Source organism: Pedobacter sp. AC190 (assembly GCF_979258025.1).
The window spans coordinates 4,786,734-5,248,106 of the sequence record NZ_OZ409824.1 but is presented as its reverse complement, the minus strand read 5'-3'; the positions used below and the strand labels follow the sequence as shown (position 1 = coordinate 5,248,106).

Below are 461,373 nucleotides of genomic sequence, written 5' to 3'. Positions count from 1 at the left end.
CGGTATTTTTCAAGGTTTTCCCCTGCAGCCATTTATAGAAACGCAATCGAACGAGAGCCTTCCTTTTTTGAGGAGAAATTATTGAGTAAAATATTATATCAATGATCAGTAGTAGTTTTTGTAGTAAATTAATACATCAACTACTACTGACTATCGAATGCTGCTAAGAGATTGATATATAAAGTCGATCAGGAGGGCACCATTTATTCTTTTCTGATAACTGGAAATTGAGAAATCCTTAACTCTGTGCATCCATAAGGGATAAGCGTGATGTCTTCAGTTGACTCGCTCGTTTCCAACTGAAAGATTGTGCTAAACGGAAGTGGGCCTGCCATGTCGTTATAGGTTTGCCATAACGGGATACGCCTTGCTTTAGTCTTGATCTTAATCGGAGCATTCTGTTGATTCCATGGATAATCGGGAAATTGTGTTTTGGATTTCTCCACCACGAAGTGTTCAGATATTTTTTTGCTTTCCACATCTAACAATCCATAATTCCAAGGAGTTGTAGCTTTCACCTCGAAGTATCCCGAACCGTATTCTTCTGGATCCTTTTCATTTTTTACATAAACCCTGTCTTCGCCCATTTTCAGACCATACACTAATGGTCCCCTTTCAACAGAAACCGAGTTTTCCTGCCATGTGTTTTTAAAGACATGCATCGGTAAGTTTAATTCTACCACGTCCCCAGTTTTCCATAGCCTATCTAGTTTTATGGTAGCACCCACAGCATCAAAAGCTACAACTTCACCATTTATTTTGATTTCAGCTTGTTTACACCAACTGGGTACGCGCAAGTGAAACGGAAATTTTGAACTGCGACTGGAATCCATTTTAAGGGTGAACTTAACATCTTCGTTGAATGGATAACCCGTCTCTTCAATAATAGTTAACATTGTTCCATTTCCCACGCTGAGTTTCACTTCACTTGGCGAATAGACCAGCGCAGCAACACCACGGTCCTTGGTAGAGTAGAAAAGATTTTGAGTAAATTTCGGCCATCCTTGATGCATGTTCGAGGTGCAACAAGGAAATCCTGTCAGAACACCATAACAGAGATCAGTTCCATGGTGGTTAACTTCGAAGTTCCTGGTTTTGCGCGTCGCTAGAACTTGATTGGCCTGTTGGAAGTACTGATGAGTCATATAATCATCCGAGACCTGTGCAGGTAATGCGTTGAATGAGATTTTTTCAAGCTGATCCGCATACCGCATGTCGCCTGTAATCTCCAGCATGCTCTCCAAGGAAAACATCATCTCAACCGCAGTACACAGCTCCGAACCTTGGGTAGGATTATTGCCATGCAAAGCTTCATCACCGCCATATAGACCATGCGACAGCCCGTTGTATTTGATTAGATCATCCAAGCCCTTTTTGGTTGCCTCCAAGAATTTATCCTCACGATGATGTTGATAGTAGATAATAGGCTCTTTAAATCCTTGGGCAAGGTTTACACAGTGGATGCTCGCTTTTGTTGATAAAAAATCTGTATTTGCAAATGCATTCGTATAGTCAAAGGTTTGCTTATGAATGAGTTCGCCAAGTTCCAGCAAAAATGAATCTTTGGTTATACCATGCAACCAGTAAACTAACATCAAATTGTCGCCTCCTCGGTATTTAGCCCAAAATGTCCAATTATCCAAAGGTTTACTAGGGAGCTCTTTCAACTGATATTTAAAGTAGTTCGTCATCAGTTTAATCACTCGCTGGTCTTTTGTAGCTGAATAGTATTGTTTTAAAACTTTTAACATTACCATTTTTGGCCACCAATCTCTACTGTTATCTCTTTGTAGGCCATTCTCGGGGCCATAATCCTTCCAAGGTCCAAAATAACCGTCTGCGCGCTGGCTCTTGATTGCCCATTCAATCCAGGGCTTAGTTTTAGATATAAGGGCTGCGTCATCTAGAATATACGCGAGTGGTAGTAGTCCATCGAGCCAATAAGGCCCCCTTTCCCATTGGTCGCCGTCACCGCCAAGCCATCCATTTCTATTGCCCATCACTGTAGGGTAGAGCTCATCAAGCTTTCCTGTTGAGCCCTCTTTTTGACGTACAAGCATTTCTTTCAGCCATCCCTTAGGTTTTATTGAACCAAGGGGTAGTTCCTGGTACGGATTCTGCTCTATGGTACGCTGGCCATAGACACCCATTATCTGCAAACAAACTAAGGTGATAAACGCGGAATAAAATTTCATATTATATTTTTGTAAGTTTAGTTACTAAGCTTTGGATTTGAATTGACAGCCGACTGAGGGATTAAAAACACCGATCGGTTCTCTCCATTTGGTTTGTGGGAAAGCCAACTCTTTTTTGTGAATACTCCAAAGCGGATATTATCCCTTCTCCGATGCCCTTCCCAAGCGAATTCCCATCCCAGTTCATCATGCAGGCGTCCAAAAATGACTGGCTGGGTATCTCCAGCACTAGTTTTAACGTAGTTCTCCACAACACCATATAAGTATTTTGTGTCAGCTATAAGCTCACTTCCCGACACGACCGCCTTTGACGCGTTAGTAAAACTTCTTGACCTAACCTGTGAAACCAATCTAGCGGCTTCCGTCGAATTCCCCAATCTTAACTGGCACTCCGCTTTCATCATCAAAATTTGGGCATACCTAAAAAAAGGGAAATCGTTTCCCAAATCGTAGCGGCTTCCCGTACGAACTTCGTATTTGTTCATTCTGTATCCTTGGCTTTCACCAGTAAACAAACCATCAGGAAGGTCCTTTGTAAATACCAATGCTTTCCCTGACTGGTCATAAGATCCTTTAAGTGCAGTGACGCCATCTGCCGCAAACTGAGGGCCCATGAGCCAGGTATCAGCGAGTCGTTTATCCTCTTGATCGTATGTATCGATAAATTGTGGAACGCCCATGGCTGAGCCAGAACCCCAAGGAGAAGCTTGCAATAAAACTTTATCTTTCAACGCTCCATGCCAAGAGAACATTTCGGGATAAAAACCGCTACCTACAACCTCATCGAAAGGTATTGCGAAAATAATCTCACGGGAATTTTCGTTCTGCGTAGCAAAAACTTTTCTATAATCCGCTTCTAAATTGTATTTTCCAGAATTAATTATATCATCAGTTTCCTTTAGACATTCATTCCATTTTGATTGTCCGGTATAAACCCCTGCGTTTAAATAAACATTAGCCAAAAGCGCTTTTGCGCCCCATCTATTGAAACGACCATACATGAGTTTATTATTATCCTCACTCAAAAGTGGGATAGAGATGTTTAGCTCGCTAACAATAAAATTGTAGATTTCCTTTCTTGCTGTTTTGGTAGGTAATTCAGTCGATGTTGTCGTTACCAACGGCGCATCACCATAATTATCACAAATAAGCCAATAGTAAAATGCTCTTGTCGTTTTCATCTCTGCAATCAGCTGCACCTTTGGAATACCTACTGGAATAGGGATAATACCGCTCTCCAGCTGTTCAATAACCCGGTTTGAATTAATAACACCACGGTAAAGCCCATTCCATAAGTTGGCTAATTGAGGATTTTCCGAATTCCAACTGTGTGTATGCATACGTTTGAAGATTCCTCCATCATCCCAACCTGACCCGTTCGCTGGCATTACCAGTTCATCAGAAGTAGTTTCCTGCATCATGAAATAGTTTGTATGGTTAAACATACCACGCATGTTCGCATAAACGATACCCATCGCTTGATAGGCATTTTTGTAATCGTAAGTGTTTTGCGTAACATCAGAATATACAATCTCATCGAGATCATTATTGCACGAAAGACATAAGCCAATCAAACCCAAGAGGGAAAATTTTTTAATTGTTGTTTTCATATTGAAAGTTAAAAGTTGAACATTGCACCGATGGAGTAAGTAGAAGTTGCCGGATATCGGTCCCTATCATCAAGGCCAGGTGTTAGCCCAGCGATGCTTACCTCAGGATCTATTCCCTTATATTTAGTGAAAGTAAACAGGTTGGATCCTGAGGCATATATTCTAAAGTTCTTAATCGGCGTATTTCGGAGTTTGAAATTATAACCTAGCGTAAGATTATCTATTTTCCAGTAATCACCATCCTCAATATAGTAACTTACATAATTTAAGGATTGATCATCTGCCAAAGGACGCTTTCCATAAACGTTGTCGTAAGCAGTATTTAAAAGATTTCCTCTTGTTAACATTACTGGAGATTCATAAAACATTCTCGGGGAGTTAAGGATTTGAAATCCGAAAGCTCCTCTCATGACAATGTTTAAATCGAAATTTTTGTACACAAATGAATTGTTCCAGCTCAGGAAATGTTTGGGTAACCCATTGCCGATTATTTGCTTATCGTCTGCCTGTTGCTGAGCAATTGGTTTTGGTTTCCCGTCCTTTCCCTCAATGATCCAATGGCCAGATGCATCAATATCGATAGATTTGTATCCCCAGAAATTTCCAATCGGCTGACCAATTTGTACCCTACTTATTGACTGCTGAATTGGAGAGCCCGTGTCTCCGGTGTCAAAAAAACCACTAGCAAGTTGGAAACTTTCATCAGAAAGCGAAACCAACTTATTACGATTGGTAGAGTAATTAAGAGTTGTAGTCCATTTTAAGTTTTTGTCATTGATAGCGAGTGCATTCAGCTGTATCTCAATTCCCTTGTTTTCCATGGAAGCGGCGTTTGCTCGGATGGTGTTGTACAAATACGGGGGGGTAGGGACTGTATAATCTAGTAAAAGATCTTTTGTAGTACGCTGGTATAAATCGACTACGGCGGTGATTCTGTTATTGAAAAAGCCTACGTCCACCCCTACATTTGTTTCAAGTTTCCTTTCCCACCTCAAATTTGGATTAGCATTTGTTGAGGGGTTGATTGCCTGAACCCATTGGCCATTTACAAGAACTTGGGTGTTGAAGTTCAGCCGGTCAAGAGACATGTATGGATCTAGTGGCTCCGTACCTGTAACCCCGTATCCTCCTCTTATCTTTAAGGAGCTAATTGTTTTATTATCCGTTAAAAATTGTTCATTCTTTATATTCCACCCCGCGGATACGGCAGGGAAACTGCCATATTTGTAGTTGGCTCCGAATTTGGAAGAGCCTTCTCGCCTGATGCTAGCCATCAATAAATATTTATTATCAAAACTGTAATTTAACCTAAAAAAGTAGCCGACAAGTTTGTTTTGACTCTGATAAGAATTGATTTCGGCTTCACCACGCTTAAGCGCAAGCCCTGACCCCAAGTTATTATAAGAGAAATCATCGGCTGGAAAATCCCAATTCTGCGACCAGTAGTCTTGATAATTGTTTTGTCTCCAACTATAACCTGCCAGTCCGGTGAGATCATGTTTCAAAAACGTCTTAGTATAATTTACAGTAAGTTCTGCCAGATCTTCTACCGATCGTGTAGTTCCTCTTGATGCATAACCATTCTTTCTATCTCTTCGAGTTGAGATGTGCTGCTTGGACTCATAAAATCCACGAGCACTGTTAAAAAGATCCCTAGAGCCTAAAAGCATGATCTTTAGATTGTCAATGGGCATGTACGTAATGGAAGCCAAGCTTCTAAAATTGCTGTTCTGAATCAACCCGTCAGTTTCTTCCAATAAAGATACTGGATTGGCGTAATCAGTCTTGTCTGTTCGTTCCACATAGATCCCTTGCGCATCTCTAACTGGATCAGTGGGATTAAAGATTAGGGCGTTTCGATACACGTCAGCCCGGTAGCTGCTTCCATCGCCACCCGAGAAATACTGTTGCTGATATCCGTTTAGATTTACATTCAGCTTTAGTTTTCCCTCAAACATATTGTGGTTGATCTCAAGCCTGGGATACAAAATATTATTGTCCGATTTTCTAATTAAACCCTCTTGCCTCCGATAGTTGACATTGGCGATATAATTGGTGTTTTTTGTGCCTCCTTTTACACTAACATTGTAGACCTGGGAAATCGGATCTCGAATGATTTCATCAAGCCAGTTTGTATTCGCGCCGTAGTCAGCTGCTCCTGGCTTACCTTGAGCCACTAAGACGCGATACTCCTCAGCGGTCATGAAATTCAGCCTTTTTGTTATGCGCTGCGTCGATATGTAACTATTTACATCTATGGAGGGCGGTAATTCCCCATTGACTTTTCTGGTCGTGATCAGAATAACCCCATTTGTTCCCCTAGTTCCATAAATAGCGGCGGCTGAACCGTCCTTTAATACGTCAACAGATTCTATATCTTCTGGAGCTACTGTTGTCAGTGTTCCAGGTACACCGTCAATTAACACCAGTGGTTCTCTGCCCGAGAGGATTGAGGTGATTCCCCGGAGACTGATTTGTGAACTCCCAGTAGGATTCCCATCTGATGTGTTGACACTCAAGCCAGCTACTTTTCCTCGGATCAGCTGACCCGCATCTCTAACTGCTCCCTTAACAAAATTATCGGATTTGACCGTAGCAACTGCGCTGGTTACTCGCTCACGTTTTTGCGTGCCATAGCCGATAACTGCAACTTCATTTAAAGAATTTGAAATTGCTGAAAGTCGCACATTTACAGTGGTAGTTGAATTGATTGTGATCTCTTGAGTGTTGTACCCAATTGAACTAAATACCAAAATTCGATCTTCCTGTTGCAACGTGATAACGTATTTACCCTGCTCATCGGTAATTGTACCTGCGGTTTTGCTCTTCACTTTAACACTCACGCCTGGAATACCAATTCCGGATTCATCAACCACCGTACCGCTCACTGTTGATTGTAGGATACTTGAATAAATGGTCTTAGTATTTTTGAAACTGGCTGAAGCAGTGAATACAAAGATTAGATTGTAGAAAATTACCTGTGCGAGGGTACGCCTTAACAGGTGCCACCTCCAAAGCGTTTGCAAATTTGGTTTCATTTTAATGAAGTTTGATTTATATTTGATTAGTTTCTTAGAATACCTGCTTAACACCACTATAGACTAGGGCATTACCGTGGTTATCTATGCAAAGGAACGCTTACGATGAAACAAAGCCTTAACATAGCGTATCAAATGCTATTCAATTTGTTTCAAACTGAATTTTCCAGATCAACCGATGGAAAAGATGAGTAATGAAATAGTATTTTTGGATAAAGAATAAGTATTGAAAAAACTATTAGCCCTGACCTTGTACATCTTGTTGTTCGGAACCTCCGATTCATTTGGCCAGCCTATATATTTCAAACACTATCGAGTAGAGGATGGTCTTAGTAACAATACCGTATTTACCGCCCTCCAAGATCATAGAGGATTTATGTGGTTTGGAACAAAAGAAGGGCTAAATCGATTCGACGGAAATTCATTCAAATCTTATAATGACGCACGATTTCCAGATGCCTTGAGAGGTTTTGTTCTGCAATTGGAAAAAGCAGCCAACGGGTTCCTGTGGGTCGGGACACAGAATGGAATTTATAAGTTTGATGAGCAAAAGGAAATCTTTACAGCAGTTAGGGGTATTCCCAACAAAGAAATTGAACAACTAAAGGTGGATGAGGAGGGCAACTTGTGGGTATTAATTAATGGGGAACTATCCAGCTATGATGAAAAAAATAATTTTTTATCAAAATTTAAATTGAGGACTGGAGGGCAAGTTGCATCCTTCACGATAACTGAAGATACAGTGTGGGCGTGCACAGTAGATGGATACCTCTTCAGGATTGATCGCCGAACAAAAAAGCCGCGTTGCATTAATCTTGGAAACCCTTTTGTTAAAGACAAGTTAAATAGAATTGTTAAGATATTTTCTTTCCATAGCTTAGTATTTATTGGGTCAACATCAGGGTTAATTACTTTTGATCCAGAAAATAATGTGTCCAACCATGTTATCCCACCATTACATAATGCCCCCCCAGCTTATGTTCGCGATATGATTGAATATGCACAAAACAGATACTGGGTCGCGACAGAAAATGGGATTTTTCTGTTCGATTACTTGAATAATAAACTTGAGCATTTAACGCGAAATTATGCCGATCCGTTTTCGTTGTCCGATAACGCAGTATATTCCCTGTTCAAGGATAGAGAGGGCGGGATTTGGGCGACCACGTATTTCGGCGGTGTCAACTATTTTCATCCTCAACATTCCAGATTTAAAAAGTTTTTTGCGAATGCCTCACAAAATGCAATCTCTGGAAATGGTGTTAGGGAAATCTGTAGTGATGGGTATGGTAATATTTGGGTCGGTACAGAAGATGCAGGTTTAAACAAAATTAATAAAAGAAGCGGTAAAATAACTTTTTTCAAAAGCACAGGGCGAAATGATGGGATTTCGTCCAATAATATTCATGGGCTTTTAGCAGTTGAAAAAGAACTATGGATTGGAACTTTTCAGCGTGGCTTAGATATTTTAGATATCTCTTCAGGTAAGGTCATTAGGCATTATAGCGCAAAAGATCCAAATTGTGGCCTTGAAAGCAATTTTATCACCAGTATATATAGCACTAGACGCAAAGTAATTTACATCGGGACAAGTCGAGGCCTATATAAGTATGACCCTAAACCTAAGCGTTTCATTAAAATTTCGAAGCTGCCAACCGATTTGTATGTGTCTTCTTTAATCGAAGACGACAAAGGAATATTGTGGATTGGTACAATTGGAGCCGGAGCCTTTCACTACAACCCTTCTAATGAGGAATGGGGTAATTTTAGGCATAATACTAATAATCAAAATAGTCTGAGCAGCAATATGGTCTCTTCGATATTTCAAGATAGTCAAAAGCAGTTTTGGTTTGGTACAGAAAATGGTGGCTTGAGCAAGTTTGAACCATCCAGTCGAAGATTTACCACTTTAACTACAGATGCTGGTTTGCCAAGTAATTTAGTTCTTAAAGTGCTGGAAGATACGTTGCAAAACCTCTGGATCACCACCTCAAAAGGATTAGTATGTTATAAGCCTAAAATAGGACAACTTGAGGTATTTACCAGGGCCCATGGTCTTCTGACTGATCAATTCAACTACAACTCTGCATTGAACGATAATGGTAAATTTTACTTCGGGAGCGTTGGAGGCATGATAAGCTTCGACCCGCTTTCACTAAAGCCAAATCCCACTATTCCCAAAATCTTCATCACAAGTTTTCAGTTGGATAATAAGGAATTGATGAATGATGGCGAAATCCTTTCCAAATCAATAACTAGTACGGATACGATCACTCTCAATCACGATCAGTCCTCCTTTAGCATTGGATTCGCCGCTTTAACCTATATCGCACCTCAAGTAACCGAGTATGCATATCTAATGAGCGGAATGGATAAAAGTTGGACAGTACTGAAAAATAACAGAAGGGTTTATTTCACAAAATTATCTTCAGGGACGTACATTTTTCTCGTCAAATTGCTGCAGGATAGCCATCACTCAAAAATTGAACGAAAGCTTGTATTGATTATTAACAAACCACTCTACTTAAGCAATACGGCCCTATTCATATACCTGTGTTCAATTATTGGTTTTGTTTACCTCGCTATCTCAGGGTATCAACGGAGGGTAAAACTAAAAGACAGACGACGAATTGAGCATATCGAAGTAGCAAGAGAAAAGGAAATTTACAACGCAAAAATCCAGTTTTTTACCAATGTAGCCCATGAGATACGTACGCCCTTGACATTAATTAAAGGGCCTTTGGAAAACGTGATAGATGAGGTAGGAGAACTTCCAAGCGTGAGAAAATACCTTAGAAATATAGAGCGCAACACAGAGCGACTTCTATCTCTGACAAATCAATTGCTAGATTTTAGAAAAATAGAAGATAGTGGTTTAAGCTTGAGTTACGTTCAAACTGATGTTGGCAAACTTTTAATGAAAATCATAAACGCTTATAGCGTATTGATAGCGGAAAAAAAACTCCTTCTTGTCGCTGACATAAATACGAAACGTATCTCGGCATTTATTGACGTTGAGGCATTTACCAAAATCATGAACAATTTGATTGGAAATGCAGTGAAATATGGCGAGAAATACGTCGAGGTGAAACTTATTATGGAAGAAAATCGAAGTGATCTGTGTGTAAAAGTGATTAATGATGGGTTTATAATTCCTGTTTCATTAAAAGATAAAATCTTTGAGAGTTTTTATAGAATTTCTGAAACTCAACAGAAATCCGGATCAGGAATTGGGTTATCATTAGCCCGCTCATTGGCTGAACTTCATGGCGGCTCTCTAATTTTGTCCTCAGATTCGAATGAATTAAATACTTTCATACTCTTACTGCCTATCCATCAAAGTATAGAGTTTAAATTAAACTTAAGAAACAAGAAATTATGAAGCCTTTGATATTGCTTGTTGATGATAATGCTGAGATATTGGAATTTATAGAAGACTCTCTTTTAAAAGATTATGACATCATTAAAACCACTAATCCAATGCTAGTTGAAGAATTGCTGGGCGAAAATCCAGTAAATTTGATTATTAGTGACGTGATGATGCCGATAATGGATGGCTTTGTACTCTGCAGGAAAATTAAAGTGGAAAAAAAATGGAGTCATATCCCCATAATTCTACTGACTGCAAAGGATTCACTATCATCCAAGATTGAGGGACTTGAAATAGGAGCTGATGCATACATTGAGAAACCATATTCTCCTAGATATCTCAAGGCACAAATTCAAAATCTTCTAGATAACAGGGGCATTATTAAGTCTTACTACGCGCAATCTCCACTAGCACATATTAAATCATTAGCTAATAATAGGGAAGATGAATTATTTCTGGAGAGGCTTAACCAGGTAATTTTAAACAACCTAGATAAACCTAAGCTCGATGGTGAGGATGTTGCTTCGTTACTAAACGTCTCCCGACCAACCCTTTACAGAAAAATCCGTCTAATATCTGACCTATCGCTCGCCGAGATTATTACTGTCGCAAGGTTAAAAAAGGCAGCAGAACTACTTTCCGAGGGATCATACAGGATTTCTGAGGTTTCTAATATAACTGGCTTCAGCTCTCCGAATCATTTTAGTAGGACATTTCTAAAGCAATTTAAAATGTCTCCAACTACCTTTTTAAAGCGTCTTTAATCATGTTAAGACAAATGATCATTTACCTGTTTCTATTGGGGGTTTTTACTGCAGATTTTTCCCGAATTGCTATCCATGTTGGATTTCAAATTAACCGAGAATACATCACTTCAAAGCTTTGTGAAAACCAAATTAGACCATGGATGCATTGCAATGGGAAGTGTTATCTGAGGAAAAATATTAAACATTTAGAAGAGGGGAGAGACAATAATTCTACAGCGATTAAACTTCAATTGGTACAAATGTCTTTCTGTGACAAAATTGCATATAGCGAACTTGAATTTAAAAGATTTTTTACGATGATGCCAAGCGAGATTCCACATTATTGTTTAAAACCCGGTCACCCTCACCTGGAGGGAATATTTAAACCGCCTAAAGTTTAGAGGGTAACCATAAAATCTGTTGTAATGCTATTTGGCCTGCTTAATGAGCGGATAGGAACTTCTATGTCCTTTAATTCCTTTTCCCATTACGCTTTCCCGCTTAGTATTAGAAGAGATTATCGTTTTTGATTCACTTTGATCCTTCTTCAGCAGTTCAATTTGAATTGTTCATGCTTATAATTACTAGTCCACAATGAAATTTATATACTTGTTTGCATTCCTTGCCACAAGCTTGAATGCAAAAGCACAAAGCATTGAAGGTAATGTTGCCTTAGCTAATGGGGAGGGTGTAAGCGACATTACTATAAAACTTCACCCGAGTAAAGCCATATCGAAGACCGATGAGGCTGGAAATTTTAGACTACAAAATGTGGAGCCAGGAAGATACACTTTGACTGCCTCCGGGGTAGGATATCAGGTGATCAAAAAAAATATTCTTGTACTCAACAATGACAGCCTGATCATAAAGTTAGAACTTACCCATTTATTCAACGAGCTCAAAGAAGTATCTGTGGAAGCCCATAGAAATACAGCAAGAGATGAGGCAAGTAATTACACTTCCAGGCTATCATTGAAGAACCTTGAAAATCCGCAGTTTATCAGTCTGGTTCCACGGCAATCACTCATTGAACAGGGGGTTACGGATTTGGGCGGTATCATTAAAAACATTCCTGGAATTGTTAAAGGTTGGTCTTCCGTTTCGGCATCTTATACAAGCAGAGGTTTCAATACTCGAAATTATGTTAGAAACGGATTAAGCGGTTTTGTGACAGCTGATTTGGATATAGCCAATATTGAAGCGTTCGAGGCTGTGAAGGGACCATCGGGATCGCTCTTTGGTAGTGCGCTTGTCTCCTTTGGGGGGCTATTAAATAGGATAACTAAAAAGCCTGCCGATAGCACTAAAGTTGAAGTAGGATATCAAGGAGGAGCCTATAAACTACATCGATTCACTGCTGATATTAATATGCCATTAACTAAAGACCACTCGGTTCTAGTGCGGATTAACGTTGCACAGCATCATGAAGGCAGTTTCCAGGATTCAGGTTTCATTAGAAGTACCTTCATCGCACCAAGCTTGTTTTATAAGGCTAGTCCCAGATTGAGTTTTTCACTTGACGCAGAACTCTTCGCTAGGGAAGGCACCTCCTTACCACAAATAACTCCTTCAGGACCTGGTCCAAATGGAAAAGGCGCTAAAAATCCCAGCGAACTACCCCTGGCATACAGGCGCTCGTATAGCAATAATAGTATAACCATAAAAAACCCTACTCAAAACTTTTATTCACAGGTAAACTACAATCTTTCAGATCGTTGGAAATCACGGACAAACTTGATTAGAACCAGAACACAGAATACTGGCAATTATCTCACATTTAATTTATTAAAAGGCGACAGTTCTTTAGTACGAAATGTAACCCAATATCCAACAAGTTCATTCACAATCAGTCAAATCCAACAAAATTTCATTGGTGATTTTAGAATCGGAGGATGGAGAAACCGGCTGGTAGCTGGTGTGGAATTCTATCGGAACACCTCATCATTTTCTTCGAATGCGCTTAATGGAAGGGCAGGCCGGAAATCGTTTGATACCCTTGATATCAAGCACCCCACGGTCAATTACGAAATGATTAGCCCGTCTTCTATTAATAGCAAGCTTAGCGGTTTTACTCCAAGCTATATGAAATCAACTTCCAGTACATATTCCGTATATGTTTCAGATGTGATCGACATCACAAGTCGACTGTCTACTATGCTGAGTCTAAGGTTTGACTACTTCAAAAATGAGGGGAATAAAAACATTAATACCGGTGTTACTTCAGGGGCATTTAATCAAACTGCATTTTCGCCAAAACTAGGATTGGTTTATCAAATAATCAAAGACCGGATTTCGTTTTTTGGAAATTATACTAATGGATTCCAGAATGTTGCGCCCACCACCCAGCCGGACGGTACGGTGTCCAGTTTCAAACCCCAGTATGCGAACCAATTAGAGGCTGGTGTAAAAACAGAACTTGCAAGCGATTTATTAAGTGCGACCTTAAGTTACTATTATATTAAAGTCCAGAATACGTTGAGGTCAGACCCAGTAAGGCAAAATTATATTCTGCAGGAAGGCACTCAGTATAGTGAAGGAATGGATATAGACTTATTTTCTCGGCCGATGACCGGTTTGTTGCTCAGTGCAGGCTTTGCATACAACAACAGCAAATTAACTTCTGCTGACATATCGGTAAATAATCTCAGGCCGGTAAATGCCGGTCCGGACAGATCATTAAATTTTTATGCTAGTTACAGGCTGGGTGCTTCAAAATTACGTGGGGTAGGATTGGGGTTCGGTGGAAATTACAATTCAAAGAACCTCATTATCAATTCGACTAACTCCGGGCAGTTCTACCTCCAATCCTACACTATTTTAAATGCGGGCGTATTCTTTGAACGTCAACATTACCGACTTGGGGTAAATATTGATAACCTTACCAACAAAGAGTTTTATGTGGGAGGCTTTGGAACTATCACGCCTAGCCCATTACGCAGAATCAATGCAAACTTTAATTTTACATTTTAACATTAAATAAAAAACATGAAAACAATAACAATTTTTACATCACTACTGCTGCTATTTGGTTTTGCTCATTCGCAAATGATAGCAATTACGGCGCCAACAAAAACATTGAATGTGGCCATCTTCATCTATCCTGGTGTCGGTTTAGGAGATCTTAATGGCCCCTTAGATGTGTTCACTAAGGCTGGAGCTATTACGAAAGGTCAATATAAAGTTTATACCATCGCATTTGAACCAGAGATAATTGCAACACAAGGTGGGGGATTAAAAATTAAACCAGATTACACTACATTGAACATGCCCAAGCCTGATATCTTGATTTTTCCTGGTGGTACTGTAGGTCTCGCGGATTCGATGCGATATGATCAAAAATTATTGAAATTTATCAAGAAATATCAGGATAAGGTTGATGTGATGATGAGCATCTGTACTGCTGCTTATTTTGTTGGTGAGGCTGGTTTGTTCGATGGACGTAGAGTTACTACCCACTTTTTTCAGGCAGACGATTTGCAGGCAGAGTTTCCTAAATCGGAAGTAATAAGAGATGTGCGTTTTGTTGATGCGGGTAGCTTGGTAACCGCCTCAGGAGTAACATCAGGTATAGATGCCAGCTTGCATCTTGTGATGAGGTTTAGTGGTGAAAACGTCGAAAAAATAATGGAGAATGCTATTCAGTATAAAATGCAAGAAAAGGAAAAATGGCCTCAGCCAATTAGTGGGATGAAATTTGACCGTAAGTTCCGAAAAAGTAAGGGCTTGTTACAGAATTAGCTTTACAAAGTCAACTTGGTAACATCACCTCGAAATGGTTGTAGCGAGAGAATTTTGAAACCTAACTCGTTATCGTATGGTATCGTAAAGCTACCCTGAAACTACCAACGGTAAAGTCGTGTGTTTTCATTCAATTGTCAGTAAACGTTTAACAAGGTCCATGTTTTCCTTCCAGGGATATAGACTTGTTAAACGTTTTTTAATGGGATTTATAAATTTTCCAGTAGCTTGCGCAACTAATAAGTTGATCAGTTTTTCTCATCGGTGCCCCCATAACCATCCGCAGTGGTCTCAAGAAGTTGATATCTAACCTTCATTAATTGAATACTTCCCGAAATTGTATTTATTGTTAATTGAAATCATATAGACATTTTTCTAATTAAAAGAAGAAGTTCTTAGTACTTTGATCCTGCTTAAGACAGCTAAAACACTAGCCAAAACCCCAAACCATCTCATTCACTGGCCAAACCAGCATATTACAACAAACATCAATGAAGTAAATTGAGTTTTAATGCATGACTTGACAATCAATGAGCAAAGAATTTATATGCTTGAGGTTAATGATCGCGATTCTAAATTGTAATATCGAGGTGGTCACCCCTCCAGGATTCAAAGAAATCCTCAGAAAGCGATTTTTAGATCTAATTTCCTAATAATCGGGGTATATACATTTTAATTGATATAGGTTTTATTAATCTAATTTTATATGGTCACAAATACCAACTGATATTTCATGTTGTGACATTATGTTATTGCCCAGGGTTTAGTAAATAGTTATTGCATCATCCTTCCTGCCAAAATAACGCTTATTGATTCAATTACGAAATCAATATCTTCCACACTTGTCATTTTACTGAATGAGAAACGGATTGTTGCACCCAAAGGATTTTTATTTAAGACGCTAATGACATGGCTTCCTTCATCTTCAATGCTGCTGCAGGCACTACCGCCTGATGCATAAATCCCTTTTTTATCCATTAGTGCTAACATTAGGTCTGTATTGGTACCAGCTGGAAAATTGACACTTAAAATGGTATAGAGACACCTTTCTGAGTTATTGAAACTAATTTCTTTTGCTGTTTCCTTAAGTCCTGTCCTCATCCTTTTGTTTAAAGCTTTGATGTAAGCGTGATCATATAAAAAGTTATCCATAGCTAGTTCAAGTGCTTTTGCAAATCCTATAATTCCGTGGACATTCTCCGTGCCAGCTCTTTTTTTCGCTCCTGCCCGCCTCCATGAATCAGTGGGCCGAATTTCGTTCCGTCGCTAACATAAAGTACCCCGGTACCTTTAGGGCCGTGAAACTTATGTGCTGATGCCGAGGCGAAGTGGACACCAAAATGAATCAAGTTTATTGGGTAATGACCGATCGTCTGAACGCAATCAGAATGAAAGATTGCCCCATAACGTCGGGCAATTACACCAACCGATTCAACTTTCAGCATAACTCCTATTTCATTGTTCGCATGCATAAGGCTTACCAGGCATTTATGGCCATTCTTAGCGTAATGAGCCAGTTGGCTCTCCAGATCTTCCAGGTCTACATCTCCCGATTCATTTAACCGAACAAACGAGTAGCTGATTTTGTTGCTTTTAGCGTAATGTTTTACGGTATGCAGAACGGCATGATGTTCAATAGATGAGGTAATAATATGGGTACAGCCTAAATCCTTAATAGAGGCTGCGATTGCAGTATTATTGCTTTCAGTTCCGCCGCTTGTAAAATAAATACAGCTTGCCTTAACCCCCAGCATTTCAGCAACCAGTTTTCTCGCTGCTTCAATTGCAGCGCGGCTATCCCGGCCCAGAGCGTAACTAGCGGATGGATTTCCATAATATTCTCTTATGTAAGGAATCATCGTTTCAAGTACTTTCGGATCAACTTGGGTAGTAGCAGCATTATCCAGATAGGCAATTTGATTCATAATGGGCAGTTTATATTAAAGGTTGTAAATTCCATGCTACTACCGTTCACTATTAAACATCAGCAAGTATTCCTTCACTATTCAATAGCTTTTGTAGCATTTAATGATTGTTTAATTAGTTTTTGAATCCTTTTGGATGAAAAAGCGTAAATTTTTAGTGCGAAATTTTATTTTACTCCTTGGCATTTCTGCGATCGATAATTTTAACCCTATCCAGCCTCGTGCTTAAACCCGAAAATTATATTCACAATAGGTTTGACTTGATTTGTCGAAAAAGCATATTTTTTTACTGGGTTATTATGTACTTATTTGTTATCATCATCAGGCAACGACAGGTTGCCATTGATTTAGCTAATAAGTTTAATCAGTTTGATCATGATATCTTGAGCATGTTAACTTTTTATCCTCCAAAATAGCGGATAAATCAAAGCGTCGTTCACTCACTATTGTGAAGAAAAGTATTAACAATTCAGAATATAATCGGTTGATTGTTGCAGCACTTCGAATGCCGCTTCAGCCATCTTATTGCCTTTTCTGTCTAACAGTGGATTAACTTCCACGATTTCAAAACATACTACTTTTTTTGATGCCAGAAGCCGCTCCATTATCTTGAGAATTTCCGAAACATCGAAACCTTTGGGCACTGGTGTACCTGTCCCGTCAGATATTCTATCGCTATCCATACTGTCTACATCAAAAGAGATGTAAATTTTTGTGCAATGATTCAGCCTTTTTAATGCCTCCTCTACGCACGTCTCAATACCAAGATACCTAATTTCTTCAACAGAAAAATTTCGGATTGACTCTTGTTTTATCAATGCCAGTTCAGCATGTTCCATATCTCTTAAACCAAAATAAACCAGATTACCAGCAATAATTTTAGTTTCTTTCAGCCCAATTTCCTTCATTTTGTTCCATAGCTTAATTGTTTCCTCTGGAAGGTTATTAATCTGATTTTTCTTATTGTCTTTTCCTAGTGCTGCGGCCAGTGGCATGCCATGGATATTGCCGGAAGGGGAGGTAAACGGCGAATGAATATCTGCATGGGCGTCAATCCAGACAACGCCCAAATCTCCATCCAGGTTGGCCATTCTGATTCCGCTGATTGTACCCAAGGCGGAAGAATGATCGCCAGATAGAACAATAGGGAATTGATCACTTTTCAAAGTATTTGCAACAACTTTTGCAACTCTTTCACATTGCTTAAGGACTTGTGCAATCCTTTTTGCAAATGCATTCCTGTCTTTATTATAGATGGATTCATTGTGGGTCTTTACATCCAAAAATGCATATTGATTGAAATATTCGCTCCCTTTGTTGATTGCTGCAATTTCAATCGCATCAATTCCCAAATCTGAACCACGAGTTCCTGCACCAATGTCAGATCTGTTTTTAATCAGTTTTATTACTTTTCCCATTTCTATAATTTGAAGTTTTCCAACGACTCAGAAATAATTTTAAGGCTCGCTTGCACTTGCGCCTTTGAAATAATTAATGGTGGCGCCAATCGTATTTTGTTACCATGAGTCGGTTTAGCCAGTAATCCGCCCTTCATTAAAGTTAAACAGATTTCCCACCCCAGCCCCGAATCTTCATCGCAATCGATTTCTATGGCGTTTAGGAGCCCTTTTCCTCTAACCTGTTTAATAATTCTGTTGGATTTGGCTATATGCAGCAATCCATCCCGAAAAAGCATGCCCATAGAAGCCGCGTTATCTGGCATATTCTCCTCCAGAATCACCTGTAAAGCTACCTCTGCAACTGCTGCCCCTAAAGGGTTCCCGCCAAAAGTTGAGCCATGTTCCCCAGCCTTAATCGTCAACATAACCTCATCATCAGCTAGAACGGCAGATACCGGTAACACACCACCAGAGAGTGCCTTACCAAGGATGATCATGTCGGGTCTGTTCTCCAGCGTTTCCACATCATAAGACGCCATCAACTTGCCAGTCCTTCCCATGCCGGTCTGGATTTCGTCTGCTATATATAATACGCCATAATGTTTGCAAATCCTGTAAACATTGGCAAGATAATCCTCATCTGGAATAATCACTCCAGCTTCACCCTGGATTGGTTCAATAAGGAAACCGGCAATATAAGGGTCTGATTGCAGTAAGTTTTCCAAGTCATCAATATTATCGTATGGAACCTGTACAATGCCATCTAATAGCGGGCCAAAACCATTCTTTGCACTTTGGTCACTGGACCCCGATATGATAGCTATAGTCCTGCCATGAAAGTTATTGGAGGCAAACGCTATTCTGGCCATGCCTTCGGGTATTTTCTTTCTTTTATAGGCCCATTTTCTGCAAAGTTTAATTGCCGTTTCCACTGCTTCCGCGCCAGAGTTCATCAGCAGAACTTTATTAAACCCGAAAGTTTTTGATAGCTGCTCTTCAAGAAGGCCAAGCTTATTATTATAAAAAGCTCTGGAAGTTAAGGTTAGCTTTTGGGCCTGCTCAATCAATGCATTAATTATTTTTGGGTGACAGTGACCCTGGTTGACTGCAGAGTAAGCAGATAAAAAATCATAATAAAGGTTGCCTTCTACATCCCAGACCATTATTTCACATCCTTTTTCTAAGACAACCGGCAAAGGATGGTAATTATGGGCCCCAAATAATAGTTCTCTTTCAATGTATGCTTCGCTTATTTCGGCCATATTAATTGCTAGTTTGATAAACAAAACTATTAGATTTAAACTTTTCCATCAATACTAGATTAGTATTGTTTATTTTTGATGGTTTTTAAATTAAATATTGTTTTTTAACTCTAATGATTAGATGGTTTTGGATAAATTTGACCTTGAATTGCTTAAGCGTTTGGAAAAAGACGGCCGAATAGCTTTCTCAACAGTTGCGCTTTCACTCGGCGTTTCAAATACAATGGTTCATCAACGATTTTCTAAATTATTGGATAGCGGTGTTCTGACAGGGATTAAGCCTATATTAAATGAGAAGAAAATGGGTTTTGACTGGGGAAGTTTCACTGGCCTTACCCTGGATAAAGATTACGATTCAGCAAGGGTAATTGAAGCCTTATATGAAGTTAAAGAGGTGACTGAATGCTATTTTATTTCGGGTAGATATACGCTTTTCGTAAAAATTGTGGCCCGGGATCATGAGCATATGCGGGAGGTTCTTTACAATAAAATCGATTCCATCCCAGGGATTATCAAAACAGATTCCATTATTGAACTAGGATGTGCATTTAAACGAAATGTAAACATTGACTAGGTAAGGTCTCACTAGATTACATAAGTGAGCTCTATCATAGAGTGAGATGTGAGCAATCGGGTTTTCACAAAAGCTGATCCGGGACTCACATAGGCATGTTTCTGACGCAGAGATTTTTCGGGATTTATGATCGATAATAAAAATGGGCATGCTTTATTTCGGCAATCGCCTGTAGTTTTACAAGCAAAACTTGGTGATAAGGCCGTAATTTAGAAGGCATTCTATGGCATCAGGAAGAAAGTGATTTTACGATAGATCAGGCCAATCTATGAAAACAAAGTTTCCACTAATTTGGAAGGAACTTCTTAGTGAGCTCAATCTTCCGAATATAGTAGGTGGACTTGGAGACTTTTTGAGTGAAGGCAAGTCTAGCGCACATTTCTCAGGATATTAAGTTGTAAATAGGGCATTGTAAGATTTTACCAAACTATTCCTAATAGTTATTTTGTAACTGCATCAGGCCTAACAGCTAGCGCTGAATTATACATAATGATTCACGGGCCCACAGGAAATTTGGCGTTTTTAATATGAATTGCACTTCACGCACAACACCTACTCAAATCGGACTACTCATATTCAGACGTGTGTGCTCACCACTCTTGCATTGAAATAACAATCTTTCAGGTGTTAAAAGGTATCTTTGTTATGGATTGCAGTAACCTCATTTAGGATGATTAATTCGGAGATTAATAAATTTTATGATCACTACGTTGAAAGCCACGCTACTCCTGTAGATGGCTTCCTAGGACATTTTGATTTTTTATTGTGGAGCGATCTCCAAAAAGACCTTTCAGCTTGTGAACGGCTACAAAGGAAACCTTTTTATAAGATTGCCCTTGTCAGTGGAAATGCAATTTACGAATCAAAGTTGGCACAAATCCCAATCTCGGGATACAATATCATCTTTAGTGACTCCTTCTCAAGATTTTCATTTAAAACAAATGATGATCAATTTGAAGGACAATATTGTGTCCTTAACGAGACGTTTCTCAGGGGCATGAGTCAGTTCAGTTTAGCTACACTCCCTATCTTCCAAAGCAGAGACCTCTACATTAAGCCATTATCCGACGTCCAATATGGTGATTTGCTGATCTTGTTTGAACAAATTCTAAATGAGCACATATCAGTCTACCCGTATAGGGAACAATTAATCAGAAACCGGATTTTGGATATTATTCACTTTGTGCAGAAATTGGATGAGAAATTTTATAAATCTAAAACAACAAGCGAGGAAAGCCTGGAAGGAAGTTTTATGAAAATGCTTGAAGATGCTTTCTTTAACATTAATAGGGGTAAGTTACTTGAAAGTAAATCTCCTTCCTATTATGCCGGGCTACTGAACACCACCGTCAACAATCTTAATCGAATATTAAAAACTTCGAGGGGCAAGACGACGCAAATCATAATTCAGGAAAGGATCATAGAGGAAGCAAGTGTGCTCCTGAAACATACTAATTTGAGTGTCAAGGAGATTGCGTGGTGCATGCATTTTCGCGAGACCTCTCATTTCCAAAACTTCTATAAAAAACTAACTGGATTCACGCCCATTGAATATAGAAAACTATAGCTTTTTTTGCAACTTTAAGTCGTTTCTTTGCAATTAAGTAGTTCCTTGTCCACCATAGCTTTGTAAGAAAAAATACGACTATGGAAAAATCATTTTTAGTTATCGGTACTGGGGAGGTAGGAATTGCGATGTTAGACAGTCTCTACAAATTTATGGCAACAAGCTCACAACGGTTTATTGTTGGAGCATTAGTTCAGCCCTCGAATGCCGCAAATGAAAGGCCCCCACATTTAATGTATGATGGTCTTTTAACAGAAGCTGTTGATTTGGTCTCTGAAAGCATTGAAAATCTGGCAGGCATTTTTAGAAAATATGATACGGTCATATGTTGCAGTGGATTTTCAATTGGAGCAGGTATGCAGGTAAAGATCACAAAAGCTGTCTTGCAGGCTGGAGTAGGAAGATATGTGCCTTGGCAATTTGGAGCTGATTACGATCAGATCGGCCGCGGCAGTGCGCAGCCAGTTTTTGATGAACAGCTGGATGTTCGGGATCTGCTGCGTGCGCAAACTAAAACACATTGGATTATTGTATCTACAGGAATGATCACAAGCTTCTTGTTTCGTGAAGACTTTGGTGTTATTAACTTGTCTGAAAAGGTCATACATGCGTTAGGTGACTGGGAACATTCATTAACCTTGACTACGTGCGAAGATATCGGCGCGGTTACTGTTGAGGTTTTATTCCATCAACCAGAAATACTGGACCATGTTGTGTTTGTTTCTGGCGATACGGTAACCTTTCAAGAAATAGCAGATAAGATGGAAGGCTTGTTTGAGGAGAAATTTGAGCGTACTTTATGGGACCGCTCCTATCTTGTAAAAAAGCTAAATGATGAGCCAGATGACATATTCAATCGTTATCGGTTAGTATTTACACATCCTGGCGTGTCTTGGCCAATGGGCGAGACATTTAACTACCTCAACAATATCCCAACAACTGGAATTGTAGAGTGGGCTAAACTGAATATTTCAGCTAAATAGACTTCAGAATTTTTGCGAAAGTTCATCTAAATTCTGGTGAATTGCAGTTGACAGAAGCGGTTGAAACACTCGAAAACAAGATCATATAAATCCGTGGTATACTGAGTGGTTACTGATTTTGAAAAACTGAGGAATAATAGTAATTTTTCGGCCTTGTCATCAGACTTATATTAGACCTTGCTTAAGGTAATGATAACATTCAATATTATTGATTTTAGTATCTAGATAAGAAATAATGAAATGCTTAATGCCTGGATCAAACAGTAACCAGGCATTAATTATTAGACAATGCTGAGATCTTTCCATTCCCATCTTTCACAGCAATAATGAGGTGTAACCTCCCAATCAAATGTCTCCTTACAGCTAAAAACCCGACTGTGCTATTACTTCATTAGATTATCTGTTATTACCGCCATCAAGCGTGCACATAGTTCATATTTTACTTGCATAATACTCAGACAACTCAATCATATTCGTGTTTTTAGCTTTAGGGTGGATGGGTTCATTGACAATAAATTTAAGCGATCAATATATTGTTTTGTGGATTCTTTGAGGCCGTTAAAAACAAAAAGTCAGATAAATTATGTTGGATCGTATAAAGATTCGTCGTGCGCTGGGATTTAAATATATTTGAGGTTTACGGTTACCCGTAATTTAAATCCATCTAATGTATTTAGGTTTGAACACCATTATAAGAAGCGTTTAACCACTAAGTTAATGGTCTCACACTTCTTCAATTTTAACGCCTCTTAGAGATCGGGAAGCTCAACAATTATCAATTATTATGAAAAGAATTTTTTATGTAATCGCCTGTGCATTTGTAGTATCGTGTTCAGCTTCAAAAGAAAAAGAAACCGAAACAGCGGATGTTGAGTTCAGTGATTCAAAACCCGACACCACAGTTAACCTCCATCCTGAACTTGATCCAATCAAATCGGAAGACGTAGAAGAGGGCCAAACAGAAACAGTATCAAACAATAATGACTTAGATCAAGCCATTGATGAATATGCAGAGTATATGGATGATTACATCAAATACATGAAGAAAGCTAAAGCTGGGGACCAAACAGCGATGTTAGATGCGGTAGAACTTATGACTAAAGCAGAACCTGTACATAAAAAATTAGCTGAGGTTAAAGGAGAACTGACAGCTAAACAGCTTGCAAAATTCATGAAAATTCAAAATAAAATGATTGAAGCGGCCCGATAAGCCACGTAACCATGAACGTGAGGAAAAAGTTTAATTTGATGGTGCTTTTGGTGAACTATTGAATTTGAGGATTAAACCGCTTACAGAGATTTAAAAGAACAGAAGTTCCTAAATTAAGCTTTTGTTCTTTTGGAGAAAATTTTCAAATGGTAAATTATTATTCAAAAGGAATAGATACATAATTCACGGTTCGCTATAGCCTGATATTTCTAAAAGGTCTTAAAATAGTTCTCTATAAAATCGACTATTTGTTCACTTATCTGTAGTTCACTTTTCCTGTATAGTTTGTGTTGAGCGGAATTGAACTTTTCAATATATGTAGCCTCGGTCTTATTAAATTTAAGATAACCCTGCTCGAAATAACACTCCTCAATTTCTGAGGATGAGTCCACCGAACGTAACCAGAGCTTGATCATTCCCTCTGAAATCTTATCATATAACAGCCAGTGGTTGCCCATGAAAGCCTCTTGAGATTTTGGCAGGTCAAACCCACTAAGCTCTATAAGCAAAGTATCTGTGTTTTCGAAAAGGTTATTGATCTTGTAAGGCCTGGACATAGCTGCAAATCTAATATAACAAAAAATATTTCCTCAATGAAATTGCTAGCTTATAGCTTTATGTTGTGAAAAAGAAAATTGTTGGAATTCAACGTCTTACTATTATCCTCTTGTTAATTCCGTTTTCAAATTTATATTTGTGCTGTGGTCGTTAGCGTTTTAGCAATTCTGAAAACTGATTTTGTCCCTCAAAAAAGCCAGGCAAAAATCATGAATGAACGCTTGGAGCGCGCCGCAAAGAAACTTCAGCAGGTTTATCTTAAAAGGCTTTCGGGCAGCGGTTTTTCAACTGATGACCCGATCGTTTACCTCAGCTATAACCCAAAATTTAAAATTCGCTTTCGCGTAGTCAATGATGTGCCCTCCGGTATTGAATATTCTGTTAATGAACTTTGTGCTAGGTTAGGTTATATGCCTTGGAAAATGGCCCTATTAGAGCGAATTAACCTGCAGGCGTAGGTTTTTTTATTTCATTATTTGCATTTATTTAGGATCAAATTTAGGTTTGCTTTCCGGCATGCGCATGAAATTCCGGCATAAACCCGCCTGTGGCCTCTGCACTGCATCCTATTTATTCCGTTGCTTCATTCGCTTTGGCGGAACCCAAACCAACCGAGGCTCCATAATTAAATCAAAATATTATGGAAAATTCATTCTATCAGCTTGCCGAAATCGAAATCAGCTACAAACCAAAATTTAAGTCTGCACTCCGGCCACAGATCGACAGCTCAAACCTCGCTTACCAGATTATTTTAGATAACTGGAATCAGGATAAAATTGAGCTTCTCGAAGAATTTAAAATTTTACTGCTAAACAGGCGTAATCGGGTTTTAGGGATTGTTAATATCTCTCAGGGCGGCATATCAGCGACTATAGTAGACGTGAAAGTTATATTCGCCATAGCACTTAAAGCATGCTCAAGTAATATCATTCTCTACCACAATCATCCATCCGGGGAAACAGATCCCAGTGATGCTGATGTTAAACTTACCAAAAGACTTTTGGAAGTCGGAGAACTGCTCGATATTAAAATACTGGATCACCTAATCGTTAGTACCGACAAATACTTCAGCTTCAGGGATGAAGGTCTTATCTGATTAAATTTTAAAGCTCCGTGGAAATATCCATAGGAGCTTATTTTTTGTTCATTTTTTCTTCTTCCCCTTTCTTTTCTTCCTGTGCTGACCTCAATTCATTTCCCATAGGCATTTTGAGTAGCAAATTTCTGAACAATCCGATTGCCGGAAAGACCATGCCCTGACGGGTTTGCAGAAAAATAACCTTCCTCCCTTCGGGAGCGTATTTTTTTTCGCAAAGTCTTGCCTTGCAACCTGGATTGTATCAAGGTGAGGTGGCTTAACAAAAAGCCAGGAGGCTCCTGCCGACTGGATCGAATAATTAATAGTTAAGATATGTGCCCATTAAAGATGAGAAGCCCACCGATCCGGTTCCCTCCGCAATTGCGGAGCGCACTGGAAAAATTACCCTTCAATCAGAGGAGATCATTGAACAAGTTTTTAATAATAATTCAAAATCCAAAATCATGAAAAATCAAAATATCAACACCCCAAACGCAAATGCAGAATTTATAGATATCAAAGGCGCTAAAAATCCATTTTATCAGCCCATGGCAGGAAAGGTAAATCTAAACACGGAAAATAAAACAGCCGTAAACGATGACCCTAAAAAAGAGGAAACAGGCAGGGGAAAGTCAATGGCTGCGGTTGCACAGACCGCAGCACAACAAGCGGAGAATGTAGCAATGAAAGCACTTGCAGAAAAGCCTGCCCTAAACTTAGAGGGAACGCTGAAATTGGTAGAAGAGTTGCACCGCCGAATGGTTCAACGCGGCAGGCTCGTTCACACCATTGATAACCTCGATAAATTCGAAATCGAGCAAAAAGAAGAAGCCGAAGATACCACATCCAATTATTATCAGGGTTGTGAGATCGAAATAACAGACGATAAACGCAACAAATTCTCCACTAAGAACCCCGTAATTATTAAAGCTGTGGCGAAGTTCGTACGGGATCTTTGTACAAACCGTTTAGCAGAAATAGAGGCGGAAATTACGATTCCTGGGTAATCAATCCATTTACCCTCCAAGCCATCGAGGCGGGGGGATAAAATTCAAACTGATCTTAAAGCGTACCACTTTTTTTGAACTACCCAACAAAAAGTACTGGAAAAAAGCCATGCAGAAAACAGCTGGAAGAAAATCTTTCAATTTTCACTACCAGAAATTTTTAAACCATTATCATAATTAAATAACATGAAAACACAGGAATTATTTTTTATTGTCCGCATCGAGGTAAATTCTACCCATGCCCTTATTGACCAGACCCTGCAGGAAATGGAGTCGACCTCAAGATTTCTAATGACTGACACTCCGAACGTAAAAGTCATCCATGCCGAAATACTGACCACCAAAACTACAAACCATAAACACAACAATCATGGCGCATAACCTAAATTACAACCAAAATAGCCAAAGGCATAGCTTTTTCTCCGTTAAGGAAAAGCCTTGGCATAACCTGGGGATAATCGTTGAAGATTATCCCACCAGTAGCGAGGCCATTAGCTTTGCAGGATTAGATTACACTGTAGAGAAAAGGCCGCTTTTTACCTTGGATAATGATAATTTTGACATTCACACACAGTCAGGAGCAGGTCAAGCCGACCTGATAGCCCCTAATTTCTTCGCAACCCTTAGAACAGATACACAGGAGGTTTTAGGTGTTGTGGGAAAAGATTATCAAATTGTACAAAACAAGGATGCTTTTTCATTTTTTGATAGTATTGCAAGCGCAGACAAAGGTGTGAAATATGAGACCGCAGGAGCATTGGGAAAGGGTGAAAGGATTTTTATTACTGCTAAATTACCAGAATGTATAAAGGTCGGGAGGAATGATCTAATTGAGCAATATATTTTCTTAACCACCTCACATGATGGTTACGGCAGCATTACCGCTGCATTTACGCCAGTGAGAATCGTATGTCAGAATACGCTCAATGCGGCTTGTAAAAACCAGCAAAACAGTGTCAAAATTAGGCATACCTCCAGCGCTGTTGAAAGGTTACAACAGGCGCACCAGTTAATGGGAATTACCAGCAGATTGGCCGATGAAATGGAACAGTTATATAATCAGTGGGCAAAAATTCGCATAGATGATAAACAGGTAAGAAAATTAATAGAAACTGCTATGTCGCCCGGAAAGGATACTTTGCTAAGCCTTAAACAGGAAAAATTCCATCAGCTTTCCAGCCATTATCTGACTATGGTCGAGGATGTTTATCAATATGCACAGGCCGCACCATCGCAACGGCTGGAAACCACTAAAGGAAGTTTGTTTGGTGCCTACAACGCCGTAACAGGCTATTTTCAGAATGTACGCAAATTTGCTAATGATGAATATAAATTAAAAAGCATCATGTATGGAACAGGCATGCAACGTGGGCAAACAGCATTTGAACTTTGTGAAGCATTCGCGAAATCGGGTGGCAATTTGTTTAATTAAGAATGAGGCCTAGAGCCTCTTTCTTGAAATCATTCTGGTCGCGCTCCGCGCATAATCTGCTGGCATCTTCTCAAACAAACTTACAATAGCGCTGACTTAAGGTCTTAACCGATCTAGTTTTTTGAAACCTAAATTTGGGTGGAATGGGAATTTACATCTGACTAAGGCACAATTCTATGTTTTAGGAAAAAAAACCATTTTCATCCCTGTAGCAAAGCTGATTAGTTCGCCATCAAACAAAATCCCGCAGATTCTATACGTTTGATCGTCCCTTTAAAGTCTCTACCTCAAAACAGAAGTCCTTGTTTTACTTTAATACCAACGTGTTTAGTTTTATTCAAGCCATCTCTTCGGTCAATGCATTCTGATTTGCCACAATTCTGATGGATAAAAACTTGTTTAAATAATGCATTAACAATTTATGCTCTATACTATGTGGAGCAAATGTAAATCTAAGTTTCTGAAAAAATTGGAAGCAAGGATGAATGAAACTTATCAAAAATTTAAGACTGTTCTACTTAATGCCAGAAACTGATTTATGGGACCATTAATATTTTTTCAAGTTGCATTCTCAAAATTAAGCCATAGTAGAGACAAATAAATGTATTTGAAGGCTAAGGAATTGCCCGTTTTAATAAGTTTACACACCAATCCTCAATGATATTAAAAGCAGATAGTCAAACTTACTAATCAGCACCATTTTTTCGGATACGTTCCTCAAGTGATCGCCACTCCTGATTTTTCTTTCCCCTTAAAGGACTGCGGACATGTTGAGTAGCTAACTTCTCAACAATTCGATGCCCAGAAAGACTAGAACTCAAACACTTTGCAGAAAACAAATCTTGCTACATGCGGGAGCGTATTTTTTCGCACAGTCTTGGGTTGACATAAAACAATCTACTTCAATTATAGATAAAACCTTTCGTTTTGATTAGGGACTAATCAAACGTTGCTATTTAAGACTGAATTCGTACTTTTATCAAAACTTAAAGTCATTATGAAAAACGGTACAGTAAAATTTTTTAACTCAGAAAAAGGATTTGGATTTATTAAAGCAGAAAATGGTGAAGAAATTTTTGTTCACGCATCAGGCCTGATTGACGAAATCCGAGAAAACGATCAGGTGGAATATGAAGTGCAAGAAGGCAAAAAAGGCCTTAATGCGGTTAAAGTAAGGGTGCTTTAAAAAGTTCTGGCGGCATTATTTCCGCCGCCAGTGTGCGCATTATAATATAAACCTGCCGAATCAGGCATTACAGTTTACCTAGATAAAATTCAATTGGCCAGGTTAATTAATTTGTAACTGAACGAAAACACCGTTCCTATATTTTGTCCATTGGTATCTTTGGCATATTCATCAATATTCTTTATCGGCAAGGAAAGTCTGAACTGCGCACTAGGACTGACCGCCACATCAAGGTAGGGCATGTATACCCTGATACTCCTAGCATTGTCCTCAGCAAACCTATAGTCTGTACCATTGTAGTCTGACTGTTCATACGAAAATCCGATATAAACAGAGGGTATAAAACGATTCTTTATGTAGTTTTCGTTTTTGACTAATTGTTCCCGGCGCATTAATATTGCTACTCGTTTTGTAACTCCGAGTGAGTAACCGAGATAACCATTCCTGGTCTGGGTTTCGTCAGCGGACTTACGTTTGTTAAAGTAATTTGCCGCTCCCTCAATTGTTAGACATCCCGCCTTATAACCATAACTTCCGTTTACAAATAAATTATGACCCTTAAATGCATAATGGTTCAGGCTGTCAAAATCGCTGTCACTGGACTTACTTTTTAATATTGAAAAAAGTTGGGCATTATATCCTCCTGAAAATTTAATGATGTGATTTAGCCGCTTGTCATCAAATTCGGAAGCCAGCTGTGCCAGACTGTCATTATACGCTTTGGTTCGGGTCTTAAAAGCCTCAATCTTTTCATTCGCTCCACGCACGGGCAGCTGAAGCGCGGTAACTGCTTTGCTAAATTCATCAAATAATCCCTGGACCCTTTGAGATTCATAGGCAGTATTATCATACCCGATACTCAGACCTGAGGTTAATTGCCCGGATTTATTCGTCAAATTCAATCGTAGGTTGGAGAATGCCCCCAAATATTTCGGCTTCAGTTTTAAAGGTGAAAAACCAATTTTCTGAACCTGATCTTTATCAGAAAAGCTAATGTTTGCATTGAATAAATCATAGCCAGTTGGTGAGACCTCTTTGAACAACTGACTTTGTGATAAATTATTGGAACTCATATCATTTAAGAACCTTGGGCTGCTGGCTTTTACAGATTCTTTGAAATCCTCCTTAGCTGTTTGCGCATAAATGCTATTACATATCGACAGTAGCAAGCCGATGAAAACTATCTTTTTCATAATATAGGGCTAGAAGTTCAACGTAATATCCAGTTGCTCATCAGTCCAGTCGCCACCCTTTTCAATGCTGTGCACCCCCGAGACAGGTTTTACTTTTTTTGCTTTTTTTGTGTCTTTGTTAATCACATACATGGCAATGGCCGAAATTTTAGTGAGTGGCGCATTGATTTCCCAAAATAATTGAAGCACACTTTCAGGATCAAAGACACCGAGTTCTACCGTTATCTCACCGGTATAGGATCCAAGACTGTTTGTTACGATTTTCCATTCTGACTTGCTGTCGAAACGCAATTGCAATGTAGATAATAAACAGTATTCGTTTTCCCTGAAGGCAACGGTCAACAGATAGGAATTAAAATTTAACAAATCTGTACCCAGATCGTCAAGTTCGCCTGTCAGTAATGCAGACGGCATAATTTTGAAATGTTTCATTGAGAGTGAAATTTAAATTGTTTATGTATGTCAAATCATTAGTTTACAGTTTGTTAATGTGTAAGAAAGTTAGTTAATATTTCAACTAAACTCAAATTTCAAAAAAAATTTATATTTTATTTCATAAAATATCCTGATTCTTAAGAAAACCCTGTGCTTTATCGGAGCTACGGACCGCAAGGGATCACATCGGTGTTAAGGTGGGAAAACCCAGTTGCCAGATATCTTAGCTCTTTTATATAAAATGAATTCATGCTAAATCTTTTCAGAACCCGAGATTATTTTGACAACCATTAATTATATCTCCTATAAAGCTTTGCTAATTCGTCCTTTTGTTATTAAAACTCATGAGCTTATCTATTAATGATCAGCATTTGATGGGGAAGTATTGTGTGATCAAACTCAAAAAAAACTTTGATAAAATGAGAATCGCAATTCAAGACAAATTAGCCTACTCAGCGCAAATACTGAGCGCTTAAAGCCACGATATGGTACACCGTTAGGTTGAAGAAACCCCCTCCAAGTTGAACTCAGGAAGAATAATTTCATCGGTATGGTTAGCATGAGCTTAAAACAACATTGCTGTAGCATTGGAAGTTCCAAAAATTCTTTAGTTTAACGTAAACCATTATCATTATTCCACCCCTTTTTATAATGTTTTTAATAATGCGTAATTGAGAAATGTTACTTTAGCAAGATATATTTTTTAATGCTATTTGTTCAGCTAACCTCATTACGAGGGTTCTTAAAACGTCTTTCATCAATTAAGTTTCTATTTTCTAAAATATTATTAATTGCTATAGTAGGTATAAAGGTCAGTATTAGATAAATTCGAAAAGCCTGACTGACGTAATAGAGTTACCAGTTGCCCTCGATGATACGTAGAATGATTGATCATGTGTGGAAATGTTTTCCTAAATTCCATTTTGCTTAGTTCTCCATTTGGTTTTTTTACACCTATCTGATTTGTATAGTTCTCCATGGGATAATTTTCAATAAAATATTTGAGCTGAGCAGAAATTGTCTTCCAAATGTCTATTAGTTCTATTCTGGTTCCTTTAAATTCAAACGAAAGGTATACGGGGTTGGTAGCGTTTGTCCAGAAGTCCAACCATATTTTTTTTGCACTGACAATATGTATAGCTGTATCTCTAATGCTTCCAAAACTGCTTATAGCGGCTTTGTTCCATTGTTCATCTGTGATTTCAGTAAGCCAATTAATAACATGGCTGTCTGCCCAATTATTAAATTTGGCCAGCTCGAGAAAATAAAATTTAAGTTCTGTACTGCTGTTTTCTTTACGCTTTGATAATGTTGTCATTTTTCTTTGTATATGTACATCAAAGTTAAGGGGAGAAATTCAGGGCACGGGTAGCATAGACGTTCAAAAAGTTTGGCTAGGCGTTCAAACTGCTTAGCCGAAATTGCTTAGGGGTCGTTCCATAAATCTGTTTAAACGACTGAATGAAGCTAGATAAATTCTGATAACCGAGTTCCATGTATATTTCGCTTAGGTTGACATTACTGGTCTTAAGTATTTGGGCAGCTTTTTGCATCCGTTTATCCTGAAACCATTTTCTTGGTGATTTACCGTATATTCTTGCGAATTGACGTTTAAACGTTGACAGCGTCATGTAAGATAGAAACGCTAATTCCTCAACGGTAATAACGTTATAGATATTGGCTGTTACAACTTGGCGGATCAAAACATCCTGTGCTGAATCATAACCATTCAAATGAAGCTTCTTAAGAACTTCAGGATAACAGTTGCTAATATAAATAAGCAATTCTTCAAGTTTCACGAGTTGTAGTTCTTGAGATAATGATTGACCAGCGGCCAAAATTAGGTCTAAAGAGTCTATAAAGTTATTTAGAAAAGCATCCTTCTCAAATACAAGAAAAGGTTCTTCATTCTGTCTATGTTTAAAAGCCTTGATTGGCATAGGATGACGTATTAAGAAGTCTGCCAATATTTCGCTGTCGAAAAAAAACAAAATGCTTCTGTATCTGCCATTAGGGGTAGAGGTTTTCTCGCTCATCAAGCAATTGCCGGCAGAAAGAAGGAAAAATTGATTTGGGTTTATTGTTAGCTTATTTCCTGCATATTGAACGGTCTTACTTCCTTCAAGTAAAAAACTAAACAAGTTTTGCTCTAATATAATCTTGGAATTAATCGTTGCTACATCTGAATTATACCAGATGATATTTAAGTTCCTACCCGTATTCTGTAACGTGAGGGTTTCTTTATATTCAAATAACATATACAAATGTTCTAAGTATTTCAATAGATATGAATATCAATTGCCTAATTTGACTTTTAATACTAATGAATTTATGTAGTGCGAATTTACACTTCACGTATTAGTTACCAAATTTTTCTCATTCTTTGATAATAAGGAATGATTTGGAATACTTGAGTCATGATATTATACATAGCTTGATAGAATTGAATCTTCAGTTAATGATTCTAACAAACCTTTTAAATAATCGAATGAATTTAGGTTTTGATAATGAGTTCTTGGTAATTTGAATTTTATAATTTGGAAGATTCAATAATATAAATTAAAATGTCAAGTTTCAAAGTTTCCCATTAAGGTGTTTTGGCAAAAGGCAAAGTAAATTATCATTGACCTTATTTTTTTAACGCTTCAGTCTACAAAACAAAAATTTTAGATTGAAATGTACTACTCAGGAAAAGATAATGTTAAGGCCTAATAAAACACACATAAGGACAATGCTGTAGATCAGACTTCGCCTAAATCAGTCAAGAAGCTCTTCTAGTTTAATTGATCTATCCGCTTTGCGTTTGTTTTTCTGCAAAAATTAGTACCTCATTCGTGGTTTATTAAATTACAATTCTTAGTTGATTACCAGAGATTATATAGACCGCAATCGCGGCAGTTAGATTGAAATTTTCCCGGTACGCTCCCTAATACTTAAAATATTTTAGAAATTAGATGTTTAAGGCATTCATGCAGTACGAGGTAACTGATCTCGTTTCTTTCTTGTTGTTAATGAGGGACCTACTCAACCCCGTAACATTTTTAAAACTCAAACGTTTGCGCAAAAAAAAAACTCTTTCTATACACTAATCATTATTAATTTGTATCAACAAACCAAAATGATATAGACAAAATGAAGCGAAATTTAATCATTTTAATCACATTATTCTTTATTGCTGGGCAAATAAGCGCGCAGGATCTGCCTTCTGAACTGCAAACACCAGAAGTGGTTTCACTTAATCGTTTGCCCATGCGTGCATTTGGTTTTGCTTTTGAAAATCAGGCTTTAGCAAATAAGAGAGACAAAGAAAAATCATCATACTTTTTATCTTTGAATGGTACTTGGAAGTTTAACTGGGTCAAAGATCCACGCAAAAGGCCTACAGATTTTTATAAAGCAGATTTCGACGATAAAACCTGGGATAATTTTAAAGTCCCAGCCAACTGGGAAATGAATGGCTACGGTCTGCCTATATACGTAAATCAACCTTACGAATTTGCAGGCCGGCAGTTAACTGGGGCTAAAATGAACCCGCCTTTCGACATCCCTGCAGACAATAATCCAGTAGGTTCTTACCGAAAGAAAATCAATATTCCAGCCAGCTGGGATGGAAGACAGGTGTTCATCAGTTTAGGCGCTGTTAAATCGGCCTTCTACATCTGGGTGAATGGCAAAAAAGTTGGTTATAGCGAAGACAGCAAGCTGGCTGCCGAATTTGATATCACCAAATTTGTTAAAACCGGCGAAAATACCATTGCGCTGCAGGTTTATAGGTGGAGCGATGGTAGTTATTTAGAATGCCAGGATATGTGGCGCATTTCTGGCATCGAACGAGAAGTTTATCTTTATTCCACCCCAAAACTGGATATCCGCGATTACAAAATATTTGGTAATCTCGATGCTACTTACACCAACGGATTATTAAATGTTGATTTAGCAGTAGAAAATTACAGGATAGATCAACACACTAACCACAGCCGTCCCGATAGTTTCTATGTAGCAATTGATCTCGTGGATGCTAAAGGCAATAAGGTTTGGAAGCATGAAACTTCGCTTCAAAACGTGCTGGGTAATTATAAAACCAGTCTTTCCTTTAAAACTCAGATCAGCGGGGTAAGAACCTGGTCAGCAGAAATTCCTTATTTGTATACACTGTACATTACCTTAAAAGATAAAAACAGTCAAATAATTGAGATAATCCCCCAGCGTGTCGGCTTCCGTTCCGTAGAAATTAAAGGAAGTGATTTGTTGGTTAATGGTAAACGCATCTTTTTAAAAGGCGTAAACAGGCACGAGCATAACGCCACACAAGGACATACTTTAACCCATACTGATATGGAAAAAGATATGGAAATGATGAAAAAGCTAAATGTAAACGCTGTTCGTCACTCTCACTACCCGCCAGATCCTTATTGGATGGAGCTATGCGATGAATATGGCTTATACGTGATAGACGAAGCCAATATCGAATCGCACGGACGTTATTACAGTTTAGAAACCACTTTCGCCAACGATAAATCATGGAGAAACGCTCATCTTGAGCGCGTTACCAGGATGTACGAACGTGATAAAAACCATGTCTCCATAATTACCTGGTCGTTAGGAAACGAGGCTGGTAATGGCGTTAACTTTTACGAGGCTTATCAGTGGCTTAAGGCAAAAGATTTACGCCCGGTACAGTACGAAAGAGCGGAGAAAGATTTCAATACCGATATCATCGTTCCGCAGTATCCATCACCAAATTATTTGGCCTTCTACTCAAATCAGCAAAAAGAAACCCGTCCGTTTATTATGAGCGAATTTGCGCACATTATGGGCAACAGTTTGGGTAATTATAAAGAGTATTGGGATACGATTGAAAATAATCCTAAACTTCAGGGTGGTTTTGTTTGGGAATGGATTGATCAATCTATCGATACGGTAAAAAACGGCAAACGTATTATGGCATATGGCGGCGATTTTCCATTAAGTGGTCCTGTTGATGAAAATTTTAGTGATAACAATTTCTGCGTGAAAGGTGTGGTTACCGCATATCGTGATATGACGCCAATGGCCGTTGAATTAAAGAAAGTCCATAAATATATCAAAACAGCATTTAATGGTACCAATCAGATCAATGTAAATAATAGCTATTTCTTTAAAGACATTAGCAATTTGCAGCTTAACTGGGAAGTGATAGAAGATGGTAAAATAATTCAAAGTGGAGTGGTTTCAAATCTTAACATTTCACCGCGCAAAACACAGACTATAGCTCTTCCATTTAAAACAAGCTATACAGCTGGTAAAGAATATTTTTTAAATGTTCATTATCGATTAAAAACGCCTGAGCCATTTTTAGAAAAAGGTTATGAGATAGCTTACGAGCAGATTGCGCTTGCTGGAACACCATTACTTAATGTTCATACAGCTAACAAAAAGGTAATAAAAGTTGAACAAACAGCCGAAAAAGCAATTGTTAAAGGAAGCGATTTCGCCATAACTTTCGATTTAACCAAGGGGACAATGATGAGTTATGTATCAAAAGGCCATGAGTTATTGGCTTCTGGTCCGCAGCCTGGGTTTTACCGTGCACCAACCGATAATGATATTGGCGCTGGTTTAAATACCAGATTACGCATGTGGCGCAATGTTTATCAAGATAATCCCTCCTCCAATATAAAATCTACTGTAAATGCAACGGCTGAGAGTTTTACTTTAACCGTTGAATCATCTTTGCTTAAAGGTGATGCCGAAACCACACAAGAATTTAATGTATTGGCTGATGGAACAATTAAGGTAAGCAATCAATTTAAAGCGCTAAGGGGAAAATACAAAAGTTTAATGCGTATTGGTAACGATCTGCAGTTGAAAAACGATTACAGCAACATTCAATGGTATGGCCGTGGACCAGGCGAAAACTATGTTGATCGGAAAACGGCCTCTTTGATTGGTATTTATAAATCAACAATTCTTGATCAGTATTTTGCTTATGCCCGTCCGCAAGAAAGTGGAAATAAAACTGATGTCCGTTGGGTTGCTTTTACCAATAGCGCAGGCAAAGGGTTACGTTTCGAAGTCGCAGATCAGTTGTTGAGTTTTAATGCATTGCCTTATTCTGTAGAAGATTTAGATCCTGAACCTGAGAAAAAACAATATCACTCAGGTGAGCTGGTTAAACGGAATCAGATTTATGTGCACATGGATATGCAACAGTTGGGTGTGCAGGGGATAGACAGCTGGGGATCAATGCCCTTAATCCAATATCAAATACCTTTTAAAAATTATAGGTATACCTATTATATCAAACCCATTAAATAATACTATTTCGTTAGTGCCTATCCGAAAAACTTTGTTTCCAACGCGAATGCTGGGTATTAGGTAATAATTTGGATTAAGGTTTTAACGCAAAATAGCGAACTCATTAAAACTGAATTTTATTGACGTTATCCCACCAGGCCTGTTCCCAAAAGTAAGCCTCGCATACAGGCTGAATGCGTTGGCCCGCAGCCTGGTAGGATCAACTGGCCACTACATGTCATAAAAATCCGAGTAAAAATAATGGTTCGGTTAAATCTTTACAGATGTATTACTATTGAAGAACCGTCATTAGGAACATATGGTTGGAAAATAGTTTGTTCAATTTAAAAAGTAACTTTAACAACAATTAAAATATGCTGGTTTTTCTATTTTCTTGAGGTTTGTTTCCTTTAGATCCCGTGGGCTGCTAAAACTAAATTAGAAAGAAACGAATGATGTTAAACGGGAACTGGACTGGAAAAAGTATCAGAATGAAAGAATGTAAAAGTTTGACTCTCTTTTTTGTCATCAACAATAAATAGTTTTATAGTTTTAATAAATTCATAAATAAATCCGAAACTCTTTGCCATCATATGCCCACATCCCTTTACTTTTTGGACATGGATTACCAGTTAAGATGTGCAAATAGGCTCAGATTATTTTTAAGTTAAAGATTAAGAGTTTTAGGTTGTAAATTATTGATTAACAGCTTAATAAATTGATTTCTATAGGAAAACACTTTTATTTTATGGATAATGGGTAAACTCGCACGCAGGTACGACTTGATAATTTATTATAATTTCTACTCGGAACTGAAAACAATTTAAAAATCAGCAACATCAATACAACACTTTTTTTTGATGCTAAGAATGATGTTGTGATTATGACATACAATATAATTACTCAAAAAATGGGAAAATGATTATCTTGCTTTAAATATTATTACATTGAATCTTATATTAGCAATTAAGCAAGGTGACGAAGCCGCTTTTAAGCTAGCCTATGAAAAGTGGCGAGCTAAGGGTTACCAGTATTTTTTGCGCAAAACAGGTTCTGATGAAGATGCAAAAGACCTGCTTCAAAGCACGTTTTTAAAATTATGGCTATATCGTGGATCCCTTAACGGGGACTTTAGTTTGGATCAACAACTATTTTATATCGCCAGAAACATCTTCATCGATTACATCCGCAGAGCAAACAAACAACAGGAAATCACCGCAAATTTAAGGATATCAATCACCCAGGATAGCTTGGTGAATTTCCAGTCCATGGAATTTGATACGCGGAAGCGAATGCAAAATATATTGAATGGGATGCCTGAGCTGCGCAAAAAGGTATTTCAATTGCATAAAATTGAAGGATACAGCTATAAAGAAATTGCACAGATACTTTGCATATCTGAGAAATCGGTAGACAACCATGTAGCAAAGGCATTAAAGAGGTTACGACGGGATTTTCCAATGCCTATATGTTTGTTGTTGCTTCTGTTGCAATAATTTTTTTTTAAAAAAGAACTCTTGGCGAAGGACTTTCTTGTTCTTCCACGTATTATCAAATATTACCCTTAAGAAATGATTGTAACTGAAGAACTTATTGAAAAATTTTTCTTGAAAAAATGTACTGTATCAGAGGCCCTGGCGGTTGAAGACTATTTATATCAGCAGCCAGAGATTTTGAATAGATATTTAGGTAAGGCTGAGTGGGATCAGGAAGCTGATGACACTTTAAAATCAGTGGATTTTTGGGATGAAATATGGTGGGAAATCAAGCCTGTAAGGAAAAGAAGATGGATCGGTTCAACTTTCTTAAAATATGCAATAGCTGCTTCGGTCACCATAGCTATAGCTTTATTGGCGGTTCAATATAAAGGAAAACCAACTAAACAATCAAGTACACACTTTGGAGCCTTGTTTAAACATAGAGTGATAGATAATAATGGCACACTTAGCAAAGAAATTACCTTGCCCGATGGTTCGAAAGTCAAATTGAATGCACATGCTATAATTGAGTATGATGAACCCTTTCAGAACAAAAAACGTGAGGTTAGTCTGAAGGGTGGAGCACTGTTTGTAGTGGCTAAAGATAAAACTAGGCCTTTTACAGTATATAGTAATCAGCTGGCAACCACAGCGCTAGGGACAAAATTCAGCGTAATTTCAAATGCAGATAGTAAGTTGATCTTAGTCCACCTCTTCGAGGGCAAAGTGGTTGTTAAGTCCTCGCCAGACTCAAAAAAGCCGTTAAGCAGGGACTTTTATTTACAGCCTGGGGATGAATTAATTTATTATAAAACAACCGGTACTGCCAAAGTAAAGGCGAGAACCTCGGTTCAAAGCAGTAAGCAGGGAAACATGCTAGTCTTCGACAGAGAACCGCTTGCTAATGTGTTCGATCAGCTCGCCAATAAATATAATGTACACATCCAATATTCACCAGATGATTTCGAAAATAGATACTATATAGGAAATTTTGACAAAGAAGATTCTATCGAGCGAATCCTAGGTAATATTGCAAAATTAAATGGCCTTAAGCTTTCTAAATCCAGCGATAATGAATACTTAATACAGAAAGACACATCTAAATTACGCTAGAAAATTTAATGTCATAAATAAACAACAAACTATAACTCAAAACATGCAAACAATCCTTCATCTTTTTATTAGGCTTAGCCTTTCTGGCTAGGGCCCAAAAAAAGCAAAAACTTTAAGAAAAACCCAAAACTGCATAAAGCTAAAATTAGCCTTTCAAAAAAAGCCTTTATGGTAATGGGATAACTATGTAAAAAAACCAAATATAAATATGAAATTAATCTACACAAAAGACAGGCTTTTGCGATCGGCAAGCCTGATTGTTTTATTACAACTGCTCACATTTCAGTACGTAATGGCCCAAAATGGCGCTATTGTAAAGGGCATTGTGGTTGAAGAAAATAACTCCCCAATTCCAGGGGTTTCCGTAACCGCTAAAAACCTTAATGGAAGCAGTTCGCAAAATACACAGACAGACCCTGATGGTATTTTTCAGTTTAAAGGACTGGAGCCAGGATCTTATACGTTTATAATCAGATATGTAGGTTATCAGACCCAAACTTTAAGCGGATACAACCTTAAGACAGGTGATCTGATTTCTTTAAGTGCCAAACTCAAAGAAGAGAGCAGTGCACTGAATGATGTTGTTGTCGTAGGTTATGGAACACAGAAAAAAGTGAACCTTACAGGTGCTGTGTCCACAGTTAAAATGGATGAAATTTTAGGAGATCGTCCAGTCACCAGTACTGCTCAAATCCTGCAAGGGGCAGCACCTGGTTTACAGGTAACCACGAGCAGCGGACAGCCAGGCTCCAAGAGCGGGCTGAACATCCGGGGCTTTACATCTATAAACGGGGGTGCACCTTTAGTCCTTGTCGACAATGTTCCTATGGATATGGATGATATTAATCCCAAAGATATTGCCACCGTTACTGTTTTAAAAGATGCCTCAGCCTCATCAATATATGGTGCCAGGGCTGCCTTTGGGGTTATCCTGATTACAACTAAACAAGGCGGGCGCAATCAGCCCATCAAATTTGATTACTCTGGTAATCTAGCCATTACCGATCCTAGCAACCTGCCGCAAAAAACCACTGTTAATGAATTCGTTCAGGCACTGAGTGATTTCGGAACAACTTCTTACTGGGCTGGTCAAAACGTTGCCACCTGGCAGGGATTGCTTCAACAATATGATCAAAACCCTGCTCAATTTCCTTCAAATGGTATTGCTACAGTAGGAGGGATTCAGTATCCACTTGCCCAGAGCGATATTTATAAAACCTTTATGCCTGGGGGCTTTGAACAGCTCCATAACCTCTCTTTCAGTGGTGGTTCAGAGAAATCAAATTTCCGTGTATCCACAGGTTATACCAATCAGGACGGGATCATGGCCAGAAGATCTGATGCCTTTACCCGATACAATTTCAATGCTTATCTCAATACAAATCTTACCTCCAAACTCACTGCAAGTGTTAATGTGCTTTATCATAATTCCTTGACCAATAACCCACGAGACTTTGGGCAACTATTCTACAATGCCATAACGTTTGGCCCTTATGCTCCCACAGGTTACGGAACTGCGCCCAATGGTTCGCTATTGCCATATTATACACCAAATAATATTCTTGAAAAAGAACCCTACAGAGTTACCGAGAATAATAACCTGAGAATTTTCGGAAAGTTACAGTACGACCTTTTTAAAGGCTTTAAACTGAATGCGGAATATACGTTCAATCAGATCAATAGCAACCAGACAAATCAGGCCACTGTAAATCAATACATCAATCCTCTTAATTTTACGGTGTCTCCGATTAGTGTAAATTCAAGCTATAATCGGTACAATAACAGTTCTAACTATAATGCTGTAAATATTTATGCGAACTACTCCGCAGTGATAAAGCAAAAACATAATCTGGATTTAGTTGTAGGAACCAATCAGGAAAAAAGCGTACAGAATGATTTTTCTGTTACCAGGCTGGGTGTAATCAGCCAAAACTCCCCATCAATATCTGGAAGTACTGGCACAATCAACAGCAGTGACAGTTTTTCTTCATTCGCTGTTACAGGCTATTTCGGCCGAGTAAATTATAATTATGATGGAAGATACCTATTAGAGGCTACGGGGCGGTATGATGGTTCATCACGTTTTCCTACTAATGGTCGATTTGGTTTTTTTCCTTCTTTTTCTGCTGGCTGGAACATTATGGCTGAGCCATTTATGCAGAAAGCAAAATCGGCTATCAACGTACTGAAAATCAGAGCTTCTTACGGGGAAATAGGTAATCAGGTGGTTTTGTTTGCCAATGGTAACCAAAATTATTATCCATATATTCCAGCCTCGACGCCTGGGAATTCAAGCTGGATAGATCCTGTGACCGGAGTGTTAAGAGTAACGGTTCCCCCACCAGTGCTTGTAAGCGCGAGTTTTACCTGGGAACGCGTACAGACTTCAAATTTAGGCCTGGATTTTGGTTTCTTTAACAATCGCCTTACAGGATCATTTGAAGCTTATATACGTAAAACTTTGGGCATGCTCGCACCAAGTAACGAATTACCCGCACTGCTTGGTGCGGCAGCCCCGTTGCAGAATGTAGCTGACCTAAAGGTTAAAGGATGGGAGTTCAATTTAGGATGGAACGATAAAATAAATGATTTACGCTATTCTGTGAACTTCAACTTATCCAATAACCAAGCTTATATCACAGGTTATAACAACCCAGGTGGACTGCTGAATTTTAATGCCGATGGAACAATCGCCAATTATTTTGTTGGACAAAAAATCGGTGATATTTGGGGTTATCAAACCCAGGGATTCTTTAAAAACAGTGATTTCGTCCCAGGAACGCTTAATGCGGGATTACAGGGCGGCACTCTAATCCCGGGGGTAGCATCTTATAGGGGTATAAATCAAAATCCAGGCGATATTCGTTTTGTAGATCTAAACGGAGACGGGACTATATTTACGGGGAATAATACGCTATCAAGCCCAGGGGACCGTAGCGTGATCGGTAATAATAACCGACAATTACAGTTTGGATTCAATGGTAATGTAAGTTATAAAAATTTTGATTTTTCTTTCTTCCTTAGTGGCGTAGGCAAAAGAGATATATGGATTAGCAATCAGGTCTATTTTCCTTATCTCGACCAGTTCAGCGGAATTTTTACCAATGAACTGAATTATTGGACCCCAAACAATACTGAAGCCTTTTTCCCAAGATCATATTCCAATGCCTCCGGGAATACTGCCACAAGCAGGCTCGTGCAGACACGATATTTATCAAACGGTGCCTACCTTAGATTGAAAAATATCTCCTTGGGGTATACTTTGCCATCAAGATTATTCAAGGATAAGTTAAAGGCAAGGGTCTTTTTATCGGGTGAAAATCTGCTCACACTAGATCACCTCCCAGATGGATTGGATGCCGAATCGCAAAACTTAGGTAGTGGTGGCATCTACCCATTCATTAAAAAATACAGCTTTGGTGCCAATATTAGTTTTTAAAAAAAAAATAATTTCTTGAATCAAGAAGTTTAAGATAAAAAATTAAAATTATGAAACGCAACGTTTATTCGATACTAAATATAAAGTCGGTCATATTATCTGTCCTGCTGCTCCTAGCAATGGGTTGTAACAAATTAGAACTTAAGCCAGAAGGCCAGTTGACCATCGAAAATACCCTTTCTGACTATAATGGTTTTCAAACATATTCCTGGCAATTTTATAATGCTTTCAGCGGATATACGAATGAAATGTTGGATAAGGAGCTGAATAGCGACATGTTCGCCATCGCGAATCCAAACGGTCAGTCTCAATGGATTTGGCAGCAGATTACGATTCCTTCATCTAGTGATTCCTATTCAGTGCCATACTCCAATATCAGAACGATCAATTTGATGCTGGATCAAATTGACGGCTCATCTTTGAATGCGACTGATAAAGAACACTGGCGCTGCATAGGCTACTTCTTCAGAGCGTACAATTACTCCAATTTAGTAAACCTATATGGAGATGTTCCATATGTCGAGCACGCCTTGAATGATAAGTCAGAGGAGCTTACAATGGCCAGGACATCACGAGACGTAGTTGCCTCTAATATCTTAAAGGATTTACAATACGCAGAGGCAAATTTGAAAAATGGTGACGGTGAGAATACCGTCAACGCTAATGTAGTCAGAGCACTAATCTCACGTTTCGGTTTAAGGGAAGGTACTTGGCGTAAGTACCATAACCTGACTGATGCAGATAAGTTTCTAAACGCAAGCGTTGACGCTTCAACAAAGTTGATCGCTGCTTTCCCTACGCTAAATCCAAACTATGATTTAGACTTCAACAGCGTTTCTTTAGCAGGTGCGCCAGGAATCTTGTTGTATAAAGCTTATGTAGCAAACCAAATTACCCATGGACTCTCCACCCAAAATAGAAATTCATCAGGACGATACGATCTTACCAAAGCTGCAGCAGATATGTTTTTAATGAGTGATGGGCAGACACGTTTTACAAGCCCACTCTTTCAGGGCGATAAATCCCCCTTTACCGAATTTAGAAATCGAGATAAAAGGCTGTATTTCTGCGTCCCTCCTCCATATATTGTGAATACAACGCCTCCAAGTTTGAATTTTACATATACTACCAATGCCGTGGATACATCTTATTTCGGGATAATGAAATCGATTTCCGATGTTACGCACAAGACGCTGCCTTCGCGAAACTGGAATGGGTTCGTCGTTCGTCAGGAGCCACATTATGTCGATTTCCCAAATGGCCAACCTTACAATGTCACCTACACAGGTTATCGGTTTTATAAGTATTATAACCAGCAGGTACAAGATGCTCAAGGACAGGATATCAGCGACTGTCCGCTGTTCAGGATGGGCGAGATACTGGCAAATCATGCAGAGGCTAGCTACGAACTTGGAACTTTTAATCAGGCAATTGCGAATGCCACTGTTAATAAACTCCGAGAAAGGGGGGGAGTCGCCCCATTAAATCTCGCTGCCATCACCCAAGATCCAGGAAGGGATCCCTCTGTAAACAATGTCCTTTGGGAGATTCGAAGAGAGCGTGCGGTTGAGCTGATTGGCGAAGGATTTCGGTTTGATGATTTAAGACGATGGAAGAAGATGGAATACGCACTGAAGGAAAAGTTGGGAAGATATCTTACTAAAGGGACGGATGTTCCCGCGAATAGCATTATTCCCATACAAAACGGTGCTACCGCAGGTTATATTTCCTATTTAGGTATCCCACCGGGTCCGTTTCCTGAATACTATTATCTATATCCCATTCCATCAAACCAGATTGTACTTAATCCAAAAATCATCCAAAATACTGGCTGGAAATAGATGCTAAAGGCCCCGCTCTTATTGTTAGAACGGGGCCTATTTCCAATCTTTAAATTTTTAGAAGAGTGCTACTCCTAAGCTTTTATTGCTTTAACATTAATCTTTCACTCACTTTAAAAGTTCCTCCCCCCTATTTAATACACATCCCAGTTACCTTAACTTGAAAATATGAAAAAATACTTGTTTTTTACCCTGTTGCTTTTAACATGTAGTGTCGCAAGTGCTCAAAAACCTAATGTCGTATTCATTCTAGTGGACGATATGGGCTACGGCGACCTTGGATGTTACGGGCAAAAATTAATAGAAACCCCAAATATTGACAAGATTGCATCTCGCGGGATGAAGTTTAATCAGTTCTATGCCGGTACTTCTGTTTGTGCGCCCTCTCGGGCATCTTTGATGACAGGACTACATACTGGTCACACGCCGGTGCAGGGTAATTATGAAATAAAACCAGAAGGACAGCTTCCTTTGCCAGATTCCATTCTCACCTTACCCGAACTTTTTAAAAAGGCAGGGTATAAAACCGGTGGGTTTGGTAAGTGGGGTTTAGGCTATCCAGGTTCGGAAGGTGATCCAGTGAACCAAGGTATGGATGTTTTCTTTGGCTATAATTGTCAACGACAATCCCATAATTATTTTCCAGATCACTTGTGGAACAATTTAGAACGGGTAGAACTGGACAATACGCTGACCAGGCAAACACAATATGCACCTGATCTCATCCAGAAAAGGGCAGTAGAGTTTATAGAAAAAAATAAATCAAATCCATTTTTTCTTTATCTTGCCTATACGCTTCCACATGCAGCACTTCAGTTATCGGAGGGTGACAAAACTTTTGAGTATTATAAAACCAAATTCAAAGAACAGCCCAGAAAGGTGAGTGACAAGTGGGATGGAAGTGGTTATCAACCCCAAGCTTATCCCCATGCGGCATATGCGGCTATGGTGACTAAAGTTGATAATTATGTTGCTGAAATCGTGATGAGTTTGAAAAAAAGAGGATTGGATAAGAATACGATTATTGTTTTTGCGAGTGATAATGGGCCACATATTGAAGGGGGGAACGATCCTTTCTATTTTAACAGCAGTGGAGGTTTTAAAGGGGTGAAAAGGTCATTGAATGAGGGCGGGATAAGGACCCCGCTTATAATAGCCTGGCCTGGAAAGATTAACGGGGGACAAGTATCTGAACATGTGGGCGCATTTTGGGATTTTTTTCCAACGTTTGCCGAACTCACTGCACAGAAAATTAATCGCCCTACAGACGGCATTTCAATGCTGCCACTCCTGCTTGGCGAACCACAAAGAAACCAACATGACTTCCTTTATTGGGAATTTCACGAAGATGGCGGAAGACAGGCTGTTAGATTAGGTCATTGGAAAGGGATTAAGGAGAAAGTTATAAGCAATCCCGAGGCTCCCATTGAATTGTATGACCTCGACTCTGATCCTAAAGAAAGCAAAAATCTTGCTTCTACTTATCCTGATATAGTAGATAAAATTAAAGTCATTATGAAAACCGAACACTTAGAAAACAAAAATTTTCCCTTTATTAAAAATTGATTTGATAAGTTCCTGAGATTATCTCAAATTTTCTGGTAATGAATGGAGCGGTTTATTTTCCTGAAAATGATTTGAATTCGCAAGAGCATATGATATTAATACAGTCAAATGACTTTCTAGCTCGCTCGATTCGAATTGCAAATCCCATTCGTATGAAAATATTTATTTGAAAAGGAAAGGCAAGCATGCGAGTGCTGAGAAATCATATTACTGTCTAAATCCTTGCAGCTTTGCTGCAAAAGATCAGCCTTATCAAATCAGCCAGATGGCGTTTAGGTGAGCATATAGAGGTATATGGATTTCAAATGCAAATTTATGAACAATAGCATAGAGAGTGCTTCGCTGGGAACTTATTATCCTAGAAATATATACCAATAGAGGGTTATAAATGCGACTGAAACCTATAGGTTCGTTAAACCCGAGCACAAATTGTTTTATAAATATTGAAATTATTGAGCTGGGGCAATTCGATAAACTAGATTTTTATAAGCATCTTATGCGCCCTTGCCTTACCATTGAAAAAAAAGGAGCAGAAGTCATTAATTCCTGCTCCTTCTTTTAACATTTTTCCAATGGCTTTACTTTGATGGGGTTATTTCATCAAGAGTTCTTTTTCATCGCTAATCTTTTTAAAAAGAGTGAGGTCCAACTCCATTGGTTGTTGGGATAGATCAAATTCCATCGCCCGCGTACATATGATAGCACGCGCTAGCAGGATCTGAATTATGCATAGGGTAAGGAAATTCTCACTTGTCACATACTAATTTCATCAACAGATTAAAGAGATTGCAATTTGAACGTCTGCAAAAAAGAATAGTTTCTTAAGATCCTGTTAAATATTTCTGATCATGAAGTAGCTAGTCTATAAATGAGAAAAGATTTACAATATTTTGAATAGAATTTGCATCTAAATGACAAAACCTGATTTATAGCACAGTCATCTTAGGATAAGTTTGGGATACATGGGGAAAGCGGAATTCAATAATGAATGCATATTTAGGCACCTACCAAAGGCCTCTATCGACTGAAAAGATAAAATTAGGTCCCAATTAACCAGGCATTCTTAATAACATAACTTTAGTTCCAATTACCGAACCAGGATTTATAATATTTGGTGAAAGTGTTTTAACTGTTATGAAATTTCCCAAACGCAAATCAATATAAGACAATATTATTTTGATTTCCTAGTGAATTCCAGCGTAAAATTATTGATATTGGGAAAATAGTCGCATTTTAAACGACATGCGCAGATTTATGATATTTTTTGGACAAAGGTAACTGTTTATCTTATAGCTTTAATTGATGCGTGGTATTTGCGGTAATTACTTGGCGTTAGATTGTAATGTTGTTTGAAAACTGTACTGAAATACCTTTGACTGGCAAATCCTATCATTTCGGTGATCTCCGATATCGACTTATCCGTAGTGGTCAACAAATAGGTTGATTTCTCCAATCGCGACCTATTTATATAATCATTTACGCCTATGTCACCGATACTTTTTAGTTTACTGTATAAACTAGCCCTGCTCATGGCCATTTTATCGATTAAAAAATCCACATCTAAAGCAGGCTTTTCTAAATTTTCAATAATGAGGGAATTGAGTTTGTTCATAAACTTTTCATCAGCACTGCTGTAGGTTTGATCTTGAGGTTCAAGGAAATTTGGACTATTTTTAAACCGGGCCTTGACGACCTCGCGGTTTTTTATGATACTATTAATCCTGATTAATAGCAGATCCAGATCAAATGGTTTTGACAAGTATGCATCTGCCCCAAGTTTATAGCCTATCTGCCTGCTTTCCAGATCACCCTGTGTGGTGAGCAACATTATTGGGATATGGCTGATACGTAAGTCTTCTTTCAAACGCCTACAGAATTCGAACCCATCAACTTCTGGCATTCTTACATCACTGATTATAAAATCGGCAGATGATTTTTCGAGTAAATCCAGAGCTTCCTTGCCATTACTGGCCTGATATATTGTTTTGAAATGAGGACTCAAACTATCTTTTAAAAAAGTTCGAAGGTTCAAATCATCCTCTATGATTAAAAGCGAATAACTATTCGTTATTAAAGACTCCTCTAAATCTAAAGTAGGGTCAGATTCGCCGTGGATTAGTGCTAAATATCTGCTATCAACTGCCTGCTCATTTGCGTTTGAAATTTGGTATGGCAATTCAAAATAAAATGTAGCCCCTTCATCAACATTGTCGAATGCACCAATATTCCCGCCATGCATTTCTGTCAGTACTTTTGAGTAAGAAAGGCCAATGCCACTTCCCCCAAATTGATGTGGACCCTGGTAAAAAGTTTTAAACAGCTCATTTAAATCAACATTTTTTAAACCAATGCCCTGATCGCGAATGGCCACACGCACAAAGTTTGCCTTAATTTGGGTACTTACGGTAATTAAGGTGTCTTCGAGACTAAATTTTAGGGCGTTAATTAAAAGATTGGTAAGTATGATTTCGCACTTTTGGCTATCATAAATGATTTCGTCAATATTTTCATCCAGATTATAAATTAACCGAATTCGCTTTACTTCAAACTCATCACGGAAGTTATCAGAAATCTTAACAACCCATTTATTTAGTGGTAAAGATTCTAGGTTCAGACTTTCTTTACCAACTTCAATTTTTCTCACATCTAAAACCATGTCGATGATTTCTTTCATATTGTTGGCTTGACTGTAAATTCCGTTGAGTTTTTTGGAAAGCTCCACATCTATATCTTTTTCTCTTAAAATTCTTCGAAGCGGAGAATATATTAAAGTTAATGGAGTTCTTAACTCGTGACTGATATTAATCAGAAACTTGATTTTCTTTTCATAAGTCTGTTGCTCATGTTCTTTTTTATCCCACTGCAACTTGAGTTCTTTTTTGGCAATGGCCACTTTATAAATAATAAATAAAACTGAAACAATGAGTACAACAATCAAGCAAATAAACCAAAAGCTTAAAAACCAAGGAGGGGCAACAGTAATTTGTAAAACCTCTACAGGTTTGCTCCAACTTCCATTTTTTAAGCTACAGGAAACAATTATCCTATATTTACCCTGGGATAGAGAACCGATCGCGAGGGCATGATCATAGGTTTCTACAGGCTTAAAATCCATACCTTGAATCTCGAAACGGAACATTTTTTTTCTGAAAACATCATTTTCTCGTGCCATAACGCTAACGATTAAAGATGAATGATTCCAAGGAACAGATGCTTTTCGACGCAATCCATCTTTTGTAGCGTTTAGCGGCATGCCGTTTAGTTCCAGGTTCATGAGTTCAATAACTGGCAATGCAGAAGATAGAGAAGGTATATTTTTGTTGATGTACAGCAAGCCCTTAACCCCGCCCATATAAATGTCACCATTTTTGGTAACCAGGGTAGGTTTTGATAAAAATTCATTCGGAATAATGCCATCTGATTCTCCAAAAGAAACAAATTTATTTCCGTCAATTAAATACATAAATACCATGTTTCTGGCCCCAATCCATAGTCGATTTTCATGGTCTGCAACCACACTTGAAACACTCTCGAATAAACTAGTCTTAATTTTTCTTAGTACTTTTTTTCTGGCATCGTAATACATCAAGCCGTCACGGTTTGCCAGCCAGAACATCCCTGTCGTATCTCGGGTAACGGCCGTTATCGGATTATCCCTTTGATTAAGTATAAAAATCGTTTTTAGCTTGTTAGTCAAATGATCTAATTGAAATATTCCGTAGGATCTAAATAAAAAAGTAACCTTTGGATCTGAATAAATTTTTAGCAGTGCGCCTTCGGCATGTGACTTGTCAGGATAAGTTAAAAAGGACATTTTCTTATCAGCTATTTCATAGCTAAAAACTTCATCTGTAAATAAATAAAGGCGATTGCTTGTGGCTTTATTTAAGTTAATTGCCAGTCCTTTATACTGTTTAACCGCCGTAAAATCAGGCATAAAAGGAGTTATTTTTCCAGTGGTTTTGTTAAACACATATAAGCCGTTGCTAAATGCAGAAATAAGCAATTCATTAGCTCCAAAGCCTGTGATGGACGCGATTTTTAAACCATACGTAGAAGGATAATGCTTAAAAGTTTGATTTTTAGGGTCAAACTTATTTACACCCCCACCATCGTTTCCAACCCATAGTATGTTTTCTTCGTCTTCGTATAAGCTCAAGACTGTTTTTTCGCTTAACCCGTACCTACTGTTTAATGGCGCTTCGCGATAGGTATGGAAAAATACAGGTTTAATTGCAATGAGCCCCCCCCGTATGCTGCCAGCCCAAATGTTGTTTTGAGGATCTCTATATAGGGTAAGGATAGAGCTTTCCGGTAAGGAAGAAGCATTCCCGGGAATATGACTAAGAATAGTAAATTGTTTTTTGTTTTCATCCAATATACTTATTCCGCCACCATCGGTTCCAAGCCAGATTCTGCCATCCTTCTCCTCCATATCAAGTATTATATCGTTATTGAGGTTTGAATTTGAGCTATTGTAGTGCGCAAACTGAACGCCGTTTCGATTGTAGCCTTTAATACCATTGCCGTATGGAGAAATCCAGACACGTGCTTTACTATCAATGTGCATAGACATAATTTCAAGATCTTTTGTGAAGCCTGCTCTAATTAATTTTCTACTTGCTAAATTATACAGCCACACGCCATTTCTTCTCGTGTATAGCAAAATGATGTCTCTAGTCCAAATTTTAATCCCCGTGAAAACATCATTAGATTGAATCTTTGTAACAAGGCTTAATTCAGGGGAGTTGGCAGTGTTAAAGGTAAATTTGTAAATCGCCCCATTGCCTCCAAACCATACGCCATCTGATGTTTCTACAGCAGACCCGACAATAATCGGCTTGCCTTTATGATTAATTGTTGTAAAATCATCCGTATCGGCATTATACCTTACTAATCCCTTTTCTGTAGAAATCCAGATATTTTTTGCCTTGTCCTCTAAAATAAAATTGATTTGGTTTCCAGGAAGTGACGTTTGGCGTTCTTTGTTATAAAAATAGCTTTTAAGTTCATACCTGTCAAAACGATTGAGCCCATATTTCGTCCCAATCCAAATAAAACCTCTATGATCGGTTAATATGCAACGCACTGTAGACTGGGTTAAGCCTTCATTTAACGAAATCTGTTTGTAATAATACTCCTGCTCGGCCATCGCCGCTTGCAAAAACAGAATTGAAAAAATAATTAAAAAGAAAAAGCTTTTCTTGTTTTGATAAATCACGCTATCAAGATTAGGGAGCTAAATATACCCAACATCAGTATCATTTGAAACATATGAGTAACTAAATCGACTGTTTTAAAAGATTGTAATTGTAGATTAAGACAAAAACGGATTTATTTCAGATAGGATTGAACACTTCAGATCGCCCCTTGACTCTATATTTGAATCGATAAAGGGCTGCTGTGTAACTCAGCAATTAACTAACCAAACACCTTTGATCTATTGAATTTATGAAAGTAAAATTTACTGCTAACCGATCCTGGCTTAATATTTCCGGGATATTGATCTTCGCATTGTTTCTCAACATCAACGCGTTTGCACAGTTGCAAATTAAAGGCAAGGTAACAAATGCATCGAAGGAGGGAATTCCTGGTGTTTCCATCATCGTTAAAGATTCCAAACGATATGCCATAACCGATGAACAAGGTAATTTTGTAATTCAAAATGCTTTGCCGACTGACGTTTTAGCAGTTTCTTACACTGGGTACACTAGCCAGAAAATTACGATAGGTAATAGTACCTTTCTTACAATTACACTTCAAGAAGATACAAAACTTTTAAACGATGTGGTAATTATAGGTTATGGCGCTGTAAAGAAAAGCGATGTAACAGGTGCAATTGCTTCTGTTAAACCAAATGCAATTGAAGCTTCGAAAGCCGTATCGGTAGAAAATCTTCTTCAAGGTAAAATTGCAGGCGTAGCTGTTAGTAACTCCTCAGCAAGTCCTGGCGCAGCCGTTTCGGTAACTATACGTGGTGCAAATTCATTACGTGGAGATAATCAGCCATTATATATTATTGATAACATACCACAGGGCTCGACGGGTAATTTTGCATCGAGTGCTGTTGGTGGTGGCGATTTTCAAATTGCAACCAATCCTTTAACCAATCTTAATCCTAATGATATAGAGGATATTCAGGTTTTAAAAGATGCTTCTGCTACGGCCATTTACGGTTCGAGAGGTGCAAATGGGGTTATAATTGTCACAACTAAAAAAGGACAAAAAGGAAAAGCTAGAGTTGCCCTTAATACCAATTTTAGTGTTGCACAACCCACCAATTTCAGGGACATGTTAAGCCTTTCAGAATATGCTTCTTTCCGTAACGAAAAAACAGGTACAGGTGCCTTACAGTTTTATACTGTTGGTGATGATGTACGTTACGTTTTTTCGGGAGGAGTATATGATCCAAATGACCCGGCTAGTTACAATTTAGTAACTGAGCGCAACTGGCAGAAAGAAATTTACAGAAATGCAGCCTCTCAAAGCTATAATTTAACGGTTAATGGTGGAGAAAATACGGTAAAATACTACTTATCTGCTGATTATAAAAGCATTAATGGATTGATTAAGCAAACTGGGCTTAAACAAGGTGGTCTTCGGTTAAACTTAAGCGGTGATTTATCAAAACGTTTGGCTTTTAATTTTTCAATGAGCGGAAATTTCAAGGAAAATAATATGATGACCGGAGGAAATACCAGAGGTGGTGTAACTGGATCTATTGCCCGTACTGCTATTGATTCAGCCCCATTTGAAATTCCGTCAAACGACCCAACCCTAGTTTCAAACGAAGAAGCCAGAACAACCACCTTATCTTGGCTAACTGATTATGATGACATTTCTAAAGAACAAAGCGGACGTACATCTGCCGATTTAACCTGGAAAATTTCAAATCACTTTTCTTACACCATCCGTTCAGGGGCTAACTTGTTGCTACAAGAGCGTTCACGCTGGTACGGCGTTCAGTTATTTCAAGGATTAAATGCTAACGGATTACTGGCAATAAGCAAAACGAACAGTAGCAATTATACAGTAGAAAATCTTTTAAATTATAACGGAAAAGTTGGCGAAATTTTAAACATTAATGCTACTGCAGGCGTGACTTACGACGACTATAACTGGTTGGCAAAGTCTACTTCAGCAAGTAATTTTCAATTTAAAGATTTAAGGGTGAATGGATTGCAAATGGCTTCGATTATAAACGAATTGCAGCCTGCGCAAAGAGATTATCAATTATTATCTTATCTATCGAGGGTTAACTTCTCGTTTTTTGGGGGTAAATATTTAGCAACTATTACAGCCCGAGCAGATGGAAGCAGTAAATTTAAGGCAGGCAATCGTTGGGCATTGTTCCCCTCAACAGCCTTAGCATGGCGGTTAGATCAGGAGAAATGGATCAAGGATGTTTCCTGGATCGATCAACTTAAAATTCGTTTAGGTTATGGTAAAACGGGTAGCCAGTCGATTTCTCCGTATAACAGTTTTTATAATTATGGGCAAATTGTAGATTATGCTTCTGCCACTGGAACAAAGCAACTGGCAATTGCCGTTAATAACCTGCAAAACAGCGATCTTAAATGGGAAACAACTTCAGCCTACAACGCTGGATTAGATTTTACCCTTTGGAAAGGCGTGTTAAGCGGTAATGTAGATGCGTATGTTAAAACAACAAATGATTTACTTATCGAAAAAAATCTGCCAGCATCAACAGCTTTCAATACCCTTACTTTAAATCAAGGATCGCTTAGAAATAAAGGATTAGAATTAGCTTTGAATAGCGAAGTTATCCGTAGTAAAAATTTCTCATGGTCTCTTTCTGGCAATATTGGTGTTAACAGATCTCAAATTTTAGATTTAGGTTTACCAGAGGTACAATTTGGTAACGAAAGGTATAAGGCCTATTTAGGTAACTCAATTGGCGATCAATTTGGTGTTGCAAACATATTTATTGTAGGTAAGGCCCCTGGTCTTTTCTGGGGATACAAAACCAATGGTATTATACAAACAGAAGATACCGGATTACCAACATCTACCATTTTTACACAAAAACCTGGTAACATTAAAGTTGTTGATGTTAATGGCGATGGTGTGATTAATGAAAATGATAAAACCATTATCGGTAATCCAAATGCCAAATTTAATTATGGCTTTCAAACCGCTTTCAGTTTTAAAGCACTTAAATTATCGGCAACTTTTTACGGTGTAGAAGGTGGTCAAGTATTAAACGGGAACGTTAGATACGAACAAACGCCTTCCATTCAAACTGCTAACTTAACAAGCACTGCATTTGCTGGCGCTTGGAGGGCAAATGCACAAAGCAATCTTTATCCTGCAGTTAACAGCACACTTCAAAATGTGGTTTACGACCGTTATGTAGAAGATGGGAGTTTCTTGCGTTGCAGTGATATTACCTTGGCATATAGCATTCCAAAACAGGTTTTTAATAACAAGATTGGTGGTATTAATTTATTTGCTTCTGTTAAAAATGCCTTTGTTATTACAGGTTATTCTGGTTACGATCCAGAAATGAGAAGTTTCTCTTTTGATGGTCTTAGACCAGGAATAGATCTGAATTCATTTTCTAATCCCCGCGAATTTGTTTTTGGGTTAAATGTTGCATTTTAAATTACAAAGGTTATGAAAAAGATTAACTATAAATATGTTTGCCTTTTATTAATAGCGGTGGCGCTTGGTTCGTGTAAAAAAGCACTCGAAGAAGATCCAAAATATACAATAAATAATAAAACAGCATTCGAATCTGAATCTACAGCAAGTTTGGCCCTTGCTGGATGTTACGGATATATGACAACCTATAGTGCTTATGGGCAGGCTGTGCCAGAAATAATGGTAGGCGCATCGGGATTAGGCTGGGCGCAAACAAATGGGGGAGACCAGGATACTTACAATTCTATGGTTACCCCGCCAGCCAATGTATTGGTTGGTCTTTCCTGGGCAGGATGGTATAAGGTTATTGGAGAAAGCAACTTCTTTATTGCTGCTGTTGAGCAGAGTAACTTAAGTGCTGCTTTCAAAAAACAAAGCATTTCTGAAGCTAAATTTTTAAGAGCGGTATGTTATTTTAACTTAGCAAATGTATTTGGTGGTGTACCTTTAAGAATCGATCCGTCCACTTCAGAGAGCATCAAAATGCCCCGAGCATCGGTATCTGACGTGTATAAACAAGTAGAAAAAGATTTACTTGAAGCTGCTGATGGCTTAACTACAAAAGAACAGCTTGGAGCTAATGCCAGTGGCAAAGCAACTAAATATGCAGCGTTTGCTTATTTGGCAAAACTTTATTGGATATTGGGGAGCCATGATAATGTTTCTACTTCACCATATTGGGTTAAGGCTAAAGAAATGGGAGATAAGGTTATCGCCAATGGAAACTATGCTTTGGTTCCAAAATTTGCAAATCTTTTTGTAAATAATTCGAATGGATCAAGCGAGTCGATATTTCAACTTAACTTTTCTACTACATCTGCTTATGTAGGCAATAGAGCCAACTGGATTTTTGCACCAGCCAATTCAACTGCTGGTATTTCTTTTAGCAGGATAAAAGTGTCTAAAGCATTTTACGATCAGTTTAAAGGAACCTATCCTGACGATCCGAGGTTGAAAATTACCTTTGCAACTGGCTTTACCCAAATAAAAACGAATAACTTTAAAATATACGCTTATCCTTATGTTGCCGGTACGAATGGTTTAGCTACTCCTGTAACCGATTCTATTCGCTATAGTGCGCTAGCTGATCCAACCAATCCTCGCCTTGATGAAATTTCTACCGCAGTAAAAAATGCCTTTACAACCAGGGCGGGCGATCACCAGGGTTGGCCATATTTTGTTAAGCAAATGGATGTAGCATCAACGGCACAAAACAGTAATAAAAATGTAATGCTTTACCGCTATGCAGATTTTCTATTGCTAATGGCTGATGTGGAAAATGAACTTGGCAACAATACAAAAGCACTAGAGTATATGAATGCTGTATTAACTAGAGCCCGTACATCTGCAAATGCGGTATCTGTATACCCTCAACGTATTACAAATCCAATCACTCAAAATGATCTGCGGATTAGAATTTTTAACGAACGATTATTTGAACTGGCAGGAGAGTACGAAATGTTTGTTGATGTTCGTCGCCGAGGTGTAGATTTCTTCAAATTAGTTGTAGATAGACATAACAACCATAATATTACAAAGGCGTTTGTAGCCGCTGCACAAGCCGCTAATAATGTTACCGCTTTTCGCGACCGGCTGTTACCGAATACCCCTGATTTTTTAAAAAAGAATTTACTTATGCCAATTCCCCAATCAGAACTCAACTCCAATGAAAGTCTTACGGCTTCAGACCAAAATTTTGGCTATTAATTACGTATAAATTTTAACCCTGGTCAGTTTAACTGGTCAGGGTTAAATCGTTTTTTAGTAAGCGAATGGCTTAGTGAAAAGCAGTACACTTAATCTCACTTTGATGATGGTTAATTTATGCGAAATATTTATATGTGGGCACAAGGAGGTGCTTAAAAGCATCGATAAGCCTATACACCCACATAACCATAATTTCCTTCATCAAATATGATCAAAACCCTAAACTCTACTACCTATGCCGTTTATTTTAAAGGATAGAAAACATTATTCCTTCATTTACGAGATCTTTGATATTAAAATTTGCAACTTCTTTTTTATCGTCGCCTTTTCTATGTTTATTGGTATTGGGAAAGTTTTTGGACAAACACCTGTACCACAAATTATACCTTTGCCTGTTAGGATGGAAATCTTACCAGGGTCTTTTCAAATTTCAGCAAATACCGCTATTTATTATAGCATCAAGCAACCAAATCTTTTAAAGCTCGCCACTTATTTATCTACTGCTATTCAATCTATTTCTGACATTCATCCCGCAATAGTTAGAGATTTGGGTGGAAATAGAATTAAGTTATTAATCAGCCAATCTACTGAAATAGGTGCCGAAGGTTACCATTTAGCCGTCGATCCTTCTGGAATATCAATTACAGCAAACACAGATAAGGGAATTTTTTATGGGATTCAAACCTTACTACAAGCGCTTCCTAGCATTCGCACCAACCAAATACTAAACGTTAAGAGCCTCAAAATAACCGATTATCCGAGATTTGCCTGGAGAGGTATGATGTTGGATGTGAGCAGACACTTTTTCTCGTCCGAGGCTGTAAAAAATTATATAGATCTGATGGCGATGTATAAAATAAATGTTTTTCAGTGGCATTTAACCGACGATGAAGGCTGGAGATTAGAAATTAAAAAATATCCTAAGCTTACACAAGTTGGCGCATGGAGAAAGGAAATTCGAGGTAGTATTTTTTACAAAAAAAATCAAATACTTAATCAAGCAGATACTTTCACTTATGGGGGATATTACACCCAGCAGCAAGTTAAGGAAATTGTTGCTTATGCGTCTGAGCGAAATATTACAGTAATTCCAGAAATAGAAATGCCTGGGCATTCTCATGCGGTTATTGCGGCGTACCCTCAGCTTTCTTGTAGTGGGCAACTCCAACAAGTTAGAACCTCAATGGGAATATTACCTGGTGCCCAGGCAAATTATTGCGCGGGCAACGAAGAGTCTTTTACCTTCCTGGAAGATGTAATTAAAGAAGTTATGGAGATGTTTCCAGCTCCTTATATTCATGTTGGCGGTGATGAAGTTGACAAGATGAGCTGGAAAAACTGCGCACGCTGTCAGCAAAGAATGAAAAATGAAAGTCTTAACAATGAGCACGAACTTCAAAGTTACTTCATTAGCAGGATCGGTAAATTTTTAAAAGCCAACAACAGACAACTTATTGGATGGGATGAGATTTTGGAGGGTGGCTTACCAGCCGATGCTATTGTGATGAGCTGGAGAGGAGAAAAAGGAGGCATTGAAGCTGCGAAACTGAACCATAAGGTAGTGATGACTCCAGTAAAACCTCTTTATTTTAATCGTTATCAAGCTGATACACTCGTTTACCAACAACCTCTAGCAGCTAGGTTTTCTGTTAATACGCTAAAAAATGTTTACGATTATGAACCTATACCCGAAAAACTGGATATGGCCAGCCACAAACTTGTTTTAGGAACCCAGGGTTGTTTATGGACAGAATTTATTCCTTCCGTACAACAATTAGAGCAAATGACTTTTCCACGAATGATTGCGCTTTCGGAAGTTATGTGGTCGCCTGTAAAACTTAAGAATTGGGGAAATTTTAATAAGCGCTTATATAGCCATACGAATAGGCTTGGGGAAGCAGGTGTAAGCTTTTTCTCAACAAAAATCAGTCCTTTAGTATTGCCCAAGCCTTAAATCGAAAATATAATAATTTAAAGCCATGAACCTATTTGAAAAAATACGGGGAACAATAACCGGTTTCCTATCTATCTTCATCTTATCGCATAACTGTTATGCACAATCATTTTCTCACGGCCAGGTACCTGTTAGAAAATCAGAATCACTAAATAAAAACTGGAAATTTCATCTGGGAAATGCTTCAGATCCAACTAAGGATTTTGATTACGGTTTAGTGCGAAACTTTACAATTGCCAACGGTAGTGGTGGCGCAATAAAGCGTGATTTTAAGGATTCGACTTGGCGAACAGTTAATATTCCTCACGATTGGGCTGTTGAGCTTCCTTTCGAGTACGCCAACAATTTCGATGTGCAAAGTCATGGTTACAGGCCTGTTGGCGGTTTATATCCGCAAAATAATATCGGTTGGTACAGGAAAAAGTTTTTGGTGAATCGTGCAGATAGCGGACAGCGTATGGTAATCCGTATGGAAGGCATTTACAGAGATTTTAAAGTATGGATAAATAATAATTATATCGGCAGTGGTTTTAGCGGTTACACAGAAAATGCTTTTGATGTTACCGATTATATCGATTATACCAAACCTAATGTTCTCGTTATCCGGGTAGATGCCACGCAATATGAAGGCTGGTTTTATGAAGGCGCCGGAATTTACAGAAACATAACACTAGTGCAATATGGCGAAGTAAATATTCCTCAAAATGGGGTTTATGTATCTTCAGAAATCCGTGATGGAAATGCAATTGTTCGAGCTGAAACTTCCGTTCGAAATCAGCGTATGGATGCATCAGTTTGTACGGTAGAATCTTATATTGTAGATCGCGAAGGCAAAAGGGTAAATGGTTTGGTATCAAATAATTTAACAGTAAACCCAAATGATACCACTAAAGTTATACAGCATATCACCTTAAATAATCCAAGATTGTGGGATCTGGATAATCCATACCTCTACCATCTAATTTCAATAGTCAAAAATAAAGGTAAAGTAATAGATAGTACCAGTACCGTGCTGGGTATAAGAACGATTAAATTCGATGCCGAAAAGGGTTTTTTCCTGAACAACAAATCTATAAAGATAAAAGGCATGTGCAATCATCAGGATCATGCTGGTGTAGGCGTAGCGGTGCCCGATGCACTCGTGTACTATCGAATTAAATTATTAAAAGAGATGGGCGCCAATGCTTATAGATGTAGCCATAATCCACCATCAAAGGCAGTTTTAAATGCCTGCGATGAGCTTGGGATGTTGGTTATGGACGAAAATCGCCTAATAGGTACTGGTACTGAATATCTTCAGCAATTTGAAAGCCTTATCCTTCGGGATAGAAATCATCCCAGTATTATACTCTGGAGCTTGGGCAATGAAGAAACCGGCATTCAGAATACAGAACTGGGCAGAAGACTTGCACAAACTTTAGTTAATCGCCAAAGGGCACTTGATCCTTCGCGTGGAAGCACCTATGGTGGCAACAATGGCAACAGATTTTTTGGTATCAATCAAGAAGTGGATGTAAGAGGTTTCAATTACCACATCGGAGAAATTGCTGCATATCATGATCAACATCCCCGTCAACCCATATTATTTACCGAAGTTTCGAGTATGGTAAGTTCTAGGGGCATGTACAAAAGGGATTCGATTAGTGGATATCTGCCAGATTACGATTTAAATAAACCAAACTGGGGACAAACTGCCGAGGAATGGTGGAAGTTTACGGCGGATAAACCATGGCTGATGGGTGGCTTTGTGTGGACTGGCTTCGATTATCGTGGAGAACCAACACCTTTCACTTGGCCAAATGTGAATTCGCATTTCGGCATTATGGACGTTTGTGGTTTTCCAAAAAATACATACTATTATTACCAAAGTTGGTGGGGAGATAAAGATGTAATAAAAACTTATCCGCATTGGAATAATCATAAACTTGGAGATACAATAAAAGTTTGGTGCAACAGCAATGCCGAAAGCGTTGAATTGATGCTGAACGGCAAAAGCCTGGGGCAAAAAGCAATGCCAGTTAACGGCCATTTAGAATGGAATGTGGTGTATGCACCAGGCGAACTTGAAGCTATTGGTAAGAAAAATGGGCGAACCATTCGGTATATGAATCAAACCAGTGATAATGCTTATCGCATTGTTTTAACCCCTGATCGAAAAATTATTAATGCCGATGGGGAGGATTTAAGTGTTGTAAATGTGTTTGTAGTGGATAAAAAAGGAATAGAAGTGCCTGATGCAATGAATAATATCAAATTCTCACTGGTAGGAAATGGTTCAATTCTTGGCGTAGGTAACGGCGATCCATCCAGCCACGAGCCCGACAGATATTTGAATGGTGGCTGGCAAAGGAAATTGTTTAACGGAAAGTGCCAAATAATTATCCAGGCCTCAGAAACTGAAGGAGTAATAAAACTAGCAGCCACAGCTGAAGGAGTAAAAAACAGTGTTTTAGAATTAAAAACTATTAAATAGAGATGAAATCGTATAAATTAAAGTCACAAATAATTGCGCTGCTTTGCAGTCCGTCACTATATCTGTGCGCCCAAACTCAAGAGCATGCTTCTAAAAGACCCAATATCATTATTATTGTTTCCGATGATCATGCTTACCAATCCATTAGTGCCTATGGTAGCAAACTGATGCAAACGCCAAATATAGATCGCATCGCAAACGAAGGTGTAAAATTTAACAAGGCCTATGTTACCAATTCGATATGCGGACCAAGTAGAGCTGTGATCCTGACAGGGAAATACAGTCATAAAAATGGATTTAAGGATAATGAAAGTTCCGTTTTTAATGGCGATCAGGATACTTTTATCAAGCAACTTAAAAACGGTGGGTATCAAACTGCATGGATTGGTAAATGGCACCTTGAAAGTAAGCCTCAAGGATTTGATTTTTGGCAAATTTTACCAGATCAGGGTCAATATTATAACCCCGATTTTAATATGATGGATGGTTCTAAAAAACGTATTGATGGCTATGTATCAAACGTTATCGAAGATGTAACCGAGCAGTGGCTTGATAAGAGAGATACAACTAAACCGTTTTGTTTGGTTATTGGTCACAAAGCTACGCATAGGGTTTGGTTGCCCGATACCGCAGATTTGGGCAGCTTTGAACAGGTAAAGTTTCCTTTACCCGCTAATTTTTACGATAGCTACAAAGACAGGGAAGCCGCTAAAATTCAGGATATGTCAATTGCAAAGACGATGATTATGGGCTATGATCTTAAAATGTTTGGATCGGATGAGGCTGAAAGTTTAGATGGCAACTTTAAAAGGATGGATGCAAAGCAGAGAGCCGCGGTTGATGCTTACTATAAACCCATCCAGGCAGATTTTAATAGGCAAAAGTTAAGTGAAAACGCTTTAACAGAATGGAAATTTCAGAGATATTTACGCGATTACCTAAGCACAGCAAAATCTTTAGACCGCAACATCGGGCGGACATTAGATTATCTGGATAAGAATAATCTTAAAGAGAATACCATCGTTGTATATTTATCAGATCAAGGTTTTTACTTAGGAGAACATGGATGGTTTGATAAGCGATGGATTTATGAAGAATCTTTCCGCACCCCAATGGTAATGCGTTATCCAGGTGTAATTAAACCCGGCTCTGTTTCAGAAAACTTTGTTATGAATTTGGATATTGCTCCAACAGTTCTTGATATTGCAAAAATTAATATTCCAAAAGATATTCAGGGAGAATCGATGTTACCTGCACTTAAAGATCATAAAAAAGGCAGAAAAGTATTGTACTATCACTATTACGAAAATGGCGAGCATTCGGTATCTCCGCATTTTGGTATTCGTACAGAAAGATATAAACTCATTCGCTTTTATAAACGTGTAAATGGTTGGGAGCTTTATGATTTAAAAAATGATCCTCATGAAATGCATAACATATATGGAGAAAAGGGGTTTGGGAAAATTACAGCTAATTTAAAAAAAGAGTTAAATACCCAGATTGATAAGTTTGATGACCAGGATGCAAAGGGAGTTTTACAGAAAAATTAAATCTCATAAACAGACTATGAAATCGAAAATTATAATAAGCATACTAATGCTATCTGGTCAATTCGCAATTGGGCAGCAAAATTATACCTTAATAGCTAAAGATGAGCCATTAGCTTCTGTTGTGGCAAAGGCAGCTAACACCACCCCATCCACCAAACAGCTCAGGTGGCAAAAACTAGAGCTTACGGCATTTTTTCATTTTGGAGTTAACACTTTCACTGACCGCGAATGGGGTACAGGAGAGGAAGATCCAAAAATATTCAACCCATCGGCGCTAGATGCCGACCAATGGGTGAGAGTAGCTAAAGAAAACGGCTTTAAGCAAGTTATAATCACCGCTAAACATCATGATGGTTTTTGTTTATGGCCAACTCAAACCACCCTGCATTCGGTTAAGAATAGTCCTTGGAAAGCTGGTAAAGGAGATGTTGTTGCCGAAGTTGCCAAGGCCTGTAAAAAATACGGCATAGGCTTTGGGGTATATTTATCACCATGGGATATGAATGCAACTTCTTATGGAACTATTGCTTATAACGATTTCTTTTTAAATCAATTAACAGAATTATTAACTAAATATGGCAAGGTTGATGAAGTGTGGTTTGACGGCGCAAATGGCGAAGGCCCGAACGGTAAAAAGCAAGAATACGACTTTGACAGGTGGTATGCGCACATTAGAAAACTTCAACCAGATGCTGTAATTGCAGTTATGGGACCAGATGTACGCTGGGTTGGAACCGAAACCGGATATGGCAGAGAAACAGAATGGAGTGTGCTGCCAGCCGATAACATAGATCAAAACAGCATTTCATCCAATTCTCAAAAAGAAATGAATATTAAGCCTTCTGGGTTCGTAAAAGGACAGGATATTGGCAGTAGAGAAAAAATCAAGAATGCAAAGGGATTGGTGTGGTATCCATCAGAAGCGGATGTTTCCATTCGTCCAGGATGGTTCCACCACCCGAAAGAAAATGATAAAGTAAAGTCGCCAGAGAAGTTAAATGATATTTATTTTAGTTCTGTTGGTAGAAACAGCGTTTTACTATTAAATATTCCACCAAATACCGATGGTTTGTTATCCGATGAAGATATTAATAGCCTAAGAAGCTGGACTAAGCTTAGATCAGAAATTTTCAAAGTTAACCTGGCTAATGGCGCTAAAATAACTTCCGAAAATGGTAAGAACAGCATGGCAATTTTGGATAATCGTTTCGAAACCAGTTGGACAACAATCAATCAAGATACTGCTGCTGCAATTACCCTTGATCTTAAAGGGACAAAAGTATTTAATGTTCTATCTCTACAAGAAAATATCAGTATTGGACAGCGTATAGAAGAATTTTCATTAGAATACTGGGACGGTAAGGACTGGAAAATTGCAACCCAGGGCACCACAATCGGTTATAAACGTTTGCTGAGATTTCCAGTGGTGAGCACAAATAAAGTGCGACTAAGGATTAGTAAATCTCGTTTAAACCCAACAATATCAGAATTGGGGCTTTTTAAAGAAAAATTATAACTTGCTCCCGGATTGCTCCATCATATTTTTATAATCATCTTGAATGAAATCAATAGTATTTATTTTTCTACAAATTATAGTTTTAATGACTGTAGGTTGTAAACAAAAAAAAGAATCATCAACCTCTGTTGCCAAAAGCGAGCATAAGTTTGCAACGGATGCCGTAACCTGTCATTCATCAATTCCAAAGCGCTTTGCTACAGCTACACAAGGTGATACCATTCAACCTTCTGGAAAAGTTTTTTCTAAAGAAGGAATGGTTAAAGTTGTTGGAGGTAGTTTTATGATGGGCGGGGATAACGATCAGGCTGTTGAAGATGAATATCCGAAGCATAAAGTAACTGTAAATGCATTTTATATGGATAAATATGAAGTTACCAATGGGCAGTTTAGAAAGTTTGTAGAAGCAACACATTATAAAACAGTAGCCGAACGTGTTCCAGATTGGAACGAGTTAAAAAAACAGTTGCCCCCAGGTACGGAAAAGCCAGCGCCAGAAACATTTGTTCCAGCCAGTTTGGTATTTACTCCACCTAAAAGCGCTGTGGATCTTAATGATTATAGCAGTTGGTGGAGCTGGGTGCCAGGAGCGGATTGGCGCCATCCATCTGGACCAACGAGCAATATTAAAGGTAAGGATAATTACCCGGTTACGCAGGTTTGCTGGGATGATGCGAAGGCTTACGCAACCTGGGCTGGGAAAAGACTTCCTACTGAAGCAGAATGGGAATGGGCAGCCAGAGGCGGTTTATCAAACGCAATTTATCCCTGGGGAAATGAGTCCATTGGCGAAGGAAAACCCAGAGCCAACTTTTGGCAAGGCCACTTCCCAAATTTGAATACTAAGACAGATGGCTTCTATGGAACCTCTCCTGTAGGTTCTTTTTTACCAAACGGCTATGGCATTTATGATATTGCCGGGAATGTTTGGGAATGGTGTGAAGATTGGTACGGTAATGATTATTATAAGGAAATAAAAAATGGAGCCATTAATCCTACAGGGCCATCAAAAAGTTTTGATCCAGACGATCCATACACACCAAAAAAAGTAGCTAGAGGTGGCTCATTTATGTGTAACGATAGTTATTGCTCTGGTTACCGCGTAGCCAGAAGAATGAAAAGTTCAAAGGATTCTGGAATGAGTAATATGGGGTTCAGGTGTGTGGCTTCAGAATAATAAGTTAATTAACAAACCATCATATTGTATGGAAGCTGATGCCTAACTCTAAATTGATTCCGGCATCAGCTAAAATTATTTTCTTAATGAAGTAATTATTATTTCTTCATTTCTACAAGCAACGCAGCCATTTGTTTAACTTTTTCAGGGTATTTATCCGCCAGGTTATTTTGTTCTCCTATATCATCACTTAAATTATATAGCTGGGGCGTAGTTAAATTACCCGTTTCTATTTGTACCAACTTATTGTATGCCGGGCCGTTAGAAGGAGAGATGTATTTCCAACCATCTTTAATTAAAGATAGCGATCCACCTTGTGCAATATATACAGATCTCCCCCGATTAGATTGACCAAGAAAAGCTTTCGTTAAATCTTTACTATCTCTAGCTTCTTTAGGGATTGGCTGATTTAAAATCGAGGCAAATGTTCCCAACAAATCTACTTGAGAAACTAACGCTGGAGAAACTTTTGGACCTATTTTAGCTGGCCATTTTATGATAAATGGAACCCGTGTACCACCTTCAAAAGCACTATACTTTCCGCCTCTAAGTTTTCCAGCCGGTGGATGATTTTTATACGTTTCTTTTGCGTTATCTACATAGCCATCATCTAAAACAGGTCCGTTATCACTTGTAAAAACAATAATTGTATTCTCTTCTAAATTTAAGGCTTTAAGCTGTTTCACAATTTCGCCAACTGTCCAATCGAGTTGTAAAATTGCATCGCCTCTTAACCCCAGACCACTTTTTCCTCTAAATTGTGTGGCTGGCATTCTTGGTACATGAGGTTCAGTTAGTGCGAAATATAAGAAAAATGGAGATTTTTGATTTTCTTCAATAAATGTTTTTGCATTAGTTAAAAAAGTCGAAGAAACCTCTTCATCGACCCATCGGGCTAGTTTACCACCACTCATATAACCAATTCTTCCTATCCCATTTACTATGGTTTGGTTATGCCCATGACCAGGAGAAGATTGTAACTTTAATAATTCTGGATGATCTTTACCAGTAGGATAAGTACCAATTTGTTGAGTGTAATCTACCTGAATGGGATCGTTAGAATCAAGGGCAAGAACTTTATGGTTTTCTAAGAAAATTGTTGGAACCCGATCGGCAGTTGCCGGGAAAATAAAAGAATAATCAAAACCAACCTCATTTGGCCCAGGCTTTACCTCACCATTCCAATCTTTTTCTACTCTGTTTCCTAAACCCAAGTGCCATTTACCAACAATTGCTGTTTTATAACCTGCACCTTTAAATAGTTTAGGTAAAGTAGCTTTGTTGGTTGGGATAATCAATGCGGCATCGCCAGGTAAAATACTCACGCCTTCGGTACGCCAAGGATATTGGCCCGTTATAAAAGCAAAACGAGATGGAGTGCATGTTGCAGAAGTAGCATGTCCATTAGTAAAGCGGATTCCTTCGGCTGCAAGTTTATCTAAGTTGGGTGTTTGAATGTTGGTTGCTCCATAGCAGCTCAAGTCTCCATAGCCTAAATCATCGGCATAAATGCAAATTACATTAGGTTTAAGCTTGTTAATTTTTGAAGATTTTTGAGCTAAACCCACAATGGAGTTTGTCATTATCAGTAGAAAAATAATGCGTTTCATGTTTTAATATAATATTTGATTTGTAAAAAAAAATCTTTCCGTTATTTGGACCTTAATCCAATTTTAGATTCTGCAATTGCGTTTAGCAGCGGTTCAGAATGATCCGAATTCTTCAAAAACCCACGGGAAAGTTCCCATATCATTACACCTTTAAAACCTTGTTGCTGAGCAAAATTACACTTCAGTTTAATTGATTCTTCGTCATCATAGCTGATCATTTGATTAGTTTTTACATTGGTAAGATACGGGACCTGAGCAACATCAGACCAGTTTTTAATCCAGTCGGGTTTATTTATATAATTGCGTGAGATCTCAGCATAACTAAGTCCTGTAGATTGTGATTTTGCTTTATACAATCCAGAATAATCTTGATGCAACCACCCAAAAAAAGCTAAACCAAGTACTAACTGCTGGGGTTTAATACCTCGCTCTTTCACAAAATAGTCAACCATTGATGAAGAGACAGAACCTCCACGGTTTATATTGATAGCCGCTTGCTCGGGAAATAGCGGGCAATTAAAACCCGCTAATTTTGTGAAATTCGCCTCGTAGGCGTAGGTCATGATGTTAAACCAATCACAAAATTTGCTTAATAGCGTAAAATCATACCGTTGGCCGTAATTGTCAAACTTTGGACAGGCCATGGTAATTAATGCTTTTCTTTTAGAAAACCTTGGGCTTTGATTAAAACCTTCTCTCAATTCTGTAATAAATTTACTGATGCCTTCTTTTTCACTAATTGATTCTGCATATTCATAATCCAGATCTACACCATTGTAACCACGCTTTTCGCAAATCTCTATTAAATTTTTAATAAATTGTTTTCGCAGCTTATGATTATTAAAAATGACCTTTAGATCCTTTGCATGTAGTTTTGTTCCACCTGAAATCCCTAACAATACTTTAACACCTTTTCTGTTTGCCTCTGCAACAAGCTGACTGCCATAGCCAAGAAAGCTTTTTTCACTGAGCTCTTGATTTCTGCTAAATATTGTTTCATCGCCGATATACTTCAACTTAGGATCAGTAGCGGAAACTGGACACATAAAGGATTGCACAATATGAGTTAGCTTATCAAAGTGTATGTCTTCTAAACTGTATGAATTGTATTTTGAAAAGCTCATGTAGCCCAAAACTACATTTTTTGAGTCCACCGACTTGATTTCTATAGACTGGTTAGCATTTGCTGTCCATGTGCTGAAGTGCACAAGGGTCAGCACTAGTGATAAGTATAGGGTATTGTTTTTCTTCATTTTATCTTTAAATTGTTTTTATGGTATTTAATTTAGCAGTAGTTTATCCTATTAATGAATTTCCAGCTTTTTTTCGTTCTAGAGTAGTTGCCGATTTCTGTCCTCAATGTTAACATGTAGTCAATCTTTTTAATTTTAAATGGAAGTTCAGCTATTACTAATTTTTAGCTCTTCTGTAGATCAAATTTAATGGTACAATGCTGATTTTGTTTTCTCGCATGTCTATAAAATGTTCAATTTTGTCTGTTTTCTAGGTTGAAATGAACTTCGTTAACATTAAATGTTTAATCCGCAAAAAAAAATTAAAACGATTGATAACTAACTATTTAAGCTTGGACATTTAAGCCAAAATCATGTAGCTTACTAAATGATTTTCGAATTGACTTTTTATCAGGCTTACTGTAGATTTAAAAAAAATCTTGGGACCATCAAAAAACCTTTCCTTCTGCGTTTGGAAATCTTCTTTGATGTTTGATTTTCTTTGATTGGTGGAATCAGGTTCAAACCTTAACACCTCTTCAGTGGATTAAGACCGACCATAAATTCTCCTCATTTTTCAAGCCTGCAAAATGAGAAATCTATGTGACATAAAAGAAGAATGCTCAGCTTTCTAGTCAAGTCATTCTCTCCAATGAACTATATGGCAATCACCACAAAATCGTTTTATTTTTGATGTGTAACGCTTAAAGCTGCAATCATAAACTCATCTTCCCAATAAAAATTATTTTAGGTATTAATCTAGGATATAGAGATTTGTTCTAGCTAAGCAAACTTTCACCACTTACTGTCTAACTGATCTGTACTATTCAAACAGGAGATCAAATTTTAAGCCATTGGATTACCATGAATCAGAGTGGATTGAACTCTCCGTACCAAAAATATTTATCCTATAGTTAGTTTTGCAATTAGTTTATTGATCGGGTGTCGAAAGGCATCATCTAATTGATTTGTGAGAATAAATAATTAATATGTATTACTTAAAACGAAATATAGAAAACTTAGTGTATAATTGAAAAAAATTAATATTTGAAAATAAACCTCTTATAGTGCAGTTTCTTGTAATAGTTACAACGTAAATGGGTTATCAATAAAAGCCTATCTAGGTTCGTTTATTTTTATAACCAGAAAAATATGTTCTGGTTTACAATTATTAACGCATGTCGTTTTAAAGATAAAATATGGATTCAAAAGGATTTCATTCGGATAAAGCTTTAACCGATTCATTAAAATTGGGAGATGCGCATGCGTTCGAAATAATTTACTCAAAATACTGGGATAAACTTTATTATGTCGCTTATCGACTTTTAAAAGATGAAGAAGCGTGCGAAGAAATTCTTCAAGATGTATTTGTGCTCTTGTGGCATAAAAGGACTACGTTGACCATAAACTCTTTGCCTGTATACCTAGCTGCAATGGTTAGATATTCCGTTTATAGAAATCTTGCCAAAGAAAAACAAAAGAAAATCTTTGAAGACCATCACTTATATCAGGAACAACAAAAATATCTCATGAGTGATGATATTGAAAACAAACTGCTTCTTGAGATTATTAATGATTTATCTAATCGACTCCCTGAAAAATGCGCACTTGTTTTCCGTTATAATAAATTACAAGATATGCCACTTGCTAAAGTTGCTGAATTACTTAACATTTCAACTAAGACTGCAGAAGCACACCTGACTAAAGCACTCAAATTAATAAGGGCCAACATCGGAAATAGTTTTCATCTACTATTTTAAAAAAAATAAGAATTGGACTAAGGGTAAAACCAATTTTATTTACTCTATATATTCAAAGCCCACAAAAGCGCTATGAATAGAGAACAATTACAAAAATTAACCAGGAAATATCTATCTGGAGCTGCGTCCGATCAAGAAAAAAATGATTTACACCAGTGGTATGATAAAGCGGGCTCAAATTTAGAAGATCCTATTTATATAGATAAGCCGAAAGCAAATGCGGATATCAGATCTGAAATTTTTCAGAAAATTAAATTAAGAGTATTCGATAAGCCAGAAATATCATATACAAAAAAAGTCTTTTTTTATCGCGCAGGAACTGCCGCCGCTTTTTTAATCGCTTTTGGTATTGCATTTTTTTTACTTCAAAAAGCTGATAAAGGAATGGTTCAGGTTAAGCATAATATCGAGGTCGTATTACCAGGTTCGAATACGGCAACTTTAAAGATGAGCGATGGTAAGGAGATAGACCTTGGAGCAGTTGCAAAAGGGGAACTCTTAGCTGGCTATAATTTAAGAATAGTTAAAGCTGAGGACGGAAGGCTTATTTATTCCAAGAATGATAAAAATCAGAAAACCTCGCTAAATGGAAAACCTCCAGTTCCTATTTTCAGCACCGTTACTACACCACGCGGGGGACAGTACCAGATTGATTTACCAGATGGTACAAAGGTTTGGCTAAATGCTGAATCATCACTTAAATTCCCAGTGTCTTTTAGCAAAGAGAAGGAACGTTTAGTTGAGTTAACTGGAGAAGGATATTTTGAAGTTGAACACGATAAGACTCGACCTTTCAAAGTAATCTCAGATGCTCAGTGTGTAACTGTACTTGGTACTCATTTCAATATTAATACTTATGGTGATGAAAATGTCACTAAAACAACTCTTGTTAAAGGAAGTGTAAATGTTCAGTCCTTACTACCCAAAAACAATGACAAAAGAATCTTGAAACCTGGGCAACAATCTATTATAGCTCATGGAAAAGCTATCGAAATTTCTAAAGCGAATATTGAAGAAGTAATCGCCTGGAAAAATGGAGCGTTTGTATTTGATAATGAGCCAATACAAAGTGTTATGAAGAAATTATCAAGATGGTATAATGTAGATGTAGAATTCAGAGGTACACCTACCGATGAGTTATTCACTGGTAAAATATCAAAATTCTCAAATGTGCAGAATGTACTTGATCTGTTAGAATTAACAGGTAAAGTGAAATTTAAAATTAAAGAAAGGAGTATAACCGTTATGTAGATTTTATTCAAAATCAGGATAAAAATACAGGATCCCGACGGCCATCGGAACCCTGTGAGATTTTGTCCGTCAGTAATTAAATTTTAGCTATCAATTAAACTAACCAAACAAGTCAAATGTATGAAATTTTACATTATGAAATTCTATAGTATTCTAGCCTATAGAAAAGAACCAAATAATCATTACCCTGTGATTAACTGCATAGGGATGAATCCGACATTACGGAAAAAGATAATTATGAGAATGAATTTAACATTTTGTTTATTGATCTCCGTATTTTTGCAACTGGGAATGGCTGCAAGTGCGCAAAGGGTAACTATTTCAGAAAGGCAGGCTTCTTTAGACAAGATTTTTAAAGAAATTAACAGGCAAACTGGGTATAATTTTCTTTATACAAATAAGCTTTTGAAGAACCTTAAGCCGATAACAATAGACGTGAAAAATATGTCTGTTGAAGAGCTTCTATTCAATTATTTGAAAGAACAACCAATTCACTTTTCAATTTTAGAAAAAAGCATTGTTGTAAAAGAAAGACCTGTAGTGCCATCGGAAATACAACAACTATCAATTGTGATTTCTGGTAAAGTAAGTGATGATACTGGGCCAATTTCGGGAGCAACTATAAGAATTAAAGGGCTAAATAGAGGTACAGTAACAGACCAGGATGGGCAATATAAAATTGAAGTTCCAGATGAAAATAGTGTTTTGCAATTTTCTTTTATGGGCTACGAAACTAAAGAACTTAGCGCTGGTTCTAATAAGATATTGAATGTTAAATTATTACAGAAGTCTTCCGACTTAAATGACCTTGTAGTGGTGGGCTACGGTAGCCAGAAAAGGATTAATTTAACTGGGGCTGTAGAACAAGTCGGTAAGGAATTACTAGAAAACAGACCCATTACAAGAGTATCTCAAGCACTACAAGGGCTTGTTGGAAACTTGAATATTTCAAGTAATACAAGTGGTGGTGCTCCCAACTCAACACAAAGTTTAAATATTAGGGGTTACACTGGTTTTGGTAGCAGAGGTAATCCATTATTGGTAATTGATGGTGTTCCTGGTGGTGATATCAATAGTATTAATCCTAATGATATAGAAAATATTAGCGTACTGAAAGATCAGGCTTCCTCAGCAATATATGGCGTTGATGGGGCATTTGGAGTAATTTTAATTAATACAAAACAAGGCAAAGCTGGTGCAAAACCTCAAATATCTTATAATAATAATATTTCTTATTCACAGTTAATCAATATCCCCAAACCAGTTGGATCGATTGAATATGTCAATATCTTTAATGAGGCGGCACTAAATGCTGGAAGTACTATTATTTATCCTCAGGAGCAAATAGACCGGGTAAATGCGTATTTGAATGGTTCGCTAAAAACTGAAACCCAGGCAAACGCAACAAATACCGACTGGAATAATGGCCAGCTGGGTAATGCCAATAATAACTGGTTTGATATCCTTTTTAAAAAATGGGGTAAGAGTCAACAACATAATATAGGAGTTAGCGGTGGCTCTACAGATATTAATTATTACATCGGCTTAGGTTACAATGATAAGGATGGAATGTATAGCTATGGTAACGATAGTTTTAAACGCTACAACTTTAGAGGGAATTTAGGTGCAACGGTTACCAATTGGATGAAGGTTAACATCCGATCTTCTTTTTCTAGATCGAATGCAGATTCCCCTTATGATTACCCCGCTCGCACGGGAGGTGGATTAAGTGGATATATGCACCAGGCTGCGAGAGTTGCTCCGGTAGTTCCGCTTTATAACCCTGATGGAAATTTAAGTAATTTCAGTGATCCAGCGTGGATGGGATCCGGAAGCCGCACCCTCGATAATGAGGATCAAACCGCGTTGACGGGTGAATTTGTATTAACTCCTTTAAAAGGGCTTAATGTAACTGGAAATTACACTATATTTATTTATAATAATGAATCTTCTTCTTTAGGTAAAACCTTCTACATCCCTAAACCTGATGGTTCACTTGCTACCTTTGGTGTAAATCCGAATACCTTTAGTCGGACTCTGGGTAAAACGAGCAATCAGCTCATTAATCTTTTTGCCTCTTATGAGCATAGTTTGGGACAACATAATTTCAAAATTTTAGGCGGCTATATTAAAAGGTTTAATGAGAGCCTTTCATTAACAGGATCTAATAGTAACTTATATACAGATAATTTACCTTCGCTTGCTTTAAGTTATAATGATAAACCAATAGTTAGTGATGCAATAGGTCAATATGCTACCGAAGGATATTTTACGCGGTTAAATTATAACTATAAGGAAAAATTTCTAATTGAGTTTGATGGTAGATATGATGCGACTTCCCGTTTTATTACAAATCGCTGGCAGTTTTATCCTGGTGTGTCTGCCGGATATGTGATCTCAAATGAATCGTTTTTTAGAACGATTAAAAATACCGTAAATATGTTGAAATTGAGGGCATCATATGGACAATCGGGTGATCAGGCAAGTTTTTCTCTTTATCCATTCTACGCTTCTCTAAATACAATAGCCCCCGCTGCTTCAAATTGGTTTTTTGGAAGTGGACGTCAGGCTTACGTGTCTGCACCAGGAGTGGTTAATCCAGATATTACCTGGCAAAAGCCAGTAATGCTTGATTTTGGTTTTGATACAGAACTCTTAAAAAATAAGTTATCGCTCTCTTTTGACTGGTATAGAAGAACAATGAAAGATATGGTTGTCGCTGCTGTTCCTGTTCCTGCTGTTTTTGGAGTTGCTGCCCCAAACATAAATGGTGGTGAACTGGAAACTACTGGATTTGAATTGACCGTAGGTTGGAAAGATCGTATTGGGCAGGTGAAATATGGAATAAAAGCTGTTTTAAGTGATTACTCTGGTAAAGTAATTAAGTATCCTAATACTACAAGAATACTAACAGATTATTACGAAGGTCAGACTTTAGGTAGTATATGGGGATATACCTCTACTGGTTTATATGATAGTAATCAATCTGCTTCGAGTGCTCTTCCAGCATCTTTTTGGGCAAGCACCTGGAAGGCAGGGGATGTAATTTACAAGGATCTTGATGGTAGTGGAAGAATTGATAATGGTAAAAATACAGCAGATAGCCCTGGCGACCTTAGTGTTATCGGAAACAACACACCAAGATATGCCTATAGCTTTAACATCGATTTATCTTGGAAAAACTTTGATTTTAATGCGTTTATTCAGGGTATTGGAAAAAGAGATGTATTCATTAACTCTAACTATTTCTTTGGGATAACGGGAGATCGTTTTCAAAGTTCATTCTTTGATATACATAGAGACAGATGGACTCCAGATAATCTGGAAGGATATTTCCCTAAATATTATATGAGTGCTGAAATGGCAAAGAATACTCAAGTTCAAACACGATATCTTCAGAATGGAGCGTATTTAAGATTCAAAAATGTTCAGTTAGGATACTCATTGCCAACCCAACTTATTAATAGATTCAAAATTAGCAAGTTTAGATTATATGCTTCTGTTGAAAATTTAGCCACGATAACTAAAATGGCGAAGTCAATAGATCCAGAGTTGGCAATAGGTGATGCAAAAATCTATCCGCTGCAACGAACATTTTCTTTTGGTGTAAATGTGTCGCTGTAAAAAGATTTATAAAAGATAAAACAATTAAGATGAAAAATATATTCATAATCATTTTAACAGCCTTTTGTGTTAGTACCGCACTAATAAGCTGTAAAAAACAGTCATTGGATTTGACTCCCCAAGATAAAATCACCGATGCAGAATTTTGGAAAACAACTAACGATCTTCAATTATATGCCAATGGATTTTACAACCGTATTTTACCATCATATAATGGTTTCAGTACACTAGGTATTTACGGTCAAGATGCTGATCAGGGCAGTGATAATATGATCTTAACCAGCAATTATAATAATGCAATCAATGGCGAGCGTACTGTGCCTGCCACCAGCGCGGATTGGTCCTTCACAGAATTAAGAAACGTAAATTATTTTTTAGCGAATTACAATAAGGTCGTCGCGACTCCTGCGGCAATCAATCCGTATGTAGGGGAAGCCTATTTTTTTAGGGCATGGATCTATTTTAATTTAATGAAAAATTATGGAAACTTACCCTGGATCAATAAGCCGCTTCTGCTATCAGATGAAAATTTAATCTATTCTAACAGGTTGGCAAGGAACATAATAGCTGATTCTATCATAAATGATTTGGATAAGGCCATTAGTCTCTTGCAAACTAGAAGTGCAGCTCAAGCTATGAGAATTAATAAAGAGATCGCCATGGCATTTCAATCCAGAGTTGCATTATACGAAGGCACCTGGGAAAAATACCATGCAGGTTCGGTGTTTGGGGTTAGCGGTTCTGATGGCGTAAAATATCTTCAGAAAGCTGCCCAGGTGTCTGAAGCGCTAATTAATTCTAATGTTTATCAATTGGATAATTCGGGCATAACTATGGGGTATTGGAAATTATTCAATCAAACCGATTATTCTGCAAGTAAGGAAATTATGTTTTGGCGAAAATATTCCATAACAGATAACCCATCATTTGGTCAGAATTGGATAATCACCATTAAAAGAGGTGGCGGACGTGGCCTGACGAAAAATCTTATTGATTACTATTTATGTACAGATGGCAAGCCCATTACTGGAAATGCGCTTTATAAAGGGGATGACCTGCTCTTGAATCTGGTTCAGAATCGCGACCCACGTTTAAATCAAACTATTTGTACTCCAGATGGACAGCACTTATTACTATCGGGCACACCTAGCGAAACATTCACCTTACCTGGTTTTTCTGGGGCAATTGCAGATAAAAATGCCACAGGTTATCAACTGTACAAGGGGCTGAATACAGACCCAATAATGCAGCAAAATATATCGAATGTTGGTTATACGGGCTTAATATTCTTTCGCTATGCTGAAGTATTGTTAAATTTTGCTGAAGCTAAAACTGAATTAGGAACAATAACGCAAAATGATGTAGATAAAAGTATCAAATTACTTCGCGATAGGGTAGGTATGCCAAATCTGACAATTGCTTCAATTACTGCCGATAGTAAATGGGATTTTCCGTTATTATCTCCAATTGTTAACGAGGTTCGAAGGGAGAGAAGAATTGAACTCGCTGCTGAAGGTTTTAGGAAGGATGATATTTTTAGATGGGCAGCAGCAGATGAACTTCTTGTAGGCTGGAAGCCAAAAGGAGCTAAAAGAGCGCAATGGGATAATTCTTTTACTTCTTCAATCCTAAGTGCTTATCCGATAGATGCAAATGGGTATATCGAATTGTATAAAAATGTTGGTGCAATGAGCGCAGGATATAAATTTAATTTAACCAGAGATTATTTATCGCCAGTTCCTCTTAATGAATTAACATTAAATAAAAATTTATTGCCTCAAAATCCAGGTTGGTAAATTTCATCTCCCCTGCATTTTGCAGGGGAATTCTAAACCTAAAGAATGCAAAATGTATAAACTATTTTTTACAATAATAATATTGCTGAACTGCATACTCCTGCGAGCTCAAATATCCAGTTTACCCATCCCTAATAAACAACAGCTTGCATGGCAAAAAGCAGAGTTTGGTGTCATATTTCATTACGATCTACATGTTTTCGACGAGCATAAATATTCTCAGGGTAGAAATAGGGTAATACCAATAAATAATTATGATATTTTTAATCCCACTAAAATAGATGTTGAGCAGTGGGTTTTGACAGCTAAAGCTGCGGGCGCAAAGTTTGCCCTATTAACCGCTACCCACGAAACAGGGTTTGCATTATTTCAATCAGCTTATAATCCATATAGTTTAAAGGCCGTTAAATGGGGTGATGGAAAAGGAGATTTAGTACGGGATTTTGTTGATGCTTGCCGAAAACATGGTTTAAAGCCTGGTATCTACTTAGGTATTCGATGGAATTCTTTTTTAGGTGTGCATGATTTTAAAGTAGATGGTGTTGGGGAGATGCAAAAAAACAGGCAAAAGTATTATAATGCCATGGTAGAGGGAATGGTTAAAGAAATATGTACTAATTACGGCCCATTGTTCGAAATATGGTTTGACGGTGGAGCGAGCAGTCCTGAAAAAGGGGCACCTGATGTTTTGCCAATTGTAAAAAAATATCAGCCTGATTGCCTGTTTTATCACAATGAGCAACTCGCAGAAGCACGTTGGGGTGGCTCAGAAAGTGGAACTATTGGATACCCATGTTGGTCGACTTTTACTTTCCGATCAACAGGTGCCGGAGAAAATGTTGGGGCAACAATTGCCGCAAACGGAAATGCTTTGTTAAAAAACGGCGATCCAAACGGGAAATATTGGGTTCCAGCGATGGCGGATGCCCCTTTGAGAGGTTACAATAATAGACATGAATGGTTTTGGGAGCCAGGAGATGATGAAAGCATTCATCCTTTAAATAATTTAATTGATATGTATTATGCTTCTGTTGGACGAAATTCTACTTTAATACTAGGTATAACACCTGATAATACTGGCCTTATTCCTCAGGCAGATGTAACAAGGTTAACAGAGTTTGGTGAGGAAATACGCCATCGTTTTGATAAACCAATAGCTAAGGTAAATGGGAAAGGACAAGTCTTAAATATGTTTTTGTCAAAACGTACTTTGGTCAACCAACTCTCAATAGCAGAGGATATTTCCAAAGGTGAAAAAGTAAGATCTTATCAAGTTGAAGCCAAAGTTAATGGTAAATGGCAACTTCTTTGTCGCGGAACTTCTATAGGAAACAGAAGGTTACAGGCTTTTAAAGAAGTTCTTACGAATCAAATTCGTTTATCAATAGATAAATCAATAGCTGAACCATTGATCCAAAGTTTAAAAGTCTATTATATATCATCGGATCAGACAATAAGAAATTAAATCATGTTTAAAACTAAGTTACTCCAGATTATCGGTATAATGCTAACCTTAAGTTTTCAGACAGCTAAGGCGCAAAATGATGTTGTAAAACCTAACATAATTTTCTTCTTAGTAGATGATATGGGCTGGCAGGATACTTCTGTCCCTTTTTGGAATAAAGCTACACCTGCTAATAAAAAGTTCTTTACTCCAAATATGGAGAGATTGGCCGCTAATGGGATGAAATTTACTCAAGCCTACGCGAACTCAATCTGCACTCCCTCGAGAGTAAGTCTGCTATCTGGTGCAAATGTTGCACGACACAATGTGACTAATTGGACAATGTTTAAAAACCAGTCGACTGATGCTGCTGGTGATACCTTACTTAAAGCTCCCGACTGGAACGTAAATGGCTTAAGTCCAATAAAGGGAATTGAAGGATCTTTTTATGCAACACCTTTCCCAGAAATACTAAACCAGAATGGTTATTATACAATTCACTGTGGAAAGGCTCATTTTGCTGCAGACAAAACACCTGGCGCAGATCCCTTGAACTTAGGATTTATTAAAAACATTGCTGGAAGTGCTGCAGGTAATCCAGCATCTTTTTTGTCAGAAAATAACTACGGCAATATTAAAGGACTGTATAATTTAAGAGCTGTACCTGGATTAGAAAAATACTGGGGTTCTGGGATATTTCTAACCGAGGCCCTGACTAAAGAGGCCATTTTGGCCATGGATACAGCTCGATTGAACAAAAAGCCATTCTTTCTCTATATGGCGCAATTTGCCGTTCATTTGCCTTATGACCAAGATAAAAGATTTTTGAAAAAATACACTGAAATGGGTTTAGCTCTACCAGAAGCTTCGTACGCAGCCCTTATAGAAGGCATGGATAAAAGTCTGGGTGATTTAATGGATTATTTGGAAACGAATAAACTTTCAAATAATACGATCATAATTTTTATGTCAGATAATGGTGGCTATTCCCATTCGCCACGCGAAGGAATTGATGATGCGCAGAATTTGCCCTTGAGGTCGGGAAAAGGTTCTCTTTACGAAGGTGGAATTAGAGAGCCAATGCTGATTCGATGGCCTGGGGTAACTAAACCTGGCACTGTATGTGAACAATATCTTGCTATTGAAGATTTTTTTCCAACAGTATTAGAAATGGCAGCAATTAAGAATTATAGCTCCGTTCAGCAAATAGATGGAAAAAGTATTATACCTTATATTAATGGAAAAAAAGATCCCAAAAGGGTATTAATATGGAATTTTCCAAATAAATGGGCGGGGGGAAAAAATGACAGAAATGTAAGCTGGACCTGTGCGGTAAGACGTGGTGACTGGAAGTTAATCTATTTTGAAGGATTGAAAACGCTTGAACTCTATAATATTAGGAATGATATTGGCGAGGTAAATGATCTATCGAAAAAATATCCCCAGAAAGTTAGACATCTAGCAAAAACGCTTACTTTAAAATTAAAACAAAGGAATGCAAAAATGCCTATAAATATCAAAAAAATGAACCCTGTTATTTTTCCAGATCAGATTTAGTATTAACCAGATTATTCCCATTAGATGGTTTGTTCAAGAACGATGTCAGGGTATCAAACTTTATTAAAGACTAACTCTAAATTCGACAGGTGTTTTTTGATAATGGATATTGAAAACAGTGCTGAAATATTTCTGACTGGTAAAGTCCTGTTTATCTGAGGTTTCCACTATGCCATGGATAACACCATTCAGTTTATTGACAACTTAATATCTAAGATCAAAAAATTGATGGACAAGGGATGGTTAAAAAATGGTTTGCGCAAGATGTAGCAGATGCAGAAACAGTTGAGTTATCATATATTCGACTGTCGAAGAGTTGACTTAAAAAACATTGTGGCTGGCATGCTACCAAAGCAAGGTGTTTATTCCAAAAAATGGAAAAGTAAAAATCTATAGATCAGGTCTGGGACGATTAACCATACTTCAGCAATTTATGGGTATGGCTCGAAGGGAAATGAACAGACAGGAGATGGTTTTTGATGCAACTATCGTGACTTGACGGGGCAAGGGCAATTATGGCAAAGAAGATATGATTACTGTTTGTTCCGATAATGATTATGGTAACAACAGAAGTTATTTATGCCTATCATTTAAATCGCCTAATGATGGGGAAATAATCTGATTAAGAATCAAACATACTAAACTAAAATGTTTTAAATAAAGTAAAATGATCAATAGGTCCGAGTTTTTAAAAGGGTTAGTGATTACTGTATTGCTATTCTCCTCAAATTATATTACGAATGCACAAACACGCAAGTCTCCCATAATGGGCTGGAGCGGCTGGAATAATTTCAGGATAAACATTAATGAAAAACTAATTCGACAGCAAGCCGATGCCATGGTTTCCTCTGGTTTATACGATGCAGGATACCGCTATTTAAATATCGATGACGGCTATTTTGGTGGACGGGATAAAGATGGAAAACTCTTCGAGGATCGACAGAAATTTCCATCTGGTATGAAAGTGCTCGCTGATTATATTCACAGCAAAAACCTTAAAGCTGGTATATATACTGATGCCGGAAAAAACACCTGCGGATCGATCTGGGACAATGATCCAAAAGGATTTGGAGTTGGTATTTACGGTCATACCCAACAGGATTGCAATCTTTTTTTCAAAGACTGGGGTTACGATTTTTTAAAAGTGGACTGGTGTGGCGCGGAAAAAATTAATTTAGATGAACAAACAGAATACCTTAAGATCATAAATACTGTAAAGGCGATCAATCCTCTCATTGTTTTCAACATCTGTCGATGGAAGTTCCCTGGTGAATGGGCGATAGAAAAAGCCGATTCATGGAGGATATCCGGAGATATCAGCGCCGATTTTTCTGTAATTTTATCAATTATAGATTTAAATGCAGCTCTCTATCGTTATTCTTCGTTAGGACATTATAACGACATGGATATGTTACAGGTCGGAAGGGGTATGAGTTTTGAAGAAGACAAAACACATTTTTCCATGTGGTGTATTATGAATTCCCCACTCCTTGCTGGTAATGATCTCAGAACGATGTCTAAACAGACTATCGATATTTTAACCAATAAAGAACTAATTGCTTTAAATCAGGATCCAGCATATAGTCAAGCACGAAGGGTTCTAACAGAAGGAAAAGTGGAAATCTGGTTAAAGTACGGTGAAGATGATAAGCCAAAAGCAATCGCGATCCTGAATCGTGGTAATGGGACAGCGAATTTTAAGCTCACAATAGATAAATTTCAGCTTAACAAAAACAGTTTTATAAGAGACCTTTGGTCCCATAAAAATCTTGGAAAAATAGGGAAAGGGAAGGAATTCATGATCCCTTCGCACGGCGTAGTGATATTGAAAATTATTTAGGGTTACAAGATTAGGGTAGCTTACTAGGGTTGGGACTTTAAGATCCGTTTGTTATTATGGTTAGCCATAATATTTACAGATATTTTTTTGAAATCGCAAAGTTACAACATCTATTAAAAAAGCTTTATTCATTTAAACCGATTTCAACAGAAAAAGATTGACAGTCTAATCAATCTAAGCTTTCAGAAAATACATACTCTTAGCCAGACATAATAATTAGGACGTAGTAAAAACACTAAAGAACGAACTAATTCAGCTCGTTTTGCAATATGGAGATGAAGGCACTAAAACTTATCAAGAAAGATATCGATGTGAAGAAATTTGCTAATTGATGAATTGTTGCCTGAGTAAAAATTTAATATAATTAAAAATGAAATTGAAAAATTACGCATTTGTGCTTTTACTTTTGAGCAGTAAAATATTGTTTGCTCAAAGCGGTATAAACATTGTACCTAAACCTGTAAGTTTAGAAGTTGGAACAGGTTATTTTAATCTAAATGATGAGACGAGTATTCATGTAGAGAATTCTAAAAAGGATTTAAAACCAGCCGCCATTTTTTTGTCGTCATATATAAGTCAGATATCTGCTTACTCGCCCAAAATTGCAGGCAAAGTAAATAATTCTATAATTTTGGCTTTGAAAGCAAATGAAACAATTGGCGATGAGGGTTATTTACTCAAAGTCACTCCATCAGAAATCAGGATTACTGCAAATACAAAGGCGGGTATTATTTATGGCTTGCAGTCACTTTTTCAAACACTACCACAAATTAGAACCAACGCAGATTTGCTTGTTCCGGCAATGACTATTACGGATTATCCTCGTTTTAAATGGCGAGGTATGCATCTAGATGTCAGCCGCCATTTTTTTTCGATAGAAATGGTTAAAGAGTATATTAATCTTCTGGCATCCTATAAGTTAAATACTTTTCACTGGCATCTGGTTGATGATCAGGGTTGGCAATTAGAGATTAAGAAATACCCAAAATTAACGAGTGTTGGTGCTTGGCGAGTCGATAAAACTGATTTGGCTTGGAGTGAAAGGCCACTGGCAAAAATAGGTGAGCCTGCTAACTATGGAGGCTATTATACTCAGGCTCAGGTTAAGGAAATTATAAAATTTGCTGCTGAAAGAAATGTTACTGTTGTGCCAGAAATTGAAATGCCTGGACATGTTGCGTCTGCTATTACTGCGTATCCTTTTTTAAGTTGCAATCAAATCCCTCAGTTTAATATTACGGGCGGCAATTATAAATATGCATCTTCAAATTATTGTGCCGGAAATGAAGAAACTTTTAAGTTTCTGGAAGACGTATTAGATGAGGTTATTGCTCTTTTTCCATCAAAATATATTCATCTAGGTGGTGATGAAGTGGATAAAACATCTTGGCAATATTGCCTAAAATGTCAGGCAAAAATCGCAGCGGAGAAGTTAAAGGATGTTGATGAGTTGCAAAGCTACTTTATGCAACGAATGGAAAAATACCTAATTAATAAAAACAAAAAAATGATTGGGTGGGATGAAATTTTAGAAGGTGGTCTTGCACCTGAAGCTACGGTAATGAGTTGGAGAGGAGAAAGAGGTGGAATTACAGCAGCAAAAATGAAACACGATGTTATTATGACGCCTGGAAACCCAGTTTATTTCGATCACTACCAGGCAGGCCCAGACGGTGAACCATTAGCTATAGGTGGTTTTAATAGCCTTAAAATGGTTTACAATTATGAGCCAATTCCAGCCGAATTGGATAAAACGGAAGAAAAATACGTTTTAGGGGCACAAGCAAATGTTTGGACGGAATATATCACAACACAATCGCAATTAGAATATATGGTTTTGCCAAGAATGCTGGCTTTATCTGAAGTGGTTTGGACCCCGAAAGAAAATAAAAACTGGGTCGATTTCAGTTCAAGATTAAATTATCATTTCCGTGGGTTTGAGCAAAAGGGGTTTAACTTTAGTAAAGGGAATTTTAAAGTTGCTATTAAAGCTATTCCAATGTTGGGCGAAGTTTTCGTTGAACTTTCCACTGATTCACCAAATAGTGAAATTTATTATTCATTAAACGGAAGTGCGCCCGATGCAACATCTAATAAATATTTGGGTCCTTTTTCAATTGACTCTACCCTCACGCTAACAGCAATAACCTTTATCAACGGGAAAAAAATGGGCAATAAAGCTGCCGAACAGCATTTCTCTATGCATAAGGCGGTTGGCAAAAATGTGATTTACAAATTTCCAGTAAGTAGATATTACCCAGCAGATGGACCAAATAGTTTGACCGATGGAGTCAGAGGAGGAAGTGCGGTAGGAAAGTATTGGCATGGGTTTAGCGGAACTGATGTGGTAGCAACTATTGATTTGGGCGAACCTAGAGAGATTAAAACCATTTCCTTAGGGGCTTTGCAGAATTTTAGTGACTGGATTTTTTTACCAAAAACAGTTTCGTTTCAAGTTTCTGATGATGGGATTAATTTTAAAGATATTGCCAAAGTTAACAATCCGATTTCGGTAGATCAAAAATGTGCTATATTTGATTTTAAAGCAGATTTCAAACCTTTAAAGGTAAAGTTTGTTCGGTTTGTTGCTGCAAATTTAGGTGCCGCACCGAAAAATCATCCTGGCGAGGGCAAACCAGTATGGATTTTTGTTGATGAATTCCTCGTGAATTAAATTAAAGTTGCCTTACAGATAAAACATTGAGTTAGCACAATGTTTCGTCTAAACGTAGGTTTTTTTAAAAGAATCTCCAGCGAAATTTTCATTCAATTAAAGGGGGAGTTTTGAAATTGTAACTCTGGTCAGCTAAGCAATGGTTTGGTGACCTAGGTATGCTTTATATTTTTAAAAAGTATACTAATTATATATTTTGTGAAAATAATATTTTCTTAAGACGGGGGGCAACATACTCCAATTACGCTGGCATAAACAAGTTATGCTAATAGTCTGTTTAAACTTTTGGCGCTTAGACTTGTTTAAAGTTCATCTCGGGAAGGACCGATTTGTTCAATTTGATAATATGGATGCTTCTGATAAAGCGTTTAATGGAAATGCCAGTGATAATTTAGCCAATGAATGGACCTTTCTGGCATGGATAAGAACAAGTATAGGTATGATCGGGTTCGGATTCGTGGTTGGGAAATTTTCACTCTTTGTCCACCAAATCGGATCTGCTTTAGGTAACCCACCATCTGGTACCGCAGTCAGGTTATTCCCATATCATTGGAATAATCTTGGTCGCTTTTGGCGGACTTACGATTGGATTTTCGTACTTGAGGTATAGCAATTTCAAAAAGCAGCTAGACAAACATGTTTATTATCACTCCAACACTTTTATTAAAATTACTACCTTGTTAATCACTATCGTTTGTATTGTTCTGCTGGTTTATTTATTGCAAAATAGATAATGCTAGTTTTTAGAGCTCCTTGTGAAAGCATCTGAGGGGAAATCTTATGCTTAGGTGGTTATTAAGTATCCGCTGCATGTGGTTTTTTACTATCGCTTACTCTGTTTTGGTACATCATAACTTATGGTTATCATCAATAGCAATTGCTGATAAAAACTTTTAACTATTCACTAGTAATTTTGGTTACCAATATAAGTCATTTATGAAAGATCAGCGCAATAACGAGTACAGCACCCCGATCCAATGGGCCACTACCATGGTTAGGGTGTCGCTGCTCTTTGTTCTTGCAGGCTGCATTGGTATAATGATATTGCTCGATCAGGAGGGAGAGATCGAGCTGCAGGGTGTAATGGGAGCAGTTGTCAATGGGAGAAAGGCTGAGGTGAAACCGCAAATATTGTCTAGCGTCGAGACAGGATGGATAGCGCCAGATACCTCATCGATTCCCTCTGGAAATGCTGGAGAACAGATCAGATATGGCCGCGAACTCATTGCCCATACTGCGGTATATTTAGGGCCTAAGGGCAGGGTTGGTAAGTTGAGCAATGGAATGAATTGCCAGAATTGTCATAATGATGCTGGTAGAAAAGCTTGGGCACTCAATTATTCAGCCGTAGCATCTACCTATCCGCAGTTTAAGGCCCGCTCCAATGAGGTAGTCTCTATTGCAGATCGCATAAACGGCTGTTTTCAGCGGAGTTTGAACGGAAAAAAACTGGATACCATGACTAAAGAAATGCAGGCGATGATTGCTTACATGAAATGGTTGGGGAAAGACGTTGCAAAGGGCGTCAAGCCCGAAAGAAATGCAGTTGAGAAGCTTCCTTTTATGGAACGGGCGGCAAGTCTACAAAACGGAAGAATTGCCTACAATAATCTCTGCATGAGCTGTCATGGAAAAAACGGGGAGGGGAAAATAAATGATTCTGGCAGCGAGTATGTCTTTCCCCCGCTTTGGGGACCGCACAGTTACAATGATGGCGCAGGCCTTTACCGCCTGAGCAATTTTGCTGGATTTGTTAAAAACAATATGCCCTTTGGATGCTCTTATGAGCATCCCATGCTCAGCGATGAAGAAGCCTGGGACCTCGCAGCCTTCGTCAACAGCCAGCCTCGACCGCATAAGGATCAGTCAACAGACTGGAAAGATGTCTCCAAGAAACCGTTTGATTTTCCATTCGGACCCTACACGGATAAATTTTCACAGGAGGCGCACAAATACGGCCCATTTAAACCCATTATCAAAAATCTATAAATACTAAAACCATGAAAAAAATCATTTATTTAATAATGTTGACCATAATTGCGACATTACCTAAAATAAAGGCACAGCAACCTGCAGGTTTCACAGGCGCAAAGCCAACACTTAAACATTATAATGCCCTTTACATCGTGAATACCGCCGATGAAAAACGAATAGCAGGGACATTAAGGAATATTAAAAATGCGTTGGAAGATCCCAGGTTGAAAGGGAAACTGACCGTTGAAATCATAGCATTCGGTGATGGGGTTAAACTCTTTGAAAAGACCGCTGCTTTTCAGGACAGGCTGCAACCACTCAAGGATGCTGGGGTAATCCTGGCGCAGTGTGAGAATACCATAAGGGAACGCAATATCAGCAAAGACCAACTATTGCCCATCATCTCCTACGTTCCCAGCGGCAACGGAGAAATCATCATCAGGCAGTATCAGGGATGGGCAACGGTACATCCTTAACCTAAAAACTTCTAATCATGAGATTATTAAAAAACATCTTCGCTCTTTTGATTTTCGGCGTTACCGCAAGCCATGCCGCGGCTCAGGAATACAGGTTCGACCCACCCTGGAACACGCCACCAGAAACCAATGTGAATTTTACGGTGCCTGGAATTGACAATATTCCAGATCTGTACGGCGACATAAACGATCCGCAACTGATCTTATTTTTTGCAGGTAACCAGTTTATGTGCATCGATGATCTGCTGGCGGCTTTCAAAAAAACCCATCCAAAATACCAGCGGATATTTGCAGAAACACTTCCTCCTGGGATCCTGGCTAAGCAGATTATTAATGGCAGCATCGTAATTGGAAATATGAGGATCTCGCTCAAGCCAGATGTCTATACCGCTGGTAAAAGCAGGATTGACCAGATGGCAGAGTATTTCTCTTCTACAAGGCTTTATGCCAAAAACCGACTCGCATTAATGGTGCAAAAAGGTAATCCCAAGAAGATCACACGCCTTGTAGATTTGGCTGATCCCACTTTACGAATCAGCATGCCCAATCCAGAATGGGAAGGCATAGGGAAAAGGATCGAAGAATCTTATGTCAAAGCTGGCGGCGAATCCTTAAAAAAAGTCATTATGGAAACCAAGTTTAGGGACAGTTCGACCTATCTCACCCAGATACATCACAGGCAAAGCCCAATGCGCATTCTCTATGGGAAAAGTGATGTTGCCCCAGTATGGTACTCGGAAGTCTTTTATCAAAAAATGATCGGCAATCCCGTGGAAATGGTCGAAATAACCCAGACGGAGAACATTGAGGCACAGTATATTGCTGGATTGATGAAAAGCGCTCCCCACCCGCAGGCAGCAAAAGATTTTATGGCATTCCTGACCAGTGATGCGGCCAAGCAAGTATACCGTAAATATGGTTTTATAACGGAATAAAAGAGGATAAGCGTGCTATTATTTATATCAGTATCTTCATGAATCCTTATCCCTTGAATCCTGTCAATAAAAAAAATAGAGGCATGAAAAAAATAATATGTGGTCCAGAAGGCCCATTTTTCCTATGAGGTAATCCACACAATTCTTCGCAGCTAAAACAGGCGACTCAGTGAAAGTAAGAGGCGTTCTGGAAAGCCAATGCCTTTCCATGGCCAAGCGGAATTCAGAACTCATACTCCGCGGTGCTAAATTTAACACCCAATTCAATCAGCATCATCTGGAAATAGTTGAGCTGAAAGGACACCTATCACAATGTCAGCGGCGAGTCTGGTCAGACAATCCCAAAAAGATTACAATTATAAAAGAGCTGGCCAATGCTGGAATTTACATGGTGTCAACGGTGCTGAATAATTGGGGCTCTGGGACGATATATCATGCAAAAAACCTGATTCCAGTGTTCATCCAATATCAGTCAGTCATTTGGCAATATCATCTAGGTATCGAAGCGAAAAAAAAGCATAACGCTTTGGATGCTGGGTGATCTATGCCTCCTGGCAAGAATGCCTTAAAAATGAGACCGAGTTGGTTGAGTTTTCCCTGGAACTTCAAACCTAAAGGGAAACGCCCATCGTGCTGGTGGTAAAGAGTACACATAAGAAAGGCTTTGTCATTATTAAGTTTCTGGAAAGTGAACCTGCTCACCAGGTTTTTTGGAAGTGGGATTGGCAATAGCCCCTTTTTATTTTATATTAGTTAAGTTATGTTCGATTTCAGATTAAAGGTGTTCTACACTGTAGCCAAAAGGCTCAATTTTACGAAGGCGGCGGCTGAGCTTTTTATCAGCCAGCCTGCAGTAACCAAGCATATCAAAGAACTGGAGGAATACTATCAGGTTACACTTTTTGAAAGGAGCGGGAACAGCAGGATTAGTTTGACAAAATCTGGAGCGCTGCTTTTGACCTATGCGGATAGGTTGTTGGGGATCTATCGTGAGCTGGAATTTGACATGAACCTGGGCTGCGAGCAACAATCCGGTGCAATCAGTATCGGGGCCAGCACAACTTTATCCCAGTACATCCTCCCTTCGTTGCTTGCGGATTTTCATCAGCGCTTTGAGGATATACGCATCAGTATGGTCAGCGGAAATACCGAAGATATTGAGCAGGCATTACTCGCCAGGGAAATAGAAATTGCCTTCATTGAGGGAATTTCTAAAAATCCCCAGCTACAATACACGCAGTTCTTAGAGGACGAAATCGTCCTGGTCTGCCCAAGCCATTTTACCAGATTCAAGGAGGAGTCCATAAGCTTGGAGCAGCTGAAGGATTATCCTTTGATTTTGAGGGAGCCCGGTTCAGGAACACTTGAGGTGATCTCCCACCAGTTAAAGAATAGTGGAGTCAGGCTAAATAAACTTCAGATCGAAATGCAACTTGGCAGTACCGAAGGTATTAAGAACTACCTTAATAAGAGAAGCTGTCTAGCGTTTATCTCCGTCCATGCTATTGTAAAAGAGCTCAGGGAAAAATCGCTCCGGATCATCGATATAGAGGAATTTGAGATTAAAAGACCATTGCAGCTGGCACACCTGCACGGGCAAGTTTCAGGTCTAGGTGCTCTGCTCATCAAAATGGCAGAAAAATATAGGCACGATATTTAACGTTTCTGTTTCGATAACTTTTGGTAATGCTCCATATTGAAAAGTGATTTCTAGAATAGTTTTTATTGTCTGACTTTTGGGATATCAATAAAACATGATAATGAACAAGCAAATCCCAAAACCGTCTGACCTTAATATATTCAGTAAATTTTTGGACAGGAGCGTTACCACGCGAGAAGTTATTTTTTTACTCGCGACAGTATTTTGTCTTTCTCCACTTATTTCTCCACCGATAGCACTCTTGATGGGACTTATCATCGCCCAGTTCATAGGCCACCCCTACCTGCACCTGAACCATAAGGCTACCCATATTCTACTTCAGGTTTCAGTAGTTGGACTGGGTTTCGGGATGAACGTTATAGGTGCCCTCGATGCAGGCAGAGAAGGAATTCTATTTACGATTGTCTCCATCATCGGGACATTGATTATTGGATATTTTATAGGCACTTTTTTTAAAATAGATAAAAAGAGTTCATACCTCATATCAGCAGGTACCGCCATTTGCGGTGGAAGCGCGATTGCAGCTATATCACCAATAATCAAAGCCAAGGAGAAACAAATCTCCGTTGCACTGGGAACAATTTTCATTCTCAATTCTGTGGCCTTGTTTGTCTTTCCAATTATTGGTCATGCGCTAAAGCTATCCCAAACCCAGTTCGGGCTGTGGAGCGCAATTGCTATTCACGATACCAGTTCCGTTGTAGGCGCAGCGAGTAAATATGGTGCCAAAGCTTTGGAAGTGGCCACGACCGTAAAACTAGCTCGTGCGCTTTGGATTATTCCAGTGGCTTTCCTATCAACCTTACTTTTTAAAAACAAAGACACCCGAGTAAAGATCCCCTGGTTTATCGCCCTTTTCGTTCTGGCCATGATAGCCAATACCTATATTCCCGTTGTTAGGGAGTATGGTCATTTTCTTACTGGTATTGCCAAAGCTGGCCTAACTTTGACTCTATTTCTCGTAGGATGTGGGTTGAACAGGAAGTTGCTCCTGACGGTTGGTTTTAGGCCTTTGGTGCAGGGGGTGATTTTATGGATAATAATTTCCGCTGCCGCTCTTTGGGTAATAACTTCAATCATAGCCTAATGTGTAAAACTTTTCCCATGCCTGTAAGTCTTCAAATTCGGACAAAAAGAAGGCCAGTGTGATTATTACTCAATAATAGTAGGTATCAATTAATCGAATTTTTATTTACGAAAGCATAATATTTAAGCTCTTGTTCGATAAACCAGAGTAGATTGACCCCATCTCACCATAAAAAAAAATGTTGTTAAGTTTTGTTTGCCTACAGGTTAGTAAAATGGCGGGAAGGTGTCAAACTATTGGTTTGAACACAAGCATGTGCTTAAAATATTGATCTGATCATATCCTCAAAGAGAATTCATAGTCATTGAGATAGTCTTCCAGGCTGTAATCCAAGGTGGGCCTGGTGGATATTTTTTTTGGTGTAATCCAGGATAATTAATTTTTTGTAGTCATTTTGGTGTCAAGCCATAGTTTATCGGGTTGGTTCAGGCTTTTTTTAATTTGTAATCTGGTCATTGCTCTCTGGTTAGTTGTTCTGGAAATGTTTTTACGTTTCTATTGGATGCTAAAGTGGATAGAGTGTTTAGAATATGAAAAATTTAGGAATGATGTGAATAAATCCAGAGGAAGATATTTTTTAAAAACTTTAAAATTATGTTACTTTAGCTAAGTTGTTCTTTGAACAAATATTTATACGCTCCAATATCTATGTCTAAATCAAAAGATTCAAGAAGGCTCTTCATTCTGGATGCCAGAAAGGGGAAATTTCCAGATTTAAACTTTCATGCGATTATCAAGTATCATTTTAATGCGGATGAAAGGGCGTATATTCTTGAGCGTCTGGGAAAAAAGTATTATAATATCGCTTACTGTACGCCTAAACCTGAAAGTCATGGTGAGATCAGAAAATACCCTTCGTTCTTAGAAAGTGGCAAATCATTAGTTTTCGAACTTCTATATTACCTCGAGCCGCTTAAGAAGCATGTTACGGACATCAATAATTACCTGGAGATTAATGCAGATTTTGAGCGTTTATTGCTTCTGAGTGATTATGATCACTGCCTCGATTTGCTTGATAAAATGGATGCGGACTGTGGCCATTCTCTTTACAGCATGCTGGCTGAGTATTATGTTAATGAAGTTTCAGGGAATTCTGCAGCAAATCAGGAGTTATTAAGAAGACTTACGGATGATAAAGTAAATGTTAAGCTGCTCATCATTATGAATCTCAGCAGGCATCGCATTGATAAAGCGGTTTCTAGTTTAGGTTATGAAGGAGCGATTGAGCAACATAAAAAATTGTATGATAAAACCGCCTCTGCCCATTATCTTGATTATTTGAGTGTCCGTTTTGATCACTTGGACTTTCCAGAACTTGAGCACTACGACTTTATATTAAATTTCGATTCTGATTTGTCTCTCATAGATCGTTATCAATCTCTAAAAAAATTACTGCCTTTAATCCTGAATGATGAGCGAATACCACAATCCGAAAAAATTGAATTCATCAATGCCTGTCATGAGTTTTCTTTGCTAGTTAAAGATAATTACTGGTTAAATTTTCAGGTGCTTTTTACTGGTGGAAATGGCCCGTTCACTGATCGCTCGGATTTTCATCTGATTCAGGATTTTTTGTTTGATGCTCAATATGGAAAGGTTGTCTTAAAATGCAGCAAGATACTCAAGGTGAATCCTCATTTCTCTGAACTTTATGTACCTTTTGTTCAGGCTTTAATTCAGGTCGGCGAGTCAGTTGAGCGATATTTTGATTCTAATCATGCGCTTTTTGATATTCTCGATCCCATGAAAGCTGTTCTTGAGAAACGCGATAGTTATTCAGCTGATAAAGAGAGACTACTCAAGAAGTTTTATGCAATTAGTCATCTGGATTTCTCTTTCCATATTTTAGAGTTTGTTTCCAATGAATTGAATATTTCGGTTAATCAGCCCATTCAATTGATATCTTTTCTGAATTCAAGTACTTTAAGGTATAATGCTTTTAAGCTTTTTAAAACAGAAGGACGATTGATCGAGGTGTTGAGGCTAAATCCTTACAAAACAGAAAGTTATCTATTGAGTCTGCTAGAAGGGAAAAAAAAGAAATCAATGTTTCAAAGTTATCTGGCTTTAAAGGTTGACGTCGGATTTTTGATCCGTAATGAATCGTTCGTGAAGGCCTTAGATCAGCTGCTGGTTATCTTTAAAGATAGATTTGCTTTTGAGCGTCTTTCTACTTTTATGCAAACCTGGGTAAGACGGAATTTAATACGTTGTTTGGTTAAACTTGAACGGTTTGGGGAAGCATCAGATGTTGTTGTGGATTCTTTTTTTGAACGGAATTTTGCATATGAGCATTATATTGATGAAAAGCTGTTTGAACAATTGTCTGATCCTTTTGAGGATAGCTTTTCTGATTTTATTTCTATACCCATTATGTTTGAGATCTATCATGTCGATTCAAACCGTATTTATGATGTGGTAGCGAACTTCTTAATTGCTAAAAATGTAAAGGTGCCTTCTGAATTGCTGCAAACGGGGATTGATCAGAATGATGTGGCTTTTAATTATTTTTTAGAGAAATGTTGCGTTAAAGAAAATTTAGAGGATTCTCCTTTTTTAGGCAGTCTTGCTGCCCTTGATGAGGAGCGAATTAAAATACTAAATTATTTAAAACAGGTTAATCCGACAAAAAATGAATTGTTTAACCGGGAAATCAGGGGGATTACGCAGGAGACAAGTATTCGGCAGGGTTTACTTCAAATCCATGAGAGCAGGATATATATTGATGATCAGAATATTTTAAAGGTTTATAATACGCAGTTGCATGAACTTTTTGATTCCTATATCGCTTTGACTAATGTGAAATTGAATCCTGCTGTGATGCTGCTTGATCAAAATTTTACCCAGCCTAACGGCGAGCAGGTGGCATATTACTTTAAGGAGCCGGTTTCCGATGAAGCGTTACTGGAGTATGATTATTTGCATGATTACTCCTGGGATGGAAATGTAGTGGAGGTTCCTGAGTTACGCTATCAGTATTTTGTAGCAATATTTAATTTATTAAAGGAGTTGTTTGTTAATGATGAGGATTATGGCTTTAAGAGTTTTTTGAGTATGCGCATCCGTCACGGTACTTTTACGAATGTATTGAGGATGGTGTTCGAAAAGCACAATCTAATCAGCTCTAAGGATAGTAATTCAGATTTATACCAGGATATCAGGACTTGGTCAGAATTGATCTCCTCTTCAAAGGAAAAGTCTGATGAGTTGCAAATCTTGCTTAAGGAGTTCTCTACGCAGATTGATTTGAACATTGAAAAGGGATTGAGCTGGTTGGTTATCCGGGGTAAGGGGGATGAAAACAGTACTGGTTATTTCGACTTTGATTTCTCCCAGGAAGAAATTTATGCTTTATTTAGGAACAGAATTGGTCGAATTGATGATTTTAAAGTCCTCCAGGAAACAATTTTACAGGTCGTGTTCGAGCGTCTGGAAAAATGTCTTGCTCTCTTGCGTCAGGATATTTCTACTGTTTTCGTAAACTCCTTTGTTTCATTGATGGATGAACTCCAAAGCAGGGTTGAGGTTTTAAAGTTAAAGCCAGGAGAAAATGCCGCCCTTACCCAGACGATCGTAGATTGCAGGACAGAGATTCAGTCTATTATCTCTCAAATCGAAAATTGGTTCCGTATTTCTAAGAATAAATATATTGAGGAGTTCCCTATTAACCTAATCCTGGAGACAATTTATAAATACATCAATTCCATTTATGCTAATGCTTTGGATATCGCGATTTTGCACACTGATGTGAAAGGGGGCCATAATATTAAGGGTAAATATTTTGAGGCTTTCGGAGATATTTTTAGTAATATTTTTGACAATATAGTTGGTAAAAATAAAGAGCTTAAAGAGCATTTGCGGGTAAATGTGGAAATCGAAGAATTGCATGGGCAGCTTCGTATTCAGATTTCAAATAATCTGGCCGAAAATATTGTTATCAGTGACTTGCTTGACGAGATTGAGAAGGCAAAGATTAAAATAAAAAATTATCAGAATGGTTCTGATGTCAGTTATGAGCGGGGCTCAGGCTATGTTAAGCTTTGTAAATCAATAGCGGTGGATCTTCAGCGCAAAAATTATAGTATTCTTCCTGAGTATGAGGATGGCTGCTTTATCGTTACCATATCTTTTGAAACCGAAAATTTATTCTCATGAAAGGACTTTTAATTGAAGATGATCCGTCTAAAGCCAAAAAAATTCAGGAATGGATTAATGTTCATTTTGAATTCATTAGCCTAAAGCTGGAAGGTTCTTATCAGACTGGGCTGAATGCAATATTTAATTCTGATTATGATTTTATCTTGTTAGATATGAGTTTGTCTAATTATGATCAGACCAAGGGGAGTTTTTCGGGTAAACCTAAGATGTTTGGCGGAAGTGATATTCTTAAAGAGATGCGCCGGTATGGCAAAAAATCTATTGTGAAGGTGATCACACAGTATAATGAATTTGATGGCGGGCTGATTTCAATGGCGGAGTTGGATCAAACTCTAAAGAAGAAGTATCCTGATTTATATGATGGCTATATTGTCTTTATTGCCAAGCAAACCGCCTGGGAGGTTAGCCTTCGTGAGTTTATCAATTCAATTAGAAAATGAATTTTCTAATTGTCGATGATGATGATATCAAGATTGCAAAAATCCGCCAGGTAATTGAGGGATGTGCAAGTGGCTTATCGGCGCATATTGTCGTTCAGCAGACGGTTTCTGATGCTGTAAATTTCTTGCTGTATGGGCCAGTAGTGGATATTATGATTTTGGATTTGAATTTACCAATTCGAAAACAGACCGAGGTAAAGGCCTTATCTGGTTTAAAGATTATCACTGAAATAAATAGACGACCTGGCATGGTCAGGCCTGCTCATATTATTGGTTTAACTGGGCACATCCCACCACCTTCGTCTGCAGAACAATTCTTTAAGGATGAGGGTTGGGTGCTTATTGGTTACGATCCTAAGGAGACGGATTGGGAGGTGACTGTTCAAAATAAGATCTTTTATATCGGTGAAAAAAGGGGCGTTGCTCTTTCTTTGGAGAAAAAAGGTATTTTGTATTTAGCCGCCACGCCTGCTGATGGACGTGTGATTATGCTGGCAAAAGAAGAACGCCGAATTTCTGAAACCTTGCGTATGTCTACTCATCGGGCGGATTATAGTTTAACGACCAGGCAGGGTTGTACTTTAGGCACGATGACTGCGGGGCTTATGGCGGAATCTCCTGTTATTTTGCATTTCAGTGGTCATGGGGATGGTGAGGGGATTGCGCTGGAAGATGAGGAGGGAAATATGCAGTATGTTTCTTCTGATACTTTGCACAAACTTTTCACCCAATTTGCAAAAGATGTTCAATGTATCATTTTAGGTTCTTGTTATTCAGCCGATCAAGCGGCTTTGCTTTCGAAAGATGGGGTTTACGTAATTGGGATGCAGGATTCTATTTCTGTTGGGATTTGTGAGGAATTTGCGGTTGGTTTCTATCAGGCTTTGGGAGAGAGGCAGGATATCCGCTCATGTTTTGCTCTTGGCAAAATTATGGCTAAAGCGAAATTTGAAGAGAGTGAAGATGTCCCGCAGTTGTGGTATAAGGGGATATTACTTGAATGACCAGTATTCGGCGAGTTTAAGCAGGTTTCGTTCAGATGGTTCTAAATTGAAGTTAATAAGCTGAAAAATATCGTTAATTAAGGGCGCGGTAGATGAGAAGTAACCATGACCTAGAAATGAGGTATCTGTTTTGCTTGCATCTATGGTATCGAGGCCTTCTAGGCAGGTGATGAGCTCGCCAGATTCTCCAAGGCGAAGCATAGAGCTGTGAATTTTTCTAGAGGTTTGAAGCGCCCTATCTCCCGATGATGCATATAGCGTAATGCGCTTTGTGCTAGGGATGATTTTAGCTGCTATTTCTTTTAAAAACACTTGTGCATCGATGTCTGGTGCGGCGAGAATAATTTGATCGAATTTTTTATCAGTAAAAAAGCCTTCACTATGTAGGCTCATTATGGCATTAGAGAGTGCGCGGTTGCCCATGCTGTGTGCAATCAAATGAATTTTTTTCAGTGCTGTTTTCTCATAAAGGTCCTTTAAAAATCCTGCTATGCTGCTAGTGGTATATTGAACGCTTTCTTCATCGTGTGGATAGTTCAAAACTGTATCTGCTGATGGCCAGCTATAGGTTATGGGAATTCCTTTGAATCCTAAGTCATAAGCCATTTGAGCGGTTCTGTATACGGCATCATTAAAACTGGTGTTATAGCCATGAATAAAGACGAAGGCCGCGTTTTCCTCATCAATACTATTTTTTGTAATGTAGTCAAAGAATATGGACGAATCCTGTTCTTCCAGTTTGATAATCATTACGTGTTTGTCTTCATTTTCCTTAAATTCAAATTTCCACCATTCTGGTCTTGGTATTTCTCCTAACTTTTTTCTTTTTGGAATATTGACAGTACAGGTGCCATAATGAAGTTCAGCTCTTTGGTTGCCGTAATTTCCTTTTCCTTTTATTTTGTTGCGGTCTGTAGCGTAGCAGACTTCTATTTCTGCGTTTACGGCTTGTTGGGTTTTAACAATTCCTTTTTCTTCCATGCCATCTATTGGAATCTGTTTGCTGGAATTTACCCAAAAATCACTCATTTCCAGCTCTGCCTGATTGATAATTCTGTGGAAACTACGGGGCTTGATTTTAAAAGTTCGCTCTGCAGTATCTTTATTAAGTATTTCTAGTGTCTGAATGTATGAGCCTCTTTCTGGATGGTTTAACAGCAGGGTTGCGGATGAACCTTTTTTTCCACTAATGCCTAATGTAATTTCGAAGGCTTCTTCGTCCCATTCATAGATAATCTGGTGAGAAAAGATGCCTTCTGTTATGGTGGTTCCTAATTCAAAAAGTTGGCTGTTAATGGAAAGTTGCGCGCTGAGCTCACCACTGAAAATCAGAGAGATGGTTAATTGGATTGACATGTTTTTGAGGCTTTATTTTCTAATAATAGATTGTATGCGAGTTAAGTTCCTTCCCGCCACGCTATCTAAATTCGATGTTTTAGAGCTTTTCTGAAAGCAGGGGAGTGCTAAAATGTGAATCTTTTTACAGCTGAGACTCATAATCCTTCCAGGTGGGTAATCTAAAAACTGGGCTAAATTGTTTAATACAAATAAACTTTCCAGTTTACGGTTTTGCTGAAATATATTTTTAATCGTGCTTTCTGATAAATAGATTTTGGTTTCCAGGTAGATTTTTTGGGAAATTATTATATAATCCACTTGACTTTCTGGGTTTAGACCAGCTTTTTTGATAATCATGGTTTTTAGCTGTGCAATTTGTTCAGTATTATCCATGCGAAGAAAATTTGAGTTCGTTTATTTAATTTAGTCTCAGTTATTTATCTCTTGCGATGCATCATTTTATGAAGATAGCGCTTAGCTTTGAATAAAGAAAGTTTTTAAGATGGATTTTGTAGATTTATTATCTACAATGAATGGTGGAGTAGGGGTGACGGGGCTGGTTTTGAGAAGTAGGTTTTTAAATGTTAAAATAAAATATGAGTAATAAAATTTTGGTTCTGGATGATGATCCAATGATGCTTTTGAGTTTGGAATCAGTGTTCTCGGAAGCGGGTTATTTGGTGAATTGTATTTTAAAAGCAGATTCGCTTAAGGCAAGTATTGATGCGTTCTCTCCTGATCTGATCGTTTTGGATATTAGACTTGAAGATGGAGATGGCAGGGAGATTTGTAATACGCTAAGAAGGGATACTCAGACCAAGCATATTCCCATTATCTTACTAACTGCGCTTTCTCATAGTGAAATTAGTGAGGTGGGTTGTGATGCGGATGCGATCTTAGGGAAATCTTTTGATATGTTTAATCTACTGATGACCACTAAGAATTTATTGAAGGGTAGTTGAGCTTTCACCATGTTAATTACGCAGTTTGGTATATGGCAAAGGGAAATATTTGAAAAAATTGATTAACGCCTTTTTAATGATTCTTTAAATGGTTGAAGAATCTTTTGTGGCTTATCACAGCCTTTCTTTCTATACTTTTCTCTTTAAGTAGCAGATAGCTTACTTTTTTAATTTTGCACTATGGTGTAAGTCTAAAAATCATACTCTCCCAGCTAATAATCGATTAATACCAAAAGTTGTGGAGTGCTCATTTTTAAGCATACTGGACAAACTAGTTCTTTTGATTCCTTCCCGCCGATTTACTAAGATGCAAGCAAAGAAAACTTTATAATAATTTTATTTCCGGTAAGACGGGGTCAATCTCCTCTGGCTTATCCAGCTTATAAATAGTACCTTCAACAGATGTGATGGAATAAATATAGTATTTTAAACGGACGATAGATTGGTAGGAAAAACTATAGACGGCCAATTATTATCAGGAGCGCCAACTCAATTCGGTATGACAATCAGAATCGGACTTAACCCGGACGTCTTAACAAAAGCTAGTAAAGAATACATACTTGTCAATATGTACCACGAAGCATTGCACGGATTTCTTAAATTGAAGTTACAAGAGTTAGGACCCACAGAGTTTGCAGCTCAATTTAGCTCGATAAATTCTAATGGAGGAAGAACTTTATTCAGAGCAGGTGAAGCCCATTATGAATTGGCAGCTGTGAATTATCTTAGTGGACTTCGTGATGTAATAACTAATTTTAATTCGAATTTTGACATAGCAAGGGCTGCAGTATTAGCAAGTCACGGTATATTTCCGCTTCGCTCAGGTGATGCAGCCATTAATATGCACGAGAGAGATACTACAAAACCAGGTTACACAGGTACGAAGTGCCCAAATTAATTAATATGATGAATCAACTAATAAACTTGAAGGTATTTTTGGTAGTGACAATGCTAGTTACATGTTTTTCAGAAAAGCTAACAGCACAAAATACTGACAAAGATGGATCACCAAAATATTATCGAATTCACAACGTGATAACGACTAGATATACTTTCGATGTACTGAATGATAGCATACCATTGTACACTTTTTATTTCAAAATAAATGTAAAGAAAATCGGCAAGACTCAAATTGTGAAAGTCACAGCAAATGATAGTTTGGCTTATTCTATGTTCACGTCCTATAAGAAATATAATTCATTCGAATTTGGACCATATATGAGTAATAAAAAAGAGGTAAATATCATCTTACCGATATTGGTTCTGAATAATGATGGCAAAGAGTTCTCAGCTTTTAGTAAAGTCCCTTTAATTAGCGTTAGTGAGGTAGTAAAGTTATTTGAAAGGATTTTATACTTAACGAGGTCAGAACCTAACATCCTTATGCTCGGTATCATGCGAGTAGAGAAACTAAATATTCCAAAAAAATAGCAAACAGTACGAATCGGTCTCTCAGACTGATTCGTATGCTTAATACTAATGATTTATTGATATTTTCATTCAAGAATTTTTTAATTGTCATCAACCAAAACCTGACAACCTGGAGCAAGGTTTTTCTCAAGGATAGCCGATTTTACTTTTGCTAAATGCCTTCTTGAATTGAGAGGTGTTCTTGCAAGCTGAATATTGATAAATCAGCCGTTTTTGGTATGCGGGTTTTTTCTGTGCTAAGTATTGCTTTCATAGTTATCGTATTATCGATTCATAATCAATTTATCTTTAGGTACTGGCAATGTGTGGATTTTCACATACATGGCTGCGTGTTCTCCTGTTCGCACGATGCAAATAATATGGTGATCAGTAATATCGCTGGTAATATGTATGTCGTTTAAATTTTTAGTTTTTTAAAAGCTTAATACTTGCGTTCCATAACCATCTATTATGATATCGTCCTCAACTTCGGTTATGTAAGCCTTATGGATGGCAAGTGTGGCGTGTCCGATGAGCTCTTTCGTAAGAGTCGTGTTTTGGCTTGTTTGATTAGCCAGAACAGCGAAGCTATGCCGGGCAATATGGCTGGTTACCAACAAGCTTTGTAATACGCTTTAATCTCGAGCTGATTATGGCTGTGTATTTCATCGATTGTGGGTCTTTTCCACTTTTGGTGGTAGGCTAAGCCTATTAGAAAATATGAATGATTGAGTCGTATTGACAAATTTAGAAGTTTATATGGATTGGAATTAGGTACATTGTTATCCTCCAAACTTGAGATTTCTGTTAACAAAATCCGTTTCGATAATTATGCACTGTCTTTTCTATAAGGTGAATTATGGAGTACAGAACATAAATGAGATGCATTGGGAATTACGCTGGGGACTGCCTTAGGATCTGCCTATTTTCGGGATACCAAAGTTTTGATGCGGATTTATGGCGCAGTCCATTCATCAACGAAATAGCAGAAGACTAACTATGTAGTAGATGGCTTGTAAACCGTCGGAGACAATCTCAAGCGATTTCTTGATGGAGGACTAAAAAGCCATCCAGCCAAGTAATTGTATTAGGCGGGAACATATCAAAAGCATTTTCACGCTACGGAAAGCAGCTAAATGATCTGCAGGTAAGGATAAATATTCACAACTCGATGAGACTGCTGCAATTTGTGGAGCCGCCACGTGTTGGATGAACGGATATTAATCCTATGTCGCCAAATCCAATTGGGAAGATTAAGCCGGGTAGCATTTTTCGACCAACATGATGGTTATTAGATTAGGGTAACTTTGCTTTGATAAATTGACCAGCTTCCCATAAGTATAAGGCTGCCAAAGAGTTTATTTATACCGGCTTTATCTAATTCTGATTGCTGTTTTTATCTTCAATTAAACGCATTAGAAGCCATTTTAGTTTTGATTATGAGTTTTTGATTGATAATTAGAATTTTAAGAGGGCTATAAGGAATAAGTTCAGTATCATGCTAATTCTGAAAATTTGTAATATTCTGGATTTTAAATACAGCGAATATGTATTTATAGCCCCCATTAATCCATGTTTTATCACATAGCCAAGTGTTGGGATAAGCCAGCCATGCGCAGTTATGTATTGGCCCTAAAAGTAAAGAAACAGAAATAAAGGCGTCATTGATCTGATTTATTTTTTCATATATTAGGGCTTAGAGGATCAGAACGGGCGGGTTGTCAGGATGAGCTTTTAACAACCAAATATTTAGGGAACGAAATTATGTCGAAGGGATTAAGCGAGAAAAATGCTACAGGCCCCGCTGTAGAGATGAATGAAATTGTTAAAGTGGCATCAGTTGCCGGAATAATTTGTGGGAGTGCTTATTTTATCTTGGGCCGTACAGGTCAAATATTCGAAGGCAATGGCAGAAATAAAATTTTAGAATACTATTCAGAGAAGGAACTCTGGGCGGTTTTTTCCAAAGCCATAGAACCTGCTAAACTCGAAATAAGTATGCAGTTAACGGGTAAAATGCAAATAGCCTTCCCGTTTTTTAAAACTTTTCCTATTAAAGGCAGTGATGGCACCGCTCTGGGTGCGCTGTCGGTTTTTGATGAAAAAACAATACTGTTAACCCCAGGACAAACCGAGGCAGTAATAATTTTGTGTAGTCAACTCGCCCGTATCCTTGAAGAAGATTCTTGTTCAGATCTTGAAAATTATTCGGAGCTATTTGAGCTCTCCGAAGACCTGATCTGTATCTGCTCTACAGATGGGGTAATGGAAAGCGTCAACCCTAGCTTTCAGCGGATTCTTGGCTGGAACCATTTGCAAATCATAGGCAAATCACTTTTCGATTTTGTTGCTGAAAAGGACAAACGAAAGACCAGGGCTAAACTTGGCCGCTTGGTATCCAAGGCTGGGAGCGTCAGCTTCACCCACAGGCTGCTTACCAGGCAAAATGATTATCGTACTGTTGAATGGGTAGCGACTGTGGTGCCGACAACAGGCAAGGTTTCTGCTATAGGCCGTGACATCACCGAGGAAATTGAAAAACAGAAAAAGCTTGCTTTGAGTGAAAAAAAGTTCAAGGTTTTTTTTGAAAATTCACAGGGTCTGATGTGTATCCACGATCTGGATGGGAAGTTTATTTCTGTGAACGAATCTGGGGCACATATTCTTGGCTACACAAAAAACGAACTTGACGGGAAGGGGCTTTACGATATCGTGCCAAAGAAAAGGCATGACTATCTGGATGAATATTTAACGGCAATCGCAAAACTCGGACACGTTAAAGGCCAGATGATTACCTGTGCGAAGGATGCTACAGAAAGGATTTGGATGTTTTCAAATGTGCTTCAGAAAGATGATCAGGGCGAACAGTACGTAATCGGAAACGCTGTCGATATTACCGAGCGCCATGCACTGGAAAATGATCTTCGGCATACCAAATCCATCCTTGAACAAACCAACAAAGTGGCCAGGGTAGGGGGCTGGGAACTTGATGTCATCAAAAAGGTGATTGAATGGACACCAGTTACCAAAGAAATTCACGGGGTTGAGGAAACCTTCGTTCCAGATATTAATACGGCGATCGATTTTTATAAACCGGGAGAAAGCCGGGACAAAATTACCAGGGCCATCCACGAAATCATGCAAAATGGCACATCCTACGATCTTGAACTGGAAATTGTCAATGCCCAGGGCCGGGAGTTGTGGGTACGCGCAATCGGGAATGCAGTTTTCATAGATGGCATATGTATACGTCTGTTTGGCACCTTCCAGGATATTGATCAGTCCAAGCGCTCAGAGATTGCTCTGGGTGCCTCCAAAAAACTTTTGGATGATGTTCTAGATGCGGCTGCTGACCTTTGTATTATCGCTACAGATAACAATGGGCTGATCACTGTTTTCAACAAAGGCGCAGAGGACCTTTTGGGTTATTCAGCTCTGGATATGCTCGGGGCACCAATGCCGGATTTTTTTGATCGCGGTCTCAAAGCTGGTCTGACTGATGAAAACTCACAGCACCCATCTACTCAGGTCAAAAATCTTGGGTACTTTTTCGCCAGACGGGGCGATGCCCGTGCCTCACTGGACGAGTTGGTCTATTTCTCGGCAAATCACGAGCGTTTTGATGTCTCTCTTGAGGTATCTTCAGTCACTGATCCCAAGGGAGAAAGCGTGGGTTATCTGGGGGTTGCAAGGGACATTACTAAACAAAAACAGATGGAAGCTGAGCTGGCTACTGAACGCGCACGCCTTCTTGCTTTTATTGAACACACTCCTGCGGCAGTAGCCATGCTGGACAACGATATGCGCTATCTCGCGGTAAGCCGAAAATGGGTGGAGGACTATAATTTTAAGGACAAAGATCTTATTGGAGCTTCACATTATACTATGTTTCCTAATCTGGACCAGGAGCGTAGGCTTCGCCATAAAGAGATTTTAAAAGGCAAGGTCGATAGAAGGGAAGAGGATGTATTTATAGATTCCCTAACAGAAGAGCAGCATTTCATTACCCTGGAAATGAGGCCATGGTATAAGTCGGCGTCTGAGATCGGAGGGATGATGATTTTTACCCAGAACATATCAGGCATGATCGCCCAGCGTGAAGAACTCAGGGCGGCGAGGATACATGCGGAAGAGGCAAATCTGGCCAAGTCCGAGTTCCTTGCCAATATGAGCCACGAGATCCGAACCCCGCTGAACGGGGTGATCGGATTTACTGACCTGGTGCTAAAGACCAAACTCGATGAGACCCAGCAGCAGTATCTGCGTATCGTGAGCCAGTCAGCAGGCGCACTGCTCAATATCATAAACGACATACTTGATTTTTCAAAAATCGAGGCTGGAAAATTTGAACTGGATGTAGAAAAATGCGATCTTTTTGATATGGCCTGTCAGGCCACCGATATTACAACTTATCAGATCCAGTCTAAAAGCCTGGAAATGCTGCTGAACCTTGCCCCGGATCTGCCAAGATTTGTCTGGGCGGATGATGTACGTCTGAAACAGGTTTTAATCAATCTACTTGGCAATGCGTCCAAGTTTACCGAGCAAGGGGAGATTGAGCTGAAAGTTGAGATAATGGAAAAGGCAGGCGGAAAAGGCATGTTCCGCTTCAGTATCCGGGACACTGGAATTGGTATACAGCATGATAAACAGGATAAGATTTTTGAGGCCTTTGCACAGGAGGATTCCTCTACGACAAAAAAATATGGCGGAACAGGGCTCGGACTGACCATCTCGAATAAACTGCTTCGCATGATGGGCAGCAAACTCCAGCTCATGAGCAGCCCAGGTATCGGAAGTACTTTTTACTTTGATATTCTGCTTGATTGTGAGCAGGGGGAGGCCGTAAGTTGGGAAGAGATTGACTCGATAGACCATGTTCTAATTGTTGACGATAACGACAACAACAGACGCATCCTGGCGGATATGTTAGAATTAAAACATATCGAAACCGATCTTGCGAAAAGCGGGTTTGAGGCCCTGCAATACCTGGCTGAGGGAAGACGCTATGATGCTGTACTGATGGACTATCACATGCCCTTCATGGACGGGCTTGAAACCACTGCCAAAATCAGGCAGGCTTTTTTTTCTGACCAGGAGCAGTTGCCGATATTGTTACTCCACAGCTCGGCAGATGATAATACGCTGATCAGCGCAAGCCGTACGTTACATATCAGCCACCGGATGGTCAAGCCCATTAAGATGCCAGACCTTTATAGTGCGCTTTCAAAGCTTCATGTTGTGGATGCAGATCAAGGTTCCCAGGCTTACCACCCAGCTTCTTTAAGCAAAGTTCCAGGCCATAAAGCGGACTGCACCATACTGATAGTGGAGGATAACGAAGTTAACAGGTTCCTGACCCATACCCTAATCACTAAGATTTACCCAGGGGCGACGATTTTTGAGGCTAAAAATGGCCAGGAAGGCCTAGAGCAGTTTATGAGTGCCTCTCCGGATCTTATCTTGATGGATGTGCAAATGCCTGTCATGAACGGCTACCAGGCTTCCGCCGCAATAAGGGCCGCCGAAAGAACAGGACGAATCCCCATTATTGCGGTCACCGCGGGGAACGTTTCCGGAGAAAGAGAAAAATGCATTGAAGCGGGAATGGACGATTTTGTTACCAAACCCATACTCGAAGGCACGCTTGAAGTCGTTCTTAAGCGATGGGTTGATGGGATAGCAATACACTTAGAAAGTCCAAATGCTCATGGAGATGTGGATTCCAAGCATTTCGATCCAGGCAAACTTAAGGTATACTATGGTGAGAACATGGCTAAACTTGCGCGTATCGCATCCCTTACCATCACCCAGTTACAACAAGCTGTCGAGGATCTAAGCAGGTATATCACAAATGAAGAACTGGAAAATATTCAGTTGTTGGGCCATAAGGTTTACGGGACCTCTGTATCGGCAGGACTGATCAATCTGGCAGTGCTTTCGCGTAAAATAGAGGAAGTCGAAAGCTCGGACAAAGTATCATTGTCAGAATTACATAGGGATTTTAATGAGGAAATTCTCTTAGTAATCGACATATTGACAACCAGATATCTTAACGAGCCAGTAGAATAATATTTATTCCCTCAAATCTCCTGTAGTAATAACCTTCAGGAGATTTAAAATTCGTTGCCTGGTCTGGTCGATGATAATTCTAATCACCATACATTCCTCCGCTTTCGCCCCTTGATCGTCCAGTGAGTGAAATATTTAGGGGTTTAACAATTCTCTTCTGATACTTCCCTTCAATCTTTCTATATATCCAACGCTGGATGAAAACGGTTTGATGTTGGCTTTCCTGGCTCGATAACAATTAGTCTAACATTGTCTTCCCTTGCCTATTCATCCAACTTATTCGAGATAAACACCGTTCCATTATCCATTCTTATTTTTTGGAAGCCCTCTACATTGTTTCAACTAGATACAGGCTCTTGTAACTCGCAATGCTGGTAGTGAATAATCTCATCTCCATAACAAGCATCTCTCTGATGTAATCATCAGCGATGTTCAACAACCTCAAATTTCCTTACATTCCAAAGCTCATCTCCCGTAAAATCCATAAACTAGACCTTATCTACCTTTGAAATACATTCGTTAACCAGATTTTGTGACTCATATCGTTTATTGAAGATAAAATAATGCTTGCTATGCTACGCTATTACATTTGGGGATAAGGGCTATAATGTATGCTACTAGGAGCATTAATTGTAGTTTACAAGCACGAACGCGCCTACTTTTTAAGTCTATACAAATACCAGTCTACCCACTGGAAATTAAAACCGCAACTATCGCATTAGCCAAACTTTGATGGTTCATTGGTTATGGCTAAGCATTACATTTAGCAAAGGTGGTTCGTCCACTCTTCTACGTGCTCAGCTACCTTGCAATTTTTCTTAGTAGCACGTGGATGTCGAAGGGCTTGCTAATATTCTTCAGCTGTACATCTAGGGGTCATCTGCGGCAGATCTGTATGTGCACTCATCATTAGGATAGGAGTATTTTTGTTGCCTCATCTGATTCTAAAAGTTTATTAGACTTCCAGACCGTTCCCATCATGAAGAATCACATTTAGGATAAATAAATCTGGGTTCGAATCCTTTTTGGAGAAGAAGTCATGTACTTTGCTGTAGGATTCAACCTGATACTGCTCTTCTAGAAGCAGTATCTCAATGATGTTGATGATGCTGGGATCATCCTCCAGGACGCAAAAGGTTTTTTCCTTAATCAAAATAAAATTTTCATCTGGATTAAATCAGTTGGAGATATTACCGTTTTTAATCCTCCAGATCCCTAGCTCCGCCCGCCTCATATCTGTCCGCTCCATGCTCATCCTCATGGACAATGAGTGAATTCGGCGCAGCGGAGGACGGGTTACTTCCCGTTCCTGATGTCTTTGGAATGGAGACTATTTCATTATTATTCTCTGTAGAGGGCTGGGGATCTTGCTTATTTCCTAAAGCGGCCTGAGCCATTTTCTCTTGGTCCGTTAAGCCTTGTGATTGTTCATTTTTAGTTTCTATGTTAGCCATAACTTCTTGTGTTTGTCTTAGTCAACAATATGAACAATTTAAAGTTTGAGATATATGGAATATTGATGGTAATCATATTGAATTCATAAGAAATTAAGCTATTCTATATTTATCGATACTCTTAAGCTCAAGTGTCGCGTGATCATTATATTATCGAATCAGAAAATACTGGTAAGTGTTTTTTGCTTTCCTTTTGCATGTATACATCGTCTACTAAACTAAAAATTTATTTTTTTGAAAGCGCTTTGAAATACAAAGTAAATATTTATATCTTTGATCTATAAATAAAAACAATATGACAGGTTCAGAAAATTTAACCAAAAAACCAATGTTCACATCGCTTCTTCCAAGAAGGGTATTGATAGGTGCTTTTATTGCTTCTGCTATGGTTGGCATCTTTGTCCTCGGTGCTGGTCCTGGCAAGCCCGAATGGGGCGCTTACTGGCGGTTGAAACCCTTACTGCTAACTCCTTGCCTTGGCGCGGTTGTCGGACTCTGCTACGATGTGACCCAGCCCTTACGCAATATTAATGGGTGGCCTGGCCGCATTTTTTTGGTAATGAGCATTCTAGGGGGGGTAATCGGTTTATGGATGAGCATGATTATTGGCCTCGCTGGTACGATGTGGGATTAAGGTCCTTTTTACAAAATATTTGCTTCTTGTTTCACAGTGACTCGCCCCCAAAGTTATTTGTCGTTTTCGAGTTATATACTAGAATTAGTTTTTACTATTGTTTGCTTACCTTGTGACAAATCTCAGGGCAGATAAGAGAAACCTAAACTCTACACCAAAAGTAAAATTGGTTGGTAAATCATTTTGGATTTGTGGTTTATTTCGCCAGACCAAGCAGGGGAAACGTAAAGATAGTATACATTTGTCAACAACAGGATTTCGGGATAACAGAAGATGAGAACGGATAGTAAATTTCGTTCGCTTGCCCGCAAATTGGATCAGCGCCTGCTCTGCTGGAAGAGGTGGTGTTCAGAGTTGTAGTATCAGGCAATGGTCTGGTGGCAAATTTTCTAGTGAACGCAAAAGAGAAACGCCGTCCAATCTTTGAGAGATACGCGAGAAAGTACTCAACCCTAGAAAGCCAATGGTTTAAGCTTAGGTGTTAGCTTTAATCCAATGGTTGGCAGCTCTTGCAGTCAAATGCTTTGCGAATTCAAGCTCATGTTGCAGTTATCCACATCTTTTGTCGTTGTGTATTCCATCATCAAATGGCAATATCTTACGGCTATTAGTCAACTTGATGTTTTTCAATTCTGGAAGATGCGCACATGAACTGACCAGGATTCACTTTGGGTATTTTATATTCGGTACGCCTGAAAGAGAAATATACAGCCGTTACTGGTTAATGAAGGTTAACATTCTTATACTGCCAAAGTACATTGATAATTTTCCAGCTACCATTGATTTTAATAATGTGCATATAGTCAATCCATTCATCCGCGATTAACTTGACCGATGCTGTACGTTCTGAAACATCAAGTAGTAAGAGTTCTTTTTTTGGTGATAAGGGAAATTTGACGCCACCTTTATTGTAGCTTTCCGCAAGTAGAACCATGGACTCGCTCGTTGTTTCGCGGATATAGTCCTTACCCGTAGCTTTGTCTTTCCAAAAGGTACGTTTGACCATTCTTGGATGCAATGCCCTATCCATTTGCTTAGCATTGGGTTTGTGCTGTGATTCTATATAATCGAGGGCGGCCCGCCTGATTTCGGTACTATCCCTTTTTGTCTGCCCGGTAACAGTCTGTGCGGCAAGCATCAAAAACAGGCATAAAAACGTGTATTTTGTATTCATCATTTCTTACTTTATATATTCGTTGATTTTTATCCGTCTGTTGTTATTGTTTGCTTCTTCTATTGCCTGAAGAATAGTTCCGATCTGACCTTTACCAATCGTTCTTGTTCCAAAAAACACGTGTTCAATTGTTTTGGTATTGTTAATATCCTCTAAAGGGTTTTTAGTAAGCAATACCAAATCTGATGCATAGCCTATCTTAATCTTGCCTGTATTGGTTTTCATCCAGATGCTAGGAGCCACGGTTGCCGAATACAGTGCCTGGGCACTGGTCATCCCGGATTTGGTTAGTGACGACAGTTCCTGATGAAGTGAAAATCCTGGTACCGAGGTCGCTACGTTGGCATCTGTTCCTGCCATAACCATAACCTGATGGTCGACGAGGACTTTGGTCAGCATCCGGACCGCTTTCACGTAAGTTTCCCAAAAAACGATGGATAACTTTCTGGCTTCTGGCTTATCCGCTCCGTCGTATTCATAACCGTTTTTGCCAGGCAGCCAGCCCAGCTTGTAAAGTGGCGTTCCCTCAATGATTTTGGGGTTTACGTATCTTAATTCGATATCTTTTAGTTTATTGCTCAGATGAAATCTCTGTTCCAGGAAACTTTCGGACAGCCAAACGGTCGAGGTCACACCAATGCCGGCACGTTTTAGGTTTTCAGCGATCTGAGCGGAATTTTCGCGCAGGAAATTCAGATATTCAACGGGGTTTTTTGAAACTGATTTCCCAAAATCCTCCATATTCTTTTGGGTCAGTTCCTCTATATGGGCGACCTCTTTTTGTCCCGATTGATAAAAGGTTTGCAGGTTGACAGCAGGGATATGTCCGATTACCATTATGTTATTTGCTTTTGCAACCTCAACTGTAGTGCTAAACATTTCCGCAGAAACAAAACCATACATTTTGACAGCGTCGTATCCAAGTGCCTTTATTTTTTCTATTTCTTTTTTGGCCTGCTCTTTACTCGAGTAATTTACCGACTGTCTTGTCCAGCTATAAAAATAGCCCTTAAAGCCGCTTTCGCTATAAATAGGTGGGGATGCAATGAACATTTTTGGACCAAGACCTGTGTTTTTAATTGATTTTCTCCATTCCAGTGTAATAGGCCTTCCGGCCATTTCTCTGATAGAAGTTACACCGTTAACCAGATATAAAAATAAATCATTCTTGCTTTCTTTTAAGTGAACGTGGGAGTCGGTAAGGCCGGGAATTAAGAATTTGTCTTTTCCGTCCACAACCGTTGTGCCGTTTGTTGTGAGCTTGCTTTTGCTCAAGCTAATTATCTTGCCATCTTTGATAACGACATCCTGATTTTTGATGAAATGGGTGCAGTCTTCAGAAAGTACATTTGTGTTTGATATTCGCGTTACCTGAGTTTCGTTGATAATCCCGGCAATCCCGATAGCTTTGGTACTGCTGCCCAGAACCTTGTTTATTTCATGGTCGGCCCATACCAGAAAGCAGACGGTAGTGCCTGTTAGAATAATAACAGCATATAGGGTTCCCTTGATCCATCGGTTTTTCATAACTTCTTTAGTTAACTTATGGGCCAAAAGTAAGGTTCTTTCTATCTCAAAATCGAGCTATGTGAGCGATTAGGTACGAAATGCATGAATTTAGGTACGAATTTACAAGGACAGTACATGTTCCCTGTAATTTTTGGAAACAGGCAGGTCAATCTGAGTGAGAGAAATGGTATCATTGTTTTTCCAGGCCCTGAAATGCACAGGATTTATCAAATGGGAGCGGTGCACCTGAACCAGGAAATCAAAATCTTTCTGGACTTTTTTAAGCGAACTGCGAATTAATTTTGTTTTCAGCTGGTCGTTGTCTGTAAAAAAGATTTCGACATAGTTTTGTGAGTTGGTAACACAGACTAGGTCACTTCTTTTTATTTTTAGGATGTCCAGTTTGTTTTCTCCCCTAAAAGTTATATACTCTTCTTTTGGGGGAATGAACTTAACTGCATAAATCCTTGCCAGAAATATCAATGGTGTCGAAATCAACGCTAGCTTGATAATTATTTCCTGTGAGAATCTCAGAAAGCCATATCCACCATTTAAGATCGTACTATAATATAAATAGGTCGTGAATAAAAAAAGAAGATGGAAAATTGTTAGCGTCAACAGCTCCAGACCAATGCTCCACTTGCCTAAGCGCTGATGTAAATTTCTTTGCAGGGTAGAGACAAGTGAATAGCATATAAATTCGAGGAATGCAAACCCAATACTGATATAAACCCAGATCTTAAAGCTTATCGTTCCGTCGTCAAAAGGCCTGATAAAAAAAGCAAAGATAAAAGTCCAGATGCTTATGAAAATTCCAATCAGTAGTTGGTGTTTAATAGAAGTGTTTAACTGCATTTGTTTAAATGAATATCCTAAATATCATTATTACTTTCAGATTTCCCTAAAAGTAATTTCTATTCGGAGATGTATGTTGGTCTAAATAATCACCTGTTAGCTGGTTAACGCCGGCTCGGTTAATTGGTTCATATACATTCGCTGAACATCATTGTGGTTGGTAAAAATAACCCTGATCACTGCTACCCAAGGTTTTTTTATAGACCCTAAATTACATTCATCTCGGCCGTTCAGACTGGGCATTACAAGCTATTTTGGCCCTGTGTTTAAAATCAAAATGCTGGAGAGAACATGGATTTCCCAATAAATTACTATTTTCGTTTGGACAATAACAGCCTGCCAGGCAATGGCGACGCCTCAAATCATGGTTAAATACCTCACGTATAGTTTTTCTATCGCCGTTATTTCCTGGATAATCGGCCTGACCACTACCGCTTTACTTTCAAAAACCAGTTTTTATAATCAAAAACTAGCGGGACTAAACTTCGTTGCCAGCGAGCGGGTAAATGGAATTCTTGACCTTAAACTATTTAAATGGATAATTCTTCACAGTTTTTTTAAGTATTTCAATCCTAAGCTGTCCATAAAAAAGAGAATATTGTTGAGTGAGCTGGGTGCATATAGATCGGAAATGACCAAGGCTGAGGTGGGCCATCTCATCGCCTTTTTGTTCATGGCGATTTTCATAGTCATAAAAATAGTTAATGGCCGTTATATTTTCGCTCTCGCGATGCTTATGGTAAACATTATAATGAACCTATATCCAAGTTTGTTGCAACAGCAAAACAAAAGAAGAATCGACAGGTATTTTCTAATTATGAGCAAGCGGTCTATTGGGAAATATCAGCTTTGATCGCTGTTTTCTACGCCCGATAATAAGCCTGACGGCTTTCACCAAATAGTGCACAAAATTCAACCATACGCTTATCTGGTAGTTTTTGCTGCATCCTTAAGACCGTTTGGTACAACGCTTTTTATAATATTGATCTTAAGTTCGCTTCCCGCAGCCTCAATCATAGTCTCCAATCCAACATTTCTCAACTGAGCATCAGCCAAAGGTTTTGTTAGCTCATCGATTTTTTTCTTAAGAAGTTTTGTCTACTTTATTTCGTCCATTGCTGAAAGTACATCAGATGCTTTCTAATGTGCTAAGATAGCTCAATTATGCTTCTCAAGCCAATTTCCTTTAGTACCTGGGGCAAACCGTATTTACGGCCAGCAGCCCGCTTACTAAGCATACCAGAATTAACTTCGCATACGATTTTCTCTTTAACATCCTCAGCTAATCGCCACCAAGGTTGCCTGGTTGCAATTTTTGTCTTGTCTTTACTTTTTATTGCCATTTGCTATTTTTAATGACAAGCTTTAGGACGAGCAGACATTGAAAACCCAATGGTTTTTGTTACCAATTTCCTCTTTTTCAATTGTCTTTTATAACTCAAGACCAGACAAACATTGTTGTATGTATAAATTTACGATCAAAACTTCCTTGTTGCAATAACCTTAAACGATTCAATACAAGATGGTTAAGCCAATTAGTTTGACTCCGTTATGCCGATTTATAGTTTATTTGCTAGTCAGATGACGAATAAGCTTTCGTTAGGCAATACATTTTCGGAGACCTTGGGTTTTCCGTATAGGTTATCTGATAGTGAATAAATAAGGAGGGGATAGATTATAGACGGTATCGCAAAGCAATATTCCTGCCAATTGCACTAAGTAAACCCGTAGGATGATCTCCTATGGTGTCTTCCAAAGCTGTCCATTCATTTGAAGAATTGCGTACCAAAGTGAATTCATTCCCTCGCAAATTGATTTCAATCGATTCGGTGTATTTATCAATGTCTTTGGTTATCACCTTATAGGTATAATCGTTTTGCTCAAAAGTGATTCTTAATGGTAAGCTCATGGAATACAAATATAAACAAATTCGGGAACCATGCATGAAAAATGGGGTTCATACAGGTGATTTTTGCAACATACCTCAAAATGATGAATGAGCAAAGTAATGTAATAAACATTAAGTCTACATTTTAAATAGTCAGGAATTTTTTCCGCTTCCCTATTGGATAAGTCCAGCTTTTAGTGCTATAACTGGCACATATAAGTAGTAAATGCTCAAGAGACGATGAGATTTTCTTTGCAACATTCATAGTAAAGGTATTAATAGGTCACAATAGGCAATCCCTTCGCATTTAAGCTGACGTTGTATTGTGCTCCCAATCGACTCGCTTTCGGCGAAGACCTAACCGCCTTCATCATAGATCGAAATCTTTCCAAATTACATTTCAAAGTCTTTCTTCCTAGCCTATAGTTACCGCATTAAGAACGGAATGCACTGTGGCACCTGGTTTCTTCCACTACTACGTTTCAAACGCCTTTTAATGGGTTCACGGTCCGTCGGATCACCATAACGCTTTTTGCGTTGCCTGAATGAACACAGCATTCTGAACGTTTTATTTTTGGTAAGTAATAAAGGAATTTCAAAAACACCAGAATTTGCTAAGCGGGAAAGTAAACGAAATGACGTTATGAAATTTCATTTGCCGACCAGTTTCGCCCGAAAGAGGAACGCTACTCGCCTTAAAATATTCAAACATGCCCCCACCACCTTTTAAAAGAATAATAAACAAGTTCACCGAATTTTTTGATAAAACAAGAATTCCGTAATAGAGCTGATAATGAGATATGGATTGATGTTTCTAAATCATACGAATATTATGGTTTTCCAGTTACCCTCTTGCGATGAATTTGCCCCCAGTCGTACATCATAGCGATCAATGCATTTAGAGACTCACTGTATTCGGTAAGTTGATATTCAACTGTGATTGGCCTGGTGTCGAGAACAGTTCTTTTGACAAGCCCATTTATTTCCAATTCTTTCAATTCTTTGGATAAAATACGAGGCGATATGTCTGCTTCTCTTACAAGTTCGCGGAATTTAAATGTTCCACCCCGCAAAATCGAGATCAACACTAGTTTCCATTTACCACCCAAAATATCTAACGTATCCTTGAGTGTTAGCCAGGCTTTCCTGCATTCTTCTTCGGAGGCAGTCTTTAAACAACGATCTGTATTGGTCATTATATCATTTTAGATGGTATCCATTTTGTAACCCATAGCAAAGGTATACGAACAGGTTAATATTTTTGTCGCATCAATTACATTATTAATTAATTAATTCAAGAATAATTATGGATACCAAAACGAACATAGAGCTGGCAGAGCGTTTATTTCATTCACACCTATCTAAATTTACCAGTCCAGAGATGACCAACGACGCATATGCTGAATTATTTACCGAAGACGCAGTTCAGGAATTTCCCTATGCACCAGCTCCTTATGCAAAAGAAGTGATTGGTCGCGATGCCATTGCAGATTATATCTCAAATGTAGTTAACTGCGCAAAAAACTGGAACTTTAGAGATTTTCAATTTTATGGTACAACTGATCCAAACACAATCTTTGTGGAATTTGCAGGAAGTGCTGATGTGATCGCTACTGGAAAACCATACCATCAGCTCTACATTGGCCGAGTTACCATTAAAAATGGAAAAATATCGGCATACCGTGAGTTTTGGAACCCAGTATGGATAATGGATGCCTTTATGTAACCATCTGTATTGGCTTAAGTGGACAAATTATTTGTTTGATCCCTTCCCGTCAATTTCATATTATGTAGGCAAGCAATATTCTGCAAAAGTTTATTTCTAGTGAGAAAGGGTCCATCTACTTTGGTTTATCCAGTCGGGCCCTTTCTTCCTTCGCTTTCCATGCTTATTATGCTGACAACCCAGGCGACGGGGACGCAAGCCTCAATAATTGTGATAATGCCATTTATGAGGCGATGAAGGATATTGCATGGTTTTCAAGCTATGGTTTCCCGGTCCATGAATCTAACCATCAGGTAGTGATGATGACGGTGACCGAAATCTTTGGATATAGTGCTCCACGGTGAAGACGGACGCGATCTGTGCAGGCTGGTTGAATCACATCCCGAATTTAAGTCCGACCCGTGCTTTTGGTCTCAATAAGCAATAAGCAACATCTAGTGACGGACTGGCTCGCCGACGGTTGTAAAAAAACCTTTTACTATTGATGAGCTTGCGCGAACAGTGAGCTATTGTATAAGGCCTAATTGAGTCTCGCGAGAAGAGTTTGCCTGGTCACTTCTCAGCTAGAAGTCCGAATTAATTTCGATAGCATGTAAAAATAAAAGGTTGAGCCTTTTTCTGGTTCGCTCTCGACCTCGATCTTGCTTCCGTGGTGTTTGAGAATCTCAGCTACAAAATATAGTCCAATGCCAAAGCCGCCCTGGTTTTTGTACCTGCTGTTTTGGACCCTGTAGAACGGATCAAACAATTTTTTTTGATCTGCACTGCTGATTCCCATCCCCTGATCGCTAACAAAAATCTTTACCTGGTCTGTTATAATTTTACAGCCTATGGTAATTGTGCCACCATTGGGAGAATATTTAATTGCATTGCTCAGCAGATTCGAGATAACCTGTTCAATTTTGTCCCTGTCGGCATACAGCGGGATTCCGTCAGCACATTGAATATGAATAGCATGTTTTGAATTCAATAAGTGCGCTTCCCGAACAATTTCCAAAATCACGGGCAGTAAATCAAAGTTTTCCCTGCGGAGCTGGATCTTCCCGCTCTCAATTTTCGAGAGATTCAGAAAGTCGTCAGCCATCGTGACCATTTTTTTTGCCTGCGCTTCAATTTTAGACAGCATTCCTAGGCTGGAATCATCTGGGCCCTTTATGGACTTTCTTTTTAAAAGCTGGACATAAGCATTAATAGAGGTCAGAGGGGTCTTTAGCTCATGGCTCACCATCGATACAAAGTCACTTTTTCTTTTCTCTTCTTCCCTTTTTTCGGTAACATCCCGGGTAAAGCAGCGTGTATGTATGAATTTCCCATCCTTTCTCAGTACATTTGAATTGATAAGTACATGCTTGATCGATCCGTCCTTGCATTTAAGCCTGGCAGAATAATCATAAAGGGTTTCGTTATTAATCAGGCGATTGAGGATATCTGTTATTATTTCCGCGTCCGCATGAAAATCACTTATCGGAAAGCCTATATATTCTTCTTTGTTATAGCCAAGAGCATCGAGCTCGGCCTGGTTGGCCCAGATGATCACGCCGTTCCCATCAACCCAGTGAAGTGGAATGGAAGCGTTTTCGAAAAAATCCGTGAGTTCATCGACCCTGTTTCTGAGTTCCTCGTTTTCCCTCTGATAAACCAAAAGCTTTTCCTGAAGTTCAATTGTATTTTCCATGCCGATAGCACTGTAATATTAAGCTTTTAAAGCTTTGTGAAGATAACTATTTAAATTTACTTATTCCTTTGATACTACAGCGGTCGACAATCTTGCTACTAGTAGACCATACGTTTTTGTAAATTCAACTTAATGAGAATTTTAAACCGTCAGCACTCTGTTTTCCTAGCCCCGTTATTGGAAGAAACGTAATATTCTGGAAAAGACAAGGCAGCGGATCACAGATGTCAAGCAATTGATCCAGCTCTTCGCATATGGCAGAGCATGTTCAAATATCGAAAAATATGCAAGCGTGTTTCTTGAGATAGTCTGAAAGAATAGAACCAATCGGGTCAGTTAAGATCATACCACTTTGGCAGTTCGATATACTCTTCGCTCCATTAAATATTTCCTTTCCCATTTAATATTCCGGTAGAAAGATATTCGATCTCGGGCATTTTCTCCGCAACGTGTTTCTTAAAGTCAAATGCGTCAATGCTTAGATAATGGTGGAGACGCTCCCTGTCAGCTCCGTCTTTTGATAGCATAATTAAAACTTGTTCTCCCCTTTGTGAGGTAATAACAAGGCTTCCGAAGATTTTCATTTTGAAATAATTAACGTGTTTCCTTTTTTTCTAAGCCTTCTAACTTAGGTTGTCTACCAGGAGAGCGTCAGGTGCTGAAGACATTACCCAACGGTCGCACGGACTGCTTGCTGCGCAGATCTGTGCGATGTGGAACCCTTCTGAAAGGCCAGAGCGCTGGGTGGATACCCTGATCGCGACGGCTGAACATGGTGATGTGTTCAATGAACTGGAAACCGGACCGCTGGTCAATTCAACTGGAGGACCAGTCGATTTCAAGATGAATGTCTTCAATCAAAGCCTTTCCCAGCAGCTCATCGGCCGTGCTGAGATGAAGGGCAGCTTCATTGCGCTCCTGATCTTCCGGCACATCGTCTTTACCCATGGAGGAGAACCCCGTGCAAAACCATTTCTTGCCAAGCTCAAAAAAAAGGAAAGTGCCTGGCTAAAAATAACAGGAGTTTCCAAAAAGGAAGTCGATTCCGCCTATGAGCTACTGGAGTTCTGCGATGCGCTATCCCTTTTGATCTGCCAGGACCGCGTTCCCCCGCAGGGAAGAAAGGTAGAGATCAGCACCGGGCCAACCGGAAAAGTGTACGGGCTCTATTGCAGCGAAGGATGTCTAACAATATCCCCCTGGCCGTTCGAGAACGATACTTTTAAGGTTACCTATGAGTTGCGGCAACTGCGCTGGCTAACCTATAAGAACGATGCAGACCTCCGGAATGCGATGAAAAAAGTGGAACCACTTCAGATAATGCTTAAATTCAAGAAACAATAGTTCGCTTTATGCTAAACTTTTCTGTTTGGGTAACTGTTTAAGGTAAAACTAACTGAATGAGAAACTATTTTATATGTGCAATTTTCTGTTTATTCGGCCTTAATGCACTTGGTCAAAACAAATATTCCTACTCCGTTTTCAAGCCTGTACCACGGGACAGCTTGCGGGAAATGGAAACCGACCGGCCAGATGTAAGTGAAAGTCCCAAGACCGTAGATGCAGGTCATTTTCAGATTGAGACTGATCTGTTCCGTTTTCAACGGCAAAAAAAGGAACAGGGGAGAACAGATGAGTATCTTTTTAATCAGATGAATATCAAGCTGGGACTGACCAGATCAACAGCCGTCCAGTTGAATTTTGGAAGCTATGCGGTTAACAAAGATTTTGACAATGAGGGCCAGGTGCAAAGAAGCAGTGGATTTGGCGATATTACCCTTCGGGTGAAACAAAACCTGCTGGGAAACGATAGGGGAAAGTTTGCTATCGCCGTGCTGCCTTACCTCAAGTTTCCGACTTCCAGGGCAGAGGTACAAAAGGAATATGAGGGCGGAATCATCATTCCTATGAGCATTAAAGTCGGCGATGAATGGAAGCTGGGCATGCAGGTAGAGGCGGATCGGCTGAAGGATGAAGAAGGTAGGGGGCACCACAACGAGCTCCTGCAGACATTAACCCTTTCCCATTCCCTTAACAAGAAAGTGGAGGCTATCGTCGAAACCTATTACACTTATGAAATCAAGGCAGCGCAGTTCGAAAATTTTTTGAATGCTTCCCTGCAGGTTGAACTGGCCAGGGATATACTTTTAGATGGCGGACTGAACTATGGCCTCCAGCATGAGGCGCGGAAAAGTTACTTCGTCGGGCTGTCCATCCGGCTTTAACCTTACAAAACCAGGAATGATCATGGAAAATAAAAATAAAAACAAAAATCAATTTGCGGGGGATTCTACACCTGAAATCGATGAGGCTGCAAGACGGCTCAACGAACAAATTCTTTGGGAAAACACAGTGAACGGATCCTATAAGGAAGAAGAGGATGCAAACCAGGATGGACCCTCTGGTGGTCAATAGGTAAGATGTTCTGTTAAACTGTCGGGCCTGCGGTTTTTTCATTTGACTGCAGGCCTTGCTCTGAAAATAATGGAGTGATTATTTACGCTTTATCATTTTGCAATTTTATCTCCAGAGATATTGACTCTCCCAAGTGCTTCCCTTGGAGGACCTGTGATCACGCATCCATCTGTAGCAAACCGCCCGCCATGGCATGGGCAGTCCCAGCTCTTCTCGCTTGGGTTCCAGTTGACGATACAGCCGGCATGGGTGCATACGGGATCAAGTGCGGTAACCTTTCCATTGCTATCCTTATAAAGCGCCAGCTTCTTGCCGTCAAATGAGGCAATTTTTCCCTCGCCATTCGCTAAACCGTTGAGCGTATCCAGTACCGCCCCGCCAAATCTGTCGGCTATGAAATGATAAGCGACATCCGCATTTTCTTTCACAAATTCGCTGAAGCCTGAGACAGGCTTTATTCTTGAGGGCGAAAGGACTTTCGCTAGTGCATGTTCCTTTTTTAAAATCAGGCTAGTGATAATTTCTCCCGACAAGCTTCCGAAGATCATGCCATTTCCATTGAAACCAGTTGCGACGTAGGTGCAATCATCCATTCCAGGCATTTGGCCAATATAGGGAAGACCGTCTACCGGAACGTAGTATTGAGAGGACCAGCGGAATTTTATTTCAGTGATCTCAAAAATTTCCCTCGCATATTTTTCCAGATCTGTAAAGGCTTGCTCCGGATCATCGTGGCCCGTCTTGTGGTCAGCGCCGCCTACCAGTAAATAGTTTTTCCCGTCTAGCTCATGGCTCCTGAAATAGTGGTAAGGTTCCTGCATGTCATAGGAGAGGCATTTTGGATAATTTCCGTCTTTAAGTTCAGCTGCAATCACATAACTTCGGTATGGTGCATTGCGAAGGGACAGGATGTTTACTCCTGGTGGAATGTGCGTAGCCCAAACCAGGTGCTTTGCCTTGATTTCTCCATTATCGTAAATGGCATGGTGGATTCCGTCTCTGAATTCAGTAGCAGTTACCATGATCCCTTCGGAGATCTTTCCGCCAAGTTTTGTAAATCCATCAGCAAGACCGGCAATGTATTTTAGTGGATGAAACTGCGCCTGTTCCTTAAACCGAAGGGAATGCTGGAAATCAATGGGAAGACCGTTTTCATTAGATTCAGAAACAGCGGTTCCCGCCGCCTGAGCAGAAGTGAGTATTTCACGGAGTTGCCGGGTTTCCTCCTCATTCTGTGAAAAAAGGTACCCGTCCTTAAATTCAAAATCCGCATCTATTTGAAGTTCATCTATGTTGGCCTTGATCTTTTCTATCATCCTCTTGGTAGCATCAGCCAGCTTCCTGGAAACATCCTTTCCAAAGTCACTGTCGATTTCCGGATAGGTGGCATCCAGAAAGGTATTCAGGTGGGCGCTTGTTCCCCCTGTAGTTCCAAAGCCCAGATTGTGGGACTCGGCCAGCATGCATTTTTTTCCTTCGCGTTGAAGGTCTAGCGCCGTAGTCAGCCCGGTAATGCCGCCGCCTATAATCAGCACGTCGTAGATCTCATTGGCATCGTTTATTCCATTTGCCAAAGCTTTTTTGCTTGCCTGCCATAGGCTTATATTTTTCCCGTCGCGGGGATTTATCGTATTATTTTCCATTTGTTCCAATAAAAAAAGTCTATCAGAAGTCTTAAGCGATTCCTTGACTTGCTGATAAGTGTTGATTTAAAAGTTCAAGCGCTTTGTCATTTCCCTGCATCGCTGCAAGGTCGGCCGCGCTCTGTCCACGCATATCGGTGATGCTGGGATCTGCCCCGCTTCGAAGCAGCAACTCAAATACTTCATTGCGTCCAAACATCGCAGCAAACATCAGGGCCGTTCCTCCGTTTCCATGCTGAAGGTCCAGGTTGGCGTGGCGGGAAATCAATAGTTCTACGATCGGAAGATAGCCCTTGAAGCTTGCGCCCATCAATGCTGTGTTTCCGCCGCTATCCCCTTCATCGATATTTGCTCCGCTGTCAAGTAAAAGCCTGGCCGTTTCTAACCTGTTGTTATAACAGGCGATGATGAGCGGGGTGTAACCTTTTTCGTCCCGAAAGTTTATGTCGGCTCCTCTTTTGATGAGCTCCCTGATTACTTCGTTTTCGCCCTGCCTGGCAGCAGGGATAATGAGCTGGTCAATATTTTCCATAAGTTTTTGTACTGTGGGCCTGGAGTATAGTCCTGGATGACATGATGTTTTTTTATAAATGCCGGAATTGAAAAAGGCTCCCTTAAGGAGCCCATTGATCTTATTCTGAAACGGCCTGTGCATTAACTGCTCCGACCGCAATTTCGGTCAGGGCCACATCAGTTGCCTTTTCGTTTTCAAGCGTCTGGCTAAGCAGGTCGGCGATGTCATCGCGGCCCATGTTCTGCGCAAGTACCCTCAAAGTACCATAGGTTGCGATCTCATAATGCTCGACCTTTTGCGCGGCAAGGATAAGTCCAGCATCACGGATCATCGTGCCTTTATCGGTATCAGAAATAATTCCGTCTGCCTCTTCGAGCAGTCCCGCCATTGCATCGCATTTTTTGGCGGTGGCTTTCTCTTCTAAAAGTTCGAATACCTGCTCAAGGGTGGTAATGTGCTGCTCGGTCTCTGCTGTGTGTTTGTCAAATGCCGCGGCGAGTTCGGGGCTGGTAGAAGCTTTTTTCATCTTAGGAAGTGCCTTTGCCAGATGTTTCTCGGCCCAGTAAATATCCTTAAGCTCATCTACAAAGAATTCATGGAATTCTGTATCCTCAATCTTGCCCGCTTTTGAAGCTGTTTTTTTTGCCGCTGGTTTCGCGGCTGTTTTTGTAGTTGCCATATTGTTTAATTTTCTAAAGGTTTTACCCCCAATAACCCTTTAACCTGCGGTTTGGTTTTTGAATTTTAAATTTCTTGGGTATTTTAAAAGATTGGCGATTGAGGAGGTATACCATTTTACTTGCCCGTTTCCAGATCCGGTGCATCAACGGGCTTGGATTCCGGGGATCCTTTCTGCCTTAGGAATATGGTGAGGACGACAATCGAGGCTACCGAGAGAAACTCGCTCTGCCAGTTCTGAAAGGTTTCAAACCAGAAGTTTGCCTCACCTAAATATTGAAAGATGTTTTCTACAGGTTTCCCCTTTAGTGCAAGCTCTACGTTGTTGTCCTGCCAGCTTCCGTAAAAATGCAGTCCCCAGCTCACCAGGAACAGGATGCCAAATGCAATTGAAAGTGAATGGCTATAAAGTTTTAATACCAACCCACCTTTTCTCACCGGCCATGGGGCTTGGGCGGAAGGTCTTGGCTCGCGGTCCACCTCTTCAGGCTCATCTAGTTTTTTGGACTCTGCAGAGCCGATCTGGCGTAGCTAAATGGTTAGTAGCACATATAGGACCATCTGAAGGAATTCGCTTTCGAAATTCTCAAAGGTAGCTGATATGAAATGCCCGCTGCACAGGTAAGTGCCCAGGCCAATGGCTTTGGCGCCCAGATCCTGTAGCTCGGAATTGTGTTCTTTCCAACCAGTGATTGCCTGCGCGAATAGAGTTATAAGAAAGATGCTTATGAAAAACCCAGATAGCCCGTTTCGGTATAGCCATGTTTTTTTTGGATATTTTTTGTTTGTTGCCATTATGGTTGTTCGTCAAGGTTTAGGTGTTGTTTCAACAGAACGGCTGTCCGTTCTATGGTTTGGGAAACAATTTTCTGCCGGTCACCAGAAAAATTCATCCGTTCAGAAAACAGGTGCATGCCACCTTTGAGGGCGTAGACGAACATGGTTCCCACTGGCTTTTCTTTGGTTTCGCTGCCCCCAGGGCAGGTCAGCCCGGTTATGCCGATATGGATATCAGCCGGGATATGATGGATAAGTCCCTCGGTAATTTCCCTTGTTACTTCCATAGATTCATGCGTATATTTTTCTATAAGTTCGTGGTCCACCTTTAAAAGACTTTCTTTAATACAAGCATCGTAGCAGGCTATACCCCCTTTAAGAAAATCTCCGGCATCATCAATAAGGGAAAATTCTGCGCTCAGGCGACCAGCCGTAGCGCTTTCGGCAAAGGCCAGGGTCATCCCGCTTTCAATAAGTAGATGGCCTACCTCTTTTAATGTATCGCTAACCATAACTGCAGTTTTTATTATAAATAGATTGCTCTATAAACATCAATTTCCGTGTTCTGGTTTTGCCAGGCTTTTGATATTGGTCTTGCCTTCAGCTGGAATCTTTTCAGCTCAAAACTCCGATTCAAAATTTCCAGAATCTTAAAACCATTCCCGCCCATACAGGGTTACGTATTAACCAAATAAAAAACAAGTTATTGACCTATTACTTAATATCATGGAAACTAGTTCAAAAACCCAGAAGCTCAAAACTGGCTTATCCAAACCGACTGAATTGCCTGAGGACACAGATTATCGGGGCATCGCTGGAAGCGACAGCCTAAACGCAACATCACCTGAAGATCATAGTGATTCCACCGACGATGGAGCTACATCCGATGAAACAGGTGAAAATAATCCCCTTGTCCGCGGCATCTAAAATTATTCAACCTTAACAGAACAAATATGAAAAAACAAGACAGCGGTAGCTCACCAAAACTTAGCACCAAACCTTCTGAGGAAAAATCAACGCCATTAAAAGAACTTTTTACAGATGGCATACGCGATCTGTACTGGGCCGAGAACCACCTGGTCAAGTCTTTGCCTAAAATGACCTCAGCGGCAAGCTCACCGGATATGGAATTAGGAGAGGAAAAGATTATTAACGCCAGCGCTAGAAAGCACAAAGCTTTTTATTATCAGCAACAGGATATTGAAAGACTGATCAGTTTGATCGATACGGATGGCTCAAGCAGAGTACTCTACCAACTTCCGACTGGCGGAGGGAAAACGTTCGTTTTTTGAGACTTACAAAAAGGCTTACAACCAAATTCAAAAATCCTTACTTTTTCATTCTATTAAAAGTATAGTAATCAATTTATTGATAATTTCGATTTGCTTCAATGTTGTCAAAATTTTGTTAAAAACATTACCTTGATCATGGATCTTGTGAATTGATACAATTTTTGAATATATTTGATATGTGAGAATTTACTCCAAAAATATTAACCACATAGCTACTTCCCATTCAGAGAAGGGATTATTTGGCGGACATTGTATTTTTCCTCCGTATCCTTACATTTTTCACGACGAGATTTATTATATATCTTCCTTTAAAGATTTTGATAATCTAACCCCAAGCCTTTTATAATCCTTCGGCCTGGGGTCAGCACCTGTTTTACTGAGACATTTCTTTCAGGATATGATCCAATGTTCCATTTTATCATAATCTATATCGTTAGTTAAATTTAATTAGCCTGAATAGATTTGTATGCCCAGGCTGATATTCAACCTTTATAGGTTGAAATCAATCCCTTTTGAACAAAATTTTTTCACAATAGCTAAATGCTTTAACAATATGGATATGAACTTAAATGAAAACAATGCGGTAGTTATAACCCAGGAGGACTTTGATTTGCTAAAGCCCTATTTCACCAGACAAAAAACGAATTCCCCGGAGATGTCGTTATCGGCGGAACTAAGTAGGGCAGTTATCCTGAAAGGTGATGCTTTTCCACCACATGCCATCAGACTTAACTCGAAAGTCTGGATTCAGGAGGAAAATACCGATAGCCTGGTGGAGCTTACGATAGTATTGCCTCAGCATGCGGACATTAAGCAGAAGAAAATTTCTGTATTAACTCCGATTGCGGCAGCCCTTATTGGATTTCGGAAAGGGGAAACCGTCAGATGGAGGGTTCCTGCAGGAATTAAAATATTTAAGATCATCGATGTCCGGCCACCCATGTAAATTAAAATATGAAACTTATCAAGCAAAAAATCATAATTGTTTTTGAGGATTATGCCTCGGAAAAAGCCATCCGAGGCCCTGATTATTGAAAAATTATTGAACTTAAAAATTAAAACTTTATGTCACAGATTATAGATTCAAATAGCCAGATAGTGCTGACAACGGGAATGTTCGATCTCCTGAAAGCCCAGATAACACGAAAAAAGCTCTCTCCGGAAAACGAAGAGAGAATAAAATCAGAATTAAAGTCCGCCAGGCAAGTCTTACGTAAAGACCTACCCGCCGGTGTTGTAGATGTATACAAGTCAGTAACCATAATTGATATGGAGAACAGTAAGGAGTATACTTATCACTTTGTACCACCAAACGTTACAAAAACCAAGCATGGGACATTGTCCATATTATCAGATCCCGGGCTTGCATTACTGGGCCATTGCAAGGGTTCTATCATATACTGGCAGACAACAGATGGAGAGAAAAGCTTCCAGATAGAAAATGTATCTGATATTATAGGTTAATCACATTCTGAAGATTTAAATCAATGTTACATGAGAAACGAAGTAAGTGTGCCTCATTGGCGTATAATATGGATTCTGCTGTTTTTGAATGTTGTCTTACTGATTTTTGCACTCTTTGATCAGGGAATATGGTACGTTATAGCCAGTCTTTTTTCTTCAATAGGTATACTTATCTATCACTCAAATAAATTGAGTGGAAAAAGAAAGGGCGTTGAAAGTTCTGTTATTGAAGCTGATAAAATCAAATGGAGGTAAATCTTATTAAGCGTCAGAATTACCGTTATTGGTAGATAATAGTCAGGTCGGATTTGCGGAAACTGTGTAACTTCCGTGATCCGACTTTTTTAATTTAATTCTTATTACTTTTTCCTAAATTTCTTGAAAACAGGTCGAGATTATTAGCCTTTAATGTATGCTCAAAACATGTAAGATATGGACGTTTTCGCGTGTAAGTTCACAGTTGTTGACGGGAAACTTGGAGAAGTTCCTTGCACGTAGGGCTTAACAAATAGGTGAGACTTAAAATGGAATAACGGAAGAGTTTTACTGAAGATTATTACTTTTGGCAAAATTGTAAATCATGAGAAAAAGGTTACGCAAACATTATCGAAGCGCCAGATATATCTTCTACAAAGAAACGCTAGTAGACAAAAAGGAGCATTTCTGGACCTTTCTCGGCTCATTTTCTGGTATTGCAATTATAGGTCTACTTCATTCCAGAATTCTATCCTCAACGGATAACCTGTTTCTGATAGGATCTTTTGGGGCATCTTCTGTCCTTATTTACGGCATCATCAACAGTCCACTGGCCCAGCCGAGGAATTTAATAGGTGGACATCTTGTCTGCGCCCTTGTAGGTGTCTCTATTCACAAGCTCATTCCCGGCGAGCTCTGGCTTGCTTCTGCCTTATCGGTTTCGTTGTCCATAGTGTTGATGCAGATAACCAAGACCCTGCATCCTCCGGGGGCGCTACAGCACTCATCGCCAACATTGGCTCTGAAAAAATAACCTCCTTAGGCTACTGGTATGTGCTTAGCCCTGTTTTCTCCGGCGTTGTAATTTTGCTGATTGTGGCCATCTTTTTTAATAACCGCACAACTCACAGAAGCTATCCCATTAATAAAAAATGGTTTCAAATATGGCGAAGATATAAACGGTGATGTGGTGGCCATTTTTAACAAGAGGTGTCCAGAGTGATTCAATGAGACCTGTTGTGCTTATCGAAATAAAATACTTATCCAATGTAGATGACCATATTGTAATATTACCAGTAAAAGACCACCTCATACGGTTTCAATGCGGAGTTGTTTTCGGAATTGAACCGTTGACCAGAATATATCAGGCCTCTTCTTCAAGCAAATACCCAACTTTGTGAAGTAATTCCGGATTGATACACTTAATTTCACCCAATTGCAAATGATGTTGAGCAGAATTGAACTTTTCGATAAAAGCTCCCCCTGAGCCATTTAATTTTAGATATCCTTCTTCGAAATAGAGTTCTTCGACTTCTGCCAAAGAATCCCGAAATCGTAAGTCTAGCAGTTTGGGCTCTTCTTGAGTTTTTCGCATAAGGATCCATCTCGTCAGGTGTACTGTCTGTTCGCCGCCAGGGATTCTGAAGATGATCTCAAGAATCTGGATTTCCGGTCCCAAAAGAAACCTGCATACTTTAAATCTTTTGAACATATTGCTAAACTATACTTTTATTAATTAAATTTTTGCAAATCGTTATCCGGCTCATTCAGGCTGGTTTAAATGATATGGTCAATTATTTAACGATTAACCAAGGATTGAAATACTTTAAGTTTTCGCAGAACCTGGTTACCGCCCAGGTTAAGCCAATAGCGACTCAAATATCAAAAAATAGAATCATCTCTGATTTAAATTTACACACTGAAAGCTATGTTTATCCAGTCCGAGTAGTGGAGCTTTGTGGCAACCAGGTTAAACCGGTTGAGCGTCGTTTTTTTCCTCTGACAAATATCCGGCATCGTTTTGTGTATCTCAAGCTCAGGTTCAGATAAACTACACTATAAATGATCTTTTACGTCATGTTCCAGTTTTCGTTAGGAAATTTTTTCCTTGACATTATAAGATCCCTAAGGGCGGAGCTTTCTGCAGGCATTATCAAAAATCATATGATTAACCTTTTTCTCCCAGTCTAACGCCTTTTTTTTACACTTGCCCAGGGTCTGTTCCTCATTCAGAAACCAATCATAAAAGAGTATAATATAGGGAGCCCGTTCATGGAAATTACCTTAAGAACGACCAGATTAATATGACCTGAATCCATAATGATATCGACCTTTGCAGGAACGCTATCGCTAACCCTGATAATTTCTACCTTTCTATCCTCGCTGCCATGGTAAAAAAGTATTCCCTTAGCCTGGTCCAGCCCGAGCGACATTCCATTGAATACTTCTGTCTGCTCAGGGATAGATCCTAGTTTTTTGGCTGCCGAGGTTAGTTGGTTGAGCATGTCCTCCTCAATTTCCTTTTTCTTTCTTCTTGCGCTAACTTTCATGCCCACAATTGCCATTAGAATGAAGGCAAACGATAGCAGACATAATTTTAGCCCGATTATATGCATATTTTTAAGTTTATTTAGCTTTACCAATTTCTTGAAGTATTTTTGCTCCAAATGGATTGTCCAAAGATTTATCAGTTATTTAATTTGGTAATAATTTTGAAGGTTCTTGACGGATGTATTCCCGACCTTCTTCAGAAAACGTTCGGCAGATACGAGATCCACTCCCCCAAATCCACATTCGCCCATTAGCTTGGCAGCGGCTTTAAGGGTATGCGTATGGAAATTTTCTATTAAATATTTCACATCAGCGCTTGAACCTAAGGGTGAGTTCAACTTGCCTTTTAGCAGCCATTCAAAAGGCGTCTGGGTAATACAACTGTCTGCACCAAAGCTCAAGGCCCTCAAAAGTTCGAATTCCGAAACAAATTTCCCGGAGGCGATTATTTTCGTGTCAAGCTCAAAGTATCTTAATGTCTGCTTTGCATCGTTTATTGACTTCATAAAATTTTCCTCGATGTCTGTCAGAACATTTATTCCACTCTCTGTCGTACCGCAACATCTTTCCTCGATAGTTATGAAATCAATTTTTATATCTCTTAACCAAAGATTTTCAATAATAGCCTTTAGATGAATTTTATCAGGCGATTTAAGCGAAATTCCTATAGGTTTTTCAACGGCTACCGATTTCAGTTTTTCCAGAAAGTAAGCCATTCTTTCCAGGTTAAAAATGCTTTGGTGATTAAATAGATCTGCAACAGGAATGTCTATCTCAATCAACTTGATGTAGCTACGGGTCAAGGTTTTTAGAAATACTTTGTCCGAAAGGGCATTCTCTATATTGCCATGCCTGCTGTAATCCTTCTCCCTGACCCGCCAGATCAGGTCTCCACCACCCCTTAATAATCCGGATGTTAGACCCTGCTCCCGGGTATGAACCATACAGCCAAGTTTTTTTGCGGCTTCAGAAAGGATGAATGAATAGCGGTCGGTGTTTTCGGCAAAATCACCTATCCCAATATTAAGCAGATTAACATTATAGCTTCCTGTCCCCGAGGATCCACCGATAGATGAGCATAAGTCGCTCGTATCCACATTTACTTGTTCGATTCCGAGGCGAAGGCACTCATAGCCCTTCTGCAGTGGAGAACGCAGATTGTTGGCAATAGATTCGGTAGATTCTCCAACAGCTCTTTTAAATACGGTATTTTTCTGATCTTCGATCCACCGCGGGGCCTTGGGAGAGAAAAAAGAAACCAATTTGTTGATTGAAACGAACGCAGATTTTTTGATTTTCAAAATTGAAATTGTGAAAAATCTTAAAATATATGATCCTTTATAAAAAAATGCAAGGGTAAGGGAGAATACAAGGAAGGAAACCTCAGGTAAAAGAAACAAAAAAATTATAAACACAATAACCGATAAGAGCAAATAATAAAAATTACGCCCATTGCAGGCCATCGGCCTGAACTTTAGAAAACCCATAAATCAGCAGTAAGATAAAACCTTGGACACTTTTACAGCCCCTAAACTTAATTAGTTTGGGGCGGAGCCAAGAAAGTCTTTACTGGTTTTAAGAAAGCAGTATCGTAAAACTGCAGTCGGAAAAAAGAGGCATACCGGATGCTTCTATTCCGAAAGATATTTATCCTCGAAAATAACAGCCTGCACCCGGATGAACTTTTTTTCAGTTTCATAGAATCTACTAATATCCCATTTTTGAAGTATGCAAACGTCTTTTACTTATATTTTTACCTGGAGATGTTATTTGTTCATGTTGGCAAGGTAGTGTCAAGTGAGCAGCAAATGCTAATCAAATGGTAATGGTATTAAGAATGATTTTATCTTTATTTGATTGTGATCAAAACCTTCATCTAATGGTTTTTTCTAATAAATATTTTTTACTTAAAATAAAAAAGAATGGTCAAGAATTTTGGGGATAGGGTGATAGATTTCAATTGTCAATTACATTACACAGCAAAACTCCCCGAAGGCTTCCGTGTCCTGAATCCTTATTTTGATAATCCGGAAACACTGTTGGTCATGAGGGAATTTTATCATAAGTTTTACCACGATACCAATATACGAAAGTTTATTATTGGCATAAATCCGAGTCGTAAGGGAGCGGGTATAACCGGAATACCCTTTACAGATACAAAAAGGCTTGATAGTGTATGCGGCATCAAAATGCAATCAGCCCACACACACGAAATATCTTCAGTTTTTATTTATGAAATGATTGCTCAGTTTGGAGGAGCGAAGGAGTTTTATGGTCAATTTTACATTAATTCACCTTTCCCGTTAGCCATTGTTAAATTAACAAAGGAAAATAATTGGGTAAACGCCAATTATTATGACGATCCTGCCCTCTTCGAAACGGTTAAGGAATATATGATCGATACATTAAGGAAACATATCGATATGGGCCTGGACGTTTCGGAGGTCTTTGTACTGGGGAAGAGGAACTCAGGTTTCATAGATAAATTAAACAAGGAGGCTAAGCTATTCGAACGCATAAAAATACTGGAACACCCACGATTCATTCAGCAGTATAAATCAAAAGACAAGCAATTTTATATTGATAAGTATATCCTAAGTTTCAATCAGTTATTCTAAAGCTGGGTTCTATCATTCAAATAAGGGCAAATGTGTTGAAATGCACTTTTCAACAAGATCCTGGCGGTTCCTTGCAAAAGATAAATTGAATTCCTTAGTTTGTGGGAATATTAGGATACCGTATATATTTAACCCAATTAACGTATTTACATGTCATAGGATATGGACTGGCACAGAATTTTCTTAAGTGATCAAAAAACATCTTTTTTTTTAGAGATCTTACTTCGTACACCGATAATGTTTCTCGTTACACTCGCAGTGTTGAGGTTCACCGGCAAACGGGGCGGGCAGCAACTTTCAATATTCGAGGTGGTGATGATTATAACGCTGGGCTCGGCGGCCGGTGATGCAATGTTTTACCAAGAGGTAGGGCTACTACATGCCATTGCGGTGTTCGCAATTGTATTCATTATGTACAGGATTGTAATATTCATTATCACAAGAAACGATAAGGCTGAAATCATCCTGGAAGGTGGCCCGGTATATATAATACGAAATGGCCTGCTGTGTTTGAGGGAAATGAATGGAGATGAGATGGGTACTGACGAATTTTTTGCTGAGTTCAGGGTGTTAAATGTTAGCCATTTAGGGCAGGTTAATTGTGCAATTCTAGAGGCAAATGGAAAAATCAGCATCTTCTTTAGGCCTGATAGCGAAGTTGTTCCAGGATTGCCCATACTTCCTGATCAATTAGCTGGGTTCATCCAGATTATTGATAAAAAAGGGGTTTACTCATGTATTGCCTGCGGTTTCACAAAGGAGTTATTCCCTCAGCCAAAAACCCTATACGAAATCTGCCGTACAGATAAGTGGGTGTTGTCAAAAGCGGATCGCCGTATAGTGTAATTAGCGTTTGAAGCGGGCAAAGTATATTCATCGGATATCTGGTAGGTATTAACAATTAGGCACACTGTATTTGTGATTCGTATTGTTCTTGTTTTAGTAACCCCCTATTACCAGAAACACAACTTTCTGTAATATCCGCGCCTAGCATTATTTACTTCCAAATTTTGATTGTGATCAGGTAGGCAGACGGATATTTGCTTATATTCTCAACACACCTCTTTAAAGTGATTTCCTTACGGCGGAAGATCATTAAATCATCTATTATTTCCGCTCAAATTGTTTTTTGATGCTGTTTTGTTAAATCTGCTTATATAAAACGGAACTTTTTCCTCCAGGCCAATAATGGATTCGATAAATTTAACTCTTTAAAGGATCAAGCTTTACAAGACTTTGAAGGTAGGGCTCATCTGAAATGAAGATTCGTTTTTCGAATGTTTCAATCTTTCCTGAAGCAGAAAACTCGTTTATCACCTTAAAAAGGGTCTCATAGGTCGTGCCTGAATAGGATGCCATATCCTGCCGTGAAAGATCTATATCAATAAATCCTTTTCTATCCAGCCCAAATTGTTTTTTTAGCATCAGAAAGGTATTTGCGATCCTCGCCCTTACAGACATATGCGCCATGTTTCTCATCATCTTCTGGGATTCCTGGAGTTCATTGGCAAAAAACTGCATCAGATCAATGGTTAGCCCTGGATTTACCCTCAGGGAGGAATTAAAGAAATCAAGCCCAACAAAACATACAGTAGCTGTGGAAAGCGCTGTTGCCGAAACCGGATAAACCGGATTTTTGCCCAGGCCTAAATGACCGATGATATCACCTAATAGTGCAAATCTGGTGATAATTTCCTTTTCCCGGTCCCAACGTTTATGCACCTTTATCACTCCGGAATAAACAAAATAAATTCCTTCAACCGCCTCTCCTTCACGAAATACCGATTGTCCTTTTTTGAGCTGGTAAGTTTTTCTTTGTTGCGCAATAGCTGGGAGCCAGTCTTTTACACATCTGCTGCATAGATAGCAGTGATCAACGCCACATCCTTCTGGTATTTCCCTCATAAACTGATTTTGATTTTCTCAGGCAAAGGTAATAATTTATTCATAACTGATAAAATATGAATAATATTGTTTTAACAATACTATAAGCTTCTTATTTTTATTAAAATTGTATTAAAATATTGTTTTAATAATATTTAATTTTCTATTTCTGTAATTTATACAGTATCTTTGCTTTACAAGAAATCAAATGGAAAGAATATCAAAAAACCGAATACCTATTTCACCCTTTTTAGACACATTAAAAAAAAACAGGTTTAGTGGCTCAGGGCCGGGCCTGGCCAAAAAGCGACTTTTCTATATATCGACACTCTCCGTAGCGGTTGCACTGGTAATCAGCGCAGTAGCCAAAGTTCTGGTATCGCTAATCAACCTGGTTACCAATATCTCTTTCTTCGGGACAATGGACCTTGCCTTTCGCAGTCCCTCTGAAAACCAACTTGGCCTATGGGTAATTTTTGTTCCAGTATTAGGAGGAATCCTGGTAGGATTGATGGCGCTTTATGGCTCAAAGGCGATCCGCGGGCATGGAATCCCCGAAGCGATGGAACAGGTGCTCACGAACCAAAGCCGAATCAAGCCTGCTATCGCCATCCTTAAACCCGTATCCTCGGCTATCGCGATCGGAACGGGGGGTCCGTTCGGGGCTGAAGGCCCTATCATTGCCACGGGCGGTGCGTTAGGCTCTACGCTGGGACAGCTCATGCATATCACACCAAACGAGCGCAAGATTATCCTGGCCGCAGGAGCAACGGCCGGGATGTCCGCTATTTTCGGAACACCCATTGCAGCCATTTTCCTGGCAATCGAACTTCTCTTGTTTGAGTTTTCTCCAAAAGCCATTATACCTGTTGCGCTAGCCTGCATTACCGGCGCAGCCGGGCACCATTTGTTATTTGAATCAGGACCGGTATTTCCAATGCCCGAACTTTCTGCTCCCTCAAACCAGGCTTTAGGGATTTACAGTCTCGTAGGGATATGCATCGGTCTATTAGCGGTTGGACTTACCAAAGTTGTCTACCTTATTGAAGATACCTTTGAAAAGCTTCCCATTCACTGGATGTGGTGGCCGGCATTGGGGGGGGTAGCGGTAGGTCTGATCGGGTTTATCTCGCCGCATACGCTTGGAGTTGGGTATGATAACATTATAAACCTACTTTCAGGCAAACTCTCTCTTGCAGTTATGATCAGTCTGTGTATATTCAAGTTTCTCTCATGGGCTATCGCGCTGGGAAGCGGCACTTCGGGAGGTACCCTTGCGCCGCTGATGACCATTGGCGGGGCAACGGGTGCGATTATAGGATATCTTATTTTGAGCTTTTTTCCCGGAGCAGGTATTAGTGTTCCAATGACTGCACTCGTTGGTATGTCCGCAATGTTTGCCGGCGCCTCTCGGGCCTATCTTACCAGTATAGTTTTTTCCCTTGAAGCAACCCATCAGATCAATGGCCTTCTACCGCTCCTGGGCGCTTGTACCGGGGCATACCTGGTTTCATTTTTTTTGATGCAGAACACGATAATGACTGAAAAGATTGCCAGGCGGGGAGTGCTAACACCCGATGCTTACGGACCGGATCCGCTGGCTTCGCTGACTGTCAGGGATGTGCTCAAGAAACAATCTCTTCTTATTAGCCTGGAAGATACGTTGGGAGCGGTTCGATCAAAGATCCAATCATTAGCTGGACATGAGCTGAGTTATGCGGTAACTGATGATGGAAAGTTTAAGGGAACATTGATTACAGCTGATATATTCAGATCAGGTCTCGATACGCAGACGAGCGTTTCCAGCCTGGTAGATAATAATACTACCAGTTTAAGGCTCAACGATAGTTTACAAAAAGCAATTCGATTAATAACCACCAGTGGGCAGGATGGGGTACCTGTGTATGATCAGAACGATAATGATAGATTCTTTGGTTTATTGTCCAGTAGGGATATTTTGTCAAGCTATCATAACCTCCGGCACTCGAATGAAACCCGTGGCAGGAATCTTTCCTACACCATGCAGCGCAAGAAGGCCCTCTCAAAAGGCAGAAAACTGTTAAACAGAAAAACGAAATATTAGAAACAGAATTATGAAAAAAGCAAGTTATCTATTGACTGCAATAGGAATATTGGCCTGTGTAGTGGGATTTTTCACTTTTACCGACCTAAAAACAATCAACCCCGTGGACTCCCATCCCTGGACGATCAATATAAATGGCATCCGGTCCTTCCCATGGCTTGAATTTACCGGAGGACTATTGATTGCCCTTGGTGGAATTTTCAATGTAGCAACATGGCATCAGAAAAAATACAGGGTTCATTGAAAACCGGGAGTGCGATTTCGGCGGTTTGCGAGGGAGCTGTAAATGGTTGTGGCAATATAAATACATGGCCCTTAAAACAGCTTCGACTGCTTAAGGCTGCAGAAAGATGCTTTGCGGAAAAAGGGTATTACCATACCACAATACGGGAGGTGGCCGCCATCGCGGGTACAAACTCCTGTATGATAAATTATTACTTTGGCTCCAAGCAAAACCTGCTTCTGGGTATCATCGGGCTCAGGGCAAAGACATTTGAAGAACTGATAGCTAAAAGCAAGGCACGCACCCGCTCTCCATTAGAGACGCTGTTGGTATTATCCGAGCTTATGATAAAAAAGGTATTCAATGAACCAGCCTTTCATAAGCTTCTCATACAACTCTATACAATAGGCGAACACGGAGAAGGGCTTGCTTATCTTTACAGGATAAAACACAAGAATCAGCTTTATATCGCCGATATATTAAGACTCGGAATCGAATCCGGGACTTTTTCAGAACATGCCGATCCGGAATCGGTGGCAGGAGTAATAACATCTGTGGCCAATCATTATCTTCTCAATATGCGATATTTTAAGTGGAGTGCCGGGAAAAGATGCTCAGAAAGAACCTTTACCGCAGAAATGCTTCCCAAGGCTGTTGCAGAAGCTCATTTGTTGATTAAGGCGCTGACGTATATAAAAGGTAAATGATGATACTATGAGAGCAAAGGAAAAACCATTGAAAAAGGTGCTGTGTACACTTAACAAAAAAGGCTATACCCTGCACTTCGGTCAAGCTGAGCGTGCGGCTACTGCCTGGGGTGTCCACACACCTTATCCTTCGGAACTGGAGTATGAGGTAAAAGAAATCATAGACTGTTATAGTGATGATGAGGGAGAAGAAACCTTTATGACTGTTTTCGCTGTACAGACTATAAGGTTTGGGCTAAAGGGAATCATCATCAAGTCCCTCCGACATGAGAAGTATTGGACTCTGGCGGAGATCTGCAATAAGTTTCAAGCCCTCTGGTTGTCTATGAAAATGTATTTTAAAGGTGTTAGTTAATTCCTTTAGCTTTGCAAATGTCACTTAAAGTTAGCTATAAGTTTTGTATTTATCTTTTTAAGGAAAACAATCCAATCATCAACTCTTCATTAAACCCGCTGATCGTTGTGCTGGAGAGCAAATCATGAAGTTGAGCTCTTAAAGCTTTAAACTGCTCATGCAATGGACAGGGATCGATCTCTGAACATTGCTTCAATCCCAGTGCGCAACCAGATTAGTGAAAGATACACACTGATTGAAGATATCTTCGTTTTTTGAGACGAAAAAATTGAGTACAAAACCCTCAACCTATCAAAAATCCACCATTTCTTGATAATCTCGGCCATCCAATTATTTGCCTATTGAATTTTAAAAATTTAGCTACATTTGTAGACCGACCAGTCAGTCGGTTTAATCTTGATTTGTATGAAATTTAAAAAGTTAGGAAGTTCAGGACTCATTGTTTCTGAATTTTGCTTAGGAACTATGACATTTGGGGATCACCCTGTTTACAAAGAATTAGGAGGGTTAAATCAATCGGATGCCGATCAGTTAGTGAAGCATGCAATAGATGCCGGCATTAATTTTATAGATACTGCGAATGTATATAGCGGAGGAAGGTCTGAAGAAATCACCGGACAGGCTATCAAGAACCTGGGAATTGACCGGGATTCTTTAGTATTGGCAACCAAGGCAAGGTCAGCGATGGGTCCGGGGATGAATGATAAAGGTTTATCCCGCAAACACTTGATGCAACAGATAGATGCAAGTCTTCGACGTTTAGGTACAGATTATATAGATCTCTATCAGATGCATTCTTATGATCCATTGACCCCTGTTGAAGAAACTCTTGATGTGATGGATGATCTGGTAAGAAGTGGGAAAGTGCGTTACATTGGAGCAAGCAATGTTCCAGCTTGGTTTTTATCTCAGGCGCTATCTTATTCAAAATATAACCGTATAGAAAAGTTCATATCGCTTCAGGCTTACTATACCGTTGCTGGAAGGGATATTGAACGAGAGATTATTCCATTGTTAGTTAATCAAAATGTTGGGCTAATGGTTTGGAGTCCACTTGCAGGAGGATTATTAAGTGGTAAATATTCAAGATCCGGGGATAACGATTCAGGAAGGCGTAAAACTGTAAACTTCCCATTGGTTAACTCCGAAAGGGCATTTAACATATTAGATGTTCTGCACGTAATGGCTAAAGAAAAAAATGTTTCTGTTGCCCAGCTGTCCCTTGCCTGGTTACTACACCAACCTGCGGTGACAAGTATTATCATCGGAGCAAAAAGACAAGAACAATTATCTGATAACCTTAACGCAGCCAATGTTAAATTTACAACTGAGGAATTGACCACACTTGATGAGATCAGTCAATTGCCGGCAGAATATCCCGGATGGATCTTAGAATATACAAAGGGTGACCGCAACTTGTAATAAGTAATGATTGAAATGTTCTAACTTTGGCAGCAATGACTGGGAACAATATATCCAAGAAAGAAAAAATTATTATCGCCGCAATTGATCTCTTTGTGGATCGTGGCTTCGATAAGGTTGCAACAGCCGATATTTCAAAATCTGCAGGAGTTGCTACGGGTACGCTTTTTCATCATTTTTCTACCAAGGATGATATTATTACATCAAGTTATGTGTACGCAAAGCGTAATTTTATAGCCCAGACAAAAACTAAAGAAACCGCAAGTGATGTTAGAGAGCACTTGCGGTGTATGTGGAATAACCTAATAGAATGGTCATTGGCACATCAAAGTGAATTTGGCTTTATTCAACAGTTTGTTAACTCAGCTTATTATAAAAAACAGATTATGCAGGAGGACGATACCTGGCTTGAATTACTTGAATGGTGGAAAGCAGCCATCTTAAATAAGCAAATCAAGGATGTTCCTGTTGAGTTTCTTATAAAAATGTATAGCACCTTACTGTATAGTACGATTAACTTCCTGATTCTTAATCCACAGGAAAAAGAGAGATATTTTCAGGTTTCTTTCACTTTATGTTGGGATATGGTTCGTACAAGAACAGACGAAACGAAATAATGGAAAAAATCTGGTAAGCAGATAGATACACAAATGCCAATGTTATCATTATTCCCTGGTTATTTAATAAGTTTCAGGAGGTAGGGCTTGAGAATATAAAAGTAAGCAGAGTTGCCTACTATTGTCCTAAAGTACTCCGCTTTTTTCCTATTTTATCATAAACTCATTTCATTAATCAAATTTAATTTTTAGTTTTTGATAATGAGTAAATGATATATATAATAGCAAATTAAAGTTCATTTTTTGAGACAATCTTTTTTATTGTGATTTAGTACATCAATTAATACTGATATCATAGTATAAATATATCTATAAGACTTATTGGAAATTACATACCGCTAAAAGAAAATCGAGTTAGTTATCTTCTTTTCTGAGACATTTGTTGTATCGTTTTAACTATAGGTGATTTCTGCTGGCTTTCTCATCTTTTTAGTATCCTGTATCTATTTTAAGAAAGTTCCTTATCGTCTAATTTATCGATCGCGGTCATTTTTTTTCCGAACGAATTTAACGTTTTGCTTAGGAATTAACGCTTCCAACGCAACAAATCGAAACACCTACAAGAGGTTTAAGTCCTGATCCAGTGGAAACACTGGATCAGGACTTTTTATTTTAAAGTTCATTTAACAGCCAGCAAATCTACTTTTTCAATGACTGGTGTCGCTGTAAGTAAATCTGGAGCCTGCGCCATCAACGCTTTGGCGATCGCGCCGCCCAGATGCGCTTCGCGACCGGCTTCATCGGCGAAAGTGTCAAAGATACCGAAGGTAGACGGCCCGATCTGCAGGGCATACCAGCGAATGGTGCCAGGTTCAGCTTCGGCCAAAGGCAACGCGCTTTTCAAGAATTCAGCTACTTCCTTTTCTTTACCTGGTTTGGCCTCCAGCCTTGCCAGTAATGCTAATTTTTCCATTTGACTTGTTTTTAATATAAGTGGTCGGCGGCAATTTACCGTCACCATAAAAGCAACACAAATAGTGCCACGTTCTAGCAATACCTAATTAGAACGAACCTATTCTATATTTCTAAACTGATCAGATCAGGTCATCCGTCAATCCGATAATCTCCATGATCACTTTGTCGAGCTGTTCTGCCGATATTTTTAGCTTTGAAATGATCTCCGCATTGGGGGAATCATTTAGGTCGCAAAGCTGGACAAGCCCCAGGATACTTGCCACTGGAACGCGGACGCGGTGCGACTGTATCCAGGCGATCTCCCGCAGGCGCTTGTTCTGGTCCTGTTTACTTCGTGTTTTTTGCATATGGCACAAAAAGAGTAAATCATTGCCGCCCTTTGCGCTGCCTCATGGCTTCCAGCGAAGAGGTAATTCTTTCTGCCCAGGGCGATAGGCCTGATTGCATTTTCGACCAGATTGTTGTCAATACGTAGCGAGCCGTCATACAGGTATGCAGACAAGGCATCCCATCTGGCATAAGCATAGGCCATGGCCTTGCCGACCTGGCTCTTTGGCAGCGTACTCTTTATTTCCTGGAATATCCATTTTCCCATTTCATTGATTATAGGAAGAGATTCCTTAAGGCGAAGTTCCTTGATCTGCGCAGTATCCAGCTGCCCCTCCCTGGCTATTCTTTCTACAGCATATAGTTTTTGAATCAGCAGCAGTGCTTTTTCTGCCTTGGATCTATCATTATCCAATGATTTTTCAAACTCCCTTCGGGCATGTGCCCAACAGGCCAGATGGGTGATATCTTTGCTGCGTGCATATTTTTCATATACAACATATCCGTCGGTTTGGAGATAACCTTTAAAGTTTCCAAGGATGGGTAATGGCGCAAGCTGGCCACGAGTGGGGCTATAGTCAAAAAGTACCGTTCCCTCCAATGGGGCATGGTAAACCCAATAATAGCCTTGATGGGCTGCACCTTTTTTATCGCTGTCCAACACCTTTATGGGTGTTTCATCAACCTGTAAATATCCTTTTGATTTCGTATCGAAGACCAGCTGCTGGTAAAGCGGTTCGAGCTTAAAGAGCGCTTCCTTTGTCCAACCTTCGATGGTCGAGGAAGCGAGCTGTATATTTTCCCTTGCAAAGCGTTGTTTTTGTCGGTATAAGGGAAGGTGGTCAACGTACTTATCCACCAGTATGGAAGCTAACAGACCAGCTCCGGGAATACCTTTGTCAATTACTCGCTCTGGAAGCTCGGCGATCTTTACGCCTTCACCGTTTTTAGCGGCATATTTATAGCGGATGTACCTTTTGATAAAGAATCGTGCGGGCTCGCATTCCAATTCTTCGGTAACTTCCTTGCCGATACACACCATAGCTGAAAGGTCACCTTCAGGGTGTATTTCGATTTCTTCAACAGGTAAATGTTCGGGCAGTTTTGCACGTCCATGGTGGTTTGGCCGTTTGCGTATGTATTCAATCTTTTCTTTGATTGATTCCTGTTGCTGGGCTACAGCTATTGCATCGGCTTCAAAGGGTAGTAGCGTTTGGTTAGGATCACCTTCAAAACGCTCACGTTTCTGTCCGAACTGCATGCGCTTGAACATTTCGATCTGTGATTTCAAATAATCCCGTTCCTGCACCAGCGAACTGTTCAGAGAAGTTAGCGAATCTATTTTTTCATCGCGACTGGAAATAACCTTTAAAAGGTCCTCCTTCGATAGATTTTCCAGTGCCGTTTCCATACGCTAAAAATACAGATTTACCAGCGATTTAACAAGAGAAAAGCCTGTTTTTACACTAATGAATAACGTTTTTTCTGAATACTCTTTACAACATGAATACCCTCTACCATCAGTACCAGATCGCTCCATGACATTTCATTTCCTCCGTCTTTTGGACTAAGAAAAGTGCCCTGTTCCAGCCGTTTGTAATAGAGAACAAAACCGCCACTTTCCCAATGTAGTAGTTTGATGTGTGTACGACTGCGGTTCAAAAAGACGAACACTTCGCCACTAGTGGGACTGCGCTGCAGCCCGGAGCTGACTAATCCGCACAGCCCATCAAAACTTTTACGCATATAACAATGCCCCGAATAAAGATAAAAACGGTGCGAAGATCCTAGTGAGAACATCTTAATACAGACGGATCAACTGAGCTAAAAGCGGCAGGTCGACATTAACTTTTAGTTTTACTCCGTTTGGGTAAAAAACTTCTATCTCCCTGATACCAGAATGCCTCTCTATCGGGATAAATCCCGGGGAGTATCTTCTTTTCCATTGATCCGGGAATACCAATAATAAAACCTGGCCTCATTGATGCCTTTTTCCAGGCAATATTCTTTCTTTGACTTGCCACTAGATTGCCAATCTTCGATCATGGATCTCATCGCACTGCGCTTTTCTTTAGAATTATTCATGCTGCCAAAGCTAAACCCAGAAAATTAGCTAATCAAGATGTACTTAGTAGGGCGGATACTTTTGCTCTAATTCAAGAATTATATGATCACCTTGCTTTAATCGCATCAAGTAATAAATTCCTTAAGACGCTAAAGATCTTCTTTTGGTTTCGAAGAGCATGTTGTGAGATATAATGGTTTTTACCGTTTCACCATTTTTTTTATTTCTTCATTGGTGTGGGTATCGAGAATCTTTGCATATCTATAGAAGGTTGGTCTTGTCAATTGAAGTCCTTTATAAATTTCCTCTGGAGTTTTATCCAGGTCTTTATAAACAGATCGCATAACTATCAATTTGGCAATCGTATCTTTGGCGAAGCCTTTAGGTCTACCTCCGATACGACCTCTAGCTCTAGCGGATTGCAAACCAGCATTTGTTCTTTCTCTTATCAATTCTCTTTCATACTCCGCTAATGAAGCCATTATATTTAAAAAGAGCCTGCCATTGATCGTTGAAGTGTCAACACCATCTGTCAAACCTTTGATAATAATTCCTTTTTCACTTAAACTCAAAACTAAATCAATAATGTGTCTTAAGCTTCTTCCTAAGCGGTCAAGTTTCCAAACAATCAGTTCATCACCTTTTCGGAACTGAGCAATCATTTTATCGAGTTCAGGGCGGAACTTTGTAGCTCCAGAAATCGTTTCTTTAAAAATAATTTCGCACCCTGCCTTTTCGAGTGCTTCGATTTGCAAATTTAGATTTTGTTCTTTTGTAGAGACTCTGGCATATCCAATCTTCATAATTGTATCAATAAAACCTTTATTAAAACTTATAATAAATTTTGTTTAATGAAACAAGTTTGTGAGACGATGCGCGTTTTGAACCTTAAACAGTTTTAAAGATAAAATAAAATCTCATAATACCACCGTTTAATGATACTTTGAATTTGCAGTAGAACCAGTATGATGAAACAATTTTAGATTAGTTAGTACATTCTATAAACAGTTTGTTTATCCTGTTTATGATGATTTGTTTTTAAGTTTTTTTATTATAAAGATCCGAATCTATCTGACCTATATATAAATTAGCGCATTGTAGAGCATCACCTAACTCACTAAAATTCTCTTTGCCTTTTGACCAGGTAGTATGTCCCAAATGCCATTTCGGCGGACTTACATCTGCTATGGGTTGTACCACATAATCTTCTAATTCCAGTGAGACACATATGTTCAGAGTGGGCCCTAACCGCCACATAGCGGGCAAGGATTTCAATACTTTTGTTGAGCATTGACATTATTTTAATGTGCAGGTACTTCCCATACCACGTCACTGAACCAGCCTTTTGAATCGAAAATAAAATTCGAGCAGACAAACCCGGAAGCAGATGCAAGTTGCTCAATTTCGGCAAGCGCAAACTTTCTTGATACCTCCATAAATATCACCTCGTCTTTTTCAAACCGGTAAACATTCTCACCCTGGCTTACCTGCTGTTTTTCCGTACTCACCAGAAAGCTCTTACAATCGCCTGAGATCGGATCATAAGTCTGGTAATGCTCAAACTGTTCCAGGTTGAAGTTGGCGCCAAGCTCGCGGTTTATTCTGCTCAAAAGATTCAGGTTAAAGGCTGCCGTAATCCCTTTACTGTCATCGTAGGCCCTTAGAATGGTTGACGGATTTTTCTTCAGGTCGAAGCCCAAAATTACCAGGTCGCCCGGAGTAAGTTTCTGAAAAAGGCTTTGGCAAAATGCGCTTGCTTCATCTTTGTTCATATTGCCGATATTACCTCCGAGCATTAAAACAACCTTTCTGCGCACTGATATCTTGACAGCTTCATCCAGCATGGCAAAATAATCGCCTTTCAGGCACGTAATCGAGAGTGCCGGCATTTGAGCTTTTAATTGATCATTTAGGGACATTAAGATATTTCCGGAAATGTCAATAGGCATAAAAGTGAATTCAGCCGCCTGGTTACTCAGGTGTTCCAAAAGGTGAATGGTTTTTGATCCGTCTCCTGCGCCTAGCTCGATCAAATCGAACGGCGCCTTTCCGATAGCCCTGGCAAGATCAGCGGTTTTGTTATGAAAAATGTCAAGTTCTGATCTGGTGAGGTAGTATTCAGGAAGCTGCATAATCTGTTGAAAAAGTGCATCTCCGTTTTTATCATAAAAATATTTAGACGAAAGCTTCTTTGGTTTAGCTGTAAGTCCCGACTTCACGTCTTTCAAGAACTGCTCCGCTGCAACATCAATCGGCGTTGGCTGATATATCAATTCCTGTTCATGGCCTGCTATCATTTTTTTTGTTTTTGTTTGATTATGCTAGAATAACAATCTTTCCACCTCCGGCATTGCTTTCCATAAACTGGTGTGCCTGGACGATCTCCTCGAGATTAAATACCTTCTTGATTGGCGGGATGAGTTTGCCTTGCTCAATCTGTTGAATGAAACTTTGAAACGCACTGTGGTCAACCCGGAACTGTCCGCTATCGTAAACGGTTAAGCTTACTGTTGCCGGAATATAGCCCATTGGATCAAAGTCCTTAATGGACCATTGTTCCGATAGCATGCCGGTCATACAGACTTTACCAAAAGCTGCGGTACATGCCAAAGAATCCTTTAATGTAGGGGTGCCGACAAGCTCGAGAACTTTGTTTACCCTTGGCATCATGCTTGCCTGAAGCTGCTCTAAAAGGTGGCCGTTATCAATCAATACTTCGTCCGCTCCGTTATCTTTTAACAGGGTTATCTTGAAATGATCCCGGGTTGTTGCAATAACCTTGACTCCTGCTAACTTTGCGAGTTGTGCTGCAAGCAGGCCGACCGAAGAAGTTCCGCCTCTAATAAGCAGGGTTTCTCCTGCCTGTATTCCTAGTGCCAGATTTAGCGAGCCATATGCGGTTTGGAACATTTCCGGCAAAGCGCCCAAAATATCCCAAGGCAGAGTACTTCGGAATGAACCTAGAATGTTTTTTGGCAATACCGTATATTCTGCGTAGCTCCCATCATATTGCCTGCCCATTCCGCCCATAAATGCAGCCACCTTTTCTCCGGATTGAAAATTGCCGGACGGATCATTTACCACTTCTCCAACGCACTCGATACCGAGCACTCTGGGAAAACTTACATCCGGTGAGAAACCTTTTCGTGTCATCAGTTCCGAACGGTTCAAGCCGAAGGCTTTAATCCTGACCAATACCTCGTCTTCTGCTGGTTTGGGCACTTCCCTTTGTTCAATTTTAATATTTTCAGCACTGCCAGGCTGATGGAGCACAGTTGCCTTCATATTAGTGGAGGGTAACATTGTTAAAAATGTAACGATGAATTTTCCAGGCGTTATCTATTTTCCTGAAAACGAAAAAATCCCTGCTTGTTTTTTCTATCGCTTCTGCTGAACCTGGTTTCCTTTGAGAGGTTTTTGCCTTGGCAATTACTGTCGCAAAATCATTTTCGATACTGATATCCTGGATTTCGAAAGCAATGTGAAAAGCATTGGCCGCCAGAAAACTGTTTGCACTGTATTCCAGTTGTTTTGAACTTAACGTTCTAAACCCGTGTGGCATAAATTTTCCATCTGCAGTGAAAAGGTCCTGAAGCGAGGCAGCCTCAGCGGCATTCAGTGTAGCGGCAAAACCATCAATGGCCTGCCTTAGTTGGGGTGTTTGATCTTGATTAGTCATGGTGCTGATATTTTAGCTTTGGTATATATCGCCGGGGCTTTAATAGCCTGGTCTTTTATACAACCTGTCGATATTGGGTTTGATTTCGGTGTCATAAACTTTGTCCATCCATTCTTCCTGAGGAACCTCAATGATATCAATAGAGAGGACGGCTTCATTCTTTCCGTTGATGCTCACGATACTGTTGATGATGGCTTTTGTTAATTCCTGTTTTTGCGCTTCAGTTACGTCGGGATAAGTTTTAATAGTGATGTGTGGCATGTTGAATTATAAGTATGTTTTAAAATGGCCGAATATTCAGCGTTGTCTGATGATTACAAATTTCGGGAACTTCCGGAATTTAAGGATATGAACCAGTACAAGAAATACCATTGAACTAGTTTAAGGTTTTGTGTAGCTTGGAAGTCATGAAAAATTTCCGAAAGGATTCGTTGTCATCAGTAGCAAAGTTTTGATGAATCTGTATTTTCCTATATTTACAAAATTAAATTCAGAATTTTGTCAGATTCAATAACAATGCAGACCGATCATGCGCATGGCATGTTAACCGGTTTTTTTAACGGTATTTTTCCACTGGACAAAGAAGCAGCGGAGGCGGCGAAGCAGGTATTCAGCCTGCGTAACTATAAGCGCAAAGGCTTATTGCTTCAGGAGGGCGATGTGTGCCGATTTTATACTTTCGTGATTTCGGGTTGCTTAAAGCTTTATGCGGTAGATAATAATGCAATTGAACACAACCTTCAGTTCGCGGTGGAAAATCAGTGGATCGCGGACTTTAACAGTTTTTATGAACAAAGTCCGAGTAAGCTTTACATTGAGGCAGTTGAACCCTGTACAGTTTTGCAGATTGAACATGATGATCTGCTTCATCTATATACCCATTATCCCAGGTTCGACAGGAACTTTCGGATCGTGATTGAACGGAAATTCATTGAACTTCAGGATCGGGTATTGCAGAACATCAGCTATACGGCTGAGGAACGGTATCAGCTTTTCCAGAAGAATTATCCTGACCTGGTTCAGAGATTGCCTGGAACGCAGATCGCTTCCTACCTGGGGATCACTTCCGAGTTTTTAAGCAAGATCAAAAAGAAGCTCATCGGGAGATAACAGTCTACTTATCCTTCCTCACGATTAGATTTCTGAAATAGCCTTCAGTGCCTATGTCCACCCAAAGGCCTAAGCCTCCCGTCTGGTTCGCACCCATTTTCATTTTATTAACAATCAGGGTCGGGTTTTGACTACCATTGATGTAAAGCTTTGCATTGTCACCTCTAATGACAACTTTCATCTTTATCCACTCATTTGGCGCAATATCAGCATAGCTCTCAAACTCTCCGGGATTGGTTTTCCTGGAATGATTGAACTTAAAATCCGGATAAGAAAAATATTGTACAGATCTGTTTCTCCTGATCTGGTTTTCGGCAACTGCATTGGTAGGTCGCAGATAAATACCTTCAAATTTTGAATCATCACTATTGATGTGAAAGGCAAGCCCAATGAAAGCCCTGGCACTATCAGGTGCATTGGGCAGCAACCTTCCCATCACTTCCAGTTCAATTGATCCATCACCGAAGTCCAGGTCATTGATCTTTACATAGGTGGGCTCATCAACTCTGATAACCTCTGGTGATTTGACTACGCGTACTGCATTTTTTCCTTGCTGCCCATCAAAAGAAACCTGGACGAGGTGGGGAGAGAGGTTTTCTTTTACAAGCGAAATTTTTTGGGCGTATGCAATCGAGCCACTTAAGGTCATCATCAGGATCAAATTGGTGATGTTTTTTTTCATATCTAGTGATTTTGAAATGCAAAGTTCAATAATCTACTTCACAACTGTTAATAACATAGTTCAAGTAAAATTCTTAAACTATGACAAGAGATTGCTAACATGTGTTTCGCAGTGCCATTAAATCAAGGTATTCTTGTTAGATTCAATATGTGCTCTTGCCATTTTCTGGAATTCTTCCGGTGTCTGTCCGGTCTGTTTTTTAAAAAACCTGCTGAAGTATGGCCTATCACTGAATCCAAGTTCATAGGCAATTTCTTTGATGGTGATCTCACTATGGATGATCTTTCGCTTAGCTTCCAGGATAATCCGGTCATGAATAATCTGCGTACCGGTCTTGTCGAGCTTTTCCTTCAAAATCTGGTTAAGCCTCTTTGAACTCAAGCCGAGTTTTCCGGCATAAAAATCAATATTGGTTACCGAGTGGAAATTGCTTTCTAAAAGCATCAAGAACTCGTAAACCCTTTTTTGATGAATATCGTGGGAGGTAAACTCAAGGTCTTTAACGGAGATCAATTTTAAAAGAAGCACCTTGAGCAAGGCCTTCATCATTCCGTAATTATTCTCCTTTTGATATTCACTTTCCATGATACTATAGATACTGCCAAGCTCTTTGGATGCATCCTCATCAAGCCTCAGGCAGGAAAACTCACCCTGTACATTGAAAATACGGAAGAGATCCAGCAGAAAATCCTTATCCTCCTCCTCCAGCTTCGAACGCTTAAAGGAAATAAGCTCTCCATTCTTCCCGGCCTTATTCAGCTGATGAACCCTATATGGCGGAATCAGGTAAATCCAGTCTCCCTTAATCCTGTAGGTAGGATCGGAAATTCCATGTAAGGGATCTCAAGTTTTTCGGTTCAAAGTTTCCCGGTGAAGGTTTTTTAAAAAAAATAATCACTAAAATTTTTGGAGCAATTATATGAATCCTTTCAATTTTAAATCGTCTACTATTGGTTCAATAAGCAATAAAAAGGCTTTTAAATATTGAAAGTAGTCCCGTTGATCGGTACTTGACTAAAGCCTTAGATTCTTCTAAGGCTTTTTTTATTCTTGGTTATGGCATCAGTTTATATTTTATATTCAAAAAATCTGAATAGATTTTACATTGGGAGCTGCAATGATTTATCGCAGCGACTAGCCCAACATGTCAATAGAGACTTTGAAGATAGTTTTACAGCAAAGACTGATGATTGGCTGCTATTCTTTTCGGTTACGGATTTAAATTATCAACAGGCAAGATCTATCGAAACCCATATTAAAAAAATGAAGAGTGTTCCATATATTGAAAATCTGAAGAAGTACCCTGATATCATTACAAAATAAGAGAAACGTATAAATGACGGCGGCCCCAATGGCTATTGGGGTGGTAGACGTGCTGGTCTCAAACACCTGTGGAAACCGTGCCGGTTCGTCCCGAAGGCTATCGGGACCGGCACTGGGTACATTTTTCTTAGAGATCCCTTTTGATTTTACAGTCAAATTACATTTAGAAAGTTCATATCATGACTTGGAATTATAGGTTGCAAAACGGATTGTATTTGCGTAATCTATTATCATTATACTACCGTTTTTGAGAATTTGAACTCCAGATGAAATTATAGGTTTAGCCCAGTTTCAAATCATTTGGTGTCTTGGTATTAGTTTGCCCGTTAATTTTGCAGATAATTTTTACATTTGATTTATTCAAAATATCTGAACTTATTAGACCTTTACTCCAGAATTAGGTTGGTGGGCCTCACACCGTCAGACCTTTATTTTAGTTAAGGGCAATGCAGAAATAACCAATGCTACAAAAAATTAAACGTCGGCAATGCCTCGAAAGTTATCCTAATTTTCCTCAGCGTCATTATGACAAGTCTATAGATGAAGATATATTCAATTACCCAGATATCGTAGCGCATTATTGGCTCAGGCTGGAGGCAAAAACAGCCATACAACGAAAAAAGTCATTAGCAATCGAAATTGTGAAGCTTTACAAGGGTTTGGGTATAGAAAGACTTATCTTTCTATGTGATGCAGATACAACTTGGATTACACGAAACTCTAATAAAAGGACCGACCTCAAACAAGTTGTTAAAGCAGTAGAATATTTAAAAAACAATAAAATCGGGGTTCGATTCAATGGAGGGGTAATTGTAGAGATGTCTGAGTTGAATGATTTTATAAAACATTTTTACGTGCTAACCAGGACGGATGCCCTATTTTCATACTATAATTTCATAGACGAAAGTCAATCTATTATTGGTTATATTCATTATGATGGGGAAGTCGAGATTAACCCTATAAATGAAAATGCAAAAACGAAATTTCTCGGAGTAGTGCACAAAACCCAATTTATCGATGCTAATCGCAAAGGCACAGATCGGATATAGTAAATAATGCGTCTAAGAACGGCTTCAAGCTATTGATGGTCCATAGCCTACTCCTGCTGATCGGTACAATAGTTGGCCCCATCGTTTAGGTAGTGCCAACGATTTCTAAAATTATTCTTTTGTAATTTTAAATTTTACTTATTTTTTTTGCAACCAAGTCAGTTTTAACTCATTGATGAAATAAAGAGAAGTGTGAAATTTTTGTTTGTTAGTTGACCATTTTGAATCGTATAAGTCTATGATATGATCGTTCAATTTAATTTATGTTAAAAAACGATTCGTATTGCTATCTATTTCTTTGGAATATTTAATTTTTCGACTTTCAGGAATTCCAATATCAGCGTGTTAGGATAGGGTTTTTCTACGTATAAAATTTTTTCAAATAATTTTATAACAGTATTTATATCAATTGAAGGAAGCTGACTATCTGGTTTGTATTTCATACTTACTTTGTTGACAACTATTATTGGTAAAATAAAACTTACTTCGTTTTTTTTGTTCATATAAGGGCTAAAATCGAAGGTATGATATTTTTTATAACTTGGAAAAAGACTGTAGGCTAAACTATCACTTGCGGTTACTTTCACAACTTGTTTTTTGCCGGTTTTTTTTACCGTTATTTTGAAATTAAAGGCGTACAATGGTATACTATCCTTTAATCCTTTTAAAGCATAGTCGTACGCTAATACATAGTGAATTTTATAATATTTTGGCGTTGCTCCTTTCTCTTTACTTTGTGCTTTTGACTTTTCAGAAAAGCTTATAAGAATCATAACTAATAATAAACCAATACTTTTCGTTAAAAGAAAGTTGCTAAAGTGAGTGTTATAAATTGCCATGTCGGAATCTTGATTATTCATTTTAAATTAATTAGGGCATTTAGTTCCTGTGTAACCGGGCTTGCTTGTGTCTCTTTCCTGAGCATTTATCGACGCATCACTTGCATTAATGAAAACGATTCCTCCCAGGGCTAGTGCAGCAGCTCTTGCAATATCAAAACTTGGATTGAAATCCCTTATCGCATCTCTAAGTCCATTCAGATAATGATTTGCGCCAAGCTCGAAGTGTCCATTTACTTCAGAAAATAAGGTTCTTCCTCCTTTTGAATTTAATTGGCTGAATTGAGCTTCGAATGCTACTAGGCCCAATTCTTGTTTCTTAACCATAAGAAAAGCATGTATCGCCTCGTGGTACTAAGTCATGTAAATATCTGGCTGTGGTTGAGGATTGCCCTGTAAAACCTGTTATTCAGGCTTGCGAGAGGTTTGTTCATGAGCGTTATTTAATCTAAGTTTTCTGTTTTCTAATGTTATAAATAAAAATCTGTAAAAAAAATAACTCGATTAATGAACAAAATATATCTTCAATAAAATGTTTCTTAATCAATAAATAATGATGTTGGATTTTGGAAATTACTTATGCTGAAATTTTTTTAAGCCTAACTTTTATCAAATTTGCTAGAGTAGCTTTTTAGTGGTTGTCACATTTGCCGTTTTAGCGTTTCAAGCTTGTTTATGTTAAGGCTTTTTTATTCTATAAATGATTTCAGCCACCAAGTTTTGGCTTAAAATTCATTTTTATGAAAAATATAAGATCAGTAAATTAATGGATTAACTAAATTATGGTTTTCGCCCAGAATCAATATTTTTAATTTGGTGTTACCAGTTGTTTGAGCGTATTACTTGTGGCAGTGTTAAATTTTCCAGCCAATCGACTTAAACCAGCTATCACTATTAAAAATAATGACAGCGATCAGGATGATGCTGTAAGCGACAACTGGAATTACGCCTAGGGGCTCATGATATACAACAACGGATAGCATGAAGGCAATAATGGGATTTAAATTAATTCCTGGTGATCAGGTATTAACACCACACTACCAGATAGAGGAGCATAAGATATGGGGTGCTACAGCCAAAATTATACGGGAACTCCTATTGTTGCTCCGCGATGAACCAATGACATCCAACAGCTGATTCTTATTCAAAAATTCTTATTGATTAGTTTTTCCTTGCTTGAATTTTAAAAGCTCAATGGGGCGGAGCCATGTCTGCTCAGCCCGTTTTTTTAAAGATTCATAATGAACTCCAGCCGATATTTTTTGAGCTTTTGAAGAAATAGCCCACCCAAATATCAACCTACTTTTGGCTTGTCAAAACAACAAGAATATGAAATTAAAAAAGCCAGGGATGCAGAGAACTAGTTCCTCAATCCCTATAAATTGTTCGCGTTATGGGAAGTAAGGAAAGAATATTGCGATTGAAGGAAGAAACCAGGACTAACATCCTGGATGCCGCCCTGCACATCGCTCAAATTGAAGGCTGGCACGCGGTGAGCATGCGTAAAATCGCAGACCAGATTGAATATACAGCCCCAATTATCTACGAATATTTTGCAAACAAGGAAGGGATTTTACTGGAGTTGACCAAAAGGGGATATCTGATCCTGACCAAAAATGTCCGCATCGCCAGAGACCGCTATCAAGATCCCAGAGAAAAAATGGGTGCCATGTGGCTTGCCTACTGGGATTTCGCCTTTGAGCACCAGGAGTTTTATCGCCTGATGTACGGCGTAGATATGGTTTGCTCTACCTCAAACAACAGAATACTAGAAATGGATATTCTATACGCTGTGATCACTGAGATAATTGAATCCATGTTCAACAGCAAACCCGTATCGGAAGATGATATCTGTAGAAAATACCATACTTATTGGTCAATTATACACGGACTGATCTCGATTAACCTGGTAGGGCCAAGCGGAAAGATAACAGAGGAACTTAATCAGCAGATTTTAAGGGACGCCATTAAGGGGATTACCTTATCCATTACGAGCTAAATTTTTTTTATCAAATAGGCTAACACCGTTAGATTATTAATACACCATCAAACCATTGTAATTTAAAATCACATGAATACTATCCATTATTTATTTATCAAACTTAACAGCATTAAACGGTTTAATTTCATTAAAACATTAACTGTTATTTTACTTGCTGCGCTCACGCTTGCGGGCTGTAAAACTTCTAGCGAAGGGCAGGCAACTGAAGCGGCTCCATTACTGCCGGTTTCCATTGTCAGTGGAACAACGGAAACTACCTTTTCCGAATACCCAGCAGCTATTCAAGGTGCTGTCGACATCGATGTTCGTCCGCAGGTTAGTGGTTATCTGCAAGGAATACTGGTTAATGAGGGCGCATACGTTAGTGCGGGGCAAACATTGTTTCAGATTAATTCTCAGCCATATACTGAAACATTGAATAATGCAAAAGCGAGCCTGCATGCAGCAGAAGCCGCCATTCTCAATGCACAGCTGGAAATAGACAAATTAACACCTCTGGTAGAAAACAAGGTCGTTTCCGATTTCCAGCTGAAATCAGCCAAGGCAGCTTACAAAATAGCACAGGCAAACGCAGAGCAGGCAAGGGCAGGCGTGGCATCTGCACAGATTAATTTAGGTTATACAAATGTGAAAGCAACTGTTAGCGGATACATCGGCAGAATTCCAAAAAAACAGGGAAGTCTGGTGTCGCCTGCCGATCAGATAGCACTTACACAACTTTCTAATATCAGCGAGGTTCATGTTTATTTCGCCTTGGCTGAAAATGATTTTAACAGTTTTAATGCCAATTATCCAGGGAAAACACCTGATGAACGGATCAAAAATCTACCAGGTGTTGAACTGCTTTTGGCCGACGGATCTTCTTATCCCCTAAAGGGTAAAATTGACATGATCGATGGCCAGTTCGATAAAAATACAGGAGCGATTACGTTAAGGGCCAGTTTCCAAAATGCAAATGGTATCCTACGATCAGGTAACACTGGGAAACTAAGGTTGGGCTTGCAACATGATAATACCATTCTAATACCCCAGTCTGCAACAGTTGAAATGCAGGATAAAGTTTTTGTCTTCGCGGTGAATAAAGAAAACAAGGTAACCAAAACGCAAATCTCAGTTGTCGGTAAAAGTGGGGAGAATTATCTGGTAAAAGATGGAGTAAAATCTGGAGACCGGATCGTACTCAGTGGCCTGGACCGTATCCAAGATGGCCAGCTTATCCAGCCTGAAATAAAATCGGCAAAGGCAGCAACATTAATCAATAAAAAATAAAACTACTACAATGTTCAAGATATTCATACAAAGACCAGTGCTTGCAACCGTTATCTCCATTATTCTGGTGATATTGGGTGTGATCGGTCTGATCAAATTACCCATACAACAATTTCCAGATATTGCACCGCCATCGGTAGTGGTAAGTGCTCTTTATCCGGGAGCCAATGCTGAAACAGTTTTGCGTTCGGTGGCGCCATCCCTCGAAGAATCCATTAATGGCGTAGAAGATATGACCTATATGAACTCTACGGCCAGTAACGATGGTACCTTATCTATAGCTGTTTATTTCAAACTGGGCACAAACCCAGACCAGGCAGCAATAAATGTTCAGAACAGGGTTTCACAGGCACTGAGCCGCCTACCTGCAGAAGTGGTTCAGCAAGGTATTACCACATCCAAACAGCACGTTACTTTTATGATGGGGATTGGGTTATATACAGAAGATGAATCGAAATATGATCCGACTTTTGTGGGAAACTATGCGGAGATCAATATCATCCCAGAGCTTAAGCGCATACCTGGCGTAGGATTGGCAAGTTTGTACGGAGGTGCCAAGGATTATTCGATGCGGGTGTGGTTGAATCCAGCAAAAATGAGCAATTATCAGGTAACCAGTTCTGAGGTGACCAGAGCCATCCAGGATAAAAGTTTGGAAGCTGCCTCAGGTAAATTTGGACAAAATAGCAAAGAGGTATTTGAATATGTAATTAAATACAAGGGCAAACTGACCAAGCCTGAGGAATATGAGAATATCGCCATCAGGTCTAATGCCGATGGCTCGGTACTTCGCCTGAAAGATGTTGCAAGGGTAGAACTGGGCGCTTTTTCTTATAACAGTTCTACGCGTTTAAGTGGCAAAAAAGGTGTGGTTATCGGTATTTTGCAATTATCAGGTGCAAACTCGAATGAAACCCAGATCGCGGTGAGAAAAGCAATGGAAAAAGCATCAAAGGCTTTTCCCAAAGGGATAAAACACCAGATATTCTTTAGTACCAAGATTGCTCTTGATGAATCAATTGATCAGGTAAAGCATACATTAATTGAGGCTTTTATATTGGTTTTTATTGTAGTATTTCTCTTTTTGCAAGATTTCAGGTCCACGCTAATTCCAGCCATTGCCGTTCCTGTTGCCATTCTGGGCACTTTCTTTTTCATGCACCTGTTTGGCTTCTCTATTAATTTGCTAACGCTATTTGCGCTTATTCTTGCGATAGGAATTGTAGTGGATGATGCAATTGTAGTGGTTGAGGCGGTGCATGCCAAGATGGAACACAGGCATTTGGGACCAATAGCAGCAACGCATGAGGCCATGCATGAAATCTCTGGGGCAATCATTTCCATCACATTGGTTATGGCAGCGGTATTCCTGCCAGTTGGGTCGATGGAAGGATCCACGGGGCTTTTTTATCGCCAGTTTGCCTTTACCATGGCAATTGCAATCGTAATATCAGCGGTTAATGCCTTAACTTTAAGTCCTGCGCTGGCTGCATTATTTCTAAAAGATATCCATTCTGCTCCAATAGCTGGTGAAGAGCTGCCTGTGAAAAGGGGTTTTAAGGAGAAATTCTTTGCGGGATTCAACAGTAGCTTCAATGCGATGACGGGCCGCTATGTTGGTGGACTGAAATTCCTAATCAAAAATAAATGGCTGAGTATGAGTGGACTGGCATTAATTGCCTTAGCTACCGTAATGATGGTTAAAACAACCCCAACGGGATTTATTCCAACAGAAGACCAGGGCTTTATTGCTATTGCAGTAAATACACCATCGGGAACAACGCTTGATGGGACCATACAAGTGATGAGCAAGGCCGAATCAACACTTCAGGGAATGGATGCTGTACGCTTTGTAACCGCTATTTCAGGGTTTGATGTGCTGACTAATTCGATGAGCCCCTCAAAAGCAATCATCTATATCTTGTTGAAGCCCAATAAAGAGCGAGGAAAAACTAGAGATCTAAATGGGGTAATGGACGAGGCAAGAAGTAAGCTTAGCAGTATTACAGGAGGCAGTTTCTTCGTCTTTAGTTTTCCAACTGTTCCGGGCTTCAGCAGTGTAGAAGCTTTAGATCTGGTTATTCAGGATAAAACAGGAGGTAAGTTGGATAAGTTCAGTGGCATTTCCCAGGATTTTATCGCTGCATTGATGAAACGCAAGGAAATTGGTGTTGCATTTACCAGCTTCAAAGCCGATTATCCACAACTGCAATTGGATATTGATGATGATAAGGCCAGTCAGCTGGGCGTGAACGTAAAAGACATTCTGGAAACCATGCAGGCGTATTTTGGTAGTGCACAGGCAACCGATTTTAACCGTTTTGGTAAATACTATCGCGTGGTAGTACAGGCGGATGTACAGGATCGAAAAGATCCATCGGCAATAGATCGTGTGTTTGTGAAAAATAAGAACGGGGAGATGGTTCCTATCAAGAGCTTGGTCAAGCTGAGCCGCATTTACGGTTCGGAAACAGTTTCCAGGTATAATATGTTCAATTCGATTTCGATAAACGCCATCCCAAAGCCAGGTTTCAGTTCTGGTGCTGCAATTAAGGCAGTTGAAGAAGTTGCTGCACAACAATTACCAGCTGGATATAGTTACGAATTTTCTGGACAGACACGTGAAGAGATTGCCTCTGGCGGTCAATCGACTGTGGTATTCATTCTATGTATGGTATTCGTCTATTTCTTGTTGGCTGCCCAATATGAAAGTTACATTCTTCCACTGGCGGTAATGCTTTCTATACCCGTGGGCATTTTCGGTGTATTTGTAGCCATTGGATTAACAGGAATAGAAAACAGCATTTACGTACAAGTTGCACTTATTATGCTCATTGGCCTGCTTGCCAAGAATGCCATACTGATCGTGGAGTTTGCGGTGCAGAAGAGAAATGCAGGACTGGGTTTGGTTGATGCAGCGATAGAAGCAGCAAAATTAAGACTTAGACCAATCATCATGACCTCACTTGCATTTGTTGTGGGCATGATTCCTATGATGAGCGCTACCGGGCCATCAGCCCAAGGTAACCATTCGATTAGTATAGGTGCTGCAGGAGGTATGGTTTCGGGCGTAATCCTAGGACTGTTTATTATCCCCGTTCTTTTCGTTGTCTTCAGGCATTTACAGGAAAAATTATCAAAAAAATCAGACAAGGCTGCTCATAGTAATGACGGCCAAGAAAATAATACCATTTATGAAACACATTAATATAATTACCATCCTGCTTATCGTATTGTCTTTGAGCGGATGCTCGGTTTCGAAAAATATACTTTCCCCAAATGTTGCGCCAGGTTTGTTCAGAAATACCTCGCCAACAGATTCTTCAAGTATAGGAGACTTGCCGTTGAAGAGTTTTATTACCGATCTAACGGTACAGAACTTAATTGATACGGCACTGGTTAAAAATTACGATATGCAGATTGCGTTCAAGAACATTAATGCTGCTGAAGTACTGTTCAAACAAGCTAAACTGGGTTATCTTCCTGAGCTGAAATTGCAGCTAGCTGCAAGCTCTAGCCGTTCATCTGATAACAGCCTGAATGGCCTGACGCTGAAACAGTTTACGGGCTCTGCCCAAATAGAGGATTATAATGCTAACCTCGGTCTATTTTGGGAGGCCGATATCTGGGGGAAAATCAAAAATCAAAAGGCAGGTGCTCTAGCTAGTTATTTACAAACCGAGGAAGCCCGCAAGGCCGTTCAAACCCGATTGATTTCTAATGTAGCACAAGGTTATTACAGCTTATTGATGCTACATGCCCAGCTCGAAATTGCTCAGAAAAACTTGAAGCTGAACGACAGTACTTTGAGAATTATTAAATTTCAGTTTGATGCAGGTCAGGTTACTTCATTGGCTATCCAACAGGCAGAGGCGCAGCAATTGAATGCTGCACAACTGATTCCGAAACTGGAACAAAATATGACCATACAGGAGAATGCATTGAGCATATTGATCGGGATTATGCCAACTTCGCTCGCCCAGATTAGCGGGCTGGAAAAAATGGTCATTCCCCAAAATCTTAGTGCAGGCTTTCCATCTTCAATGTTAAACCGCAGGCCGGATATTAAAAGCGCAGAACTTGCACTAAATGTGGCCAATGCAAAGGTTGGGGTTGCAAAGGCAAGCCTGTATCCAACCTTGGTAATTACAGCAAGTGGTGGAATAAACTCTTTTAAGGCCAGTAACTGGTTCAATGTGCCCGCTTCTTTATTCGGTCTTGTCTCTGGCGGAATTACCCAGCCTATTTTTCAGCGGGGACAATTAAAAACAAATTTTGCATTGGCCAAAATAGAGCGTGAAAAAATCGTAATACAGTTTCGCCAGGCGGTATTGAACGCTGTTGGCGAAGTGTCTGATGAGTTGACGAAAGTTGAAAAGCTAAGGGATCAATATTCAATGGCTGAGCGCAGGATGGCTACTTTACAGCAGGCATCAAAAAATGCAAGTCTTTTGTTCAGGAGTGGCAAGGCAGATTATCTCGAAGTAATTACAGCTCAGGGGAATTTACTTCAAAGTGAGCTTGAACTCGCTTCCATTAAGACCCAGCAGTTAAATGCTGTCGTCGGTCTTTATCGATCACTTGGAGGAGGACTCCTGTAAAATTAAGCAACTGTTTTCCAAGGTATCAAAGCATCTTGTTTTTATTTCAAAGTCCTAATGCGATGTGCAAGTTCGTGTTAATGAAGTAAATAGCTTTAGAAAAACAAGAAATAAATCATAAATAAAAATAAATCATCAATATATGTCCGTTTCCAATTTATTTAAACCCCTTACCATGCTACACGGGCCAGCATTCAGAAATCGCTTCATGTTTGCCCCGCTGACTAATCAACAGAGTGAGTTTGATGGCACAGCCTCTGAGTACGATCAATTCTGGATGCAACAGCTAGGGCAAAGTGGCTATGCACTAATCCAGACCTGTGCCACTACAGTTGAAGCAGGAGGGATCGCTTTCGCCAGGCAACTGGGCATCCACAGTGATGAACATTTGCCTGGCCTAAGCCAGATTGCCGCGTCTATTCGTGATGGTGGCGGCTTGTCCGCAGTACAGCTTCATCATGCGGGGCACCGTGCCAATCCACATTTGGGTGGAATTCCTGCACCTGCTTCAAGTTCCACGGTTCCTGGGGTTCTTGCTATCAAAACCGAAGAAGTAGAAAGGGTACGTAATAGCTTTATTACTGCTGCCAGGAGAGCACAGCAGGCTGGTTTTGATGGAGTAGCTGTGCATGGGGCCTTTGGCTGGATTCTCTCGGAATTTATGTCGCCCTATTTAAATGACCGTAATGATAAGTACGGAGGAAGTTTGGAAAACCGTGCCCGACTTACGCTTGAAGTTATTGAAGGTATAAGAGCGGCGTGTGGACCTGATTTTCAAATTGGCTGGCGATTATCGATTGAGCGTTATGGCTTGCGGATAGAGGAATTGCGTGAAGTTACAGCCGACATCTTTGACCGAGAACTGATCGATTACTTAGACCTTGCCCTATGGGATTCAGATCAGATGGTTGGAGAGGGCGCATTTCGTGGGCAAAGTATGCTCAGTGTTTTTACTAATCTTCCACGCAAAGGCGTGCGTCTTGGTGTCGCTGGCAAAATAATGACCGCTCAAAGAGCTGGCGAATTATTGGAAGAAGGGTGTGATTTTGTACTGATTGCAAGAGCGGGAATTCTTCAACGTGATTTCCCAGTACAGGTTAAAGCAAATCCACAGTACATCAGTCCAAACATGCCTGTGAAAGCTCAGTACCTCAGAGATGGAGGCTTAAGCGAGCGGTTTATTAATCACTTAAGGGGATGGCAAACGATTGTAATTCCAAATTCTCCCTGAACAAAATATCGACATATAGAAATAGTAACTGTAAAATAAATTGAATTGAAATGAATAAAACTTTGATAATCGTAACACACCCTGATCTAAATAATTCAGTGATAAACAAAAGGTGGCTAGAAGAATTAGAAAAATTTCCTGAAAAGTTTCATGTGCACCAATTGCATGAGGTTTATCCTAATCAACAGTTTGATATAAGGGCAGAGCAAAAACTGGTCGAAGAACATGATCGTATTGTTTTTCAGTTCCCTTATTATTGGTACCATTCTCCTGCATTATTGAAAAAATGGTTTGATGAAGTGCTTACCCATGGATGGGCATACGGAAGCTCAAGTGGCTTTAAATTTACGGGAAAGAAAATTGCTCTCGCGATTTCTTTAGGATTGAAGGAAGACCAATTGCAGCATGGTACAATTTTCAAATACACCCTTGAAGAACTCACTCGGCCATTTGAAGCACTGTTTGATTATATAAAGGCAGATTACCAGCCATTGTTTGCTTACTATGGAATGGCATTCGAACCTACTGAAGAATGGGTAGAAAGAAGCGTTCCTTTGTATCTTGATTTTCTGGATCGCTTCAATTATGAAAAAGGTAATGCAGATAAGGCTTAACTCCGCATTACACTGAATGTTTAATTTGAGATCTGTTTCTTCTATTTTATTCAGTTTTACATTACAAGGTGGATAGATAAAAAGTTTGCAAAAAACGTTGAAGCAAGAAAGGAAAAAAAATAACAGGCTGGAGAAGTTCATTTCAAACTTTTTTATGTTCTAAATGGCGGTAAATTTTTTTTGAAGCTGTTCCTGCTAAAATTTTGAGTTCATTTATATGAAACCTTTTAATTTTAAATCATCCATCAGTAGCTCAATAAAAAAGGCTTTTAAGCAATTAAAAGTAATCCTGCCCATCTATACAACCCTTTCTAATGCGATTTAGAAAGGGTTTTTTTATGGTGTGGGTAAAAAAACAAAACAATTTTGGGCTGCTGGCTATTGTTATGTCAAATTACATTTTAGCAGTATGAAAAATAGTGAAGACGATTTACAACAATTTATAAAAGCATTTGATCCAAATAAATTTAAAATTCTAAAGTCTGGAATAGAAATAAGAGGAATTAGCGATATACATCGGAATATTAGCCTAGCAAAAGAATTAATTCAGAAACTCAAGTTGCGACTTGATGTAAGGCATAATGCAGAGATGACGACCTACGGAGGTTTTGAAGTTATTAAAATCTAACATATTTGAAAAATATGTTGTCAAAAGCAAGTATGAGCAGAAATGAATTGGACAAATAAAATGATGTTGACGCTGGCACTTCCTGCTGGATTTGTTTCAGGCTAATAATACAGCAAGAGGAGCGTATACTGATTGCCTATCCTTGCTTTTGCTTACTGAAGGGAATTCAAAAACTGTTTTTTTAGCAATTCGATAAACCCTTGTTGCTTCTGCATTTAGCACTGCAATATTTTACTTCCAACCACACTTTTTCCCACTTCTTGCGCCAAGTAAACGGCTTCTCGCAATTTGCACAGATTTTGGAGCGCAGATTTTCCTTTTTAACTGCTTTCATCTTCTAATCAAATTCCGTAATACCTGCTTTTAAACATAGAACTAAGCATAAGTACGAATTTTTGGGGATTTGAAATTCGAATTCTTTCACTCATGATTTCATTTGTAGTTTTCCTTTTAATCTTATCAAAAAGCTTTTTATAATAGATATAGGCCAAATAAACACCTCTTCGTGATGATTTGGGCAATTGCTTTATGCCTTGCAATGCTGCTTCAAATTCTTCTGCTATTTCTTTCTCAATAACAAGTTTTTCAGCAATGGAAAATCTAGATAAATCCACTCCAGGAAAGTAACTTCGGTTCAAGAGCTGAAAATCTGCCTTAACATCTCGTAAAAAATTTACTTTCTGGAAAGCGGAGCCAAGCTTCATAGCAGATTCTTTTAGCCGCTCATAACTTGCGGCATCACCTTGTACAAAAACCTGGAGGCACATTAAGCCTACAACCTGTGCCGACCCCAATATATAGCGTTCGTATTTTTGAGGTGTATATTTTTCCTGGCGAAGGTCCATTTCCATGCTTTCCAGGAAAAGATCTATGAGTTCTTGTTTTACATTATATTGGTTTACAACTTTTTGAAAAGCATTAAGAATAGGGTTCAGGCTAATTTGATCCTGAATCGCTTCATTGCAGTCCCTTTTAAACTTCCAAAGCAGCTGCGGCTTATCGTAATCATGGAAACTATCTACAATTTCATCGGCTAGCCTTACAAATCCATATATTGCATAAATGGCTTCCTGATGGCTTTTGTCTAGAAAACGGATACCCATAGAAAAGCTGGTGCTGTAGGTTTTAGTTACCATTTTACTGCACTTTGCAGATACACGATCAAAAATAATTTTCATTCAATATCAGTCTTAAATTTTTTCAAAATTTTGAGCAAAATGGAAGTCTTCGAGTTTCTGAAGCAAAGTAATAAGTTTAATTTTTTCTTCGAGAATAAGTGGGCCTGTTACGTTGGCCGAAGCAGCCCGTATTTTGTCCATACTTTTGTTCAGTTCCAGTGTTCCTTTTGCCGAAATGCTCATAATCATACTGCGTTTATCAATCCCAGAGGATTGTTGGGTGATTAAGCCCTTATCCAGAAGGCGTTTAATGATTAATGTTCCCGCTGGCTTATCGTGAATGTTTTCTTTTATTAATGCTGATTTACTCATATTTCCAGCAGACAGGAGGTTAATCAGGTATATGAATTCATCGGGGGTTGAAAATAAACTATTGGTTATAGCTGCTTTCGCCTGTATTTTAGCATATCTGTAGAGATGAACAAGTGCCGTATTGATTACGCTATCTGCAGAACGACCGTTAATTTTACCAGTCCATTCAGGTTCTTCGGGTTTTATATTTTCGCCTTGATCGGATTGCGTATTACTCCACTTTAGAAAAGATTTTAAATCGTCCTTTGCATCCATGCTGCTACTTTCGTATGTTTTTACCAACAACAATAAGTCGTTTAAAAGGTTGTACATCATCTTTTTTTATTGTAATGGTTTATAATTTCGATTTCGTTAGGTTCTATTCTTTACTAAAATGTTGTTTTTAAATTACCAAGGCCTCCATCTACCGGAATAATTTGCCCAGTTATCCAACTGCTCTCTGCCGAGAGTAAAAATGCAATGGCAGCGCTGATGTCTTTTGGCGTTCCGTATTTTCCCAATGGGTGCCTTTTTGCTGATGCATCCATTTTTTCGGGCGTGTTAAGTAGTTTTGAAGCAAGCGGTGTATCCGTTAAAGACGGTGCAACTATATTTACCCTGATTTGACTACTGCTTAATTCTGCTGCTAATGAGATCGATAGGCCCTCAATTGCTGCTTTTGACGCCGCAATACTCGCATGAAAAGCCATTCCAGTTCTTGCTGCGACAGAACTTATTAGCACAATAGATGCTGAGGAAGCATTCTTTAAAGATTTTAAGGATTGTTGTATAGATGTGGCAGCCCCAACTACGTTGAGTTTGAAATCATCAATAAAATCGCTTTCTGTCATTCGTGCAAATGGCTTAAGGTTGATGTTTCCAACACAGTATACCAGGCCATCGAGTTCATCGGGAACGAATGAGGCTAATGCTGCTGTCGAACTCATCACATCCATTTCCAGATAGCGAACGGAATCAGGCCATAGTGGTGAACTGTTTCTGCTGGCGGTGAAAATATTCGCTCCCTCTATATGTAGTAAATTAACCAAATCGAATCCGATACCAGAGCTTGCGCCGATAACAAGGATATTTTTGCTCTTAAACCTCATGATTAAACATTGAAATTAGTTTAAGTATTTATAAACTAATTTGATTAAATAAAGTTTATAAATATACTAATTGTTTTAAAGTATAATCTGTTACAGCAAAAAAATGTTTTACTGATAGTTAATGTTGGCGTTTTAAGGGAAACCAATTACATCAAAATGTATTAATCGTGATCAATAGGACGATCTGGACATTTAGTTTATTTGACAGTAAATATTTTATAAGGTGTTGAACGGACGATGAATTTTAAAGTATTTGAATGCTAATCTATTAATTGGCTTATGCGGAACATATTTACATTATAATGTTGTTCCCGAAAAGTTAAATATCAAACAAAAGATCATCTTCTGCTTAGTTTAAGGACTCGTTAAGGATAAGAGAATGTTAAGCCTACAACTGGCCTAAAGCTGGCCTGTATATTGGCCGTATTTTCTCCGTATTTTGATTCAATTTTCCCGAACGAAAGACGAACGAGAGACGAACAAGACACGAACAAAGTGCGGTAGAGTGTCTTATCCTTCTATAGCTATACAGGTTATTGATTTAATTTTGAATTGACTATACATCCAAATTTGGTAATTCTGTGTGAACTATACATTTGTGTTTTGATCTGATTTATATTTTTTAGGCTTCCACCTTTTTTTCAGTTCTCCCTGTTTAAGGTGGGCTTGTTCAGGTGTAAGATAGTCACAGCTGGCATGTGGTCTTATCTGATTATATACCTGGATATTGTCTCTGATCTTTCTCGTGGTTTCCCTTAGCCCTGTTTGTGCTCCATATAAGTCAAACTCTGCTTTTAGTATGCCATTTACCCGCTCCGCTATGGCATTCTCATACGGATCTCCATTTTCAGTCATGCTTACAGCAATATTTCCATCTGTAAGTATCTCTACATAGCTTTTACTACAATATTGCGATCCTCTGTCAGAATGATGAATCAGTTTGTTCTGAGGATATTTTCGATCAGCTATAGCCATTCGCAGGGCATCTATGCAGCCCTGTGCAGACAGATCTTTCCTGAAAGCCCAGCCCATGATCTTCTTCGAATAGGCGTCCGTGATCAGGCTCAGGTATCCCCATTGCTTTCTAAGCTGGATATAAGTGATATCACTTACCCATACCTGCTCAGGCCCGTTAACTACCAGTATTTTAATTAGATTGTTGTATTTATGCATCCAATGCCTTGAATTGGTGGTCACTACTTTTCTTTTTCGGTTCCTGATGTGCAAGCCATGTTCCCGCATTAGGTTAAAAAGGTAGTCCCTTCCGATTTTAATACCATGTTTCTCCAAGGGTTGCTGTAGCATGTAGTGTAATTTTAGGGTGCCTATTCTGTTTTGTTTCTTACGGATATCGAATACATGCTGCAACACAATATCATCTTTCAAGCCCAGGTCTTGTATTCTCCACTGATGATCGTAATAAGCATGTCTTGTCTTGCCAAACAGTCTGCACAGTAACTTGATCCCTAATTTGGGAAAGTCCTGTTTCATTTTGATGACTGCCTGGCACCAGACTTTTTTCTGATATCTATCTTAAGTTGATCTTCTGCAATATCAATCATGGTATCCAATGCCCTGATTTTCAGATTAGCCTCTGCCAAAGCCTTTTTCAAGGCTTGGAGTTCTAAGGCTTCAGATGTTTCTGGTGTCTGCTGATTCTTTGACATATCTAAGGATGAGAAATCTCTAAGTTCGGAATTTTCCTGCTTAAATCTCTTGATCCACTGATTTATCAATGAAGCACTACTGATATTGAATGAAATACGTGCTTGTTTTAAGCTCATACCGGACTCTATAGCACGTACTACAGAACGACGCTCAGATTCTGTATAAGACTTATTTCCACTACGATAGCCATGTTGAAATAGCCAGGCTTCAAGTGATCTTGAACTCATGCCGTACTCCAGGATTAAATCCTTACGGGGTACTCCCTGCTCAACAAGGCTAACGATATGCGAAATTAGACGCTTATCAAATTTTTGTTGTTTACTGGTCCGAGATGAATAAATTAATGCTGTTTCTTTTGTTTCCATACACTGTTTTTAGTGTATAGCTTTTTTAGGAATCGACAGAGTCCTTAACTGTAACACTAGTGTTTATAGACGGTATAAGGAGGAAGCTAAAAGCGGTTATTGTGTATGATTTCAAAAGCCAAATTGTTCTACAATAGGACGGCATAATCCACCAAGCAAAAGCCTAACAGATATTGTTTACTGTTAGGCTTTTTCTGTTAAAGAGGGCAAGTATCTTGCTATCAGATTTAATATCTTTAAGAATATATTGGTTTCCTGATTTCTATTTCTGAAGCTGCAGTCTGATCCAGTTAATTATAAACAGTAAAAATAAGATGCTTATAATATAAAGTTCGATCTTATTTACGGCTCTAGTACCAAATTTTCTTACACAAACTCGATCAATAATTAGAAATACAAGTGCTAGAGGAATCCAAAGTAAATTTACCCACCCTTGTAGCCTTTGGTCCATACCATTGGTATTTATTAAGATTATGGATGAAATTATTATGGCTAATATCGATATCAAGCTGAGAACTAAAAATATGGTCATTCTTTTTGTGTTGGCTGTTTTCATCAAATTTAATGTTTGCAATGTGGGCCAATTAATCTATTATTTCGGTTAATTGTTTATAACTAAACCAAGCTTATAAATATGTGACTATTCGGTGGTTTTATTTCAAATATAATACTTGTCACTTAATAGTGATAAAGGATTAATCTGACTCAATTTTTTATAGCCCTGTTTAAAGATAAATGGAATGAAAAATCGTAGATGGCACGATCAGAAATAGAGAAAAAAGCAAAGAAACCTTTGGTTGCTCTTAAAAAATAGTATGCTGTGCAATCGGATTTTTTTGTTTGTAATCAGAGGGAGAAAGGCCGGTTTGCTTTTTGAAAAATTTCCCAAAGAAAGAGGAATTGCTAAATTTCAATGCTAATGCAACTTCAGAAATATTTAGCAACGGATTATTCAGTAAAATTTTTGCTTCCCCGATAACTATATCGTCTATAAGCTCTCCTGCGGTTTTTTCAGTTACTTGTTTTACTACTTGCGAAAGATGCCTTGGCGTAATACATAATTTATTTGCATAATAAATTACCCGTTTTTCTTCTTTAAAATGCTCTGAAAGTAAATTAAGAAAATTAGTTGTTAACTCCAGTTTGCTATCCCTTTTTGCGGGCTCTAAAACCTGTCTTTTGTTGCTTAGCAAAATCAAATCGTAAACTATTTCTGTGAAACTATTTCTAATAATTTCATTTCGATGAGGGATATCTGCCTGGAGTTTTAATTTTTTTTGTAAAGAAATTATATCATGATATAAATCTGTATACTCTTCCTTAGTAAGTGAAAACTTATTAATGGATTGCGTCATAAATAACCTATAACTCTGGGCGCTACTTAAAAATATACCCTGTTTTTTCAAATACGCTTTGCTGAATCCAACTTTTATAAAGGATATGTTCGGATCGTTCGTGATCTCGTAAATTGAATCTGGAAAAACAAAATGAATATCCCTTTCTTTTAAAGTTTCGGGCAAGAAATTAGTCTTAATATTTAACTTTCCTTTAATAATTAGGATAAATGCGTAGGAGCTGGCCCGAAAGGGTTGATTGTGGCAAAAATCAGGAATATAGTTCTCGAAATAGCTAACCTCCAAATCTTCTAATGGCGGAAATTTCTTGTCGATATTAACGACCTGATCGTTATTGTTAAGAAGCTGTTGCTGCATGGATTTTTAGTGTTTCGTAACAGTTTTTTAACAGATATTTCCACGCCTTTCTTAATAAAAATAAAGCCTCATTTTTCGCAATATAGTCCCCTGATATCTGACTGTTTTTGACGATAGCAAATCTAATATTTCAATCTATTTTTCAAATTTATTTTTTTTATTATGACTAATTTCTGATAAGAATTTAATCGTTTGATTGATTTTTAATTGTCAATAACTTATTGATATATAGATTTTTGTTTGAGTATTTGCTTTGTAATCGCTTAATTTCTACTGTTTTACCTATTTATAATAAAAGTCAGGAAGTCGAATAGTCAATTCATTTAAATGTCACATTTTTTCAATCCACCTTTTTGACCAATAGTTCCCACTTTTGAACCTTTTTTATCGAGGCTTTCAACGTTAAAATTGCGTTATCAAATTGTTTGCAAATAATAATCTGATGGAACTTGTTTTTGCGCCAAATGCGTGCAAACAAAAAAGACAAGGGTTTTAATAAACAATAAAATAAGGGAGTATTACCATCCAGTATGCGCAAAAAATTAATAGATAGGATTGATGCATTTAAAGATGCCTCTATCATTAAGGAAAAAGGGCTTTATCCTTACTTCAGATCAATAGAATCTGCTCAAGACACTGAAGTGATTATTAATGGAAAAAAGGTGCTGATGTTTGGATCGAATTCGTATTTAGGTCTAACTAACCACCCCAAAATAAAAGAAGCAGCAAAAATTGCCATAGAAAAATATGGAACAGGCTGTGCAGGTTCAAGGTTTTTAAATGGCTCGCTCGATATTCATATAAATTTAGAAAACCGTTTAGCGGAGTATGTTTCTAAAGAGGCAGCTGTACTTTTTAGTACAGGTTTTCAGGTTAATTTAGGGGTAATTTCCTGTTTGCTTGATCGGAATGATTATTTGATTTTAGACGAGTATGACCATGCCTCAATTATAGATGGAAGTCGATTATCTTTTTCCAGAACGATAAAATACGCTCATAACGACATGGGCGATTTGAGGAGGAAATTGAGCAGATTACCAGAAGATGCGGCAAAGTTAATCGTATCCGATGGTATTTTCAGTATGGAAGGCGATTTGGTTAATCTACCAGAATTGGTTCAAATTGCTGATGAATTTGGCGCTAACGTGATGATGGATGATGCCCATAGTTTGGGTGTAATTGGTTTTAATGGCGCTGGAACGGCATCTCATTTCAATCTTACCAATAAGGTCGATTTAATAATGGGTACATTCAGTAAATCACTAGCCTCTTTAGGTGGTTTTATTGCTGGTGATGCCGCAACGATAGAATTTATAAAACATCGTGCCCGCTCGCTTATGTTTAGCGCAAGTATGCCGCCTTCGGCCGTAGCAAGTGTAATTGCTGCTTTAGATATCATCGAGTCTGAGCCTGAGCGTATTGATAAGCTTTGGCAAAATACAGAATATGCAAAAAAACTGCTTTTAGAATCAGGCTTTGATATTGGTCATAGCAATAGCCCAATTATTCCAGTTTATATAAGAGATAATACTAAAACTTTTATGATTACCAACATCTTGCAGCAAAATGGGGTGTTTGTAAATCCAGTAGTTTCTCCTGCAGTTCCGTCAGGTTCTTCGCTCATTAGGTTTTCTTTAATGGCTACGCACAGTTTTGAGCAAATCGAAATTGCCATAGAAAAACTTACAAGTGCTTTTAAAGCTGTTAATGTTGATTTGGTGGGGCTTCAATCATGAAAAAAATAGTTAAAGTTTCAACTAAAACTGAGCTTGGTGCATTCATTGATTTTCCGCATGAGCTTTATGCGAATGATGTAAATTATGTGCCAGAGCTTTTTATAGCTCAACGCGATTTACTTTCGCCAGGAAAGCATCCTTTTTATGAGCACTCGGAAATTCAACTTTTTTTAGCTTATGAAGATGAAAAAATAGTTGGACGGATTGCTGCAATTAACAACACCAACCATAATAAATTATATAATGCTACAGATGGTTTTTTCGGCTTTTTCGATGTGGTTAACAGTCAGGATATAGTTAGTTTATTATTCGAGGCCGCTCAAAACTGGCTAGCAGAAAAAGGATTAAATAGGATTTTAGGGCCAGTAAATTTCTCGACGAATGAAACCTGTGGTTTACTGATAGATGGTTTTGATGGGCCTCCAGTTGCCATGATGCCATATAACGCACCTTATTACCTTAATAGGTTAGAGCAATTAGGTTTCGAAAAAAATGTTGATTTAAGAGCGTACCGATATACTACAGGTAATTATAGCGATAGATCGGTAAAACTAATTGATCGGATTGAAGAGCGTTTAAAACGGAATGATATCGTGATTCGGACCATCAATATGAAAAACTTTAATCAGGATAAAGAAGCTATCCGTGAGGTTTATAACAAGGCTTGGGATAAAAACCTGGGTTTCGTACCTATGACGGATAAGGAGTTTGATTATACAGCGAAAGACTTAAAACTCATTCTTGATCCAGATTTCTGCATAATGGCTGAGCAAAACGGCAAAATTGTTGGCTTTGCCTTGGCAATTCCTGATATCAACCAAATTCAGATTAAAATAAAACGTGGACGATTATTTCCGACAGGCTTAATTAAGCTTTTAACGGGCAAGAAAAAGATAGACGGCATTAGAATTTTATTGCTTGGGGTAGTTGATGGATATCGAAAAATGGGTATTGAGGCATGCTTATATGGACATATTATTAAGAGTTTTTCTGCAAAGAATATGAAATATGCCGAAGCAAGCTGGACGTTGGATCATAACGATATGATTAACAAGCCAATTGAGGATATAGGCGGAAAGCTATACCGAAAATATAGAATTTTAGAAAAGGCGATATGAAAAAGCGGGTGTTGATTACTGGTGCAACTGGATTTGTTGGATATCATCTTATTCAGGCGGCTTTAGATAATAATCTGGAAGTTTATGTTAGTGTACGCAGGCAAAGCATAGTTGCTCATTTAGCCGATTTTGCTGTTAATTATGTTGAATTAGATTTCGAATCGATAGGGCAGATGAAACATCATATCGAAGAAAAGAAATACAATTACATTATTCATGCGGCTGCTACAACCAAGGCAAAAAACCGTGAAGCTTATTTTCATATCAACGCAATTTACACCCGAAACTTTGCAATCGCGGCATCAACGGCTACTCATAAAATAGAAAAATTTGTGTTTGTAAGTAGTTTGGCTGCAAGAGGTCCATTATTGGGTCAACATGATGCAATTAGTTTATCCAACCCAGTAACAGATTACGGAAGAAGCAAAGCTTTAGCCGAAACCTATTTAAGTCAGCTTAAAAATTTGCCATTAATTGTATTTCGGCCGACTGCAGTTTATGGTCCCCGCGAAAAAGACATTTTTATCTTGATAAAAGCAATTAATTCGGGTTTGGAGTTTTACATAGGAACGCAGCAGCAACCACTAACTTTTATACATGTTACAGATTTGGCAGAGGCCATTTTAAAGGTGCTCAAGTCGGATTTGGTTTATAAAACTTACCACATTTCTGATGGTGAAATTTACAATCGCTTCTCTTTAGCAGAATACACCAGGCTCGCATTAAAAAAGAAAACACTTGTAGTTAAGGTACCATCAACAATTATTAAGGGGCTTGCGTGGGGCCTGGAGCACACCTACAAGGTATTTAATAAAGTACCAACGCTTAACGTGGATAAAATAAAAGAATTAACCGCAAGCAGTTGGGCATGTAGTATAGACAGTTTACAAAATGATATTGGGTTTAAACCAAAATACCAATTGGAGGGTGGTATTAAGGAAACGATTACCTGGTACAAAGAAAATAATTGGTTATAAATAAAATTAAAATAAGATAGAATGAAAGAACAAGTAAAATCAGCCGATGGCAAACTTGGAATATTAATGCCAGGTCTTGGTGCTGTTGCCACAACCATGATTGCTGGGGTAGCTGCTGTAAAAAAAGGCTTATCAAAACCAATTGGCTCTTTAACCCAAATGGGAAGCATCCGCATTGGTAAAAGAACGGAGAAAAAAGAACCAAAAATTAAAGATTTTGTGCCTTTGGCAAATCTCGAAAACCTCGTTTTTGGTGGTTGGGATGTATATGAAGATAACGTTTACGAAGCTGCACTTAATGCAAGAGTTTTAGATGCAAACCTTCTGCGTGACGTGCGTGAGGAATTACAGGCAATAAAACCAATGCGTGCTGCATTTGATCGGAATTATGTAAAAAACCTTACAGGTACGCATGTTAAGCAAACCGAAAACAGGTACGAGTTGGCGCAAGAGGTGATGGAAGATATTAAAAACTTCAAAAGCGAAAATAACTGCGATAGAATTGTATTGGTTTGGTGTGGTTCTACCGAAATTTATTTTGAACCATCTGCGGTTCACGAATCGCTTGCGGCCTTTGAACAAGGCTTAAGAGATAACGATCCACTAATTGCACCAAGTATGATTTATGCTTATGCAGCTTTAAAATTAGGCGTTCCTTTTGCTAATGGTGCTCCAAACTTAACGGTAGATATTCCAGCTTTAATCGAATTGGCAAAAGAAACCAATACGCCAATCGCTGGGAAAGATTTTAAAACTGGTCAAACCTTAATGAAAACCATTTTGGCGCCAGGTTTAGCAGCACGTTCTTTAGGTGTTAATGGCTGGTTCTCTGATAATATTTTAGGTAATCGCGATGGTTTAGTATTGGATGACCCAGATAACTTTAAAACAAAAGAAGTATCAAAATTAGGCGTACTGGAAGATATTTTTAAACCAGAAGTAAATCCAGATTTGTATGGCGATATGTACCATAAAATCAGAATTAACTATTATCCGCCGCATGGCGATAACAAAGAAAGCTGGGATAACATCGATATTTTCGGGTGGTTGGGTTATAAAATGCAAATCAAGATTAACTTCTTATGCCGCGATTCGATTTTAGCTGCACCAATTGTTTTGGATTTGGCTTTGTTTATGGATTTGGCGAAAAGAGCTAATATGTCTGGTATTCAAGAATGGTTATCGTTCTATTTAAAATCGCCACAAACCATTCCAGGTGTACCTGCAGAAAACGACATTTTTAAACAATTAATGAAACTTCAAAATACTTTGCGCTACATAATGGGCGAGGAGCTTATTACGCATTTAGGGCAAGATTATGAAGAAGAATTGGTAGAAACGCTGTAGTGCTATTCCATAAAATCATATCAACCGTTTTCGGCATCGGGTACATTGGCAAAGGGGCAGGAACCATCGCTGCAATCGCGACCTGCCTTTGCTGGTACTTTTCGCAAACCATTTATACAAATCCTTATTTATGGCCACTGCTCATTACTTTGTTTTTAACGCTAATAGGCACAATCTCTGCCGATGTTGTTGAAGATGAGTGGGGCAAAGACCATCAGAGGGTAGTTATTGATGAAGTTGTTGGTATGTGCATTGCCTTATTGGGGACACCGTTAAAACCTGTTTACATTATTCTGGGCTTAATACTTTTTAGGTTTTTCGATATTTTAAAACCCTTTTACATCAAAAAAATGGAAGCGTTACCTGGCGGATTAGGTGTAATGGCCGATGATGTATTGGCTGGAGCATATTCAAGTATCGTTCTTCAAGTGATTGTTTCCTTCGGGTTATTTTAATCTCTAATGTTAAGGTACTTCAAAGCCCAGGCTTCATCATTAACCGCTACCGCTGTAGATTTTTTAGTCACGCTGTTAGTAGCGAACTTTTTCAGCTCCTGGTATTTAACAGCTAGTATTATCGGAACAGTTTGCGGAGGAATGGTAAACTTTTACATCAATAGGTTCTGGGTTTTTGATGCGGCTTCAAAAGCACTCAAATGGCAGGCGCTTAAGTATATTTTGGTTTGGGTTGGCAACTTAATATTAGTAACGCTTGGCGTTTACTTTTTTACTCATTTTTTTAATATCAATTACATGCTCTCCAAAGTATTTGTATCGATTTCGGTTGGTATAAGCTACAATTATTATATGCAAAAGCTGTTTATTTTCTCCGTTAAATGAAACAATTACCGTTAATTTCTTTTTTTATTGGCTTGTTTTCAATATTAAATTTATTGCTCAGCAGCGATGCTCTTGCTCAGGCAACTGTAGTTTCGGGCACGGTACGTGATGCCGTCACCAAAGAAACGCTGCCTAATGTTTCTGTTTTTTTTAAGGATACCAAAATCGGTACTCAAACCGATATTAATGGAAATTATAACATAAGTTCGGGCGAGCCTCAAAGCGGTTTAAGTTTTAATTCTGTTGGTTACACTATTGCAAGTAAAAATATTATGCCTTCTGCAACGCAGCAAACGGATGTGTTGCTTGTGCCGAGTTCAAATTCGCTGGATGAAGTGATTATTGTTGGCGGAAAGAAAATTAAATATCGGAATAAAGATAATCCAGCAGTAGAATTGATTAGGCAGGTTATTGCGCATAAAGACGAAAACCGCATTAAAAGTTATCAAACAGTGGCTTATCAGCAATATGAAAAAATGTTGTTTTCGGTAAGTAATGTGTCAGAGAAATTTAAGAACAAAAAGATGTTCCGAAATTATCAATTTCTATTTCAGGAACAGGATTCAACCTTAATTGGGGGGAAAAATCTTTTGCCAATTTATATTCAGGAAAGCCTATCGGATAAATTTTTAAGTAGAGAACCCGAAAAGAGTAAAACAGTTATTGTAGCACAAAAGCAGGTTCAGTTTGATAGTCGGTATATCGATAATAAAGGAATGAAAACCTATTTCGATCGGATGTATCAAGACATTGATATTTATAAAAACAACATATCGGTTATTAGTAACGATTTTTTAAGTCCGATTGCAGATGGTGCGCCAGCGTTTTATAAATTCTTTATTACAGATACCTTAAAAAATCAGAAACCGCAAATTATTGAGCTTTCTTTTACGCCACGTAATACTGGTGATATGCTGTTTGAAGGGAAGATATACGTAACTAATGATGGTAAATATGCAATTACAGGCGCATCATTCGGGGTAAACAAAAACATAAACCTGAATTTTGTAAGAGCTTTAAAAATTGATTTAACCTTTGAACCGAACGCTGCGGGAAAATATAATTTAAGTAAAAGCAAGATACTTACGGATTTTGGTATCGGTAAAACAAAGGGTGTTGGTTTTACTGGAGAGCGAACCGTTACCTTCAAAAAATACCAGTTTGATGCGCCTTTGCCAGATACGGTCTTCCAAGGGAAAAGTACATCAGTTTTAGCTGATGCAGGCAAAAAAGATGATTTGTTCTGGCAACAAAATCGATTAGACACAATTTCTGCGAACGAGTTAAAGATTTATGGCAATATCGACACCCTGCAAAATCTTCCATCATTTAAACGTACTATGCAAATTGTAACCTTGCTTTTTGCGGGTTATCAAAATCTTGGTCCTTACGAAATTGGACCTGTGAATACCTTTTATAGTTTTAATAATGTAGAGGGACTTCGATTGCGTTTAGGTGGAAGAACAACGCCAGAATTAAGCAAACGTTATTATTTTGAGAATTATGCCGCTTATGGTTTTAAAGATGAAAAATGGAAGTTTTTTTTATCGGCAACGTACTCAATTAACAACAAGTCGATTTATGAGTTTCCTCAGAATTATATAAGAGCAAGTTTTCAACGAGATACTAAAATACCTGGACAAGAATTACAGTTTGTGCAAGAAGATAATTTCTTGCTTTCGTTTAAACGCGGGGTTAACGATATGTTACTCTACAACGATTTCTATCGTTTAGATTACGTAAAGGAATACGAAAATCATTTCTCTTATACTTTGGGGTTTAAAAAATGGAGTCAAACACCTGCTGGAGGATTATTTTATCAGAATGATGCAAATCAGTTTGTAAATAGGTTAACAACCAGTGAATTGTCGTTACAACTGCGTTATGCGCCAAACGAAAAGTTTTATCAGGGAAAAATATATCGCGTACCAATTACCGATCGATATCCTGTCTTTAATTTCAAATATACTGCAGGCTTAAAGGGGTTGCTGGGTGGAGAATATAACTACCACAATATTATGGGGAGTATTGATAAGCGGTTTTATCTTTCTCAATTGGGCTACAGTGATGTAACCATTGAAGGAGGTTATATCGCTGGTAAAGTTCCTTTTCCTTTATTAGATATCCATCGAGCCAACCAAACTTACGCTTATCAGCTTAACTCTTACAATTTGATGAATTTTCTAGAATTTGTAAGCGACCATTATGCAAGCATCAACATAGACCATAATTTTAATGGTTTTTTCTTTAACAAAATTCCTTTACTGAAAAAGTTAAAATTAAGAGAAGTTGTTTCTTTTAAGGCACTTTATGGTGGATTGCGTGATGAAAATAACCCTGCATTAACTTCCAGTTTATATAGACTTCCTGATTATGAAGATGGTTCGAAACGAACTTACGCATTAGGAAATGATCCATACATGGAAGGTAGCGTTGGGGTTGGGAATATTTTTAAGTTACTGCGGGTCGACTTAGTTAAGCGATTCAATTATTTAAATCATCCAGAAGTATCTGAGTGGGGAATTAGGGCCAGGGTAAAATTCGATTTTTAAAATTAAAGTTATGAAAGCAAAGTTAAGAGACAGCTTGCAGTTGGGCATATATAAGGTAATTAATCCTTTTGTAAGAGGCTTGATTAAGATTGGGCTAACGCCAAATGCAGTTACCACAATTGGTTTAATACTGAATATTGGTGTTGCTGTTATTTTTGTATTAGGTGCCGAAAAATCGAATCGTGGAGATATGTCTTACATTGGTTGGGGTGGTGCTTTGGTGCTTTTCGCTGGGCTTTTTGATATGTTGGATGGGCAGGTAGCAAGATTAGGAAATATGAGCTCGAAATTTGGTGCGCTTTACGATTCCGTGCTAGACCGTTACAGCGAGATGATTATGTTTTTAGGGATTTGCTATTATCTGGTTGCTCATCATTATTTCTTAAGTTCTTTATTTGCCTTTATCGCATTAATTGGTTCGATGATGGTAAGTTATACCCGAGCAAGAGCCGAAGGACTTGGTGTAGAGTGCAAAGGAGGGTTGATGCAACGGCCAGAGCGTGTGGTAACGATAGGCGTTTTTGCTATTGCCTGCGGTGTTGCTGGTCATTTCATTGGCGGTGATTACAAAATTTATCTTCCTGGTATTTCATTTCACGTTTTCGAAACTATGTCGATATTCACTATGCCGATAACTTTAATGGCATTGTTAACCAACATCACAGCGGTTAAAAGGTTGCAGGAAGCAAAAAGGGGATTAGAAGCTCAGGAAAAAGCAGAAAGAACAATCGGTAATAAAGCGGCATTAATTGTTGGCTTTACGCTTGTTTTTGGTTTGTTGGGTATAAACAACTCTGTTATGGCGCAAGATCCTTCACCTATAACTTTTCCAGTACCAAAAGATATCAGTAATCAGCTTTTTTATCTTCAGCGAGATCCAAATACGAATACCATTATCTGTCAGTTAAATCTAGATAAAAAAGGAGAAGTTAATGCGGATAACCCTGTTAATGTTTTTTGGATGCGATATGATGACAAGGGCGAAAAGAAAGAGTTAAGCTATATCCAACGAAAATTTGCTTACGGAATTTTAACTAAAAGTATGGGAAACGGTCAGTTCGAGCTTCGTTTTACCTCGCATAAAAAACTACCTATGTATCTTAATAAATCAGAAGCTGACAAGCGTTATCATGTTTATGCTACAATTAATAAGAAAAAACTACAAATTGAGCGTATTTTTTTGAGGATTGAAGGTGGTTCTTTTTGGCTCCCCAACGTTAAGTATGTAGAAATAAAAGGTTACGATGCAAAAGAGCCATCGAAATTATTAATAGAGCGAATTAAAATATAAAATCTATGAAGAAGAATTTTATCTCGAATTCATCATCATCCATAAGAATGTTTAAAAGCGATTTTATGGAAAGCCTTTCAAAGGTTAAATATTATGTACCATTAATCGTATATATTCCGGTTATTGGTTGCTTATTTTATAAATCGTTTGCAGAAATTAATATGTCGGTTATCAGCTTTGCTGGCTGGTTCTTATTGGGTTTAGCCATTTGGACCATTACCGAATATATTTTACACCGCTATGTGTTTCACTTCGAACCCGATGTAGCGTGGGGGAAAAAAATTCATTTTATATTTCATGGCGTGCATCATGATTATCCAAACGATGCAAACCGACTGGTAATGCCGCCTTCTGCAAGCATTCCGATGGCTTTGGGTTTTTACTTTTTGTTCGATTGGTTATTGCCAGAAACCAAAGTTTATCCATTCTTTTCTGGTTTTATGATTGGTTATCTGTTTTACGATATGGTTCACTATGCATTACATCATGCTAATTTTAAAAGTGGGTTCTGGAAAAAACTAAAACAGCATCATATGTTGCATCACTACTCAGATTCTACAAAAGGCTATGGTGTAAGCTGGACTTTTTGGGATCATATATTTAAGTCGAATTTTGATAAAAGGTAGTATGCCCGAAAATGTCATCCTCGAAAAATCATTTTTCGCCAGCGGTACAGTTATTAAAACTGCAATTATTTCAATTGCTTACCTTTTGTTATCGGTGCTATTGGTCGGTTTTAAAACCGATCAGTTAGTACTTGTATTTATTTTTAATGCCCTATTTTATATTTCTTCTGGAACGAGAAAATTTATCATCGCATTCTCCATATTTATCGTTTATTGGATAATCTTCGACTATATGAAGGCTTTTCCAAACTATCTTTTCAACGCTGTACACATAGAGGATTTATATCTGTTTGAAAAAAAGCTTTTCGGGATAAATTTTGATGGATTAATACTTACACCAAATGAATACTGGAAACTTAATACCACCTCATTTTTAGATGTGCTTACGGGTTTCTTTTATTTAATGTGGATTCCAGTGCCCTTAGGTTTTGCTGCATATCTCTTCTTTAAAAATAGAAAATACTTTATATACTTCTCCCTAACCTTTGTGTGGGTTAATCTTTTAGGTTTTATAATTTACTACATTTTTCCTGCCGCACCACCTTGGTATGTGCAAGAGCATGATTTTAAGTTTATCTCTGCAACTGCAGGAAATACCGCTGGCTTATCCAGATTTGACCATTACTTTAACATTCAACTATTTCAGGGGATTTACAGTAAAGGCTCGAATGTTTTTGCCGCTATGCCTTCTCTACATTCGGCTTACCCATTTATTGTTTTGTATTACGGACTTAAAAGCAGATTGAAATTTATAAATATACTTTTTGCTGTTGTCATGTTGGGGATTTGGTTTGCAGCAGTTTACAACAGTCACCATTATGTTCTTGATGTAATTGCAGGTGTTTTATGTTCTCTTTTAGCGATAGTAACCTTCGAACTTTTTTTAAAGTCAGAAAGATTTAAGAACCTACTAAACCAGTTTTACGATCTAATTAAATAGCGCCTCTCTTAGGGATAAAAATAGTAGTTGATGGTTTTGAAAATCGATTCTTAACTTTGAATTGAAATGGGATGAAGGTTTAGAGGTAGATCTTATTCGGTTGGATTATTAAAACACTACTTGGCATTGGATGTAATTACAAAAATCCCAATATTAGATATTACTGAATTTTCGAGTAAGAATTCGGAAAGCAATTTATTGTATCACGAAATAAAAGGAAAAAGGCTTATTGAAAAAGCACATAAGCACGATTTTTTTCTTTTCATGCTTTTTGTGCAGGGGAGCGGAACACATACCATCGATTTTGTTGATTATGAGGTAGCTGCGGCACAGCTACATATTTTATTTCCCGAGCAAATTCATAAATGGGAGTTGAGGGAAGAAACACATGCACATCAGGTTATGATCAGCAGAAATATGTTTGAAACCCTGGTTAATTCTTTGCGATTTTCATTAACGCTTTATCAAAACTATCCAGTAATCAGCCTTAGTAAAGAAACGCTGAATAAAATTTTATACGAATTTCAACAAATTAAATCCGAGTTCGGAAAACCATTAATATTTTCTGAAATTATTAATGCAAGGGTTAAACTTATTGCTTTAATGATAAGTGAAGAGGCAGAAATGATATTTAATAATCAAACGGTTTATAAAACTAAACCCATACTTTTTAAATATCGCTCGCTTGTTGATACTCATTGTAAAAGTGAAAAACTGGTTTCATTTTATGCAAACCAACTGAATATTTCGGCCAATTATTTGAACATACTTTGTAAAAAGTACTTTCATGTTTCTGCAACGGCTCTAATTCACGAACGTTTAATTTTAGAAATAAAAAGAATGTTGCTCACCACAAATAAGCCGATAAAAGCTATCGCATCAGAACTTGGTTTTTATGATATCGCCTATTTCTCTAAATTTTTTAAAAAATATACGCAAACAACCCCAAAGGCATTTAGAGGGCAAATGTAAATTGTAATATTTTTTTCGGCTAAAACGGATTAATAAGCAATCTTAAAATCGGGTTGTTATAAATTATACAATTTTTAGCATAAATCCTACTTAGGAGTTAATGCAGTATAGTGTTATTTTCGTATCAAAGAAATTTGATATTATGACAGCACAATCTATCTCAAGAAAAGATTTTATCCGCAACTCGTCTATATTACTTGCCAGTACCTGTGTGCTCAATTCGGCTCAGGCAATGGAAGGTGAGCATATTACGGAAATCTTTGCTGGCAAAACGCTTATTCTAAAAAACGTTATGCTCGAAACAGGATTTACCTATGATCAGGATGACGTAATTAAAACAAATACAGCACTTTTTACAATTGAGATAGAAGAGGGGAAAATTAAAAGTGTTTTACCAAATAACCCTAAAGGCAAAGGAATTGATGCGAAAGGTTTTTTGATGCTTCCTGCATTTAGAGATATGCACATCCATTTAGATAAAACCTATTATGGACTTCCGTGGCAGGCGCATTTGAAGAAAAATAAAAGTGTTAAGGATATGATTGCCTTTGAACAGCAAATAATTCCTGAGCTTTTAAAAACTTCTGTACCACGTACCGAAAAGCTAATTGAATTACTTCAATCATATGGTACAAGTTATGCGAGGTCTCATGTAAATATCGAACCTACCTCTGGTTTAAATTCTTTAAAGCATTTAGAAACGGCACTTCAAAACAAAAAGTCGTCTTTTCAGGCAGAACTGGTTGCTTTTCCTCAGCATGGAATATACTACACCAAATCTGAGGAATTAATGAAAGAAGCCGCAAAAATGGATATTGATTTTATTGGCGGACTCGATCCATTTAGCATTGATGGAGGCATTGAAAAACATATGGATTTTGTGGTGCAGCTAGCGCTTGATAATGGAAAAGGTATTGATATTCATCTTCATGAAGGTGGCGAATCGGGCTTGAAAACAATCGAATATTTGATTGCCAAAGTAATGGAGAATCCAGTGCTGAAAGGCAAAACCTATGTTAGTCATGCTTTTGCACTAAGGTATCTGGATAAAAATAAAACAGAAGAAATTGCCGAAAAACTTGGACTTGCGAAAATCGGAATTGCATCAACTATTCCGCTTTCTGGTAATCCGATGCCAATACCAACCCTGTACAAACATGGGGTAGAAGTAGTTGCTGGTAATGATTGTATTGTTGACCATTGGAGTACTTTTGGTACAGGTAGTATTTTGCAAAAGGCAAATATCGCCGCACAAATTTACGGGTATCGTACAGAATTCGACCTCTCGAGGATATTAAAACTTGCTACGGGAAATATTGTTCCATTAGATGATAAAGGAAATAGACAATGGCCAAATGTTGGTGACGCAGCGAACGTTGTACTAGTAGATGCCTCCTGTTCAGCAGAAGCGGTTTCGAGGGTATCGCCAGTTAAATCGCTCATTCATGATGGAAACCTTGTTTTTTAAGAAGAATTAATTTTTTCTAATAGATAATGAAAGGCCTTGAAATAATCTTTCAAGGCTTTTTGGTTAGTTATACAGGTTGTAATCTGGAATCGCGAATCTTACCTTTCAGTTTGCTATCGGTTTCTATGTAAGATTTAATTGCTTTTATGGTTTCTTCTGGTGCACTAATGTGCGGGTAATGGCCAGTTGCATTCATCATATGCATTGCATTATGTGGCGTATGGCGTTTAATGTAATTTCCAACAGATTCAGAAGAAATGAAATCTTCTTTAGCTTGCAAACTAACACTTGGAACTGTAAGTTCTTTCAAACGATCTCTGTAATCGCAGTTAAATGTTGCTTTGGCAAAGGCTAAAGCCATTTTTGGATTCATAGCTTCAAAGGATTCGAGCAATACCTCACCAAACTCTGGATGATCTGCATTTTGCATAACCTCGGGGACCATATATTTTGCCCAGCCCAGATAATCATTAGCCATAGAGTTAAACAGCTCTTCCACTTGATCTCGCTCTAAACCTCCAAAGTATTGATTAGCGTTTATGTATTTAGGGGAAGCGCCTATAAAAATTAATTTTTCGAATAATTCTGGTTTCTGTAGTGCCGCAAGCATTCCAATCATTCCGCTAACAGAATGGCCTATGAAAATGACTTCTTTTAGCTTAAGTGCTTCTATAATATCTAAAACATCGCAAGCATAACCATCTAATGTAGCGTACTTGTGGTAATCATACTCAGAAATATCTGAAAGGCCACAGCCCACATAATCGAAAAGTATAAGTTTATAATCTTTTAAAAAGGCATCTGTAATGAATCTCCAGGTAGTTTGGTCGCAACCAAAGCCATGAGCAAGCATAATAACCCGTTCGCCTGAACCAATGACGTTAACATGGTTTCTTTCAATAATGGTAGACATACTTTGTTGGGACAATTTAATTACTAAATTAAAAATCAGAAATTAACTTGCGAAGTTTAATAGCCGTTTTTATGTAAAAATGTTAACGAATTATATAAATTTATTCTTTTTTTTATTTTGAGCCTGCGCTTGATTATAACTTTTATGAAAATAAAGCCACTAAATAATGAACAGAATGACAAGCCCTTATTATTTTGGTAATTAAACTAAAGCGTTTAAATTGTAGCAGAAAAAATGTTGCAGCGAATATGCAATCCACATCTATTTAAATAGAAAATTTAAGGTCTTTTATGAAGCGTGTTAGAGCCATAGTGATTGATGACGATAAACTGGTTTTGTTTATTCATCAAATTATGATTGAAGATTGCCAACCAGTTTGGGATACAGATTATTTCCCTGATGCGAGTTCGGCTTTAGAGTTTTTAAAATTAAGAGCTTCATTAAAGATAAGCTTTCTTGTTTTTTTAGATATAAATATGCCTGGAGTGAGCGGTTGGGATATGCTCGATGAAATCGAAAAAAATCCTTTTAAAGAACAGATTTTTGTGGTTTTATTAACTTCATCTGATAATCAGAGCGATAAAATTAAAGCAGGCTCGTATAAAAACGTTAAAGCCTATTTAACAAAACCTTTTAAAACAAAAGACTTTGCCGAACTTAAAGCAAACGAAGCACTTTCCGTTTTCTTTAATAATAGTTTAATTAAACAACCAGCTTCGAAAAGTTAAGTTTTTAATAGATGTTATTTGTATTTATCGTCGTATTATTATAGTTTTGAAATTAGGATATAATAAACAGTTGATGTTTCGTTAACTGCTCCATTAGATGCGCCTGTTTGCTTTGAATAGAACTTACCTTTATTAAGGCTCGATTTTATTCATCTAAGGCCAATTGTCGTGTTTATTGTATAAATGGCGAAGATGACATAATCTTTTACCTTTGTTTATATAACTTTAGGTAGATTTTTACTGCTTCTTTGCAAAAACTTAAGCCCATTTTAATTAATGGGCTTTTTTTGTTTTAAGGGTCTTTTTGCTTCAATAAATGAAATAAAAAAACGGGCAAAAAACAAAACTGTTTTAATGCCCGTTATCTAAATTAACGCTCTCGAATCGAAAATAAAGTTATTACATGATGTTTCCAAATTTTGGCTATAAATTTATTTTTCTTTACTAAATCTTAACAAAATGTATTTGCTAAGGTTTTTTAAGGTAATTTTCTATAACTATTTCGAGCTCAGGTAATAGTGGTCTTTCGCTAAAATTTGTAAGCTTGTGTTGTGCCGAATTATACTTTTCTATATAGGTTGCATCTAAAGAATTAAATTTAAGATAGCCTTGTTCAAAGTAACGTTCTTGTATTTCGGTAGAAGTATCCATAGAACGAAACCATAACTTTACCAGAGAATCGGAAAGTTTATCTAAGAATAACCAATGGTACAGTTCAGAAGCATCAGCATGATCTGCTAAATCCATTCTTTGAATTTCCATTATAATTATATCAGTATTTTCAAAAAAGTATAGGGTTTTGAATTTTGGTAACATAGCCGCAAAAATATCAACTGCTTTTGATTTTGAGCGTTTTATTTTTGAACATTTTTTTATTTGTATCCAATTTAATTTAATAAAATGATCCCATTTGCAAATTTATTTTAATGCTATAAAATAATAATGTGTTTTTGCTTAGAAATAAATTTAACTTGTAGCAGTTTACTAGATACTTAATAAAAAAGCCTTAAATAGAATTCTATTTAAGGCTTTTTGGTTTTCTTTACTGAAGATTATAATGTTTTAATCTTAATATTTCTCCACTGGCTCGAACCAGGATGTTCTTGTAGCGCAATTTTACCTTTTGCTACTTTAGCGAAGTTAGAAAACGAAGATTCTTTAAACTTGCTGTTTTGAACCAATTTATTCCATTCTTCACTACCAATTTGTCCATCAAATGTTTTTGTTCCGTTAAGATAGAAAGTTAGGTGGCCTTTATTTTGTATTAATCTTACCTGGTTCCATTCGCCTACGGGTTTAGGTTTAGATACAGAAGCATTACCCGACATGTCGTACAAACAACCAGCAAGGTGATTTTCTTTTTTATTATCTTGCGCATCAACATTATCAAGTACCTGCATTTCAGGGCCTGTTAAATAGGTTGCGTAAAATTTTGGATCTTCCTGAATGTCGAAAATAATACCGCTATTACCACCTTTAGATATTTTCCACTCCAGATTTAATTCGTAATTTTCGTACTCTTCGTTAGTTACAATATCGCCACCGCCGTTTTTCGGTTTCGACGGGTCGAAAACAATTGCACCATTTTGTACAGTCCATTTTGAACCTACAGTATCACGAAGGTAAGTATGCCAACCTTTTGTGGTTTTACCATCGAACAATAACTTCCAGCCGTTTTTAACCTCTTTTTTGGTCAAGGTATTCGGTGTTTGAGCCATGCTTGCGCCATATAAAAGCACAAATGCAGCAAAAAATAACAATGTTTTTTTCATCAGTATTCGTTTTTTATTTCGAATGTAATATAATTTATATTTTTCTGATAAAGTGCGTTTAAACTGTTACAAATCGTTTTAGTACAGTTGCGTTTTACTTATAAGATCTTAGAATATTAAAGGTATGATCAAAGTCTTCGTTATTGATATTTGTAAAACTTGGCATCGATAATTTATGCAGCACTAAAAAATTTAACAAGCTTTTAATGGCTTGATTAACTTTCTCGATTTCATTATTGCTTTTCAAAGCATCTATTTCCATTAATCTAAAGCTTATTTCTAATGTGTTAAACTTATGATCTTGTGCTAAAGTTATTCCTCTGGTTATTTCGAGTAAAGCGTTTGGGTAGTTACCTGTGTGATTTAAAAAGTTAGCTTTAGCTAGAATATATACACCCTCAATATACGAGCTATAGTAAATTTTTTCGTTGTCGATAGCCTTTTCGAGGTACTGAATAATTCTTTGCGCTTTTTTATTCTGATTAAGCTTGATATAGGTTTGCGCTAACATTACCAGCAAAAAAGGAGGGAAAATTGATGATCGTAAATAAAATAGGCCTGGATATTTTTTTAATATTGCAGTTAAAAATTTTAAGCAACCTTTATAATTTTTATCGGCAAACAAAACAATTAAAACTAATCTGTAACAGATAATTTCTGCACTAGTTATTTCAATATTTCTGTAAACTCCACTATTGTTAACTTGTTCGCAAAGATTATCAATTTTCTCATTAAGTATTTTGCTGTTGCTTGGTTTGTTTTGTAAAAGGTTAGAGAAGAATAAAATGAAATCGTAAGGATTGATGGGAAATAATTCTGCCAGTTTTTTGCCGTTTCTTTTAAGAAGTTGCATACTTTCCGTTAATCCAGCTTTATCTATATCGATAACGTTTATGCTACTTTCAATAACATTAAGCATAATTTGGATATCCTCATCAAATACCTTTTCAGAGATCTTTTTAATACATTCTTTGTAGTTTTTACTCATTAACCTACTCATAACCATTAAATCGATAAAATTCATATCGATGGTTTGTGCGTTAAAGTTAGAGCTTGCTTTACTTAGTTCGAATAAGGCTACATCGCAAATAAAATCGAAAGCCTTGTTTTTTTCTGTATTAGAAAATGGTAATTGAAAAATATAGCTTAGGGTCTTTATCTCATTTCTATTTACGCAAAACCTAATGCTCCAGTTTAGCATGTAGTTTCTTAAGTCAGGCTGATTAGAATAGGAAGTTAAAATTTCTTCAAAAAAGGCTTTATTGGGTTTAAATTGGAATTTTTCGGTTAATTGAAGGAATAAAAAATAAGTGTAAATATCATTGTTTAAAAACCTTATAATTTCGGTTGGAATAGAAGTTGTTAACCTTTTTTCTTCAATTAAAATACCACTGTAAATAAGTTCCTGATAAGATTCCTGATAGTTTTTAATATAACTAAGGATATTTTCTTTGGCAACGCGATGACAAATGTTTCCTTTGGATATACTTCCGCTTACTTCCTTTAAAATAAAAGTTTTCTCGGTACTGTTTTTCGATAGAAAGATTTTATTTTCTAAAAAATAGTTGATCAGTTCGTAACATAAAATAGGATTAATAAGCTTATGCGATGAATTTTCTTGCTTGAGTTTATAATAGATTTGCAGCCAAAATGGTGTTCTAAACTGTTCGAGTAAACTGTGATGGACTTCATCTTCTTTTACTACTTTTCCTTCAATGCAGCTTAAAGTAAATAAAATCTCCTCTTTATTTAACGGCGGAACATTTGTGTTTTTGTCGTCATCAAAAAATAAACCTTTATACCATACCTTTGTTAAAAATGCCGAGCCAGTTATTGCAGGTTGCAGATTTACCCAGTTATTTACCCGTAATCCTAATACAATTTTAACAAAATCGCTTTCTTCAATACTGAATAAAAAATGGGTAAATGTTTTAAAAAATTTAATGTTTGATAAAAACTGATCAATACCATCAATTATTAATATAAATCGGCCTTTCGCATTTTTTTGATCTTTTTTAAAATGAGCAATAAGTTCGCTAACACCCGCAAATTTAAGCTCCTTATAAAACCAATCTTTTAATGTTAAGCCATTCTGAATAATGTCGTTGATGGTTCCAGCATTAATAAGGAGAACAATATCCTTTTTATAAATCGCATCTTCGCCATAAAAAAAATGTTCTACCAGGTGTGCCAGAAGGATTGATTTTCCCTGACCAGGCTGGGCACTAATTGTTGTAAACTGGTAGTTGTTTTTTAAAAAATAATTAAAATCGGCATATAAAAAACTTCGGTTAGCCGTAGCATCGAAAGGAACGCCAGAACTGTTCTTTTTTGCAATTAAAGAAATTTCGGTAATGGCCTGGCACTTTAACTTTAAATCCTGCCAAATGTCATTAACATCAGCGGTTTCATTCTCTTTGTCTTTGCAAAACGATTCCCAATCTACAAATCCAATATACTGCGACAAGCTATTTAATGTAAATAACGAAAATTTATGTACAGTTTGTGCGAAGCCAAAGAACCGTTTCACCGTGGTTTCGCTGACGTAATTTTTAGTTTCCTTAAAGATAAGCTCCGAAATTGTCTTACAATGGGCGGGATCAATATTTCTTAAACCCGATTTTATAAGAACGAACTTCCTTAGTTGAGAGAGCAATTCGTTTGTATTCATTAATAGAGGATGATAATACGAATGTCACTAAAATTATGCAATAGCGGAAATCATTTAGGTAACAAAATACCTATGAACAAAATGAATGAGCTTTTAAGATAATAAATGAACGGTAATGGATAAAACTGAGTGCATATTGCTGACGTAGATTTGAAATGACAAACAAAAGCACTCTTTAGGGGGATGTTTTTTTTGCTCACATAATCAACCCTAAAAACGCCTGACATGATGAAAAACTTTACCTACCCATCCCCATTGGGAAAACTGTGTATTGTTCAATTAATTACACTCCTTTTAATAACGCTGATTTATCAGAAATCGTATAGTCAAACAAAAGTTTATGCAAATGAAGTAAGTTCGGTAACTGGTAATGGTCAATCATCATTAACTGGTTGTGGTACACTTGGCCTTGGCGCTTGTTTTACACCCACGGTAGAAAATTCTGCAAACGCTATAACTTCAGATCCTTTAACATTTGCTACTGTAAAATCCTCGGGTGGTTTAGCACTTGGATTGGGTGCTTATGCAGGGGAAATAGAACTTAAGTTTCCGAATACAATTCCTGCTGGAACCACATCTTATGTTCGAATAAGTACTGATACAACTTTGTTAAACCAATTATTGGGTGGAAATTTAGGTGGATTGCTGTCTGGTGTAGTTGGTGGTGTCGCTTTAGGTAATCATTCTATCGAAGTTGGGGCAAGAAATACTGCTGGAACAACTGTTTTAAGTGGTTCTAGCACAGGTGTTTTTACGAGTTCGAACTTAAGGTTGTTAAGGGGTGCTGACGGTTTTTTTTATGTAGCGCTACGGCCAACACAAGATTATGACAGGGTTTATGTTAGAGACGTAACCAGTGCATTATTATTAGGTACATTGAATAACACAAGGGTTTATAATGCTTTTTATACCAGTGGAGTTGATTCGTGCGCACCAGCTTTCGCCACAGGATTTGAAGGGAATGGCATAACGCTCGATGTTTTAGGCTTAGGCAAAGCAGGTGTAACTAATCCAAGTTATGCCATTGATGCCAACCAAAATAATTACTCAGAATTAAGTTTAGGTGCATTAGGAGTTGCAGGATCAATTAGTCAGAATTTTTATTTTGATACGCCTTCCAATGTAGGAGACGATATAAATTTGAGATTTAGTGCTTCATCGGCACTGCTTAATGCGGGCGTATTAAGCCGCTTGTCGGTTATTGCATATAACGGGGGCGCTCAGGTTTTTTCTCAATCAGCATCTACGCTATTAAGTGTCGATTTACTGGCATTGCTTAATAACGGTCAGCCAGTAACCGTTCCATTTTCTCCAGGTGTAGCATTTGATCGGGTTGAGGTAAGATTGTCGTCCTTATTAAATGTTAATTTAACACAAACGATTTTAATTTACGGCTTAACAAGATCATCTGGCAGGCCAACATTTGTTTTGCCAGCTAGTAATAACGTTGCCGCTTGCTATAACGGAACAGCTGCTTTAACTGCTACAACCTTAAATACTAATGAATTAATTTGGTACGATGTCATACAAGGTGGCACTGCTTTAGCGGTAACACCTTTTAATGGTACTTATACTACACCAGCTTTAACAGCAAATAAAACTTATTACGTAGCCACTAGAAGGATTAATTGTTTACAGGAATCGGGGCGGGTACCAATTATCGTTACGGTAAATCCAGCAATTGTTTTTAATGCAAGTACTTTAGCAAACGGCACTAATGGATTTCAATATACCAAACAAATTGATGCTGCGACAGGTGGAACTCCAGGTTTTACATATACTATTACAAGTGGAAGTGCTTTACCTTCAGGATTAGCTTTATCGTCTAGCGGATTAATTTCTGGAACACCAACCGTTACAGGAACTTTCCCTTTTTCTATAACGGCAACCGACAGTAAAGGGTGTGCAACGACAGCTAACTTTACAATTGTAGTTACTGCTGCATTAGTGCTTACACCAGGTAATTTGCCAAATGGAGTTACTGGCACTACTTATTCGCCACAAATTATTCCTGCAGCTACGGGCGGAACAGAACCTTATGTTTATTCGGCAATAAATTTGCCTCCAGGTTTAACTTTCGATCCATCGACCAGACAAGTAAGCGGAACACCAACTCAAGTTGGTACATATACTATTCCCATAACAGTAACCGACGCCAATGGAAATAGTGTAACTTCTGGATTTAACGTTAAAATTACTAATCCATTGGTATTGCCAGCAGCGGTTTTGGCCAATGGTACAACAGGCAACCCTTATCCTGCGCAGGTTATTCCGTCGGCAACAGGTGGAACAGGACCTTATGTGTATGCCGCTACTAATCTGCCTCCAGGTTTGGTGTTTAATGCAGCAAATCAAGAGATTACGGGTACACCTTCTGCGGCTGGTACCTATACTTTTCCTGTTACGGTTACTGATGCAGATGGTAAAACTATAACCACAAATTATACAATTGTTGTAACCGATCCACTTGTTTTGCCATCAGCTGTACTTGCTGATGGAAGTGAAGGAGTTGTTTATGTCAGCCAAACTCTGCCATCTGCAACTGGCGGTGTAAGTCCATATATTTATTCAGCCACAGGCTTACCTCCAGGATTAACATTTAATCCCACATCACGTGAGATTACCGGAACTCCGAGTCAAAGTGGTAATTATACAATTTCTTTAAGGGTGATTGATGCTCAGAATAATACTGCATCTAATACTTATCCTCTAAAAGTTATTGGTTTATTATCGTTACCAACGGCAACGCTTCCAAGTGGCATTGTCGGTAATGTTTATCCTACGCAAACATTACCAACTGTAACGGGCGGCACAGGGCCTTATAGTTATTTGGCCACCAATTTGCCTCCAGGTTTAAATTTTAATACAAGCACAAGGGAAATAACGGGTACGCCTACTTTAGGAGGGACATTTGTAATTTCATTAACTGCATCAGATGCAAACAACAATAGAGTTAATACCGATTATACAATCGTTGTTAATGTTAATCAGCCTGCAATTGCTAGTGTAGCAATTTGTGTTGGCAAAACAGCTACCTTAAGTGTTAGCAACCTTCAAAGTGGTGTTACCTATAATTGGTACGCATCAACTGGTAATACGCCTTTGGCTACAAATAATAATGGGGTTTTTGTAACATCAGTTTTAAATGCACCCACAACTTTTTATGCAGAAGCTATTTCTGGTACTGCTGTGAGTGCGAGAACGGCTGTGGCAGTTTCTATTAATCCAGCGGCGAATCCCGCTGTTGTAACAACAAATAATCAGACCATCAACTCAGGACAAACCACCACATTAGTTGCAACAGCTGATGCTGGGGATACAATAAAATGGTATGATGCTCCAAGCGGTGGAACTGAATTAGCAACAGGTTCAAATTACACAACACCGTCATTATTAACTACAACTACTTTTTATGTTGAAACAACAAATGCTAGTGGTTGTGTAAGCAGTAATAGAGTGGCTGTTACAGTTACTGTTATTACTGGCGGTGGAAATGCAAATTGTAATTTTGCAAATGCACAAAATACAGGTATTGTTGGGATATGTGTTTTATGTGGCATTACTGGAGCGGGAAACTCAACGGATACGGATCCTAATAATTTCACAAGAATTTCATTAGCTGTAGGTGCTTTAGCTACAGGATATCAACAATTAATATTTCCTTCTTTAGGAGCAGCTACCGATAGCGTTCGTTTAGATTTAGGTTTACCAACAGGATTACTGGATCTATCCGTTTTGAGCAATATTACCGTAAATGTACTAAATGGTACAACACTGGTTAGCAGCTACAGGTTAAATTCGTCAACATTAAGGCTAGCATTATTAGGTGGCACAAGGTTTAAAGCTACTCTACCTGCAGGAGGCGTTTTTGATCGAGTGGAACTTCGATTTGGCGGATTAGTATCAGCTATTAGCAGTTTAGATATCTATGGTGCAACAATTGTTTATCCAGCGCCAACCATTATCAGCGGTTCACAAACAATTTGCTCGGGGGCAATCGCGAACTTATCCGCTACAGCCAATGGCGGTACAAATTTGAAATGGTATGATGCAGCTACTGGAGGGAATCTTCTGGCAACAGGTGAGAACTTTAACACCCCAGCTTTAACTTCTACAACTATTTATTATATCGAAGTAGCCAAAGGAACTTGTCCAAATTCGGATAGAATTCCTGTTGTGGTTACTGTAATTCCAGCAATTACAACACCTGTTTTAGCACCAATAGCAAATGTTTGTTCAGGTTCTGTTGCAACGCTTTCTGTTAGCAATCCAGATCCAGCCTTAACTTATAACTGGTATACGACTTTAGCAGGTGTAACACCAGTTTTTACAGGTAGTGTTTTTGTAACTCCAGGTTTAAATAACAATATAACTTATTATTTAGAGGCAGCAAATGGAAGCTGCGCTAGTGCAAACAGAGTTGCTGCAAATGTTAATGTTAACCCGTTACCTGTAACACCGACGGTAACGGTTTCATCTTCAACTGTAAACGCTGGTCAAACATCAACTTTAAATGCCAGTTCTTCTGAAAGTGGAGTAACCTTTAATTGGTATGATTCTGCTAGTGCTACCAATCCGATTTATAGTGGAGCAACATTTGTTACACCACCTTTAACGACTACTACAAGTTATTTTGTGGAGGCTGTTTCCGCTGCAGGCTGTCCTTCAGCAAGTCGTGTAGGTGTAACAATAACTGTTAATGGAACTGGTACACCCATAGGGATACCTTGTGAAGTTGCCTCAACTCAAATAAATGGCGTAACAGGAGTGGCATTGCTTTCTGGAGTATTTAATGCTGGACTTGCCATAGATAACGATGCACAAACAGCTTCCTCTTTAGTTATGCCTATAGGCGCACTTGGAGCCTCCGTACATCAAACTTTATATTTTAGTAGCTTATCCAGCGTGGGCGATACTTTAAGTGTCTTAGTTTCATTTCCTCAAAGTATTTTATCAGTCGGAGTTTTAAATAATATATCTATAACAACATACAATGGAGCAACATCAAATAACGATGCCACTTTGTTAAGCAGCAATTTACTAAACGTTCAGTTGTTAAATGGAAATACACAGGCATTAATAACTTTAATCCCATCTGCTGCTTTTAATGGCGCAGAACTTCGTTTAAATTCGGGAGTTGCCAGCGCATTAACCTCAGTTAACCTGAATTATATGCAACGTAGTTTGCTTGCACCAACAGTTGTATCATCGAATGTTAGCGGTTGTATTGGCGTAGCGGCATCGCTTCAGGTTTTAAATCCAATTCCTGGAGTTACCTATAGATGGTTTGATGCAGCTCAGAATGCAGTTTTCGATGGACCGATTTATTCGACCCAACCTTTAACCGCCGATGCAAAATTTTATGTCGCAATTGTTTCTGCATCAGGTTGTGTTAGTGCAAAAACCGAAGTTGATGTAATTGCACAGCCTGCGCCAGCTACACCAGAATTATTATCTCCTATAGTAAATGCATGTTTTGGAAGTACTATTATTTTACAGGTTAAAAATCCTGTTAATGGCATTATCTACAAATGGTACGATGCTAATAATAATTCTGCAGGGCCAGATGGCACAACGTTAACTGTATCTCCACTAGTAAATACAGTTTACCAACTTGAAGCTGTAAATAGTTGTGGATTAGCATCGGCAAAAGTGCCAGCAACTGTAAACATCGGCGCTACTCCTAATGCACCAGTAATAACCCCAACTTCAGCAACCATTGTTTCAGGTACAACAGCAGTACTAACGGCAACCACTTCGATAGTTGGTGCTACGGTGAACTGGTATAGTGATGCTTCATTAACTACATCAGTATACACAGGAAATGTATTTATTACACCAGTTTTAACGGCAAATACAACCTATTATGTAACTACAACTGTTGCTGGATGTGGAACTTCAATACCAGTCCTGGCAACTGTAACCGTTACTCCAGCTACGCCAGGCACAACCAATTGCGGAATTGCCAACACTACTTTAGAAACTAATGTTGTTGGTGTAAATGCAGGGGCTGGGGTATTTAACCCAGGTGCTGCGATTGATAATGATATTAATACAGGTTCGATATTATTTATACCAGCAGGAGTATTAAATACTTCAGTTTACCATCGATTAGGTTTTGCAGGTGGTTTATCAAATGTTGGAGATACTTTGAGAATTAAAATTTCATCTCCAGGTAATTTATTATCAACTGCGGTATTACCTAATATAACTTTGACAACCTACAACGGTTCTACATCGAACTTAGATGCCGTTTCTCTGAACAGCCAGCTAATTGATTTAGATCTTGCTGCTAACGGAAGTGAAGCAACAATTGTCTTTCTACCTTCGAAACAGTTTGATGGTGTTCAACTTAGCCTAAATTCTGGCCTTGTAGGAGTTTTAACATCAATCAATTTTAATTATGCGCAACGTTCTATTACAGCGCCGGAAGTGAGTTCGGCAACTGCTAGTAGTTGCGTAGGCTCATCTGCTGTTTTAAGTGTTAATAATCCGAAACCAAATACAGTTTATAAATGGTATCAGGGTAACGTTTATCAAGCAGGAAAAGATGGAGCAACTTTTTTAACTGATGCAACGTTAACCGCTGGAAGTTATGATTTCTTTGTAACTGCTACTGGAAACAATGGTTGCGAGACTGCAAAAGTAAAAGTTGTTGTAACCATTACACCACCGCCTGCGGCTCCATTACCATCAACAACAAACCCTGTGGCAACCTGTATAAATGCCCCTGTAACTTTAAGCGTTCAACCTGTTGCTGGCATAGCCTACAATTGGTATAGTGCAGCTGCGGGAGGTAGTTTATTGGTTAGTAACAGCAGTAGTTTTACAACAAATGCAAATTTATTACCTGGAACGTACACATACTATGTTGAAGCGCAAACAGGCTCAGGTTGTACTAATTCATTAAGAACACCAGTTACAATTACTGTAAATCAAAATGCGTTGGCATCAGATATTCAGGTTGCTGGAAATACAAATTTATGTAATGCCAGTACAACTGTGCTTACTGCCAGTAGTTTAACGGTTGCTAATCCAATATTTACCTGGTATAGCGATGCATCATTAATCAATGTGGTTAATGTCGGTGCTACATTTACTACGCCTCAAATAACTTCAAATGCAACATATTATGTAACGGTAAGTGGCGACGATCGTTGTGCTAATTCTGTAGGAAATGCTGCAGTTATAAATGTTGGTATTAATCCTATTGCGGTTGCAACAGATATTAATGTATCGAGTACAGCAACTCAATGTGCTGGCTCATCAGCTACACTGGTTGCGAGTTCTTCAGTGCCAAATGCAGTATTTACCTGGTATAGCGATGCAGCTTTAACCAACATAGCTTTCTCTGGAGCATCGTTTACCACACCGATTTTAACTACAGGAACAACTTATTATGTTACAGTTAAAGGTGATGGGAAATGCGAAAATACAGCAGCTACAGCAAAAGCGGTAACAGTAGCTGTTAATCCTTTATCAAATGCAAACGATATTAATATTAGTGGTACACTAACCGTTTGTAAAAACTCTACTGTAGCATTATCGGCTTCATCGACAACGGTTACTAATCCAGTATTTACCTGGTATAGCGATGCAGCCTTGACCACGGTAGTTTATTCAGGAGCATCATTTACAACACCAGCGTTAACTACAACAACTACTTATTATGTTACCGTAAAAGGCGATAATAGTTGTGCAAACAGCGCAGCAAATTCCAAAGTTGTTACTGTTACAGTAAGAGATTATGCAACTGCTGCCGACATTACGCTGAATAGTGCCCAAATATGTTCAGGTTCGTCCGTAACTTTAATGGCTTCTAGTTTAACCGTAACACAGCCAGTATTTACCTGGTATAGCGATGCATCTTTAACCGTTCCAATATTCACTGGGCCATCTTACAATGTTTCGGTTGCCACAACTACTAATTTTTATGTAACCGTTAAAGGCGCAAACAAGTGCGAAAACGGTGTAGCCGATGCGAAACTTGTAACCGTTACCGTTAATCCTTTAGCAACAACTACAGATATAATCGTATCGGGAACTACGGCAGTATGTACCAGCTCAGCAGCGGTTTTATCAGCCTCATCCACAACAGTAACCAATCCAGTATTTACCTGGTATAGTGATGCGGCACTTACTAATATATCTTTTGTAGGTCCAGTCTTCACAACATCTATTTTAAATGCTGGAAGCACTTATTATGTAACCGTAAAAGGCGATAATAAATGCGAAAATGCTCCAGGTAACGCAAGGGCAATTCCAGTAACCGTTTTACCAATTCCTGTTGCCCCAACTTTAATAAGTGCAGCAAACGGAATAATTTGTGTAGGGAGCACAACAGTTTTGAATGTTACCTCGCCAGATCCAACCTTAACTTATAGATGGTATGCAACGAGTTCGGGTGGCACTTCATTAGGTCAGGGAAGTACTTTTGTAACACCAGCATTGGCCGCAACAACTATTTTTTATGTAGAAAGTGTTAATTCTTCAGGCTGTGCAAGTGCTTCGAGAACGCCAGTTACCATTACCGTATTACCTATTATAGCTGTACCAATTGTAAGAGTAGAAACTACAACTCCAAATAGCGTAAGTTTTGCTTGGAATGCTGTTAGCGGGGCTTTAGGTTACGAAGTATCAACAAATAACGGAGCAACTTGGCAGGTATCTAATGGTGCAACAAGCCATTTAATAACGGGCTTAAAACCAAATGAAAGCGTTACGTTAGTTGTTCGGGCATTAGGCCAGATTGGGTGTCAAACAAGTGCTAATTCAATACCTGTACCAGGGAAAGCATCCAATCCACTTGGAAATCAAATTTATATTCCAAATGTATTTACCCCTAATAATGATGGTAAAAATGACGTATTTCTAGTTTACGGAACAACTATAGCTTCTGTTAAAATGAATATTTATACCCAGTGGGGACAACTAATTTTCCAAGTTAACTCAATCACTTCGGGATGGGACGGTACTTTTAAAGGTGTTGCGCAACCAAGTGGTGTATATGTTTATATGATCGAAGCAGAATCATCAGACGGAACAAAAGTGATTAAAAAAGGTACAGTAACTCTAATCAGATAATTAACAGCTTTAAACTACATCTTATGAAAATTCTATTAAAATTCAAAATATATCTAGGGGCACTGATCTTAAGTATCGTATCGATAAATTCAAACGCACAAACGGATCCTCACTTTTCGCAATACTATGCGTATCCATTATGGTTAAACCCTGCATTAACAGGCGTAATAGATGGCGACTATAGAGCTTCAGTTAATTTTAAACAACAGTGGGGGGCACTTTCTAATTCTTTTTTAACAGGAGGAGCATCGTTTGATGTAGCACCAACAAAGAATTTTGCATTTGGAGCTACAATTCTAAATCAACGAGCTGGGGAATTAGATTTTAACTATTTAACGGCCCTGGTTTCTGGTTCTTATCGGTTAAGATTTGGTATTGAGGGACTTCAAATGATAAGTTTTGGTTTACAGGCTGGCTTTGTAAATAGAAGTTTCGATTTATCGCAAGGTCGTTTTGGAAATCAATTTAATCCCATAACTGGTTACGACGGTGGAATGATTAGCGGTGAAAGTTTTTCGTCAACTTCATCTTTCGTACCTGATGTTAACGCTGGTATTATGTACTTTGATGGTAATCCAAATCAAAATGTAAATGTGTTTGTAGGTGCAAGTGCGGCTCATTTAAACAGGCCAGTAGAAAGATTTTCTGACAACAGTTCGCGTACACCAATTCGTTTTACAGGGCATGGTGGGGCTAGAATAAGAGCCTCTGAAATTTTAGATGTTGTACCTAACGCTTTGGTTATGTACCAGGGTAATACAAGAGAGATTTCGGTTGGAGCTTATGCGCAGTTAATGGTAAATAATCAATCTAATGTTCTGTTTGGAGGTAATTATCGAGTTAAAGATGCAGCCATAGCTTTTGTTGGTTTACAGTTTAAGAATATGGTTTTTGGTTTAAGTTATGATGTAAACACATCTACATTCCAGCGAGCATCAAATAGCAATGGCGGTTTAGAATTATCTATTTCTTTAATTGGTCGTAACGGTATAATTGGTCCTAACTTTTTCTGTCCTCGTTTATAATTAATGTTATGAAAAAATTAATCATCTTGTTTATTCTAGCTTCAGTTACAACACTTAAAGCACAATATGTAGTTAATTATAAAAAAGTAGCCGATACCTATTTCCAAAGTAAAGATTATTATGCTGCAGCTACATTTTATAAAAAAGCCTTAAAAATTTCTTCTGATAGCACTCAGATTATTTTGCCTTATGGAAAAGAGAAGAAGTTAAATAGCGATGACAAGCTAATCGAAGATTATGAAGGTTCTCTTTACAATTTGGCCGAATCTAGCCGAATGTACAGAGAATATGCTGAAGCAGAAAAATATTATGCTGTTGCAAGTACCTTTAGCAATCCAAAATATAAAAGAGCTTCGTTTTACTATGGCGAAAGTTTAAGGGCAAATAAAAAGTTTACGGAAGCCATTACTGCTTTTGAGCAATTTATTCAAAAAAATAAAACTGATGAGCTGGTTAAAATGGCCAACCTCGAGATTTTGTCATGCAAGTTCGCAATCAAAGAAATGCGATATCCTCGACTTGTTCAATTAAAAAAAATACCCAGTAATGTTAATGGTTTAGGGTCTAATTATGCACCAGTTGTAAGCGGCAATAATTTCTATTTTACGTCATCAAGACCCGTTTCTGTTTCGGGCAAGCCCGATGTTATTACAACTGTAAAGGGCGAAACTCAAATATCTACAAAGGCAAACCCTTATATTAATAACATTTATTTGGCTAAAAATGGCTTGCAAGAGCAAGAAGTTGCCGTAAAATTAATTGATTTGGATTTGCCAAAAGATATGGAATACGCTGCGTTAAGCTTTAATAACGAAGGTACAACCGCTTATTTTACTGCGTGGAAGGATAAAAGCAAATATGAGATTTATTCCGTTTCGAAAGTTGATGATAAATGGACAAAGCCACAATCTTTAGGCCTTCAAATTAATAGCAAGGATTTTAATTCTGCACAGCCGTTTGTTACCGCCGATGGTAAATTTCTGATGTTTTCATCAGATAGGGCTGGTGGTTACGGTAATTATGATTTATGGTATTCTGCAATAAGGGCTGATGGCTCTTTTGGTCAACCAGTTAATCTCGGTGCCGAAATTAATACCGATGCAGACGAGAAAGCGCCTTATTACAATATTCAAACTAAAAAATTAATATTTAGCACAGATGGAAGGGTAGGTTTTGGTGGATTAGATTTTTTTGAATCGGAAGGGGATTTGGTAAACTGGTCTACGCCTAAAAATATGGGCTATCCTTTCAACTCATCAAAAGATGATATTTATTTTACAGCAATAAATGCCGATGGAAGTAAAGGTTACATCAGTTCTGATCGAGAATCTTCTTGTTGTTTAGAAGTTTTTGAAGTAAAGCGGGAGTATATCTCAATAGCTGGAATAGTTGCCGATTGTAAAACGAAAAAACCTTTAAATAATGCCTCGGTTACAATGTTCGATCAGGAAATTGAAAGACATGTTTTAACAGACGAAACTGGAAAATATGAGTTTAAAATGGACAGCAGGAGGCCTGTTAAGCTTAATATGACCAAAGAAAACTATTTCGCGTTAAGTAAAAGCTACACTTATGAGGAAATAGCAAAGGCAGATACATTAATGTATGTAGATTACTGCATAAATTCCTTTAAAATAAACGTTCCAATTGTCCTCGATAATATTTATTACGAGTTTAATAGCGCTGAGTTAACCGAATCTTCGAAGAAAGTTTTAGATGCTTTGGTGATAATTATGGATGATAACCCCGAAATGGAAATAGAATTGGGTGCCCATACAGACGATATAGGTACTGATGCTTATAACCTGGATTTATCAGATAGGAGAGCGAAATCTTGTGTAGATTATCTGATAAGTAAAAATATTTCAGTGGGCAGGTTAACATCCAAAGGTTATGGCGAAACAATGCCTATTGCTCCAAACAAATTTAAAAAAGGAAAAGATAATCCAGAAGGAAGGGCGAAAAATCGTAGAACAGAATTTAAAGTAACAAAAAAATAAGTTTGTTTTAGTGTTTGGTTTAGTATGGCAGGGGGTTAAAACTCCTGCCTTTTTTTTATTCAGATAAGTTGTAAATTGTATTTTAAATTATACGAATTAATTAGACAATTTTTTATATAATTGCCTAATTTTAAATTTTGATATCTACAATTTATTAATCAAATGTTAAGAAAAGGCAAAATAACTTTAATTGACGACAACGGTTCTGGTGTAATTACAGATGAAAATGAGCAGGAAATTCCCTTTAGTCTCGATCATTCTTTTTTCTATAATCTAAAAGGGGCAGATGTTAATTTCGATATAGAATTGAGATCCGATGGATTAGTCGCGGTTGATATTTCTTTGATTGCTAGTTAAAATAAACTTATATAGTTTATCTATCTTTTGTAGAGTTAAAGAAGCTAAATCTGTTCTTTTACAAGAATTTTAATTTATAAACCTAAACGTTTTCCTTTTGGAGCAACGCAGGAATTGTTTTAAGTATTAGTTTAATATCGTTAACAAAACTTTGGTTTTTAGCGTAAGTGTTATCAAGCATTAATCTCTCGTCTTCACTCATATCGCCTTTTCCACGCTTTTCTACCTGCCACAAACCTGTAATACCCGCTGGCGCAGCGAAACGTAAAACATATTTGTCAGTGGTTAACTTCTCTGCCTCATAAAGCGGCAAAGGCCTGTTTCCAACAATACTCATATCGCCAATAATTACATTCCAAAGTTGAGGAAGCTCATCTATACTGGTATTTCTGATGAAATTACCAACCTTGGTAATTCGTGGGTCGTTTTTAATTTTAAAGAAAGCAGAGCCCGAATTCATTTTCGAATACTTAAAATCCTTTTCACACCATTGAATGTTATCGGCGTAAAGCGGGTATTGGCATTTGCCTTCTACAGCGCATTGGCTACACAAACTTTCTCGTATGGTATTGTCTTCTTCTTTGGCAGAATCAATGTCGTATTGATTAAGATGTTTTAAATCTTTAACACTTTGATCAGCGTTAACAAACATCGAACGGAATTTGTAAAATTTAAAAACCTTAAAGCCTGTTCCTGCACGCAAAGAATAATAAAAAACTGGTCCTTTCGATTCTATTTTTATAAGAATATAAATAATTAAGAATAATGGCGATAACATAAAAAGAGCAAGCCCAGCAAAGAAAATATCAAAAACTCTTTTTGCAAAGCCTATGTTTTTTATCGGAGGTATATTGGGGATAATGTTATCTCTTAATTGATTCCAATTTTCGATTAAAAAATTAATACGTTTCTCTATTCTATTAACTTTAATCGGGATTTTGAACACATCAGAAATTCCAGCAGAGAGCGCTAGTTTTCTTAAATTAGGGTTAAAATAATTTACAACTAAAAAAAATGGTACTAAAGGAAGTTCTTTCTTTTTTAGTGTTTCAACTAAGGCTAAGCCAGCAGGAGCCATAATTTCGCTGTACGAAATTATAGCGACAATATTCAGGTTATGTTCAATCCAGGCCGAAGCCATTTTCATTCCATTTTCGAAATGAACCAGCTCTTTATCTTCAAAATCACACTCTGCAAATACATTCGCAAATGCATCTTCAAAGCCTATAAGGGCAATAATTGGATTGCCTGGAGAAGCGTAGATTTCTTCACTCATATTAAGCATTCAATTTTCCCATTCGTCTTAAAACAACTCTAATTCTGGCTTCTAGTTCTGCTGGATTAAAAGGTTTTACTATAAAATCATCAGCACCCGAATCTAGGCATTTAATTCTCTTTTCAGAGCTTTCTTCTCCCGATAGAATTATAATTGGAACGGAGTTAAAAAAATCACTTGCTTTAACTTGCTCGATCAACTGCAATCCATTTAGTTTAGGTGTATTTAAATCAGCAATAATCAAATCAGGAATGTTTCCATTTTGTAAAAAAGATAAAGCATCTAAACCGTTCGATCTCATTTCTACGTTGTAAGTCGAGCTTAAAATTTCTTCAAGTATTGCCTGCATAAATATGTCGTCTTCAACAATCAAAATTTTGATAGAACGTGTACTTGATAAATTCATCTTTGGGATTATAGGTTTAAAATGCAGCTTCTATTAACGTAAAAACGGCTTAAAAGGTTTTGTAAAACTTGTAAAAATTTTTATTTTGGATTATTGAAAGGTCTAATAATTTTAACTTAACATTTATTGCAGCGTAATTATGATCAATAGACAACAATTTTCGACTATTTAGTATGGGGTAAAATTGTAATGACTTAAAAGCCATTTTGTGAATTAGAGCAATAATTATTTTCATTTATTTGTTGGGATTTAACAAAAAAAAGCAAATTATCTAATCAAATAATCGGTGTTTTATTGTAGGTTCTATTATTACTACAAGTTTTTCTAATTACCTTATTTATAAAAGACTAAAAAAATCAATTAAGATATTTGTGCAATGATATAAAAAAGGTATCTAATTACAAATTCATTTCAGGTAATAATAATTTAAAAAAATAATTATTTGACGAAAATGTATGGTGTAAGGCTTTTGGTTAAATAAACAAGCTGTTTTTTTGTAATTTATTAGATGAAATCCAAATAACCCGGTTAATTGGGTAGCAAAGCATGCAGAAAAATATTAAGGACTATATAGATTTAAAATTTAAACCCATATCTTTAATTTCTTTTAACTCCCTATTTAACATTTTTTTTCAAAAACTGGAGGAAAGAAATATACAATGTCGTTAAAGGCATAATTTAACTAAACTCTCTCTCAAAGCATAAAAACTTTGAACATTAAATTATCGTTGAAAAATATGAGTGCATCTTTATTTTCATTCAGCCAGAACCAATTAAATAGATTATTTCCTTTTTTTATTATTATTAATAAAGATTTAATTGTGGAATCTTGTGGCACTGGTTTCGAAAAAATAAGTCAAAATATTGTTAATTCACCTTTCTCTGAAAATTTTGCAATTGTTGATATAAGCGATCAACAAGTAGATTTTTTAAGCTTAAAATCAATTAACGAACAATCGGTTAGCCTTATCGTTAAAAACGATTTAAGTAAATTAATATCTGGAAATTTCGAGTTTATAGAAAACGATAGCTATTTTCTGTTTGCAGGTACTTCGGTTAATAATTTGGGAATAATCGAACCAAATTTAAAGCAAACCACCAGAGAACAAAAAGAGCAATTATTAATCTTATCGCAAATTGCAGAAGTAAATACTAATTCTGTTATTATAACTGATAGTAAGGATATTATTACTTGGGTTAATCAAAGTTTTACCACTATGACTGGTTATTCTTTTGATGAGGCGATTGGCAGAAAACCAGAACATTTGTTGCATGGACCAAGCACTAGTCAAACTACTTTAGATTATTTAAATGCTCAGGTATCTAAAGGCGGTTCTTTTAATGCCGATATCTATAATTATTCAAAATCTGGAGTACCTTATTGGGCTAGAATAAAAGGACAACCCATTCATAACCAAAACGGAGAATTAACAGGATTTTTTGCGCTAATAGAGGATATTACAAAAGAAAAGGAATCGCAGGAAAGGTTAAAAGAATCGGAAAACCGATTTAGAGTAGCATTAGAAAAAATAGGTAATGTTTGGGAACACGATTTTATAACAGGAAAAACCTTTTTCTCGAAAACGAATAACGAATTTTGGAGCTATTCCAACGAAGAATTAGAGCAAGGCGATACAAATTGGTGGGATAATGTGCATAAAGATGATTTTCATTTACTGCTTTCCAATTTTAAAAAATATAGAAGAGGTCAAATAGAATCTCACAATGAAGAATATCGTATTATTCATAAAAATGGCGATATAAGATGGGTTTTAGATCGAGGTGTTGTAATCGAAAAAGATGAGCATGGCCTCCCGCTTAGGGTTGTTGGCACACATACCGATATAACACCAATTAAAAAAACGGAACAAGAGCTTGAGCAGCGCGTAAAACAGTTTAAATCGCTATCAGAAAATATTCCTGGAGTAATTTACGAATACGAATACAGAGAAGATGGTACCGATGGGCTAAGATATATCAGTCCGGCAATAAAGCGTGTTTTTGGCATTACTGCTGATGAATTTTGGAATCAAAAATACATCGCTCCAGCCGATCAGGAAAGAATTAATGAGAAGCAGCAATATAGTCGAAAAACACTTCAGCCTTTTTATGATGAATCTGAAATAACGATACCAGGTTTAAGTACCAGATGGTACGCCGTTCATTCATCATACTCTTATACCGATCAAAATAATGCTAAGGTTTTTACAGGCTTCATGTCTGATATTACCGAAAGAAAAAGTATTGAAGAATCGCTTCGAATTAACGAAGAGAAATACAGAAGTATTTTAGCCAACATGAAAATTGGTTTACTCGAGGTTGATCAAGAAGGCAAAATAACTTATGCAAATAACAGTTTTTGCTATATGAGCGGTTATACAATGCCCGAGTTAATCGGTCAAAAATCGGCCGAATTATTTCTGTTTAACGACAGCTCTGATTTAGAGAAAGAGATGTGGAAAAACAGAGAAATGGGCCTTGCAGACGCTTATGAGGTAGAAACCAAAGATAAAAATGGCGATAGAAAATGGTGGTTAGTTAGTGGTGCACCACGCTTTAATGATAAGGCAGAACTGGTTGGCTCTATTGGTATTCACCTCGATGTAACTGATCAAAAAGTTCAGGAGCTGGAATTGGTAGAATCGAGAATTGAGGCTGAACAATCAGCACATTCAAAAGAAATTTTCCTGGCAAATATGAGCCATGAAATTAGAACACCAATGAATGCGATTATGAGCATGGCTAATCAGCTTGCTAAAACTAATTTAGAACCTCAACAAGAGTTTTACTTAGAAACTATTCATACTGCTTCTAAAAGCTTACTGGTTATTATTAACGATGTACTTGATTTATCTAAAATTGATGCTGGTAAACTTAGTTTAGAAAATATTGGTTTTAATCTGATCGATGTACTTCAAAATGCGATGCAGGTTATTACCCACAAAGGGGAAGAAAAAGGATTAGACCTTAATAATTTCTATTTTGATGGAAACATTGCAAAGGTATTAATGGGCGATCCTTACCGCTTAAATCAGGTATTACTAAACTTAATGACAAATGCAGTTAAGTTTACAGAAAGAGGGTCTGTTGATTTAAATTGCCGAGTTATTGCAGATAAACCCGATTCCCAGGTTATCCATATCTCTGTTAAAGATACAGGAATTGGTATGGACGCATCCTTTGTGAAGCACCTTTTTGAGAAATTTAGCCAGGAGTATGAATCCGTTAGCCGTAAATACGGCGGCACAGGTTTGGGTATGAGTATTTGTAAAGAACTGGTAGAGCAAATGGGGGGGGAGATTTCTGTAGAGAGTGTAAAAGGTGTAGGCTCAACTATTTCATTTGTTGTCGAGTTTCCGAAAGGCATTAGCACAGATATGCCAGAGAAAATAGAAACGCAATTTAGCGAAGAATTTTTGGTAGGCAAAAAAGTTCTGGTTACTGATGATAATGATTTAAATCGTTTAGTTGCATCAATATTACTGTTAGATTTCGGAGCGACCGTAATGGTGGCCGAAAATGGAGAAATCGCTTTAGAGATGATTTCGAGAGAAACATTTGATGTTGTTTTAATGGATATTCAAATGCCAGTTATGAATGGTTATGAAGCAACAAAGTTGATTAGAAAAAGCGGAAATGATATTCCAATTATTGCGTTAACAGCCTCTGCAATTAAAGGCGAACGAGAAAAGTGTATTGCTTGTGGGATGAATGATTATATAACTAAGCCCATAAACGAAGAACAATTTTTGAAAACAATAGATAAATGGATTACAAAAGATTCTGAAAGTGAAATGAATATTGAGATGGAAAACTTGCTAGAAAATGAAGGTGTTGAAGGTTTGTATGATTTAGCTGGATTAAGGGCCATAAGCAAAGGACGCGAAGCTTTTGTAAAGAAAATGGTGGATATGTTTTGTGAGCAAACACCAATTACTGTAAAAGAAATGATTGATGCTTACCATGCAAATGACTTGGAACAAATGGGATTAATTGCACATAAGTTAAAATCGAATATTGATAACCTAAGCATATTTCCATTACTAAGAACAATAAGGGATATAGAAGCTATTGGAAGAGAAAATTTAGATGGTTCTTCGTTACCAACTTTATTAAAAGATACAGAAACTGTAATTACAAAAGTGGTTGAGCAACTTAGAGAAGAGTTTAAAGAAGAAGATTTCGCATAAAAGGACAATAATCATCAATAGCCTTAAACTGCAAGCTAACTTTTGTAGATAAAATTGTAGTAAACTTAAGCTTGGATGGCTATTTTGCTGCTACTATCTAAGTAATTTCTTACACTTTTAACGGTTGTGCTTTTACAAGCTCTAATTGCCGATTTTAAAGTTTCGATACTTACACCTAATGTTGCAGCCCAGTAATTTCTGTTTTGCTCATCGGCAACCATTATAAATTCTTCTTTCGAATCAAATGTCGATTGTTGGCTCATAATAAATCCTTTTTTGTCCTTGTAGTAACAAGTTCCATTTAGGTTTGGTTTTAAAAATTTTAATTTTTTTGTAAAAAAAAAAGCCTCCAACATTAATTATAATATTGGAGGCCCTGCAAATCAAACTCTTTAAGCTAAAATATCATCTATTTTTTGGAGTTCTTCTTTACTAAATACTGTATTATCTAAAGCTTTTAACGAATCGGTAACTTGTTCTGGCTTACTTGCCCCAATTAATACAGATGTTACACGTTCATCTTTAAGCAACCAAGCAATTGCCATATGGGCTAATTTTTGATCTCTAGATTTTGCAACCTCGTTTAATTTAGAAATTTTAGAAAGTGTTTCTGGTGTAAGGTTACTTTCATTTAAAAAAACACCGCTTGTAGCCACTCTCGAGTCGGCAGGAATTCCGTGCAGATATTTATCCGTTAGTAAACCTTGCGCTAAAGGCGAGAAAGGGATACAACCGACACCATTTTCTTTAAGAACATCCATTAATCCATCCTCAACCCAACGCTCAAACATCGAGTATTTTGGTTGATGAATTAAACAAGGCGTACCCATTTCTTTTAATAGATTAAAAGCTTTTGCAGCCTCATCAGCCTGATAATTTGAAATACCAACATATAAGGCCTTTCCTTGCTGAACAATTAAGTTTAATGCGGCCATTGTTTCTTCCAATGGTGTTTCTGGATCTGGGCGATGGTGATAGAAAATATCTACATAATCTAACTTCATTCGCTTTAAACTTTGATCTAAACTAGAAACTAAGTATTTCTTCGACCCCCAATCTCCATAAGGGCCATCCCACATGGTATAACCTGCTTTTGATGAAATAATCATTTCATCGCGATAGCTCTTAAAGTTTTCTTTTAATATTTTACCAAATGTTTCTTCGGCAGAACCTGGAGGCGGGCCGTAATTGTTAGCTAAATCGAAATGCGTTATGCCTTTGCTAAAAGCTGTTGCGATAAGGTTTTTACTGTTTTCGTAAACATTTACATGTCCGAAATTATGCCACAAGCCAAGTGATAATTCTGGTAGTTTTAAGCCGCTCTTTCCGCAACGACGATAATTCATTGTTGCGTAGCGGTCTGTTAAATCTATATTACTCATTTTAAGTATTTTGTTTTATTAGATGGGATTGATTAGTTTTTTAAAAGAAAAGGAAAAATAGATCAACATTATACTGCTTACTTTACGTATTCTTTAATAAACGTTTGAGGATTGTAATAACGCTCATTTAGTTGGATTTTATTCATCGTTAACCAGCTTGCACAGCCATAATCATCGAACTTTTTCCTAATTTCTAAATGAAGATGATGGTAATCACCGCCGTATTTTTTACTTTCTTCTTTTGTAAATAAGCGTGCAATTTTGGTATTTGTATTAACCTGTTGACCTGTGTTTACATACACATCTTTTAGATGTTTATAAGTTGTAAATACGATTTGATTATTTTTTAATTTGTGTTTAACCACAATTGTTCTTTGGTTTTCGCCAAGATGAATAGAACAAATTACTCCATTGGCCATTGGGTAAACATTTATTAGTTTACCTTTTGGTTTAGCAGGGTTTATATCAATAGCTGTATGAATATGTCCTTTAAAAAAGCTGTCGCGATGATCGCCGAAAATACTTATTATTTTAATGCTGTTGATGCTTCTTCTGTTTTCGGCTTCGAATGGTATAAGCCAGTTTTCGGCCACTTGCGATGGATTTGCATCAATATAATAAGGTTTCCATCTATCTTTATCGGTTTCGATTGTTGGATTTTGAAAAAATAGCAATGCGAAAAAAATAAAAGATATAGCGTTCATTATTATCTGATTTAAGCAACAAGATAAAAATTCTGGTTTACTAATTCACTTTTCTTTTCAATTCAATTACGCTAATTTCTGGCCAAATTCCAATACGGCCAGAAAAACCAATAAATCCAAAACCTCGGTTTATATTCAAATACCTTCCATTTTCTGATTTTAATCCTGCCCAATGTTTATATCTATATTTTACAGGGCTCCATTTTATACCAAATGCTTCAATTCCGAATTGCATACCATGTGTATGACCAGCCAAGGTGAGTTGAATTTTCGATGGAAATTGTTTTACCTGAGCATCCCAATGCGTAGGATCGTGAGATAGGAGAATTTTAAAATCACTTGTAGATGTGCTTTGCATTGCTTTTTGCAAATCACCACGCTCACCAAAACCAATTCCCCAGTTTTCTACTCCAGCAAGAATAATTTTTTGTCCGTTTTTGTGTAGTTCAACGTGTTCATCAAGTAATAACTTAAAGCCTAAATCGGCATGATGGGCTTTTAATTGTTGAAGGTTTTTGATTTTATCAGCTTCTGTAGGCCATTTTACATAGTCGCCATAATCATGATTTCCCAAAACTGAAAATTGTCCGAACGGTGCTTTTATTTGAGAAAAATGACCAATGTAAGGCACAATTTCAGATGCTGCATTATTAACCAAATCACCAGTAAAAACAAAAAGATCACTTTTCTGCTCGTTTATTAAATCAATACCTTTTTGCACTGCTTTAGGGTTTGTAAAACTGCCCGCATGTACGTCTGATATTTGTGTCAAAGTAAAACCATCAAAAGCTTCTGGCAAATCATCAAAATATAAAGTATGCTTTATAATGCGATACGCATATTTTCCGTGAGTTATTCCATAAATAAATAAAACAATGGTAAAGGCAAACATAGCCAATGTAAAATCTATCCAATATGAGCTTCTAGCCAGCCAATGGAATCCTTCTGGTTGAAAATTAGATATTATACCTAAAACTAGGCGATAAATATCTCCTAGAAACAAGAAAATTGCGAAGATCAGTTCAGCAACAAATAGAATTAAAAATGCATGGGCGGTAAATAGAAAAAATTTATCCACTCCCTTTGCTCGCATTCTTTGTATCGCAAAAAGTGTGGCGCAGGTTAAGCTTACAATAACAATCCAAAAGATTGGAGCTAAAATTTTAGAACTTATTATAGTGGTTAATCCTGATAGGATATAGGCGTTTAAAAAAATAAATAATGCGGCAAATATTGCGAAGGGTAATAGATTGATCTTTCTTTTCATCAATTAAATTTCTGGTAATACTGTAAATGTAAACCTAATGACGATCAAAACGTAGCTAAGTTACGGTATGGATATTTTTTGACTAAAATTTGATTATTAATTTAATCCTTCTTCAGTTTTAGTCCATTTTATCATAATAGTCCTCAAGTCGTTGAGTGAGAAAGGTTTTGTCAGGAAATCCTTCATGCCTGCATCTAAGCATGATCTTTTATCCTCTTCCATAGCGTTGGCGCTACAACCTATAATTATTGGGGCTGTGTGTTTTTTACTTTCATAATATTTTAAAATCTCGATGGTAGCTGTTATTCCGTCCATTTCGGGCATTTGCATATCCATCAATATAATATTATGGTGTTCTTTTTCAACTTGTGTTACGGCTTCTATTCCATTATTGGCAACCGAAAATTGATAACCAGATTTTTGAAGCATTTTTGAAGTAATAATCTGATTAAAAACGTTGTCTTCGGCAATTAAGATTTTTATCCCAGCAACTGGGATATGGTTTTTAACTTTAATCTCACTAGTAGAGGCTAACTCTTTATTTGGCTGGTTTAATTCAATTGGTATTTTAAAAGTGAAATCAGAACCTTTGCCTTTAATGCTAAATGCAGTAATATTGCCGCCCATCATTTCGGCCAGCTTTCTGCAAATTGCCAAACCTAAACCAGCGCCTCCGTATTTTCTGGTTATAGATGGGTTAACTTGAGAAAACGGCAGAAATAATTTTCGCATATCTTCCTCATTAATACCAATTCCAGTATCCTTAATTACCGATATTAATGTGCCAATTCCATTTCTGTATTCATATTTAATAGATAAATTAACTTCACCAATAAGGGTGAATTTTATCGCGTTACTTAATAAGTTAATTAATATTTGCTTGTATTTAATTTCGTCGGAAACAATAATTTGAGGTAAATTTTCATCGATATTGATGTTAAGCTTAAGGTTTTTGTTTTTAAGCATGGGTTTAATAATATTTTCAGTATCTATTATAGAAGCCCTAATATTAAACGAATGCTTATGTATTTCCATTTTATTTGCCTCTATTTTGGAAATATCAAGTAAGTCGTTAACAATATCAATCATTATATTATTACTTGCCTGTAAAGTATTTAGAAGTTGTAATTGTTCATCATTAAGCGGCGTAAGTTTAAGTAATTCTGAAGCCCCAATAATACCATTTAAAGGTGTTCTTATTTCGTGGCTCATGTTGGTTAAAAAGTTTGATTTTGCATTTGTTGCAGCTTCAGCTTTTTCTTTAGCTAGTATAAGCTCTTGTTGCGAAACCTCTAATCGTTGCTTGCTTTTTAAAAGTAAAAAACGCTCGTACTCTGTTACATTTCTATATGCAGCTAGCATGAAAATCATCATAAAGCACATATTTAGTAGAGCAAAAAGTAAATCTAATTTTTGTTCATAATCACTTGGGTAAGGGGTTACTAAACTGGGGAACTTATTCTCTAAAACAATACAAGAAACTGCAATAACGAAAAAGATAGATATAAAAATAATCCTTAGTTTTTTAGAAAGAGAAAGCATGGCGATGCTCAAATAAAAAATTAAGAATATAGGCGTAGAGCCTAACGCGCCTCCATTTAAAAACCATGCAGGGAACATGGTAGCGCAATTAAAGATGAAGTACCAAAAACGGCCAGTTTCTGAAACCTTGCCTTTTATAGCATAATAATAAAATGTTAAGTGAACTAAGATGCCAAGAAATACAGTTAAATTGATTGTCCATGTTAGCTGTAGAATGAAATTTGTAATTATTGCAATAACAGAAATTATTGTAACACACAAACATAAAACCGCAAAGAGCTTGGATTCTACATTTATTTTACGATTTCGGATGTTTAATAATTTAAAATTCTTTAACACATCAAATCAATTTTAATTTTTAAAGATAAATAATTTAATAGATCTTTAAAATGGCTGGTTATATTGCATTCAATATTACTAATTTTAAAATTATACTTAATTTACTAGCTTTGTACGATATATGCTATCTAAAAAGACTAAATATGCCATTAAAGCACTCGTTGCACTTGGTAAAAATGTAGAAAAACCACCCATGCAAATCTCAAAGATTGCCGAGGAGGAGCATATTCCTAAAAAATTTTTAGAACAAATCCTTTTAGATTTACGTAATGCAGGCTTTTTGTACAGTAAAAAAGGTGCTGGAGGCGGTTATAGTTTGAATAAAAAGCCCGAAGAAATTCTATTGGTTCAGGTTATGCGTGTTACTGATGGGCCGATTGCTATGGTGCCGTGTGCAAGCTTAAACTTTTATCATAAATGTGATGAATGTGTAGATGAAAAAACATGTGGCATTAGAAGTGCATTTATCGATGTTAGAGATGCAACACTTAAGGTTTTAAGCGAAACCAGCATAGCTGATGTTATTGGTAGAGAAGATAACCTAAAGTTAGGTTTAAACAATATTTAAAGTTTTATTTGCTTATTCCTCAAGGAATAAGCAAATTTTTTAATAAAAATTACGACTATTCCTATATACTTTATATATTTGGCAGATGAACATTAATTTTATACATAGCCAAATTAATACCCAAATGATGCACTATTGTTGTAAAACAAAGTAGGAGAGGGTATTAAGATAATTTATAGGTATAAAATATTGGATGCTTCTCAGTTAAAGAGAGGCATTTTTTGAATAAAAGCTAACAACACATATGCAAAGTTTCAGAACAGAACTCGAAAACAATATTGTCGAGCAGGACATTATCGATTTAGAGAATAAAATCAAGGCTTTTCGCGATGGAACCATTCACGATGAGAAATTTAGAAGTTTACGTTTAGCCCGTGGTGTTTACGGACAAAGACAACCTGGCGTACAAATGATTCGCATTAAACTGCCATTTGGAAAGGTAACTTTTAAGCAATTATTGCGTATCGCCGATATCGCTGATGAATATGGAAGTGGCAATTTACACTTAACAACCCGTCAGGATATTCAGTTGCATTATGTGAGTTTAGATAGAACGCCAGAGCTTTGGGCAAAACTGGAACAAGATGATATAACCTTGCGTGAGGCCTGCGGAAATACGGTTCGTAATGTAACGGCATCACCAAATTCGGGTATTGATAAGGATGAACTTTTTGATGTTTCGCCTTATGCTCATGCAGTTTTTAAGTACTTTTTACGTAATCCAATTTGCCAGGAAATGGGCAGAAAGATTAAAATTTCTTTCTCTTCGAGCGATAAGGATACGGCTTTTAGTTATATCCACGATTTAGGTTTCATTCCGAAGATTAACGAGAATGGCGAACGTGGTTTTAAAGTTTTATTTGCGGGTGGGTTAGGTGCTCAGCCATTTTTAGCGAGTGCAGTTCATGAGTTTTTACCTGAAGACCAATTGATTCCTTTTACGGAATCAGTTCTACGAGTTTTCGATCGTTACGGCGAACGTAGTAATAGAAATAAGGCACGTCTAAAATATTTGGTTCAGAAGCTTGGCTTGGAAGAAGTATTACGTTTAGTTGCTGAAGAGCGAATTGCGAACAAAGTGAAAACTTTTGCAATCGACAGAGATACCGTTCCTCAACCAGCTTTGCCTTTAGAACGAAAGTATTCAGCTGTCGAAATCCTGAATGAAACGCATTATAAACATTGGTTTGCAACAAACGTTGTACCGCAAAAGCAAGATGGTTTTTATTCGGTTTATGTTAAAGTTCAGGTTGGCGATATTAAAACAGACAAAGCTCGGGCTTTCGTTGATGCGATTAAACCTTACGTTGCAGATGAAATCAGAGTGACTCAAAATCAGGGCTTGCTTTTAAAATTTGTTCGTGAAGAAGCTTTGCCATCATTATACAACGCTTTAAATAAAATTGGTTATACAACAGCTGGTTTCGATAGTCTGGCGGATATTACCACTTGTCCAGGAACAGATACTTGCAATTTGGGTATTTCGAATTCCATGACTTTAGCAGAAGTGTTGGAAGATGTGATTTATACAGATTTTCCTGAGTTTATCTATGAGAAAAATATCAAGATAAAAATCAGCGGCTGTATGAATTCTTGCGGTCAGCATGGTTTAGCAGAAATTGGTTTCCACGGAAGTTCGGTAAAAGCAGAGGGGAAAGTTGTTCCAGCGGTTCAGGTTATGCTTGGCGGTGGAACAGTTGGAAACGGCGTTGGCCGTGTGGCAGAACGTGTAATTAAAGTGCCATCGAAAAGAGCAACCAGCGTTTTGCATTTCATTTTAAATGATTTTAAAACCAATAACGAAGAGAACGAAAACTTCCACCAATATTATGATCGAAAAGGTAAAGATCATTTTTATCAACTATTAAAGCCATTGGCCGATTTAACCAATCTTCAGCAAGAAGAGTTTGTTGATTGGGGCCATGTAGAGCAATTTGTTACCGCGATTGGTGTTGGAGAATGTGCGGGCGTTGTAATTGATTTGGTAGCAACTTTGCTTCTAGAAGCTGATGAAAAATTCGGTTGGGCAAAGCAAAATTTAGATAAGGGGGCGCACGCTGATGCGATTTATCATACCTACAGCACTTTCGTTAGCGCTGCAAAATCATTGCTTTTAGATAAAGGCGTAAACAGTAGCACACAGGTTGGCGTAATCAGAGAGTTTGATAACCACTATGTGGAAACAGGCGAATTTAATTTATCGACTAATTTTTCAGATTTGGTTTTACAAATCAATAAAAACGAGCCAACAGCAGAATTTGCAGCAAAATATTTTAGCGAAGCTGAAGCATTTTTAAATCAGATTAAAGAAAAAAGATCAGTAGTAAAAGCTTAATCATGAGTAGTCAAAAAAAATATAAAGAATCAAAAATAACCCTTTTAGGCGCAGGTCCTGGCGACCCAGATTTATTAACCTTAAAGGGCGTAAAAGCATTGCAGGCTGCTGATGTAGTTTTATATGATGCATTAACAAATGAGGCATTATTAGAACATGCACCAGCCGATGCCATCAAAGTTTACGTAGGCAAACGTTCTGGAGAACATTCTTACCCACAAGAAACGATTAATAAATTAATGATTGATTACGCCTTAAATTATGGTCATGTGGTACGCTTAAAAGGCGGCGACCCATTTGTTTTTGGAAGAGGATACGAGGAATTGGATTATGCAGCTTCTTACAGTATCCCGGTTGATGTGATTCCAGGTATTTCGAGTTCAATTGGCGTTCCGGGATTACAGCAAATTCCGGTAACACACCGTGGTTTAAGCGAAAGCTTTTGGGTAATTACAGGTACAACTACTTCGGGCGAGGTTTCTAACGATATTTATCAGGCAGCAGAATCTAATGCTACTGTTTTGGTTTTAATGGGTTTGAAAAAACTTTCTAAAATCGTCGAAATTTTCAAAGCAGCGGGCAGACACAATTTACCGGCAGCTGTAGTGCAAAATGGTTCATCAGCAGATGAAAAGCTAGTTGTTGGTGTGGTAGAAACCATCGAAAGCCTGGTTAAACAAGAAAACGTTAAAGCGCCTGCGCTTTTAATTTTCGGCGAAGTGGTTTCGCTACATCCGTCGTTTAAAAACTTAGTAAAACAGTATGCAAGTATTGCCTAACCAACCCGATAATGCAGCGACTTTTTCTGAAGAGGAGAAAGGAAATCAGCTTTTTCCAGTTTTTATAAAGCTGAACAAGCTGCGTACATTATTAATTGGTGCAGGGAATATTGGTCTGGAAAAATTAACAGCGATTGTAAACAACAGTCATCAGGCTAAAATCACCATCGTTGCAGAAATTGTTTCGCCAGAGGTTTATGCACTTATTGCAGAATATCCTCAAATTAAAGTGAAACAGAAAAGTTTCGATGTTTCTGATTTAGAAAATATCGATATCGTTTTCGCAGCAACAAACAACAATATTTTAAACGAAGAAATCAGGGCAGTTACTCATGAAAGAGGTTTACTCATTAATGTGGCCGATAAACCTGATTTGTGCGATTTCTATTTGGGTTCCATTGTTCAGAAAGGGGATTTAAAAATTGCCATTTCTACAAACGGTAAATCGCCAACTATTGCAAAGCGATTAAAACAGATATTAAACGAGGGGATTCCGGCAGAGCTGGATGAAACCTTACAAAATATGAGTGCCTTACGCCAAACTTTGAACGGCGATTTTTCAGCAAAAGTTAAAAAGCTGAATAAGGTTACGCAGAGTTTGATTAATCCACGCAAAAGCTTTGCCGAGCGTAATATCAAATGGTTAATCTGGTTGGCTGCGATATTATTAATTGGCGCCATTGGTTTTTCTTTATGGAATACCGAACCAGAATTTCAGGCTTTTCTAATCAACATCGATCCATTATTTTACTGGTTTTTAGGTGCTGGATTTTTATTTGCATTAATTGATGGTGCAATTGGTATGTCTTACGGCGTAACTACTGCATCTTTTTCTTTGGCGATGGGGTTACCACCTGCATCAGCCAGTATGGCTATTCACATTTCTGAAGTAATGAGTAATGGAATTGCAGGTTGGATGCATTACAGAATGGGCAACGTCAATTGGAAGTTGTTTAAAATTCTAATTATTCCAGCCGTTATTGGGGCCGTTTTAGGTGCTTATATTTTATCATCCTTAGAACATTATAGCGCTTATGTTAAGCCAGTTGTTGCTGTTTATACATTGTTTTTAGGCGGCATAATTTTAATGAAAGCGTTTAATATCAAGAGAAAAAAAGGAAATGAAAAAATAAAGAAAATTGGGTTTCTAGGCTTTGTTGGAGGTTTTATAGACGCGGCTTTTGGTGGTGGTTGGGGTTCTATCGTACTATCGAGTTTAATTGCAGGTGGTCGACACCCACTATTTTCATTAGGAACGGTAAAAATCAGCAGATTTTTCATTGCAACCTTGAGTTCCTTAACATTTTTTACGATGTTAGGAGGCAAACATTGGGAGGCTGTTTTAGGCCTTATTATTGGTAGTGCTATTGCTTCGCCAATTGCAGCTCGGGTCTCGAATAAAATTTCAGCAAAAACCATTATGGTAGCCGTTGGAATTATAGTAATGATTGTAAGTTTGCGCAGTGTGGTTATGTTTATTTTAAAACTAATTTAGTGATGGGAATTGAGGAGCTAAAGGCAGAACTTTCGGGTTTAAATGCCATAGATAAATTAAAATATCTGGCAGATAAATATGCCAATAAAATAATTTTTTCTACAAGTTTCGGTTGGGAAGACCAGGCCATAGCACATTTAATTTTTGAAAATAATATTCCTATAAAAGTATTTACTCTAGAAACAGGTCGACTTTTTCCAGAAACGTATTATGTCTGGAATCGAACTTTAGAGGTTTACAATAAACCGATTCACGCTTATTATCCTAAAAACGAATTATTGCAGGATATGGTAAACACAAAGGGCCCAAATAGCTTTTACGAATCGGTAGAGAATAGAAAAGAGTGCTGTTACATCCGTAAAATTGAACCTTTAAAACGAGCATTAAAAGGCAACGAAATTTGGGTAACTGGAATTAGGGCTGAGCAGAGCGCTAACCGAGAAGATATGCACGATTTAGAATGGGATGAGGGCAATCAATTGATAAAATTCCATCCAATTTTTGATTGGACTTTGGATGATGTGAAAACCTATATTAGAGAAAATAATATCGTTTACAATACTTTACACGATAAAGGTTTTCCAAGTATAGGCTGTGCACCTTGTACACGAGCTGTACAACCAGGAGAAGATTTTAGAGCAGGAAGATGGTGGTGGGAAGATCAAAGCAAAAAAGAATGTGGCTTGCATGCTACTGAAGCAGAGGTTAAAGGCTAAGCTGAAAGATTAAAGCGAAAAGACTAAAGCGAAGGTATTACAGTGAATTGCAAAACCAAATCGTCATTACGAGGAACGAAGCAATCTTAATGCGAATAACAACAACAAACAACAAATGAATATAACATTTGAAGACGATAATGATAGATTATAGAAAGTCACAATCACTCATTCTCTCATTCAAAATTCAAATATCAATAAATGAGTACATATAATTTTGATTACTTAGATGAACTAGAGGCCGAGGCCATTCACATTTTACGTGAAGTAGCAGGGCAATTTGAAAAACCCGCCTTATTATTTTCTGGTGGAAAAGACTCCATCACTTTGGTTCGTTTAGCAGAAAAAGCTTTTCGCCCAGGGAAATTTCCTTTTCCTCTGGTGCATATCGATACGGGCCATAATTTTGAAGAAACCATTACTTACCGTGATAAAATGATTGAAAGAATTGGCGAACGATTAATCGTTGGTTCGGTTCAGGAGTCTATAGATAAGGGTAAAGTTGTAGAGCAAAAAGGTAAAAATGCCAGCAGAAATGCTTTGCAAACGGTAACCCTTTTAGATACCATTGCTAAATACGAGTTCGATGCTTGTATTGGTGGAGCCCGCAGAGATGAAGAAAAAGCCAGAGCAAAAGAACGTATTTTTTCTGTTCGCGATGAATTTGGTCAGTGGGACCCAAAACGCCAACGGCCAGAACTTTGGAACATTTATAACGGAAAAATCCATAAAGGCGAAAATGTGCGTGTTTTCCCAATCAGCAACTGGACAGAACTTGATGTTTGGAATTATATCCGCAGAGAAAAAATAGAATTACCAAGCATTTATTTCTCTCACGAACGCGAGGTAATTACCAGAAATGGTCAATTAATGGCCGCGTCGCCATTTTTAAATATGGATGAAGAGGATTTTATTTTCCGCAAACAAGTGCGTTTCCGTACAGTTGGCGATATGTCTTGTACCGCTGCAGTAGAATCAGAAGCAACTTTAATTGATGATATTATTTCCGAAATCAGCGAATCTAAAATCTCAGAGCGTGGTGCACGTTTGGATGATAAAGTTTCGGAAGCAGCAATGGAGGATAGAAAAAAAGGCGGATATTTTTAAATAGTTGGTTAGTTGTTTCGGTTTTTAGTTTGTTAGATTTAGTAAACCTTCCAAAAAACCAAACAACCACAATCTAAAAAACCAAAAACATGAACATATTAAAATTTTTCACAGCAGGCAGCGTAGATGATGGTAAAAGTACCTTAATCGGCCGTTTGTTATACGATACGGATTCCATTTTAGCAGACCAGCTGGAGGCTTTACAAAGCTCGAACCGCAAAAACGATGATGGAACGATAGATTTAGCCATTTTAACCGATGGTTTGAGAGCGGAGCGTGAGCAGGGAATTACCATTGATGTTGCGTACAAATATTTCCAAACGGATAAGCGCAAGTTTATTATTGCCGATACGCCAGGACATATTCAGTACACCAGAAACATGGTTACTGGTGCATCTACAGCAAATTTGGCAATCATTTTAATTGATGCCAGAAACGGTGTAGTAGAGCAAACAATTCGCCATTCGTATTTGGTTTCTTTGTTGGGCATCAAACACATTGTGGTTTGTATCAATAAAATGGATATGGTAGATTACAGCGAAGATGTCTACAATTCAATTATAGATAAATACAAAGTTTTAGCGCAACAACTTAAGCTTGTTGATGTAAATTATATTCCTGTTAGTGCTTTAAAAGGCGATAACATCGTTCAAAATTCTGAGCGCATGGATTGGTATAGAGGCGAAAGTTTATTACACTTTTTAGAGAAAGTTGATACCGATAATCTCGATAAATCGCAATTGGCCCGTATGCCAGTGCAATGGGTTATTCGTCCGCAAACAGAAGAATTGCATGATTATCGTGGTTATGCTGGTCGTGTGCTGAGCGGAACTTTTAACGTAAACGATAAGGTTACGGTTTTACCTTCGGGAGCGAGTTCTACCATCGAGAAAATTGAATTTTTTGATCAGGTGCCAGTTGCTGCTCACGCAGGTCAGTCGGTTACCATCCACTTAAAAGATGATGTAGATATTAGTCGTGGCGATACCATAGTAAATGCAACGGCTTTGCCACAGGAATCTAAATTAATTGAGGCCGATTTGTGCTGGATGGATGGACGTGCTTTAGATACCTCAATTATGTACCTGATTCAGCATAACAGCAAGGTTACGAAATGTAAAATCAGCGAAATTTTGCATAAGGTTGATATCAATACATTGGAAAAACATCATGCAGATGAATTCAAATTAAACGATATTGGCCGCGTCATTATTAAAACTGCCGATGCTTTAGCTTTCGATTTATACGACGATAACCGTGCAAACGGTTCGGCAATTTTGGTGGATAGCCGTACAAATTTAACCGTTGGCGCATTAATGTTCAGAGCGGCAGTAGAATAAAGATTAGTGATGGAGATTTTTATAATCAAGCAGAACCATAACCAAATATTATATGAGAAACTCTAGATTTTTAATTTAGAGGAAAGCAATTTCAGCGGGGCATCGGTTACGATAGCCCCGTTTTTCGTTACAATCTTTTTGTAAACTTTTGTCATGCTGATGCACGAAGCATCTGTTTCATCGGTTGTAATGACAGCTTTATTTAAGGGCACTGCAACAAAAAGTATTTCCACTTCAACCAGGTTTATTTTACGTAGTAAATTGTGCTATTAAAGTTTGTCTAACAATCCTCAATCAAATTTTTCTATCTTCGCCCATCCCACAAATAACATCCCAAACTAAAACTGCTTTTTTATGCATGCTGGAAAGAAATATTCTTTAAAAGAGTTTATCCTGTGGACTCGTCGCGATATTTATCGTTTAACAATACTCGCTGTAATTCCCACCATACTTTATCATTTTTGCGGCTTTACTTTTCTGTCTATATCCTGGGTTCCTGTGGCGCTTTTAGGTACTGCAATTTCCTTTATAATCGGCTTTAAAAATAATGCAAGTTATGGCCGTTTGTGGGAGGCACGTCAAATTTATGGTGGTATTATAAATGTAAGCCGTTCTTTCGGCGTGATGATCCGAGATTTTTTATCTTCAAAAAATAAATCGCAAGATGTGCAGATTATTTTCTACCGTCATTTCGCATGGTTAACGGCATTGCGTTTTCAATTGAGAGAAGCTCGCACCTGGGAAAATATGAATGATTGGAGGAATGTTGAGTACGCCCGTAATTATCATATTGCAGAGAAAACAGATAAAATAGAAAATGTTTTGGCTAAATATTTATCAACTGATGAGTTGGCTTATATTCTGACGAAGAAAAATAAAGCAACGCAAATAATGGCCTTACAATCGGCTCATATAAATAAGTTGGCTGCTGAGAGTAATTTATCTGATTTACAATTGCAGTCACTTCAGACAGGAATTTCTAATTTTTATGATAATCAAGGCAAGGCCGAGCGAATCAAAAACTTTCCTTATCCACGTCATTTCTCGTCTATCGCTAGTATTATGCTTAACCTTTTTGTTTTTCTGGTTCCGTATGGGTTGTTAAACGACTTTAATAAATTAGGGAATGGAACTTTAATAGAGGGCTATTCTATTTGGCTAAATATTCCATTTGCTTTATTGTTAACCTGGGTTTTCAATACTTTGGATGTGGTGGGGGAGAGCTCAACAAATCCATTTGAGGGTAGTGCAAACGATGTCCCGATTACTAATATCTCCAGAACAATAGAAATTGATATGAGAGATATGTTGGATGAAACTGACTTGCCAGCTGCAATTACGCCAGAGAATAATATTTTATTGTAAGTTTTCTTTATGGAAATGATGAAAACATTTCATCATATTTTTATATTTAAATAAGTATTAATCCCAAAAAATTAAAGCATGAAGAATAAAATTATTTACCTCGTTTTTGCTGCCTTTCCATTTGTTTACGCCTGCAATTCATCCGATAAAAAGGCTGAGACTGCAAAGGTAGATTCGCTGATTAGTGAAACCTGTTACGCCTCTTCGTTTGAAAAAGATAGCGCTGCAATGATATTAAAAACAATGGCATCTGGTAAAGTCACAGGCTCAATGTTAATTAAATATGGAGATAAACCTCAAAACAATGGTAAAATAGATGGTAAGTTTCATGGCGATACGCTTTTGGTTGATTATCGATTTAATACAGGAACAGACAGCACGAAAGCTTTTACCAATCCCTTGGCTTTTTTAAAGAAGGATGGTAAGTTAATTATGGGTGTTGCTCAAATTGAAACAACTTTAGGTAAGTCTTACTTTGTAAAAGGCAAGCCCATTAACTACGAGGCAGGGAAGTTTACTTTTGTAGAAGTGCCTTGTAAGTAGTTAATATAGATCGTATGTATTCTAGTCTTAGCATCTCGCTAAGACTTTTTTGTTTAATCAATTTAAGGAAAACATTGATTTCTATTGATAATAGAACTTTGAAATTTCTAGCTGTTTCTGTCATTCTGAATAAAGTGAAGAATCCGCAAGCGATAGAGTACTTTCGTTGATAATCCACAAAACTGTAGTGGAACAAATCAAGTTTGTGATCTTAGGTTGCAGATGCTTCATTACACTCAGAATAACACAAAGTCAAGTGGAGTCGTCATAGCGAGGCACGAAGCAATCTTACAACTGTGGGTTAAATATTAGAGATCTCCTTAAGATTCCCCGTTGCGCTCAGAATGACAAGTCAAGTGGAGTCGTCATTGCGAAGCACGAAGCAATCTTACAACTGTGGGTTAAATATTAGCGATCGCCTTAAGATTCTTCGTTGCACTCAGAATGACACAAAGTCAAGTGGAGTCGTCATTGCGAGGCACGAAGCAAATCTTAAAACTGTGGATTAAATGTTAGCGATCGCCTTAAGATTCTTCGTTGCACTCAGAATGACACAAAGTCAAGTGGAGTCGTCATTGCGAGGCACGAAGCAATCTTACGACTGTGGGTTAAATATTAGCGATCGCATCAAGGTTACTTCGCACTTCGCAATGACGGTAAGCGATAATAAAAAAATATTTTAAAATAAATTACTACAATTTCTATAGACTTTGTATATTTGAATAATTAATAAAAATAAAAACGAGCTAATATTTTCTGTCATGATTTTAAATAAAGTAGAAAAAGCGAACATTGAACCAAAAATTACACTAATAGGTGCTGGTCCTGGCGACCCTGATTTATTTAGTTTAAAAGGTGTTAAAGCATTAAAAACAGCTGATGTTGTTTTGTATGATGCAAATGTGAACGAAGCTTTACTATGTCATGCTCCAGATGGTATTCCGAAAGTTTACGTAGGTAAACGTACTGATGATGAAGATTTCTCGCAAGATGCAGTGAATAAATTAATCATTGACTATGCTTTAAACTACGGTCATGTAGTTCGTTTAAAAAGCGGCGACCCTTTCTTTTTTGCCAAAGGTTACGAAGAAATTGATGCTGCAGAATCTTACAGCATTCCAACTGAAATTATTCCTGGTATATCTAGTGCAACTGGTGCGCCAAGTTTGCAAAAAATACCAATGATTTATAAAGATTTAAGCGAAAGCTTTTGGGCCGTAACTGGTACAAATTCTAAAGGCGAAATTTCTGAAGATCTATACGTCGCGGCTAAGACAAAAGCAACAATCGTAGTTTTAAACGGTATTGAAAAGGTAAAAGAAATCGCAGCTATTTTTCAGGCTGAAAGTAAAGGTTTATTACCAGTTGCTATTATCCAAAATGGATCTACGCCTGAAGAAAAAATTGTTATCGGCATTGTAGATACTATTGCAGAGTTGGTTGAAGATAAAAAAATAACAGCTCCAGCTTTATTAGTTTTTGGAGATGTTGTTTCCTTACATCCACAGTTTCAACCGATCAGAGATTTCTATGAAATTATTGCTGCAGAGTATTAATAATTAACCTAAACCACATTTATTTGTTTTGTTGTTAAAAACCGCTAGCGAAAGCTTAGCGGTTTTTGTTTTAATGATCTCCCGCAGATTACGTTGATTTTCGCAGAAGTTAAATTTGAAAAGGTTAGGCAATTTGTTTGGAACAGACTTTTGTTCGATAAGCCTGATTGAAGTGGAAATACTTTTTTTGCAGCAACCTTGAATATCCCGTCATTCTGAGGAACGAAGAATCTGCAACCGATGAAACAGATTCGTCGTGCCTCGGAATGACAGAAGTTAAAAAGATTTGAACGGAAAGCAGGACTGCAATCTCCGAAAAGCATGGGGCTTTAACTTTCAAAAAATCATGATTCAATTAACAACCTGAGTGACTTTAATTTGCGATAATCTTCTAAATCTGCGGGAAAATCTATTCCCAAAAATAAATTTTGAATTATTTCCAAATCAGAAAACAATTACTAACTTAACGAAGTTATCTACACCAAATATTTGATGGAAATTATACATATAAGCGCCGAATGTTACCCTGCTGCAAAAGTTGGCGGATTAGCTGATGTGGTTGGGGCTTTACCTAAATATCAAAATAAAATAGGGCACATTGCCAAAGTGGTTGTGCCTGCTTACGATACAAAATTTATCCGCGAAAGTGAGTTTGAAGTTGCCTATGATGCGTGGTCGAACTATGGAAATCATCATTTTCAATATAGAGTATTAAGAGAAAAGACTAATAAACTTGGATTTGATTTATACTTAGTTCACATTCAAGGACTAACGGATAGGCCTAATGTTTACGGCTATACCGATGATACCGAGCGTTTTGTAGCTTTTCAAATTGCAACATTAGATTGGATTGCGCAATGGGAGCATCGCCCAGATGTAATTCATTGTCACGATCATCATACTGGTTTAGTTCCTTTCATGGTTGCCAACTGTTTAAAATATCAAAATATAAGCAAAGTTCCTACAGTTTTAACCATCCACAATGCCCAATACCAAGGCCAGTTTGGCTGGGATAAATTATATTATTTACCGGCTTTTGATTTGTGGAAAGGTGGTTTACTGGGTTGGGAAGATGCGATAAATCCTTTAGCTGCTGCAATTAAATGTGCATGGCGAGTAACAACTGTATCGCCAAGTTATTTAGAAGAAATGATGAATAATGCCCGTGGCTTAGAAAGCTTGCTAAGACAGGAGCGTTGGAAATCTTCGGGTATTTTAAATGGAATTGATAGTGAAGTTTGGAACCCCGAAACAGATCCAATGCTTGGTAAAAGTTACAATTTAAAAACAGTTGAAGCAGGAAAAGCCGCAAACAAAAAGGCACTTTGTGATGTTTTTCAATTAGATTCTTCGAAACCACTCTTCACTTTTATAGGCAGATTGGTTGATGAAAAAGGAGCTGATTTGCTTCCTGATATTTTTTACACCGCTTTACAACAACATGGTGATAACATAAACATATTGGTTTTAGGGTCTGGCGATAGTTGGGTTGAGGGAAGGTTGAATCAGTTAAAAGGCGTTTTTGAAGGGAAATATAATACTTACATTGGTTATAATGAGCAGGTTTCGCACGAGATTTATGCCAGTGCAGATTTCCTTTTAATGCCATCGAGGGTAGAACCTTGTGGTTTAAATCAACTTTATGCTTTACGTTATGGAACGGTTCCGATTGTACGTAGAGTTGGCGGTTTAAAAGACACAGTAATTGATATTGGCGATGGGGGTTTTGGTATTTGCCACGACCAAACCAGCATTTGGGATGTTACCCATGCCATAAATCGAGCTGTAGAATTATATAATGATAAAAAAGCTTTTAAAGCTGTTAGAAAAACAATGATGAAAATTGACCATTCTTGGGATAAAGCAGCAACGAATTACATAGAATTATACCAAATATTAAAATAAGCTTAAACATGACTGACAAAGTTTTAGGCGTTATCCTTGGCGGTGGCCAGGGCTCTAGATTATCGCCACTTACACAAACACGCTCAAAACCAGCCGTTCCAATAGCTGGTAAGTATCGGTTGGTAGACATCCCAATTTCAAATTGCCTCAATTCTGGCATCCACCGTATGTTTGTGCTAACACAGTTTAATTCAGCATCCCTAAATAAACACATTAAAAATACGTATCACTTTAGCCATTTTAGTACGGCTTTTGTTGATATTCTTGCCGCAGAGCAAACGGTTCAAAACGCTGGCTGGTTTCAAGGAACTGCAGATGCGGTGCGTCAATGTATGCACCACATTGTTTCGCACGAGTTCGATTACATCTTAATTCTTTCTGGTGATCAATTGTACCAGATGGATTTCAAAGATATGATTGAGAAGCATATCGAGGCAAATGCAGAAATTACCATTGCCACAATCCCAGTTACGGCAAAAGATGCTACCGATTTTGGTATTTTGAAAGCCGATGATGAAAATATGATTACTTCATTCATCGAGAAACCTAAAACAGGTTTAGAAGATTGGGTTTCAGATACTGGTGCAGAAATGCAGGGTGAAGGGCGTAATTTCTTAGCCTCAATGGGTATCTACGTTTTTAACAGAGAATATTTAATCAATATTTTAAATGAGAACGAGGAGGAGAAAGATTTTGGTAAAGAAATTTTACCCAGAGCAATTGAACAAAGCAGGGTATTGAGTTATCAATACGAAGGCTATTGGACTGACATTGGTAATATTTCATCATTCTTTGAGGCGAACTTAGGTTTAACAGATGAAATTCCAAAGTTTAATATGTTTGATAGCAACCATACTATTTTTACTAGAGCAAGGATGTTGCCACCATCGAAAATTTCGGGTACAACTTTAGAAAAAGCAATTATTGCTGAAGGCTGTATTGTACAAGCAAGTAGGGTAGAACACGCTGTTTTAGGTATTCGTGCCCGCATCGGTAAACATACTGTGGTAACCAACGCTTATATTATGGGTAGCGATCGTTATCAAACTTTAGAGGAAATCCAATCCGAAACCAATAAAGGAAATTCCCTAATAGGTATTGGCGATCGTTGTTACATAAACAACGCAATTATAGATAAAAACTGTCGTATCGGTAACGATGTAAAAATTAACGGCGGTCCGCATTTAGAAGACGGCGACCATGAACTTTACGCTGTTAAAGATGGTATCGTAGTTGTTAAAAAAGGCGCTATTTTACCAAGCGGAACAGTAATTTAAGATAATCATTATCATTAACTAGGCCAGTTTGGATTCTTTCAAACTGGCTTTTTTTTTGATTTGGTAAAAAGTACAACCATTTCTGTCAATCCGAGGCACGAGGAATTTGTTTCATCGGTTGCAGATTCTTCGTTCCTCAGAATGACATTGTTTCAAGCTTGTGCAAAAAAAATATTTCCACTTCAATCAGGCTTATTCACCAACGGCTTGTTTCATGCATCACATTAAGGATAGAGATTAAGATACTTAGCCAAATAACTGCTTTAACATAAAGAGGTTTTTTGAAAGTGAACGTTTAGCTTTTCATTGCCGATCGCAGCCCTGCTTTTCGTTGCAATATTTTTAACTTCTGTCAATCCGAGGCACTAGGAATCTGTTTCATCGGTTGCAGATTCTTCGTTCCTCAGAATGACAGCATATTCAAAGTTGCTGCAAAAAAAAAAATATTTTCACTTCAATGAGGCTTATTCTACAACGGCTTGTTCCATGCATCACGATAATCCTCCGTTAAATCCTCCTTCGCTCCAACATTTTTGGCATTCTCTTGTTAGTAAATAAACACAAAAATGAGTTTATGGCCGAACAACACCTTTATCAGACAGGAATAATAGGAAATTGTGCATTTTTAGCACACGTAAATAAAAATACAGATATCTCATGGCTTTGCTGGCCACGTTTCGATAGTCCTTTCGTTTTTGGAAGCTTATTGGACAAGAAAAAAGGAGGCGAATTTTCAATTTTACCGCAAGGTGAGTACACTTCGACGCAATATTATATAGAAAACACTAATGTTTTAAGGACAGAAATTGCTGCTGCTGATGGCAAATATCGGATAACTGATTTTGCTCCTCGCTTTCATTTATACGAAAGGTATTTTAAACCACTGATGTTCATCAGAAAGATTGAACCTTTGGAGGGAAATCCAAGAATTACCATTAAATGTGAACCAGTTTGTGATTATGGAAAAAATAAAATGCGAGCTAGTAGAGGTAGTAATCACATCGATTATCATGGTTGTGATGAAAATATTCGGTTGAGTACAAACGTTTCGCTAACCTACATTCTCGATGAAAAAGCGTTTGTATTAAACGAAGCGAAATATCTCATCATGACTTATGGTGAAAACTTAGAAGCACCAATAGTAAGTACAGCTGAGAATTTTCTTCGTGAAACGATTGCTTATTGGAGATTGTGGATTAAACATTCCTCAATCGCTGGTTTCTATCAACCTTTCGTAATTCGTTCGGCCTTGGTGTTAAAAATCCATCAATATGAAGATACAGGTGCATTTATCGCTGCCAGTACAACCAGTTTACCAGAATTTCCAGGAAGTACGCGAAACTGGGATTACCGATATTGTTGGTTAAGAGATTCGCATTATGTGCTTACCTCGTTAAACCATATCGGTCATTTTGAAGAAATGGAAAAGTACTTTAATTACTTATCCGATATTTCTTATGCTGAAGATGAACGATATCAACCTTTATACGGCATTGCTGGTGAAAGACAAATTGTTGAGACAACATTAGACCATTTAGAAGGTTACAAAGGCGAACAGCCCATTAGAATTGGAAACCAGGCTTTCGAGCATATCCAAAATGATATTTATGGACAGGTTTTAATTTCGATGTTGCCACTCTATACCGACCATCGTTTTGTGTTTTCAGAGCGTAGCGATTCGGTAAAATGGATTGAAAGTGTGCTTTCTAAAATCGAACGAACGATTGACGAAAAAGATGCAGGCATTTGGGAATTCAGAAATATTGCAAATGTGCACTGTTATAGTAATTTGTTTCAATGGGCAGGAGCACATGCCGCATTAAAAATGGCTAAAACCATTGGAAACAAGGATTTTGAAGAGCGGGCACAGGTTTTAATTGATAAAGCTGCAGCGCATATCGAGGCTTGTTACGACCCAGAGAGAAAAGTTTATTCTAATGCAGTGGGAAGCAAGCATTTAGATGCGAGTACTTTGCAGTTAATTATGATGGGGTATTTAGATCCTGCATCAGATCGGGCAAAAGACCACTTAATTGCTTTAGAAAACGAACTTAAAACAGAGCATGGATTGTTTTACCGCTATTTACATGCCGATGATTTTGGTAAGCCGAAAACCACATTTTTGATTTGCGCTTTTTGGTATGTTGAGGCCTTGGCTTGTGTTGGGAGAGTTGATGAAGCAATTAAAGAGTTTGAAAATATCATTAAATATTGCAATCACTTGTTACTTTTTAGCGAAGATGTTGATGCTGAAACTGGTAGTCAGTGGGGTAATTTTCCGCAGGCGTATAGCCATGTTGGTTTAATGAATGCCGCTTATCGCATCGCAATTAAATTGGATAGACCGATCTTTTTGTAATTAAAATTTATAATAAGTTGTCACATGTTATAATCCAAGGTTCGTGTCCTCATGAACCATTATTTAAGATACGTGAGGACACGAACCGAGGATACAATAGTTATGTCACATTGAGCTTGTCGAAATGACGATGGGTTAAGATTAATTTCGTCTATGCCATGGTTTCGTTTCCTCATGAACCATTATTTAATTATTGTTTCGATTCGTGAGGCCACGAACCGAGGATGCAATAATTGTCACATTGAGCTTGTCGAAATGACGATGGGTTAAAAATTAATTTCTTAATCTATGCCATGGTTCGTGTCCTTACGAACCATTATTTAATTCTTGTTTCGATTCGTGAGGACACGAACCGATGATGCAATAATTGTCACATTGAGCTTGTCGAAATGACGATGGGTTAAAGATTAATTTCGTCTATGCCATGGTTCGTGTCCTCACGAACCATTGTTTTAATTCTTGTTTCGATTTGTGAGGACACGAACCGAGGATGCAATAGTTGTGTCACATTGAGCTTGTTGAAATGACGATGGGTAAAAATTAATTTTTTCTACGTCATGGTTCGTGTCCTCACGAACCATTATTTAATTATTGTTTCGATTCGTGAGGCCACGAACCGAGGATGCAATAGTTGTGTCACATTGAGCTTGTCGAAATGACGATGGGTTAAAAATTAATTTCTTCTACGCCATGGTTCGTGTCCCCACGAAACATTATTTTAATTCTCATTTCGATTCGTGAGGACACGAACCGAGGATACAATAGTTATGTCACATTGAGCTTGTCGAAATGACGATGGGTTAAAAATTAATTTCTTAATCTATGCCATGGTTCGTGTCCTTACGAACCATTATTTAATTCTTGTTTCGATTCGTGAGGACACGAACCGATGATGCAATAATTGTCACATTGAGCTTGTCGAAATGAAGATGGGTTAAAAAATAATTTCCTGATGCCATGGTTTCGTTTCCTCACGAACATTATTTAATTATTGTTTCGATTCGTGAGGACAGGAACCGAGGATGCAATAGTATGTCACATTGAGCTTGTCGAAATCACGGTGGGTAAAAATTAATTTTTTCTACATCATGGTTCGTATCCTCACGAACCATTATTTTAATTCTCATTTCGATTAGTGAGGACACGAACCGATTATGCAATAATTGTCACATTGAGCTTGTCGAAATGACGATGGGTTTAAAATTAATTTCCTGATGCCATGGTTTCGTTTCCTCACGAACATTATTTAATTATTGTTTCGATTCGTGAGGACAGGAACCGAGGATGCAATAGTATGTCACATTGAGCTTGTCGAAATGACGATGGGTTACAATTAATTTCTTCTACGCCATGGTTCGTGTCCCCACGAAACATTATTTTAGACACGAAACGAGACAATATTTTAATCTCTTCCTGCAAAATCTTCCTTAACCAAACTCCAAAGCAATTTCCTTACTTCATTATAGTCATTAAGGTAATATTTGGCTTCTGAAATATTATTTCCAACTTTAATAGTAAAAGCATCATCTGGTAAGGCTTTAAAAATATCTTCGTCGGTATGGTCATCGCCTAAAGCCAAAATAAAATCAGGGCGTTTACCGTAGAGCCAGTTTAAAGCTGCTTTTCCCTTATTCACTTCCATGTTTTTAAATTCGATGACTTTGTTTCCTGGCATAAGCTGCAAACCCTTGTCAGCAGCTAAAATCTTTAAATGACTCACGATCTCGTTAGCTCGTAAATCGCCTAAACCTTCTTCCGCTTTGCGGTAGTGCCAAACTAATGAGAAACTTTTCTCTTCGATAAAAGAGCCAGGCGTTCTATCTGTGTAAGTTTCTAAAATAGCTTTCATTTCCTGCTTCCATTGGTCGGTTAAAAGCGGTAAACAATTCCATTTATCGCCATGCGCTTTTTGCCATGCACCATGTTCTGCAATTAAATCAACTTTTAAATGCCCGAACCAGTTTTCTAAAGTTTCGTTTCTTCTTCCACTGATGATAACCACACTATTTGATGCATCGGCCGTAAGTTTTTCAATTAAGCTGTAAAGCTCTTCGTCTGGAGATGCATCATCGATATTGCCAGCGAAATCAACTAATGTCCCATCGTAATCTAAAAATAAAACCCTTTTATCGGTTTCATGGTATCGCTTTGTTATATTTTCGTTAATTAAATTAACGGCATGTTTGGTAAGTAATGAATGTTGTGAATCTTTCACTTCGTTTAGTCTTAAAATAAAATTATTAACCCAATGTTTAACATTGAATTTTTCTACAATATCCCGCATGGCTTTCATGCGGATTTGTTGTTCTTCTAAAGGCATTTTTAGCGCCATAACAATAGCCTCCATAATGTCGCCCATATTATTTGGGTTTACAATTATGGCATCGGTTAATTCTTTCGAAGCACCTGCCATTTCACTTAAAATAAGCACCCCATCGTTGTTATTCCGACTGGCAACATATTCCTTACTCACCAAATTCATTCCGTCACGCATTGGTGTAACTAAGCATATATCCGAAGTTGAATATAGGGCCGATAAAACTTCAATTGGAAAGGAACGATAAAAATAATTAACTGGAATCCAGTTAATGGAGCGATATCTGGCATTCAAATTTCCAACAAACTGGTCAATTTGTTCTCTTAAATCGCGGTATTGCGGAACCGTATCTCTCGATGGAACCACAATCATATATAGCTCAATTTTATTGATATATTCGGGGTGGGTTTGCAGAAGCAATTCCAGTGCTTTCAAACGTTCTAAAATTCCTTTACTATAATCCAATCTATCGATAGAAAGAATTACTTTCATATCTTCTTTTCCAGCTCTGAAATATTCTACCTCCCGCTGTACATCGTTGAAGGCTGTTAAGTTCGAAAATTTTTCAAAATCTATTCCCATTGGAAAAGCCTCGACAACAATTTGCCTTTCGTTACTATTTAAAATATTGGCCGATGAATTTACAGGAAGTAACCTGGTTGCCGTACTTAAGAAATGGCGTACATCATCATAAGTATGAAAACCAATTAAATCTGCGCCAAGCATTCCGTTCAGCAGTTCAACTCGCCATGGAATTAACCTGAAAATTTCGTATGATGGGAAAGGAATATGTTGGAAAAAACCGATTGTTGATTCTGGTAGTTTATCGCGTAAAATACCTGATAAAAGTAATAATTGGTAATCCTGTATCCATATTTTATCTTTTTTAGAAAGAACTTTCAAAGCTGCCGCCGCAAACTTTTCGTTTACTGATTTATAACAATCCCAATAACTCTGTTCGTAATGGGCGTAAGTAACTAAATAATGAAATACGGGCCATAAAACTTCGTTTGAAAAGCCCTCGTAGTAAAGATTGATCTCGTCTTGAGTTAGAAATACAGGGTAGAGATTGAGGTCGCTAAGTTTGTCTATTACTTCTTGTTGTCGTTCTTCTGGGACTTCGATGCCTGGCCAGCCAATCCATATAGAGTTGCCAGTTTTGTAAACATCTCCAAGTCCTGTTGCGAGGCCACCCTCGCTCGGAATAAAAATGTACTCGTTGTCTTTTTCAATGATTTTAACGGGTAGTCTGTTCGATATTATAACTGTTTTCATGCTTGTATTTGATGTATCCACATAAATAAAAGCGCTTAAAATAGTTTTTGTTTGAATTATTTGGTTAATAAAACATTCAAATGATTTAAAGTAAATTGATAAACTGCGTATGTGTCGAAATTTGCAGCACTAACAAAATAAATTTTTCGCATAAATTTTGATTGATTTTTATTAGACATAATTAAACATCAACGAAAAAGTTGTTTGTTGATGAGGTTCGGAAAAAACTTCAATACTACCGCGATGCATTTTCATAATGTTGCGACTAATCGTTAAACCAATGCCCGAGCCATTTTTACGTGTAGTGTAAAACGGAACGAAAATTTTTTCTAAATCTGCGGCATCGATACCTTTTCCATTGTCGGTTACATCTATATAAAGTTTGGTGTTTTCTAATCGATAACTTACAGAAATATGAGGACTTTCATTTTCTTCGACAGCGTAAATCCCGTTCGTAATTAGGTTAATCAGTACTTGCTCTATCAGTTTTAAATCTAATTGAACCGTAATTTTTGATGAAGTTTGTTCAACATCCAAAACTACATTTTTAACTTTTGCAAAAGGCTGCATTAGCACTTTAATGTGCTTCAATATTTCGCCTATGGTATGCGATTCGAGGCTTGGTGTTGGTAATTCTGCAATTAAACGATAATCTTTAACAAAATCTAAAAGGCCAGATGAGCGACGTTTAATGGTTTGAAGGGCTGTTTTTAAGTCTTCCATTTCATCCAAATCCAGATTTTCTTTGTCGGTTACCATGCTGTTAATTGTATCAGACAAAGAACTGATCGGGGTAATTGAATTTAAAATTTCATGAGAAATAACACCAATTAACCTATTCCATGCCTCTGTTTCCTTCTGTTCAATTTCATCCTTAATATTTTGGAAACTAATAATGGTGTAATTCTTTCCGTAAAGATTTAGCGGAATAACCTCTGTAGAAAGTTGAATCAGTTTATCCTGAATTTTGAGTTCTAAAAATCTTTTGCCTCCGTTAGCGATTTGTTCAATTTCATTTGCGAAAATTGGCAAATGTTGCTTTAAGCGATGCCAATATTTATAGGCTGGAACACTCAAAAGATTAGATGCCGCCTGATTAAAAAAAGCGATTTCTTCATTTTCGCTTTCAGGAGTAGTATTATTAACTACAATTACGCCAACAGGAACTTGTTCTAAAATGGTTTTAATGAGCTGAAACATCGCCTCTTGCTCCAAACGAATTTGTTTGTGCACCTGGAGAATATCGCCAAATGATTCATACAATTCTGGGAAGCTGCCTTTAGTGGTTTTATTTTTGAAATTTAAAGTATGATCGCGGGTTTTAACGGCTAAAATAAAACGTTTTATATCCGAACGGATTTCGTTAATGTAGTAATAAAGCGAAATAATGGTGCCCAATAAAACCAAGGTTACACCGATAATGGTAAACCAAAGTTGCGTATTTTGGATAAGGTAAAATAGGAGATAGGCAAGCAAGTTAATAACGAGCAACCTTGATATTAAACGAAAAGTAAAGCGTTTGTAAAACATGTTTTTAAAGGTGTTGGGCAAAAGGTTTAGGGTTTAGGGCAGGGCTTAATGCGTTTTAACCTTACGCCTTAAACCATTTACCGCTTACCTTAATTAAATTCCGAATTTTTCTATCCTCCTATATAAAGCTGCTCTGGTTAAGCCCAATTCTGCGGCTGCTTTCGATATATTTCCTTTGTGTTTATCTATAGCTTTTTGCACCATCATTTTCTCCATATCGCCAAGTGCCATTTCATCGGGCATGGTATTATTTTGTGCAAATCGCTGCGGACTAAGCTGTAAATCTTCTTCAGTGATTTCGTTACCATCGCTCATAATTACTGCCCGCTCTAAAACGTGCTGTAGTTCTCTAACATTTCCAGGCCATTTATAACTTAAAAGCATATCCTTTGCTTTATTGCTTAAACTTCGGTTTTCTTTATGATATTTCGAACTAAAAACCTGCATAAAATGATTAGCAAGCAATAAAATATCTGTCCCTCGTTTGCGTAAAGGTGGTAGCAAAAGCTCAACTGTGTTAATACGGAAAAGTAAATCCTGTCTGAATGTATTTTTAGCCACCATTTCATTTAGTGGCATATTCGTTGCCGTAATTAAACGAACATTAACTTTTCTTTCTTTGCTTTCGCCTAAACGTGTTACTGTTCTATTTTGCAAAACACTTAAAAGCTTGGCTTGCAGAGGTAGGGTTAAATTTCCAATCTCATCTAAAAATATTGTTCCGCCATCAGCAAGTTCAAACCTACCAGGTTTATCTTCTTTAGCATCAGTAAAAGCACCTTTTGCGTAGCCAAAAAGCTCGCTTTCGAATAAATTTTCATTTAATGAGCCTAAATCTACATGCATGAAAACCTGATTTTTTCGTTGCGAATTTCCATGAATTTCATAAGCAAAAACCTGCTTTCCAGTACCATTTTCGCCTAAGATAAGAACATTGGCATCTGTTGGAGCAACTTTTAAAAGAGTAGTTTGAAGCTGTTTAATTCCTTCTGCCTGCCCAACAATATTTTCAAAACCCCGAGTTAGGTCTTTTTGTAATGAAGAATGAATTTTCTCTAATTTCTTCACTTTTCTATTCGATTCTCTCAGTTTTGAAGCTGCAGAAATAGTTGCGAAAAGCTTTTCATTTTCCCAGGGTTTAAGAATAAAATCAGTTGCACCTTTCTTAATCGCTTTAACGGCGAGCTCAACATTTCCAAAGGCTGTCATTAAAATTACAACATAATCTTTATCGATTGATAAAATGTGTTCTAACCAGTACAAACCCTCGCGTCCATCGCTTGCACCTTTCTGGTAATTCATATCCAAAAGAATAATATCAACCTCGTTTTTACTTAGCAGAACGTTAATTTCTTTCGGCGATTTGCAAGTAATAACCTGTTTTACCTGCTGTTTAAGGAACAAACGAGCACTCAACAGAATGTCGTCGTCATCATCAATAATTAAAACTGTGGCGTCTAACATGAATTTAAATTTTAAAAACCTCATCCAATTAAAGGAAGAAGTATTTGTTATTTGTGTTATCCCCCTCCTTGAAGAGAGGGAAACGGTGGTTAGATGGTTTGAATTAAATTTTCTATCCACCTTGCTTTTCTCTGCTCTTCGCCCCCTCTCTTCTAGGAGAGGGAAACGGTTAGGTGGTTTGAATTAAATTTTCTATCCACCTTGCTTTTCTCTGCTCTTCGCCCCCTCTCTTCAAGGAGAGGGAAACGCTGGTTAGGTGGTTTGAATTAATTTTCTATCCACCTTGCTTTTCTCTGCTCTTCGCCCCCTCTCCTTGAAGAGAGGGAAACGGTGGTTAGATGGTTTGAATTAAATTTTCTATCCACCTTGCTTTTCTCTGCTCTTCGCCCCCTCTCTTCTAGGAGAGGGAAACGGTGGTTAGGTGGTTTGAATTAAATTTTCTATCCACCTTGCTTTTCTCTGCTCTTCGCCCCCTCTCTTCTAGGAGAGGGGATAAAGGGGTGAGGTTTTTTTATTTCTGCAAATTTCCTCTAATCACATCCATAACCATCCCCAAACTTTCGTTTACCTCTTCATTTGTAAATCTTAATACTTTTATTCCAAGTTCCTCTAATTCATAACTTCTGTTTTTATCATATTCTATGTTATCTACTTGATTATGAATTCCACCATCAATTTCAATAATTAATTTAGCCTCATGAGAATAGAAATCTGCAATATATTTATCCAAAGGATGCTGTCTTCGAAATTTAAAACCTAAAATATTTTTGTTCCTCAAACTTCGCCAAACTATTGCTTCTGCATCAGTTTGAGTTTTCCTCAATACCTTAGAAAACTCAAAGAGTTTATGGTTTGCTCCCTTGAAAAGTTCATCTCCGTAGTTTTCCATTTTTTTCTAAAATGCCTCACCCTATAAAGGTAAAAGTATTTGTTCTTTTGTGCTCTCCCTCTACTTGAAGAGAGGGAAATTTCGATTAGGTGGTTTGAACCAATTCGACAACTTATACTTTGCTTTTTTCTGCTCTTCGCTCCCTCTCTTCAAGGAGAGGGATAATGGGGTGAGGTTCTTTCTCCAAAAATAACTAAACTGTCCGCTCTCGCACATAAACTGTTCGATAATGAACATTAAAAAAATATAAAAACTTTTAAATATCTGATAGTTAGTATTTTAATTGTGTTTTGGGCTTTTGGCACAAGCTTGGATATTAAGCAAACCAAACAGTACAACCGAACAATGGATAAGAAAATAGACAAGAAAAGATTTAGCACTAAAACCTTGATTATAATAGGTGGAGCAATTGCTTTCATAGCAGTTGTAATTTATGGCTATACTCTATCATTAAAGAAAACATATAGTGCCGATGCCGATAAATTAACCATTAGTAAAGTAGAATATGGCGATTTCGAAGATGTTGTTTTGTTAAATGCCAGTGTTGTTCCTTTAACATCTGTTATCGTAAGTTCATCGGAAGGTGGCACAGTTGCAGAAATTTTTACCGAAAATGGCGCATCAGTGGTTAAAGGAACTCCTTTACTTAGAATTGCAAATTCGAATGCAATGCTGGGCTATACTTCACAGCAAACTGCTGCTACAGAGCAAATTAATCAGTTACGCAAATCAAGATTGGATTTAGAGCAAAATCAAAGAATTTTGAATCAAGATGTTTTGGATGTGGAAAATAACTTACGTACCGCAACCCGTCAATATCGATTAGATAGTAGCTTGTATCTTAAAAAAGTAATAACGCTACAGGAATTTAATAAGTCCAGTCAGGATTACGAATATTATCAGGGTAAGCTGAAAATCGTTCGTCAGGCAATAAATCAAGAAAATCAGAGTAGAAAAATGCAGCTGGCGCAAATCGATCAATCGATGGGACAAATGAACGAAAGTTTAGAAATGATCCGTAAAAACATCGAAAACATGACGATAAAAGCGCCTGTTTCTGGAAAGCTTTCTTCTTACGATCCTGTAACTGGTAAATCATACAATTCAAACGAAATGATAGGAAAAATTGATGTTTTGCAAGGTTATAAGTTGCAGGCTGGTGTTGATGAATATTATATAAATAGAGTTAAAGAAGGACAGACTGCTACTTGCGAATTCAATGGTAAAACCTACGATTTAACAGTTAGCAAAGTAATTCCCGAGGTTACAGCTGGTCAATTTCAGGTAGAAATGGTTTTCAAAATACCAGCACCAGAAGGTTTGCGTCGTGGCTTATCGTTACAAACAAAGTTAACTTTATCTGATAACAGCAAATCGTTGCTCCTTGCACAAGGTCAGTTTTTCCAAAGTACAGGTGGTTCGTGGGTGTTTGTGGTAAACAATGGTAAAGCAATTAAGAAAAACGTTAAAATCGGAAGAAAAAATTACTTGTATTACGAAATATTAGAAGGTTTGGCCAAAGGCGATGAAGTTATTACCTCATCTTACGATCAATTTAATCAGTTTGACCAGGTACAGATAAATAAATAAAATGAAAAAAACCTTCTGTACAATTTCTCTTATTTGTTTGATATTCTTTGCAAATGGGCAGGGAATCTTCAAGAGAGAAGCAAACTTGAAAGACAGTAAAAACGGAATAGCCTACGAAATGAATATTTGGTGCAAATCGGCAAAAGACGCCAAGCAAACTAAAGCATTAGCAATATTTAAAATGCAGGGTAATACAGATCTATTAGATAATATTGATCTGGTGCAGGGAGAAGAATTGAAATTTAATATTTCATTAAAATCAACAAATACAGAAATACAGCTTGAACCAGGTGTATATACTTTTAAACTTTACCATAAAACACTTGGCGAAAAAGAGTTTGAAATCAAAATGGAAAAGGGACAAAAAGCAAATATACAGCTGACCGTAAAATAACTTCAACAATGATAAAGATCGAAAAATTAGAAAAAGTTTACAAAACTGAAGAAGTAGAAACTACTGCACTTAATGGAATTAACTTTCATGTAAAAGAAGGTGAATTTGTTTCCATAATGGGGCCATCTGGTTGTGGAAAATCAACTTTGTTAAACGTAATGGGTTTGTTAGATAAACCTGAAAGCGGTAGCTATAAGTTTATTGACACCGAATTGTTAACCTTAAACGACAGAGAACGTTCTAATTTCCGTAAAAGAAATATGGGTTTCGTTTTTCAGAATTTCAACTTAATTGATGAGTTAACTGTTTTCGAAAACATCGAATTGCCATTGATTTATAATAAGGTTCCTGCTGGAGAACGCAAAAAACTGGTTAATGAAATCATCGAAAGGATGAACATCGTAAACCGTAGCGGTCACTTTCCACAGCAGCTTTCTGGCGGTCAGCAGCAACGTGTGGCCGTGGCAAGGGCTTTGGTTACCAAACCAAAGTTGGTTTTAGCCGATGAACCTACAGGTAACTTGGATAGTTCTCATGGTAACGAAGTTATGGAATTGCTTTGCGAGTTAAACGAAACTGGAACTACAATCGTAATGGTAACACACTCAAGTCACGACGCAAGTTTTTCAAACAGAATCATCAACCTCAAAGATGGTCACGTGATTTCTGAAAAGATAAATAAAAGCAGAAACGAGGAATTGATATAAAGATTTAGAGCTGAAAGCTCAAAGACCAAAGTTCAAAAACTTTGATCGAGTAAAATTTAGTTTTAGTTTAATGATAGCCAATCGAATCTTCCTGGATAGGGAGATTCGGATAAGGCGCTTTTTAAAGGTAAAAGCTTAGAGGTTTAAGGCGTAAGGCCGACGCCCTAAACCTTATATCTTAAACCCTACACCCTATGTTCAAATTAAATTTAAAAATCGCATTGCGAAACCTTTGGAAAAATAAAGGATTTTCTCTTATCAATATAGGAGGATTGGCCATTGGTTTGGCTAGTTGCATGATTTTGCTTTTATATGTAGCCTACGAATGGAGCTATGATAAGCAATTTAAAAACAATGAAAAAACTTATGTAGTTTATCAAAGCGTTGTTGCTAATGGCAAAACATTTAGTTGGTCGTGGACACCCAATGTGATGGCTCGTGATTTACAAGAGAAATTTCCAGGTGTTAAATATGCTTCGCATTCAACCTATCCAAGGCTAAATTTAATCACTGTCGGAGAAAATAAAATCGGGAGTAAAATTGTGTTTGCCGATCAAAATTTTCTTAAAATATTAGATTATAAATTTATCAAAGGAAACCCCTCAAAGGTTTTAAAAGATATTAATACCGTTATCCTCACTAAATCTTTCGCAGAAAAATTATTTGGTAATGAAGATCCAATTAATAAAACCATAAAGTTAGAAAATCAAGATGTTTTAATAGTGGAAGCCGTAATGGATGATGCGCCAGCCAATAGCAGTATCAAGTTCGATTGTATAATGCCATGGGAATTATTTGTTAAAAGAGAAAACTGGGCAAAGGAAGACAATTGGGGAAATAACATGTGTCTTACCCTGGTGCAATTAAAAGATAATAGCGATTTTACTAAGGCAAACAACGATATAAAAGGAATTTATAAAAGGCATAATAAAGAAATTACAGCAGATGCTATGCTTCATCCTTTAACTAAATGGCATTTGTACGGCGATTTCGAAAATGGAAAGTCGATCGGTGGTAAAATAGACCAGCTTAAAATATTTTTACTGCTAGCCTTTTGCATACTACTAATCGCTTGTGTAAACTTCATGAATTTATCAACTGCACGTTCTGAGCGTAGGGCTAAAGAAGTTGGTGTGCGTAAAGCAATTGGTTCAACACGTAAATCTTTAGTGAGCCAATTTTTCCTAGAGTCGATGCTGATTACATTTATTGCTACTGTCTTAGCCTTTATCTTGGTTGAAGTGAGTTTGCCATATTTCAATAATCTACTGAATATTAAGCTTATTATCAATTATAATAACAGTGCTTTTTGGCTACTTCTTTTCGGCCTGATGATTTTTACGGGTTTCGTTGCTGGAAGTTATCCTGCATTATATCTTTCATCTTTTGAGCCAATTAAAGTATTAAAAGGCTTCAAGATTAAAACAGATTCGTCGGTTTCGGTAAGGAAGATTTTGGTAGTAGGGCAATTCGTTTTTGCTGCTTGTTTAATTATTTGCACGGTAGTTATCTATCAGCAACTTAATTATATCAAAAACAAACCTATCGGATATAACCAATCAAATTTACTTCAAATTGCAGTTGATGGAAAATTACGAGATCAGAACAAATTAGAACTTCTTAAAACTCAGTTATTAAAATCGGGCGCTGTAACTAATGTAACTTTTTTTAGTTCAGATTTTACCGAGGGTGGAAATAATACTACAAATATCGAATGGGAAGGCAAAAATCCAAATGAGCTAGTTTCCTTTAATCACAGAGGAATTGGTTATGATTTTGCCGAAACTATCGGTACAGAAATAATCAGTGGGAGAGAGTTTTCTCCTAAATTTTTAAACGATACGAATAGTGTAATGCTAAATGAATCGGCAGTAAAAATGATGGGTTTGAAAAATCCAATAGGTGCCGTAATTGATTTTTGGGGTAATAGATTAACGAATGTTGGCGTGGTTAAAGATTTTGTTGTAGAAAGTGCTTATCAAAAAGTAGCACCTATGATTTTTTATCTAAATACAAAAGATAATGCAAGTATGATTATCGCTCGCTTAAGTCCAAATCAAAATATCAGTTCATCATTAGCCAAAATAGATGAGCTGGTAAATCAAATGGAGCCTAACTATCCTGTTAACAGAAAGTTTGTAAATGAATCTTTCGAAGTGAAATTTCAAGATGAAAAACTTTTAGGAACGCTGTCAAACTGGTTTGGTGGTTTTGCTATTTTCATTTCTTGTTTAGGTTTATTAGGTTTAGCTCTTTTCATGGCCGAGCAACGCAAAAAAGAAATCAGTATCCGTAAAGTTTTAGGGGCCAGCACAGCAAATATCCTTACGCTTTTAAATAAAGATTTTATAAAACTGGTGGCTATAGCAAATATTATTGCCTTTCCATTGGCTTATGTCATCATTAATAAATGGCTTTCTGCATTCGAGTATCGCGTTTCAATTTCGGCCTGGCCATTTGTTGTCGCGGCTGGCATTTCTGTAATTATTGCCGTGCTAACTGTAAGCATACAATCGGTAAAAGTTGCGAAGGCTAACCCTGTTGATGCACTTAAATATGAATAAAGAATGGTTGTAAGTTTTACGTTTTAAGTTTAAAACGTACGACTTAAAACTTACTACTTAATACTCGAAATATGTTCAAACTTAACTTAAAAATCGCTTTGCGAAACCTTTGGAGAAATAAAGGATTTACCCTGATTAATTTGGGTGGATTGGCTATTGGTTTAGCCAGCTGCATGGTTTTACTTTTATATGTTGCTTATGAATATGGTTACGATAAGCAATTTACTGATTACGACAAAACGTACGTAATGTACAATAACCAGAAAACAGCAAAAGAAACATTTAGTTTTATGGCTTTTCCTGGAAAGTTACAGGATGATATAAAAGCGAAAGTTCCTGGTGTTGCTAAAGTTAGTCGACTATCTTATCCAGAATTGCAGTTGCTTACTTACAATCAGAATAATTTTAAGGCAAGTGCGAGCTTTGCCGATCCCGATTTCCTGAAAATGTTTGATTACAAGGTTTTGAAAGGAAATCCTTCTACGTTTCTTAAAAATCCTGATGGTGTAATCTTATCTGAAACCCTTGCTAAAAATCTTTTTGGCAGCGAAGATCCAATAAATAAAGTGGTTAAGTTGGACAATAATCAAAGCTTAAAAGTAGAAGGTGTTATTGAAGACAGACCAAAAAACAGCACCTTAGAAATAGATTATCTCCTTTCGTGGAATTTATATGAAAAATTAAATCCATGGATAAAAGATAGTGGCTGGGGAAACAATTTTTGTATGATATTTCTTCAACTTCAGGATAATTCATTTTTTGATAAGGTTAATAATCAGCTTCATGGGATGATTAAAGCCCATGATAAAGACGCTAATGGCGAACCGTTTATACATCCACTTTCTAAATGGCATCTGTACGAAAAATTTGAAAACGGAAAAAATGTTGGCGGTAGAATAGATCAGTTAAGAATATTTTTCTTGCTTGCATTTTGCATACTTCTAATTGCTTGTGTAAACTTTATGAATCTTTCTACTGCAAAATCAGAGAAAAGATCGAGAGAAGTAGGCGTGCGTAAGGCGATAGGTTCTTCAAGAAAAAATCTTATAGGCCAATTTATGTTCGAATCTATTTTGCTTACTACATTAAGTATGTTAGTTGCTTTTGTTTTAATTGAGGTGAGTTTGCCTTATTTTAATAATTTGTTGGGCATAACGCTTCAAATAGATTACAAAGAATGGCAGTTTTGGTCTGTTTTTTTAGGACTTACCTTACTAACGGGTATTGTTGCAGGCAGTTATCCAGCATTTTATCTTTCGTCATTCGATCCGGTAAAAGTATTAAAGGGTTTCAAATTGGGTGGTGGTTCTTCGCTTTCAATTCGTAAATTTTTAGTTGTTTTCCAGTTTGTATTTGCAGCTTGTTTAATCGTTTGTACTGCTGTTATTTATCAGCAACTTAATTTTATTAAAAACAAACCTATTGGTTACGATAGAGCAAATTTAATTCAAATCCCGATTACTGGAGAATTAGCTGCAAAAGGAAAGAGAGAAGTGCTCAAAAATGAACTATTGAAATCGGGTGCAGTTACAAGCGTAACCGAATATAGTAACTCTTTAACCGCTGGAGGTAATAATACTTATGGAGTTAACTGGCCTGGTAAAGATCCAGCAGATAAAATTCTGGTAAACTTTAGGTTCACAGATCTTGATTTAGCAAAAACTACTGGAATGGAGATTTTGGATGGGCGTGATTTTTCAAAAGATTTTGTTGATACAAGCAATGTATTGGTAAACGAGGCGCTGGTTAAAGTTATGGGAATGAAAAATCCAGTAGGTAAGTTAATTGATTGGGATCAGCCACTTCGCATTATCGGGGTAATGAAAGATTATGTAATGGAATCGGCTTATCAAAAACCTCAGCCGCTTCTAATTGCTCAAAATCCGAGTAGAGCAACCTTTTTAATTTTAAGATTAAACGATAAGCAAAATATTAGCTCATCGGTAAATATGATAACAAGTGAAGTTAAAAAGTTGAATCCAGCTTACCCTGCAGATATAAGGTTTGTTAGTGATAATTTTGAGAAAAAATTTAAAAGTGAAAAACTTTTAGGAACGCTTTCAAACTGGTTTGGCGGCTTTGCAATCTTCATTTCTTGTTTAGGATTATTAGGCTTAGCGCTTTTTATGGCCGAACAACGTAAAAAAGAAATCAGTATTCGTAAAGTTTTAGGAGCCAGTACAGGTAATATCCTCACCCTATTGAATAAAGATTTTATCAAACTAGTAGCTATTGCAAATTTAATAGCATTTCCTGTAGCCTATATTATTATTAATAAGTGGCTTTCTGGTTACGAATATCGGATATCAATTTCGGCCATTCCGTTTTTAGTAGCCATTACCTTATCTGTTTTAATAGCCGTGTTAACGGTCAGCATACAATCGATAAAAGTGGCAAAAGCTAACCCTGTTGATGCTTTGAAATATGAATAGAATCGAGTTAGCAGTTGCGGGTTACCAGTTGAAAGTCTGGGCTCGTAACAGGTAACACAAAACCAATAACCCAAATATGTTCAGACTTAACTTAAAAATCGCGTTGCGAAATCTGTGGAGAAACAGAGGTATAACATCAATCAATGTTGGTGGTTTAGCCATTGCTTTGGCTGCTTTTATTTTAGTTGTAATGTATTTTACTTACGAAACCAGTTTCGATAAATCCAATCCGAATTACAATAATATTTATGTAGTAGGGAGAATATATCCTGATTTTAAAACGAATTATACGTCTCCACCTTTTGCAAAAGCCATTAAGCAGAACTTTCCTGAGGTTGTGCGGGCTGGCATTACCAAAAATGAAACTTTTGAGTTGGCTTTAAAAAACAAGGGTAAAACAACGTTTATTAAAAACTTTATGTATTCGGATTACGAGGCGGCTGCAATGCTCAATCTTAATCCGAGCACAGGTTTGCAAAAACCAAATGGAGAAAGTGAGTTCTTTTTTTATATAAATAAAGAAGGTATGACGGTGCTTTTTCCAAATAAAAAAGATGAAAAACCAGAAATGGTAAGCATGGGAAGTAGTACTTCTGGTCAAACAGGAATGATAACTGGCTCGATTGTAAATGATTCGCATTCAAATATAACTTTTGATGCCTTATCTGTAGCAAGCGAATTGGGTAAAGGTGAAAATTATGGTTATAATAACTATAACACATACATTCAGGTTAAACCAGGAACTGATGTTGTAAATCTGGAGCAAAAAATAACAGACCTTTACAGAAAAGAGTTATTAAAAGGCGAAACCGACCAGAAAACAATTGAAGAAATAAAAAGTATTTCCACATTTCTAGATCCGCTTTCAAACTTACATTTAAGACCTAAAGCTGGTAATGATGCACCATATAAAATTTTATTAGCCCTTTCCGTATTAGGAATTTTGATTCTGGTTATAGCATGTATCAATTTTACAAATCTGAGCATTGCACAAGCGACAAAAAGAGCAAAAGAAGTTGGCGTTAAAAAAGTGATGGGTGCATATCGTTTTCAGCTGACTACACAATTTCTTGCAGAGATATTTATACAATGCTTTGTAGCTACGATTCTTGCCCTAATTTTGGCTGAACTGGCTTTGCCGTATTTCAATAATCTTTTCCAGATCAATCTATCCATCTGGACAATTGAAAATAATCTGTTTTGGCAGTTGCCACTCGTTTTATGTTTGATAACCATAATCGCTGGTACCTATCCATCTTTGGTTTTATCGGGATTTAAGCCCGCTTTGGTGCTTAAAGGTAATTTCTCTACCAGCAAACAAAGTTCATGGTTAAGAAACGGATTATTGGTTTTTCAGTTTAGCATTGCCGTAATTTTTATTATTGGTTTGCTGATAATCAATTCTCAATTGAAATATATGCGCACTCAAGATTTGGGCTTTACAGCAAATCAGGTGGTTTACATTAAAAATATTACCTACTTCAATAAACCTGATAAATTTGCTCCAATTAGGGATAAGATTTTAAAAATCGATGGAATAAAAGCTGCAACTGTGGCAACCGATGTTCCAGATGGTGCAGAAAATGGTTCAAATGGTTACACTTTTGAGGGGGTGCAAGCCAGTATTGATTTTGTTGATGTAGATTTTGATTACTTCGAAACGCTGGATATTAAGCTGAAACAAGGTCGCTTTTTCTCATCATCATTCAGTACCGATACCGTAAATTCTGCAGTAATTAATGAAAGTGCAGTGGCCAAATATGGAATGAAAAATCCAGTTGGGAAAACAATTAAAGGCTGTAATACCGATTACAAAATTGTAGGTGTAATTAAAGATTTTAAGGCACAGGGATTTGAAAGCCTTGTTCAGCCGACTATTTATTCAATCAAAAATCCTTGTGGAAATCCGAAACTACAGATCATGCTGAAGATTGAGGAAAACAAAATGGCTTCGGCTTTGGCCGCTTTAAAATCGCAATGGCCTCAAATAAATCCTAAAGATGGAGAAGATTTCAGGTACGAATTTTTAGATGAGCTTTACGGAAAACTCTTCAAAAAACAAGAACAACTACAATCGGTATTTTTTGCCGCCGCATTGCTTACCATTTTCATCGCCATATTAGGTTTGTTTGCCTTTGCAAAATACATTACAAATGGTAGAATAAAAGAGATAGCCGTTCGTAAAATTTTAGGTGCAAGCGATGTTCAAATCTTCAAACTAATTAATCGTTCGTTCTTAATTATGGTTCTTTTAGCCAATGTTATATCGTGGCCAGTTGCCTACATCCTTACCAAAAAATGGCTTGAAACCTTTGCTTACCGAATCGATTTGCCAGTGCTGCCATTTGTAATGAGCGCTACAATAACCATTTTATTAACCATCATTACCGTGAGCATTCAGGCTAAAAAAGCTGTTAAAGCTAATCCTGTCGATGCTTTGAAATACGAATAATAGTTGGTAATAAGTTATACGTTTTAAGTTATAGGTTTAAAACGTACAACTTAAAACTTACCACGTAAAACTCAAAATATGTTCAGATTAAACTTAAAAATCGCTTTGCGAAACCTTTGGAAGAATAAAACTTCTTCTTTCATTAATGTAATTGGTTTGGCTATTGGTCTTGCAGCTTGTTTAATGCTGTTGTTGTATGTTTCTTACGAGTGGAATTTCGATAAACAGGCTAAAAATTCAGCAAATGTTTTTGTAGCGATGACCAACGTACCTGGCGAAGGAAATAAAATTGCTGCAACATTTAATGGCACTACAACAGCTCTCGCGCCACTATTGAAACAGAATTTGCCGGAGGTGAAATATGTCGCCCGAATGGATTATGGCAAAAGAAGCTTAATTGCCAACGGAGAAAACAGCTATAAAAAAGATTCGAAATTTGCAGAACCTGATATCCTTAAAATGTACGATTATAAGTTCATTTCGGGCAATGCAGAAACAGCGCTTCAAAATCCACTTTCGGTTATTTTAACAGAAAGTACAGCAAAAACGTTGTTCGGCACAACCGATGTTTTAAATAAATCTGTACGTTATCAGGATCAGGAAAACCTAACAATAACTGGCGTAATAAAAGATTTGCCAGAAAATAGTTCTAATCGTTTTGATTTTTTAATGCCATGGTCGTTTTACGAAATTGTTGATGGTAGTGCTAAAGATTTGAATTGGAATAATTATAGTTTCGTAACCATGGTATCTCTAAATCCAGATGCAAATATTGATTTGGTAAATCGTAAAATTGAGGCTTTAGTAAAAACAAATACACCACAGAATTCACAATCACAGCCACATTTTTTATATCAAGCCAACAAACTGCATTTATTTGGGAAGTTTGAAAATGGTAAACCTGCTGGTGGCGATATTGAACAAATCTATCTTTTTGTGGGTTTAGCATTTGGGATTTTATTGATTGCCTGCATCAATTTTATGAATATGGCTACGGCCAAATCAGAGAAAAGAGCAAAGGAAGTTGGTATCAAAAAAACCATTGGTGCAAATCGTATTTCACTAATTCTCCAGTTTTTAACCGAATCGATGGTGCTAACCTTAGTTGCCGTTATACTTGCAATTGCACTATTAGAACTTTCGTTGCCTGCATTTAATGCGCTCCTAAATATCAATTTGGGCATTTCTTACTTCAATGCGGCAAGCTGGGTTGGTATTTTAGGCATCGTGTTAGCCACAGGATTAATTGCGGGCAGTTATCCAGCTTTTTATTTATCAGCCTTTAATCCAATTCAAACTTTAAAAAGAAAAATTACTTCAAAAGGATTTTTAAATATCAGCTTAAGGCAAGTGTTAGTGATCGGGCAATTTTGCTTTGCCATCATCCTCATTATCTCAACTTTGGTTATCTATCGCCAAATTCAATACATAAAAAATAAACCAGTTGGTTTTGATGTAAATACTTTAGTCGAAATCCCTCAGGATGGCGAATTAAAAAACAAATTCGATTTATTTAAAACGCAAATACTAAAATCTGGCGCTGTTACTTCTATGTATCAATCGTCAGTTAGTCTTTCTCATCGTGGTCGAAATTTTATGGATATTAAGTGGGATGGAATGACTAAACCCGAAAATACAGTGATGTTTAATCAGGTTGCTACATCCTATGATTTTATTAAAACCAATGGCATAAAATTACTGCAGGGAAGAGATTTTTCGAAGAGCTTCGCTTCAGATACCAGTGCTGTTATAGTAAGCGCATCGGCGGTTAAAGTATTTGGCTACAAAAATCCAATCGGTAAAAAAGTAACGCTTTTTGGTACAAACGCACATATTGTTGGTGTGTTTGATGATTACGTGTGGGATTCGCCTTATAAATCTAACAATCCACAAGTTGTTTTTATAAATTTAAGACAAACTGGCACCATTACCATGCGCCTCAACAGTGCAAACAGCTTGCAAAGTAATATCGAAACAATCGGTAAAATTACCAAGGCAATTAATCCTGCATACCCCATCGAAGTTACTTTCGTAAACTCATTATATCAGGAGAAATATAAAGCTGAGAAAACCTTAGGTATTCTTTCTAATCTCTTCGGCGGACTGGCAATTTTCGTTTCGTGTTTGGGTTTATTTGGCTTGGTTGCTTACAGTGCCGAACAACGAACTAAAGAATTTGGCGTACGCAAAGTGCTTGGTGCCTCTGTTGTAAATTTGATGCAATTATTATCCCTTTCTTTTATAAAGATGATTATAGTGGCAATTGTAATCGCAGTTCCTATTAGTTATTTGGCTATGGGAAAATGGCTGAATAATTTTGAATATCATACCGAATTCAGCTGGTGGATTATGCCACTCGCTGCCCTCGGAACTTTAATCATGGCATTAATTACAGTAAGTTTTCAGGCTTACAAAACCGCAAAAGCAAATCCTGTTGATGCACTTAAATATGAATAGAACCGAGTTAACAGTTGCGGGTTACCAGTGTAATGGGCTCGTAACAGGTAACACATAACCAATAACCCAAATATGTTCAAATTAAACTTAAAAATCGCCTGGCGAAACCTTTGGAAAAACAAGGGCTATACATTCATCAATATCCTCGGCTTATCTATCGGGATGGCGAGCTGTATTTTGATTTTCATCTTTATTCGTTATCAAATGAGTTTTGATGAAGGTTTTAAAAATGAAGATAGAATTTATCGATTAACAACCAATTGGACCACTTCCGATGGATTTGAGGAATCGCAAGGGGTACCGCAACCCGCGCCTGCAGCGTTAAGAAATGATTTCAAAAACCAAATAGAAAAAGTCGCCGCCATTCGTCAAGACGGTGGAATAATAAAGGTTAAAGATGCTGCTGGAAAAGACCGCATAAAAAGTTTGGAAGATGTTTTTTATGCTGAGCCAGAGTTTTTTCAAATTATGAATTTCGAATGGTTACAAGGTAATCCTCTTCAATCATTAAGCCAGCCAAACACGGTTGTTTTATCAAAAGATATGGCCACTAAACTTTTTGGAAATTGGAACATTGCCCTTGGTAAAACCATCAATTTTCAAAACAGAGAAGATTTTACCGTTACTGGTATTTTGCAGGACATACCCGAAAACACCTCTTTTCCATTAAACATAATTGTTTCTTATCAAACCTTTAAAAATTACAACGGCCCTAATTTTAAAGAATGGGGATCTACATCATCAAACGATGAATGTTATTTCATGTTGAAAAAAGGTGTTTCAATTGAAGAAGTGGCTAGCATACTGCCTAAATTCTCTGAAAAATATTTCCATAAAGATTTAGCGTTTAAAGAACAAAATGGCTTTCAGGCTTTAAGCGATATTCATTACAACGAAAATCTTGGCAACTTTGCGAATAAGACAATGCCAAAAAAAGAACTTTATGGTTTGGCAATCATAGGCGCTTTCTTACTGCTAACGGCTTGTATCAACTTTATTAATTTGGCAACTGCGCAAGCGGTAAGTAGGAGTAAAGAAGTTGGCGTACGTAAAGTAATGGGCAGTTTAAGGAAACAATTAATTGTTCAATTTCTAACCGAAACATTAACCATAAGTGTATTTGCATTACTTTTTGCCTGTGTTTTAACCGAAGTTGCATTGCCTGGTATGAAAAGCCTGTTTCATGACGACATTTCTTTCAGCATCATCAGTAATCCAAGTATTCTTGTTTTTATGGTTGGTTTGGTGCTTGTGGTAAGTTTCTTGGCTGGGTTTTACCCTGCAATGGTTATGTCGGGATTTAGTCCTGCTTTAGCCATTAAAAATAAAATTACGGCAAATGCAGGCGGCCTAAGCTTGCGCAAAATTCTGGTTGTGGTTCAGTTTTCAATTACAGTAATTTTAATAATTGGTACGCTAGTGGTGTTAAAACAAATGAACTACATGCGAGAAAAACCATTAGGATTTAATCCATCAGCAATAGCATTGGTAAGTGTTCGTAACGATAGTTTAAGCGTAATGAAATATCAGATTTTGCAAGAAAGAATTTCCAAAATTCCTGGGGTGTTATTTACAAGTTTTTGTCGAAATCCACCATCATCATCTAATAATAATGAAAGCAATTTCAGATATAATGGAACAGAAAAGGCAAGTTTCCAGGCAAATACAAAACTTGCCGACGAAAATTATTTTAAAACATTTAGTTTAACTTTTGCAGCCGGCAAAGGATTTTCTAAAAGTGATACCCTTAAAGAAATAGTAGTAAATGAAACCCTGTTAAGAAAACTTAATGTGGTCGATTTTAATGAGGCGCTAGGTAAGAAAATGACCATTTGGGGTAAAACTGGGACAATAGTTGGTGTAGTGAAAGATTTTAATAATTTAAGTTTGCACGAACCAATTTCACCTATAGTGATTACTTCTATTAAAGAAAATTATAAAAACCTGGCAGTTAAAATGGACAGCAAACAAATACTGTCGATCATGCCGCAAATTGAGAAAATCTGGAACGAAACCTACCCGGAAAATTTTTACTCCTCATCATTTGTTGATGATGATATTAGCAAGTACTACGAAACAGAACGTGTAATGGGCGTATTGTTTAAGGTTTTTGCAGGAGTAATTATTTTTATTTCCTTCATCGGATTATTTGGACTGATATCATTTGTAGCAACGCAAAGAACCCGAGAAGTAGCCATTAGAAAAGTATTAGGTGCAACTACTTTAGAGTTGGTTAAAATGCTAAATGGTTCATTTTTACTGATGGTTTTCATTGCGAATTTAGTAGCCTGGCCGCTAGCTTATTTATTCGTGTCAAAATGGTTATCAACTTTTACCTATCGGATAGATTTGAGTATTTGGCCATTCGCTTTAGCTATGGTAATCTCAATGCTGATTACTTTAATTACCGTAAGCTTCCGCTCTTTTAAAGCAGCAAAGGCAAATACAATTGATGCACTTAAATATGAATAAAAGCGAGTTAACAGTTGCGGGTTACCAGTTGAAAGTATGGACTCGTAACAGGTAACACATAACCAATAACCCAAATATGTTCAAATTAAACTTAAAAATCGCCTGGCGAAATCTTTGGAAAAATAAAGGTTATACGCTGATCAATGTACTTGGTTTATCTATCGGGATGGCAAGTTGTATTTTGATTTTTATTTTCATCAGGTACCAACTAAGTTTTGATGAAGGGTTTAAAAATGAGGATAGAATTTTTAGAGTTGTAACCAATTGGAAATACAATGCTTTTGACGATTATTCTGCCGGTGTTCCGATACCTTTTATGGCGGCAGCCAGGAATGAGATTGCAGGATTTGAAAAAGTAGGTTCTATTGTAAAACGTGGAGATATTTTTCATGTAAATGATAAAACAGGTCGTGAAATTATTAAAACTCAGGAGCCAGTTTATTATGCTGATCCCGATTTTTTTGAGGTTTTTCAAGACATCAGGTGGGAGCAAGGTAAAGCTCGTCAAGCGCTTTCCGAACCAAATACAGTTGTACTTACAAAAGCCTATGCCATTAAATTTTTTGGAACGATAGAAAACGCGGTTGGTAAAACAATTGCAATGGGTACTCGTGTTAATTTAAGAGTAACTGGTGTAATACAGGATATGCCTCAAAATAGTAGTTTTCCGCTTGGAATCGTGGTTAGTTATGTGACTTATTATGGCCGAGACAACGTAAACTGGGATTCGGTAAATTCCAGTTCATCAAGTTACGTATTGTTGAAAGATGGCTTAACACCTGTTGATATTGAATCAACATTAGATAAATTTAATAAAAAATATTACCCAATTGAAAAAATTGCCGGTAACCAAACCAATATCCTTCAACCGCTAAGAGCCATCCACTTTAGCGAACGGTACGACAATTTTGCTGATTCAACGATTGGTGAAAATAAAATTTATGGTTTGGCGATAATCGGGTTATTTCTGATACTAACAGCCTGTATCAATTTCATAAATTTAAGTACGGCACAATCCGTAAATCGTTCTAAAGAAGTTGGTGTTCGCAAAGTTATGGGAAGCAGACGTAAGCAATTAATCGCTCAGTTTTTAACAGAAACTTTTGCGGTAAGTTTAATGGCTCTATTAATTGCTGGCGTCCTTACTGAACTGGCAATCCCACCAATGCAAAATCTTTTTAAAGGTCAGGTTCAATTTAGTCTTTTCGGACAGCCGGTAATATTTTTATTTATGGGGCTTTTAGCTGTATTTGTAGCCTTTCTTGCAGGTTTTTATCCCGCTTTGATTATTTCAGATTTTAATGTAGCACTTGCTATAAAAAATAAAATTGCATTAAATGGAAACGGCTTAAGCCTCCGGAAAATTTTGGTTGTTGTTCAGTTTTCAATAACAGTAATCTTAATTATCGGAACTTTAGTGATCATCAGGCAAATGGCATATGTACAGGGAAAATCCTTAGGTTTTAACTCAAATGCAGTTGCCATGGTTGGTATTCCAGGAGATAGCTTAAGCAAAATGAAAGTTAATACCTTTAAAGAGCGGGTTTTGCAGATTCCAGGTGTTGAAATATTAAGCTTTTGCCAATCACCTCCATTATCTTCTAATGTAAATTCAACTGATTTTACTTACAACGGTGTAAAGAATAAAGATTTTGAACTTCGAACTGTTAGATCAGATGAGAATTACTTCAAACTCTTTGATCTAAAAATTATTGCTGGTAAAATATTTGCTAAAAGCGATACGGCCAATGGCTGCGTGGTTAACGAAACCTTTCTTAAAAAAATGAATATCCTAAAGCCTGAAGATGCTTTAGGTAAGGTTATAAATGCAAGTGGGAATGTAGTCGCAATTACGGGAGTGGTAAAAGACTATAATGATAAATCATTAAAAGAAAATATCTCCGGACTTGCAATCTTTCCTGGCAAACGTGATTATTGGAATGTTGCTATAAAAATAGATAGCAAACAAATTATGCCGGCTATGAAGGAAATAAATGCGGTTTGGAGCGATACATTTCCTAATGGTATTTTCGATTCAAATTTCGTAAATGATAACATTAATAGTTATTACGAAAGTGAGCTTATAATGGGCGTTTTGTTTAAGGTTTTTGCAGGCGTAATTATTTTTATTTCCTTCATCGGATTATTTGGATTGATCTCATTTGTAGCAACGCAAAGAACCCGAGAAGTAGCCATTAGAAAAGTATTGGGCGCATCTACCTTCGAGTTGGTTAAAATGCTCAACGGCTCGTTTTTGTTAATGGTTTTCATAGCAAATTTAATAGCCTGGCCATTGGCTTACTTGTTCGTGTCTAAATGGTTAAACAGCTTTGCTTACCGAATAGATTTGGGCATTTGGCCATTCGCTTTAGCAATGGTAATCTCAATGCTGATTACTTTAATTACCGTAAGCTTTCGCTCTTTTAAAGCAGCAAATGCAAATACAATTGATGCACTTAAATATGAATAAGTAATAAATTATACGTTTTAAGTTGTACGTTTTTAATACATATAACTTAAAACTTACCACGTAAAACTCAAAAAATGATAGAACTAAAAAACATAGAAAAATACTATTCGAGCAAAGGCATTAAACATTACGTTCTGCGTCATGTAACTACAACCATAAAACAAGGCGAATTTGTTTCTATAATGGGACCATCAGGAGCAGGAAAATCTACGCTTTTGAATATTTTAGGGATGCTCGAAGAGCCAACTTATGGCGATTATGAGTTTATGGGCGAAAATGTAACCAGTTTAAATGAACGTAAACGTATCGAGCTTTATCGTAATCATATTGGTTTCGTTTTTCAGGCTTATCACTTAATTGATGAGATGACGGTTTACGAAAACATTGAAGCGCCATTGCTTTATAAGAAGGTTGGTAGTTCCGAACGAGCAAGCAGAATTGCTAATTTGTTAGATCGGTTTAACATCGTTGCAAAAAAAGACTTATTCCCTAATCAACTTTCAGGCGGCCAACAACAATTAGTCGGTATTGCCAGAGCATTGGCGGCGCAACCATCAATTATTTTAGCCGATGAGCCAACTGGTAATCTTCAATCGGCACAGGCAGAAGAAATTATGCAGCTTTTTCAGAAATTAAATAAAGAAGATGGTATTACTATAATCCAGGTTACACATTCTGAGAAAAATGCAGAATATGGTAGCCGAATTTTAAATATTGCAGATGGCGTTGTTAAAGATGACATCAGAGTTGAAAATGTTTTAAAATAAATTAGACTAGCATTTAAAATCATTCAAAATGTTCAGGTTAAACTTAAAAATTGCAATAAGAAATCTCTATAAAAATAAGGTTTATACTTTTATTAATATTGGAGGATTAGCTATTGGTTTAGCGTCATGTTTATTACTGATACTATACGCTCAATACGAGTGGAACTACGATAAACAATATAGGAATTCCCAAAATCTATATCAGGCGATGATTAATTTTAAAGATGGGAACGGAAATATCACCAGAACAATTGATTTGACACAAAATGTTATGCTCGAATCGCTAAAAGGCGATTTCTCTGAAGTTTTGGACGGCTCAAGGGTAACTAATTTGTACAAAAGATTAATCTCAACAAAAGAAAATAGTTTAAAACTAAATAATCGATATGTTGATGCTGATTTTTTAAAGCTTTTCAATTTTAAATTCATCAGTGGAAATTCAATTAATGCACTTAACGAACCTAACTCTATCATTTTAACCGAAAGTTCGGCAAGGAAAATATTTGGCAAAACAGACGTTGTTAACCAAAACATCCGTTTCGAAAATCAAGCTGAATTAAAAGTGACAGGCGTAATAAAGGACCTGCCAACCAATATTACTTACGGCTTCGAAACTTTGACAACGTTTAAACTATATGAAAATTTAAACGTTTGGCCAAAAAAACCAAACTGGGGGAACCATGACTATTATACTTTACTTAAACTGGGAGATCATACAGATATTAATGCTTTTAATTTAAAATTAAAGGGCTATGTAGGTAAACATTATCCAAATGCTAAAGAAGAAGTATTTATTTATCCTTTAACAAAATTGCATTTATACGGAGAATTTGCTAACGGTAAAAGTAATGGTGGCAATATAAAACAAGTACAATTGCTTGTTGGGTTATCTCTTGGGATTTTGCTGATAGCTTGCATTAATTTTATGAATTTAGCCACCGCAAGCACTCAGAGCAGGGGAAAAGAAATCGGTGTAAAGAAAACAATGGGTGCAACACGAACCGATTTAATTTTTCAGTTCATGATTGAATCTTTTATGCTAACATTTATTAGCATTTTGGTAAGCATTATTCTTTTAGAATTTGCCCTTCCAAAATTTAATCAATTATTGGATATTGAAATCGTATTTAACTATTTAAGTCCAGCGAACTGGATTTTAATTTGTGGTGTATTTATCGCAACGGGGATCATTTCTGGAAGTTATCCTTCTTTTTACCTGTCGGGTTTTAATGCAATTAAGGCACTTAAAAAAACCTTAAATTTTACGAATGGTTATTCGCTAACATTTAGGCAGATTTTAGTAATTATTCAATTTAGCTTTTCAATTATACTTATTGTTGCAACAATTACGATCTACAAGCAAATTCAGTTTATAAATAATAAGCCAATCGGATACCAATCCAACGGTTTAATAGAAATTCCGCATGAAGGAATGCTTTATCAAAAATTCAATTTGTTAAAAAGTAAACTACTCTCCAGTAATGCGGCTATTTCGGTGGCACAATCATCTGGAAGTTTATCGAGCAAAAATAGTACAACAAGAGGCTTGATTTGGGATGGTATGAACGAAAGTGATAAGCTTATTGATTTCGATCAGATTTTTACAACATACGATTTTCTGAAAACTTCGAACATCAAACTACTTTATGGGAGAGATTTTAGCGAGAAATTCGCTTCTGATACTTCAGCCATATTACTAAGTAAAACTGCACTTAAGCTGATGAGATTAAATAATCCCGTTGGAAAAACCATTTCTTATCAAGGCGATAAGCGAAATGTTATTGGCATTTTCGAGGATATTATTTGGGATAATCCAAGTAAAATTGTGCCTCCAATGGTTATCGCATTTGCCGATATAAGTGATGTAATAACGATCCGCTTAAATCCAAAAGAAAGCTTAACTAAAAGCGTTCAAACGATTAGCGATGTTATAAAAGAAATTAATCCAAATTTCCCTGTAGAGATAAAATTTATTGATAGCCTGAATGAAGATAAATTGAAAAAAGAAAGAATTTTAAGTACGCTGGCAAATCTTTTCGGCGGATTGGCAATTTTTATATCATGTTTGGGTTTATTTGGTTTATCATCATTTAGCACCACGCAGAGAATGAAAGAAGTTAGTATTCGGAAAATTTTAGGCGCATCTGTTAATGAATTAATGATTTTGCTTTCGAAAAGTTTTATTAAACTAATATTACTTGCCATAATTATTGCCTTACCAATAGCTTATTTTATCATGGATAAATGGCTGCAAAAATTTGAACTGAGAACAAGTATAGATTATACAATATTTATATTATCTGCAATATTTATAATAGCCATCGCGGTTATAACCATAAGTTTACAAACATATCGTGTAGCAAAAATAAAGGCTGTTGATACTTTAAAGTACGATTAAAACATTGTTTTTTAGTTTTTTGGATGTTTTGTTTTTTAGTTTTTTGGATGTTTTGTTTTTTAGTTTTTTGGTAAAAAAAAATGCCACTTTGATTAAACCATTAAATAGAAAGATTTTCAAATCTAACCAACTAACCAACTAACCAACTAACCAACTAACCAACTAACCAACTAACCAACTAACCAACTAACCAACTAACCAACTAACCAACTAACCAACTAACCAACTATCTTTGTAAAATGCAAAAATCTTTTACAGATGGAATGGGGCAGGAGGTAACCGTTAACTTTCCGCCCAAAAGAATTGTTTCAATTGTACCTTCTCAAACAGAACTGCTTTTCGACTTAGGGCTGGATAAAGAAATTATCGGTTTAACAAAGTTTTGTATCCATCCGATAGAAAAATTTGCTGAGCGGACTAAGGTTGGAGGAACAAAAAAACTTAACATCGATTTAATTAAAGATTTAAAACCCGATTTAATTATTGGTAATAAAGAAGAAAATACGCAAAGCGATATAGAAGAATTGTCTCAGTTTTTTCCAGTTTGGATGAGCGATATTTTCACCTTGGATGATGCCATGAAGGCCATTAGCGACATAGGAGAGTTAGTCGATCGGTCGCCAGAAGCTGCTTACTTAAATCATCTAATTTCTGCTGGTTTTAACGATTTAAAAACACTTGCACTTCAAAATAGGATCGATAAAAAGGCAGCCTATCTAATTTGGCGAAAACCTTATATGGCTGCTGGTAAAAATACTTTTATTAACGATGTCTTAGTATCCAATGGAATAACGAATGTAATTGATGCAGAACGTTATCCAGAAATTACGCTAAAAAAGCTCGAAGCACTAAATCCTCAGCTCATATTATTATCCTCAGAACCTTATCCTTTCAAAGAAAAACATATTGAAGAAATTCAGGAAGCTTTACCCGAAGCTAAAATTATGCTTGTAGATGGCGAAATGTTTAGTTGGTATGGAAGTCGTTTAGTAAAAGCTGTTCAATATTTTTTCGAGTTTCAGAAAGAACTTTATTAGCCCTAATTCGTTTTGATTTTGTAAATTGTACATACATAAATCATTTCGTTCCCCGTTACTATGAAAAAAATATTAATGTTAATGCTTGCCATTGTAGCCTTATCAAGCTGCGGTAGCATAATGAATGCAGCCGATAATGGTAAAACCATTACTTTAACGGGAAGAGTTGAAAAACTAGGTTTAACGCCCTTTAGATATGGCAGCCACAGCATTAAAATGCGGGGACAGGTATATTCTATAAAAAGCACAAGTATAAATTTAGATAATTATCTGGATAGGCAAGTTATTATCAAAGGGACTAAAGTACCAGGTTATCCATTAGAAGGTGGCCCTGAACTCATTGAAGTTACGGATATTAAGGGACAATAAAATTTTGATCTTCAATTTACGCAATACTTTATTATTAAAATTGAGCTGTTTTTACTAAAATTGTAATACCCATAAATCACCTATTATGAAAAAAATATTAATATTTTCTCTGTTTGTTGCAGTTATTTCAAGTTGTACATCAATGAAAGATTCAGATACAGCCACTCGGGTTACCGCAACTGGAACAATTCAAAAGCTGGGCATGTCAACCTTTCAATACGGAACCCATGTGTTAAAAACCGAAAATAAAACTTACGCATTGAAAAGTACTTTTAGCCTGGATCCATATTTGGATAAGAAGGTTACGATAAAAGGAAAAAAGGTTTCGGGCTATCCTTTAGAGGGCGGACCTGATCTTGTAGATGTATCAATGGTAAAGCTTTAAAAATTATTCTCGCTTAGGATTAGCGACTTAGCTTCGATTGAGTAAAATAATTCAGAAAATGTTTCAATTATTTTTTGAAAATTGATTCTGATTTCTATCTTTGCAGTCCTTAATACATCCTAACTGCGGAAGTGGCGTAATTGGTAGCCGCACCAGACTTAGGATCTGGCGCTTCACGGCGTGGGGGTTCGAGTCCCTTCTTCCGCACAATAAGATAAAGGCCGTTTCGATTTAAACATCGGAACGGTTTTGTTTTTTAAAACACTGATTCAAAAGAAAATGAATATTACACAGGAAAAAACCGGCAACTTAAATGCTGTTGTAAAAATCAAAATCGCACCTGCAGATTATACTGGTAAAGTGGATAAAGCCATTAAAGATCAAGCAAAAAAAGCACAATTGCCTGGTTTCCGTAAAGGAATGGTGCCTGCGGCCCACATTAAAAGAATGTATGGCAAAAGTATCTTGGTAGAAGAAGTTAATAATTTATTAAATGATACGCTATCTAATTACATCGCTGAGCAGAAATTAGAAATTTTGGGTCAACCGTTACCTGCAATTAATAACGAAAGAGAATTTAAATGGGATAACACAGATGAATTCGAATTTGATTACGAATTAGGTTTAGCGCCTGCTTTTGATGTTAATATTTCATCTAAAGATAAATTTATACAGTATGTTATTAAGGCTGATAAAGAAACTTTAGAAAATCGTATCAAAAATATCCGTCGTAGTTATGGCAAAATGACTAATCCAGAAGTGTCTACTGAGGAAGATGTTTTATATGCCGAATTAACTCAACTAGATGCTGATGGTTCTGTTTTAGAAGGTGGTATTACCAACGCTGCAACATTACGTTTAGATCAGATTAAAGATAAAAAAATTCTTAAATCGTTAGTTGGTTTAAAGAAAGATGCTGAAGTAACTATCGATATTCAAAAAGCACTTGAAGATGCTGCGGCAGTTGCTAAAGCTTTAAATATCTCAGAAGAAGCTGCTACAGAATTGAAAGCTGATTTCAAATTGGTCGTTAAAAATGTTAACCGTTTAGAAGAATCAGACTTAAACCAGGAGTTTTTTGATAAGTTATTTGGCGAAGGTACAGTAACTGACGAAGCTGGTTTCAGAGAAAAAATTACAGAAGAAGTTGAAGGCATGTTTAAACAAGATGCTGAGCGTAAATTATCGAACGATATTTATGAGCAACTTTTAGAAAAACATAGTTTTGAATTACCTGATGAATTTTTACGTCGTTGGTTAAAAGCAACAAACGAAAAATTAACTGATGAAGAATTGGCAGAAGGTTATGATGATTTTGCTAAAAACCTTAAATGGACTTTAATCGAAAACAAAATCATAAAAGATAACAGCATCGAAATTAAATACGAAGATGTAGTTGCCGCTGCTAAAGCTAAATTAGATGCTCAATTCAGAATGTACAGCCCAAGTCCGCTTCCTGAAGATCAATTGGCACAATATGCTGTTCAGTTTTTGCAAGAAAAAGAAAATGCTAACCGCACTTTCGAAGAAGTAAAGGCGCTAAAAACTTTCGAGCAAATCAAATCGATTGTTACTTTAGATGATAAAGCAATTGATTACGATAAATTTATCGCTTTAGATAAAAAATAATCACAACGGCTGACCAAATGTCAGTCTTTTAGATATTCATATAATAAGAGCAACTCAATGGGTTGCTCTTATTATATACAGACTTTCTACGGAAAATTTAATTATTTTTTGGGTTAATTTGTTCATTTATTGAGTATTGCATATCTTACGGATATTCTTATTCTTAATTTGTTTTATCTTTAAAAAGCAAGATTTTAATTTCCGCAACAGAATTGCTTTACATTAAAGGATAAATAGATAAATTGGCATGAAAATTAACCACCTATAGAAAAAAATAGTTAAAATTTTAATCTTGTTTAGCCATGAGTTATTCGAAACTATAAGCTAAACTTCAAACGCAAGACACGACTATGAACATAGATTCACAAGAATTCAGGAAATTTGCCGTTAAACATCAGGGAATTGGTGGTTTACATGTAGATAAATTTATTGCACAGGCTAATATGAACCCTCAGAACATGACGCCTTATATTATAGAAGAACGCCAGTTGAACGTAGCTCAAATGGATGTTTTTTCGAGATTAATGATGGATCGTATCATCTTTTTAGGTGATGCAATTTATGATCAGAATGCCAATATTATTCAAGCTCAATTGTTGTTTTTACAATCAACAGATGCAGAAAGAGACATTCAGATTTACATTAACTCGCCAGGTGGTTCTGTTTATGCAGGTTTAGGTATTTACGATACCATGCAGTACATTCAGCCAGATGTGGCTACAATTTGTACAGGTATGGCAGCATCGATGGGCGCTGTTTTATTGGTTGCAGGTGCAGAAGGTAAACGCTCCGCTTTGCCACACTCAAGAGTAATGATTCACCAACCATCTGGAGGTGCACAAGGTGTTGCTTCGGATATGGAGATCAACTTGAGAGAAATGTTAAAATTGAAGAAAGAATTATACGATATTATTTCAGAGCATTCTGGTCAAACTTATGATTGGGTAGAAAAAGCTTCTGATCGTGATTACTGGATGAGTGCTGAAGAAGCCAAAGGATTTGGTATGATTGATGAAGTATTATCGAGAAACGCAAGAAAAAATGGCGAAACAAAATAAAGAATCCCGTTGTTCATTCTGCCATTCGGGCAAGCATGAAACTTTAATGTTAATTGAAGGCATGGATGCGTTTATCTGCGATAAATGCGTTACACAGGCGAATCAATTGCTTGCTCAAGAATTGGGTACAAAAAATAGCAAAGGTATTCAGTCAACATTAACACTTTTAAAGCCGCTTGAAATTAAGCAGCATCTTGATCAATACGTTATTGGTCAGGATGATGCCAAAAAGGTTTTATCGGTAGCAGTTTACAACCACTACAAACGTTTAAATCAAAAAATTGATAAAGACGAGATTGAGATTGAAAAATCGAATATTATGCTGGTTGGCGAAACTGGAACAGGTAAAACACTTTTAGCTAAAACAATTGCTAAAATTTTGCATGTACCTTTCTGTATTTGCGATGCAACCGTTTTAACTGAAGCTGGTTATGTAGGTGAAGATGTTGAAAGTATATTAACCCGCTTATTGCAGGCTGCAGATTATGATGTTGCCGCTGCCGAACGTGGAATAGTATATATTGATGAGGTGGATAAAGTTGCTCGTAAAAGCGATAATCCGTCCATTACACGTGATGTATCGGGCGAAGGTGTTCAGCAGGCATTGTTGAAGATTTTAGAAGGTACAATTGTAAACGTTCCACCTCAGGGAGGTCGTAAACATCCAGATCAGAAAATGATTCCAGTAAATACAAATAACATTTTATTTATCTGTGGTGGAGCATTTGATGGCATCGAACGTAAAATTGCAAACCGCTTACGTACACAGGCGGTAGGTTTTAAAACGAAGAAAGATGATACGGTATTAGATCTTAAAAACCTTTACAAGTACATTACACCTCAGGATTTAAAATCATTTGGGTTAATTCCTGAACTTATTGGTCGTATTCCTGTTCTTTCTCACTTAAATCCGCTGGATAAAGAAACGCTAAGAAATATTTTAACAGCGCCTAAAAATGCGTTAACTAAACAATATGAAAAGCTTTTCGATTATGAAGATGTTAAGTTGATTTTTGATGAAGATGTTTTAGATTTTATTGTAGATAAGGCAATGGAATATAAACTTGGGGCACGTGGTTTAAGATCGATTTGTGAAGCAATTATGCTTGATGCAATGTTCGATACACCAACCCAGAAAGATGTCAAGGAATTACACATCGACCTCGATTACGCGATGGAGAAATTTGAAAAGGCCGACTTTAAAAAGTTGCAGGTCGCATAAAACAAAATCAAATCCTTCCCGTAAATCGGGAGGGATTTTTTTTAACAATAAGATTTTTATTTTGAGAACATGGATCGATTTAAAGCATTGTTAACGCTAAGCTTAAATGGAATTTGTTAATTTGAAAATAATGTCTTATATTATTAAAAGGAATAAAAATATATGAACGAAGAAAAAGACGTAAAAAAAGACGAAGCAGTTGTAGAGAAATCAAAAAAAATTAAAGAGGTAGAAACACCTGTTAAAGCAGGACTGAAGTCGAAAGATGAAATTGTTAAAAACTGGTTGCCTCGTTATACAGGAAGACCTCTGGATCAGTTTGGAGATTATATCTTGCTTACTAATTTCAGTAAATATGTATCCATGTTTTCTGAATGGAATGATAACGCACCAATTATGGGGCTGGATAAACCTATGCAAAGTGTTACAGCCAATGGCATAACCATTATCAATTTTGGTATGGGTAGTCCGCTTGCAGCAACCATGATGGATTTATTAACCGCTATAAAACCAAAAGCAGTATTGTTTCTGGGTAAATGTGGTGGTTTGAAAAAGAAGAACCAATTAGGTGATTTAATTTTGCCAATTGCCGCAATCAGAGGCGAAGGAACATCAAATGATTACTTACCTGCAGAAGTGCCAGCATTACCTGCTTTCGCTTTGCAGAAGGCAATATCTACAACAATCCGAGATCATGGCAGAGATTACTGGACAGGAACTTGTTATACAACAAACAGAAGGGTTTGGGAGCATGATAAAGATTTTAAGAAATACTTAAAAACTTTAAGAGCAATGGCTGTTGATATGGAAACTGCAACAATTTTCACTACTGCATTTGCAAATAAAATTCCTGCTGGTGCTTTACTTTTAGTTTCAGATCAGCCAATGATTCCTGAAGGTGTTAAAACAGCAGAAAGCGATAGCAGTGTTACAGAAAAGTATGTGGAAACACACTTAAGAATTGGGATTGACTCCTTAAAGCAACTAATTAATAACGGCTTAACAGTAAAACACCTATTGTTTTAATTTTTACGCACAGAGCCTAATGTTCTTATAAGAACCTTTTGTATCTTGTGGTAATATTTATTAGGTCAGATCAGCTATGCTGGTCTTTTTTTATGCTTAAAATTTTGAAATGAAATAAGTCTTTTCGCTAATTTTTGGTGTGTGGTAGGTAACCATGTAAAATTAAATCATCAACGCTTTCTATTTTGTAATTACACCCATTATGAAGAAGCACAATTCTGTCTGATACATCTATAATAGAGCGATAATAATGGTCCGTAATAATAAAGCTTTTAAACTGTTTGGCGAAGTTAATATGTAGTTTTAGCTCTTCAATAAGTAATGGTGCTAACTGAGAAAATGGTTCATCTAATAATACAAATTTTGTATCGCTATAAATCATTAAAAGGCATTCTAAAAAACGACTTTCTCCGCCCGAAAATGTTCTGAATTTTCTTTGCAGGTGATCAGTTACAAATCTAAGTTTTAATAATTCTTCTTTATGCTGATTACAGAAGATGTCGATTGCTTGTGTAAGCTTAACATTGTTTGGTACAAAGTTATCTTGAGGTAGGTAGGAAATTTCTCCAGATCGATAGCCCTTGTCTATTATTTTTTCGTTTATTTTCAGAAATTTAAAGTCCGCTGCAGTGCTGCCGAATATTATTTTTAATAAGGTCGATTTCCCACTTCCGTTTCTGCCCAATAAGCCTACAACTTCTCCAATTTTGCAATTGATAAAAACGCCGTTTAATATTGTTTGTTGATTAAATTTATGGGTAACACTGTCAATAAAAAGTTCCTGCATATAAAACATATTATAATGATCACAGTAAAAATAATCAGGTCATATAAAATGATGTTGGTAAGTATCTTTCGAAAACCTAATCCCATATTTTTATAAAAATAAGATTGCTTTTTAAAGAACAGGCAATCGAATACAATAGAAAATCCCCAGCCAATGGGTTTCATAATTAGTGCCATTAAATAAGCACCTGGTTTATCGAATCCGTTTATCACGAAAAAAAGGCCTGTAATTAAACTCACTAAAATATTCCATAGTATTATTGGTTTATAAACCAATACGGATTTTTTAAGGAGACTTATCGACATCAATTAAAGATATAGAATCAATTCTATAATTGGAATGCCGGTAAACAAAAAAAGGGTTGACAAAATGTCAACCCTTTCTAATTCTAAGTAATTTATTTTTAGCCTAAATAAGATTTTAGGATTTTACTTCTTGATGTATGACGTAAGCGTTGCAATGCTTTGTCTTTAATTTGTCTTACACGCTCACGGGTAAGGTTAAATTTTTCTCCAATTTCTTCAAGAGAAAGTGGATGGTTAGAACCTAGTCCGAAGAATAAAACGATGATTTCTCTTTCTCTTTCTGTTAAAGTAGATAAAGAACGTTTAATCTCTTCCGATAAAGATTCATTGATTAATGAACTATCTGTATTTGGCTCGTGGTTTTCCAATACATCTAGTAATGTATTTTCCTCACCCTGAACAAATGGAGCATCCATTGAAACATGACGGCCAGAGTTACTTAAGGTGTCAGAGATTTTGTCAACAGTAGTTTCTAAAATATCTGCCAATTCTTCAGGAGATGGCTCACGCTCATATTCTTGCTCTAGTTTAGAGAAAGCCTTACTGATTTTACTCAATGAACCTACCTGGTTTAAAGGTAAACGTACAATACGACTTTGCTCAGCAATTGCCTGCAAAATAGATTGACGAATCCACCAAACAGCATAAGAAATGAATTTGAAACCCTTAGTTTCATCAAAACGTTTTGCCGCTTTAATTAAACCTAAGTTACCCTCATTAATTAAGTCTCCTAATGTTAAACCTTGATTTTGGTATTGCTTTGCAACAGATACAACGAAACGTAAGTTTGTTTTAGTTAATCGCTCTAATGCAGCTTGATCGCCTTCACGAATCTTTCTTGCTAAAATTACCTCTTCCTCTGCTGTTATTAAATCTACTTTACCAATTTCATGTAAGTATTTATCTAACGATTGACTTTCACGGTTGGTAATGGATTGCGTTATCTTGAGTTGTCTCATTTATACGTTTTGTGTGCTCTTTAATTATTGAAGTGTGCAAAGTTACGAAATAGTATAGCAATCCGAAAGGATAAAATGCTGAAAATGTTAGTGTTTGCACAAGTTTTTTACAGTTTTACTTACAACAAAAATCATTCCAATTTAGTTTTAATGAATATTTGTCTATTTTGATTGTTAATAGCTGTTAATCGATTAATGTTTATTGTAAATCAATAAATATATTTTGATTTGTAATAATAATTTTTTTATGTTTGTTTAGTGAATAATTAATTTAATATGACGTTTCTTAAAGTTGTACTTTCAAATGTAAAAAACAAAAGCAGCAATTATTGGATAATTGCTGGCTTAAGAATTTTTGTCAGATTGCTTGGCACGTTAACGATGATCTATTGGTTAACAGTAATAGATAAACTATTTAATTATAGCTCAAAAAATCTATATGATTTTTTGAGCACAACATTTTATCTTTTATTTTTTGTGTTTTTGGATTGGTACATCAAAACTTCGTTAAATAACGATTTAAGAAACAACGCGTTAAGATGGCTAAATATTTTGAAATGGATCCCGCTTGGTTTTGTTGTTGTCCTTGTTTATCTGAGTTTTCAATTTAATTCATTTTCATGGAGCCAAAAAATTGTCGAGAATATTATTTATTCCTATACAAAGGTCTGGTCAATGGTTTTTATACCTAATCTCAGTTTTATCATTATAACAATTTTGATTTTTTACACGTCAGCTATTTTAAGTAGAAATAAAAGCTTAAGAGAAGAAAACGATTTAACGATATAACTTTATGACAACTCAAAACCAAATCAAATCAATTAAAACAGGCTACGTTATTACGCTTTTAGCTGTATTCTTGTTTTCACTTAAAGATGCTGTTCGTGGTTTTTATGACGGTTATAGTGATACAGGAAAAGGAACATCGTTTGAATTTTTACAAGGTTTAGTAATATTCGTTATCATGTTTCTAGGTTTAAGAGTGCTGGTTTATCTGTATAGATTTATAGATTCAGTACAAATTGGTAATGTTTTTAGTGAAGAGAATGTAAGCCGCCTTAAACGGATGGGCTGGTATTGTACAACAATACCGTTTTTGCTGTTTGTATTTAATGCCTCGATTTATATACAGCGAACCAGCGATAAAATGAACTTAATGTTAAAAATAATAGAAAACGTTGATTTCCAAATCTGGTTATTGATTTTTGGCTTAACACTATTAACAATTGCTTTTGTATTTAAAAAAGGAATAGAGTTAAAGCTAGAACAAGATTTAACAATCTAATTTATATTCAAACCTATGCCAATCATAATAAATTTAGATGTAATGCTTGCCCGTCGTAAAATGTCGCTTACCGAGTTAAGTGAACGGGTAGGCATTACCATGTCTAATTTATCCATTTTAAAAACTGGTAAGGCGAAGGCAATCCGTTTAGAAACTTTAGAATCGATTTGTAAGGTTTTAGAATGCCAGCCAGGCGATATCCTGGAATTTCGTACTGAATAGTTTAGCCTCGAAGCAATCTAAGCTGCAGGATGATGTTCTTAGCTCTTCTTGCATTCGATTGGTAATAAACAAAAAAACCTTTCAATACTATTGAAAGGTTTTTTTAACCGCTATATTTATTAAGGATATTATTATTATTTAGTTGTAAACAAAAGTACCTTTATCACTATTAATCGTTACTTGTTTTTTATCGCTTTTTTCTACGCGGCCGATAATTTGCGCATCAATATTAAAGCTTTTTGAAATTGCAATAATATCTTCAGCAATTTCTGCTGGAACATATAATTCCATTCTGTGGCCCATATTAAATACCTTATACATTTCTTTCCAGTCGGTGCCCGATTCTTCCTGTATCAGTTTAAATAAAGGCGGCACAGGGAAAAGATTGTCTTTTATAACATGCACATCATCATTTACAAAATGCAATACTTTAGTTTGCGCCCCACCGCTACAGTGAACAATACCATTAATTTGACTACGGTAATTTTCTAATATTTTTTTAATTACGGGTGCATAAGTTCTAGTAGGCGATAAAACTAATTTACCAACTGTCGTTTTGCCAAAACCTTCAATTTCAATTTCATCTGTAAGTTTTTTATTTCCAGAGAAAACTAAGTCGAAAGGAACAGCAGGATCAAAGCTTTCAGGGTAGTTGTTTGCAACCGATTTATCAAAAACATCATGACGGGCAGACGTTAATCCGTTCGAACCCATTCCGCCATTATATTCCGATTCATAAGTTGCTTGTCCGTAAGATGCCAAACCAACTACAACATCGCCAGCTTTAATCTGATCATTGCTGATGATATCTTCACGCTTTAAACGACAAGTTACGGTAGAATCAACAATTATAGTTCTTACTAAATCGCCAACATCTGCCGTTTCTCCGCCAGTAGAATAAATTGAAATTCCTTGTTCGCGTAAGTCGGCCAAAATTTCTTCCGTTCCGTTGATAATTTCGGCAAGTACTTCTCCTGGAATTAAATTTTTATTACGGCCAATTGTTGAAGATAAAAGAATGTTATCCGTTGCACCTACGCAAATTAAATCGTCGATATTCATGATAATAGCATCTTGTGCGATGCCTTTCCAAACCGAAATATCGTTGGTTTCTTTCCAGTAAACGTAAGCTAGAGATGATTTTGTGCCAGCTCCGTCAGCATGCATGATGTTACAATACTCCTCATCAGCACCTAAAATATCAGGAATAATTTTGCAAAATGCTTTAGGGAAAATTCCTTTGTCAATATTCTTGATGGCATTATGCACATCTTCTTTTGAGGCTGAAACGCCACGCTGATTGTACCTGTTATCACTCATGTTGCCGCAAAGATAGCGTTTTAAGCTGAAAGACTAAAGCTGAAAGCTTAAAGGTTTTATTGAAGTTTTACGTCAGAATCGCCAAAAAGAATTTATTATTTGTATTGAAGTGGAAGGTAAAAGGTAAAAGATTTTAAACACGAATCTATTAATTCGCGGAAAAAGAAAAGGCGTAGAGTAAACCCTACGCCTTAAACCTTTTTGCTTGTACCTTAAATATTATTTCATGAATAATAATTCTCTGAATTTAGGTAATGGCCACACGCTATCGTCAACAATTTGCTCTAACTTATCAGCATGGTAACGAATGGTATCGAAGTAAGATTTAACTTTCTCATCGTACGCAATAGCTTTTTCGCGGGTATCTTCGATTTTGTTGGTTAATTTACGTTCTTCCAACATGGCATCGATATTTGTTTTAACGATATCTAAATGCTCAGATAACTTCTTAACAATATCTAAAGATGATGTACTTGCTACGCCAAGTTCTTTTAATCCTTTTACGTTTTCGATTAAAGAGTTTTGATAAGCAATTGCAGCAGGAATAATTGCAGTGTTAGCAACTTCGCCCATTACACGAGCTTCGATTTGAAGTTTTTTGTAGAAGTTCTCTAACATGATTTCATGGCGGGCATGAATTTCACGAGCGCTGTAAATGCCAGTTGTAGCAAATAATTCAGCCGATTTCTCTGTTAAATAAGCATCTAAAGCTTTAGGCGTAGTTTTGATGTTTGATAAACCGCGTGTTGCAGCTTCATCTTCCCACTCCTGGCTATAACCATTCCCTTCGAAACGGATATTTTTAGATTCTTTAATGTATTTTTTGATTACCGTTAATAATGCGATATCTTTTTTATCACCTTTCTTGATTAACTTATCAACTTCAACCTTGAATTTAGTTAACTGCTCAGCCATGATCGCATTTAAGATCGTCATTGGTGCAGAAGAGTTAGCAGAAGAACCAACTGCTCTTAATTCAAATTTGTTGCCTGTAAATGCGAAAGGAGAAGTACGGTTACGATCTGTATTATCCAATAAAATTTGTGGAATTTTAGGGATACCTAACCAAAGTGCATTATCTTCTTTAATTTTTTTGCTGATACGTGAGTGTTCAATCTCATCCAACACATCGTTCAATTGAGAGCCCAGGAAGATAGAGATAATTGCTGGTGGAGCCTCATTAGCACCTAAACGGTGATCGTTGCTTACCGATGCAATACTTGCACGTAATAAATCTGCGTGCTCGCTAACCGCTTTAATTGTATTAACAAAGAAAGTAAGGAACATCAGGTTGTTTTTAGGCGTTTTACCTGGAGCTAATAAGTTTTTGCCAGTATCCGTAATTAACGACCAGTTATTGTGCTTACCAGAACCGTTGATACCTGCGTATGGTTTTTCGTGTAATAATACACGGAAATGATGACGACGAGCCACTTTTTCCATCAAATCCATCAATAACTGATTGTGATCGATAGCTAAGTTGATTTCTTCGTAAATAGGTGCACACTCAAATTGAGATGGCGCAACCTCGTTGTGACGGGTTTTTAAAGGAATACCTAATTTTAAAGCCTCGTTTTCGAAATCTACCATGTAAGTGAAAACACGTTCTGGAATCGATCCGAAGTAATGATCTTCTAATTGCTGGCCTTTAGCCGACATATGTCCGAATAAAGCACGGCCAGTTAATAATAAATCTGGACGAGCATTAAATAACGACTCATCAACTAAGAAATATTCTTGTTCGATACCTAATGAGGCATTTACTTTTGTAATGCCTTTATCGAAATATTGACAAACATCAACTGCAGCTTTATCAAGCGCAGCTAATGCTTTTAATAATGGTGCTTTATAATCTAATGCTTCACCTGTATAGGATACAAAAACAGTTGGGATACAAAGCGTTTTACCTGCTTTACTTTCCATAATGAATGCTGGAGATGAAGGATCCCATGCTGTATAACCACGAGCTTCGAAAGTGTTACGAATACCACCGTTAGGGAAGCTTGATGCATCTGGCTCTTGTTGAACTAATGCACTACCTGCAAATTTCTCGATAGCACCATCGCCACTTGGTTCAAAAAATGAATCATGTTTTTCAGCTGTAGTACCTGTTAAAGGCTGGAACCAGTGCGTATAGTGTGTTGCGCCTGCGCTCATTGCCCAAGCTTTCATAGCTGTAGCAATTTGGTTAGCGTCATCAGAGTTAATTAATTCACCTTGGTTGATAGATGAAATTAATTTTTCATATACGTCTTTAGATAAGAAATCTCTCATTTTTTTCTTATCAAATACATTCGAGCCAAAAAAATCAGAAATTTTCGATGATGGTGATTTAACTTCTGGTGAAATTCTGTTTTGAGCCTCTTTTAATGCGATGGTTCTTAAACTTTTCATTAATTCGTTGTGTTTTTTGTCAAAAATAGTATAAATTCTTAGTTTTTGTGAAATTATTCATCGAAATATTTAAAAATTATTGAAAATGAAATCTGAAAATGGTTTTCAGATGAAAAATTTCATTTTTGATAAATAATGTACTTTTTTTAAAGTTTTATGGAATTGATGAAATTCATACATCATGGTTTAAAACTTAGAAACTATGTTCAATTCATCTATTAATGTTTACAAAACCGAGTGGCTCGATCTTGTATTCTCTGGCAGAAACAAAAAGTATGGTGCTTATGTGCTTAGGTCACAATCATCGTCTATCTTAACAAAATCGTTATTTATCGCGAGTGCCTTTTTTGTTTTGGTTTTTATCGCCCCTATGATTTATGGTAAATTGTTTCCTGCAGCTGCCGATGTAACTGTAGTCGAGCATGATTTACCAACTCTGGTCGATGCTATTCACCAGATGAAAAAACAGGAGGAACCTAAAAAAGCGGAACCTGAAAAAACAGAACCAGTTAAAGTTAAAACCGTTGCAATGCCATCAAAAATTGTTGTGGTTGATCAGGTCGATTTGCCAGAACCGCCAACAGTAAAAGATATCGAGAATGCAGTGATTAGTAATAAAACACAGGATGGTGAAATTAAGCCAAACCTGGCTATATCTACAAATACAAATAATGGAGATGGCGGCACGAAAGGTAGCGAAACTGGTGCGCCAACAGGAAATGAAATTAATGACTTACCTGGTGTTGATGAATACCCAGAATTTGAAGGTGGTATGAAAGGCTGGGCCAAATACATTCAACGTAATTTACGCTATCCATATATGGCTCAGGAGGCAAGCATTCAGGGGAAAGTTTTTATAAGCTTTGTAGTAGAAAAAGATGGTTCGATTACTAATGTAACGTTGGTTAAAGGAATTGGAGCAGGCTGCGATGAAGAAGCCATTCGTGTAATTAAAAAATCGCCAGTATGGAAACCTGGTAAAAATAAGGGAAACGCCGTTCGCGTACGTTATAATTTGCCAATAAACTTTACAATAAGTAATTAATACAATTTACGCTACCTATGAAAAATATATTAATTCTTCTGTTAAGTTTGGTTTTTGCCAGTAAAGTAGAAGCCGCTGCTGTTGTAACGGACACAACAAAAATATACAGCATTAAACTGGCAAATGCAGATATTAAAAAAGGCCATGTTAAATTTTTTTTACAAGGTGGAATTGTTTCAACCTATAAAAAAGGACAGGAAGTTTTTGAAAAGAAATACAAACTCAAATACGCAGACCTGGGCTGCGTAATGCCAAATAATCTATCTATTGCTGATTATAATAAAACCGTAGCCTTATATATGGATAAGAAGTTTGGTTTCGGCTGGCGGGTAGATGTGAGAAAAGATGTAAAGGGAATTTAGTTAAAATAGGATAGAAGGGGTAAAACGGAAAAGGTAAGATGGTTAATGGTTTTAATTCCATTTTCCACCTTACCTTTGCTATTATCTCTTATTTATTCTCGATCCATTTACGGGCATTTACAAATGCTTCCATCCATGGCGAAACTTCATCTTTACGGCCTTGAGGATAATTTGCCCAGTGCCATTGGAATAATGAACGCTCGATGTGAGGCATCATAACCAAATGACGGCCAGTCGTATCGCACATCATTGCTGTATTGTAATCAGAGCCGTTAGGGCTTGCAGGATAGCTTTCGTAAGCATATTTAGCAACAATGCTATATTGATCTTCTGCGTATGGTAAGCTAAATCTGCCTTCGCCATGCGATACCCAAACACCTAAAGTGCTGCCTGCTAAGGTAGAAAGCATTACAGAATTATTTTCTGCTACCGTTAACGATGTGAAAATACTTTCGTGCTTATGACTCTCATTATGTAGCATTTTTGGTTTTTCTGCGTGGTCTTTATTAATCAGGCCAAGCTCTACAAATAACTGACAACCGTTGCAAACACCAACTGAAAGCGTATCTGGGCGATTAAAGAAGTTTTCTAACGCAACTCTTGCTTTTTCATTGTACATAAATGCACCAGCCCAACCTTTTGCCGAACCTAAAACATCAGAGTTAGAGAAACCACCAACTGCACCAATGAACTGAATGTCTCCAAGTGTTTCTCTTCCCGAAATTAAATCGGTCATGTGTACATCCTTCACATCAAAACCAGCCAGGTACATTGCATTAGCCAGTTCACGTTCTGAGTTACTTCCCTTTTCGCGGATTACTGCCGCTTTTGGTCTTGGTTTGGTAAGATCAATAACAGGTTTCTTTCCATCAAACTGCGTTGGGAAAGTGTATTTTAAGGCCTGGTTTTTATAATTATCAAATCGTTCTTTAGCCTTAACAGGTCCGCTTTGTTTTTTATCTAATAAGTAAGAAGTTTTAAACCAGGTATCGCGTAAGCTATCAATATCAAAGCTAAAATTGTCAGCAGCATTTTTAATTTCTAAAGTTGCTTTCGAACTTACTTCACCAATTTTATGATAATTAATACTTGCCGCCGATAAAATGTGCTCTACACCCGCATCAGCCTGGAAAACTAAGCCGATATTTTCTGAGAAAAGGAGTTTAATACTGTCTGTTTCGCCTAAAGCCGATAAATCTAAAGATGCGCCTAAATCTCGGTCAGCGAAACACATTTCTAATAAGGTTGTAATTAAACCACCGCTACCAATATCATGACCAGCTTGGATCTGCTCCGCTTTAATTAACTGTTGAATGGTATTAAATGTAGTTTTAAATTGATCAGCGTCTTTTACATCAGGTGTTTCGTCGCCAATTTTGTTTAAAATCTGAGCAAATGATGAACCACCTAACTTATAATTATCATTAGAAAGGTTGATGTAGTAAATAGAGCCACCATTTTTTTGAAGAACAGGTTCCACCACCTTAGTGATGTCGTCGCAATTTCCGCCAGCAGAAATGATCACCGTACCAGGTGCAATTACATCGCCATCTTTATATTTTTGTTTCATTGATAAAGAATCTTTTCCCGTTGGGATGTTGATACCTAAATCAATAGCGAAATCTGAACAAGCTTTTACGGCTTCATACAGTCTTGCATCTTCACCTTCGTTTTTACAAGCCCACATCCAGTTGGCCGAAAGCGAAACACTTTTCAGTCCATCTTTTAACGGTGCCCAAACAATATTGGAAAGCGATTCTGCAATGGCGATTCTACTTCCTGCAGCTGGATCGATTAGCGCCGAAACTGGTGCGTGCCCAACCGAAGTTGCAATGCCTTCCTTACCTACAAAATCTAAAGCCATTACTCCACAATTATTTAAAGGCAATTGTAGCGGGCCTGCCGTTTGTTGCTTGGCTACTCGGCCACCAACGCAACGATCTACCTTGTTGGTTAACCAGTCTTTAGAAGCAACAGCTTCTAATTGAAGTACCTGTTCTAAATAATCGTTTAATTTGGTCGAATCGTAACTTAAAGCTTCATACTGGCGGTTTAAGTTTTTATCTTCCATAACCACTTTTGGCGAACTACCGAACATGTCTTTAAGTTCGAAATCCATTGGCTTGGCGCCAGTAGTTGCCGATTGGAAGGTAAAACGGTGATCGCCTGTTACTTTACCAACGGTGTACATTGGTGAGCGTTCGCGATCTGCAATTTTTTGTAAAGTCTCGATATGTTCATTTCCGATAACCAATCCCATACGTTCCTGAGATTCGTTTCCGATAATTTCTTTTGCCGAAAGGGTAGGGTCGCCAACAGGTAGTTTATCCAGATCGATTTTACCACCAGTTTCTTCAACTAATTCTGAAAGACAGTTTAAGTGGCCGCCTGCACCGTGATCGTGAATCGAAACAATTGTGTTGTGTTCGCTTTCTACCATGCCACGAACCGCGTTTGCAGCTCTTTTTTGCATTTCTGGGTTTGAACGTTGAATTGCATTCAACTCAATTCCCGAACCATGTTCGCCAGTATCAGCAGATGAAACCGCTGCACCGCCCATCCCGATTCTATAATTTTCGCCACCAAGCACAACAATATTGTCGCCCTCCTGTGGTTTTTGTTTTTTAGCCTGACTTGCTTTGCCGTAACCAACACCGCCAGCTAGCATAATAACTTTATCGTATCCTAACTTTCTGCTTGTCGCACTGAGCTTGTCGAAGTGCTCGTGCTCAAATGTTAAAACTGACCCTGTAATCAATGGCTGGCCAAACTTGTTACCAAAATCGGTCGCACCGTTCGATGCTTTGATTAAAATATCCATTGGAGTTTGGTACAACCACTTTCTTTCTTCAACGCCTTTTTCCCACGGACGGTTTTCTTCTAAACGAGAAAGGGCAGTCATATAAACGGCTGTTCCAGCTAAAGGTAATGAACCTTGTCCGCCAGCTAATCGATCTCTGATTTCGCCGCCCGAACCAGTTGCAGCACCATTAAAAGGCTCTACTGTAGTCGGGAAATTATGGGTTTCTGCTTTTAACGAAATAACCGATTCGAAATCGCTTGTTGTGTAATAATCTGGTACATCTGCACGTTTAGGTGCAAACTGCTGTACAACAGGGCCTTTAATAAAAGCAACGTTATCTTTATAAGCAGAAACAATATCGTTAGGGTTTTCTTCTGATGTTTTGCGGATTAACTTAAATAAAGAGGTAGGTTGTTCTACGCCATCAATAACAAATTTGCCATTGAAAATTTTGTGGCGACAGTGCTCCGAGTTTACTTGTGAGAAACCAAAAACCTCCGAATCTGTTAAAGGTCTTTCTAAGTTTTTCGCCAGGTTATTTAAGTATTCAACTTCTTCATCACTTAAAGAAAGTCCTTCTTGCTTATTGTATGCCGCAATATCCGTAATTTCTAAAATGGGCTCAGGTTTAATGTTAATGGTATAAACCTCCTGACCAAGTTCCGCGTATTTTTGCGAAAGCATGGGGTCATAACCCGAAAAGTCTTCTGCAACTTTTTGAAACTCTTCTATTCTGATTATGCCATGAATATCCATGTTTTGCGTAATTTCTACCGCATTTGTACTCCATGGTGTTATCATAGCAGCTCGTGGACCAACAAAAAAACCGCTCAGCGCAGTTTCATTTTGTAATTTGGCACCGCCGAATAACCATTCTAGTTTTGTAATATCAGTTGCTGATAGGGAGTGATCTGTTTGTAAAACAAAAACCGCCTCGGATTGACTTAAGAAGAAATGAATCATGCTTTTTTTTTGAAGTTGCAAATTTAAGGTTTTTAATCTTAATGATAGAATGATCGCGTAATAGAATGATAGAATGTGGAAATAATGACGCGATTGTGGAGAGCTAAGTTGTTGGTCGTTGTATTATGCCATAATATTTCTGATAAATCTTAAGTTTTTTAGTTGTTTATCCTTGATTTCATTTCAAATTCAAAAGTTTTTTTCTGCAACTTTGCATTTAATTCAATCGTTTCAAAACCATTTATCAGTAATTTTCTAATCCGCTATGTTCAACCGCATCCATCATATTGCTATAATTTGTTCTGATTATGAAAAATCAAAAGATTTTTATGTCAATCAATTGGGGTTTAAAATTGTGGCTGAAGTTTACAGGGAAGAAAGGAAATCGTATAAGTTAGATTTAGCTGTAAATGATGTTTACCAGATCGAGCTTTTTTCTTTTGAGAATCCTCCCGCCAGGCCTTCAAGGCCTGAAGCGCAGGGTTTAAGGCATTTGGCTTTCGAAGTAGATGATATTGAGAAAGAAATTGAACGGTTAAATGTATTTGGAATTTTAACTGAACCTATTCGTGTAGATGAGTTTACAGCAAAGCGATTTACTTTTTTTACCGATCCTGATGGATTACCGCTGGAGTTGTATGAGAAATAAAAACAAAATAGCCAACAATTGGGTTGTTGGCTACTTAGATACCGATCGAGTATGCTGTTGTTTTAACAATTCAAAGACCAGTCGAAACGCAGTACATTCAAATTGCTGATACAAACATAGGTTATGAGCGCTAACATCGCAGCCAAACGTTTGATTAAATTATTAACAGCTTCCTTTTATTAAGGATTTTTGTGTGAAAATAAACTTTAAATCGCTGTTATTCATGTGTTTGTGAATTTTTTTAATTGTTAATAATATTTATTTTTTTGATCAGATAAACTGAAATTGAGGGCAGGTAGAAATATTTTTAAGTTTAAACAGTTTGAGGTAGATCAAACGGGCTGTGCAATGCGGATCAATACGGATGGTGTATTGCTGGCTGCAAGCGCTACCCATAAACACCCAAAAAAAATATTAGATATTGGTACGGGCACAGGGGTAATCGCTTTAATGCTTGCCCAGCGATTTAATGGTGCTCAGGTTGATGCAGTAGAAATTGATTTTCAGGCTGCCGAAACTGCGAATGGAAATGCAGCCAGATCTAAATTTTCAGATCAGATTAATGTTTTTAATACTGCCTTTGAAGATTTCATTACCAATGAAAAATACGATTTAATCGTTTCTAATCCGCCATTTTTTGTTAATGACTTAAAAAATGAGGAAAAACGAAAAGGAATTGCTCGACATGCGGCAGCCGATTTTTTCGGGATGCTGATCCGTAAATCAGCAGGGTTGTTATCCGCCAGCGGAAAGATTTACATGGTTTTGCCCATTAAGCAGGCATTAGAAGTCGAAAGATTAGGTGCTGAATTTAACTTATCTGTTTCGGAGAAAATTTATTTGCATTCTGATAAAGACAAGCCCATATTTAGGGTTATAATATGTTTGGAAGCTGGAATTCCAAAGCTCGAAGAACATCATTTTTATATTTATCAATCAGATAAAGTGCATACCGAAGCCTATCATGCGCTTCTTAAAGATTTCTTCCTGGCATTTTAATCGGTATTAAGTCTGCTATAAAACCCTGGTTTTCTTGTAGTCAATAATTATCTGATTATCATTTGTAATTTAGTCGCGATACAAAAACTTAATCTATTAACATGAAAAACGCTTTTACTCTAATTGCATGCTGTTTCGTCACCTTAACTGTTTTAGCTCAGTCTCCAAAAACAACAACGCCTTTACCTGGAATTGATACCTTATTTAATAGGATATTAAAAGATCAGATAGCGGCAGGTTTTTCGGTCGCCGTAGTAAAAGGAGGCGAAGTAATTTACAGTAAAGGCTTTGGTTATCGCGATGTAGAAAATAAAAAACCTGTAACTCCAAATACGCTCTTCGCCATAGGTTCTAGCAGTAAGGCTTTTACGGCTTCCTTGCTGGGTTTGCTTCGAAAAGAAGGAAAACTGACTTTTGAAGATAAAGCAATTAGCCTTTTGCCACAATTGCGGTTTTATAATGAGGAAATGAACAGTCAAATTATCTTGCGTGATTTGATGGCGCATAGAACAGGATTATCCAGGTACGATTTTTCATGGTTTTTATTTAATACAGCCAATCGCGATAGCCTAATTGCTCGTGTTAAATATATGAAGCCTACTGCCGCAGTGCGTGAAAAATGGTTTTATAATAATTTTATGTACATGGCGCAGGGTATGATCGTAGAGCGATTAACAGGTAAAACGTGGGAGCAAAATATAAAAGAAAAGTTCTTTAATCCCTTAGAGATGACTCGTTCTAATACCGATATAAATGCATTTAAAAATGATAACGATGCTTCATTACCCTATACTGTTGCAGGCGAAAATGTGATCAAAAAAATTGATTATTACAACATTAATGGGATGGGGCCTGCTGGGAGCATTAACAGTAGTGCAAACGATATGGCCAATTGGTTAAAAGTGTGGACTAGCGGAGGATATTTTAAGAAAAAAGAAATTTTGCCATCAAGTTATGTTCGCGAGGCTGCAAGCTCTCAAATGGTAATGGAAGCTGCCTTACCAGCTAAACATGATGATGTTTTTTTAGCTAATTATGGTTTGGGATGGATGATCGGTTCCTACAGAGGGCATTATATAGTGGAGCACGGTGGAAATATTAATGGTTTTTCTGCTAATGTTGCTTTTTTCCCTTCGGATGATTTGGGGATCGTGGTGTTAAGTAATCAAAATGGTTCGCAAGTTCCTGTTGTGGTGCGCAACTCAATTGCCGATCGGATTCTTAAACTAAAAGAACTGGATTGGAATGGCGAGGCAAAAGAAGCAGCTGAAGCCAGTAAATTAGCTAAAAAGAGTATTAAAAAGGTACCTGTTTTAAATATAAGTTCTTCGCATCCGTTAAAAGATTACCTGGGCTCATTTGAAAACCCCGCTTATGGCGTAATCAAAGTAACGCTAGAAAATAACGAATTGAACACGGTACTAGGTGATGAGAAAATCGTGCTCAAGCACATGCATTATGATGTTTTTGATCCAAAATCGATTGATAAAAACGGTTTGGTAGATACGACCCAAAGTAACCTGATGTTTAATTTTTCTAGCGGTGTAGATGGAAAGATCCAGGGGATCGGTATCTTCCTGGATGGCAGCGAACAGCCAGTGATGTTTGATTTTAAACCAGAAATTAAAATACGATCAGTTAAGGAACTTGAAAAATATACAGGAGAATATACTTTAGGAAAAGCTATCGTTAAGGTGTTTTTGAAAGGCAATGTCTTAACTGTGTTTGTGCCAGGGCAACCAGAGTATGAAACAGAGGCGATAGAGGCAGATACCTTTAACCTGAAAGCTCTTAAAGGGTTTAGTGTGAAGTTCGAAGTTACAGCTGAGCAGAAAGTAAGTTCTATGACTTTTATACAACCAAACGGCGTATTTAAGGCCGTAAAGAAAAGTTAATAATAAGGCTGAAGGGGGAATGGAAATTGAATACAGTTTAGCCCTCAAAGAACAGATTAATGTTTGTTTGTACGAAAGCGGCGCAGTGCTAATATCGTACAATTATAGCCATGCTTTATTCTGGTAAATAACAGTCTTTTTGTTTAAATTTTATGTTACACTTTTGGGTATTTTTCAATGAGAATTGGTTATAGATAAGGCCTGCTCTTTCAAATTATCCTTACAATTAAGTTCAAATAATGAAAAAAATAGGTTTAATTTCAGATACGCATAGCTATTTAGATGAAAGTGTTTTTAAGCACTTTGAATCTTGCGATGAAATTTGGCATGCAGGCGATTTTGGACTAAATGTAGCGGAGCCATTGGCCGCCTTTAAGCCCTTGCGTGGCGTTTATGGAAATATCGATGATGCTGAAATTAGGAATGCCTTTCCTGAACAAAATCGTTTTAGTTGCGAAAACGTAGATGTACTAATGATTCATATTGGCGGTTATCCTGGTAAATATGCGCCTTCTGTTAAGTCTGAAATTTACACTAAGCCACCAAAGCTTTTTATTACAGGGCATTCGCATATTTTGAAAGTCATGTATGATGAAAAGTTGAAATGTCTGCATATAAACCCTGGTGCAGCAGGTAAACATGGCTGGCATAAGGTTAGAACCTTAATTCGATTTTGCATTACTGATGAAAATATTCATACCTTAGAGGTTATAGAGTTATCGGGTAGATAATGTAAAATATACACTAAGTATGGTTTGTGGCGTAAAAACACTAGGACAATTTATCATAGAAAAACAAGCGGATTTTCCTTATGCCAAAGGAGAGTTATCGAGGCTTTTAAGAGACATTGCAATCGCAGCTAAAATTGTTAACCGTGAGGTAAATAAAGCTGGTCTTGTAGATATTCTTGGCGACATCGGTACCACAAACATTCAAGGCGAAGAACAAAAGAAACTCGATGTTTATGCAAACGAGCAATTTATTGCAGCATTAACCAGCGGGGGTGAGTGTTGCATTGTGGCTACTGAAGAAGAGGATGAAATTATTCATATCGAATCCCCGGTATCTCAAAATGCAAAATACATTGTATGTATCGATCCTTTGGATGGTTCATCGAACACGGATGTAAATGTTGCAGTTGGAACGATATTTTCGATTTACAGACGTAAATCTATTGAAGGAAAGGCCAGTCTTGCTGATGTTTTACAGAAAGGAACCGAACAGGTTGCTGCAGGATATATCATTTATGGTTCTTCTACGATGTTGGTTTACACGACAGGAAAAGGCGTAAATGGTTTCACTTTAGATCCTTCGATTGGCGAGTTTTGTTTATCGCACCCAAGTATGAGCATGCCAGAAACGGGTTATATGTACTCTATTAATGAAGGTAACTACGTTCATTTTCCTGATGGCGTGAAAAAATACATTAAATATTGCCAGGTGGAAGATGATGCCACCAAACGACCATACACCTCCCGTTACATCGGTTCGATGGTTGGTGATATTCATAGAAACTTAATCAAAGGTGGTATTTACATCTATCCAACTACATCCCGATCGCCGAATGGTAAATTAAGATTGCTTTATGAGTGCAACCCAATGTCGTTTATCATAGAGCAGGCTGGCGGAAAGGCCTCTACAGGTTTTGAACGTATTTTGGATATCAATCCTTCAGAACTACATCAAAGGGTGCCGATTTTTATCGGCTCTAAAAATATGGTAGAAAAGGCAGAAGAGATGATGCTTTTACACACTGCCAAATCACTTTCCGTAGACGAGCAGGTCGAGTCTAAATTAGAAGATTTAGGAGTGATTGGCGGAATCGACTAATTCAGGTTCAAAATTATTTCAAATAATAAAGGTTATAACATAAACCGACCCAGGTACTGGCTGTCTGACTGTAAACTGCGGTCAGCAGCCACAAAACCTATGTAAATATCTACTTCCAGATTAAGAAGCCTTGGGTTAGGAGCCACTATTATTTGACCATCTTTTCTGTATTCTCCATTGAATATCCTCGTGTTGGCTATCCTGTTTGTCGGATTATACACCAGGAGCAGCAGCTGATCGCTTTCATTAAGATAATTAACTTCGTTAGTGTCCCATTGAATGGTAATTCCGCTATTATCTGAAATTTCAACTGTAGGGTTGATGGCTGGTGTAAGGGTACCGCCACTGATTTTAATCAGATGTTGATCGATGTAAATGCCACCGTCGTCATGCTTTAAAGCTTCCTTTCTGGTATAGGATAGCGCAGCCCTGAAACCACCCGTTTTGGTATAGTAGTTATTGAATCCTATTTTAAGGAGATCAAGAAAAGGAGAGAGGTAATTCTGTACCAGCCTAAATTTACGCTGATTTTCGAGTTCTTTACTGGTGAAAGGCTTAGTTCGCCGAGGAAGAGCCCTCATTACAAGTTTATCTCCAAGCTGAAGACCAACTACCGGGCCTACCTTGCCAAAAAAGCCACCCAGAATACCATCTTTAAAAGTTGCCATAAAATTGTTATTTATTTAAATTTAACAACTTTTAGGAATAATTGCAATAAGCCAGAAAATTACAAGGTGATGCCTCGCTATTTACTCGCTTTGGGAGCCTGTCTGTAACTTGTTATCACCCTGTTTACACCGAGTTATCACCCTGTTTACCCTACCTTTTAACACTTAAAATTAATTGGAACTTAGCGCCCGAAGTTTAATCAAAATAGAAAGTAATATAAGCTTAAATCCCGCGTGCTCGTTCGGTCTCGAAAAAGGTATCAATTGCCAGATTGGCCTTGTCTTGGGAAGCAAAAACGGCTAAGCGATCGCAACGCTCGTTTTCGGGATGGTCGTTATGGCCCTTAATCCATACAAATTTAATTTTGTGCAGTTTATAAAGCTCTAAAAACCTTAACCAGAGATCTTTGTTCTTTTTATCTTTAAAGTTTTTGGTTACCCAACCGAATACCCATTTTTTTTCAACCGCATCTACCACATATTTAGAATCAGAAAAAACGGTAACCTGTTGATTTAAGCTTTTAAGAGCTTCCAGGCCTTTTATTACCGCGAGCAATTCCATTCGGTTGTTGGTGGTCATTCTAAACCCCCCACTTAATTCCTTATAATGCTGTCCCGCTCTTAAAATGGTACCCCAACCACCTGGTCCTGGGTTTCCGCTGGCTGCTCCGTCTGTATATATCTCGATCATAAACGTTGTAAAGTTATGTTTTTAGGTTTAAAATCACTCTTAATTCGCCCTTGCGTAAAAATATTTTCGTTTCAAATAATTGAATTTTAAGTAATTAAAAATTTCTTGTTAAATCTTTAAAAAAAATATTTGCAAGGAATATTAAAAGTCGTACTTTTGTGACACTAAAAAATACGGTGGTTGTAGCTCAGTTGGTTAGAGTATTGGTTTGTGGTGCCGAGGGTCGTGGGTTCGAGCCCCATCAGCCACCCCGAGTTTTTAAAAGGTCTTAAATTAATATTTAAGACCTTTTTTTTGCTCCTAATTCTTTGTTTTTCAGATAGATGTGTTGATGATTTTTTCATTATTTTCCACTTTGATCGATCGAAAATCAATAGCATCAATATCATTATCCAGGAGTAAATCTCGTGCCCTTTCGATTTTTTTATTGATGTCCTTTATTTGGTTGATATAAGATTTGCTGTCGTCTAAGATTGAATCGACTTGATTTTGATAAGCATCAGCAATTGTTTCAACAAAAATTTCTTCAAAACCCGCCCTGGGTTGGGATTTCGCTAAAAATGTGCACCCGTTTTCATTCCAAACTGTACACCCCGCTTTTTACCATCCGGTCTTGATGGAATCGTAAAGACTGAGCCAAATATATTAGATCCTCCCAGATTCCTTCCTTTCATTTTCCAATCTATCTTTTCTGCATTTGATCAACCAATCCTCCACAGAAGATGGTTTTGCAAGAAAAACGGCCTTCCAGGACAAGATTTACAGCAAATCAGCTCACTTTTAAAAAGACATCAGAATAAGAAATATAATTTTTGATTATAAGGCTATTAGAGCATCTCCATTTCGATTTCTCTAGGCGAAACAACCGTTGTGATCCACCCCCGCTTGTCAGAAGCTTAAAGCCGCTTAAAATGAGCCGAGTGACCACTTTCAAGCGAAATCTAGGGAACAATAAGGCCGAACAAGGTGGGCCACGATGGATGAAAGCCAGTGTCCACTTTTACCGTAACCCCCAGCGTGGCTTCTGAATAATAACGGGAGCTTCAAATGGTTAAGCTTTTTTAAGCACCGCTGGGAAAGTAATCTGGGAAATGGTAAGAGCTGAGTCCATCCATTGGTGATTTTAAAATTTTACCAAGCGATACATGATGAGACTGGGCAGCATTTTTTAAAATATTCTGAAATACAAAGGCAACCGAACCCACACAGTTCAGATCATAACGATCATAGTTTTTATACTGCGTAATAACATTTTTAAAAAAATCATTAAAACCATCTTCTACAATTCTTGCAATTTGTTCATCATAAAGATGATCATAAAGGAATGTTGTAAATGATGCTGCATATTTATTTTGAAGGGGATGGTCGTAAAAATTCTTTAAAACTTGTGAAGGAAGTAGACCATAAGTTGTCTGGAATTTTTCAGAAATATCCTTCGATAAGTCCGTTCTTGCATATTTTTTAAGCAATTTTCTTCCTAAATAGCCACCACTTCCTTCATCTCCAAGATAAAAACCTAAACCATCAATCTGCTGGGAAAGTATTCCATTCTTCATCAAACCAGTGTTCATACCAGTCCCCAATATAGATACCATTCCAGAACCATCACCAACTAAAGCTTTTGCGGCGCCAATTAAATCAGAGTGTACCTCCGATGTCGCATTCGGAAAAACAACAGCTAGAGCACTTTTCAAAATATAATCTTTATCACCCTCACAACCAGCTCCATAGAAAAAAACTGAACTTACCCCCTTAAAATTGAAGTCTGCTCCAAAACTGGATGTTAAAGATTTTATGATGTGCTCTTCCGTAACATAGAAGGGATTATAGCCTTCAGTTTCAAAGCTTTTTTGTAAAACCTGGCCATTAAAAATGTTCCAGGAAGTTTTGGTGGAGCCACCATCAGCAATCATTATCATCTCAAATAAGCTTAAGGAAGCAATAATACATATATTTTATTGTCATACATAATAAATAATTATAGTTTAGTTATATCTTTGACCTCGATTCTGATCAGAAAATAACTCGTGAAGCTGGTAAAAAATTATATCGGCGACCCGAATAATCGTTTTATTGTTGGTATGGCATCGTTTAAAGTATTTAACCAAGTGCTGAGGAAATTTAGAAACTTTAATTATAAAATGAAAATAGCTGACAAATTTTCGGTGGCCAGTTCTTGGCCATTAATTTGAATTTTAAAATATGATTAATAAATCTATAAAGCTAGTATTAGCGGTTTTGCTAATTTTTATGATTTCTTTTAGCTTAATGGCTCAATCACTGAATAACCCAGTGAAGGATGGTGCCAGAAAAGTAAATAATGAGAATCATCACCAAAAGTGGAAGCTTATTTTTTCAGATCACTTTAGTTTATCAGGGAAGTTTGACGAAAGTAAATGGTCCTTTTCTCCTAGGGGCAATCCTGCCTGGGCAAAGTTTTTAACACCCTCTGCTGATTATGTTTTTCAAAAAGGTGGAAAACTGATTCTTCGAATGGATGACCAAAGCATTAGTGACGATAAAATTCCTTACCATTCGGGAGGAATACAAAGTTCAGAAAAATTTAATTTAACTTATGGAAAGGTTGAAGTCAGGGCGAAATTTAATAAAGGCAAAGGGTCTTGGCCGGCAATTTGGATGATGCCCGAAAATCCTTTATATGGGAACTGGCCTGGTAGTGGCGAAATTGATATCATGGAGCATGTCAACCAAGAAAACGTTGTTCACCAAACCATACACAATGGATATGTAACTGATGCGCAGGGGGAAGCTCTGCAACCCATAAAGCCGCCTACAAGGAGCGGGAGTATAACACTTACAGCGTAAGCTGGACGCAAGATTCGATAGCTTTCTATGTAAATAGCGTCCATCAATATACCTATAAGCGAGATGCCGACGGTGGTTCGAAACAATGGCCATTTGACAAGCCATTTTATTTAATATTAAATCAATCTGGAGGAGCGGGCTGGCCAGGAAGTGTTGATAAAGCAGATTTACCTTTTGTAATGGAAGTGGATTGGGTTCGGGTTTACAGGGCTGCCGATTAATACCCAAGAATAAAATTAGTTATGTGCTCTATAAAATACAAGTCTTTAAGGTGGGGAAGCTATTTAACTGCGCCCACCTTAAAATAAGTTATCGAATAATTTATTTAAAAAATATAAATGCTATTCGTTTGAAAAAAGTCTGGCAAAATGATTCTCTAAATGATTTCTCATCGCATTGCGAAAGATTTCAGGTGATCCATTTTCTAAAATATCAACAAGACCTTTATGAGAAACAAATTTGTGCAGCTTGGCATTCTTTTTCAATAAGCCACTGTTATTAACATAGTCAAAAATTGGCAAAAGTAAATTCTGAAACTTTTTAAGCGTTGAATTGCCTGTAATTTCATACAGCTTGCCATGAAAAGCAATTTCGTGATCAATATTAAAAAGGAAATCGCTTGCTCCAGCAGGTTCATTGGCAACAATTACTTTTAATTCGTTAATATCCGAAGCAGTAATCTTATTATATATAAAATCTGCCATTCCAATTTCTAAGACAAGTCGAATTTCAAAAATTTCTTTAAGTGTTTCCTGATCCAGAATGTGCGGATTCATGCTTTTGCTGAGTACACCAAAAATATCTGGCGAGGTGATGACAGCGCCCTTTTTCTTCTTTGAATCTATTAACCCCATCATTCTTAGGCGAAGCAGTGCTTCTCGTACAACGGTGCGGCTTACCCCTAAGATATTGCAAAGTTCGAGTTCCGTTGGAATACTATCGCCTACTTTGAGTTTTTTTTCTTGCAATAGTTGTACAAGATTATCCTCAACGCGGTCAACAAGTGAACTTGTGTCTACTTTATTAAAATCAAGTATGGAATCCATTATTATGTATTATTAGTCGAATGGGGCTTTTTATGCTTCATTGAAGCAAATATAGTAAAAGCCACAGTTTAAGGTTTAAAAATAAATAGTTAATTATTTGCAAATAAACAAAATAATATGTTATTTCGATTTATTATGTATAACATAATCTAACCTAATAACTAAAAATGAAAGAAATTTACCAATCATTCACTAGGTATTTTATACTTAGTATGGCTGTATGCTTAACTACACTTACAGCTATTGCCCAGTCCGGTACAATATCGGGTAAAATTACTGATGCCTCTAAAGCAGGCATTCCAAGTGCAACAGTCAGCGTAAAGGGCACGAAAACTGCTGTTGCCGCCGGTAATGATGGAAGCTACAGAATCGTAGCTAAAAGTGGAGATGTTCTTGTGTTTTCTATTACGGGCTTTACATCTAAAGAAGTTACAGTGGGTATTAGTACTACCATCAATGTATCCTTAGTTGAGGATGACAAAGATTTGGATGAAGTAATGGTAGTGGGCTATAGCACCATTAAAAAATCAAAATTAACAGGTTCAGTCTCTAAATTAGATTCCAAGGTTTTGGAAACGGGTGTTCGCTCTAATCCTGCGCAAGCATTGGCTGGAACAATTCCGGGCTTGAGAGTTTCTACAGCAACAGGCAGACCAGGGTCTGCTGCCAGTATCACTTTAAGGGGTGGAACTAACTTTGATGGAAGTGGAAGTCCATTAATTCTAATGGATGGTCAGGTTAGGGGTTCTCTTAGTGACATCAATTCGGAAGAAATTGAAAGTATTGAAGTATTAAAGGACGCCTCCGCTACAGCTATTTATGGTGCTAGAGCTAACAATGGTGTTATTCTAATTACATCAAAAAGGGGTAAAGCAGGTTCTTCCTCTATTTCATTAAAATCGCAAACAGGAATAAATTATTTAAATACCCCTTATAAATTTTTAAATGCGGAAGACTATATTACTTGGACACGTTTAGGGGTGGTAGAAGCGATAAGGAATGGGACATTGGGTACAGTTGCTTCTAACACAGCATTATCTGCTGTAGGACCCAGAAGTACTGGTAACTTATACAAAGATGCTGCAAGTAATATATTAGATGGTAATTATAATAGTGCTGCTATTTGGAGTACAATGCGATTAAACTCTATTAACCAGGAATTGGTAGGTAAACCAGGTTGGAAAACCATGAAAGATGCAGTACCTACAAATGCTGCTGGAAATTATGATCCAAATGGAACTTATGCTGATTTACTCTATAAAGACTTTAACTATGGAGATTATGGTTTGAAAAAAAGTTCACTTACTCAAGACTATAATGTTAGCATGAGTGGTGGAAATGAGAAAGGTGCATATTACGCTACTTTAGGATATTATAATGAAGGAGGACTTTCTCTAGCTACATTTTATCGTCGTTTAAATTTTACCGTTAATGGCGATTATAATATTAAAGATTGGTTAAAATCAGAAAGTAGTGTGCAATTTATTAGAGCCAATTGGAGGGATCAATCGCTTACAAATGGTGAGAGTAATTATTGGGGACGTATGCTTTCCGCACCTCCAACTATGCGTGGTACAAACGAAAATGGCGATTTAATTTTAGGTCGTGATGCCAGTGACGGTAATCCAATAATTAATATTGATAAGTATAAAGTAAATAATCAAACAGACAAATTTACCTTTAGTCAAGCTTTAAAAGTGAATTTTACTAAAGATTTATTTCTTAGGGTAAAAGGTGTTTTGTTTTATGATGAAGGCTTTTATGAAAGCTTTAATAAAGATTATAGAACAGGTATTATGAGTTTAACCAATTCTGCTACAGGATGGAACAGAGATCGCGCATCGGCTGCATCTTTTGGTCGTACAACAAATCAAACTTACAATGCTGTCCTTAATTATAAAAAACAGTTTGGTAAAAATAATATAAATGCCTTAGTTGGTGCAGAATACTTTGATGCTTATGCTAAAGGACTTTCTGCAAGCGGGAAATTAGCTCCTACAGATGATTTTCAAGACCTTGGTTTAACGGTTAACGATGTCTCTGGTATCGGTGCAAGAAGTATTGATTCTTATCATCAAAGAGAACGCATTATGTCGCAATTTGCGAGTGTAAATTACGATTGGGATGGCAAATATCTAGCTTCGATCACTGCTAGAAGAGATGGTTTTTCAAGATTAATCGGAGATAATCAATATGGTATATTCCCTGCTGGTTCTGTGGGGTGGGTTGCTTCAAAAGAAAATTTTATGGAGTCTACTAAAAACTGGTTATCTTTCTTAAAAGTAAGAGCAAGTTATGGTAAAAGTGGAAATATTGGAATTGGAACTTCAAACGCTATTGGCTTATATGAATTACAAGGTGCTTATGGACCTCAAAGTGCTTACAACGGAGTTATTGGTTTCTTAAATACGCCTGCAAATCCAAAGTTAACACCAGAAATAAGTAAAACTTTAGAGGCTGGTTTTGATATGGGCTTTTTTAACAACAGGTTAACTGCTAGTGCAGCAGCTTACAATAGAATTACATCAGATAAGCTCACTTTCGTACAAACGCCAACTTCTTCAGGTGTTTCGCAGATACGTACAAATAATGGAAGCTTTAGGAATACGGGTGTAGAATTAGAAGCAAATTATAAAATTTTACAGAAAAGCGCAGTAAAATGGGAAGTTGGAGCAAACGCTTCTTGGAATAAGAATAAAGTAATTAAACTTCCTTACAACGGAAATGAAAACAATAGACAAGGGGGACAACAAATATACGATCCAGCAACAAATCGTCTGATTTGGGTAGGAGGACTTCAGGAAGGACAGGAGCCGGGTGCAATATATGGTTTTGTTCAAGATGGTATTATAAGAAATTCTGCTGACCTTGCTGCTTACAATAAAGTAGATTTAGCTGCTGGACAAGTATGGTATGGTGCTTCTGCAGGAAAAAAAGTAGCCAGTCAGGCGTTGATTGCCAGCAAAAATTTAAATCCAAATGCTGCTGCTCCAACATTTATCGCAACCCAACTAGGTGATGCGAGATGGAAGGATATTGATCAAAATGACACTATCGATACCAGAGACATGGTTAAATTGGGGAATACTTTACCTCGTTGGACGGGCGGTATTACTACCTCGGTTTCGTGGAAAGGCTTAAGTTTATTCGCACGTTTAGATTTTGCAATTGGGTTTAAACAAATGGACTTTATGCAAATGTGGGCTTTAGGAAGTTTTCAAGGGGAGTTTAACGCAACCGAAGCTGTTAAAGATACTTGGACTCCTCAAAATCCTAATGCTTCACTTCCAAGATACACATGGGCCGATCAATTAAATGCAAAGAATTTTGATAGACCAAGTGATATGTTTTGGGTAAATTCCAGTTATCTGAACTTTAGAGAAGTATCGTTAAGTTATACAATTCCACCCAACTTACTTAAAAGAGCAAGGATATCAGCCTTAACATTCACAGTTACAGGACAAAATTTGGGTTATATAACCAATAAGCAACTTAACTTACCTGAACGTACTGGTTCACAAAATAGTGCTTACACAATTCCTACTCAACTTGTTTTTGGCGCTAACTTAACCTTTTAAAAGAATTATTATGAATAAGTTAAAATATATAGCATTGGTATTTACGCTGATAATAAGTACCATGTCCTGCAAGAAAGCATTAGATCTAACACCAGAGGATTACTTTGGAGATGGAAACTTTTGGCAAAATGAAGCACAAGTAAATAATTTCATGGCTGGCATACATAACCAGTTTAGAAACAATCAATTCCAGTTCGAACGTTTAGGTGAAATGCGGGGCGGAAGTTTTAGTAATGTTGATAGACAAAACACCTCTCTGAATGAACTCCCTATTATACAACAGGACCTTTCAGAAATTTCGACTGGTGTAGGTAGTTGGGCAGGTTTTTATGGTCCGTTGTTGCAAATTAATTTGTTTATTCAGAGAGTTGAAGCAATTTCATTTCTTTCTGATGCAAGAAAAAAAGCATTTTTAGGCCAGGCTTACGGGTTAAGAGCATATTATTACTTCCACCTGTTGCGTACTTATGGAGGTGTTCCAATTCGTTTAGAACCAGAGGTTTCGAATGGTAAAACTGATCCTATTGAATTGCGTAAAGCCAGAGCTACAGAAGCTGAAGTATTAGCTACAATTAAAGCCGATATTAATAAATCTGTAAGTTTATATAGTGGTATAAGCAGTTCAGATAAAACTCTTTGGTCGCCAAATGCATCATTAATGCTAAAAGGAGAAGTTTACTTATGGTCTGCCAAAGTTTATGGTGCAACTGCAGATTTAGCCGAAGCAAAAACTGCTCTTAATGCGGTTACAGGATCAAGCTTATTGACAGGTACTGCGGCTAGTTTTGCAAATGTTTTCAAAACTAAAAATAACGCAGAAATTATTTTTGCAGTTCGATATGCAGTAGGTGAAGCTGAAATGCCTAATATTGGTGCATTTACATATTCTACCTTCAATTTTGATGGGCAGCATTATAAAGATTCATTAGCAACTGCTGGTGTAGGAAATTTTTTAATTGATCCATTAAAATTAGCATTGACAAATTCTCAACAAGTTATACAGCGTTATGCATATACTTTTGAGTTGTTTCAAACTTATCAAGTAACAGATAATAGGAGAGATGCAACTTTTTATGATTATTATAAGGTTAATACTGCTGTTACACCAAGAGTACCAACTATAAGAAATACTGCATTAGTTAAATTTATTGGCCCAGATCCCGCTACAACTACAAATAAAAAGTATTTTACAGATGATTGGCCGGTTTACCGTGAGGCAGATAGAGTATTAATGCTTGCTGAAATTGCCAATGCGGAAGGGGCAGATCCTTCTTCATATATTAAATCAATTAGAGATAGAGCTTTTTCTCCAGCTGTTGATCCAACACCATTTGTAAATGGTACTAAGGATGCAAATGAGTTAGCAATCTTTTCTGAAAGAAGTAAAGAATTTGTATTCGAAGGTAAGAGATGGTATGATTTGCGAAGGATGAAATTCGGAAGTGAGCCATTGGTATTTAAATCCGCTGGTCATAAATATGGTGTTTTAGATAAAGCAACTCAAGGATATAAAATTCTTTGGCCAATTGAACCAGGAATATGGACTAATGATCCATTGGTTAATCAAACACCAGGTTATACTACTACTAAACCAAAATAGGTTGCCTAAAACCTAGGTGCTATTACAGACTGTGAAAATTAATCTTTACAGTCTGTAATATTTGTTATCAAAAACAAAGAATAGTTATCAGATTTCTTATTTACGACATAATTCTGAATCAATTTTTTACAAAAAAAAATATTAATAAAACTTAATTCATAGAAATGAACTTCAAACCACTTGAAGGGTTAATTGCCGCTCCTTTTACCCCTTTTGATTCTAATGGTAAACTGAACCTGGAACTAATCCCTTCGTACTACAAATTATTAAAAAGCAATGAGGTCACTGGCGCATTCATTTGCGGTTCAACCGGAGAAGGTGTATCTTTAACTAAAGAAGAAAAAATGCTCGTAGCAGAAGCTTGGGCAGATGCAACAAACCAAGATGCTGATTTTAAAGTGATGACTTTGTTAGGCGGAACGTGTATTCAAGATTGTAAAGTTCTAGCTCGCCATGCACAATCTATTGGTTTATATGCTGTTTCATTTACAGCCCCGTCTTATTTCAAACCCGCTAATGCTGCGGTATTAGCAGAAATTTGTGCAGAAATTGCCGCCGAAGTTCCTCAAATGCCATTTTATTATTATCATATTCCAGTATTAACAGGGGCGAACATAGCAATGATTGACCTTTTAGCAGAGGTTAAAGGGATTGAAAACTTTGCTGGTGTAAAATATACGCATGAAGATTTTATGGATTTTCTTTCCTGCATGAATTTTGACAATGGCCGATACGATATGCTATGGGGAAGGGATGAAAATATGCTATCTGCGTTGGTTCTGGGGGCCAAAGCATCCGTTGGCAGTACTTTTAACTACCTAGCACCGGTTTATCACCAGCTTATTGCTGCATTTGAAAAAAATGACTTCAAAACTGCCGCCATGTTTCAACAAAAGTCAATCGATTTTATTCGCTTGTTGGGGAAGTATGGAGGGATAGCAACAGGAAAAGCTTACATGAAATTGATAGATATGGATTGTGGGCATTTCCGCCTTCCAGTAAGAAATATGAATTCAGAACAGTTTCCGGATTTTTCAGACGACGTACATGCGCTTGAATTTGAAGATTTTCGCTCAAAAGCTTAACCAACCGATACGCATAAGGCTCACTTATTGGGCCCAGGATAAAAAGTGTTTTAATTAATTTTAATGAGAACCATATACCTTACTTTATTGTTAACTTCAATTTTATCGCCAGTATTAATGGCTCAGAACCGCACGGTTGATCTTATCGATTGGAAAATCGTGGCATCGATTCCCCCCGCATTACACCAGGTTAAATCTATCGGATTAGCTGGAGCAATTTCAGGGATTCATAACGATGCCCTTATTGTTGCAGGAGGAACAAACTTTCCTGATAAAATGCCATGGCTTGGTGGATCTAAAAAGTCTTACGATAATGCTATTGTTTATCCAAATATCAACTCAAAAAAAACTTTAACGCCATCAGTCGTTAGCTATAAATTACCTTTTAAACTAGCCTATGCAGCAAATTGTAATACTAAAGAAGGTATTGTTGTAGCTGGCGGAGAGAATGAGTTGGGCTTGAGCAAAAAAGTACTTTTACTGAAATGGAAGCAACAAGAAGAAATTTTAGGCATAGAATATTTGCCAGATTTACCATTTGGAGTGACAAATGCATCTCTTACAGTAGTTCGGAATATTCTTTATATATCTGGTGGCGAGGTACCTTCTGGCGCCAGGGATGAGTTTCTATCCCTGGATTTAAAAGATCCTGCTCAAGGCTGGAAAACTTTGTCAAATTTACCGCTAGCCACTTCTCACGCTGTTCTGTTGGGTGATGAAAAGACTGGTCAGGTTTATCTTATTGGTGGCAGATGCAAAAAAGTTGAACAGGTTAGTGAAATATATAATGCCTTTCACGCCTACGATATTAAAAAGAATTTTTGGAAGGAAATGCCAACGCTCCCCTTTCCACTTTCTGCTGCTTCAGGTATTATTAATGGAGATGATATTTTGATTTTTAGCGGGGATGTAGGAGAAACATTTAATAAAGCAGAGAAACTAATAATTGCTATGGAGCAGGAGAGGGATGCGCAAAAAAAAGAAGTTTTAAATAAGAAAAAAATAGAGGTTCAATCCTCCCATCCTGGTTTTAGCAGAAAAGTTTTGAAATATAATTTGTTTGGTAAGACGTGGACATTGTTGAAAAATGAAATGCCTTACGGCACGGTTACGGTGAATGCGAACCTTTTTAATGATAATGTATTTATAGCGGGAGGGGAAATTAAGGCGGGGGTAAGAACCCCGAATATTTTACGTGGTAAAATGAAATTTATACAATGAAAAATTCAAACAGATACACATGGGTGGTTGTTGGTTTGCTTTGGTTTGTGGCCCTGCTTAATTATATGGACCGCCAAATGCTTTCGACCATGAAGCCCGCCATGCAGATGGATATTTCAGAGTTAAAATCAGCAACAAATTTTGGCTACCTGATGGCTATATTTCTTTGGATTTACGGATTAATGAGCCCTATATCTGGGATAATCGCGGATAAATTAAATCGAAAGTGGTTAATTGTTGGCAGTTTAATGGTTTGGTCACTTGTCACCTTTTTAATGGGTTATGCCACAACTTTTAATCAAATTTATTGGTTAAGGGCATTAATGGGTGTTAGTGAAGCGTTGTATATTCCCGCAGGTTTATCCTTGATTGCAGATTACCACAGCTCGAAAACCAGATCTTTGGCCATTGGCATCCACATGACTGGACTTTACATGGGGCAGGCCCTTGGTGGTTTTGGAGCCACAATTGCATCTAGGTTTTCCTGGCAGATCACATTTCATTCTTTTGGCTTCGTTGGTATTGCCTATGCAATTGTCCTGGTATTCTTTTTAAAGGATAAAAAAAATACTGTAAAAGAAATTACATCAGATAAAATTTTGATTACACCAAAAGTGCCGGTTTTTAAAGCGCTGGCATTGCTGTTTAGCAACATTTCTTTTTGGATCATCTTATTCTATTTTGCCATTCCAAGTCTGCCAGGTTGGGGCGTAAAAAATTGGCTACCAACTTTATTTGCCCAAAATTTAAATTTGCCAATGGAGCAAGCTGGCCCATTATCAACAATAACAATAGCATTCTCCTCATTTATTGGCGTTATCTCCGGTGGTATTTTATCTGATAAATGGGTGCAAAAAAACCTTAAAGGACGTATTTATACCAGTGCAATTGGCCTAAGCCTAACCATTCCCTCACTGTTGTTAATTGGTTTTGGGCACTCTTTATTCCATGTGGTAGGAGCGGCAGTATGTTTCGGAGTAGGCTTTGGCATGTTCGATGCGAATAATATGCCAATACTTTGTCAGTTTATTTCGCCAAAATCCAGGGCTACAGCCTATGGAATAATGAATATGACTGGTGTCTTCGCAGGTGCCTTCATAACAGATTTATTAGGGAAATCGACTGATTCGGGTAGTTTGGGTAAAGATTTTGCCATGCTATCCATCATTGTCTTCATCGCATTAATAATCCAACTATATTTTCTCCGTCCCAAATTTAATGATTTTGAAGATGCTTAAATCAACAAAAAAAAACATGAAACAAATAAAAATGAGCTTAGGCTTACTTATTGTATTTACACTATTTACATTGAGGACTTTTTCATCCGTTGGTATAACAATTACCGCATCTTCACCCGTGATACCTGTGCTGAAGGGAATGGAGTCAAACGAATTACTTTCATTACGGATTTATGTTCCTGCTGGCGAAAAGGAGATATCTTTTAAGAATATTTCTTCCATATTAAACCCGGACGGACTAAAATCGATTGAAAAGATTGATGTTTTTTTTACAGAAAATGAGCCGTTTTTTGCAACCAAGAATAAACAGGCTTCCGTCAATCCTACTTCTTCAAAGCTGAATTTGCCAATTAATTTGAAGTTAAAACCTGGCGTAAACTATCTATGGCTTAGTGCGAAACTTAAAGAAACTGCAGATATCGACTCCAAAATCGAATTCCATGTTAGCCAAGTAGAAGATGCTGACTCAAAAAAATATGAAGTAATAGAAGAAAGTGATGGATATATTAAAAGAATAGGCGTTGCTGTGCTAAGGGCAGGAGATAATGGGGTGAATACTTATCGGATACCTGGTATAGCGACAACTGATAAGGGATCGCTTATCGCAGTATATGATATTCGTTATCAAAACTCAAAAGATCTGCCTGGAAATATTGATGTTGGCTTGAGTAGAAGCACTAATGGAGGAAAAACCTGGGAGCCAATGAAAGTTATAATGGATATGGGCGAACCAAATGAAAATAATGGTATTGGAGATCCTGCCGTACTTTTCGATCCTGCTACAAAAAAAATATGGGTAATTGCATTGTGGAGTAAAGGAAATCGTTCTATCGCAGGTTCAAGACCAGGTTTATCCGAAGATGTTACCGGGCAAATGGTACTGGTCAGTAGTGATGATGATGGACTGACCTGGTCATCGCCCAAAAATATAACATCGACCACTAAAAATCCGAAATGGAACCTGTTTTTTAACGGCCCGGGCAGTGGTATTGCCATGGCAAATGGTAAGATCGTTTTTGCCGCTCAATATTGGGATGAAAATGCAATGCCGCACTCCACATTGGTGTATAGTGCCGACCATGGTAAAACCTGGAAAACAGAGGACGGTCCAAAATCGAACACTACCGAGGCGCAGCTTATAGAGACTGTACAAGGCACACTGATGCTAAATATGCGGGATAACCGAGGGCGTTACAGAAGCGTGGCAACTACAACGGATATGGGTAAAACCTGGACCGAACACCATACTTCATATAAGGCATTGCAGGATCCGGTTTGCATGGCCAGTTTCATCAAAGCAAAGGTTAGCATTAAGGGCAAACAAAAAGATGTTGTGTTTTTCGGAAATGATAATACCCAGTCTGACCGTTATAACTTAACAATTAAAGCAAGTTTGGATTTGGGCGAAAGCTGGATTAAAAAAAATGAACTTTTGATAGATGAGCGCAGGTTTTATGGTTATTCTTCATTGACTATGGTTGATGATAAAACAGTTGGTTTTTTTTACGAAGGTGCTAAAGACTTATATTTTGTTCGTATTCCGGTAAATGAGATCGTTAAATAAATTAAAATGAAAATTGTTTTCAGATTAATTATTTGCTTAAGCTTTTTGATTAGCAATAATGCGCATTCGCAAAAAATAAAAGTTGCCTGTATCGGAAACTCCGTAACAGCAGGTTATTTGTTAGCCAATCCAAAATTAGATGCTTACCCCTCAAAGTTACAACAGCTTTTGGGGGATAAATATCAGGTTGGTAATTTTGGACATAGTGGCGCAACGCTTTTAAAAAAAGGCCATAATCCTTATTATAAGAACAAGGAATTTACCGATGCATTAATTTTTCATGCTGATATCGCCATTATCGCTCTTGGTTTAAATGATACCGATCCGAGAAACTGGCCAAATTATAAGGATGAATTTAGCTCGGACTACCAGTGGCTTATTGATAGTTTAAAGCAGGGAAACCCTAAGCTTAAAATTTATATCTGCAAGCTTTCACCCATATTTAGCGGACATCCGAGGTTTAAATCCGGAACCCGAGATTGGTATTGGCAAATTCAGGATAAAATAGGGCAGGTTGCCAAAGCAAACCAGTTTGAACTGATCGATCTTCATGCCAGGCTGGGTAATCGTCCAGACCTATTTGCAGATAACCTGCATCCCGATATTACGGGTGCAGGCATTATAGCTAAAACCGTCTTTGAACATTTATCGGGCAATTTCGATGGCTTTAAATTGAATAAAATATTTTCCAATCACATGGTATTGCAACGTGATCTACCAATCCCAGTTTATGGAACGGCGAATGCAGGCGATCGGATCGAAGTACAGTTTAATAATATTAACCTTCACACTGAAACTGACTTCAACGGGAAATGGAAAGTTGAGTTTCCTGCGATGAAATTTGGCGGACCTTATCAAATTAAAGTAACCAGTAATCAAAATACAGTTTTATTAAACGATGTGCTGATCGGAGATATATGGCTCTGCTCCGGGCAGTCAAACATGGCTTTTCCTTTAAAATCCTCAGCCACTGGCAAAGCGACTTTAAAAACTTTAGATAAAAAACTTCCAATTAGACTTTTAAAATATAATTCTCTGGCTGAAACCGATAATATATCGTGGGGTAAACCAATATTGGATAGTATAAATGCACTGAATTATTTTTCAGGGACTTGGGCTGAACTGGATCAGTCATCCCTAGCCGATTTTTCGGCCGTTGCTTATTATTTTGGAGAAAAACTAGCTATGGAAGAAAATATCCCGGTGGGTTTAATTCAAATGGCTGTCGGTGGGTCTACACTTGAATCCTGGATGGATAGAGGAACAATTGAGCACGATGATTTACTTGTTGATATATTAGGTAACTGGCGGAAATCTGATTTTATTCAGGATTGGGCCAGGGGCAGGGCAGATCTAAATCTAAAAAATGCGACCAACTCAAAACAAAGGCATCCTTACGAACCGGCTTATAATTACGAAGCAGGCATTGCAAATTTAACGGATTTCCCCATTAAAGGGATAATCTGGTATCAGGGCGAGAGCAATGCACATAATGTAGAACTTTTTAACCATGAGTTCCCAATTTTGGTTAAAAGCTGGCGTGACAAATGGAATGCTGATTTTCCATTTTATTATGTTCAGCTTTCTGCCATCGATCGGCCCTCTTGGCCTTATTTTAGAGATGCGCAGCGAAAAATGCAATCCGTTATTCCCAATATTGCAATGGCGGTGAGTTCTGATTTAGGCGATTCCCTGAATGTTCATCCTACTCATAAAAAGGAAGTTGGCGAGCGATTGGCTTTGCTGGCCTTAAAGAATACCTATCATCATAATATTATAGCCTCTGGCCCGGTAGCGCTAAAGGCCATCAAAAAGGAAAACACCATTATCATCACTTTTAATGATGCTAAAGGATTAAAACCTAGTGGTGGTTTGGTTTTACAAGGCTTCGAGATTGAGGATGAAAAAGGGAATCACCTTACCGTAAAAGCGAGTGTTTTAAAAAATACAGTTCATTTAGCGGTTCCTGCTGGTGTGACAATAGCAAGGGTTTTATACGCCTGGCAACCATTTACTAGAGCGAATTTAGTTAATGAGGCTGGTCTTCCAGCTTCAACATTTTCCATTACTATAAATTAAATTATTATGAGTTACACAAGCGAAGAACTGAAAGGTCTTTCTTTATTTTATAAAAATCAATTATTAAATAATACGATAACATTTTGGTTTCCCAGGTCGATTGATGAAGAATATGGTGGTTATCTTTTTATGAGGGATGCTGATGGAAGCTTAATCGATGATGATAAGGCTGTTTGGATCCAAGGCCGGGGCGCATGGTTGCTTTCTACACTTTGCAATACGGTTGAACATAGAAAAGAATGGCTCGATTGGGCAAAGTCTGGTATCGATTTCTTAAACAAGTATGGTTTTGATGCCGATGGGCAGATGTTTTTCCACGTTACCCGCAGTGGGCAACCGATTCGTAAAAGGCGATACTATTTTTCGGAAACCTTTGCTGTCATTGCCAATGCCGCCTATGCCAAAGCCAGTGGCGATGAGCAAGCGGCCGAGAAGACGAGGTATTTATTTGGAAAGTGTATTGAGTATTCAACCACTCCTGGCTTGTTGCCGGCAAAATTTACCAAAACCCGGCCTACAAAAGGAATAGGTGTGCCGATGATTATGATGAATACCGCCCAGCAATTAAGAGAGACCATTGGCGATCCGCGTTGTGATGAGTGGATCTCTATTTGGATAGAAGAAATAAAAAATGACTTCGTCAAGGATGATATAAAATGTGTGATGGAACAGGTGGCGCCCGATGGGTCGATAGTTGATCATATTGATGGAAGGACATTAAACCCGGGGCATGCAATCGAAGGCGCCTGGTTCATTCTACATGAAGCTAAATACCGTAATAATGATCCCGAGCTAATCGCGCTTGGTTGCAAAATGCTGGATTATATGTGGGAACGTGGCTGGGATAAGCAGCATGGTGGAATTCTATATTTTAAGGATGTATATGACAAGCCTGTACAGGAATACTGGCAGGATATGAAATTCTGGTGGCCGCACAATGAAACGATAATTGCAACCTTACTTGCCTACACCTTAACTGGTGATGAAAAGTATGCTCGCTGGCATAAACTCGTTCATAATTATTCCTATGAAAAATTCCACGATAAAGAAAATGGAGAGTGGTTTGGGTATTTACACAGGGACGGTTCACTAGCACAAACGGCTAAAGGAAACATGTTCAAAGGGCCTTTTCATCTTCCCCGCCAGGAATGGTATTGTGCGCAATTACTGCAAGGTCTGGGTTATTAACCAATAACGATAATGAAATGTTAAAATATTCACTAGCACTGTTGTTACTTGTTTTTTCAGTTACCGGATTTGCACAGGTTGTTCTGCCTTCTTATCCGCAGGTTACTTTTCCGACCTATTACTGGCAAAAAAGCACTCAATTTCAAATGCTTCCAATAACGCAAAAAAGCATACTTTTTATTGGTGATAGCTTAACAGATGGAGCGGAGTGGGCAACACTTTTTAATGGCACCAATACATTAAATTTTGGCATTAGTGGCGAGACGAGTGCGGGTGTGATTAACCGTTTACCAGAGATAGTGAGACATCGGCCAGCAAAAATTTTCCTGATGATTGGCATAAATGACCTAGCAAGAAACATATCAGTGGAAGGCTTATTGTCAAACATCAAATTGATTGTTAGATATATAAAGCAAAACTCAAATGCTACTAAGATTTTTGTGCAAACTTTGTTACCTGTAAATAATGATTTTAAGACTTTTAGCGGGCATACAAATAAAGGGGATTCTATACTTAAATTAAATACTGAGCTCTCCAAGGAAGCCGAAAAATCCGCCTTTGTATTCGTTGATCTCCACTCTTATTTTTCTGATAAGAGCGGAAAGTTAAAAAGAGAGTTTACAAATGATGGTTTACATCTCAAAGGGACTGGATATGCCTTATGGAAACATCTAATCCATCCTTATGTTTATGAGCTGGAATCAGAGCCGGAATTGATCCCCATGCCAAAGAGGATTGTTAAGTCTACAGGTCTGTTCCCACTTTTTCAGGTTAAGACCATATATTATAATGCCGATTCACTTCTGAATGAGGCAGAGTCACTTAGGCAGCAATTGAGCATTGCTGGAATCGCGGTCAAACTTATTAAAGGCAAGCGAGATCATAGAGTTCCCTCGATAAGTCTTGAAATCGTAAAGACTAAGCCAGAAATCAATGACTTGGAAGCCTACAGCCTCCGCGTTTCTTCTCAGGAAATCATCATCAGTTCAGATGGAAAAGCTGGCGTTTATTACGGCATACAAACTTTAGCTCAGCTGGCACGTGATGGTTATTATGTGGGAGCAATTGATATTCAGGATAGTCCAGCATTTAAATGGAGGGGATACATGGTGGACGTTGGTCGTAATTATCAGTCCGTTGCTTTGCTAAAACAACAGATTGATAAAATGGCGTTTTATAAATTAAACGTATTTCACTTGCATTTGACAGAAGATATTGCGTGGCGCCTTGAAATCAAACGCTATCCGGAATTAACCCAGCCAGAGTTTATGGAAAGAAACAAAGGTATGTATTATACGGTGAGTGAAATAAAAGACCTGATAAACTATTGCAAAATGCGCCATATACTTGTGGTTCCTGAGATTGATGTGCCAGGACATAGCGCAGCTTTTAGAAAAGCGATGAAAACCGATATGCAAAGCGATTCAGGACTGGTGATTGTTAAAAATATTTTAAGGGAGATTAGTGATACATATGATTTTCCGTATATCCATATTGGCGCTGACGAAGTTAAAATTACTAATAAGAACTTTCTTCCTGCTATTTCTGCCTTCCTTAAATCCTCAAACAAGAAAGTTATCGGATGGGAACCCGGAGGGAATTTTGACGAATCGACGATCCGGCAACTCTGGATGGACGATGCGGCGGTGACGGCTAATAAAGTTAAAATCCAATATATTGATTCTCGTCATCTGTATTTAAATCACATGGATCCGATGGAAAGCGTAGTTACTATTTTTAACAGGCAGCTATGCGGGGTAAATCAGAGTGATCAGCAGGCGCTGGGCGCAACGCTCTGCCTTTGGCCAGATAGAGCAGTGGAGAAGCAAGAAGATTTAATCAATATGAATGGGGTTTATCCAGCCATGCTAGCCTTCGCAGAACGAAGCTGGGTGGGAAACGGATATAAAGACTGGGTTGCAAACATTGATTTGAATGGAAAGCAGGCACTCGATGATTTCAAAGCGTTCGAAAAACGTTTGATGGATCATAAAAAGGTTTTTTTTACCGAACTCCCTTTTCCTTATTTAAAACAAAGCGAATTAAAATGGCAGCTTTACGGGCCTTATGAAAATAATGCAAACCTTAGGGAGAAATTTGACCCCGAGCTGGAAAATTCTGATCTAGGTAGCCAAGTTTCACAAACAGTATTAGGAGGTACAATCATTCTCCGCCATTGGTGGGCACCTAAAATAAAAGGTGTTTTAAAAGACCCAAAGGAGAATACAACCTGGTATGCTACCCGAAAAGTGTGGTCGGAGCAGGATACTGTCAAAAAATTCTGGATTGGCTTCAATAACTTCTCCAGATCGCAGGCTGTAGATACACCTCCAGCAGGACAATGGGATAACCACCAATCTCAAATCTGGGTTAATGGTGAGCTTATTCCACCGCCCAATTGGCTACACGCAGGACAAAAGGGGAACCTTGAAATTCCACTTATGGACGAAGGCTATGAATATCGAATACCAGCATTGGTGAGATTTAACAGAGGCTGGAATACAATTTTAGTTAAAGTTCCCATAGGGAACTTCGCAGGTAAAAACTGGAATAATCCAGAAAAGTGGATGTTCACTTGCGTGGAACTGGAGTAAATTTGAGGAATCAAATTTCAAACACATTAGTAGATAGGCTTGTCCTTACTACAGTTATAACATGAAATACTGGGTTGATTAGTCAGTTTGTTTAGGGATTTGAAGTTTAGGAATTATAAAAGATTCGTTGAATTCAAGTTTGGTTAGATCTCTGCAGGCCTGGATAGGCCTGCAGATTTTTTGAAAAGTTATAGGCGATCATTTTATTAAAAAATTTATCACAAGATCAAGATTATCAGTTTGCCGTAATAGGTTATTAGGTTAGAATAGGAGACATTAGATATAGTGAATTGCCCTTCATTGTCTTTTGTAATTATTAAATGCTTAAGGAGATAGTAATAGAGAACGTCTTACTAGTGCTGAAATTAGATAAACAAGAAAAGATTCAGCCCATCTCAGTGGACGTAATTTTATTGTAAATAGTTGTTTCCTTTATATAATTGATTTGTCAGAATGGGCACAAATATATTTTTTAACATCTGAGTAATGGCGTTCGAATGCATATATTACTCTATTTTGCAATTTATTCATTAACCGATTATTCATTTCTGGATGATGAAACCTAAAGTTTTTACGAAAAGTCTTACAGGAAATTTCCGAACTTTAAAAAAGGTAAGCAAATTAAACTCCCCTTTTTTTGTGAATAATCTTGCTTTTTACTAATTTTAAGATAGAAATCAAGGGTTAAAAGTCTCACAAAAGTCTGCCAAATACCCCTAAAAATAGCGAAATGAGAAAAGTAAAACCACTCTCAGAGTATCAAAAAGTCATCTACGGAGAAATATTAGTCGAATTTTTTAATTCGATATTCTCCACTAGAGCTACCATGTGGGATTAACGCATTCCACCCGAAATTTTTCATATTTATTTTTAATTATCAATTGACCAATGTTTTGGGAATAGGGTACAATTTGGTTTATCCATTTAATCGTCAGAAATATTGAGTATCCATTTTTTTAGTATAACCTTCCTTGCCTTCCTTTTAGATCTAATTTTCTTCTTTTTGTCAACTACCTTTGGGGTTAACTTTTTACCTTCTTTTCGCAACTTCATCAATCTACCGAGTTCGTCATACTTTGTCATCTTAGTGTCTAGTTCTGCCATTCGCTTCAAATCAGTTATAAATTTGTTGCTAATCCGAACCGCGGCCGACCCCGAGTTTTTAAAAGGTCTTAAATTAATATTTAAGACCTTTTTTTTGCTCATAATTCTTTGTTTTTCAGATAGATGTGTTGATAATTTTTTCATTATTTTCCACTTTGATCGATCGAAAATCAATAGCATCAATATCATTATCCAGGAGTAAATCTCGTGCCCTTTCGATTTTTTTATTGATGTCCTTTATTTGGTTGATATAAGATTTGCTGTCGTCTAAGATTGAATCGACTTGATTTTGATAAGCATCAGCAATTGTTTCAACAAAAATTTCTTCAAAACCCGCCCTGGGTAAGTAGCCCATAAGTTCTACACAAAATGCTTCATTGACCTGTTCGGAATGAAAGCGTATTCCACATGATGAGTTATTAAAAATGGCCGTAGCAAAAAAAAGCACGCCACATACTAAATAATTAATATATGGCGTGCCAAGTCATTTACTGAATTTATTGATTCTATTGTTTCTGAAAGGTTACCGTAACAGCCTTCATATCCAGGGTAACAAGATATGTGCCTGCATCGTTTGCATTTAATTTCCATTTTACATCGGGATTTCCCCCGAGTGCAATCTGTGCTTTGTTATTGGAGATAGCTTGGCTGGCCGTCGCGGCAGCAAAAAAATCAGAGGAAAAGCTTTTTTGTGTTGCAAACTTAATTTCGCCAGCAGTCAAAGGGCCTGTCCAGGTAAATTGCGTATTGTTTGACGGATTAACGGTCATTTTAATAGCAGCATCGATATTCCAGGCTGCAGGGCTTGCATCACCAATAACATATGCGTTGGTATAAATTAACGGTAAAGGATCGGATGCTTTCAGTTCTTTTTTACAAGAAATAAAGAAAATACTCATCCCGATTAGAAACAAGCTGCACATGAAGTGTAGTTTGCTCAAATTGTATTTTTTGTCTGATGCTTTCATTTTTCTGTTGTTATTAGTAGCCAGGATTTTGTTTCAACTGAGGATTTATATTCAATACATTTTCACCTATTGGGAAAATCTCGGTATGGTTATCTGCATCGGGTTGTTTATCCCACCAAGTGCCTTTGTTAAAAACCCCCCAGCGGATCATATCTGTTCTTCTTCTTCCTTCGGTTAAAAACTCGCGTCCCCATTCATCAAGTATTTCTTGATCGGTTAAACTGCTCCCGTCTGTTTTATATAAACTTGCGGAAGCTGCGGGGTAATACCTCGAGCGGACACGGTTTAGCAGGGTGCTTGCACCTGCCTTATCCCCAGTTCTGTATTTACATTCGGCAAGTGCATAATAAATTTCGGCAAGGCGAATCTCTGCATAGCTCGAAGCTATCTTGTTTGCATCATCTGAAGGGTACCAGGGATATTTAACCGATGGTATACCCGAATTCTGATCGGCATGGTTCATATTTGATTCCTTGTCGGAAGGTGCTACGCCTGGTGGCGTATTCAAAAAGTAGCCAACAGCATCCCTTATGTACAAAGTGTAACCTTTGGTTCCCTCTACATTAACAGTATTTCCACTTGCATTTTTGTAGGGTAAATAACCAAAGAGAAACATTCCTTCCCGTTTACTGCCACCAAGGTTTTTATATTTTTTCAACCTCACATCATCTGCGTATTTTTGGAATTTAACAAAGGGTTTACCGAGTGTTGTGCTCAGTTCTACATCATTAATATCTCTACCTGGCTGAAGCGAAAATTTTGGGTTCATGTTGCCATAGTCGGTAAAACCAAAATATTGTGGGGTATTAACAGGATAACTCCAGAAATACATTCCACTGGTATATTGCCAGTGGGTGAAGCCAAAAGAAGAAGGGAATGCAAATATATTCTCAGATGAAGTACCATTATTATAATCAAAAGGCGCATCCCAGCGGCTTTCGAGGTTATAGCTGCCGTATTTACCATCAATAATATCCTGACAAACTACCGCACACTGCGCAAATTTATCTTGTCCTGTGTAAACTTTGGCGTTTAAATAAAGCCTGGATAAAAGAGACATTGCTGCACCTTTGGTCCATCGGCCCAGTCCGTTTACACCCAATGTTGTATTAGTCGGTAGATTCGGTACGGATTGCAAAAGCTCATTTTCGATAAAGTTGAAGGTTTCTTGTGGAGTAGATTGTTCTTTCCCCTTATTTTCTCCTTTAACTTTTGTTATAATCTCGATATTTCTATAGGTATCGAGTAATCTAATGTAAAACCAAGCTCTTAATGTTCTGAGTTCAGCAAGAAAATCAGCCTGTTCGGCAGCGGTCATATTAAATTTAACAGGATCAATCGCCTCTATATCTTCAAGCGAGTTAGTTGCCAAGGCAATCCCTTGATACAGGTCATTCCACATACTGCTGGTATAGCCGTCTGTTTTCGTCCAGGTATGATTATGCATACGTTGAAAAATACCCCCATCAAACCAGTCGCCCTGGCGGTTTGGCGTCATCAGTTCATCTGAAGAATTTTCTTGAGCTGCATAGGTACTTTGAATGGTATAATAACCATGCTCAAAAGGCCTTAGAAAATCTCTTACTACATCGTCCTTGGTTTGAAGAAAATTCTTCGAGGTTATGATATCGTATGGTTTTTCATCGAGTTTTGTGCAACTTCCTAGCGATAGGCCTCCAACTAGGCTGACCACTAGTATATGTTTGTATTTTTGAATAAATTTCATGTTGATGATTAATTAAATTAGAAACTAACTTGTAATCCACCCAGTAACTGCATTGTTGACGGGAAATAATTTAAAGATGTGCTTGCTCCAGGATACAGTCCATTAACGGAAGTTGCTTCCGGATCACCACCAGTATAGTTAGTAAATGTGTACAGGTTTCTTCCAGTCAAAAAGGCCCTTACGGATTTAACATACTTTGTTTTTGGGCTGAAGGTATAACCAAGACTGATGTTGTCGATTTTTATGTAATCTCCTTTTTCCAGAAAGTAATCGGAAGCTGATGCAAGTGTATTGCTGCTGGTCAGTTTTGAATATTTTCCGCCATCATAAGCCGAGGTTAATACATTGGTGCCAGTTGTAGTTGCGGGTGTTCCGATATAAAAAGCATTAGTATTGAAGATACTATAGCCAAAAGCACCCCTTAGAAACACAGAAGCATCGAAGTTTTTATAGCGGAAAGTATTCCCCAGGCTTAACGTAAACTTTGGTAGACCATTCCCGACGTATTGTTTGTCTTCATTTTTAGAGGTGTTGGCTGCAATAATTTCACCTGCCTTATTGTAAACCAATAAACGTCCAAATGAATCGTAACCCGCAGATTTTAGCATGTAAAAACTGCCGATTCTCCGACCTTCCTCTAAACGCTGAATAGTGCCTGGGCTGCCTGGCGCAGGCAAACCTACCGCGTCGACAAATGTTTGTCCTTTGTAGGTGTCATTGGAAAAGGAAACAAATTTATTTTCCAGTGTCGCGCCTGCAAGAGAGATTTCGTAGCTGAAATTGTCAGTCTTTATCGGAGTGCCGGAAATCTGAACTTCTATTCCTGAATTCTGCATAGAACCCACGTTAGCATAAATTGTTCCCTGAACATTCGGTGGAATTGGAACATTATAATTGCCTAGCAAATCCTTATTTTTTCTGATATAGTAATTGATGCTACCGCTTAAGCGGTGTCCAAATAAAGAGAAGTCGATACCTGCATTATAGTTTGCTGCAGTTTCCCATCTGAGATCATAGTTGGTATTCTGACTTGGACCATAAACCTGATAATAAGTTCCGTTGTACAGGTAATAACCATAACCCGTGTAGGTATCCAAAGATAAATAGTTGCCGAAATCCTGATTACCTGTCAGACCATAATCTGCTCTAACCTTTAAATTATCAATCCATTTAACGGATTTAATTATCGGTCGCTGGCTTAAGTCCCATGCGGCGGAAATGGCTGGAAAATTCCCCCACTTATTGTCTTGCCCGAACTTCGATGAACCCTCGCGGCGTAAGCTGGCAGACACAAAAACCTCATCAGCGAAGCTATAATTCAGCCTTCCAAACAAGGCGATTAATCTGGAGTCGTTCTGGAAACTGCCAACGTTATTTTGTCCGGCAACCAGATTATATAAACCCGCACCTAGGTTATTGTATGTAAAGACATCTGTAGGGAATTGAGAATTCGAACCAGACAGCCCCTGATTGTTGAAATAGGCGTAAGAATAGCCGCCCAATAATTTAAAGGAATGTTTGTTGATGTCGAGCGAATAATTTGTGGTCCATTCTAAGTTTTTAGTGTCGTTATTGGTATAATTTCTTGATGCCGAATTGCGGCCGCCATTTGAAGCAACGGCATTTGTGTTAGTAGATGGACGAAAATAAAAGCTTAGAAAACTGGTATTCGATTGACTTACCATAAGTTGTGTACTCCAGTCCTTGATTATATTAAGTTTGAAGGAGCCATTCCAGTCCAGATATTTTCCTTCCGTTCCGCTTAATACGGTGCGCACTTCCTCAACAGGATTGTAAGGATCTGTAATTCCATTGGTGGTATAGTAATACAGGTTTCCATTAGTCGGGCTAATTAATGGTTGGGTAGGATTTAATGTTAACGCCTGTTTAAACCCGGCGTAATCAGCATTGTTGCTTTTTAAGTATCGCGGTGCAATATTTAAGGCAAGAGTATATAGATTGCTTTCGGGTGTATGGGTAACATTTATCCTTGCACCATATTCATTTTTTGATGAGCGAATGTCAATACCTTCTGCACCTCTGTAGTCCCCGGAAATATAGTAATTGGTTCTGGCATTTCCACCTGAAGCAGATAGGTTATGACGCTGAGAAAATGCATATTTTCGTGTGATTTCATCTTGCCAATTTGTTCTGGCACCATAATCAAATCCTCTTTTATTAGCGATAAAAGCATCTGCAGATAGTACTTCAATATTATTTGTGGGTAGATCAAATGAAAAATAATTGTTGTAATTCATCTGGGTTTGTGAAGTACCTCTTTTGGTAGTGATTAGAATAACACCATTACTTCCTCGGGTACCGTATATTGCAGATGCAGCTCCGCCTTTTAGGATGTCTATAGAAGCGATATCATTCTGGTTAATGTTGTCAATATTTCCTCCGGGATTCCATCAACAATATATAGCGGTCCTAGCCCAGCATTTCGCGAGGATACGCCACGAAGCTGAATGCTGGGAGAAGAGTTCGGGTCGCCAGTAGCAGTATTGACAACACTTAAACCTGCTACCTTTCCCTGTAGGGACATTAAAGCGCCATTTCCGCCAACGGAGAGTAAATCTTTAGCGCCTAAATGGGTTATTGCACTGCTCACTTCCTTTTCACGAAGTGTACCATAACCTACTACAATAACATCGTTCAGGGAACGGATGTCATCAGCTAAAGTGATGTTGATCTGTTTTTTATCGCCTGCTTTTACTTCCTGATTATTAAAGCCTACATAGCTAAAAACAAGAACGGCGGAAGTGCTGCTAACTTCAATCTTATATAATCCATTTTCATCCGTGACGGTACGGTTTGAGGTTTCTTTTTCACTTACAACAACTCCAGGGATTGGCAGCCCTTTTGAATCAGTGACTTTACCTGAAATTGGAACGGGAATTGTTAATTCTTTTGCAATGTTTTCTTTGTTGTAAAAACCCGCGAATGTGGGTTGGCCAGAGATGATCAGCACTGCAAGGAGCCATCTCGACCTTCGAATCGCTTTAGCAATCCCGATAGGTAGCTTTTTTTTCATATACATTTGGTTAGGTTAAACTTTGGTTTAGATTGCAAATCGCAAAACATATTCTTTTTTGATTGCGACCTTGATCTGAAGCCTGGTTTGGGTTTCGAATATTTAAATTTTCTTGTTTAGTTGGTTTTGGTCAATTCAATAACCTCATTACCTATTGAATTGCTGATACAATGTAGAGAGAACTGCATCATTCCTATTTACCATATTGTTTCAATTTATCATCAAATAGTATCATAATTCAGGTGTAGGAAACAAGAATTGCAGCGAGTGAAAAATTAATACAAGGGATTCGAAGGGGCAGTGTTTAAACCTATGATATTAAGTTAATTAGCTGTAATGGGCCTTGCGTGAATTGAAAACACCATAAATTGAAATGGTTATTTTTTTATTCCTTTAGATTGGATGTATTCTGTAGGAGACATGCCGAACTGTTTAGAAAAGTTTCGGCCAAAATGATTTTGCGAACTGTATCCAACCTGCTCAGAGATTTCATAGATCCTCAGGACTCCCTCGCTAAGCAGTTCAGCGGCCTTTTTAAGCCTGGCAATATTTATCAGTTCGTTAGGGCTCAGGTTTGAAATGGATTTTATCTTTCTGTATAAAGTAGGTCTACTCATATTCATGTGGTCGGCAAGATGTTCTACATCCAGCTCCGGATTATCCAGTTGGGTATTGATTAGGTTTTGAAGTTTCTCCAGAAAGAGCTCATCGGATTTAGAATAAGCCATTGTTTTAATATGTATCAATGGAGAGCTTGCAAAATATGCTTTAATTTTACTCCTGTTTTTAATTAACGAAGAAACCTGCGCGTTCAGAAAATCAATGGAAAATGGTTTTTCTATGTAGGCATCTGCTCCAATTTCTAGTCCTGCGATCTTCGATTGTAAACTATTTTTCGCTGTAAGCATTATAAATGGAATATGGCTGTATTCCATGCTTGATTTCATTTTTTCACACAGTTGATATCCATCCATTTCAGGCATCATTACATCGCTTATTACCAGCTGAATAATTTCATGACTAAGTATTTCAAGTGCCTCAGAGCCATTTTTGGCGGTTAGGACTTTGTAGTGTTCACTTAAATCATCCGCAATAAAATCCAGGATCTCTGTTTCATCGTCTACAATAAGAATCACGAATTTTTCTTCTTGTAATTCGTAGTCATTCATTACTGTTTTTTCCATACTCCTTTTAGGTTAAATTCGATAAGCTGGTGAATAGGCAATTGCAATACGAAAATGTTATGCTCTTTTTCATCAACTGATGCGAACAAATTTCCACCGTGTAATTCGGCCAGTGATTTTGAGAGGGATAGGCCGATCCCTGTGCCTTGCTTAAGCTGGTTTTCAGTAGCCCTGAAAAATGGCTCGAATATCTTTTCCCGTAACTCTGGATGAATTGGAGGTCCTTCATTCGTTACGGTAACAGAGAAGATTTCTAAATTTTGATCTAGAACCTCCAACTTTATTTCGATTGATTTTTCGCTATATTTCAATGCATTATCGATCAGATTGCTTATGATTTTGTAGAAGGCTTCTGTATCCACATAAGCGAAGATTTTTTCATCTGGTAATAATAACTTATAACTGAAATTTTTTTCTTCGGCAATCGGGATAAACACATCAAAAATATCAGACAGAATATTTGAAATATTTGTATTTACAAAGTTTAAGGAGAAGCCATTTACTTCGGTTTTACGGAAATCGAGTAATTGATTGGTGAGATTAAATAGCCTGTCCGTGTTTCTTTCCATGGTTCTAAGATTTTTCTCAATTAATGGAACAGCAGAAGCGTGCTTAAGTATCTTTTCCATTGGCGCTTTGATCAGGGTAAGTGGTGTTCTTATTTCATGGGCAATATTTGTAAAGAATTCAATTTTAGCCTGATATATTTCCTTTTCCTTCCTTTCTTCGAATCGATCCATCCGTCGTTTGTTGCGATTTTCCATACGTTTATGGTAAGTTCTAAAGAGATAAAATATGAACAGAGCAGTTGCAACGGTGTAAAGAAAATACGCTAAATTACTTTGATATATAGGTGGTAATACTTCTATAAAAATTTTTTGATTGTGCGTTGTCCAGTTATTACTTCCATTGAGTAGTGCTTTTACTTCAAAGACATAATTGCCAGCAGCAAGCTTTGTAAAATAAACCTTCCTGTTTGTTTTAAGGTAATTCCAGTTATCGCTGAGACCTTTCATACGATAGGCATATTGAGTCATATCTGGTGAAGTATAACTGATTGCAGCAAAATCTATACTGAATGATGATTGTGAGTCATGCAGGGAAATTCTGTTGGTGTAAAGAATAGATTGCTTTAAGAATAGATTGTCTTCGTTCTTTTCATGCTGATTATCAATCTGAAACCCTGTAATTTGTACAGGCGATTTGAAATTGAAGTTTTTAAGATCTCGAGGTTGAAAGCTGATCAGGCCACGCACACTTCCAAAAAATAGCCGTCCATCCTTATCTTTGAAACCAGAGTTGTAATTGAATTGGTCGGTTAGCAAACCATTCGACTTTGAATAAACTTTAAAAGAGCGATCCGCAGGATTGAAATGTATTAGACCTCGTGTGCTTGCAATCCACAACTTTCTATCTTCATCTTCCATGATTTTGAATAAAAAATTACTTGGAAGCCCATTTTTAACTGTAATGTGGTCAAAATTTTCTTTTACAGGGTTAAACAAATTTAGGCCGCCACCATCGGTACTTATCCAGATGTTATGACCTCGGTCTTCAAAAATTCCATTAACGGTGTTATTACTAAGACTCTTTTCATTTTTAGTATTGTTTTTATATTGAGTAAAACCAGGTTTACCTAGGTGAAAACGAATTATGCCACTATCAAATGTTCCAGCCCAGATATCTCCCTTGCTGTCTTCTGTAAGGATTTCATAAAATACCAGGGGCAGCCCTTCAATCAGCTGAAAATTGTCTTTTTGCTTATTGTATCGATAAAGGCCTGTAATTGTGGCGAGCAATATTTCTCCACTTTTTGTTTTACAGAAAGTCAATACAAAACCACTTTTCAAACCACTTGATTTTCCGGATTTGTAGTGTTTAATTACTTTTTTAGTTCGAATATTAATAATGTCAAGGCCATGCTCGAAGGTGCCGACCCAGAGCTTATCATTATCTACAAGTAACCCATGGATGTTAGAATAAGAAATGCTTGTGGGTTTTCCATCAGGAAGAAAATTTGTGAACAGGCCTGTTTTTGTATCGAGCATATTTAATCCCGCATCTTCCGTACCAATCCATAAATTGCCGTAGGCATCTTTACTGATCTCACGTACATCGCTTCCGCTTATCGAATTAACTTCTTTCTGAGGAAAGTATTTAGTGAAAAGTGAATACTGGCTAGAGTAATAATTGATACCGCCAAAATAGGTTCCAACCCACATACCCATTTCCCTGTCTTGTAAAACACAATATATCGCATCATCAGATAGCGAATATGGATTTCCATATTGTTTTTTAAGTCTGGTTATTTTTTCGTTAGCATAAACGTAAATTCCAGATTCCGAGGCAATCCAGAATTCGTTTTTAGCTGACTGAACAATATCTCTTACATAAATAGATGTTTTATTTGTGTTAAACACCAAAATCTCTTTTACTTGAGCCGTTTTACGGTCGAAAAGCTTAATGCCTTGATTGGCCGTGCCAATCAAAATTTTATTACTCCCAGCATCACGCACCTTTGTAACCCAGCTATTTTCATCAGGATTTGCCTCACTCATTACATAATACGAGTAAAAGGTGTTTTTATTTACATCGTACCGCTCTATAGTGCCTTGCATTGTTGTAATCCAAATGCTGCCATCCTTCATCATAGAAACAGAAGTTGCTTCGAAGTTTGCTTTCTTTTTGAAATTGAAAAGGCTTTTATTCTTTATATTATATCGTAATGTTCTTCCCAGGGCGATGATCCATAAATTTCCGTTTTTATCGCTGGCTAAGTCATTTATCCGAAGATTTTCAGTGCCTTTTACGAGCAGAAATTTTTCGCTCTGCGGTAGGTACAGATATACGCCAGCGTTCGTACCAATCCATAATCGATTCGCCGAATCATTGTGAAGCGCATATATTAAATCGTTCCCTAAACTGCCTAACTGGCTCGCGTCCCTACGATAGGTTTTAAACTGATAGCCGTCAAACCTGTTTAGTCCATCTTTAGTACCAAACCACATAAATCCATTGCCATCTTGGGCACTACACAAAACAGTATTGTGTGATAAACCGTTTTCAACCTGGTAATGACGAAAGTAGTAAGGTTGGGCGGAAGAAACCCTGGTAGTAAAAAGTAAAATGGTTAGAATTATCAGTCTCAAAATCATATATTCTATATCAAATATATTAATATCAAACTGCTATCGGTAGTAATTGTAAAACTGATACAAAATGTGGAAAACCTGAGAGGATTTGCATGCGTTCGAATAACCTCATTAAGTATTCCTTGAATTAGTTTTTGATTTTTAAACTAACATACTGGTAAAAAGACACAAAATGAAGAAATATTGATACGATTTGGTCTCGCCTAAAGTATTAAATCCGTCATATTTGAAATATACATCCAGTTTAGCTAGTTAGAAACTGGTATGCACTAACCAAAAAAAATTAAAAAAGATAAATGTCTGTTGATTAAGTCAATTAACAAACAGAAAACACAAATTGTTATGAGTAAATTTTTATTAAGCATTATGCTTACTTTTGTTGCTTTCGGAATTCGGGCACAAACCTTTACAAATCCATTACTACCAGCTGGTGCCGATCCTTATAGCTACTACAAAGATGGGTTTTACTATTATACCCACACAACTGGCAATCGTATTGATTTATGGAAAAGTAATAGCCTTGCAGATTTAAAGGATGCTCCTAAAAAAACCATATGGAATGCACCTCGAAGCGGACCATATTCTAAAAGTATCTGGGCACCCGAGGTAATGTTTATTCAGGGTAAGTGGTATGCATATTTTGCTGCTGATGATGGTAAAAATGAAAATCACAGAATGTACGTCCTGGAAAATTCCTCAGCAGACCCGATGATGGGGGATTGGGTATTCAAAGGACAGGTTTCAGATAAGACAAATAAATGGGCTATTGATGGTGATATTATTTCCATCAAAAATAAATTATATATGGTTTGGTCTGGCTGGGAAGGAGATATGAACGGTAAACAGGAAATTTATATTGCCACGATGAAAAACCCATGGACAGTAGATTCGGACCGCGTTAAAATTTCGACGCCTACATTCGACTGGGAAAAACATGGTGATTTGAATGATCCTAATAATCCGCCACATGTTAGTGTTAATGAGGGGCCACAATTTTTGGTTCACGGTGATAAGATTTTTATTATATTTTCTGCTAGTGGTTGCTGGACGGATTATTATGCACTTGGAATGCTGTCAGGTCACATCAACGATGATTTTATGAAGCCTGAAACCTGGAAGAAACATGAACAACCAATATTTCTAAAATCAGAAGAAAATGGAGTTTATGCACCAGGTCACAATTCGTTTTTCAAATCTCCAGACGGCAAGGAAGATTGGATCTTATACCACGCAAATGACCAACCTGGACAAGGCTGTGGGGGTTTTCGTTCACCCAGGGCTCAAAAATTTACATGGAATGCAGATGGAACCCCAAACTTTGGCATTCCTGTTAAAACTGGCCTGTCTATAAATATTCCTTCAAATTAACCATTCAAACTGAAAATCTTATGAATATAAAGAAACTTTTAACGACAGCATTTTGCCTTAGTTTATTGGTAAGCAGTGTTTTTGCTCAAAAAGATAAAAAATTACCAGGCCAGGTTTGGCCTGTAGAAAAGGCGAATGAGTGGTATAAAAATCACCGTTGGCTAACAGGCGCAAATTATATTCCTGCAAACGCAATTAACCAGTTGGAAATGTGGCAGGCAGATACTTTTAGTCCTGATTTAATTGATAAGGAATTGGGTTGGGCAAACGGCATTGGCTTTAACACTTTACGGGTCTTTTTATATAGTAAGGCTTATAAACAAGATCCTCAAGGGTTTTTAAAAAGGGTAGATCAGTTTTTGGCTATTGCAGATAAACATCAAATTAAGCCAATGTTTGTATTCTTTGATGATTGCTGGAATAAAACATCAGAAATAGGGAAGCAGCCAGCGCCCAAAACAGGTATTCACAACTCAGGCTGGTTACAGGATCCTGGTGATCCTGCTTTCAAAGAAGAAGCTAATTTTCCTGAACTTGAAGTTTACGTAAAAGCGGTATTAACACGTTTTGCAAATGATAAAAGAGTGCTTCTCTGGGATTTGTATAATGAACCAGGCAATAGCGGCAAATTAGAAAGTTCTATTCCATTGTTAACTAAAACAATAGAATGGGCCAGAGCCGTTAATCCAAGCCAGCCTATTAGCATCGGTTTATGGAGTTGGGGTTTCGAAAAACTGAACAAATTGCAACTTGCCAATTCAGATATTGTTACCTATCATAATTATGAAGCACCTGATTGGCATCAGCGTACAATTGATTTGCTAAAAGCGAGTGGTAGGCCGCTGATTTGTACAGAATATATGGCCCGTACCCGTAATAGTCGTTTCTCGAACATTATGCCCTTACTTAAAAAGGAAAATGTTGGTGCGATAAACTGGGGCTTTGTTGCGGGTAAAACCAATACAAAATATGCCTGGGATACGCCATTGGCAGATGGTAGTGAGCCAATAGAATGGTTTCATGAAATTTTTAATCAGGATGGAACGCCATATCGTAAAGATGAAACGGATTTGATTAAAAAGCTCAATGGTAAATAAGCCTAGGCACTCCAAGGGGCAGATTATCTGAAATAATGCAAAAGGCAAAATACCAGGAAAATACTGCAATCACAATATCAATGATAGGCAAAGGCTTATCCTTAACCAATGGCCATTAAAAAATAGATTAGTTATGAAAAAACATTTATTAATACTGTTAGTTGGGATGTTCACTAATATCATCGCTAGAAGTGCCGAGCTAATTTCCCCCAATGGACTCATCAAAGTGGAAATCCATGTCACAGACAAGATATCTTACGATATATACAAGGGTAATCGTTTACTCCTTAAAAACTGTAGTCTGGGTATTAACATAGATAAGGCATATTTAGACCGAGAAATAAAGGTTCGAAGTCTTAAATCTTTTAAAATCAATGAGCAATTAAATCCTGTAGTTCCGTTGAAGTTTTCGAAGATCGACAATCTGTGCAATGTGCTTGTGATGAAACTGAGTAGTGGGTATTCCGTTGAATTCAGGGCTTATGATGGGGGTGTTGCATATCGCTTTATTACGGATCTTAAGGGCGATAAAAATGGGCAAATTAAGGTAATCAGTGAGAACATCACATTACCCTTACCTAATAGTTATCAATTGCATGTACAGCCTGCTAAAGATTTTACATCAAATTATGAGACCAATTATATTCATCCTGATGCTAAGACATGGACAGATTCTAAACAGATGGTTACTTTACCAGCCTTGATTGATACTAAAACTGGGGTCAAGATACTCTTTGGAGAGACGGATCTTACAGATTACCCATGCTTATTTTTAAAAGGAGAGGTAAATAAAGGAATGATGTCAACCTTTTCTAAAGTTGCAACTGAAGAACGCCAGGAAGGCGATCGATTTATGCGTATTACCAAATCTGGCGATTTTATTGCAAAGACAAGTGGCAAACGAACATACCCCTGGAGATATTTCATTACTGCATCTAATGATCTGGAATTGTTAGAAAGCACACTTCCAGTTAAACTGGCTCCCCGATCGTTAATTAAAAATACGGATTGGATAAAGCCAGGACAGGTAAGTTGGGAATGGTGGAATGATGCTTCCCCTTATGGTCCTGATGTTAAATTTGAATCTGGATATAATCTGGAAACTTACAAGTATTATATCGATTTTGCCTCAAAAAGTAGAATCCCATATATCATTATGGATGAGGGGTGGGCCGAAAGCGTACACGATCCATATACCCCAAATAAAAAGGTAGACCTTCAAGAGCTTATAAAATATGGGAAGGAAAAAAAAGTCGATATCATTTTGTGGCTAACCTGGCTCAGTGTAGAAAAAAACATGGGTTTATTTAAGAAATTCTCAGAATGGGGAATCAAGGGCGTGAAGATCGATTTTATGGACAGAAATGATCAATGGATGGTTAATTATTATGAACGTGTAGCCAAAGAAGCAGCGAAGTATAATATCCTGGTTGACTTTCATGGTGCTTTTACCCCCAGAGGACTGGAACATAAATACCCCAACGTTATTTCTTATGAAGGCGTAAGAGGTTTGGAGCAAATGGAAGGGTGTCAGCCAGAGAATACAATCTATCTTCCTTTCATAAGAAACATAGCTGGTGCGATGGATTTTACACCTGGAGCCATGATCAATATGCAACCTGAAGTTTATGGAGGCAAAAGGCCAAATGCTGCTGCGGTGGGAACACGTGCTTACCAGCTGGCACTTTTTGTTCTTTTTGAAAGTGGGGTTCAGATGCTTTGTGATAACCCAACCCTTTATTATAAAAATCAGGACTGTACTGATTTTATCGTTAAGGTACCAGTAACCTGGGATGAGACCAAAGCATTAGTCGCAGAGGCTGGAGAGATAGCCGTAGTTGCCAAAAGAAATGGGAAAAAGTGGTTTATCGGCGGGATTACCAATGGAATGGCGAGAGACATAGATCTAAGCCTTGATTTTTTGACTAAGGGTAAATCTTATAGTATGACTTGTTTTTCTGATGGAATCAATGCCAGCCGACAAGCCATGGACTTCAATAAAAAAACCATAACAGTAAGTTCAAACGCTGATATCCCAGTAAAGATGAGTAGGAATGGAGGCTTTGCTGCTATCATCTCCGAATTATAAGCTAAATTGGATAAACCAGAGTACATTGACCCCGTCTCCCCCAGCTGTTCCATCGCGTGTTTAGCCACCCCTCGCTGGCGCACGCGTGCCGCGTGTGAATAAACAGTAGATGTGAAAATACAATGCGCCGTAAATACAAATTCTACAATAAAGAGGGCTTATACTTTGTTAGTTTTGTCACAGTATATTGGATTGATGTATTTGTTTGACCGTTGTACTATGATATTTTGGTAAAAAGTTTAATTTGAATTGTCCGCTATAATTATCTTACTGGACTTCGCGATATTATCACTAATTATAATCCGAATTTCGATGTCGCTAGGGCTGCAATATTAGCAAATACGGGGATAATACCTAATAGTTCAAGTGACTCAATCATCAACGGTCAGGAGGGAGATACTACAAAACCAGGTTATCAAGGCACAAAGTGTCCAAATTAATTTAATTATGATTAACAAACATACTTTTATCCGTGTAGTTCTATTATTTGCGCTACTTTCTACATGCTTTTCAGAGAATTCGATAGCGCAAAAAAATCAGAAAGAAGCATCGAAATATAATCCAATTTATAAAGTATTAAACGAATTTACTTTTAAAGCGCTGAATGATAGCATACCTCTATATGCTTTTAATTTTAAAATAAATGTAAAAAAAATTGGAAAGAATCAAGTTGTGAACGTCACAGCGAGTGATAGTTTGGCATATTCTATGTTTCCAGGCTACAAGAAATATTATTCTTTCGATTTTAGTCCTTATATGAACACAAAACAGGAAGTCAGCTTTTTCATACCAATTCTAGTTTTAAACAAAGCGCGAGTGGAAGTAAGTTCTGATATTCAGCTACCTCCAATTGAGATAAATAATCTTATAAATTTATTTAAAAAAATTTTATATGTTGATAAGCCAGCTCCTAACATACTAATGATGGATTTAATGAGAGTCGACAAATTAAAAATTCCAAAGAAGTAGCGGTGCAAATCATTTTCAGATTGGTCTTATACTGTTGGAGTTTATAGCTACATTAAATGGCTGTTCGAGATGTTAGAATTCTGCCCCTCGCTGGCGCACGCGTACCGCGTGTGAATAAATAGTAGAAGTGAAAATACACTGAACCGTAAATAAAAATTCTACAATAAAGAGGGATTGTATTTAGTGAGTTTTGACACAGTATATTGGATTGATGTATTTGTTTGATCGGTGTACTATGATATTTTGGTAAAAAGTTTAATTTATTGCCATGCAAATTTGGGCTTAGCGTTGTATTGTTGGCGTATTATGCCAAGCCATGCACATTTAATCTTTAAAGCAAAAGAAAATAATCCTCATGTTTTGTTAGGCAGATTTAATGAATATACGTCGAAGCAAATTGTAACAGCAATAAAGGAAAACGGCCAGGAACGTAGAAAGGAATGGGTGCTTTGGATGTTTGAACGGGCAGGCTCAAAAAGCAGCAATTAAAAGGAAGCCAATTTTGGCTACATGACAATAAACCAATAGAATTATGGATTACCGACGCTATTAAACAAAAAGCAGATTATGTACATGATAATCCTGTTGTTTCAGGATTTGTAAATGAAGCCTGGCATTGGAAGTATAGTAGTGAATCGAATATAATGGAGGCAAGGGATTAATTTATATTAGCTATTTTATAGATTGGTGTTGAGATTTTAAGTGCACACGCGGCACGCGTGCGCCAGCGGGGGTGAAAAAAGTCCAACATTGACCCCATCTCACCAGAAATAAATTTGTTGTAAAGTTTTGCTTGTCTGTATTTTAGAGAATTGGCGAAAAGGGGTCAAATGAATTGGTTTATGCAAATAGAGCAAATAAAGGCCGATTATTGGTTCGAGCCCTGGAAGGCCACCCTGACGGTGTATGCTATATAAAACTGTCGACTATCTACTGTTTATACTTATTTGGCTGTTAATCTGATAGATATTAGCGGTTCGATGTTTACAACATATTCTTACAATGATTTTGCTAAACTAAGTCGAACTTTATTTTAATTTGGATTTTTAGTTGTGGTAACTAATTTTTTAGCTGATATTTGAAGTTAAATAAATAGGCCATGGATATCAAAGATTTAACGAGAGTTGAAAGCCAATTAATGCAGGTGCTCTGGAAATTGGAAAAAGCATTCGTAAAGGAAATTATAGGTGAGTTGCCAGATCCAAAACCTGCATACAGTACGGTTTCAACCATTATCAGGATTTTAGAGAGCAAGGGTGTAATCGGCTACGAAGCTTTTGGTAAAACCCATCGTTACTTTCCCTTAATTAGCAAAGAAGAATACATGCGTTATGAGGCGGATAAATTTTTGGGCAGTTATTTTTCTAATTCAGTACAAGACATGTTCTCTTTTTTTGTTCAGGAAAAGAAAATCGATATGAAAGACGCCGAACATTTGCTTAAAATGATAGATCAAATAAAAGATTAATCATGGGACTTGAATATTACTTTCTCTGGTCTAGCATTTCGCTGGCTCTATTTTATCTCTTTTATGTGCTATTGCTTAAGAGAGAAACTTTTTTTGTTTTTAACAGGGTTTACCTGCTTGTTGCGCTTTGCTTATCGATGTTAATGCCCTTCTTGGATCTGTCTTGGTTAATCGTATTGCCAAAGGTTGAACTTGTAAACCACACACTTGCAGTTGTTGGGGTAAAGAAATTAGAAAATGACGTCGGGAAAGAATTTAGCTGGGTAACTTTTGTGTACTGGGTTGGAGTTGTGCTTGGTGCAACACGATTATTGATCAAAATAGCTGGTGTAAAAAAACAGATAACGCTGCCCAAGGATGGTGATGCATTTTCTTTTTGGAAAACCAAGGTGATAGACCGAAAGCTTTCTGGCCTGGCCGTAATTAATGCACATGAAAATATACACGTTAAACAGTTGCATACATTCGATCTGCTGCTGATTGAAATAGTAGAAGTATTTTTTTGGTTCAATCCCATTGTCTATGCCTATCGTAAAAGCCTGAAGTTGATCCACGAATATTTGGCTGATGAATATGCATGTAACTTTTCGGCAAGCAAAAAGCAATACGCGATGTTGCTGTTTCTCCAAAACCTGAATGCGGGACCTGAATTGGCAAATACTTTCTACAATGCCTCATTGCTCGAGTCGAGAATAAAGATGCTGCAACGGGAAAAATCTAGCCGCCACAGGCTCTGGAAGTATATTTTATGCTTACCTCTAATTGCAATTTTGTGTTCCTTTAATACCTCAGGTATTACTGGCAACGATAACAAAGTTGACCAGGCAGCAAGTTTCCCTGGTGGATTTGATGCTTTTAGTAAATATCTTATCAGTAACGCAAAAAAAGTCTCCAATAAAAATGGAAAGGTGATTGTGAGTTTCGTTGTTCAAACCAACGGGGAAATTAGCAATGAAAAAGTTGAAAGAAGTTTAGATCAGGCAAGCGATCAAGAAGTGTTGAGACTTATTAAAGCTAGCCAAAAATGGAAGCCTGCATTGCAAAATGGAGAAAAAGTAAGTTCAGCTTATCAAATAGCGATAAATTTTTAGATTGATAATCAGATAGATACGTATTTAATTTAATTAATTAGTTGTAGTATCTAATAAATTAGTTGTTTGACTAATTAATTAGTTATATGTTTGGATTGTTCAAATTTATCCAGACGTTATGCTTTTTATTTTACTTAAATTTGCCCGCTCTTATTGTGGTTTAGTTTTTATTTTGTTTTTCAGCACCATGGCTGTTAGTGCCCAACAAAAGTTGGGTAAGGTTACTGGTAAAGTGGTGGATGAAAAGCTTTCTGACCTCCCGTTTTCTCAGGTAGCTTTAAAAAAGGGTACAGATACAAGTATGGTCAAATCTTTATTGGCTGATGAAAAGGGGAACTTTAGTTTCCAGGTCCCTAATGGCTCCTATCTTATTGAGGTCAAGATGATGGGCTACACCAAGAGGCTTACGGCGGTTTTCGACATTGTGCCGGGCGAGAAAAGGGAACTGGGGACAATTGTTCTTAAGACATCGGAAATTCAACTTGCGGCTGTGAGCATTTCTGCTAAGCTTCCATTTGTAGAAAGGAGGGCAGACAAGCTTATTGTAAATCTCAACGGTTTAGGTTCAGGTGCGCCAATTATGGAAGTAATGAACCAACTACCTGGTGTAAGTGTAACGCCAGATGACCAGATTAGCCTGAACGGCAAATCTGTTCAGATCTATATTGATGGCAAGGCCACTACTCTTTCATCAGAAGCACTGGCCGGTATGTTGAAAGGAATTTCTTCGTCGGCTATCCAAAAGGTTGAACTCATTGCCCAGCCCTCTGCAAAATACGACGCTGCCGGGAATGGAGCAATCATCAATATCATCCGTAAACGTAATTATAAAGCCGGGCTGAACGGAAATGTTTATGCTGGAGGAGGGAAAGGGGCATTTGGAAAAGCTAATGGAGGTGTTAACCTTAACTATAAAGGAAACGCTTATAATCTGCTGCTTAATCTAGATTATAATTACAACAAATACTTCTACGATAGTTACATTGTATCCACTTTTGTCGATGCCCGGGGAATAGCCTCAGGTCAATCAACTACTGATATCAAAAGCACCAGAAGCAATGCGAATTACACGCCAAATCTGGGAATGGATTTTTATCTTTCAAAGCGCACTACACTGTCTGCGTCGGTTAAACCTGGATTTCAGACTTTCGGTCGCAATAGCACTGCTAATATCGATAATGTTGTTGGGCAATCGCAGTTTATTAATCTAGTTAATATTCGTGCGTCTAATTTCTCATCTGGACTTCGACTACAACATCAAGTAGATAGCTTTGGAAGGGATTTGACAGTCGATGTAGATTATTACCGTTATGGAAATTATAACGATCAGGACAGCAGAACCGTAACGTTCAGTCCCGCATCAGACCTGCCAAGCATGGTTGGTCAAGACCGTGTGTTCGATGTTTATGCTTTTAAAATGGATTACACGCATCCTTTAGCCAAAGGTCATCAATTTGAAATGGGTATGAAAACGAGCTATGTTAATGCTAAAAATTCCAACTTTTATCAGGATTTCACTAGTCAGCAAACCAATTTATTTAATTACAAAGAAAGTATTTCAGCACTTTATTTAACTTATGCCCGCACTGGCGAGAAATTTTCCTATCAGTTGGGTATAAGGGGAGAGTATACAAATGGACAGAGTGAACAGGGGTTTGGAAACGAACGATTTACCAGAAGCTATTTCCAGCCATTTCCATCTGTACATCTTGACTATAAGTTTACCAAAAACCATAGCCTTAGCTTAGGGATGAACAAAAGGATAGAACGCCCTGGCTATGAGAGCCTAAATCCGCTGGTGCGAATTATCAGCAGCAGCAATCTGCAACAGGGTAATCCGGCACTGAAACCTCTGGTTGCCTATAATGCCGATTTATGGTATGGTTATAAAAATGCATTTTTCTTTGGACTAACTTATAGTCACAGTGTTGATGATTTTACCAGCATCTCTGTTCCTTTGGCAAATGGTGTAATATCAACACTTCCAGGAAATGCAGATTATGGGGATTATTTTACGCTTCAGGCAATGTATGGCAAACAAGTGTTGCCATGGTGGTATACCAGTTCGAATGGCATTTTATCTAAACGATCATTTAAAGGCGAATTTAACGGGGTTTTGCTAGAGAGTGATGGGATAGCCAGTCTTGCTGCAACTTCGTATAACAGTTTCTCGCTGAGTAAAAATTTCTCTGTTATGTTTCTTTTCAATTATCGTGGTAAAAGTGTAGATCGAACAATTACTAACCGAGCTTTTACTTATGTTACAGCAGGTATTCGTCAGCAACTGTTAAATAAAAGGGCATCTATTCAGCTAAATGCAATGGACATTTTTAAATCATACCGTAATGAGTATAACCAGGATAGTGGTACCCTACAGCAGTTGTGGCGAAATCAGTTTGAAACCAGGATGGTGAAGCTGAATTTTAGTTACAGCTTTGGAGGCACGGTAAAAAACACTAAGAAGAGCAATGGTACAGAAGAGGAACGGAGAAGAAGTAGTTTGGGTGAAAATTAGCACGTAACATTTATACGGGTTTTAAATACTTAATAGGCTACCTTAAAAATAACTAATATTTTAGCGAAACTTAATTTATAGATTCTCTAATGAAACTCCGTTCATCCCTACCCATTTTCCTGTTTGTACTATTTCCTTATTTTCTTAACGCTCAAGTGCCTACTTTAAAGGGTAAAGTGACTATTAATATGAAAGAGGGGTTAATACGTGCCAACCTTAAACTAACTGGACTTCCCAAACTGGATACAGGCTTTAGGATCTTACTGAATCCAGGCATGAACATGAAATATATTGTGGACACTAGTGGTGTTGTAAGATACAATAGTAGCTACTCTGACGAAGCAATTAGATACAGGATACACAATGGAAAAAATTATATTCCGCTTCCAGAAAATCTAAACATTGCCTATACTGGTGCCTTTCCAATTTACACAGATACCTTAAATTTCTTCGATTATAAGGGCGTTATCGCCTTTAACGGCAAGACTATGCGGGCATCTGAACAGAGCAAATGGTATCCGGTAATCTATGATACCAAAAATGATAGGGAAATAGCTGCACTTGCCTACGATATTACCATTGACTGTGAGGACTGCAAGACCATCTATATCAACGGTTCGGCGGCTCAACCAGGGCCACTTGCCAGGTTCAAAAGTGATCTTCCGTTTGAGTTGTTGCTTTTTACGGGAGATTATGAAAAACAGAAATTTTCTGGAAGCGATTTTCTTAATGCTAATATGCCTTTGGCTGATGCAGAAAACTTTAATAAGCAGATAGTAGGTATTAAGAAATTTTATGAAAAGAAGCTTGAAACGGCCTATCCGCAAAAGATAACTTTCTTGCAGCATAAGGCCATAGAACCATATGGTCCCAATAAGTCTTGGGGCTTTGTTACCTTCCCAACGATTGCCGTTGCAGGTGGACAGTTCAATAACCAGGTTGATAAGGCAACCGGAAAATTCAACCACATCATCAAATATTCATTTTATGCCCATGAGCTTGGACATTATTATTTTGGCAGCCTATGGTTGCCAAATTCTACACTTAGGTGGTTTTTTCTGGAATCTACTGCCGAATATCTATCAGTGAAGGCGACGGCGGAAGCCTATAGTAGGGATTCCACCATAAGTTATATCAAGTATGCCGGAACGCTCCTAAAGGATAAAAAAATTATTCCACTATCTAAAATCGTAAAAGCTGATGAAATTGATGAGCGTTACCGCTACAGTTATGGTGCACTTTTGCTGCTGGCTTTTGAGCAAAGGTTTGGCGAGCAGAAAGCCTACAAGTTTCTACAGACTGCAATCAAAAGGGCAGGCGAACGTACCGATTATGCCTTCTTAAAAACTACAGCAATTAACTCGGGCATCAGCGAAAAAGACTGGAAGGATTTTGAGGAGAAAGTGATTGACGTAGAGGATGGGCAGGTATTAGTTAACAAATTGTTAAGTGCTAAGTGATCAGAATATCATCCAGAATTTTTGAAAAACCGCCTATTTCAATCAATCCGTTGACAAAATGGTTCGAATCACGCACCGTTTCTGACCCCGAGTTTTAAAGCAGTTCTTAAAAGAGTTGCTTTTTTTTTGTTTAAAGTATTTATTTTCAGTTAATTATATTGGGTTTAATATCTCGATAAGTGGTTCAATGTTTTGAAGTCAAAAATGTAAGTACATTTTCAAAAATCCTTTTTGGGTCTATAGGCTGTGATTTTTGATTCGAGCCCCGTTATCTGGTTAGCACCGAATTTTTATATTTTTTTTACAATTTCGGAATTTTATTCCTGTTATTCTGGAATTGAATTCCTGATTAATAAGAAATTTAACAAATGTTGGCTATGTTCCCAACTAATGCGCTTGGTGTTGCGATCTGCGATGCTGACTTTTATCACGTTGGATGCCCAAGTATCAGGATTTCGCCGAACGGCTAATAGCTGAATGGAAAAGCTGCCTCAACCTTGACTATTCTCAGAAACAATGGGACGTGCTTAACTTGGAGATGCTGTTGTCTCGTTAATATTTCGCAACCTACGGACGTACTGCTCTACAAAAGAAAAAGGCAGTTAACATCGAAAAGCTACGATTACGTATAGGTTAGTAGAGATTATTATTAGCTATTTTTGAAATAAAGATTTTAAGAATGAAAATATTGGTTATTGAGGATGAACAGGCTTTATCCGAAAGCATTCTTGCCTATTTTACAGGAGAAGGAAACATCTGTGAGCATGCTTATGATTTTGAATCCGCATTGGAAAAGATAGAACTGTACGCTTATGACTGTATCCTGTTAGACCTTGGCCTGCCTGGGGGAGAAGGGCTTGACCTGCTTTCGAGGCTTAAGGCAAGGAATAAAAAAGATGGTGTATTGATTATTTCTGCGAGACATTCTTTAGATGACCGCCTTTCTGGGCTTGATCTCGGTGCAGATGATTATTTGGTGAAGCCATTCCATCTTTCTGAACTTAAGGCAAGAGTAAGCGCTATTGTGCGGCGAAAGAATTTTGACGGTGATAACCTAATCAAATTTAACGAGATCACGATCGACGTTGCAGCCATGAAAGTTACGGTGGATGACAAGCTTGTTGTGCTGACCAAAAAAGAGTTTGACCTGCTGGTTTATTTCCTGTCAAACAAAGGCAAGGTAGTTACAAAGAACGCAATGGCAGAGCATCTTTGGGGAGATGAAATGGACCTTTCGGACGATTTCGATTTCATTTACACCCATATGAAAAATCTCAAGAAAAAACTTTCAGAAGGTGGTGCTAAAGATTATGTGCGCTCAGTGTATGGTATTGGTTATAAATTTGCAGACGTATGAAGTTAACAACTTACTATAATAGGGTAAATATCATAACTTCCATCGTAGTTCTCATTGCGACAGGCGTCATATATTACCTTTTTATCCACCTCATTCTCACAAACAAACTGGATAAGGATTTAGCCGTAGAGGAGGAGGAAATTCAGCAATACACCAGAACTTTTCAAAAGCTTCCCTTACCTGCAAGCTACATCGATCAAAGCGTGTCTTATCGAAAGGCCCCGAAAGACAGTGTAACTGTTCGTGATTTTAGCTATACAACCTATTTCAATCCAAAGGAGAATGAGGAAGAGCCTGGAAGAAGGCTTATTACTATCGTCGAACTGAAAGGAGAGCATATTCTGGTTACCATTACCAAATCCAGGGTGGAGTCCGAGGATCTGGTGCGGGTCATTTTATTGATCACTTTGGGAGTAACCATCATTTTACTTGGTTGCCTTTTTTTAATCAACCGATTTGTGCTCAACAGACTATGGCAACCTTTTTACAATATTCTGAAGAGGATGAAGGTTTTTGAGGTGACTTCTTCGGAACATGTGGGGATTGAACCAACCCGAATTGATGAATTTAATGAACTTACCCAGTCCGTAAATGCGATGGCAGAACGTGTTCGTTACGATTATAAAGAGCTCAAAAGTTTTACAGACAATGCTTCACACGAAATGATGACCCCGCTGGCTGTGATCAATTCGAAACTTGATTCACTTGTGCAAACCGATGTTTTTACTGAACAGCAAGGTGCTCTTTTGGAAGATATTTACCAGGCAACTGGAAGGCTTTCCCGGCTTCATCAATCACTTTTGCTGTTAGCAAAAATTGAGAATAACCTGATTGGCGATATTCAAGCCATAGACCTGAAAGAGCTGGTTGCGCAAAAGGCGAGACAGTTCGAAGAACTCCTGGAAAGGGATGGGTTGAAACTGGAGGTTATCCTATGTGAAAAAACCATCAACATGAGCAGGTATTTGGCTGATATTTTATTAAATAATTTATTTAGCAATGCAGTTCGGCACAATATCAAAGGCGGAAAGATTATTGTTGAACTTTCCAATGTAAAACTTGTGATTGGAAATACAGGAAAAGACTTTGAAACTAAAACAAAGCTCTTTGACCGTTTTTCAAAATCTAATGAATCTGACGGGATGGGACTTGGCCTTGCTATCTCCAAGCAGGTGTGTAATCTTTATGGTTATCAGATTGATTATGAGCAGGTAAAGAAAATGCATTATTTTTCTATTTTTTTTGATCGCTAGGCTTAACTACAGAATTCCTACATAATTGCTTTATAGTTTTGATAAAAAATAAAAACTATGAAAAAGATTTTTGGAATTTTTTTATTAATGGGCGGTTTGCTTACCGCTATATTCGCACAGAACGTTGCGGCGTCAAAAATACCATCTGCAGTTAAAACTGCTTTTACAAAAAATCATCCCGGTGTTAAAGTAAACTGGGAGATTGAAAAACAAAACTACGAGGCTGGCTTTACTTTAAATGGTAAGGAAACTTCCGAAGCCTATTCAGCAGCAGGGTCTTTATTGGAAACGGAAGTTTCTATCAAAGCCAGTGAGTTTCCAGCCGCTGTAATGGCTAAGTTAAAAGGTATGAAAGTAGCCGAAGCGGCTAAAATTACCAAGGCTGATGGCAGTGTAAGTTATGAGGCTGAAGTAAAAGGAAAAGACTTATTGTTTGATGTAAATGGTAATCCTGTAAAACCTTAGTATGGCTAAGTACTTTTATATAATGTTGTTGTTTACAGCAGCAACATTCCCCTCTTTTGCGCAAAGTATAGATTCTTTAAAAGCCACTTCAAATGTAGATTCTTTGGGAAGATGGTATTCGGGTAATTCAGTTCCAAAAAACAAATTTAAGGCGATCTCATTCATCGCCCCAGCTGTTCTGGCGGGTTATGGTTTTGCAGCTGTTTATGATAAGGGTGCCTTAAAACAGCTTGACTTGAGTACAAAAGCAGAACTACAGGAAGACCATCCTTTGTTTGCAGCCCATGTTGATGATTATTTACAGTTTGCACCAGCGGCGGCTGTTTATGCACTAAATCTTTCAGGCGTAAAAGGCAAACATAATCTGTTTGATGCCTCTATGCTTTATGTAACTTCTGCTGCGATTATGGGGGTTTCTACTCATTTTGTTAAACAGGGCGTTGGCAGGATGAGGCCGAATAATAATGGAGAAAATTCATTTCCATCTGGCCATACCGCATCTGCTTTTATGGCTGCAGAATTTTTGCATCAGGAATATAAGGATGTTAACCCTTGGATTGGCTATGCAGGGTATTTTGTAGCTACTGCTACAGGAACCTTAAGAATGTACAATAATAAACACTGGTTCAGCGATGTTGTTGCTGGTGCGGGATTTGGAATTGCCTCGACTAAGATTGCATACCTGATTTATCCTTACATGAAACAAATTTTCAATAAAAAGAAAGATAGCAAATTTACTTTGATGCCCTTTTACCAACCTGGAGCATCGGGTTTGATGCTATCCGGAAGATTTTAAATTTATAAAGAAATCCACTTAACTAGGCCAAAGGTAATGCCCCGCTAAACTTTTAGCAGAATTGCACAAGTTTTAACTAAAGGAATAAATTTTAGTAAATGAGAACGAAATTCAAATATTTTTCCATTGGTATACTTCTTAGCGCTTCACTTTTTGCGAAAGCGCAGGAACCAACAAAAAATCTTGATTTTTTCCTTAACCAGGCGAAAATTTCGAGTCCTGTACTAAAGGATTTAGAAAACCAGCGCAAATCTGCAGGTATCGATAGTCTGATCGTGCGGGCAACGGGGAAACCCCAAGTCACTGGAACCTCAAGCGGATTGTATGCACCGATAATTCATGGTTATGGTTATGATGAAGTCATAACCAATGGACAATCGTTAGATGCTTTGCTCAATGTGAATTACGATTTACTGAATAAAAAACGTATTAATAATCAGTTAGAAAGCGTAAAGTTGCAAAGCGACTCCATTAGGTACGCAAGTCAAGTGTCGACATTCGATTTAAATCGTTCTATTGCCGACCAATATATTCTGGCTTTTGCCAGTCAAGAACAGGTAGGGTTTAACATTGAGGTGGTTACATTACTTAAAAAGGAAGAAGCTTTGCTTAAAACTTTAACCAGAAGTAATATTTACAAACAATCAGAATATTTAACCTTTTTGGTTACACTGCAACAGCAGGAATTAAGCTTAAAACAAGCAGCTTTGCAGTATAAAAATGATTTGGCCACACTAAATTACTTATCTGGAATTGCTGATACCACTTCAATCCGGTTAGAGGAGCCGAAACTTAAATCGTATAAGCTTTCCGTCGAAATTAGTTTTTTTAAAAGGAAATTTGAATTGGATAGTTTGAAGAATGAAAATCAAAAGCGTTCCGTCATACTAAATTATCAACCAAAACTTGGCTTATATGCTAATGGCGGATATAGTTCATCACTGGTGCTTGAGCCATACAAAAATTTTGGGGCTAGTGTGGGATTTACATTTTCTGTTCCGATTTACGATGGTCATCAGAAAAAAATGCAATTTAATAAACTAGATCTGGCCTCAGAAACCATCTCAAATTACAGAACATTTTTTGTTAGGCAACAAACACAACAGCTCAATTTAATTCGTCAGCAAATTGAGCAAACCAATTCGCTTTTTGGAAAAATCAACGATCAAATCAGATTTAGTAAAGGATTGATTGATGTGGATAGTAAACTGATGCATACAGGCGATTTGCGGGTGGCGGATTTTGTAATCGCAATTAACAATTATATGTCTGCACAAAATCTGCTGAGACAAACTACTATAAGCCTCTTAAAACTGATTAATCAATATAATTATTGGAACCGATAATGAAAAAATATTTAAAATTGATTTATGCCAGCATCGCTGTTGCAATTACACTTTCTTCTTGTAGCAGTTCAGCACCTGAAACTACAGCAGATACGCCATCTCCAGTTACACCAGTACAAATTACGCATGTGAGCGATAGTTTACTGGCTGAATATGTTGAGCTTTCTGCAACGTCTGCTTATTTAGAAAAGAGCTTTGTTAAAGCAAACATCAATGGTTATATCGAAAAAGCTAACGCACAAACTGGTCAAAAAGTAGGCAGCGGGCAAAATCTTTTCACACTGATTACCAAAGAAGCAAGATCGATTGGCAATACCATTAATAAGCTCGATCCTGGTCTTAAGTTTTCAGGGATTTCAAATATTAGGGCAGAACAAGGCGGAATTATCGTTCAGGTTAATCATCAAAAAGGCGATTATGTGCAAGATGGTGAGGCTTTGGCAACCATCAGCAATCGTAATAGTTTAGTGTTTTTGTTAGACCTGCCCTACGAGCTTAATCAAATCATTAAGCAAAACGGAAACCTGAATGTATTGCTACCCGATGGAACCTCATTAACAGGTTCTGTTTCTGGAACAATGCCTGCGGTTGATTCATTAGCGCAAACTCAGCGATATATTATTAAAGTTCCAATAGGCAAAGATATTCCAGAGGGGTTAATTGCAAAAGTAAAACTGAGCAAACTCAGCCATCCAAATGCACAGGTGCTACCAAAATCTGCGGTATTAGCCAATGAAACGGAAGATGAATTTTGGGTAATGAAACTCATTAACGATTCTACAGCGGTAAAAGTAAATGTGAGGAAAGGCATCGAAAACAGCAGTACGACGGAAGTGTTGAGTCCTAAGTTTTCCACAATGGATAGAATTATCACATCAGGTAACTACGGAATTGCCGATACAGCAAAAGTTAAGATTCAGAAATAGCATGAAAAACTTTTTTATCTCTCATAGAAATCCTATTCTGGCCGTACTGGTCATTATTCTGGTTGGAGGTGTTTATTCTTTTCAGCAACTGAAAACTGGACTTTTCCCCGAAATCACTTTTCCGAAGATTAAAATTATTGCCGATGCTGAACTGCAACCAGTTGATAAAATGGTGGTGACGGTTACACGTCCGTTGGAAAATGCGGTAAAGCAAGTGCCAAATCTACAATTGGTAAGGAGTACAACCAGTCGTGGAAGTTGCGAGCTCTCGGCATTTATGAATCCTGGAGCAGATATCAATTTAAGCCAGCAACAAATCGAATCGCAGATTGCAAAAATCAGCGCAACATTGCCGGCAGGGGTAAATATCTCGGTTGAGAAAATGAACCCCTCCATTTTGCCCGTTAGCGGCTATAGCTTGGAGAGCCATAAATATTCGCCTACAGAACTGAAAAAGATTGCCACTTATACCGTGAAACCTTTTCTTTCACAAGTTACAGGTGTATCTGAAATTCGGGTTATTGGAGGGAAAAGCAAGGAATTTTGGCTGGAACTTGATGTATCCAAAATGCAAACGCTAGGCATATCACCAGATCAAATTAGCACTGTACTTTCTCAAACCAATTTTATAAAATCGAACGGCTATTTAGCCGACCATAATTATTTATACCTCTCGGTTACCGATGCAACGGTAAAAACCAAAACTGACCTTGAAGACCTTGTACTCACCAGAAAGGGAAACCGTACACTAAAAGTTGGCGATATTGCCAAGGTTAGCATACAACAAAGTGTAGAATATACCCGAATAAATGCAAATGGTAAAGACGGAATTCTGATTGCAGTTATTAAACAGCCTAACGCCAACCTTGTTGACCTTTCGAGCCAAATGGCCACAAAGGTTAGTCAGCTCGCAACCATACTTCCTGCGGGGATCACCATCAAACCCTATTACGTACAAGCTGATTTTGTAAACGAATCGGTCAAAAGCGTTCGTGATAGTTTATGGATAGGATTAGTACTGGCCATCATTGTCGCCATTATTTTCCTGCATTCAATTAAAGCCAGCGCAACCATCCTCATCACTATTCCAGCTACGCTTTGCCTAACGGTGATTTTACTTTATTTTATCGGTTACTCTCTAAATATCATGACTTTGGGCGCTATTGCAGCGGCCATTGGATTAATTATTGATGATGCTATAGTGGTAGTAGAACAAATCCATCGTACACACGAGGAGCATCGTGATGAACCTACAGTTCCTTTACTTGGAAGGGCGATTCATTATCTTTTTCCTGCAATGTTGGGTTCATCGATTAGTACTATTGTAATTTTCGTGCCTTTCGTACTTATGACAGGGGTTGCAGGGTCTTATTTTCAGGTAATGACCAATACCATGATTATTACCCTGGTTTGCTCGTTTTTTGTAACCTGGATTGGCTTACCCGTAATTTTTCTGTTGCTCACAAAAGATTCACACAATAATGCATCAGGCAGGCAAGCTGTTGTTCATGAGGTTAAGCCACAAAATTGGGTGCGTTATTTTATTCAGCGACCGTATATTAGTTTTGTTTTTATATTGATCTTAATAGCTTCCATTGCAGTGGTTTTTCCTCGCTTACAAACAGGGTTTTTACCAGAAATGGATGAGGGGAGTATTGTTTTGGATTACGCATCGCCTCCAGGAACATCGCTTGAAGAAACCGATAGGATGTTGAAAGAAGTGGAGAAAGAAATTGTTAAAATACCTGATGTGCAGGCTTATTCGAGAAGAACGGGAACACAAATGGGCTTTTTCATTACCGAGCCTAATACAGGGGATTACCTGATTCAACTCAAACCAAATAGAACAAAAAGTACAGATGAGGTGATTTCTGAGATCAGAACACATGTTGAAAGTACACAGCCTGCATTAGTGGTGGATTTTGGCCAGGTGATTGGCGATATGCTTGGCGACTTAATGAGTTCGACTCAGCCAATCGAGATTAAAATTTTTGGTAACGACCAGCAAAAATTACAGGGCTTATCAAAACAGGTAGCAAATTTGGTTTCCAAGATAAGTGGAACAGCTGATGTGTTTGATGGGATTGTATTATCTGGCCCAACCGTAAATGTTCAGCCTAATTTTGCTATGCTTGCTCAATACGGTGTAACGCCTGCATCGTTTCAGTTGCAGGTTCAAACGGGCATGCAAGGTAATGTAATCGGTGATTTGTATGATAAACAACAACTTTCTCCCATCCGAATGGTTTATCCGGGTAGTAGAAAATTTAGTATTTCTGATATCTCGAGGATGAAGATTTTTCTGCCTGATGGAACTGCCATTCCAATTCAGAATTTAGCTAAAGTTGAGCTGAAACCAGGTAGTGCTGAAGTGGAAAGGGAAAACCTGCAAACCATTGGTGCCATTACTGCCAGATTAGATAACCGAGATTTGGGAAGTGTAATGAATGATATTCAGTCAGCTATCAAATCAAAAGTAAATCTGCCCTCAGGATATCACATTGAATATGGCGGTGCTTACAAGGAGCAACAACAATCTTTTTCTGAATTATTGACTATCCTTATTGCATCAAGTTTGCTTGTTTTTAGTGTTATTTTATTCCTTTTCAAGGATTTTAAAATAGCATTTTTAATTCTCCTGATTTCAGTTCTGGGTATTTCAGGCAGCTATTTGGCATTGTTTATAACGGCAACGCCATTAAACGTAGGTAGTTATACAGGGTTGATTATGATTGTGGGGATTATCGGTGAAAATGCAATTTTTACTTTCTTACAGTTTAAGGAGTCGTTGCACGATAATGAAGTAGATGATGCCATCACTTTCGCTATTTCGACACGGTTAAGGCCTAAATTAATGACCGCACTAGGGGCGATTATTGCACTGATGCCATTGGCATTAGGAATAGGTGCTGGTGCACAACTTCACCAACCATTGGCAATTGCTGTAATCGGAGGATTTATTGTTGCGCTGCCGCTTTTACTGATTGCCCTACCTAGTCTGATCCGTAAGCTTTATTCAAAAAAAACACTTGAAAATTCAATTCAAAAATAAAATAAACAGGCATAATTTTTAAAATCACCCAGTGTAATGATTTTAACTGTTTGACGTTATGAATAGTTAAGAAATTTCAAACATCATTATGCGTCAATACTACGCTAGAATATTGTCTATATTAGTTTCAAAAGTATTCATCATCCGCTTTTTAATAAACCAATTCGTTTGGCAAAGTAAACGCTTTTGAAAAAGGGTTTTAAATTGGATATACTTGGTAATGATTTTTGTAATGTACTTTTATACTAGATTTGTGTTGTAATATTATATGCGGAAAAACAAAAATAAGATACCCATTAATACGATGGGAGATATGCTAAACCTTGGTATTTCCATTGATAGAAACAATCTTAAAAAGTCTTATTTTGCAACTGCACAACAAGCTGAAGATGCCGCACAGGCACACCGTGATGAGGGTTATACTTTTCATATATTGGAAAAAGGCAAAGTTGTAATTGAAATTGATTTCAAAACCTATAATGTTTCAGCACCAGCAGTTGTATATCTGCATCCAGATCAGGTACATAGAATGTTGGATATCGATGATATTATTGTGAGTTCTCTATCCATTAATAGCGAAAACCTAAATACAGAATACCTCAATATACTTCAGGAGCTCAATCCAATAGCTCCATTTTTATTGGAAAAACAAGCTTTCTCCATTATCTCGAGCAGCTTCTCTCTTTGTCTGAATTTTTACGGACAACGAAACAATAAACTATATTACCCACTACTCCGAGACAGTTGTAATACATTGATTGCTTATCTGCTGTCGCAATTTTTAAATCTAGCCAAACCCGATGAGACCTTTTCACGATTTGAAAAAGTGACTACAGCTTTCAGAAAACTGCTGGAAAAAAATTACATCAAACTAAAACGGCCTGGCCAATATGCTGCACTATTACATATTTCTACACCCTATTTAAATGACTGCATAAAGGGAAGTACAGGTTATTCTGTTTCTTACCTTATTCAAGAGCGAATTATTTTAGAGGCTAAAAGATTGCTTTACCATACCAATAAGTCGGTAAAGGAAATTGCTTTTGAACTTGGGTATGTCGATTATCCTTATTTTTCAAGATTGTTCTCCAAGGTAACTGGGATTTCTGCGATAACGTTCAGGAATAAAAACCACGATTAGTCCAATACTTGCTTTGATTGGTCATTTTTTTAAAGGCTAAAGAAAATGAACTTTGCCTTGAAATGTTAATCAACAGGGAAAATGGAATTAAATAAAAAAGTGCTGATATCAGGGGCGAGTTTTGCTGGCCTTACCATGGCATATTGGATGAATAAAATAGGTTACCAGGTTACGATCGTGGAGATTGGCTCTGAACTGAAAAAAGGAGGCACACCAGTTGATATTAAAGGCCCGACAGTGGAGATCGTTAAAAGAATGGGCCTTTTTGAAGAGATAAAAAAAATGAGGATCGGGCCAGAAAAATGGGAGTTCAAAAATGCAAATGATCAGACAGGCTTCAGCTTTGTATTAAGGCAACCAGGTGAAGAATTGCCAGATGATGAATTTGAAATCGAAAGAGATTCTTTGCTCCATATGATGTATGATCAGATAAAAACTGATGCAGAGCTAAAATTTAATAACAGCATTACTGCATTAAATGAAACTCAGGATAATATTGAAGTATTTTTTAAAGATGGCTCTAAAGATGATTACGCTTATGTTTTTGGATGCGATGGAATACACTCAGCAGTTCGGAAAATCTGGTTTGGACAGGAATCTGAATTTGCTCATTTCCTGGGGCAATATTTTTCGATAGCTATTGTAGATAAACTGCTGGTTGAAAATGGCACCTATCAAATGTATTCGGAGCCTAATAAAGGTGCAGCGCTGTATGCCCATAATAACAAGACGGATGTTATTTTTACTTTCAGGACTGAAAATGAAATTAGCTATGATTTTCGTAAGCAAGACCAATTGAAAGAAATTGTGTCCCTGCAAATGAAAGGCATGGGCTGGCGAACAGCTGAGCTTCAGAATGAATTGTTGAATTCTACATCATTTTATTTTGATAAATTCTGTCAGATAAAAATGCACTCCTGGACAAAAGGCAGAGTAGCTTTAGTTGGCGACGCTGGTTATTGTGCCTCTCCAGCAGCAGGAATGGGCGGTTCGTTGGCAATTATTGGAGCAACTGCTTTAGCTGATGCATTTATCATGTTCCAGGATGATTATCAATCCGCGTTTCATTCATATAATACAGGTTTGCGGCCGTTTATCGAAGAAATACAGGCAGAGGCTGTGCAGACTTTAGAAAAATTATTACCAAGAACTGATGGAGACGTGAAAGCAATGTGGGAAAATGGAATTTCTTTCTAAAGTTATTCATAGTTCACAAAAAGAGGCAAAACTTAGACTACTGTAAAATATCAGTCTATTCATCTCGGCAAATCCATGACATTGACATGCTTAAAGGTTACTTCGTAAATTTTTGCTAGTGAGATGTGACCAAATAATTAATCATTTTAGTTCTGGTTCTGCTGATTCGCCTTAAATCAGCTATAAATTTGTTGCTAATTTGGACTGTAGCCGACCTGAATTTTTAAAAGGTCATAAATGATATTATGACCTTTTTTTGCGCCCAACTCTTAATAGTGATTACCCACTATAACTAATTTATTTTTTGCCGTAATAATCATCGTCTGAAACTTTTTTTAACCAGATGGTTTTTCCTTTGCTGCGGGAGATGTTGCAATATAAGTGACACCGGTTTTCGAAGTTGCGCCATGCCAGTGCTCGATTCCAGGCATACACTTGATTACATCTCTTTTTTTTGATTTTTTTTAGGTTGCGACAAGTTTTATACCGACAATTTCGGGCTATTGTAATATAACCTTCTATTTTACGTTTTTTTTGAAACAACTAAAATCTTCGCAACTGATTTTATGGCGAAGTTAATTTCAGCTAAAGTAATGCTCCTAAAATTTTAACCAAATCAAGACTAACAAATTTCCCTAATTGTTTACTTTACATAACTATAATCACCTACTATTGAAAAACAAAATTTCGAGGTTGAGCTTTATGAATAACAGCGCAACAGTTATTCTTTTAACAACATTTCTTATGATAAGCTCTTGCCGTAAAGATCAAGATCCAAGTGCTGTTCCAACCATTACTACGCCAAAGGCTGTAATTGCTCCCAGTAACAATGATGAACGAATCTTCGAAGACGGCGAGGGATTAAATATTTACACTGCCGAAAATAGAAGAATCGATTTCACAAGGTTAATTAGCGTAAATGCTATCGATAATACCACCATTGAGATTACAAATTTTGTTCCGTTAGATATTGAAGAGGTCACTATTCTGCTAAAAATTAATGGTCGAGATGAGCCTGTTAAACTTTTGGTTGCTGATATTAAAGCACATACCACCAAAAAAATAAAATATCCTTTTGTTAATGAAACCACTGATTTCTTTGAAAACCAAACGAATAAAATTGTCAGTTTAGCTCAATATAAAACTGTGGGTATTGCACCATCGCAGGTAAGCTTTGATTACACAGGTACCACTCCACTATTGCAGAAACTCAAAAAAGCTGGTGAGATGAAGTGGCAGTTCAAGCCTAATGATTTTGATCCAAACCATAATCAGGAAAACTGGAAAGACAATCCCACGCCACAGGATTTTAGAAAATATAGTGCTTTATTAATTAATATGGCTTATCTATACAGCAGCGCTACCAATATGCGACAGTCTTTTCTAAACGAATCCATCACCAATAACGACGTTATATTGATGTCACCAGCAGAAAAACTGACCGCTTACAATAATATAGTTAATAAAACAAAATTAAGTTTAGGGATCTGTGAGGGTGGCGTAACGGGCCTTGGCGGCGGAGGGACACTTGGTATAGCGGCTTCAGTAATTAACAAAGCCATGTTTGAGCCTGTTTCTACATTTGCGCATGAAATGGGGCATGTGGTCGGTTTTTCGCATGAGTCAAGCATGACGTATCCCCAAAATGATAAAGGCTCTGTATCTGCGTGTCAGAGAGAATGGTTAATTAGAATTAAAGATGGTAGTCTTCCTGTCCAATTAAATAACTACTATATGCAAGGAGATTTTATAAAAACAGGATCAACGAGCCTAACTACGAATGCAAAACAGGGCACTCAACTTATTGATAACTGTGATATTAAATAATCCAGTAGCAAAAAAGCTGATTTGAGTATTTCCTTTACTGATAAGTTCACCGCAAGGGTTATGTTGACGACTGGTGCATACCTCTCCATTATAACTAATATTGCCATTAGTTTTTCTGTTAGTCCTACCATAATCATGCTTTTGTTGGGCATTGAAGGTTACTTTCAGTCGATGGCATGGGCGCCTGATGCTGAACTAATCAACAATTAGTAGCGTGAAGAAGAACGTTGTAAGGTCTTGGGTTGTATGCTATGGCTGCAGGCTCTCCCTCTAAGCCCTGATTTGCTGGGGAGTAATCTGACAGGTACAGGCTTTATGAAGATGACAGGTTATATGTTTGCGGCATTCGGAGAACCAATCTTAGGCTTCGCAATTGATGTTACGGGAAGTACTAATAGTATATTCATCATTATCTCCATTTTGTGTATATTATCCTCAATAAGCGTATGGGCAGTTCGCTTTGTGAAAAAAGGGTAGTTTTTTCCAGTGGATTAAAATTTTGATCATTTAATCAAAGTTTTTAACTAGGTTTTTTTGTTGATTGTAAAATTTTAAAATATGAAATCTCTAAAAATTATATCAATTCTATTGATTGTCTTCTTAATATCTCTATCAAACGTTTTCGGGCAGCGTGTGGTCATTATTGGTTTGGATGGGTTTTCATCTGAAGCATACAGGAAAATACCACATCCAAATATCGATAAACTTTTTGCACATGGACTGATTTCTCTTGATACCAGGCCAGTAATGCCATCGGTAACATTGCCAAACTGGACGAGCCATTTTTCTGGTGCCGGACCTGAAGAACATGGTGTTACCAATAACAGCTGGGTTTTAAATAAGCACGAACTTCAGGCATTGGATGCAGATGGTGAAGGGTATTTTCCTTCCATTTTCAAGGTTTTAAAAGATGCTAGGCCAGCAATTAAAACTGCTTTTTACTACAACTGGGCCGAGTTGATCAATTCAATGAATAAGAAGTATTTAGATGTGGCTTCATTTGAAGAAAAAGATGGATTTGTTAATAACTATAAATCAGCAGAACAATTTATTTTGGATAACAAAAAAAGTCCGCAACTCGTTTTTTTATATAGTGTAAGAATTGACCACGCTGGGCATGGTTTTAAGTGGATGTCGAACGAGTATATTGATGCAGTTAAGGAAGCAGACCAGGCTATTGGTGAATTTGTTAAAAAATTGGAAGTAAATGATCTGGCCAAGGATACCTATTTTTTGCTTATCACTGATCACGGCGGTAAGGGAACTGGTCATGGTGGTGTGAGCATGGAGGAAATGCAAATTCCATGGGCTATTACTGGTCCAAAAATCAAGAAGACTGGTATCACTCAAATTTATAACAGCAACAAAAATACTTCCAGAGTAATAGCCGAAATTTTTGGTGTCGAAAGCTTTCCCAAATCCTGGACCGCAATACTCCCAGAAGGTATTTTTAAATAGCTTTTTGTTGACCTTAGTTTTTATCTTCCAGTCGAGGAGTTTTGTAGTTAATTTTTTCCTTCTAATTTGAATAATTTTCGAAACCACTTAGACATGGTCTTTGTAATTTCTGATATTAAAAATCCGTATAAAAAGATTAATAAATTTACTTCCGACAACGCAATGACCGTCGCTTATCCCATTCCATTTGCAGTCCGTAATAAGAGCTGTTTTAACAGAAAGATTTTATTGAATATGTTTGGGAAAATTATTGCAGTGGCAACTTAATAATTTTGATGTTATCATGGTAGGCAATACGGGTTAAGGGCGCTTGAGTTACATAAACTCCCCATTTAATGTAGCCTACATTTCCAATACTTACATTGCCTGCAAACGTGGTATAGTTCGTTTTTTCATCAACCAGGATATAACTACTTTGGCCTGGAAGCTTCATGTAGGTTTTCATGTAACCTGTATTATTGTCTGCCCATTGCACATCGACCCTAAAATTCAACCATTGGTTTACATATGGGCGTAAGTCTGTAATAATGTCTTTTATGGAAGTAGAACCTTCATATCTTAAACGCATTGCATTTCTTGCAGTTCGAAATTGTAGAGGAACACCAGATCCAGAGGTAGAATTGCCTGATACTTTAAGTTGGTATATTGTTGTTTCGTAGGTAGGTCCAGAAACCCAGGGTGTCCAGTCTTTTAATAAAACGCTGAATTCGTAACGGCGTTCATCACCAGGGAAAAACTTCGCTTTCTGTATGGCTATCGCATCACTTTCACTTCTTATGTTTCCATCAGAATTATATGTGGTATCGCCATAAACAATTTTATGGGCAATGGCAAAGTTGCTGCCATTGCCCGCAGGACTTACCATATATGCAGCGTCTGAGGCTGTCGCATGAGTGGCCGTCAGGCCCGTAATCCCTGAATCAAAGGTGCCAGTTTCGTAATTTACATTAAGGATTGTATCGCCATTATTAAATGTATCACTCGCTTTCTTAACATTGTTTTTATCATTTAAGGATAGCGTCGAAACACGATCTTGACTGTCAACAGTGCTTTCTTTACTACATGACAGTGCTATAAACGCAATAAATATCAGGTGTTTGTGCGATATGAGATTTATGTTTTTCATTATTCTCTTTGGTTAGATGTGTTAATAATAGGATACCACAAAAGTCTTTACTGATTGATGTTGGTTTTAACGTTTTGGCTTTTTCCGTTAATGATTAATGTGAAATCTAATTGGCCCTGAACAAAGTCATTTCCAGTATTTTCCTTCATCGTTATCTCTGGTGCTTTTTTACCTGTAAAAGGGTAAACTACGCTGATGAAATACGGTGTTGTTGCATCTACCTTTTGTTTTTCGAAGGCTACTGCTGGTCGGGGCATTTCTTTTCTATACTCGTAAGAAACTTTAGTTTGCTCTTCTAATAAGGCTGTTTTAGCAGGGTTAAGCAATTGGATCGACAAGTTATTGCCATCGCCATAGGTGGAATATATTAGGTTTTTTGATTTATCGTAAACTGGCTTGGCATCCTCTTTCAAATGAAAGCGAACATCCAGTTTTCCTGTTGCAGATCCGATTGCTCTATCGATAATGATAAAATATTTTTGATCAACGAAAAGTACAGTTCGCTTATGATCTAAATCCTTATAACTCGGGTTGGTAAATGTTAATACATCCATCATTTTACCCGTTTTCCATTTATTTTGTTTAGCATTTGTGATTACCATATTCTGATCATCCAATGTTAGTGTATTGTGCATTTTGGTTTGGCGATACTGCTCACGTAGCTTATTTATCTCCGCATCGCCACTGTAAACAAAAGTTCCTGCATCAGGCATAAAATTTCGACCCTTAACATAAAGCTCAAATGTACCGTTATCTGGTTGCGCATGGAATTCTCCCGGAGGGCTTGCTTTTAAAACCATCACTGTTGATTCGTTGTTCCATCCGTTTCTGAAAGTATAAAAACCCGCATTGCTTGATGCGTGAGAAAGGTGATCTGGGCGTTCTCCTTCTTTGCCTTCCGTTGCAAAATATTGGATAACTTTATTCTTTGGAAAGCTTTTAGCCCAAGCCTGATATAATTTTATTCTTCCCGCCTTATCCGCAATCCACGAATCGCCGAACATTGGTGCACTATAATCTGGGAATGAAAAATCGATATTAGCCATGATCATCCGCTCAATGGTTTCACTAAAAGTTTCAGGGAATTCACTTTCAACGCCAGCCATTTTTGCAGCGTTGAAAGCTTTGAGAAAAATTTCAATAGATGCAATATGATATACGGGGGATAACTCAAACTGCACTCCATCGGCATAAACCTGCTTTTTGATTTCTGTGTTTAGTATATCTATACCGCTCTTTCTCCAGAATGGCGATGCTTTAAATTCAGGAAAAAATGCTCCAGCAAATAATACCCTCTGGGCTTCAAATAATAGATGATTGCCCTCTTTCGAGTAATGTTGTGGAATATAATCCGCCTGCTGATGGAAAGATTTCAAAAATTCCATTAAAAATGTGGGCGTGAATTCAGGTGATGACAGAAATAAATTGAAGGTTCCTGGCAAGCTTTGTACTCTTTCTGAAACTTCTAATGGCCTCCAGGCATAAGCATCATTATCTGCAGAAAGACCTAATGGGTTTTTCTTAACCCAATCGCGGAATTGATAAACCCATTCCCTGGCATATTTTTCATCTCCTGAGCTTCTATAGGCCAATCCCATAGATTGCCACCAATATACGCGATGCAACTGCCACCTTACCTCATTATCTTTTACTGGCCAAAGCTGCCAGTTGATTTCTTTTCCGTAATCGAAAAATCCATAACCTTTATGTGGCTGGAATTTATGAAGCAATGCATTATCTGCTTTCTCTTGGTTTGCTGCCCCTATAGATTTTCCTTTGAAACGCTGCTCATCTCCGATATTGAAATCAGGGTGGTGTATTTTTTTTCGGTTACGGTAATAAACTAATAGCTCTTGGGCAGCTTGATCGTACTTCGCTGATTGAAAGCTTTGATTTACTTTTTCCAGTCCAGGATAGTTTAAATTAATATTGTCGAAGTCTTCCTTTGAAATCGGGCTTTGCTGCGCTTTCAAACTTAGACCAGAAATTGCAAGGGCAATCAGGGATGTTAATACTTTTAATTTCATGTTGTATTAATTTTTTTTGATTGATTTTAAATCAATTTTTGCGATTTCATTATAACGTTTCAGGGCTTCCAGATAGTAGTAATCTGCATAGTCAAGTGGAGTGTCAATTTCTGAATTATAAAGGAAAGCACCAACACTGTGTTTCAAAATAAAATATTTGTTTTCACCTGGTTTCGCCAGATAGTCATCTGATGAAAGAGATTTTAGAATATCTTCTGCATAGGTGAAATATTTCTTGCCATCCTTAACCTGTGTACTCAGTTCTAATAATCCTGATGCAATAACTGCTGCGGCTGAAGCATCTCTCGGCGCTCGCTCGGCTGTATCAAGGGCGTTATGAACATCGAAATCCCAGGCAGGAACTTTATCTTTTGGCATTTTAGGATGATTCATGATGAAAGCTGCGATGTGTTCAGCCTGTTCTAAAAATCTCTCATCTTTAGAATTGGCGTAACACATGGCGTATCCATAGAGTCCCCATGCTTGCCCGCGGGCCCAGGCCGATTCATCAGTTAAACCTTGATGTGTTGCCTTTCGAATAACCTTACCTGTTTTTGGGTCATAATCGACTACGTGATAGGAACTATAATCTTTCCTGAAATGGTTTTTAAGAGTTGTTAAAGCGTGAGCATTTGCAGCATTGCCGTAGCTGGGCTGTTTTAGGAAGTTTGAAGCCCAATATAAATATTCCAAATTCATCATGTTGTCAATAATCACAGGGTAGTTCCACCAGGCAAAGTCCCATGATCTGATCACTCCGATTTTAGGATCGAAACGGTTCAATAAATGCTTTGCACCATCTTCTAGCGCTGGTAGATATTCTTTGTTTCCAGTAATGCGGTAGGCATTTCCATAAGAACAGTAGAGCATAAAACCAACGTCATGTGTATTGGTAATATACCTTGCCGAATCTAAGGCTAAAGTAAAGCGTTTAGCATCAGCAGCCAGGGTTTTATCTCCCGTAAGTTCATAACCATACCATAACGAACCTGGAAAAAATCCAGTTGTCCAGTCTTTGTAGGGTGCCAGCCTGACCGTTCCATCAGGATTAACAGAACGCGGGTTTTTTCCTGGACTATAGGCGCTTGCAGCTTTCTTAAGTTGAAGCTCGACTACACGGGTTGCTTTTGAAAACCATTGCGTTTCTTGTTGTGCATAACTTTTAAATGTCAGGGCACTAATAAAGAATATGGTAAGGACTTTTTTCATCTGAGAGATTTGTCTTTTTGCTGGTTAAATAATCTGCTGAATAAGCAATTGTGAAATTAGGTTAGACGATGCATTTTTGATTTTGATTTTCGTTAAAATGCTTTTGATTTTGATTAAGAAACTTTTTGACGGAAACCTTTTAAAATGCACCAGCTGGGAATATTTGCCCCCTCAGTCAAATTATTAGCATTAGCCAAAACTTAAATACTTTAGTCTAAAATCGAAACTATAAATATCGAAATGCCTGTACTTTAGGGTTTGATTATGTTCTGCATCGCAAGTAGATCCTGATCATAAATTATCTCAACCTAAATAAATGTTTTAAACATGAACCAATTAAATGCAATAGGTATCGACGTTGGCGGATCTTCCATTAAATGCGGGGTTGTAAATGCCCATGGTGAAATTTTGTACTCAACAAACATTTCGCTGAAAAATGTAAAAACACATGGTGCTGTAATCGGCCATATGACTGAAGCCATTAATGCTTGTGCCAAAAGATATGATGATTCAATTCTTGGAGTTGGTGTAGGGTTTCCTGGCATCATCGAGAATAATGTAGTAATTGCAGGCGGAATTAATTTGCCTGGCTTCAGGAATGTAGAACTGGGCAACATATTAAAACTGGTTACCCGTAAAAACATTATTATTGATAATGATGCAAACCTGATGGGCCTAGGTGAGCTGACTTATGGTGCGGCCAAAGACTGTAGCGATGCGGTGTTCATCACAGTGGGTACTGGAATCGGTGGTGCGGTGCTGATTGACTCTAAACTCTATGGCGGGTTCAAAAACAGGGGAACTGAATTGGGGCACATTATCATAAATCATAAAGGTAAGGCTTGTGCATGTGGTGCCAGAGGATGTTTGGAAGCCTATGCTTCGATCAATGCGATGGTCAATCACTATCAATCTATCTGTAAAGATACTCCTGATCATGTTGATGCAAAATATATCGTCAGCAGGTACATGTTAAGAGAAAGTAATGCAATGGAGGTGATGGAATCCCATTTTGATTATATGGCCACAGGTATTGTAAGTTTTATCAACCTGTTCAATCCACAAAGGATAATTATTGGGGGAGGCATTAGTGAATCTGGTTCTTTTTACATCAGGGAGATTGAAAAACGAGTATTGGCACTGGCTGTACCTACAGGACCAGGATCGGCCCAAATTGTTGCTGCTGGTCTTGGTAACAAAGCAGGGTTATTAGGCTGTGCAGCAAATGTATTTCAAAAGTATGGTGCAATTGAAAATATGAAGCAAAAAATGGTAGTTTAAATACATTATTAATCAATTTTGATAATGATTTAACCAAATTTAAAACCCGAAATAGATTCTATAACATAGATTCGTTGTTGAAAATACTTAAATATTTGCAATCAAGTTTTAGCAAATAAAATATAAAAATAAACTAACCAACATATTCTAGAATAAATACCAAACTAACCTAACTGAAATGAAACAAATCGTACTTATGTTATGTCTGCTATGCTTAGTTACCGTATCACAAGCTCAAAATGTGATTATGGTAAAAGGCGTGGTTCGAGATGGAACTAACCAACCTATCCCAGGTGCGACAATTCTTGAAAAAGGAACCAAGAATGCAGTAATGTCCTCGGAAAATGGATCTTATCAAATAAAAGTGCCTGCAAATGCAATACTCGTTTACAGGTACGTTGGATCAAAAGTGACAGAAATCAGCGTAAATAACAGAACTGTTATAGATGCCAAATTGCAAGATGAATCCAATACACTTAACGAAGTAGTGGTTACAGGATATGGCCAGGAAACCACCCGTGGTAGTTTAACGGGGTCAGTGTCATCCATCAGCGGGACAGAAATAGCCAAAGTTCCTGTTCAAAACGTAGCGCAGGCTTTACAAGGCAGGATTGCTGGAATGCAGGTAAGCGTTGGGAGTGGAGATCCTGGGGCTGAACCATCTATAAAAATTAGAGGCGGAACATCTATAACCCAAAGCAATGAACCTTTGTATGTGGTTGATGGCGTGCCACAAACTGAAGGGTTAGCTTTTTTAGATCCGATGGATGTGGAATCGATCGATGTATTGAAAGATGCTTCTGCTACTGCAATTTATGGAGCCCGTGGAGCCAATGGAGTTGTTTTAGTAACTACCAAAAAACTTAAGGGTGGTAAAACCACTATAAACTATGACGGATATGTAGGCGCCAGAATCACAAGCAAATATCTACCTGTTCTTAGTCCGCTTCAATATGCGCAGTATGCTTATGAAAATTCAGTTCGCGATGCCACAAGGCTTCAACGATTTATCAATACCTATGGTTCTTTTGATTCCTTACAGATCAATTATGGCGATAGACCTGGAATTAACTGGCAGGATGAGGTTTTAGGTAAAACGGTAATGAGTCAGTATCATAAGGTGAGCATCAATGGAGGGAATAGTGAGATCAGATACAACCTTTTTTATTCTAAAAATAACAATGATGGATTATTATTGAATAGTGGTGCAAATAAAGATATCGCGAAACTTACTGTAACCAACAATATAGGGAAAAAAGGCGTGGTAACTGGTATTGTGAATTATTCAAACCAGGCAATTTATGGAACCGGAGGAACACAAACGGGGGGTAACGCCAGATTGAGTTTTCTACAAACCTTACTTCAATACCGCCCGATAAGCGGAAAAAATAGTAATAATCTAGATTTATTGGATGATGCCATTGATCCGCTGGATAACCAAGGTAGTCCAGCTTTCCAAAGTCCTCTGGTTGCGCTTAACTCCCGTCAAATCAAACAATCTATAAAAAGTTTAAACGCCAGTGCAACTGCAAGATATAATATTATTGACCACCTGACCTACAATGGCTTGATTAGCTATACCAGTCAAACCAATAAGATCAAAACATTCATCGATGCGACTAACATTCAGGCGATTCGTGCAGGCGGACCAAATGGAAGCATTAGTGATGCGCTATCTCAACGTGTTTCTTTCAATAACGTATTAACCTACGCCAACACCTTTGCGAGTGACCATAAAATGGATATCTCAGTAGGACAGGAATACATTTACAGCTATTTAGAAAATTTTTCAGCCTCCGCAAGTGGATTTCCTGCAGTTAACAATGGGTTTGATAATTTAGGCGCTGGTACTGTTGCGGGTTTTCCAACATCTTATGCCGAGGATGATAAACTTCTATCGTTCTTCGCCAGGGGAAATTATGCCTACAAAGGCAGGTATCTATTGAGTGCTTCGTTAAGAAGAGATGGATCATCCAAATTCGGATCTGAGAATGTATTTGGCTATTTTCCATCAGCAGCAGTTGCCTGGAGGATTATACAAGAACCTTTTATGGAAGGAAACAAGATTTTTTCTGACCTGAAATTGCGTGTGAGTTATGGAAGTTCGGGTAATAACCGAATTGCCAATTATGCATCGCTGAGTACATTTGTTACGGGTAACTATCCTTTAAACAATCAGATTATCAGCACTGCTTATCAGTCTAATCTATCTAATCCATTTTTAAAGTGGGAAACGGTGGTGCAACGTAATGTGGGTTTAGATTTGGGTTTATTGAAGCAAAGAATAACCCTTACTACAGATATTTACGATAACCGTTCTAAAGATTTACTTTATAATACGCGTATTCCTGCCAGCTCTGGTTTTACCACTCAACTCCAAAATATTGGCGAAACTTCGAGTAAAGGAATCGAATTTACTTTAAATACCATTAATATTAAAAAGGACGCTTTCCAGTGGAATACAAATTTCAACATTGCATTCAGCAGGACAAAAGTTTTAAAATTAAGCAATGAGGAAAGTTCTTTATTGGTAAGTAGTTATAATACAGCTTTTAATGATTATATCTTACAAGTTGGACAACCTGTTGGCATCATGTACGGTTATATCGGCGATGGATTGTATCAGGTAAATGACTTTAATTTTAATGCCACTACTAACACATATACATTAAAAACGGGTGTGGTAAATAATGGTACCGTGGTTCAGCCAGGTTATGCTAAGTATGCCGACATAAGTGGCCCGAATGGTACGCCAGATGGTCTGATTAATGATTTCGACCGTACGGTAATTGGCAACGCGAATCCTAAGTTTACAGGCGGTATAAACAATAATTTTAGCTATAAAGGCATTGACCTGAGCATCTTCCTGGATTTTACTTACGGAAATGATATATATAACGCTAACATTCAAAATAATCTGGCCATTTCAGGTGAATATAATAGTAATCTTGCTTTCCAAGCTGAACGATGGACCAATGTAAACGCAGCGGGCCAACTGGTAATCAATCCTGTTGAGTTGGAAGCATTAAACAGGGGAAAAAACACGGTAGCCTCTATTGCAGGGGTTACAGGAGGTCGATTAACCCGTTATGCGATAGAAGATGGTTCATTCTTAAGAATCAATAATATAAGTCTAGGTTATACTTTTCCAAAGAAATGGCTGGAGAAAGTAAAAATCAAAAATGCCCGAGTGTATTTTACTGCATATAATCTCCATGTATTTACCAATTATTCTGGTTATGATCCAGAGGTAAGTGTAATTAATAATCCATTAACGCCAGGCGTGGATTTCAGCGCCTATCCAAGAGGCAAATCTTTTGTAGCTGGTTTAAATTTATCCCTTTAATATTGATTGAAATGAAAAATACTAATATAAGAAAGGCTTTAGTCGTTGGATTGATTGGGCTAATGCCACTGATTTCCTGCAAAAAAATGGTAGAAACCACTCCTTATTCGTCTTTTACCTCTGCAAATTATTTTCAATCGGTTAGTGAAGCCTACTCAGCTACACTTGGTGTTTATGAAGCTATGAAAAGTCCAAATACCTACGCATGGAATATTCCTTTGGTATATGATGCTGACACAGATGCAGAGTTTTTAAGTCCAGGAACTACTGTTAATGACTTTAGAGAGGTTTCACACTACTATTATCTGGCTGGAAACTCAATGTTTTACAATACATGGTCGACCCTTTATGCTGGAATAGACCGTGCTAATGTAGTGATAGAACGTATTCCGCAAATGAATTTATACACAAATGGATCGGTTGCTGAAAAAGCCGATCTAAATAGAATGGTGGGAGAAGCCAAGTTTTTGAGGGGATTTTATTATTCAGAATTGGTTAGGTTGTGGGGCGATGTGCCTTTTAAAACAAAAAGTTCGGTTACGGGTGATGAATTAAGATTACCCCTTACCGATCGTTTTGCAATTTATGAGCAGGTAATTAAGGATATGCAAGAAGCTATTGCGGTGTTGCCTGCATCTCTACCTACCGATGAACGGATTAATAAATTTGGTGCAAAGGCAATATTGGCTCGTGTTGCACTTTTTGCGGGGGGATATTCACTGAGCGCCAACGGCGCCATGCAAAGGCCCAATGATTATATAAAATATTATCAGATCGCACAGAATCAGGTAAATGAGGTTATTGGATCTGGTCTATACCAATTAAACAATAGTTATAGCCAGGTTTTTAAAAACCAATCACAGCAGGTATTCGAACCAAAGGAAAGTCTTTTTGAAGTTTCTTTTTACACGCCAGCAGTTACCACAACGTCGAGTTCTAGTTTTGGTTTTTTTAATGCAGGCCTAACGGCTAATGGACTTTACGGTAGCACTTTAAATAGAGTTTTTGTTCCTGCATCTTTCTATAGCAGTTTTGATAACGGAGACCTTCGTCGTGATTTTTCGATTGCCAGATATAGCCTGGATGCTAACGGAAATCGTGTACCACTGTTAACGGCGAGACAAGATGAAACCTGGACGCCAGGAAAGTGGAGCCGTGAATATCAAAAAAACTCAGCTTTGGAAAGAAGCTACACAAACATCAACTATGTTGCCATGCGTTATGCAGATGTTTTGCTGATGAAAGCAGAGATTGATAACGAGTTGAATAATGGGCCAACTATTGAAGCTTATGATGCCATCAATGCAGTGAGAAGAAGAGCGTATGCAACAAACACTCCAGGAAATGGTATTACAATTACGCTTGGTGCTGGAGGTACGGGCTATACAGCTGCTACAACAATCAGCATTACAGGTTCGGGCGTGGATGCTTATGCAGTACCAGTAATCACGTCTGGACGAATATCAGCCGTTACGATTTTAAATGCAGGAAGTGGCTATACAACACCGCCAACCCTTAGCATTAACGGGGTGGGTACTGGGGCCGTACTAACAGCTGGATTGCAAACCAAGCGTACAAACGCAACTGTAGATTTACCAACAGGATTGTCTAAGGATGCCTTTCTGCTAAGAATTCAAAACGAGAGAGCGTGGGAATTGTGCTTCGAAGGTATGCGCCGATCTGACCTGATTAGATGGAATTTACTTGGCGATAAGATAAAAGCAACACAGGATGCTGTTAAAGCCATTCGTTCGCAATATGCGTATGTAGCAAGTACAAATTTTGTGAAAGGTAAACATGAACTTTATCCGCTTCCTCAAAACGAGCTGGATGTGAATAAGAACATTACCAGACAAAACCCAGGATTTTAAATTTACAAAAAATGAAATTGTACGTTATTGGCAAGGAAAAGTTTTCCCTTAAAGGGATTATTTTTATGATCATATTTTCTTTATTAGGAATATATGCTCTTGCCCAATCGCCAAAACGGCCAAATATTCTGATCATTATGACCGATCAGCAGACTGCTGAGGCCATTAGTGCTGCGGGGAACAAATATTTAAAAACCCCTGCTATGGATAAACTTGCGAAAAATGGCGTTCGTTTTACCAAGGCTTATTGTGCGCAGCCGCTGTGTACACCATCGCGTTCTTCAATTTTTAGCGGCAAAATGCCTCATGAAACAGGTTTTATTGGCAATGCACCAGAAAAAGATGGACAATGGCCAGATAGCTTACTTATGATGGGTAAAATATTTCAAAATGGAGGTTACCAAACTGGCTATGTAGGCAAGTGGCACTTACCTGTACCCACAAGCAAAGTAGGTCAACACGGATTTAAATACATCGAAAATACTTCTTTTTTGGATTATAACGACGCGGCAACTCCATCCTTTTGTGCCAGGTTTATTAAGGAAAATAAAGATAAGCCGTTTTTGCTATTCGCTTCTTTTTTAAATCCCCATGATATTTGCGAGTGGGCAAGGGGTGAAACATTAAAGATGGATGTTTTAGCAAATGCCCCACCTGTAGCGGAATGCCCACCTTTACCTTCAAACTGGCGAATTCCCGAACTGGAACCGAAAATTGTAAGGGATCAGCAAAAAACAGTGGGTTTGCGCACTTACCCATCAGTAGGCTGGACTGGAGATCAGTGGCGGCAATATCGATGGGCTTATAACCGTTTGGTTGAAAAAGTGGATGGTTATATCGAAATGCTCTTAGGATCGCTTCAAAAATATGGCGTGGAAAAAAATACGATCATCATTTTTACTGCAGATCATGGCGACGGATATGCAGGCCATAGCTGGAATCAGAAACAGATTTTATATGAAGAATCCGCGAAAGTCCCCTTTATCATTTCCAAAATGGATGGGTCAATGAAACCCCGTACAGATGATATGCTGGTTTGCAACGGCGTAGATATTATTCCAACAATTTGTGGGCTTGCCGCTGTAAACAAGCCAGGTAATTTGAAAGGAGCAGATTTAAGTAAAAGGATGAGTAATCCAAGCTTATCACTCCGTGATACCTTAGTCATAGAAACCGATTTTGCCGATAACGAAGAACTGCTGGGTATCAGCGGAAGAGCGGTAATTACAAAGGATTTTAAATATATCGTTTATAATCAGGGGATTCTGCGTGAGCAACTTTTTGATCTGAAAAAAGATCCTGGAGAGATGCATAATCTGGCAAAGGAAAATGCAAGCAAAAACAAGTTATTAAAAATGAGAAATCACCTTAAGCAATGGTGCACGAAAAATGGCGATAAATTTAATTCAGGTTTGTAGTAAAGTATCTCAATATATTATAATGAAAATTTTTATAGCAGTTTTTATTTCCTTGCTCTCGATTAACTCCTTCGCACAGCAGTTTGGTGTAAAACAAGTTAATGAAGCAAAACTTCATGCCCGAGTGCGGGAGTGGCCATATCCAGCTAATGGTATAACGGTTCCAACCAACGCTCCGGCCTTATTATGGCCAGGCACTAACGGTAAAACCAAGGTTTTGCCTATGGAAAGTGGCAGTGAGGTTCCAGAAGATCCCAATATCGGAAATGTAAAGTATAAGGTCATGCTTGCTACTGATCCAAATTTCAAAAGTAACGTAATATCGGGTAAAGAACAGCGTTGGGCAGTTTATCCACTGCATCAGGCCTTAAAACCTGGTAAATGGTATTGGAAATACGGCTACACACTTAAAAATAGCAATAATTGGATTTGGTCTGAAACCTACAACTTTTTAATAGATCCCAAATACGCCAGTTTACAAGTTTCTCCATCAATAGAAACGGTGCTAAAACGGAATGAAGGATCACACCCATTATTGTGGAACATGAACCAGATTGGGGAACATTTTTACAATAGAAATCTCCATAATCCTGAAGCTAAAAAGTTTATTGCATTTGCTGAAAAATTGATGTTGGAACCGCTTCCTGTTGAAAAACCTCAAAGAATTATTGATACCACAGGTAAAACGCCTTTGGAAAAAAAGATTATTATCGAACGCATGTACCACGGCTTTGGTGATGCGGTAGGCACACCAGTTAGAAATCTTTGCATTGCCTTCCAGTTAACCAAAGACAAACGTTTTATTCTGGATGCAAAAAGAAGGGCCTTGAATATTGCCAACATGAATCCGAATGGGTTGGCTACTGGCGATGATTTTACCAGTGGCGCAGTGCTGGAAGCTTTAGGCTGGTTTTATGATGCAGGTTATGATTATTTAAATCAAGAAGAAAGGCTCCGCTTAAAAAATATCATTACACTAAGGGCAAAAAGGGTTTATGATCATCTTCCAAACCGTTTTGAGCTTCATGTGAGCGATAATCATGTTTGGCAAATTACTTTAAGGAACCTGGCAATTGCAACAGTTTCAGTAATCAATGAAGTACCCGAGGCAAAAGAATGGTTGACTTATATGTATGAGGTCTGGTCGGCCAGGTTCCCAGTTTTAGGCACTACGGATGGTGGCTGGCATGAAGGAAATGGGTATTTTAGGGTCAACTTCAAATCCATTATTTACCTGTCGCAAATGTTTGGTGATTTTAGTGGAGTAGATTATTTTAAGCTCCCCTGGATGCAAAACTTACCTTATTACCTGATTTATACCCATCCAAATGGTTCCGCATCGACCGCAACGGGTGATATGTGGGAAAACATTCCATACATTGTGAAAGGCGAAGCTTGGTTTGCAGATGCACTAAGTCTTAAAGTAAATAATCCCTATCTAAACAATTATGTAGCGAAGATAAAAGCCGATAATCCTGAATATTTTAGAGGAACGGATGATTATCTGCTGTTTAGACTTTTAAATTACAAGCCAGACCGCAAGATCGCTATAAAATCTTTTGACGATTTATCCAAAGCCAGGACATTCAGCGATGTAGGTGTTGTTGCCATGCATGAAAAACTCGCTGATGCCAGCCGTAGTTTAAGCAGTTATTTGTTAAGCAGTCCTTTTGGTGCATCAGGTCACGGACATGCATCACAAAATGCTTTTACCATAAATTATAAAGGAAAAGTACTTTTTGGTGGAAGTGGTTATTACAGCAATTTTAGCGATAAGCATAACCTTTTTTATTATAGAAGTTCCAGGGCATATTCTACAATTTTAGCCGATAGCATCAGTCAAAAAATTGGGGAAGAAGGTTATGGTTGGGTACCTCGATCAATCAGTGGTAACCATATTCAATACGCTTTGGGGGATGCTAGCAATGCCTACGGAAAGATTCAAAGTGAATTTTGGTTAAACCGTTTTGATCAGATCAAGGCTCAGCCAAATAAAGGAAATGTTTATGGTGAATCTGGAGTAACCTTGTATCGCCGACACATGCTTCAGCTTGCTGGCGAATATGTTGTGCTCTATGATGAATTGTCAGCAAACAAACCTGTAAAATGGACCACTCAATTTCATGCACCGTACAGTAAAATTCTAGCAGAGATTTCAAATTCAGCTAATCGAAAGGATTTCATTACTCAAAATGACTCAGTAAGCAGTTTAGCAACGGTTTTTGCCAACTCTCCAATTAGCTTGGTCGTCCATAATCAATTTTCCGAACCTGCAGAAAACTGGAATAAGGTAACTGATGATGAGGGCAAAATCAAAGACTTCAAAAATCAGTGGCATGCTGGCATTACGTCTTTACCATCTAAGAATTTTAGGTTTCTAACCATCATACAAATTAAAACAGGTGCGGTTGAAGTAGTAAAAATACCGAACGATAACGAAGGAATTTGTGAAGTGAAGGTTGGAGAGTGGAATATTAAGGCTCAATTAAACGGTAATAAAGGAGCTGCATTAATAATAGATGGGTCGAAAAGCAAATCGTTATTTACTTATGGTGATTTGCCAGTCAAATTTCAGGGGAAAACCTTTATTTCAAACCTGAAGGGAAGTTCTGTTCTGCTCGAAATGATCGATGGGAAGCTTATCAAAAACGAAGCGGTGGATGAGCTACCTGATGTTTTAAAATATGATAAAGCCAATTAACGGTTTTGAATTGATCATTATTGAAAGTTTTTTAATCAAAATTTAAAGTGTTTAGCTTCAGGAATAACTAATTTTATCCTATTAAGTAAAAGTATAAAATACTTATCTTGAGTTAATCCTTAGGTTATTTAAATGATCATGGTTCAAAAGAAGTTATCAATAATACAAAAAGCTGCAAATTGGTTCCATTTCATGTGGATAAATGCCATTTTAGTGCTTGGCTTTATTTTGATGACTGCCCGTGCGGAGGCTCAAATCACTGACCGTCATTTCAGGAATATTTCAGTGAGTAAGGGGCTTTCTCAAAGTACAGTTTTTTCGATAAAACAAGATACCCTTGGCTTTATTTGGATGGGTACGCAAGATGGCCTTAATCGCTATGACAGCAAGGGTTTTAAAATCTACCGACCAGTTAAGGGTAAAGTAAATAGCCTTCAATCTTATTATATCCGCACTTTATTTGTTGATCATACTGGGAATTTGTGGATAGGTGGTAATCAAGGGGTAAGCCGATATGATTATGCAAAAGATGAGTTTGTTAATTATAAACTGCCCCGTAGTTTAGGGGAGTGGTATGTTTCTTCCATTACCGAGGATAAGCAGCATAATCTTTGGGCAACATCAGTTGTAGGAGGCGTTTTTAAATTGTCGGCAGGTTCGAAAAGTTTTACTGAGATCAATTTTGATTCGTTCAATTATGGGATTAAGAAAATAGCTTACATTGGCAATTGGAAACAGGATCTTTTAATCGGAACAGATGTCGGGCTTTTTAAAAAGTCGGGAAATAAGAACCAATTATCAAAAATTGATCTCGGTACAGAAAAAGCATCTATAAATGAAGTGTATCTTGATGGCGATGTTTGGTGGGTAGCTACAGAAGGTGCAGGATTAATTCGATACAATCCTGAAATCCGACAAAAACAAAGTTTTTTACATCAGGCCAGCTCGAATAGCATCGCCGATAATAACATAAGGAGTGTAGGTAAAGATACCGAGGGAAATATCTGGCTTGGTACTTTTAAAGGATTATCCATTCTTGATTCTAATTCGGGGCTATTTGATAACTATTTCCACCAGGTTTCGCAACCTTACACCATTAGCCAGAATTCGGTGCGGTGTTTTTTCAAGGATAAACAAAATGGTATCTGGTTAGGTACATTTTATGGAGGTGTAAACTATTACCATCGTAATGATATTAAATTTAACCTGCTGAGCCAAAACACGGGTAAATTATCCTTAAATGATGAGGTGGTTAGTGCAATCAGTCAGGATGAGAAAGGCAACTTCTGGATTGGTACTAATGATAAGGGACTGAATTACTGGGATAGAAAAAATAACTCCATCAGTTATTACTCTAGCAATGAACGAAATGCTAATTCATTGGCATCAAACAACATTAAAGCCATTGCTTTTGATAACCGTCAACAAGTGCTTATTGGAACGCATAACGGAGGATTGAATATTCTAAATCCAGCTACAGGATCAGTTAAGCGTTATCTCCACAATGAAAATGATCCAAATTCTATTGCCGGAGATTTGGTATACAGTGTGTTAAAAGACCATAAAGGTAAAATTTGGGTAGGAACCCGATCAGGGCTTGATCAGTTTGATACAGAAAAGGGAATATTTTCTCACATTCATTTGGATAAGGCTGGTAAAAGACTAAGCTCTGATGATATCACTTACCTTTTTGAAGATAGTAAGCGCAGGATCTGGATCGGTACCACCAATGGGGTAACCTTGCTTTATCCCGATAATATGCTCTTTGGAAATACTTCGAAATCTCAACTAAATGATGATGTAATTACCTGTATCACTGAAGATAATCATCAACGAATATGGATTGGATCGAGGGAAGGTTTAAGTTTGTTTGATGAATCAAGCCAAACATTCATCACGCATCGAAATCGGAAAGATTTCATAACGGGTACCATTTACGGAATCGAATCCGATCAGGAAGGAAATCTATGGATTTCCAGCAACCGCGGTCTTATTCGTTATAATCCATCTAGCAAATCAGTACAAACATTTAATGAAAGTGATGGATTGCAGAATAACCAGTTTAATGATTATGCCTTTTGTAAGGCAAAGGATGGCATGCTACTCTATGGGGGAATCAATGGTTTATCTTATTTTTATCCTTCCAATATTAAACAACAATCCTTGCCATTAAAAGTATCCTTTACCGGACTTGAGGCATTAGGCAGAATGGTTAACATTGGCGATGAAACGGAGATACTCGAAAATCCGTTGGATCAAACCAATAAGATTTCCATTGCATCTGATTTTAAGCAATTTAGTGTGCGTTTTAACGCTTTCAATTACATCTCAGCTAATAGAACCCATTACCTTTATATGTTGGATGGTGTGGATGAAAACTGGCAGCGAACAGATGATTTGAAGGTGGTTTATAATAATCTAAAAGCAGGCAAATACCATTTTAAAATCAAAGCCGTTGGACCGAATGGAGAAACCAGTGCGGTAAGAAGTTTGGAAATTAATGTGCTGCCGCCCTGGTACAACACCTGGTGGTTTTACAGTTTAATATTAATTTTTGTTGTAGTTGGAGGTTACGTTGCTTACAGAATGATTGCGGAACGTGTTAGAGCACTACACCAATTAAAACTTGAGCGTGTAGATAAGGAAAAGGTTCGCTACATCAATCAGATGAAAATGGATTTTTTTACGAACGTTTCGCACGAACTTAGAACTCCGCTAACATTAATCCTTGCTCCGTTAGAAGAGATGATCAATAAACCCATGGCGCAAAAAGCGGTCACTAAACGCCATGAAATGATGCTCACGAATGCCAAGCGGTTATATAATCTGGTCGACCAACTTTTTGAGTTCAGAAAGACGGAAACGGGAACAAGGCGTTTGAAAGTAGAAAGGGGCGATATTGTGAGTTTTATACATGAGGTATATGAATCCTTCAAGCCATTGTCGGATCAAAAAAACATCAAGTATACTTACCGATCTACCCAGGCTAAACTTTCCTTCTTTTTTGACCATGATGCAATGGAGAAAATATTATTCAACCTGCTTTCCAATGCATTCAAATACACTAAAAACGAAGATCTGATCAATATCGATTTATCCATTTCAGAGGATCATGCCATTATCAAAATCAGCGATTCTGGGGTTGGAATCTGTCAGGATGATCTTGCTAAAATTTTTGAACGCTTTTACCAGGTTAACAATCAGGAAATGAACCTGGGCTCAGGTGTTGGTCTGGCCTTTACCAAACGGCTGGTTGAACTTCATCACGGATCTATTACTGCCGAAAGTGAAATCGGTAGAGGAAGTGTTTTTACGGTTTCGATTCCAACTTCAGATACCGCCTATGGAGATTTCACTAAAAGAGATAGTCCAGTTTATGAATTATCTATTGTACCTGAAGCTATATCGAGCAACGCAGATCAAAATGCTGAACAAATTCAAGAGGACTTTGAAGGTGTTAAAAAGGATAGCTTGCACAAAAGCCATTTATTACTAGTAGATGATAACCAGGATATATTAGATTATTTGCGGGAATATTTTGAAACAGATTACCTGGTTACGGTAGCATTTGATGGGTTAATGGCGTTAAGAATGCTTGAAGAACAAACTTTTGATCTGATTGTGAGCGATGTGATGATGCCAGAGCTTGATGGTCTGCATTTTTGTAAACGAGTAAAGCAGAACATTAACACCTCTCATATTCCTGTAATGTTACTTACAGCAAAATCAGAAATCGATCAGCAGATTAAAGGACTGGAAATGGGCGCTGACGATTATATCACAAAACCTTTTTCAATAGAGATGTTGGCCGCCAAAATTGCCAATCTGTTGCGAGCCAGAAAACGGTTAAAAGATTACTATAGCGGAACCAGGGAAGTTGTTCCACAAAATCTGGCCTTCAACACTCTTGATGAAGAATTTCTTAAGGAAGCTATAGATATCGTGGAGAAACATTTATCCGATTCTGATTTTTCAGTAGAAAAGTTTAGTCGCGAGATTGGCATGAGCAGATCTAATCTTTATTTAAAGTTTAAGGCAATAACTGGAGAATCAGCAACAGATTTTATTAAAACGATAAGATTTAAAAAGGCCGTAGAACTGATGCAAAGCAAGCGCTATACCATGGCACAGGTTACTTACATGTGTGGGTTTAACTCTCCATCGTATTTTTCAACAGCTTTCAAACAATATTATGGTTGTATGCCAACCGAATATCTCCTCAAATTAGATTCTGGAGAAGGCTAAGCCCAATTTATTTTACCTATATTATATGATGACAAAAACGTATTTAAAATTTATTTTAACAGCTTCGATAATTAGTATTAGTGGTTATGTTCAAAGCCAAACCGTTACAGTAGATCATTATTTTAACAGCGAAACCAAGCTTGGCGCAGATGGTCAAACTCAACCCTTTCATTACTTATGGAATGATACGGAAATGACTGGTTTTTCTATTTTGGGGACGTACTTTAAAAATAATGGGGCAAAAGAACTTAATGTACTTTTTCAAAAGCCAACAGCAGAAACATTGGCACCAAGCGATGTTTACATCATTGTAGATCCTGATAACTTGAAAGATAATCCTAAACCAAACTACATGAACCCCGAGGATGCAAATGCAATAGCGGCCTGGGTAAAACGTGGCGGCGTTCTTTTACTTTTAGCTAATGATAAAGCGAATGCAGATCTGGAGCACTTTAATACTTTAGCTGAAAAATTTGGCTTTAAATTTAATAACGATTTAATTTTACATGTTGTAGATGATGCTCATTTTGAAGAAGGTGCAATAAACATCAAAAGCAACCAAATATTTAAAACTTCCAAAAAGATTTTCATCAAAGATGCTTCTTCCATTTCCATTAGCCATACAGCAAAACCCATTTTAAAAACTACCAAGGGCGAGGTTGCTATGGTAATTTCTCAATATGGAAAGGGAACTGTTTTAGCCATTGGCGATCCTTGGCTTTACAATGAATATACCAACGGAAGATTACCACAAAGTTTCGAAAACAATAAAGCAGCGGATGATTTATCCAAGTTTATGTTAAAACAAATAAAAACCAGACATTAACGAATATCAGACGATTAAAGACTAATTTTTTCGACAATGGATTTATTATTTTATCGTAATCCTTGTTCTTTTTGAAAAGTTGGCAATCTCAGCTACGAGCAAATTGAAAAATTTAATATTAACATTGCTGCCCCTCTTTTTTTTAGCTTGCTCCAATTCAAAGAGCAACATAGAAACAAGAATTATTCAAGATTCTTTGGCCTCTTGTCAGCAAAATCTTCCCGATCGGTTTGGGGTATTAAATGATACCTCTAGTTTTGTTGCCAATAAAGTTAGTCATCGCGGCATGGTTTTGATTCCAGCTGGAGCGTTCAATATGGGAGCTCACGATAAAGAGGGGCATGAAGATGAGTATCCACAACACAAGGTTAAGCTATCTTCTTTTTGGATGGATGTTAGTGAAGTAACAAATGCAGAATTTAAAAAATTTGTGGATGCAACGGGATATATAACTACTGCAGAACGGAAGCCAGTTTGGGAAGAAATGAAAAAACAACTTCCCGCAGGAACCCCAAAGCCACCAGATAGTGTTTTTGTTGCCGCATCACTAGTATTTTATCAACCTCAAACCATTGATGGTTTAGATAATGTTGCTCAATGGTGGCGTTGGGTGAAAGGAGCTAATTGGCAGCATCCTCACGGACCAAAAACTGATATTACTGGAAAAGATAATTATCCAGTTGTTCATATTTCTTGGGATGATGCGATGGCTTACTGCAAATGGACTGGAAAGCGTTTGCCAACTGAAGCAGAATGGGAATATGCAGCAAGAGGTAGTTTAAAAGATAATTTATACCCTTGGGGCAATGAGGATATTGAAAAAGGTATTGCCAAAGCCAATACATGGCAGGGAAGTTTTCCGATAAGTAATACAAACTGGGATAGCTTTGAAGCCCTTGCGCCCGTAAAACGATTCAAACCAAATGGTTATGGGTTGTTCGACATGGCTGGAAATGTTTGGGAATGGTGCAGTGATTGGTATCGTTCAGATTATTATGAAGCAGCTGGTGAATTAGCTACCAACCCAGTTGGTCCACCAGATAGTTATGATCCAATGGAGCCAAGAATACCAAAAAAGGTTGTTCGCGGAGGGTCATTTATGTGCAACGCATCCTATTGTAAAGGTTACAGGGTTACTTCAAGAATGAAAACCTCTACTGATACAAGTCTTGAACATACAGGTTTCAGATGCGTTAGTTCCAATTAATACGCTTAGTATTTTTTTTTATTGATCCTAATAAACTCGTTCCACTCTGATTTTTTTCTTTTTATCAATAACTTTTGGGACTAAATTTTCTGTTTCTTTCGTTAATTTCATTGATCTTCCAGGCTCACTTTATGCTTTCATTTTAGTTTCTCTTTCCGCGTGTCTATTTAAATCAGGAATAAATTCGTTGCTAATTTGGACATTGCCGACCGAATGTATTTCTCAGATATTGAATAAGAGCTGAATTTGAACAATCAAGAAAGCCTTACAGAAATGTAAGGCTTTCTTTCATTAATTATCTTCCACTTAAAAAGCTACATTTCTTATCCTTACTAACTTACCGTTCAGTTCGTCTGTAAGGATGTATAATTTCCCCATAGGGCTTTGCGTAACCTTTCTTATTCTTACTCGATCATCTGTAAAAAGCTCTTCCGTGCTTTTTATATTTTCTCCTTCTATAACCATGCGCCATAAGCTACCTTTTGATAACCCTGCAACAAGTAAGTTTCGTTTCCATGCTGCAAACTCATTTCCTGAATAAAAATGTAATCCAGTAGGTGCTACAGTTTGTAACCAAGACCATGCAGGGTCTGTATACTTATTATCGGGGATAGGTTTTGGTGCAAATTCTGCATAACGATACTTCCCTGTGGTTTTCATAGGCCAACCATAATTCGCTTTTGCCTTCAGCACATTAATTTCGTCTCCCTGGTGTGTACCATGTTCGGTAAACCAGATTTTATTGGTCGTTGTGTCAAGCGTGATACCCTGCGCCGCTCTGATTCCTATAGCGTATAATCCTGGACTTGCCTTGCTTCCAAAATCTGGATTATCTTTTGGAATCGTTCCGTCAGCGTTAATTCGATAAATTTTTCCTCTTTTATCTTCAATATTCTGCGCAATGGGAATTGCAGGCTCATCCTGCTCAGAAAATAATCTTTCGCCAATGGTAAAATATAATTTGCCATCTTTTCCAAAAACCATTCCTCCTCCATAGTGATAACGCTCTTTTGTATAAGGTTCTGCAACAAAGAGTGCCTTGATTTGTTGTAAAGTTTCATTTTCTAATACAGCCCTGATAATTTTAGTAGTTCTACCATTAGCCGTTAACGCAACGTATGATAAGTAAACATATTTATTGGTTCTAAAATCAGGATCGAGCAACACTTCAAATTTACCTGTATTGTCTCCAAATCCAGTAATGCTATCATCCAGGTCGGTTGGATAACCTTTTATCTTTATCTTTTCTTTAGTTAAGAGATTAATTTTTACAAGATCACCCTCTTTCTCCGAGATGAGCGCTTCATCTTCTGATGTAAAGGCGATACTCCAAGGGCGTTTTAAACCTTCTACAATAATTTCTTTTTTCGGCAGGATGGCATTCACGTCGAATGTTTTATGTGGCGTTCTTGTCGAAACTTTATCAGCGATAAACCAGCCTTCATTGGTTTTCATCAGATTGAAATAATCCGTAAAGAGATCTCTTTCGGTGCTAATTTCTACTTTTGCACTGCCCATATTGTTGGTAATATCGATCGAAACTATGTGTGTTTTTAGATTTTTGGTACGCTCATGAAGTTTGAACAGGCTGAGATACTGATTTCTGGTAAAAGTGACAAATTTACCATTATTATAGTTCTTTAAGTAACAAGAAGTATGCATTGCTCCGCCCAATTTAGTCGTATCTCCAGTTGCCCAGCCATCGAAATAGCGTTGTATTGTATTTTCTATTAATTGCCTTTCGGTCGGCTGGTTTTGGGGAAATGCAGAGAAAAAAAAGGTGACCACTACAATGATAGTCAGAATTACATTTTTCATAAAAGTGTTTTGATAATTAGTGAAATTTTATTCGTTGCTCAAATTTGCACTGTACTTTTATGATCAGGGTCTTGTAATTTAAATTTAGTAGTACGGTTTTATAAATCTGGAGTATTTAACTGCTGGTAAACACTGGGCGTTGAGCCTTTCATTTTTTTAAATGCTGCAAAGAAAGTAGATTTTGCATTAAATCCTACTTCATCAGCTACTGCTTCAACGGTAAGGTTTGTTTTGCTCAATAATAGTTTACAAGCTTCATTTATTCGGTACTCATTAATAAAAAGCGTAAAATTCTTATCAATGCTTTCATTAAGAATTTGCGAAAGTTGATGACCAGAAATGTTAATCGCTTTGGCCAGATCTGATACTTTTAAGTTTGGATTTTTAAAAAGTTCCTGCTCTGTCATTACCTTGGTTAGCTTCGAGATGATTTGTTTCAATTCCTCATCATCCAGCTTTTTATCGGTGTATTTCTGAACAGAGAAAGTAGACAGATCGTTTGTTTTTTTTCGGTAAAGTAATGTAAATACAACTAGGTAAAGAATTGAAGAAAAGAATACAGCTGCACCAATATAGCTACCCTTAGTTATATTCAGGATTGCCCAGACATAGGATACAAAAAGAACCAAAACCCCACTGCAAATGGTTAATATCCACTTTTCAAAAGCCTTTAGTTCTTCGTTATGAAATAATCTTTTTACTATTGGCAACAATAAAAATATTGAAAAAACAATGTAAATGCCCCATTGAAAGTAGATGAGCGGAATGACGTAGTTCCACCATAATGAAGCAAAATACTGATAAGGATAAATAATGCCGATTACGACAATCAATGCCAACCAACCTACAAGCTGCCATAACCATAATCTAGGTAATGTTTTAATTTTTCTGACTTCAGATTTTATAAAAAAATACAAAAAGGGACCGATAAACAGACATGCAGTTAATCCAAGTTGAAGATAGATTCGGGGCAAACTACTATCGAAAAAATAAACAACAGATTTTCCTATCCTAATACTTAGTACGACTAATAATGCTCCTAAAAGATAATTAGATAAATGTTTCTTAGTTGCAAAGAAGAGAAAATAAATGCCTAAAATGAACGCATTAAATGCTCCTAAAAAACTAAAAAAGAATAATACCTTCTCGCCAAAGCTCATATCAATGTTTTAAACAATTTGTTTTCAAATTTTACTTAATCATCTCCAATATCTTCGAAGTAGAGATAGGCATAATTGCCTGGTCCACTTGAATATTCCAGGGAGCTTTTGGTGCGACTACTACTGTATTCCCTTTGGATACAAAGCGGATTTTGGTTGAATGTGCTAATGCAGGAAGGCAAGGCAACAGTTACCAGAATAATTTGTTTAGAGCATATTTTTACTAACGTCATTTTTATTTTCAACCAACAAGTTCAAATATAATATTTGGATGGTACAATAACGGCGTAGGATTTATTATTTTAAAATTTAATAATGAGAATTATCCCCAAGCTGGCTATTGCTTCTGGGGTAAAAACTACTATCCCTAAAATCCCCACTGCAAAATTCCCTTATAGCTTGGGCTACTTCATAGATGCCGAATTATCGCAATTTATTGATGATCAAATGATAAATGATTTAAATGGTGGTAAAAATCTAACCTTTATAATAGGCATTTAAGTACCCGCTTTTTCTTAAAAAAATCTTATAGTCCTTAATATTTAAGATTTCTTTTACAGCTTGCTTTTTATCTGATTGTTGGTCGAAATAAGACTTTACAATTTCGTATCCCATCCAATAGCCAAGATCATTTGGTCTTTTGTCTTTTCCGCTTGTGCCATACAGCCAGTCCTGAAAGTTTTGTTTGTCCATTAAATCCGCGAATTCTCTACATAATTCATCCTTATGGGCATTTCCATAATTATTTGCCTTCGGATTACCTTTAAGACCAGTTACCAACTCCGCAATAAAATCAGCAGAGCCCTCAATTATAGACTGCTGCAATAAATTAGTATTGCCTCCATTCGGAAATTTTTGCTGAAAATGTACCGACTCATGTATAACCAGTTCTGCCAGGTGGTCCAGGCTGGTCAGCATTTCTGCTCCGATTAATAAACCATTTGCCGAACTTGTTCCTCCGCTGTTATATCGGCCCATTACAAAATATACTGGTGGATATACGGCTTCGGGATACCAGTATTCCAACGCATAAAAATAGGGCTTTATCAATTTTTCCTTTGCTTTTATTAAGCTATCAACATTTCTTGTCTTTAAGTAATCAGACTTTCTGGCCATCACCATTTTAAGCAGCTCATCGGCACTCATAATTCGGTTTGGGATAAATCCTTGCAGACCAATAGTTCCATTTTTGATGTATTCTTCAAAAGGATTCTGCGTACTATTGCCAATTTTATCAAAAGCCTGCCAAAAATTGCTGAGGTCGCTCGTGATAAATCTAGCCTCTGTAGGGCTTTTTGGAAACGATTTCTGTTGCGCATCTGAACTGTAAAAAACAAAGCATAGGCTTAAAAATAAGAAGCATTTTTTCATTGTATAAAAGTTTTTCTAAATAGACGAAGCAGGATCATAAAAGGTTGCACGCAATCAAATGAACATGCTTTTATTTTAGTTTGTCAAATGCTAATTTTAACGGAGAGATTTCATATATTTTTTTTAATCCTTTGATCTATATTCATCATCGTATTACATTCTTCCATCATATAAATCTGTTTCTCCTGAATGAATGTAAAACAATGGATTAATATTACAGTTATATCTAATTGTTTTGGAAGTCTTTTCTTCCTGGTTTTAAATTATAAGAGATGAAACATTTTGACGCAATAATTATCGGCGCAGGGCAAGCAGGTGTTCCTTTGGCTAAAAATCTTGCTTTGGCAGGTAAAAAAACTGCAATTGTTGAAAAACGATTAATTGGTGGTACCTGTATAAATGATGGCTGTACGCCGACGAAAGCTATGGTTGCATCAGCTAAGGCAGCGTATCAGGCAGGCAATTCAGAAGCACTTGGCGTAAAAGTTGGATCTGTAAAGGTTGATCTAAAAAAAATCAAACAGCGTAAAGATGCTATTGTTAAGCAATTTAGAACTTCATCAGAAAAAGGAATTGAAACAACCAAGGGTTTAAAACTTTTTATGGGTGAGGCAAAATTTAGCGGGAAGAAAGAAATTACTATCGCTTTAAATGATGGCGGGGAAGAAGTTATAACCGCGAATTGGATTTTTATTAACACTGGAGCAAAAACCGCTATACCTGATATAGAAGGGTTAAATGAAACAGATTTCCTGACTTCAACCAGTATCCTTGATTTGGAAACAGTGCCCGAACATCTGCTGGTAATTGGTGGTAATTACATAGGGCTGGAATTTGGTCAAATGTTTAGCAGATTTGGTAGCAAAGTTACCATCCTCGAAAAATCAGCTTCCATATTATCCAGAGAGGATAAGGATGTTTCTGCAGCCTTGACGGAAATTCTGGAAGACGAAAAAATTGAAGTCATTACAAACGCCCAGGTGGATAAAATATCATCTACAAAAAAAGATGAAATTACAGCTACAGTAAAATCTGGAAAGATTAAGAAAAATATAAAGGCAAGTCATATCTTAGTTGCTGTGGGTAGAGTACCGCAAACCGAAACTTTGGGTTTAGAGTTAAGTGGTGTAAAAACCGATGAGAAGGGTTACATTGTTGTTAACCATAAACTGGAAACCAATGTGAAGGGAATCTACGCATTGGGTGATGTAAAGGGCGGGCCAGCGTTTACCCACATTGCGTACAATGATTATACAATAGTGTTTCGAAATTTAATTGAAGGTACAAATTACAGCACAGCAGATCGGCCTGTTCCATATTGCATGTTTACAGACCCGCAATTGGGTAGAATTGGAATTACAGAAGCTGAAGCTAAAGAAAAGAAACTCAATTATAAAGTTGCTGTTTTACCAATGTCGTCTGTAGCGCGAGGAATAGAAACTGGTGAAACGCGGGGTTTAATGAAAGCAATTGTTGATGTGAAAAGCAGGAAAATATTAGGTGCAGCGATTTTAGCTTCAGAAGGCGGTGAAATTATGTCTGTTTTACAAATGGCTATGGAAGGCGGAGTAACATTTGACCAGATCCGTTATTGCGTTTTCGCCCACCCAACATATTCAGAATCGCTGAACAATCTTTTTATGAAAATTGAAGATTAGCATGATAGAACTCAAGGATGTAACTAAAAAGTACGGTGATACAATCGCTGTAAATCGGATTTCTTTTAACGTTGCAACTGGAGAAAACCTGGTTTTACTTGGTACAAGCGGTTGTGGTAAAACAACTACGCTTAAAATGATTAATCGTTTAATTCAGCCTGATAGTGGAAATATTACAATTAGTGGAAAAGATGTAATACAACAAAATGCCGAAAATCTTAGAAGAGGAATTGGATATGTAATGCAAAATATTGGTCTTTTTCCTCATTATACTATTGAAGAAAATATTGCCGTTGTTCCAAAATTATTAAACTGGGATAAAAAGAAAACGGCAAATAGGATTCATGAACTAATTGAAAAACTTCACCTTCGAGAAAACATTCTTCATTTTTACCCGAATGAGCTTAGTGGCGGACAGCAACAAAGGGTAGGGCTTGCAAGAGCGTTGGTAGCTGACCCTTCGATTTTGCTCATGGATGAGCCATTTGGGGCACTTGATAATGTTACCCGTACCAGTATTCAGCAAGAATTTAAAGATCTGGAAGAGCTTACCAGAAAAACAATTGTTATGGTTACACACGATGTGCCTGAAGCCTTTGAACTTGCCGATAGGATTTGTTTAATGGATAAAGGTAAAGTCATGCAAATAGGCACTCCCAAAGAATTGCTTTTTAAGCCAGCCAATGATTTTGCGGAAAAGTTTTTAGATGGTCAGCGTCTGGCTTTGGAATTTAAGGTTATTCGAGTTAAAGATGTTTGGGCAAATCTTTCTGACCATAAAAGTAATGACAGCAAAGGCCTAAATGCAGATATAAGCATTTGGGAGGCCATGGAAAAACTTCGTTCAGGTAGTGTTTCTGAGCTAAATTTCCGCAGTAATAAGGGCGAAGTTAAAGTTGCTAACTTTGATGATTTAACAAAAGCTTTTAACCAATACAAAAATTTCAGTAAATATGAATGAGCAACAAAGCCTGTGGCAATTCATGTCGATGGAATCGGATAAATTGCTCAATCAAAGCTTACAACATATTGGGCTAACGTTTATATCGCTGCTTCTCGCTATTGCAATAGGTTTGCCATTAGGTATTTTAATTGCCCGAAAGCGCAAACTATCTGGCACTATTTTAGGGATAGCTGGTGTTTTGCAAACCGTTCCAAGCATTGCATTGCTAGGTTTTATGATTCCAGTTTTAGGTATCGGGGCAAAACCTGCTATTGTTGCGCTCCTTATCTATGCCTTGTTACCCATCATCAGGAATACTTATACAGGCATTATTGGGATCGACAAGCACATCACTGAAGCCGCGAAGGCTTTAGGCATGAGTAAATTCCAAATACTTTTTAAAATCGAACTTCCCTTGTCAATGCCAGTTATTCTTGCTGGTATCCGAACAGCTACCGTTATAAATGTTGGGGTGGCAACGCTTGCCTCTTATATCGCAGCGGGCGGTCTGGGCGAATTTATTTTTGGTGGCATTTCACTTAATAATACAAACATGATTTTAGCAGGCGCCATTCCTGCAGCTTTACTGGCTATTATTTTAGACGGATTACTTTCCATCATCCAAAAATTAGATTTTAAAAAACTTAGGAAGGTTTTAATGGCTTTTCCAATTGCCATAATTATACTCAGTGCATTTTATATTCTTCCATCGGCTTATGGCTCTGGTTTACGTGCTGGCTTTACTCCAGAATTTATGGGTAGGCAGGATGGAGATTTAGGGTTGAAATCTGCTTATGGATTAAAAATTCAAACGGTAGTCATCAGCGATGCGGTAATGTACAAGGCAGCTTTTTCAAAAGAACTCGATGTAATTAGCGGTTACTCGACCGATGGTAGACTGAAAGCTTTTGGTCTGAAAATTTTAAAAGACGACAAGGGAATTTTTCCACCTTACTATGCAGCACCTATTGTGCTTCAGGCTTCTTTAGAAAAATTCCCGGGCCTGGAAGAAACCCTGAACCTACTGGCAGGTAAAATTACAGATTCTGTTATGACAGATTTGAATTACCGAACCGATTACCTGCACCAAACACCAGTTAAGGTTGCCAAAGATTTTCTAGTTAAAAACGGTCTGTATAGAAAGTCTAAAAATGGCCATGCAGGAATCATTAAAATCGGCTCGAAAATATTTGGTGAGCAATATATTCTTGCCGAAATATACACAATGCTTATCCAGGGAAATACAAATTACCAGGTGCAAACCAAAACAGGTTTGGGCGGTACAAAAATTTGCTTCGATGCGCTATCAAATAACCAGATTGATTTTTATCCTGAATATACTGGAACAGGATTATTAGCCATTTTAAAACCTGATGCTAAATTAATTGCGAAGCTTTCGCCGAATAAAGAGGAAACTTATCGTTACGTAAGCGAAGAATTTCTAAAGAAATATAAAATTAAATGGCTAAAACCGATTGGATTTAATAATTCTTATGCTTTAATGATGAGGCAAAAACAATCGGCCGAACTAAATGTTAATACCATTACAGACCTTAAGAATTATCTCGATAAAAATTAATGAATCTTGTTGAAAAATACCTGAGCATCCGAAAACACTCCGAGCAACTTTGCGAGCCTTTACAAACAGAAGATTATGTCGTTCAGCCTGTTGCTGATGTGAGTCCGCCGAAATGGCATTTGGGCCACACCACCTGGTTTTTCGAAACTTTTATTTTAAAGCCATTCTCCCTGAATTACCAGGTTTATAACGAAGACTACAACTTTGTATTCAATAGTTATTATGAAACGGTTGGTAATCGGGTTATTCGTACCGATAGGGGTAATCTGAGCAGGCCAAGTGTAAATGATATTTATCAGTACCGCAACTATGTTGATGAGGCCATGGTAAAATTCTTATCAACTGAAATTGAAAACGAGGTTTATGAATTGTTGATTCTGGGTTTTAATCATGAACAACAACACCAGGAGTTACTTTTAACCGATATCAAATTCATTCTGGGAAATAACCCACTATTTCCAGTTTATAGTGAGCACAAATCTGAAATTCTAAATTCATCGACTAATACTGCTGAATTTTTAAATATTGTAGCGGGAATTTATGAAATTGGTTTTGATGGATCAGATTTCTGTTTTGATAATGAAATGAACCGTCATAAAGTTTATTTAAATGAATTTTCAATCAGTAATTCGCTGGTTTCCAACCGTGATTTCATTGAATTTTTAGAAGATGGAGGTTACAGTAATTTTAACTTCTGGCATGCAGAAGGTTGGGACTGGGTTAAAACAAACCACATCGAGGCACCAATGTACTGGCATCAGGTTGATGGTAAGTGGCTCAATTATACACTTGATGGTTTAAAACCAGTTAATACGGAACAGCCCGTAACCCACGTAAGTTATTACGAAGCTTATGCTTATGCGAGCTGGAAAGGAATGCGTTTACCCACCGAATTTGAATGGGAAATTGCAGCTAAACATTTTAGTTGGGGCGAACGATGGGAGTGGACTGAAAGTGCTTATTTGCCATATCCTGGGTTTAGTAAGGCACCAGGAGCCATTGGAGAATACAATGGCAAATTTATGGTTAATCAAAAAGTTTTGCGTGGTGCATCAATAGCCACGCCAGATGCACATAGTCGCATTACTTACAGGAATTTTTTTCATCCACATTTAAGGTGGCAATACACGGGTATTCGCCTTGCCAAATAGTATTTTTATGATGATTTCGATCGAAAAAATAGCGATAACGAATACAGAATTTCTTCACGAAACCTTAGAAGGTTTAAATGCAGAGCCTAAGCGGATGTATTCAAAATACTTTTATGATGAAGCTGGAGACGTTATTTTTCAGCAGATTATGGATATGGAGGAATATTACCTAACCAACGCTGAAATGGAAATTATGAAGCATCAGGCAAATGAGATCGCTGATAGCGTTTCAGGGGATGATAGTGCTTTTGATTTGATTGAGCTTGGTGCAGGCGATGCCACAAAGTCAATTCATTTACTTAAGGCTTTGATTGATAAAAAACTCGACTTTAAGTATTTTCCAATTGATATTTCAGCACACGTAATTTCTGAATTGGAACTTAATTTGCCTGCAAAATTACCAGCCCTTAATTTTGAGGGTTTAAATGGCGATTACTTTAAAATGCTGAAAAAAGCAACTGAACTTTCTGACAGAAAAAAAGTGGTGTTGTTTATGGGTGCAAATATTGGCAATATGGATATTGATGAAGCGCAAACCTTTTGCGCAGGTTTGAAACATCTGTTATCGCCAAATGATATATTAATTATTGGCTTTGATTTAAAGAAAAATCCTAAAAAAATATTAGATGCTTACAGCGATAAAGCGGGTATAACACGGGCATTTAATTTAAACCTGTTAACCCGTATAAACCGCGAACTTGATGGCAACTTTGATACAAATGCCTTTGAACATTATGCAAGTTATAATCCTGAAAACGGTGCTTGCAAAAGTTACTTAATCAGTTTGCAAAATCAAAAAGTAACTATCGGTAATGCTGATTTTCATTTCGAGAAGGATGAATATATCCTGATGGAAATTTCTCAGAAATATTCAAAACAGGAAATTGAAGAACTCGCCAATGCTTCAGGATTTAAAATTGTTCAATACTTTTCAGATCAACAACATTATTTCGTGGATGCGGTTTGGAAAGTAGCTTAGCCCAAAACTTCCAGTAAATGATTTAAATCATCTTCCGTGTTATAGAAATGGAAAGAGATCCTGGTGCCTGTTCCCCTTGGCGAAACAAGAATTTTCTCCTCGTTTAATCGGTTCACCAGTTTCTGCTCGAGCGGCAAACTCATAATTGACGATTGTTCTTTTCTTTCCATCATCCAATCGGGAAGCAAGCCTTTATTATGCAGTGCAACTCTTGCTTTAGTAGTTAATTTTAGGATATTTTGCTCAATAGTTTCAAAACCGACAGTCTTAAGGTAGTTTAGTCCTTGATTTAATGTTCCCAAACTTAAACTATCTAAATGGCCAGGCTCTAAAGTTAGCGAAAGGTAATCTCGGCCACTCCAAAACGGCGCATTAGGCAAGGTTAATTCTTTCTTGCTTTGATAAATTTTGTTTTTGGCAGCATCAGACAGGAAAATGTAGCCATTTCCATAGCCACTTAAAAGCCATTTGTAGCCACTTCCTGCTAATACATCTAAACCCGATTGCTCAAAATTGAAGTTGCCCGTTCCCAGAAACTGGGTGCCATCGGCTATTAAAATTAAATCTGTAAAATTCGATTTCAGCTTCTTAATAAAATCGCTCTGCATTTTTAGTCCGCTGATGTATTGAACCATGCTGAAAGCAAAAACCGTTGGCTTAAATTGTTCAATAGCGGTTAAAATGTTTTCTTCAAGATTAACATCAATCGGAATTTCCAGGTAATCGAAACCTCTGCTGGTAACTGGATAACTTAATGACGGATAATCTTCCTGAAGCAGGAGGAATCGATGGCTCTTTTCGAGTCCATTTAAAATTGAATTGAAACCATTAGAGAAATTCGAAGTTAAAAAAGTGTTTCCACGCTTCACAGAAAAACGGGATGAAAGGTTTGTTCTGAGTTCTTCCATTATTTCCATACTGTTTGCTCTGAAAATACTTCCTTCGTTAATAAAGTTTTCATCGTGCTGTCTGCGCCAATTTGCAATTTCTGTTGATAGCAAGCCTGAGTAAGCCGTATTTAAATAAGTATAGTTTTTAAGGATGGGAAAATTTTCAGTGAAAGTCATGTCCAAATGTAAATAAATGAACATATAAATGATTTGTGTTTTGAAAAAAACCTAAGGGATAATTGTTTGTTAATAATAGACCAATTATTGCAAGAGATGGAGAACAAGGAAATATTAATAGCCGAATTAAAAAAATTACTAAACGGTGGAACAGCCCATGTGGGTTTGCAAGATGCTGTTGCCAATTTGCCATTTAATTTACTTGGCGAACGGCCGCATAAGCTTCCCTATAGTATTTGGCAACTGGTTGAGCACATTAGAATTGCCCAATGGGATATGTTTGAATTTAGCAAAGGTGGCAATCATAAATCTCCAAAATGGCCAGATGATTACTGGCCAAAAGAAACAGCACCGAAAAGCGAGGAGGAGTGGGAAAACTGCCTGAAACAGATTAATGTTGATTTGAAAGCATTTATCGAATTAATTGAATCTAAAGATTTATTCGAAAAGATACCACATGGAAGCGGACAGAATATTTTGAGGGAAGCACTGCAAATTGCCGACCATAATGCCTATCATGTTGCAGAAATAATTGTTATCCGTCGCCTACTTAATGCCTGGAAAAGTTAAAAATATCAATAATTAAAAATATGTTAAAAAACTCAAAAGCGTTTAGTTCGTTTGCAGTAAACGACATTCCAAAAGCAAAAGATTTTTATGAGCACACTTTAGGTTTAACTGTTAAAGATAATCCTATGGGTATAATAGAAATTGAAGTTTCAGGCTCATCGAATCTTATGGTTTACCCAAAGCCCAATCATACGCCTGCAACTTTTACGGTTCTTAATTTTCCTGTTGATAATATTGACGATGCCGTAGATAAATTGACCGATAAAGGCGTAGTGTTTGAACAGTACGATGAGGAACAATTAAAAACAGACGAAAAAGGCATTTCAAGAGGGAATGGTGGCCCGAGCATTGCATGGTTTAAGGATCCTTCGGGCAATATTCTTTCTGTTCTGGAGGTGAGTTAAGCGTCAATCAGGCATTCATCAGATAATTTTTACTGAAATCCTTCTGTTATTTTCAAGCTAGTTAAAGCTCGACCTAAATTCCATTGGAGAAATATTGGTTTTGCTTTTAAATAATTTACTGAAGCTTTGAGAATGTTCAAAACCCAGTTCGTAAGCAATTTCTGATACCGTTAGCTTGGTCATGGTGAGTCGTTCTTTCGCTTTACTGATCAGTTTTTCGTGGATATATTGCTGTGCATTCTGTCCGATGAGCGAACGGAGCATATCACTTAAATATCCTGGTGAAAGGTTAAGTCGTTCAGAAAGATACTGAACGGATGGAAGGCCTTGATGCAGGGCATGCTGATTGTTGAAATATTCGTCCAATATTGCTTCTGTCTTTTGCAATATATCATGGTTAACGGCTTTTCGGGTAATGAACTGGCGCTTGTAGAAACGGTTAACGTAACTTAAAAGCAGTTCTATCTGAGCAACCATTACCTCTTGTGTAAATTCATCAACCTGACCACTGAGCTCCTTTTCCATAAATCTGTAAATCGATAGTACACGTTCTTTTTCAAGATCGGATAGATGGAGTGCTTCATTGGCCGAATAAGCAAAATAACCATACTGCTTGATTTTATTTGCCAAAGGATGACCCAATAAAAAGTCGGGATGAATAAGCAGAATATAACAATAGGTTTTACTGTTATAGTCTGTGCTGCCTACCAGCTGGTTAGGCGCTAAAAATAACATGCTGCCTTCATTATAATCATAATAGTCCCGCCCGTACTTCAGTCTCCCGTTATTGTGGGTAATGAAAGTGATCTTATAAAAACTCAGAACATCATATATCGGAGCCATAGCGGTATTAAAAGGATTATCCTCATTGAAATGAATCAGGCTGATGAGCGGATGCTGCGGTTTGGGAAGGCCAAACGCTTTATGGCTTTCTGATATCGATATAAAACGTAATAATTTATCTTCCATATTTTTCATCTCTTAAAGATACTAAAACCTGCGACTGTTTCCAGACGCAGGTTTTAGCTGCCTCGTTTTACCATGGAACAATTTGGTCTGCGCCCGAAAAATTTACAGGTCCTGTAAAAACTCCATTGGGTAAATCTTCTGATAAAGCTACTCTAATAGGTTCAGCCGAGCCTTCCTCAACGGTATCTGTTCCCTGGAAATTATTGAGTGCAGTTGCAGTAAAACCAGGACTTACCAGATTCACTTTAATACTGCTGCCTTCTAATTCATTTGCCAGAGAAAGGAAAACACCATTGAGTGCTGTTTTGGATGCCCCATAAACCACATCATAGGCAGAACGGTAAGGATTTGCTGGATTGGCGTTCAGGTTAAGCGAACCAAGCGCACTCGATACGGTTACAATTCTTGCAGATGGAGCTTTTCGTAAAAGGCCTAAAAATGCTTGTGTTACGGCGAGTGTTCCAAATACGTTCGTTTCCCAAACTGTTTTCATTTCATCAATTGGAGCAATACTCGCATGCTGCGCTGCAAGAACCTCTTCCATGGTACGACCAGGTATTCCTGCAGTGGAGATGGCGGCATTATTAACCAGTAAGGATAGGTATCCCACTTCCTGCTCTATGGCTAACACGGCCGAACTTATAGATGAAGTATCGGTGATATCTAATTGAATCGCCTTGCTTTTACCACCTATCTGGATGGCGGCAGCTTCCCCTTTTTCCAGATTCCTCGCTCCGATGTAAACCGTATATCCATGTTCTGCAAGTGCCTTGGCGATCTGAAAGCCCACACCTGTATTCGCTCCCGTGACTAAGGCCACTTTATTTGAATTTTTTAGCATAATCTTTTTATTTAAATTTTATTAGTCAAAATTCTGCAAGATTGATTCGGTATTTGTAGCCAAATCCCGAATTTTTGTAGCCGAATTGAGGATGATCGTTTTGGATAGTTGTACTTAGTACTGAATTAAATTGCCTAAAGGCTCTTACGAATACAAAGCTGTTGTTGAGCAAGAAAATGTAGTTATAGAAGGAGAAAATAAAGTTTTAAGCTTACCTTAGGCTTATTATAATTGGCGTTATGATAAAAATCTCCTTGTTCAAAAAAAACTTTTGTATTAGCTATTCCATTTTTAAGTTGATAATCTTTATTGGTTTTCAGCTTTTTGTTACCAGTGTTTTTAGTCAGGATTTTAATAATTCTGGAATCATTCCAAAGCCCTCAAAAGAAACGAAAAGACAAGGTTCTTTCATCATTACACCTGCAACAAAATTTTATATTCCCGAAACACAGCATGTTAGTACCGTTTTTCTAGAACAGTACTTAAAAGATTTAGGTGGTTTCAAGCTTTCAAAAGGCAAAAAAGTAAGCAGTAATGGTATTAATTTTTTAATAGATTCTACTTTAAAAATTAAGTCTGAAGGCTATTTGCTATCCGTTTCTAATAAGACGATAGATATTAAAGCAAAAGATAAACAAGGTTTATTTTATGGTTTACAATCCTTAATTCAGTTGATTAAGAAAAACGGAAAAAACTTATCTGTTCAAGCTTATGAAATTGAAGACGAACCGCGTTTTGCTTACAGGGGAATGCATCTTGATGTTGCAAGGCACCTATTTAGTATTGCTGCAATAAAAAAGTGGCTTAATGTGCTGGCTTTTTATAAAATTAATAACTTCCATTGGCATTTAACCGATGACCAGGGTTGGAGAATAGAGATTAAGAAATATCCGTTACTGCAAACAAAATCTGCTTATCGCAAAGAAACTTTAATCGGTCATAAACGGTCAAACCCACATGCTTTTGATGGCAAGCGTTATGGTGGTTACTACACTCAAGAAGAAATAAAAGAAGTAGTGCAATACGCCTCCGAACTTAACATTACTACCATTCCTGAAATAGAAATGCCAGGCCATGCGAGAGCTGTACTAGCAGCTTATCCTAATTTGGGTTGTACAGGCGGGCCATACGAAACTGCCACTTTTTGGGGTGTGTTTGATGATGTTTTCTGTGCAGGTAATGAAGAGACTTTCCGTTTTCTCGAAGGTGTTTTAGATGAAGTTGTTACTTTATTTCCTTCAAAATATATACATATCGGCGGTGATGAATGCCCAAAAACTAGGTGGCACGATTGCCCTAAATGTCAGAAAAGAATAAAAGATGAAAAGCTTAAAGATGAACACGAATTGCAGTCTTATTTCATCGCCCGTATGGAAAAATATTTGCATACGAAGGGCAAAAAGATTATTGGTTGGGATGAAATTTTAGAAGGTGGTTTGGCACCTGATGCCACCGTGATGAGTTGGAGAGGTTTAGAAGGTGGAATTGCTGCGGCGAAACTAAAGCATGATGTAATCATGACCCCCGAAAAATTTGTATATCTGGATTATTATCAATCTTTAAACAAAAGCGAACAAACAGCTGCGGGTGGTTATTTACCGCTTAGAAGGGTTTATGAATACGAACCAATGCCCAGGGAGCTTAATTTACAGGAACAAACTTATATAAAAGGTGTGCAGGCAAATGTGTGGACAGAATATATGCCTGATGTTAAAAAAGTAGAGTACATGATTTTTCCACGTATTTTAGCCTTAGCAGAAATGGCCTGGTCGGCACCTGAGCGGAAAAATTACAATGAATTTCTTCAAAGAGTAAATTCAAGCCTTAGGTTTTTAAAGGGAATAAACTACAGTACCTCATTTTATGAAATTACTGGAAAACCTGTTGGAGGTGGGATTATCTTAGAAACTGATATGCCCGATTCGGAAATTAGATATACGACTGATGGTTCAATGCCTTCAAAATCTGCCAATAAATATACATCGGCAATAAAAATCACGAAGTCTGTTATTTTAAAAGCCAGCTTATTTAAAGGTGGAAATAAAGTAGGAAAATTATATGAACAAGAAATCGTTAGAAATTTAGCGACTGGCAAAAGTATTTCCTTGAAAAATTTGGGTACTGGTAATTACAACGTTGATCAGCAGGTTTTGGCGAATGGCATTAAAGGTTCTCCGCTTTATAATAATGGGGAATGGTTGGGGTTAAGCGGAACCGATTTTGAAGCGGTGGTTGATTTGGAAAAGATCGCTTCCATTAAGGAAATTGGCATTAATATACTGAATTATCAATGGCAGAAAATGCATCCGCCAAAAGAGCTTATTGTAGAGGTTTCTACCGATGGAGTGAATTATAAACAGATTTCTCAGCAAACGAAATTTAGCTTGGAAGGCATAAATCCAGTATTGCTTAAATTTAACCCAACTGATGCCAGATTTGTGAAAATTAAAGCCACAAATATTGGAACTATACCCAGTGGATTTTACGGTGCAGGAACAAAAGCACTACTTCTGGTAGATGAAATTATAATAAATTAAATGACAATACTAATCGTTTTCCTTTGCATTGCTTTGTTAATTGTGCTGATTTCGGTATTTAAAATCAATGCTTTTTTATCATTCTTAGCCGTTTCTTTTGTTGCAGGTTTGGCTTTAGGATTACCGCCCGCAAAAATTCCTTCCAGTATTGAAAAAGGAATGGGCGATGTATTAGGTTCGTTGGCCATCATAATTACCGCTGGTGCAATGTTGGGTAAACTGGTAGCCGAAAGTGGCGCAGCACAAAAGATTGCGCAAGTGAGCATGAATATTTTCGGTGAAAAATACATCCAATGGGCGATGGTTTTAACTGGGTTTTTAATCGGAATTCCGCTCTATTACGGAATAGGTTTCGTGCTTATGGTTCCTCTTATATTTTCTGTGGTTTACCGCTATAAGTTACCAGCGCTCTATATTGGCTTACCGATGTTAGCTGCGCTTTCTGTTACTCATGGTTTTTTACCACCTCATCCGTCACCAGCTGCTCTGGTTATTCAATTTAAGGCAGATATGGGCCTAACTTTATTATATGGTTTAGCAGTTTCAGTTCCTGCAATAATCATTGGTGGACCAATATTTTCTCGTTATTTAAAGGCAATTCCTGCAAGCCCGTTAGCTTCATTTACGCCTAAGGAAATGTCTGAAAGCGAATTGCCTGGTGGATTTAAAAGTTTCTTTACGGCATTATTACCTGTAATTTTACTAGCAGCTGCGTCATTTTTGCCAATGGTTTTGGCTTCGAACTCGCCAATGTTGCCATACATTTTATTCGCTGGAAATCCTTCTGTAGTCATGTTGATTGTCTTGATTGCGGCAACCTGGTTGCTTGGTTTATCGCAAGGAAAAAAGATGACAGAAATTATGGGCATTTATGCCGAGGCATTGAAAGATATTGCATTGATTTTATTAATTATAGCGGGCTCAGGCGCACTGAAACAAGTTTTAACAGAAAGTGGTGTGAGTAATCAAATTGCAGATTATCTCCAGAATATTAAAGCAGAACCCTTATTTTTAGCCTGGATGATTGCGGCAATTATTCGCTTTTGCGTAGGTTCGGCTACTGTTGCTGGCTTAACTACCGCTGGAATTATTGTGCCGCTTATGGAACATACACACACTAATCCAAATCTGATGGTTTTGGCTGTTGGTGCAGGGAGTTTAATGTTTTCTCATGTTAATGATGCAGGTTTCTGGATGTTTAAAGAATATTTCGGTTTAACTTTGAAGGATACATTTAAATCCTGGGCAATGATGGAATCCATCGTTGGCTTGGTAGGCTTAGGCGGCGTCTTATTTCTCAATATTTTTATCTCTTAATAATAACAAATACACAAAATGGAAAATTTAACTCCCGATGAACGATTTGAACAACTAAAGCTTAATTTACCACCCGCACCAGCTCCACTTGGCGTTTATAAACCATGTCTTGTTGATGGTAAATACCTTTATTTGAGCGGTCATGGTCCTGTTCAAGACGATAAATCACTAATCATTGGTAGAATTGGTTCTGATTTAACTCAGGAAGAAGGTAAGCTTGCTGCCTTGCAGGTTGGTTTAACCATGTTATCAACTATAAAAACAAATGTTGGCAGTCTGAACAAAATCAAACGCGTGATAAAGGTTTTGGGAATGGTTAATTGTACGCCAGAATTTGAAAAACATCCTTTTATAATTAATGGCTGCAGTGAACTTTTTGCAAAAGTTTGGGGCGAAGAAAATGGAATAGGCGTTAGAAGTGCAGTTGGTTTTGGCTCTTTACCAGATAATATCCCAGTGGAAATTGAAGCACTTTTTGAACTGGTTTAATTATTATGCAACAGCAAAACTGGTTTTTAATTCCTGATGAACAAAGTATAGAAACGCCTTCGCTGGTTTTTTATGTAGAACGTATTGAAGAAAACATCAAAACTTTAAAAGCAATGGTTGATGATGTAGAGCGATTACGTCCTCATGTAAAAACGCATAAGTGTTTAGAAATTACTGCTATTTTGATAGCTGAAGGAATTAACAAATTTAAGTGTGCAACCATTGCCGAAGCAGAAATGCTTGGGATTGCAAAGGCTAAGGATGTTTTGCTGGCTTATCAGCCTGTTGGCGAAAATATTAACAGGTTTCTAACGCTTCAGAAAACGTACAGTGAAACGGTTTTTAGTTGTTTAATTGATGATTTTGATACTGCAAAAAAGATATCTGAAAAGGCAGTTTCAGCAAATCTGGTTATTAACATTTTTATAGATTTAAATGTTGGAATGAACCGAACAGGTGTTTTACCTGATTTAGCGGCAGAATTATTTACGAATGTGATCTCTTTACCTAATCTTAACGTTAAAGGTTTACATGCTTACGATGGTCATATTCATGATTCATCTATGGATATTCGAATGCAGAAATCTGAGCCCGTTATTGCGCAGCTTTTAACACTTAAACAGTCTTGCGAAAGCATCAGTAATAATAAGCTAACCGTTATTGCTGGTGGAACACCAACGTTTCCTATATACGCTAATCAAACAGAATTTGACTGCAGTCCAGGCACTTTCGTATTGTGGGACAAAGGTTATCAGGATGCTTATCCAGAGCAAAAATTTAATACTGCTGCATTAGTGGTGAGCCGAATCGTTTCAAAACCTGCAAATGGTTTAATTTGTACCGATTTAGGCCATAAGGCTGTTGCTGCCGAAAAGGAATTAAAGAACCGTGTGTTTTTTATTAATGCGCCAGACCTCGAAGTAATCAGTCAGAGTGAAGAACATTTGGTTTTAAGAACAGAATATTCCAGTGATTTTAACATTGGCGATGTGCTCTACGGCTTGCCATATCATGTTTGTCCGACAGTTGCTCTGCACGAAAAGGCAATTTGTATTGATGCAAATAAAAATGTTCAATATTGGGATATCGTTTCCAGAAAAAGAAAAATCACCATTTAATATTTTACCATGTTTACTATAGATGCTCACCTGGATTTAAGTATGAATGCCCTCGAGTGGAATCGAGACTTAACAAAAAATGTTGGCGATATAAATAAAAGGGAAGAAGGATTAACCGATAAGCCAGATCGCTCTTTAGCAACAGTTTCTTTGCCAGAGTTAAGAAAAGGTAATATCGGATTGGTTGTGGCTACTCAAATCGCCCGTTATGTTGCGCCTGATAATCACTTACCAGGCTGGCATTCGCCAGATCAAGCCTGGGCGCAAACTCAAGGTCAGTTGGCTTGGTATAAAGCCATGGAAGATGCAGGCGAAATGTTCCAGGTAAATAATTTGGAAACGCTCGAAAATCACTTATCGAATTGGCATAATGAAAACGTAGCTAATAAGCCAATTGGTTATATTTTAAGTTTAGAAGGCGCTGATTCATTTATTACCGTTAATCACCTGGAAAAAGCCTGGTTAAATGGTTTAAGAGCTGTGGGTCCAGCACATTATGGTCCAGGGCGTTATGCCCAAGGTACAGATGCGACTGGAAAAATGACGGCAATGGGACATGAGCTATTGAAAGAAATGGAACGCCTGAACATTATCTTAGATACTACTCATTTATGCGACGATAGTTTTTGGGATGCTTTAAGTCGTTTTAACGGGCATGTCTGGGCATCGCATAATAATTGCCGAGCCTTGGTTAACCATAATCGACAATATAGCGATGAACAAATTAAAGAACTAATTAGCCGAGGTGCGGTTATTGGTGGTGCTTTAGATGCCTGGATGATGGTTCCAAATTGGAAAAGAGGGATTTCTAAACCAAAAGAAATGAACTGCGGCTTAGCAGTAATGATAAATCACATCGACCACATCTGTCAGTTGGCAGGAAATGCAAATCATGTTGGAATCGGTTCTGATTTAGATGGTGCTTTTGGAAAGGAGCAATGCCCTTATGATTTAGAAACCATTGCAGATTTACAGAAGATTCCAGATTTATTTAGGCAAAAAGGTTACACCGAAACGGATGTAGAAAACCTGATGCATGGCAATTGGTTAAGATTTTTAAGAAAAGCCTGGGCTTAATATGATCATAGAATGAAGACAATACAAAAAACAATATTTTCTCTGGCAGTAGTAATTGCTGCATTTAATACGAATATTTCCGCTCAAACTAAAAGCAACATACCGTTATATAAAAACCCTAAAGCCTCGGTTGAAAATCGGATTAAAGATTTGCTATCCCGAATGACTGTTGAAGAAAAAGTCGGCCAAATTTCTATGCCTTTAGGATGGCCAATGTACACTAAAACAGGTAATGAGGTTGAGGTTAGCGAGGCATTTAAAAAAACGTTAAAAGAAGAATATACTGGTATGTTGTGGGCGACTTTAAGAGCTGATCCATGGACAAAAAAAACACTTGCAAATGGCTTAAACCCAGAGCTGGCAGCGAAGGCAACAAATGCAATTCAAAAATATGCAATAGAAAATACACGTCTGGGCATACCTGTTTTGCTTTCTGAAGAATGCCCGCACGGACACATGGCTATCGGCACAACCGTTTTTCCAACAGCTATCGGTCAGGGAAGTACTTTTAATCCAGATTTGATTAATAAGATTGCAACCGCAATCGCTAAAGAAACCCGTTTGCAAGGCGGTCACGTTGGTTATGGACCTGTATTGGATTTAGCCAGAGAACCACGATGGTCGAGGGTGGAAGAAACTTATGGCGAAGATCATGTTTTAAATAGTAGAATGGGCGAGGCCATGGTTAAAGGTTTCCAGGGGAATAACCTTAAAAGCGGTGTAAATATCGTTGCTACGTTAAAGCATTTTGCAGCTTATGGTGCGCCAGAAGGTGGGCATAATGGTGGAAGCATTAACGTTGGTTTACGTAGTTTACATCAGTTTTATTTGCCGCCATTTAAAGCCGCTGTAAAAGCAGGTGCATTATCGGTAATGACCGCCTACAATTCTATTGATGGTATTCCATGTTCTTCGAATGAATTTTTATTAAATGATTTACTAAGGATTGAATGGGGATTTAACGGTTTTGTAGTTTCTGATTTAAATAGTATTTCGGGGTTGATGGCCAATCATCATATTGCAGCAAATTCAGCTGATGCTGCAACTTTAGCAATTAATGCGGGTTTAGATGCCGATTTAAGTGGTGTTGGCTACGGCAAAGCATTGCGTGATGCCGTTAAGGCAGGTAAAGTTTCAACCAAAACACTGGATACGGCCGTGAGTAGAGTTTTACGAATCAAGTTTAACATGGGGCTCTTCGAAAATCCTTATGTCAATGCAGAAACCGCCAAAAATAATGTTCGAACAAAAGAAAATATCGACCTTGCCCGACAAGTTGCCAGAGAATCAATTGTTCTTTTAAAGAATAATGATAATCTTTTACCGTTGAGCAAAAGTTTAAAGAATATTGCTGTTCTTGGTCCAAATGCCGATAATATTTACAATCAGCTAGGCGATTATACTGCGCCACAAACTGAAGAAAATATCGTAACCGTTTTGGAAGGTATAAAGAATAAATTATCATCAGCAACAAAAATTAATTATGTAAAAGGTTGTAGTATCAGAGATACCACTAATAGTAATATTGAAGAAGCGGTTTCTGCTGCAAAAAAGGCAGATGCAGTTGTTATTGTTTTAGGTGGCTCGAGTGCAAGAGATTTTAAGACCGAATACATTGAAACTGGAGCGGCCAAAGTTAGCGCAGCAGCATCTGGCATAAGTGATATGGAAAGCGGTGAAGGCTATGATCGGGCAACTTTAGATTTGTTGGGCGATCAACTTAAACTTTTAAAAGCCGTAGTTAAAACAGGAAAACCTGTTGTTTTAGTGCTGATCAAAGGAAGACCATTAAACTTAAACTGGGCTGAAGCAAATGTTTCGGCAATACTTGATGCCTGGTATCCAGGTCAGGAAGGTGGAAATGCCATAGCTGATGTTTTGTTTGGTGATTATAATCCAGCGGGAAGATTACCAATTTCGGTTCCTAAATCTGTTGGACAATTGCCCGTTTATTATAATTCGCGTTTCCCTGAGAAGCACGATTATATTGAAGTTGATGCAAAACCTTTGTACAGTTTTGGTTATGGTTTGAGTTATACTACATTCGATTATCAAAATTTAATAGTTGAAAATAACCCATCTAATCAATCCGTTAAGGTTAGTTTTGATTTGAAAAATTCAGGTACTAAAGATGGGGAAGAAGTGGTGCAGCTTTATCTGAAAAGTAAAACGTCATCCGTAGTTTTGCCAATGAAACAATTAAAGCAGTTTAAAAGAGTATTTTTAAAATCAGGCGAACAAAAGACTTTGACCTTTACTTTAACCAAAGATGATTTGGAAATTTATAATCAAAAAAGTAAATGGGTAGTTGAGCATGGTACCTATGAATTAATGGTTTCTGCATCATCAGATGATGTTCGTTTGAAAGGGAAAATCGATCTCTAAGCAGCTGATAATTTATGTTTTTTGCTGATGAAAGCAGTTCTGAAAAGAGCTGCTTTTTTTGTTTTAAATATTTTCCGACAGGCGATTGCGCAAAATGGATCTGAAAGTGAAATTGGTCTGTAGCGTAATAACAATTCATTTGGCAGCATGCATTCTATCTAAATCGTTTGGCTTTAATGCCTATATCGGGATTAGGTAGTCAGCTAATAATCAATCATAGTCCCAAATTTAGCGTCTTCCAAATAAAAAGGAATATCGATTAGCCAGCAAGTATTTTGTCATCCAAAACTAATAATTACTAATAACGGAACAATCGTTCCGTAATAGTGTTTATGTTTGCGGAACGATTATTCCAATAAGGGAATAAAAGAAAACAAACATGAAAAAATTAGTTAATAAAATAGCGGTAATTACAGGAGCATCTAAAGGTATTGGTGCAGGTATAGCTAAAAGTCTTGCCGCAGCAGGTGCAAGTGTAGTTGTAAATTATGCTTCGGCAAAAGCTGGTGCAGATCAGGTAGTAGAAGAAATTAACGCAGCAGGTGGGAAAGCAATCGCTATTCAGGCGAACGTATCTAGTACAACAGATTTAGCCCGTTTATTTGAAGAGACCAACACTACATTTGGCCCAGTTGATATCCTGGTAAACAATGCAGGCGTATATCAATTTGGTGCAATCGAAGACATTACAGCAGAAGATTTTCACCGTCAGTTCGATACCAACGTACTTGGTTTATTGTTGAGTACACAAGGTGCATTAAAGCATTTCAATGCAGCAGGTGGCAGCATCATTAATATCGGTTCGGCAGTAACCGCCATCACGCCAGTGGCGAGTTCAATTTATACGGCTACCAAAGGTGCAGTTGATTCGATTACCCATGTATTGGCCAAAGAACTTGGTTCTAAAAATATTCGTGTAAACTCCATCAATCCTGGTATGGTAGAAACTGAAGGCACGCATACTGCAGGTTTTATTGGCAGCGATTTTCAGAAAGAAGCCATCGCATCTACACCTTTGGGTCGTGGCGGTAATCCAGACGATATTGCGGATATCGCCGTATTTCTTGCCTCCGAAGATTCGCGCTGGTTAACTGGCGAAATCCTTATTGCAAGTGGTGGCGTAAGGTAATGCCTTTCGTTTTACGAGAATTAATTTAAAATGAATAGCTTTGCTTTATTAAGCAAGGCTATTTCTGGTTATGGCAAGAACGAAAGATTTTGATGAGAATGAGGTGCTGGCCAAGGCAATTCAACTTTTTTGGCACAAAGGCTATAATGCTACTTCTATGCAGGATTTGGTAGATGCTTTGGGCATTAGTCGTTCTAGTTTATACGATACCTATACGGATAAACATACGCTATTTATAAAGGCTTTGGAAAGCTACCAGCTTGCTGGAAATGAAAAAATCAACGAAATTGTAGATCAATCTGTTTCTGCAAAACAAACGGTAATTAAGCTAATGGAAATGGCCACCAACGAACTGGTTGGAGATAAACAGCAGAAAGGCTGCTTTATGGTAAATGCTGAAGTTGAGGTTGCACCGCACGACCAGGAAGTTGGTAAACTGGTTTGCCAAAACGAACAACAAATGGAAACTGCTTTTTTTCAGGTAATTAAAAAAGGCCAGCAAAGCGGTGAAATTAAAAATACCCAGGATGCATTGGTACTCGCGAAGTTTGTCTTCAATGCCGTAAAAGGAATGCAGGTTACGGCAAAATCCAGTCCCGACGCTATCAGTTTTGGAAATATTATCAGGCTAACAGTAGCCATACTCGATTAATCCTTATAATTATTAAAAAATTCTTAAACAGCTTTGTTGAACTGATTTGCAGGCTTGCTGTATTTTTCAAATTTAAACTGAAGTAGATTATACTGGCAATAGCAGATGAAGTATTGATTTGGTTATAAGCTGCACTATTTAAATAAGTCCGCTTTTCTTATTACCTATGCCAATTTTGTTTTTTCAAATACGTGACCAATATGTTTGCTGAAATTATTCGCCGTTCCTTACCTTTATCAAATCAATAAAAAAATCTATGAAAGCATTTTTAGGAACAGGCCTCTTAGGGTCTAATTTTGTAAAAGCCATGCTCAAGCGAGGCGAAACGGTTCAGGTGTGGAATAGAACAGCCTCGAAAGCAAAAGCGCTTGAAGCAACAGGTGCAAAAGCATTTGATCTGGTCGCAGATGCGGTAAAGGGTGCAACTATTATTCACCTTACTCTGAAAGATGATGCGACAGTAAATGAGGTGCTGGAATCTGCCAGCAGTGGCTTTTCTCCAGGCGCCATCCTAATCGATCATACGACCACATCTGCTGAAGGCGCCATTGAAAGAACCAATTACTGGAAAGAAAAGGGTTTTACATATTTGCACGCACCTGTTTTTATGGGGCCTCCAAATGCACTGGAAAGTACTGGGAATATGCTGGTATCTGGCGATCAGGAATTGATTGCACAGGTTACTCCTGAACTTGAAAAAATGACTGGCAAACTTATTAACCTGGGACCCGAAACGGGCAAAGCTGCAGGAATAAAATTAATTGGTAATCTGTTTTTGATTTCGCTTACCGCAGGACTTTCAGATGTGCTCGCACTGGCCAAAGGACTTGGAATTGATTCGGCCGATGTGGCTTCACTTTTCAGTAACTGGAATCCAGGTGCAGGCGTGCCAGCCAGGTTCGATAAGATTAGGGCTGGAGATTTTAGCAAGCCTTCATGGGAACTGGACATGGCAAGAAAAGATGCAGGGCTGATGATAGAAGCTGCAAAAGTAAATGGCGTTAACCTGACGGTTTTACCAGCTGTTGCTGCGCAAATGGATAAATATATAAACGAAGGTCACGGAAGCGATGACTGGAGCATAATTGCAAAAGATAATCTGTAAACAAGAAAATATTATCAGCGCAAGCCAGCCTTGCGCTGATGTATTGCGTTGATAATTTAGTTATCAAAAGCGAGCCATAAAAGAGATAAAAAGCAGAGCTAAATGGTTTAAATGTTTGCGACGAACCATTAAATATTATATTTGCAGGCTTTTTAAAGCCCTAACCATTTTAACGCCTCCATGTTCAGTAATCCTAAAACCAATACCCGAATAATTGTGTTCAAAAACCGCACAATTGTTGTAAGTCGCTTGGAAACCAATCACAAACAATTTCGAATTTATATAGATGGTTCAGATCATGGTGTTTTGGAACTTACCGAAAATGGATGGACACATACACCTGGATTTACCTTGCCTATGGGCGTATTCACGCTGCTTACAAAAAGAATGGAAATTGGCGAATGGAAAGATGAACAGGTGAAGTAAATTTTATGAACGCTTTCTTAGTTGTTGCCTGCTCCAGCAAGATACAGCGTCGGGCAAGATCTTCCAACAGGCGAATACAAAAGCTGATATTCAGCATTATGTTAAGCTAAAATTTTTAATATTTTGCACCTCACTTAAAATACCAACCATGATTCATGCTGCATTTGCCGAAGCAGAATTTTAAAGCTTTATCTCTTAATCCTGAGTCTCTAATATATTTGAAAATCAATTGTTTTTTTTACCACTATTAAACGCTTTCATTTTTTTTATCTTTGGCCTTAATAATGAGTACAACACATCAAATTCAGGAAAGCTTCGGAAACATCGATATATACCTTTTTGACCAGCTGCTTAAAGGCACTTATGCAGACTGCCATACCATTCTAGATGCAGGCTGCGGTACGGGAAGAAACCTGTTCCATTTCTTAAAAAACAATTACGTAGTTTATGGCGTCGACAGTAGCCAGGAGGCGATTAGCCAGGTTCAGTCAATCGCTGGCGAATTTTCCAGACTAAATCCAATAGAAAACTTTTCTGTAGCACCAGTAGAAAACATGCCTTTTGCAGCTGAAAAGTTTGATCTCGTGATCAGCAGTGCTGTATTGCATTTTGCTGAAAACCTCGAACATTTTGAAGCCATGCTCAATGAAATGTGGCGTGTGCTAAAACCTGGCGGGTATCTCTTCTGCCGTCTGGCTTCCGATATAGGCATTGAATCTGCCGTACATTTTATTGGGAATGGCAGATACATCTTACCCGACGAATCCGAACGTTTTCTGGTTAATCAGGAAATGCTTCTGCGGATGACCAAAAAGCTTAACGGAACGCTTCACGAGCCCATTAAAACAACAAATGTTCAAAACATGCGCAGCATGACGACCTGGTGTGTAAGAAAACAGGCAAGGGACTAACAGTTAAAACATTTACCTAAAGCATCCACAATAAAAAATGGACAGCATCACACCATATGAACTTGCCCAGGTGGCCGAGAAACTGGAAAAGCTCCTGAAGAACTTTAATATCACACTCAAGGTTGGTTTGCCCAATGTTATTGCACTAACCCTGCCAGAAGACATTATTTTTCGGGATGAAAAGGCTATGCGGGACTTCGCTAAGCAATCGCTGAACGCTGCTGGCATACACCTATACGCTCAGCTGGAAATGGTTTTTATTAATGCCAATCAAAACCTCACCAGTATTATTTTGCAAGGTACACCTAGGGATTATATTAACTAAATTTTATTTAAAGTTTCTGACTGGCCTGTAAACTATTCCATCAGCTGTTTCATATGGTCTCTACTTTTCTCTGCTGTTAATTCTATTATTAATTATCAAAAAAAACGCTCTTGATAATTAAAAATTTATTTATCTTACATTTATTAGAGGATGTGCTACCTTTCTAACTAATCCCTATCCAAAGTTTTATGCATGTGGAATATTAAGAGATTAATATGTGGTTTTTTCTGCCTTTACGCTGCAATATTATTGTCGGCTTGCAAAAAAAATGCCGTTCACGAGCCTACAAAAATATCCGACACGGTATTCCAAATCCGTGGGAATATGAGCAAAATGTACGAGCAAGGGCAGCAAGACTCCGCTATTCAATACCTCGATAAAGCGACTTCGAAACTTCAGCTGACTGCGGTAGAACGATGGAGTTTGTTAAACACCAAAACAGCTTATTTCTTAAAGTACAAAAAAAGACCAGATAGTGCGTTAAAGTATGCCGATAGCTTAATTAAGGTTGTAACTAACAAACCCGATTTACTTAATCAATATATTTCTGCCTTATTTGTGCGAGGAGATGTGTTGATGGAATCAGGATTATATGATGATGCCTATGTGCGGGCTGGTAAGATTGCAAAATCATCCTCAAAATGTTATTTACTTTCTTCAAAGCTCGCGATGCTGCGTTACAGACAGGGTTCCTACAGGCAGTCGATACCCTATTTCAAAAAGGGTTTCCAAGAAATATTGGTTTGTATTGATACCACTCGTTTCGAACAGGCTTTTGTTTTACCCCAATCATTACTCAATACGTTAGGGCTTTGTTTTGAGAAATTGAATCAACCTGATAGTGCCATATTTTATTATCAGAAAGCCATACGCTTTATTGAGGAACGGGAAAAATGTTTCCCAAGCGAAAGCAGTTTGCACTGATGGCAAAGGGGGTCATTTATGGCAATATGGCTACCGTGTTAATTCAAAAGGGCGAATTCCAGCAGGCTGAACAATTTTTGTTAAAATCGATTTATATCAATAGTAAAAAAGATTTTGAAATTGGCGATGCGCAAACTGCTAAAATTAAGCTGATTATGCTCTATAACAATAGTGGGCAAAATAGTAAAGCTGCACAGTTAATCAAAGAGATGGAAGAGGCGAGCCCCTCGGTTAAAAATCAAATGTCTTCAGAATCTATCCTGAAATTTCATTACGCAAAGTGGAAATATTATGAGCGTATAAAAAATATCCCTAAGGCTTACTCCAATTTAGAAAGATATTATTTTTTAAAAGATTCGACTGAAACCGCTAGTAAAAATGATGAATATGTAGATATTGAACATGGGTTGAGAGATGCCGATAAAGCGCAACTGATCGAGTTGCTTAAAAAAGATGCCCAATCTAAAAGGTTGTTAATAACCGGGGCTGGCATTGTGATTATACTGATTTTTACGATTTTATTCATGGTGCTTAGAAACTTAAAACGTTCAAGAACAAATATCAATAAGTTAAGTGTCTCAAAAAAACTCATCCAAAATCAGTACGAACAACTTACGCAGGTATTCAAAGTTCTGGAAAAAAGCCATAAGGAAAATGCGGTAATCATGAAAGTGGTAGCGCACGATTTAAGAGGGCCTGTTTCGGGAATGACTAATGCGGCTGAACTAATGCTCTCGGAAGAGGGTTTATCAGAAAGTAATCATCAGATGTTAAACTTGGTTAAGGAAGCGGGAGCAAATGCGCTATCATTAATTAATGAGATGTTACATACACACCATGCTTTAGGTGAAACTGAGCCAACGGATCTCTATACTGTATTAAACGATTGCATCAATCTCCTGCAATTTAAGGTAAAAGCAAAGTCGCAAAACATCGTTGTAGCCGCCGATCATATCATTGTATCGGTAAATAAAGATAAAATCGCACGGGTAATCAACAACTTAATCACCAACGCCATTAAGTTTAGTTCAGTTAACAGCACTATTTCAATCGCTGCAGTTAAGGAAGAACAAGAAGTGGTGGTCAGTATTGCCGATCAGGGAGTGGGGATACCAGCACACATGGGAAATAGTATTTTTGAGATGTTTTCCGAAAATGGAAGGGTAGGTACAGCTTCAGAAGAATCTTTTGGGATGGGATTAGCCATTTCAAAACAAATCATCGAAAATCATAAGGGGCGAATCTGGTACACCTCCACGGTAGGTTTAGGCACTACATTTTATTTTTCTTTGCCGTTATAAATCGCACGATTTACAGTTCTAAGTAATAAATTTCAGATATCTGAATGGTAAATAATAGATTGATATTTTTATGATCCCGTTTCTTTAATTTATTGATTGTGCTTAAAAAAAATGTGGATATCATACGTTAATTGATGCTCACATTAATAGATTTTGAGCCTCACTGTATATATGGATTTTCAATATCGCCAACTAATCCGACACCATTAATCAGATGTTGTCGGTCTATTTCTTTTAAGCTATAACCGTACAAGTCCGATTTCGGTGAGAAAATTATTTATCGTGCAGTCTATCGCAAACTTTCGCGTAATAAGTTTCTTGGAGATCAATTAGAAAATCTCTATACTAGCACTGCAACGGCCTAATAACTTGAAATTTGCTGCCTTTGGGAATTTTCGATAGATTTTTTTATAAACGTTTTTAACATGAAATTTACCAGAATATCGCCCCATGAAGAACTTTCAGAATTAATCGAGTGTTACTGGATGATGCAGGACGATGATGATACTCCGAAGGTAGAGAAGATCATTCCCGATGGATTTACAGAGTTAATTTTTAATTATGGCGGCCTGTACCGCATCAAGCTTAATGGGGCATGGCAGCTTCAGACTGCAAACTTGCTAGCTGGTCAGATCAACAGCTACTTTTATCTGGAAAATATGGGCACAACCGCTTCGTTTGCTATTAAAATGAAACCTGCCGCAATGACTCAGCTTTTTGGCCTCAATATGGAAGAATTTGTAGACCAGGTCTTGGATCTTAATACAGTTGCTCATCCACGGCTGGCTGAACTCCATAGCATGTTATTTCCATTTAAAGACGAACAAGACTTAACTCGTCGGCTGGATAAACATTTTCTGTTACTCCGGCAATCTGCAGGTGCAAACCCGTTGGCAAGTGAATTAAAACATATTTTTGAATCCAATGGTTCCATAACAATCGCCGAACTTTGTCGGTTGGAAGGAAAAAACGAGCGACAGCTCCAACGGCTTTTTAAAAGGTATATAGGACTTTCTCCTAAATACTATGCCCGTATCATCCGTTTTAACTATATCTTTCAATTGTTAAAGGAAAAGAAAATGAGCTGGATGGAGCTGGTATTCAGATCTGGTTATTACGATCAGTCTCATTTTATACGTGATTTTAAGCGTTTTACTGGAGAAGACCCATCATCCTATTGTTTTGAAGATTCCAATATGGCCAACTTCTTTCTGAATAAATAGCAACATGTAGCTTTGTCGGCTTTGTACAATACATCAGGAATATCTATGCGTATTTTGCAATAAAAACATGAAAATGAAAGGTAATCTATTTGTGGTTTGTACCCTGTTTATGATGGTGTCAAGCCAATTGGCCTATAGTCAGTCTAAGGTCGCGAAAGAATTTGAAAAACTCGAATGGCTGGTAGGTAAGTGGGAACGAACGAATTCCAAACCAGGACAATCAGGCTATGAGGAATGGGCGAAAGTTACGCCCACCAAAATTACTGGAAAAGGAGTAACCCTAAAAGGAAAGGAGATTGTTTTTCTCGAGGAGCTGGAAATCAATATTCAGGGAGACAAAATCTTCTATAATGTTAAAATTTCTGGAGAGCCTGAACCAGTTTCATTTAAGTTCACGAGCATAAGTAATAAAGATTTTGTCTGCGAAAATGCCGCACACGATTTCCCAAAAAAAATTACCTATCAAAAAAAAGGAAAGAATGTGACTGCCATTGTATCGGGCAACGGTCAATTGCTTCTGTATGAGTTTTCTCCATCCATTCGGCGAATTAACTAGTTTGATGCTTTTATATCCATTAATAATTGCCTGTAATCCCTTAAGACTTGAAGTAGTAAAAAATCCTTTCAAGCTAAAACGGCTGAAATGAAAATCGACTTTTAGTAACTCCCTCACATTCGTGAGGTTTATCCGACCAGGCCAAGGACATGGCTTTCAGGATCGAACACCGAGTGTGAGCCCAAACCACTGCTCTCGAAATATCCATCAGTCGTTCTCCAACGTAAAAAGTTTTATAATTATCTAAACCTTATTTCAGTTTCCAATGTTTTTAAATAAAAAGATGAACATGAATAATAACATTGAACCCAAAGGCAAGGATGCTGAAGACAGCAAAGGCCAGTCGAACACAAGTCCAAATGACGAAAAACAGGTAGATGCCAATGAGGTACAACGTGGCCTTACAGGCGAAACGGATGATGAAGAAGATGTTGGTGGGGATTTAGCAGGTAATGCGAGCGGAAATGAATAACCCAGCACTTCTTAGTTCCCCATTTCTTACCAAGCCGTGGCCTGGTAGCTAATTTAAACGTATTAATTATTTATATAAAAGCTCAAGCGGAAAGCGAGTATGTAGGCAACTCACGAGCCAAAAATGCATTTCGAACGTATCGTTATGCTTGATAATAAAGCTGCTTGACTTGAAATGATAGGATATCGAAAGAATTAATCGCCTAATACACGTGGCCTACGATTAAGATTAGATTGAAGATGAAAAAAATTGTAATTATAGGGGGCGGCTTTGCTGGAATAAATCTGGCGAAACGCTTGTCTAAAAATTCAGAGCATGAAATAACGCTAGTGGACCGAAATAACTATCATTTTTTTCCACCGTTGTTATATCAGGTTGGAACGGCTTTCATAGAAGCTTCTAACATCAGTTATCCCTTCAGAAAGATGTTCCACGGCAGGAATATCCAGTTTTTTATGGGAAATCTAGAGCACATTGATCCGCTTGAAAAAAAGGTAGTAACAGACAATGGTAATTTGAATTATGATACCCTGGTGATGGCCATGGGAACAGAAACGAATTTTTTTGGCAACCAGCAGATAAAGAAGTATGCATTACCTATGAAAACCATAGATGATGCCCTTGAATTGAGAAACCATATTTTGTTGCAGCTGGAAAAATCTGTGCGAACTGCTGAGCCAGGCATTAGATTAACACATTCCAATATCGTTATTGCAGGGGGAGGGCCAACAGGCGTAGAACTAGCGGGAATGCTGGCAGAAATGGGTAAGAATATTATCCGTAAAGATTACCCCGAGGCCGATGTATGGCCTGGCAAAATTTTTCTTGTTGATGGTTTGCCAACCCTTTTAGCGCCAATGAGTAAAAAAAGCCAGAATGAAGCAATAAGCGTACTGAAAAACCTTGGTGTAGAAATTCTGCTGGACAGACTTGTACAAAACTACGATGGTGAAAAGGTTTCCCTTTCTGATGGAACGGAGATTTCTTCTTCAACACTGATTTGGGCATCTGGCGTTGTTGCAAGAAGTGTGGACGGGATTCCAGAAACTTCATTGGGCAAAAGCCGTAGAATTCTTGTTGATGAATTTAACAAGGTTCAGGGGCTTCAGGATGTGTTCGCGATAGGTGATCAGTGCTACCAGACCTCCGACCCAGCTTTTCCCAACGGTCACCCGCAACTTGCGCAGGTAGCCATTCAGCAAGGGAGCCTTCTCGGAGAAAACCTCAATAGGGAAAATAAAGGTAAAGCTTGGAAGGTTTTCACGTATAATGATAAGGGTTCCATGGCCATTATTTCTAAATTTCACGCAGTAGTGGATCTTCCTAAAGGATTTTTCAAGGGTTTCTTTGCCTGGCTGGTGTGGCTTTTCATTCATATCATCCCCATTGCTGGATTTAGAAACAAAGTTAAACTTAGTTTCAACTGGATTTGGAGTTTTTTAACCAACGACCCAACGCTTAGGCTTATTATCAGACCAAACAGTTATACTCATAATAGCGATTTTAAAGCTGCAAAGACTATTCCAGAGCAGGAGTGAAGGGCAACTAAGTTGAATGGGTTTTTAGTGTGCAAGCCATAATAAACATATGGGCATTTAGAATAAAATATCCTCTATCAGTATGAAGAATCCAATCCAATATTGAACGACATACAGCCGTCCAATATGGATTAGTTAATTAGAAATTTAGCTGCATACTATCCGTTTTGAATAGTTATTTCTTTTTAGGCACTTTTGCCCCTTCTTTTTTTGCTTCCGAGAGACCAATAACAATGGCCTGTTTTTTAGAGGTTACTGTTTTGCCACTTCCGGTTTTCAGTTTTCCTTCTTTTTTCTCGTGCATGGCTTCTTCTACCTTTTCGCCTGCTTTTTTTGAATACTTTGCCATAATGTGTTGAATTTTTATTAGATCGTTATTCGTCCTCCAGTTACTGGTATGGTTGCACCTGCAATGTAGATGGCATCTTCTGATGCAAGAAATACGTATGCTGGCGCTACTTCCGCAGGCTGACCAGCTCTGCCCATGGGTGTGTCTTTTCCAAACTCCTCATGATTGGGGATTGTCGACGGAATAAGCGGCGTCCAGATCGGTCCTGGAGCTACTGCATTCACTCTGATCCCCTTGTTGTGCATCAATAGTATTTGGCTTAAGTTAGCCGTAAAATTTTGGATTGCGCCTTTAGTAGCTGCATAAGGTAATAGCTGTTCACTTGGCGAGTAGGCATTTACCGAAGTGGTATTTATAATACTACTGCCTGGTTTTAAATGTGGTTCAGCAGCCCTGCACAGATAAAACATGGCGGTAATATTGGTGCGGAATGTTCTGTCCCACTCCTCAGCGGTAATGTCGCTGATCTTTTCCCTCGCCATTTGATAAGCGGCATTATTTACCAGGATATCTATCCCACCAAGTTCCTTCACTGCGGTATCAATAATATGTTTGCAATGTTCTTCCTGCTGGATGTCGCCTTTGATCAACACCGCTTTTCTCCCAGCTTTTTCTACCAATTCGGCAGTAGTTTTGGCATCCTCGTCTTCGATTGTATCCAGATAACTGATAACAACATCGGCGCCTTCTCGTGCAAAAGCAATCGCTACGGCTCTACCTATGCCCGAGTCTCCGCCTGTGATTACAGCTCTTTTTCCTTCAAGTTTTCCGCTTCCGCGATAAGACTCTTCGCCATGATCTGCCTTTGGTTCGAGATTTCCTTCCGTACCTGGTGCTGGCTGATCCTGTTTTGGGAAAGGTGGATTAGGGTATTTTTCTGCTGGATTATCTGATAACTCCTGATTTTCCATAATTTAATCTGTTAAGGTGAAAGTTGTTTTAAGTTTAACAGCCTTTATTACAGCGTGGTTTTTTGTTTTGTCAAAATTGGGTATAAATCCCAATCAGGGTATTTATACGTATTTCTCAGTATCAGCCACTGGAGTTCAAAACGATAAAATAAAAACCTTTGTTGTTGTTTTATTTATAAAAATATAAAGGATGAAAAGTAGAGAAAGTAAATCAGCGCAAAAGAAGCAGGTAAAAAAATGATCGGCTGATGTAACAGAAAACAGTGATGCAATGGATCTTAAATCACATATTTTTGAATCTAAAAACGCAACTGATATTGCAGCATCACTAAAAAAATCAGCAGAAACGAGCGACAGACGAAAATCCAGTCCATACCAGTCAGCCATGTTAGATGTAATTCATCTATAGAGCAGCACGAGATTACAAATCTCGACCAACATGAAGGGGAGTTGCCCCTCAAAGTTGGAAATACTTTACCTGTCACAATGTTATTAACTTAAAGCGACAATGTTGTCCGTCTGATCATTGTCGAAGACCTGTTCAATGGTCGAAAAAACAGTCTATCCTTCGACTCCGCTCAGGATGACAATACAAAGGATGACAAATGGTTTTTGCATCTTGCTCTAACCACCCTGCTATCTGGCATAAGATATGTTGGAAGGAGAAAACGTTAAAAGCTTTTGCATAAACCTTTCAATCTGGCAAAACCCAAGGCAACGCGTCCTTTCCGATCCTTCATCGGAACTTGTGTTGCCGAAATTAAAGCTTTTACGAGTTTATCCGACAACAGATCCAAGCCTTGATTTTTGTTAAACTTTTTATCAAGAAAAAGTTTAGAGCCCCTCGGCGGCGGTGAGCCGAGGCAAGCCAAGAGAAGTGGGGAAATCTATATTTTCTATATGGATAACATTATCCTTCGACTCCGCTCAGGATGACATCTTTTAGAGTTTCGGCGGGTGAGGACACCAGCCGATAGAACGAATGCATCTATATAGCAGGACGAGATTACAAATCTCGACCAACATGAAAAATCTATATTTCCTATATACCTATATGGCTAATATTTATCCTTCGACTCCGCTCAGGATGACATCTTTTGGAGTTCCGGCGTGTGATACACCAGCCGATAGAATGAATGCAACTACATAGCAGGACGAGATTACAAATCTCGACCAACATGAGTTCTTTCATCTTCCACCTTGTCATCCTGAGCGTAGTCGAAGGACATTTTTCTTCTCACTGCCTTACCGATCCATACCTATTCATCTCGACCAACATGAGTTCTTTCATCTTCCACCTTGTCACCTGAGCTTAGTCGAAGCACGATCAAAAACATAATGTCATCCTGAGCTTAGTCGAAGGACATTTCTCTTCTTGCAATTCCAGATGACCTTAGAAGCATTATTCTTGCACGCCTATTCGAAGAGATTATATCATTATCCTGTTACTGTTTTTCTGTAATAACCCTGCGGTGTTCAATACCCCAATCCGCCAGGTTGTCTATTATGGTTTGTAAAGTTTTACCATATTCGGTAAGCTGGTAAAATACGGTAACAGGTTGGGTGGGCAAAACAGTACGCTTTATAAGTTTGTTAATTTCTAAATCCTTAAGCTCCTTACTCAACATTTTATTCGAAATACCCTCTACATCGCTTAGAATATCCGAAAATCGCCTTTTGTTAAAATAACATACAGAAGAGATAATGGAGATTTTCCATTTCCCATTCAGTACATCCATCGCATCATGAACGGCCATAATCTGCCTTTTGTTATTTTTATCGGTAGAACAAATATTTTCCTGCATTCGTTACTTGGTTACTCAAAGGTTACTGTTACTTTTAGTTACAAAGTTACTATTATTTATTTACATGGTCTACATTTGTGTCATGAACATAGATTTTAAAAACAAAAATGTTGTGATTACCGGAGGTAGCACAGGAATTGGATTCGCCAGTGCCCAGGCATTTATAAATGCAGGAGCAAAAGTGTGGATAACTGGAAGAAGCGCAGAAAATCTTAAAAAAGCGGATGAAAAAATTAATAGTCAGAATTTGAACGCAGTAGTTTCAGATACCTCAACTATAAAGGGTATTGAAATTTTAAGAGATGAATTTGCAAAAAGCGGTGAACAGCTTGACGTATTATTTTTAAATGCAGGTATTGCTGTTTTTGCACCAATCGAGCATGCTACTGAAGCGGATTTCGATGCCCAGTTTAATACGAATGTTAAAGGCTATTTTTTTACACTTCAGAAATTGATGCCATTTTTGGCTGAGGGTTCGTCTGTATTATTTACGTCCTCAACAGTTGCCACTGCTGCACAGATGAATGGTAGCGTATATTCAGCCACTAAAGGGGCAATAAATAAAATCGCTCAAATCGCAGCTAATGAGCTAGCACATCGAAAAATAAGAGTTAATATCGTTAGTCCAGGACCGACACAAACTGAAGGGTTTGATAAGGCGGTAACGGATGAGGCTGTTAAGAAACAATTTGCAAACACTACTGCTTTGCAGCGAATGGGATCAGCTACGGAGGTAGCCAATGCAGTATTGTTTTTAGCATCAGCACAGGCAAGCTTTATCACAGGTGCTGATTTGCTAATTGATGGTGGTTACATCGGTTATGCCTTAAAATAAATAAACTAATTGAACTTAAAAAGCTAAAGATGTTGATTCATCTTTAGCTTTTTTAATGGAGGACAAGCTAAATAAGTCCAACCTGAGTTTATGCCAACTAGCTGAAAATATAATGCAGCCAAACGGCAGGTCGAGATTACAAATCCCGACCAACGTGGGAAGGCCAGCGTATCCAGGCAATAAGTAGCAACAAATATAGTCAACCACTTAAATAATTTTTCTCTTTTACCTATGCTTACGCTTTTGAAATTTTTGGATTCCGTCTACGCAACCTTTTTAATTGCCCCATATGTTCTGTAGGTATGTTATCACCGAGCAATTTACCCCAAGGCTTTAGCCCCTCTATACGGTCGAAAACAATTTTCAATACTGCAATAAATGGGATGGAGAGAAACATTCCAGGCACACCCCAAAGTGCTGCACCCAGTAGCACAACTACAATTGAAATTAGCGCATTAATCTGCACTTTCGACGATACAATTCTGGGCACTAAAATATTATTATCAATAAACTGGATCAGGGCATAGGCAGCTATAATCAGTAATTGAGTTGTAAAGCCATCCGTGGTAAGCGTAGCCATCAGAACTGGTAAAGCTATAGCAATAATGCCACCAATGTATGGTAAAAGGTTTAGTATCGCACCAATTACGCCAATTAGTATCGCATTCTGAACGCCAAGGATAAGCAATGCACAGGAGTTCATTACCGCAACAATGCCTGTTTCAATTAAAAGCCCCACAATGTAACTCTGGATCGCAGCTTTAGTTTCTGTCAAAATTTCGCCAACCTTCTGCTGATTTTCCTCAGAAAAAACTTCATACAAAAAGTTAAGAATCAGGGTTTTGTAAAGCATGATCAAAAAGGTGTATACAGGAATCAGGAAAATTACACTTAACACACCCAGTGCTCCACTTAAGGTTTGACCTATTACGGCCTTGCTGTTATTGGCCGCCTCATTAACCATCTGAACCTGTTTTCTGGCGCCGATTCCAAATGTCTGTTCCAACCATTTCTGTATAATACTCAACAGTTCAGAAAACTTTTGTTTCATCGCATCAACATTATCAAAGAAGTGGGCAATCTGTGCACTTAGAAAATAGGCGAGGCCTGCAACAGCTATCAATGCAATTAGCATCGAAATAATAATTGCCACAATTTTATGCATTCTTTTCTCCAGTCTCACCACTAATGGGTTGAGCAATATTGCAATTAAGGCCGCAAATGCTAGTGGAACCAGAATATCGCGGAGAATACTCAATATAAATACTGTGATCACAATCCCTAAAAGGATAGCTGGAGCCTTAATGTAGAATGGAAACTCTTTTTTCATTTGAATGCTGGTTTGGATGTTGAACATTACAAATCGATAAATGTTCTTAAATCAGAAAATAATTATAAAGAAACAGAGGATGTACCCCATTTATTAATTCACACGCGGCACGCGTGCGCCAGCAAGTGGAGCCGATAATTTAAGCTTACTTCTTCCAACTTGTCGTCCTGAGTGTAGTCTAAGCAAATCAAAAACATAGTGTCATCCTGAGCGTAGTCGAAGGACGTTTCACTCTTCATTGGCTTACTCCATTCCATAACTCGTCATCTCAACTGTAACCAAGAGATTTTGGCAGGTGCGGACACCAGCCGATAGGATGTGCGATTTTGGTATTCTATCTATATTTTCTATATACCTATATGGCTAACATTTATCCTTCGACTCCGCTCAGGATGAGGTCTTTGGAGTTTCGGCGTGTGAATACATCAGCCGATAGAACGAATGCATCTATACAGCAGGACGAGATTACAAATCTCGTCCAACATGATTATTTCATACTCTGCAGGTTTCAGATTTCTGCTCTTGAAGATTTTCTACACCGCATCTCCTATTCATCATTTGAGGTGGTAAGGCTAGGTCTCAGAGGCAAACAGTTTGAACTTTTAGCATTAAGAGAGGTGCCAGAATCTACACCACTACGCGAAAAGTAAGGTTAAGCCTTGGCTTCACCAGCCTGGTCGATTTGGCGATGCGGTGGTCCCAGTTTGATTGTAGATCACCCTTCATGAGCAACAAAGAGCCATGTTCAAGCCTGACCGAGTATTTTTCGCTATGGTTGGCCTTGTTTCGTATGTCGAACGAGCGCACCTGCCCAAAGGTGACAGAAGCAATCGTGGGATGGGAGCCTAGTGCCTTTTCATTATCGCTGTGCCAGGCCACTGAGTCATTACCGTCTCGGTAGTAGTTTAATAGCACACTGTTAAAAATAACACCTGCGATGGGTTCGACAACCGATTTAATCATTAACAGTTCTGGGGTCCAGGGGTTGGGAGCCGATCTGCGTAGCGAAGAGTAATCGTAGGTATCGCTATCAGCAAACCAGGCCGATAGGCGTGGGGTAATCACTTGCTTGTCGTACATGCTCACTACTTTTTGTGTCCATGGGGTTGCGGTGATAAACCTATCCATGAGCTGATAACCGAGTTCAGGAGCAAAAATGCCTGGCATATACTCGAGCACTTCGGTGGGCAGCCCCTTGGTTTGGCCGCATTCAGGGAAAAAAGCTAATTGTTCCATATTATTTATTTAAAATTCCTGGCCGCAGGAAATACCGTTCCATCAGCGGGCTCTCTTTTAAGTGTTTTTTTGTTCTCAAATGGAAAAGGCGATCGCTCATCCGCCCTGGAAAGGGTTAATAGAGGGAGTTCTTCCTGCCCTGAATCCGTTAATTCTTTCAGCATGCGAGTTAGATCAAAGCACCGTTTAACAATTACATGTACCACTTCGCCCTCACGCTGAAGTTTACCTTCTACCATCAGCAGTCTGGCACCTAAAATCTCTTTTCTATACTTTTCAAAAAGTTGCTGAAAAACCACCAGGTTAGCTACGCCCGTTTCATCTTCAATCGTTATGAAGCAAACACCGCCAGCGGTTCCAGGCCTTTGGCGTACTAAAACCAAACCCGCTACCTTCACCAGTCTGCCGTCCCAGGATTCCGAAGCTTCTCTGGTTGCCAGGATTTTAAGCAAGCTTAATTTTTCTCTTACAAAACTTACCGGGTGTGCCTTTAGAGACAAGGCTGTTGTTGCATAATCCTGCACCACATGTTCCGAATCGCTCATTAATGGTAAAGACAGTTGCGGCTCCTTTTCACTTTCAGAGGCCTGTTTTTCAAATATGCCAACTGGTCGGTCGGCAAGTGCCGAAACCTCCCAAAGTGCTTGCCGCCTGTCCATACCAAGTGAACGAAAAGCATCTGCATCAGCTAATCTTTCCAATGTAACCTGCGATACCCCCGCATCCATAATCTCATGTATCGTTCGATAGGGAACCGTTCTCCCTACCACAAGCAATTCCATTTCCTCAGCAGCAATCCCCTTAATTTGACGAAAACCCAGACGCATGGCATGGTACTTTCCACTTTTCTCCTCTAATAGATTATCCCAAAGAGAATAATTCACATCAATCTCCCGAACCTCTACGCCATGGTTCCTGGCATCGATCACAATCTGTGCAGGTTGGTAAAAACCCATAGGCATACTGTTGTGCAGCGCTGTTGCGAACACATCAGGATAATAACATTTCAGCCAGCAGGAAACATATACCAGTAAGGCAAAGCTGGCCGCATGGCTCTCTGGAAAGCCATAACTCCCGAAACCCTCCAGTTGCCTGAATATTCTTTTAGCGAAATCTTCGCTGTAGCCACGTTCTAACATGCCATCGATCAGTTTCCTTTCAAACTGATTCACCAGTCCCTTAAACTTAAAAGTGGCCATGCTGCGCCGCAAAGCATCAGCCTCGGCAGGCGTGAAGCCTGCAGCAACAATAGCGATTTTCATGGCCTGCTCCTGAAAAAGCGGTACGCCGAGCGTACGCCCTAATATTTCTTCCAGTTCTGGCGAAGGATATTCTATAGCTTCTTCACCATTTCGCCTGCGGAGATAGGGATGTACCATATCGCCCTGAATCGGACCTGGCCGAACAATTGCCACCTCAATTACCAGATCGTAAAAACAGTTTGGACGTAAGCGGGGAAGCATAGATTGTTGCGCCCTGCTCTCAATCTGAAAAACCCCAATGGTATCGGCATGACTAATCATTTCATATACTTTTGGATCATCCTTTTCATTGATCTTAGCCAGGGTTAAATCTAAATCGTAGTGTTGTTTAGCCAGGTCAAAGCCCTTTCGGATGCAGGTAAGCATACCCAGCGCCAGCACGTCGATTTTCAGAAAACCAAGGGCATCAATATCATCTTTGTTCCACTCAATATTGGTGCGATCTGCCATACGTGCATTCAGGATTGGGCAGAGGTCGGTCAGTTTTCCTCGGGTGATTACAAATCCACCCGTATGCTGACCCAATTGCCGAGGAAAGCCCATCATTTGCCCGGTCAGTTGCAGCACCTTTTTAAGTAACGGATCTTTTGGATTGAGGCCAGCCTCTAGGATACGGGCTTCCTCAAACCATTCATCGGTAAATTCCCAGATTGCACCCGATAACTTACTCACCGTATCTACCGAAAGTCCCATGGCTTTACCTACATCACGGATGGCACCCTTTTGATGTTGCTGGGTTACCGTAGCCACAATAGCAGCACGGTCGCGGCCATATTTCTGATAGATGTACTGAATCACTTCCTCTCTACGCTCATGCTCAAAATCCACATCAATATCGGGTGGTTCATTTCTGGCCGAGGAAATAAAACGCTCAAAAAGCAGGTCGAATTTTGTGGGATTTACCGAGGTAATGCCCAGGCAGTAACATACCGTAGAATTGGCGGCTGAACCACGGCCCTGGCATAAAATCCCTTTCGAACGGGCGAATTTTACGATATCATATACCGTAAGAAAATAGGAGGCGTAATTCATTTGCTCCATAAAGGCCAGCTCATAATTGATATTGGCAGAAATCTTTTCGGGGATTTGCTCGCCGAACATTTCCCTTGCACCCTTCCACGAGAGGTAAGTGAGTTCCTCTTGTGGTGTTCTGCCATCTGTAGTAATTTCTTCGGGATACACATATTCTAAACTATCCAAAGAAAACTTGCAGGATTCTGCCAGACGTACACTGTTGGCAATGGCATCTGGATACTGCCTGAAGAGCCTGGTCATCTCTTCCTGGTCTTTCAGGTGCCTTTCCGCATTTTGATAAAGCAGGAAACCCGCATTATGGATGGTGCATTTTTCGCGGGTACAGGTAAGAATATCTTGCAGTTCCCGTCGCTGGGGATGGTGGTAATGCACATCGTTGGTGGCTATAAGTGGAATACCAAACTGCTCCGACAACTGATTGAGCCTGAACAATCTTTTATGGTCATCTCCGCTATAACTCCTTGTTGCTGCCAGAAAAAGATCATTTCCCATTTTTCCCTTGAAATCAACCAACTGCGATTTAAAGCTGGCTTCATAATCAAAGAGTGAATTCAAGGCCTCTGGTGGGATTACGATAAACTTCATTCCCGTACTATAAGCAAATACATCTGCCAGGTAGAGGTGACAACTCCCTTTTTCAGCCCGCATATTACCAAGACTGAGCAGTGCAGAAAGCCGCCCATAAGCAGCCTGATCTGTTGGATAAGCCAATAGCGAGGGGCCATCTAACAAGTCGAGCCTGCAAGCAGGAATCAGATTGATATCATGATTTCTCGCGGCCACGTGCGCACGCACAATGCCTGCCAGCGTATTGCGGTCGGTAATGGCGAGTTTGCGGTAGCCCATAGCCGTTGCCTGCTCGATCAGTTCTTCGGGATGCGAGGCACCGCGGAGAAAGCTGAAATTACTGGTGACCTGAAGTTCGACGTATTCCATACCTTTTATGCGAAAAATCCATGTATAAACCAGCCAGAGGTTTTCTCCGAGCTGTAGTGCCCTGAACGGAACAGCCAATATCGTTTGCCTTCGGCATCCTCTAATTGATAGTAATCACGATGCTCACCTTCTTCCAGCCACCACTCCCGCTCAATGCGCTCGGGGCCGTCTGCCTTTTTTACCTGATGGGTAATGCCCTGATAGCGAAAGAGCATAGGCGGATAATCGGGGATGGGTGCCGAAACCTGCACAGGCTCGGGTACCTTAAGCAACTGCACAGGCCGTAAGCGGTCAGTACGCCAGGGCAACGAAAGCGTTTCGAGCAGCGAATCTACTTTTATAATCGACCGCTCTGGCCAGTGATGGGCCTGGGGCAGGTAACGCTGAATAGCTTGCGTACCAACTTTTCCCGCCAGCCTGTCTAAAAGTTCAGCCACTTTCTGATCTTCCATGCCTTTTTCTGCGCTCCATAAAGCGGCCTGATGGGGATCGACAGGTTCTACCTTAACGGCATCCATCGTAAAAAGTTCAATTCCCATCTTTGGTTCAATCTGATCGATTTTCAGTGAAAACAGCTTCATCAGATGGCTGATATGTGCACTTGCACTATTGGTGCCGATCTCGGTTTTAATTACTTTGCCATCAATCCGATAGCTTTGCAGCAGGGCAGACCGAAGTCCCATACCATCCCTTTCGAGGTGGTTACAAATACGGGTCAATAGTTTTTCGATGGCAATCTCAATTCCTTTCCGTGTTCTGATCGGCTCCATGCTTTCCAGTCGTTCGCTATACAGTTCTGGAACCACCAGCGGTGAAAACTCCTCTTCCTTTTGTCCTAAAACCTGTTCGATCCTTTCCATGCTTTCCTCCCCGATACGCCTGCGCAATACCGATCGGGGCATGCTGATAAAGCTGCCCACGGTTTTTAATCCAAGTTTGATTAGCTTTTGGCTGGCTACAGGCGAAAGCCGTAATGCCATCGGAGGCAACTGGAGCAGGGCGTTTAATTCTTCACCACTTTTAATGATCGGGCTAAGCTTCCCATAACGAGAAATGGCCCAGGCGGTACCCATGGTATCGGCTATGGCTGCCCTGACCTGATAGCCCAGGCCACGCAAACGGTTTACAATCTCCCGCAGGTATTCCCTTTCTCCACCCCATAAATGGGCGCAGCCACTAATATCCAGGATCAGGCCCTGATCTGCCTCTACCGCCACTAGTGGCGTATATCGTATGCACCATTCGCCAAGTGCTTTAAGCAGTCTTCCCATACGGTGACCCTGGTTTTCGATGACCTCCAGATCAGGAACAATTGCCTTGGCATCAGCCAAGGGCATGCCCGTATGGATTCCGAGTAAAGCAGCCTCCTTACTCGTGGCGGTAATCACCATGCGGTTGCCCGCCTTATCTGAAAAGACAAGTGGCAGAGCCTTAAGCGCTGGTCGCTTGATGCGAATCCAGTCGGTAAGCAGGGTAGAAAACCATATAGACATGTACCTTTTCTGCATTAAATAGCCTTTCTGATTTCGATGTTTTCGATAAAGGTTTCGTGAAGGACCTTAAAAATCCCCCCCGCATATTCAATCGTCCAGCTGCCTGGCAATCCGTTTTTAACTTTGAGCAGCTCGATGTTCCACCTTGGAAAACCCAGCCCAGGCATGCCGTCAATCGCTTCGCTCGGTAATGCCGATATTTTCCACCTTGCCGCTGCCAATGTAGAACTGAGTTTTTCTTCATTTTTTCGGATGATAAAGGAGGTTACTCGGCTTTTTTCGATTACCAGTTGCAGCCTTCTGCTTTGCGCAAAACTGATTTCGTCGAGTTCAGTAACCACGGCCGCCAGGCTCTCACATTTTAAGGCCTCTTCGGTTGCCCATAATACATCCCGCTCCGTAGCCAGGTCGATAAAAATGATTCGCTCGGGCGACAAGCCAAAAGTAATGAGTGATGGCGGGAAGATTTTTCTTTGGGTACTGATCCACAGGCAAAGGCCGCCCTTTTGCATCAGTGTAGCGAGTAATGCCGAGATAAAGCCGCCACTGGCCGCTGCATCTTCCAGGTTGGTGCTCAGGAATTCGTGTATGGCAGCGAGTGGAAATACCTTACCTGGGAAAGAGGCCGCTATTTCAGCAAGACCAAAATCCAGAACAGGGCCATTCCTTTCAGACTTAAAGCCTTGCAAACTCAGGATTTGTTCCTGAAGTTTATGGATGATGTCCCTTTTAATTGCCGCCATTTCCTTTTGCTCCCAAGGCATAAACATTATATTCATGCCACACAACAAAAATAATACTAAAAATATTAGTATTTATAATTGTTAACAAAAATATCCTGTAATGGTTTTAATATAGCAACAGGCAAGTTTAGTGCTTTTAAAAATGTTAATAAATACTAATTTATTTAGTATTAATAATTATATTTGAAGTTGAAAATGATATAAAACTCTTTTTATGGTTGAGCTGGAATATTTTTTTGATGGCAAAAATGGGGTAGTAGAAGTTTATCAGCTGATCCGCTTTGCGACTGATGAACCCTGGAGCATTGTATTGGATGGGGAACTACTAGGTAGCATTGAAAAGCTGCATGACACCTGGAGGCAAGATAGCGGAAATGACCTCAGCACAGAACTTTTTAATGGTATCACCCAGCATATTGACGATCAGTATTTCAATAGCCTGCCCCAGGAGATCTGCTCCAGATGGCCAAACCTGGTCGAGAAAGTTGTGCTACAATCTGATACCGCGTACATGGTCATCTGCAAAGAAGGCATTAGCTTTAAAAGCTTCGAGCGCATATTCTCCCGCTTCGTGCCAGGCCTGCTTAAAGATGAGTGGGCAATAAAATTCCAGGTATTTAATCATGATTTTTCGGATGATTTCTCCCTGAATGCCACACCGCTCGTATATAAGAAAGAAACATTTGGTTGGGAAAAGGTTAGCAGGTAATTTAAGCTTGCTTCTTTCAACTTGTCATCCTGAGCTTAGTCGAAGGACACCAGCCGATAGACGGTGCGATTTCGACATTCTATCTATATTTTCTATATGCCTATATGACTAATGTTTCTATCCTTCGACTACGCTCACGATGACATCTTTTGGAGTTTCGGCAGGTGAGGACACCAGCCGATAGACTGATCTTTGAACGATGTGGCGATAGAATCTATATTTCATATTTACCTATATGGCTAATATTTTTATCCTTCGACTTCACTCAGGATGACAATACGATAGGTTCAGAGTGACAGGAGTTGGATGGTCTTGGGATGACAGTGAGGTCAGGCTCAGGATGACATCACTTTGCTCCGTAATCTTAATGATGATGGTTTTACAAGGATTAAACCATTTAACGTAACAAAAAAAGCTCTGGAAGATTCCAGAGCTTAGATTATTAATTAAAGATTTGCTTATTGAAAAGCTTTTTTCAATTGGCTGGCCGCATAACCCTGCGCATCTTTAGCCTGCGGAACGATGATTGCCATTCCAAAAAACTCGTGAGTTACCCCATCGTAATTCTTGCTATCTACCTTTACTCCAGCAGCAGAAAATTTTTCTTCGAGCATTTTTCCATCGCTATTTAAAGGGTCAATCTCTGCGGTGATGATTGTTGTTGGTGGAAGTCCTTTCAAATTTGCATTGATGAGCGAAATCCTTGGATCTTTCGCCTCAGTCATCGTATTCAGATAATGCTTGGTGAACCAGGCCATCATTGGTTTATTCAATGGTTTTGCCGCGGCATATTTCACATAAGATTCTGTATTCATATCTGACTGGGCGATCGGATAAACCAAAACTTGGTGCAGGGGCAAGGTTATTTTTTTATCTCTTGCCATAATCGATACGTTGGCTGCTAAATTTCCGCCTGCACTTTCCCCAACCACTGCGATTTTTTTAGCATCGCCTTTTATACTCATTGCATTTTTTACTACCCACTCATAAGCTGCGAAAGCATCGTTGTGGGCCGTTGGAAATTTATTTTCTGGCGCAAGTCTGTAGGCCACTGAAACTACAACGGCACCTACCTGTTCAGCTAAACCCTGGGCAGATGCATTGTACACATCCAGGTTGGCGATTACAAATCCGCCACCGTGATAGTAAACAATAACTGGAAAAGGGCCATTACCTACTTTAGGCTTGTAAATACGAACATGGATATTTCCGCCATTTAAGGCTAAATCTTTTCCAACCGTATCTACCTGCGGCGCTGGTATTGGAATATTTTTTTCTGCAACGAGATCCATAACGGCATCCGTTGGCGTATGATTTTTTCTGGCTTCAACCGGACTCAAACTTTCAATAGGTTTATCCCCGTAACTGCCTAACTTTTCGATAACGGCCTGCATTTCGGGTTTAATGCTCTTACCCCAGTCGGGAGCTGCGCCTGATGGCTTAATTTCGGTTTTGCTGCTTGTGTCAGCCGCTGTGCTATCGCCAGCAGTTCCGCTGCCTGTTCCTGAAGAGCAGGCACTTACCGTGATTGCGCAAATCCCGGCTAAAAGCGTTGATTTTAAAAAATTGTGTTTCATGATTTTTAGTTTAAAACAAAACATCTATTTTTTCTGCTGGTTTTTTATTTCTTACAACTTTTTAAGCTGAAACCAGGGATAGGGCTCTGATTCGACCTTTAAAATCAAATTTGCTAACATAGAACAAATTCGATAAGTTGGTTTGGTCCGGCTTTTTTTCATTAGTCATGTTGTTGGTTGAGAATTTCTGCATTTGCTTTTTTCTATCTGATGTAATTACCTGTCGATGCTGAAACAGATATTGATGTTAAACAAAACCATTTGGGCAGGGAGGTGTTTAATATTTGGGCGTGTAATTGAAGCCCGTAAATGAAATACTTATGAATACAGGAAATATTGAATACATCAGATTAGAAGAATTGTCGAATGTAGACTATAAAATAGTCGATGGAGAGGCCGATGTAACAGGTTGGCCTGTGAAAGATGAGGCTGGACGTAACTTGGGTAAGGTAAGGGATTTATTGTTTGATCCAGGGCAAAATGCAATCCGTTATCTAATTGTCGAGCTGGAAGATGTGGTTTCGGGAACAGAGGATAAAGCCGTATTAATACCAATAGGTTTTGCGGAGGTAGCCAATGATGAGAAAGCAGTTGTACTACCAGTTATGCATGATAGTCAGTTTGTGGAGTTGCCGCAATACATTATCGGTGAGGTAACCAGAGAAACGGAGCTTAAAATCAGACAGGCTATTGGAAGCCCAGCTGCTTTAAGAATTGAAGAAGAGATTGTAGAAATCGATAATTCTGATTTTTATCATCACCACCATTTTGACAGAAGAAATGTTGTGAAAGCGAAGAGCAGTTTTTCAGATGAGAACGCCATTTCAGCAGGAACACCTGAAGATCGTAGGGAAGAGGTGAATACGATACATGAACTTATTGATCATTCTCATATAAATTCAGAAAATAAGCAGCAAGTAGAATCTCCGAAAGTGGCGAACCTTGATGAATTCGAAATTAGGAATGAGCATGGGGTATTTACGGTTGAACCTCAGGATAACGGTACGTATAGAATTATAGAGAATGGAGAAAAGGTTGGTGTTATATACGCAGAGTCTGTTGATGAAGTAGTACAATGGAGAACAATGGATCATCTTGATGAAAGATTTGTAAATGAGATTGGACAAGCCATTACCACACATAACCAATAACCGTCTCGCTGGTAATCAGTATAAAAAAAAATATGGTTTTTATATATACCATAAAATAATACCTTAACTGAATAATTACAGCAAGAAGTGCCCCAGGAATATCTAGGGCACTTTCTTTTTTTTAGACGGAAATCTTTTTTCAGTAAGACAAGAAAATCAGCAAGGGCTGAATTTGTCTTAACAAGAATAATTTGTCAGGGTAGGTAACTTTGCAGTTCTATAATTTATCCTGATTATGCAACGTTAAGAATACCTGAAACACTGTGCCTTTACCTTCTGAGCTATCGATTTTGATCTTACCACCAGAAGTTGTAACAATTGTGTGAACCAGATATAGCCCTACGCCCGAACCTTCCACATTGGTTTTGATGCGTTGAAACTTAGAAAAAATATGTTGAATTGCTTCTTCGCTTATGCCTATTCCATTATCCGATACGCTGATTACGATATACCCATCAATTTTTTCTGTAGTAATTTTAATTATCGGTTTCACTCCATTCGAAGTATATTTAATGGCATTGTTGAGTAAGTTATACAGTATGCTTCTCAGTTTGCGGCGTACAAAAGTAATTTCCGAAATCTTAAAATCAGTCGTAATTTCGGCATCAGATTCTATTATCTGCGGTGCAATGGTAAGCCGCACATCTTCCAGTACGCTACCTATATCCAGTAATTCTTCTCTTGCATGATATCGCTGCTTCTGCCATCTGGAATCGAGCATGCTATCTACAACCCCTTTCATATTGTCTATACTTTTTTCAAGATTTTCGGTTAATCGGGATAATTCTTCGAGACTTCGGGCGGGTAAATTTTTCATCATTTGCACCGAAAGGCTTAGTGCCAATAAAGGGTTTTTAATATCGTGGGCAATTGTATCAAGCAGAAGTTCATGTTCAGCCAACATTTTCTCCTGTTCATTTAAATCGCGAATTCTTGAATTAATATCTACAAAAGTAATGATCACACCATTAGTGATGTTTTCCTTTCGTATGAGGTATGGAAGTACATTCATTTGAAACCACCGCATATCGGTGGTTTGAATTTCTTTTTCTAAAATCTTACCGGTAGCAATAACTGTTTTAATATTATCAATAATCGTTGGGAACCGGAAGTTCTCTTTAATTTCCTCCAATGGCTTTCCAATAAAATCCGCTTTCAGGTTAAATTGTTTCATTGCAGGAGGGGTAAATTTTCTTAAGATGAGTTTTGCATCTACAAAAATTTGTGGTATAATGGTGTTGCTGAAATAATTTTCCAGTTCCTCATTCAGTTGATTGAGGTTATTGATTTGTTCACTAGTTGTGGACAGCATGTCGGGAAGTATAAATAGTGGATGGGACAACAAGTTAGGTAATTAATTCGATGTTTCTTATCGTTGTGGCAGAGCTGTTCGTATCAATTGCTGTTAATCTAGCGTACAGCACCATGATAGGGTTATTTATAATTTAGTTGTTTAATTAAATAAGTTTCTAAGGGCCATTTAAACATGGGAATTACTTCTTTCTTTGAGGAAATACAGAAAAAGGCAGCACCAATGGCACTGCCTTTTCTTCTAATTTAGGAGTGATATCTTTAATATTCGGATGCACCAAATCCCACTTCTAAATCTGATTTTCGTTATATTTTTTAAAACAATTATTCGGCTGCAGCTTCGGAATTTATTGCAGCAACTGCAATTTCCGTTAGGGCAACATCAGTCGCTTTTTCGTTTTCTAATGTTTGATCTAAAAGATCTGCAACATCAGTACGATCCATGTTTTCGGCAAATACCTTTAATGTTCCATAGGTAGCAATTTCGTAATGCTCTACTTTTTGCGCAGCCAAAATTAGTCCTGCATCTCTAATCATTGTTCCCGCGTCGGTATCTTCGATTATGCCATTTGCTTCCTCTAATAAGCCAGCCATAGCATCACATTTTTTTGCGGCTGGTTTCTCATCCAGCAAGGCGAAAACTTCTTCTAAAGTATCGATATGGGTTTGCGTTTCTTGCGTATGTTTTTCGAATGCAGCAGCAAGTTCAGGGCTTGTAGCTGCCTTTTTCATTTTTGGGAGTGCTTTAACCAGGTGTTTTTCGGCCCAGTAAATATCTTTCAACTCATCTATAAAGAATTCGTGAAATTCAGCATGTTCGATTTTACCAGTCGTATTATTTGATTTTTTAGTTGTTGCTTTACTTCCAGCATTGGTAGTTGTTGTTTTGCTACCAGTTTTGCTCGGTGTTTTTTTTGAAGTTTCCATAGGTTTAATTTTTATATAGATAAGAACCCGCTCTGCCACAGATAGTTTGGTCGCGAATAAAAAACGGGTATCGAACTTATAGTTAATCCGTATTTATAACTTATTGTGCCAGCTACCTGTTTTAATTAACTGGCTTATATTTTTTTGATAAATGGAAGTATCGAGCAGATATAGATTTTATCTTAATGCATAAAAGCCATCGAATTTATTTATTAAAATCTATTTAAAACTTTATGGAGTAGGTATTGTTTTACCCATGCTAACCATTTTGACAATCCAACAATGCATTGTCTGGAATACGCATTAAACCTAATGAAAGAAATCGTTTTAGTAGAAGATCACAAAGTAGTGAGGAATGGGATTAAAATGCTCCTCGAATCAACAAACGAATATAAAGTTATATTTGAAGCCAGTAACGGACAGGAAGTTCTGGATGCAATTCGTAATGGAACAAAACCAGATATCATAGTTTCAGACATTAATATGCCAGTTCTGGATGGTATTGCAATGACAGCTGCCTTGAAACAGGAAGATTTTCGAATACCTGTTTTAATCATGTCGATGATGGAAGATAATGCTCATTTTTATCAGGCAATCCAGGCAGGAGCAAAAGGTTTTTTGAGTAAATCGGTAGATTCTGAAGAACTTTTCTTTGCCTTATCAAGAATTGTAAAGGGAGAACGTTATGTCTGTTCATCATTTGCGATCAGAATTATAGATGAAGTAATAGATGCTAAGCTCTCATCAGCCTGTAATATACAACCTGGTGAATTTTCGTCGAGGGAGATCGAGATTCTGCAACTTATTGCAGAAGGACTTACTAACGCTGAAATGGCGGACAAACTTTTTATCTCCAGGCGTACAGTGGAAGGACACAGGCAAAGCCTTATTGACAAAACCGGGGCGAAAAATACGGCTGTACTTATCCGTTTTGCATATAGTAAAGGTATTCTAAATTAATTATTTGTTCACTTCATAGTGAAATGTATATGATGCTATCAATTAATCAACAGATTTTTTGCCAGATGGGAAGCGTATCGCCTGATGGCTACTTTATTTATAATTTACGCGAATTTATTTTTGAATATCATAATGCTGTATTTTTCAGGATTTTTGGCCTCGAGCCTGCAGCGTTAAACGGATCGATGGACTGGCTGATGGCAAAATTCCACACCGATGATGTTGAGCATGTAATGAACTGTTATGAGGAGCTAATCACGGATGGCGGAGCAAAAAAATATTTGTTTAAGCTCTATATCAATGAAGAGGAAAAATACCTCAGGTGTTCGTTAGTGGTTTCGGAAGATGGGGATTACCTATATGGGATTATTGAAGATTTTACCATCGACCAGCAGAATAAAATTCACATTGAACAAATTAATGCACATAAAAATATTACGCTTGAAGTACTGGCTCATGATTTAAAAGAGCCGATGGGTATGATCCGTATGACCGCAAGTTCGCTGGAAAATAATATCGGAACTTTAGACGAAAACGATTTAAGAAGATCGCTACAGTTTATAAATGAAATGTGCGATCGCAATCTGAAATTGGTACGGAGTATGGTTAACCATGAGTTTCTGAAATCTTCGGTTGTTGCGATTAAAAAGGAGCGGGCCGATTTGGTTTGGGAACTACAAGATGTTGTGCGGTTTTATAACCGTTCGCACCTTCAGCAGGTGAGAAATTTTGTTTTTTCGAGTGCCCAGGAAAAGATTTTTTTGTTTTTGGATAGCATGAAGTTTTTGCAGGTGATTAATAACTTAATTTCCAACTCCATTAAATTTACCGCAGAAGGCGGAACTATAGAAGTTTATGCGGAAGAGCGGGCAGACGAAGTTATTGTTTCCGTTAGTGATAATGGTATTGGTATTCCAGCAGCATTGCGTAATCAACTTTTTCAATACAATAAGGAAGTTTTAAGAAAAGGACTTAACGGAGCAGAATCGGGTGGATTAGGAATGGGGATTATTAAGAGTATTGTTGAGCTGCACGGTGGTAGGATTTGGTTTGTTAGTGAAGAAAATGTGGGTACAACGTTTTTTATTTCACTACCTAAAAATTGATATTTGGGTATTTTGCTTCATAAAAAAAGGTATATTCCACTTGCAAATACACTCTGGTTTTTAAAAAGCATTATCTTTTTGCACTAAAAAAATATCTTATTGCACTAAAAAAAGGAGAGCAACTTTAAACCTGCTCTCCTTTTTTGCTTTAGTTCTGGTATTGTTTAAGGTGTTTTTTTAGAAGCATTCTGGCTTCGTGAATATAAGTTTTAACCGTGCCTAAAGGAATCTGCAACTCGTCGGCAATTTCATGGTACTTATAACCTTCGAAATAGCGGATAAAGGGGACAGAATATTTGTCGGGTAATGTGCATAGTGCCTTGCTGATATCCTGCATGGCAAAACTGCCTACCGAGCCATTGGTGGTTGCGCTGAAATGAAGGTTGGCGGAAGTAATCTCTGCCTCCTGTACAGTACGTTCGCGGCTTTTTTGTTCTTTTCTGTAATTGTTTATGAAAGTATTTTTCATAATCACAAACAGCCATCCTTTGATGTTGGTACCATCTTCAAACTTAGAAAAAAAACGGGTGGCTTTAAGGAGTGTTTCCTGCAGCAGATCGTTAGCATCTTCGGGATCGCGGGTGAAATTGAGCGCATGTAATCTCAATGACGACGTGTGAATGGTGATACAATCGCTGAATTCTTTCTGTGTCATAAGTTTTTGTTTTAGCGTATAACCAATTAAAACAAAACCCATACCGCCAAAATTGAGTTCTTACCTCCTCTGCGTTGTGAATGCGTATATAACATGGTTACCGTATTTATACTTATATCAATTATCCAGGCGATTTTTTTAACCATTCATGTTGTTTAAGCTAATCAAATAAATAAACGGATTCACAACAATTACATGCTTATTGTTGTTGCCTGAATTATGAAGCACGAAGTGAAAAGTTATTATTCAGGTACCAGTGGCTTAATTTTGCCAGTGCCAAATAAATCGCATTATCCAGAGGCTTATATAAATAAATCTAGATTGTGTTATTATGGTTCACTTATGAACAGCATTGAAATTAATAGCTCATTTTACAAGATTCCATTGGCTTCTACTGTGAAAAAATGGAGTGAGGAAGTACCGAATGATTTCCGATTTACTTTTAAACTTTTTAAGGGGATTACGCATTCACCGAAATTGGGATTCCAGGTTGGCGATATCGCTAAGTTTATGAATGTTATTAACCAAGTGGATGAGAAAAAAGGCTGTCTTCTGGTTCAGTTTCCACCAAGTATAAGAAATACAAATTTAGGTCAGCTTTCCGATTTAATGTTTAGGTTACAGGAGCATAATCCTGATAATGCCTGGAATATTGCTCTGGAATTCAGGCATCAATCACTATATACTGAAGAAGTTTATGAGCTATTGGAAGCACACAACCTCGGGATGGTTATTCATGATAAAGGTTCAGTAGCAAGTCCGTTTGATGCTGTTGATCACAATTTTATTTACCTCCGCTTTCATGGGCCAGGCGGTAATTATCGGGGTAGTTATACTGATGACGTACTTTATGAATACGCTGGTTACATAGCCGAATGGTTACTGGATCGTAAAAAGGTTTTTGTATATTTTAATAATACCATGGGTGATGCTTATGGTAATCTCAATACGTTAAAGAAATTTGTTTTGGAATTAAGCTGATTTTTGGGAACGAAATGGTGTACCGACAATATTCTCATTCCAGCTTTATAGATCAAAATCTATAGAAATAGAGTTTCCTAAATATATACGCAGATTTGAGATATTTTGGCGATTGATATAAACTTTGGTTATTCATCGAGTTAAAGACTAAACCGTACCAATTAAAGCAAGGGGTGAGCAGGCTGCCTCGATTATCTCTGGTGTGAAATATATTGTGACAAAGGCGAGCCGATCAACTTAATGCAGACCTAACCAGGTTCGTTGGTGAATAGGGTTATATTTTGGTTCAGGAACAGCACTTTTTTTAGTACTGCTCTTGTTCTTTCAGCAAAAAAGATATAGCAACAAGGAATACTGAAAACTTATCTAAAAATGTATTGTTGTTTCATCATATCAACGCCCATGATTGCACATTTACCATACCCTAACGAATTAAAGCACAAGCTATTATCGCTTACCGATACTTCGGAGCAGGTTCTCGTCGAGGCGCTTCGGAAAGCAGAGCTCCCTGCATTTAATTTTTTATATCATAAATATGCAGCAAACCTTTTTGGTGTGGTGTTTAAGATTGTTAATCAACAGGAAACTGCCGAGGATTTGCTTCAGGAAGTGTTTCTAAAAATCAGAAGAAATTTTCATAGTTATGATGAGCGTAAGGCTCGCTTGTTTACCTGGATGCTTAATATTGCCAGAAACACGGCTATAGATCATTTGCGCCTTCGCGTTTCACGGCAAGAGCGTACTCATGTTGCCTTCGAACAGGCTGGCGTTAGTTTAGATGAGTACACCCATTCTTTTAACATTGATACCATTGGCATCAAGAATATTTTGAATCAACTTAGTCCAAAGCACAGTCAGATGCTAGATTTATTTTATTACAAGGGCTATACCCATCCAGAAATTTCAGAATTACTTGGACTTCCACTCGGAAGTGTCAAAACGTCTATTCGGCAGGCTATATTGGCTCTGCGGGTTATTTTCGAGGTCAGACTAGCGGGTTAGGCCATTTATAAAGGTAGGTGCTTTTCGTAATGGGAACCGAGAACAATGCATAACAGTTGTTATTTCGAAAAAGTAAGGTTTTAGTTTAACGACCAGAGTTTGGCGTTTAAAACGAGTTAAGTTTCTATTATTTAATTATTAAATTGGATTTTGTGCGCTACCAACAAATTTAAATTTGGTCGGACAGACAACGATCAGCTGTTGGAAGAAATGCCCGTTCTGATAAACATGCTCTAATTAATGTAGAGAAGTATCCTTTCACATTTTATTATAATGTTTCAGAAGCAAAAAATAACGTGCTAAATTGTTGGTTTCTTATAAAAGAATACTTCGGATATTATCAAAAGCAAAAAAGGATTGAACTATCTCTGGTTCAATCCTTTTTTGTGATTATTGCTGTTGCATTTTAGCAGGATCATCATAGTTTACCATCCAGTTGATTCCGAACTTATCGGTAAACATACCAAAGTATGCACCCCAGAAAGTATCACTCATTGGCATAGTTGCCTGGCCACCTGCTGAAAGCCCGTCAAACAATTTATCTGCTTCTTCTTTACTATCGGCATTTATCGAAACTGAAAAATTATTGCCTTTAACAAAAGAAGATTCGTACTGTCCGCCATTGTCGCTTCCCATCAAGACCGAAGCACCAGTTGGTAGCGAAACATGCATTACTTTATTTTTGTCAGCCTCTGCTACTGGAAATTCTTCGCTAGGTGGCATTTCGCCGAAACGACCGATGTAAGTGAAGTCGCCACCGAAAACGGATTTATAGAAATTGAATGCCTCTTCGCAATTTCCGTTAAAATTTAAATAGGTGTTTGTTGTTGCCATATATTATAAAATTTATTTGGTTTAGTTACAAGAATTAACGGTGCTGGTCTATCAACACTGGGTTTCCATCAGGATCGGTTAAAGTTATATAAGCAGGACCACTATCACCCTTGGGTGTTTCATTTAATTCCAATCCATTAGCTGAAAGTTGTTTAGCAATTTCGCGAACATCAGTGAAAGTCTCCACAGGTTGAGCCTGTTGGTTCCAGCCAGGATTGAAGGTGAGCATATTTTTTTCGAACATTCCCTGAAATAAGCCTATAACTTTATCTTCGTTTCTGAGCACCAACCAGTTCTGGTCTATATTTCCGCCAGTTTCGGTAAAACCCAATTTTTCGTAAAATGCTTTTGACGCATGAATATCTTTCACAGCGAGACTGATGCAGAATGCACCCAGATTTACAGTTTTCATAAGTTAATTTTTAATATTGCTACTCTAAATTAGATTAAATTATAGCCAGCTGCAATATTTATTTTGCACAAAAAATAAACGAAGATAACATAAAATCAAACTCGCTTATAATTGCGATTTTAGATTTTTCTCATGATAATTTCCCGTATAAGGTGGGAAGGTGTTAAGAATCGCTTAGCGGAATAGAAAATGTAAAAGTGGAGCCTTTTTGTGGTTTGCTTTGAATGGTGAGTTTACCACCATGACGTTCGATAATTGAGTGGGCAAGGTATAATCCAATTCCAAATCCAGAGAAATGTTTTTCATCTTTACCTTCTACACGATAAAAGCGCTCAAATATTTTCTTGTGGTCTTTTTCAGCTATTCCGATGCCTTGATCGGTAATGCTAACCATACCGTTTTGATCAGATTTGCTTATTTCGATATTTATCGGACTTTTTGCTGGCGAATACTTAATCGCATTGGAGATTAGATTGATTAATACTTGCGCAATTTTGTCGTGGTCCAGTTGTGTAACCAACTCTTCACTTTGTGTTATAGTAATGTCTCGTTCAGGTGCTGTCATTCTAAAATCTTCAACAACTTCAGTTACTAAAGCGTTTAAGACAACTGTTTTTCTGTTCAAATCAAGGCGGTCTGTTTCTATACGCGATAAATCCAGCATATCTGATACTAAACCAGTAAGCTGCTTAACGAGTCTATCTACGCGATCCAAGCCACTTTCAATCTTTTCTTTTTGCAGATTATTTTTCTTGATTTCACGCTGCATTAACTGAATGTAGCCTTTAATTGACGTGACGGGAGTTTTTAGTTCGTGAGATAAAAGGCTTACGAAATCAGCTTTTCTTTGATCTTCTTCTTTTAATTTTTGAATATCTGTGGTTGAACCAACCCACATTTTAATCTGACCATTTTCATCAAGTATTGGAGAAGCAATATTCAGGTGCCAAATATATTTCCCCTCTCTATTTTTGAAACGCATTTCCGAAATATGAGGCTGGCCAGAATTTGCGGCCTGCTCCAAACCTACCTGGAAGTCTGAAATTTCATCTGGATGCATCATTTGTTGATATCCGAAATCTCTTAAATCTTCAAAATTCATCCCAGCAAAATCCAGCCATTTTTGATTAAAGAAAGTGACTTCACCCGATGGTAATGCATTTGAAATTTTGGCAGGCACCAAATCGGAGAGGTGGCGAAAATGCTTTTCGCTATCTTCAATTTTTTTTCTGGACAAAACCTGTTCGGTTACTTCAAATACGAAATTAAAAACGCCATCAATTTCATCATTAACGTTTCTTCTGGGGACATAGTTGAAGGTAAAATATCGATCAACTGTGGGGCCACCCTCATAATCGGCAATTGGCACATAAAGCTCATGCACTTCGAAAGGTGTTCCGTTGTGATAAGTATCTAACATCGAATCGATAAGTGGTGCTCCTTTCAATTCTGGTACAGCCTCTAAAATCGGACGTCCGAGTAAATTTCGTCTGGCCAGAATTTTTTGATAAGCAGGATTTATCATTTCATATACGAGATTTGGGCCCGTCCACAGACAAATTCCAGCTGGAGCTTTCATGAAAAATTCGTTTAGCCTATCACGGTCTTTTTCCAATGCTCTGTTTGCCTCGTCAACTTTTTTTCTTTCGTGTACCTGAGTGGTATTTTCCAATACCCAAACAGCAATTTTAGAGATGTTCCCATTTGAATCTTTTATGGGAGCATATACAAACGTTACAAATATTTCATCAGCCTTTCCATGACGTAATAAAGTCATTTGTACTTCATCTGCATGATATGCAATTCCTGTTTCTGCAACATTTTTCAAAGCGTTTTGGTAAAAATCCTTTACTTCAGCAAAAGGTTCCCAGCACCACTTATTTAAAATTGATTCTTTAGGTTTTCCTGCAATCTCCAGAAATTTATCATTAAGCATTTCGACTACAAGGGAATTCGCGTTAAGTATGCAAATGCCGATTGGAGCACTTTCTACAAAAAACAACAGTTGCGCATTATCCTTTAAATCCATTCAGTTGTAGTTTATTATTTCTCAAATCTATGGAATTAATATCGGTTTGAAAATGCATCTAAATGAAGATTGTGCAGTTAATTCTCATTATTAAAATTATGGTAAAATACGATAGTTGCAATAAAAGATAAAAAAAATTTTTAAAATAGTTTTCTTGTTGGCCAAGGTAAAGCTAACTGTACCACATCAATATTTAACTTAAACATTTTACCTCATACAATGTTCTTAGTGGGAAGGTTTGTTAATTGCTTAATAAAATTAGAATGCTGAAATTTACACCAAGGGGGATTTATTGCGTACCTGGTAATTTTTATATAGACCCCTGGTTGCCTGTAGATTTTGCTGTAATTACACATGGCCATGCCGACCATGCAAGACCTGGTATGACAAAATATCTTTGCCATCACTTTACCGTGCCAATTTTAAAAAGCCGTATTGGTGAAGATATTCAGGTACAGGGTTTAAATTATAATGAAAGTTTAGTAATCAATGGGGTTAATTTATCTCTTCATCCTGCGGGCCACATTATTGGGTCCGCACAGGTTCGCTTATCGTATAAAGGAAAGGTTGTTGTTGTTTCGGGCGATTATAAGTTGCAGAATGATGGTATTTCTACTGAATTTGAACTTGTTAAATGTCATGAATTCATAACAGAAAGTACTTTTGGTTTACCCATTTATAACTGGCTTCCGATAGAGCAGCAAAATGAACAGTTGCAGCAATGGGTGCTTAATAACCAAAATAATGCTAAAACGTCTGTATTTATTGGCTACTCTTTGGGAAAAGCCCAGCGCATTATGCAGGCGCTGAAAGATGTAGCACAATTACACGTACATACCGCTATTGCTCGTTTAAACGAGGCTTACACAAGTGTAGGCATTAAATTGCCGGTTTATGATACCTTAGATTTTAATCGAGATTTAAAATATTTGGATAAGGAAATCGTTATTTTACCTCCCGCCTTGCAGGATTCTAGAGTGATAAAAAAAATCCCAAATATGGCTTATGCAATATGTTCTGGCTGGATGCAGTTACGTGGTGCCCGACGCTGGAGAAGTGCAGATGCTGGTTTTGCGATTAGCGACCATGCCGACTGGAGTGGCTTGCTGGAAGCTGTAAAAGGAACTGGAGCAGAAAAGGTTTATGTAACACATGGGCAAACAGCGGTTTTTGCAAAATACCTTAACGAAATTGGAATTGAAGCCGTAGAATTAAAGACAAAATTTGGTGAAGAGGAAGAAGAAAGTGAAGAAAAACTTGAAGTTAAAACAGTAGGGTAATGAAGGCTTTTGCATCTTTAATCAATAAGCTGGATAGCAGCAATAAAACTAAGCTGAAACTGGAAGCCGTAGATCAGTTTTTAAGGGAGGCCACAGCCCAGGATAAGCTTTGGTTCCTCGCACTTTTTACAGGTAAAAGGCCAAAAAGAAATGTAAATACGGCTTTACTTAAGCAATGGGCAATAGAATTAACAGGAATTCCTGAATGGTTATTTTTAGAAGCTTACTCTTCGGTTGGTGATCTGGCAGAAACACTGGCGCTTATTTTGCCGCCCGAAACTGGTTATACCGATTATAATCTATCTCAATGGATGGATTTGATTCAACAGTTATCTGGCAAAGATGATGCAGAGAAAAAATCTTTTGTACTCAATGCCTGGGATAATTTACCGCTTACAGAACGTTTTATTTTTAATAAACTTTTAGGCGGTAGTTTTAGAATTGGGCTTTCTTCTAAATCTTTAATAAATGCCCTGGCGCATTATTATGATATGGAAGCCTCGGCTGTTGCCCATAGTATAATGGGAAGCTGGAATATAAATGAGGTCGATTTTGATAGCTTGATACAGGGAAAATACATCAGTGCAGCTATTTCAAAACCTTATCCTTTTTGCTTAGCCTATCCTTTATCTGAAGACTTTGAGCAATCGGCCATACCAGAAGAGTGGCAGGCAGAATATAAATGGGATGGGATTAGAGCACAGTTAATTAAAAGGGAAAACGAAGTTTTTATTTGGTCGAGGGGGGAGGAACTCGTTACAGATCAATTTCCAGAAATTAGAGATGCTTTGTTAAAATGTTCAGGAAATTTTGTGCTCGATGGCGAAGTTTTAGCCGTTAAAGATGGGCAGATTTTAAATTTTAATGAGCTGCAAAAGCGCTTGAACAGGAAAAATTTACCTTCTAAAATTCTTCAGGAAATTCCTGTAGAAATTTTTCTTTACGATTTGTTAGAACTGGAAGGAGAAGACTGCCGTGATCAACCATTTATCGAACGGCGGCGTAAATTAGAAGCCTGGATTAAATTAAATCCAGGAAATCCATTCCATATTTCAGAAATTATTAGCTTTAAAAACTGGTCTGATCTGGTAACAATTAGAGCTAATTCCAGAGAAGTTAATAGTGAAGGATTGATGTTAAAGCGGTACAATTCTATTTATCACGCTGGACGAAAAAGAGGCGATTGGTGGAAATGGAAGATAGAGCCGCTAACAATTGATGCGGTTTTAATTTATGCTCAGAAAGGATCAGGAAGGCGAAGTGCCTATTACACAGATTATACCTTCGCAGTGAAACAGGAGGATAAACTGGTGACTATCGCCAAAGCTTATTCTGGCTTGAGCAATAAAGAAATTCAAGAAGTAAGCCGTTTTGTTAATAAAAATGCCATCGAAAAATTTGGGCCTGTACGTACAGTTAAACCTGAATTGGTTTTTGAATTGGCTTTTGAAGGTATTGCTTACAGTAATCGACATAAGTCGGGAGTTGCATTACGGTTTCCAAGAATTGTTCGCTGGCGAAAAGATAAAACAGTTGCGGATATAGATGATATAATAGAAATTAAAAAACTGATTCCTTAAATGGTAAATAAATTTCAGCAAACTGATGGTTATAGAGTGGTTTCAGATTGGATGACCTCTAAAAATATCGCTCCATTCGAGTTTCAGAAAAAATGCTGGGAGAAATATGCTTTAGGCTATAGTGGAATGGTTGTGGCACCAACGGGCTTTGGTAAAACATTTTCAGTTTTTTTAGCATTGATTATCGATTTCATGAATAATCCAGAAAAATATCATTCTGGATTGAAGTTCATTTGGGTAAGTCCGTTGCGTTCTTTGGCAACAGACTTAGCCAGAGCCATGCAGGAAGCCGTTGATGAAATCGGTTTAGATTGGACAGTTGAAGTGAGAAATGGAGATACGGATGTAAAAATCAAGCAAAGACAAACCAGACAAATGCCTGATGTTTTACTGCTTACGCCAGAAAGTTTACACCTTCTAATTGCTCAAAAGAGTAGGGAAAAATTCTTTAAAAACCTTAAGGGCATAGCGATTGATGAATGGCATGAACTTTTAGGCAGCAAAAGAGGTGTTATGATTGAGCTTGCTGTTGCTTTTCTGAAACATATCTTACCTAAAATAAAAGTATGGGGAATTACCGCTACCATCGGCAATTTAGACCAGGCGATGGAAGTTTTAATACCAGAGCAAAAGAAAAGGATAAAAATTGTTGCCCAAGAAAAAAAACACATCGAAATATTGCCTGTTTATCCGAAGGAATTAGATGTTTTGCCTTGGGCAGGTCACCTGGGTACGAAATTGGTGGCACAGGTAGTACCAATAATTCTTAATAGCAAGTCGGTTATAGTTTTTACCAATACACGAGGCCAAAGTGAGGCCTGGTACCAAATGCTTTTAGAAAGTTATCCTGATTTTGCAGGGCAGATTGCTTTGCATCATGGTTCTATAGATGGACATATCAGAGGATGGATTGAGGAAGCCTTGAGCCTTGGCAAACTAAAGGCAGTTGTTTCTACATCTTCTCTAGATCTGGGAGTAGATTTTAAACCTGTTGATACCGTTGTACAGGTAGGTTCGAGTAAAGGTGTCGCCCGTTTTATGCAAAGGGCAGGGCGAAGTGGACATAGTCCTTTTGAGGTGTCGAAAATATATTTTGTGCCTACCCATGCTTTAGAACTTTTGGAAGTGGCAGCTTTAAAAGAAGCCATCAAAACTAAAACTATAGAACCCAGGGAGCCAATTGTACTAAGCTTTGATGTACTGCTGCAATTTTTGGTAACCTTGGCGTTAGGTGGTGGATTTAGGTCGGAGGAAATGTTCGCGGTTATTAAGAATAGTCATGCTTTTAACTATATAACCGATGAAGAATGGCATAACTGCATCGCTTTTATAACTACAGGCGGTTCAGCGATGGATAATTATGAGGAATTTCATAAAGTTGTAAAAAATGAAGAGGGGTTGTTGGTTGTAGAGAAGCGAAGAATTGGCATGTTACATCGAATTAATATTGGCGTAATTGTAAGTGATGCCATGTTGCGGGTTAGATTGGTTTCTGGTGGCTATATTGGTATGATTGAGGAATATTTTATATCAAAATTAAAACAGGGTGATAAATTTGTTTTGGCAGGCCATATACTGCAGTTGGCCAGCATTAAAGATATGACCGCCTATGTAAAAAAGAGTTCGGGTAAAGCAATTACGCCGAGCTGGTTGGGTGGTCGTTTGCCATTGAGTACTAATTTAAGTCATTTTTTACGACAAAAGTTAGCCCAGCTTGGTACTGGAGATTTTAAAGAAAAAGAACTTAAATTTTTAGCACCCTTAGGCTTAGAACAAAATAAGGATTCTCATATTCCTGCTGAGGATGAGTTCTTGGTAGAATTAATTAAAACCAAAGAAGGAAATCATCTTTTTTTATATCCATTTGAAGGTAGAATTGTTCATGAGGTTATGGCGCCCTTAATTGCTCATCGCATCAGTTTGCTATATCCTATTAGTTTTTCTATGGCGATGAACGATTATGGCTTTGAGCTCTTTTCCGATTCTGAAATTAATCTCAGTTTGACTGAACTAAAAAAAGTTTTAAGCTCAGAAAATTTAATTAATGATGTGTTAAGCAGTATTAATGCTACGGAAATGGCTAAAAGGAAGTTTAGGGATATTGCTGTAATTTCAGGAATGGTGATGCAAAATTATCCAGGCCAACAAAAAAATAATAAATCGTTACAGGCATCATCAGGCATTATTTTTAAAGTGTTAGAAGAACACGATCCTAAAAATATTTTGTTAAAACAAGCTTATACGGAAGTGTTCAATCATCAATTAGAAGAGCCCAGGTTGAGAGCGGCTTTTGAACGGATAAATAAAAGCAAACTTATTTTTAGATTTACAAATAAATTTACCCCCTTGAGCTTCCCAATTAAAGTTGATAGTTTAAGACAATCTTTATCAAGCGAAGATTTATTGCTCCGTATTCAAAAGTTACGGGATAATCAAAATAGGCAAACCAAAAGTAAAAAATGAAGTTAGCAGAGTACACCCTTGATTTTGCAGGAGAATGTTTTTGGTTATCTACTCACAAAGCCATGTATTGGCCTAAAAAACAAGCATTAATATTGGCCGATTTACATTTAGGTAAAGCAGCACATTTTAGAAAAAACGGTATTCCTGTACCCACTCAAATTGGTCAAAATGATTTGGCACGCTTATCGTTTTTGCTGGAATTATATAAACCTAAACAAGTTATTATTGTGGGCGATTTGGTGCATGCAGGCCACAATAATGAAGTTAAAGCTTTTAAGCAGTTAACTGGAAAATTTGGAGAAACCGAATTTTTACTGGTTAAAGGTAATCACGATCGGATTAGCGAAGAATTAATAGCTGAAATGGGAATCGACCATGTTTGCAATACTTATCAAATAGAAAATATATTTTTTAATCACATACATTCAGAAAATGATTTGAAACCAACGATTAGCGGGCATTTGCATCCTGGAATAAGCTTAATGCTTCCTACAAAAAAGCACATCAGATTACCCTGTTTTGTAGTTGGAAGTCATCAACTTATATTGCCTGCTTTTAGTGAATTTACTGGCTTGTATACGGCGAAAATTTTTGAAAATGCGAGTTATTATGCAGTTCATGATTCTGGTATAATTAATATTTAAAGGAACCATGGCCACCGAAAATTGCTTAAATAAGCAGGCTTAATAAGTTATCATTTTTGTTTTTAACTCATCTTTTTAATAAAATAAACAACAACTATTTTATAACTAAACTGTTAATCAATAAAAATAAAGATTATGAGAGTAGAAGTCAACAGGTTGCCCATTAGAATTAATCCCGATCCGAAAAGAGTAATCGCCAGGTATTTTTACAATGGAGATGAAAGAGCGACAGAGGTAATCAGGAATGTAATGAAATTAAACGATCAGGAAGTTTATGATCTTATTATTCCTTTATTACAGGAGTTTTCAAAAAGACACAGAAATATAACCAAGATTTTTGCTAAGAATTGTAAAAAACTTACGGGTCTTTTTGAAAAAATGTCCTTAGATTATTCCGACTTAAATGATAATCGAAAATATCTTATTGGGTCTTATTTTACTAATGAATATTCAATTGAATCTGCCGCTTTCTTTAATCCTTCGGTAGTGGAAGATCCTAATCAGCAATATCTGATTCAAGGTGAAAAAAGACTAATATTAAGCTTTAGAGCTGTGGGAGAAGGCCATATTTCATCTATAGTTTTTAGAAGGGCTGTGATTGATGCCAATTGCAATATCAATATTTTACCAGTAAGCAATTATGTGAGCGAGGCAGAAATTATTAAAAACGAAATTTATAATAAACGCTTGTTTTTGAAAAAAGCTTCGGAGGCTAATATAGATTTAAAAATAATTGCTGGATTGAATGATAAACTCGATGATAAATTTGATTACGCTCAGCTGAGAAGAATTCTTTTAGATCTTAAAAACTCAACAAATGATAATGCAGAGCATTTAGAGTGCGATAAAATACTTTGGTTATCTGATACCTATCATGAAATGTCTTTTTCGAAAGATACAGATTTATCTGATCGTGTTATTTTTCCAATATCAGAATTTGAAAGGAAGGGAATAGAAGATGCCAGATTTGTCCGTTTCATTAAAGATGACGGTTCTGTAATTTATTATGCGACCTACACGGCTTTTGATGGTGATACCATTATGCCTAAACTTATGCAGACTAAAGATTTTTACAATTTTAAGGTAAGCCCACTGCATGGTAAAGGGGCTCAAAATAAAAATCTGGCGCTTTTTCCAAGAAAAATTAACGGAAAATACGCCATGATGTCGAGAATTGATGGCTGGAATAACTACTTAATGTATTCGGATAGATTAACTGTTTGGGATGATCCTATTAAGTTACAAGCGCCTTTGCACGCATGGGAATTTATCCAAATTGGCAATTGCGGTTCTCCGATAGAAACAGACCAGGGCTGGCTAATTATTACACATGGTGTTGGCCCGATGAGAAGATACTGCCTGGGTGCAAGCCTGCTTGATATAAATGATCCATCTAAGGAAATCGGCCGATTAAGCGAGCCACTGTTAGTGCCAAATATGGATGAAAGGGAAGGCTATGTACCAAACGTACTATACTCTTGTGGTTCTATTATACATCACGGTAATCTGATAATACCATATGGCTTATCAGATTATTGTTCTTCTTTTGCTATTGTGCCATTAAATAATCTATTGGATAAAATCCTAAAAGATCAAGATTAAGAAGTTACCAATTTTATATTAAAGGAATTATTTATGGTTTCCTATTTTAGCCCTTGAGGTTAAATAGGAAACCATTTTTTTTGGTGGATTAAGCTAGAAATTCAAGATGTGAAATTATAATTTACTACACACCTCTTTTTCGGCAATTAAAGGGGAGGATAAAGAAACATATTCATACTCAGCTGCTTTCAAAATTGCTAAATGCGAAACAAAATAGGCAATTGTACTTTCTGCACCTTGATTTCTATTTACACTATCGAATTGCAATCCATCTGCACAGCCATGTGTTTCAAAATCATACAAGGGTACGTGTAAGCTGTTTTTACCTAGAAACCATTCATAGCTTATTTGCATAAGTTTTAAATATTTATTGTCTTTAGTAATTTCGAAAACCTTCGAATACATCAACACCATTGCCATAGTTTCAAGCGCCTGCTGATCGTAAATTGGATTTTTGCCATTTTTATTCATCCAGCCGTCGTTGCCAACTGGATTCAAATAGCCATTTTCAAACGAAAATCCGTTTAAGAATGCAATACTTTCCATAGCAACACCGTATGCTTCGGTATTTTCGCTAATTTCATAATAATGTAGTAGCGATAACGGTAAAATTGCATTATCATAAGTTAAACTATCCTCAAACCAATGCCATTCTTCATCTTTACAATTCTTAAATGCTCTTATTAATGAGGCGGCCAAATGGTCAGCTTCTACAACAAAACGTTCATCTCCAGGATGGGCACTCAGGTAATAACAAACGCCGATCAATGAGTTCGCAATGCCTCGTAGGTGTTTTAAATTTTTAAAATGCGTAACCGAATGACTCAAAAGTTCTTTTCCAAACTCCCGATAGGAATTATTAGGAGAGCAGCAAATTAAATAACCTAAAGACCATATTGTTCGTCCAAAAGAATCCTCTGAACCTACCTCATCCAAATAATTCCTGTTAAAACTGAGGAAATTTCTGAAATATCCGTCAGAGGTTTGCATATATTGAAGAAAACCTAAGTAAACAGGCATTAACTTTAAGGAAATCTGGCTTTTATCTTGTTTATAAAGCATCAACATTAAAATCAACGCCCTTGAATTGTCGTCTATACAATATCCTTCCTTAAAATTAGCAATACCAAAGCGGGCATGTTGTATAATTCCAGTGTTATCTGTTAGCAAGGCAATGTGACTTAGATTTAATAAAGGCATGTTTTCTACGTCTAATATTGTAGGTATTGCCTTATCTGGTGTTTTTTGCCGAAGTAATGCACCTTCTAATGTCTTTAAATAGATATTACCAATGGCAGGCCATCTTAAATTTAATCCATATTGAAAGGCATTTTGTTTAAGTGTCTGCCGTTTAGCTTCGTTACTTAAAAGTTCGTTAATAATTTTCGAAAGTTGAACGTCATCTTTGAAATCAAATAATTGTCCTCTATTTTCAGCAAGTAATTCCTCTGCATGCCAATAAGGGGTTGAAATTACGGCTGCTCCCGCACCAACAGCATAGGAGAGGGTTCCACTTGTTATCTGTGCTTCATTTAAATAAGGTGTTATATACAAGTGGCAAGCCGTTAGGTATTGGTGCAATTCTGCCTGCGATACAAAATTATTGATAAAAACAATGTTGTTGCTTACACCAAGTTGTTCAGCAAGAGCCTTTAAACTCTCGCGATATTCTTCCCCATTGTGCTTAATAACGCCAGGGTGGGTATTCCCTAAAACCACATACAAAACATCAGGATGATTAACAACAATTGCAGGTAAAGCCTTGATAACAGTTTCCAACCCCTTATTGCGACTAATTAATCCAAAGGTGAAGAGTATTTTTTTGTTTTTAAATAGCTCGCTTTGAGCAATCTGATTATTTACAGTTGGTTCGATATCAGGAACGCCATGTTCAATCAAAGTTATAGCGCTTTTAGGTACTTCGTAAATACTGGTTAGAAATAATAAGGCCTTTTGGCTCATTACAACAATTTTAGAAGACTTTAGGGCGATTTCTTTGATAATCGTCTGCTGCATAAAATTGGGTTCCTTCAGTACGGTATGTAAAATGGTAACAAAAGGTTTCTTCAGTCTGTTAGCCAGTGAGAGAAGGAAGACACCGCTATCGCCTCCATATATTCCAAATTCATGTTCGATTATACAAGCATCTACTTCGCTATTATTAATAAAATCAGCTGCTTCTATGTAATCCTGCTGAACTTGTTGTCTTATAATAAATTTAACCTCGTTTGGATAATCGTGTTCATTAAGATCTTCAGACCCATTTAACGCGACTACAAAACTTTTCTTTGAATCATACGATGGGTTTAAACTTAAAGCATTAACTAAGTCTTCATTAAAGGTAGCTAAGCCACATTCGCGTGGTGGGTAAGTAGAAATGTAGGCAACTCTCATGTCATTCTAATAGGTTGATATCCTTAAACAACATCAACTCAACTCAAATGGTTTTCTTTCTTAATCATTTTCTTTGTTTATCTTATAGTTGAGTTACTTATTCTGGCGATATTAATCTATTTACATTTATTTTTTATCCTGAAATAAGTATATCTTCAAAATTCCGTGTCATTATCAATAAGCTAATTGTTTGTTTTAAAATTGAGGGTTGATGCCAGAAGAAAAATTGAAGGTTGTACTATTGTTTAAGGAAATTCAGGAGGGAAACAAGGCTGCATTCGATGAACTTTTTTTCTTGTACCATAACAAACTTCTCTCTTTTGCTGTACAGTATACGAAACAGCAAGAAAGCGCAGAAGAGATCACCTCTGAACTTTTTGTAAAGTTATGGCTCAAAAGAATTGAGTTATCAAAAGTGATTAATCCAGAAGTATATTTATACGTTTCCATTAAAAATGCGTGCCTTAATTTGATTAGATATGAAAGAAAGCGATACCTTTTATTTGCTGCATGGCCCGATGAACAATCATTTCAAGAGCCTTTGGATAAAAATTTTAAGGAAATGGATGACAAAGAATTGGCTCGATTGTTAGATCTGGCAGTTGAGAAACTTCCAGAGCAACGCAGGCTCATATTTAGGCTTATAAAAGAGCAAGGACTTAAAACTAATGCGGTTGCAGAGATCTTGGGTATCTCAATAAGAACAGTTGAAAATCAATTATATAAAGCTGTAAAAACACTTGCAGATGCTATAAGCGGGTATCTCGGCTACCATCCTCAAGCTAAAATATTTAAAAAACAATCGCTTTCAGGTTTATTGATGTTTTTTTTATAAAAGCAGTAAGTAGTTCGTTACGCAAAGTTGTCTTTAATATATATGCATTAAACAATGGAAAAAGAACAATTCACAGAGCTGTTGTCAAAAAAACTTTCGGGACAAATTGCTGAAGAAGATCGCATCTTATTGGAAAAGATGATCGATAATGACAAAGAGTGTAAAAAAATATCCGTTAATCTTGACAACTATTTTAAAGAAGAATATTCAAAGGCAAATATATCGCAACTAAATCAGGTTTGGGAATTAATTGAAGCTAATCGCAGTGAAAATTTTGGTGGTAAATTTGATTATGCAGAGCCAAAGAAAAATCCATTTTTATATTCAAGCTGGTTAAAAATAGCTGCAGTATTGATGGTTTTAATTGGTACAAGTATAACGGGCTATTATTTATTTCTTAATAATACAAACCAAAATTTTGAAACCGTAATAGCAATAAATGAAAAAATTTTTAAGGTACTTGATGATGGTACCAAAATTTGGCTGAACAAAAATTCTACGTTCAGTTATAATAAGGCTTTTGGTCAACAAAAACGTGAGATAACTTTAGAAGGTGAACCATATTTTGAGGTTGTTAAAAACTCATCTGTTCCATTGTTTATACATGCCCGTGATATCGATATAGAAGTTAAAGGTACCGCATTTAATGTTAATGCTTATAACAGCAGCAATGAGATTGAGGTTGCACTGGTAAGAGGATTAATCCAAGTAACCGACAGATTAAACCATAAAAGAAGAGTTTTGCTACACCCTAATGAAAAACTTACGTTTAACAATTCAAAAAATGTTGAACAGCACAACTTTTTAGTAAAGCAAGTAAAAACAGAAATATTATGGAATGATACTAAATGGATAGCCGATACACTAACTTTTAATAAAGAAAAACTTAAAGATTTAGCACTTCGTATGGAGAAAAAATTCGATTTGAAGATTGAAATTCAAAGCGAAAAATTAAAAGAAAAGCGTTTTAGTGGAACATTTATAAATGAAAATATACAGCAAGCACTAGAGGCCATAAAGTTATCTTATCCATTAACTTACACCATTAACAATAGGTTGGTTATAATTAAGGACGAGAAATGAGAAAACTTATTCTGCTAATACTATTGTTGAGCCATCTTGTGGTATTTGCGCAAGAACGTAAACTAACATTAAATCTGAACAAACAACCAATTCACGCATTATTCAAACAAATCCAATTACAGAGTGGATATAACATTGTATATAGCGATGATGTGATCACAGATACGATGTTGGTTTCGCTGAATACGAATAGCTTAACAGTTTTTAAAGTTTTAGATAGTGTATTGTCTAGCAAGCAACTTTTCTATCAATTGCTTTCCGAAAATATGATTGTTATCGGAAGCAAGTTATTAAAAGAACAAGAAAATAAAATTGCAAAAACAGTTGTTTCAGGAAGTGTGATAAATGCAGATGGTAACGAGGTATCTGTGCCCTTTGCAACAATTTCTTTGTTTGAAGATGGATTGCTTTTGAATGGAGCTATTGCTAACGAACAAGGAAATTTTCAATTTGCTTACGCTTTTAAAAGTAATAAAGATTACAAGCTAAAAATCTCCTCTTTAGGTTATGAACTCTTGGTCTTTAAACTTCTTTTAACACCACAATATCTTCAATACAAGAACGTCGGGAAATTAGAGTTAAAGCCTACAACAAAGGTTTTAAAAGAAGTGCAAGTAACAGGAAGTCCTAATATAATTGAGATGGATGGAGGGAATATCGTGTTCAATGTATCTAAAAGCATTAGTGCACAAGGTATGAATGCACTTGATTTACTAGGGCGGGCGCCCGGCGTAACTGTAGGTAGCGATAATGGCATTTCACTTAATGGTAAAGCAGGTGCAGCCATACTTATAGATGGTAAGCAAACATATCTTTCTGGCAGAGAAATTGCCGAATTACTAAAATCAATGTCGTCTTCAGATATTCGGTCAATTGAAATCATCAATAGTCCTAGCGCTAAGTATGATGCCTCGGGAACGGCAGGGATTATTAATGTAAGGACTTTAAAGTCCCTTCTTCAAGGTTTTAGTGCCGGCTTAACTTCGGGTTTGAGTTATGGTGTATATTTTAAACAGAACCAGGACCTTTCTCTAAGTTTTAGAAAAAACAGGTTTACAATCTATGGAAATTACAGTCATTTTTTAGGTTACTATTCTTATCTATACGGTGCAGATCGAATTCAGGAAGGCAAATTTTACAACAGCTTTACTGATGATATTGATAAGCGAAATAAAATGGGATCGAGGTTAGGAGCCGATTTTGCGATAAACAAAAAACAGACTGTTGGTATATTATTGAATGGCAATTTTATTTTTGGTGGTGGAATAACAGATACTAGAACTGAAATTGGTATCGCTCCGAGTACAAATGTAGACCAGGTGCTTACCGCTATAAACGACTATTACCATCAGCAAACCCAACGTTACAATGTTAACTTCAATTATAAATATGAAGATACACTGGGAAGGATAATAAATTTTGATGCCGATTATGGCGATTTTACAAAGGGATCAGGAAACCTTCAATCAAACAAATACACAGCAAATGACAATACGATATTAAGTGATAATCTTTATCGCTCTGTTAATGCAATTGATATTGGGCTAAGGGCCGTAAAACTAGATTATACCACTAATCTTTGGAAGGGGAAACTGGAAACAGGTGCTAAATATTCTTCCGTATCATCTGCCAACGATTCGCGTTTTCTGGAAATACAGCCAAATGTAGAAGTTTTGGATCCATCCAGATCTAACAGATTCGCTTATCGAGAGGAAATAACTAGTGCTTATTTTAATTATAAAAGAGATTATGGGAAATGGCAACTTCAGGGCGGTTTAAGAGCCGAAAACTCCAGGTCAATTGGTAAGCTTGACCAGATTAGTGCCGTAGCAGGGAATGAGCAGTCTATCCGTAGAAACTATACTAACCTTTTTCCCTATTTTTCAGTCAATATAAAGCCTTCGGTCTCAAATAGTTTTTCATTTAGTTATTCCAGAAGGATCGATAGGCCTGCTTATCAAAATTTAAATCCTTTTATTTACTTGCTCGACGAACTTTCTTATTGGCAAGGCAATCCTTTTTTAAAACCTCAACTTAGCCATCGGGCCTTATTACAATATGTATATAAAAGTTCGACCATAATAGGCCTTAGTTACACCTATACAGATAATTTCAGTGTTGAGGTAACGGATACCGTAGGCCTTACGAGAATTGTTATGGTTCCGCGAAATCTTGGCGTACAAAAACATCTGGCACTAACGCTTACCCAAACTATTGCCCCGTACAAATGGTGGAATATTACATTTAACGGCACTTTTTTTAGATTACTTAACAAAATTGACTTTGGTGCTGATAGAAAACTCGATCTTAAACAAGCTGCAGGTAGATTGAGTTTGCAGCAAACCTTTAAATTACCTTATAGTTTAAGTGGGGAAGTAATGGGGGTATACAACTCCAGGCGTTTGGTTGGGGCCAACCAATTTCAAAATGCTAATAGCCAGATAGATTTAGGTTTGCAACGTAATTTTATGGATAACAAAGCAACGCTCAGATTGGTTTTTAGCGATATTTATAAGGGGAGTAGAGCCAATTCAATACAAAGTGTTGATGGCCTGTATATTCGCAACTATAGCTATTTTGAATCTCGACAGATAAAGGTAAATTTTAGTTATCGGTTCACAACCGGCAATTCAAAAGGTCCTAGAAACCGAAGTTCTGCACTTGAAAATGAAAACGGTAGAATTAAGTAAACAGTTTTTGCTAAACGTAATATTATTTTAGATGGGCTTGGTTTATATGCGCCAAGTGTTAGTAGCTCCGGCGAAGTTTTAATCAACGGAAAATGTCTAAAGGCTTACCTGTAATTGAACTACGGTTTGCTGAATAAAAACGAATTAATCAATCCTTTATAAGATGTAAAAATAAAACCTTAATTCACAAATTTTATAAACATTAAACTGATGTTTTATTTAGCGAAGAATAAAAGTATTACCTAAAATATGAAACTTCAATCTGGTGGTTAATCTTTTATTCTGCTCTCTGTAATTCCGTGTCTTTCTTTTATCTTTGCCGCTGATTTAATATTCCCAATTGTGATTAATGTAAATAATATATCCGTTTCATTTGGTGGAACAACGCTTTTTAGCGACGTAACTTTTTCGATAAATGAAAACGATAAAATAGCCCTTATGGGCAAAAATGGAGCAGGTAAATCTACCATTCTAAAAATCATCGCCGATGTTACTAAACCTACTTCAGGGAGCGTGACTGGACCAAAAGAGGCCGTAATAGCCTATTTGCCTCAACACTTACTTACACAAGATAAAGCAACAGTTTTTGAAGAAACGATGAAAGCTTTTGCAGAGGTAAACCAAATGCAAAAAGAGCTTGATGAGTTAAACGAACAGCTCACTATCCGTACAGATTATGATAGTGATGACTATATGAAGCTTATTGAACGCGTATCAGAATTGAGCGAAAAATTTTATTCGATTGAAGAAACCAACTATGATGCAGAAGTAGAAAAAGTGCTAAAAGGTTTAGGTTTTGAACGTAAAGATTTTTCTCGTCAAACTTCGGAGTTTTCTGGAGGATGGCGTATGCGCATCGAGCTGGCTAAGATTTTATTAAAAAAACCTGATCTCATTTTGCTTGATGAGCCTACCAACCACATGGATATCGAAAGTATTCAATGGCTGGAAGATTTCTTAATTAACTCTGCAAAAGCAGTAATGGTAATTTCCCACGATAGAACTTTTGTTGATAACATTACCAATCGTACCATCGAGGTAACCATGGGTAGAATCTACGATTACAAGGCAAAATATACGCACTATCTTCAATTGCGTGCCGAGCGTCGTGTGCACCAACTGAAAGCTTACGAAGAACAACAACGATTTATTGCCGATAATCAAGAGTTTATAGATAGATTTAGAGGAACCTACTCGAAAACTTTGCAAGTACAATCTCGTGTTAAGATGCTAGAAAAGCTCGAAGTTATTGAGATTGATGAAGTAGATACTTCGGCATTGCGATTGAAATTTCCTCCATCGCCACGTTCTGGTCAATATCCAGTAATGGTAGAAGAGCTAACCAAAACCTACGGTGATCATGTTGTGTTTGAAAAAGCATCGATGGTGATCGAGCGTGGAGAAAAGGTAGCTTTTGTAGGTAAAAATGGTGAAGGTAAATCGACTATGATAAAAGCAATTATGGGCGAAATCGATTTTGAAGGCGGTTTAAAAGTAGGGCACAATGCCAAGATTGGTTATTTTGCCCAAAATCAGGCTGCATTACTCGATGAGAGTTTAACCGTATTCGAAACCATTGATCAGATTCCTTTAAGTGATGGTAGTATAAAAATTAAAGATCTTTTAGGTGCTTTTATGTTTAGCGGCGATGATACGACCAAAAAAGTAAAGGTACTTTCTGGTGGAGAAAAAACACGTTTGGCCATGATCAAATTATTATTGGAGCCTGTAAATGTTTTAATTCTGGATGAGCCAACCAATCATTTGGATATGAAAACCAAAGACATTATTAAAGATGCCTTGAAAGATTTTGATGGTACTTTGATTTTGGTATCTCACGATAGAGATTTTTTAGATGGACTTGCAGAAAAAGTATTTGAATTTGGTAATAAACGTGTTCGTGAACACTTTGAAGATATTAAGGGTTTCTTAGCTTACAAAAAAATGAATAGCTTAAAGGAAATTGAGCAAAACTAATTTAGCTCGCAACTTAACTTATTTCTTTAAAAAAAAATATTTATACTTTTTAAAATGTTATTTACAATTCCAACTAAGGTTTAGAGCACTTTAGTTGGAATTTGAATTTAACACCATTCTTAACCAGTATTTCAGAATTAATGGAGTCTGTGTTAAGGTGTGTTTTTACATTAATAAGGAACAGTTTCCCAAGGGCAGCAAGATAGCGTATTCTAAACCTGATTGACGCGAGCATCCCGATTTTTCATCGGGATAAAGCAAAAAGCAGGGCTGAAATAACCGATGTATTTCAAGCCCTGCTTTTCATATTATTAAATTACTAATTAGCTGGTTTAAGTAAATTAGCCAATCAAAAATGAACTATTGACCAAATTAGTTATTCATCATTTTAATGAAAGAACCTAATTTAGCTTTCATTGCTCTTCTATCTACAATAAAATCAAGGAAACCATGCTCTAAAACGAATTCAGACGTTTGGAAACCTTTTGGTAAATCTTTTTTAATGGTTTCTTTAATTACACGCGGACCAGCAAAGCCGATTAATGCGCCAGGTTCTGCAATGTTAATGTCGCCAAGCATTGCGTAAGATGCTGTAACACCGCCAGTTGTAGGGTCGGTTAATAAAGAAATGTATGGAATTTTTGCCTGACTTAACAGCGCTAATTTGGCCGAGGTTTTAGCCATTTGCATTAATGAAAATGCAGCCTCCATCATACGTGCTCCGCCCGATTTTGAAATCATCAGGAATGGAATTTTATGTTTGATAGAATAATCGATAGAACGAGCAATTTTTTCTCCAACTACCGAACCCATCGAACCACCAATAAAAGCAAAATCCATACAGGCAATAACTAAATCCTGTCCTTCAATTTTACCAACACCAGCACGGATAGCATCCTTTAAGCCAGTTTTTGCCTGACTTTCTACAATTCTATCGGTATAAGGTTTATTATCGTTAAAGTTTAAAGGATCGCCTGATGTTAAATTAGCGAAAAGCTCTTTGAACTCGTTATTATCAAATAAAACTTCAAAATATTCTCTAGAACCTACTCTCAAATGGTAATCGCAGTAGTGGCAAACATATTTGTTTTCCTGTAATTCTGTTTGATGTAGCGGTTTTTTGCAATTTGGACACTTATTCCACACGCCATCTGGTGCCTCTTTCTTCTCTTCGGTGGTAGTAATGATACCTTTATTTTCTCTCTTAAACCAAGCCATATAATTTTTTAAAGAATTGGATTGCAAAGAAACGAAAAATATAATCAAGTTTATAAATTACCAATAACCAAATTTCATTTATCAAACTAGCGAAGGCTTAAAAATTACTGATTAAAAATATTAATCGAGTTAAAAGGTTTTATAATGGTGATTTCACTACCAGATTTATTGAGTTTAAAAATTGAGGGTTAAAATTTGGTAATTCGTACGTGTGTGTCTTTTTTACACTAAGGATAATGTCTTTTTTACACTAAATGGGCCTTATTTGGTTGTAAGGCAAATAATTCTGTTGTTACAAAAGCTTGAAATGTTATTTTTTTTTATAACTTCGGACTTAATAAAATTAACAAGAGATGAGTTTAAAAGGCTACAAAGGCGTAATTTACGGAGATGCCGTTCAAGAATTATTTGAGCAGGCTAAAAAACATCAGTTTGCTTTACCAGCAGTAAACGTAACCGGTACAAATACGGTTAACGCGGTATTGGAAACTGCTAAGGCAGTAAATTCGCCAGTTATGATTCAATTATCTAATGGAGGTGCACAGTTTTACGCAGGTAAATCTTTAGATAATGAGAAATTGCAAGCATGTATTTTAGGTGCTGTATCGGCAGCTAAACATGTACATTTATTGGCAGAACATTATGGCGTTGCTGTAGTTTTACATACAGATCATGCCGCTAAAAAATTGTTGCCTTGGATTGATGGCCTTTTAGACCATGGTGAAAAATTCTTCGCTGAAACTGGAAAACCTTTGTTTTCTTCACACATGTTAGATTTATCGGAAGAGCCGATTGAAGAAAACATGGAAATTTCTGCAAAATATTTTGCTCGTATGGCAAAAATGAACATGACTATCGAAATCGAACTTGGTGTTACAGGTGGAGAAGAAGATGGTGTTGATAATAGTGATGTAGATAGCTCAAAATTATATACTCAGCCTAGTGAGGTTGCTTATGCTTACGAAGAGTTAAGCAAAGTTTCTCCTCGTTTTACAGTTGCTGCCGCTTTTGGTAATGTTCATGGCGTTTATAAACCAGGGAATGTTAAATTACAACCTGTTATTTTAAAAAATTCTCAAGATTTTATCAAAGAGAAATTCAATTTAACAGCTGAGAAACCAATTAACTTTGTGTTCCACGGTGGTTCAGGTTCTTCGCAAGAAGAAATAAGAGAAGCAATTTCTTATGGTGCAATTAAAATGAATATCGATACTGATATGCAATGGGCATTTTGGGAAGGTATTTTAGAATACTATAAAAAGAATGAAGCTTACCTTCAAGGCCAAATTGGTAACCCTGATGGTGATGACAAACCAAATAAGAAATATTATGATCCACGCGTTTGGTTGCGTAAAGCTGAAGAAACATTTGTTAAACGTTTAACAATTGCTTTTGAAGATTTAAATTGTGTAAACGCTAATGATAAGCTTTAATTGGTTAAAAGCTTTTAAGGTTGGAATGTTTTAACACTACAACTTTTTACGTTTTAATCGACAAACAAAAACGCCATAGGTTTAAAACTTATGGCGTTTTTGTTTGTTTTATGGTTATATTTAAGCAAATTAAATGCGATGACTAAATCAAAAAAAAGCACGAAAAACAACAGTTTTTTTGAGCGTTTTGCAAATGCTGCAACGAAATTTACTGGTAGTTCGATTGCGTTTATTATAGCCACTTTAATAGTAATTGTGTGGGCTGTTACCGGGCCGATATTTAATTACTCCGAAACCTGGCAATTGGTTATAAATACGGGCACTACGATCATTACTTTCTTAATGGTTTTTCTCATTCAAAAAGCGCAAAATAAGGATGGAAAAGCTATTCAGCTGAAATTAAATGAGTTAATTGCTGCGCATGAAAAAGCAAGTAACAGAATGGTTGATATAGAAGATTTAACGGAAAAAGAATTAGATCAATTACATAAATTTTACGTTACGATAGCTACTTTAGCAAAAAAAGAAACGGATATTCATTGTTCTCATTCTATTGATGTGGCAAAAGAGTTAAATGAACTTAAGTTAAAAACGAATAAACATTTTAAAAACATAGATAATGAGCTTGCTAGTCCAAAAAGTAAATCATCCTGAAGATTTAGATAAAGTATTTGCTATTCGCAAAATCGTATTTGTAGATGAACAAAATTGCCCACCTGAATTGGAGTGGGAGTTTGAAGATGAATCCATTCATTTTCTTGCAACACATAACGGGCAGCCTTGCGGAGCTTGTCGTTGGAGAAAAACTGATGCGGGATATAAATTGGAACGTTTTGCTGTGCTTAAAGATTTTAGAGGAATGGGTGTTGGGCGAGCTTTAATTGCTGAAGCATTATCTGATTTACCTGAAGATGCGCACTATATTTATTTAAACTCCCAATTAGATGCAATGAGCTTATACGCAAAATTTGGTTTTGTTGCAGAAGGAGAGCAGTTCGAGGAAGCTGGTATTCAGCATTTCAAAATGGTTAAGCAGGTGTAGTAAAACAGTTCGTGATTGCGAAATATGAAGCAATCTTAAAGCGTTATCTGTGGTGTTCAGGAATTTCAATCGCCTGAAATCTTAACCCATCGTTGTAGGATTGCTTCGTGCCTCGCAATGACGACAATTAGAACAGAAAGGTGGGGAAGTTAGGCTTAACTAAAAATCTGGGCAGACAAAGCGATTGCCTCATCCCATTTACCCATATTTAAATTAAGTTTTTCACCCTTAGAGTTCAAATAGCTGATTACATCTTCTGTCGCAATGTTACCAGTTAGATCATCAGCAGCCATTGGGCAACCGCCGAAGCCTTTTAAAGCACAATCTATTCTTTTAACTCCTGAGTTGTAAGCGGCTTCAATTTTTTCGAAACGTTCGGCAGGAGTGGAGTGTAAATGAATGCCAATTTCTGTGTTGCTAAATTTTGAAATCAGTTTTGGTAAGATGTTCTTAATCTTTTCTGGTGTTGACACCCCAACTGTATCAGCCAATGAGAGTATCTTAACTCCTTTTTGCACCAAAACATCTGCCCATTTTTCTACAATCTCATCATTCCAATCATCTCCATAGGGATTTCCAAAACCCATAGATAAATAAACTACAGCAGTTTTGTTGTTTTTTTCACAAAGTGATAACATATCTTCAACTGTATTTAATGATTGATTTATGCTTGAATTTGTATTACGCTGCTGAAAGGTTTCAGATATTGAAAAAGGAAATCCTAAATAATTAATTTGTTCATGCTTTACAGCATCTTCCACGCCTCTTAGGTTCGCAACAATTGCTAAAAGTTTAGTAGAAGTGTTACTTAGATCTAAACTGGCTAGAACTTCTGCTGTATCTGCCATTTGTGGTATCGCTTTGGGCGAAACGAAACTGCCAAAATCAAGCGTATCGAAGCCAACTTGCAGTAATAAATTCAAGTATTCAGATTTAAGTTCGGTAGGTATAAAATCATGTAATCCCTGCATGGCATCACGTGGGCACTCTACTAATTTGAATTTATTTTCGCTCATATCATTTCAGGTTAATCGCAAAGTGCGTAAAGTTTATCGCAAAGAAAAGAAGTTTTCAGAAACATTAATCTAGTGTTTAAACTTTAAAAAATAACTAATGTACCTCCTTTACCTCTTCTCTGTAATCAACACTTCTGTCTTTTGCAAAGGTTCTGATAATTAATCGTGTTCCTCTATCGTAACTAAAATAACTCCAAACCCAATTAACAAAAACTATAATTTTATTTCTAAAACCTACTAAAGTCATCAAGTGCACAAACATCCAGGTAAACCAAGCGAAAACGCCCTGAAAACGAACTTTTCCGATATCTACAACTGCTTTATTTCTACCAACAGTTGCCATAGAACCTTTATCGAAATATTTAAATTTTTCTAAGGGTTTATTTTCTTTAATATTGATTAGGTTTTTAGCTAATTGGTGACCTTGTTGAATCGCAGCAGGAGCAACTCCAGGATGTCCGTTAGGTGTTTCATCATCAATTATTGCAGCAACATCACCAATTGCATACACATTCGGATAACCAACCACTAAGTTTTGAGTATCAGTTTTTAATCTTCCTCCACGAACAATCTCAGCTTTCTCAAGCCCTGGGATAACCTGGCCTTTAACGCCAGCACTCCATATTACTGTAGAGCTCAAAATTGGTGGCTTATCTTGTAAAGTAAGTGTATGACCATCGTAACCCAAAACCCTGGTTTCGTTCATGATCTGAACGCCCATTTCTGTAAGAAAATCTTTTGATTTTTTTTGAGCTTGTAGCGACATTTGTCCTAATAATTCAGGAGAATTTTCAACAAGGTATATATTAACCTTGCTTAAATCCATTTCAGGGTAATCGTTAGGGATAACGTGTTTCTTAAGTTCGGCAATAGCCCCAGAAGTTTCTACACCAGTTGGGCCACCACCAACTACAACGAAATTTAATAATGCACTTTTTTTATTAGGATCTTTTTCGATTAATGATTTCTCGAAATTTTGCAAAATCAAACTTCTTAAATCCAGTGCTTCGGGAATCGATTTCATTGGCATTGAATTGTCCTCAATTTCTTTATTGCCAAAGAAATTACTTGTAGAGCCCGTTGCAATAACTAAATAATCGTAATTGATTTTACCAATATCCGTTTGTAAACAATTTTCTGTTGGATTTACTTCAGTAACTTTTGTAACTCTAAAAACTAAGTTTTTTTGCCCTTTAAATATTTTGCGAAGTGGAAAAGCAATAGAGTCTGCTTCTAAACCTCCAGTTGCCACTTGGTAAAGTAATGGCTGAAAGGTATGATAGTTATGCTTATCTAACATAACCACTTGAAAAGGTTTATTTTTTAATCGTTTAGCTAATTCAATTCCACCAAATCCACCGCCAACTATAACTATTCTTGGGTACTCGCTTTTAGGAAGTTGTAAATCCATCTTATCTGCATTTTATATGTTTAAACTTAACAAAAAGGTAGCCAAATATTAAAAATTCAACCTTATCGAACACATAAAAGCTATCGCGATAAAGATATAACGTAGTTATGACTTAAACTACTGATGCGTCCTAAAAGAGTATCAAGCCAATTGTTTGCGAAATCTAAAACGCTCTGTTTAAGCTTTTATAATCTCGGAAAGATTAATAGATAACAAGCTTTTAATTAAAAGGATACTTGTTGAAAGCAATTTGACTCATGGCACTTTTTTCGTAAAGCGCAATACAAGATTTATTAAAAGAAACATCAAAGTTTACTGCTCCTGGCTGCAAAGTTTGTGGAACATTTGCACTTTCCATAAAGAAGTAAACTTTTGTGTTTCCGTATTTTGTATGTGGCATAAAATTGCCATAGTTTTCCATTTCTTTCCAAATAGAATCTTTAACCGTAACCACATAAATCCGTTGTACAGGACCTGTGTTATTGGCATTTCTATATTTAGTAATTTCTTTGAAACCAGCTTTCATATCTTTTATGCCAGGTTGGTTAAAAGTACCTTTTATTATAAAGCCAACTAATACTAAAATTCCAATTGTAAGTATGTAGGATACAGTTTTCTTATTCATGCCTACAATAAAGGCAATATTTTTTCCATTACCGTCAAGCCTTCGTCAATATGTTTTTGCTCGATACAAAGAGCAGGACGGAAGCGAATTGTTTGCTTGCCACAACCTAAAAACATTACATTGTTTTCAAGTCCTTTGGTTATAAAAGCATTGCGCATTTCAGCGGTTGGAAAATCGAAAGAACAAAGCAATCCACGACCACGAACATTGCTCATTTTATCAAATTTTTGAGCAAAACTTTGTAAGTTTTCTTTAAGATAGCTGCCAATTTTTGTCGCATTATCGCAAAGTTTATCTTCTTCTAAAATTTGAAGTATTTGTGTCGAGCGTACCATATCAACCAAATTACCACCCCAGGTAGAATTTATACGACTTGGAACTTTGAAAACATTTGTTTCAATTTGGTTTACTTTGTCGCCAACTAAAATTCCGCAAACCTGCATTTTTTTTCCAAAGGCAACAATATCTGGACGAGCTTTTTCGCTGAAATGCTGATGACACCAGAATTTACCTGTTAAACCTACGCCAGTCTGTACTTCATCGTAAATTAAAAAGGCATCATTTTCATCGGCAATTTCTCTAAGTTGAATTAGAAATTCTTCTCTTAGATGGTTATCGCCACCTTCAGATTGAATTGGCTCAATAATTATAGCACAAATATCATCTTTAAAGTCGTTAAACGCCTGTTTTACTTGTGCTATTGATAAGGTTTCGGTGCTTATGGCTTTATCTAAATTCGCTCCAGATAAAGGGAATTTAACTTCGGGAATGCTGACTCTTGGCCAATCGAATTTTGCAAACCACTTCGTTTTATCAGGCAAAGTGTTGGTTAAACTTAAGGTATAACCAGAACGGCCATGAAATGCCTTTTCAAAGTGTAAAACTTTAAAACCTTTTTCTACTTTGTAACCTTTTTCGAAGTTTTTTTGAACCTTCCAATCCATAGCAACTTTAATCGCATTTTCCACAGCTAATGAGCCACCTGCAATAAAAAAAGCATGAGGAAGATAATCAGGAATTCCAATCTGAGAGAAAGTTTCTACAAATTGAGCATATTGTTGAGTGTAAACATCTGAATTAGATGGATTAGCCATAGCTGCCATTAAAAGATTTTTTTTAAAGGCTTCATCATTAATCATTTTTGGGTGGTTGTAGCCCAATGGAACCGAAGCAAAACAAGTGAAGAAATCGAGCAGAGTTCTGTTGTGTTTTGAGTCATAAATATAAGCACCATTACTTTGCTCCATATCGTAAGTAAGGTCGAAACCATCGGCTAAAATGTGCTTGTTTAAAGATTCTTTAACTTTGTTAGCAGGTACTGTTAATTGGTACATAAATTTGGTTTTGGTATAGTTCAAATTTAATAAAATGTGCCTGCAATCAAAATTTAGGCACTTTTTGTACCTAATGTTAAAAATTGTAATTCGACTATTTTTCTTAATAAAATAGGTTTAAAGAGTTTAAAAGGTGTTTTTATTAGGATTTTTAAAAAAGAGGTAAAACGCGAATATTGCTTTAAATTGAATAGAGGCAGATTGCTTTGTTTTTAATCTATTTGTAGACGAAAACCAGTATCGGTATGAAAACAATGTTTAGTTTATTTAAAACTATTTTTTATCAATATGAAAGCAAATAGGAAGGAAATTAATTACTTTTTTAAAGTGTCATTTAATTGTAATAATTAGCTTGTCTATCTATTTTTTGGCTCGTTAATTGAAATTTCGAGCCAAAGTATTAGGAATCTAACCTCTGTTTTTTAATCATTCGAAGAACCTTATTAAGATTAGAATTTATCTTTCATCCCGAAAATGCCAAGTAAACCACCAGTATGAATTGCTAAAATTTTATCGTTCGCATTAACTATGTTTTGCTTCTGCAAATCAATTATCGCATAAAACATTTTCGCGGTATAAACAGGGTCTAAAAGTAATCCTGTTCTTGCTGTAAACGATTTAATGAAATTAAATAATTCTGGTGTTGTTTTGGCGTAACCGCCAAAGTGATAATTATGGTGTAATACCAAGTTTTCAGAATGTGGAGTATATTTTAAAATTTCCTCGTTTATGAAGGAGCCATTTTTTAATACAGGTATTATATGGAGTTTCGTTTTTAAACCATTTTTCTGAATTCCTTTTAAAAGACCTGCGGCGGTTGTTCCAGTTCCAGCAGCACAAAAAATATGATCGTACGAATCTATAAGTTCATCTACAATTTCAGCACAACCAATTACGGCTTCAGCTGATGCGCCACCTTCATCTACAAAATAGGCATTATCGTCATGATGAAAATGATTTTCAAATAATTTTTCTTTATCTCTATAGCTTTCTCGGTCAGTAAAAATAAGAGTCATCCCGAATAGCTTACAAAGTAGAAGCATTTCGTTTTTAACTTCATCGCCACGAACAAACGCAGTTGATTTTAAACCCAAACGAGCCGAAGCGGCTGCGGTTGCCACTAAGTGATTAGAATAGGCACCGCCAAAAGTTATGATGTGAGATTTGTTGTGAGATTTGGCTTTTTCTAAAATGTATTTCAGCTTACGCCATTTGTTTCCAGATATATAAGGATCAATTAAATCATCTCGCTTAACAAATAAATTATTGAAAGGAGTAATTTCTAATTTCTGTACAGGGGTGTATATATTTTCAAACACATGTAAAATTAAAAAACACCTGCAATTTGCAAGTGTTTTTTAAGCTCTTTTTGTTAAATTACTATTTAAAGTATATCTTCCTTACCAAATAGGGGAAGAAGTTTAAAACAATTTTAACATTTTGTGTAAAGTTTTTCATAGTGTAAAATGATTAGGTATTGTGAGTGCGCAAATAACGTTCCAATGTTGCCATTGGTTGTATTGTTTTTGAAAAGTTAACATAAAATTAATTTCGCCTAAAGCGGATTTTCTGAATTTTCAAGCCAAAAATCAATGGATGATGAAAATATTTAGATTAAGACGACAGAAAACTTCGGGTTTTGAAATTACTTAGATCCTATTAAATGTGATTTTTGGTAATTTTGAGTGAGTTTTATTCATTTGAGAGATTATTTGTTAATAATTAGTTAGACAAATATAAAATAGTTTTTTATAAATCGGAAATTGCTGAAAATCAATATTACAACATCAGTTTCTGAAAAGTAAAGAAAATGAATTTTTGAATAGTCAAAGCATGTTCTGTAGATTATGGTTCCCAAGGCTTTATACCGTATGTTTTTAATGAGCATATTATTCCCCGATTCAGTATTCTTAATATCGCCAACACTTTTGTTTGTAGGCATAATTAATCGCCAATAAGCTTAAATTATGAATTTTTGTATCACTAACTGCTTATTAATGTGAGGTACATATCGAAAAGGCAAGTTGTTTTTGCTAAACTAAAATCAATCTAAAATTCTTGCACATAAAAGATTATTTTTGCAGCATGGAAAATGCGGTCGAATTACAGGAAACTGAAGAGCAGGAGTTATACGAACATTTAAAAATTGTTGTCGATAAAGGGCAATCATTACTACGAATTGATAAGTTTTTAATGGTTCGTGTAGAAAATGCTTCTCGCAACCGAATTCAAAATGCTATTGATGCTGGCAATGTTTTAGTAAATCAAAAACAAATAAAAGCTAGTTACAAGGTTAAGCCTTTAGATGAAATTTCGATTGTTTTACCTCATCCTCCACGCGATACCGAAGTTTATCCTGAAGATTTACCTTTAGATATTATTTACGAAGACAACGATTTGCTTGTGGTAAATAAAGCCGCTGGTATGGTGGTTCATCCTGGATTTAATAACTATACAGGTACCTTGGTAAACGCTTTAGCATTTCACTTTGAGCAATTGCCACAGTTACCTGGCAACGATGGGCGACCAGGTTTGGTTCATAGAATTGATAAAGATACCTCGGGTTTATTACTGATTAGTAAAAACGAAAAATCGATAACCCATTTAGCCAGACAATTTTTTGATCACAGCATTACCAGAAAATATATTGCTTTAGCCTGGGGTGATATTGAGAATGATGGCACGGTTACTGGTTATATCGGTAGAAGTGTAAAAGATCGCCGTGTGATGGATATTTATGATGAGGAAGAAAAGGGTAAATGGTCGGTAACTCATTATAAAGTTTTAAAGCGCCTTGGTTATGTAACTTTAATTAGTTGTGAGCTTGAAACAGGTCGAACGCACCAAATTAGAGCGCATATGCAACATATTGGGCATCCATTATTTAATGATGCAATGTATGGTGGCGATAAGATTTTAAAAGGAACAACGTTTAACAAATACAAGCAATTTGTAGATAACTGTTTCGATTTGTTACCTCGTCAGGCTTTACACGCACAAAGTTTAGGTTTTATACATCCAACAACAAAAGAATATATGCATTTTGAATCCCCATTGCCGCCCGATTTTAAAGCTGCACTTACCAAGTGGGAAAATTATATTGCAGCATCGTAAAATATGTCTCAACAATACCTCTTATTTAATGATGAATTTCACGCCGTTGATACGCCAGTTTTAACAGCATCCAACCGTAGCTTTAAATTTGGTGATGGTCTTTTCGAAAGTATGAGGTTTATGAATGGTAAGCTCCAATTTGCCGATTTACATGCCGATCGACTGGCTGCTGGTATGAAAGCATTAAAAATGGATGGTTTTGCTTTAATGGACGACTACTTTTTACGCCAAAAAGCTGCAGAATTAGCCAAACGCAATAAGTGGAATGGGAATGCTCGTTTACGTCTTTCTATTTACAGAGAAGGATCAGGGGTTTATACACCAGAGGTTAATAAGGTTGGTTACGTTTTAGAAGGTATTTCTTTAAAAAGCAATCAATACGAATTAAATGCAAAAGGTTTAATTATCGATGTTTTTGATGAAATGACGAAGTCGGTTAATAAAATTTCGAATTTCAAAACATCAAATGCTTTGCTATATGTAATGGCTGGGATTTTTAAAAGCCAAAATCGATTAGATGAAGCCATGATTTTAAATCAGAACGGTTTCTTGTGCGAAAGCATTAGCGCAAACGTTTTTGTGGTATATAATAACCAAATATATACACCTGCACTAACCGAAGGTTGCGTAAGCGGTGTTATGCGTACCGCTATTATGCAGCTTGCTAAAATGAACGATATGGAGTTAATTGAAGCGCAAATCAATCCTGAAATATTAAAAGAAGCTGAAGAAGTTTTTATTACAAATGCTACTCAGGGCATACAGTGGGTTATGGGCTACGGCAGAAAGCGTTACTTTAATGAGGTTTCTAAATTTCTTATCGAAAAATTGAACAATTTGTAGTTTTTAAATGAAGGTTAAATTTTATAAAACTGCTGATGAAAGATTAAAACCTTACTTAGAAGGATATTATTTTCTTAAGAAAGAGGCCGTAGAGGATGTAGAGTATTTAACATTTCCGAACAATTTTATAAGTGTATCCGTCTATTATAATGTGGGTGTGAACTTTCAGGATAACAATGCAGTTATTTCACAAAATGATAATTTAGATTTCACTTCTATTTTAGTCGCCAGTTACAAAAGCCCAATAAAAGTAAATTATGTTGGTAAAATCAACGAAGTTACATTTTGCTTTAAACCCTTGGGTTTAAACTCATTTTTGCCAAATCTTTCAGTTTTTTTTAATTCTTCAAAATCTTTTCTTCCTTTTGATGATTACCGAGAAACCATGACTGCAATATTGAATGAGTCAAGTGACGAGGTAAAGATCATTATGTTAGAAAATTATTGGCTTTCAAAACTTAACGATTTTAATCATTTTTTATTAGATAATTTGGTTAGTGAAATGCTCAAAGTTGATGAACAGATTACCATTACAGAACTAGCGATTAAATACGATACAAGCAGGCAAAATATACATAAATTATTTAGTCGTTACGTTGGTAAAAGTCCAGCTGATTTTAGGAAAATTCATAGATTCAGGGAAGCGTTAAGTAAAAGAATTGATTCATTAAAAGAAGAAAAAAATCTTACTGTGGTGGGCTACGAGGCACTTTTTTACGATCAATCTCACATGGTTAAAGCTTTTAAATCATTAACTGGATTTACGCCCAAGCAGTTTTTCGAAGGTATTGAATTAAAAAATGGAGCGGGAAACTGGTTTTTTACCAAGTAGTTTACATTTTTACAATTTCAACAAAATTACTTCACTTAGTTTTACATCGCAATTGAATAATTGCGGTTTAAAATTCTAATAATGAAAATCTTTTTATCAATTCTGATCCTCTTTTTAAATCTAAATTTAAAAGCACAGCTGAAACCCACTACTAACGATATTGCTTTAGTAAAAGAAATTTCGGTTAAAAAATTTATCGGAAAAACTTATAAACTAAGTGCTGAAGCGAGAACGAAAGCTATTGATGGTAAGGGTTTAGCTGCTTTTATGGCATTACAGGTTGGTGATGAACTGAATGTTTTAGAACCGACACGTAAGAAATCGGTCAAAATAGCCAATAACGAGGATTGGAAAAAGGTTGAGTTTTCTGGGGAAATCGATGCAGATGCAAGTAAATTATGGTTATATCTGCTAACTTATGGTGATGGCGACTTCTATTTCGATAACATTCGGTTTCAAATAAAAAGCGAAAGCGAAGCCTGGATTGATGTAAAACTTGATAATGCTGACTTCGAAAAATCAACAACAAAATCTCCACTTAAGGGTTTACAGAATTCGGAATCGGTAGCTAAGAAGGTTGCGGTGAAGGCAGGCATATCTAAAGAACCTAATGCCCAGTACAACCAGGTTTTACAAATTCATTCGGAAAATGCTCAACCCGATAATAAGATTGTTTATGGTTGGAATAAAAAAGCTGGGAAATTCATGCTCGCTAATGGTATTAGGCTTTATTATGAGGTTTATGGAACAGGAGAACCGCTTATACTCCTTCATGGAAATGGTGGTTCAATCAATAGTTTTTCAAAACAAATACCAGAGTTCTCAAAAAAATATAAGGTTATAGCAATCGATACCCGAGGGCAAGGTAACAGCAAGGATTCGGTAAGCTTAAGTTTTTCCTATGCTCAGTTTGCCGAAGATTTAAAGGTGTTACTGGATAGTTTGAATCTCAAAAAAGTGTCGGTTTTGGGTTGGAGTGATGGTGGAAATACAGCATTAATTATGGCAAGCAAGTACCCTGAATATGTTATCCAGTTAATTATAATGGGAGCAAATCTTAATCCTACGGCTGATGCCGTGAGTAAAAAAACATTATCTATGGTGCAGAAAGATCTAAAAAAAATGAAGGCTGAAAACAAAAAAGAACTGCTAGTAACCATTCGTTTGTTAGAAATGCTTTTGAAAGAACCGAATATCAATCCCGAAAGCTTAAAATCAATTACCGCTAAAACATTGATTTTGGCAGGAGAGCATGATGATATTTTGGAAAAACATACCCGCCTAATCTCCGAAAGTATTATAAATTCTAAACTGATGATTTTTAAAGGGCAAACGCATTTTATTGCAGAAGAAAACCCAAGTATTTTTAATAAAACTGTTCTGGATTTTTTAGCACAATAATTGGTTCATCTAAATTAGATCATGCGAATTATAACCGCATTCCTCTTAAAAAATCTTCAATTAACATGCGTTTTTTTCCTTCGTACTGAATATCTAGAAGTTTAATAAAACCATCTTTGGTTGCAAACTTTAGATAAGTTTTACCATCACTTAAAAAGCCTCCAGCAGCAATGCCTGGTTCCTTATTTTCTAGTTCTGCTTTGAAAATTTTAAGCGTTTTATCATTAAGTAAAGTAAAAGCCGTTGGATAAGGGCTCAAGCCTCGAATTAAGTTATAAATTAATTGCGATGGGTTGTTCCAATTTATTTTACAATCATCTTTAAATATTTTTGGAGCATGTTTTAAAACATCGCTTTGCGGTTGTGGTTGCTCTGTGAAATTACCTTCGGCAATAGCTGTAACCGTTTTAACCAATAAATTGGCTCCGATAACCATTAATTTATCGTGTAATTCACCTGCAGTTTCATCATCAGCAATTGGGGTTTTATCGCTCAAAATAATGTCACCAGTATCAATAGTATGAGTTAAAAAGAAAGTTGTTACGCCACTTTCTTTTTCACCATTTATAATTGCATGATTAATAGGTGCAGCACCACGGTATTGCGGTAGTAAAGAGCCGTGTAAATTTATGGTTCCTTTTGAAGGCATGTTCCAAACCACTTCTGGCAACATTCTAAAAGCAACTACAACTTGTAAGTCAGCTTCGTACGATTTTAATTCTTCTAAAAATTCAGGGTTTTTAAGTTTTTCGGGCTGTAGAACAGGAATGCCTTTTTCTACTGCATATCTTTTTACAGCACTTTCATTAATTTTCTGTCCGCGGCCAGCAGGTTTATCTGGGGCTGTAATTACTGCAACTACATTAAAATTTGCCTGCACTAAAGCATCTAAAGAAGCAACTGCAAAATCGGGCGTACCCATAAAAACTATTTTCATAAGAAAGTGTTGTATTTCTAAATAAAGCTTACGGTGGCTTTAAGTTTTGCAAAATAACTAAAAATAAAATCATCATTATAAATAAAAATGGTACAAGGCGAAGATGTTGTTAAAGCGAGTGGATTGGTTTTTGTAACAGATTCCATGCCTGGTATTTATAGAAAAGGCAAGCCTGGTAAGTTTCATTACGAAGATAAAAACGGTCAAAAAATTACCGAAGAAAAACACCTCAATAGGATCAAAGCACTTGTTATTCCGCCTGCCTGGCAAAATGTTTGGATTGCGAACAAACCTAATGCTTACCTTCAAGTTACAGGCTTGGATGCCGCTGGCAGAAAGCAATATAAATATCATACGAAGTGGACAAATCGTCGATCAGAAGATAAATACTTCAGACTGTATGCTTTCGGGAAAACCTTGCCAGAAGCCAGAAAAAGAATTGTTAAAGATTTAAAACGCAAAGAACTAGATGAGCGGAAGGTGCTGGCTATCTCTGTTGATGTACTTCAAAAAACATTAATCAGGATTGGAAACGAAAATTACAAGCATTTATACGGTTCTTTTGGTTTAACTACACTTAGAGATAAACACGTAAAGATTAATGGAAGTAAAATCCATCTGGATTTTGTAGGTAAAAAAGGTGTAAAGCAAAGCGTAGAGCTAACAGACAGGTCGTTAGCAAAACTAGTTAAAAAATGCCGCGATATTCCAGGTCAGGAATTATTTCAATTTTATTCAAACGGTAAAGAACATAGAGGTATAGATTCAGGAAAAATAAACGACTACATAAGAGAAATAACTGGTAATGATTTTACGGCTAAAGATTTTAGAACCTGGGGCGGAACATTAGAAGCCTTGCGTCAGTTTTCTAAGTGTAGTGCCGATGGAAATATCGAACTCAATACAAAAAAAACTATTGTGTCGGTGTTAGATTGTGTAGCCAAAAAGCTGGGTAACACACGTGCAGTTTGTAAAAGCTCATACGTTTATCCCCTGTTAATTACCGCCTATGAAAACAATGATTTAGAAAAGTATATAAAGAAAATAAACAAAAATAAAGCAGGCGGAAAGTTAGACTTAGATCACGATGAAAAAATTTTATTATCGTTTCTAAAATCAACTGGAAGCAAGTAAAAACCAATTATATTTGTTTTTCTATATGCAAATAAACTTACAAGACAAAGCTGATTTATTTAATATTCTGATTGAAGAATCGGAAATGCCTATTGCCTTATATGTGGGCGAACAAATGATTATCAGTGTTGCAAATAAAGCCATTTTAAAAGCCTGGGGCAAAAATGAATCGGTTAAAGGAATGGAGCTCGAAAAAGCACTTCCAGAATTGAATGGACAACCATTTATCCAAATTTTAAAGGATGTTTATAAAACAGGAATACCGTATGAAGCCAAAGAAGATAAGGTGCGGTTGGTAAACGATGGTATTTTACAAACCTTTTATTTCGATTTTGTTTACAAGCCTTTAAAAGATGAAAATGGAAAGGTTTGGGCTGTTTTAAATAATGCGACTGATGTAACAGAACTTGTAAATGCAAAATTCAAAAGTAAGGAAAGTGAAACGCTTTTTAGACAGATGATTTACGATGCGCCTGTTGCTATTGGTATTTTAAGAGGAAGAGATTTAATTATAGAAGATGCAAATGATGAGCTCTTAAAAATTTGGCGTAAAACAGACAAAGTATTAGGTTTAAAGGTTGTAGAAGGTTTGCCAGAAATTGTAGATCAACCTTTTCCAAAGTTATTGCTTGATGTTTACGAAAGCGGTAAGGCCCACTATGGTTATGAAACCTTGGCAAAGCTTGAGCATAAAGGCAATTTAACCGATTTTTATTTCAATTTTGTTTACGATCCTATTCGAGATAAAGACGGAAATGTTAATGGAATCATGATCGTTGCCAATGAGATAACCGCTCAGGTAGAATCTAAAAATGCTTTTATGGAAAGTGAAGAACGCTTTCGAAATTTGGTTTTAGATAATCCGATGCCAACCGCTTTATACGAAACTGAAGATATTATTATAAAAGTAGCTAACCATGAAATGCTTAAGCTTTGGGGAAAGGACGAAAGTGTTATTGGCAAAGCTATGGCCGAGGGAATTCCTGAACTTGTTGGACAGCCTTTTATAGCACTTCTGCAAGAGGTTTATCGCACTGGAATCGCCTATCACGCCGATCAGCAAGAAGCTGAATTAATTGTAGAAGGCATTTTACAGAAATCCTGGTTCAATTTTACCTATAAGCCATTAAAGGATTCGAATGGAAAAGTTTATGCCATTTTGCACTCCGCTATTGATGTAACCAGGCAGGTTCAGCTGCAACAACAAAAGGATGAATTTTTAGGCATTGCAAGTCATGAACTAAAAACACCTGTTACCAGTATTAAAGCTTATGCACAAGTTTTGGAGCGAATGATTCGTAGCGAAGGCGATGATAAAAAGGCTAACATGGTGCGTAAAATGGATTTACAGCTGAACCGTTTAACAGGACTAATCGGCGATTTACTAGATGTAACCAAAATACAATCTGGCAAAATGACCTATAATCCCGTTAAGTTTGATTTTAATTTGCTTGCCAAGGAAATTATCGAAGAAATGCAGCATACAACTACGCAGCATCAAATCAGATTCGAATTTGAAACAGATTTCATTGTTAATGCAGATAAAGAAAGAATAGGGCAAGTGATAACTAACTTTCTGTCAAATGCCATTAAATATTCGATAGACTCTCAACATATTGATGTTAAAAGTTATAGACAAAATAATGAGATAATATTAAGTGTACAGGATTATGGTATAGGAATATCTAAAGATTTGCAACACCTAATATTTGATCAGTTTTACAGAGTTGGTGGAAATCTTCAGCACACTTATCCTGGTTTAGGATTAGGACTTTACATTTCTTCTGAAATTATAAAAAATGAAGGTGGCAGAATCTGGTTAGATAGCGATGAGGGTAAGGGTTCTACTTTTTATTTTGCCTTAAAAGAATGAATGTACTGACATTAACGCAGTACATTCAATATTAAATTTATTCTTTTGGAGCCTTTTTAATCGAGTGAACAGGCTGTTCCTCATTCTCTCTTTGCTTTGCAGGATTTTTAGTTTTCTCAGGCTTATTTGGAATACTATCGTTAGGTTTTCTAACCGTTTTATGATCAACTGGCATCCGACCTTTTGGCACTTCTTCCTGATAATTACTACCTGGTTTATCACTTTTTACTTTTGGTCCGCTCATAATATTAACGATTGATGTGTGAATTTTGAATGATCGATTTGAACTTTAATAACATTTATTGTTCAATTATTGTTTTATTCGATCATTCAATTATCCAATCTATCATTAATTATATAGTAAATACTTTTTACGCATAGTTTTATAAGCACTTAAACCAGGTTCCCAGCTAGCTCTAATTTCTTTTTCACTTTTACCATCAATAATCTGCTGTCTAAAATCTGCAACGCCAACCAATCTCTCAATAGGCATGGTTTGATTACTCAATTTAGAGTTAAAGAAATCTTCTTTTTTAGGCGAAGCTTTATATAATTGAATTACCCAATCAATATTAATTTTCTTCTCTTTTCTCAGGATAGAAGTATCGTATTTTCTTAAATCTATGCCATAACATTCCTGGTCTTTAAAAATTGGTGTTTCTGCCATTCCCTTTATCCCAGTTGGTGTATAAGAAAATTTGTAGATGCCTTTTAAGTAAGGTGCACCAATTATCGTAAAGGGGAATTGTGTTCCACGACCATGGTTAAGATAAATTCCCTCGAATAAACAAGTTGATGGATATAGTAAAATAGATTGTTGCGTATTCAAATTTGGCGATGGTTTAACAGGTAAAGTATATTCCATATCGTGATTATAATTAGCATTTTTAATAATCGTAATCTTACATTTCACTTTATCTTTCAGCCAACCTTCGCCGTTAAGCATTTGCGCATATTCTCCAATGGTTAAACCATGAGACATAGGAATTGGTTGAATGCCGATGCCTGATTTAAATTTCGGATCTAAAATCGGTCCATCAATTAAATAACCATTTGGGTTTGGGCGATCTAATATTAAAAGCTCTTTGTTATTTGTGGCACAAGCTTCCATAACATGTTGCAATGTATTAATATAAGTATAAAAACGAACGCCAACATCCTGAATATCAAAAACCATAATATCTACATCTGCTAAATCTTCTGTTGTTGGTGTGCTGTGTTTTCCGTAAAGCGATACCGCTTGTATACCAGTTTTTGCATCAACAGCATCATCTACTTTTATACCTGCACTTGCATCACCTCTAAATCCGTGTTCAGGTCCAAAAATTTTCTGAATTTTAACACCAAGTGTAAGTAAGCTATCTACAGAAGTTTGCTTGCCAATAATTGAGGTTGGGTTAACAACCATACCAACGCGTTTCCCTTTTAAAAGAGGCAAGTATTTTTCAGTTTGCTCTGCGCCTGTTTTAATAGAGGTTGCAAGCACTTTATGCTCGGTTATTAATGTTTTGCTGTTCACAGGATCTTTTCCTCGAACCTGTTGCTCTAAAGATTTTGGTCCTTGGCCACAAGCCGAAAGAGCGATTAAACTAGTTAAAGCAAAGCTGATGGATGTTTTCATTTTTTACTGGTTTTTTGCTATTCTTATTTCAAAATAAAACAATTTAGCAATTTTTTAATTATACTAAACTGAGTATGGATTTTACGATTGGTATTTATTTTCAAAAATGCCATTTTTAAAAAGGATTTAAGCATTTTTGCTGATACAAATTTATCAAATTGAATTTCGAATATTTCATAGCTGGGCGTATAGCCATAAAATCAGAACGAACTTTCTCAAAGCTCATTGTACGCATAGCGATTGCTGGTGTAATGTTGAGCTTAGCCGTTATGATTCTTTCTATTGCAATCATTAAAGGTTTTAAAACCGAAATTCAGGATAAAGTGCGTGGCTATTTGGGCGATGTGCAAATAACCCGATACGACTTAAATAATTCTTTCGAGCATTCGCCTTTTATACTTGACTTAGAAACTCAAAAACAATTAAAAAATAATCCTGATATCGAGTATTTCTATCCATTTGCCACAAAACCCGCAATTCTTTCGGCAAATAACGAAATCGAAGGGATTAATTTTAAAGGTGTAGACAAAAGCTATAATTGGGATTATATTAAAAAACACATCATTAGCGGTACTATAATCGATTTTTCTGACAGTACGGCCGCTATGCAAGAGTTGCTGATTTCTAACTACACAGCCAAACGCTTAAAACTCAAAACTGGAGATGATTTTATCATGTACTTTGTTCAAAATCAATTACGCCCTCGAAAATTTAAAATTGTTGGTGTTTACGATATAGGAGTAGAAGATATCGATAAAGGCTTTGTTCTTGGTAATTTGAACATTGTTAAACGCCTAAACAACTGGCAATCGGGCGAAATTGGCGGTGTAGAAATTAGGATTAAAGATTTTAATAAATTAAAACCAGTTGCCGATGGTATTTTCGAAAAGCTGCCTCAAAACCTTCGTTCTTATTCCATCAGAGAAAACCTTCCAAATATATTTACCTGGCTAGGTTTGCTCGATGTTAACACCCGTGTGCTTTTAATATTAATGCTTATTGTTGGGGTAATTAACATGATTACAGCGCTTTTAATTATGATTTTGGAACGAACCAATATGATTGGCATGCTGAAATCTTTTGGTGCAAGCAACTGGAGCATTATGAAAATTTTCTTATACAACGCTGCTTATTTAATTGGTATAGGTTTATTACTGGGCAATATTTTAGGTTTGGGATTAGGCTTTTTCCAGCAATCCACGCATATTTTTAAACTCAATCAAACCTCATATTTTTTGGCCTATGTGCCAATCGAATTTCATTTTATCGATGTCCTAGCTTTAAACATAGTTACAGTTGTTGTTTGTTTAACCGTGCTAATTGTACCATCGCTGCTAATCAGTAAGGTTTCCCCGTTAAAAGCAATTAGATTTAAGTAGTATTTCCGTTTTCTTACAGCTTTTTAAGTGATTTGAGCTGATGTTTCTGCGAGAAAAAATTAAAATCTTCGAGAATTTATATGATTAGCAAGATTTTTTTTTTGAAAGCAATTTTCTGTAATCTTCGGTTCCGAAAGCCCTGCTTTTCATTGTAGCCCCGATAGAAAAAATCGGGGGCTGTCATTGCAATCAGGTTTATTTAACCAAATACAGTGCTTAAATCGAAATCCAATTTGTTCCTTCAATCATCGAAACTAAATCGGTTCTGGGCTCAAGGTTTAGATATGGATAAGAAACTTTCGAAAGGTATAAACCAGTTGGGTGAGCTGGAGCAATAATGTTTCCTATTTCTAAAGCGATAAAATGACTTTCAAACTCATCAATACTCAATTCGCCTTTGCCGATTTTTAAAAGTTGGCCCATAATTATTCGAATCATTTTACCCAAAAAACGATTGCTGGCAATATTAAAACGAATTCTATCTCCTTTATTATTCACAAATAAATCAGCCTCCATTACATTACATTTTGTATGGTCGTACTTATTCGGGTGGGTACAAAAAGCCTTGTAATCTTTATATTTAGTTAGAAGATTAACCGCTGATTTCATTTTATGCAAATCGAGATTCGATTCTTGATAGAGCGAACTTTGCGTGCTTAAAAACGGATCTTTATAAGTGTGTAAAAAGTAATCGTATTTACGCTGAACAGCATCAAAACGTGCATGAGGTTTCCCTTCCATTTTAATGATATCGAAAGCAGCAATATTGTATGGCAAAGCTTTGTTTAAAATGAACAGCAAGTCGAATTCAATTTCTTTCTCAAAATCTGCATGAAAGAAAAACTGACTAGCGTGTACATGAGCATCGGTTCGTCCACAGCCAATAATAGGAATGGTTTTCTTGAAAATTTTAGAAAGTGTTTGCTCAATAACTTCCTGCACGCTTTTTACGCCTGGTTGTTTTTGCCACCCACTAAAATATTGACCCTGATATGCAATGTGAAAGAAGTACCTCATTATTTAGCTGCAATTTTACGGAAATTTTAACTCCAAAGTGATTAAATCCTATTTTTGTATTTTCAATAGTAGAAATGGAACTAACAAATTGCCCTTGCGGAACTGGCTTGACCTACCAAAATTGTTGCCAGCCTTATCACTTAAATAATAAAGCTGCACCAACAGCCGAAACTTTAATGCGTTCTAGATATGCAGCTTTTGTAGTTTTAAATGGCGATTATTTATTCGAAACTACCCACCCAAGCAAAAGAAAAGGAAATTCTAAAGATGCTTATTTAAAAAGCGCTAAAAATACCAAATGGCTAAAGCTCGAAATAATTTCTTCAGGTTTCGATGTTGTAGAGTTTAAGGCTTTTTATTTGAACAGTAAATTCCAGACAGAGGTATTGCACGAAAAGTCTAATTTCAAATTAGAACATGGTAAATGGTACTATGTAGACGGGGTATTCTATTAAATATCCAGCTCTAAAGTAAGCTCTATTTTGCCAGTATTGGTTTTATAAACATCTAAAGAAACTAAATCCAAAGTGCCAACATCAAAATTTTCAGTTGTACTTTTTTCAAAAAATTTTTCTCTTATCTCGATTAAAAGCTGTTTTCTCGAAAAACCAAATTCTGAGTTTAAAATAAAAGAAACTGGATTTTCTAAAGGATAATCTAACGAAATGGTAACTTCTGTTTCTGGTAAAACAATTTCGTCGGCATCAATTAAATTAAGAATTTCTTCGTTTCCACGTCCAATATTTATCCATGGAATAATTCCATCATCGCCAATGGTTCGGGTTGCCCTTACATTAAAAGTGATGATATTAATTAAGTTTTTTGGGATTTGATTGTGGTTAATGTCTGAATTCATTTTTTATAATTTCTTTGCTTCATTCCAGTAGATATCCATTTCGGCAAGTGTCATATCGACCAAAGCCTTACCATTATCTTTTGCCTTTGTTTCCAAATATTTAAAACGTTTAATAAATTTTTTATTTGTTTTCTCTAACGCATTTTCAGGGTTAATATTGATAAAACGAGCGTAATTAATTAGAGAAAAAAGTACATCGCCAAACTCAGATTCAGCTTTTTCTATATCAATGGCAGTATGGTCAACAACATTAAATTCTGCTTTAAATTCTTGCAATTCTTCTTCTACTTTTTCCCAAACCTGGTTTTTGTTTTCCCAATCGAAACCAACGCCTCGAGCTTTTTCCTGAATTCGGGCGGCTTTAACTAAAGCTGGTAGGGAAGAAGGAACACCAGCCAGAACCGATTTATTACCTTCTTTTAATTTAATTTGCTCCCAGTTGCGTTTAACATCTTCTTCGTTTTGTACTTCAACATCACCATAAATATGTGGATGACGGTTGATCAGTTTATCGCAAACACCATTTAAAACATCAATAATGTTAAAATCATTAGTTTCTGATGCAATGCGGGAGTAAAAGACTAAATGCATCATCACGTCGCCAAGTTCCTTTTTTATTTCATCCAAATCGCCTTCTAAAATAGCATCGCTTAATTCGTAAGTTTCCTCAATTGTTAAATGACGTAAGGTTTCCATAGTCTGTTTTTTATCCCATGGGCATTGCGTACGAAGTGTATCGAGCACGGTTAAAAGCCTGTTAAAAGCATCAGCAGGGTTATTGGCAGAAGCAGGAATTGGATTTTTGGGCATGGTTTTAGTGTTTTTTTTCATTACAAAGATACAAAGAACACTAAGAAGAGGTTTTAATGATTTGAGATTTTAATGGTAATTTCTACAGATCAGATTCAAATCGTTGGTTTCTTTAGTTGATGTAACCTACCGAATGCTAAAATACCAAACCCATACAATTAGGAAAATTTGAAACGGAATTCGAAACCATAAATATTTAATTCCTGGGCCTGGTTTAAATAAATCTTCATAATTGATTTGATGTTTGGCCGCATTTATATTTGCAGGTAAAATTATAATTAGAAAAATTATTAATGCGATTCCAGTATAATAACGAAAGCTTTCTATGCTTAAGCCGATTGCAAAAAGTATTTCTAAAACACCTGTGAAGATTACAATTTCTACTTTTTTTGGAATAAAAAGTGGAATCATTGCCGCCATACTGGTTTTGAATTTGAAGTGGCCAATTGCAGTAAACAGTAACATTACGCCCATGGCAATGTTGCCTGCAAAAATATTTCCTTTATCGAAATTAGTGTGCCCGCCAAAAGCAAGTAAGGCCACGTAAACAATTAGTAAGACAAATAAAGGTTTCATAACTGATGTTTTGTTTACCGCAGGCAAATAGCTATATGCTAAAAATTTCAATCAATAATTGAAAGAAACTTCATTGTTCACCTTTAAAAAAATTACGATATCAAATTAAAAGCAATTAAAATGGTTGCAATAAAAAGAATTACTAAT

The 461,373-nt window shown here is 37.6% G+C and carries 353 protein-coding genes, 2 tRNA genes and 5 pseudogenes (1 of these 360 cut by a window edge); 234 read left to right on the top strand and 126 right to left on the bottom strand.

Features of this window, described 5'->3' with window-relative positions; all coding sequences use genetic code 11:
* Nucleotides 1-203 precede the first annotated feature (203 nt).
* From ACZZZI_RS22745 to ACZZZI_RS22735, 3 genes are read right to left on the bottom strand one after another with little or no spacing between them, the layout of a single operon-like run.
* Complete coding sequence (locus ACZZZI_RS22745) at nucleotides 204-2,195, bottom strand: beta-L-arabinofuranosidase domain-containing protein (RefSeq protein WP_463491703.1); 1,992 nt, start codon at nucleotides 2,193-2,195, stop codon at nucleotides 204-206.
* Between the two features lie 17 nt (nucleotides 2,196-2,212).
* Entirely contained in the window at nucleotides 2,213-3,769 is a 1,557-nt protein-coding gene (locus ACZZZI_RS22740) for a RagB/SusD family nutrient uptake outer membrane protein (RefSeq protein WP_463491701.1), read from the bottom strand.
* A 44-nt stretch (nucleotides 3,770-3,813) separates the two neighbouring features.
* Nucleotides 3,814-6,843, bottom strand: a complete 3,030-nt coding sequence (locus ACZZZI_RS22735) for a SusC/RagA family TonB-linked outer membrane protein (RefSeq protein WP_463491699.1) — start codon at nucleotides 6,841-6,843, stop codon at nucleotides 3,814-3,816.
* A gap of 226 nt (nucleotides 6,844-7,069) precedes the next feature.
* Here ACZZZI_RS22735 and ACZZZI_RS22730 point away from each other — a divergent pair, with 226 nt between their 5' ends.
* From ACZZZI_RS22730 to ACZZZI_RS22710, 5 genes are all read left to right on the top strand, one after another.
* Nucleotides 7,070-10,225, top strand: a complete 3,156-nt coding sequence (locus ACZZZI_RS22730; protein ID WP_463491697.1) for a ligand-binding sensor domain-containing protein — start codon at nucleotides 7,070-7,072, stop codon at nucleotides 10,223-10,225.
* Nucleotides 10,222-10,977, top strand: a complete 756-nt coding sequence (locus ACZZZI_RS22725; protein ID WP_463491695.1) for a response regulator transcription factor — start codon at nucleotides 10,222-10,224, stop codon at nucleotides 10,975-10,977. Before ACZZZI_RS22730 ends, ACZZZI_RS22725 begins: the two co-directional genes overlap by 4 nt.
* A 2-nt stretch (nucleotides 10,978-10,979) precedes the next feature.
* A complete protein-coding gene (locus ACZZZI_RS22720) occupies nucleotides 10,980-11,360 on the top strand; it encodes a hypothetical protein (RefSeq protein WP_463491693.1) in 381 nt (126 codons plus the stop codon).
* A gap of 193 nt (nucleotides 11,361-11,553) precedes the next feature.
* Nucleotides 11,554-13,929 (top strand): TonB-dependent receptor domain-containing protein, encoded by a 2,376-nt coding sequence (locus ACZZZI_RS22715; protein WP_463491691.1) that lies wholly within the window; start codon nucleotides 11,554-11,556, stop codon nucleotides 13,927-13,929.
* 15 nt (nucleotides 13,930-13,944) lie between these two features.
* Nucleotides 13,945-14,697: a DJ-1/PfpI family protein gene (locus ACZZZI_RS22710; RefSeq protein WP_463491689.1), complete on the top strand. Its 753-nt coding sequence runs from the start codon at nucleotides 13,945-13,947 to the stop codon at nucleotides 14,695-14,697.
* A 774-nt stretch (nucleotides 14,698-15,471) separates the two neighbouring features.
* Here the strand turns inward: ACZZZI_RS22710 and ACZZZI_RS22705 are convergent.
* From ACZZZI_RS22705 to rocD, 3 genes and pseudogenes are all read right to left on the bottom strand, one after another.
* Nucleotides 15,472-16,556, bottom strand: a pseudogene (locus ACZZZI_RS22705) (cysteine desulfurase family protein).
* Between the two features lie 527 nt (nucleotides 16,557-17,083).
* Nucleotides 17,084-18,040, bottom strand: coding sequence for an arginase (rocF, locus tag ACZZZI_RS22700; protein ID WP_463491687.1), 957 nt, complete (start codon nucleotides 18,038-18,040; stop codon nucleotides 17,084-17,086).
* Between the two features lie 2 nt (nucleotides 18,041-18,042).
* Nucleotides 18,043-19,284, bottom strand: a complete 1,242-nt coding sequence (gene rocD / locus ACZZZI_RS22695) for an ornithine--oxo-acid transaminase (protein ID WP_463491685.1) — start codon at nucleotides 19,282-19,284, stop codon at nucleotides 18,043-18,045.
* A gap of 121 nt (nucleotides 19,285-19,405) precedes the next feature.
* On the opposite strand from rocD, the gene ACZZZI_RS22690 reads away from it, so the two are divergent.
* From ACZZZI_RS22690 to ACZZZI_RS22645, 10 genes are all read left to right on the top strand, one after another.
* The gene (locus tag ACZZZI_RS22690) at nucleotides 19,406-19,858 is read left to right on the top strand and encodes an Lrp/AsnC family transcriptional regulator (protein ID WP_463491683.1); all 453 of its coding nucleotides are present in this window, start codon (nucleotides 19,406-19,408) and stop codon (nucleotides 19,856-19,858) included.
* 640 nt (nucleotides 19,859-20,498) lie between these two features.
* A complete protein-coding gene (locus tag ACZZZI_RS22685) occupies nucleotides 20,499-21,425 on the top strand; it encodes a helix-turn-helix domain-containing protein (RefSeq protein WP_463491681.1) in 927 nt (308 codons plus the stop codon).
* 80 nt (nucleotides 21,426-21,505) lie between these two features.
* A complete protein-coding gene (locus ACZZZI_RS22680) occupies nucleotides 21,506-22,408 on the top strand; it encodes an aromatic alcohol reductase (RefSeq protein WP_463491679.1) in 903 nt (300 codons plus the stop codon).
* 784 nt (nucleotides 22,409-23,192) lie between these two features.
* Entirely contained in the window at nucleotides 23,193-23,618 is a 426-nt protein-coding gene (locus tag ACZZZI_RS22675) for a DUF6591 domain-containing protein (RefSeq protein ID WP_463491677.1), read from the top strand.
* A gap of 701 nt (nucleotides 23,619-24,319) precedes the next feature.
* Complete coding sequence (locus ACZZZI_RS22670) at nucleotides 24,320-24,634, top strand: hypothetical protein (protein WP_463491675.1); 315 nt, start codon at nucleotides 24,320-24,322, stop codon at nucleotides 24,632-24,634.
* A gap of 182 nt (nucleotides 24,635-24,816) precedes the next feature.
* Nucleotides 24,817-25,272, top strand: a complete 456-nt coding sequence (locus tag ACZZZI_RS22665) for a JAB domain-containing protein (protein ID WP_463491673.1) — start codon at nucleotides 24,817-24,819, stop codon at nucleotides 25,270-25,272.
* 446 nt (nucleotides 25,273-25,718) lie between these two features.
* Complete coding sequence (locus tag ACZZZI_RS22660) at nucleotides 25,719-26,261, top strand: hypothetical protein (protein WP_463491671.1); 543 nt, start codon at nucleotides 25,719-25,721, stop codon at nucleotides 26,259-26,261.
* A 186-nt stretch (nucleotides 26,262-26,447) separates the two neighbouring features.
* Nucleotides 26,448-26,642 carry a hypothetical protein gene (locus ACZZZI_RS22655; protein WP_463491669.1) on the top strand — a complete coding sequence of 65 codons (195 nt, stop codon included), beginning with the start codon at nucleotides 26,448-26,450 and terminating at the stop codon, nucleotides 26,640-26,642.
* Nucleotides 26,632-27,693: a DUF932 domain-containing protein gene (locus ACZZZI_RS22650; RefSeq protein WP_463491667.1), complete on the top strand. Its 1,062-nt coding sequence runs from the start codon at nucleotides 26,632-26,634 to the stop codon at nucleotides 27,691-27,693. Before ACZZZI_RS22655 ends, ACZZZI_RS22650 begins: the two co-directional genes overlap by 11 nt.
* Before the next feature lie 997 nt (nucleotides 27,694-28,690).
* Nucleotides 28,691-28,879 (top strand): cold-shock protein, encoded by a 189-nt coding sequence (locus tag ACZZZI_RS22645; protein WP_463491665.1) that lies wholly within the window; start codon nucleotides 28,691-28,693, stop codon nucleotides 28,877-28,879.
* An 89-nt stretch (nucleotides 28,880-28,968) separates the two neighbouring features.
* Here the strand turns inward: ACZZZI_RS22645 and ACZZZI_RS22640 are convergent, their stop codons facing one another.
* The 4 genes from ACZZZI_RS22640 to ACZZZI_RS22625 form a co-directional block, all read right to left on the bottom strand.
* The gene (locus ACZZZI_RS22640; RefSeq protein WP_463491663.1) at nucleotides 28,969-30,072 is read right to left on the bottom strand and encodes a hypothetical protein; all 1,104 of its coding nucleotides are present in this window, start codon (nucleotides 30,070-30,072) and stop codon (nucleotides 28,969-28,971) included.
* A gap of 9 nt (nucleotides 30,073-30,081) precedes the next feature.
* Nucleotides 30,082-30,504, bottom strand: a complete 423-nt coding sequence (locus tag ACZZZI_RS22635) for a hypothetical protein (protein ID WP_463491661.1) — start codon at nucleotides 30,502-30,504, stop codon at nucleotides 30,082-30,084.
* Between the two features lie 790 nt (nucleotides 30,505-31,294).
* Nucleotides 31,295-31,825, bottom strand: coding sequence for a DinB family protein (locus ACZZZI_RS22630; protein WP_463491659.1), 531 nt, complete (start codon nucleotides 31,823-31,825; stop codon nucleotides 31,295-31,297).
* Nucleotides 31,826-31,901: 76 nt separating this feature from the next.
* Nucleotides 31,902-32,789 (bottom strand): helix-turn-helix transcriptional regulator, encoded by an 888-nt coding sequence (locus ACZZZI_RS22625; protein ID WP_463491657.1) that lies wholly within the window; start codon nucleotides 32,787-32,789, stop codon nucleotides 31,902-31,904.
* A gap of 850 nt (nucleotides 32,790-33,639) precedes the next feature.
* Between ACZZZI_RS22625 and lacZ the strand changes: the two genes are divergently transcribed.
* The 6 genes from lacZ (at nucleotide 33,640) to ACZZZI_RS22595 (ending at nucleotide 46,220) form a co-directional block, all read left to right on the top strand.
* Complete coding sequence (gene lacZ, locus ACZZZI_RS22620; RefSeq protein ID WP_463491655.1) at nucleotides 33,640-36,804, top strand: beta-galactosidase, LacZ type; 3,165 nt, start codon at nucleotides 33,640-33,642, stop codon at nucleotides 36,802-36,804.
* A gap of 926 nt (nucleotides 36,805-37,730) precedes the next feature.
* Nucleotides 37,731-38,279 carry an RNA polymerase sigma factor gene (locus ACZZZI_RS22615; RefSeq protein ID WP_463491653.1) on the top strand — a complete coding sequence of 183 codons (549 nt, stop codon included), beginning with the start codon at nucleotides 37,731-37,733 and terminating at the stop codon, nucleotides 38,277-38,279.
* A gap of 75 nt (nucleotides 38,280-38,354) precedes the next feature.
* Nucleotides 38,355-39,374, top strand: a complete 1,020-nt coding sequence (locus tag ACZZZI_RS22610; protein WP_463491651.1) for a FecR family protein — start codon at nucleotides 38,355-38,357, stop codon at nucleotides 39,372-39,374.
* Between the two features lie 208 nt (nucleotides 39,375-39,582).
* Nucleotides 39,583-42,813, top strand: a complete 3,231-nt coding sequence (locus ACZZZI_RS22605; RefSeq protein WP_463491649.1) for a SusC/RagA family TonB-linked outer membrane protein — start codon at nucleotides 39,583-39,585, stop codon at nucleotides 42,811-42,813.
* Between the two features lie 50 nt (nucleotides 42,814-42,863).
* Nucleotides 42,864-44,654 carry a RagB/SusD family nutrient uptake outer membrane protein gene (locus ACZZZI_RS22600; RefSeq protein ID WP_463491647.1) on the top strand — a complete coding sequence of 597 codons (1,791 nt, stop codon included), beginning with the start codon at nucleotides 42,864-42,866 and terminating at the stop codon, nucleotides 44,652-44,654.
* Between the two features lie 168 nt (nucleotides 44,655-44,822).
* Nucleotides 44,823-46,220 carry an arylsulfatase gene (locus ACZZZI_RS22595; RefSeq protein ID WP_463491645.1) on the top strand — a complete coding sequence of 466 codons (1,398 nt, stop codon included), beginning with the start codon at nucleotides 44,823-44,825 and terminating at the stop codon, nucleotides 46,218-46,220.
* A gap of 1,282 nt (nucleotides 46,221-47,502) precedes the next feature.
* Here the strand turns inward: ACZZZI_RS22595 and ACZZZI_RS22590 are convergent.
* Nucleotides 47,503-51,441 carry a hybrid sensor histidine kinase/response regulator transcription factor gene (locus tag ACZZZI_RS22590; RefSeq protein WP_463491643.1) on the bottom strand — a complete coding sequence of 1,313 codons (3,939 nt, stop codon included), beginning with the start codon at nucleotides 51,439-51,441 and terminating at the stop codon, nucleotides 47,503-47,505.
* Nucleotides 51,442-51,671: 230 nt separating this feature from the next.
* On the opposite strand from ACZZZI_RS22590, the gene ACZZZI_RS22585 reads away from it, so the two are divergent.
* From ACZZZI_RS22585 to ACZZZI_RS22555, 7 genes are all read left to right on the top strand, one after another.
* Complete coding sequence (locus tag ACZZZI_RS22585; RefSeq protein ID WP_463491641.1) at nucleotides 51,672-54,845, top strand: SusC/RagA family TonB-linked outer membrane protein; 3,174 nt, start codon at nucleotides 51,672-51,674, stop codon at nucleotides 54,843-54,845.
* A 12-nt stretch (nucleotides 54,846-54,857) separates the two neighbouring features.
* Entirely contained in the window at nucleotides 54,858-56,591 is a 1,734-nt protein-coding gene (locus ACZZZI_RS22580) for a RagB/SusD family nutrient uptake outer membrane protein (RefSeq protein WP_463491639.1), read from the top strand.
* Between the two features lie 235 nt (nucleotides 56,592-56,826).
* A complete protein-coding gene (locus ACZZZI_RS22575) occupies nucleotides 56,827-58,545 on the top strand; it encodes a beta-N-acetylhexosaminidase (RefSeq protein ID WP_463491637.1) in 1,719 nt (572 codons plus the stop codon).
* A 25-nt stretch (nucleotides 58,546-58,570) separates the two neighbouring features.
* Nucleotides 58,571-61,018, top strand: coding sequence for a beta-galactosidase GalA (gene galA / locus ACZZZI_RS22570; RefSeq protein ID WP_463491626.1), 2,448 nt, complete (start codon nucleotides 58,571-58,573; stop codon nucleotides 61,016-61,018).
* A 2-nt stretch (nucleotides 61,019-61,020) separates the two neighbouring features.
* A complete protein-coding gene (locus ACZZZI_RS22565) occupies nucleotides 61,021-62,568 on the top strand; it encodes a sulfatase family protein (protein WP_463491624.1) in 1,548 nt (515 codons plus the stop codon).
* 16 nt (nucleotides 62,569-62,584) lie between these two features.
* Nucleotides 62,585-64,084: an alpha-L-fucosidase gene (locus tag ACZZZI_RS22560; RefSeq protein WP_463491622.1), complete on the top strand. Its 1,500-nt coding sequence runs from the start codon at nucleotides 62,585-62,587 to the stop codon at nucleotides 64,082-64,084.
* 43 nt (nucleotides 64,085-64,127) lie between these two features.
* Nucleotides 64,128-65,261: a formylglycine-generating enzyme family protein gene (locus ACZZZI_RS22555; RefSeq protein ID WP_463491620.1), complete on the top strand. Its 1,134-nt coding sequence runs from the start codon at nucleotides 64,128-64,130 to the stop codon at nucleotides 65,259-65,261.
* 98 nt (nucleotides 65,262-65,359) lie between these two features.
* Here the strand turns inward: ACZZZI_RS22555 and ACZZZI_RS22550 are convergent, their stop codons facing one another.
* Together ACZZZI_RS22550 and ACZZZI_RS22545 are read right to left on the bottom strand one after the other, a co-directional pair.
* Nucleotides 65,360-66,871, bottom strand: a complete 1,512-nt coding sequence (locus ACZZZI_RS22550) for a sulfatase family protein (protein ID WP_463491618.1) — start codon at nucleotides 66,869-66,871, stop codon at nucleotides 65,360-65,362.
* Nucleotides 66,872-66,912: 41 nt separating this feature from the next.
* Entirely contained in the window at nucleotides 66,913-68,124 is a 1,212-nt protein-coding gene (locus ACZZZI_RS22545) for a glycoside hydrolase family 18 protein (RefSeq protein ID WP_463491616.1), read from the bottom strand.
* Between the two features lie 1,178 nt (nucleotides 68,125-69,302).
* Here ACZZZI_RS22545 and ACZZZI_RS22540 point away from each other — a divergent pair.
* The 18 genes from ACZZZI_RS22540 (at nucleotide 69,303) to ACZZZI_RS22455 (ending at nucleotide 95,783) form a co-directional block, all read left to right on the top strand.
* Nucleotides 69,303-69,863 (top strand): sigma-70 family RNA polymerase sigma factor, encoded by a 561-nt coding sequence (locus tag ACZZZI_RS22540; protein ID WP_463491614.1) that lies wholly within the window; start codon nucleotides 69,303-69,305, stop codon nucleotides 69,861-69,863.
* 72 nt (nucleotides 69,864-69,935) lie between these two features.
* Entirely contained in the window at nucleotides 69,936-71,114 is a 1,179-nt protein-coding gene (locus tag ACZZZI_RS22535; RefSeq protein WP_463491612.1) for a FecR family protein, read from the top strand.
* Nucleotides 71,115-71,357: 243 nt separating this feature from the next.
* Nucleotides 71,358-74,738 carry a TonB-dependent receptor gene (locus ACZZZI_RS22530; protein WP_463491610.1) on the top strand — a complete coding sequence of 1,127 codons (3,381 nt, stop codon included), beginning with the start codon at nucleotides 71,358-71,360 and terminating at the stop codon, nucleotides 74,736-74,738.
* Nucleotides 74,739-74,767: 29 nt separating this feature from the next.
* Nucleotides 74,768-76,534 (top strand): RagB/SusD family nutrient uptake outer membrane protein, encoded by a 1,767-nt coding sequence (locus ACZZZI_RS22525; RefSeq protein ID WP_463491608.1) that lies wholly within the window; start codon nucleotides 74,768-74,770, stop codon nucleotides 76,532-76,534.
* Nucleotides 76,535-76,586: 52 nt separating this feature from the next.
* Nucleotides 76,587-77,999: an alpha-L-fucosidase gene (locus tag ACZZZI_RS22520; RefSeq protein WP_463491606.1), complete on the top strand. Its 1,413-nt coding sequence runs from the start codon at nucleotides 76,587-76,589 to the stop codon at nucleotides 77,997-77,999.
* 3 nt (nucleotides 78,000-78,002) lie between these two features.
* On the top strand, nucleotides 78,003-79,535 hold the full coding sequence (locus ACZZZI_RS22515; protein WP_463491604.1) for a sulfatase: 1,533 nt from the start codon (nucleotides 78,003-78,005) through the stop codon (nucleotides 79,533-79,535).
* 667 nt (nucleotides 79,536-80,202) lie between these two features.
* Complete coding sequence (locus ACZZZI_RS22510; protein ID WP_463491602.1) at nucleotides 80,203-81,375, top strand: glycoside hydrolase family 27 protein; 1,173 nt, start codon at nucleotides 80,203-80,205, stop codon at nucleotides 81,373-81,375.
* Between the two features lie 370 nt (nucleotides 81,376-81,745).
* A complete protein-coding gene (locus ACZZZI_RS22505) occupies nucleotides 81,746-84,049 on the top strand; it encodes a glycoside hydrolase family 20 protein (RefSeq protein WP_463491600.1) in 2,304 nt (767 codons plus the stop codon).
* 262 nt (nucleotides 84,050-84,311) lie between these two features.
* Nucleotides 84,312-84,659, top strand: coding sequence for a YidH family protein (locus ACZZZI_RS22500; protein ID WP_463491598.1), 348 nt, complete (start codon nucleotides 84,312-84,314; stop codon nucleotides 84,657-84,659).
* Between the two features lie 326 nt (nucleotides 84,660-84,985).
* Nucleotides 84,986-86,038 (top strand): c-type cytochrome, encoded by a 1,053-nt coding sequence (locus tag ACZZZI_RS22495; RefSeq protein ID WP_463491596.1) that lies wholly within the window; start codon nucleotides 84,986-84,988, stop codon nucleotides 86,036-86,038.
* An 11-nt stretch (nucleotides 86,039-86,049) separates the two neighbouring features.
* Entirely contained in the window at nucleotides 86,050-86,499 is a 450-nt protein-coding gene (locus ACZZZI_RS22490) for a DsrE family protein (RefSeq protein WP_463491594.1), read from the top strand.
* A 17-nt stretch (nucleotides 86,500-86,516) separates the two neighbouring features.
* Nucleotides 86,517-87,434 (top strand): molybdate ABC transporter substrate-binding protein, encoded by a 918-nt coding sequence (locus ACZZZI_RS22485; protein WP_463491592.1) that lies wholly within the window; start codon nucleotides 86,517-86,519, stop codon nucleotides 87,432-87,434.
* Nucleotides 87,435-87,603: 169 nt separating this feature from the next.
* Nucleotides 87,604-87,975, top strand: coding sequence for a hypothetical protein (locus ACZZZI_RS22480; RefSeq protein WP_463491590.1), 372 nt, complete (start codon nucleotides 87,604-87,606; stop codon nucleotides 87,973-87,975).
* A 219-nt stretch (nucleotides 87,976-88,194) separates the two neighbouring features.
* On the top strand, nucleotides 88,195-89,094 hold the full coding sequence (locus ACZZZI_RS22475; protein ID WP_463491588.1) for a LysR family transcriptional regulator: 900 nt from the start codon (nucleotides 88,195-88,197) through the stop codon (nucleotides 89,092-89,094).
* 100 nt (nucleotides 89,095-89,194) lie between these two features.
* Nucleotides 89,195-90,181 carry a YeiH family protein gene (locus tag ACZZZI_RS22470; protein WP_463491586.1) on the top strand — a complete coding sequence of 329 codons (987 nt, stop codon included), beginning with the start codon at nucleotides 89,195-89,197 and terminating at the stop codon, nucleotides 90,179-90,181.
* A 1,008-nt stretch (nucleotides 90,182-91,189) separates the two neighbouring features.
* Nucleotides 91,190-94,336: a hypothetical protein gene (locus tag ACZZZI_RS22465; protein ID WP_463491584.1), complete on the top strand. Its 3,147-nt coding sequence runs from the start codon at nucleotides 91,190-91,192 to the stop codon at nucleotides 94,334-94,336.
* Nucleotides 94,333-94,779, top strand: coding sequence for a response regulator (locus ACZZZI_RS22460; protein WP_463491582.1), 447 nt, complete (start codon nucleotides 94,333-94,335; stop codon nucleotides 94,777-94,779). Before ACZZZI_RS22465 ends, ACZZZI_RS22460 begins: the two co-directional genes overlap by 4 nt.
* The gene (locus tag ACZZZI_RS22455; RefSeq protein WP_463491580.1) at nucleotides 94,776-95,783 is read left to right on the top strand and encodes a CHAT domain-containing protein; all 1,008 of its coding nucleotides are present in this window, start codon (nucleotides 94,776-94,778) and stop codon (nucleotides 95,781-95,783) included. The genes ACZZZI_RS22460 and ACZZZI_RS22455 overlap by 4 nt, the downstream gene beginning before the upstream one ends.
* Here ACZZZI_RS22455 and ACZZZI_RS22450 read toward each other — a convergent pair.
* Nucleotides 95,772-97,139, bottom strand: a complete 1,368-nt coding sequence (locus ACZZZI_RS22450; RefSeq protein ID WP_463491578.1) for an alpha/beta hydrolase — start codon at nucleotides 97,137-97,139, stop codon at nucleotides 95,772-95,774. The two genes, ACZZZI_RS22455 and ACZZZI_RS22450, sit on opposite strands and share 12 nt — an antisense overlap.
* Before the next feature lie 12 nt (nucleotides 97,140-97,151).
* A complete protein-coding gene (locus ACZZZI_RS22445) occupies nucleotides 97,152-97,514 on the bottom strand; it encodes a hypothetical protein (protein WP_463491576.1) in 363 nt (120 codons plus the stop codon).
* A 203-nt stretch (nucleotides 97,515-97,717) separates the two neighbouring features.
* On the opposite strand from ACZZZI_RS22445, the gene ACZZZI_RS22440 reads away from it, so the two are divergent.
* The 4 genes from ACZZZI_RS22440 (at nucleotide 97,718) to ACZZZI_RS22425 (ending at nucleotide 105,565) form a co-directional block, all read left to right on the top strand.
* Nucleotides 97,718-98,083 carry a response regulator gene (locus ACZZZI_RS22440; protein ID WP_463491574.1) on the top strand — a complete coding sequence of 122 codons (366 nt, stop codon included), beginning with the start codon at nucleotides 97,718-97,720 and terminating at the stop codon, nucleotides 98,081-98,083.
* A gap of 568 nt (nucleotides 98,084-98,651) precedes the next feature.
* On the top strand, nucleotides 98,652-98,981 hold the full coding sequence (locus ACZZZI_RS22435) for a hypothetical protein (protein WP_463491572.1): 330 nt from the start codon (nucleotides 98,652-98,654) through the stop codon (nucleotides 98,979-98,981).
* Nucleotides 98,982-99,115: 134 nt separating this feature from the next.
* Nucleotides 99,116-99,514 (top strand): hypothetical protein, encoded by a 399-nt coding sequence (locus tag ACZZZI_RS22430; RefSeq protein ID WP_463491570.1) that lies wholly within the window; start codon nucleotides 99,116-99,118, stop codon nucleotides 99,512-99,514.
* A 1,743-nt stretch (nucleotides 99,515-101,257) separates the two neighbouring features.
* Nucleotides 101,258-105,565 carry a PAS domain-containing hybrid sensor histidine kinase/response regulator gene (locus ACZZZI_RS22425; protein ID WP_463491568.1) on the top strand — a complete coding sequence of 1,436 codons (4,308 nt, stop codon included), beginning with the start codon at nucleotides 101,258-101,260 and terminating at the stop codon, nucleotides 105,563-105,565.
* A gap of 1,199 nt (nucleotides 105,566-106,764) precedes the next feature.
* Here the strand turns inward: ACZZZI_RS22425 and ACZZZI_RS22420 are convergent.
* Nucleotides 106,765-107,019 carry a hypothetical protein gene (locus tag ACZZZI_RS22420; protein WP_463491566.1) on the bottom strand — a complete coding sequence of 85 codons (255 nt, stop codon included), beginning with the start codon at nucleotides 107,017-107,019 and terminating at the stop codon, nucleotides 106,765-106,767.
* A gap of 295 nt (nucleotides 107,020-107,314) precedes the next feature.
* Here ACZZZI_RS22420 and ACZZZI_RS22415 point away from each other — a divergent pair, with 295 nt between their 5' ends.
* On the top strand, nucleotides 107,315-107,653 hold the full coding sequence (locus ACZZZI_RS22415; protein WP_463491564.1) for a hypothetical protein: 339 nt from the start codon (nucleotides 107,315-107,317) through the stop codon (nucleotides 107,651-107,653).
* Nucleotides 107,654-108,374: 721 nt separating this feature from the next.
* On the opposite strand, the gene ACZZZI_RS22410 is transcribed toward ACZZZI_RS22415, so the two are convergent.
* The 3 genes from ACZZZI_RS22410 to ACZZZI_RS22400 all read right to left on the bottom strand — a co-directional run bounded on the left by ACZZZI_RS22410 (nucleotide 108,375) and on the right by ACZZZI_RS22400 (nucleotide 111,191).
* Nucleotides 108,375-108,830, bottom strand: coding sequence for a nuclear transport factor 2 family protein (locus ACZZZI_RS22410; RefSeq protein ID WP_463491562.1), 456 nt, complete (start codon nucleotides 108,828-108,830; stop codon nucleotides 108,375-108,377).
* Nucleotides 108,831-108,833: 3 nt separating this feature from the next.
* Nucleotides 108,834-110,354, bottom strand: a complete 1,521-nt coding sequence (locus ACZZZI_RS22405) for an amidohydrolase family protein (RefSeq protein WP_463491560.1) — start codon at nucleotides 110,352-110,354, stop codon at nucleotides 108,834-108,836.
* Between the two features lie 102 nt (nucleotides 110,355-110,456).
* Nucleotides 110,457-111,191 carry a LytTR family transcriptional regulator DNA-binding domain-containing protein gene (locus tag ACZZZI_RS22400; RefSeq protein ID WP_463491558.1) on the bottom strand — a complete coding sequence of 245 codons (735 nt, stop codon included), beginning with the start codon at nucleotides 111,189-111,191 and terminating at the stop codon, nucleotides 110,457-110,459.
* Nucleotides 111,192-111,555: 364 nt separating this feature from the next.
* Here ACZZZI_RS22400 and ACZZZI_RS22395 point away from each other — a divergent pair, with 364 nt between their 5' ends.
* Nucleotides 111,556-112,044 (top strand): glycosyl-4,4'-diaponeurosporenoate acyltransferase CrtO family protein, encoded by a 489-nt coding sequence (locus tag ACZZZI_RS22395; RefSeq protein ID WP_463491556.1) that lies wholly within the window; start codon nucleotides 111,556-111,558, stop codon nucleotides 112,042-112,044.
* A gap of 295 nt (nucleotides 112,045-112,339) precedes the next feature.
* On the opposite strand, the gene ACZZZI_RS22390 is transcribed toward ACZZZI_RS22395, so the two are convergent.
* From ACZZZI_RS22390 to ACZZZI_RS22380, 3 genes are all read right to left on the bottom strand, one after another.
* Nucleotides 112,340-112,534: a hypothetical protein gene (locus tag ACZZZI_RS22390; protein ID WP_463491554.1), complete on the bottom strand. Its 195-nt coding sequence runs from the start codon at nucleotides 112,532-112,534 to the stop codon at nucleotides 112,340-112,342.
* 332 nt (nucleotides 112,535-112,866) lie between these two features.
* Entirely contained in the window at nucleotides 112,867-113,100 is a 234-nt protein-coding gene (locus ACZZZI_RS22385) for a hypothetical protein (RefSeq protein WP_463491552.1), read from the bottom strand.
* A gap of 809 nt (nucleotides 113,101-113,909) precedes the next feature.
* A complete protein-coding gene (locus ACZZZI_RS22380) occupies nucleotides 113,910-114,275 on the bottom strand; it encodes a winged helix-turn-helix transcriptional regulator (RefSeq protein ID WP_463491550.1) in 366 nt (121 codons plus the stop codon).
* A 110-nt stretch (nucleotides 114,276-114,385) separates the two neighbouring features.
* On the opposite strand from ACZZZI_RS22380, the gene ACZZZI_RS22375 reads away from it, so the two are divergent.
* Nucleotides 114,386-114,805, top strand: coding sequence for a nuclear transport factor 2 family protein (locus tag ACZZZI_RS22375; protein ID WP_463491548.1), 420 nt, complete (start codon nucleotides 114,386-114,388; stop codon nucleotides 114,803-114,805).
* A gap of 559 nt (nucleotides 114,806-115,364) precedes the next feature.
* Here ACZZZI_RS22375 and ACZZZI_RS22370 read toward each other — a convergent pair.
* Both ACZZZI_RS22370 and ACZZZI_RS22365 read right to left on the bottom strand, forming a co-directional pair.
* The gene (locus ACZZZI_RS22370; protein WP_463491546.1) at nucleotides 115,365-116,480 is read right to left on the bottom strand and encodes a PAS domain-containing sensor histidine kinase; all 1,116 of its coding nucleotides are present in this window, start codon (nucleotides 116,478-116,480) and stop codon (nucleotides 115,365-115,367) included.
* 380 nt (nucleotides 116,481-116,860) lie between these two features.
* Nucleotides 116,861-117,064, bottom strand: a complete 204-nt coding sequence (locus ACZZZI_RS22365) for a hypothetical protein (RefSeq protein WP_463491544.1) — start codon at nucleotides 117,062-117,064, stop codon at nucleotides 116,861-116,863.
* A gap of 49 nt (nucleotides 117,065-117,113) precedes the next feature.
* On the opposite strand from ACZZZI_RS22365, the gene ACZZZI_RS22360 reads away from it, so the two are divergent.
* From ACZZZI_RS22360 to ACZZZI_RS22350, 3 genes are read left to right on the top strand one after another with little or no spacing between them, the layout of a single operon-like run.
* The gene (locus ACZZZI_RS22360) at nucleotides 117,114-117,824 is read left to right on the top strand and encodes a DUF3891 family protein (RefSeq protein WP_463491542.1); all 711 of its coding nucleotides are present in this window, start codon (nucleotides 117,114-117,116) and stop codon (nucleotides 117,822-117,824) included.
* A gap of 56 nt (nucleotides 117,825-117,880) precedes the next feature.
* The gene (locus ACZZZI_RS22355; RefSeq protein WP_463491540.1) at nucleotides 117,881-118,705 is read left to right on the top strand and encodes a transporter; all 825 of its coding nucleotides are present in this window, start codon (nucleotides 117,881-117,883) and stop codon (nucleotides 118,703-118,705) included.
* 22 nt (nucleotides 118,706-118,727) lie between these two features.
* Complete coding sequence (locus ACZZZI_RS22350; protein WP_463491538.1) at nucleotides 118,728-118,895, top strand: hypothetical protein; 168 nt, start codon at nucleotides 118,728-118,730, stop codon at nucleotides 118,893-118,895.
* Nucleotides 118,896-118,987: 92 nt separating this feature from the next.
* Here ACZZZI_RS22350 and ACZZZI_RS22345 read toward each other — a convergent pair whose 3' ends face one another.
* The 5 genes and pseudogenes from ACZZZI_RS22345 to ACZZZI_RS22325 all read right to left on the bottom strand — a co-directional run bounded on the left by ACZZZI_RS22345 (nucleotide 118,988) and on the right by ACZZZI_RS22325 (nucleotide 123,019).
* Nucleotides 118,988-120,538, bottom strand: coding sequence for an FAD-dependent oxidoreductase (locus ACZZZI_RS22345; protein ID WP_463491536.1), 1,551 nt, complete (start codon nucleotides 120,536-120,538; stop codon nucleotides 118,988-118,990).
* A gap of 31 nt (nucleotides 120,539-120,569) precedes the next feature.
* A complete protein-coding gene (locus ACZZZI_RS22340) occupies nucleotides 120,570-121,070 on the bottom strand; it encodes an ankyrin repeat domain-containing protein (protein ID WP_463491534.1) in 501 nt (166 codons plus the stop codon).
* Between the two features lie 100 nt (nucleotides 121,071-121,170).
* Nucleotides 121,171-121,731, bottom strand: coding sequence for a YciE/YciF ferroxidase family protein (locus ACZZZI_RS22335; protein ID WP_463491532.1), 561 nt, complete (start codon nucleotides 121,729-121,731; stop codon nucleotides 121,171-121,173).
* A gap of 116 nt (nucleotides 121,732-121,847) precedes the next feature.
* A pseudogene (locus ACZZZI_RS22330) lies at nucleotides 121,848-122,525 on the bottom strand (DUF6766 family protein).
* Nucleotides 122,525-123,019: a CinA family protein gene (locus ACZZZI_RS22325; RefSeq protein ID WP_463491530.1), complete on the bottom strand. Its 495-nt coding sequence runs from the start codon at nucleotides 123,017-123,019 to the stop codon at nucleotides 122,525-122,527. Before ACZZZI_RS22325 ends, ACZZZI_RS22330 begins: the two are co-directional and overlap by 1 nt.
* Before the next feature lie 214 nt (nucleotides 123,020-123,233).
* On the opposite strand from ACZZZI_RS22325, the gene ACZZZI_RS22320 reads away from it, so the two are divergent.
* The 6 genes and pseudogenes from ACZZZI_RS22320 (at nucleotide 123,234) to ACZZZI_RS22295 (ending at nucleotide 126,424) form a co-directional block, all read left to right on the top strand.
* The gene (locus ACZZZI_RS22320; protein WP_463491528.1) at nucleotides 123,234-123,434 is read left to right on the top strand and encodes a hypothetical protein; all 201 of its coding nucleotides are present in this window, start codon (nucleotides 123,234-123,236) and stop codon (nucleotides 123,432-123,434) included.
* A 26-nt stretch (nucleotides 123,435-123,460) separates the two neighbouring features.
* The gene (locus ACZZZI_RS22315) at nucleotides 123,461-123,799 is read left to right on the top strand and encodes a DUF892 family protein (protein WP_463491526.1); all 339 of its coding nucleotides are present in this window, start codon (nucleotides 123,461-123,463) and stop codon (nucleotides 123,797-123,799) included.
* A gap of 466 nt (nucleotides 123,800-124,265) precedes the next feature.
* The gene (locus ACZZZI_RS22310) at nucleotides 124,266-124,745 is read left to right on the top strand and encodes a GreA/GreB family elongation factor (protein ID WP_463491524.1); all 480 of its coding nucleotides are present in this window, start codon (nucleotides 124,266-124,268) and stop codon (nucleotides 124,743-124,745) included.
* Between the two features lie 119 nt (nucleotides 124,746-124,864).
* Complete coding sequence (locus tag ACZZZI_RS22305; protein WP_463491522.1) at nucleotides 124,865-125,263, top strand: GreA/GreB family elongation factor; 399 nt, start codon at nucleotides 124,865-124,867, stop codon at nucleotides 125,261-125,263.
* A 30-nt stretch (nucleotides 125,264-125,293) separates the two neighbouring features.
* Nucleotides 125,294-125,518, top strand: a complete 225-nt coding sequence (locus tag ACZZZI_RS22300; RefSeq protein WP_463491520.1) for a hypothetical protein — start codon at nucleotides 125,294-125,296, stop codon at nucleotides 125,516-125,518.
* A gap of 325 nt (nucleotides 125,519-125,843) precedes the next feature.
* Nucleotides 125,844-126,424, top strand: a pseudogene (locus ACZZZI_RS22295) (HPP family protein).
* A 178-nt stretch (nucleotides 126,425-126,602) separates the two neighbouring features.
* Here ACZZZI_RS22295 and ACZZZI_RS22290 read toward each other — a convergent pair.
* The 3 genes from ACZZZI_RS22290 to ACZZZI_RS22280 all read right to left on the bottom strand — a co-directional run bounded on the left by ACZZZI_RS22290 (nucleotide 126,603) and on the right by ACZZZI_RS22280 (nucleotide 129,276).
* A complete protein-coding gene (locus ACZZZI_RS22290; protein WP_463491518.1) occupies nucleotides 126,603-126,950 on the bottom strand; it encodes a hypothetical protein in 348 nt (115 codons plus the stop codon).
* 517 nt (nucleotides 126,951-127,467) lie between these two features.
* Entirely contained in the window at nucleotides 127,468-127,854 is a 387-nt protein-coding gene (locus ACZZZI_RS22285) for a hypothetical protein (protein WP_463491516.1), read from the bottom strand.
* A gap of 75 nt (nucleotides 127,855-127,929) precedes the next feature.
* The gene (locus ACZZZI_RS22280) at nucleotides 127,930-129,276 is read right to left on the bottom strand and encodes a glutamate synthase-related protein (protein WP_463491514.1); all 1,347 of its coding nucleotides are present in this window, start codon (nucleotides 129,274-129,276) and stop codon (nucleotides 127,930-127,932) included.
* Nucleotides 129,277-129,711: 435 nt separating this feature from the next.
* Here ACZZZI_RS22280 and ACZZZI_RS22275 point away from each other — a divergent pair, with 435 nt between their 5' ends.
* Nucleotides 129,712-130,407 carry an SMUG2 DNA glycosylase family protein gene (locus ACZZZI_RS22275; protein WP_463491512.1) on the top strand — a complete coding sequence of 232 codons (696 nt, stop codon included), beginning with the start codon at nucleotides 129,712-129,714 and terminating at the stop codon, nucleotides 130,405-130,407.
* Between the two features lie 162 nt (nucleotides 130,408-130,569).
* A complete protein-coding gene (locus tag ACZZZI_RS22270; protein WP_463491510.1) occupies nucleotides 130,570-131,253 on the top strand; it encodes a DUF421 domain-containing protein in 684 nt (227 codons plus the stop codon).
* Nucleotides 131,254-131,610: 357 nt separating this feature from the next.
* On the opposite strand, the gene ACZZZI_RS22265 is transcribed toward ACZZZI_RS22270, so the two are convergent.
* Nucleotides 131,611-132,312, bottom strand: a complete 702-nt coding sequence (locus tag ACZZZI_RS22265) for a Crp/Fnr family transcriptional regulator (protein WP_463491508.1) — start codon at nucleotides 132,310-132,312, stop codon at nucleotides 131,611-131,613.
* Between the two features lie 187 nt (nucleotides 132,313-132,499).
* Between ACZZZI_RS22265 and ACZZZI_RS22260 the strand changes: the two genes are divergently transcribed.
* The 5 genes from ACZZZI_RS22260 (at nucleotide 132,500) to ACZZZI_RS22240 (ending at nucleotide 137,698) form a co-directional block, all read left to right on the top strand.
* Nucleotides 132,500-134,374: a chloride channel protein gene (locus ACZZZI_RS22260; RefSeq protein ID WP_463491506.1), complete on the top strand. Its 1,875-nt coding sequence runs from the start codon at nucleotides 132,500-132,502 to the stop codon at nucleotides 134,372-134,374.
* Nucleotides 134,375-134,587: 213 nt separating this feature from the next.
* Entirely contained in the window at nucleotides 134,588-135,304 is a 717-nt protein-coding gene (locus tag ACZZZI_RS22255) for a TetR/AcrR family transcriptional regulator (protein ID WP_463491504.1), read from the top strand.
* Between the two features lie 7 nt (nucleotides 135,305-135,311).
* Entirely contained in the window at nucleotides 135,312-135,659 is a 348-nt protein-coding gene (locus tag ACZZZI_RS22250; protein WP_463491502.1) for a hypothetical protein, read from the top strand.
* Nucleotides 135,660-136,064: 405 nt separating this feature from the next.
* Nucleotides 136,065-137,081 carry an aldo/keto reductase gene (locus ACZZZI_RS22245; RefSeq protein ID WP_463483078.1) on the top strand — a complete coding sequence of 339 codons (1,017 nt, stop codon included), beginning with the start codon at nucleotides 136,065-136,067 and terminating at the stop codon, nucleotides 137,079-137,081.
* Nucleotides 137,082-137,116: 35 nt separating this feature from the next.
* The gene (locus ACZZZI_RS22240) at nucleotides 137,117-137,698 is read left to right on the top strand and encodes a TetR/AcrR family transcriptional regulator (protein WP_463483077.1); all 582 of its coding nucleotides are present in this window, start codon (nucleotides 137,117-137,119) and stop codon (nucleotides 137,696-137,698) included.
* A gap of 619 nt (nucleotides 137,699-138,317) precedes the next feature.
* On the opposite strand, the gene ACZZZI_RS22235 is transcribed toward ACZZZI_RS22240, so the two are convergent.
* The 9 genes and pseudogenes from ACZZZI_RS22235 to ACZZZI_RS22195 all read right to left on the bottom strand — a co-directional run bounded on the left by ACZZZI_RS22235 (nucleotide 138,318) and on the right by ACZZZI_RS22195 (nucleotide 144,945).
* Nucleotides 138,318-138,611 (bottom strand): putative quinol monooxygenase, encoded by a 294-nt coding sequence (locus ACZZZI_RS22235; RefSeq protein WP_112658293.1) that lies wholly within the window; start codon nucleotides 138,609-138,611, stop codon nucleotides 138,318-138,320.
* 327 nt (nucleotides 138,612-138,938) lie between these two features.
* Nucleotides 138,939-140,351 (bottom strand): annotated as a pseudogene (tnpC, locus tag ACZZZI_RS22230) (IS66 family transposase); the annotation flags it as partial.
* 50 nt (nucleotides 140,352-140,401) lie between these two features.
* The gene (tnpB, locus tag ACZZZI_RS22225) at nucleotides 140,402-140,740 is read right to left on the bottom strand and encodes an IS66 family insertion sequence element accessory protein TnpB (RefSeq protein ID WP_463491500.1); all 339 of its coding nucleotides are present in this window, start codon (nucleotides 140,738-140,740) and stop codon (nucleotides 140,402-140,404) included.
* Nucleotides 140,741-140,848: 108 nt separating this feature from the next.
* Nucleotides 140,849-141,025 carry an IS66 family insertion sequence element accessory protein TnpA gene (gene tnpA, locus ACZZZI_RS22220; protein WP_463491498.1) on the bottom strand — a complete coding sequence of 59 codons (177 nt, stop codon included), beginning with the start codon at nucleotides 141,023-141,025 and terminating at the stop codon, nucleotides 140,849-140,851.
* A gap of 180 nt (nucleotides 141,026-141,205) precedes the next feature.
* A complete protein-coding gene (locus ACZZZI_RS22215) occupies nucleotides 141,206-141,808 on the bottom strand; it encodes a recombinase family protein (RefSeq protein ID WP_463491496.1) in 603 nt (200 codons plus the stop codon).
* 498 nt (nucleotides 141,809-142,306) lie between these two features.
* Nucleotides 142,307-143,302: an L-histidine N(alpha)-methyltransferase gene (gene egtD / locus ACZZZI_RS22210; RefSeq protein WP_463491494.1), complete on the bottom strand. Its 996-nt coding sequence runs from the start codon at nucleotides 143,300-143,302 to the stop codon at nucleotides 142,307-142,309.
* A 19-nt stretch (nucleotides 143,303-143,321) separates the two neighbouring features.
* Nucleotides 143,322-144,290: a zinc-binding alcohol dehydrogenase family protein gene (locus tag ACZZZI_RS22205; protein ID WP_463491492.1), complete on the bottom strand. Its 969-nt coding sequence runs from the start codon at nucleotides 144,288-144,290 to the stop codon at nucleotides 143,322-143,324.
* 1 nt (nucleotide 144,291) lies between these two features.
* Entirely contained in the window at nucleotides 144,292-144,684 is a 393-nt protein-coding gene (locus ACZZZI_RS22200; RefSeq protein ID WP_463491490.1) for a nuclear transport factor 2 family protein, read from the bottom strand.
* 39 nt (nucleotides 144,685-144,723) lie between these two features.
* Nucleotides 144,724-144,945, bottom strand: a complete 222-nt coding sequence (locus ACZZZI_RS22195) for a tautomerase family protein (RefSeq protein WP_463491488.1) — start codon at nucleotides 144,943-144,945, stop codon at nucleotides 144,724-144,726.
* 237 nt (nucleotides 144,946-145,182) lie between these two features.
* Between ACZZZI_RS22195 and ACZZZI_RS22190 the strand changes: the two genes are divergently transcribed.
* A complete protein-coding gene (locus ACZZZI_RS22190) occupies nucleotides 145,183-145,794 on the top strand; it encodes a Crp/Fnr family transcriptional regulator (protein WP_463491486.1) in 612 nt (203 codons plus the stop codon).
* Nucleotides 145,795-145,798: 4 nt separating this feature from the next.
* Here ACZZZI_RS22190 and ACZZZI_RS22185 read toward each other — a convergent pair whose 3' ends face one another.
* Nucleotides 145,799-146,476 (bottom strand): hypothetical protein, encoded by a 678-nt coding sequence (locus ACZZZI_RS22185; protein ID WP_463491484.1) that lies wholly within the window; start codon nucleotides 146,474-146,476, stop codon nucleotides 145,799-145,801.
* 117 nt (nucleotides 146,477-146,593) lie between these two features.
* On the bottom strand, nucleotides 146,594-147,061 hold the full coding sequence (locus ACZZZI_RS22180; protein WP_463491482.1) for a helix-turn-helix domain-containing protein: 468 nt from the start codon (nucleotides 147,059-147,061) through the stop codon (nucleotides 146,594-146,596).
* A gap of 471 nt (nucleotides 147,062-147,532) precedes the next feature.
* On the opposite strand from ACZZZI_RS22180, the gene ACZZZI_RS22175 reads away from it, so the two are divergent.
* A complete protein-coding gene (locus tag ACZZZI_RS22175; RefSeq protein WP_463491480.1) occupies nucleotides 147,533-147,799 on the top strand; it encodes a GIY-YIG nuclease family protein in 267 nt (88 codons plus the stop codon).
* A gap of 461 nt (nucleotides 147,800-148,260) precedes the next feature.
* On the top strand, nucleotides 148,261-148,848 hold the full coding sequence (locus ACZZZI_RS22170) for a hypothetical protein (RefSeq protein ID WP_463491478.1): 588 nt from the start codon (nucleotides 148,261-148,263) through the stop codon (nucleotides 148,846-148,848).
* 290 nt (nucleotides 148,849-149,138) lie between these two features.
* Here the strand turns inward: ACZZZI_RS22170 and ACZZZI_RS22165 are convergent, their stop codons facing one another.
* Both ACZZZI_RS22165 and ACZZZI_RS22160 read right to left on the bottom strand, forming a co-directional pair.
* Nucleotides 149,139-149,708, bottom strand: a complete 570-nt coding sequence (locus ACZZZI_RS22165) for a hypothetical protein (RefSeq protein ID WP_463491476.1) — start codon at nucleotides 149,706-149,708, stop codon at nucleotides 149,139-149,141.
* A gap of 6 nt (nucleotides 149,709-149,714) precedes the next feature.
* Nucleotides 149,715-150,014, bottom strand: a complete 300-nt coding sequence (locus ACZZZI_RS22160; RefSeq protein WP_463491474.1) for a hypothetical protein — start codon at nucleotides 150,012-150,014, stop codon at nucleotides 149,715-149,717.
* Between the two features lie 654 nt (nucleotides 150,015-150,668).
* On the opposite strand from ACZZZI_RS22160, the gene ACZZZI_RS22155 reads away from it, so the two are divergent.
* The 8 genes from ACZZZI_RS22155 to ACZZZI_RS22120 all read left to right on the top strand — a co-directional run bounded on the left by ACZZZI_RS22155 (nucleotide 150,669) and on the right by ACZZZI_RS22120 (nucleotide 160,032).
* Entirely contained in the window at nucleotides 150,669-150,824 is a 156-nt protein-coding gene (locus ACZZZI_RS22155; RefSeq protein WP_463491472.1) for a hypothetical protein, read from the top strand.
* Between the two features lie 256 nt (nucleotides 150,825-151,080).
* The gene (locus ACZZZI_RS22150; protein WP_463491470.1) at nucleotides 151,081-151,686 is read left to right on the top strand and encodes a TetR/AcrR family transcriptional regulator; all 606 of its coding nucleotides are present in this window, start codon (nucleotides 151,081-151,083) and stop codon (nucleotides 151,684-151,686) included.
* Nucleotides 151,687-151,758: 72 nt separating this feature from the next.
* Nucleotides 151,759-152,958: an efflux RND transporter periplasmic adaptor subunit gene (locus ACZZZI_RS22145; protein ID WP_463491468.1), complete on the top strand. Its 1,200-nt coding sequence runs from the start codon at nucleotides 151,759-151,761 to the stop codon at nucleotides 152,956-152,958.
* 10 nt (nucleotides 152,959-152,968) lie between these two features.
* Nucleotides 152,969-156,166, top strand: coding sequence for an efflux RND transporter permease subunit (locus tag ACZZZI_RS22140; RefSeq protein WP_463491466.1), 3,198 nt, complete (start codon nucleotides 152,969-152,971; stop codon nucleotides 156,164-156,166).
* Nucleotides 156,153-157,559: a TolC family protein gene (locus ACZZZI_RS22135; RefSeq protein ID WP_463491464.1), complete on the top strand. Its 1,407-nt coding sequence runs from the start codon at nucleotides 156,153-156,155 to the stop codon at nucleotides 157,557-157,559. Before ACZZZI_RS22140 ends, ACZZZI_RS22135 begins: the two co-directional genes overlap by 14 nt.
* Nucleotides 157,560-157,701: 142 nt before the next feature.
* The gene (locus tag ACZZZI_RS22130) at nucleotides 157,702-158,790 is read left to right on the top strand and encodes an oxidoreductase (protein WP_463491462.1); all 1,089 of its coding nucleotides are present in this window, start codon (nucleotides 157,702-157,704) and stop codon (nucleotides 158,788-158,790) included.
* 50 nt (nucleotides 158,791-158,840) lie between these two features.
* Nucleotides 158,841-159,404, top strand: coding sequence for an NAD(P)H-dependent oxidoreductase (locus ACZZZI_RS22125; protein WP_463491460.1), 564 nt, complete (start codon nucleotides 158,841-158,843; stop codon nucleotides 159,402-159,404).
* 409 nt (nucleotides 159,405-159,813) lie between these two features.
* On the top strand, nucleotides 159,814-160,032 hold the full coding sequence (locus tag ACZZZI_RS22120; protein ID WP_463491458.1) for a hypothetical protein: 219 nt from the start codon (nucleotides 159,814-159,816) through the stop codon (nucleotides 160,030-160,032).
* 181 nt (nucleotides 160,033-160,213) lie between these two features.
* Here the strand turns inward: ACZZZI_RS22120 and ACZZZI_RS22115 are convergent, their stop codons facing one another.
* The 7 genes from ACZZZI_RS22115 to ACZZZI_RS22085 all read right to left on the bottom strand — a co-directional run bounded on the left by ACZZZI_RS22115 (nucleotide 160,214) and on the right by ACZZZI_RS22085 (nucleotide 166,163).
* Nucleotides 160,214-160,366, bottom strand: coding sequence for a DUF2256 domain-containing protein (locus ACZZZI_RS22115; protein ID WP_316763638.1), 153 nt, complete (start codon nucleotides 160,364-160,366; stop codon nucleotides 160,214-160,216).
* Between the two features lie 7 nt (nucleotides 160,367-160,373).
* Nucleotides 160,374-161,210: a phytoene/squalene synthase family protein gene (locus ACZZZI_RS22110; RefSeq protein WP_316763636.1), complete on the bottom strand. Its 837-nt coding sequence runs from the start codon at nucleotides 161,208-161,210 to the stop codon at nucleotides 160,374-160,376.
* Between the two features lie 12 nt (nucleotides 161,211-161,222).
* Nucleotides 161,223-161,837: a MarR family winged helix-turn-helix transcriptional regulator gene (locus ACZZZI_RS22105; protein ID WP_463491455.1), complete on the bottom strand. Its 615-nt coding sequence runs from the start codon at nucleotides 161,835-161,837 to the stop codon at nucleotides 161,223-161,225.
* 53 nt (nucleotides 161,838-161,890) lie between these two features.
* On the bottom strand, nucleotides 161,891-162,610 hold the full coding sequence (locus ACZZZI_RS22100; protein ID WP_463491453.1) for an SDR family NAD(P)-dependent oxidoreductase: 720 nt from the start codon (nucleotides 162,608-162,610) through the stop codon (nucleotides 161,891-161,893).
* A gap of 588 nt (nucleotides 162,611-163,198) precedes the next feature.
* Nucleotides 163,199-164,101 carry an IS3 family transposase gene (locus ACZZZI_RS22095; RefSeq protein WP_463490389.1) on the bottom strand — a complete coding sequence of 301 codons (903 nt, stop codon included), beginning with the start codon at nucleotides 164,099-164,101 and terminating at the stop codon, nucleotides 163,199-163,201.
* Nucleotides 164,098-164,643 (bottom strand): transposase, encoded by a 546-nt coding sequence (locus ACZZZI_RS22090; RefSeq protein WP_463490387.1) that lies wholly within the window; start codon nucleotides 164,641-164,643, stop codon nucleotides 164,098-164,100. The genes ACZZZI_RS22095 and ACZZZI_RS22090 overlap by 4 nt, the downstream gene beginning before the upstream one ends.
* An 803-nt stretch (nucleotides 164,644-165,446) precedes the next feature.
* Nucleotides 165,447-166,163 carry a helix-turn-helix domain-containing protein gene (locus ACZZZI_RS22085; RefSeq protein WP_316756855.1) on the bottom strand — a complete coding sequence of 239 codons (717 nt, stop codon included), beginning with the start codon at nucleotides 166,161-166,163 and terminating at the stop codon, nucleotides 165,447-165,449.
* A gap of 722 nt (nucleotides 166,164-166,885) precedes the next feature.
* On the opposite strand from ACZZZI_RS22085, the gene spt reads away from it, so the two are divergent.
* From spt to ACZZZI_RS22025, 12 genes are all read left to right on the top strand, one after another.
* The gene (gene spt / locus ACZZZI_RS22080) at nucleotides 166,886-168,091 is read left to right on the top strand and encodes a serine palmitoyltransferase (protein WP_316756857.1); all 1,206 of its coding nucleotides are present in this window, start codon (nucleotides 166,886-166,888) and stop codon (nucleotides 168,089-168,091) included.
* Entirely contained in the window at nucleotides 168,088-169,209 is a 1,122-nt protein-coding gene (locus ACZZZI_RS22075; protein ID WP_463491450.1) for a hypothetical protein, read from the top strand. Before spt ends, ACZZZI_RS22075 begins: the two co-directional genes overlap by 4 nt.
* Nucleotides 169,206-170,186: an NAD-dependent epimerase/dehydratase family protein gene (locus ACZZZI_RS22070; RefSeq protein ID WP_463491448.1), complete on the top strand. Its 981-nt coding sequence runs from the start codon at nucleotides 169,206-169,208 to the stop codon at nucleotides 170,184-170,186. Before ACZZZI_RS22075 ends, ACZZZI_RS22070 begins: the two co-directional genes overlap by 4 nt.
* A gap of 21 nt (nucleotides 170,187-170,207) precedes the next feature.
* Nucleotides 170,208-171,533 carry an inositol-3-phosphate synthase gene (locus ACZZZI_RS22065; RefSeq protein ID WP_316756863.1) on the top strand — a complete coding sequence of 442 codons (1,326 nt, stop codon included), beginning with the start codon at nucleotides 170,208-170,210 and terminating at the stop codon, nucleotides 171,531-171,533.
* The gene (locus tag ACZZZI_RS22060; RefSeq protein WP_463491445.1) at nucleotides 171,533-171,988 is read left to right on the top strand and encodes a phosphatidylglycerophosphatase A family protein; all 456 of its coding nucleotides are present in this window, start codon (nucleotides 171,533-171,535) and stop codon (nucleotides 171,986-171,988) included. Before ACZZZI_RS22065 ends, ACZZZI_RS22060 begins: the two co-directional genes overlap by 1 nt.
* A gap of 6 nt (nucleotides 171,989-171,994) precedes the next feature.
* Nucleotides 171,995-172,372, top strand: coding sequence for a GtrA family protein (locus tag ACZZZI_RS22055; RefSeq protein WP_424059459.1), 378 nt, complete (start codon nucleotides 171,995-171,997; stop codon nucleotides 172,370-172,372).
* Nucleotides 172,369-174,924: a DUF5686 and carboxypeptidase-like regulatory domain-containing protein gene (locus tag ACZZZI_RS22050; protein WP_463491443.1), complete on the top strand. Its 2,556-nt coding sequence runs from the start codon at nucleotides 172,369-172,371 to the stop codon at nucleotides 174,922-174,924. The genes ACZZZI_RS22055 and ACZZZI_RS22050 overlap by 4 nt, the downstream gene beginning before the upstream one ends.
* 10 nt (nucleotides 174,925-174,934) lie before the next feature.
* Entirely contained in the window at nucleotides 174,935-176,215 is a 1,281-nt protein-coding gene (locus tag ACZZZI_RS22045; protein ID WP_463491441.1) for a DUF4833 domain-containing protein, read from the top strand.
* 5 nt (nucleotides 176,216-176,220) lie between these two features.
* Nucleotides 176,221-176,841, top strand: coding sequence for a sterol desaturase family protein (locus tag ACZZZI_RS22040; protein WP_463491439.1), 621 nt, complete (start codon nucleotides 176,221-176,223; stop codon nucleotides 176,839-176,841).
* 1 nt (nucleotide 176,842) lies between these two features.
* The gene (locus tag ACZZZI_RS22035; RefSeq protein WP_463491437.1) at nucleotides 176,843-177,781 is read left to right on the top strand and encodes a phosphatase PAP2 family protein; all 939 of its coding nucleotides are present in this window, start codon (nucleotides 176,843-176,845) and stop codon (nucleotides 177,779-177,781) included.
* A gap of 126 nt (nucleotides 177,782-177,907) precedes the next feature.
* The gene (locus ACZZZI_RS22030; protein WP_463491435.1) at nucleotides 177,908-178,753 is read left to right on the top strand and encodes a helix-turn-helix domain-containing protein; all 846 of its coding nucleotides are present in this window, start codon (nucleotides 177,908-177,910) and stop codon (nucleotides 178,751-178,753) included.
* Between the two features lie 100 nt (nucleotides 178,754-178,853).
* Entirely contained in the window at nucleotides 178,854-180,221 is a 1,368-nt protein-coding gene (locus ACZZZI_RS22025; RefSeq protein WP_463491433.1) for an amidohydrolase, read from the top strand.
* 67 nt (nucleotides 180,222-180,288) lie between these two features.
* On the opposite strand, the gene ACZZZI_RS22020 is transcribed toward ACZZZI_RS22025, so the two are convergent.
* On the bottom strand, nucleotides 180,289-181,134 hold the full coding sequence (locus tag ACZZZI_RS22020) for an alpha/beta fold hydrolase (RefSeq protein ID WP_316756883.1): 846 nt from the start codon (nucleotides 181,132-181,134) through the stop codon (nucleotides 180,289-180,291).
* Between the two features lie 290 nt (nucleotides 181,135-181,424).
* On the opposite strand from ACZZZI_RS22020, the gene ACZZZI_RS22015 reads away from it, so the two are divergent.
* Complete coding sequence (locus ACZZZI_RS22015) at nucleotides 181,425-181,862, top strand: response regulator (RefSeq protein WP_463491430.1); 438 nt, start codon at nucleotides 181,425-181,427, stop codon at nucleotides 181,860-181,862.
* A 468-nt stretch (nucleotides 181,863-182,330) separates the two neighbouring features.
* On the opposite strand, the gene ACZZZI_RS22010 is transcribed toward ACZZZI_RS22015, so the two are convergent.
* The 3 genes from ACZZZI_RS22010 to ACZZZI_RS22000 all read right to left on the bottom strand — a co-directional run bounded on the left by ACZZZI_RS22010 (nucleotide 182,331) and on the right by ACZZZI_RS22000 (nucleotide 186,305).
* Nucleotides 182,331-182,624 (bottom strand): hypothetical protein, encoded by a 294-nt coding sequence (locus tag ACZZZI_RS22010; RefSeq protein WP_316756887.1) that lies wholly within the window; start codon nucleotides 182,622-182,624, stop codon nucleotides 182,331-182,333.
* Between the two features lie 290 nt (nucleotides 182,625-182,914).
* Complete coding sequence (locus ACZZZI_RS22005; protein WP_463491428.1) at nucleotides 182,915-183,634, bottom strand: 3-keto-disaccharide hydrolase; 720 nt, start codon at nucleotides 183,632-183,634, stop codon at nucleotides 182,915-182,917.
* 94 nt (nucleotides 183,635-183,728) lie between these two features.
* Nucleotides 183,729-186,305, bottom strand: coding sequence for a tetratricopeptide repeat protein (locus tag ACZZZI_RS22000; protein ID WP_463491426.1), 2,577 nt, complete (start codon nucleotides 186,303-186,305; stop codon nucleotides 183,729-183,731).
* Between the two features lie 225 nt (nucleotides 186,306-186,530).
* On the opposite strand from ACZZZI_RS22000, the gene ACZZZI_RS21995 reads away from it, so the two are divergent.
* From ACZZZI_RS21995 to ACZZZI_RS21980, 4 genes are all read left to right on the top strand, one after another.
* Nucleotides 186,531-195,389 carry an Ig-like domain-containing protein gene (locus tag ACZZZI_RS21995; protein WP_463491424.1) on the top strand — a complete coding sequence of 2,953 codons (8,859 nt, stop codon included), beginning with the start codon at nucleotides 186,531-186,533 and terminating at the stop codon, nucleotides 195,387-195,389.
* A 23-nt stretch (nucleotides 195,390-195,412) separates the two neighbouring features.
* Nucleotides 195,413-196,414, top strand: a complete 1,002-nt coding sequence (locus ACZZZI_RS21990; protein WP_316756896.1) for a PorP/SprF family type IX secretion system membrane protein — start codon at nucleotides 195,413-195,415, stop codon at nucleotides 196,412-196,414.
* A gap of 8 nt (nucleotides 196,415-196,422) precedes the next feature.
* Complete coding sequence (locus ACZZZI_RS21985) at nucleotides 196,423-198,414, top strand: OmpA family protein (protein WP_463491422.1); 1,992 nt, start codon at nucleotides 196,423-196,425, stop codon at nucleotides 198,412-198,414.
* A gap of 162 nt (nucleotides 198,415-198,576) precedes the next feature.
* Nucleotides 198,577-198,771: a hypothetical protein gene (locus ACZZZI_RS21980; RefSeq protein ID WP_316756899.1), complete on the top strand. Its 195-nt coding sequence runs from the start codon at nucleotides 198,577-198,579 to the stop codon at nucleotides 198,769-198,771.
* An 82-nt stretch (nucleotides 198,772-198,853) separates the two neighbouring features.
* On the opposite strand, the gene ACZZZI_RS21975 is transcribed toward ACZZZI_RS21980, so the two are convergent.
* Entirely contained in the window at nucleotides 198,854-200,047 is a 1,194-nt protein-coding gene (locus ACZZZI_RS21975; protein WP_424059478.1) for a sugar transferase, read from the bottom strand.
* 1 nt (nucleotide 200,048) lies between these two features.
* On the bottom strand, nucleotides 200,049-200,453 hold the full coding sequence (locus ACZZZI_RS21970) for a response regulator transcription factor (RefSeq protein ID WP_316756903.1): 405 nt from the start codon (nucleotides 200,451-200,453) through the stop codon (nucleotides 200,049-200,051).
* Nucleotides 200,454-201,190: 737 nt separating this feature from the next.
* Between ACZZZI_RS21970 and ACZZZI_RS21965 the strand changes: the two genes are divergently transcribed.
* On the top strand, nucleotides 201,191-204,643 hold the full coding sequence (locus ACZZZI_RS21965) for a PAS domain-containing hybrid sensor histidine kinase/response regulator (protein WP_463491419.1): 3,453 nt from the start codon (nucleotides 201,191-201,193) through the stop codon (nucleotides 204,641-204,643).
* A 65-nt stretch (nucleotides 204,644-204,708) separates the two neighbouring features.
* Here the strand turns inward: ACZZZI_RS21965 and ACZZZI_RS21960 are convergent, their stop codons facing one another.
* The 5 genes from ACZZZI_RS21960 to ACZZZI_RS21940 all read right to left on the bottom strand — a co-directional run bounded on the left by ACZZZI_RS21960 (nucleotide 204,709) and on the right by ACZZZI_RS21940 (nucleotide 209,877).
* Nucleotides 204,709-204,906 carry a DUF3606 domain-containing protein gene (locus tag ACZZZI_RS21960; RefSeq protein WP_316756907.1) on the bottom strand — a complete coding sequence of 66 codons (198 nt, stop codon included), beginning with the start codon at nucleotides 204,904-204,906 and terminating at the stop codon, nucleotides 204,709-204,711.
* A 129-nt stretch (nucleotides 204,907-205,035) separates the two neighbouring features.
* On the bottom strand, nucleotides 205,036-206,025 hold the full coding sequence (mgrA, locus tag ACZZZI_RS21955) for an L-glyceraldehyde 3-phosphate reductase (RefSeq protein WP_316756909.1): 990 nt from the start codon (nucleotides 206,023-206,025) through the stop codon (nucleotides 205,036-205,038).
* 77 nt (nucleotides 206,026-206,102) lie between these two features.
* Nucleotides 206,103-206,729: a M23 family metallopeptidase gene (locus ACZZZI_RS21950; protein ID WP_463491416.1), complete on the bottom strand. Its 627-nt coding sequence runs from the start codon at nucleotides 206,727-206,729 to the stop codon at nucleotides 206,103-206,105.
* 40 nt (nucleotides 206,730-206,769) lie between these two features.
* Nucleotides 206,770-207,996 carry a metallophosphoesterase gene (locus tag ACZZZI_RS21945; protein WP_463491414.1) on the bottom strand — a complete coding sequence of 409 codons (1,227 nt, stop codon included), beginning with the start codon at nucleotides 207,994-207,996 and terminating at the stop codon, nucleotides 206,770-206,772.
* 96 nt (nucleotides 207,997-208,092) lie between these two features.
* Nucleotides 208,093-209,877, bottom strand: a complete 1,785-nt coding sequence (locus ACZZZI_RS21940; RefSeq protein ID WP_463491412.1) for an ATP-binding protein — start codon at nucleotides 209,875-209,877, stop codon at nucleotides 208,093-208,095.
* A 121-nt stretch (nucleotides 209,878-209,998) separates the two neighbouring features.
* Between ACZZZI_RS21940 and ACZZZI_RS21935 the strand changes: the two genes are divergently transcribed.
* The 7 genes from ACZZZI_RS21935 (at nucleotide 209,999) to ACZZZI_RS21905 (ending at nucleotide 218,217) form a co-directional block, all read left to right on the top strand.
* A complete protein-coding gene (locus ACZZZI_RS21935; protein ID WP_316756916.1) occupies nucleotides 209,999-210,445 on the top strand; it encodes an RrF2 family transcriptional regulator in 447 nt (148 codons plus the stop codon).
* Nucleotides 210,446-210,689: 244 nt separating this feature from the next.
* Entirely contained in the window at nucleotides 210,690-212,780 is a 2,091-nt protein-coding gene (locus ACZZZI_RS21930; protein ID WP_463491409.1) for a nitrite reductase, read from the top strand.
* A gap of 2 nt (nucleotides 212,781-212,782) precedes the next feature.
* Nucleotides 212,783-213,559 carry a uroporphyrinogen-III C-methyltransferase gene (gene cobA, locus ACZZZI_RS21925; RefSeq protein WP_463491407.1) on the top strand — a complete coding sequence of 259 codons (777 nt, stop codon included), beginning with the start codon at nucleotides 212,783-212,785 and terminating at the stop codon, nucleotides 213,557-213,559.
* A complete protein-coding gene (locus ACZZZI_RS21920; RefSeq protein ID WP_316756922.1) occupies nucleotides 213,543-215,054 on the top strand; it encodes a TSUP family transporter in 1,512 nt (503 codons plus the stop codon). Before cobA (ACZZZI_RS21925) ends, ACZZZI_RS21920 begins: the two co-directional genes overlap by 17 nt.
* Before the next feature lie 2 nt (nucleotides 215,055-215,056).
* Nucleotides 215,057-215,770, top strand: a complete 714-nt coding sequence (locus ACZZZI_RS21915; RefSeq protein WP_463491405.1) for a phosphoadenylyl-sulfate reductase — start codon at nucleotides 215,057-215,059, stop codon at nucleotides 215,768-215,770.
* 201 nt (nucleotides 215,771-215,971) lie between these two features.
* Nucleotides 215,972-216,877: a sulfate adenylyltransferase subunit CysD gene (cysD, locus tag ACZZZI_RS21910; protein ID WP_344766266.1), complete on the top strand. Its 906-nt coding sequence runs from the start codon at nucleotides 215,972-215,974 to the stop codon at nucleotides 216,875-216,877.
* Between the two features lie 89 nt (nucleotides 216,878-216,966).
* On the top strand, nucleotides 216,967-218,217 hold the full coding sequence (locus ACZZZI_RS21905) for a sulfate adenylyltransferase subunit 1 (RefSeq protein ID WP_463491403.1): 1,251 nt from the start codon (nucleotides 216,967-216,969) through the stop codon (nucleotides 218,215-218,217).
* Between the two features lie 62 nt (nucleotides 218,218-218,279).
* Here the strand turns inward: ACZZZI_RS21905 and ACZZZI_RS21900 are convergent, their stop codons facing one another.
* Nucleotides 218,280-218,450 (bottom strand): hypothetical protein, encoded by a 171-nt coding sequence (locus tag ACZZZI_RS21900; protein WP_463491401.1) that lies wholly within the window; start codon nucleotides 218,448-218,450, stop codon nucleotides 218,280-218,282.
* A gap of 121 nt (nucleotides 218,451-218,571) precedes the next feature.
* Here ACZZZI_RS21900 and ACZZZI_RS21895 point away from each other — a divergent pair, with 121 nt between their 5' ends.
* From ACZZZI_RS21895 to ACZZZI_RS21870, 6 genes are all read left to right on the top strand, one after another.
* The gene (locus ACZZZI_RS21895; protein WP_463491399.1) at nucleotides 218,572-219,582 is read left to right on the top strand and encodes a bestrophin family protein; all 1,011 of its coding nucleotides are present in this window, start codon (nucleotides 218,572-218,574) and stop codon (nucleotides 219,580-219,582) included.
* A gap of 78 nt (nucleotides 219,583-219,660) precedes the next feature.
* Nucleotides 219,661-220,125 carry a hypothetical protein gene (locus ACZZZI_RS21890; protein ID WP_316756933.1) on the top strand — a complete coding sequence of 155 codons (465 nt, stop codon included), beginning with the start codon at nucleotides 219,661-219,663 and terminating at the stop codon, nucleotides 220,123-220,125.
* A gap of 761 nt (nucleotides 220,126-220,886) precedes the next feature.
* Nucleotides 220,887-221,681 carry a uroporphyrinogen-III C-methyltransferase gene (gene cobA, locus ACZZZI_RS21885; RefSeq protein WP_316756935.1) on the top strand — a complete coding sequence of 265 codons (795 nt, stop codon included), beginning with the start codon at nucleotides 220,887-220,889 and terminating at the stop codon, nucleotides 221,679-221,681.
* Between the two features lie 492 nt (nucleotides 221,682-222,173).
* On the top strand, nucleotides 222,174-223,586 hold the full coding sequence (locus ACZZZI_RS21880) for a glycogen synthase (RefSeq protein WP_463491396.1): 1,413 nt from the start codon (nucleotides 222,174-222,176) through the stop codon (nucleotides 223,584-223,586).
* An 8-nt stretch (nucleotides 223,587-223,594) separates the two neighbouring features.
* Nucleotides 223,595-224,863, top strand: coding sequence for a glucose-1-phosphate adenylyltransferase (locus tag ACZZZI_RS21875; protein WP_316756938.1), 1,269 nt, complete (start codon nucleotides 223,595-223,597; stop codon nucleotides 224,861-224,863).
* A gap of 574 nt (nucleotides 224,864-225,437) precedes the next feature.
* Nucleotides 225,438-227,222 carry a glycoside hydrolase family 15 protein gene (locus ACZZZI_RS21870; RefSeq protein ID WP_463491394.1) on the top strand — a complete coding sequence of 595 codons (1,785 nt, stop codon included), beginning with the start codon at nucleotides 225,438-225,440 and terminating at the stop codon, nucleotides 227,220-227,222.
* A gap of 1,402 nt (nucleotides 227,223-228,624) precedes the next feature.
* Here ACZZZI_RS21870 and ACZZZI_RS21865 read toward each other — a convergent pair.
* The 3 genes from ACZZZI_RS21865 to ACZZZI_RS21855 form a co-directional block, all read right to left on the bottom strand.
* A complete protein-coding gene (locus ACZZZI_RS21865; protein ID WP_463491392.1) occupies nucleotides 228,625-230,814 on the bottom strand; it encodes a bifunctional alpha,alpha-trehalose-phosphate synthase (UDP-forming)/trehalose-phosphatase in 2,190 nt (729 codons plus the stop codon).
* Between the two features lie 171 nt (nucleotides 230,815-230,985).
* Entirely contained in the window at nucleotides 230,986-232,344 is a 1,359-nt protein-coding gene (locus ACZZZI_RS21860) for a sensor histidine kinase (RefSeq protein WP_463491390.1), read from the bottom strand.
* A gap of 93 nt (nucleotides 232,345-232,437) precedes the next feature.
* Nucleotides 232,438-233,808 carry a sigma-54-dependent transcriptional regulator gene (locus ACZZZI_RS21855; protein ID WP_316756946.1) on the bottom strand — a complete coding sequence of 457 codons (1,371 nt, stop codon included), beginning with the start codon at nucleotides 233,806-233,808 and terminating at the stop codon, nucleotides 232,438-232,440.
* On the opposite strand from ACZZZI_RS21855, the gene ACZZZI_RS21850 reads away from it, so the two are divergent.
* Nucleotides 233,807-233,995, top strand: a complete 189-nt coding sequence (locus ACZZZI_RS21850; protein WP_463491388.1) for a hypothetical protein — start codon at nucleotides 233,807-233,809, stop codon at nucleotides 233,993-233,995. The genes ACZZZI_RS21855 and ACZZZI_RS21850 overlap by 2 nt on opposite strands.
* Nucleotides 233,996-234,319: 324 nt before the next feature.
* Here ACZZZI_RS21850 and ACZZZI_RS21845 read toward each other — a convergent pair whose 3' ends face one another.
* Nucleotides 234,320-234,697 carry an endonuclease domain-containing protein gene (locus ACZZZI_RS21845; RefSeq protein WP_463491386.1) on the bottom strand — a complete coding sequence of 126 codons (378 nt, stop codon included), beginning with the start codon at nucleotides 234,695-234,697 and terminating at the stop codon, nucleotides 234,320-234,322.
* Between the two features lie 345 nt (nucleotides 234,698-235,042).
* Here ACZZZI_RS21845 and ACZZZI_RS21840 point away from each other — a divergent pair, with 345 nt between their 5' ends.
* From ACZZZI_RS21840 to ACZZZI_RS21750, 19 genes are all read left to right on the top strand, one after another.
* Nucleotides 235,043-236,287: an efflux RND transporter periplasmic adaptor subunit gene (locus ACZZZI_RS21840; protein WP_424059013.1), complete on the top strand. Its 1,245-nt coding sequence runs from the start codon at nucleotides 235,043-235,045 to the stop codon at nucleotides 236,285-236,287.
* A gap of 1 nt (nucleotide 236,288) precedes the next feature.
* Entirely contained in the window at nucleotides 236,289-236,681 is a 393-nt protein-coding gene (locus tag ACZZZI_RS21835; protein WP_463491383.1) for a hypothetical protein, read from the top strand.
* A gap of 8 nt (nucleotides 236,682-236,689) precedes the next feature.
* A complete protein-coding gene (locus tag ACZZZI_RS21830) occupies nucleotides 236,690-237,388 on the top strand; it encodes an ABC transporter ATP-binding protein (RefSeq protein ID WP_316756954.1) in 699 nt (232 codons plus the stop codon).
* Between the two features lie 194 nt (nucleotides 237,389-237,582).
* Complete coding sequence (locus tag ACZZZI_RS21825) at nucleotides 237,583-239,952, top strand: ABC transporter permease (protein WP_463491381.1); 2,370 nt, start codon at nucleotides 237,583-237,585, stop codon at nucleotides 239,950-239,952.
* A 71-nt stretch (nucleotides 239,953-240,023) separates the two neighbouring features.
* A complete protein-coding gene (locus tag ACZZZI_RS21820) occupies nucleotides 240,024-242,384 on the top strand; it encodes an ABC transporter permease (RefSeq protein ID WP_344766294.1) in 2,361 nt (786 codons plus the stop codon).
* Between the two features lie 76 nt (nucleotides 242,385-242,460).
* Entirely contained in the window at nucleotides 242,461-244,836 is a 2,376-nt protein-coding gene (locus ACZZZI_RS21815) for an ABC transporter permease (protein ID WP_463491378.1), read from the top strand.
* 78 nt (nucleotides 244,837-244,914) lie between these two features.
* On the top strand, nucleotides 244,915-247,293 hold the full coding sequence (locus ACZZZI_RS21810; RefSeq protein WP_463491376.1) for an ABC transporter permease: 2,379 nt from the start codon (nucleotides 244,915-244,917) through the stop codon (nucleotides 247,291-247,293).
* 72 nt (nucleotides 247,294-247,365) lie between these two features.
* Nucleotides 247,366-249,765 (top strand): ABC transporter permease, encoded by a 2,400-nt coding sequence (locus ACZZZI_RS21805; RefSeq protein ID WP_316756964.1) that lies wholly within the window; start codon nucleotides 247,366-247,368, stop codon nucleotides 249,763-249,765.
* A gap of 76 nt (nucleotides 249,766-249,841) precedes the next feature.
* Complete coding sequence (locus tag ACZZZI_RS21800) at nucleotides 249,842-252,235, top strand: ABC transporter permease (protein ID WP_463491374.1); 2,394 nt, start codon at nucleotides 249,842-249,844, stop codon at nucleotides 252,233-252,235.
* A 74-nt stretch (nucleotides 252,236-252,309) separates the two neighbouring features.
* Entirely contained in the window at nucleotides 252,310-253,002 is a 693-nt protein-coding gene (locus ACZZZI_RS21795) for an ABC transporter ATP-binding protein (protein WP_316756968.1), read from the top strand.
* Between the two features lie 28 nt (nucleotides 253,003-253,030).
* A complete protein-coding gene (locus tag ACZZZI_RS21790) occupies nucleotides 253,031-255,400 on the top strand; it encodes an ABC transporter permease (protein ID WP_463491372.1) in 2,370 nt (789 codons plus the stop codon).
* 239 nt (nucleotides 255,401-255,639) lie between these two features.
* Nucleotides 255,640-256,437: a helical backbone metal receptor gene (locus tag ACZZZI_RS21785; protein WP_316756972.1), complete on the top strand. Its 798-nt coding sequence runs from the start codon at nucleotides 255,640-255,642 to the stop codon at nucleotides 256,435-256,437.
* Between the two features lie 60 nt (nucleotides 256,438-256,497).
* A complete protein-coding gene (locus ACZZZI_RS21780; protein ID WP_424059280.1) occupies nucleotides 256,498-256,806 on the top strand; it encodes a hypothetical protein in 309 nt (102 codons plus the stop codon).
* 85 nt (nucleotides 256,807-256,891) lie between these two features.
* Complete coding sequence (locus ACZZZI_RS21775) at nucleotides 256,892-257,191, top strand: hypothetical protein (protein ID WP_463491369.1); 300 nt, start codon at nucleotides 256,892-256,894, stop codon at nucleotides 257,189-257,191.
* A 125-nt stretch (nucleotides 257,192-257,316) separates the two neighbouring features.
* Nucleotides 257,317-257,398 (top strand) — tRNA-Leu (locus ACZZZI_RS21770).
* Nucleotides 257,399-257,470: 72 nt separating this feature from the next.
* Complete coding sequence (gene tig, locus ACZZZI_RS21765; RefSeq protein ID WP_463491367.1) at nucleotides 257,471-258,820, top strand: trigger factor; 1,350 nt, start codon at nucleotides 257,471-257,473, stop codon at nucleotides 258,818-258,820.
* A 350-nt stretch (nucleotides 258,821-259,170) separates the two neighbouring features.
* The gene (clpP, locus tag ACZZZI_RS21760; protein WP_316756978.1) at nucleotides 259,171-259,878 is read left to right on the top strand and encodes an ATP-dependent Clp endopeptidase proteolytic subunit ClpP; all 708 of its coding nucleotides are present in this window, start codon (nucleotides 259,171-259,173) and stop codon (nucleotides 259,876-259,878) included.
* The gene (gene clpX, locus ACZZZI_RS21755; protein WP_316756980.1) at nucleotides 259,862-261,100 is read left to right on the top strand and encodes an ATP-dependent Clp protease ATP-binding subunit ClpX; all 1,239 of its coding nucleotides are present in this window, start codon (nucleotides 259,862-259,864) and stop codon (nucleotides 261,098-261,100) included. Before clpP ends, clpX begins: the two co-directional genes overlap by 17 nt.
* Before the next feature lie 162 nt (nucleotides 261,101-261,262).
* The gene (locus tag ACZZZI_RS21750) at nucleotides 261,263-262,126 is read left to right on the top strand and encodes an AMP nucleosidase (protein WP_316756982.1); all 864 of its coding nucleotides are present in this window, start codon (nucleotides 261,263-261,265) and stop codon (nucleotides 262,124-262,126) included.
* Between the two features lie 127 nt (nucleotides 262,127-262,253).
* Here ACZZZI_RS21750 and ACZZZI_RS21745 read toward each other — a convergent pair whose 3' ends face one another.
* Both ACZZZI_RS21745 and ACZZZI_RS21740 read right to left on the bottom strand, forming a co-directional pair.
* Complete coding sequence (locus ACZZZI_RS21745; protein WP_463491364.1) at nucleotides 262,254-262,913, bottom strand: ATP-binding cassette domain-containing protein; 660 nt, start codon at nucleotides 262,911-262,913, stop codon at nucleotides 262,254-262,256.
* Between the two features lie 403 nt (nucleotides 262,914-263,316).
* Complete coding sequence (locus ACZZZI_RS21740) at nucleotides 263,317-264,177, bottom strand: sigma-70 family RNA polymerase sigma factor (RefSeq protein ID WP_010601359.1); 861 nt, start codon at nucleotides 264,175-264,177, stop codon at nucleotides 263,317-263,319.
* A gap of 793 nt (nucleotides 264,178-264,970) precedes the next feature.
* Here ACZZZI_RS21740 and ACZZZI_RS21735 point away from each other — a divergent pair.
* Together ACZZZI_RS21735 and ACZZZI_RS21730 are read left to right on the top strand one after the other, a co-directional pair.
* Entirely contained in the window at nucleotides 264,971-265,462 is a 492-nt protein-coding gene (locus ACZZZI_RS21735) for a DUF2975 domain-containing protein (RefSeq protein WP_316756986.1), read from the top strand.
* A 15-nt stretch (nucleotides 265,463-265,477) separates the two neighbouring features.
* Nucleotides 265,478-265,684 (top strand): helix-turn-helix domain-containing protein, encoded by a 207-nt coding sequence (locus ACZZZI_RS21730; protein WP_316756988.1) that lies wholly within the window; start codon nucleotides 265,478-265,480, stop codon nucleotides 265,682-265,684.
* A 138-nt stretch (nucleotides 265,685-265,822) separates the two neighbouring features.
* On the opposite strand, the gene ACZZZI_RS21725 is transcribed toward ACZZZI_RS21730, so the two are convergent.
* Together ACZZZI_RS21725 and ACZZZI_RS21720 are read right to left on the bottom strand one after the other, a co-directional pair.
* Nucleotides 265,823-267,004: an AIR synthase related protein gene (locus ACZZZI_RS21725; RefSeq protein ID WP_463491362.1), complete on the bottom strand. Its 1,182-nt coding sequence runs from the start codon at nucleotides 267,002-267,004 to the stop codon at nucleotides 265,823-265,825.
* 219 nt (nucleotides 267,005-267,223) lie between these two features.
* Nucleotides 267,224-269,398 carry a glutamine synthetase III family protein gene (locus ACZZZI_RS21720; protein WP_316756993.1) on the bottom strand — a complete coding sequence of 725 codons (2,175 nt, stop codon included), beginning with the start codon at nucleotides 269,396-269,398 and terminating at the stop codon, nucleotides 267,224-267,226.
* Nucleotides 269,399-269,600: 202 nt separating this feature from the next.
* On the opposite strand from ACZZZI_RS21720, the gene ACZZZI_RS21715 reads away from it, so the two are divergent.
* Together ACZZZI_RS21715 and ACZZZI_RS21710 are read left to right on the top strand one after the other, a co-directional pair.
* A complete protein-coding gene (locus ACZZZI_RS21715) occupies nucleotides 269,601-270,443 on the top strand; it encodes an energy transducer TonB (protein WP_463491360.1) in 843 nt (280 codons plus the stop codon).
* 17 nt (nucleotides 270,444-270,460) lie between these two features.
* The gene (locus ACZZZI_RS21710) at nucleotides 270,461-270,805 is read left to right on the top strand and encodes an FEKKY domain-containing protein (RefSeq protein ID WP_463491358.1); all 345 of its coding nucleotides are present in this window, start codon (nucleotides 270,461-270,463) and stop codon (nucleotides 270,803-270,805) included.
* 88 nt (nucleotides 270,806-270,893) lie between these two features.
* Here the strand turns inward: ACZZZI_RS21710 and purL are convergent, their stop codons facing one another.
* On the bottom strand, nucleotides 270,894-274,622 hold the full coding sequence (gene purL / locus ACZZZI_RS21705) for a phosphoribosylformylglycinamidine synthase (protein ID WP_463491814.1): 3,729 nt from the start codon (nucleotides 274,620-274,622) through the stop codon (nucleotides 270,894-270,896).
* 214 nt (nucleotides 274,623-274,836) lie between these two features.
* Here purL and gloA2 point away from each other — a divergent pair, with 214 nt between their 5' ends.
* From gloA2 to fbp, 5 genes are all read left to right on the top strand, one after another.
* The gene (gene gloA2, locus ACZZZI_RS21700; protein ID WP_463491356.1) at nucleotides 274,837-275,220 is read left to right on the top strand and encodes an SMU1112c/YaeR family gloxylase I-like metalloprotein; all 384 of its coding nucleotides are present in this window, start codon (nucleotides 274,837-274,839) and stop codon (nucleotides 275,218-275,220) included.
* A gap of 348 nt (nucleotides 275,221-275,568) precedes the next feature.
* Complete coding sequence (locus tag ACZZZI_RS21695; RefSeq protein WP_463491354.1) at nucleotides 275,569-276,219, top strand: tRNA1(Val) (adenine(37)-N6)-methyltransferase; 651 nt, start codon at nucleotides 275,569-275,571, stop codon at nucleotides 276,217-276,219.
* A gap of 101 nt (nucleotides 276,220-276,320) precedes the next feature.
* Nucleotides 276,321-278,114, top strand: coding sequence for a serine hydrolase (locus tag ACZZZI_RS21690; RefSeq protein WP_463491352.1), 1,794 nt, complete (start codon nucleotides 276,321-276,323; stop codon nucleotides 278,112-278,114).
* Nucleotides 278,115-278,353: 239 nt separating this feature from the next.
* Entirely contained in the window at nucleotides 278,354-278,845 is a 492-nt protein-coding gene (locus ACZZZI_RS21685) for a metallophosphoesterase family protein (protein WP_424056944.1), read from the top strand.
* 19 nt (nucleotides 278,846-278,864) lie between these two features.
* Entirely contained in the window at nucleotides 278,865-279,944 is a 1,080-nt protein-coding gene (gene fbp / locus ACZZZI_RS21680) for a class 1 fructose-bisphosphatase (RefSeq protein WP_316757010.1), read from the top strand.
* Nucleotides 279,945-279,976: 32 nt separating this feature from the next.
* On the opposite strand, the gene ACZZZI_RS21675 is transcribed toward fbp, so the two are convergent.
* Entirely contained in the window at nucleotides 279,977-280,612 is a 636-nt protein-coding gene (locus ACZZZI_RS21675) for a DUF6266 family protein (RefSeq protein ID WP_463491349.1), read from the bottom strand.
* A gap of 223 nt (nucleotides 280,613-280,835) precedes the next feature.
* Nucleotides 280,836-281,303 carry a ribonuclease HI gene (gene rnhA, locus ACZZZI_RS21670; RefSeq protein ID WP_316757014.1) on the bottom strand — a complete coding sequence of 156 codons (468 nt, stop codon included), beginning with the start codon at nucleotides 281,301-281,303 and terminating at the stop codon, nucleotides 280,836-280,838.
* A 176-nt stretch (nucleotides 281,304-281,479) separates the two neighbouring features.
* Here rnhA and ACZZZI_RS21665 point away from each other — a divergent pair.
* Nucleotides 281,480-281,553: transfer RNA gene (locus ACZZZI_RS21665), tRNA-His, on the top strand.
* A gap of 811 nt (nucleotides 281,554-282,364) precedes the next feature.
* Here ACZZZI_RS21665 and ACZZZI_RS21660 read toward each other — a convergent pair.
* Complete coding sequence (locus ACZZZI_RS21660) at nucleotides 282,365-283,222, bottom strand: N-acetylglucosamine kinase (RefSeq protein ID WP_463491347.1); 858 nt, start codon at nucleotides 283,220-283,222, stop codon at nucleotides 282,365-282,367.
* A 283-nt stretch (nucleotides 283,223-283,505) separates the two neighbouring features.
* On the opposite strand from ACZZZI_RS21660, the gene ACZZZI_RS21655 reads away from it, so the two are divergent.
* Together ACZZZI_RS21655 and ACZZZI_RS21650 are read left to right on the top strand one after the other, a co-directional pair.
* Complete coding sequence (locus tag ACZZZI_RS21655; protein ID WP_463491345.1) at nucleotides 283,506-284,129, top strand: glycoside hydrolase family 16 protein; 624 nt, start codon at nucleotides 283,506-283,508, stop codon at nucleotides 284,127-284,129.
* 17 nt (nucleotides 284,130-284,146) lie between these two features.
* Nucleotides 284,147-284,350, top strand: a complete 204-nt coding sequence (locus ACZZZI_RS21650) for a hypothetical protein (protein WP_463491812.1) — start codon at nucleotides 284,147-284,149, stop codon at nucleotides 284,348-284,350.
* A gap of 120 nt (nucleotides 284,351-284,470) precedes the next feature.
* Here the strand turns inward: ACZZZI_RS21650 and ACZZZI_RS21645 are convergent, their stop codons facing one another.
* The gene (locus ACZZZI_RS21645; RefSeq protein ID WP_344764136.1) at nucleotides 284,471-285,175 is read right to left on the bottom strand and encodes a FadR/GntR family transcriptional regulator; all 705 of its coding nucleotides are present in this window, start codon (nucleotides 285,173-285,175) and stop codon (nucleotides 284,471-284,473) included.
* 167 nt (nucleotides 285,176-285,342) lie between these two features.
* Between ACZZZI_RS21645 and ACZZZI_RS21640 the strand changes: the two genes are divergently transcribed.
* The 9 genes from ACZZZI_RS21640 (at nucleotide 285,343) to ACZZZI_RS21600 (ending at nucleotide 301,322) form a co-directional block, all read left to right on the top strand.
* Nucleotides 285,343-288,753 carry a SusC/RagA family TonB-linked outer membrane protein gene (locus ACZZZI_RS21640; RefSeq protein WP_463491343.1) on the top strand — a complete coding sequence of 1,137 codons (3,411 nt, stop codon included), beginning with the start codon at nucleotides 285,343-285,345 and terminating at the stop codon, nucleotides 288,751-288,753.
* A gap of 10 nt (nucleotides 288,754-288,763) precedes the next feature.
* Nucleotides 288,764-290,353, top strand: coding sequence for a RagB/SusD family nutrient uptake outer membrane protein (locus ACZZZI_RS21635; RefSeq protein WP_316757025.1), 1,590 nt, complete (start codon nucleotides 288,764-288,766; stop codon nucleotides 290,351-290,353).
* Between the two features lie 164 nt (nucleotides 290,354-290,517).
* Nucleotides 290,518-291,438 (top strand): dihydrodipicolinate synthase family protein, encoded by a 921-nt coding sequence (locus tag ACZZZI_RS21630; protein ID WP_316757027.1) that lies wholly within the window; start codon nucleotides 290,518-290,520, stop codon nucleotides 291,436-291,438.
* Nucleotides 291,439-291,501: 63 nt separating this feature from the next.
* A complete protein-coding gene (locus tag ACZZZI_RS21625; RefSeq protein ID WP_463491340.1) occupies nucleotides 291,502-292,659 on the top strand; it encodes a tRNA wybutosine-synthesizing protein 4 beta-propeller domain-containing protein in 1,158 nt (385 codons plus the stop codon).
* Nucleotides 292,656-293,897 carry an MFS transporter gene (locus tag ACZZZI_RS21620; protein WP_463491338.1) on the top strand — a complete coding sequence of 414 codons (1,242 nt, stop codon included), beginning with the start codon at nucleotides 292,656-292,658 and terminating at the stop codon, nucleotides 293,895-293,897. The genes ACZZZI_RS21625 and ACZZZI_RS21620 overlap by 4 nt, the downstream gene beginning before the upstream one ends.
* 16 nt (nucleotides 293,898-293,913) lie before the next feature.
* Nucleotides 293,914-295,461: an exo-alpha-sialidase gene (locus ACZZZI_RS21615; protein WP_463491336.1), complete on the top strand. Its 1,548-nt coding sequence runs from the start codon at nucleotides 293,914-293,916 to the stop codon at nucleotides 295,459-295,461.
* 6 nt (nucleotides 295,462-295,467) lie between these two features.
* Nucleotides 295,468-297,540, top strand: a complete 2,073-nt coding sequence (locus tag ACZZZI_RS21610; RefSeq protein WP_344764125.1) for a GDSL-type esterase/lipase family protein — start codon at nucleotides 295,468-295,470, stop codon at nucleotides 297,538-297,540.
* Nucleotides 297,541-297,546: 6 nt separating this feature from the next.
* The gene (locus tag ACZZZI_RS21605) at nucleotides 297,547-298,728 is read left to right on the top strand and encodes an AGE family epimerase/isomerase (RefSeq protein WP_463491334.1); all 1,182 of its coding nucleotides are present in this window, start codon (nucleotides 297,547-297,549) and stop codon (nucleotides 298,726-298,728) included.
* Between the two features lie 17 nt (nucleotides 298,729-298,745).
* On the top strand, nucleotides 298,746-301,322 hold the full coding sequence (locus ACZZZI_RS21600; RefSeq protein ID WP_463491332.1) for a family 20 glycosylhydrolase: 2,577 nt from the start codon (nucleotides 298,746-298,748) through the stop codon (nucleotides 301,320-301,322).
* 924 nt (nucleotides 301,323-302,246) lie between these two features.
* Here the strand turns inward: ACZZZI_RS21600 and ACZZZI_RS21595 are convergent.
* The 8 genes from ACZZZI_RS21595 to ACZZZI_RS21560 form a co-directional block, all read right to left on the bottom strand.
* Nucleotides 302,247-302,426 (bottom strand): hypothetical protein, encoded by a 180-nt coding sequence (locus ACZZZI_RS21595; protein WP_463491330.1) that lies wholly within the window; start codon nucleotides 302,424-302,426, stop codon nucleotides 302,247-302,249.
* A 115-nt stretch (nucleotides 302,427-302,541) separates the two neighbouring features.
* Nucleotides 302,542-302,874 (bottom strand): hypothetical protein, encoded by a 333-nt coding sequence (locus ACZZZI_RS21590; protein WP_424056942.1) that lies wholly within the window; start codon nucleotides 302,872-302,874, stop codon nucleotides 302,542-302,544.
* Nucleotides 302,875-302,932: 58 nt separating this feature from the next.
* The gene (locus ACZZZI_RS21585; RefSeq protein ID WP_316757044.1) at nucleotides 302,933-303,394 is read right to left on the bottom strand and encodes a SusF/SusE family carbohydrate-binding protein; all 462 of its coding nucleotides are present in this window, start codon (nucleotides 303,392-303,394) and stop codon (nucleotides 302,933-302,935) included.
* Nucleotides 303,395-303,407: 13 nt separating this feature from the next.
* Nucleotides 303,408-305,120: a RagB/SusD family nutrient uptake outer membrane protein gene (locus ACZZZI_RS21580; protein WP_316757046.1), complete on the bottom strand. Its 1,713-nt coding sequence runs from the start codon at nucleotides 305,118-305,120 to the stop codon at nucleotides 303,408-303,410.
* Between the two features lie 17 nt (nucleotides 305,121-305,137).
* Nucleotides 305,138-307,474: a SusC/RagA family TonB-linked outer membrane protein gene (locus tag ACZZZI_RS21575; protein WP_463491810.1), complete on the bottom strand. Its 2,337-nt coding sequence runs from the start codon at nucleotides 307,472-307,474 to the stop codon at nucleotides 305,138-305,140.
* 2 nt (nucleotides 307,475-307,476) lie between these two features.
* Complete coding sequence (locus ACZZZI_RS21570) at nucleotides 307,477-308,154, bottom strand: carboxypeptidase-like regulatory domain-containing protein (RefSeq protein WP_463491327.1); 678 nt, start codon at nucleotides 308,152-308,154, stop codon at nucleotides 307,477-307,479.
* 377 nt (nucleotides 308,155-308,531) lie between these two features.
* Nucleotides 308,532-309,338 (bottom strand): response regulator transcription factor, encoded by an 807-nt coding sequence (locus ACZZZI_RS21565; protein WP_316757050.1) that lies wholly within the window; start codon nucleotides 309,336-309,338, stop codon nucleotides 308,532-308,534.
* Nucleotides 309,323-312,487 (bottom strand): ligand-binding sensor domain-containing protein, encoded by a 3,165-nt coding sequence (locus ACZZZI_RS21560; RefSeq protein WP_463491324.1) that lies wholly within the window; start codon nucleotides 312,485-312,487, stop codon nucleotides 309,323-309,325. The genes ACZZZI_RS21565 and ACZZZI_RS21560 overlap by 16 nt, the downstream gene beginning before the upstream one ends.
* A 345-nt stretch (nucleotides 312,488-312,832) precedes the next feature.
* Here ACZZZI_RS21560 and ACZZZI_RS21555 point away from each other — a divergent pair, with 345 nt between their 5' ends.
* From ACZZZI_RS21555 to ACZZZI_RS21460, 20 genes are all read left to right on the top strand, one after another.
* Complete coding sequence (locus ACZZZI_RS21555) at nucleotides 312,833-313,858, top strand: glycoside hydrolase family 43 protein (protein WP_424056939.1); 1,026 nt, start codon at nucleotides 312,833-312,835, stop codon at nucleotides 313,856-313,858.
* 20 nt (nucleotides 313,859-313,878) lie between these two features.
* The gene (locus tag ACZZZI_RS21550; RefSeq protein ID WP_463491321.1) at nucleotides 313,879-314,955 is read left to right on the top strand and encodes a cellulase family glycosylhydrolase; all 1,077 of its coding nucleotides are present in this window, start codon (nucleotides 313,879-313,881) and stop codon (nucleotides 314,953-314,955) included.
* A gap of 133 nt (nucleotides 314,956-315,088) precedes the next feature.
* Complete coding sequence (locus tag ACZZZI_RS21545; protein ID WP_424057312.1) at nucleotides 315,089-317,044, top strand: glycoside hydrolase family 97 protein; 1,956 nt, start codon at nucleotides 315,089-315,091, stop codon at nucleotides 317,042-317,044.
* A gap of 447 nt (nucleotides 317,045-317,491) precedes the next feature.
* Nucleotides 317,492-318,013: a hypothetical protein gene (locus tag ACZZZI_RS21540; protein WP_463491319.1), complete on the top strand. Its 522-nt coding sequence runs from the start codon at nucleotides 317,492-317,494 to the stop codon at nucleotides 318,011-318,013.
* 1,099 nt (nucleotides 318,014-319,112) lie between these two features.
* Complete coding sequence (locus ACZZZI_RS21535; RefSeq protein ID WP_424060308.1) at nucleotides 319,113-319,481, top strand: BlaI/MecI/CopY family transcriptional regulator; 369 nt, start codon at nucleotides 319,113-319,115, stop codon at nucleotides 319,479-319,481.
* 2 nt (nucleotides 319,482-319,483) lie between these two features.
* Nucleotides 319,484-320,572: a M56 family metallopeptidase gene (locus ACZZZI_RS21530; protein WP_424060306.1), complete on the top strand. Its 1,089-nt coding sequence runs from the start codon at nucleotides 319,484-319,486 to the stop codon at nucleotides 320,570-320,572.
* Between the two features lie 118 nt (nucleotides 320,573-320,690).
* Complete coding sequence (locus ACZZZI_RS21525; protein ID WP_463491316.1) at nucleotides 320,691-323,087, top strand: TonB-dependent receptor domain-containing protein; 2,397 nt, start codon at nucleotides 320,691-320,693, stop codon at nucleotides 323,085-323,087.
* A gap of 89 nt (nucleotides 323,088-323,176) precedes the next feature.
* Nucleotides 323,177-324,547: a M1 aminopeptidase family protein gene (locus tag ACZZZI_RS21520; RefSeq protein ID WP_424060302.1), complete on the top strand. Its 1,371-nt coding sequence runs from the start codon at nucleotides 323,177-323,179 to the stop codon at nucleotides 324,545-324,547.
* Between the two features lie 679 nt (nucleotides 324,548-325,226).
* Nucleotides 325,227-325,904 (top strand): response regulator transcription factor, encoded by a 678-nt coding sequence (locus ACZZZI_RS21515; RefSeq protein ID WP_316757066.1) that lies wholly within the window; start codon nucleotides 325,227-325,229, stop codon nucleotides 325,902-325,904.
* Nucleotides 325,901-327,157: a sensor histidine kinase gene (locus tag ACZZZI_RS21510; RefSeq protein WP_424060299.1), complete on the top strand. Its 1,257-nt coding sequence runs from the start codon at nucleotides 325,901-325,903 to the stop codon at nucleotides 327,155-327,157. The genes ACZZZI_RS21515 and ACZZZI_RS21510 overlap by 4 nt, the downstream gene beginning before the upstream one ends.
* Before the next feature lie 57 nt (nucleotides 327,158-327,214).
* A complete protein-coding gene (locus tag ACZZZI_RS21505; protein ID WP_424060298.1) occupies nucleotides 327,215-327,622 on the top strand; it encodes a hypothetical protein in 408 nt (135 codons plus the stop codon).
* A 1-nt stretch (nucleotide 327,623) separates the two neighbouring features.
* The gene (locus tag ACZZZI_RS21500; RefSeq protein WP_424060296.1) at nucleotides 327,624-328,418 is read left to right on the top strand and encodes a phosphatase PAP2 family protein; all 795 of its coding nucleotides are present in this window, start codon (nucleotides 327,624-327,626) and stop codon (nucleotides 328,416-328,418) included.
* A gap of 98 nt (nucleotides 328,419-328,516) precedes the next feature.
* On the top strand, nucleotides 328,517-329,764 hold the full coding sequence (locus ACZZZI_RS21495) for a TolC family protein (RefSeq protein WP_424060294.1): 1,248 nt from the start codon (nucleotides 328,517-328,519) through the stop codon (nucleotides 329,762-329,764).
* Nucleotides 329,764-330,690 (top strand): HlyD family efflux transporter periplasmic adaptor subunit, encoded by a 927-nt coding sequence (locus ACZZZI_RS21490; protein ID WP_424060292.1) that lies wholly within the window; start codon nucleotides 329,764-329,766, stop codon nucleotides 330,688-330,690. Before ACZZZI_RS21495 ends, ACZZZI_RS21490 begins: the two co-directional genes overlap by 1 nt.
* Before the next feature lies 1 nt (nucleotide 330,691).
* Nucleotides 330,692-333,742, top strand: a complete 3,051-nt coding sequence (locus tag ACZZZI_RS21485; protein WP_463491313.1) for an efflux RND transporter permease subunit — start codon at nucleotides 330,692-330,694, stop codon at nucleotides 333,740-333,742.
* A 268-nt stretch (nucleotides 333,743-334,010) separates the two neighbouring features.
* Nucleotides 334,011-334,883, top strand: a complete 873-nt coding sequence (locus tag ACZZZI_RS21480) for a helix-turn-helix domain-containing protein (RefSeq protein WP_463491311.1) — start codon at nucleotides 334,011-334,013, stop codon at nucleotides 334,881-334,883.
* 81 nt (nucleotides 334,884-334,964) lie between these two features.
* Nucleotides 334,965-336,080, top strand: a complete 1,116-nt coding sequence (locus ACZZZI_RS21475; RefSeq protein ID WP_463491309.1) for an FAD-dependent monooxygenase — start codon at nucleotides 334,965-334,967, stop codon at nucleotides 336,078-336,080.
* 672 nt (nucleotides 336,081-336,752) lie between these two features.
* Complete coding sequence (locus ACZZZI_RS21470; protein ID WP_424057344.1) at nucleotides 336,753-337,907, top strand: hypothetical protein; 1,155 nt, start codon at nucleotides 336,753-336,755, stop codon at nucleotides 337,905-337,907.
* A gap of 21 nt (nucleotides 337,908-337,928) precedes the next feature.
* A complete protein-coding gene (locus ACZZZI_RS21465; RefSeq protein ID WP_316757087.1) occupies nucleotides 337,929-338,117 on the top strand; it encodes a hypothetical protein in 189 nt (62 codons plus the stop codon).
* Between the two features lie 348 nt (nucleotides 338,118-338,465).
* Nucleotides 338,466-339,365, top strand: a complete 900-nt coding sequence (locus tag ACZZZI_RS21460; RefSeq protein ID WP_424057343.1) for an alkaline phosphatase family protein — start codon at nucleotides 338,466-338,468, stop codon at nucleotides 339,363-339,365.
* Nucleotides 339,366-339,612: 247 nt separating this feature from the next.
* On the opposite strand, the gene ACZZZI_RS21455 is transcribed toward ACZZZI_RS21460, so the two are convergent.
* Genes ACZZZI_RS21455 through ACZZZI_RS21445 form a run of 3 tightly spaced genes read right to left on the bottom strand, consistent with a single transcriptional unit; the run spans nucleotide 339,613 to nucleotide 343,727 of the window.
* The gene (locus tag ACZZZI_RS21455) at nucleotides 339,613-340,491 is read right to left on the bottom strand and encodes a heparin lyase I family protein (protein ID WP_424057342.1); all 879 of its coding nucleotides are present in this window, start codon (nucleotides 340,489-340,491) and stop codon (nucleotides 339,613-339,615) included.
* Nucleotides 340,492-340,538: 47 nt separating this feature from the next.
* On the bottom strand, nucleotides 340,539-342,518 hold the full coding sequence (hepC, locus tag ACZZZI_RS21450) for a heparin-sulfate lyase HepC (protein ID WP_424057341.1): 1,980 nt from the start codon (nucleotides 342,516-342,518) through the stop codon (nucleotides 340,539-340,541).
* 6 nt (nucleotides 342,519-342,524) lie between these two features.
* Nucleotides 342,525-343,727, bottom strand: coding sequence for a glycoside hydrolase family 88 protein (locus ACZZZI_RS21445; RefSeq protein WP_344766456.1), 1,203 nt, complete (start codon nucleotides 343,725-343,727; stop codon nucleotides 342,525-342,527).
* Nucleotides 343,728-344,054: 327 nt separating this feature from the next.
* Between ACZZZI_RS21445 and ACZZZI_RS21440 the strand changes: the two genes are divergently transcribed.
* The 8 genes from ACZZZI_RS21440 to ACZZZI_RS21405 all read left to right on the top strand — a co-directional run bounded on the left by ACZZZI_RS21440 (nucleotide 344,055) and on the right by ACZZZI_RS21405 (nucleotide 360,622).
* Entirely contained in the window at nucleotides 344,055-345,008 is a 954-nt protein-coding gene (locus tag ACZZZI_RS21440) for an ROK family protein (RefSeq protein ID WP_463491305.1), read from the top strand.
* Nucleotides 345,009-345,186: 178 nt separating this feature from the next.
* On the top strand, nucleotides 345,187-348,354 hold the full coding sequence (locus ACZZZI_RS21435) for a SusC/RagA family TonB-linked outer membrane protein (protein WP_463491303.1): 3,168 nt from the start codon (nucleotides 345,187-345,189) through the stop codon (nucleotides 348,352-348,354).
* Nucleotides 348,355-348,365: 11 nt separating this feature from the next.
* Nucleotides 348,366-350,225, top strand: a complete 1,860-nt coding sequence (locus ACZZZI_RS21430) for a RagB/SusD family nutrient uptake outer membrane protein (RefSeq protein ID WP_463491301.1) — start codon at nucleotides 348,366-348,368, stop codon at nucleotides 350,223-350,225.
* An 11-nt stretch (nucleotides 350,226-350,236) separates the two neighbouring features.
* Complete coding sequence (locus ACZZZI_RS21425) at nucleotides 350,237-351,643, top strand: sulfatase family protein (protein ID WP_424057337.1); 1,407 nt, start codon at nucleotides 350,237-350,239, stop codon at nucleotides 351,641-351,643.
* A 22-nt stretch (nucleotides 351,644-351,665) separates the two neighbouring features.
* Nucleotides 351,666-354,344, top strand: coding sequence for a DUF4962 domain-containing protein (locus ACZZZI_RS21420; protein ID WP_463491298.1), 2,679 nt, complete (start codon nucleotides 351,666-351,668; stop codon nucleotides 354,342-354,344).
* A 138-nt stretch (nucleotides 354,345-354,482) separates the two neighbouring features.
* Entirely contained in the window at nucleotides 354,483-358,589 is a 4,107-nt protein-coding gene (locus tag ACZZZI_RS21415; RefSeq protein ID WP_463491296.1) for a hybrid sensor histidine kinase/response regulator transcription factor, read from the top strand.
* A gap of 25 nt (nucleotides 358,590-358,614) precedes the next feature.
* Entirely contained in the window at nucleotides 358,615-359,415 is an 801-nt protein-coding gene (locus ACZZZI_RS21410; RefSeq protein ID WP_463491294.1) for a DUF4350 domain-containing protein, read from the top strand.
* 196 nt (nucleotides 359,416-359,611) lie between these two features.
* Entirely contained in the window at nucleotides 359,612-360,622 is a 1,011-nt protein-coding gene (locus ACZZZI_RS21405) for a formylglycine-generating enzyme family protein (RefSeq protein ID WP_424058249.1), read from the top strand.
* Nucleotides 360,623-360,928: 306 nt separating this feature from the next.
* On the opposite strand, the gene ACZZZI_RS21400 is transcribed toward ACZZZI_RS21405, so the two are convergent.
* The 3 genes from ACZZZI_RS21400 to ACZZZI_RS21390 all read right to left on the bottom strand — a co-directional run bounded on the left by ACZZZI_RS21400 (nucleotide 360,929) and on the right by ACZZZI_RS21390 (nucleotide 363,833).
* Complete coding sequence (locus tag ACZZZI_RS21400; RefSeq protein ID WP_463491292.1) at nucleotides 360,929-362,440, bottom strand: PQQ-dependent sugar dehydrogenase; 1,512 nt, start codon at nucleotides 362,438-362,440, stop codon at nucleotides 360,929-360,931.
* Nucleotides 362,441-362,538: 98 nt separating this feature from the next.
* On the bottom strand, nucleotides 362,539-363,600 hold the full coding sequence (locus tag ACZZZI_RS21395) for an AraC family transcriptional regulator (protein WP_424058251.1): 1,062 nt from the start codon (nucleotides 363,598-363,600) through the stop codon (nucleotides 362,539-362,541).
* Nucleotides 363,601-363,635: 35 nt separating this feature from the next.
* Nucleotides 363,636-363,833, bottom strand: a complete 198-nt coding sequence (locus ACZZZI_RS21390) for a hypothetical protein (RefSeq protein ID WP_424058252.1) — start codon at nucleotides 363,831-363,833, stop codon at nucleotides 363,636-363,638.
* An 82-nt stretch (nucleotides 363,834-363,915) separates the two neighbouring features.
* Between ACZZZI_RS21390 and ACZZZI_RS21385 the strand changes: the two genes are divergently transcribed.
* Nucleotides 363,916-364,101, top strand: a complete 186-nt coding sequence (locus ACZZZI_RS21385) for a hypothetical protein (RefSeq protein WP_424058253.1) — start codon at nucleotides 363,916-363,918, stop codon at nucleotides 364,099-364,101.
* Here the strand turns inward: ACZZZI_RS21385 and ACZZZI_RS21380 are convergent.
* Nucleotides 364,078-364,971, bottom strand: coding sequence for a DUF2268 domain-containing putative Zn-dependent protease (locus tag ACZZZI_RS21380; RefSeq protein ID WP_463491289.1), 894 nt, complete (start codon nucleotides 364,969-364,971; stop codon nucleotides 364,078-364,080). The genes ACZZZI_RS21385 and ACZZZI_RS21380 overlap by 24 nt on opposite strands.
* 272 nt (nucleotides 364,972-365,243) lie before the next feature.
* On the opposite strand from ACZZZI_RS21380, the gene ACZZZI_RS21375 reads away from it, so the two are divergent.
* The 5 genes from ACZZZI_RS21375 to egtD (ACZZZI_RS21355) are packed head-to-tail and all read left to right on the top strand — an operon-like array spanning nucleotide 365,244 to nucleotide 371,281.
* Complete coding sequence (locus ACZZZI_RS21375) at nucleotides 365,244-366,629, top strand: mercuric reductase (RefSeq protein WP_424058255.1); 1,386 nt, start codon at nucleotides 365,244-365,246, stop codon at nucleotides 366,627-366,629.
* A gap of 1 nt (nucleotide 366,630) precedes the next feature.
* A complete protein-coding gene (locus ACZZZI_RS21370; protein ID WP_424058256.1) occupies nucleotides 366,631-367,590 on the top strand; it encodes an ABC transporter ATP-binding protein in 960 nt (319 codons plus the stop codon).
* Complete coding sequence (locus ACZZZI_RS21365; RefSeq protein ID WP_463491286.1) at nucleotides 367,583-369,151, top strand: ABC transporter permease/substrate-binding protein; 1,569 nt, start codon at nucleotides 367,583-367,585, stop codon at nucleotides 369,149-369,151. Before ACZZZI_RS21370 ends, ACZZZI_RS21365 begins: the two co-directional genes overlap by 8 nt.
* Complete coding sequence (gene egtB / locus ACZZZI_RS21360; protein ID WP_424058530.1) at nucleotides 369,151-370,302, top strand: ergothioneine biosynthesis protein EgtB; 1,152 nt, start codon at nucleotides 369,151-369,153, stop codon at nucleotides 370,300-370,302. The genes ACZZZI_RS21365 and egtB overlap by 1 nt, the downstream gene beginning before the upstream one ends.
* Nucleotides 370,303-370,309: 7 nt before the next feature.
* The gene (gene egtD, locus ACZZZI_RS21355) at nucleotides 370,310-371,281 is read left to right on the top strand and encodes an L-histidine N(alpha)-methyltransferase (protein WP_424058528.1); all 972 of its coding nucleotides are present in this window, start codon (nucleotides 370,310-370,312) and stop codon (nucleotides 371,279-371,281) included.
* Here the strand turns inward: egtD (ACZZZI_RS21355) and ACZZZI_RS21350 are convergent.
* Entirely contained in the window at nucleotides 371,278-372,372 is a 1,095-nt protein-coding gene (locus ACZZZI_RS21350; RefSeq protein WP_424058526.1) for an aminotransferase class V-fold PLP-dependent enzyme, read from the bottom strand. The genes egtD (ACZZZI_RS21355) and ACZZZI_RS21350 overlap by 4 nt on opposite strands.
* 72 nt (nucleotides 372,373-372,444) lie before the next feature.
* Between ACZZZI_RS21350 and ACZZZI_RS21345 the strand changes: the two genes are divergently transcribed.
* Together ACZZZI_RS21345 and ACZZZI_RS21340 are read left to right on the top strand one after the other, a co-directional pair.
* A complete protein-coding gene (locus tag ACZZZI_RS21345) occupies nucleotides 372,445-372,918 on the top strand; it encodes a DinB family protein (protein WP_463491283.1) in 474 nt (157 codons plus the stop codon).
* Nucleotides 372,919-372,938: 20 nt separating this feature from the next.
* On the top strand, nucleotides 372,939-373,322 hold the full coding sequence (locus tag ACZZZI_RS21340; protein ID WP_316757139.1) for a VOC family protein: 384 nt from the start codon (nucleotides 372,939-372,941) through the stop codon (nucleotides 373,320-373,322).
* Between the two features lie 57 nt (nucleotides 373,323-373,379).
* Here ACZZZI_RS21340 and ACZZZI_RS21335 read toward each other — a convergent pair whose 3' ends face one another.
* Both ACZZZI_RS21335 and ACZZZI_RS21330 read right to left on the bottom strand, forming a co-directional pair.
* Nucleotides 373,380-374,291: a helix-turn-helix domain-containing protein gene (locus tag ACZZZI_RS21335; protein WP_424058522.1), complete on the bottom strand. Its 912-nt coding sequence runs from the start codon at nucleotides 374,289-374,291 to the stop codon at nucleotides 373,380-373,382.
* Between the two features lie 67 nt (nucleotides 374,292-374,358).
* Entirely contained in the window at nucleotides 374,359-375,132 is a 774-nt protein-coding gene (locus ACZZZI_RS21330; protein ID WP_424058520.1) for an SDR family NAD(P)-dependent oxidoreductase, read from the bottom strand.
* A 239-nt stretch (nucleotides 375,133-375,371) separates the two neighbouring features.
* Between ACZZZI_RS21330 and ACZZZI_RS21325 the strand changes: the two genes are divergently transcribed.
* The 18 genes from ACZZZI_RS21325 (at nucleotide 375,372) to ACZZZI_RS21240 (ending at nucleotide 394,617) form a co-directional block, all read left to right on the top strand.
* Complete coding sequence (locus ACZZZI_RS21325; protein ID WP_463491280.1) at nucleotides 375,372-377,669, top strand: glycoside hydrolase family 20 protein; 2,298 nt, start codon at nucleotides 375,372-375,374, stop codon at nucleotides 377,667-377,669.
* On the top strand, nucleotides 377,670-378,986 hold the full coding sequence (locus ACZZZI_RS21320) for a gluconate:H+ symporter (RefSeq protein WP_424058516.1): 1,317 nt from the start codon (nucleotides 377,670-377,672) through the stop codon (nucleotides 378,984-378,986). It begins immediately after the preceding gene.
* 18 nt (nucleotides 378,987-379,004) lie between these two features.
* On the top strand, nucleotides 379,005-379,475 hold the full coding sequence (locus ACZZZI_RS21315) for a RidA family protein (RefSeq protein WP_316757161.1): 471 nt from the start codon (nucleotides 379,005-379,007) through the stop codon (nucleotides 379,473-379,475).
* Between the two features lie 5 nt (nucleotides 379,476-379,480).
* Nucleotides 379,481-380,593 carry a D-TA family PLP-dependent enzyme gene (locus tag ACZZZI_RS21310; RefSeq protein WP_424058514.1) on the top strand — a complete coding sequence of 371 codons (1,113 nt, stop codon included), beginning with the start codon at nucleotides 379,481-379,483 and terminating at the stop codon, nucleotides 380,591-380,593.
* Nucleotides 380,594-380,602: 9 nt separating this feature from the next.
* Nucleotides 380,603-381,670, top strand: a complete 1,068-nt coding sequence (locus ACZZZI_RS21305; protein WP_424058513.1) for a dipeptidase — start codon at nucleotides 380,603-380,605, stop codon at nucleotides 381,668-381,670.
* 12 nt (nucleotides 381,671-381,682) lie between these two features.
* Complete coding sequence (locus ACZZZI_RS21300) at nucleotides 381,683-384,055, top strand: glycoside hydrolase family 3 N-terminal domain-containing protein (RefSeq protein ID WP_463491277.1); 2,373 nt, start codon at nucleotides 381,683-381,685, stop codon at nucleotides 384,053-384,055.
* Nucleotides 384,056-384,434: 379 nt separating this feature from the next.
* Nucleotides 384,435-385,184, top strand: a complete 750-nt coding sequence (locus ACZZZI_RS21295) for a glucose 1-dehydrogenase (RefSeq protein ID WP_424058510.1) — start codon at nucleotides 384,435-384,437, stop codon at nucleotides 385,182-385,184.
* A 70-nt stretch (nucleotides 385,185-385,254) separates the two neighbouring features.
* A complete protein-coding gene (locus tag ACZZZI_RS21290; protein WP_424058508.1) occupies nucleotides 385,255-385,836 on the top strand; it encodes a TetR/AcrR family transcriptional regulator in 582 nt (193 codons plus the stop codon).
* A 256-nt stretch (nucleotides 385,837-386,092) separates the two neighbouring features.
* Nucleotides 386,093-386,941, top strand: a complete 849-nt coding sequence (locus ACZZZI_RS21285; RefSeq protein WP_424058506.1) for an NAD(P)-dependent oxidoreductase — start codon at nucleotides 386,093-386,095, stop codon at nucleotides 386,939-386,941.
* A 180-nt stretch (nucleotides 386,942-387,121) separates the two neighbouring features.
* Nucleotides 387,122-387,367 carry a hypothetical protein gene (locus ACZZZI_RS21280; protein WP_316757177.1) on the top strand — a complete coding sequence of 82 codons (246 nt, stop codon included), beginning with the start codon at nucleotides 387,122-387,124 and terminating at the stop codon, nucleotides 387,365-387,367.
* A 284-nt stretch (nucleotides 387,368-387,651) separates the two neighbouring features.
* Entirely contained in the window at nucleotides 387,652-388,278 is a 627-nt protein-coding gene (locus ACZZZI_RS21275) for a class I SAM-dependent methyltransferase (RefSeq protein ID WP_424058504.1), read from the top strand.
* Between the two features lie 37 nt (nucleotides 388,279-388,315).
* A complete protein-coding gene (locus ACZZZI_RS21270) occupies nucleotides 388,316-388,603 on the top strand; it encodes a hypothetical protein (protein ID WP_424058502.1) in 288 nt (95 codons plus the stop codon).
* A 324-nt stretch (nucleotides 388,604-388,927) separates the two neighbouring features.
* Nucleotides 388,928-389,527 carry a tetratricopeptide repeat protein gene (locus tag ACZZZI_RS21265; RefSeq protein ID WP_463491273.1) on the top strand — a complete coding sequence of 200 codons (600 nt, stop codon included), beginning with the start codon at nucleotides 388,928-388,930 and terminating at the stop codon, nucleotides 389,525-389,527.
* Nucleotides 389,527-390,828 (top strand): ATP-binding protein, encoded by a 1,302-nt coding sequence (locus tag ACZZZI_RS21260; RefSeq protein ID WP_463491271.1) that lies wholly within the window; start codon nucleotides 389,527-389,529, stop codon nucleotides 390,826-390,828. The genes ACZZZI_RS21265 and ACZZZI_RS21260 overlap by 1 nt, the downstream gene beginning before the upstream one ends.
* A gap of 425 nt (nucleotides 390,829-391,253) precedes the next feature.
* Nucleotides 391,254-392,051 (top strand): helix-turn-helix domain-containing protein, encoded by a 798-nt coding sequence (locus tag ACZZZI_RS21255; RefSeq protein WP_424058498.1) that lies wholly within the window; start codon nucleotides 391,254-391,256, stop codon nucleotides 392,049-392,051.
* A 73-nt stretch (nucleotides 392,052-392,124) separates the two neighbouring features.
* Nucleotides 392,125-392,607, top strand: coding sequence for a DUF6265 family protein (locus tag ACZZZI_RS21250; RefSeq protein ID WP_424058496.1), 483 nt, complete (start codon nucleotides 392,125-392,127; stop codon nucleotides 392,605-392,607).
* 289 nt (nucleotides 392,608-392,896) lie between these two features.
* A complete protein-coding gene (locus tag ACZZZI_RS21245; protein ID WP_424058494.1) occupies nucleotides 392,897-393,079 on the top strand; it encodes a hypothetical protein in 183 nt (60 codons plus the stop codon).
* Between the two features lie 239 nt (nucleotides 393,080-393,318).
* Nucleotides 393,319-394,617, top strand: coding sequence for an NAD(P)/FAD-dependent oxidoreductase (locus tag ACZZZI_RS21240; protein ID WP_463491268.1), 1,299 nt, complete (start codon nucleotides 393,319-393,321; stop codon nucleotides 394,615-394,617).
* 175 nt (nucleotides 394,618-394,792) lie between these two features.
* Here ACZZZI_RS21240 and ACZZZI_RS21235 read toward each other — a convergent pair whose 3' ends face one another.
* Nucleotides 394,793-394,966 (bottom strand): DUF6496 domain-containing protein, encoded by a 174-nt coding sequence (locus ACZZZI_RS21235; RefSeq protein WP_463491266.1) that lies wholly within the window; start codon nucleotides 394,964-394,966, stop codon nucleotides 394,793-394,795.
* A 17-nt stretch (nucleotides 394,967-394,983) separates the two neighbouring features.
* Nucleotides 394,984-395,877: an SDR family oxidoreductase gene (locus tag ACZZZI_RS21230; protein ID WP_463491264.1), complete on the bottom strand. Its 894-nt coding sequence runs from the start codon at nucleotides 395,875-395,877 to the stop codon at nucleotides 394,984-394,986.
* A 253-nt stretch (nucleotides 395,878-396,130) separates the two neighbouring features.
* On the opposite strand from ACZZZI_RS21230, the pseudogene ACZZZI_RS21225 reads away from it, so the two are divergent.
* A pseudogene (locus ACZZZI_RS21225) lies at nucleotides 396,131-396,286 on the top strand (DUF3175 domain-containing protein); the annotation flags it as partial.
* A gap of 1,036 nt (nucleotides 396,287-397,322) precedes the next feature.
* On the opposite strand, the gene ACZZZI_RS21220 reads toward ACZZZI_RS21225, so the two are convergent.
* Complete coding sequence (locus tag ACZZZI_RS21220) at nucleotides 397,323-397,682, bottom strand: winged helix-turn-helix transcriptional regulator (protein ID WP_316757203.1); 360 nt, start codon at nucleotides 397,680-397,682, stop codon at nucleotides 397,323-397,325.
* An 82-nt stretch (nucleotides 397,683-397,764) separates the two neighbouring features.
* Between ACZZZI_RS21220 and ACZZZI_RS21215 the strand changes: the two genes are divergently transcribed.
* A complete protein-coding gene (locus ACZZZI_RS21215; RefSeq protein WP_316757205.1) occupies nucleotides 397,765-398,517 on the top strand; it encodes an SDR family oxidoreductase in 753 nt (250 codons plus the stop codon).
* Nucleotides 398,518-398,752: 235 nt separating this feature from the next.
* Here the strand turns inward: ACZZZI_RS21215 and ACZZZI_RS21210 are convergent, their stop codons facing one another.
* The 5 genes from ACZZZI_RS21210 to ACZZZI_RS21190 form a co-directional block, all read right to left on the bottom strand.
* Nucleotides 398,753-399,847: an AI-2E family transporter gene (locus ACZZZI_RS21210; RefSeq protein ID WP_316757207.1), complete on the bottom strand. Its 1,095-nt coding sequence runs from the start codon at nucleotides 399,845-399,847 to the stop codon at nucleotides 398,753-398,755.
* Between the two features lie 627 nt (nucleotides 399,848-400,474).
* A complete protein-coding gene (locus ACZZZI_RS21205) occupies nucleotides 400,475-401,083 on the bottom strand; it encodes an alpha-ketoglutarate-dependent dioxygenase AlkB family protein (protein ID WP_424058488.1) in 609 nt (202 codons plus the stop codon).
* 5 nt (nucleotides 401,084-401,088) lie between these two features.
* Nucleotides 401,089-404,316 carry an error-prone DNA polymerase gene (locus ACZZZI_RS21200; protein WP_463491261.1) on the bottom strand — a complete coding sequence of 1,076 codons (3,228 nt, stop codon included), beginning with the start codon at nucleotides 404,314-404,316 and terminating at the stop codon, nucleotides 401,089-401,091.
* A gap of 5 nt (nucleotides 404,317-404,321) precedes the next feature.
* Nucleotides 404,322-405,824, bottom strand: a complete 1,503-nt coding sequence (locus ACZZZI_RS21195) for a Y-family DNA polymerase (RefSeq protein WP_463491259.1) — start codon at nucleotides 405,822-405,824, stop codon at nucleotides 404,322-404,324.
* Nucleotides 405,824-406,552 carry an ImuA family protein gene (locus ACZZZI_RS21190; RefSeq protein WP_316757215.1) on the bottom strand — a complete coding sequence of 243 codons (729 nt, stop codon included), beginning with the start codon at nucleotides 406,550-406,552 and terminating at the stop codon, nucleotides 405,824-405,826. The genes ACZZZI_RS21195 and ACZZZI_RS21190 overlap by 1 nt, the downstream gene beginning before the upstream one ends.
* A 214-nt stretch (nucleotides 406,553-406,766) precedes the next feature.
* On the opposite strand from ACZZZI_RS21190, the gene ACZZZI_RS21185 reads away from it, so the two are divergent.
* Entirely contained in the window at nucleotides 406,767-407,261 is a 495-nt protein-coding gene (locus tag ACZZZI_RS21185; protein ID WP_316757218.1) for a hypothetical protein, read from the top strand.
* Between the two features lie 458 nt (nucleotides 407,262-407,719).
* Here ACZZZI_RS21185 and ACZZZI_RS21180 read toward each other — a convergent pair whose 3' ends face one another.
* The gene (locus ACZZZI_RS21180; protein WP_316757220.1) at nucleotides 407,720-408,838 is read right to left on the bottom strand and encodes an alpha/beta hydrolase; all 1,119 of its coding nucleotides are present in this window, start codon (nucleotides 408,836-408,838) and stop codon (nucleotides 407,720-407,722) included.
* Nucleotides 408,839-409,158: 320 nt separating this feature from the next.
* On the opposite strand from ACZZZI_RS21180, the gene ACZZZI_RS21175 reads away from it, so the two are divergent.
* On the top strand, nucleotides 409,159-409,989 hold the full coding sequence (locus ACZZZI_RS21175) for a PRC-barrel domain-containing protein (protein WP_424058478.1): 831 nt from the start codon (nucleotides 409,159-409,161) through the stop codon (nucleotides 409,987-409,989).
* A 217-nt stretch (nucleotides 409,990-410,206) separates the two neighbouring features.
* Here ACZZZI_RS21175 and ACZZZI_RS21170 read toward each other — a convergent pair whose 3' ends face one another.
* Complete coding sequence (locus ACZZZI_RS21170) at nucleotides 410,207-411,301, bottom strand: sensor histidine kinase (protein ID WP_424058476.1); 1,095 nt, start codon at nucleotides 411,299-411,301, stop codon at nucleotides 410,207-410,209.
* 323 nt (nucleotides 411,302-411,624) lie between these two features.
* The gene (locus ACZZZI_RS21165) at nucleotides 411,625-412,227 is read right to left on the bottom strand and encodes a YciE/YciF ferroxidase family protein (RefSeq protein WP_424058474.1); all 603 of its coding nucleotides are present in this window, start codon (nucleotides 412,225-412,227) and stop codon (nucleotides 411,625-411,627) included.
* A 312-nt stretch (nucleotides 412,228-412,539) separates the two neighbouring features.
* On the opposite strand from ACZZZI_RS21165, the gene ACZZZI_RS21160 reads away from it, so the two are divergent.
* Nucleotides 412,540-413,187, top strand: a complete 648-nt coding sequence (locus ACZZZI_RS21160; RefSeq protein WP_424058472.1) for a response regulator — start codon at nucleotides 412,540-412,542, stop codon at nucleotides 413,185-413,187.
* A gap of 65 nt (nucleotides 413,188-413,252) precedes the next feature.
* Nucleotides 413,253-414,293: a PAS domain-containing sensor histidine kinase gene (locus ACZZZI_RS21155; protein WP_424058470.1), complete on the top strand. Its 1,041-nt coding sequence runs from the start codon at nucleotides 413,253-413,255 to the stop codon at nucleotides 414,291-414,293.
* Nucleotides 414,294-414,441: 148 nt separating this feature from the next.
* Here ACZZZI_RS21155 and ACZZZI_RS21150 read toward each other — a convergent pair whose 3' ends face one another.
* Nucleotides 414,442-414,948, bottom strand: coding sequence for an RNA polymerase sigma factor (locus tag ACZZZI_RS21150; protein WP_424058468.1), 507 nt, complete (start codon nucleotides 414,946-414,948; stop codon nucleotides 414,442-414,444).
* Nucleotides 414,949-415,167: 219 nt separating this feature from the next.
* Here ACZZZI_RS21150 and ACZZZI_RS21145 point away from each other — a divergent pair, with 219 nt between their 5' ends.
* Both ACZZZI_RS21145 and ACZZZI_RS21140 read left to right on the top strand, forming a co-directional pair.
* Nucleotides 415,168-415,929, top strand: coding sequence for a DUF72 domain-containing protein (locus ACZZZI_RS21145; protein WP_424058466.1), 762 nt, complete (start codon nucleotides 415,168-415,170; stop codon nucleotides 415,927-415,929).
* Between the two features lie 402 nt (nucleotides 415,930-416,331).
* The gene (locus tag ACZZZI_RS21140) at nucleotides 416,332-416,931 is read left to right on the top strand and encodes an RNA polymerase sigma factor (protein WP_424058464.1); all 600 of its coding nucleotides are present in this window, start codon (nucleotides 416,332-416,334) and stop codon (nucleotides 416,929-416,931) included.
* Nucleotides 416,932-417,321: 390 nt separating this feature from the next.
* On the opposite strand, the gene ACZZZI_RS21135 is transcribed toward ACZZZI_RS21140, so the two are convergent.
* The 3 genes from ACZZZI_RS21135 to ACZZZI_RS21125 all read right to left on the bottom strand — a co-directional run bounded on the left by ACZZZI_RS21135 (nucleotide 417,322) and on the right by ACZZZI_RS21125 (nucleotide 420,206).
* Nucleotides 417,322-417,765 (bottom strand): VOC family protein, encoded by a 444-nt coding sequence (locus ACZZZI_RS21135; RefSeq protein ID WP_424058548.1) that lies wholly within the window; start codon nucleotides 417,763-417,765, stop codon nucleotides 417,322-417,324.
* Nucleotides 417,766-417,799: 34 nt separating this feature from the next.
* Nucleotides 417,800-418,177, bottom strand: coding sequence for a VOC family protein (locus tag ACZZZI_RS21130; RefSeq protein WP_316757241.1), 378 nt, complete (start codon nucleotides 418,175-418,177; stop codon nucleotides 417,800-417,802).
* Between the two features lie 163 nt (nucleotides 418,178-418,340).
* Nucleotides 418,341-420,206: an ATP-binding protein gene (locus tag ACZZZI_RS21125; RefSeq protein ID WP_463491252.1), complete on the bottom strand. Its 1,866-nt coding sequence runs from the start codon at nucleotides 420,204-420,206 to the stop codon at nucleotides 418,341-418,343.
* 263 nt (nucleotides 420,207-420,469) lie between these two features.
* Between ACZZZI_RS21125 and ACZZZI_RS21120 the strand changes: the two genes are divergently transcribed.
* From ACZZZI_RS21120 to ACZZZI_RS21100, 5 genes are all read left to right on the top strand, one after another.
* The gene (locus ACZZZI_RS21120) at nucleotides 420,470-421,486 is read left to right on the top strand and encodes a ligase-associated DNA damage response exonuclease (protein ID WP_424058552.1); all 1,017 of its coding nucleotides are present in this window, start codon (nucleotides 420,470-420,472) and stop codon (nucleotides 421,484-421,486) included.
* Nucleotides 421,486-423,066 (top strand): ATP-dependent DNA ligase, encoded by a 1,581-nt coding sequence (locus tag ACZZZI_RS21115; RefSeq protein ID WP_316757247.1) that lies wholly within the window; start codon nucleotides 421,486-421,488, stop codon nucleotides 423,064-423,066. The genes ACZZZI_RS21120 and ACZZZI_RS21115 overlap by 1 nt, the downstream gene beginning before the upstream one ends.
* Entirely contained in the window at nucleotides 423,067-425,529 is a 2,463-nt protein-coding gene (locus ACZZZI_RS21110) for a ligase-associated DNA damage response DEXH box helicase (protein ID WP_463491249.1), read from the top strand.
* Nucleotides 425,526-426,173 (top strand): ligase-associated DNA damage response endonuclease PdeM, encoded by a 648-nt coding sequence (gene pdeM / locus ACZZZI_RS21105; protein ID WP_463491247.1) that lies wholly within the window; start codon nucleotides 425,526-425,528, stop codon nucleotides 426,171-426,173. The genes ACZZZI_RS21110 and pdeM overlap by 4 nt, the downstream gene beginning before the upstream one ends.
* 135 nt (nucleotides 426,174-426,308) lie before the next feature.
* On the top strand, nucleotides 426,309-427,775 hold the full coding sequence (locus ACZZZI_RS21100; RefSeq protein WP_424056258.1) for a glycoside hydrolase family 130 protein: 1,467 nt from the start codon (nucleotides 426,309-426,311) through the stop codon (nucleotides 427,773-427,775).
* A 114-nt stretch (nucleotides 427,776-427,889) separates the two neighbouring features.
* On the opposite strand, the gene ACZZZI_RS21095 is transcribed toward ACZZZI_RS21100, so the two are convergent.
* Nucleotides 427,890-430,169 carry a glycosyltransferase family 4 protein gene (locus tag ACZZZI_RS21095; protein ID WP_424056260.1) on the bottom strand — a complete coding sequence of 760 codons (2,280 nt, stop codon included), beginning with the start codon at nucleotides 430,167-430,169 and terminating at the stop codon, nucleotides 427,890-427,892.
* A gap of 211 nt (nucleotides 430,170-430,380) precedes the next feature.
* Here ACZZZI_RS21095 and ACZZZI_RS21090 point away from each other — a divergent pair, with 211 nt between their 5' ends.
* The 4 genes from ACZZZI_RS21090 (at nucleotide 430,381) to ACZZZI_RS21075 (ending at nucleotide 436,754) form a co-directional block, all read left to right on the top strand.
* Nucleotides 430,381-431,004: an RNA polymerase sigma-70 factor gene (locus ACZZZI_RS21090; protein ID WP_344768544.1), complete on the top strand. Its 624-nt coding sequence runs from the start codon at nucleotides 430,381-430,383 to the stop codon at nucleotides 431,002-431,004.
* A 54-nt stretch (nucleotides 431,005-431,058) separates the two neighbouring features.
* Nucleotides 431,059-432,087 (top strand): FecR family protein, encoded by a 1,029-nt coding sequence (locus tag ACZZZI_RS21085; RefSeq protein ID WP_463491244.1) that lies wholly within the window; start codon nucleotides 431,059-431,061, stop codon nucleotides 432,085-432,087.
* Nucleotides 432,084-434,777 (top strand): outer membrane beta-barrel protein, encoded by a 2,694-nt coding sequence (locus ACZZZI_RS21080; protein ID WP_463491242.1) that lies wholly within the window; start codon nucleotides 432,084-432,086, stop codon nucleotides 434,775-434,777. The genes ACZZZI_RS21085 and ACZZZI_RS21080 overlap by 4 nt, the downstream gene beginning before the upstream one ends.
* Nucleotides 434,778-435,119: 342 nt before the next feature.
* Entirely contained in the window at nucleotides 435,120-436,754 is a 1,635-nt protein-coding gene (locus tag ACZZZI_RS21075; protein WP_424056267.1) for an ABC-F family ATP-binding cassette domain-containing protein, read from the top strand.
* Between the two features lie 372 nt (nucleotides 436,755-437,126).
* On the opposite strand, the gene accD is transcribed toward ACZZZI_RS21075, so the two are convergent.
* Nucleotides 437,127-437,972 (bottom strand): acetyl-CoA carboxylase, carboxyltransferase subunit beta, encoded by an 846-nt coding sequence (accD, locus tag ACZZZI_RS21070; protein ID WP_316757267.1) that lies wholly within the window; start codon nucleotides 437,970-437,972, stop codon nucleotides 437,127-437,129.
* 353 nt (nucleotides 437,973-438,325) lie between these two features.
* On the opposite strand from accD, the gene fbaA reads away from it, so the two are divergent.
* From fbaA to ACZZZI_RS21055, 3 genes are all read left to right on the top strand, one after another.
* Complete coding sequence (gene fbaA / locus ACZZZI_RS21065; RefSeq protein ID WP_316757269.1) at nucleotides 438,326-439,405, top strand: class II fructose-bisphosphate aldolase; 1,080 nt, start codon at nucleotides 438,326-438,328, stop codon at nucleotides 439,403-439,405.
* Between the two features lie 138 nt (nucleotides 439,406-439,543).
* Complete coding sequence (locus ACZZZI_RS21060) at nucleotides 439,544-440,059, top strand: low affinity iron permease family protein (RefSeq protein WP_316757271.1); 516 nt, start codon at nucleotides 439,544-439,546, stop codon at nucleotides 440,057-440,059.
* Nucleotides 440,025-440,447, top strand: coding sequence for a GNAT family N-acetyltransferase (locus tag ACZZZI_RS21055; RefSeq protein WP_316757273.1), 423 nt, complete (start codon nucleotides 440,025-440,027; stop codon nucleotides 440,445-440,447). The genes ACZZZI_RS21060 and ACZZZI_RS21055 overlap by 35 nt, the downstream gene beginning before the upstream one ends.
* Nucleotides 440,448-440,602: 155 nt before the next feature.
* Here the strand turns inward: ACZZZI_RS21055 and ACZZZI_RS21050 are convergent, their stop codons facing one another.
* The 5 genes from ACZZZI_RS21050 to ACZZZI_RS21030 form a co-directional block, all read right to left on the bottom strand.
* Nucleotides 440,603-441,463 carry a hydroxymethylglutaryl-CoA lyase gene (locus tag ACZZZI_RS21050; RefSeq protein ID WP_424056271.1) on the bottom strand — a complete coding sequence of 287 codons (861 nt, stop codon included), beginning with the start codon at nucleotides 441,461-441,463 and terminating at the stop codon, nucleotides 440,603-440,605.
* 94 nt (nucleotides 441,464-441,557) lie between these two features.
* On the bottom strand, nucleotides 441,558-442,874 hold the full coding sequence (locus ACZZZI_RS21045) for an NAD(P)/FAD-dependent oxidoreductase (protein WP_424056273.1): 1,317 nt from the start codon (nucleotides 442,872-442,874) through the stop codon (nucleotides 441,558-441,560).
* A 220-nt stretch (nucleotides 442,875-443,094) separates the two neighbouring features.
* Nucleotides 443,095-443,499, bottom strand: coding sequence for a hypothetical protein (locus ACZZZI_RS21040; RefSeq protein ID WP_424056274.1), 405 nt, complete (start codon nucleotides 443,497-443,499; stop codon nucleotides 443,095-443,097).
* Nucleotides 443,500-443,501: 2 nt separating this feature from the next.
* On the bottom strand, nucleotides 443,502-444,833 hold the full coding sequence (lat, locus tag ACZZZI_RS21035; protein WP_463491239.1) for an L-lysine 6-transaminase: 1,332 nt from the start codon (nucleotides 444,831-444,833) through the stop codon (nucleotides 443,502-443,504).
* Between the two features lie 449 nt (nucleotides 444,834-445,282).
* The gene (locus ACZZZI_RS21030; protein ID WP_424056278.1) at nucleotides 445,283-446,152 is read right to left on the bottom strand and encodes a 1-aminocyclopropane-1-carboxylate deaminase/D-cysteine desulfhydrase; all 870 of its coding nucleotides are present in this window, start codon (nucleotides 446,150-446,152) and stop codon (nucleotides 445,283-445,285) included.
* A 766-nt stretch (nucleotides 446,153-446,918) separates the two neighbouring features.
* Here ACZZZI_RS21030 and ACZZZI_RS21025 point away from each other — a divergent pair.
* The 4 genes from ACZZZI_RS21025 to ACZZZI_RS21010 all read left to right on the top strand — a co-directional run bounded on the left by ACZZZI_RS21025 (nucleotide 446,919) and on the right by ACZZZI_RS21010 (nucleotide 451,023).
* Nucleotides 446,919-447,947, top strand: coding sequence for an RluA family pseudouridine synthase (locus ACZZZI_RS21025; protein ID WP_316757287.1), 1,029 nt, complete (start codon nucleotides 446,919-446,921; stop codon nucleotides 447,945-447,947).
* 3 nt (nucleotides 447,948-447,950) lie between these two features.
* On the top strand, nucleotides 447,951-448,790 hold the full coding sequence (locus ACZZZI_RS21020) for an aminotransferase class IV (RefSeq protein ID WP_316757289.1): 840 nt from the start codon (nucleotides 447,951-447,953) through the stop codon (nucleotides 448,788-448,790).
* 7 nt (nucleotides 448,791-448,797) lie between these two features.
* Nucleotides 448,798-449,622: a helix-turn-helix domain-containing protein gene (locus ACZZZI_RS21015; protein ID WP_463491236.1), complete on the top strand. Its 825-nt coding sequence runs from the start codon at nucleotides 448,798-448,800 to the stop codon at nucleotides 449,620-449,622.
* An 81-nt stretch (nucleotides 449,623-449,703) separates the two neighbouring features.
* Nucleotides 449,704-451,023 carry an alpha/beta fold hydrolase gene (locus tag ACZZZI_RS21010; protein ID WP_463491234.1) on the top strand — a complete coding sequence of 440 codons (1,320 nt, stop codon included), beginning with the start codon at nucleotides 449,704-449,706 and terminating at the stop codon, nucleotides 451,021-451,023.
* 28 nt (nucleotides 451,024-451,051) lie between these two features.
* Here ACZZZI_RS21010 and fmt read toward each other — a convergent pair whose 3' ends face one another.
* The gene (gene fmt / locus ACZZZI_RS21005) at nucleotides 451,052-451,960 is read right to left on the bottom strand and encodes a methionyl-tRNA formyltransferase (RefSeq protein WP_424056287.1); all 909 of its coding nucleotides are present in this window, start codon (nucleotides 451,958-451,960) and stop codon (nucleotides 451,052-451,054) included.
* 87 nt (nucleotides 451,961-452,047) lie between these two features.
* On the opposite strand from fmt, the gene ACZZZI_RS21000 reads away from it, so the two are divergent.
* Together ACZZZI_RS21000 and ACZZZI_RS20995 are read left to right on the top strand one after the other, a co-directional pair.
* A complete protein-coding gene (locus ACZZZI_RS21000) occupies nucleotides 452,048-453,094 on the top strand; it encodes a DNA topoisomerase IB (RefSeq protein ID WP_316757295.1) in 1,047 nt (348 codons plus the stop codon).
* A gap of 25 nt (nucleotides 453,095-453,119) precedes the next feature.
* Complete coding sequence (locus tag ACZZZI_RS20995; protein WP_463491231.1) at nucleotides 453,120-454,967, top strand: PAS domain-containing sensor histidine kinase; 1,848 nt, start codon at nucleotides 453,120-453,122, stop codon at nucleotides 454,965-454,967.
* A gap of 37 nt (nucleotides 454,968-455,004) precedes the next feature.
* Here the strand turns inward: ACZZZI_RS20995 and ACZZZI_RS20990 are convergent, their stop codons facing one another.
* Nucleotides 455,005-455,211, bottom strand: a complete 207-nt coding sequence (locus ACZZZI_RS20990) for a hypothetical protein (protein WP_316757299.1) — start codon at nucleotides 455,209-455,211, stop codon at nucleotides 455,005-455,007.
* Between the two features lie 105 nt (nucleotides 455,212-455,316).
* Nucleotides 455,317-456,588 carry an exo-beta-N-acetylmuramidase NamZ family protein gene (locus tag ACZZZI_RS20985; protein ID WP_463491229.1) on the bottom strand — a complete coding sequence of 424 codons (1,272 nt, stop codon included), beginning with the start codon at nucleotides 456,586-456,588 and terminating at the stop codon, nucleotides 455,317-455,319.
* Nucleotides 456,589-456,746: 158 nt separating this feature from the next.
* Here ACZZZI_RS20985 and ACZZZI_RS20980 point away from each other — a divergent pair, with 158 nt between their 5' ends.
* Nucleotides 456,747-457,967: an ABC transporter permease gene (locus ACZZZI_RS20980; protein ID WP_344768579.1), complete on the top strand. Its 1,221-nt coding sequence runs from the start codon at nucleotides 456,747-456,749 to the stop codon at nucleotides 457,965-457,967.
* 216 nt (nucleotides 457,968-458,183) lie between these two features.
* Here ACZZZI_RS20980 and truA read toward each other — a convergent pair whose 3' ends face one another.
* On the bottom strand, nucleotides 458,184-458,984 hold the full coding sequence (gene truA / locus ACZZZI_RS20975; RefSeq protein ID WP_463491227.1) for a tRNA pseudouridine(38-40) synthase TruA: 801 nt from the start codon (nucleotides 458,982-458,984) through the stop codon (nucleotides 458,184-458,186).
* A 74-nt stretch (nucleotides 458,985-459,058) separates the two neighbouring features.
* Between truA and ACZZZI_RS20970 the strand changes: the two genes are divergently transcribed.
* Complete coding sequence (locus tag ACZZZI_RS20970; protein ID WP_424056300.1) at nucleotides 459,059-459,439, top strand: YchJ family protein; 381 nt, start codon at nucleotides 459,059-459,061, stop codon at nucleotides 459,437-459,439.
* On the opposite strand, the gene ACZZZI_RS20965 is transcribed toward ACZZZI_RS20970, so the two are convergent.
* The 4 genes from ACZZZI_RS20965 to ACZZZI_RS20950 all read right to left on the bottom strand — a co-directional run.
* Nucleotides 459,436-459,840, bottom strand: coding sequence for a hypothetical protein (locus ACZZZI_RS20965; RefSeq protein ID WP_463491225.1), 405 nt, complete (start codon nucleotides 459,838-459,840; stop codon nucleotides 459,436-459,438). The two genes, ACZZZI_RS20970 and ACZZZI_RS20965, sit on opposite strands and share 4 nt — an antisense overlap.
* A gap of 3 nt (nucleotides 459,841-459,843) precedes the next feature.
* On the bottom strand, nucleotides 459,844-460,650 hold the full coding sequence (gene mazG / locus ACZZZI_RS20960; protein WP_463491223.1) for a nucleoside triphosphate pyrophosphohydrolase: 807 nt from the start codon (nucleotides 460,648-460,650) through the stop codon (nucleotides 459,844-459,846).
* A 126-nt stretch (nucleotides 460,651-460,776) separates the two neighbouring features.
* A complete protein-coding gene (locus ACZZZI_RS20955) occupies nucleotides 460,777-461,226 on the bottom strand; it encodes a DoxX family protein (RefSeq protein ID WP_424056302.1) in 450 nt (149 codons plus the stop codon).
* Nucleotides 461,227-461,318: 92 nt separating this feature from the next.
* Nucleotides 461,319-461,373: the end of a hypothetical protein gene (locus ACZZZI_RS20950; RefSeq protein WP_316757315.1), read on the bottom strand. Its footprint extends 239 nt past the window's final position; the window shows 55 of its 294 coding nt (coding positions 240-294); its start codon lies beyond the right edge, outside the window; it ends in the stop codon at nucleotides 461,319-461,321.

What these genes read in the sequence shown, in the direction of transcription:
- ACZZZI_RS22745 (WP_463491703.1), bottom strand. Translation starts at nt 2,195, where the DNA reads ATGAAATTTTATTCCGCGTTTATCACCTTAGTTTGTTTGCAGATAATG.
- ACZZZI_RS22735 (WP_463491699.1), bottom strand. Translation starts at nt 6,843, where the DNA reads ATGAAACCAAATTTGCAAACGCTTTGGAGGTGGCACCTGTTAAGGCGT.
- ACZZZI_RS22725 (WP_463491695.1), top strand. Translation starts at nt 10,222, where the DNA reads ATGAAGCCTTTGATATTGCTTGTTGATGATAATGCTGAGATATTGGAA.
- ACZZZI_RS22720 (WP_463491693.1), top strand. Translation starts at nt 10,980, where the DNA reads ATGTTAAGACAAATGATCATTTACCTGTTTCTATTGGGGGTTTTTACT.
- ACZZZI_RS22715 (WP_463491691.1), top strand. Translation starts at nt 11,554, where the DNA reads ATGAAATTTATATACTTGTTTGCATTCCTTGCCACAAGCTTGAATGCA.
- ACZZZI_RS22710 (WP_463491689.1), top strand. Translation starts at nt 13,945, where the DNA reads ATGAAAACAATAACAATTTTTACATCACTACTGCTGCTATTTGGTTTT.
- rocF (WP_463491687.1), bottom strand. Translation starts at nt 18,040, where the DNA reads ATGGGAAAAGTAATAAAACTGATTAAAAACAGATCTGACATTGGTGCA.
- rocD (WP_463491685.1), bottom strand. Translation starts at nt 19,284, where the DNA reads ATGGCCGAAATAAGCGAAGCATACATTGAAAGAGAACTATTATTTGGG.
- ACZZZI_RS22690 (WP_463491683.1), top strand. Translation starts at nt 19,406, where the DNA reads ATGGTTTTGGATAAATTTGACCTTGAATTGCTTAAGCGTTTGGAAAAA.
- ACZZZI_RS22680 (WP_463491679.1), top strand. Translation starts at nt 21,506, where the DNA reads ATGGAAAAATCATTTTTAGTTATCGGTACTGGGGAGGTAGGAATTGCG.
- ACZZZI_RS22675 (WP_463491677.1), top strand. Translation starts at nt 23,193, where the DNA reads ATGAAAAGAATTTTTTATGTAATCGCCTGTGCATTTGTAGTATCGTGT.
- ACZZZI_RS22665 (WP_463491673.1), top strand. Translation starts at nt 24,817, where the DNA reads ATGGAAAATTCATTCTATCAGCTTGCCGAAATCGAAATCAGCTACAAA.
- ACZZZI_RS22660 (WP_463491671.1), top strand. Translation starts at nt 25,719, where the DNA reads ATGAAAAATCAAAATATCAACACCCCAAACGCAAATGCAGAATTTATA.
- ACZZZI_RS22655 (WP_463491669.1), top strand. Translation starts at nt 26,448, where the DNA reads ATGAAAACACAGGAATTATTTTTTATTGTCCGCATCGAGGTAAATTCT.
- ACZZZI_RS22650 (WP_463491667.1), top strand. Translation starts at nt 26,632, where the DNA reads ATGGCGCATAACCTAAATTACAACCAAAATAGCCAAAGGCATAGCTTT.
- ACZZZI_RS22645 (WP_463491665.1), top strand. Translation starts at nt 28,691, where the DNA reads ATGAAAAACGGTACAGTAAAATTTTTTAACTCAGAAAAAGGATTTGGA.
- ACZZZI_RS22640 (WP_463491663.1), bottom strand. Translation starts at nt 30,072, where the DNA reads ATGAAAAAGATAGTTTTCATCGGCTTGCTACTGTCGATATGTAATAGC.
- ACZZZI_RS22635 (WP_463491661.1), bottom strand. Translation starts at nt 30,504, where the DNA reads ATGAAACATTTCAAAATTATGCCGTCTGCATTACTGACAGGCGAACTT.
- ACZZZI_RS22630 (WP_463491659.1), bottom strand. Translation starts at nt 31,825, where the DNA reads ATGACAACATTATCAAAGCGTAAAGAAAACAGCAGTACAGAACTTAAA.
- lacZ (WP_463491655.1), top strand. Translation starts at nt 33,640, where the DNA reads ATGAAGCGAAATTTAATCATTTTAATCACATTATTCTTTATTGCTGGG.
- ACZZZI_RS22610 (WP_463491651.1), top strand. Translation starts at nt 38,355, where the DNA reads ATGATTGTAACTGAAGAACTTATTGAAAAATTTTTCTTGAAAAAATGT.
- ACZZZI_RS22605 (WP_463491649.1), top strand. Translation starts at nt 39,583, where the DNA reads ATGAAATTAATCTACACAAAAGACAGGCTTTTGCGATCGGCAAGCCTG.
- ACZZZI_RS22600 (WP_463491647.1), top strand. Translation starts at nt 42,864, where the DNA reads ATGAAACGCAACGTTTATTCGATACTAAATATAAAGTCGGTCATATTA.
- ACZZZI_RS22595 (WP_463491645.1), top strand. Translation starts at nt 44,823, where the DNA reads ATGAAAAAATACTTGTTTTTTACCCTGTTGCTTTTAACATGTAGTGTC.
- ACZZZI_RS22585 (WP_463491641.1), top strand. Translation starts at nt 51,672, where the DNA reads ATGAAAGTAAAATTTACTGCTAACCGATCCTGGCTTAATATTTCCGGG.
- ACZZZI_RS22580 (WP_463491639.1), top strand. Translation starts at nt 54,858, where the DNA reads ATGAAAAAGATTAACTATAAATATGTTTGCCTTTTATTAATAGCGGTG.
- ACZZZI_RS22575 (WP_463491637.1), top strand. Translation starts at nt 56,827, where the DNA reads ATGCCGTTTATTTTAAAGGATAGAAAACATTATTCCTTCATTTACGAG.
- galA (WP_463491626.1), top strand. Translation starts at nt 58,571, where the DNA reads ATGAACCTATTTGAAAAAATACGGGGAACAATAACCGGTTTCCTATCT.
- ACZZZI_RS22565 (WP_463491624.1), top strand. Translation starts at nt 61,021, where the DNA reads ATGAAATCGTATAAATTAAAGTCACAAATAATTGCGCTGCTTTGCAGT.
- ACZZZI_RS22560 (WP_463491622.1), top strand. Translation starts at nt 62,585, where the DNA reads ATGAAATCGAAAATTATAATAAGCATACTAATGCTATCTGGTCAATTC.
- ACZZZI_RS22555 (WP_463491620.1), top strand. Translation starts at nt 64,128, where the DNA reads ATGAAATCAATAGTATTTATTTTTCTACAAATTATAGTTTTAATGACT.
- ACZZZI_RS22550 (WP_463491618.1), bottom strand. Translation starts at nt 66,871, where the DNA reads ATGAAACGCATTATTTTTCTACTGATAATGACAAACTCCATTGTGGGT.
- ACZZZI_RS22545 (WP_463491616.1), bottom strand. Translation starts at nt 68,124, where the DNA reads ATGAAGAAAAACAATACCCTATACTTATCACTAGTGCTGACCCTTGTG.
- ACZZZI_RS22540 (WP_463491614.1), top strand. Translation starts at nt 69,303, where the DNA reads ATGGATTCAAAAGGATTTCATTCGGATAAAGCTTTAACCGATTCATTA.
- ACZZZI_RS22535 (WP_463491612.1), top strand. Translation starts at nt 69,936, where the DNA reads ATGAATAGAGAACAATTACAAAAATTAACCAGGAAATATCTATCTGGA.
- ACZZZI_RS22530 (WP_463491610.1), top strand. Translation starts at nt 71,358, where the DNA reads ATGAATTTAACATTTTGTTTATTGATCTCCGTATTTTTGCAACTGGGA.
- ACZZZI_RS22525 (WP_463491608.1), top strand. Translation starts at nt 74,768, where the DNA reads ATGAAAAATATATTCATAATCATTTTAACAGCCTTTTGTGTTAGTACC.
- ACZZZI_RS22520 (WP_463491606.1), top strand. Translation starts at nt 76,587, where the DNA reads ATGTATAAACTATTTTTTACAATAATAATATTGCTGAACTGCATACTC.
- ACZZZI_RS22515 (WP_463491604.1), top strand. Translation starts at nt 78,003, where the DNA reads ATGTTTAAAACTAAGTTACTCCAGATTATCGGTATAATGCTAACCTTA.
- ACZZZI_RS22510 (WP_463491602.1), top strand. Translation starts at nt 80,203, where the DNA reads ATGATCAATAGGTCCGAGTTTTTAAAAGGGTTAGTGATTACTGTATTG.
- ACZZZI_RS22505 (WP_463491600.1), top strand. Translation starts at nt 81,746, where the DNA reads ATGAAATTGAAAAATTACGCATTTGTGCTTTTACTTTTGAGCAGTAAA.
- ACZZZI_RS22500 (WP_463491598.1), top strand. Translation starts at nt 84,312, where the DNA reads ATGCTAATAGTCTGTTTAAACTTTTGGCGCTTAGACTTGTTTAAAGTT.
- ACZZZI_RS22495 (WP_463491596.1), top strand. Translation starts at nt 84,986, where the DNA reads ATGAAAGATCAGCGCAATAACGAGTACAGCACCCCGATCCAATGGGCC.
- ACZZZI_RS22490 (WP_463491594.1), top strand. Translation starts at nt 86,050, where the DNA reads ATGAAAAAAATCATTTATTTAATAATGTTGACCATAATTGCGACATTA.
- ACZZZI_RS22485 (WP_463491592.1), top strand. Translation starts at nt 86,517, where the DNA reads ATGAGATTATTAAAAAACATCTTCGCTCTTTTGATTTTCGGCGTTACC.
- ACZZZI_RS22475 (WP_463491588.1), top strand. Translation starts at nt 88,195, where the DNA reads ATGTTCGATTTCAGATTAAAGGTGTTCTACACTGTAGCCAAAAGGCTC.
- ACZZZI_RS22470 (WP_463491586.1), top strand. Translation starts at nt 89,195, where the DNA reads ATGAACAAGCAAATCCCAAAACCGTCTGACCTTAATATATTCAGTAAA.
- ACZZZI_RS22460 (WP_463491582.1), top strand. Translation starts at nt 94,333, where the DNA reads ATGAAAGGACTTTTAATTGAAGATGATCCGTCTAAAGCCAAAAAAATT.
- ACZZZI_RS22455 (WP_463491580.1), top strand. Translation starts at nt 94,776, where the DNA reads ATGAATTTTCTAATTGTCGATGATGATGATATCAAGATTGCAAAAATC.
- ACZZZI_RS22450 (WP_463491578.1), bottom strand. Translation starts at nt 97,139, where the DNA reads ATGTCAATCCAATTAACCATCTCTCTGATTTTCAGTGGTGAGCTCAGC.
- ACZZZI_RS22445 (WP_463491576.1), bottom strand. Translation starts at nt 97,514, where the DNA reads ATGGATAATACTGAACAAATTGCACAGCTAAAAACCATGATTATCAAA.
- ACZZZI_RS22440 (WP_463491574.1), top strand. Translation starts at nt 97,718, where the DNA reads ATGAGTAATAAAATTTTGGTTCTGGATGATGATCCAATGATGCTTTTG.
- ACZZZI_RS22435 (WP_463491572.1), top strand. Translation starts at nt 98,652, where the DNA reads ATGTACCACGAAGCATTGCACGGATTTCTTAAATTGAAGTTACAAGAG.
- ACZZZI_RS22425 (WP_463491568.1), top strand. Translation starts at nt 101,258, where the DNA reads ATGTCGAAGGGATTAAGCGAGAAAAATGCTACAGGCCCCGCTGTAGAG.
- ACZZZI_RS22420 (WP_463491566.1), bottom strand. Translation starts at nt 107,019, where the DNA reads ATGGCTAACATAGAAACTAAAAATGAACAATCACAAGGCTTAACGGAC.
- ACZZZI_RS22415 (WP_463491564.1), top strand. Translation starts at nt 107,315, where the DNA reads ATGACAGGTTCAGAAAATTTAACCAAAAAACCAATGTTCACATCGCTT.
- ACZZZI_RS22410 (WP_463491562.1), bottom strand. Translation starts at nt 108,830, where the DNA reads ATGATGAATACAAAATACACGTTTTTATGCCTGTTTTTGATGCTTGCC.
- ACZZZI_RS22405 (WP_463491560.1), bottom strand. Translation starts at nt 110,354, where the DNA reads ATGAAAAACCGATGGATCAAGGGAACCCTATATGCTGTTATTATTCTA.
- ACZZZI_RS22400 (WP_463491558.1), bottom strand. Translation starts at nt 111,191, where the DNA reads ATGCAGTTAAACACTTCTATTAAACACCAACTACTGATTGGAATTTTC.
- ACZZZI_RS22395 (WP_463491556.1), top strand. Translation starts at nt 111,556, where the DNA reads ATGGTTAAATACCTCACGTATAGTTTTTCTATCGCCGTTATTTCCTGG.
- ACZZZI_RS22390 (WP_463491554.1), bottom strand. Translation starts at nt 112,534, where the DNA reads ATGGCAATAAAAAGTAAAGACAAGACAAAAATTGCAACCAGGCAACCT.
- ACZZZI_RS22385 (WP_463491552.1), bottom strand. Translation starts at nt 113,100, where the DNA reads ATGAGCTTACCATTAAGAATCACTTTTGAGCAAAACGATTATACCTAT.
- ACZZZI_RS22380 (WP_463491550.1), bottom strand. Translation starts at nt 114,275, where the DNA reads ATGACCAATACAGATCGTTGTTTAAAGACTGCCTCCGAAGAAGAATGC.
- ACZZZI_RS22375 (WP_463491548.1), top strand. Translation starts at nt 114,386, where the DNA reads ATGGATACCAAAACGAACATAGAGCTGGCAGAGCGTTTATTTCATTCA.
- ACZZZI_RS22370 (WP_463491546.1), bottom strand. Translation starts at nt 116,480, where the DNA reads ATGGAAAATACAATTGAACTTCAGGAAAAGCTTTTGGTTTATCAGAGG.
- ACZZZI_RS22365 (WP_463491544.1), bottom strand. Translation starts at nt 117,064, where the DNA reads ATGAAAATCTTCGGAAGCCTTGTTATTACCTCACAAAGGGGAGAACAA.
- ACZZZI_RS22355 (WP_463491540.1), top strand. Translation starts at nt 117,881, where the DNA reads ATGAGAAACTATTTTATATGTGCAATTTTCTGTTTATTCGGCCTTAAT.
- ACZZZI_RS22350 (WP_463491538.1), top strand. Translation starts at nt 118,728, where the DNA reads ATGGAAAATAAAAATAAAAACAAAAATCAATTTGCGGGGGATTCTACA.
- ACZZZI_RS22345 (WP_463491536.1), bottom strand. Translation starts at nt 120,538, where the DNA reads ATGGAAAATAATACGATAAATCCCCGCGACGGGAAAAATATAAGCCTA.
- ACZZZI_RS22340 (WP_463491534.1), bottom strand. Translation starts at nt 121,070, where the DNA reads ATGGAAAATATTGACCAGCTCATTATCCCTGCTGCCAGGCAGGGCGAA.
- ACZZZI_RS22335 (WP_463491532.1), bottom strand. Translation starts at nt 121,731, where the DNA reads ATGGCAACTACAAAAACAGCCGCGAAACCAGCGGCAAAAAAAACAGCT.
- ACZZZI_RS22325 (WP_463491530.1), bottom strand. Translation starts at nt 123,019, where the DNA reads ATGGTTAGCGATACATTAAAAGAGGTAGGCCATCTACTTATTGAAAGC.
- ACZZZI_RS22320 (WP_463491528.1), top strand. Translation starts at nt 123,234, where the DNA reads ATGGAAACTAGTTCAAAAACCCAGAAGCTCAAAACTGGCTTATCCAAA.
- ACZZZI_RS22315 (WP_463491526.1), top strand. Translation starts at nt 123,461, where the DNA reads ATGAAAAAACAAGACAGCGGTAGCTCACCAAAACTTAGCACCAAACCT.
- ACZZZI_RS22310 (WP_463491524.1), top strand. Translation starts at nt 124,266, where the DNA reads ATGCCCAGGCTGATATTCAACCTTTATAGGTTGAAATCAATCCCTTTT.
- ACZZZI_RS22305 (WP_463491522.1), top strand. Translation starts at nt 124,865, where the DNA reads ATGTCACAGATTATAGATTCAAATAGCCAGATAGTGCTGACAACGGGA.
- ACZZZI_RS22300 (WP_463491520.1), top strand. Translation starts at nt 125,294, where the DNA reads ATGAGAAACGAAGTAAGTGTGCCTCATTGGCGTATAATATGGATTCTG.
- ACZZZI_RS22290 (WP_463491518.1), bottom strand. Translation starts at nt 126,950, where the DNA reads ATGTTCAAAAGATTTAAAGTATGCAGGTTTCTTTTGGGACCGGAAATC.
- ACZZZI_RS22285 (WP_463491516.1), bottom strand. Translation starts at nt 127,854, where the DNA reads ATGCATATAATCGGGCTAAAATTATGTCTGCTATCGTTTGCCTTCATT.
- ACZZZI_RS22280 (WP_463491514.1), bottom strand. Translation starts at nt 129,276, where the DNA reads ATGGGTTTTCTAAAGTTCAGGCCGATGGCCTGCAATGGGCGTAATTTT.
- ACZZZI_RS22275 (WP_463491512.1), top strand. Translation starts at nt 129,712, where the DNA reads ATGGTCAAGAATTTTGGGGATAGGGTGATAGATTTCAATTGTCAATTA.
- ACZZZI_RS22270 (WP_463491510.1), top strand. Translation starts at nt 130,570, where the DNA reads ATGGACTGGCACAGAATTTTCTTAAGTGATCAAAAAACATCTTTTTTT.
- ACZZZI_RS22265 (WP_463491508.1), bottom strand. Translation starts at nt 132,312, where the DNA reads ATGAGGGAAATACCAGAAGGATGTGGCGTTGATCACTGCTATCTATGC.
- ACZZZI_RS22260 (WP_463491506.1), top strand. Translation starts at nt 132,500, where the DNA reads ATGGAAAGAATATCAAAAAACCGAATACCTATTTCACCCTTTTTAGAC.
- ACZZZI_RS22255 (WP_463491504.1), top strand. Translation starts at nt 134,588, where the DNA reads ATGGCATCAGAAAAAATACAGGGTTCATTGAAAACCGGGAGTGCGATT.
- ACZZZI_RS22250 (WP_463491502.1), top strand. Translation starts at nt 135,312, where the DNA reads ATGAGAGCAAAGGAAAAACCATTGAAAAAGGTGCTGTGTACACTTAAC.
- ACZZZI_RS22245 (WP_463483078.1), top strand. Translation starts at nt 136,065, where the DNA reads ATGAAATTTAAAAAGTTAGGAAGTTCAGGACTCATTGTTTCTGAATTT.
- ACZZZI_RS22240 (WP_463483077.1), top strand. Translation starts at nt 137,117, where the DNA reads ATGACTGGGAACAATATATCCAAGAAAGAAAAAATTATTATCGCCGCA.
- ACZZZI_RS22235 (WP_112658293.1), bottom strand. Translation starts at nt 138,611, where the DNA reads ATGGAAAAATTAGCATTACTGGCAAGGCTGGAGGCCAAACCAGGTAAA.
- tnpB (WP_463491500.1), bottom strand. Translation starts at nt 140,740, where the DNA reads ATGTTCTCACTAGGATCTTCGCACCGTTTTTATCTTTATTCGGGGCAT.
- tnpA (WP_463491498.1), bottom strand. Translation starts at nt 141,025, where the DNA reads ATGAATAATTCTAAAGAAAAGCGCAGTGCGATGAGATCCATGATCGAA.
- ACZZZI_RS22215 (WP_463491496.1), bottom strand. Translation starts at nt 141,808, where the DNA reads ATGAAGATTGGATATGCCAGAGTCTCTACAAAAGAACAAAATCTAAAT.
- egtD (WP_463491494.1), bottom strand. Translation starts at nt 143,302, where the DNA reads ATGATAGCAGGCCATGAACAGGAATTGATATATCAGCCAACGCCGATT.
- ACZZZI_RS22205 (WP_463491492.1), bottom strand. Translation starts at nt 144,290, where the DNA reads ATGAAGGCAACTGTGCTCCATCAGCCTGGCAGTGCTGAAAATATTAAA.
- ACZZZI_RS22200 (WP_463491490.1), bottom strand. Translation starts at nt 144,684, where the DNA reads ATGACTAATCAAGATCAAACACCCCAACTAAGGCAGGCCATTGATGGT.
- ACZZZI_RS22195 (WP_463491488.1), bottom strand. Translation starts at nt 144,945, where the DNA reads ATGCCACACATCACTATTAAAACTTATCCCGACGTAACTGAAGCGCAA.
- ACZZZI_RS22185 (WP_463491484.1), bottom strand. Translation starts at nt 146,476, where the DNA reads ATGAAAAAAAACATCACCAATTTGATCCTGATGATGACCTTAAGTGGC.
- ACZZZI_RS22180 (WP_463491482.1), bottom strand. Translation starts at nt 147,061, where the DNA reads ATGGAAAGTGAATATCAAAAGGAGAATAATTACGGAATGATGAAGGCC.
- ACZZZI_RS22175 (WP_463491480.1), top strand. Translation starts at nt 147,533, where the DNA reads ATGGCATCAGTTTATATTTTATATTCAAAAAATCTGAATAGATTTTAC.
- ACZZZI_RS22170 (WP_463491478.1), top strand. Translation starts at nt 148,261, where the DNA reads ATGCTACAAAAAATTAAACGTCGGCAATGCCTCGAAAGTTATCCTAAT.
- ACZZZI_RS22165 (WP_463491476.1), bottom strand. Translation starts at nt 149,708, where the DNA reads ATGAATAATCAAGATTCCGACATGGCAATTTATAACACTCACTTTAGC.
- ACZZZI_RS22160 (WP_463491474.1), bottom strand. Translation starts at nt 150,014, where the DNA reads ATGGTTAAGAAACAAGAATTGGGCCTAGTAGCATTCGAAGCTCAATTC.
- ACZZZI_RS22155 (WP_463491472.1), top strand. Translation starts at nt 150,669, where the DNA reads ATGAAGGCAATAATGGGATTTAAATTAATTCCTGGTGATCAGGTATTA.
- ACZZZI_RS22150 (WP_463491470.1), top strand. Translation starts at nt 151,081, where the DNA reads ATGGGAAGTAAGGAAAGAATATTGCGATTGAAGGAAGAAACCAGGACT.
- ACZZZI_RS22145 (WP_463491468.1), top strand. Translation starts at nt 151,759, where the DNA reads ATGAATACTATCCATTATTTATTTATCAAACTTAACAGCATTAAACGG.
- ACZZZI_RS22140 (WP_463491466.1), top strand. Translation starts at nt 152,969, where the DNA reads ATGTTCAAGATATTCATACAAAGACCAGTGCTTGCAACCGTTATCTCC.
- ACZZZI_RS22135 (WP_463491464.1), top strand. Translation starts at nt 156,153, where the DNA reads ATGAAACACATTAATATAATTACCATCCTGCTTATCGTATTGTCTTTG.
- ACZZZI_RS22130 (WP_463491462.1), top strand. Translation starts at nt 157,702, where the DNA reads ATGTCCGTTTCCAATTTATTTAAACCCCTTACCATGCTACACGGGCCA.
- ACZZZI_RS22125 (WP_463491460.1), top strand. Translation starts at nt 158,841, where the DNA reads ATGAATAAAACTTTGATAATCGTAACACACCCTGATCTAAATAATTCA.
- ACZZZI_RS22120 (WP_463491458.1), top strand. Translation starts at nt 159,814, where the DNA reads ATGAAAAATAGTGAAGACGATTTACAACAATTTATAAAAGCATTTGAT.
- ACZZZI_RS22115 (WP_316763638.1), bottom strand. Translation starts at nt 160,366, where the DNA reads ATGAAAGCAGTTAAAAAGGAAAATCTGCGCTCCAAAATCTGTGCAAAT.
- ACZZZI_RS22110 (WP_316763636.1), bottom strand. Translation starts at nt 161,210, where the DNA reads ATGAAAATTATTTTTGATCGTGTATCTGCAAAGTGCAGTAAAATGGTA.
- ACZZZI_RS22105 (WP_463491455.1), bottom strand. Translation starts at nt 161,837, where the DNA reads ATGATGTACAACCTTTTAAACGACTTATTGTTGTTGGTAAAAACATAC.
- ACZZZI_RS22100 (WP_463491453.1), bottom strand. Translation starts at nt 162,610, where the DNA reads ATGAGGTTTAAGAGCAAAAATATCCTTGTTATCGGCGCAAGCTCTGGT.
- ACZZZI_RS22095 (WP_463490389.1), bottom strand. Translation starts at nt 164,101, where the DNA reads ATGAAACAGGACTTTCCCAAATTAGGGATCAAGTTACTGTGCAGACTG.
- ACZZZI_RS22090 (WP_463490387.1), bottom strand. Translation starts at nt 164,643, where the DNA reads ATGGAAACAAAAGAAACAGCATTAATTTATTCATCTCGGACCAGTAAA.
- spt (WP_316756857.1), top strand. Translation starts at nt 166,886, where the DNA reads ATGCGCAAAAAATTAATAGATAGGATTGATGCATTTAAAGATGCCTCT.
- ACZZZI_RS22075 (WP_463491450.1), top strand. Translation starts at nt 168,088, where the DNA reads ATGAAAAAAATAGTTAAAGTTTCAACTAAAACTGAGCTTGGTGCATTC.
- ACZZZI_RS22070 (WP_463491448.1), top strand. Translation starts at nt 169,206, where the DNA reads ATGAAAAAGCGGGTGTTGATTACTGGTGCAACTGGATTTGTTGGATAT.
- ACZZZI_RS22065 (WP_316756863.1), top strand. Translation starts at nt 170,208, where the DNA reads ATGAAAGAACAAGTAAAATCAGCCGATGGCAAACTTGGAATATTAATG.
- ACZZZI_RS22055 (WP_424059459.1), top strand. Translation starts at nt 171,995, where the DNA reads ATGTTAAGGTACTTCAAAGCCCAGGCTTCATCATTAACCGCTACCGCT.
- ACZZZI_RS22050 (WP_463491443.1), top strand. Translation starts at nt 172,369, where the DNA reads ATGAAACAATTACCGTTAATTTCTTTTTTTATTGGCTTGTTTTCAATA.
- ACZZZI_RS22045 (WP_463491441.1), top strand. Translation starts at nt 174,935, where the DNA reads ATGAAAGCAAAGTTAAGAGACAGCTTGCAGTTGGGCATATATAAGGTA.
- ACZZZI_RS22040 (WP_463491439.1), top strand. Translation starts at nt 176,221, where the DNA reads ATGAAGAAGAATTTTATCTCGAATTCATCATCATCCATAAGAATGTTT.
- ACZZZI_RS22035 (WP_463491437.1), top strand. Translation starts at nt 176,843, where the DNA reads ATGCCCGAAAATGTCATCCTCGAAAAATCATTTTTCGCCAGCGGTACA.
- ACZZZI_RS22025 (WP_463491433.1), top strand. Translation starts at nt 178,854, where the DNA reads ATGCAGTATAGTGTTATTTTCGTATCAAAGAAATTTGATATTATGACA.
- ACZZZI_RS22020 (WP_316756883.1), bottom strand. Translation starts at nt 181,134, where the DNA reads ATGTCTACCATTATTGAAAGAAACCATGTTAACGTCATTGGTTCAGGC.
- ACZZZI_RS22015 (WP_463491430.1), top strand. Translation starts at nt 181,425, where the DNA reads ATGAAGCGTGTTAGAGCCATAGTGATTGATGACGATAAACTGGTTTTG.
- ACZZZI_RS22010 (WP_316756887.1), bottom strand. Translation starts at nt 182,624, where the DNA reads ATGGAAATTCAAAGAATGGATTTAGCAGATCATGCTGATGCTTCTGAA.
- ACZZZI_RS22005 (WP_463491428.1), bottom strand. Translation starts at nt 183,634, where the DNA reads ATGAAAAAAACATTGTTATTTTTTGCTGCATTTGTGCTTTTATATGGC.
- ACZZZI_RS22000 (WP_463491426.1), bottom strand. Translation starts at nt 186,305, where the DNA reads ATGAATACAAACGAATTGCTCTCTCAACTAAGGAAGTTCGTTCTTATA.
- ACZZZI_RS21995 (WP_463491424.1), top strand. Translation starts at nt 186,531, where the DNA reads ATGATGAAAAACTTTACCTACCCATCCCCATTGGGAAAACTGTGTATT.
- ACZZZI_RS21990 (WP_316756896.1), top strand. Translation starts at nt 195,413, where the DNA reads ATGAAAATTCTATTAAAATTCAAAATATATCTAGGGGCACTGATCTTA.
- ACZZZI_RS21985 (WP_463491422.1), top strand. Translation starts at nt 196,423, where the DNA reads ATGAAAAAATTAATCATCTTGTTTATTCTAGCTTCAGTTACAACACTT.
- ACZZZI_RS21980 (WP_316756899.1), top strand. Translation starts at nt 198,577, where the DNA reads ATGTTAAGAAAAGGCAAAATAACTTTAATTGACGACAACGGTTCTGGT.
- ACZZZI_RS21975 (WP_424059478.1), bottom strand. Translation starts at nt 200,047, where the DNA reads ATGAGTGAAGAAATCTACGCTTCTCCAGGCAATCCAATTATTGCCCTT.
- ACZZZI_RS21970 (WP_316756903.1), bottom strand. Translation starts at nt 200,453, where the DNA reads ATGAATTTATCAAGTACACGTTCTATCAAAATTTTGATTGTTGAAGAC.
- ACZZZI_RS21965 (WP_463491419.1), top strand. Translation starts at nt 201,191, where the DNA reads ATGAGTGCATCTTTATTTTCATTCAGCCAGAACCAATTAAATAGATTA.
- ACZZZI_RS21960 (WP_316756907.1), bottom strand. Translation starts at nt 204,906, where the DNA reads ATGAGCCAACAATCGACATTTGATTCGAAAGAAGAATTTATAATGGTT.
- mgrA (WP_316756909.1), bottom strand. Translation starts at nt 206,025, where the DNA reads ATGAGTAATATAGATTTAACAGACCGCTACGCAACAATGAATTATCGT.
- ACZZZI_RS21950 (WP_463491416.1), bottom strand. Translation starts at nt 206,729, where the DNA reads ATGAACGCTATATCTTTTATTTTTTTCGCATTGCTATTTTTTCAAAAT.
- ACZZZI_RS21945 (WP_463491414.1), bottom strand. Translation starts at nt 207,996, where the DNA reads ATGAAAAGAAAGATCAATCTATTACCCTTCGCAATATTTGCCGCATTA.
- ACZZZI_RS21935 (WP_316756916.1), top strand. Translation starts at nt 209,999, where the DNA reads ATGCTATCTAAAAAGACTAAATATGCCATTAAAGCACTCGTTGCACTT.
- ACZZZI_RS21930 (WP_463491409.1), top strand. Translation starts at nt 210,690, where the DNA reads ATGCAAAGTTTCAGAACAGAACTCGAAAACAATATTGTCGAGCAGGAC.
- cobA (WP_463491407.1), top strand. Translation starts at nt 212,783, where the DNA reads ATGAGTAGTCAAAAAAAATATAAAGAATCAAAAATAACCCTTTTAGGC.
- ACZZZI_RS21920 (WP_316756922.1), top strand. Translation starts at nt 213,543, where the DNA reads ATGCAAGTATTGCCTAACCAACCCGATAATGCAGCGACTTTTTCTGAA.
- ACZZZI_RS21915 (WP_463491405.1), top strand. Translation starts at nt 215,057, where the DNA reads ATGGGAATTGAGGAGCTAAAGGCAGAACTTTCGGGTTTAAATGCCATA.
- cysD (WP_344766266.1), top strand. Translation starts at nt 215,972, where the DNA reads ATGAGTACATATAATTTTGATTACTTAGATGAACTAGAGGCCGAGGCC.
- ACZZZI_RS21905 (WP_463491403.1), top strand. Translation starts at nt 216,967, where the DNA reads ATGAACATATTAAAATTTTTCACAGCAGGCAGCGTAGATGATGGTAAA.
- ACZZZI_RS21895 (WP_463491399.1), top strand. Translation starts at nt 218,572, where the DNA reads ATGCATGCTGGAAAGAAATATTCTTTAAAAGAGTTTATCCTGTGGACT.
- ACZZZI_RS21890 (WP_316756933.1), top strand. Translation starts at nt 219,661, where the DNA reads ATGAAGAATAAAATTATTTACCTCGTTTTTGCTGCCTTTCCATTTGTT.
- cobA (WP_316756935.1), top strand. Translation starts at nt 220,887, where the DNA reads ATGATTTTAAATAAAGTAGAAAAAGCGAACATTGAACCAAAAATTACA.
- ACZZZI_RS21880 (WP_463491396.1), top strand. Translation starts at nt 222,174, where the DNA reads ATGGAAATTATACATATAAGCGCCGAATGTTACCCTGCTGCAAAAGTT.
- ACZZZI_RS21875 (WP_316756938.1), top strand. Translation starts at nt 223,595, where the DNA reads ATGACTGACAAAGTTTTAGGCGTTATCCTTGGCGGTGGCCAGGGCTCT.
- ACZZZI_RS21870 (WP_463491394.1), top strand. Translation starts at nt 225,438, where the DNA reads ATGGCCGAACAACACCTTTATCAGACAGGAATAATAGGAAATTGTGCA.
- ACZZZI_RS21865 (WP_463491392.1), bottom strand. Translation starts at nt 230,814, where the DNA reads ATGAAAACAGTTATAATATCGAACAGACTACCCGTTAAAATCATTGAA.
- ACZZZI_RS21860 (WP_463491390.1), bottom strand. Translation starts at nt 232,344, where the DNA reads ATGTTTTACAAACGCTTTACTTTTCGTTTAATATCAAGGTTGCTCGTT.
- ACZZZI_RS21850 (WP_463491388.1), top strand. Translation starts at nt 233,807, where the DNA reads ATGAATTTAAATTTTAAAAACCTCATCCAATTAAAGGAAGAAGTATTT.
- ACZZZI_RS21855 (WP_316756946.1), bottom strand. Translation starts at nt 233,808, where the DNA reads ATGTTAGACGCCACAGTTTTAATTATTGATGATGACGACGACATTCTG.
- ACZZZI_RS21845 (WP_463491386.1), bottom strand. Translation starts at nt 234,697, where the DNA reads ATGGAAAACTACGGAGATGAACTTTTCAAGGGAGCAAACCATAAACTC.
- ACZZZI_RS21840 (WP_424059013.1), top strand. Translation starts at nt 235,043, where the DNA reads ATGGATAAGAAAATAGACAAGAAAAGATTTAGCACTAAAACCTTGATT.
- ACZZZI_RS21835 (WP_463491383.1), top strand. Translation starts at nt 236,289, where the DNA reads ATGAAAAAAACCTTCTGTACAATTTCTCTTATTTGTTTGATATTCTTT.
- ACZZZI_RS21830 (WP_316756954.1), top strand. Translation starts at nt 236,690, where the DNA reads ATGATAAAGATCGAAAAATTAGAAAAAGTTTACAAAACTGAAGAAGTA.
- ACZZZI_RS21825 (WP_463491381.1), top strand. Translation starts at nt 237,583, where the DNA reads ATGTTCAAATTAAATTTAAAAATCGCATTGCGAAACCTTTGGAAAAAT.
- ACZZZI_RS21820 (WP_344766294.1), top strand. Translation starts at nt 240,024, where the DNA reads ATGTTCAAACTTAACTTAAAAATCGCTTTGCGAAACCTTTGGAGAAAT.
- ACZZZI_RS21815 (WP_463491378.1), top strand. Translation starts at nt 242,461, where the DNA reads ATGTTCAGACTTAACTTAAAAATCGCGTTGCGAAATCTGTGGAGAAAC.
- ACZZZI_RS21810 (WP_463491376.1), top strand. Translation starts at nt 244,915, where the DNA reads ATGTTCAGATTAAACTTAAAAATCGCTTTGCGAAACCTTTGGAAGAAT.
- ACZZZI_RS21805 (WP_316756964.1), top strand. Translation starts at nt 247,366, where the DNA reads ATGTTCAAATTAAACTTAAAAATCGCCTGGCGAAACCTTTGGAAAAAC.
- ACZZZI_RS21800 (WP_463491374.1), top strand. Translation starts at nt 249,842, where the DNA reads ATGTTCAAATTAAACTTAAAAATCGCCTGGCGAAATCTTTGGAAAAAT.
- ACZZZI_RS21795 (WP_316756968.1), top strand. Translation starts at nt 252,310, where the DNA reads ATGATAGAACTAAAAAACATAGAAAAATACTATTCGAGCAAAGGCATT.
- ACZZZI_RS21790 (WP_463491372.1), top strand. Translation starts at nt 253,031, where the DNA reads ATGTTCAGGTTAAACTTAAAAATTGCAATAAGAAATCTCTATAAAAAT.
- ACZZZI_RS21785 (WP_316756972.1), top strand. Translation starts at nt 255,640, where the DNA reads ATGCAAAAATCTTTTACAGATGGAATGGGGCAGGAGGTAACCGTTAAC.
- ACZZZI_RS21780 (WP_424059280.1), top strand. Translation starts at nt 256,498, where the DNA reads ATGAAAAAAATATTAATGTTAATGCTTGCCATTGTAGCCTTATCAAGC.
- ACZZZI_RS21775 (WP_463491369.1), top strand. Translation starts at nt 256,892, where the DNA reads ATGAAAAAAATATTAATATTTTCTCTGTTTGTTGCAGTTATTTCAAGT.
- tig (WP_463491367.1), top strand. Translation starts at nt 257,471, where the DNA reads ATGAATATTACACAGGAAAAAACCGGCAACTTAAATGCTGTTGTAAAA.
- clpP (WP_316756978.1), top strand. Translation starts at nt 259,171, where the DNA reads ATGAACATAGATTCACAAGAATTCAGGAAATTTGCCGTTAAACATCAG.
- clpX (WP_316756980.1), top strand. Translation starts at nt 259,862, where the DNA reads ATGGCGAAACAAAATAAAGAATCCCGTTGTTCATTCTGCCATTCGGGC.
- ACZZZI_RS21750 (WP_316756982.1), top strand. Translation starts at nt 261,263, where the DNA reads ATGAACGAAGAAAAAGACGTAAAAAAAGACGAAGCAGTTGTAGAGAAA.
- ACZZZI_RS21745 (WP_463491364.1), bottom strand. Translation starts at nt 262,913, where the DNA reads ATGCAGGAACTTTTTATTGACAGTGTTACCCATAAATTTAATCAACAA.
- ACZZZI_RS21740 (WP_010601359.1), bottom strand. Translation starts at nt 264,177, where the DNA reads ATGAGACAACTCAAGATAACGCAATCCATTACCAACCGTGAAAGTCAA.
- ACZZZI_RS21735 (WP_316756986.1), top strand. Translation starts at nt 264,971, where the DNA reads ATGACAACTCAAAACCAAATCAAATCAATTAAAACAGGCTACGTTATT.
- ACZZZI_RS21730 (WP_316756988.1), top strand. Translation starts at nt 265,478, where the DNA reads ATGCCAATCATAATAAATTTAGATGTAATGCTTGCCCGTCGTAAAATG.
- ACZZZI_RS21725 (WP_463491362.1), bottom strand. Translation starts at nt 267,004, where the DNA reads ATGAGTGATAACAGGTACAATCAGCGTGGCGTTTCAGCCTCAAAAGAA.
- ACZZZI_RS21720 (WP_316756993.1), bottom strand. Translation starts at nt 269,398, where the DNA reads ATGAAAAGTTTAAGAACCATCGCATTAAAAGAGGCTCAAAACAGAATT.
- ACZZZI_RS21715 (WP_463491360.1), top strand. Translation starts at nt 269,601, where the DNA reads ATGTTCAATTCATCTATTAATGTTTACAAAACCGAGTGGCTCGATCTT.
- ACZZZI_RS21710 (WP_463491358.1), top strand. Translation starts at nt 270,461, where the DNA reads ATGAAAAATATATTAATTCTTCTGTTAAGTTTGGTTTTTGCCAGTAAA.
- gloA2 (WP_463491356.1), top strand. Translation starts at nt 274,837, where the DNA reads ATGTTCAACCGCATCCATCATATTGCTATAATTTGTTCTGATTATGAA.
- ACZZZI_RS21695 (WP_463491354.1), top strand. Translation starts at nt 275,569, where the DNA reads ATGCGGATCAATACGGATGGTGTATTGCTGGCTGCAAGCGCTACCCAT.
- ACZZZI_RS21690 (WP_463491352.1), top strand. Translation starts at nt 276,321, where the DNA reads ATGAAAAACGCTTTTACTCTAATTGCATGCTGTTTCGTCACCTTAACT.
- ACZZZI_RS21685 (WP_424056944.1), top strand. Translation starts at nt 278,354, where the DNA reads ATGAAAAAAATAGGTTTAATTTCAGATACGCATAGCTATTTAGATGAA.
- fbp (WP_316757010.1), top strand. Translation starts at nt 278,865, where the DNA reads ATGGTTTGTGGCGTAAAAACACTAGGACAATTTATCATAGAAAAACAA.
- ACZZZI_RS21675 (WP_463491349.1), bottom strand. Translation starts at nt 280,612, where the DNA reads ATGGCAACTTTTAAAGATGGTATTCTGGGTGGCTTTTTTGGCAAGGTA.
- rnhA (WP_316757014.1), bottom strand. Translation starts at nt 281,303, where the DNA reads ATGATCGAGATATATACAGACGGAGCAGCCAGCGGAAACCCAGGACCA.
- ACZZZI_RS21660 (WP_463491347.1), bottom strand. Translation starts at nt 283,222, where the DNA reads ATGATAATGATTGCTGATGGTGGCTCCACCAAAACTTCCTGGAACATT.
- ACZZZI_RS21655 (WP_463491345.1), top strand. Translation starts at nt 283,506, where the DNA reads ATGATTAATAAATCTATAAAGCTAGTATTAGCGGTTTTGCTAATTTTT.
- ACZZZI_RS21645 (WP_344764136.1), bottom strand. Translation starts at nt 285,175, where the DNA reads ATGGATTCCATACTTGATTTTAATAAAGTAGACACAAGTTCACTTGTT.
- ACZZZI_RS21640 (WP_463491343.1), top strand. Translation starts at nt 285,343, where the DNA reads ATGAAAGAAATTTACCAATCATTCACTAGGTATTTTATACTTAGTATG.
- ACZZZI_RS21635 (WP_316757025.1), top strand. Translation starts at nt 288,764, where the DNA reads ATGAATAAGTTAAAATATATAGCATTGGTATTTACGCTGATAATAAGT.
- ACZZZI_RS21630 (WP_316757027.1), top strand. Translation starts at nt 290,518, where the DNA reads ATGAACTTCAAACCACTTGAAGGGTTAATTGCCGCTCCTTTTACCCCT.
- ACZZZI_RS21625 (WP_463491340.1), top strand. Translation starts at nt 291,502, where the DNA reads ATGAGAACCATATACCTTACTTTATTGTTAACTTCAATTTTATCGCCA.
- ACZZZI_RS21620 (WP_463491338.1), top strand. Translation starts at nt 292,656, where the DNA reads ATGAAAAATTCAAACAGATACACATGGGTGGTTGTTGGTTTGCTTTGG.
- ACZZZI_RS21615 (WP_463491336.1), top strand. Translation starts at nt 293,914, where the DNA reads ATGAAACAAATAAAAATGAGCTTAGGCTTACTTATTGTATTTACACTA.
- ACZZZI_RS21610 (WP_344764125.1), top strand. Translation starts at nt 295,468, where the DNA reads ATGAAAATTGTTTTCAGATTAATTATTTGCTTAAGCTTTTTGATTAGC.
- ACZZZI_RS21605 (WP_463491334.1), top strand. Translation starts at nt 297,547, where the DNA reads ATGAGTTACACAAGCGAAGAACTGAAAGGTCTTTCTTTATTTTATAAA.
- ACZZZI_RS21600 (WP_463491332.1), top strand. Translation starts at nt 298,746, where the DNA reads ATGTTAAAATATTCACTAGCACTGTTGTTACTTGTTTTTTCAGTTACC.
- ACZZZI_RS21595 (WP_463491330.1), bottom strand. Translation starts at nt 302,426, where the DNA reads ATGGCAGAACTAGACACTAAGATGACAAAGTATGACGAACTCGGTAGA.
- ACZZZI_RS21585 (WP_316757044.1), bottom strand. Translation starts at nt 303,394, where the DNA reads ATGAAAGCATCAGACAAAAAATACAATTTGAGCAAACTACACTTCATG.
- ACZZZI_RS21580 (WP_316757046.1), bottom strand. Translation starts at nt 305,120, where the DNA reads ATGAAATTTATTCAAAAATACAAACATATACTAGTGGTCAGCCTAGTT.
- ACZZZI_RS21570 (WP_463491327.1), bottom strand. Translation starts at nt 308,154, where the DNA reads ATGAAAAAAAAGCTACCTATCGGGATTGCTAAAGCGATTCGAAGGTCG.
- ACZZZI_RS21565 (WP_316757050.1), bottom strand. Translation starts at nt 309,338, where the DNA reads ATGGAAAAAACAGTAATGAATGACTACGAATTACAAGAAGAAAAATTC.
- ACZZZI_RS21555 (WP_424056939.1), top strand. Translation starts at nt 312,833, where the DNA reads ATGAGTAAATTTTTATTAAGCATTATGCTTACTTTTGTTGCTTTCGGA.
- ACZZZI_RS21550 (WP_463491321.1), top strand. Translation starts at nt 313,879, where the DNA reads ATGAATATAAAGAAACTTTTAACGACAGCATTTTGCCTTAGTTTATTG.
- ACZZZI_RS21545 (WP_424057312.1), top strand. Translation starts at nt 315,089, where the DNA reads ATGAAAAAACATTTATTAATACTGTTAGTTGGGATGTTCACTAATATC.
- ACZZZI_RS21540 (WP_463491319.1), top strand. Translation starts at nt 317,492, where the DNA reads ATGATTAACAAACATACTTTTATCCGTGTAGTTCTATTATTTGCGCTA.
- ACZZZI_RS21535 (WP_424060308.1), top strand. Translation starts at nt 319,113, where the DNA reads ATGGATATCAAAGATTTAACGAGAGTTGAAAGCCAATTAATGCAGGTG.
- ACZZZI_RS21530 (WP_424060306.1), top strand. Translation starts at nt 319,484, where the DNA reads ATGGGACTTGAATATTACTTTCTCTGGTCTAGCATTTCGCTGGCTCTA.
- ACZZZI_RS21525 (WP_463491316.1), top strand. Translation starts at nt 320,691, where the DNA reads ATGCTTTTTATTTTACTTAAATTTGCCCGCTCTTATTGTGGTTTAGTT.
- ACZZZI_RS21520 (WP_424060302.1), top strand. Translation starts at nt 323,177, where the DNA reads ATGAAACTCCGTTCATCCCTACCCATTTTCCTGTTTGTACTATTTCCT.
- ACZZZI_RS21515 (WP_316757066.1), top strand. Translation starts at nt 325,227, where the DNA reads ATGAAAATATTGGTTATTGAGGATGAACAGGCTTTATCCGAAAGCATT.
- ACZZZI_RS21510 (WP_424060299.1), top strand. Translation starts at nt 325,901, where the DNA reads ATGAAGTTAACAACTTACTATAATAGGGTAAATATCATAACTTCCATC.
- ACZZZI_RS21505 (WP_424060298.1), top strand. Translation starts at nt 327,215, where the DNA reads ATGAAAAAGATTTTTGGAATTTTTTTATTAATGGGCGGTTTGCTTACC.
- ACZZZI_RS21500 (WP_424060296.1), top strand. Translation starts at nt 327,624, where the DNA reads ATGGCTAAGTACTTTTATATAATGTTGTTGTTTACAGCAGCAACATTC.
- ACZZZI_RS21495 (WP_424060294.1), top strand. Translation starts at nt 328,517, where the DNA reads ATGAGAACGAAATTCAAATATTTTTCCATTGGTATACTTCTTAGCGCT.
- ACZZZI_RS21490 (WP_424060292.1), top strand. Translation starts at nt 329,764, where the DNA reads ATGAAAAAATATTTAAAATTGATTTATGCCAGCATCGCTGTTGCAATT.
- ACZZZI_RS21485 (WP_463491313.1), top strand. Translation starts at nt 330,692, where the DNA reads ATGAAAAACTTTTTTATCTCTCATAGAAATCCTATTCTGGCCGTACTG.
- ACZZZI_RS21480 (WP_463491311.1), top strand. Translation starts at nt 334,011, where the DNA reads ATGCGGAAAAACAAAAATAAGATACCCATTAATACGATGGGAGATATG.
- ACZZZI_RS21475 (WP_463491309.1), top strand. Translation starts at nt 334,965, where the DNA reads ATGGAATTAAATAAAAAAGTGCTGATATCAGGGGCGAGTTTTGCTGGC.
- ACZZZI_RS21460 (WP_424057343.1), top strand. Translation starts at nt 338,466, where the DNA reads ATGAAATCTCTAAAAATTATATCAATTCTATTGATTGTCTTCTTAATA.
- ACZZZI_RS21455 (WP_424057342.1), bottom strand. Translation starts at nt 340,491, where the DNA reads ATGAAAAACATAAATCTCATATCGCACAAACACCTGATATTTATTGCG.
- hepC (WP_424057341.1), bottom strand. Translation starts at nt 342,518, where the DNA reads ATGAAATTAAAAGTATTAACATCCCTGATTGCCCTTGCAATTTCTGGT.
- ACZZZI_RS21445 (WP_344766456.1), bottom strand. Translation starts at nt 343,727, where the DNA reads ATGAAAAAAGTCCTTACCATATTCTTTATTAGTGCCCTGACATTTAAA.
- ACZZZI_RS21440 (WP_463491305.1), top strand. Translation starts at nt 344,055, where the DNA reads ATGAACCAATTAAATGCAATAGGTATCGACGTTGGCGGATCTTCCATT.
- ACZZZI_RS21435 (WP_463491303.1), top strand. Translation starts at nt 345,187, where the DNA reads ATGAAACAAATCGTACTTATGTTATGTCTGCTATGCTTAGTTACCGTA.
- ACZZZI_RS21430 (WP_463491301.1), top strand. Translation starts at nt 348,366, where the DNA reads ATGAAAAATACTAATATAAGAAAGGCTTTAGTCGTTGGATTGATTGGG.
- ACZZZI_RS21425 (WP_424057337.1), top strand. Translation starts at nt 350,237, where the DNA reads ATGAAATTGTACGTTATTGGCAAGGAAAAGTTTTCCCTTAAAGGGATT.
- ACZZZI_RS21420 (WP_463491298.1), top strand. Translation starts at nt 351,666, where the DNA reads ATGAAAATTTTTATAGCAGTTTTTATTTCCTTGCTCTCGATTAACTCC.
- ACZZZI_RS21415 (WP_463491296.1), top strand. Translation starts at nt 354,483, where the DNA reads ATGGTTCAAAAGAAGTTATCAATAATACAAAAAGCTGCAAATTGGTTC.
- ACZZZI_RS21410 (WP_463491294.1), top strand. Translation starts at nt 358,615, where the DNA reads ATGATGACAAAAACGTATTTAAAATTTATTTTAACAGCTTCGATAATT.
- ACZZZI_RS21400 (WP_463491292.1), bottom strand. Translation starts at nt 362,440, where the DNA reads ATGAAAAATGTAATTCTGACTATCATTGTAGTGGTCACCTTTTTTTTC.
- ACZZZI_RS21395 (WP_424058251.1), bottom strand. Translation starts at nt 363,600, where the DNA reads ATGAGCTTTGGCGAGAAGGTATTATTCTTTTTTAGTTTTTTAGGAGCA.
- ACZZZI_RS21390 (WP_424058252.1), bottom strand. Translation starts at nt 363,833, where the DNA reads ATGACGTTAGTAAAAATATGCTCTAAACAAATTATTCTGGTAACTGTT.
- ACZZZI_RS21385 (WP_424058253.1), top strand. Translation starts at nt 363,916, where the DNA reads ATGAGAATTATCCCCAAGCTGGCTATTGCTTCTGGGGTAAAAACTACT.
- ACZZZI_RS21380 (WP_463491289.1), bottom strand. Translation starts at nt 364,971, where the DNA reads ATGAAAAAATGCTTCTTATTTTTAAGCCTATGCTTTGTTTTTTACAGT.
- ACZZZI_RS21375 (WP_424058255.1), top strand. Translation starts at nt 365,244, where the DNA reads ATGAAACATTTTGACGCAATAATTATCGGCGCAGGGCAAGCAGGTGTT.
- ACZZZI_RS21370 (WP_424058256.1), top strand. Translation starts at nt 366,631, where the DNA reads ATGATAGAACTCAAGGATGTAACTAAAAAGTACGGTGATACAATCGCT.
- ACZZZI_RS21365 (WP_463491286.1), top strand. Translation starts at nt 367,583, where the DNA reads ATGAATGAGCAACAAAGCCTGTGGCAATTCATGTCGATGGAATCGGAT.
- egtB (WP_424058530.1), top strand. Translation starts at nt 369,151, where the DNA reads ATGAATCTTGTTGAAAAATACCTGAGCATCCGAAAACACTCCGAGCAA.
- egtD (WP_424058528.1), top strand. Translation starts at nt 370,310, where the DNA reads ATGATGATTTCGATCGAAAAAATAGCGATAACGAATACAGAATTTCTT.
- ACZZZI_RS21350 (WP_424058526.1), bottom strand. Translation starts at nt 372,372, where the DNA reads ATGTTCATTTATTTACATTTGGACATGACTTTCACTGAAAATTTTCCC.
- ACZZZI_RS21345 (WP_463491283.1), top strand. Translation starts at nt 372,445, where the DNA reads ATGGAGAACAAGGAAATATTAATAGCCGAATTAAAAAAATTACTAAAC.
- ACZZZI_RS21340 (WP_316757139.1), top strand. Translation starts at nt 372,939, where the DNA reads ATGTTAAAAAACTCAAAAGCGTTTAGTTCGTTTGCAGTAAACGACATT.
- ACZZZI_RS21335 (WP_424058522.1), bottom strand. Translation starts at nt 374,291, where the DNA reads ATGGAAGATAAATTATTACGTTTTATATCGATATCAGAAAGCCATAAA.
- ACZZZI_RS21330 (WP_424058520.1), bottom strand. Translation starts at nt 375,132, where the DNA reads ATGCTAAAAAATTCAAATAAAGTGGCCTTAGTCACGGGAGCGAATACA.
- ACZZZI_RS21325 (WP_463491280.1), top strand. Translation starts at nt 375,372, where the DNA reads ATGATAAAAATCTCCTTGTTCAAAAAAAACTTTTGTATTAGCTATTCC.
- ACZZZI_RS21320 (WP_424058516.1), top strand. Translation starts at nt 377,670, where the DNA reads ATGACAATACTAATCGTTTTCCTTTGCATTGCTTTGTTAATTGTGCTG.
- ACZZZI_RS21315 (WP_316757161.1), top strand. Translation starts at nt 379,005, where the DNA reads ATGGAAAATTTAACTCCCGATGAACGATTTGAACAACTAAAGCTTAAT.
- ACZZZI_RS21310 (WP_424058514.1), top strand. Translation starts at nt 379,481, where the DNA reads ATGCAACAGCAAAACTGGTTTTTAATTCCTGATGAACAAAGTATAGAA.
- ACZZZI_RS21305 (WP_424058513.1), top strand. Translation starts at nt 380,603, where the DNA reads ATGTTTACTATAGATGCTCACCTGGATTTAAGTATGAATGCCCTCGAG.
- ACZZZI_RS21300 (WP_463491277.1), top strand. Translation starts at nt 381,683, where the DNA reads ATGAAGACAATACAAAAAACAATATTTTCTCTGGCAGTAGTAATTGCT.
- ACZZZI_RS21295 (WP_424058510.1), top strand. Translation starts at nt 384,435, where the DNA reads ATGAAAAAATTAGTTAATAAAATAGCGGTAATTACAGGAGCATCTAAA.
- ACZZZI_RS21290 (WP_424058508.1), top strand. Translation starts at nt 385,255, where the DNA reads ATGGCAAGAACGAAAGATTTTGATGAGAATGAGGTGCTGGCCAAGGCA.
- ACZZZI_RS21285 (WP_424058506.1), top strand. Translation starts at nt 386,093, where the DNA reads ATGAAAGCATTTTTAGGAACAGGCCTCTTAGGGTCTAATTTTGTAAAA.
- ACZZZI_RS21280 (WP_316757177.1), top strand. Translation starts at nt 387,122, where the DNA reads ATGTTCAGTAATCCTAAAACCAATACCCGAATAATTGTGTTCAAAAAC.
- ACZZZI_RS21275 (WP_424058504.1), top strand. Translation starts at nt 387,652, where the DNA reads ATGAGTACAACACATCAAATTCAGGAAAGCTTCGGAAACATCGATATA.
- ACZZZI_RS21270 (WP_424058502.1), top strand. Translation starts at nt 388,316, where the DNA reads ATGGACAGCATCACACCATATGAACTTGCCCAGGTGGCCGAGAAACTG.
- ACZZZI_RS21265 (WP_463491273.1), top strand. Translation starts at nt 388,928, where the DNA reads ATGAGCAAAATGTACGAGCAAGGGCAGCAAGACTCCGCTATTCAATAC.
- ACZZZI_RS21260 (WP_463491271.1), top strand. Translation starts at nt 389,527, where the DNA reads ATGGCAAAGGGGGTCATTTATGGCAATATGGCTACCGTGTTAATTCAA.
- ACZZZI_RS21255 (WP_424058498.1), top strand. Translation starts at nt 391,254, where the DNA reads ATGAAATTTACCAGAATATCGCCCCATGAAGAACTTTCAGAATTAATC.
- ACZZZI_RS21250 (WP_424058496.1), top strand. Translation starts at nt 392,125, where the DNA reads ATGAAAGGTAATCTATTTGTGGTTTGTACCCTGTTTATGATGGTGTCA.
- ACZZZI_RS21245 (WP_424058494.1), top strand. Translation starts at nt 392,897, where the DNA reads ATGAATAATAACATTGAACCCAAAGGCAAGGATGCTGAAGACAGCAAA.
- ACZZZI_RS21240 (WP_463491268.1), top strand. Translation starts at nt 393,319, where the DNA reads ATGAAAAAAATTGTAATTATAGGGGGCGGCTTTGCTGGAATAAATCTG.
- ACZZZI_RS21235 (WP_463491266.1), bottom strand. Translation starts at nt 394,966, where the DNA reads ATGGCAAAGTATTCAAAAAAAGCAGGCGAAAAGGTAGAAGAAGCCATG.
- ACZZZI_RS21230 (WP_463491264.1), bottom strand. Translation starts at nt 395,877, where the DNA reads ATGGAAAATCAGGAGTTATCAGATAATCCAGCAGAAAAATACCCTAAT.
- ACZZZI_RS21220 (WP_316757203.1), bottom strand. Translation starts at nt 397,682, where the DNA reads ATGCAGGAAAATATTTGTTCTACCGATAAAAATAACAAAAGGCAGATT.
- ACZZZI_RS21215 (WP_316757205.1), top strand. Translation starts at nt 397,765, where the DNA reads ATGAACATAGATTTTAAAAACAAAAATGTTGTGATTACCGGAGGTAGC.
- ACZZZI_RS21210 (WP_316757207.1), bottom strand. Translation starts at nt 399,847, where the DNA reads ATGAAAAAAGAGTTTCCATTCTACATTAAGGCTCCAGCTATCCTTTTA.
- ACZZZI_RS21205 (WP_424058488.1), bottom strand. Translation starts at nt 401,083, where the DNA reads ATGGAACAATTAGCTTTTTTCCCTGAATGCGGCCAAACCAAGGGGCTG.
- ACZZZI_RS21200 (WP_463491261.1), bottom strand. Translation starts at nt 404,316, where the DNA reads ATGGAATACGTCGAACTTCAGGTCACCAGTAATTTCAGCTTTCTCCGC.
- ACZZZI_RS21195 (WP_463491259.1), bottom strand. Translation starts at nt 405,824, where the DNA reads ATGCAGAAAAGGTACATGTCTATATGGTTTTCTACCCTGCTTACCGAC.
- ACZZZI_RS21190 (WP_316757215.1), bottom strand. Translation starts at nt 406,552, where the DNA reads ATGGCGGCAATTAAAAGGGACATCATCCATAAACTTCAGGAACAAATC.
- ACZZZI_RS21185 (WP_316757218.1), top strand. Translation starts at nt 406,767, where the DNA reads ATGGTTGAGCTGGAATATTTTTTTGATGGCAAAAATGGGGTAGTAGAA.
- ACZZZI_RS21180 (WP_316757220.1), bottom strand. Translation starts at nt 408,838, where the DNA reads ATGAAACACAATTTTTTAAAATCAACGCTTTTAGCCGGGATTTGCGCA.
- ACZZZI_RS21175 (WP_424058478.1), top strand. Translation starts at nt 409,159, where the DNA reads ATGAATACAGGAAATATTGAATACATCAGATTAGAAGAATTGTCGAAT.
- ACZZZI_RS21170 (WP_424058476.1), bottom strand. Translation starts at nt 411,301, where the DNA reads ATGCTGTCCACAACTAGTGAACAAATCAATAACCTCAATCAACTGAAT.
- ACZZZI_RS21165 (WP_424058474.1), bottom strand. Translation starts at nt 412,227, where the DNA reads ATGGAAACTTCAAAAAAAACACCGAGCAAAACTGGTAGCAAAACAACA.
- ACZZZI_RS21160 (WP_424058472.1), top strand. Translation starts at nt 412,540, where the DNA reads ATGAAAGAAATCGTTTTAGTAGAAGATCACAAAGTAGTGAGGAATGGG.
- ACZZZI_RS21155 (WP_424058470.1), top strand. Translation starts at nt 413,253, where the DNA reads ATGGGAAGCGTATCGCCTGATGGCTACTTTATTTATAATTTACGCGAA.
- ACZZZI_RS21150 (WP_424058468.1), bottom strand. Translation starts at nt 414,948, where the DNA reads ATGACACAGAAAGAATTCAGCGATTGTATCACCATTCACACGTCGTCA.
- ACZZZI_RS21145 (WP_424058466.1), top strand. Translation starts at nt 415,168, where the DNA reads ATGAAGCACGAAGTGAAAAGTTATTATTCAGGTACCAGTGGCTTAATT.
- ACZZZI_RS21140 (WP_424058464.1), top strand. Translation starts at nt 416,332, where the DNA reads ATGATTGCACATTTACCATACCCTAACGAATTAAAGCACAAGCTATTA.
- ACZZZI_RS21135 (WP_424058548.1), bottom strand. Translation starts at nt 417,765, where the DNA reads ATGGCAACAACAAACACCTATTTAAATTTTAACGGAAATTGCGAAGAG.
- ACZZZI_RS21130 (WP_316757241.1), bottom strand. Translation starts at nt 418,177, where the DNA reads ATGAAAACTGTAAATCTGGGTGCATTCTGCATCAGTCTCGCTGTGAAA.
- ACZZZI_RS21125 (WP_463491252.1), bottom strand. Translation starts at nt 420,206, where the DNA reads ATGGATTTAAAGGATAATGCGCAACTGTTGTTTTTTGTAGAAAGTGCT.
- ACZZZI_RS21120 (WP_424058552.1), top strand. Translation starts at nt 420,470, where the DNA reads ATGCTGAAATTTACACCAAGGGGGATTTATTGCGTACCTGGTAATTTT.
- ACZZZI_RS21115 (WP_316757247.1), top strand. Translation starts at nt 421,486, where the DNA reads ATGAAGGCTTTTGCATCTTTAATCAATAAGCTGGATAGCAGCAATAAA.
- ACZZZI_RS21110 (WP_463491249.1), top strand. Translation starts at nt 423,067, where the DNA reads ATGGTAAATAAATTTCAGCAAACTGATGGTTATAGAGTGGTTTCAGAT.
- pdeM (WP_463491247.1), top strand. Translation starts at nt 425,526, where the DNA reads ATGAAGTTAGCAGAGTACACCCTTGATTTTGCAGGAGAATGTTTTTGG.
- ACZZZI_RS21100 (WP_424056258.1), top strand. Translation starts at nt 426,309, where the DNA reads ATGAGAGTAGAAGTCAACAGGTTGCCCATTAGAATTAATCCCGATCCG.
- ACZZZI_RS21095 (WP_424056260.1), bottom strand. Translation starts at nt 430,169, where the DNA reads ATGAGAGTTGCCTACATTTCTACTTACCCACCACGCGAATGTGGCTTA.
- ACZZZI_RS21090 (WP_344768544.1), top strand. Translation starts at nt 430,381, where the DNA reads ATGCCAGAAGAAAAATTGAAGGTTGTACTATTGTTTAAGGAAATTCAG.
- ACZZZI_RS21085 (WP_463491244.1), top strand. Translation starts at nt 431,059, where the DNA reads ATGGAAAAAGAACAATTCACAGAGCTGTTGTCAAAAAAACTTTCGGGA.
- ACZZZI_RS21080 (WP_463491242.1), top strand. Translation starts at nt 432,084, where the DNA reads ATGAGAAAACTTATTCTGCTAATACTATTGTTGAGCCATCTTGTGGTA.
- accD (WP_316757267.1), bottom strand. Translation starts at nt 437,972, where the DNA reads ATGGCTTGGTTTAAGAGAGAAAATAAAGGTATCATTACTACCACCGAA.
- fbaA (WP_316757269.1), top strand. Translation starts at nt 438,326, where the DNA reads ATGAGTTTAAAAGGCTACAAAGGCGTAATTTACGGAGATGCCGTTCAA.
- ACZZZI_RS21060 (WP_316757271.1), top strand. Translation starts at nt 439,544, where the DNA reads ATGACTAAATCAAAAAAAAGCACGAAAAACAACAGTTTTTTTGAGCGT.
- ACZZZI_RS21055 (WP_316757273.1), top strand. Translation starts at nt 440,025, where the DNA reads ATGAGCTTGCTAGTCCAAAAAGTAAATCATCCTGAAGATTTAGATAAA.
- ACZZZI_RS21050 (WP_424056271.1), bottom strand. Translation starts at nt 441,463, where the DNA reads ATGAGCGAAAATAAATTCAAATTAGTAGAGTGCCCACGTGATGCCATG.
- ACZZZI_RS21045 (WP_424056273.1), bottom strand. Translation starts at nt 442,874, where the DNA reads ATGGATTTACAACTTCCTAAAAGCGAGTACCCAAGAATAGTTATAGTT.
- ACZZZI_RS21040 (WP_424056274.1), bottom strand. Translation starts at nt 443,499, where the DNA reads ATGAATAAGAAAACTGTATCCTACATACTTACAATTGGAATTTTAGTA.
- lat (WP_463491239.1), bottom strand. Translation starts at nt 444,833, where the DNA reads ATGTACCAATTAACAGTACCTGCTAACAAAGTTAAAGAATCTTTAAAC.
- ACZZZI_RS21025 (WP_316757287.1), top strand. Translation starts at nt 446,919, where the DNA reads ATGGAAAATGCGGTCGAATTACAGGAAACTGAAGAGCAGGAGTTATAC.
- ACZZZI_RS21020 (WP_316757289.1), top strand. Translation starts at nt 447,951, where the DNA reads ATGTCTCAACAATACCTCTTATTTAATGATGAATTTCACGCCGTTGAT.
- ACZZZI_RS21015 (WP_463491236.1), top strand. Translation starts at nt 448,798, where the DNA reads ATGAAGGTTAAATTTTATAAAACTGCTGATGAAAGATTAAAACCTTAC.
- ACZZZI_RS21010 (WP_463491234.1), top strand. Translation starts at nt 449,704, where the DNA reads ATGAAAATCTTTTTATCAATTCTGATCCTCTTTTTAAATCTAAATTTA.
- fmt (WP_424056287.1), bottom strand. Translation starts at nt 451,960, where the DNA reads ATGAAAATAGTTTTTATGGGTACGCCCGATTTTGCAGTTGCTTCTTTA.
- ACZZZI_RS21000 (WP_316757295.1), top strand. Translation starts at nt 452,048, where the DNA reads ATGGTACAAGGCGAAGATGTTGTTAAAGCGAGTGGATTGGTTTTTGTA.
- ACZZZI_RS20995 (WP_463491231.1), top strand. Translation starts at nt 453,120, where the DNA reads ATGCAAATAAACTTACAAGACAAAGCTGATTTATTTAATATTCTGATT.
- ACZZZI_RS20990 (WP_316757299.1), bottom strand. Translation starts at nt 455,211, where the DNA reads ATGAGCGGACCAAAAGTAAAAAGTGATAAACCAGGTAGTAATTATCAG.
- ACZZZI_RS20985 (WP_463491229.1), bottom strand. Translation starts at nt 456,588, where the DNA reads ATGAAAACATCCATCAGCTTTGCTTTAACTAGTTTAATCGCTCTTTCG.
- truA (WP_463491227.1), bottom strand. Translation starts at nt 458,984, where the DNA reads ATGAGGTACTTCTTTCACATTGCATATCAGGGTCAATATTTTAGTGGG.
- ACZZZI_RS20970 (WP_424056300.1), top strand. Translation starts at nt 459,059, where the DNA reads ATGGAACTAACAAATTGCCCTTGCGGAACTGGCTTGACCTACCAAAAT.
- ACZZZI_RS20965 (WP_463491225.1), bottom strand. Translation starts at nt 459,840, where the DNA reads ATGAATTCAGACATTAACCACAATCAAATCCCAAAAAACTTAATTAAT.
- mazG (WP_463491223.1), bottom strand. Translation starts at nt 460,650, where the DNA reads ATGCCCAAAAATCCAATTCCTGCTTCTGCCAATAACCCTGCTGATGCT.
- ACZZZI_RS20955 (WP_424056302.1), bottom strand. Translation starts at nt 461,226, where the DNA reads ATGAAACCTTTATTTGTCTTACTAATTGTTTACGTGGCCTTACTTGCT.